At 71.9% G+C, this 461373-nt stretch carries 387 protein-coding genes, 9 tRNA genes and 16 pseudogenes (1 of these 412 running past the window's edge); 179 read left to right on the top strand and 233 right to left on the bottom strand.

Features of this window, described 5'->3' with window-relative positions; translation table 11 throughout:
• Positions 1 to 215: 215 nt before the first annotated feature.
• Positions 216 to 845, bottom strand: a complete 630-nt coding sequence (locus DJ476_RS25425) for an NAD(P)H-dependent oxidoreductase (RefSeq protein WP_053561441.1) — start codon at positions 843 to 845, stop codon at positions 216 to 218.
• A 334-nt stretch (positions 846 to 1179) separates the two neighbouring features.
• Complete coding sequence (locus DJ476_RS25420; RefSeq protein WP_112491654.1) at positions 1180 to 2409, bottom strand: IS701 family transposase; 1230 nt, start codon at positions 2407 to 2409, stop codon at positions 1180 to 1182.
• 742 nt (positions 2410 to 3151) lie between these two features.
• Here DJ476_RS25420 and DJ476_RS25410 point away from each other — a divergent pair.
• From DJ476_RS25410 to DJ476_RS25385, 6 genes are all read left to right on the top strand, one after another.
• Complete coding sequence (locus DJ476_RS25410) at positions 3152 to 3517, top strand: hypothetical protein (protein ID WP_070203363.1); 366 nt, start codon at positions 3152 to 3154, stop codon at positions 3515 to 3517.
• Between the two features lie 16 nt (positions 3518 to 3533).
• Positions 3534 to 4868 carry an NAD(P)/FAD-dependent oxidoreductase gene (locus DJ476_RS25405; RefSeq protein ID WP_112491653.1) on the top strand — a complete coding sequence of 445 codons (1335 nt, stop codon included), beginning with the start codon at positions 3534 to 3536 and terminating at the stop codon, positions 4866 to 4868.
• A gap of 81 nt (positions 4869 to 4949) precedes the next feature.
• On the top strand, positions 4950 to 5603 hold the full coding sequence (locus tag DJ476_RS25400; RefSeq protein ID WP_112491652.1) for a class I SAM-dependent methyltransferase: 654 nt from the start codon (positions 4950 to 4952) through the stop codon (positions 5601 to 5603).
• Positions 5604 to 5775: 172 nt separating this feature from the next.
• Entirely contained in the window at positions 5776 to 6699 is a 924-nt protein-coding gene (locus DJ476_RS25395; protein WP_112491651.1) for an N-acetylmuramoyl-L-alanine amidase, read from the top strand.
• 289 nt (positions 6700 to 6988) lie between these two features.
• Positions 6989 to 7792, top strand: coding sequence for a hypothetical protein (locus DJ476_RS25390; RefSeq protein ID WP_318294792.1), 804 nt, complete (start codon positions 6989 to 6991; stop codon positions 7790 to 7792).
• Between the two features lie 123 nt (positions 7793 to 7915).
• Positions 7916 to 8926, top strand: a complete 1011-nt coding sequence (locus DJ476_RS25385) for an LLM class F420-dependent oxidoreductase (protein WP_103416332.1) — start codon at positions 7916 to 7918, stop codon at positions 8924 to 8926.
• A 26-nt stretch (positions 8927 to 8952) separates the two neighbouring features.
• Here the strand turns inward: DJ476_RS25385 and DJ476_RS25380 are convergent, their stop codons facing one another.
• Positions 8953 to 9735 carry a maleylpyruvate isomerase family mycothiol-dependent enzyme gene (locus DJ476_RS25380; protein ID WP_112491649.1) on the bottom strand — a complete coding sequence of 261 codons (783 nt, stop codon included), beginning with the start codon at positions 9733 to 9735 and terminating at the stop codon, positions 8953 to 8955.
• A gap of 66 nt (positions 9736 to 9801) precedes the next feature.
• Positions 9802 to 10380, bottom strand: a complete 579-nt coding sequence (locus DJ476_RS25375; RefSeq protein ID WP_112492620.1) for a hypothetical protein — start codon at positions 10378 to 10380, stop codon at positions 9802 to 9804.
• A gap of 157 nt (positions 10381 to 10537) precedes the next feature.
• On the opposite strand from DJ476_RS25375, the gene DJ476_RS25370 reads away from it, so the two are divergent.
• On the top strand, positions 10538 to 10831 hold the full coding sequence (locus DJ476_RS25370) for a hypothetical protein (RefSeq protein WP_078562453.1): 294 nt from the start codon (positions 10538 to 10540) through the stop codon (positions 10829 to 10831).
• 40 nt (positions 10832 to 10871) lie between these two features.
• On the opposite strand, the gene DJ476_RS25365 is transcribed toward DJ476_RS25370, so the two are convergent.
• The 3 genes from DJ476_RS25365 to DJ476_RS25355 form a co-directional block, all read right to left on the bottom strand.
• A complete protein-coding gene (locus DJ476_RS25365; RefSeq protein ID WP_112491648.1) occupies positions 10872 to 11945 on the bottom strand; it encodes a prenyltransferase/squalene oxidase repeat-containing protein in 1074 nt (357 codons plus the stop codon).
• Complete coding sequence (locus DJ476_RS25360; RefSeq protein WP_030584022.1) at positions 11942 to 12673, bottom strand: class I SAM-dependent methyltransferase; 732 nt, start codon at positions 12671 to 12673, stop codon at positions 11942 to 11944. Before DJ476_RS25360 ends, DJ476_RS25365 begins: the two co-directional genes overlap by 4 nt.
• Positions 12674 to 12827: 154 nt before the next feature.
• Positions 12828 to 14150 carry a glycosyltransferase family 4 protein gene (locus DJ476_RS25355; protein ID WP_103416336.1) on the bottom strand — a complete coding sequence of 441 codons (1323 nt, stop codon included), beginning with the start codon at positions 14148 to 14150 and terminating at the stop codon, positions 12828 to 12830.
• Positions 14151 to 14514: 364 nt separating this feature from the next.
• Here DJ476_RS25355 and DJ476_RS25350 point away from each other — a divergent pair, with 364 nt between their 5' ends.
• Both DJ476_RS25350 and DJ476_RS25345 read left to right on the top strand, forming a co-directional pair.
• Positions 14515 to 15150, top strand: a complete 636-nt coding sequence (locus DJ476_RS25350; protein ID WP_103416337.1) for a TetR family transcriptional regulator — start codon at positions 14515 to 14517, stop codon at positions 15148 to 15150.
• A 127-nt stretch (positions 15151 to 15277) separates the two neighbouring features.
• The gene (locus DJ476_RS25345) at positions 15278 to 15589 is read left to right on the top strand and encodes a hypothetical protein (protein WP_103416458.1); all 312 of its coding nucleotides are present in this window, start codon (positions 15278 to 15280) and stop codon (positions 15587 to 15589) included.
• Positions 15590 to 15631: 42 nt separating this feature from the next.
• Here the strand turns inward: DJ476_RS25345 and DJ476_RS25340 are convergent, their stop codons facing one another.
• Complete coding sequence (locus tag DJ476_RS25340) at positions 15632 to 15883, bottom strand: acetyl xylan esterase (RefSeq protein ID WP_070203372.1); 252 nt, start codon at positions 15881 to 15883, stop codon at positions 15632 to 15634.
• Between the two features lie 58 nt (positions 15884 to 15941).
• Positions 15942 to 16799 carry a class-II aminoacyl-tRNA synthetase family protein gene (locus DJ476_RS25335; protein ID WP_070203373.1) on the bottom strand — a complete coding sequence of 286 codons (858 nt, stop codon included), beginning with the start codon at positions 16797 to 16799 and terminating at the stop codon, positions 15942 to 15944.
• Between the two features lie 437 nt (positions 16800 to 17236).
• Here DJ476_RS25335 and DJ476_RS25330 point away from each other — a divergent pair, with 437 nt between their 5' ends.
• The 4 genes and pseudogenes from DJ476_RS25330 to DJ476_RS25315 all read left to right on the top strand — a co-directional run bounded on the left by DJ476_RS25330 (position 17237) and on the right by DJ476_RS25315 (position 22739).
• Positions 17237 to 18325, top strand: coding sequence for a phytanoyl-CoA dioxygenase family protein (locus DJ476_RS25330; RefSeq protein ID WP_112491647.1), 1089 nt, complete (start codon positions 17237 to 17239; stop codon positions 18323 to 18325).
• On the top strand, positions 18307 to 19617 hold the full coding sequence (locus DJ476_RS25325; protein ID WP_112491646.1) for a DUF6271 family protein: 1311 nt from the start codon (positions 18307 to 18309) through the stop codon (positions 19615 to 19617). Before DJ476_RS25330 ends, DJ476_RS25325 begins: the two co-directional genes overlap by 19 nt.
• Complete coding sequence (locus DJ476_RS25320; protein WP_112491645.1) at positions 19614 to 21461, top strand: condensation domain-containing protein; 1848 nt, start codon at positions 19614 to 19616, stop codon at positions 21459 to 21461. The genes DJ476_RS25325 and DJ476_RS25320 overlap by 4 nt, the downstream gene beginning before the upstream one ends.
• 1 nt (position 21462) lies before the next feature.
• Positions 21463 to 22739, top strand: a pseudogene (locus DJ476_RS25315) (MFS transporter).
• Positions 22740 to 22772: 33 nt separating this feature from the next.
• Here the strand turns inward: DJ476_RS25315 and DJ476_RS25310 are convergent.
• Positions 22773 to 23006, bottom strand: a complete 234-nt coding sequence (locus DJ476_RS25310) for a ferredoxin (RefSeq protein WP_070203380.1) — start codon at positions 23004 to 23006, stop codon at positions 22773 to 22775.
• Positions 23006 to 24484, bottom strand: coding sequence for an aldehyde dehydrogenase (locus tag DJ476_RS25305; protein ID WP_112491644.1), 1479 nt, complete (start codon positions 24482 to 24484; stop codon positions 23006 to 23008). Before DJ476_RS25305 ends, DJ476_RS25310 begins: the two co-directional genes overlap by 1 nt.
• A gap of 197 nt (positions 24485 to 24681) precedes the next feature.
• Between DJ476_RS25305 and DJ476_RS25300 the strand changes: the two genes are divergently transcribed.
• The 6 genes from DJ476_RS25300 to DJ476_RS25275 all read left to right on the top strand — a co-directional run bounded on the left by DJ476_RS25300 (position 24682) and on the right by DJ476_RS25275 (position 31869).
• Entirely contained in the window at positions 24682 to 25737 is a 1056-nt protein-coding gene (locus tag DJ476_RS25300; RefSeq protein WP_112491643.1) for an MBL fold metallo-hydrolase, read from the top strand.
• Positions 25738 to 26072: 335 nt separating this feature from the next.
• Positions 26073 to 27332: a prenyltransferase/squalene oxidase repeat-containing protein gene (locus DJ476_RS25295; protein WP_103416343.1), complete on the top strand. Its 1260-nt coding sequence runs from the start codon at positions 26073 to 26075 to the stop codon at positions 27330 to 27332.
• Positions 27329 to 28078, top strand: a complete 750-nt coding sequence (locus DJ476_RS25290) for an SCO2322 family protein (RefSeq protein WP_103416344.1) — start codon at positions 27329 to 27331, stop codon at positions 28076 to 28078. Before DJ476_RS25295 ends, DJ476_RS25290 begins: the two co-directional genes overlap by 4 nt.
• Complete coding sequence (locus tag DJ476_RS25285; RefSeq protein ID WP_112491642.1) at positions 28075 to 29244, top strand: energy-coupling factor transporter transmembrane component T; 1170 nt, start codon at positions 28075 to 28077, stop codon at positions 29242 to 29244. The genes DJ476_RS25290 and DJ476_RS25285 overlap by 4 nt, the downstream gene beginning before the upstream one ends.
• The gene (locus DJ476_RS25280) at positions 29241 to 30953 is read left to right on the top strand and encodes an ABC transporter ATP-binding protein (protein WP_112491641.1); all 1713 of its coding nucleotides are present in this window, start codon (positions 29241 to 29243) and stop codon (positions 30951 to 30953) included. The genes DJ476_RS25285 and DJ476_RS25280 overlap by 4 nt, the downstream gene beginning before the upstream one ends.
• Before the next feature lie 61 nt (positions 30954 to 31014).
• On the top strand, positions 31015 to 31869 hold the full coding sequence (locus DJ476_RS25275) for an ECF transporter S component (protein ID WP_112491640.1): 855 nt from the start codon (positions 31015 to 31017) through the stop codon (positions 31867 to 31869).
• 22 nt (positions 31870 to 31891) lie between these two features.
• Here the strand turns inward: DJ476_RS25275 and DJ476_RS25270 are convergent, their stop codons facing one another.
• A complete protein-coding gene (locus tag DJ476_RS25270) occupies positions 31892 to 33070 on the bottom strand; it encodes a steroid 3-ketoacyl-CoA thiolase (RefSeq protein ID WP_019764757.1) in 1179 nt (392 codons plus the stop codon).
• Between the two features lie 291 nt (positions 33071 to 33361).
• Here DJ476_RS25270 and DJ476_RS25265 point away from each other — a divergent pair, with 291 nt between their 5' ends.
• A complete protein-coding gene (locus DJ476_RS25265) occupies positions 33362 to 34615 on the top strand; it encodes a cytochrome P450 (protein WP_112491639.1) in 1254 nt (417 codons plus the stop codon).
• Between the two features lie 141 nt (positions 34616 to 34756).
• On the opposite strand, the gene DJ476_RS25260 is transcribed toward DJ476_RS25265, so the two are convergent.
• Positions 34757 to 36808 (bottom strand): bifunctional glycosyltransferase 87/phosphatase PAP2 family protein, encoded by a 2052-nt coding sequence (locus DJ476_RS25260; protein ID WP_112491638.1) that lies wholly within the window; start codon positions 36806 to 36808, stop codon positions 34757 to 34759.
• A 220-nt stretch (positions 36809 to 37028) separates the two neighbouring features.
• Positions 37029 to 38183: a serpin family protein gene (locus DJ476_RS25255; protein WP_318294791.1), complete on the bottom strand. Its 1155-nt coding sequence runs from the start codon at positions 38181 to 38183 to the stop codon at positions 37029 to 37031.
• Between the two features lie 62 nt (positions 38184 to 38245).
• Between DJ476_RS25255 and DJ476_RS25250 the strand changes: the two genes are divergently transcribed.
• Complete coding sequence (locus DJ476_RS25250; RefSeq protein ID WP_103416349.1) at positions 38246 to 38734, top strand: GNAT family N-acetyltransferase; 489 nt, start codon at positions 38246 to 38248, stop codon at positions 38732 to 38734.
• 69 nt (positions 38735 to 38803) lie between these two features.
• On the opposite strand, the gene DJ476_RS25245 is transcribed toward DJ476_RS25250, so the two are convergent.
• A complete protein-coding gene (locus tag DJ476_RS25245) occupies positions 38804 to 41032 on the bottom strand; it encodes an MDR family MFS transporter (RefSeq protein WP_241565415.1) in 2229 nt (742 codons plus the stop codon).
• 219 nt (positions 41033 to 41251) lie between these two features.
• Here DJ476_RS25245 and DJ476_RS25240 point away from each other — a divergent pair, with 219 nt between their 5' ends.
• Together DJ476_RS25240 and DJ476_RS25235 are read left to right on the top strand one after the other, a co-directional pair.
• Positions 41252 to 42499: a peptidoglycan-binding domain-containing protein gene (locus DJ476_RS25240; RefSeq protein ID WP_241565416.1), complete on the top strand. Its 1248-nt coding sequence runs from the start codon at positions 41252 to 41254 to the stop codon at positions 42497 to 42499.
• Positions 42500 to 42680: 181 nt separating this feature from the next.
• A complete protein-coding gene (locus DJ476_RS25235) occupies positions 42681 to 43343 on the top strand; it encodes an HAD-IA family hydrolase (protein WP_103416351.1) in 663 nt (220 codons plus the stop codon).
• An 81-nt stretch (positions 43344 to 43424) separates the two neighbouring features.
• On the opposite strand, the gene DJ476_RS25230 is transcribed toward DJ476_RS25235, so the two are convergent.
• Complete coding sequence (locus DJ476_RS25230; RefSeq protein WP_112491637.1) at positions 43425 to 44159, bottom strand: ABC transporter permease; 735 nt, start codon at positions 44157 to 44159, stop codon at positions 43425 to 43427.
• A gap of 297 nt (positions 44160 to 44456) precedes the next feature.
• Here DJ476_RS25230 and DJ476_RS25225 point away from each other — a divergent pair, with 297 nt between their 5' ends.
• From DJ476_RS25225 to DJ476_RS25215, 3 genes and pseudogenes are all read left to right on the top strand, one after another.
• Positions 44457 to 45101, top strand: a complete 645-nt coding sequence (locus DJ476_RS25225) for an HNH endonuclease family protein (protein WP_103416353.1) — start codon at positions 44457 to 44459, stop codon at positions 45099 to 45101.
• Positions 45102 to 45316: 215 nt separating this feature from the next.
• Positions 45317 to 47043: pseudogene (locus DJ476_RS25220) on the top strand (alkaline phosphatase D family protein).
• Positions 47044 to 47157: 114 nt separating this feature from the next.
• Complete coding sequence (locus DJ476_RS25215; RefSeq protein ID WP_028415407.1) at positions 47158 to 47604, top strand: DoxX family protein; 447 nt, start codon at positions 47158 to 47160, stop codon at positions 47602 to 47604.
• A gap of 102 nt (positions 47605 to 47706) precedes the next feature.
• Here the strand turns inward: DJ476_RS25215 and DJ476_RS25210 are convergent, their stop codons facing one another.
• A complete protein-coding gene (locus DJ476_RS25210; RefSeq protein WP_112492618.1) occupies positions 47707 to 48360 on the bottom strand; it encodes a superoxide dismutase family protein in 654 nt (217 codons plus the stop codon).
• 278 nt (positions 48361 to 48638) lie between these two features.
• On the opposite strand from DJ476_RS25210, the gene DJ476_RS25205 reads away from it, so the two are divergent.
• Positions 48639 to 49433, top strand: a complete 795-nt coding sequence (locus DJ476_RS25205; protein WP_112491636.1) for a DedA family protein — start codon at positions 48639 to 48641, stop codon at positions 49431 to 49433.
• Positions 49434 to 49496: 63 nt separating this feature from the next.
• On the opposite strand, the gene DJ476_RS25200 is transcribed toward DJ476_RS25205, so the two are convergent.
• From DJ476_RS25200 to DJ476_RS25175, 6 genes are all read right to left on the bottom strand, one after another.
• On the bottom strand, positions 49497 to 49793 hold the full coding sequence (locus tag DJ476_RS25200) for a DUF2277 domain-containing protein (protein WP_103416356.1): 297 nt from the start codon (positions 49791 to 49793) through the stop codon (positions 49497 to 49499).
• A 46-nt stretch (positions 49794 to 49839) separates the two neighbouring features.
• Positions 49840 to 50289, bottom strand: a complete 450-nt coding sequence (locus DJ476_RS25195) for a DUF7144 family membrane protein (RefSeq protein WP_103416357.1) — start codon at positions 50287 to 50289, stop codon at positions 49840 to 49842.
• 140 nt (positions 50290 to 50429) lie between these two features.
• A complete protein-coding gene (locus DJ476_RS25190; protein WP_018486914.1) occupies positions 50430 to 50648 on the bottom strand; it encodes a hypothetical protein in 219 nt (72 codons plus the stop codon).
• Between the two features lie 137 nt (positions 50649 to 50785).
• On the bottom strand, positions 50786 to 51427 hold the full coding sequence (locus DJ476_RS25185) for a GNAT family N-acetyltransferase (protein WP_112491635.1): 642 nt from the start codon (positions 51425 to 51427) through the stop codon (positions 50786 to 50788).
• Positions 51428 to 51491: 64 nt separating this feature from the next.
• Positions 51492 to 51896 (bottom strand): TraR/DksA family transcriptional regulator, encoded by a 405-nt coding sequence (locus DJ476_RS25180; RefSeq protein WP_404827538.1) that lies wholly within the window; start codon positions 51894 to 51896, stop codon positions 51492 to 51494.
• 270 nt (positions 51897 to 52166) lie between these two features.
• Positions 52167 to 53231, bottom strand: a complete 1065-nt coding sequence (locus DJ476_RS25175; RefSeq protein ID WP_112492617.1) for an HNH endonuclease — start codon at positions 53229 to 53231, stop codon at positions 52167 to 52169.
• Between the two features lie 175 nt (positions 53232 to 53406).
• On the opposite strand from DJ476_RS25175, the gene DJ476_RS25170 reads away from it, so the two are divergent.
• Both DJ476_RS25170 and DJ476_RS25165 read left to right on the top strand, forming a co-directional pair.
• Entirely contained in the window at positions 53407 to 54021 is a 615-nt protein-coding gene (locus DJ476_RS25170) for a hypothetical protein (protein WP_112491634.1), read from the top strand.
• A 277-nt stretch (positions 54022 to 54298) separates the two neighbouring features.
• Entirely contained in the window at positions 54299 to 55297 is a 999-nt protein-coding gene (locus DJ476_RS25165) for a pentapeptide repeat-containing protein (protein ID WP_112491633.1), read from the top strand.
• Positions 55298 to 55774: 477 nt separating this feature from the next.
• On the opposite strand, the gene DJ476_RS25160 is transcribed toward DJ476_RS25165, so the two are convergent.
• Both DJ476_RS25160 and DJ476_RS25155 read right to left on the bottom strand, forming a co-directional pair.
• On the bottom strand, positions 55775 to 56464 hold the full coding sequence (locus tag DJ476_RS25160) for an HAD family hydrolase (RefSeq protein WP_112492616.1): 690 nt from the start codon (positions 56462 to 56464) through the stop codon (positions 55775 to 55777).
• On the bottom strand, positions 56451 to 57317 hold the full coding sequence (locus DJ476_RS25155; RefSeq protein WP_112491632.1) for a winged helix-turn-helix domain-containing protein: 867 nt from the start codon (positions 57315 to 57317) through the stop codon (positions 56451 to 56453). Before DJ476_RS25155 ends, DJ476_RS25160 begins: the two co-directional genes overlap by 14 nt.
• A gap of 151 nt (positions 57318 to 57468) precedes the next feature.
• On the opposite strand from DJ476_RS25155, the gene DJ476_RS25150 reads away from it, so the two are divergent.
• From DJ476_RS25150 to DJ476_RS25090, 13 genes are all read left to right on the top strand, one after another.
• The gene (locus DJ476_RS25150; protein WP_112491631.1) at positions 57469 to 57798 is read left to right on the top strand and encodes an SCO3933 family regulatory protein; all 330 of its coding nucleotides are present in this window, start codon (positions 57469 to 57471) and stop codon (positions 57796 to 57798) included.
• Between the two features lie 2 nt (positions 57799 to 57800).
• Entirely contained in the window at positions 57801 to 59153 is a 1353-nt protein-coding gene (locus DJ476_RS25145; protein WP_112491630.1) for an FtsK/SpoIIIE domain-containing protein, read from the top strand.
• A gap of 87 nt (positions 59154 to 59240) precedes the next feature.
• A complete protein-coding gene (locus DJ476_RS25140; RefSeq protein ID WP_112491629.1) occupies positions 59241 to 59441 on the top strand; it encodes a hypothetical protein in 201 nt (66 codons plus the stop codon).
• An 81-nt stretch (positions 59442 to 59522) separates the two neighbouring features.
• Positions 59523 to 60191, top strand: a complete 669-nt coding sequence (locus tag DJ476_RS25135; RefSeq protein ID WP_112491628.1) for a DUF2637 domain-containing protein — start codon at positions 59523 to 59525, stop codon at positions 60189 to 60191.
• Positions 60192 to 60207: 16 nt separating this feature from the next.
• Positions 60208 to 60393 carry a hypothetical protein gene (locus tag DJ476_RS25130; protein WP_112491627.1) on the top strand — a complete coding sequence of 62 codons (186 nt, stop codon included), beginning with the start codon at positions 60208 to 60210 and terminating at the stop codon, positions 60391 to 60393.
• Between the two features lie 3 nt (positions 60394 to 60396).
• Positions 60397 to 60585 carry a mobile element transfer protein gene (locus DJ476_RS25125; RefSeq protein ID WP_070200547.1) on the top strand — a complete coding sequence of 63 codons (189 nt, stop codon included), beginning with the start codon at positions 60397 to 60399 and terminating at the stop codon, positions 60583 to 60585.
• 13 nt (positions 60586 to 60598) lie between these two features.
• Complete coding sequence (locus DJ476_RS25120; protein ID WP_112491626.1) at positions 60599 to 60934, top strand: SpdD protein; 336 nt, start codon at positions 60599 to 60601, stop codon at positions 60932 to 60934.
• 1 nt (position 60935) lies between these two features.
• Positions 60936 to 61172 carry a hypothetical protein gene (locus tag DJ476_RS25115; protein WP_112491625.1) on the top strand — a complete coding sequence of 79 codons (237 nt, stop codon included), beginning with the start codon at positions 60936 to 60938 and terminating at the stop codon, positions 61170 to 61172.
• Positions 61173 to 61265: 93 nt separating this feature from the next.
• Positions 61266 to 61448, top strand: coding sequence for a hypothetical protein (locus tag DJ476_RS25110; protein ID WP_112491624.1), 183 nt, complete (start codon positions 61266 to 61268; stop codon positions 61446 to 61448).
• 5 nt (positions 61449 to 61453) lie between these two features.
• Positions 61454 to 61648, top strand: a complete 195-nt coding sequence (locus DJ476_RS25105) for a hypothetical protein (RefSeq protein ID WP_112491623.1) — start codon at positions 61454 to 61456, stop codon at positions 61646 to 61648.
• 2 nt (positions 61649 to 61650) lie between these two features.
• Positions 61651 to 63066 (top strand): replication initiator protein RepSA, encoded by a 1416-nt coding sequence (gene repSA, locus DJ476_RS25100; protein WP_112491622.1) that lies wholly within the window; start codon positions 61651 to 61653, stop codon positions 63064 to 63066.
• A complete protein-coding gene (locus DJ476_RS25095) occupies positions 63063 to 63251 on the top strand; it encodes a helix-turn-helix domain-containing protein (RefSeq protein ID WP_112491621.1) in 189 nt (62 codons plus the stop codon). The genes repSA and DJ476_RS25095 overlap by 4 nt, the downstream gene beginning before the upstream one ends.
• Entirely contained in the window at positions 63251 to 64408 is a 1158-nt protein-coding gene (locus DJ476_RS25090; protein ID WP_112491620.1) for a tyrosine-type recombinase/integrase, read from the top strand. Before DJ476_RS25095 ends, DJ476_RS25090 begins: the two co-directional genes overlap by 1 nt.
• Before the next feature lie 68 nt (positions 64409 to 64476).
• On the opposite strand, the gene DJ476_RS25085 is transcribed toward DJ476_RS25090, so the two are convergent.
• Positions 64477 to 64551, bottom strand: a tRNA-Val gene (locus DJ476_RS25085).
• A 244-nt stretch (positions 64552 to 64795) separates the two neighbouring features.
• Between DJ476_RS25085 and DJ476_RS25080 the strand changes: the two genes are divergently transcribed.
• The 3 genes from DJ476_RS25080 to DJ476_RS25070 all read left to right on the top strand — a co-directional run bounded on the left by DJ476_RS25080 (position 64796) and on the right by DJ476_RS25070 (position 67812).
• Positions 64796 to 65596 (top strand): DUF4097 family beta strand repeat-containing protein, encoded by an 801-nt coding sequence (locus tag DJ476_RS25080; protein ID WP_103416360.1) that lies wholly within the window; start codon positions 64796 to 64798, stop codon positions 65594 to 65596.
• A gap of 585 nt (positions 65597 to 66181) precedes the next feature.
• Positions 66182 to 67477 (top strand): hypothetical protein, encoded by a 1296-nt coding sequence (locus DJ476_RS25075; RefSeq protein WP_176725417.1) that lies wholly within the window; start codon positions 66182 to 66184, stop codon positions 67475 to 67477.
• A gap of 116 nt (positions 67478 to 67593) precedes the next feature.
• Positions 67594 to 67812, top strand: coding sequence for an FmdB family zinc ribbon protein (locus tag DJ476_RS25070; protein WP_029394866.1), 219 nt, complete (start codon positions 67594 to 67596; stop codon positions 67810 to 67812).
• A gap of 42 nt (positions 67813 to 67854) precedes the next feature.
• On the opposite strand, the gene DJ476_RS25065 is transcribed toward DJ476_RS25070, so the two are convergent.
• The 4 genes and pseudogenes from DJ476_RS25065 to DJ476_RS25050 form a co-directional block, all read right to left on the bottom strand.
• Positions 67855 to 68514: an O-methyltransferase gene (locus DJ476_RS25065; RefSeq protein ID WP_103416362.1), complete on the bottom strand. Its 660-nt coding sequence runs from the start codon at positions 68512 to 68514 to the stop codon at positions 67855 to 67857.
• A 65-nt stretch (positions 68515 to 68579) separates the two neighbouring features.
• On the bottom strand, positions 68580 to 69413 hold the full coding sequence (locus DJ476_RS25060) for an HAD family hydrolase (protein WP_112491619.1): 834 nt from the start codon (positions 69411 to 69413) through the stop codon (positions 68580 to 68582).
• Positions 69410 to 72102 (bottom strand): annotated as a pseudogene (locus DJ476_RS25055) (phosphoribosyltransferase). Before DJ476_RS25055 ends, DJ476_RS25060 begins: the two are co-directional and overlap by 4 nt.
• A gap of 11 nt (positions 72103 to 72113) precedes the next feature.
• A complete protein-coding gene (locus tag DJ476_RS25050; RefSeq protein ID WP_112491618.1) occupies positions 72114 to 73286 on the bottom strand; it encodes an HpcH/HpaI aldolase/citrate lyase family protein in 1173 nt (390 codons plus the stop codon).
• A 280-nt stretch (positions 73287 to 73566) separates the two neighbouring features.
• On the opposite strand from DJ476_RS25050, the gene DJ476_RS25045 reads away from it, so the two are divergent.
• Positions 73567 to 74535 (top strand): TerD family protein, encoded by a 969-nt coding sequence (locus DJ476_RS25045; protein ID WP_103416365.1) that lies wholly within the window; start codon positions 73567 to 73569, stop codon positions 74533 to 74535.
• Positions 74536 to 74578: 43 nt separating this feature from the next.
• Here DJ476_RS25045 and DJ476_RS25040 read toward each other — a convergent pair whose 3' ends face one another.
• The 6 genes from DJ476_RS25040 to DJ476_RS25010 form a co-directional block, all read right to left on the bottom strand.
• Positions 74579 to 75313 carry a TerD family protein gene (locus DJ476_RS25040; protein ID WP_103416366.1) on the bottom strand — a complete coding sequence of 245 codons (735 nt, stop codon included), beginning with the start codon at positions 75311 to 75313 and terminating at the stop codon, positions 74579 to 74581.
• Between the two features lie 216 nt (positions 75314 to 75529).
• Positions 75530 to 76690 (bottom strand): DUF475 domain-containing protein, encoded by a 1161-nt coding sequence (locus DJ476_RS25035; RefSeq protein ID WP_103416367.1) that lies wholly within the window; start codon positions 76688 to 76690, stop codon positions 75530 to 75532.
• A gap of 69 nt (positions 76691 to 76759) precedes the next feature.
• Positions 76760 to 77335, bottom strand: a complete 576-nt coding sequence (locus DJ476_RS25030; protein WP_070203934.1) for a TerD family protein — start codon at positions 77333 to 77335, stop codon at positions 76760 to 76762.
• 228 nt (positions 77336 to 77563) lie between these two features.
• The gene (locus tag DJ476_RS25025; RefSeq protein WP_018486929.1) at positions 77564 to 78139 is read right to left on the bottom strand and encodes a TerD family protein; all 576 of its coding nucleotides are present in this window, start codon (positions 78137 to 78139) and stop codon (positions 77564 to 77566) included.
• A gap of 150 nt (positions 78140 to 78289) precedes the next feature.
• Positions 78290 to 78748: a peroxiredoxin gene (locus DJ476_RS25015; protein ID WP_103416368.1), complete on the bottom strand. Its 459-nt coding sequence runs from the start codon at positions 78746 to 78748 to the stop codon at positions 78290 to 78292.
• A 165-nt stretch (positions 78749 to 78913) separates the two neighbouring features.
• Positions 78914 to 79351 carry a DUF3052 domain-containing protein gene (locus tag DJ476_RS25010; protein WP_018486931.1) on the bottom strand — a complete coding sequence of 146 codons (438 nt, stop codon included), beginning with the start codon at positions 79349 to 79351 and terminating at the stop codon, positions 78914 to 78916.
• 507 nt (positions 79352 to 79858) lie between these two features.
• Between DJ476_RS25010 and aceE the strand changes: the two genes are divergently transcribed.
• Positions 79859 to 82591: a pyruvate dehydrogenase (acetyl-transferring), homodimeric type gene (gene aceE, locus DJ476_RS25005; protein ID WP_112491617.1), complete on the top strand. Its 2733-nt coding sequence runs from the start codon at positions 79859 to 79861 to the stop codon at positions 82589 to 82591.
• A gap of 134 nt (positions 82592 to 82725) precedes the next feature.
• On the opposite strand, the gene DJ476_RS25000 is transcribed toward aceE, so the two are convergent.
• Both DJ476_RS25000 and DJ476_RS24995 read right to left on the bottom strand, forming a co-directional pair.
• Positions 82726 to 83235 carry a peptidase inhibitor family I36 protein gene (locus tag DJ476_RS25000; protein WP_241565418.1) on the bottom strand — a complete coding sequence of 170 codons (510 nt, stop codon included), beginning with the start codon at positions 83233 to 83235 and terminating at the stop codon, positions 82726 to 82728.
• A gap of 224 nt (positions 83236 to 83459) precedes the next feature.
• A complete protein-coding gene (locus DJ476_RS24995) occupies positions 83460 to 85079 on the bottom strand; it encodes an MFS transporter (protein WP_103416370.1) in 1620 nt (539 codons plus the stop codon).
• 115 nt (positions 85080 to 85194) lie between these two features.
• Here DJ476_RS24995 and DJ476_RS24990 point away from each other — a divergent pair, with 115 nt between their 5' ends.
• From DJ476_RS24990 to DJ476_RS24960, 7 genes and pseudogenes are all read left to right on the top strand, one after another.
• Positions 85195 to 85899: a TetR family transcriptional regulator gene (locus DJ476_RS24990; protein WP_103416371.1), complete on the top strand. Its 705-nt coding sequence runs from the start codon at positions 85195 to 85197 to the stop codon at positions 85897 to 85899.
• Between the two features lie 141 nt (positions 85900 to 86040).
• Positions 86041 to 87249 (top strand): alpha/beta hydrolase, encoded by a 1209-nt coding sequence (locus DJ476_RS24985; protein ID WP_103416372.1) that lies wholly within the window; start codon positions 86041 to 86043, stop codon positions 87247 to 87249.
• 86 nt (positions 87250 to 87335) lie between these two features.
• Positions 87336 to 88202: a DUF4429 domain-containing protein gene (locus tag DJ476_RS24980; RefSeq protein WP_112491616.1), complete on the top strand. Its 867-nt coding sequence runs from the start codon at positions 87336 to 87338 to the stop codon at positions 88200 to 88202.
• 203 nt (positions 88203 to 88405) lie between these two features.
• Entirely contained in the window at positions 88406 to 89752 is a 1347-nt protein-coding gene (locus DJ476_RS24975; protein ID WP_112491615.1) for a sensor histidine kinase, read from the top strand.
• The gene (locus tag DJ476_RS24970; RefSeq protein ID WP_103416374.1) at positions 89749 to 90438 is read left to right on the top strand and encodes a response regulator; all 690 of its coding nucleotides are present in this window, start codon (positions 89749 to 89751) and stop codon (positions 90436 to 90438) included. The genes DJ476_RS24975 and DJ476_RS24970 overlap by 4 nt, the downstream gene beginning before the upstream one ends.
• Before the next feature lie 202 nt (positions 90439 to 90640).
• Entirely contained in the window at positions 90641 to 91699 is a 1059-nt protein-coding gene (locus DJ476_RS24965) for an alpha/beta hydrolase (protein WP_112491614.1), read from the top strand.
• A pseudogene (locus tag DJ476_RS24960) lies at positions 91696 to 92921 on the top strand (acyltransferase family protein). Before DJ476_RS24965 ends, DJ476_RS24960 begins: the two are co-directional and overlap by 4 nt.
• Before the next feature lie 80 nt (positions 92922 to 93001).
• Here DJ476_RS24960 and DJ476_RS24955 read toward each other — a convergent pair.
• Genes DJ476_RS24955 through DJ476_RS24945 form a run of 3 tightly spaced genes read right to left on the bottom strand, consistent with a single transcriptional unit; the run spans position 93002 to position 95191 of the window.
• Positions 93002 to 94063: an aldo/keto reductase gene (locus DJ476_RS24955; protein ID WP_112491613.1), complete on the bottom strand. Its 1062-nt coding sequence runs from the start codon at positions 94061 to 94063 to the stop codon at positions 93002 to 93004.
• Positions 94063 to 94563, bottom strand: coding sequence for a MerR family transcriptional regulator (locus DJ476_RS24950; protein WP_103416462.1), 501 nt, complete (start codon positions 94561 to 94563; stop codon positions 94063 to 94065). Before DJ476_RS24950 ends, DJ476_RS24955 begins: the two co-directional genes overlap by 1 nt.
• 52 nt (positions 94564 to 94615) lie before the next feature.
• The gene (locus DJ476_RS24945; protein WP_103416463.1) at positions 94616 to 95191 is read right to left on the bottom strand and encodes a hypothetical protein; all 576 of its coding nucleotides are present in this window, start codon (positions 95189 to 95191) and stop codon (positions 94616 to 94618) included.
• A 146-nt stretch (positions 95192 to 95337) separates the two neighbouring features.
• Between DJ476_RS24945 and DJ476_RS24940 the strand changes: the two genes are divergently transcribed.
• Positions 95338 to 96153 carry a serine hydrolase domain-containing protein gene (locus DJ476_RS24940; RefSeq protein ID WP_103416377.1) on the top strand — a complete coding sequence of 272 codons (816 nt, stop codon included), beginning with the start codon at positions 95338 to 95340 and terminating at the stop codon, positions 96151 to 96153.
• Between the two features lie 157 nt (positions 96154 to 96310).
• Here the strand turns inward: DJ476_RS24940 and DJ476_RS24935 are convergent, their stop codons facing one another.
• Complete coding sequence (locus DJ476_RS24935; protein ID WP_112492615.1) at positions 96311 to 96928, bottom strand: hypothetical protein; 618 nt, start codon at positions 96926 to 96928, stop codon at positions 96311 to 96313.
• 550 nt (positions 96929 to 97478) lie between these two features.
• On the opposite strand from DJ476_RS24935, the gene DJ476_RS24930 reads away from it, so the two are divergent.
• The 5 genes and pseudogenes from DJ476_RS24930 to asnB all read left to right on the top strand — a co-directional run bounded on the left by DJ476_RS24930 (position 97479) and on the right by asnB (position 105031).
• On the top strand, positions 97479 to 98255 hold the full coding sequence (locus DJ476_RS24930; protein ID WP_181006396.1) for a phytanoyl-CoA dioxygenase family protein: 777 nt from the start codon (positions 97479 to 97481) through the stop codon (positions 98253 to 98255).
• A 187-nt stretch (positions 98256 to 98442) separates the two neighbouring features.
• Positions 98443 to 100284, top strand: coding sequence for an NAD-dependent epimerase/dehydratase family protein (locus tag DJ476_RS24925; protein WP_112491612.1), 1842 nt, complete (start codon positions 98443 to 98445; stop codon positions 100282 to 100284).
• Positions 100277 to 101688, top strand: a pseudogene (locus tag DJ476_RS24920) (MFS transporter). The gene DJ476_RS24925 and the pseudogene DJ476_RS24920 overlap by 8 nt, the downstream one beginning before the upstream one ends.
• A gap of 154 nt (positions 101689 to 101842) precedes the next feature.
• On the top strand, positions 101843 to 103102 hold the full coding sequence (locus DJ476_RS24915) for a nucleotide sugar dehydrogenase (RefSeq protein ID WP_103416380.1): 1260 nt from the start codon (positions 101843 to 101845) through the stop codon (positions 103100 to 103102).
• Positions 103103 to 103196: 94 nt separating this feature from the next.
• Positions 103197 to 105031, top strand: a pseudogene (gene asnB, locus DJ476_RS24910) (asparagine synthase (glutamine-hydrolyzing)).
• 120 nt (positions 105032 to 105151) lie between these two features.
• Here asnB and DJ476_RS24905 read toward each other — a convergent pair.
• Positions 105152 to 105820: a pirin family protein gene (locus DJ476_RS24905; protein ID WP_112491611.1), complete on the bottom strand. Its 669-nt coding sequence runs from the start codon at positions 105818 to 105820 to the stop codon at positions 105152 to 105154.
• Positions 105821 to 106059: 239 nt separating this feature from the next.
• On the opposite strand from DJ476_RS24905, the gene DJ476_RS24900 reads away from it, so the two are divergent.
• The 5 genes from DJ476_RS24900 to fabF all read left to right on the top strand — a co-directional run bounded on the left by DJ476_RS24900 (position 106060) and on the right by fabF (position 110963).
• Complete coding sequence (locus DJ476_RS24900) at positions 106060 to 107259, top strand: PucR family transcriptional regulator (RefSeq protein WP_053561394.1); 1200 nt, start codon at positions 106060 to 106062, stop codon at positions 107257 to 107259.
• A gap of 89 nt (positions 107260 to 107348) precedes the next feature.
• The gene (locus DJ476_RS24895) at positions 107349 to 108266 is read left to right on the top strand and encodes an ACP S-malonyltransferase (protein ID WP_112491610.1); all 918 of its coding nucleotides are present in this window, start codon (positions 107349 to 107351) and stop codon (positions 108264 to 108266) included.
• Between the two features lie 13 nt (positions 108267 to 108279).
• A complete protein-coding gene (locus DJ476_RS24890; protein WP_112491609.1) occupies positions 108280 to 109311 on the top strand; it encodes a ketoacyl-ACP synthase III in 1032 nt (343 codons plus the stop codon).
• Positions 109312 to 109375: 64 nt separating this feature from the next.
• Positions 109376 to 109624, top strand: a complete 249-nt coding sequence (locus DJ476_RS24885) for an acyl carrier protein (RefSeq protein WP_018486956.1) — start codon at positions 109376 to 109378, stop codon at positions 109622 to 109624.
• A gap of 76 nt (positions 109625 to 109700) precedes the next feature.
• On the top strand, positions 109701 to 110963 hold the full coding sequence (gene fabF, locus DJ476_RS24880; protein WP_070203950.1) for a beta-ketoacyl-ACP synthase II: 1263 nt from the start codon (positions 109701 to 109703) through the stop codon (positions 110961 to 110963).
• Positions 110964 to 111129: 166 nt separating this feature from the next.
• On the opposite strand, the gene DJ476_RS24875 is transcribed toward fabF, so the two are convergent.
• Positions 111130 to 111624: a DUF3145 domain-containing protein gene (locus DJ476_RS24875; RefSeq protein ID WP_053561392.1), complete on the bottom strand. Its 495-nt coding sequence runs from the start codon at positions 111622 to 111624 to the stop codon at positions 111130 to 111132.
• Between the two features lie 388 nt (positions 111625 to 112012).
• Between DJ476_RS24875 and DJ476_RS24870 the strand changes: the two genes are divergently transcribed.
• Both DJ476_RS24870 and DJ476_RS24865 read left to right on the top strand, forming a co-directional pair.
• Positions 112013 to 112972 carry an SGNH/GDSL hydrolase family protein gene (locus tag DJ476_RS24870; RefSeq protein ID WP_112491608.1) on the top strand — a complete coding sequence of 320 codons (960 nt, stop codon included), beginning with the start codon at positions 112013 to 112015 and terminating at the stop codon, positions 112970 to 112972.
• A gap of 147 nt (positions 112973 to 113119) precedes the next feature.
• A complete protein-coding gene (locus tag DJ476_RS24865; protein WP_103416385.1) occupies positions 113120 to 114253 on the top strand; it encodes an amidinotransferase in 1134 nt (377 codons plus the stop codon).
• Here DJ476_RS24865 and DJ476_RS24860 read toward each other — a convergent pair.
• On the bottom strand, positions 114241 to 116775 hold the full coding sequence (locus DJ476_RS24860; RefSeq protein ID WP_112491607.1) for a glycoside hydrolase family 3 protein: 2535 nt from the start codon (positions 116773 to 116775) through the stop codon (positions 114241 to 114243). The two genes, DJ476_RS24865 and DJ476_RS24860, sit on opposite strands and share 13 nt — an antisense overlap.
• A gap of 196 nt (positions 116776 to 116971) precedes the next feature.
• Here DJ476_RS24860 and DJ476_RS24855 point away from each other — a divergent pair, with 196 nt between their 5' ends.
• Positions 116972 to 117565 (top strand): TetR/AcrR family transcriptional regulator, encoded by a 594-nt coding sequence (locus tag DJ476_RS24855; RefSeq protein WP_103416387.1) that lies wholly within the window; start codon positions 116972 to 116974, stop codon positions 117563 to 117565.
• A gap of 63 nt (positions 117566 to 117628) precedes the next feature.
• Here DJ476_RS24855 and DJ476_RS24850 read toward each other — a convergent pair whose 3' ends face one another.
• The 3 genes from DJ476_RS24850 to DJ476_RS24840 all read right to left on the bottom strand — a co-directional run bounded on the left by DJ476_RS24850 (position 117629) and on the right by DJ476_RS24840 (position 120144).
• Entirely contained in the window at positions 117629 to 118426 is a 798-nt protein-coding gene (locus DJ476_RS24850; protein WP_070204134.1) for an EI24 domain-containing protein, read from the bottom strand.
• Between the two features lie 82 nt (positions 118427 to 118508).
• On the bottom strand, positions 118509 to 118937 hold the full coding sequence (locus DJ476_RS24845; protein WP_019763093.1) for an organic hydroperoxide resistance protein: 429 nt from the start codon (positions 118935 to 118937) through the stop codon (positions 118509 to 118511).
• A gap of 187 nt (positions 118938 to 119124) precedes the next feature.
• Positions 119125 to 120144: an NADP-dependent oxidoreductase gene (locus DJ476_RS24840; protein WP_070203955.1), complete on the bottom strand. Its 1020-nt coding sequence runs from the start codon at positions 120142 to 120144 to the stop codon at positions 119125 to 119127.
• A gap of 118 nt (positions 120145 to 120262) precedes the next feature.
• On the opposite strand from DJ476_RS24840, the gene DJ476_RS24835 reads away from it, so the two are divergent.
• A complete protein-coding gene (locus DJ476_RS24835; protein WP_103416388.1) occupies positions 120263 to 120688 on the top strand; it encodes a MarR family winged helix-turn-helix transcriptional regulator in 426 nt (141 codons plus the stop codon).
• Between the two features lie 35 nt (positions 120689 to 120723).
• Here DJ476_RS24835 and DJ476_RS24830 read toward each other — a convergent pair whose 3' ends face one another.
• The gene (locus DJ476_RS24830; protein WP_208853530.1) at positions 120724 to 121485 is read right to left on the bottom strand and encodes an SCO2400 family protein; all 762 of its coding nucleotides are present in this window, start codon (positions 121483 to 121485) and stop codon (positions 120724 to 120726) included.
• A gap of 124 nt (positions 121486 to 121609) precedes the next feature.
• Between DJ476_RS24830 and DJ476_RS24825 the strand changes: the two genes are divergently transcribed.
• The 3 genes from DJ476_RS24825 to DJ476_RS24815 all read left to right on the top strand — a co-directional run bounded on the left by DJ476_RS24825 (position 121610) and on the right by DJ476_RS24815 (position 124990).
• Complete coding sequence (locus tag DJ476_RS24825) at positions 121610 to 122176, top strand: hypothetical protein (RefSeq protein WP_208853529.1); 567 nt, start codon at positions 121610 to 121612, stop codon at positions 122174 to 122176.
• Positions 122177 to 122428: 252 nt separating this feature from the next.
• Positions 122429 to 123466 carry a rod shape-determining protein gene (locus DJ476_RS24820; RefSeq protein WP_103416390.1) on the top strand — a complete coding sequence of 346 codons (1038 nt, stop codon included), beginning with the start codon at positions 122429 to 122431 and terminating at the stop codon, positions 123464 to 123466.
• Between the two features lie 45 nt (positions 123467 to 123511).
• A complete protein-coding gene (locus DJ476_RS24815) occupies positions 123512 to 124990 on the top strand; it encodes a sensor histidine kinase (RefSeq protein WP_112492613.1) in 1479 nt (492 codons plus the stop codon).
• Positions 124991 to 125018: 28 nt separating this feature from the next.
• Here the strand turns inward: DJ476_RS24815 and DJ476_RS24810 are convergent, their stop codons facing one another.
• Positions 125019 to 125450, bottom strand: a complete 432-nt coding sequence (locus DJ476_RS24810) for an Lrp/AsnC family transcriptional regulator (protein WP_019761520.1) — start codon at positions 125448 to 125450, stop codon at positions 125019 to 125021.
• Between the two features lie 205 nt (positions 125451 to 125655).
• Here DJ476_RS24810 and DJ476_RS24805 point away from each other — a divergent pair, with 205 nt between their 5' ends.
• The 3 genes from DJ476_RS24805 to DJ476_RS24795 all read left to right on the top strand — a co-directional run bounded on the left by DJ476_RS24805 (position 125656) and on the right by DJ476_RS24795 (position 130030).
• On the top strand, positions 125656 to 126891 hold the full coding sequence (locus DJ476_RS24805; protein ID WP_112491605.1) for a nitrate/nitrite transporter: 1236 nt from the start codon (positions 125656 to 125658) through the stop codon (positions 126889 to 126891).
• A gap of 150 nt (positions 126892 to 127041) precedes the next feature.
• Positions 127042 to 128547, top strand: coding sequence for an acyl-CoA synthetase (locus DJ476_RS24800; RefSeq protein ID WP_112491604.1), 1506 nt, complete (start codon positions 127042 to 127044; stop codon positions 128545 to 128547).
• On the top strand, positions 128537 to 130030 hold the full coding sequence (locus DJ476_RS24795; RefSeq protein WP_318294788.1) for a carboxyl transferase domain-containing protein: 1494 nt from the start codon (positions 128537 to 128539) through the stop codon (positions 130028 to 130030). Before DJ476_RS24800 ends, DJ476_RS24795 begins: the two co-directional genes overlap by 11 nt.
• Positions 130031 to 130060: 30 nt before the next feature.
• Here DJ476_RS24795 and DJ476_RS24790 read toward each other — a convergent pair whose 3' ends face one another.
• Positions 130061 to 131329, bottom strand: a complete 1269-nt coding sequence (locus DJ476_RS24790; RefSeq protein ID WP_070203960.1) for an MFS transporter — start codon at positions 131327 to 131329, stop codon at positions 130061 to 130063.
• 228 nt (positions 131330 to 131557) lie between these two features.
• Between DJ476_RS24790 and DJ476_RS24785 the strand changes: the two genes are divergently transcribed.
• The 5 genes from DJ476_RS24785 (at position 131558) to DJ476_RS24765 (ending at position 137042) form a co-directional block, all read left to right on the top strand.
• Complete coding sequence (locus DJ476_RS24785; protein ID WP_318294787.1) at positions 131558 to 133306, top strand: phosphodiester glycosidase family protein; 1749 nt, start codon at positions 131558 to 131560, stop codon at positions 133304 to 133306.
• A 326-nt stretch (positions 133307 to 133632) separates the two neighbouring features.
• Entirely contained in the window at positions 133633 to 133926 is a 294-nt protein-coding gene (locus tag DJ476_RS24780; protein ID WP_070203962.1) for a PqqD family protein, read from the top strand.
• Between the two features lie 204 nt (positions 133927 to 134130).
• The gene (locus DJ476_RS24775; protein WP_103416394.1) at positions 134131 to 134907 is read left to right on the top strand and encodes an IclR family transcriptional regulator; all 777 of its coding nucleotides are present in this window, start codon (positions 134131 to 134133) and stop codon (positions 134905 to 134907) included.
• A 762-nt stretch (positions 134908 to 135669) separates the two neighbouring features.
• On the top strand, positions 135670 to 136248 hold the full coding sequence (locus DJ476_RS24770; RefSeq protein WP_103416395.1) for a transposase: 579 nt from the start codon (positions 135670 to 135672) through the stop codon (positions 136246 to 136248).
• Positions 136242 to 137042 carry a hypothetical protein gene (locus tag DJ476_RS24765; protein ID WP_103416396.1) on the top strand — a complete coding sequence of 267 codons (801 nt, stop codon included), beginning with the start codon at positions 136242 to 136244 and terminating at the stop codon, positions 137040 to 137042. Before DJ476_RS24770 ends, DJ476_RS24765 begins: the two co-directional genes overlap by 7 nt.
• Positions 137043 to 137084: 42 nt before the next feature.
• Here the strand turns inward: DJ476_RS24765 and DJ476_RS24760 are convergent, their stop codons facing one another.
• From DJ476_RS24760 to DJ476_RS24725, 8 genes are all read right to left on the bottom strand, one after another.
• The gene (locus DJ476_RS24760) at positions 137085 to 138386 is read right to left on the bottom strand and encodes an MFS transporter (RefSeq protein WP_112491602.1); all 1302 of its coding nucleotides are present in this window, start codon (positions 138384 to 138386) and stop codon (positions 137085 to 137087) included.
• On the bottom strand, positions 138383 to 139681 hold the full coding sequence (locus DJ476_RS24755; protein ID WP_103416398.1) for an ATP-grasp domain-containing protein: 1299 nt from the start codon (positions 139679 to 139681) through the stop codon (positions 138383 to 138385). The genes DJ476_RS24760 and DJ476_RS24755 overlap by 4 nt, the downstream gene beginning before the upstream one ends.
• A 245-nt stretch (positions 139682 to 139926) precedes the next feature.
• Positions 139927 to 141396 carry an adenosylhomocysteinase gene (gene ahcY, locus DJ476_RS24750; RefSeq protein ID WP_070203969.1) on the bottom strand — a complete coding sequence of 490 codons (1470 nt, stop codon included), beginning with the start codon at positions 141394 to 141396 and terminating at the stop codon, positions 139927 to 139929.
• A 123-nt stretch (positions 141397 to 141519) separates the two neighbouring features.
• Positions 141520 to 142197: an RraA family protein gene (locus tag DJ476_RS24745; protein WP_318294786.1), complete on the bottom strand. Its 678-nt coding sequence runs from the start codon at positions 142195 to 142197 to the stop codon at positions 141520 to 141522.
• 87 nt (positions 142198 to 142284) lie between these two features.
• Positions 142285 to 143616: an aminotransferase-like domain-containing protein gene (locus tag DJ476_RS24740; protein WP_112491600.1), complete on the bottom strand. Its 1332-nt coding sequence runs from the start codon at positions 143614 to 143616 to the stop codon at positions 142285 to 142287.
• Positions 143606 to 144403 carry a flavin reductase gene (locus DJ476_RS24735; protein WP_318294785.1) on the bottom strand — a complete coding sequence of 266 codons (798 nt, stop codon included), beginning with the start codon at positions 144401 to 144403 and terminating at the stop codon, positions 143606 to 143608. Before DJ476_RS24735 ends, DJ476_RS24740 begins: the two co-directional genes overlap by 11 nt.
• Positions 144404 to 144429: 26 nt before the next feature.
• The gene (locus tag DJ476_RS24730) at positions 144430 to 146001 is read right to left on the bottom strand and encodes a 4-hydroxyphenylacetate 3-hydroxylase family protein (RefSeq protein ID WP_103416400.1); all 1572 of its coding nucleotides are present in this window, start codon (positions 145999 to 146001) and stop codon (positions 144430 to 144432) included.
• 124 nt (positions 146002 to 146125) lie between these two features.
• A complete protein-coding gene (locus tag DJ476_RS24725; protein ID WP_103416401.1) occupies positions 146126 to 147691 on the bottom strand; it encodes an FAD/NAD(P)-binding protein in 1566 nt (521 codons plus the stop codon).
• A gap of 507 nt (positions 147692 to 148198) precedes the next feature.
• On the opposite strand from DJ476_RS24725, the gene DJ476_RS24720 reads away from it, so the two are divergent.
• From DJ476_RS24720 to DJ476_RS24695, 6 genes are all read left to right on the top strand, one after another.
• Positions 148199 to 149674: an aldehyde dehydrogenase gene (locus DJ476_RS24720; RefSeq protein WP_112491599.1), complete on the top strand. Its 1476-nt coding sequence runs from the start codon at positions 148199 to 148201 to the stop codon at positions 149672 to 149674.
• Positions 149675 to 149756: 82 nt separating this feature from the next.
• Entirely contained in the window at positions 149757 to 150557 is an 801-nt protein-coding gene (locus DJ476_RS24715) for a 2-keto-4-pentenoate hydratase (RefSeq protein ID WP_103416403.1), read from the top strand.
• Between the two features lie 80 nt (positions 150558 to 150637).
• A complete protein-coding gene (locus DJ476_RS24710) occupies positions 150638 to 151438 on the top strand; it encodes a 2-keto-4-pentenoate hydratase (protein WP_103416404.1) in 801 nt (266 codons plus the stop codon).
• Between the two features lie 2 nt (positions 151439 to 151440).
• The gene (locus DJ476_RS24705; protein WP_103416405.1) at positions 151441 to 151725 is read left to right on the top strand and encodes a 2-hydroxymuconate tautomerase; all 285 of its coding nucleotides are present in this window, start codon (positions 151441 to 151443) and stop codon (positions 151723 to 151725) included.
• Positions 151722 to 152708: a VOC family protein gene (locus tag DJ476_RS24700; RefSeq protein WP_112491598.1), complete on the top strand. Its 987-nt coding sequence runs from the start codon at positions 151722 to 151724 to the stop codon at positions 152706 to 152708. Before DJ476_RS24705 ends, DJ476_RS24700 begins: the two co-directional genes overlap by 4 nt.
• A 131-nt stretch (positions 152709 to 152839) precedes the next feature.
• Positions 152840 to 154105, top strand: a complete 1266-nt coding sequence (locus DJ476_RS24695; RefSeq protein ID WP_103416407.1) for an Nramp family divalent metal transporter — start codon at positions 152840 to 152842, stop codon at positions 154103 to 154105.
• 55 nt (positions 154106 to 154160) lie between these two features.
• On the opposite strand, the gene DJ476_RS24690 is transcribed toward DJ476_RS24695, so the two are convergent.
• The 7 genes from DJ476_RS24690 to betT all read right to left on the bottom strand — a co-directional run bounded on the left by DJ476_RS24690 (position 154161) and on the right by betT (position 163935).
• On the bottom strand, positions 154161 to 155309 hold the full coding sequence (locus tag DJ476_RS24690) for a glycosyltransferase family 4 protein (protein WP_103416408.1): 1149 nt from the start codon (positions 155307 to 155309) through the stop codon (positions 154161 to 154163).
• On the bottom strand, positions 155306 to 155857 hold the full coding sequence (locus DJ476_RS24685; protein ID WP_070203978.1) for a hypothetical protein: 552 nt from the start codon (positions 155855 to 155857) through the stop codon (positions 155306 to 155308). Before DJ476_RS24685 ends, DJ476_RS24690 begins: the two co-directional genes overlap by 4 nt.
• A 212-nt stretch (positions 155858 to 156069) precedes the next feature.
• The gene (locus DJ476_RS24680) at positions 156070 to 158295 is read right to left on the bottom strand and encodes a bifunctional glycosyltransferase/CDP-glycerol:glycerophosphate glycerophosphotransferase (protein ID WP_241565421.1); all 2226 of its coding nucleotides are present in this window, start codon (positions 158293 to 158295) and stop codon (positions 156070 to 156072) included.
• Between the two features lie 806 nt (positions 158296 to 159101).
• Complete coding sequence (locus DJ476_RS24675; RefSeq protein ID WP_103416409.1) at positions 159102 to 159239, bottom strand: methionine/alanine import family NSS transporter small subunit; 138 nt, start codon at positions 159237 to 159239, stop codon at positions 159102 to 159104.
• The gene (locus DJ476_RS24670) at positions 159239 to 160771 is read right to left on the bottom strand and encodes a sodium-dependent transporter (protein ID WP_103416410.1); all 1533 of its coding nucleotides are present in this window, start codon (positions 160769 to 160771) and stop codon (positions 159239 to 159241) included. The genes DJ476_RS24675 and DJ476_RS24670 overlap by 1 nt, the downstream gene beginning before the upstream one ends.
• Positions 160772 to 161257: 486 nt before the next feature.
• A complete protein-coding gene (locus DJ476_RS35765; protein WP_241565429.1) occupies positions 161258 to 161461 on the bottom strand; it encodes a thioredoxin domain-containing protein in 204 nt (67 codons plus the stop codon).
• Positions 161462 to 161811: 350 nt separating this feature from the next.
• Positions 161812 to 163935, bottom strand: coding sequence for a choline BCCT transporter BetT (gene betT / locus DJ476_RS24660; protein WP_103416411.1), 2124 nt, complete (start codon positions 163933 to 163935; stop codon positions 161812 to 161814).
• Between the two features lie 1123 nt (positions 163936 to 165058).
• Here betT and DJ476_RS24655 point away from each other — a divergent pair.
• On the top strand, positions 165059 to 165937 hold the full coding sequence (locus DJ476_RS24655) for a TIGR00341 family protein (protein WP_241565422.1): 879 nt from the start codon (positions 165059 to 165061) through the stop codon (positions 165935 to 165937).
• 550 nt (positions 165938 to 166487) lie between these two features.
• Here DJ476_RS24655 and DJ476_RS24650 read toward each other — a convergent pair.
• From DJ476_RS24650 to DJ476_RS24640, 3 genes are all read right to left on the bottom strand, one after another.
• Positions 166488 to 166561: transfer RNA gene (locus DJ476_RS24650), tRNA-Ile, on the bottom strand.
• 235 nt (positions 166562 to 166796) lie between these two features.
• A tRNA-Asn gene (locus DJ476_RS24645) sits at positions 166797 to 166869 on the bottom strand.
• 5 nt (positions 166870 to 166874) lie between these two features.
• A tRNA-Asn gene (locus tag DJ476_RS24640) sits at positions 166875 to 166947 on the bottom strand.
• A gap of 181 nt (positions 166948 to 167128) precedes the next feature.
• Between DJ476_RS24640 and DJ476_RS24635 the strand changes: the two genes are divergently transcribed.
• The 4 genes from DJ476_RS24635 (at position 167129) to DJ476_RS24620 (ending at position 172732) form a co-directional block, all read left to right on the top strand.
• The gene (locus tag DJ476_RS24635; protein ID WP_019763913.1) at positions 167129 to 167437 is read left to right on the top strand and encodes a hypothetical protein; all 309 of its coding nucleotides are present in this window, start codon (positions 167129 to 167131) and stop codon (positions 167435 to 167437) included.
• A 52-nt stretch (positions 167438 to 167489) separates the two neighbouring features.
• Complete coding sequence (locus DJ476_RS24630; protein ID WP_103416413.1) at positions 167490 to 168935, top strand: FGGY family carbohydrate kinase; 1446 nt, start codon at positions 167490 to 167492, stop codon at positions 168933 to 168935.
• Positions 168936 to 169070: 135 nt separating this feature from the next.
• Positions 169071 to 170804 (top strand): ABC transporter ATP-binding protein, encoded by a 1734-nt coding sequence (locus DJ476_RS24625; RefSeq protein ID WP_112491597.1) that lies wholly within the window; start codon positions 169071 to 169073, stop codon positions 170802 to 170804.
• A complete protein-coding gene (locus DJ476_RS24620; protein ID WP_112491596.1) occupies positions 170804 to 172732 on the top strand; it encodes an ABC transporter ATP-binding protein in 1929 nt (642 codons plus the stop codon). Before DJ476_RS24625 ends, DJ476_RS24620 begins: the two co-directional genes overlap by 1 nt.
• Positions 172733 to 172758: 26 nt before the next feature.
• Here the strand turns inward: DJ476_RS24620 and DJ476_RS24615 are convergent, their stop codons facing one another.
• The 4 genes from DJ476_RS24615 to DJ476_RS24600 form a co-directional block, all read right to left on the bottom strand.
• Positions 172759 to 173955, bottom strand: a complete 1197-nt coding sequence (locus tag DJ476_RS24615; protein ID WP_103416416.1) for an RNA polymerase sigma factor — start codon at positions 173953 to 173955, stop codon at positions 172759 to 172761.
• Between the two features lie 215 nt (positions 173956 to 174170).
• The gene (dnaG, locus tag DJ476_RS24610; RefSeq protein ID WP_112491595.1) at positions 174171 to 176120 is read right to left on the bottom strand and encodes a DNA primase; all 1950 of its coding nucleotides are present in this window, start codon (positions 176118 to 176120) and stop codon (positions 174171 to 174173) included.
• 81 nt (positions 176121 to 176201) lie between these two features.
• Entirely contained in the window at positions 176202 to 177095 is an 894-nt protein-coding gene (locus DJ476_RS24605; protein WP_112491594.1) for a class I SAM-dependent methyltransferase, read from the bottom strand.
• A gap of 114 nt (positions 177096 to 177209) precedes the next feature.
• Complete coding sequence (locus tag DJ476_RS24600) at positions 177210 to 177827, bottom strand: helix-turn-helix domain-containing protein (protein WP_112491593.1); 618 nt, start codon at positions 177825 to 177827, stop codon at positions 177210 to 177212.
• A gap of 187 nt (positions 177828 to 178014) precedes the next feature.
• Here DJ476_RS24600 and DJ476_RS24595 point away from each other — a divergent pair, with 187 nt between their 5' ends.
• Complete coding sequence (locus DJ476_RS24595) at positions 178015 to 179628, top strand: MFS transporter (protein ID WP_112491592.1); 1614 nt, start codon at positions 178015 to 178017, stop codon at positions 179626 to 179628.
• Here the strand turns inward: DJ476_RS24595 and DJ476_RS24590 are convergent.
• The 3 genes from DJ476_RS24590 to DJ476_RS24580 form a co-directional block, all read right to left on the bottom strand.
• Entirely contained in the window at positions 179519 to 180778 is a 1260-nt protein-coding gene (locus tag DJ476_RS24590) for an NAD(P)/FAD-dependent oxidoreductase (RefSeq protein WP_112491591.1), read from the bottom strand. The genes DJ476_RS24595 and DJ476_RS24590 overlap by 110 nt on opposite strands.
• Before the next feature lie 125 nt (positions 180779 to 180903).
• A complete protein-coding gene (locus tag DJ476_RS24585; RefSeq protein WP_103416422.1) occupies positions 180904 to 182262 on the bottom strand; it encodes a deoxyguanosinetriphosphate triphosphohydrolase in 1359 nt (452 codons plus the stop codon).
• Between the two features lie 53 nt (positions 182263 to 182315).
• Positions 182316 to 183311 carry a sirohydrochlorin chelatase gene (locus tag DJ476_RS24580; protein ID WP_208853528.1) on the bottom strand — a complete coding sequence of 332 codons (996 nt, stop codon included), beginning with the start codon at positions 183309 to 183311 and terminating at the stop codon, positions 182316 to 182318.
• 232 nt (positions 183312 to 183543) lie between these two features.
• Between DJ476_RS24580 and DJ476_RS24575 the strand changes: the two genes are divergently transcribed.
• Positions 183544 to 184344, top strand: coding sequence for a SanA/YdcF family protein (locus DJ476_RS24575; RefSeq protein ID WP_381245249.1), 801 nt, complete (start codon positions 183544 to 183546; stop codon positions 184342 to 184344).
• 125 nt (positions 184345 to 184469) lie between these two features.
• Here DJ476_RS24575 and DJ476_RS24570 read toward each other — a convergent pair whose 3' ends face one another.
• The 3 genes and pseudogenes from DJ476_RS24570 to DJ476_RS24560 all read right to left on the bottom strand — a co-directional run bounded on the left by DJ476_RS24570 (position 184470) and on the right by DJ476_RS24560 (position 186041).
• On the bottom strand, positions 184470 to 185012 hold the full coding sequence (locus DJ476_RS24570; RefSeq protein WP_112491588.1) for a gamma-glutamylcyclotransferase family protein: 543 nt from the start codon (positions 185010 to 185012) through the stop codon (positions 184470 to 184472).
• Between the two features lie 10 nt (positions 185013 to 185022).
• Positions 185023 to 185364 (bottom strand): annotated as a pseudogene (gene cutA, locus DJ476_RS24565) (divalent-cation tolerance protein CutA); the annotation flags it as partial.
• A 62-nt stretch (positions 185365 to 185426) separates the two neighbouring features.
• Positions 185427 to 186041, bottom strand: a complete 615-nt coding sequence (locus tag DJ476_RS24560) for an NADPH-dependent FMN reductase (protein ID WP_103416425.1) — start codon at positions 186039 to 186041, stop codon at positions 185427 to 185429.
• Between the two features lie 89 nt (positions 186042 to 186130).
• Between DJ476_RS24560 and DJ476_RS24555 the strand changes: the two genes are divergently transcribed.
• The 3 genes from DJ476_RS24555 (at position 186131) to DJ476_RS24545 (ending at position 188392) form a co-directional block, all read left to right on the top strand.
• Positions 186131 to 186592 carry a DUF5990 family protein gene (locus DJ476_RS24555; protein WP_112491587.1) on the top strand — a complete coding sequence of 154 codons (462 nt, stop codon included), beginning with the start codon at positions 186131 to 186133 and terminating at the stop codon, positions 186590 to 186592.
• Between the two features lie 495 nt (positions 186593 to 187087).
• The gene (locus DJ476_RS24550) at positions 187088 to 187636 is read left to right on the top strand and encodes a hypothetical protein (RefSeq protein ID WP_112491586.1); all 549 of its coding nucleotides are present in this window, start codon (positions 187088 to 187090) and stop codon (positions 187634 to 187636) included.
• A 123-nt stretch (positions 187637 to 187759) separates the two neighbouring features.
• Positions 187760 to 188392, top strand: a complete 633-nt coding sequence (locus DJ476_RS24545; RefSeq protein WP_019764932.1) for a class F sortase — start codon at positions 187760 to 187762, stop codon at positions 188390 to 188392.
• 15 nt (positions 188393 to 188407) lie between these two features.
• On the opposite strand, the gene DJ476_RS24540 is transcribed toward DJ476_RS24545, so the two are convergent.
• Positions 188408 to 189199, bottom strand: a complete 792-nt coding sequence (locus tag DJ476_RS24540) for a TSUP family transporter (RefSeq protein ID WP_103416428.1) — start codon at positions 189197 to 189199, stop codon at positions 188408 to 188410.
• A gap of 166 nt (positions 189200 to 189365) precedes the next feature.
• Here DJ476_RS24540 and DJ476_RS36115 point away from each other — a divergent pair.
• From DJ476_RS36115 to DJ476_RS24520, 4 genes and pseudogenes are all read left to right on the top strand, one after another.
• Positions 189366 to 189614, top strand: a pseudogene (locus tag DJ476_RS36115) (NAD(P)/FAD-dependent oxidoreductase); the annotation flags it as partial.
• Between the two features lies 1 nt (position 189615).
• Complete coding sequence (gene nirB / locus DJ476_RS24530; protein WP_103416429.1) at positions 189616 to 192189, top strand: nitrite reductase large subunit NirB; 2574 nt, start codon at positions 189616 to 189618, stop codon at positions 192187 to 192189.
• Positions 192186 to 192566: a nitrite reductase small subunit NirD gene (gene nirD, locus DJ476_RS24525; RefSeq protein ID WP_103416430.1), complete on the top strand. Its 381-nt coding sequence runs from the start codon at positions 192186 to 192188 to the stop codon at positions 192564 to 192566. Before nirB ends, nirD begins: the two co-directional genes overlap by 4 nt.
• A 199-nt stretch (positions 192567 to 192765) precedes the next feature.
• Positions 192766 to 193932: an alkaline phosphatase PhoX gene (locus DJ476_RS24520; RefSeq protein WP_112491585.1), complete on the top strand. Its 1167-nt coding sequence runs from the start codon at positions 192766 to 192768 to the stop codon at positions 193930 to 193932.
• A gap of 89 nt (positions 193933 to 194021) precedes the next feature.
• Here the strand turns inward: DJ476_RS24520 and DJ476_RS24515 are convergent, their stop codons facing one another.
• The 8 genes and pseudogenes from DJ476_RS24515 to DJ476_RS24480 form a co-directional block, all read right to left on the bottom strand.
• Positions 194022 to 194432, bottom strand: coding sequence for a VOC family protein (locus tag DJ476_RS24515; protein ID WP_103416432.1), 411 nt, complete (start codon positions 194430 to 194432; stop codon positions 194022 to 194024).
• A gap of 230 nt (positions 194433 to 194662) precedes the next feature.
• Positions 194663 to 195700, bottom strand: coding sequence for an ArsR/SmtB family transcription factor (locus DJ476_RS24510; protein ID WP_112491584.1), 1038 nt, complete (start codon positions 195698 to 195700; stop codon positions 194663 to 194665).
• A 645-nt stretch (positions 195701 to 196345) separates the two neighbouring features.
• The gene (gene ppdK, locus DJ476_RS24505) at positions 196346 to 199057 is read right to left on the bottom strand and encodes a pyruvate, phosphate dikinase (protein ID WP_103416434.1); all 2712 of its coding nucleotides are present in this window, start codon (positions 199055 to 199057) and stop codon (positions 196346 to 196348) included.
• A 340-nt stretch (positions 199058 to 199397) separates the two neighbouring features.
• The gene (locus DJ476_RS24500; protein ID WP_241565424.1) at positions 199398 to 200198 is read right to left on the bottom strand and encodes an HAD family hydrolase; all 801 of its coding nucleotides are present in this window, start codon (positions 200196 to 200198) and stop codon (positions 199398 to 199400) included.
• The gene (locus DJ476_RS24495) at positions 200195 to 201370 is read right to left on the bottom strand and encodes an ABC transporter ATP-binding protein (protein WP_318294784.1); all 1176 of its coding nucleotides are present in this window, start codon (positions 201368 to 201370) and stop codon (positions 200195 to 200197) included. Before DJ476_RS24495 ends, DJ476_RS24500 begins: the two co-directional genes overlap by 4 nt.
• Positions 201371 to 201559: 189 nt before the next feature.
• A pseudogene (locus tag DJ476_RS24490) lies at positions 201560 to 202432 on the bottom strand (ABC transporter permease); the annotation flags it as partial.
• Complete coding sequence (locus DJ476_RS24485; protein ID WP_112491582.1) at positions 202420 to 203337, bottom strand: ABC transporter permease; 918 nt, start codon at positions 203335 to 203337, stop codon at positions 202420 to 202422. The gene DJ476_RS24485 and the pseudogene DJ476_RS24490, both read right to left, overlap by 13 nt.
• Positions 203337 to 204515, bottom strand: a complete 1179-nt coding sequence (locus DJ476_RS24480; protein WP_103416437.1) for an ABC transporter substrate-binding protein — start codon at positions 204513 to 204515, stop codon at positions 203337 to 203339. The genes DJ476_RS24485 and DJ476_RS24480 overlap by 1 nt, the downstream gene beginning before the upstream one ends.
• A 266-nt stretch (positions 204516 to 204781) precedes the next feature.
• Between DJ476_RS24480 and DJ476_RS24475 the strand changes: the two genes are divergently transcribed.
• Positions 204782 to 205537: a GntR family transcriptional regulator gene (locus DJ476_RS24475; RefSeq protein WP_103416438.1), complete on the top strand. Its 756-nt coding sequence runs from the start codon at positions 204782 to 204784 to the stop codon at positions 205535 to 205537.
• A gap of 164 nt (positions 205538 to 205701) precedes the next feature.
• On the opposite strand, the gene dusB is transcribed toward DJ476_RS24475, so the two are convergent.
• On the bottom strand, positions 205702 to 206850 hold the full coding sequence (dusB, locus tag DJ476_RS24470; RefSeq protein WP_112491581.1) for a tRNA dihydrouridine synthase DusB: 1149 nt from the start codon (positions 206848 to 206850) through the stop codon (positions 205702 to 205704).
• A 90-nt stretch (positions 206851 to 206940) separates the two neighbouring features.
• Here dusB and DJ476_RS24465 point away from each other — a divergent pair, with 90 nt between their 5' ends.
• Both DJ476_RS24465 and DJ476_RS24460 read left to right on the top strand, forming a co-directional pair.
• Positions 206941 to 207306, top strand: a complete 366-nt coding sequence (locus tag DJ476_RS24465; protein WP_103416473.1) for a hypothetical protein — start codon at positions 206941 to 206943, stop codon at positions 207304 to 207306.
• A gap of 53 nt (positions 207307 to 207359) precedes the next feature.
• Entirely contained in the window at positions 207360 to 207908 is a 549-nt protein-coding gene (locus DJ476_RS24460) for a class I SAM-dependent methyltransferase (protein ID WP_404827536.1), read from the top strand.
• 35 nt (positions 207909 to 207943) lie between these two features.
• Here DJ476_RS24460 and DJ476_RS24455 read toward each other — a convergent pair whose 3' ends face one another.
• Entirely contained in the window at positions 207944 to 209044 is a 1101-nt protein-coding gene (locus DJ476_RS24455) for a hypothetical protein (protein ID WP_112492609.1), read from the bottom strand.
• 191 nt (positions 209045 to 209235) lie between these two features.
• Entirely contained in the window at positions 209236 to 209832 is a 597-nt protein-coding gene (locus DJ476_RS24450) for a TetR/AcrR family transcriptional regulator (RefSeq protein WP_112491579.1), read from the bottom strand.
• Between the two features lie 248 nt (positions 209833 to 210080).
• Here DJ476_RS24450 and DJ476_RS24445 point away from each other — a divergent pair, with 248 nt between their 5' ends.
• Positions 210081 to 211046, top strand: coding sequence for an alpha/beta hydrolase family protein (locus DJ476_RS24445; RefSeq protein WP_103416440.1), 966 nt, complete (start codon positions 210081 to 210083; stop codon positions 211044 to 211046).
• 195 nt (positions 211047 to 211241) lie between these two features.
• On the opposite strand, the gene DJ476_RS35760 is transcribed toward DJ476_RS24445, so the two are convergent.
• From DJ476_RS35760 to DJ476_RS24410, 6 genes are all read right to left on the bottom strand, one after another.
• A complete protein-coding gene (locus DJ476_RS35760; protein WP_318294783.1) occupies positions 211242 to 211535 on the bottom strand; it encodes a hypothetical protein in 294 nt (97 codons plus the stop codon).
• Positions 211536 to 211789: 254 nt separating this feature from the next.
• Positions 211790 to 212596, bottom strand: a complete 807-nt coding sequence (locus DJ476_RS24435) for an alpha/beta fold hydrolase (protein ID WP_404827594.1) — start codon at positions 212594 to 212596, stop codon at positions 211790 to 211792.
• A 266-nt stretch (positions 212597 to 212862) separates the two neighbouring features.
• Positions 212863 to 213150 carry a hypothetical protein gene (locus DJ476_RS24430; RefSeq protein ID WP_112491577.1) on the bottom strand — a complete coding sequence of 96 codons (288 nt, stop codon included), beginning with the start codon at positions 213148 to 213150 and terminating at the stop codon, positions 212863 to 212865.
• A gap of 51 nt (positions 213151 to 213201) precedes the next feature.
• Positions 213202 to 214206, bottom strand: coding sequence for a peptidoglycan-binding protein (locus DJ476_RS24425; protein WP_241565426.1), 1005 nt, complete (start codon positions 214204 to 214206; stop codon positions 213202 to 213204).
• 678 nt (positions 214207 to 214884) lie between these two features.
• On the bottom strand, positions 214885 to 216933 hold the full coding sequence (locus DJ476_RS24415) for a flavin monoamine oxidase family protein (protein ID WP_112491576.1): 2049 nt from the start codon (positions 216931 to 216933) through the stop codon (positions 214885 to 214887).
• A gap of 249 nt (positions 216934 to 217182) precedes the next feature.
• Complete coding sequence (locus DJ476_RS24410; RefSeq protein ID WP_112491575.1) at positions 217183 to 218169, bottom strand: alpha/beta fold hydrolase; 987 nt, start codon at positions 218167 to 218169, stop codon at positions 217183 to 217185.
• Positions 218170 to 218314: 145 nt separating this feature from the next.
• Between DJ476_RS24410 and DJ476_RS34635 the strand changes: the two genes are divergently transcribed.
• Both DJ476_RS34635 and DJ476_RS24405 read left to right on the top strand, forming a co-directional pair.
• Positions 218315 to 218467: a helix-turn-helix domain-containing protein gene (locus tag DJ476_RS34635; RefSeq protein WP_162638787.1), complete on the top strand. Its 153-nt coding sequence runs from the start codon at positions 218315 to 218317 to the stop codon at positions 218465 to 218467.
• Between the two features lie 130 nt (positions 218468 to 218597).
• Positions 218598 to 219053 (top strand): annotated as a pseudogene (locus DJ476_RS24405) (transposase family protein); the annotation flags it as partial.
• 56 nt (positions 219054 to 219109) lie between these two features.
• On the opposite strand, the gene DJ476_RS24400 reads toward DJ476_RS24405, so the two are convergent.
• The 6 genes from DJ476_RS24400 to DJ476_RS24370 all read right to left on the bottom strand — a co-directional run bounded on the left by DJ476_RS24400 (position 219110) and on the right by DJ476_RS24370 (position 225076).
• On the bottom strand, positions 219110 to 219877 hold the full coding sequence (locus tag DJ476_RS24400; protein ID WP_103421917.1) for a bestrophin-like domain: 768 nt from the start codon (positions 219875 to 219877) through the stop codon (positions 219110 to 219112).
• 1938 nt (positions 219878 to 221815) lie between these two features.
• Positions 221816 to 222391, bottom strand: a complete 576-nt coding sequence (locus DJ476_RS24390) for a 2'-5' RNA ligase family protein (protein ID WP_112491574.1) — start codon at positions 222389 to 222391, stop codon at positions 221816 to 221818.
• Positions 222392 to 222524: 133 nt separating this feature from the next.
• On the bottom strand, positions 222525 to 223490 hold the full coding sequence (locus DJ476_RS24385) for a glutaminase (protein WP_112491573.1): 966 nt from the start codon (positions 223488 to 223490) through the stop codon (positions 222525 to 222527).
• A 176-nt stretch (positions 223491 to 223666) separates the two neighbouring features.
• Positions 223667 to 223876, bottom strand: a complete 210-nt coding sequence (locus DJ476_RS24380; protein WP_112492608.1) for a DUF397 domain-containing protein — start codon at positions 223874 to 223876, stop codon at positions 223667 to 223669.
• A gap of 155 nt (positions 223877 to 224031) precedes the next feature.
• Positions 224032 to 224229 (bottom strand): DUF397 domain-containing protein, encoded by a 198-nt coding sequence (locus tag DJ476_RS24375; protein WP_112492607.1) that lies wholly within the window; start codon positions 224227 to 224229, stop codon positions 224032 to 224034.
• 7 nt (positions 224230 to 224236) lie between these two features.
• A complete protein-coding gene (locus DJ476_RS24370; RefSeq protein ID WP_112491572.1) occupies positions 224237 to 225076 on the bottom strand; it encodes a helix-turn-helix domain-containing protein in 840 nt (279 codons plus the stop codon).
• Positions 225077 to 225183: 107 nt separating this feature from the next.
• Here DJ476_RS24370 and DJ476_RS24365 point away from each other — a divergent pair, with 107 nt between their 5' ends.
• Genes DJ476_RS24365 through DJ476_RS24345 form a run of 5 tightly spaced genes read left to right on the top strand, consistent with a single transcriptional unit; the run spans position 225184 to position 226967 of the window.
• Complete coding sequence (locus DJ476_RS24365) at positions 225184 to 225444, top strand: hypothetical protein (RefSeq protein ID WP_103421922.1); 261 nt, start codon at positions 225184 to 225186, stop codon at positions 225442 to 225444.
• On the top strand, positions 225441 to 225716 hold the full coding sequence (locus DJ476_RS24360; protein ID WP_112491571.1) for a hypothetical protein: 276 nt from the start codon (positions 225441 to 225443) through the stop codon (positions 225714 to 225716). Before DJ476_RS24365 ends, DJ476_RS24360 begins: the two co-directional genes overlap by 4 nt.
• Positions 225713 to 226105 (top strand): hypothetical protein, encoded by a 393-nt coding sequence (locus DJ476_RS24355; protein ID WP_103421920.1) that lies wholly within the window; start codon positions 225713 to 225715, stop codon positions 226103 to 226105. The genes DJ476_RS24360 and DJ476_RS24355 overlap by 4 nt, the downstream gene beginning before the upstream one ends.
• A 23-nt stretch (positions 226106 to 226128) precedes the next feature.
• The gene (locus DJ476_RS24350; protein ID WP_112491570.1) at positions 226129 to 226572 is read left to right on the top strand and encodes a hypothetical protein; all 444 of its coding nucleotides are present in this window, start codon (positions 226129 to 226131) and stop codon (positions 226570 to 226572) included.
• Positions 226569 to 226967 carry a hypothetical protein gene (locus tag DJ476_RS24345; protein ID WP_112491569.1) on the top strand — a complete coding sequence of 133 codons (399 nt, stop codon included), beginning with the start codon at positions 226569 to 226571 and terminating at the stop codon, positions 226965 to 226967. The genes DJ476_RS24350 and DJ476_RS24345 overlap by 4 nt, the downstream gene beginning before the upstream one ends.
• 81 nt (positions 226968 to 227048) lie before the next feature.
• On the opposite strand, the gene DJ476_RS24340 is transcribed toward DJ476_RS24345, so the two are convergent.
• The gene (locus DJ476_RS24340) at positions 227049 to 227471 is read right to left on the bottom strand and encodes a winged helix-turn-helix transcriptional regulator (RefSeq protein ID WP_103421325.1); all 423 of its coding nucleotides are present in this window, start codon (positions 227469 to 227471) and stop codon (positions 227049 to 227051) included.
• Positions 227472 to 227617: 146 nt separating this feature from the next.
• On the opposite strand from DJ476_RS24340, the gene DJ476_RS24335 reads away from it, so the two are divergent.
• The gene (locus tag DJ476_RS24335; RefSeq protein ID WP_112491568.1) at positions 227618 to 228430 is read left to right on the top strand and encodes an NAD(P)H-binding protein; all 813 of its coding nucleotides are present in this window, start codon (positions 227618 to 227620) and stop codon (positions 228428 to 228430) included.
• Between the two features lie 21 nt (positions 228431 to 228451).
• Here the strand turns inward: DJ476_RS24335 and DJ476_RS24330 are convergent, their stop codons facing one another.
• A complete protein-coding gene (locus DJ476_RS24330) occupies positions 228452 to 229747 on the bottom strand; it encodes a serine hydrolase domain-containing protein (RefSeq protein WP_112491567.1) in 1296 nt (431 codons plus the stop codon).
• Between the two features lie 144 nt (positions 229748 to 229891).
• A complete protein-coding gene (locus DJ476_RS24325; RefSeq protein ID WP_103421328.1) occupies positions 229892 to 230407 on the bottom strand; it encodes a hypothetical protein in 516 nt (171 codons plus the stop codon).
• A gap of 210 nt (positions 230408 to 230617) precedes the next feature.
• Between DJ476_RS24325 and DJ476_RS24320 the strand changes: the two genes are divergently transcribed.
• The 7 genes and pseudogenes from DJ476_RS24320 to DJ476_RS24285 form a co-directional block, all read left to right on the top strand.
• Positions 230618 to 231502, top strand: coding sequence for a helix-turn-helix transcriptional regulator (locus tag DJ476_RS24320; RefSeq protein ID WP_112491566.1), 885 nt, complete (start codon positions 230618 to 230620; stop codon positions 231500 to 231502).
• Positions 231503 to 231744: 242 nt separating this feature from the next.
• A complete protein-coding gene (locus DJ476_RS24315) occupies positions 231745 to 232848 on the top strand; it encodes an SAM-dependent methyltransferase (RefSeq protein ID WP_318294781.1) in 1104 nt (367 codons plus the stop codon).
• An 81-nt stretch (positions 232849 to 232929) separates the two neighbouring features.
• Complete coding sequence (locus DJ476_RS24310; protein ID WP_103421331.1) at positions 232930 to 234636, top strand: WD40 repeat domain-containing protein; 1707 nt, start codon at positions 232930 to 232932, stop codon at positions 234634 to 234636.
• The gene (locus DJ476_RS35755; RefSeq protein ID WP_318294780.1) at positions 234636 to 237059 is read left to right on the top strand and encodes a glycosyltransferase; all 2424 of its coding nucleotides are present in this window, start codon (positions 234636 to 234638) and stop codon (positions 237057 to 237059) included. The genes DJ476_RS24310 and DJ476_RS35755 overlap by 1 nt, the downstream gene beginning before the upstream one ends.
• The gene (locus DJ476_RS24295) at positions 237056 to 238066 is read left to right on the top strand and encodes a PIG-L deacetylase family protein (RefSeq protein ID WP_318294779.1); all 1011 of its coding nucleotides are present in this window, start codon (positions 237056 to 237058) and stop codon (positions 238064 to 238066) included. The genes DJ476_RS35755 and DJ476_RS24295 overlap by 4 nt, the downstream gene beginning before the upstream one ends.
• Positions 238063 to 238731: a GTP cyclohydrolase II gene (locus DJ476_RS24290; RefSeq protein WP_112491563.1), complete on the top strand. Its 669-nt coding sequence runs from the start codon at positions 238063 to 238065 to the stop codon at positions 238729 to 238731. Before DJ476_RS24295 ends, DJ476_RS24290 begins: the two co-directional genes overlap by 4 nt.
• Positions 238728 to 240041: pseudogene (locus DJ476_RS24285) on the top strand (MFS transporter); the annotation flags it as partial. The gene DJ476_RS24290 and the pseudogene DJ476_RS24285, both read left to right, overlap by 4 nt.
• A gap of 76 nt (positions 240042 to 240117) precedes the next feature.
• Here DJ476_RS24285 and DJ476_RS24280 read toward each other — a convergent pair.
• Both DJ476_RS24280 and DJ476_RS24275 read right to left on the bottom strand, forming a co-directional pair.
• Positions 240118 to 240900: a formylglycine-generating enzyme family protein gene (locus tag DJ476_RS24280; RefSeq protein ID WP_318294902.1), complete on the bottom strand. Its 783-nt coding sequence runs from the start codon at positions 240898 to 240900 to the stop codon at positions 240118 to 240120.
• 23 nt (positions 240901 to 240923) lie between these two features.
• Positions 240924 to 241988 carry a GNAT family N-acetyltransferase gene (locus tag DJ476_RS24275; protein WP_103421338.1) on the bottom strand — a complete coding sequence of 355 codons (1065 nt, stop codon included), beginning with the start codon at positions 241986 to 241988 and terminating at the stop codon, positions 240924 to 240926.
• A gap of 30 nt (positions 241989 to 242018) precedes the next feature.
• Here DJ476_RS24275 and DJ476_RS24270 point away from each other — a divergent pair, with 30 nt between their 5' ends.
• A complete protein-coding gene (locus tag DJ476_RS24270; protein WP_112491561.1) occupies positions 242019 to 242498 on the top strand; it encodes a MarR family winged helix-turn-helix transcriptional regulator in 480 nt (159 codons plus the stop codon).
• Between the two features lie 129 nt (positions 242499 to 242627).
• On the opposite strand, the gene DJ476_RS24265 is transcribed toward DJ476_RS24270, so the two are convergent.
• Together DJ476_RS24265 and DJ476_RS24260 are read right to left on the bottom strand one after the other, a co-directional pair.
• The gene (locus DJ476_RS24265) at positions 242628 to 242852 is read right to left on the bottom strand and encodes a DUF6243 family protein (protein ID WP_112491560.1); all 225 of its coding nucleotides are present in this window, start codon (positions 242850 to 242852) and stop codon (positions 242628 to 242630) included.
• 281 nt (positions 242853 to 243133) lie between these two features.
• Entirely contained in the window at positions 243134 to 244516 is a 1383-nt protein-coding gene (locus DJ476_RS24260; RefSeq protein ID WP_018487076.1) for a glycine--tRNA ligase, read from the bottom strand.
• A gap of 177 nt (positions 244517 to 244693) precedes the next feature.
• On the opposite strand from DJ476_RS24260, the gene DJ476_RS24255 reads away from it, so the two are divergent.
• The 4 genes from DJ476_RS24255 to DJ476_RS24240 all read left to right on the top strand — a co-directional run bounded on the left by DJ476_RS24255 (position 244694) and on the right by DJ476_RS24240 (position 248069).
• Positions 244694 to 245743, top strand: coding sequence for a metal ABC transporter substrate-binding protein (locus tag DJ476_RS24255; RefSeq protein WP_112491559.1), 1050 nt, complete (start codon positions 244694 to 244696; stop codon positions 245741 to 245743).
• A 74-nt stretch (positions 245744 to 245817) separates the two neighbouring features.
• Positions 245818 to 246603, top strand: a complete 786-nt coding sequence (locus DJ476_RS24250; protein WP_103421363.1) for a metal ABC transporter ATP-binding protein — start codon at positions 245818 to 245820, stop codon at positions 246601 to 246603.
• Positions 246603 to 247502, top strand: a complete 900-nt coding sequence (locus tag DJ476_RS24245; RefSeq protein WP_112491558.1) for a metal ABC transporter permease — start codon at positions 246603 to 246605, stop codon at positions 247500 to 247502. The genes DJ476_RS24250 and DJ476_RS24245 overlap by 1 nt, the downstream gene beginning before the upstream one ends.
• A gap of 132 nt (positions 247503 to 247634) precedes the next feature.
• A complete protein-coding gene (locus DJ476_RS24240; protein ID WP_018487080.1) occupies positions 247635 to 248069 on the top strand; it encodes a Fur family transcriptional regulator in 435 nt (144 codons plus the stop codon).
• Between the two features lie 77 nt (positions 248070 to 248146).
• Here DJ476_RS24240 and DJ476_RS24235 read toward each other — a convergent pair whose 3' ends face one another.
• The 4 genes from DJ476_RS24235 to leuA all read right to left on the bottom strand — a co-directional run bounded on the left by DJ476_RS24235 (position 248147) and on the right by leuA (position 252490).
• Positions 248147 to 248962: an isoprenyl transferase gene (locus DJ476_RS24235; protein WP_103421343.1), complete on the bottom strand. Its 816-nt coding sequence runs from the start codon at positions 248960 to 248962 to the stop codon at positions 248147 to 248149.
• A gap of 73 nt (positions 248963 to 249035) precedes the next feature.
• A complete protein-coding gene (gene recO / locus DJ476_RS24230) occupies positions 249036 to 249782 on the bottom strand; it encodes a DNA repair protein RecO (protein WP_006124319.1) in 747 nt (248 codons plus the stop codon).
• 41 nt (positions 249783 to 249823) lie between these two features.
• Complete coding sequence (locus DJ476_RS24225; RefSeq protein WP_103421344.1) at positions 249824 to 250528, bottom strand: tellurite resistance TerB family protein; 705 nt, start codon at positions 250526 to 250528, stop codon at positions 249824 to 249826.
• Between the two features lie 165 nt (positions 250529 to 250693).
• On the bottom strand, positions 250694 to 252490 hold the full coding sequence (gene leuA, locus DJ476_RS24220) for a 2-isopropylmalate synthase (protein ID WP_112491557.1): 1797 nt from the start codon (positions 252488 to 252490) through the stop codon (positions 250694 to 250696).
• A 292-nt stretch (positions 252491 to 252782) separates the two neighbouring features.
• Between leuA and DJ476_RS24215 the strand changes: the two genes are divergently transcribed.
• Together DJ476_RS24215 and DJ476_RS24210 are read left to right on the top strand one after the other, a co-directional pair.
• Positions 252783 to 253862: a M4 family metallopeptidase gene (locus DJ476_RS24215; protein ID WP_103421346.1), complete on the top strand. Its 1080-nt coding sequence runs from the start codon at positions 252783 to 252785 to the stop codon at positions 253860 to 253862.
• A 93-nt stretch (positions 253863 to 253955) separates the two neighbouring features.
• Positions 253956 to 254222, top strand: coding sequence for a protealysin inhibitor emfourin (locus DJ476_RS24210; protein WP_019766907.1), 267 nt, complete (start codon positions 253956 to 253958; stop codon positions 254220 to 254222).
• A gap of 25 nt (positions 254223 to 254247) precedes the next feature.
• Here DJ476_RS24210 and DJ476_RS24205 read toward each other — a convergent pair whose 3' ends face one another.
• The 7 genes and pseudogenes from DJ476_RS24205 to DJ476_RS24175 form a co-directional block, all read right to left on the bottom strand.
• Positions 254248 to 255273: a GTPase Era gene (locus DJ476_RS24205; protein WP_181006680.1), complete on the bottom strand. Its 1026-nt coding sequence runs from the start codon at positions 255271 to 255273 to the stop codon at positions 254248 to 254250.
• 86 nt (positions 255274 to 255359) lie between these two features.
• A complete protein-coding gene (locus DJ476_RS24200) occupies positions 255360 to 255722 on the bottom strand; it encodes a cytidine deaminase (RefSeq protein ID WP_019766909.1) in 363 nt (120 codons plus the stop codon).
• Positions 255723 to 255756: 34 nt separating this feature from the next.
• Positions 255757 to 256164 carry an MmcQ/YjbR family DNA-binding protein gene (locus tag DJ476_RS24195; protein WP_112491556.1) on the bottom strand — a complete coding sequence of 136 codons (408 nt, stop codon included), beginning with the start codon at positions 256162 to 256164 and terminating at the stop codon, positions 255757 to 255759.
• The gene (locus tag DJ476_RS24190; RefSeq protein WP_070204051.1) at positions 256161 to 257456 is read right to left on the bottom strand and encodes a hemolysin family protein; all 1296 of its coding nucleotides are present in this window, start codon (positions 257454 to 257456) and stop codon (positions 256161 to 256163) included. The genes DJ476_RS24195 and DJ476_RS24190 overlap by 4 nt, the downstream gene beginning before the upstream one ends.
• Positions 257453 to 257950, bottom strand: coding sequence for an rRNA maturation RNase YbeY (ybeY, locus tag DJ476_RS24185; protein ID WP_103421348.1), 498 nt, complete (start codon positions 257948 to 257950; stop codon positions 257453 to 257455). Before ybeY ends, DJ476_RS24190 begins: the two co-directional genes overlap by 4 nt.
• 12 nt (positions 257951 to 257962) lie before the next feature.
• On the bottom strand, positions 257963 to 259027 hold the full coding sequence (locus tag DJ476_RS24180; protein WP_079167591.1) for a PhoH family protein: 1065 nt from the start codon (positions 259025 to 259027) through the stop codon (positions 257963 to 257965).
• A gap of 175 nt (positions 259028 to 259202) precedes the next feature.
• Positions 259203 to 260383: pseudogene (locus DJ476_RS24175) on the bottom strand (carbohydrate kinase family protein).
• Positions 260384 to 260835: 452 nt separating this feature from the next.
• Between DJ476_RS24175 and DJ476_RS24170 the strand changes: the two are divergent.
• Positions 260836 to 262188, top strand: coding sequence for an MFS transporter (locus tag DJ476_RS24170; protein WP_112491555.1), 1353 nt, complete (start codon positions 260836 to 260838; stop codon positions 262186 to 262188).
• Here the strand turns inward: DJ476_RS24170 and DJ476_RS24165 are convergent.
• From DJ476_RS24165 to hrcA, 7 genes are all read right to left on the bottom strand, one after another.
• The gene (locus tag DJ476_RS24165; RefSeq protein WP_103421351.1) at positions 262152 to 263144 is read right to left on the bottom strand and encodes an adenosine deaminase; all 993 of its coding nucleotides are present in this window, start codon (positions 263142 to 263144) and stop codon (positions 262152 to 262154) included. The genes DJ476_RS24170 and DJ476_RS24165 overlap by 37 nt on opposite strands.
• Positions 263145 to 263188: 44 nt before the next feature.
• Positions 263189 to 264100, bottom strand: a complete 912-nt coding sequence (locus DJ476_RS24160; protein ID WP_112491554.1) for a ribonuclease Z — start codon at positions 264098 to 264100, stop codon at positions 263189 to 263191.
• A gap of 37 nt (positions 264101 to 264137) precedes the next feature.
• Positions 264138 to 264497: a histidine triad nucleotide-binding protein gene (locus DJ476_RS24155; RefSeq protein WP_053561315.1), complete on the bottom strand. Its 360-nt coding sequence runs from the start codon at positions 264495 to 264497 to the stop codon at positions 264138 to 264140.
• Between the two features lie 202 nt (positions 264498 to 264699).
• Positions 264700 to 265446: a 16S rRNA (uracil(1498)-N(3))-methyltransferase gene (locus tag DJ476_RS24150; protein WP_103421353.1), complete on the bottom strand. Its 747-nt coding sequence runs from the start codon at positions 265444 to 265446 to the stop codon at positions 264700 to 264702.
• A complete protein-coding gene (locus tag DJ476_RS24145) occupies positions 265443 to 266519 on the bottom strand; it encodes a nitronate monooxygenase (RefSeq protein WP_112491553.1) in 1077 nt (358 codons plus the stop codon). The genes DJ476_RS24150 and DJ476_RS24145 overlap by 4 nt, the downstream gene beginning before the upstream one ends.
• A 132-nt stretch (positions 266520 to 266651) precedes the next feature.
• The gene (dnaJ, locus tag DJ476_RS24140) at positions 266652 to 267791 is read right to left on the bottom strand and encodes a molecular chaperone DnaJ (RefSeq protein WP_019766199.1); all 1140 of its coding nucleotides are present in this window, start codon (positions 267789 to 267791) and stop codon (positions 266652 to 266654) included.
• A complete protein-coding gene (gene hrcA / locus DJ476_RS24135) occupies positions 267792 to 268808 on the bottom strand; it encodes a heat-inducible transcriptional repressor HrcA (RefSeq protein WP_018487101.1) in 1017 nt (338 codons plus the stop codon).
• A gap of 178 nt (positions 268809 to 268986) precedes the next feature.
• On the opposite strand from hrcA, the gene DJ476_RS24130 reads away from it, so the two are divergent.
• Together DJ476_RS24130 and DJ476_RS24125 are read left to right on the top strand one after the other, a co-directional pair.
• Complete coding sequence (locus DJ476_RS24130) at positions 268987 to 269718, top strand: MBL fold metallo-hydrolase (protein WP_112491552.1); 732 nt, start codon at positions 268987 to 268989, stop codon at positions 269716 to 269718.
• Between the two features lie 148 nt (positions 269719 to 269866).
• A complete protein-coding gene (locus DJ476_RS24125; RefSeq protein ID WP_112491551.1) occupies positions 269867 to 270685 on the top strand; it encodes a DUF3097 domain-containing protein in 819 nt (272 codons plus the stop codon).
• A 121-nt stretch (positions 270686 to 270806) separates the two neighbouring features.
• Here the strand turns inward: DJ476_RS24125 and hemW are convergent, their stop codons facing one another.
• The 4 genes from hemW to lepA form a co-directional block, all read right to left on the bottom strand.
• A complete protein-coding gene (hemW, locus tag DJ476_RS24120) occupies positions 270807 to 272048 on the bottom strand; it encodes a radical SAM family heme chaperone HemW (RefSeq protein WP_103421357.1) in 1242 nt (413 codons plus the stop codon).
• Between the two features lie 140 nt (positions 272049 to 272188).
• Positions 272189 to 274213: a SpoIIE family protein phosphatase gene (locus DJ476_RS24115; protein WP_112491550.1), complete on the bottom strand. Its 2025-nt coding sequence runs from the start codon at positions 274211 to 274213 to the stop codon at positions 272189 to 272191.
• 235 nt (positions 274214 to 274448) lie between these two features.
• Positions 274449 to 276338: an AMP-dependent synthetase/ligase gene (locus DJ476_RS24110; protein WP_103421359.1), complete on the bottom strand. Its 1890-nt coding sequence runs from the start codon at positions 276336 to 276338 to the stop codon at positions 274449 to 274451.
• Between the two features lie 263 nt (positions 276339 to 276601).
• Complete coding sequence (gene lepA / locus DJ476_RS24105; RefSeq protein WP_103421360.1) at positions 276602 to 278476, bottom strand: translation elongation factor 4; 1875 nt, start codon at positions 278474 to 278476, stop codon at positions 276602 to 276604.
• A gap of 228 nt (positions 278477 to 278704) precedes the next feature.
• On the opposite strand from lepA, the gene rpsT reads away from it, so the two are divergent.
• The gene (gene rpsT, locus DJ476_RS24100; protein WP_019763236.1) at positions 278705 to 278971 is read left to right on the top strand and encodes a 30S ribosomal protein S20; all 267 of its coding nucleotides are present in this window, start codon (positions 278705 to 278707) and stop codon (positions 278969 to 278971) included.
• 394 nt (positions 278972 to 279365) lie between these two features.
• Here rpsT and holA read toward each other — a convergent pair whose 3' ends face one another.
• A complete protein-coding gene (holA, locus tag DJ476_RS24095; RefSeq protein ID WP_112492606.1) occupies positions 279366 to 280355 on the bottom strand; it encodes a DNA polymerase III subunit delta in 990 nt (329 codons plus the stop codon).
• Positions 280356 to 280447: 92 nt separating this feature from the next.
• On the opposite strand from holA, the gene DJ476_RS24090 reads away from it, so the two are divergent.
• Entirely contained in the window at positions 280448 to 280693 is a 246-nt protein-coding gene (locus DJ476_RS24090) for a hypothetical protein (RefSeq protein WP_112491549.1), read from the top strand.
• A gap of 116 nt (positions 280694 to 280809) precedes the next feature.
• On the opposite strand, the gene DJ476_RS24085 is transcribed toward DJ476_RS24090, so the two are convergent.
• The 6 genes from DJ476_RS24085 to leuS all read right to left on the bottom strand — a co-directional run bounded on the left by DJ476_RS24085 (position 280810) and on the right by leuS (position 291340).
• Positions 280810 to 281694, bottom strand: a complete 885-nt coding sequence (locus tag DJ476_RS24085; RefSeq protein WP_112491548.1) for a YceI family protein — start codon at positions 281692 to 281694, stop codon at positions 280810 to 280812.
• A gap of 255 nt (positions 281695 to 281949) precedes the next feature.
• Complete coding sequence (locus DJ476_RS24080; RefSeq protein WP_318294901.1) at positions 281950 to 284388, bottom strand: ComEC/Rec2 family competence protein; 2439 nt, start codon at positions 284386 to 284388, stop codon at positions 281950 to 281952.
• Positions 284389 to 285167: 779 nt separating this feature from the next.
• Positions 285168 to 286040, bottom strand: a complete 873-nt coding sequence (locus tag DJ476_RS35190; protein WP_318294778.1) for a ComEA family DNA-binding protein — start codon at positions 286038 to 286040, stop codon at positions 285168 to 285170.
• Between the two features lie 446 nt (positions 286041 to 286486).
• On the bottom strand, positions 286487 to 287332 hold the full coding sequence (locus DJ476_RS24070; protein WP_112491547.1) for a DegV family protein: 846 nt from the start codon (positions 287330 to 287332) through the stop codon (positions 286487 to 286489).
• 135 nt (positions 287333 to 287467) lie between these two features.
• Entirely contained in the window at positions 287468 to 288247 is a 780-nt protein-coding gene (locus DJ476_RS24065; RefSeq protein WP_103421491.1) for a hypothetical protein, read from the bottom strand.
• Positions 288248 to 288466: 219 nt separating this feature from the next.
• Entirely contained in the window at positions 288467 to 291340 is a 2874-nt protein-coding gene (leuS, locus tag DJ476_RS24060) for a leucine--tRNA ligase (protein WP_112491546.1), read from the bottom strand.
• A 489-nt stretch (positions 291341 to 291829) separates the two neighbouring features.
• Between leuS and DJ476_RS24055 the strand changes: the two genes are divergently transcribed.
• Positions 291830 to 293455 carry a hypothetical protein gene (locus DJ476_RS24055; protein WP_112491545.1) on the top strand — a complete coding sequence of 542 codons (1626 nt, stop codon included), beginning with the start codon at positions 291830 to 291832 and terminating at the stop codon, positions 293453 to 293455.
• Positions 293452 to 295029, top strand: coding sequence for a ferredoxin (locus tag DJ476_RS24050; RefSeq protein WP_112491544.1), 1578 nt, complete (start codon positions 293452 to 293454; stop codon positions 295027 to 295029). Before DJ476_RS24055 ends, DJ476_RS24050 begins: the two co-directional genes overlap by 4 nt.
• A gap of 61 nt (positions 295030 to 295090) precedes the next feature.
• On the opposite strand, the gene DJ476_RS24045 is transcribed toward DJ476_RS24050, so the two are convergent.
• From DJ476_RS24045 to DJ476_RS34975, 10 genes are all read right to left on the bottom strand, one after another.
• Positions 295091 to 295163 (bottom strand) — tRNA-Ala (locus tag DJ476_RS24045).
• Positions 295164 to 295311: 148 nt separating this feature from the next.
• A complete protein-coding gene (locus tag DJ476_RS24040; protein WP_018487125.1) occupies positions 295312 to 295545 on the bottom strand; it encodes a hypothetical protein in 234 nt (77 codons plus the stop codon).
• Between the two features lie 3 nt (positions 295546 to 295548).
• Complete coding sequence (locus tag DJ476_RS24035) at positions 295549 to 295737, bottom strand: hypothetical protein (RefSeq protein WP_112491543.1); 189 nt, start codon at positions 295735 to 295737, stop codon at positions 295549 to 295551.
• A 185-nt stretch (positions 295738 to 295922) separates the two neighbouring features.
• A tRNA-Ala gene (locus DJ476_RS24030) sits at positions 295923 to 295995 on the bottom strand.
• A gap of 193 nt (positions 295996 to 296188) precedes the next feature.
• Positions 296189 to 296842 carry a histidine phosphatase family protein gene (locus DJ476_RS24025; protein ID WP_070204154.1) on the bottom strand — a complete coding sequence of 218 codons (654 nt, stop codon included), beginning with the start codon at positions 296840 to 296842 and terminating at the stop codon, positions 296189 to 296191.
• Positions 296839 to 297270 carry a ribosome silencing factor gene (gene rsfS / locus DJ476_RS24020; RefSeq protein ID WP_053563007.1) on the bottom strand — a complete coding sequence of 144 codons (432 nt, stop codon included), beginning with the start codon at positions 297268 to 297270 and terminating at the stop codon, positions 296839 to 296841. The genes DJ476_RS24025 and rsfS overlap by 4 nt, the downstream gene beginning before the upstream one ends.
• 208 nt (positions 297271 to 297478) lie before the next feature.
• A complete protein-coding gene (locus tag DJ476_RS24015) occupies positions 297479 to 299341 on the bottom strand; it encodes an LCP family protein (protein ID WP_112491542.1) in 1863 nt (620 codons plus the stop codon).
• A 19-nt stretch (positions 299342 to 299360) separates the two neighbouring features.
• Positions 299361 to 299978 (bottom strand): nicotinate-nucleotide adenylyltransferase, encoded by a 618-nt coding sequence (gene nadD, locus DJ476_RS24010; protein WP_112491541.1) that lies wholly within the window; start codon positions 299976 to 299978, stop codon positions 299361 to 299363.
• Positions 299979 to 300016: 38 nt separating this feature from the next.
• Positions 300017 to 300178: a hypothetical protein gene (locus DJ476_RS34980; RefSeq protein ID WP_019763133.1), complete on the bottom strand. Its 162-nt coding sequence runs from the start codon at positions 300176 to 300178 to the stop codon at positions 300017 to 300019.
• 84 nt (positions 300179 to 300262) lie between these two features.
• Positions 300263 to 300415: a hypothetical protein gene (locus DJ476_RS34975; RefSeq protein WP_019763134.1), complete on the bottom strand. Its 153-nt coding sequence runs from the start codon at positions 300413 to 300415 to the stop codon at positions 300263 to 300265.
• Between the two features lie 111 nt (positions 300416 to 300526).
• Between DJ476_RS34975 and DJ476_RS24005 the strand changes: the two genes are divergently transcribed.
• Complete coding sequence (locus tag DJ476_RS24005; RefSeq protein ID WP_103421486.1) at positions 300527 to 301648, top strand: M48 family metallopeptidase; 1122 nt, start codon at positions 300527 to 300529, stop codon at positions 301646 to 301648.
• On the opposite strand, the gene DJ476_RS24000 is transcribed toward DJ476_RS24005, so the two are convergent.
• From DJ476_RS24000 to proB, 5 genes are all read right to left on the bottom strand, one after another.
• Positions 301581 to 302747 (bottom strand): SCO2583 family membrane protein, encoded by a 1167-nt coding sequence (locus DJ476_RS24000; protein ID WP_112491540.1) that lies wholly within the window; start codon positions 302745 to 302747, stop codon positions 301581 to 301583. The genes DJ476_RS24005 and DJ476_RS24000 overlap by 68 nt on opposite strands.
• Positions 302748 to 302982: 235 nt before the next feature.
• Complete coding sequence (locus DJ476_RS23995) at positions 302983 to 303540, bottom strand: SCO2584 family spore wall biosynthesis protein (protein WP_112491539.1); 558 nt, start codon at positions 303538 to 303540, stop codon at positions 302983 to 302985.
• A 54-nt stretch (positions 303541 to 303594) separates the two neighbouring features.
• Positions 303595 to 304878, bottom strand: a complete 1284-nt coding sequence (locus tag DJ476_RS23990; RefSeq protein ID WP_070204072.1) for a glutamate-5-semialdehyde dehydrogenase — start codon at positions 304876 to 304878, stop codon at positions 303595 to 303597.
• Positions 304879 to 304973: 95 nt separating this feature from the next.
• Positions 304974 to 305465 carry a hypothetical protein gene (locus tag DJ476_RS23985; RefSeq protein WP_019765907.1) on the bottom strand — a complete coding sequence of 164 codons (492 nt, stop codon included), beginning with the start codon at positions 305463 to 305465 and terminating at the stop codon, positions 304974 to 304976.
• 127 nt (positions 305466 to 305592) lie between these two features.
• Complete coding sequence (gene proB, locus DJ476_RS23980) at positions 305593 to 306711, bottom strand: glutamate 5-kinase (RefSeq protein ID WP_112491538.1); 1119 nt, start codon at positions 306709 to 306711, stop codon at positions 305593 to 305595.
• Between the two features lie 230 nt (positions 306712 to 306941).
• Between proB and DJ476_RS23975 the strand changes: the two genes are divergently transcribed.
• Entirely contained in the window at positions 306942 to 308366 is a 1425-nt protein-coding gene (locus tag DJ476_RS23975; protein ID WP_103421483.1) for a polysaccharide pyruvyl transferase family protein, read from the top strand.
• A 24-nt stretch (positions 308367 to 308390) separates the two neighbouring features.
• Here the strand turns inward: DJ476_RS23975 and DJ476_RS23970 are convergent, their stop codons facing one another.
• From DJ476_RS23970 to rplU, 6 genes are all read right to left on the bottom strand, one after another.
• Complete coding sequence (locus tag DJ476_RS23970; RefSeq protein WP_112491537.1) at positions 308391 to 309632, bottom strand: glycosyltransferase family 2 protein; 1242 nt, start codon at positions 309630 to 309632, stop codon at positions 308391 to 308393.
• A 178-nt stretch (positions 309633 to 309810) separates the two neighbouring features.
• Positions 309811 to 312015, bottom strand: a complete 2205-nt coding sequence (locus tag DJ476_RS23965) for a hypothetical protein (protein ID WP_318294777.1) — start codon at positions 312013 to 312015, stop codon at positions 309811 to 309813.
• A 150-nt stretch (positions 312016 to 312165) separates the two neighbouring features.
• A complete protein-coding gene (locus tag DJ476_RS23960) occupies positions 312166 to 313665 on the bottom strand; it encodes a bifunctional cytidylyltransferase/SDR family oxidoreductase (protein WP_103421480.1) in 1500 nt (499 codons plus the stop codon).
• Between the two features lie 309 nt (positions 313666 to 313974).
• Complete coding sequence (obgE, locus tag DJ476_RS23955) at positions 313975 to 315411, bottom strand: GTPase ObgE (protein ID WP_103421479.1); 1437 nt, start codon at positions 315409 to 315411, stop codon at positions 313975 to 313977.
• 147 nt (positions 315412 to 315558) lie between these two features.
• Positions 315559 to 315816 carry a 50S ribosomal protein L27 gene (rpmA, locus tag DJ476_RS23950; protein ID WP_015608479.1) on the bottom strand — a complete coding sequence of 86 codons (258 nt, stop codon included), beginning with the start codon at positions 315814 to 315816 and terminating at the stop codon, positions 315559 to 315561.
• A gap of 14 nt (positions 315817 to 315830) precedes the next feature.
• Complete coding sequence (gene rplU, locus DJ476_RS23945; protein ID WP_018487143.1) at positions 315831 to 316151, bottom strand: 50S ribosomal protein L21; 321 nt, start codon at positions 316149 to 316151, stop codon at positions 315831 to 315833.
• Between the two features lie 314 nt (positions 316152 to 316465).
• Between rplU and DJ476_RS23940 the strand changes: the two genes are divergently transcribed.
• Positions 316466 to 317074 carry an acyltransferase gene (locus DJ476_RS23940; protein WP_103421478.1) on the top strand — a complete coding sequence of 203 codons (609 nt, stop codon included), beginning with the start codon at positions 316466 to 316468 and terminating at the stop codon, positions 317072 to 317074.
• Between the two features lie 110 nt (positions 317075 to 317184).
• Here the strand turns inward: DJ476_RS23940 and DJ476_RS23935 are convergent, their stop codons facing one another.
• From DJ476_RS23935 to DJ476_RS23835, 21 genes are all read right to left on the bottom strand, one after another.
• Positions 317185 to 319320 (bottom strand): glycosyltransferase, encoded by a 2136-nt coding sequence (locus tag DJ476_RS23935; protein ID WP_112491535.1) that lies wholly within the window; start codon positions 319318 to 319320, stop codon positions 317185 to 317187.
• Positions 319317 to 320633, bottom strand: a complete 1317-nt coding sequence (locus DJ476_RS23930) for a glycosyltransferase family protein (protein WP_103421476.1) — start codon at positions 320631 to 320633, stop codon at positions 319317 to 319319. Before DJ476_RS23930 ends, DJ476_RS23935 begins: the two co-directional genes overlap by 4 nt.
• A gap of 224 nt (positions 320634 to 320857) precedes the next feature.
• Positions 320858 to 322144, bottom strand: a complete 1287-nt coding sequence (locus tag DJ476_RS23925) for a nucleotide sugar dehydrogenase (protein ID WP_103421475.1) — start codon at positions 322142 to 322144, stop codon at positions 320858 to 320860.
• Positions 322141 to 323805, bottom strand: a complete 1665-nt coding sequence (locus DJ476_RS23920; protein ID WP_112491534.1) for a glycosyltransferase family 2 protein — start codon at positions 323803 to 323805, stop codon at positions 322141 to 322143. The genes DJ476_RS23925 and DJ476_RS23920 overlap by 4 nt, the downstream gene beginning before the upstream one ends.
• Positions 323789 to 325510: a glycosyltransferase gene (locus DJ476_RS23915; protein ID WP_103421473.1), complete on the bottom strand. Its 1722-nt coding sequence runs from the start codon at positions 325508 to 325510 to the stop codon at positions 323789 to 323791. The genes DJ476_RS23920 and DJ476_RS23915 overlap by 17 nt, the downstream gene beginning before the upstream one ends.
• Positions 325500 to 326519: a Gfo/Idh/MocA family protein gene (locus DJ476_RS23910; protein WP_070204084.1), complete on the bottom strand. Its 1020-nt coding sequence runs from the start codon at positions 326517 to 326519 to the stop codon at positions 325500 to 325502. Before DJ476_RS23910 ends, DJ476_RS23915 begins: the two co-directional genes overlap by 11 nt.
• A complete protein-coding gene (locus DJ476_RS23905; protein WP_103421472.1) occupies positions 326516 to 327634 on the bottom strand; it encodes a DegT/DnrJ/EryC1/StrS family aminotransferase in 1119 nt (372 codons plus the stop codon). Before DJ476_RS23905 ends, DJ476_RS23910 begins: the two co-directional genes overlap by 4 nt.
• Before the next feature lie 342 nt (positions 327635 to 327976).
• Positions 327977 to 332161 carry an Rne/Rng family ribonuclease gene (locus DJ476_RS23900; RefSeq protein WP_112491533.1) on the bottom strand — a complete coding sequence of 1395 codons (4185 nt, stop codon included), beginning with the start codon at positions 332159 to 332161 and terminating at the stop codon, positions 327977 to 327979.
• Positions 332162 to 332393: 232 nt separating this feature from the next.
• Positions 332394 to 333173 carry a TIGR03936 family radical SAM-associated protein gene (locus tag DJ476_RS23895; RefSeq protein WP_112491532.1) on the bottom strand — a complete coding sequence of 260 codons (780 nt, stop codon included), beginning with the start codon at positions 333171 to 333173 and terminating at the stop codon, positions 332394 to 332396.
• A 125-nt stretch (positions 333174 to 333298) separates the two neighbouring features.
• Entirely contained in the window at positions 333299 to 334522 is a 1224-nt protein-coding gene (locus DJ476_RS23890; protein ID WP_103418188.1) for a hypothetical protein, read from the bottom strand.
• Between the two features lie 71 nt (positions 334523 to 334593).
• Positions 334594 to 336522, bottom strand: a complete 1929-nt coding sequence (locus DJ476_RS23885; RefSeq protein ID WP_070204089.1) for a TIGR03960 family B12-binding radical SAM protein — start codon at positions 336520 to 336522, stop codon at positions 334594 to 334596.
• An 88-nt stretch (positions 336523 to 336610) separates the two neighbouring features.
• Complete coding sequence (locus DJ476_RS23880) at positions 336611 to 338146, bottom strand: CYTH and CHAD domain-containing protein (protein WP_103418178.1); 1536 nt, start codon at positions 338144 to 338146, stop codon at positions 336611 to 336613.
• Between the two features lie 29 nt (positions 338147 to 338175).
• Entirely contained in the window at positions 338176 to 339369 is a 1194-nt protein-coding gene (rodA, locus tag DJ476_RS23875; protein WP_103418177.1) for a rod shape-determining protein RodA, read from the bottom strand.
• A complete protein-coding gene (gene mrdA, locus DJ476_RS23870) occupies positions 339369 to 341588 on the bottom strand; it encodes a penicillin-binding protein 2 (RefSeq protein ID WP_103418176.1) in 2220 nt (739 codons plus the stop codon). Before mrdA ends, rodA begins: the two co-directional genes overlap by 1 nt.
• Before the next feature lie 61 nt (positions 341589 to 341649).
• Positions 341650 to 342315 (bottom strand): rod shape-determining protein MreD, encoded by a 666-nt coding sequence (mreD, locus tag DJ476_RS23865; RefSeq protein WP_053561282.1) that lies wholly within the window; start codon positions 342313 to 342315, stop codon positions 341650 to 341652.
• A gap of 11 nt (positions 342316 to 342326) precedes the next feature.
• The gene (gene mreC, locus DJ476_RS23860) at positions 342327 to 343367 is read right to left on the bottom strand and encodes a rod shape-determining protein MreC (protein ID WP_112491531.1); all 1041 of its coding nucleotides are present in this window, start codon (positions 343365 to 343367) and stop codon (positions 342327 to 342329) included.
• A gap of 176 nt (positions 343368 to 343543) precedes the next feature.
• Positions 343544 to 344563 carry a rod shape-determining protein gene (locus DJ476_RS23855; RefSeq protein ID WP_093756112.1) on the bottom strand — a complete coding sequence of 340 codons (1020 nt, stop codon included), beginning with the start codon at positions 344561 to 344563 and terminating at the stop codon, positions 343544 to 343546.
• 287 nt (positions 344564 to 344850) lie between these two features.
• Complete coding sequence (gene ndk / locus DJ476_RS23850) at positions 344851 to 345264, bottom strand: nucleoside-diphosphate kinase (protein ID WP_018487161.1); 414 nt, start codon at positions 345262 to 345264, stop codon at positions 344851 to 344853.
• A 260-nt stretch (positions 345265 to 345524) separates the two neighbouring features.
• Positions 345525 to 345878, bottom strand: coding sequence for a DUF4233 domain-containing protein (locus tag DJ476_RS23845; RefSeq protein WP_019762563.1), 354 nt, complete (start codon positions 345876 to 345878; stop codon positions 345525 to 345527).
• Between the two features lie 8 nt (positions 345879 to 345886).
• Positions 345887 to 347410 (bottom strand): bifunctional tetrahydrofolate synthase/dihydrofolate synthase, encoded by a 1524-nt coding sequence (gene folC, locus DJ476_RS23840; RefSeq protein ID WP_019762562.1) that lies wholly within the window; start codon positions 347408 to 347410, stop codon positions 345887 to 345889.
• Between the two features lie 124 nt (positions 347411 to 347534).
• Positions 347535 to 350156, bottom strand: a complete 2622-nt coding sequence (locus DJ476_RS23835) for a valine--tRNA ligase (RefSeq protein ID WP_112491530.1) — start codon at positions 350154 to 350156, stop codon at positions 347535 to 347537.
• 137 nt (positions 350157 to 350293) lie between these two features.
• Here DJ476_RS23835 and DJ476_RS23830 point away from each other — a divergent pair, with 137 nt between their 5' ends.
• Entirely contained in the window at positions 350294 to 351325 is a 1032-nt protein-coding gene (locus DJ476_RS23830; protein WP_103418173.1) for a hypothetical protein, read from the top strand.
• Between the two features lie 84 nt (positions 351326 to 351409).
• Here DJ476_RS23830 and clpX read toward each other — a convergent pair whose 3' ends face one another.
• The 5 genes from clpX to DJ476_RS23805 all read right to left on the bottom strand — a co-directional run bounded on the left by clpX (position 351410) and on the right by DJ476_RS23805 (position 356156).
• The gene (clpX, locus tag DJ476_RS23825) at positions 351410 to 352708 is read right to left on the bottom strand and encodes an ATP-dependent Clp protease ATP-binding subunit ClpX (protein WP_018511479.1); all 1299 of its coding nucleotides are present in this window, start codon (positions 352706 to 352708) and stop codon (positions 351410 to 351412) included.
• Between the two features lie 157 nt (positions 352709 to 352865).
• Positions 352866 to 353549 (bottom strand): ATP-dependent Clp protease proteolytic subunit, encoded by a 684-nt coding sequence (locus DJ476_RS23820; protein ID WP_103418172.1) that lies wholly within the window; start codon positions 353547 to 353549, stop codon positions 352866 to 352868.
• An 82-nt stretch (positions 353550 to 353631) separates the two neighbouring features.
• On the bottom strand, positions 353632 to 354237 hold the full coding sequence (locus DJ476_RS23815) for an ATP-dependent Clp protease proteolytic subunit (RefSeq protein WP_018487168.1): 606 nt from the start codon (positions 354235 to 354237) through the stop codon (positions 353632 to 353634).
• A 297-nt stretch (positions 354238 to 354534) separates the two neighbouring features.
• Complete coding sequence (gene tig, locus DJ476_RS23810; protein WP_053561279.1) at positions 354535 to 355929, bottom strand: trigger factor; 1395 nt, start codon at positions 355927 to 355929, stop codon at positions 354535 to 354537.
• A 150-nt stretch (positions 355930 to 356079) separates the two neighbouring features.
• Positions 356080 to 356156 (bottom strand) — tRNA-Pro (locus tag DJ476_RS23805).
• 167 nt (positions 356157 to 356323) lie between these two features.
• Between DJ476_RS23805 and DJ476_RS23800 the strand changes: the two genes are divergently transcribed.
• Positions 356324 to 356397, top strand: a tRNA-Gly gene (locus DJ476_RS23800).
• 136 nt (positions 356398 to 356533) lie between these two features.
• On the opposite strand, the gene DJ476_RS23795 is transcribed toward DJ476_RS23800, so the two are convergent.
• Complete coding sequence (locus tag DJ476_RS23795; RefSeq protein WP_026237373.1) at positions 356534 to 356728, bottom strand: hypothetical protein; 195 nt, start codon at positions 356726 to 356728, stop codon at positions 356534 to 356536.
• A 460-nt stretch (positions 356729 to 357188) separates the two neighbouring features.
• Between DJ476_RS23795 and DJ476_RS23790 the strand changes: the two genes are divergently transcribed.
• Positions 357189 to 358367: an acyltransferase family protein gene (locus DJ476_RS23790; protein WP_112491529.1), complete on the top strand. Its 1179-nt coding sequence runs from the start codon at positions 357189 to 357191 to the stop codon at positions 358365 to 358367.
• Between the two features lie 295 nt (positions 358368 to 358662).
• A complete protein-coding gene (locus tag DJ476_RS23785; protein WP_112491528.1) occupies positions 358663 to 359886 on the top strand; it encodes a cation:proton antiporter in 1224 nt (407 codons plus the stop codon).
• A gap of 129 nt (positions 359887 to 360015) precedes the next feature.
• Here the strand turns inward: DJ476_RS23785 and DJ476_RS23780 are convergent, their stop codons facing one another.
• Positions 360016 to 361161 (bottom strand): PP2C family protein-serine/threonine phosphatase, encoded by a 1146-nt coding sequence (locus tag DJ476_RS23780; RefSeq protein WP_026237374.1) that lies wholly within the window; start codon positions 361159 to 361161, stop codon positions 360016 to 360018.
• 105 nt (positions 361162 to 361266) lie between these two features.
• Here DJ476_RS23780 and DJ476_RS23775 point away from each other — a divergent pair, with 105 nt between their 5' ends.
• Positions 361267 to 362502 carry a GNAT family N-acetyltransferase gene (locus DJ476_RS23775; RefSeq protein ID WP_112491527.1) on the top strand — a complete coding sequence of 412 codons (1236 nt, stop codon included), beginning with the start codon at positions 361267 to 361269 and terminating at the stop codon, positions 362500 to 362502.
• A 135-nt stretch (positions 362503 to 362637) separates the two neighbouring features.
• On the opposite strand, the gene DJ476_RS23770 is transcribed toward DJ476_RS23775, so the two are convergent.
• Together DJ476_RS23770 and DJ476_RS23765 are read right to left on the bottom strand one after the other, a co-directional pair.
• Complete coding sequence (locus tag DJ476_RS23770; protein WP_112491526.1) at positions 362638 to 363465, bottom strand: Fpg/Nei family DNA glycosylase; 828 nt, start codon at positions 363463 to 363465, stop codon at positions 362638 to 362640.
• A 131-nt stretch (positions 363466 to 363596) separates the two neighbouring features.
• Entirely contained in the window at positions 363597 to 364085 is a 489-nt protein-coding gene (locus DJ476_RS23765) for a ribose-5-phosphate isomerase (protein ID WP_019762555.1), read from the bottom strand.
• Between the two features lie 250 nt (positions 364086 to 364335).
• On the opposite strand from DJ476_RS23765, the gene DJ476_RS23760 reads away from it, so the two are divergent.
• Positions 364336 to 365772 carry an amino acid permease gene (locus DJ476_RS23760; RefSeq protein WP_103418167.1) on the top strand — a complete coding sequence of 479 codons (1437 nt, stop codon included), beginning with the start codon at positions 364336 to 364338 and terminating at the stop codon, positions 365770 to 365772.
• A gap of 65 nt (positions 365773 to 365837) precedes the next feature.
• Here the strand turns inward: DJ476_RS23760 and DJ476_RS23755 are convergent, their stop codons facing one another.
• Positions 365838 to 366431 carry a biotin transporter BioY gene (locus DJ476_RS23755; protein WP_018487178.1) on the bottom strand — a complete coding sequence of 198 codons (594 nt, stop codon included), beginning with the start codon at positions 366429 to 366431 and terminating at the stop codon, positions 365838 to 365840.
• A gap of 292 nt (positions 366432 to 366723) precedes the next feature.
• Here DJ476_RS23755 and DJ476_RS23750 point away from each other — a divergent pair, with 292 nt between their 5' ends.
• Together DJ476_RS23750 and DJ476_RS23745 are read left to right on the top strand one after the other, a co-directional pair.
• Complete coding sequence (locus tag DJ476_RS23750) at positions 366724 to 368199, top strand: amino acid permease (protein WP_112491525.1); 1476 nt, start codon at positions 366724 to 366726, stop codon at positions 368197 to 368199.
• Positions 368200 to 368319: 120 nt separating this feature from the next.
• A complete protein-coding gene (locus tag DJ476_RS23745; protein WP_112491524.1) occupies positions 368320 to 369786 on the top strand; it encodes an amino acid permease in 1467 nt (488 codons plus the stop codon).
• A gap of 31 nt (positions 369787 to 369817) precedes the next feature.
• Here DJ476_RS23745 and DJ476_RS23740 read toward each other — a convergent pair whose 3' ends face one another.
• The 3 genes from DJ476_RS23740 to tkt all read right to left on the bottom strand — a co-directional run bounded on the left by DJ476_RS23740 (position 369818) and on the right by tkt (position 375134).
• A complete protein-coding gene (locus DJ476_RS23740) occupies positions 369818 to 371704 on the bottom strand; it encodes a hypothetical protein (RefSeq protein ID WP_112491523.1) in 1887 nt (628 codons plus the stop codon).
• A gap of 243 nt (positions 371705 to 371947) precedes the next feature.
• A complete protein-coding gene (locus DJ476_RS23735) occupies positions 371948 to 372643 on the bottom strand; it encodes a Dps family protein (protein ID WP_103418163.1) in 696 nt (231 codons plus the stop codon).
• A gap of 226 nt (positions 372644 to 372869) precedes the next feature.
• Positions 372870 to 375134 carry a transketolase gene (gene tkt / locus DJ476_RS23730; RefSeq protein WP_112491522.1) on the bottom strand — a complete coding sequence of 755 codons (2265 nt, stop codon included), beginning with the start codon at positions 375132 to 375134 and terminating at the stop codon, positions 372870 to 372872.
• A 349-nt stretch (positions 375135 to 375483) separates the two neighbouring features.
• On the opposite strand from tkt, the gene DJ476_RS23725 reads away from it, so the two are divergent.
• From DJ476_RS23725 to DJ476_RS23715, 3 genes are all read left to right on the top strand, one after another.
• Complete coding sequence (locus DJ476_RS23725) at positions 375484 to 376125, top strand: superoxide dismutase (RefSeq protein WP_112491521.1); 642 nt, start codon at positions 375484 to 375486, stop codon at positions 376123 to 376125.
• A 192-nt stretch (positions 376126 to 376317) separates the two neighbouring features.
• Positions 376318 to 376662: a metalloregulator ArsR/SmtB family transcription factor gene (locus DJ476_RS23720; RefSeq protein ID WP_053561269.1), complete on the top strand. Its 345-nt coding sequence runs from the start codon at positions 376318 to 376320 to the stop codon at positions 376660 to 376662.
• Positions 376659 to 377414, top strand: coding sequence for a DUF2071 domain-containing protein (locus DJ476_RS23715; protein WP_103418161.1), 756 nt, complete (start codon positions 376659 to 376661; stop codon positions 377412 to 377414). Before DJ476_RS23720 ends, DJ476_RS23715 begins: the two co-directional genes overlap by 4 nt.
• Positions 377415 to 377418: 4 nt before the next feature.
• Here the strand turns inward: DJ476_RS23715 and DJ476_RS23710 are convergent, their stop codons facing one another.
• Positions 377419 to 378147 (bottom strand): hypothetical protein, encoded by a 729-nt coding sequence (locus DJ476_RS23710; RefSeq protein ID WP_208853527.1) that lies wholly within the window; start codon positions 378145 to 378147, stop codon positions 377419 to 377421.
• Between the two features lie 218 nt (positions 378148 to 378365).
• Between DJ476_RS23710 and DJ476_RS23705 the strand changes: the two genes are divergently transcribed.
• The 3 genes from DJ476_RS23705 (at position 378366) to DJ476_RS23695 (ending at position 379889) form a co-directional block, all read left to right on the top strand.
• Positions 378366 to 379034, top strand: coding sequence for a CatB-related O-acetyltransferase (locus DJ476_RS23705; protein ID WP_103418159.1), 669 nt, complete (start codon positions 378366 to 378368; stop codon positions 379032 to 379034).
• Between the two features lie 94 nt (positions 379035 to 379128).
• Positions 379129 to 379620, top strand: a complete 492-nt coding sequence (locus tag DJ476_RS23700; RefSeq protein WP_103418158.1) for a DUF2975 domain-containing protein — start codon at positions 379129 to 379131, stop codon at positions 379618 to 379620.
• Positions 379620 to 379889 (top strand): helix-turn-helix domain-containing protein, encoded by a 270-nt coding sequence (locus DJ476_RS23695; protein WP_112491520.1) that lies wholly within the window; start codon positions 379620 to 379622, stop codon positions 379887 to 379889. The genes DJ476_RS23700 and DJ476_RS23695 overlap by 1 nt, the downstream gene beginning before the upstream one ends.
• A 58-nt stretch (positions 379890 to 379947) precedes the next feature.
• Here the strand turns inward: DJ476_RS23695 and DJ476_RS23690 are convergent, their stop codons facing one another.
• The 4 genes from DJ476_RS23690 to DJ476_RS23675 form a co-directional block, all read right to left on the bottom strand.
• Positions 379948 to 381009 carry a hypothetical protein gene (locus tag DJ476_RS23690; protein WP_162638786.1) on the bottom strand — a complete coding sequence of 354 codons (1062 nt, stop codon included), beginning with the start codon at positions 381007 to 381009 and terminating at the stop codon, positions 379948 to 379950.
• Between the two features lie 51 nt (positions 381010 to 381060).
• Entirely contained in the window at positions 381061 to 383328 is a 2268-nt protein-coding gene (locus DJ476_RS23685; RefSeq protein ID WP_112491518.1) for a hypothetical protein, read from the bottom strand.
• 38 nt (positions 383329 to 383366) lie between these two features.
• Positions 383367 to 383804, bottom strand: coding sequence for a hypothetical protein (locus tag DJ476_RS23680; protein ID WP_103418154.1), 438 nt, complete (start codon positions 383802 to 383804; stop codon positions 383367 to 383369).
• 415 nt (positions 383805 to 384219) lie between these two features.
• Positions 384220 to 384846, bottom strand: coding sequence for a TetR/AcrR family transcriptional regulator (locus tag DJ476_RS23675; protein WP_162638784.1), 627 nt, complete (start codon positions 384844 to 384846; stop codon positions 384220 to 384222).
• 89 nt (positions 384847 to 384935) lie between these two features.
• Between DJ476_RS23675 and DJ476_RS23670 the strand changes: the two genes are divergently transcribed.
• Both DJ476_RS23670 and DJ476_RS36110 read left to right on the top strand, forming a co-directional pair.
• On the top strand, positions 384936 to 386390 hold the full coding sequence (locus DJ476_RS23670) for an aldehyde dehydrogenase family protein (protein ID WP_112491516.1): 1455 nt from the start codon (positions 384936 to 384938) through the stop codon (positions 386388 to 386390).
• 143 nt (positions 386391 to 386533) lie between these two features.
• A pseudogene (locus DJ476_RS36110) lies at positions 386534 to 386752 on the top strand (FAD-dependent oxidoreductase); the annotation flags it as partial.
• On the opposite strand, the gene DJ476_RS35180 reads toward DJ476_RS36110, so the two are convergent.
• Positions 386722 to 387084, bottom strand: a complete 363-nt coding sequence (locus tag DJ476_RS35180; RefSeq protein WP_208853526.1) for a hypothetical protein — start codon at positions 387082 to 387084, stop codon at positions 386722 to 386724. The pseudogene DJ476_RS36110 and the gene DJ476_RS35180 sit on opposite strands and share 31 nt — an antisense overlap.
• 35 nt (positions 387085 to 387119) lie before the next feature.
• Between DJ476_RS35180 and DJ476_RS36105 the strand changes: the two are divergent.
• Positions 387120 to 387308, top strand: a pseudogene (locus DJ476_RS36105) (FAD-dependent oxidoreductase); the annotation flags it as partial.
• A gap of 17 nt (positions 387309 to 387325) precedes the next feature.
• Positions 387326 to 387676 (top strand): annotated as a pseudogene (locus tag DJ476_RS36100) (FAD-dependent oxidoreductase); the annotation flags it as partial.
• Positions 387677 to 387944: 268 nt separating this feature from the next.
• On the opposite strand, the pseudogene DJ476_RS23660 reads toward DJ476_RS36100, so the two are convergent.
• Together DJ476_RS23660 and DJ476_RS23655 are read right to left on the bottom strand one after the other, a co-directional pair.
• Positions 387945 to 388291, bottom strand: a pseudogene (locus DJ476_RS23660) (VOC family protein).
• A gap of 131 nt (positions 388292 to 388422) precedes the next feature.
• Positions 388423 to 389073: a mycothiol-dependent nitroreductase Rv2466c family protein gene (locus DJ476_RS23655; protein ID WP_103418151.1), complete on the bottom strand. Its 651-nt coding sequence runs from the start codon at positions 389071 to 389073 to the stop codon at positions 388423 to 388425.
• Between the two features lie 188 nt (positions 389074 to 389261).
• On the opposite strand from DJ476_RS23655, the gene pepN (DJ476_RS23650) reads away from it, so the two are divergent.
• The 4 genes from pepN (DJ476_RS23650) (at position 389262) to DJ476_RS23630 (ending at position 398147) form a co-directional block, all read left to right on the top strand.
• Positions 389262 to 391874 (top strand): aminopeptidase N, encoded by a 2613-nt coding sequence (gene pepN / locus DJ476_RS23650; RefSeq protein ID WP_112491515.1) that lies wholly within the window; start codon positions 389262 to 389264, stop codon positions 391872 to 391874.
• Between the two features lie 291 nt (positions 391875 to 392165).
• Positions 392166 to 393260 (top strand): hypothetical protein, encoded by a 1095-nt coding sequence (locus tag DJ476_RS23645; RefSeq protein ID WP_112491514.1) that lies wholly within the window; start codon positions 392166 to 392168, stop codon positions 393258 to 393260.
• A gap of 252 nt (positions 393261 to 393512) precedes the next feature.
• Entirely contained in the window at positions 393513 to 396821 is a 3309-nt protein-coding gene (locus DJ476_RS23635; RefSeq protein ID WP_208853525.1) for a S8 family serine peptidase, read from the top strand.
• A 297-nt stretch (positions 396822 to 397118) separates the two neighbouring features.
• Complete coding sequence (locus DJ476_RS23630) at positions 397119 to 398147, top strand: aspartate-semialdehyde dehydrogenase (RefSeq protein WP_112491512.1); 1029 nt, start codon at positions 397119 to 397121, stop codon at positions 398145 to 398147.
• Positions 398148 to 398218: 71 nt separating this feature from the next.
• Here the strand turns inward: DJ476_RS23630 and DJ476_RS23625 are convergent, their stop codons facing one another.
• Entirely contained in the window at positions 398219 to 398542 is a 324-nt protein-coding gene (locus DJ476_RS23625) for a type II toxin-antitoxin system PemK/MazF family toxin (protein WP_318294776.1), read from the bottom strand.
• A 16-nt stretch (positions 398543 to 398558) separates the two neighbouring features.
• Positions 398559 to 398783 carry a ribbon-helix-helix domain-containing protein gene (locus DJ476_RS23620; RefSeq protein ID WP_103418145.1) on the bottom strand — a complete coding sequence of 75 codons (225 nt, stop codon included), beginning with the start codon at positions 398781 to 398783 and terminating at the stop codon, positions 398559 to 398561.
• Between the two features lie 104 nt (positions 398784 to 398887).
• Here DJ476_RS23620 and pepN (DJ476_RS23615) point away from each other — a divergent pair, with 104 nt between their 5' ends.
• Together pepN (DJ476_RS23615) and DJ476_RS23610 are read left to right on the top strand one after the other, a co-directional pair.
• Positions 398888 to 401464 (top strand): aminopeptidase N, encoded by a 2577-nt coding sequence (gene pepN / locus DJ476_RS23615; RefSeq protein ID WP_112491511.1) that lies wholly within the window; start codon positions 398888 to 398890, stop codon positions 401462 to 401464.
• A 400-nt stretch (positions 401465 to 401864) separates the two neighbouring features.
• The gene (locus DJ476_RS23610) at positions 401865 to 402428 is read left to right on the top strand and encodes a hypothetical protein (RefSeq protein WP_112491510.1); all 564 of its coding nucleotides are present in this window, start codon (positions 401865 to 401867) and stop codon (positions 402426 to 402428) included.
• Positions 402429 to 402535: 107 nt separating this feature from the next.
• Here the strand turns inward: DJ476_RS23610 and alc are convergent, their stop codons facing one another.
• From alc to DJ476_RS23590, 5 genes are all read right to left on the bottom strand, one after another.
• A complete protein-coding gene (alc, locus tag DJ476_RS23605; protein ID WP_103418142.1) occupies positions 402536 to 403690 on the bottom strand; it encodes an allantoicase in 1155 nt (384 codons plus the stop codon).
• A gap of 64 nt (positions 403691 to 403754) precedes the next feature.
• Positions 403755 to 404666, bottom strand: coding sequence for a LysR family transcriptional regulator (locus tag DJ476_RS23600; RefSeq protein ID WP_103418141.1), 912 nt, complete (start codon positions 404664 to 404666; stop codon positions 403755 to 403757).
• Between the two features lie 163 nt (positions 404667 to 404829).
• Positions 404830 to 405060: a hypothetical protein gene (locus DJ476_RS34630; protein ID WP_019767085.1), complete on the bottom strand. Its 231-nt coding sequence runs from the start codon at positions 405058 to 405060 to the stop codon at positions 404830 to 404832.
• 20 nt (positions 405061 to 405080) lie between these two features.
• On the bottom strand, positions 405081 to 407462 hold the full coding sequence (gene malQ / locus DJ476_RS23595; RefSeq protein WP_112491509.1) for a 4-alpha-glucanotransferase: 2382 nt from the start codon (positions 407460 to 407462) through the stop codon (positions 405081 to 405083).
• The gene (locus tag DJ476_RS23590) at positions 407463 to 407774 is read right to left on the bottom strand and encodes a hypothetical protein (RefSeq protein WP_019767083.1); all 312 of its coding nucleotides are present in this window, start codon (positions 407772 to 407774) and stop codon (positions 407463 to 407465) included.
• 349 nt (positions 407775 to 408123) lie between these two features.
• Here DJ476_RS23590 and DJ476_RS23585 point away from each other — a divergent pair, with 349 nt between their 5' ends.
• Entirely contained in the window at positions 408124 to 411147 is a 3024-nt protein-coding gene (locus tag DJ476_RS23585; protein ID WP_112491508.1) for a beta-N-acetylglucosaminidase domain-containing protein, read from the top strand.
• A gap of 74 nt (positions 411148 to 411221) precedes the next feature.
• On the opposite strand, the gene DJ476_RS23580 is transcribed toward DJ476_RS23585, so the two are convergent.
• Positions 411222 to 411758 carry an HNH endonuclease gene (locus DJ476_RS23580; RefSeq protein WP_006124472.1) on the bottom strand — a complete coding sequence of 179 codons (537 nt, stop codon included), beginning with the start codon at positions 411756 to 411758 and terminating at the stop codon, positions 411222 to 411224.
• Positions 411759 to 412072: 314 nt separating this feature from the next.
• On the opposite strand from DJ476_RS23580, the gene DJ476_RS23575 reads away from it, so the two are divergent.
• The 10 genes from DJ476_RS23575 to DJ476_RS23530 all read left to right on the top strand — a co-directional run bounded on the left by DJ476_RS23575 (position 412073) and on the right by DJ476_RS23530 (position 424500).
• Positions 412073 to 413143: a mechanosensitive ion channel family protein gene (locus DJ476_RS23575; protein WP_112491507.1), complete on the top strand. Its 1071-nt coding sequence runs from the start codon at positions 412073 to 412075 to the stop codon at positions 413141 to 413143.
• A gap of 181 nt (positions 413144 to 413324) precedes the next feature.
• Complete coding sequence (locus DJ476_RS23570; RefSeq protein ID WP_103418137.1) at positions 413325 to 414530, top strand: ROK family transcriptional regulator; 1206 nt, start codon at positions 413325 to 413327, stop codon at positions 414528 to 414530.
• Between the two features lie 62 nt (positions 414531 to 414592).
• On the top strand, positions 414593 to 415924 hold the full coding sequence (locus DJ476_RS23565) for an ABC transporter substrate-binding protein (RefSeq protein WP_103418136.1): 1332 nt from the start codon (positions 414593 to 414595) through the stop codon (positions 415922 to 415924).
• A gap of 6 nt (positions 415925 to 415930) precedes the next feature.
• Positions 415931 to 416872 (top strand): carbohydrate ABC transporter permease, encoded by a 942-nt coding sequence (locus tag DJ476_RS23560; RefSeq protein WP_103418135.1) that lies wholly within the window; start codon positions 415931 to 415933, stop codon positions 416870 to 416872.
• A gap of 3 nt (positions 416873 to 416875) precedes the next feature.
• Positions 416876 to 417778, top strand: coding sequence for a carbohydrate ABC transporter permease (locus DJ476_RS23555; protein WP_093756143.1), 903 nt, complete (start codon positions 416876 to 416878; stop codon positions 417776 to 417778).
• 2 nt (positions 417779 to 417780) lie between these two features.
• On the top strand, positions 417781 to 419046 hold the full coding sequence (locus DJ476_RS23550) for a 6-phospho-beta-glucosidase (protein ID WP_103418134.1): 1266 nt from the start codon (positions 417781 to 417783) through the stop codon (positions 419044 to 419046).
• Positions 419037 to 420017 carry an N-acetylglucosamine kinase gene (locus tag DJ476_RS23545; RefSeq protein WP_112491506.1) on the top strand — a complete coding sequence of 327 codons (981 nt, stop codon included), beginning with the start codon at positions 419037 to 419039 and terminating at the stop codon, positions 420015 to 420017. Before DJ476_RS23550 ends, DJ476_RS23545 begins: the two co-directional genes overlap by 10 nt.
• Before the next feature lie 462 nt (positions 420018 to 420479).
• Entirely contained in the window at positions 420480 to 421916 is a 1437-nt protein-coding gene (locus DJ476_RS23540; RefSeq protein ID WP_112491504.1) for a hypothetical protein, read from the top strand.
• A gap of 11 nt (positions 421917 to 421927) precedes the next feature.
• Positions 421928 to 423004, top strand: a complete 1077-nt coding sequence (locus DJ476_RS23535) for a glutamate ABC transporter substrate-binding protein (protein WP_112491503.1) — start codon at positions 421928 to 421930, stop codon at positions 423002 to 423004.
• A gap of 122 nt (positions 423005 to 423126) precedes the next feature.
• Positions 423127 to 424500 carry a coiled-coil domain-containing protein gene (locus DJ476_RS23530; RefSeq protein ID WP_112491502.1) on the top strand — a complete coding sequence of 458 codons (1374 nt, stop codon included), beginning with the start codon at positions 423127 to 423129 and terminating at the stop codon, positions 424498 to 424500.
• 34 nt (positions 424501 to 424534) lie between these two features.
• Here the strand turns inward: DJ476_RS23530 and DJ476_RS36260 are convergent, their stop codons facing one another.
• On the bottom strand, positions 424535 to 424927 hold the full coding sequence (locus DJ476_RS36260; protein ID WP_455907229.1) for a hypothetical protein: 393 nt from the start codon (positions 424925 to 424927) through the stop codon (positions 424535 to 424537).
• Between DJ476_RS36260 and DJ476_RS23525 the strand changes: the two genes are divergently transcribed.
• From DJ476_RS23525 to DJ476_RS23510, 4 genes are all read left to right on the top strand, one after another.
• Complete coding sequence (locus DJ476_RS23525) at positions 424845 to 427556, top strand: tetratricopeptide repeat protein (protein WP_456339962.1); 2712 nt, start codon at positions 424845 to 424847, stop codon at positions 427554 to 427556. The two genes, DJ476_RS36260 and DJ476_RS23525, sit on opposite strands and share 83 nt — an antisense overlap.
• A gap of 2 nt (positions 427557 to 427558) precedes the next feature.
• Positions 427559 to 429001, top strand: coding sequence for a protein phosphatase 2C domain-containing protein (locus DJ476_RS23520; protein ID WP_112492601.1), 1443 nt, complete (start codon positions 427559 to 427561; stop codon positions 428999 to 429001).
• Positions 429002 to 429042: 41 nt separating this feature from the next.
• A complete protein-coding gene (locus DJ476_RS23515; protein ID WP_112491499.1) occupies positions 429043 to 430401 on the top strand; it encodes a vWA domain-containing protein in 1359 nt (452 codons plus the stop codon).
• Positions 430402 to 430495: 94 nt separating this feature from the next.
• On the top strand, positions 430496 to 432157 hold the full coding sequence (locus tag DJ476_RS23510) for an FHA domain-containing protein (RefSeq protein WP_112491497.1): 1662 nt from the start codon (positions 430496 to 430498) through the stop codon (positions 432155 to 432157).
• A gap of 3 nt (positions 432158 to 432160) precedes the next feature.
• Here DJ476_RS23510 and DJ476_RS23505 read toward each other — a convergent pair whose 3' ends face one another.
• Positions 432161 to 433171 (bottom strand): methyltransferase domain-containing protein, encoded by a 1011-nt coding sequence (locus tag DJ476_RS23505; RefSeq protein ID WP_112491495.1) that lies wholly within the window; start codon positions 433169 to 433171, stop codon positions 432161 to 432163.
• A gap of 127 nt (positions 433172 to 433298) precedes the next feature.
• Between DJ476_RS23505 and DJ476_RS23500 the strand changes: the two genes are divergently transcribed.
• Positions 433299 to 433703: a globin gene (locus DJ476_RS23500; protein WP_018487225.1), complete on the top strand. Its 405-nt coding sequence runs from the start codon at positions 433299 to 433301 to the stop codon at positions 433701 to 433703.
• A gap of 136 nt (positions 433704 to 433839) precedes the next feature.
• Here the strand turns inward: DJ476_RS23500 and DJ476_RS23495 are convergent, their stop codons facing one another.
• The 7 genes from DJ476_RS23495 to DJ476_RS23465 all read right to left on the bottom strand — a co-directional run bounded on the left by DJ476_RS23495 (position 433840) and on the right by DJ476_RS23465 (position 442831).
• Positions 433840 to 434541, bottom strand: coding sequence for a hypothetical protein (locus tag DJ476_RS23495; protein ID WP_112491494.1), 702 nt, complete (start codon positions 434539 to 434541; stop codon positions 433840 to 433842).
• Complete coding sequence (locus DJ476_RS23490) at positions 434538 to 434960, bottom strand: acyl-CoA thioesterase (protein WP_029395283.1); 423 nt, start codon at positions 434958 to 434960, stop codon at positions 434538 to 434540. Before DJ476_RS23490 ends, DJ476_RS23495 begins: the two co-directional genes overlap by 4 nt.
• A gap of 5 nt (positions 434961 to 434965) precedes the next feature.
• Positions 434966 to 436630 (bottom strand): energy-dependent translational throttle protein EttA, encoded by a 1665-nt coding sequence (ettA, locus tag DJ476_RS23485; protein WP_019763814.1) that lies wholly within the window; start codon positions 436628 to 436630, stop codon positions 434966 to 434968.
• Between the two features lie 194 nt (positions 436631 to 436824).
• Positions 436825 to 438366 (bottom strand): Cys-Gln thioester bond-forming surface protein, encoded by a 1542-nt coding sequence (locus DJ476_RS23480; protein ID WP_404827533.1) that lies wholly within the window; start codon positions 438364 to 438366, stop codon positions 436825 to 436827.
• Positions 438367 to 438555: 189 nt separating this feature from the next.
• Positions 438556 to 439041, bottom strand: coding sequence for a single-stranded DNA-binding protein (locus DJ476_RS23475; RefSeq protein ID WP_112491490.1), 486 nt, complete (start codon positions 439039 to 439041; stop codon positions 438556 to 438558).
• Between the two features lie 113 nt (positions 439042 to 439154).
• A complete protein-coding gene (locus DJ476_RS23470) occupies positions 439155 to 441191 on the bottom strand; it encodes a YfjP family GTPase (RefSeq protein WP_112491488.1) in 2037 nt (678 codons plus the stop codon).
• The gene (locus DJ476_RS23465; RefSeq protein WP_112491487.1) at positions 441188 to 442831 is read right to left on the bottom strand and encodes a dynamin family protein; all 1644 of its coding nucleotides are present in this window, start codon (positions 442829 to 442831) and stop codon (positions 441188 to 441190) included. Before DJ476_RS23465 ends, DJ476_RS23470 begins: the two co-directional genes overlap by 4 nt.
• A gap of 363 nt (positions 442832 to 443194) precedes the next feature.
• Here DJ476_RS23465 and DJ476_RS23460 point away from each other — a divergent pair.
• Positions 443195 to 443267 (top strand) — tRNA-Arg (locus DJ476_RS23460).
• Between the two features lie 276 nt (positions 443268 to 443543).
• Here the strand turns inward: DJ476_RS23460 and DJ476_RS23455 are convergent.
• The 7 genes from DJ476_RS23455 to DJ476_RS23430 form a co-directional block, all read right to left on the bottom strand.
• Positions 443544 to 443996, bottom strand: coding sequence for a hypothetical protein (locus DJ476_RS23455; RefSeq protein WP_112491486.1), 453 nt, complete (start codon positions 443994 to 443996; stop codon positions 443544 to 443546).
• A 25-nt stretch (positions 443997 to 444021) separates the two neighbouring features.
• On the bottom strand, positions 444022 to 445302 hold the full coding sequence (locus DJ476_RS23450) for an NB-ARC domain-containing protein (RefSeq protein WP_162638782.1): 1281 nt from the start codon (positions 445300 to 445302) through the stop codon (positions 444022 to 444024).
• Between the two features lie 170 nt (positions 445303 to 445472).
• Positions 445473 to 445856 carry a hypothetical protein gene (locus DJ476_RS34625; protein WP_162638780.1) on the bottom strand — a complete coding sequence of 128 codons (384 nt, stop codon included), beginning with the start codon at positions 445854 to 445856 and terminating at the stop codon, positions 445473 to 445475.
• A gap of 383 nt (positions 445857 to 446239) precedes the next feature.
• A complete protein-coding gene (locus DJ476_RS23445) occupies positions 446240 to 447025 on the bottom strand; it encodes an ABC transporter permease subunit (RefSeq protein ID WP_112491482.1) in 786 nt (261 codons plus the stop codon).
• Entirely contained in the window at positions 447022 to 447954 is a 933-nt protein-coding gene (locus tag DJ476_RS23440) for an ABC transporter ATP-binding protein (protein WP_103418060.1), read from the bottom strand. The genes DJ476_RS23445 and DJ476_RS23440 overlap by 4 nt, the downstream gene beginning before the upstream one ends.
• Before the next feature lie 101 nt (positions 447955 to 448055).
• Positions 448056 to 448724, bottom strand: a complete 669-nt coding sequence (locus DJ476_RS23435; RefSeq protein ID WP_103418059.1) for a response regulator — start codon at positions 448722 to 448724, stop codon at positions 448056 to 448058.
• A gap of 97 nt (positions 448725 to 448821) precedes the next feature.
• Entirely contained in the window at positions 448822 to 449991 is a 1170-nt protein-coding gene (locus tag DJ476_RS23430) for a sensor histidine kinase (RefSeq protein WP_103418058.1), read from the bottom strand.
• A gap of 479 nt (positions 449992 to 450470) precedes the next feature.
• Between DJ476_RS23430 and DJ476_RS23425 the strand changes: the two genes are divergently transcribed.
• A complete protein-coding gene (locus DJ476_RS23425) occupies positions 450471 to 451343 on the top strand; it encodes a peptidoglycan-binding protein (protein WP_103418057.1) in 873 nt (290 codons plus the stop codon).
• Positions 451344 to 451361: 18 nt separating this feature from the next.
• Here the strand turns inward: DJ476_RS23425 and DJ476_RS23420 are convergent, their stop codons facing one another.
• The 5 genes from DJ476_RS23420 to DJ476_RS23400 form a co-directional block, all read right to left on the bottom strand.
• Positions 451362 to 451829 (bottom strand): anthrone oxygenase family protein, encoded by a 468-nt coding sequence (locus tag DJ476_RS23420; RefSeq protein ID WP_112491481.1) that lies wholly within the window; start codon positions 451827 to 451829, stop codon positions 451362 to 451364.
• 184 nt (positions 451830 to 452013) lie between these two features.
• A complete protein-coding gene (locus tag DJ476_RS23415) occupies positions 452014 to 453585 on the bottom strand; it encodes a vWA domain-containing protein (protein ID WP_112491480.1) in 1572 nt (523 codons plus the stop codon).
• A gap of 285 nt (positions 453586 to 453870) precedes the next feature.
• Positions 453871 to 454791: an ABC transporter permease gene (locus DJ476_RS23410; RefSeq protein WP_018487238.1), complete on the bottom strand. Its 921-nt coding sequence runs from the start codon at positions 454789 to 454791 to the stop codon at positions 453871 to 453873.
• The gene (locus DJ476_RS23405; RefSeq protein WP_167480401.1) at positions 454788 to 457442 is read right to left on the bottom strand and encodes an alpha/beta fold hydrolase; all 2655 of its coding nucleotides are present in this window, start codon (positions 457440 to 457442) and stop codon (positions 454788 to 454790) included. Before DJ476_RS23405 ends, DJ476_RS23410 begins: the two co-directional genes overlap by 4 nt.
• Positions 457443 to 457642: 200 nt before the next feature.
• Complete coding sequence (locus tag DJ476_RS23400; protein WP_112491478.1) at positions 457643 to 458260, bottom strand: DUF4291 domain-containing protein; 618 nt, start codon at positions 458258 to 458260, stop codon at positions 457643 to 457645.
• Between the two features lie 185 nt (positions 458261 to 458445).
• Here DJ476_RS23400 and DJ476_RS23395 point away from each other — a divergent pair, with 185 nt between their 5' ends.
• Positions 458446 to 458679: a DUF2283 domain-containing protein gene (locus DJ476_RS23395; protein ID WP_103418053.1), complete on the top strand. Its 234-nt coding sequence runs from the start codon at positions 458446 to 458448 to the stop codon at positions 458677 to 458679.
• Positions 458680 to 458734: 55 nt separating this feature from the next.
• Here DJ476_RS23395 and mmsA read toward each other — a convergent pair whose 3' ends face one another.
• Positions 458735 to 460237 (bottom strand): CoA-acylating methylmalonate-semialdehyde dehydrogenase, encoded by a 1503-nt coding sequence (mmsA, locus tag DJ476_RS23390; protein WP_103418052.1) that lies wholly within the window; start codon positions 460235 to 460237, stop codon positions 458735 to 458737.
• 73 nt (positions 460238 to 460310) lie between these two features.
• On the bottom strand, positions 460311 to 461373 hold the 3' portion of the coding sequence (iolD, locus tag DJ476_RS23385) for a 3D-(3,5/4)-trihydroxycyclohexane-1,2-dione acylhydrolase (decyclizing) (RefSeq protein WP_112491476.1). Its footprint extends 1040 nt past the window's final position; only the last 1063 of its 2103 coding nucleotides appear in the window; the start codon falls outside the window, past its right edge; it ends in the stop codon at positions 460311 to 460313.

Here is a 461373-nt window from a genome sequence, read left to right as displayed (position 1 = left end):
GGGAAGGGCGGGCGGGGCGGCGGGACGCGGTCGGGGCCGTACGGCCGGGGGCTTCCGTTCGGATCGTGCCGGACCCGCGAGCCCGGCACGGTCCGAACGAGAGGCCTCAGGGGCGGCGGCCCGTGCGCCGGGGCCGTACGAGGCCTTTTCCATGGCCCGTACGGAGCCCGCTCCATGGGGTGCCCAGGGGTGACGGCCCCGGCGCACGCGTCGGGTCAGGCCGTGCCCAGTCCCCGCTGGAGTGCCGCGGTGATCTCCACGGTGCGGCGGGCCTGGTACTCGATGGCCGCCAGGTTGTCGTCGTCGACGTTGCCCGCCTCGTTGCGCGAGACGCTGCTGACGCCGTACGGGTTGCCGTTGGTCGGGGCCAGCTGGATCGCGTCGGCCACACCGGGCGGGACGATGATCGCGCCCCAGTGGTAGAAGGCGTTGTTGAGGGCCAGGAGCGTGCTCTCCTGACCGCCGTGCAGGGTCGCGGTGGAGGTGAAGGACGACATCACCTTGTTCACGAGCCCGCGCCGCATGTGCAGCGGCAGGGTCTGGTCGATGAAGTGCTTGAGCGAGGCGGCGGGCAGTCCGTAGCGGCCGGGCGTGCCCCAGAGCACGGCGTCCGCCCACTCCAGGTCCTCGATGGCGGCCTCGGGGATGTCCTGGACGGCCTCCAGGTGCTCGGCCCACGCCTTGTTCCAGGCGTCGTTGCCGGGGACGACGGTCTCGGTGGACAGCTCGGCGGTCCTGCGCAGCCGCACCTCGGCGCCCGCCTTCTCGGCAGCCGCGGCGGCCGCGACGGCGAGCTTGTGGACGTTCCCCTGGGACGAGTAGTAGATGACGGCTACTTTGGTCATGTCCTGCGGCTCCTTGGCGATCGGCTCGGTAGGCCTGAATCCTGTGTCCCGGCCCGGGCCCCGGCCAACGCCCTCCGGGCCCATCCGTCAACTGGCCGGTCCAGTCCGTCAGGTCCGTCTCCCAGGTCCGTCAGGTCCGCCCGGACACGGGGTTCCGACCTGACGGAAGCGCTCCCACGGGACCGGCTGGCCCGGGGGGCGCTGCTACCGTCCGCGCTCCTCGCGCGGGCGGCGGCGCCCCGCGGCCACCGGGCGGCCGGTGCCGCCCGGCCGGCCGCTCAGCCGGTGCCGGTCAGCCGGTGCCGGTCAGCCGGTGCCGGTCAGCCGGTGCCGGTCAGCCGGTGCCGGTCAGCAGCCTCGGTTCCGCCCGGTCGCTCAGCATCGCGATGGCGTGGGCGGCCGAGGCGAGCGTGGTGTGGCGGTGCCAGCCGGCGAACGAGCGGCCGGAGAAGTCCCGGATGCCGACCCGGTCGGCGACCTCCTTGGTGTCCCGCTCCACCCGGCGCGCGTAGGAGGCCAGTTGGAGCAGTTCCCCGACGCTCGACGTGGTCAGGTCGGTGAGCCACAGCTCCGCGGGCCAGTGGCCGTGCTCGGCCACCCCCATCAGCACCAGGCTGCTGTCGGACCGCCCCTCGCGGCGCGCGGCGTGGGAGAGGGTCACCCGGACGGCGACCACCGGGCCGGGGGACGCGGGCTCCTCGCCGGGCCGCCGTCCCGGCCGCCGCATGTGCCAGACGAGCGACATGATCTGCTGGGCCGTCATGCTGACGCCCCGGCGCGGGAACGCCGGCTCCTCCACCGTCAGCCGCTGGGTGCCGTCGATCCGCAGCAGCATCGGGGTGTCGGCGGCGCGCAACCACCCCACCACCGCGGCCACATCGGTCTCCTGGGCGTCCATCACGACGGGCCGGATCGGCAGCCGCGACTTCTTGATCAGCTCCTGGTACGCCTTGACCGAGCACTGGTCGAGGCTCTCGGGCACCTCGCTGTCGGGGATGTCGGTCTGCCGGCGGTGGCGCCGGTCGGCCAGCCATCGGGGCGAGAGCTGGAGCCGCCAGTTCAGCGGGCTGCTCCAGTCCGGCGCGGCCGCCCATACGCCCACCGCTTGCTGGGCGTTGACCACCTGCCCGAGCGCCGGTACGAAGCGCCGCTCCACCCCGACGGAGGTCTCCCCCGCCCGGCGGATGATCAGCGGGCGCACGACGTACGCCTGCGGCTGCGTGACCCGCTCCACGTACTGGGCGAGCGCCCGGCGCACCGGCGTCCAGTCCCAGGTGGAGCTGACGATGAAGTGGTGCAGGCTCTGCTCGGTGGCGTCGCCGCCGAAGAGCGCGGCGATGTTCCGTATCGACTTGCGTCCCTCGGCCTCCAGCAGTCCCTGCAGGTAGGCCATGCCCTTGGTCCGCTGATCACGGCGGGGCATCGAGGCGAACAATTCCGTGCCCAGCGCCGAGAGAAGCCCGTCGTGAGCCCTTTCGTACGGCCGGAAGCCGGCCATGACCGGCCTGAGGCGGTCTGTGGTGGCGCGAACGGCGTGATCGAACTGCGGGATCGTGCTCGTCATGCGTGGTCCCCCCGACCGGTTTGCGGTCTCTTCTGAGCCCCTGGCGGTGTGCTGCCGCAGGAAGGGAGCCGGAGTCACGATCCAGCCACTCCCTGCGGCACGGAGGCTCACACGGGTTGAACAAGGCTCAGTCAATGGCTGGCAAAGGCGCTGATGGGGGAGGTGTCCACGCGCGGAGACGGTGATCTTCGAACCTTCCGGCGAAGATTGTTGTCCGCCAGACCGGCATATGCCGACGCCCGCACCTTGATCATAATCGCCGGATGCGCTGGTGCTCCCCGACAGACGGGGGCACCCACCCGGCCCGGCGGCGCGCGCCCCGGGTGCGGGCGGCAGGCGTGTGCGGGATTCTCGCCCGCGCGACGGCGTACGCCCCCGCCGCGGAGGCCGATTCCGCAGGGTCCGTCACTTCGTGCCCCTGGTCCGTCATCTCGGCGCTCCGGTACGTCACGTCGGCACGGCCGGTCCGTCACCTCCGCACCACCTGTCCGTCACCTCCGTACGGCCGGTCCGCCATCTCCCTACGCGCGGTCCGTCACGTCCTCTCTACGCGTGGTCCGTCACGTCCGGGCTCCCGTCCGCCACGTCCGCTCCCCCGGCACCTCGGCTCACGGCGGCACGGCGGCAACCGGCCCGACGTCTGGGACGGTCGACGACCGGCCCTTGACCGTGCCCTGACCGTTCCTTGGCCCGGATGGCCGAGCCTGGGGCCCCATCGCACCGACCCGAGAGGACCGGCCCCGTGACCCGGCCAACGCACCCCGCCCCGGCGCACCGCCTGTGGGAACCGGCGTCCGTAGCGCGCCTCAGGAACCTCACCGCCGAGCTGGCCCAGGACCTGGCCACCGCCCGCTGGACGCCGACGGAGCTGGAGTCGCGCATCGCGGACCTCCTGCTGACCTCCGCCGCGGGCGACGGCGCGCTCACCGGGCAGCGGATCCGCGGCGTCCTCTGGGAGGGTTCGATGGCCCTCACCCGGGCCAACGACGGCCGTCTGGCGGGTCTGTTGGCATCCTTGGCCCCGGTGGCGGACGAGCCGGAGCTGTCCGACAGGGCGCTCATGGCCGATGTCCACGCCGTGCTGGACCGGGTCGCCGGATGCCGTTGAGGAGGGGGAAGAGCAGATGCCGGAGATCGTGGTGGTGGGCGGAGGGTTCGCCGGGGTGTGGGCCGCGGCGGCGGCCGCCCGCCTGCTGAAGGGGGCGCGGCAGGGCGTTCCGGGCACCGTGGGGGAAACGGGTGGGACAGCCGGACCGGAGCACACCGTCCGGCTGGTGACGCCCGAGGACGACATGGTGATACGCCCCCGGCTGTACGAGGCGGATCCCCACACCATGCGGGTGCCGCTGGACCGGATCCTGGCCCCGGCCGGGGTCCGCCGTACCGCCGCCGCCGTCACCGCGATCGACACCGCCCGGCGTACGCTGACCGCCGTCGACCGTACGGGCGAGGCGCGGGAGATCGCCTACGACGGGCTCGTCCTGGCCACCGGCAGCCGTCTCGTACGCCCGGAGATCCCCGGCGCCGAACACCTCCACGACGTCGACACCCTGGCGGGCGCCACCGCGCTCGACGCCCATCTGCACACCCTGCCGGACCTCCCGGAGGACCGGCCGAAGAACCTCCTGAATGGCCTCCTGAATGGCCTCCCGAAGGACCGGCCTGAGGGCACCCCGACGGCCGCCCCCGCCCGCTGGACGGCCGTGGTGGTCGGCAGCGGCGCGACCGGCCTGGAGGTGGCCACCGAGCTGGTGAGCCGGCTCCGGACGATCGCCGCCCCGCACGGCGCCGCCGACCGGGTCCGCGTGGTCCTGGTCGAGCGGGCCGACGCCGTCGGCGCCTCGCTGGGCGCGCCCGCCGCACCGGTGATCGCCCGCGCCCTGGCCAACCTCGGCATCGAGACCCGCGCGGGCGTCACCGTGACCGCGGTGGAGGCCGGTGCGGTCACCCTGTCCGACGGCTCCCGGCTCCCCGCCCGGACCGCCGTGTGGACCGCCGGGGTGCGGGCCGCCGAACCGGCCGAGCTGGTCCCGGGCCGCCACGACGAGGCGGGACGGCTGGAGGTCGACGCGTTCCTCCGGGTCCCCGGCGTCCCCGGGGTCTGGGCGGCGGGTGACGCGGCCACCGCCCCCACCGGGCACGGTCACCGCACGGTCTTCAGTTGCCAGTACGCGATCCCGCTGGGCAAGCTCGCGGGCCACAACGCGGCGGCCACGCTGCTCGGTGTCGAGCCCGAGCCGTTCGCGCCCGGCCCGTACGTCAGCTGCCTCGACCTCGGTGACGCGGGCGGCCTCTACACCACCGGCTGGGAGCGGGCGGTGCAGCTGACCGGGGACGAGGCCAAGAAGTACAAGCGGGCCGTCACCGAACAGTGGATCTACCCGCCGCTGGACGACGGGCCCGAGCTGCTGCGCCAGGCCGACCACCGGCTGCGTACCCGCAGGTCGAACCCGGTGTAAGGCGGGCCCCGCCGGGAGCGCCGGACCGGGCATGCGGCACGATGGAGCGCCGCCGTCAGCCGCCCCGCCTGGAGGAACCCCGTGACCGCCGCCACCCCCTCCCCGTCCCCGGAGGTGCTCGCCGCGTTCGAGGCCGCCAAGGGCTTCATGCCGGTCCACGAGGGGCTCGCCCTGTACGCGGCCGCCACCGAGGCCGGTGCGCTGGGCCTGCCCCTGCTGGAGGTGGGCACCTACTGCGGGCGCTCCACGATCCTGCTGGCCGACGCGGCCCGGACCGCCGGGGTGAGCGCCCTCACCGTGGACCACCACCGGGGCAGCGAGGAGCAGCAGCCGGGCTGGGAGTACCACGACCCGACGGTGGTGGACCCCGAGGTCGGGCTGATGGACACCCTGCCGACGTTCCGCCGCACCCTGCACCGGGCGGGGCTGGAGGAGCACGTGGTGGCGCTGGTCGGTCGCTCCCCGCAGGTGGCCGCGGTCTGGGCCGGGCCGCTGGGCCTGGTCTTCATCGACGGCGGGCACACCCACGAGCACGCGAACGGCGACTACGAGGGATGGGCCCCGCATGTCGCCGAGGGCGGCCTCCTGGTGATCCACGACGTCTTCCCCGACCCGGCCGACGGCGGCCAGGCCCCGTACCGGGTGTATCTGCGGGCACTGGCCTCGGGGGCGTTCACGGAGGTGTCGGTGACGGACTCCCTGCGGGTGCTGCGCCGGACGGGCGCGGGGGTCTGAGCCGTACGCGTACGGGGCCGGGCGCGTCGTACGCGTACGGGAGCGGGGCATCCGGGACCGCCGGTACAGGAACCGGGCCTCCGGGGGCATCCGGAGGCCCGGCATCCAGGCCTCCGGACCGTACACGTACGGAAACCCGCCGCCCCCGGACGCGTACGGATAGCATCGCCGCGTGCCGTACGACGACAGCGTTCCCCCCACCCGCCGTGCCCGGCCCCTCCTCGTGGCCGCCGCGCTGGCCGCGCTCTGCCTGACGGCGGTCGCCGGCTGCGGCGGCGCCCAGGACCCGGCCGGAACGGACACCGGCGCGGCGAAACCCGGCCCGGAAGCGGAAGCCACCGCATCCGCGTCCACGTCCCCGTCCGCGATCCCCACGGAGTCGCGGCCCTCTGGAGCGACACCCACCGCCCCGCTCCCCCAGGGCCCCCTGACCGGCCGGACCGTGGTGATCGACCCGGGCCACAACCCGCGTAACCGGGAGCACACCGAGGAGATCAACCAGCAGGTCGACATCGGCACGGGCCGCAAGGAGTGCGATACGACCGGTACGTCCACGGACGCCGGTTACGCGGAGGCCCGGTTCACCCTCGATGTGTCGCACCGGCTGCGGGAATTGCTCCGGGCGCAGGGGGCCCGGGTCGTGCTGACGCACGACGACGACCGGCCGTTCGGGCCCTGCATCGACGAGCGGGCCCGGATCGGCAACGAGGCGAAGGCGGACGCGGTGGTCTCGGTGCACGCGGACGGCTCGGCGGTGGGCAACCGGGGCTTCCACGTCATCCTGCCCGCGGCGGTGAAGGGCGGCGGGGCGGACACCTCGAAGATCGTGAAGAGTTCGGCCGATCTCGGGGCCCGGATCGCCGGACACTTCGTCCGGACGACCGGAAGCGCGCCCTCCAATTACATCGGCGGCGGCACCGGGCTGGACACCCGCGGCGATCTCGGCGGACTGAATCTGTCGACCGTGCCCAAAGTCTTCGTGGAATGCGGCAACATGCGTGACCCGAAGGACGCCGCCCTGCTGACCGACGCGGGCTGGCGGCAGAAGGCGGCCCAGGGCATGGCGGACGGCATCGCGGCCTACCTCAAGGGGTAGGTCCGCCGACGCGAGCCACCCCACAGGGGACTGCCCCACAGGGGGGTTGCCCTACCGGGGACTTCCCTACCGGGGAATGGATCTGCGGGGATATTGGGGGGATAACTGACCAAGAACCGGGCACGGGGGCAACCCGCCCGGTCAGACGATAGATTCATCCGTACGATGGGGAGCCACCCCCGAGCTTCACGCCGCGCCCGCCGACCAGGCGGCAGCGACGACCGCCCCGACGAGACGACCGACTAAGGACCTTCACGTGAATATCCGCTCCCTCACTCGAGGCGACGGCGTGGTGATCGGAGCAGCGGTGGTGCTGTTCATCGCCTCCTTCCTCAACCTTGCCAACTACGACTGCCCGGCCGGCGTGGACTGCTCCCGCTTCAACACGAACGCCTGGGACTCCCTCGGCCTTCTGATGAGCGTCTACCTCGCCGGCATCATCGGCGCGGCGCTGCTGGTCGTCGGCCGGATGATGCCGGGCCGCAAGGTCGCGGGGCTCGACCTGGGCCAGTTCGGGGCCGCGTTCACCGTCTTCGCGCTGTGGACCGCGTTCTGGACGATCATCGATGTCAACAACGCCGGTGCCGGTCTGATCCTGGGCCTGCTGGCGGCGATCGTGCTCGCCGCGGGCGCGATCGCCGGTCCGCTGGTCCCCGCGCTCAAGGCCCCGCTGGTCGGCGCACCCAAGCCGCAGGCCGTGCAGCCGCCGTACGGTGGCCAGCCCGGCCAGGGGTACGGCTACCCGGGCGCCCAGCAGCAGCCCTACGGCGGCCAGCCGAGCCAGGGCTACGGCTACCCCGGCGCCCCGGCCGGTGGCCAGCCCGGTCAGCCGGACCCCGCGCAGGCGGCCCAGGCCCAGCAGGCCGCCCCGCAGGGCGGCGCGGCCCCGGCGGGCGACTTCACCCCGTTCTGGTTCGCCGTCCCGGTGGCCCGTCCGCTGTACGGCGAGGACGGCGCCCCGAACCCGATCGCCGAGCTAGCGCCGGGCACCTGGTACCTCGCGGTCGAGCAGCGCGGTCAGGGCCTCATCGCCCAGACGCAGGACGGCCGTCGCGGTGTGCTCCAGGACACCACGGGCATCCAGCGCGGCTGACCGCCTCCGGGCACCGCATCGCATCGCGGCCCCTCACCCTTCCGGGTGGGGGGCCGCTGCCGTACAGTCCACCGAGCACCCTCGACGCCTGACGGATCGTCACCTACGGCCGGAGGTAACGGAATGCGGCTGGGACTGGCACTCGGCTACTGGGGCCGCGGCCCGAACCCCGACCATCTCGCCCTGGCCCAGGAGGCGGAGCGGCTCGGCTACGGTTCGGTCTGGACGGCGGAGGCGTGGGGCTCGGACGCCTTCACGCCGCTGACCTGGATCGCCGCCCACACCTCCCGGATCGGGCTGGGGACGGGGATCGCGCAGATGGCGGCCCGTACGCCGACGGCGACGGCCATGCACGCCCTCACCCTGGACCACCTCTCGGGCGGCCGGCTGCTGCTGGGCCTCGGCCTGTCCGGGCCGCAGGTGGTGGAGGGGTGGTACGGCCGCCCGTTCCCGAAGAGCCCCCTCACCGCGACCCGCGAGTACGTCGAGGTGATCCGCCGGGTGCTGGCCCGGGAGGCGCCGGTGGAGGTGGCGGGCCGCGTCCACCCCCTCCCGTACACCGGCCCGGACGCCACGGGCCTGGGCAAGCCGCTGAAGCCGATCACCCACCCGCTGCGGTCCTCGCTTCCGGTCCTGCTGGGCGCGGAGGGCCCGAAGAACATCGCGCAGACGGTCGAGATCGCGGACGGCTGGCTCCCCCTGTACTGGTCCCCGTACCGCACGGACGTCTACGCCGCCTCCCTCACCGGCCTCCGCGAGGGCTTCATGGTCGCCCCGATGGCCCGCGCCCAGGTCTGCGACGACGTGGCGGAGGGGCTGCTGCCGGTCAAGGCGATGCTCGGCTTCTACATCGGCGGCATGGGCCACGCGGCCCGCAACTTCCACGCGGACCTGATGGCCCGCATGGGCTTCGAGGAGGAGGCCCGCCGCATCCAGCACCTGTTCCTCCAGGGCCGCAAGGAGGAGGCGATCGGGGCCGTACCGGACGCCTTCGCGGACGAGATCTCCCTGATCGGCCCGCGCGCCCGCATAGCCGAGAAACTGGCGGAGTGGCGCAAGGGCCCGGTGACCGACCTCCTGATCACCGCCCCGGACCCGCACACGCTACGGGTCCTGGCGGAGCTGAACGCCTAGGGCTTTCCGCCGGGATCAGGCCGGGCTCACCCGAACGACGACCGGTCCAGCCAGAAGTCCAGCAGCTCCGCGTCGCCGAGAACCTCGACCCGGTCGCTCGTCGGCGCCAGGCGGCGGTTGAAGACGAGCATCAGGTCGGTGAGGGACCCGCGCAGGGCGACCGTCGCCTTCGCGTGGTCGTGGCGCCAGGTGAAGCGGTCCTCGCCCAGCTCGATGAGCCACTCCGCGCCGGGTACGTCGGTGGCGTGCAGGTGCAACGAGCGGTCGCCGCCGCGCAGTTCGTTCGCCTCCGGGTCGTCGCCCTGCTCCTGGACGTAGGAGACGATGCGCAGCCACTCGTCGATGGTGTCGGCGGCCACCTCGGCGTCGACCGTGTACGGGACCCGCGCGGCGAGCGCCGCGTCCGCCCGGTGGACCACCGTCTCGTGCGTCATGCGCCGCACCCAGAACGTCGTGCTCCGCTCCCACGCCCAGCTCCACACCTCGGCGTCCGGCCCCGCCTCCCGCAGCGCGGCGACGGTGGCGTCCGCCCCCTCCGCGAGCCAGGCGTCCAGCGCCTCCGGACCGTCGGCGGCCGGCCCCTCGAACCCCGGCACCTTCTCCTCGGGCACGTCCTCGGTGGCCCGGCCCCGGACGATCTCCCCGACCCAGCGGTGCGCGCCGCCGACATGCACGGCGAGCTGCCGCAGGGTCCAGTCGGGGCAGGAGGGGACGGTCGCGGCGAGGTCCGCGCCCTTCAGCGTGGCGCGGAGGGCGTCGGTCTGGACCAGGATCTCGTCGCAGTAACGGTCGTAAGAAAGAAGCGTCATGCGGGGACCTTAACCGCGGCACACATCTTGCTCATCCGATTTCCACGGCGGTGGCCTGCCCCCGGGTCACCCCGTCAACTGCGACGTCGACGGAACCTTGTCCGTCACCTCGGCACCCGCGCTCTTCCCGGCGTTCTTGATGCTGTCGATGACGCTCTCGAACGCCCCGATGTCCCCCTCGCCCGCCTCCCCGTTGCGCAGCTTGGCGGCCATCCCCTTGAGGGACTCGATCCCGGCGGTCAGCGGGGCGACGGCCTTGGACAGCAGCGGGTCCCCCTTGGCGTTCTCCGCGGCCGCCTTGAGCCGGTTGTACGCGAACCCGCCCGCGAGCCCCGCCTTGACGAGGGCGAAGGTGCGCCCCTCGGCCCCCTTCTTGAACGTGCCCGCCCGGTACGGCTTCACGATCCACTGGTACGTGGCCCCGGCCGCGAGCCCGGCGTTGGCGACGAACCGGGTCTTGGCGAGCCGCTGCCTCTCGGCGGAGGCCGAGACGGAGGCGGCGGCGGAGACCGAGGACGACGGGCTCGCCCCCGTACGCGTCGCCGCACCGGACCCCTTGTCGCCGCAGCCGGTCGCGGACACCAGCACGGAACAGCTCAGCAGCAGCGCCACCAGCGACCGGCGGAGCGGTACGGAACGGATCACGGCGGCCTCCCGGCGCGGCACATCACGGCGAGCGCGGCACATCACGGTGAGTGACGAACTCCCGCCCCTCCCGGTCAGAGTCGCCCGCCCCTCCGGGCCCCGCCACCTGATACCGCCGTTCGGGTTTCACGCTGGGTAAAGCGGTAACCAGGACTCCATGTCCTACAGAACCCGTTCTTCAGGCAGCAGTTCAGCGGCGAGGATCATCGCCGTCGTGGCCGACATCCTGGCCTTCATCATCATTCTCTGGATCCTGATGTACCTGCTGGACGCCAACCGGGGCAACGACTTCGTGCAGTGGGTGCACGACGCCGCCACCTGGCTGGCGGGCTGGTCCTACGACCTCTTCACCTTCGACGCCGCCTGGGCCCGCGTCGTGGCCGGCTACGGCCTCGCGGCCGTCGTCTACCTGTTCATCGGCCACGCGGTGGCAGGCCGCCTCCGCCGCTGACGACGGAAGCGGCGGAGGCCGCCACGCCGGGCCCCAGGGTTCAGCGGCAGCAGTCCGGTTCCAGGCCGAGCGGGAGCCTTTCGCCGCCGAAGACCGCGGTGGTCGCCTCGTCCCCTCCGAGCGCGGCCACCGCGAGCAGCAGGGAGCCCGCCGTCCAGGTGGTCAGTTCCTCGGGCCAGAAGGCCTTGTTGCCCTCGAAGACGTATCCCGTCCAGTACAACCCGCCCTCGGCGCGCAGGTGCTGGATGGACTGGAGGATCTCCAGGGCCCGGTCCGACTCGCCCGTCGCCCAGAGGGCCAGGGCCAGTTCGCAGCTCTCGCCGCCGGTGACCCAGGGGTTGGGGAGCACGCACCGCACGCCGAGGCCGGGGACGACGAAGCGGTCCCAGCCCTCCTGGATGCGGGCGGTGGCCTCGGGGCCGGTGATCGCGCCGCCGAGGACCGGGTAGTACCAGTCCATCGAGTAGCGGTTCTTGTCGAGGAAGCGCTCGGGGTGTTTGCGGATCGCGTGGGCCAGCGCCCCGGTCGCCAACTCCCAGTCGGGCTGCGGCTCTTCGCGCAGCTCCGCGATGGCGAGCGCACAGCGCAGCGCCTGGTGGATCGAGGAGGAGCCGGTCAGCAGGGCGTCGTTCACCGGCGTGCCGTCGGCCTCGCGCTTCCAGGCGATCTGCCCGCCGGGCTGCTGGAGCCGGAGCACGAACTCGACCGCCGCGTAGACCGTCGGCCACATCCGGTCGACGAACGCGTCGTCGCCCGTGGCGAGGTAGTGGTGCCAGACGCCGACGGCCACGTACGCGCAGAAGTTGGTCTCGCGGCTGCGGTCGGTGGGCCGCTCCGGGTCGCCGTCGTGGTAGGCCGCGTACCAGGAGCCGTCGCCGTTCTGGTGGCGGGCCAGCCAGTCGTAGGCGCGCTCCGCCGCCGCGTGCTCCCCGGCGGCATCCAGCGCCATCGCGGCCTCGGTGTGGTCCCACGGGTCGAGGTGGTGGCCCCGGAACCAGGGCAGCGCCCCGTCCTCGCACTGGACCGCGAGCAGGGCCCGGACCGTCTCGGCGGCCTCGGCCGCGGTCAGGACCCCGGGAAGGACCAGGTGTTCGGTCTGTTCGGGAGTGCTCACGCCTCGGCCTTCGGAAGGTGCGGCTTGGTGGCGTACGCGACGAAGCTCTTGCCGACGACCGGGTTGAGCAGCTGCTCCGCGACCCGGGTGGCGAGCGGTTTCTTCATGATGTCCCAGACCAGCAGCTTGTGGTACGCCCGCACCGGGAGGGCCTTGTCGTTGTCCACGCCGAAGGCGCACTTCAGCCACCAGTACGGCGAGTGCAGGGCGTGCGCGTGGTGGGTGCCGTACGGCTTGAGCCCGGCCTCGCGGATCCGGGCGAGGAGCTGGTCGGCCTTGTAGATGCGGATGTGGCCGCCCTCGACCTCGTGGTAGGCGTCGGAGAGGGTCCAGCAGATCTTCTCGGGGCCGTAGCGCGGGACGGTGATGGCGATCCGGCCGCCCGGCCTGAGGACCCGGACCATCTCCGCGAGGACGCCCTTGTCGTCCGGGATGTGCTCCATGACCTCGGAGATGATCACGACGTCGAAGGAGTCGTCGGGGAAGGGCAGGTTGAGGGCGTCGCCCTCCATCGCGGTGGCGGTGGCGCCCTCGGGCGCCTCCCCGGCCTCCTTCATCGCGGCGAACCACTTGGCGACCTCGCGGATCTCCTCGCCGTTCTGGTCGAGGGCGACGACCTGCGCACCGCGCCGGTAACACTCGAAGGCGTGCCGGCCGGCACCGCAGCCCAGGTCGAGCACTCGGTCGCCGGCGGCGAGCGGGAAGCGGGTGAAGTCGACGGTCAGCACGAGGGCCTGCCTTCGAGGTCGGAGGTACGGGTTCAGAAAAGCGGGTTACGGGTCACGGGGTCCGGGATCGGGGTCCGGGGCCGCATCCCGGGGTCCAGGTCCGCGTCGCGGATTCCGGCGGCCGGGGCCGCCGTCCCCCGCGAGGACGGCGCAGTCACCGGCGGGCCCCGGCTCCGCGGGCGGCGATCGCCCGACGGTACAGCTCGGCCGTTCCGGCGGCCGCCCGGGCCCAGGTGAAGTTGGCGAGCACCCGCTCGCGCCCCGCCGCGCCGAGCCGGGCACGCAGCTCCGGATCGGCCAGCAGCCGGGCGAGCGCCCCGGCCAGCGCGTCCGCGTCCCCGGGGGGCACGGCGAGACAGGTCTCCCCGTCGCGGCCGGAGACCTCGGGGATCGCGCCCCCGGTGGTGGCCACGAGCGGGGTGCCGGTGGCCATCGCCTCGGCGGCGGGCAGCGAGAACCCCTCGTACAGCGACGGCACACAGGAGACCTGGGCGCTGCGCACGAGGTCGACCAGCTCGGCGTCGCTGATGCCCTTGACGAACTCGACGGCACCGGCCAGCCCGTGCCGCTCGATGGCCCGGGCGACCGGCCCGTCCTCGGCGCGCTTGCCGACGACGACGAGGTGGGCGTCGGGGTTCTCCGTACGGAGCTTGGCGAGCGCGTCGACGAGGTGGACCAGGCCCTTGAGCGGGACGTCGGCGCTGGAGGTGGTGACGATGCGGCCCGGCACCTCGGCCACGGAGGGGTCGGGCGACCACAGTTCGGTGTCGGCGCCGATGTGGACGACGCTGATCCGGTCCGCGCGTACGCCGAGGTCCTCGACGATCTCGTCGCGGGAGGAGCCGGAGACGGTGAGCACGGTGTCCAGCTTGCGGGCGACCCGCTTCTGCATCCGGGTGAAGGCGTACCAGCGGCGTACGGAGGCGCGTCGGCGGCGGCTCGTGGCGGCGGCCAGGTCGAGCCGGCGGTCCACGGTGATCGGGTGGTGGATCGTCGTCACGAGCGGGGCCCCGAGGTCGCCGAGGAGCCCGTAACCGAGGGTCTGGTTGTCGTGGACGACGTCGAACTCACCGCGCCGGGCGAGGAGGTGGCGGCGGGCGCGGAGGCTGAAGGTGAGGGGTTCGGGGAAGCCGCCGGTCCACATGGTGGCGACCTCCGCGAGGTCGATCCAGTCCCGGTACTCACCGCGCTTCGGCGTACGGAACGGGTCGGGCTGCCGGTAGAGGTCCAGGCTCGGCAGCTCGGTGAGCGGGACGCCCTCGTCGAGCACCGGGTAGGGCTGCGCGCCGATGACCTCGACGCTGTGCCCGAGGCGGGCCAGCTCCCGGCCGAGATGGCGTACGTACACACCCTGGCCGCCGCAGAACGGGTTGCCCTTGTACGTGAGGAGCGCGATGCGCAGCGGCCGGTCGCCGGACCCGGCTGAGGAGCTGCTGTCGCCCGTGCGGGGGCCCGTCTCTATGGCCTCAGCGGTCACACTCGGCCCCCTTCTGACTGCGTTTCGCCGGAGCGTAACCGCTAGCGCTAATCTAGAACAAGTTCCAGACTTGCCCGTTCCACGTGCATCGAATCTACCGGCAGGTAGCGACGGTGTGACGGCCGGATCAGGTGATTCGCGCCACGACGGACGCCCTGGCATGCTGTGCGCGCCCGGACGCGCCCGCCCGGTCCACCGGTCCGCCCGGAGGGGCACGGGGACCGGAGCCGCCGGGGCGGGACCGGACGGTTCCGGGGCGTGGGATCAGGAGATTCCGGGGCGCGGGATCAGAGATGATGCACGGATCGACCACCTACGGATCGATGCACGGATCGACCACTCACGGATCGCGGATGGGGACAGCATGACCGCGGACGCCAGACCGGCAGCGCCTGTGCCGACGGAACGCACGGCGCCTCCGTTGACCGAGCGGCAGGAGGCCCGTCGCCGCCGCATCCTGCACGCCAGCGCCCAGCTCGCCAGCCGGGGCGGCTTCGAGGCGGTGCAGATGCGGGAGGTGGCGGAGGCGGCGGGGGTCGCGCTCGGCACCCTCTACCGCTACTTCCCCTCCAAGATCCATCTGCTGGTCGCCACCATGCAGGACCAGCTCCAGCACCTGCACACCACGCTGCGCAAGCGCCCTCCGGCCGGCGACGACGCAGCCCAGCGGGTCGCGGAGACCCTGATGCGCGCCTTCCGCGCCCTCCAGCGCGAACCGCACCTGGCCGACGCCATGGTCCGCGCCCTGACCTTCGCGGACCGCAGCGTGAGCCCGGAGGTGGACACCGTCTCCCGCCTCACGACGGCGATCATCCTGGACGCGATGGGTCTGGAGCACCCGACGCCGGAGCAGCTCTCGGCGGTCCGGGTGATCGAGCACACCTGGCACTCGGCGCTGATCACCTGGCTGTCGGGCCGGGCGTCGATCGCCCAGGTGAAGATCGACATCGAGACGGTCTGCCGCCTCATCGACCTGACGTCGAAGCCGGGGCGGGCCTGAGGGCCCTCCCCCGCCTCACCGCCCTGGGCCCGGTCCGGCGACAATGCAGGCGTCCTCGGGCCGGGCGCCGCCGTACGTGCCCCGGGCCTCTTCCACCTCAGAGCGGGGCGACACCATGGCATGGGTAGTGGCAGCGAACGCGTTGCTGGGGGTGCTGGCCATCGCGCTGGGCACGGTCACGCTCCGGACGGGGTGGGTGCTGCCCACGGCCCGCCGTCACGTGACCCGCCCCCGGCTCCACGGAGTCGGCGTCCTCCTCATCGGCGCCTCGCTCCTCCTGCAGAGCCTCCTCTACTTCGAAATCCTGCCGAGCGTTTCGTGGGAGGCCCGCTTCTACGGCGGGAACGCCCTGCTGCTCGGCGGGATGCTCGTCCTCGTCCTCGGCCACGTGCTGCCGCTCCGCCGGAGCCAGCGGCACGCCCTTCCCCCGGGCCCCTGAGGGCGCCGACGGCCGGGGCGGCCGCCACCCGGCGGGGCGTGCTCAGCCGGCCGGAACCTCCGCGGGGTCGGCGGAGTTCAGGAACCGCTCCTGGACCCGTGCGAGGGTGCGGAAGTCGTCGATGGTGACCTCCTGGAGGTCGATGGTGTCACCCGAGATCTCCTCCAGGAGATCGATGAACTCCAGGAAGTCCATCGAGTCGATGAGACGCGCTTCGATGAGGTCCTCGTCAGAGCGGATCTCGCCGTCGAGGCCGGGGTTCTTCTCGTGGAGCCACGCCAGGACCTGTTCCATGGTGGGCATCGTTCCTCTCGTCGTTCGGGGCCGCCGGGGAGCGGCGGTGGGGCGGGGGTCAGGAGGCGGCGGCCCGGAGGTGGTCCAGGGCGCGGTCGGCGGAGCCGTGGGCGAGGATCATCGCGTGCACCCAGCGCTCCACGCCGAAGGCGACGCAGGAGCTGTACGCGGAGCCGTGGGAGCCGGCCCGGATGCCGAGCCGTTCGCCGAAGAAGTTGCGGTGCCGGTTGACGGAGGCGATGGCCGTACCGTCGGGGGCGCTGTACTCGAACTTCACCGGGTCGAGCGCCATCAGCCGGGCCCTTGAGCCGCCCTTGTCGTAGAACGGGTCGTCGGCCGCCGCCCGGGTCAGGGTCAGCCCCAGCCGCCCCGCGACCTCCTGGACGAACTCGCCCCCGCGCTCCAGGTGTTCGCCCGCCCCGTCCTTGGTTCCGAGGTAGAGCACCTCCCGCATGTGGAAGCCCCACAGGCGGCGCAGCCCCTCGTAGTGCGTCTCGTTGCGGAAGCAGCGGCCGACCGCCGAGAGGCGGAGCCCGTCCTCGCCCACGTCCTGGCCCTCCAGCGAGAGCAGCAGCCCGTAGCAGGTGGCGGACGGGAGCAGATGCCCGGTGGGCACCAGGGGAAGGTCCTGCGGCGCCTCGCCGGAGGCCAGTCCGTCGAGCGTCTCGGGGGCGAACCGCCCGGCGGGCACCCCGAGATGGGGGAAGTTGCGGAAGAAGTCCAGCCGCGCCAGCCCCTCGACGGAGAGCAGGGGCGGCCCCAGCACCTCGGGGGCGGAGAGCCGCGCGGCGAGGCCCGACAGCAGGTCGTCCAGCCCTCTCAACAGCGCGGTGCGGACCGGGTCCAGGGTGATCAGCCCGGGGCCCGGGCTCTGCAGCTCTATGCCCGGAAGGGCCGTCATGCCGGATGCGCTCATCGAACCGTGTTCTCTCTCCATGGGGGCACGCGCCCGGATCGACCGGCGGGCCCACGGAGGACGTCGTCGTGCCGGCAGCACCGCCGGGCATGGCCTTCACCGGCCGCAGGGCAGGCAGGGACGGATGTACGGATATGACGACCGGTCATCGATCCGTCCGCGCCCTTGGACCCTAGGCCCGCCCGTCCGGTGTTGTCTAGACCAAAGAGGGCGAACGGCAGGTGTCCGATTCTCGCCGCCCCGATGACGGAAGCGGCCGCATATCCGCATATCGGCATGGCACTTGACAGCGCAGCGGTCTGGACCAATCCTGCTGACCGACGTGGTCACAACGCCGTTCACCACGACGCAGCCATCTGCCCGTGCCGATCGCGGGCGGCCCCGCACACCAGGGACGCCGTCCGGACCGGCCGAGAGAAGGATCTGTCATCAGCCTCATGACGACTCCCACGCCTCGGCGGCGGCCCCGCCTGCACCGGGCCGCGTCCGACCTCCCGTACTTCAGCGCGGACGGCGAGTCCTACCTGGCCCAGACCACCCTGCGCGAGCTGAAGAAGTCGCGGCCGCTCCGGGTGCTCTCCGAGGAGGACTTCGTCCACTGGCAGACCTACGGCTACGTCATCGTCCGGGAGGCGATCCCCGCCGCGCACGCCCGTCAACTGCTGGACTTCACCTGGGAGTTCCAGGGCCTGGACCCCGACCGGCCGGAGAGCTGGTACGAGGAGCGGCCGCTCCGCTCCGAGCTGGACCAGCAGCTGCTGATCTACGGCTTCGTGGAGGCGTACCACCACCAGCTCCTCTGGGACAACCGCCAGTCGCAGCGGGTGTACGACGCCTTCGTCGACGTCTGGGACTGCGAGGAGCTGTGGGTCACGCTGGACCGGCTCAACCTCAACCCGCCCAACCGGGGCATCCGCGACCGCGCGCTGATCGAACCCACCGACCGGGGCTTCGACATCGAGCTGCACTGGGACATCGACACCACCCTGGGCGTGCCGCCGCAGCGGGTGCAGGGCATCATCGCGCTCAACGACACCAGCCCGGAGACCGGCGGCTTCCAGTGCTGCCCGGAGCTGTTCCGGCAGTTCGAGACCTGGAAGACCCGTCAGAGCGCCGACCGCGACCCGCTGCGCCCGGCGATCGACCGGGACGAACTCCCCGTCGTACGGCCGGATCTGCACCCCGGCGACCTGCTCATCTGGAACGGTCTGCTCGCCCACGGCGTGGCCCGGAACCTCTCCGAGAACGGGGTGCGGGCGGTGCAGTACCTCTCGATGATGCCCGCGCTGGAGGAGCACGAGCGGCTGCGGAAGTCGCGGGTGGAGTCCTGGCGCCATCTGCGCACCCCGCGCTGGAACCGCACCCTGGTCGGTGACCCCGTCCTGCACGAGTCCAAGCGCTACCCCACGGCCGAGCTGAACCCGCTGGGCCGCCGGCTGCTGGGGCTCGACTCCTGGCAGGGCCCGGTCGGGGACCCGGCGCCCGCCGCGGAGAGCGGGGAGCCTTCGTGCGCCGTGTCTGTCTGACCCTGCCCACCCACCGGGAGTGCGCCGCCACCATCGCGGCGGTCGGCGAGGAAGCGGCGTACGGCGCACGGGAGTTCGGCGTCGAGGTGCATCTCCTCGTGCTGGACTCCTCCCCCGCGCCGGTGCTCGCCGCGCACCGGGCGGCGGTGGCCGCGCTGCCCCCGGCCCCCGGGGTCACCGTCCACCACCTGGACGAGGACGGGCAGCGCGGCTTCCTGCGCGAGGCGATCGGCCGGTCGACGGCCACCGACCCGGACCGGCTGCTGGAGCTGCTGCTGCCCTCCCGGGTCTCCTACGGGGCCTGCACCGACCGGGCGTTCCTCATCGCCCAGGCCCTCGGCTGCACCTCCGTACACCGCCGGGATTCCGACAGCCGCTACCAGTCCTCCGACGGCCGGCCGGTCTTCCCCCTCCACCAGGAACTCACCTTCCTGGGCCGGCCCGCCGACGACGTGAAGGAGCAGGCGACCCGCCACCGGGTCGCGCCCGGGACCGGTGACCGTCCCGTGGCGGTCGTCGGCGGCTCCTTCGTGGGCGAGATGTCGGTGGACATCGCGGAGATCCACGACCGCGATCCGGACGTCTACCGCGAGCTGGTCGGCCTCTCGATCCCCGACGACTGCCCCGCGATCTGGCGCGGCCATCTGGTCGAGGAGTCCTTCCGGGGCGCCGGGGACACCGCCTTCGACGGCGACCGCACCACCCTCGCGCCCGTCAGCCCGACGCGCGTGGACATGTGCAACGTGGCGCTGGACCACGAGGTCTACGGCCGGGTGCCACTGCCGCCCGCCACGGACACCATCGGCACCGACTACTTCCTGCTCGGCCTGGCCCACGACGCCCGGCTGCCCGGGGTCCAGCACAACCGGCACATCGTCAACTTCCATACGGAGGAACGGCGTACGGACGCGGGCTTCCTCGCCTACCAGCTGCGCTTCGCCCGGTTCCTGCTGGCGAAGACCTACCTCAACGCCGTGCACGCGCGGACCACGGCGGCCGGTGACACCCTGCTCGACGGGGAGAACCGGCTGCGGACCTCCGCCGTCGCGGAGTTCGTACGGGAGAGCCTGGCGCGGGGGCCGGAGGAGAACGCCCACCGCCTCGGGACGATCGAGCGGGCCTACCGGCGCCTGGGCGGCCGGTACGCGGAGGTCGCCGACGCCCTCGCCGCCCGCCGGGACATCCTGCCGGCCGAAGTCCACGGCGGCATGGCCGACTTCGCGTTCCTGCTGGACCACTGGCAGGCGCTGACCCGCGCCTGCGCCGACGCGGGTCTGTCCGTGACCCGATGAACTCCCCCGCCCCCGAGGACACCGTGCACCCGATCCCCCCGCGTACCCTCACCGTCGCCTACACGGGCGGCGAGGAGCGGCGTGGCCCGATCACCATGGGCCAGGCCAACATGATCCGCTGCATCCTGCGGGACGACCCCACCCACATCAACATCCACGATGTGTGGCCCGTCCCCGGGGGCACCTCCCTGGAGGCCGTGACCGACGCCCTGCGCGCCCTGGCCGTACGGCACGAGGGGCTGCGCACCACCTTCCCGCACCCGCCGGGGACCGCGCCGGTCGACCAGGTCGTGGCGGCGGAGGGCACGTTCACGGTGACCGTCCTCGACCACACCGAACTCCCCGGCGACCCGGCGGAGTACGCGGAGTCGGTGGCGCGGGCGGCCCGGGCCGGGCGCTTCGCCCTGGAGCGGGAGTTCCCGATGCGGATCACCCTGCTCACCGTGGCCGGACAACCGGCCTATGTGGCCCTGGCGTTCAGCCACGCGGTGGCGGACGGCAGCGCGATGGCCATCCTGCGCGAGGAGTTCGCCGAACTGCTCGCGGGCAAGGAGCTGCCGGACCTCGCCTCCCTGCCCCCGGTCGACCTGGCCGCCGTGGAGGCCTCCCCGGCCGGGCTGCGGAAGTCGGAGGCGTCCCTGCGGTACTGGGAGCGGATCATCCGCACCGGGCCGCAGGAGATGTTCGCGGAGCCGCGCGGCAGGCGGCCGGGGACCGACGAGGAGGCCCGGCAGCTGACGCTCCGCTCCCGCCGGGGCGGCCGGGCGCTCGCCGGGGCGGCCCGCCGCACCGGACACCCCGAGGCCACGGTGCTGATGGCCGCCTGGTGCGCCCTGGTGGCCCACCGGGCGGGCCAGGACAGCTGTGTCACCGCCGTCCCGAGTGCCAACCGGTTCCACCCCCGGGTCGCCCGTTCGGTGACCACCACGTCCCAGGACGCGCTGCTCCACCTGGACGTCCGGGTGGAGACGTTCGACGCGCTGGTCGCCCGGACGTGGGGCGCGGTGCTCAACGCCTACCGGCACAGCCAGTTCGACTCCGTACGGCTGTGGGAGATGATCGGCCGGGTCACCGCCGAGCGCGGCAGCCACTTCGGCCGGGACGTGGTCTTCAACGACGTGAGCGCCCTGCCCGCCCCGCTCCTGGGCACCGAAGCGGAGGAGCAGGACGGCGCCGAGCACGAGCTGACCTGGGGCCCGCCCCAGGCACTGCCGACCCGGCTGCTCGCCTTCACCTACCGGACCGCCCCGCAGCTCCACATCTCCCTGTGGGCCGCCCCCTCGCTCTTCACCCCCGAGGAGGCGGAGGGCTTCCTCTCCGGGCTGGTCCTGCTGCTGGAGGCGGCAGCCGCCGGGGACGTGCCGATGGACGCGCTGGCCGGGGTGACGGGGGTCCGCCCCGCCGAACGCGGGCCCGACTGGCTCCGGCTGGACGGCTGCTGGGTCTCGCCCGACGCCGTACGCGAGACCCTCGGGCGGGCGGTGGGCGGACTGCCGGTGCACGTGACCGGGGAGTCAGGACCGGACGGCACGGGGGACGGCACGTACGGCACCGGGGCGACGGCCGACACGGACGGCACTGCGGACGGACCGTACGGCACGGACGAGGGGGCACCCGGCGCGGAGCCGCACCTCACGGCGTACATCGCCCGCGGCGAGACCCCGTTGACGCCCGAGGAGGCCCACCGGGCGCTGACCGCCCTCATCCCGGCCGCCGGTTCGGGGGTCCTGGCGCCCCGCCGCTACGTGCTCGTCACGGACCCGCCGGCCGACCCGGACCGGAGCGACGCCTGGCGTCGGCTGAAGACCATCGACGAAGGGACCGGCCGCGGCCGGCAGGTGTGACATGAGCGTTGACGACGCGACCCTCCAGCAGAAGCCCGAACCGCTGCCCAGCCCCTGGCGGTCGGGCCGGTTCCGGCTGTTCTTCACGGCCCGCAGCGCCTCGCTGCTGGCCGACGGCATGCTGATGGTCTCCCTCACCACCGCCGTGCTGGGAGCGGGCCACGGGGCGAGCGGCGTCGGCTACGCGCTGGCCGCGTGGATGACCCCGATCGTGCTGCTGGTGCTGTTCGGCGGGGTGCTGGCCGACCGGTTCACCCCGCAGGTGATGATGATCTGCGCCGACCTGGCGCGGATGGTGGCCATGCTCACCATGGCCGTGCTGCTCTTCTCCTCGGACAGCGTGCCCCTGTGGCAGATCATGGGCCTGATGGCGCTCAGCGGCGCCGCGACGGCGATGTTCCAGCCCGGGATGGCGAGCATGGTCCCCCGGGTGGCGGAGGACATCCAGAAGGCCAACGCGCTGCTGCGCATATCCGAGGCCCTGAGCACCCTGCTGGGCCCCGGCCTCGCGGGCCTTCTCGTCGCGTACTGGCAGGTCTCGGGCTCGTACCTGGTCATCGCGGCGGCCTACGCCCTCAGCGCGGCGGTCCTGCTGCCGCTGCGGAAGCTGCACACCGAGCGGGACGAGGGCGACGCGCCGATGTGGCGCAGGCTCGCCACGGGGTGGCAGGAGTTCCGGTCCCGGCAATGGCTGTGGGGCGTCATCGCGGTCTGGTCCGTCTACGGCCTGTTCGTCTTCGGTCCGGCGCTGCCGCTGGGCGCGGCGCTGATGATCGAGCAGCACGGGGCGAACGGGTACGGCTGGATCGCCTCCGCCGACGGCGCGGGCACGATCATCGGCGGCCTGATCGGGATGCGGGTCCGCCCCCGCCGCCCCTCGTGGCGGGCGCCCTGGCCATGTTCTGCTTCGCCCTCAACCCCCTGGCCCCGGCGCTGGAGTGGTCCTTCGCGGCCACGGCGATCGCCCATGTCGTCGCGGGCTACGGCTTCGCCTTCTGGGGCGTGATGTGGGCGACGAGCGTCCAGTCGCACATCCCGCTCACCGTCCTGAGCCGGGTCTCCGCGTACGACGTCGCGGGCTCCATCATGGTCATCCCGCTCGGCCGCGCGCTGGCGGGCCCGGCGGCCGAGACGTTCGGCGCGAACGAGGTGCTGATCTTCTCCTCGGTCATGTCGTGTCTGCTCCTGGCCGTCATGATCTCCGTCCCGGCCATCCGGGCGCTGCGGCGGGCCCCGGAGGGCCTGCTCCGCAAGACGGAGGGCGAACCGGCGGTCTGACCTCCAGGAGTGACCGGCCCCGGTCCGGGCCGGTCACTCCTCCGGCGGGAACACCGCCTCCCCCGACTCCGCCAGCGTCAGCGTGATCGCCTCCACCGGGCAGCCCTCCGCCGCCGCCAGGACCTGTTCGCCCGCGTCGCGGTCCTCGGTGCGGGGATGGGACTGGCGGGCGGTGTCCAGGCGGAAGGCGTCGGGGGCGTGGTTGACGCACATGCCGGAGCCGATGCAGACGGAGCGGTCGACCTCCACGTGCCAGCGGTCGCCCATCAGGCCTCCCGGTAGCCGGCGGGGAGGTGGATCATCTTGTGCTCGAAGAACTCGCCGTACCCCTCGGGGCCGAACTCGCGGCCCAGGCCGGAGTTCTTGTAGCCGCCGAACGGGCCGAGCATGTCCAGACTGAAGGTGTTCACGCTGTACGTGCCGGTGCGGATGCGGCGGGCGATGTCGATGCCGCGTCCGGTGTCGGCGGTCCAGACGCTGCCGCTGAGGCCGTACGGGGAGTCGTCGGCGATCCGGACGGCCTCGGCCTCGTTCCCGTACGGGATCAGGCAGATCACCGGGCCGAAGATCTCCTCGCGGGCGATGCGCATGGAGTTGTCGACCGAGCCGAAGAGGGTGGGCTCGACGTACCAGCCCCGCTCCTGGGAGGCGGGGACGTTGCCGCCGGTGAGGATCTTGGCGCCCTCCTCCTGGCCCAGGCGGATGTAGTCGAGGGAGCGCTGCTGCTGGCGGCGGGCGACCAGCGGGCCCAGCTCCGTGGCGGGGTCCAGCGGGTCGCCCACCCGGAGGGCCCCGGCCGCCGCCGCGAACGCCTCCGCCAGTTCGTCGTAGCGGGAGCGCGGGACGAGGATGCGGGTCTGGGCCACGCACGCCTGGCCGTTGATCATCCAGGCGAAGGGGGCGATGCCCGCGACCGCCGCCTCCAAGTCCGCGTCCGGCAGGATCACCGCGGCCGACTTGCCGCCCAGCTCCAGGGTGACGCGGGTGAGATTGCGGGAGGCGACCTCCATCACGCGGCGCCCGGCGGCGACCGAGCCGGTGAAGGAGACCTTGTCGACGCCCCGGTGGCCCACCAGGTACTCGCTCACCTCGCGGTCGGCCGGGAGGATGGAGAGGACGCCCTCCGGCAGCCCCGCCTCCGCCACGATCTCGGCCAACAGGTAGGCGTCCAGCGGGGTTTCGGGCGACACCTTCAGGACCGCCGTGCAGCCCGCCAGCAGTGCGGGGGCCAGTTTGGCGGCGGCCGTGAACTGGGGGACGTTCCACGGGACGACCGCCGCCACCACCCCGACCGGCTCCCGGCGGACCAGCAGCGGGCCGAGGACCCCGTCCCGCCGCTCCTCGTAGGGGAAGGTGCGCGCCACCGTGATCGCCGCGTCCCAGGCCATCATCGCGGCCAGCGCCTGCACCATCACGCTCGCGCTGTACGGGGTGCCGTTCTGGGCGCTGATCAGGCGCGCGAACTCCTCGTGGCGCACGGCGAAGGCGTCCTTGATCCGGGTGATCACCGCGATCCGCTCGTCGAGCGTCATCCGGGGCCACGGCCCCTCGTCGAAGGCGCGGCGGGCGGCGGCGACGGCCCGGTCCACGTCGCCCTCGGAGGCGTGCGGCACGCGGCCGATGACCTCCTCCGTGTGCGGGGAGACCACCTCGATGACGTCGGCGCCGAGCGGATCGGTGAACTCCCCGCCGATGAACAGCTGTCCGTGTTCCAACAGCTCCGTACGGTCGTCCCGTTCCGTCATGGCTGCCGCCTCCCGCGAACCCGCGCACACATATCTGACCGTTCGTCAGAACTGATACCAGTTCCTGTTCCAGGAGTCCACGGCGCGGACCGGACCCGGGAGGCGCGGCTACGGCGCGGATACGGTTGGCCCGGGCTACCAATGGAACGAGTTCTCGTTAAAGTGGGGGCAGTTCACCGAGCAGAGACGGGGAGCCCATGACTCAGGTGACGCAGGCGGCGCAGGTCTTCGGCCACGGCGGGGGCGTCCACAGCATCAAGGTGCCCATCCCGGACAATCCGCTGGGCCACACCCTCGTGTACGTCGTCGACACCGACCGGGGCCCCGTCCTCGTCGACACCGGCTGGGACGACCCGGCCTCCTGGGACACCCTGACGGCCGGGCTCACCGCCCTCGCCACCTCCGTCACCGACATCCACGGCATCGTCGTCACCCACCACCACCCCGACCACCACGGCCTCTCCGGACAGGTCCGCGAGGCTTCCGGGGCCTGGATCGCGATGCACGCGGCGGACACCGCGATCGTCCGGCGCACCCGGGAGGCCGAGCCCGGCACCTGGCTCGACTACCTCACCCGCAAGCTCACCGACGTCGGCGCCCCCGACGCCCACCTCGCCCCGCTCCTCGCCGCCCGCGACGCCGGACGGCTGCGGACCCTGCCCGGTCTGCGCGCCGCCCTCCCGGACCGGGAGATCGTCCCCGGCGAGCTGCTCGACCTCCCCGGGCGGCGGCTGCGCGCCATCTGGACCCCCGGCCACACGCCCGGCCATGTCTGCCTCCATCTGGAGGAACGGCATCCGGCGGATCTCCCGGGCCACGGGCGGCTCTTCTCCGGGGACCACCTGCTGCCCGGGATCAGCCCGCACATCGGGCTGTACGAGGACCCGGACGACACCGAGGTGACCGATCCGCTCGGGGACTACCTCGCCTCGCTGGAGCGGATCGGGCGGCTCGGGGTGGCCGAGGTGCTCCCCGCCCACCAGCACGCGTTCACCGGCGCGGGCGGCCGCGTACGGGAACTGCTGGACCACCACGAGGAGCGGCTGACCGGGCTCCTCGCCCTGCTCGCCACCCCGCTCACCCCGTGGGAGCTGACCGAGCGGATGGGGTGGAACCGGCCCTGGGAGCAGATCCCGCACGGTTCGCGGTCGATCGCCGTGTCGGAGGCCGAGGCCCATCTGCGCCGCCTGGTGAAGCTGGGGCGCGCGGAGGCGGTGGGCGGCAGCGACCCGGTCACGTACATCGCGGTCTGAGCCGGGGGCCGTGTACGACGGTTCCGCCCGGGCCGGGCCCTCACGCCCCGGCCCCCTGCGAGCCGGACCCCACGCCCGCACTGGCCCCTCCGGACGACCCCGGCGGTCGGCCGCCCCGGGGAGCGACCCTACGTCCCGGTAAGGTGGGCCAGTCGTCATCATGCCCGTACGGAGGAACCCGGCGGCGGAGCGTGGGCGGCCAGGGGCAGTGTGACCACGCGCCCCAGGGTCACCGGAACCCCGGTGGCCGGCACCGTCGAGGCAGTACGGGGCCGGAGCCCGGTGCCCTCGCGCGCCCGGGTGAGCCGGCCCCCGCAGGAGAGGCACAGCCCGCCATGACCGTACGCCGCAGCGCAGCCGCGCTCGCGACCACCGCCGTTCTGCTGGGCGCGGCCGCACCCGTCGCGGTCGCCGCGCCGAGCCCCTCCCCGTCGGCCGAGCTGCCGAGCGGGCTGTACGGGACCACGGACCCGACCTACGACGGGGTGTGGCGGCAGTCGCTGGCCTTCCTCGCCCAGAAGATCGAGTACGTCACCCCGTCGCCGCAGGCCGTGACCTGGCTGCTGGAGCAGCAGTGCGACAGCGGCGCGTTCGCCTCGTTCCGGGCGGACGCCTCCCGGCCGTGCGACGCGTCGACGGTGATGGACACCAACGCCACGGCCGCCGCCGTCCAGGCCCTCGCCGAGCTGGGCGGCCAGCGCGAGGCCGCCGACAACGGGGCCGACTGGCTGAAGTCCGTCCAGAACGAGGACGGCGGCTGGGGGTACAACCCCGGCAGCCCCAGCGACGCCAACTCCACCGCCGTCGTGATCGGCGCCCTCGCCCGGACCAACGTGCCGGTCACCGAGCTGACCACCGCCGACGGCTCCACCCCGTACACCGCGCTCCAGGCCCTGGCCATCCCGTGCGGGAAAGAGGACGGTGGCGCCTTCGCCTACCAGCCCGGCAAGAAGGGCGAGCTGGTCGCCAACAACGACGCCTCGGCCGCCGCCGTGCTCGGGCTGCTCGGCAAGGGCATGGCCGTCGGGAACTCCAACGCGGTGAAGGACCCCGTCTGCCGCAAGGGCGACGACCTCACCCCCGAGGAGAGCGCGCAGAACGGCGCCCACTACCTCGCCGCCACCCTGGCCGCCTCCCCCCACCTGGAGCAGCCCCCGATGCCGGGCGCCGAGGAGAGCGAGCCGCAGCCCGACTTCGGCAACACGGCGGACGCGGTCGTCGCCCTCGCCGCCTCCGGCCACAAGGACAAGGCCGCCGCCTCGGTGACGTGGCTGGAGCAGAACTCCAAGGCCTGGGCGCAGCAGGGCGGGCCCGCCGCCACCGCGCAACTGATCTTCGCCGCGCACGCCACCGGCACCGACGCCCGCAGCTTCGGCGGGGTCGACCTGGTCAAGCAGCTCAACGCGACCGGCCCCGCCCCCGCCGCGACCTCCGCTCCCCCGTCGCCCAAGCCGACCGGCGGCCAGGCCTCCGACAGCGCGAAGAGCGACGACGAGGGCGGCCCCGGCCTCTGGTGGCTGATCGGTGTCGGGCTGCTCTTCGGCGCGGGCATCGGCTTCCTGCTCAGCATGCGCCGGAAGAAGCAGCAGCCGTGAGCCGTACGGAATCCCGGGCGTCGGCCGTGCGGCGTACGCCCGGCCCCGCCCCGCTCCGGAAGCTCCGGCACTCCGTCTCCGCGCTGCTCGTCACCCTGCTCGCCGCCTCGGCCGTCCTGCTGGGCGCCGGGGGTGCCCAGGCCGCCGGATACCGCTACTGGTCCTTCTGGGAGGGCAGCGGCACGGGCTGGGCGTACGCCACCCAGGGCCCCTCGACCGTCCGCCCCGACGACGGTACGGTCCAGGGCTTCCGGTTCGCCGTCAGCGAGGACTCCTCCGACGCCGACCGGCCGCGCCACGCCCCCGACTTCGGGGCGATCTGCGCGGACACCCCGGCGAAGGGCGGCACCAAGCGGGTCGCCCTGGTGATCGACCCCGGTACGCCGGAGGACGCCCCGGACGGCGAGAAGCCGCCCGCGCTGCGCACCGCCTGCGCCCAGGTGGCACCGGACGCCAGCAGCGCGGAGGCGCTGGCCTCGGTGGCGAAGCCGCTGCGGTACGACAGCAGCGCGATGATCTGCGCCATCTCGGGCTACCCGAAGACGGGCTGCGGCGAGCAGGTGTCGGGCGACGGGGACGGCGGCACGAAGGAGAGCAAGGACAGCGGCGAGAAGCCGTCGGCGCCCGCGGACGGTGACGAGGACAGCGGCAGTGGCGGCGGGCCCTCCGTCGGGCTTCTCGTCGGCATCGCCGCCGTCCTGCTGCTGGGTGTCGCCGCCGTGTTCCAGGCCCGCCGGCGCCGATGACGTACGCCCCGGGGACGCCCCGGCTGCTCCGGCGGGCCCTGCACGCGCCCGAGGCGAGCCGGTCCAACGCGCTGCCCGCCGGGGCGTGGTGGCTCTGGGCGCTGGGGCTGGCCACCGCCGCCTCCCGGACCACCAACCCGCTGCTGCTCGGCCTGCTGGTCGGGGTGGCCGGGTATGTGGTGGCGGCCCGGCGCACGGACGCGCCCTGGGCCCGCTCCTACGGGGCGTTCATCAAGCTCGGGCTCTTCGTCGTGGCGCTGCGGCTGGTCTTCTCCGTCTTCCTCGGCTCGCAGATCCCCGGCTCGCACACCGCGTTCACGCTCCCCGAAGTGCCCCTACCCGACTGGGCGCAGGGGGTGCGGATCGGGGGCCGGGTCACGGTGGAGCAGCTCGTCTTCTCGCTCTACGACGGGCTGAAGCTGGCCACCCTGCTGATCTGCGTCGGCGCGGCGAACTCGCTCGCCAACCCGGCCCGGCTGCTGAAGTCGCTGCCCGGTGCGCTGTACGAGACCGGGGTGGCCGTCGTCGTCGCCATGACGTTCGCCCCGAACATGGTGGCCGACGTGGTCCGGCTGCGGACCGCGCGGCGGCTGCGGGGGCGGCCGACCGGTGGGGTGAAGGCGGTCGCGCAGATCGGACTGCCGGTGCTGGAGGGGGCGTTGGAGCGGTCGGTGGCGGTGGCCGCGTCGATGGACGCGCGCGGTTACGGGCGTACCGCCGAGGTGCCGCCCGCCGTCCGGCACACCACCAACGTGCTCACGCTCGGCGGGCTGCTCGGGGTGTGCGCGGGGACGTACGGGCTGCTGGCCGCGCAGGGCGCCGGGTACGGGCTGCCGGTGCTGCTGGCGGGGCTCGTCGCCGCGATGGCGGGGCTGCGGCTGGGCGGGCGGCGCTCGGTGCGGACCCGCTACCGCCCGGACCGGTGGGGGGCGCGGGCCTGGCTGGTGGCGGGGTCGGGCGCGGTGGTGGCGGCCGCGATGATCTGGGCGGGCTCGCTCGATCCGGAGGCGCTGCACCCCGGCGTCGTCCCGCTGACCGCGCCGGAGCTGCCGCTGTGGCCCGCCGCGGCGGTGCTGGTGGGGCTGGTGCCCGCACTGGTCGCCCCCGTACCGCCGTCGGCACGCGGCCTCGATGCACACGACCGTAGCGGCAAGGAGCAGGCGTGATCAGGTTCGAGCGGGTCTCCGTACGGTACGACGGGACCGACCGGCCCACTCTGTCCGGCGTCGATCTCGCCGTGCCGGAAGGGGAGTTGGTGCTGCTGGTCGGCCCGTCGGGGGTCGGCAAGTCGACGTTGCTGGGGACGGTGTCGGGGCTCGTCCCGCACTTCACAGGCGGGGTGCTGGGCGGCCGGGTCACGGTGGACGGGCGCGACACCCGCACCCACAAGCCGCGTGAACTGGCCGATCTGGTGGGCACGGTGGGCCAGGACCCGCTGGCGCACTTCGTCACGGACACCGTCGAGGACGAACTCGCCTACGGCATGGAGTCGTTGGGCCTGGCGCCCGACGTCATGCGGCGCCGGGTGGAGGAGACGCTTGATCTGCTGGGCCTGGCCGAGCTGCGCGACCGGCCGATCGCGACCCTCTCGGGCGGCCAGCAGCAGCGGGTGGCGATCGGTTCGGTACTCACCCCGCACCCCAAGGTGCTGGTCCTCGACGAGCCGACCTCCGCACTGGACCCGGCGGCGGCCGAAGAAGTGCTGGCCGTACTGCAACGGCTGGTCCACGACCTGGGGACGACCGTGCTGATGGCCGAGCACCGGCTGGAGCGGGTCGTGCAGTACGCGGACCAGGTCGTCCTGCTGCCCGCGCCGGGCGCCGCCCCGGTGCTGGGCGCGCCTGCCGGGATCATGAAGGTGTCGCCGGTCCGGCCGCCGGTCGCGGAGCTGGGGCTGCTGGCGGGCTGGGACCCGCTGCCGCTCTCCGTACGGGACGCCCGGCGCGGGGCCGGTGACCTGCGGGCCCGGCTGGCGGAGGCGGCGCCGCCCTCGCCGCCGGAGGTTTCCGGGCACGTGTCCGTGGCGCCCGCGCCCGTGGCGGGCGGCCCCCGGCCGGGGCGGCTGGCCCGGCTGCTGGGCCGTACGAAGGCCGTGGAGGCGCCCGGTCCCGCCGACCCCGTCACCCGGGTCGAGTCCCTCGGCGTGCGGCGCGGGCGGATCGAGGCGCTGCGGCGGGTGACGCTCACCGTGGCGCCGGGCGAGACCGTGGCGCTGATGGGCCGCAACGGGGCCGGCAAGTCCACGCTGCTCGGCGCGCTCGTCGGCATGGTCGAGCCCACCTCCGGCTCGGTCCGCGTGGGCGGCCTGGCCCCCGCCCGTACCGACCCGCGCGCCATGATCCGCCGGGTCGGCCTGGTCCCGCAGGAGCCGCGCGACCTGCTGTACGCGGACACGGTGGCCGCCGAGTGCGCCGCCGCCGACCGGGACGCGGGCGCGGCGGAGGGCACCTGCCGGGCCCTGGTCTCCGAGCTGCTGCCGGGGGTCGGGGACGCCACCCACCCCCGTGACCTCTCCGAGGGGCAGCGGCTCGCGCTGGCCCTCGCCCTGATGCTGACGGCCCGCCCGCCGCTGCTGCTCCTGGACGAGCCGACCCGGGGCCTGGACTACGCGGCGAAGGGCCGCCTCGTCGGCGTCCTGCGCTCGCTGGCGGCCGAGGGCCACGCGATCGTCCTGGCCACGCACGACGTGGAGCTGGCGGCGGAGCTGGCCCACCGGGTGGTGATCCTCGCCGACGGTGAGGTCGTCGCGGACGGCCCGACCGGCCGGGTGGTCGTCTCCTCCCCCGCCTTCGCCCCGCAGACCGCGAAAATCCTCGCCCCGCAGGAGTGGCTGACCGTCTCCCAGGTGCGCGCGGCGCTGGAGGCGGGCGCGTGAACGTGACGACGGAGGAGGTACGGAACCCGGCTCCCCGGCCGGCGCGGCGGGAGGCGGAGCGATGAGGCCGGTGCGGCCGGTGGACGACACGACGGCGGTACGGGAACGGGTCCGGGCTCCCCGGCCCGTGCGGCTCGGGCCGAAGTCGGTGGCCGCGCTGGTCCTGGTCAGCGCGGTCGGGGTGGTCGCCTTCGGGTGGCCGCTGCTGGCCGGTGCCGACTCCGGGCTGGCCCACGCCCAGGACGCCCCGTGGCTGTTCGCCGCGCTGCTGCCGCTGCTGGTCGCGGTGGTGGTGGCGACGATCGCGGAGTCCGGCATGGACGCCAAGGCCGTCGCGATGCTCGGCGTCCTGGCGGCGGTCGGGGCGGCGCTGCGCCCGCTGGGGGCGGGCACGGCGGGCCTGGAGCCGATGTTCTTCCTGATGGTGCTGAGCGGCCGGGTGCTGGGCCCCGGCTTCGGCTTCGTGCTCGGTTCCGTGACGATGTTCGCCTCCGCCCTGCTCACGGGCGGGGTGGGGCCGTGGATGCCGTTCCAGATGCTGTCGATGGGCTGGTTCACGATGGGCGCGGGGCTGCTGCCCGGCCCGGACCGGCTGCGCGGGCGGGCGGAGCTGGCGATGCTCGCGGTCTACGGGGCCGTGGCGGCGTTCGCGTACGGCACGATCATGAATCTGTACGGCTGGACGATCATCCCCGGGCTGGCCTCGGGCATCTCGTTCGTCGCGGGCGACCCGCTCCACGAGAACCTGGTGCGGTTCCTCGCCTACTGCGTGGCGACCTCGCTCGGCTGGGACCTGGGCCGGGCCGTGCTGACGGTCGTCCTGACGCTGACGATCGGCCCGACGCTGCTGAAGGCGCTGCGCCGGGCGACCCGGCGGGCGGCGTTCGACGCGCGGGTGGGGTTCGAGGAGCCGTAAGCCCCCAGGGCGTGCCCTGCACCTACAGCCGCTGGATGATCGTCCCCGTGGCCAGCGCCCCGCCCGCGCACATCGTGATGAGCGCGAACTCCTTGTCCCGGCGTTCCAGTTCGTGCAGGGCCGTGGTGATCAGGCGGGCGCCCGTCGCGCCCACCGGGTGGCCCAGCGCGATGGCGCCGCCGTTGACGTTGACCTTCTCCAGGCCGTCGAGGTCCGCCTCGAACTCCTGGGCCCAGCTCAGCACCACCGAGGCGAAGGCCTCGTTGATCTCGACGAGGTCGATGTCCCGCAGCGACATGCCCGCCTTGCCGAGGACCGCCCGGGTGGCGTCGATCGGACCGTCCAGGTGGAAGTGCGGGTCGGAGCCGACGAGGGCCTGGGCGACGATCCGGGCCCGGGGCTTGAGCTTGAGGGCGCGGGCCATGCGCTTGGAGGACCAGAGGAGGGCGGCGGCCCCGTCGGATATCTGGGAGGAGTTGCCCGCGGTGTGGACGGCGTTCGGCATGACCGCCTTCAGCCCGGCGAGCGCCTCCATCGAGGTGTCGCGCAGCCCTTCGTCGCGGTCGACGAGCCGCCACATGCCCTGGCCGGCCGCCTGCTCCTCCTCGGTGGTGGGGACCTGGACGGCGTACGTCTCCCGCTTGAACCGCTCCTCCGCCCAGGCCTCGGCGGCCCGCTGCTGGGAGAGCAGGCCGAGGGCGTCGACCCGCTCGCGGGTGAGGCCGCGTTTGCGGGCGATGCGCTCGGCGGCCTCGAACTGGTTGGGCAGGTCCACGTTCCACTCGTCGGGCCAGGGTTTGCCCGGCCCGTGTTTGGAGCCGCTGCCCAGCGGCACCCGCGACATCGCCTCGACGCCGCAGCTGATGCCCACGTCGATGACCCCGGCGGCCACCATGTTGGCGACCATGTGCGCGGCCTGCTGCGAGGAGCCGCACTGGCAGTCCACGGTGGTCGCGGCGGTCTCGTACGGCAGGCCCACGGCCAGCCAGGCGTTGCGGGCCGGGTTCATGGACTGCTCCCCGGCGTGGGTGACGGTACCGCCGACGATCTGCTCGACGCAGTCGGCCTGGATGCCGGTGCGGCCGAGCAGTTCACGGTAGGTCTCGCCCAGCAGATAGGCGGGGTGCAGATTGGCGAGCGCGCCTCCGCGCCTGCCGATCGGGGTGCGTACGGCTTCGACGATGACGGGTTCCGCGGCCATGAGACTCGTCCTCTCCTCGCACTTCCGTCGGGGCGTCCCGGCACCCACGGAAGGAACTAGTACGCGTTCTAGTTCTGCAAGCAGTCTCGTGACGGCGGCCCGACTGCGCAAGGGGCGCGCATCGGCCACGTACACCCCCTGCACGCGCCCCCACTTCAGCCGTACCGACTGCGCACGCAGGCCACGGGGAACGGATCGGGCCAGGACCCTTGCGACTTGTAGAACTCGTTACTACCTTGCGGGCAGATTCTGATGGAACGTCAGACACCGGCTCGGAGTGGAGAGGTGCCCATGCGCTGCCCCCATCTGCCCGAAGGGTTCGACTTCACCGATCCCGACCTCCTCCAAGCCCGCGTCCCGCACCCGGAGTTCGCCCTGATGCGGCGGACCGCCCCGGTGTGGTGGTGCACCCAGCCCGCCAACATCTCCGGCTTCGGCGACGAGGGGTACTGGGCCGTCACCCGCCATGCGGACGTCAAGTACGTTTCCACGCATCCCGAGTTGTTCTCCTCGAACACCAACACCGCCGTCATCCGCTTCAACGAGACGATCAGCCGGGACCAGATCGAGGTCCAGAAGCTCATCATGCTCAACATGGACCCGCCCGAACACACCCGGATCCGCCAGATCGTCCAGCGCGGCTTCACCCCGCGCGCGGTGCGCTCGCTGGAACAGGCGCTGCGGACCCGGGCCCGGTCCATCGTGGAGACCGCCCACGCGGCGGCGGCCGGCTCCGACGGCTCGTTCGACTTCGTCACGGACATCGCGGTGGAGCTGCCGCTCCAGGCGATCGCGGAACTCATCGGCGTACCGCAGGAGGACCGGTCGAAGATCTTCGACTGGTCGAACAAGATGGCCGCGTACGACGATCCCGAGTACGCGATCACCGAAGAGGTGGGCGCCGAGGCGGCGATGGAGATCGTGGCGTACTCGATGCACCTGGCGGCGGCCCGCAAGGAGTGCCCGGCGCAGGACATCGTCACCCAGCTCGTCGCGGCGGAGGGCGAGGGGAACCTGTCCTCGGACGAGTTCGGGTTCTTCGTGATCCTGCTCGCGGTGGCCGGCAACGAGACCACCCGTAACGCGATCAGCCACGGCATGCACGCCTTCCTCACCCACCCCGAACAGTGGGAGCTGTACAAGCGGGAACGCCCGAAGACAACTGCCGAGGAGATCGTGCGCTGGGCGACCCCGGTCGTCTCCTTCCAGCGGACCGCCACCCAGGACGTGGAGCTGGGCGGGCAGCCGATCAGGAAGGGCGAGCGGGTCGGGCTGTTCTACTCCTCGGCCAACAACGACCCCGAGGTCTTCGACGCCCCGGAGACCTTCGACATCACCCGCGACCCCAATCCGCACCTCGGCTTCGGGGGCGGCGGCCCGCACTTCTGCCTGGGCAAGTCGCTGGCCGTGATGGAGATCGACCTGATCTTCAACGCCATCGCGGACGTCATGCCCGATCTGCGGCTCCTGGAGGACCCGCGGCGGCTGCGCTCGGCCTGGCTCAACGGGATCAAGCAGCTCCAGGTGCGTACGCCCGTCGGCTGACGCCCGGCCACGAGTGGCGGATCGGGCACGGCGGGCGGACCATGAGGGAACGCGACGATCCACGCCGAAGGGGTGCCGGTGCGACGGCGAAAGCCGCCCCGGTGCCCCTTCGGCGTACGGTCGGTGCTCCAGGTCTGCGTGTTACTTGCCGACGACTTCGGCGCGTACGGGTTCGGGTGCGGGGTCCGCCTTCCGCTGTGCGGGTTCCGGCGCGGCTTCCTTCTCCTCCGTCACCGGCTCCAGCTTCCGCGGGCCCGACAGCAGGTACGTCAGCCCGAAGCCCAGCGAGACGACCAGCGCGCCGCCGACGGCGTCCAGCACCCAGTGGTTGGCGGTCGCCACGATCGCGGCGATGGTGAAGAGCGGGTGGAGCAGGCCGAGCGCCTTCATCCAGAGCTTCGGGGCCAGGATCACGATGACCACCCCGCACCACAGCGACCAGCCGAAGTGCAGCGACGGCATCGCCGCGTACTGGTTGGTGACCCCCGTCAGCGTCCCGTAGTCGGGCTTGGCGAAGTCCTGGACCCCGTGGATGGTGTCGATGAAGCCGAGGCCGGGCATCAGCCGGGGCGGGGCCAGCGGGTAGAGCCAGAAGCCGACGAGCGCCAGCACGGTGGCGAAGCCGATGGAGGTGCGGGCCCAGCGGTAGTCGGCGGGGCGGCGCGCGTACAGCACGCCGAGGATCGCCAGCGGGACGATGAAGTGGAAGGTCGAGTAGTAGTAGTCGAAGAACTCCCGCAGCCAGGTGATCTGCACGACCGTGTGGTTGACCCACAGCTCGATGTCGATGTGCAGCCACTGCTCGATGGCGTGGATCTGGCGGCCGTGCTCCTCGGCGAGGGGGCGGCCGGCGGTGGCGGCGAGGCGGACCTGTGCGTACGCGGAGTAGACGACGCGGATGAGCAGGAGTTCCAGCAGCAGGTTGGGGCGGTGGAGCACCCGGCGCCAGAACGGCAGGAGCGGGACCCGTCTCCAGCGGGCGGCGACCGGTCGCGCGTAGTCGGTGGGGACCGGCCGCGCCCAGTACGGCGAGGTGCGGAGCAGGAACGGGGTGGCGCAGGCCGCGCCGAGCGCCGCGAGGAGCAGGGCGTTGTCCCGTACGGAGGTGACAGGGCCGACGTTCGGGAGCAGCATCTGGCCGGGGAGCGTGACGACGAGCACCACGACGGCCGGCCAGACCAGCCGGTCGGAGGCGCGCTTGCCGACCTTGCCGACGACGGCGAGGAGCACCCACAGGAGCTGGTGCTGCCAGGCGGTCGGGGAGACGGCCACGACGACGCACCCGGTGACGGCGACGGCGAGGAGCAGTTGCCCGTCCCGGGCGTAGCGGACCGCGCGGCGCACGCCGATGAAGGCGACGGCGGCGGCGAGCACGAGGAACAGGGCGATCTCGGCCGGTCCTTCGAGGCCGAGCCGGAGCAGCGCGCCGTGCAGGGACTGGTTGGCGAGGCTGTCCGGCCGCTCACCGAGCCCGGCGCCCGCCACATGGTGGATCCAGTACGTCCACGAGTCCTTCGGCACCGCGGCCCAGGCGGCGGCCGTGCCGAGGGCGAAGGTGGCGAGGGAGGCGGCCGAGGCCCGCCGTTTGCCGGTCAGCCAGAGGAGGACGGCGAAGAGCAGGAGCGTCGGCTGGAGGGCGGCCGCGAGGCCGACGAGGACCCCCCGCAGCCGGTCGTCCCGGGCGGCGAACCAGGCGAGCAGCACCAGCAGGACCGGCAGGATGCTGGTCTGGCCGAGGTGGAGGGTGTTGCGGACCGGCAGCGACAGCATGAGCAGGGTGATCGCGACGGGGGCGGCGAGCAGCGCCGTACGCCGGCCGACCGGCTTCGGCAGGGCGCGGGCGGCGACGACGCCGAGGGCGGCCACCAGGAGCAGGGAGCCGAAGGTCCAGGCCACGCCGAGGGACGCCTCGGCCGACGCGGTGAGCGGCTTCAGCACCAGCCCGGCGAAGGGGGTGCCGGTGAACCGGTCACCGTCGTAGAGCGAGCCGGTCCCGTGCAGGACGCCGTTCTCCCCGATCCAGGTCTCCAGATCGGTGAGCCGTTCCCCGGGCGGCTGCCGCAGCACCACCGCCATCTGCCGCACCCCGAGCACGGCCACGACCAGCCAGAGGAGGACCCTGGTCAGCCGGGTCCTGCTCTCCACGTCCGTGACCGTGTCCGCCACCGCGTCCGTCACCGCGCCACCACGCACCCTGTGATCCGCATTCGCCACGCTGCGCCGACCCTCCCACCCGTTCCGTCCCGCCCCTTCGACTCGGGGCAGCGCAGGATGAAGCCTCGCATTGCCCTACGAGGTAGACACAATCAACCCCCTCTTTGCCTGACTGTCACCAGGCACGGGTTCGAAAGATGCCGGGGGCGCGGGGCGGGAGCTGGGGGCGGGGGCATGCGATGAGGGCGAGCCCGCGGGATCAGGCCGGGTCCGCCGGGGCGTCCGCCTGCCAGGCGGCGAAGAGCGGGACATCACCGGCGGCGGGCAGGACGACGATGCCGAACGGCCGGTCGAAGGCGAGGTGCAGCAGCCGCTGGGGCGGCGGAATCGCCCCGGCGGCCCGCATGGCGACCACGGTGACCGCCACGGCCTCCACCCCCTCCTCGGCCACCTTCAGCACGGCTTCCTGAACGACGTCCGAGATGGCGAGCGGCTCGGGCGAGAGGCCGGAGAAGTCGGCCGCGTCGGAGGTGGCCAGCCGCACGCCGAGCGCGGGGAGCTGTCCGGTGACGGTGATGCGGGTACGGAGGGCGAGGCGCGGCAGGGCGACGGTCACCCGGTCCGCCTCCGGCCGGGCCCCGGCGGTCCGGTCCGCCCAGCCGGCGGGGAGCACCCGGGCCGCGCCCGCCCCCGGCTCGCCCAGGACGAACCTGACCCGGGCCCCGTCCCCGCCGCCCTCCCCGCCGCCCTCCTCTCCGGTGCAGCGCAGCTCGACGACGTACGTACCGTCCACCGTCCACACATCGGCGAGCGGCACGTCCCGGGCCATGGTCGCCACCGGGCGGGTCACCCCGGACGCGTCGGTGAACGGCAGGTCCCGGGTCCGCCGGGTGTCGAACGGCCTCTCCCAGCGGGCCTTCAGCGCCAGGACGTTGACCAGGGCGAGCAGGGTCTCGCCGGTGATCGCCAGGGGCAGCCGCTCGATCAGCCCGCCCGTCGCCCCGCGCACCCAGGCGTCGAGGGGCGCCGGGTCCAGCGTGTCGTCGAAGCGGACGTCCGGCAGCACCTCGCGGTAGGCGGGCTCGACCGGTACCCGGGCCCACACCCGGGTCGCCACGCCCAGCGCACCGGTCAGCGCCAGCTCGCGGGCCGCCGCCGTCACGGCGGGGGCCGCCTCCCGTTCCGCCGTGCCGAGCAGCGCCCGCAGCTCCTCGGCGGTCCCGCCGCGCGCCCCGGCGGCCACGGCGGCGAGCGCCAGCCAGAGCCCGGCGGGCGAGCAGACGAAGCTGCCGCCGCCCGCCGCCGGGGCTCCGGTGGCCAGGGCGTCCCGTATCCAGCGGTGGGCGAGGTGCTGGACGGCCCGGGCCCTCGTTCCGGGGTGCCCGGACCGGATGTGGGTGGTGGGTCGGTTCACTGGAGCCCCCTGCAGCTAAAAACGTGTCGTCGTACGACCGGTGGGGAGCAAGAATGCCGCACATGACCTGGACCGTGACCGCCGAACGCTACGACTCACCCGACGCCACCGCGCTGCGCCGCGACTACTACGACGAGGTCGCGAGCCGCTACTGGCAGCGGCCCGCGACCGAAGCGGAGATAGCCGAGGGGCTGACGGACGACGGCGCGGACCTGCTGCTGCCGCCGACGGGCGGGTTCGTGGTCGGCCGCCACGGGGGCAGGGCCGCGAGCTGCGCGGGGCTGGTGCTGACGGAGGAGGCCCTGCCGGGCTCGGCGGAGCTGACCCGGGTGTACGTACGCCCCGAGTTCCGGGGAACGGGCGGCGGCGGGCTGCTGCTGGCCGCGATCGAGGAGGAGGCACGGACGCTCGGGGTGCGGCTGCTCCGGCTGGACACCCGCCTCGACCTGGTGGAGGCGCGCGGGCTGTACGCGAAGCACGGTTACGGGGAGGTCCCGGCCTTCCACCGGCGCAACCCGTACGCGGAGGTCTGGTTCGCCAAGGAGCTGTGAGGGCCCGCGATGCGGGAGGCGGCACGGCCCGGGTGGTCTCCGCCCCAGCGGTGCTCCGGTGGTCCCCGCTCAGCGGTGCTCCGGGCCGTCCGGCCGATCGTCACGGTCCAAGTGGTCCGGGCGGTCGTCACGGTCCAGGTGGTCCGGACGGTCCAGGCGGTCGTCACGGCCCAAGTGGTCCGGGCGGTCGTCACGGCCCAGGTGGTCCGGGCGGCTCCCGCGCCGTCGGCGGTCCGGGTGGTCGATGTCGTGGTGCCAGTCCGCCGCGTGGTCGCGCGGGGGCGCCGGCATGTGCGGGCGCTCCTTGCTCGACCCGCTGACCTCCGCCGTCAGCTCGGCCACGAGCTTGACCAGGTCCGTCGGCCGGTCCGGCCCCCACCAGTCGCCCAGCAGCTCCGCGAGGGAGTCCTCCCGGGCCTGCGAGAGCCGGACGACCGCTTCTCCCCCCGCGTCCGTGAGGATCATCTGGAGCCCCTCGCGACGGGCCAGTCCGCGCTCCTCCACCTGCCGGGCCGCCTCCGTGATGATGCGCAGCGGTACGGGGGCCACCTCGGCGAGCCGGGCGGGCTCGACGGTGCCGTGGCGCTTGATCCGCAGCAGCAGCCAGCTGGCGGCGGGCAGCAGGTCGTACCCGGCGCGCGCGGTGATCTTCTCGTAGATCTCCCGGCGCCCCTCCCGGGTGGCGAGCACCGAGAGCGCGCGGGCGCACTCGTCGTACGAGGAACGCTCGACGGGGTTGGAGGCGAGCGTCTGGCTGGTGTCGGGGGCGGTGACCGAGCCCCTGAGCTTGTCCTCCCGCAGGAACCAGGCCAGCACGAAGGCGATGAGGACGACGGGTGCCGCGTACAGGAACACGTCCGTGATGGAGGTGGAGTACGCGTCCAGGATCGTGGGGCGCAGGTCGGCCGGGAGCATCTGGATGGCCCGGGGGTCGGCCGCCAGCCGGTCGGCGTCGGCGCCCGGCGGCACGGACCGGCCCGCGAGGGCGCTGTCGAGCTGGCCGATGAGCCGGTTGGTGAAGACGGTGCCGAAGATGGCCACGCCGAACGAGGCGCCGATGGAGCGGAAGAACGTGGCGCCGGAGGTGGCGACGCCGAGGTCCTGGTAGGAGACGGCGTTCTGCACGACGAGGACGAGGACCTGCATGACGAGGCCGAGCCCGGCGCCGAAGACGAAGAAGCAGAGGCTCATCTCCCAGGTGGAGCTGGCCGGGGTGAGCCGGTGGAGCAGGAGCAGGCCGACGGCCGTGAGGGCGGTGCCCGCGAGGGGGAAGACCTTCCAGCGGCCGGTGCGGCTGACGATCTGGCCGGAGGCGGTCGAGGTGAGCAGCAGACCGAGGACCATCGGCAGCATGTGCACCCCGGACATGGTCGGCGTGATGCCGTGGACCACCTGGAGGAAGGTCGGCAGATAGGTCATCGCGCCGAACATCGCGAAGCCGATGACGAAGCTGATGACGGCGACGAGGCTGAAGGTCCTGATCCGGAAGAGCTTCAGCGGCAGCACCGGTTCCACGGCCCGCCGCTCGACGGCGACGAACGCGACCAGCAGCACCACGGCCAGCACGGCCAGCACGATGATCTGCGCCGACGCCCAGGCCCAGGTCGTCCCGCCGAGGGAGGCCACGAGGATCAGGCAGGTGGCGACGGAGGCGATGAGGAAGGTGCCGAGGTAGTCGATGGTGTGCTTCTCGCGGTGGACCGGGATGTGCAGCACGGCCGCGATGACGAGCAGCGCGACGACGCCGATCGGCAGGTTGATGTAGAAGACCCAGCGCCAGCTGAGGTGCTGGGTGAAGAACCCGCCGAGCAGCGGCCCGAGCACGCTCGTCGCGCCGAAGACGGCACCGAACAGCCCCTGGTACTTACCGCGTTCGCGCGGGGTGACGAGGTCTCCGACGATCGCCATCGAGAGCACCATGAGCCCGCCGCCGCCGAGCCCCTGGAGCGCGCGGAAGCCGATGAGCTGGGGCATGTTCTGGGCCATGCCGCAGAGCGCGGAGCCGATCAGGAAGATGACGATCGCGGTCTGGAAGAGCTTCTTGCGGCCGTACTGGTCACCGAGCTTGCCCCAGAGCGGGGTCGCCGCCGTCGCCGCCAGCAGATAGGCGGTGACCACCCAGGACAGGTGGTCCATGCCGCCCAGCTCGCTGACGATGGTGGGCAGCGCCGTGGAGACGATGGTCTGATCGAGTGCCGCGAGCAGCATGCCGAGGAGCAGCGCGCCGATCGCCACCAGGACGGTCCGGCGGGACTGCCCCTCGCCGGGGACCATGGGCGGGCTGAGCTGCTGGGCCATGGGCGTCTCCTCGATCCGCTGCGCTCCACCGCAGTCCGATCCGCCGCGATCCGCCGCGATCGGACTGCGGTCCGCTGATCCACTACACCCCCATCCTGGCCGTTCCGCCCCGTTATGGCCTGCCGAGCACCGTCCGTGGTCTGTCGGGCACGGATGGGGCATTGGGGTTCGCCGGGGCGGGCTGCATAATCGCAGGCAGTTCAAGGGAGGGGACCCACGATGACCGGACACGCATGCCCGGAGTGCGGTAGACGGACGACGGCAGGCGAGCCCGGCACGGAGCACCGGGTGCTGCCCTGCCGGTGCGGTACGGAGACGGACGCGGACGCCACGCGGCTCATGGGGGACGAGCTGCGCGCCGCCCGCTCGGCGGAGATGGCGGCGGCGGAGGACTTCGACCCGCTGCGGATCAGGCCGTACGTGACGCTGGGGGAGGCGTCGGCGGCTGACGACCCGGGCCCGACGGGGGACGACACCCCGGCCCCGGGAGGGGCCGCGCCCGGCCCTTCGGCCGGTGGGACCGACGCGGCCACCACGATGCGGCTGAACCTGGGCGACCTCACGGGACCGGCCGGCGCCATGGGACCGGTCGACGTCACGGGACAGGGCAGCGTTACGGGACCGGGCTCGGATCCCCGTACGGGCATGGGACCGCGTACGGGCGCAGGACCGCATACGGGCATGGGTACGGGCCCCGGTCACGACCCCGCACCCGCTCACGGCCCCGGCGCACCCCCCGCGGCCGACGAGAGCAGGCGGCGCACCGCGGCGATGGGCGCGGGCCCCGGCTTCGGCGCGGAGCCCCCTTTCGGCGCACCCCCCGGCGCCCCCGACCCCGTGCAGCCGCGCCGGAGGCGCCCCTTCGCGGCCCTCGCCGTCGGTGCGGCGGTGGCGGCGGTGGTCGGCACGGCGGCCTTCGCGGGCGGGCTCTTCGACCGCGACGGGAGCCAGGACGAGGCGCTGCCGGAGGCCACCACGAGCGCCCCGGACACGGCGGACGAACCAGCGGCGGCATCCGTCGCCCCGTCACCCTCCCCCTCGGCCACTCCCTCCCGTACGGCATCGGCATCGCCCTCCCCCTCGGCGTCCGCGTCCCCGTCCGCCTCGGCCTCCCCGTCGGCGAGCGCCGAGCCGAGCCCGAGCGCCTCGGCGGAGCCGACCCCGGGCACCCCGTCCGCATCGGCGCCCGAGAGTCCTGCCCCGCCCTCCGCAGCCCCGCCCGCAGAGCTGGCCCCGTCCTCGCTGCGACGCGGTGACCACGGGCCGCAGGTGAGTGAGTTGCAGAACCGGCTCATGGAGGTGTGGCTGTACAAGGGCCCCTCGGACGGGAATTTCAACGACCGAGTGGAGAACGCCGTATGGATCTACCAGTCCTACCAGGCGATCCAGGGCGACCCGCCCGGCGTATACGGACCGAACACCCGGCGTGTGCTGGAGGCGGAGACGACGGGCCGGGGGCGGGGCTGACGACAGCGCGACGGGCGGGATTGGCTTTCCGGCGCAGGTTTTTGTATCTTCGTGGAACAAAGTAGCTCCCGCCCGCACTCCCTGACCGGCGGGCGGGGCTGCTCTTGTACCGGGCGGGGCTGCCCTGTCCTCAGCACCGCCGCACCACCGCACCACCACCCCCGCGCTCTGGAGTCAGCCGATGCCGGCCACCGTCCTCACCGCACGCGCCCTCCTTTTGGACATGGACGGCACCCTCGTGAACTCCGACGCGGTCGTCGAGCGCTGCTGGCGCCGGTGGGCCCTCCGGCACGGGCTGGACCCCGAGGCCGCGCTCAAGGTGGTCCACGGCCGCCAGGGGTACGCCACGATGGCCGTCCTGCTGCCGGACCGCCCCGTCGAGGAGAACTACGCGGACAACCGGGCGATGCTCGCCGAGGAGACCGCCGACGTCGACGGCGTGGTGCCGATCGGCGGCGCCCCCGCATTCATGGCCGCGATCACCGACCTCCCGCACGCGCTGGTGACCTCGGCCGACAGCGCGCTCGCGACGGCCCGGATGGGCGCGGCCGAGCTGCGGATGCCCGCCGTCCGCGTCACCGCCGAGCAGGTCGGCGCCAGCAAGCCGGACCCGGAGGGCTTCCTCAAGGGCGCGGCGGAGCTGGGGTTCGACCCGGCGGACTGCATCGTGTTCGAGGACTCCGAGGCGGGCATCGCGGCAGGCCGGGCGGCCGGGATGCGGGTCGTGGGCGTCGGCCCGCGCGCCGCGGCCCTGGCGCCGGACGCACACGTCGAGGACCTGACGCAGATCCGGGTGGAGGCGGCCGAGGACGGCTCGATCCGCCTGCACATCACGACGGCGTAAGAACCCCCGGAGCTGCCGGAGCCCGCCCGCCGAGCCCGTCCCCTCAAAGCCCCCGGCAGCCGCCCCCGCAAGCGCCCCGGCTCACTCCCGGTGCAGCCGCCCCCGCGCGACCAGTTCCAGCACCACCGCGACGGCCACCACCTGCACCGCCATCAACGCCACCAGGACGAAGAGCTGCACGGCGCCCGCCTCCACCGGTGAGGCGCCGCCCAGCAGCATGCCCACGAAGGCCCCCGGCAGCGTGACGAGCCCCACCGTCCGCGTCTGGTCCAGCCCCGGCAGCAGCGCGTCCGCGGTCGCGGGCCGCACGATCTCCAGCCGGGCGTCCCGGTCGAGCAGCCCGAGCGCCATTCCCGCCTCCACCTCCCCGTAACGGGTGGCGAGTTCGTCCAGGGCGCGCCGCCCGCCGAGTACGGTCGCGGTGAGCGCCCCGCCGATGAGGATGCCCGCCACCGGGATGAGGGCCAGCCCCCGGACGGGCACGAGCCCCGTGACCACCAGGAGCCCGATCACCGGGAGCGCCCCCGCCCCGATCGGCACGGCCGCCCACCACCAGGTGCGGTTGGAAGTGACCCGGCGCCCCGCCGTCCACGCGGCCACGGCGAACATCAGCACCAGGAACCCGAGGAGCGGCCCCAGCCGCAGGGCCACCCAGCCGATGAACAGGGAGACGACGGCGAGTTGGGCCGTGGCCCGCACCCCGGCGACCAGGATCTCGCGCGAGCGGCCGAGCCGGGCCCACGCGGCGATCGCGGCGGCGAGGACGAGCAGGACGACGAGGACGACCCCGAGGGCCGGCGAGACCGGAAGCAGCACGCGGCAACGATAGATCCGCCCCGGACCCCACCCTCACGCACGCCCCGCCCCGGAACCGCACCCCACACCCGCACCGTCACACCCCGCCCCACCTCACCCCGGACGGCACATCCCCGCCCCCAACCACCCCACCCCGGCGGACGTTTCACTTCCGCATGATCTGTCACACCCCTTGATGTGACGTGGACATGTCGTCACGCTGTCACCTGGCGCCCATCCCCAGGAAACCTGGCGCCGCCACGCTGGACGGGCTCCACATGCCGCCCGCCAACGCACCCCCACATCAAGGGAGTTCGCATGTTCGGTATCTACGCGCGTCGCTCAGTGGTCGTCGCCGCCACCGCCGCCCTCGCCGCCACCTCCGTACTGCTCACCGCCCCGACCGCCCAGGCCGCCATGCCCACCCCGGTCAGCGCGGCGACCGCACGCACCTACCTCGGCCAGCTCACCGTCGCCGCCGAGGGCTCCTCCAGCGGTTACAGCCGCGACAAGTTCCCGCACTGGATCACCCAGTCGGGCACCTGCAACACCCGCGAGGTCGTCCTCAAGCGGGACGGTACGAACGTCCAGCAGGACGCCTCCTGTGCCGCCGTCAGCGGGAGTTGGTACTCGCCGTACGACGGCGCGACCTGGAGCGCCGCGTCCGATGTCGACATCGACCACATGGTCCCGCTCGCCGAGGCCTGGCGCTCCGGCGCGAGCAGCTGGACCAACGCCCAGCGCCAGGCCTTCGCCAACGACCTGGCCCGCCCCCAGCTCATCGCGGTGACCGACAACGTCAACCAGTCCAAGGGCGACAAGGACCCGGCCAAGTGGCTGCCCCCGCGCGCCGCGTACAAGTGCACGTACGTCCGGGCATGGGTGCACGTGAAGCACTACTACGGCCTCAAGGTGGACTCGGCCGAGAAGAGCGCGCTGCAGTCGGCGCTCAACGGCTGCTGAGCGCCCCTCACCGAGAGCCACGCACCGAGCAACCCCGCAACCCCCGGAGCGGCCACCGGGCGCTGGCCGGGCGCACAACGGCGCACCCACACGCCCGTCCGCACCCGGCACCGGCACTGGCCTGGCGCACCGGCACGCGGCACCCGTGCGCTCCCCCGCGCGGTTCTGTACGTTACGGAGCCCATCCGTGACGTACGGCGCGAGGAGGGCACGACATGGCCGGGCTGCGCCTGGGACCACTGCTGCGGTACGTCGACCACGAGTCCGGCTCCACCGCGACCGTCTGGGTCGAGGCGAGCCGTCCGTGCACCGTGGAGGTCCGGTGCGCGGACGGCGCCTCGGGCGTGTCCCCGACGTTCGCGGTGGCCGGGCACCACTACGCCCTGGTGGTCGTGGAGGGGCTGACGCCCGGCACGACGACCGCGTACGAGGTCCGGATCGGGAGCAAGCGCGTCTGGCCGCCCGAGGACTCCCACCTCCCGCCGAGCACGATCAACACCCCCGCGGTGGCGGGCCCGGCAGCCGGGGGCGGACCGGGCGGGGCAGCCGGGGGCGGACCCGGTGAGGACGGGCCCGCCCCCGCCCTCCGTATCGCGTTCGGCTCCTGCCGCTGGGCCGCGGCCCCGCCGACGGGCACGACCCGGCGGGCCCGGACGCGCTGGTCACCCTGGCCGCCCGGCTCGCCGCCGACCCCGCCGCCGAGCGGCCCGACGTCCTCCTCCTGCTGGGCGACCAGGTGTACGCGGACGAGACGTCCGGGGCGACGCGGCGCAGGCTGGCGGCCCGGCGCGATCTGCGCGAGCCGCCGGGCGCGGAGGTGGCGGACTACGAGGAGTACACCTGCCTCTGCGACGAATCCTGGCGCGACCCCGAGGTGCGCTGGCTGCTCTCCACCGTGCCCAGCTGCATGCTCTTCGACGATCACGACGTCATCGACGACTGGAACACCAGCGCCGCCTGGCAGGAGCAGATTCGCGCCACGCCCTGGTGGCACGAAAGGATCGTCAGCGGGCTGATGTCGTACTGGGTCTACCAGCACCTGGGGAACCTCTCCCCCGCCGAACTGGCCGCCGACCCCTTGTACGCCACGGTCCGGGCCGTCCCCGACGGCACGGAGGCGCTGCGCCGCTCCGCCGCCTGGGCGGATGCGGATCCGGCCCGGACCCGCTGGAGCTACCAGCGCATTTTCGGCCGAGTACAACTGCTGATGGTGGACACCCGGGCGGCCCGCGTCCTGCCCGAGGGGCGGCGGGCGATGCTGGACGACGGCGAGGCGGCCTGGCTCCGCGAAAAGGTGCTGGCGGCCCCCTCCGCGTACGACCACATCCTGATCGGCAGCTCGCTGCCGTGGCTGCTGCCGCCGCTCGCCCATGACGCGGAGACCTGGAACGCGGCCCTGTGCGGAGGATCACGCGGCGGCCGCTGGGCACGTTTCGGCGAGAAGGTGCGCCGGGCGGCCGATCTCGAGCACTGGGCCGCGTTCCCGGATTCCTTCGACCGGTTCACGGAGCTGCTCCGCCGGGCGGGGAGCGGTCCGGAGGCCCCCGCGACGGTATGCGTGCTGTCCGGGGACGTGCACCACGCGTACATCGCCGAGCCGCGCTGGCCCGACACCGCCCCCTGCGGCGCGCCGGAGTCCCGCGTCCTCCAGCTGACGTGCTCGCCCCTGCACAACTCGGTTCCCCGGTCGATCCGTTGGGCATTCCGCTTCGGCTGGAGCGGGGTGGGCCGGAGCATCGGCCGGCTACTGATCCGGCACGGCCGCACGGAGCCCTCGCCGGTGTCGTGGAGCAGGACGGGCGGCCCCTGGTTCGGCAACCAGCTGATGACGCTGACCCTGCGTGGCCGGAACTCTGCGCTGACATTGGTCCAGGCCAAGTCGACCTTCAGGAACAACCTGCTGGTGAAGGTTCTTGAGCGTTCACTCACCCAGGAGCCTTAGTCGCTTTTCAGCCACACGCCAGAATGTTGAAGTTGCAAGTACTGGTGAGGTTTCCCTAACCTGAGGCGCTCAGTCGGTTCACGTCCCCACCCAGACCGAAGGAGCCCACCCCCCATGTCCACTCGCCTGAACGGGGCCCAGCCCTATGCGCTCGGCCTCTTCCGCTTCGTCATCGGCCTGATCTTCGCGATCCACGGCGCCTCCAGCCTCTTCGGCCTCTTCGGCGGCCGTGAGCCGGAGGTCGGAGCCTGGCCGGGCTGGTACGCGGCCCTGATCCAGCTGGTCTGCGGCACCCTGGTCGCCCTCGGCCTCGGCACCCGCATCGCCGCCTTCCTGGCCTCCGGCTCGATGGCCTACGCCTACTTCGTCGTCCACCAGCCCGAGGCGCTCACCCCGGTGGGCAACGGCGGCGAGGCCTCGGCCCTCTTCTGCTGGGCGTTCCTGCTGCTGGTCTTCACCGGCCCGGGCGCGGGGGCCGTGGACCGGCTCCTCGGGGCACGCTCCGAGCGCGGCTCCGCCGAGGAGTCCCGCCGAGAGCCGGCCACGGCCGTCCCGGCCTGACCTGGCCTCCAGCACCCCGGAACGCCTGAACACCCCCGCCGGAGCCGACCCGGCGGGGGTGTTCACATGGTCATCCGCCCCCGTACCCGGGGGACACATGGCTCACGACGAGAACGGCACCGTGAAGCAGGCGATCCGCTTGCCCGCCCCGCCCTGCTCATCGTGGATGATCACCGACCGGGCACCGCCGTCCCGGAACCCCCAGTCGTGCCGGGCCTCCGCCTCACCGGCGCCGTTCCGGTCGGTGCGGAAGTCGAGCCACACCTCGTTGACCGGGTCCGCGGTGGCCGAGGCGCGGTGCTGGTAGTGCGGGCCCGCAGAGGCGGGATCGGCCGCACAGGGCGAGGTGTGCACATGCATCCCGTACGCCCGGTTCGGGAGGAGCCCCTTGAGCCGGGTGCCGACGCGGGCGGTGGTCCGGTCGGCGTACTGCGTGACCTCGATCCGCGCGGCGGCCGGGACCAGAGCGGTGTCGTACGTCAGGGCGTCGGACGGGACGAAGGAACCGGGCGGGGAGAACACCCCGTCGGCCCGCATCCAGAACCCCCCGCTCCGCGAGGCCCCACCGACCATGCCGACTTCGCCCGCCTTTCCGTCTTCACCCGCCTTTCCGTCCGCGCTCGCCATTCCGTCCGTGCTGCCACCGGCGCTTCCGGTGCCATGGGCCGCGTGCCCTCCGCCGTCAGGGCCGTCCGCCGCGCCATGGGCGATGGAGGCGCCACCACCGGCGAGCATCACGAGGGCGGCGGCCCCCACCAGGACCTTCCGCCGCACGGTCCTCCTTCCCTCTCCTGCCACCGCGCGGTCCACTGATCCGGTCATGCGCTGCCCCTGCTCCTCGTTCGTGCCGGTCGCCTTCGCCTCCCTAACGGCCCGTACCGCCCGCGGGGCACGAGGGGTACGCGACCCGCACAACATCACCCCACCCTGAACGATCCACGCGGAACCCTCCGGCGTACGCTGTACAGCCGAACCTGCCGCCCATGCCGCTCCCCTGCGACGTCGCGGCGTTGACACGATCGGGGAGTCCACGGGTGCTAGAGAGTCTGGGTGCGCTGACCAGCAGTCCATGGATCTACGTCGTGGTCGCGGTCTCGGTCCTCCTGGACGTCTTCCTCCCCCTGCTGCCGAGCGGGGTCCTCGTCATCACGGCCGCCACCGCGGCCGCCGCGGGCTCGACCGGCGTCAACGGGTCCGGCAACGCGTCCGGCGAGGTGCCCTCGCTCGTCGTCCTCATCCTCTGCGCGGCCACCGCATCGGTGCTCGGTGATCTGGTCGCGTACCGGCTGGCCTGGCGCGGGGGCGACCGGCTGGACCGGGCGATCGCCCGCTCGCGCCGCCTCACCAAGGCGCAGGAACGTCTCGGCGCGGCGCTGAGCCGGGGCGGCGGGGCGCTGGTGATCATCGCCCGGTTCGCCCCCGCCGGCCGCTCGGTGGTCTCGCTCGGGGCAGGCGCCGCCCACCGCCGGAAGCGGGACTTCCTCCCCTGGTCCGCCGTGGCGGGCCTGGCCTGGGCGGGCTACAGCGTGGGGCTCGGCTACTTCGGGGGCCGGTGGCTGGGCTCGACCTGGTTCGGGACGGCCGTCTCGGTACTGGCCCTGTTCATGGCGGGCGCGCTGGCGGCGTTCGTGGTGAAGCGCCCGGCGGTGGCGCGGGCCGCTGCGGCGGCGGCCTCGGCGGAGGCGCTCCAGGGCCCCACCGCCGCACCGTCCCCGCCCGTCGGCTCCCGGGCGGCGGAGGCCCCAGGCCCGACGCTGGGCGCGGTCCCCGGCCAGCCGAACGGACCGGCCCCGGTCACTTCACCGGCACCGGCGCCCGTCTCGCCCTGAGGACCTGAGGCCTCCCGGGACCGGCCGACGCTCACCCGCCTTGACCCCCGCCCGCCTTGACGCTCACCCGCCGGAGGCACCCCGCGCGGGAGCCGCGTCGACGGCAGGGGCAGAAGCATGCGCAGGGCCAGGAGCGGCCTTGCCATGGGCGGAGCCCCGTATCTCCAGCCCGCCGAGCAGCTTCATCGTGGCTGCGGTGATCTCGTCGACGGCACGGTCGAACACCTCCCGGTTGTGCGCCGCGGGCGCCCGGAAGCCGGACACCTTGCGCACGTACTGAAGGGCTGCGGCCCGCATGTCCTCCTCGGTGGCCTCTTCGGGGAGGGCTGGCGGTCGAAGGGTCTTGATGCTGCGGCACATGCTTCCAGTGTGGACCGCACCACTGACAACGGCCCGGTGCCGGCCGTCAGACCACCGGTTCGGAGCGGTCGGTGCAGAGCGCCCAGATGATGAAGACGTCGATGGCGATGGTGACGATGGCCCAGATCGGCGTGTACGGGAGCCACATGAAGTTGGCGATCAGGTTCAGGGAGACGAGGGCGATGCCCACGGCCCGGGCCCAGGTCGCGCCTTTGAGGATGCCCCAGCCGACGAAGATCAGGACGACGCCGAGGATGAGGTGGATCCAGCCCCACGCGGTGACGTTGAACTTGAAGACGTAGTCGTTGACCGCCGCGTACACGTCGTTGGTGGCGATCCCGGCGACACCCTTGATCACCCCGAGAACACCGTCGACGAGGAGCAGGAAACCGGCGAACAGCGTTCCGCCCCCGGCCCACGGGGTGCCGACGCCGTCGTCCGTCGCGGGGGCGGCGGGTCGCGAGGATCCGGGTGTAGGTGCGGTGGGCTGGGACATGAGAACTCCTAGGCCGGGACAGGCGCGGGCGCCTGCTGTCCTGACTGCGCTGATGGTGCGCGCAGATCACCTTCGACGTTCCTCCCGGCCCCTTTGGCCAGCCACCTGGACACACCCGTTCGGGTGACGCCCGATGAGGGTCACCCCCAGGTGTCGAGGTCCCCGCCACGCCATTCGATCAGCCCCGGCCGGTCCAGCTCGACGGCCTGGTCAGGCCCCGGCGCGAACCCGGCGGCCCGCAGCAACGCGGCCACCTCACCCCGCCCGTGCGCCACCCCTACGATCTGCCCGTGCACGGTGACCCGCCGCGCTCCGGACGCGGAGGGCGGGTGGACGATCACGGGCGGATGCGCGGCCATGTCTACACGGTGCCCTGGCGACTACGGGACCGCATCCCGGAAGAACGCACGCCCCCGCACAACGCCCCACACACCCGGCTCCCCTCTACTGCCCTGCCGCCCTACCCCTACCCCTCCACCGCCCTACGCCCAACGCCCTACCGCACGAGCAACAACGCCTCGGAACCCACCGGCCGGAACCCGGCGGCCTGGAACGCCCTGATACTGCGCGCGTTGCCCGCCGCCTGCTGCGACCAGAGCGGCTCCCCCTCGGGCACCAGATGCCGGGCAGCCGTGGCCAGGGCCCGCCCGAGCCCCCGGTGCCGGGCGCCCTCCTCCAGTTCGACGGCGACCTCCCAGCGCCCCGCCACCCCACGTCCGAGGACCAGCACCCCACCGTCGACCGCCCACATCCGCACCCCGTCCCGCCGTCGGCGAGCGCTCACGACCCGGGGGTGGACCGGATCGGTGATCTCCCGCAGCTCCAGCGGAGGATCACCGGGAAGAGCGGACGCGACGGTGAGCAGGTCGATCGTGTCGGTGGTCCGGCCGGTCCGTTCCAGGAGCGCGTTCAGGAAGCGCGGATGCATGGTGGCGGCGAGCGCGTCGCAGTCCATGGAGGCGAGGGTCGCACGGACCCACGCGGGGTCCTCGTCGGTGAACACCACCGAGTGCGCGGTGAAGGCGATCACCCCCCAGTCCCGCCCGCTCGGCGCCTCCACCACGGTGGTACGCCCGTCCGGCTCCGGAAACCGCCCGTCCGCGGCCCCGTCCAGAATCTCCGCAAGGCTCTCCCCCATCAACGACCACCCTCTCCCCGTCCCGCTCCACCGCTCCGACTGCCGCACCCATCATGGAGTACGGCTACCGGCCGGGCCGCACCCCACCGGCACAGCCCACACACGTGGTAGCCGCTGGCCGCACCTCCAGCCGCGCCGCCGGAATCGGCTCCCCGCACCGCTCGCACCGCCCGTACTCACCGGCCTCCAGCCGTTCCACGGCGAGGTCCAGCGCGGCCAGGTGCTCGCGCGCCTGCGTCAGCAGGGCGGCGACATGGGCCCGCTCGAAGGCGGTGCTCGCACCCTCGGGGTCATGCTCGTCGTCGACGGCCACCAACGCGTTCGCCTCGACGATGGCCTCGAAATCGCGGCTCAACGCGTCCATGCGCTCACGGGTGGCGCCGCGTTCGGCCAGCAGTCGCTGCCGTACGTCCTCGCGCTCGGGCGGAAGGTACGGGTCGCCACCGGTCTGCTGGTGCACTCCCTCCACAACACCGGCCCGGAAGCGCCCATTCCGCCTACTCCCCGGTCTGCCCCGGACCGCCGGGGGCGGCATCGCACGACGAAGGCCCCGACCGTGACGGTCGGGGCCTTCGTACTTCGCACTGGTGGGCGCGGACGGTTTCGAACCGCCGACATCTGCTTTGTAAGTTCGGCCGGAGGTAGTTGAGGGCCCTGGCGGGCCCGGTCGCGGCTGCCGTCCAGGGCTCTCCGGGGCTGCCGTTGTGCGCCGACGTTGATGTCGGCCGTGGATGTCAGCTCACGGGTTAGGCATCTGCTCGTCGGCTGCCCTGCGCGGTCGCGTCAAAGCCACTGCGGCGCGCCTGTCGTCAGCGTGCTTCTGCTCTATCGAGGCTCGCAACTCCGCAGGAGTCGGCCATGGCGCGCGCCGGTGGATCATGCGGTGACAGTTGGCGCAGATGAGGGCGAGATCGCTGAGCTTGGTACGGCCCTCCCCCGCTACGTGGAGCGGAAGAACGTGATGGCACTCGATGTACCCGGCACCGCGGTCCCCGTAGATCTTCTCGAAGTCGAAGCCGCACGCCTCACAAGCGAGCTGTCCGCCACGCTGAAGAACCGAAGCGATCTTCTTCTTGCGCAGGCTCTTGTTCCGTTCACGCGCCCGGTGCCGCCGCATGAGCAGACGCCCCTCGGGCGCGCTGTAGTCGTCGCCGAACTCCTCGTCCTCAGTCGGCGCGAAGGACTGCAACTCGCCAGTCGCGATCCCCTGACGGATCAGCCGCGCGGCCTCCGTCATCTCCTGCGGTCGGGCAAGGAACTCATGCAGCACAGCCACATCCAGCGCGCCGCCGTTGGTGGGCTTCCCCCGGTAGTCCGGGTGGCGAGTGGCGATGTCGAACGTCTTGCGCGCCACTCCGTTCGGGTTACGGAACTTCTCGTTGCGCTCCGCCTCGACATGGATCGGAAGCAACTGGAGTAGGTCGGACAGCTCAACCACACTCGCGTCCTGAGCATCCAGCCCCTTCCAGCCGTTCTCCATCACAAGCTGACAGGCAAGAATGATCTCGTCCCGAACCCAATCGGGATTCTTGACGGCCTTGATCTGAAAGCCCGCCCGCCTCAGCCACGCCGCGGCGTGCTCCTTGCCTCCGCTGAACTCATCAGGCCTAAGAGGTCGCCCCTGGTCCCAGTGGTGGGCCACCCCAGCTATGGCCTTGGAGTCGTACTCCTGCCCGTCGTGCACCACGACGTACGAGCGCGCCTCGCCAAAGCCGTACTTTGCCAGGAACGCATCCCGGCCTAACTCGTCATACTCAGCAATGGCCTTGAGGATGGATTCCTGCGTGATCGCTCCTTTGTGCATGGCGGCAGCGTACGGCCCGCTGCTGACATCCACCTGCCCCCAGACCCGATCGATTCAGGCCACCGTGCGCCTCTCCACGCTCCGTATGCCCTCTTGCGTAGCTCACCCCCAGCCTGCACGGTTCTGCTGCACGCTGCTCGACACTCAGGTGCCACAAAGAGGGGGGCGGTAGGCCATGGCAACCGTGACAGGGTGGGCCGAGAGGACCTTCGGTGACACCGCAGGACCCTTGGCCGACCTGATCCCTTCCAGCTTGGTTCGTGCACATGCCCGAGCCCGTAACGGCCATGAGGGGGTGCACACACAGACCTTGGAGGCATACGGGCACGGTCTGTACGCCGCGCAGTACGAAGAACTGGAAGTCGGCCTCGCCTCACTCCCTGCAGCCACGCCCGTGCGCTTACAGGGGCGGACGCTCATGATCCTTGGCGGTCATGTGATCTATCCGCTCCGCTATGCGAAGAAGGACGTGCCCGTCACGGCGGCACGACTGCGACGGGCCACAGGCTTCCGTGCCGACCTGATACGCCGACATGGTCCCGAGCCCATGCAACAAGCTTTTGACCTGGGGCTTGACGAGCTGGACGAGCAAGAGTCCCATCCTGACCTAGCGCTGCTGTCAGAGGACGTCAAGCTAGTACTCGTCGCTTACGCCTGCTCCATGGCTTCTGGCGTCATGCGCATTGAGTGGGGCTCCGCTGAGTTGCGCCGCGAGGACCGCTACCTCGTCTGGCACCACCACGAGCCGCTTCGCCTACCGCCACGGCAAGAAACACCCCATCTTGCCTGACGTCCATCCCTGGGTGGTAACCCGTCTCGTCAGGGGGCTGCGACCTGGGCATTGCCGCTTCGAGCGCGTAGTTGATCTGTCACTAGCTGTCGCCTTCGGCCGCTCCTGATCGGCCTCGCACGGCCCAGGGACGGCCCGGAGATGACGGCTGGGTCACCTAGCCAGGCAGGAAGATTGCCCTGCACCTGGCAGTCTGCATGAGACACGACTCTCAACTCCTGCTCAAGGTTCTGCGCAGCGCCAGACGTGCTGTGCGACCTCGCAGCACACTGAGGCCATGCAGTCGAAGGTGAAGTACACCCTCTTCGTTCTGGCGTCCGCTGCGGCCGTCATCGTGTACGCGGCCCTGCTGTGGCGGGGACCGTGGTGGATTGACGGAGCACATCTCCGCACTAGCAACCTCGAACCCGCCGACGGCGTAGTAATCACTGGCTTCCGAACGACGCTAGTGGCGCTCGGCGCTGGCGCCATTGCCACAGTGGGCCTGTATTACACCCATCGGGCCCACCAACAGACGCGCGAACTTTTCGATCATACGAGGCGCAAGGACCGCGAGCAGGTCGATTTGATGAGAGAAGGGCAAGTCACCGAGCGATACGTGGAAGCCATTAAGTTGCTTTCTTCCGAAAACCTTACTCAACAACTGGGCGGCATTTACGCACTAGAGCGGATTATGCAGGATTCAGAAAAAGACCGCCGTACCGTAATTGAAGTTCTAGCCGCCTTCATCAGGGAAGCGCCCAGAGCGAGCGAGAGCGGGGAGTCGGACGATAGGCGGGGAAAGGCCCGACCGAATCTTGCAGCGATCCAGGCAGCTCTGGTTGCTCTCAGCAAGAGACCCGACCCGGAAAGTGGCTTCACGCTCGAAAATTCCGATCTGGATAATCTGAATGCCGTACACCTCAACCTACGAAACGTATACCTGCGGTTCGCGTCTCTTAATAAACTGAGTGCCTACGAGGTTGACCTTCGAGGAGCATTTCTGCGACATGCAAGCCTGAGCGGAGCAAACTTGGAAGGAGCCAATCTCGATGGCGCCTATCTTGGATACGCCGATCTGGCACATACATACCTCCGACGCGCCTCCATGGTTGACGCAGAATTGCAGGGTGCAGATCTCACTGACTCAGAACTTGACGTCGAATCGCTAATAAAAGCCAAGTTGACATCCACGACACTCCTCCCGCCTGACCTACAGAACGACGAGAGGGTAAGGCTCCGCATCGAAGAATGCGAGAAGGAGCAGCATAGCCAGGACGCTCCTAGTGAATTCTGAAACACGGCCAGCCATCACCTTCACCCACCACTCGCCCCGGCTCCCATCCCGTCCGCCTTCGACCCACACACCGTGGAGCGGTCGTGGTTCAGGGCGTCAAGGTGGAGCGCGCCACTGTACGAACGACCTTGACGCCCTGGGCCGCGACTGCTCGGCTCTGCCTGGGTCGAAGGTGGTCGGGATGGGAGCCCCCACGACGCTCGCCCCGCTCCGGCCGGCACTCGCGAACGGCGCCCCTCCCATCCCGGAGTCTGAGCGCCCCCGCCGGAGGCATCCTCTTGAAACCGCGGGCTTGGTTCTCGTCTCATGCCCCACGGGCCTACACAGCGGGCGCGCGGCGGCGGCGGCAGCGCCGAGCGGGCCGAAGGCAGGAGCGCGGGCGCAGCCAGAGCCGGGAAGCGCGCCCGGCGGAGCGGAGCGCAGCCGGGTGCCTTGATGAGGTAGAGAAACCTGTAACAGCTCCTCGTCACGCTCCGGCTAGGCCACGGTGAGGGCGTGGGCGATGGTCTGCATGTCGTCGGTGATCGCGTCGGCTTGTGCTTCGACGAACAGCTCGGCCTTGCGGGGCTTGTTGGCGTAGCCGATCACGGTTGCCCCGGCAGCATGAGCGGCCTGGATGTCTGTGAGCGAGTCGCCGATCAGGGTGCAGTTCGTGACGTCCGTGTGCATCAGCTCGGCTGCCGTGATGAGCGGAAACGGATTCGGCTTCATCAGGTGGGGCTGTCCTGCGGGGCGCCCGATGACCTTCACGATGTAGTCGCCCAATCCGTGTGCCTCGATGAAGTGCTGTACGCACTCGGCGGAGTTGTTGCTCACGATCGCGACCGCCTTTCCTGAGGAGTTGGCGGCTTGAAGGGCTTCAACCGCTCCTGGTGTCGGGGGACCGGCCGCGGCAACGGCTTCCACCTCTGCTGCCGTCAACGCCTGCTCGACCTCTTGGCCCAGTTCGGGGCTCGCTTCGTAGGCGATGCGGACAACTTCGATCGGGTCGTCGGTCTCGTGCGCCTTCGCGGCGGCTGGGGCGTGGGAGGCAAGTAGCGCGCTGAGTTGCTTGGCGACCTGGGGTGCGGGTAGTCCGGCGAACACATCGCATACTGGTCCGTCGAAGTCGAAGAAGATGACCCGCGCGTTCGCCAGGACCATCAGGAGCTGGTCATCGTGCGTCAAGGTCAAAGTCCCTTCCGATGGTCTCCCAGACGCTGTCGAACCACATGCGCGCCTGCTGGACCTGCTGCGCTCCGCTGGAAGACTCGGCTTCATTGATCGAGTGGTGGAAGAGGGTGGCGTCCTTGCCTACCAGGTCGTAGATCTCGATGGTCTCGCCTTGGCTGACGACCTTGTTCGGGCGGATCGGGTAGTACCCGAAGAACGCGTCCTCATTGTTGATCACGTACAGCTTGAAGAACTGTGTGCCGCTGTGGACGCGGACATTGATCCTGGTCTCAGCGACCAGCCCGAGGTGTTCCAGCTCGGCAATGCCGTCCCGGATACTGCGGGTGTAGCTGATCATGATGTCACGCATCCGGTCACGTAGCCGCTCGTCGTCGGCACCGTCTTCCATGCGGACGGGCGCGGCCTGTGGTACGGACATGTCCGGAACCAGAATCCTCACGGCGATGCTCGACGGGGTGAGTCTCCCGACTCGGATCTTGTCGAGCGGCTCTTGAAGCGCGCCGTGCAGGGTCTCGCTGGAGAATCCCGCGAAGTCGATGGTCACGACGTCTTTCGCGAATGCCTGCTCAACGTACGGGCGCAGTCCTGCTGGCCTTTCAGTCCGGTTGCGGACGTAGACGCCGCTGCCCTTGCGCGAGACCACAAGCCCCTCGTCCTCCAGGTCGCGTAGCGCGCGCTGGATCGTCGCCCTGGCGAACCCGTAAAGCTCCGTCAGTTTCGCGTGCGACGGAAGTTTCTCGCCGGGGCCAAGCCGCCTGGTTCGGATGGCGGCGCTGAGGCTGCTGGCCACCTGCTCGTACGGGGCGCGGTCGTCGTCGGGGTCGGGCGGCTCGGGGACGAAGGTCATGGACCGATGGTAGGCGAGACCTGCGAGGCGGGACAGTCATGGCAGTCATGTTGTTGACATGGCTAGCCATGTCTTCTACCTTCGAGATGTGGCCAACCAGGTTAGCCAAGTTGGTCATCTGGTCCCTACCTGCTGTCTCCAAGGAGAAACCATGCCGTCGTTCAAGATCGATACTTCGACCGCTGTCGTGTTCGTGGCGACGCCTCCGACGCCGAAGCTCGTGAGCAAGCAGACCGGCGAGATCGCCATCGACCGTGAGACCGGTGCCCCGCTGGCGACGGTGGGTCTGCTGATTTCCGACGAGGGCGAGGGCAACCTGTACCAGGTGACCGTGCCGAGCACGGGTGTCCCGGAGAACCTGGTCCCGGGCACCCCGGTGACGGTGGTTGGCCTCAAGGCCCGGGACTGGGAGAACACGTTCAACGGCCAGACCCGGCACGGCATTTCGTTCCGCGCGGTGGCCATCACGGCGGGTGCCTGAGCATGTCGGACCTGTCTACGGTGATCGAGGTTGCGGGGGCCTTATCGGCTGCCGGTGGCCTCGGTTACGCGAAGGCTCGGTCTCCTCGGGTGTTCTGGTCGCTGGTTGGTGCCCCGGTCGCCCGGGTGCGGTTCGCGGTGACGTACCGGGCGACGATGGATGTGTGTGGGCTGACGGTCCAGCCGTCCCGTCTACGGGCGTTCATGGTCCGCAACGTGGCCCGTCGCCAGGACGTTCAGCCCGTTCCCCCGCAGGTCCGCCGGGTCCGCTACTCCACCACCGGGATGCGGGCCATCCTCCGCCTCCCTGCTGGTCTGGAGCCTGCCGACGTGGCCGCCGCCTCGGAACGCCTGCGTCACGCCTGGGGCGTCCACTCCGTGCACGTGGTGGAGGTGAAGCCGGGGTTCGTGGAACTGCGGATGACCGGCTACGACGTGCTGCGCCGCGTGAAGATGCCCCGCCGCCTCCCCCGCAACGTCACCGCTGGGCCGCTGGTCGTGCCGGTGGCACTGCGGGAGGACGGTTCGGCGTTCGTCCGGGACTACCGGAAGATCCCGCACGCCCTCACCGTGGGGGCGAATCAGTCGGGCAAGTCGATGTATCAGCGCAACCTCATCTCCGGCCTGGCGAAACGGCCGGTCGGCCTGGTCGGCATCGACTGCAAAAGGGGTGTGGAACAGCGGGCCTACGCGCCCCGGTTCTCCGCTCTGGCGGTCACTCCGGATGAGGCGGACGGGCTGCTGGAAGCCCTCGTGGGCGAGATGGAAGAGCGCTTCGACCTCCTCAGCTCCCACGGTGTTCCGGACATGTGGGGCCTGCCTGCGAAGGTGCGGCCGGTGCCGCTGGTCGTCCTGGTCGATGAGGTCGCGGAGCTGTTCCTCGTCGCCGCGAAGAAGGATGAGGAGCGGCGGGACCGGATGGTGATGCGGATGATCCGGCTCGCGCAGATGGCCCGTGCGGTGGGGATCTTCCTGGAGGTGTGCGGGCAGCGGTTCGGCTCCGACCTCGGCAAGGGCGCCACCGCCTTGCGCGCTCAGCTCACCGGGCGTGTGGTGCACCGGGTCAACGACAAGCAGACCGCCGAGATGGCCCTGGGGGACATCGCCCCCGAAGCCGTCTTCACTGCCACGACCATCGCGCCGGACCGTCCCGGTGTCGCGGTGGCCGGGGACTCCTCCGGTGGCTGGTCCCGCATCCGCACCCCCGCCATGACCCCCGCCCAAGCCGTCGCGGTCTGCCACGAGTACGCGCACCTCACCCCCCACCTTGCCGCTCTGGCACCGTTCCGGCCCGCCGTGTCCGCCGCCCCCGCCCCGGGCCCGTCGCTCTTCAAGCCCCGTCCGGCAACCAGCTAACACCCCTCCCTGCACTGCCAGTTGGCGTGACTGCTTCGCGCCAGGTCCCTACCCCGCCCATGCCCGGAACCGGAAGGAACCACCGCCATGGCACCTCGACGGACCACCACCAAGCCCCCTAAGAACCCCGCCCCGCCCGCCCCGGCCGAGCCGGTTGTCTGCTCGCCGTGTGACGGGTCCGGGATGGTCGCCGCCACGGTCCGCGTCGGCCGCAAGCGCCGCCCGGTCGGCCAGCAGGACGGCCTCTGCCTCAACTGCCTCGGCACCGGCCTCGCTCCCGACGCCTGACCACCCCTCTCACCCCGGTGCCCGGCGGCGGCCCAGTTCCCCGCCCGGCACCGGCCCACCCCCTCGAAAGGAGGTGAACCCGTGTCCCGTATCCGTATTGACGCCGTGCTCGTCCAAGCCGTGATCGCTGGTGCCCTGTCCTTCGCGCACCTGCACGACCTGGCTGAGGCAGCCGGACAGGACGGCTGGAAGGCCTGGGCCTACCCGGTCAGCGTCGACCTGCTCCTCGTCGCGGCCTGGCGGCGTATGCGCACGACCGCCGACAACCGCGCCGCCTGGGCCTGGTTCGTCATCGCCCTGGCCGCCTCGCTCGGCGCGAACGTCGCCACCGCCGGACTCCTCGACCTCAACGACGTTCCCGCCTGGCTGCGCATCCTCGTCGCCGGATGGCCCGCCCTCGCCTTCCTCGGCGGAACCCTCCTCGTCCACAGCCCCCAGACCGCGCCCGTCACCGCGGCACCACTGCCCACCCCTTCCGAGCCTGAACCGGCCCCGGACGTGACGGTGGAGCGTGAACCCGAACCCGCCCCCGAACTTCCGCCCCCGTCTGCGCCTGAGGCGGCGGCACCGGCGGCCGTCCCGGTCACGGCACCGGATGTGCCGGTTCCTCCGGCTCTCCTCGATCACGCCCGCAAGCTCGCTGACACCCACCACGCCACCACCGGCAACCGGATCGACTCCGCCACCCTGCGAGCCCGCCTCGGCGTCCCCGCACCCCTCGCAGACGCCATCACCGCCCAACTCGCCTGATCAGAAAGGAACTTCCGTGGGCCTGTTCAACTTCAACCGCCCCGCCGACTACCTCGACGCCGCACGCGAGATGGCCAACTCCGGCCGCCCCACCCTGGCCCGGCTCCTCGCGGAAGAGGCCGCCGACCGCACCACCGACCCCGCCGACGCCGCCCTCATCCGCGCCGAGTTCCCCGGCAACAGCCTCCGACAGGAGGACTGACCCATGCCGCGCCCGAACCGCTTCACGAACGTGGTCCGCTTCGGCCCCGTCCAGGTCGGCACCCACTACGACGGCCGGGGACGCACCAAGCACACCGCCGTGTGCACCGCACCCCGCTGCAACTTCTCCGGCGACTACGACGAGCGTCCCGCCGCCGAACTCGCCGCCCGCACCCACCGCTGCAACCCCTGACAGGAGGCAATCCGTGTTCACTCCGAAGATCCCGCCCCCCGACACCGCACCCACCCCGGGAACGTCGCTGGTGCAGCCGCTCACCGGCATCACCCACGCCCCGGCCTGCACCTGCCACCACACCCCCGCCCCGGGCCTGGCGCCCGCCCCGGCCGCCCCGTCCGCCCGTCGGGCCGTTCAGTTCACCCCGGGCTCGCTGATCGTGGCCGCCGCGGGCGGCACCGCCGTAGTCCTGGTCGTCGGGACGGTCCTGGTCTCGATGCTGCTGGCCACCGCGATCACCGCCGCCTCGGTCGCCCTGTGCGCCGTGGTCCTGCGCTCGCTCCTCAACAACCAGAAGGGCAACTGACATGGGCTTCTTCAGCCGTAAGAGCAACGACACCCCGAGTAACCCGGCTATGGCCGAGCTGGGCCGGGAGTTCGCCATCGCCCGCCGCCACGGCGACCGCAAGACCATGCGCCGCATCGGCCGCGAGTACGACAACACCGCAACCGGCGAGACGGACGCCGCCTCGTTCCAGGCCGGTCAGGAGTCCTACGACGCCCTGCCCCCGATCAAGACCCCGCGCCGCAACCGCCGACGCTAACCGGCCCCCGGGGCGGCCTCGGTCGCCAAACTTCCGCCGCCCCGGGCGCCCAACCCATCCCAGATCCAACGGACCCGAAAGGGAGATCCCATCATGCCCCAGCACACCCCGCCCCGGCCGATCTGCGGCCACTGCGACGGCTTCCCCACCGTCACCATCACCACCGGCCAGACCACCCCCACCGGGCAGCGCAAGACCACCACCGCGAACTGCCCCGCCTGCCACGGCACCGGCCACACCACCACCGCCCGCGCCCACACCCGGATCGGGGCCTGAGCGCCATGGCCAACCTGACCCCCACCCCGGACCGCCCCGGCCTCTACGTCAGCAAGCCCTCCCCGAACGCCCCGGCCACCGGCTCGGCCGTCTGCCACTGCGGTGCCTCCGCCACCGCGACCGGGGACAACCAGGTACGTGCCCTGGTGGAGGGCTACACCGCGAACCACGGTTCCGCGCACGGCCGGACGGTGCGCTGACCATGACCGCTACCGCTGCTGCTGCGGCGGGCCTGGACCCGGCCACCCTGAGCGATCTGCTCCGGGTGGCCGGGTCTCCCGGCTTCGACCGCCTCACCGAACAACTCCGCCGCACCGGAGGCTGCTCCCAGCCCATCCACCTCACCGGCGCCACCAAGACCATCGACCGCACCACCGGCACGGTCCTGCACCACTACTCCACGGACACCGAGCCCGGGGGCCGGTTACGGATCGCCTGCGGCAACCGCCGCGCCTCCCGCTGCCCCGCCTGCGCCTGGACCTACGCAGGCGACACCTACCACCTCATCCGCGCCGGACTCACCGGCGACCCCGACAAAGGCACCCCCACCACGATCCGGGATCACCCCCGGGTCTTCGCGACGCTGACGGCCCCGTCGTTCGGCCCGGTCCACAACCGGCCCGGCAACCGCCCCTGCCGCTGCGGCACCCGGCACACCGAGGACGCCCCCGAGCTGGGCACGCCGCTCGACCCGGACACCTACGACTACGCGGGGGCGGTGCTGTGGAACAACCACGCCTCCGACCTCTGGCGCTACTTCACGATCTACCTCCGCCGCGAAATCGCCCGCCGCGCCGGACTCACCCAGAAAGCCGCCCGCGAACAGTCCAAAGTCTCCTTCGGGAAAGTCGCGGAGTACCAGAAGCGAGGAGCCGTCCACTTTCACGCGGTGATCCGCTTCGACGGACCCGACGGCCCGGACACCCCGCCACCGGCCTGGGCCACCCTCGACCTCCTGGACGACGCGATCCGCGCAGCCGCCGCCCGCGTCGAAGTCGACGTGCCCGCCAACCCGGAAGCCGGGATCAGGGACGGGTGGACGCTGCGGTGGGGCACTCAGCTCGACGTGCAGCCCATCGGCGCGTTCGGCAACGGCGAAGACCTCACCGAACAAGCCGTCGCCTCCTACGTCGCCAAGTACGCCACCAAGGCGGCCGAGACCACCGGGACCGTCGACCACCGCGTCGGCAACAAGGAAGCCCTGGTGCTGCTCGACGTGCCGGAGCACCCCCGGCGGCTTATCGAAGCGTGCCTCGACCTGCACCACGCCTACCCCGAACGCAAGCTCCGCGACTGGGCCCACATGCTCGGCTTCCGCGGCCACTTCTCCACCAAATCCCGCGCCTACTCCACCACCCTCGGCGCACTCCGCCAGGTCCGCGCCGACTACCGCGCCGCCGAACAACGAACCGCCCTCGGCCTCCCCGACCCCGACGACCACCCCGAGGCCACCACGCTCACCCTCGCCCACTGGGCCTACGCCGGAAACGGCCACACCCCCGGCGAATCCTGGCTCGCCGCCAACATCCACCGCGACATCCAACACAACCGCGAAACCGCCCGCGAACACCGCGCCGAACTGCAAGACCAACTCGCCCTGGAAGGAGCCGCATCGTGACCACCGCCACCGCCGAACTCCTCACCGTGCCCGAGGTCATGGCGCGGCTGAAGCTCGGACGCTCCACCGTCTACGACCTGATCCGCTCCCGCCGACTGGTCTCCATCACCATCGGCCGGGCCCGGCGTATCCCCGCCGACTCCGTACGGGACTTCATCGTCAACGAGATCGAGGAAGCCGCCTGATGCCTCCCCAGCGCAAGCGCAACCCCAACGGCGCGGGCACCATCACCAAGCGCAAGGACGGCCGCTATCAAGCCGCGGTCTACGTCCTCCAGCCGGACGGCACCCGCGCCCGCAAGTTCGCCTACGGCAAGACCTGGGCCGAATGCGACACCAAGCGCCGTGACCTGCTCGCCAAAGTGGACCAGGGCGTACCCGTGCCCACGCGGTCGGCCAAGCTCTCCGAGTGGCTGCCCTACTGGCTGGAGAACATCATCAAGCCGCGCCGCAAGCGCACGACCTACGCGAAGTACGAGACGCACATCCGCCTCTACCTCGCGCCCATGCTCGGCTCAAAGCGCCTCGAATCGTTGAGCGTCGCTGACGTCCGGCGCTTCCTGGTCCGGTTGGAGCAGCAGACCACCGCAGCGACCGCCAAGGAGTCCCATCGCGTCCTGCGTACAGCGCTGACGGCTGCCTGCCGGGAGGAACTCGTCATGCGGAACGTGGCGACCCTCGTGGAGCCGCCCTCGGCAGAAGCGCGGGACCTCTCCCCCTGGTCGCTCGACGAGACCTTGACCTTCCTCACCGCTGCCAGGAAGGACCCGCTCTACGCGGCCTTCGTCCTCGCCATCGCGCTCGGCTTCCGCCGTGGGGAGATCGTCGGTCTTCGGTGGGAGAACGTGGACCTCGACAAGCGGGAGATCCGGGTTCGCACTCAGCGGCAGCGTGTCCGCGGTGAGGCGTACGAGGACGATCCCAAGGGGCGCCGCAGGAAGCAGACACTGCCACTGCCCGCCCTGTGCGTCGCTCCGCTCCGTTGGGAACGTCTGAGGCAAGCGGCCCTGCGTGAGGCTGCCGGTGATCAGTGGGAGGAGACCGGCTACGTCTTCACCACCCGATCCGGCCGGCCGATTGAGCCGCGCAACCTGTACCGCTCGTTCACGCGGGTCGCCGGGACCGCAGGGCTTCGTGTGATCCGGCTGCACGATGCCCGTCACGGCTGCGCGACCCTGCTCACTGCCGCCGGGGTCGCTCCCCGTGTCGTGATGGAGATCCTCGGGCACAGTCAGATCGCGGTCACGATGAACATCTATGCCCACGTCGTGCAGGACACGCAGCGCGAGGCCGTGAGTCACCTCGACCGCATGCTGAGGCGACAGCGGCCTGACCGTGGGTGACCGCGCCCGTTGATGTCAGAGGTGGATGTCAAAGACCCCCAGCCATGATCGGCTGGGGGTCTTTGTGCTGGTGGGCACGGACGGTTTCGAACCGCCGACATCTGCTTTGTAAGAGCAGCGCTCTACCCCTGAGCTACGCACCCGTGGAGGAGACAACAGCGTACATGGACAGGGGCCCTGGTCATAAACAGATAGGACGGCCCGAACCGCCGGTGCGGGACCGGGCGAGACCGGCGGGGCCGAGCGGGACCGGGGGATAACCCCACCCCGGAGACGGTAGCGGTCCGGATGCCGTCGCAGGGGTGCCGGTACATACGGTTGGCAGTACGCACCGGCGGCGACGACCGGTGACACCGCGCAGCCGTCATTCCTGGGGGACCGATCACCGTGGACATCCGTATCAGCGCACCGATCCGCAAGCGGCGCAGGGTTCCCGGCCGTGCAGTCGGCGTGGGGGTCGGGGGCGCGCTGGTCGCGCTGGCTCTCACCGGGTGCGGGAGCGCCGATGTCGATGACGCGCCCGTGGAGCGCAAGACCTTCGCGCTGAAGGGGAAGACGCTGACCATCGACGCCGAGGACTCCACCGTGACCCTGGTGCCGGCCGATGTCCGGGAGGTCGAGGTGGAGCGGCAGGTCGACGGGTGGGTGGTGCTGGGCAGCGGGCCCGATCCCGTCTGGAAGATGGAGAACGACACCCTCACGCTCCGGGTGAAGTGCGACGCCATGATCAACAACTGTGCCGCGCGCCACGAGGTGAAGGTGCCCCGCGGGGTGACCGTGGCGGCCGACGCGGACAACGGCCGGGTCACCGCCGTCGGGTTCGACACCCCGCTGCGACTCTCCGCCGACAACGGCGACATCGTCGTACGGGACTCCGGCGGGCCGCTCGACCTCAAGAGCGACAACGGGTCCGTCCTCGCCGAGCGGATAGGCACCAAGTCCGTGGTCGCCCGCGCGGACAACGGGGAGATCCGGCTCGGGTTCAGCGGCGTCCCCGATCTCGTGGACACGGTCAGCGACAACGGGAGCATCGTCATCGATCTGCCGCAGGGCGGAGAGAAGTACGCGGTGACCGCCGGCGCCGACAACGGCGAGGTCAGCATCGACGTGCCGCGCAGCAAGAGCAGCGCCCATGTGGTGAAGGCCCGCAGCGACAACGGGGAAGTGAAGGTGCGAACCGCGAACTAACGGGCTCGTGTGTTCGTCCTTACCTGGTGGGAGAATGTACCGGGCAGGGGCGGAACAGCACGGGAGAGGGATGTGACGGCGACACACACGCGGCCAGAGGCAGGAGCGGGTGGGAGTTCCGCCGTCGAGAGTGATTCGGGTGCCCGGGACGAGGGCACACCAGGGCGGCGGTCAGCCCCGGTGGAGCAGGGGCACGGAGCAGCCCTGATCGGGCAAGGTCACAGGGCAGTACCGGCCGCGCAGGGGCACGGGGCAGCAGCGGCCGCGCAGGGCCACCGGGCAGCCCTGACCGGGCAGGGGCACCGGGCGGCAACGGACGAGCAGGGTCGCCAGGTCGTCCCGGCCGTTCAAGGCCAGCGCCCAGCCCCGGACGGGCAAGGTCACCGGGCTGCCCCGGACGGGCCGGGTCAGCCGTCGGCCCCGGTCGGTCCGGGTCAGCCGTCGGCCCTAGGTGGTCAAGGTCAGCGCCCGGCCCTGGCCCGGCGCGGTCACCGGGTGGCACCCGGCGGGCTCGGTCATCGGGTAGCACCCGGCGGGCGGGGCCACCGTTCGGCGGGGCGAGGGGTGCGGGACGCTCTGGTCCTCGTGCTGCTGCCCGTGCCGCTCCTCGTCGCGGCTCTGCCCGCCGCCTTCGCCGGAGGCGGGACGCGCCGGTGGTTCGGCGGGCGTGGGGAGAGCCAGCGCGCCGAGGCCCAGGCAGCCAGGGACGCGGCCGCCGAGGCCTTCTACGAGCTGGACACCGCCCAGCGTGATCTGAAGATCTCCATCGAGACGATCAACGCCGTGGACAACTCCCCGCGCGGCCGCAAGGCGGCGGAGGACTTCGCGGCGCTGGGGCGGCGGATCGACGAGGTCAGCCACGCCTACATCACCGCCGTCGACAGCCACGACCTGGACCGGGACGACCTGGAGCCCTCCGTCGCCTCCCGCGCCCGCACCGAGCTGACCCGGGCCAAGGACGATCTCGTACGGGTCAAGGGCGAGCTGGACCGGTTCGGGCAGGGGCTCGGGTCGCTGCTGGGCAGTGCGGAGACCCAGCTCGCCCGGCTCGCCCCGGCCGTGGAGCGGGCCCGGCAGGCGCTGCTCGGCGCGAGCAACGCGCTCGATGCCGTACGGGCGGCGGGGCTGCGCGCCGATGAGCTGGCGGCCCGGCTCGCCGCCCTCGCCCCGGAGCTGACCAAGCTCAACCAGGGCGCGGGGAAGCACGGGGTCGCCGAGACGCTCCAGCGGGCCGATGTGGTCCTGCGCGATGCGGAGGCCCTGCGGGCGGAGGCTGAGCGGCTGCCGGAGCGGGCCGCCGAGATCGACCGGCGGCTGGTGTCGCTGCGGACCCGCGCCCAGGCCCTGACCACGCGGGCGGGCTCGGTGGAGCCGGTCCTCAGCGAGCTGCGGCGGCGGTTCTCGGCCGCCTGCTGGCAGGACCTCCAGCCGGTGCCGGAGCAGGCCGCCGTCAACGTACGGCAGGCCGAGGAGAAGCTCGCGGAGGCGGCGAAGGCCCGTGAGGAGCAGCGCTGGGCGGATGCCACCTCCCGGCTCTCCACGGTCCGGGCCCTGCTCAACGCGGTCGACGAGGCGGTCTCCGCCGCCGGGGACCGGCTCCAGCGGCTGGACGCCGTGGCGAAGGACCCGCAGCAGGAGATCGAGCGGACCCGGTTCGCCGTCCGGGACGCCCAGCGCCTCGCCATGGCCGGCCGTCACACCCCCGACCCCCGGCACGCCCGCCCGCTGGACGACTCCGTGGCCCGCCTGGACCGGGCCATCGCCGGTCTGGAGGGCCGCCACCCCGACTACTGGCACTTCCTGACCGAGACCGAGGCCGTCCGGCAGACCGCCGCCCGCGTCGTCTCCGACATCCGCGAGGAGCGCGGGGGCGGGGGCTGAGCCCGCGCCGACGTGAGCGGTCGGCGGGAGGGGGAATCCGTCACCGGCGGGGCCGCGCCCGGCCTCCTCGGTCGGGGGGCGTAGCCGTCGGACGGGGATGGCTCTAGCCTGTGGCCATGCCTCGCTATGAATTCCGCTGCCGTACCTGCGGCGACACGTTCGAACTCAGCCGGCCCATGGCCCAGTCCTCGGACCCGGCCTCCTGCCCGGCCGGGCACGACGACACCGTCAAGCTGCTCTCCGCCGTGGCCGTGGGCGGCGCCGCCGCGTCCGCCCCCGCGCCCTCCAACGGAGGCGGAGGCGGGGGCTGTTGCGGCGGCGGTTGCTGCGGCTGAGCCGCGACGGCCGACGGCAAGGGCCCGAGCGCAGGACCCGCGCTACTTCTTGCGGGCCAGTGTCAGGCCGTCCGCGACCGTGAGCAGCACGGTGTCCATCCGGGCGTCGGCGGCCGCATGGTCGTTGAACTCCTTGATCGCCGCCGCCGGTCCGGTCGCCCCGGGGTCGGTGACACCGCCGTGGAAGAGCACGTTGTCCACGGCGATGAGTCCGCCCTGCCGCATCCGGGGCACCAGCTCCTCCCAGTACGCGATGTAGCCGCCCTTGTCCGCGTCCAGGTAGGCGAAGTCGATGTGCGGCCCGGCGGGCATGGCGCGCAGGGTGTCCAGGGCCGGGGCGATGCGCAGGTCGATCCGGTCCGCGACGCCCGCCTTCGCCCAGGCCTCGCGCCCGTACGCCGTCCACTCCTCCGAGATGTCGCAGGCGATCAGCGTGCCGTCGGCGGGCAGCGCGCGGGCCATCGCCAGGGCGCTGAAGCCGGTGAACGTGCCGACCTCCACCACATGCCGGGCGCCCACCAGGCGGACCAGGAAGGCGAGGAGCGGGGCCTGTTCCTCGGCCGACACCATGCCCGCGTGGTCGGGGAACCGGGCGTAGGTGGTTTCCACCAGCTCCCGCTGGACCGGGTCGAGCGGCGGGTTGTGGGCCAGCATGTACGCGTACAGCTCGTCCGTGATCTTGGTTTCGTTGCCCTTGGTCATGCCCCCAGCCTCGCCCACCCCGCGCCCCGGCGCAGCCGAAACCGGCCCTGGACCTGCCCCGGGTCTTACGCGGTCGACGCGGCCAGGAAGCGGCGCAGGATCTCCTCCCCCGCCGCCCCGCCCCGCTCCTCCAGCGCCACCACGTGCGGGGCGCACCAGTCATGGTCGGCCAGTTCGCCGTGGCCGGGGCGCCAGCCGAGGTCGGCGGCGAGCAGCAGGTCCGCGTCGAGGAGGGAGTCCCCGGCGGCGAGGGTGCGGGTGGCGCCGGTGCGGCGGGCGACCTCGTTCATGGCGGCGCTCTTGGTGAGCGGCACGGGGACCGCGTAGATCTTCCGGCCCTGGAGGGAGACCGTCCAGCCGCGCTCCGCCGCCCACACCGCCAGCTCCTTCACCCACTCCTCGGGCAGCAGGGAGCGCTCGACGACCAGGTAGGCGAAGAGGTCCTCGGCCACCCGTTCCTTGAGGAGCCAGGCCGGGTCGGCGGTGGTGGCGAGGTGGGCGCGGATCTCGGTGAGGGGGGCGCACTCGTCCGCGATGCGCGCCTCCACCTGCTGCTGCCAGTCGCGGTCGGAGACGCCGTCGACCAGGATGTGGCCGCCGTTGGCGCAGATCGCGTACCGGGGGGCGGGGCCGGGGAGATGGATGCGGTGGTACTGCTCGCGGGTGCGGGTGGTGGTGGGGACGAAGACCGTGGCGCCCGCCAGCTCGGTGAGGAGGGCGGCGGCCGTCTCCGTCATGTACGAGAGGGGCTTGTGGCCGTACACCTCGACGCAGAGCAGCCGGGGGGCCTCGGCGTCGGGCATCCTCAGGTCGAGCGCGGCCGTCGAGTAGATCAGCGTACGGTCGAGGTCGCTCGCCACCAGCGTGGCCGACGAAGTGGCCGGTGAAGTCGTGCTCATGCGCCCTGGACCGCCTTGCCGTCCGCCCCTGTCGCGCCGCGCGTGTAGCGGGGGTGGATCAGACCGACACAGCTGTACGGGAGGTCGTCGACCTCCTCGACCGGGACGCCGCGCTGTTCGGCCAGCAGCCGGATGTGCTGGAGGTCCGCGCCCGCCCCTCGCCTGGCCAGGATCTTCCAGGGGACCCGGCGCAGCAGGACCCGGGTGGTCTCGCCCACGCCCGGCTTGACCAGGTTGACGTCGTGGATGCCGTACTCCTCGCTGATCCGCTCGACGGCCGCCCAGCCCTCCCAGGTCGGCGCCCGGTCGGCGGCCAGCAGCTCCTTGGTGGCCGCGTCCACCTCGTCCGCCACCTCGTCGAAGCGCGCGGCCACCGCCGCCAGGAAGTCGCCCGAGACGTCGGACTCCGCCAGCTCCCGGTAGAACTTCGCGCCGTGGAAGTCGTCCGGCCCGACCAGGTCGGCGCGGAGCACCGTACGGGAAATAAGGCCGGAGACCGTGGAGTTGAGGCAGGCCGAGGGGATCAGGAAGTCCTCGCGGGTGCCGTACGTACGGACGCAGCCGCCCGGGTCCGCGAGCACCGCGATCTCCGGGTCGAAGCCGGAGATCCCGCTCGACTCCTCGAACGCGCTGATCGCCGCCGCCAGTTCGCGGGTGATCGCGCCCTTCCCCGTCCAGCCGTCGACGAACACCACGTCGGCCGGGTCGTGGTGGGCGGCGAGCCAGCGCAGCGCGGTGGCGTCGATGCCCCGGCCCCGGACGATGGAGATCGCGTAGTGCGGCAGGTCCAGGCCGTGCCGGTGGCGGGCCCAGTGGCGCATCAGCACGCCCACCGGCGTACCGGCGCGGGCGAGCGAGACGAGGACCGGGCGCGGGCCACGTTCGGCGAGGACCGTCTCGGTGACGGTGCCCACCGCACGGGCGATACGCGCGGCCGAGGCGTCCAGGGCTGCGGTGAACAGGGCCTGGTACTCGGCGCTCGGCTGGTACTCCACGGGCAGCGACTCCGCGTAGTGCGCGCCGCCGCTCTGGATCGCCTCCTCGCGCTCCTCGGTGGGCGCCTCCAGCCGGGTGTCCGAGAGGTCCTGGAGCAGCCAGCCGACGTCCTCGGGCGCGTAACTGGAGAAGTCGGGGCCTCGGAGGGGCTCGGGCAGCACGGAGGGCTCCTGGTGGGGGCGGGAGTGGGGTGGGGGGTGTACGAGGGGACGACCGCGAGGAGTACGTGGCCGGTGTGGGCCGCCAGGCGGGCCAGCAGGCCGTCGGGGGCGTGCAGCTCGGGGGTGTCGGCGGTGGAGTCGACGACGGCGACCACCGCGTCGAAGCCCGCGCCCGCCACGTTGTACGCGTACCGGTCGCCGGGGCCGTCCGCGGGGCTGTCATGGGCCGGGAAGACCAGGCGCGTGCGTATCGCGTAGCCGGGGTCGTCGACGGCGAGGACCGGGGAGCGGGTGGTGGTGGAGTAGCGGACGTCGGCGTCCGCGCCCAGCGCCTCCTCCAGGGCGGTGCCCAGGCGCAGCGGCGCGTACATCAGCTCCTCGAAGCCGAGGACGAGGACCCGGCGGGGCCCGCTGCGAGGGCCGCTGCGGGCGTCGTCGCCCAGCGCGGCCGCGATCCGCTCCGCCATGCCCGGGAGCGCCGCTTCGAGCGCCGCCCGGTGGGCCGGGGTGAAGCCGTGCCGGCCGCCGTCCGGGACGCCCGCGGGCCAGCCGAGGCCGACCCGGGTGAGGGGGGCGGGGCCTTCGGAGGTCTCCCTGGAGTCGTCCGCAGCTCCACCGGCGGTAGGGCCTTCGGAGGTCTCCCCGGAGTGGCTCGCCGCTCCATCGGCGCCCCCGGACGGGCCCGCGCTCGCGACCGCACCGGCTCCCCCGGGCTGCGCCTGCGTCTGCGCCCGTCCCGCCTGCACAGCGTGCTCCGCCTGCTCGGGCGGGGGCGCCTGCTCGGCCTCCCGCTCCGCGACCAGCGCCTGGCCGCGTTCCAGTACGCCGTCCGGCAGCGACACCGTTCCGGCGGCGCGGGTCACCAGGTCGACGCGGGCGCCGATCTCGGCGGCGAAGGCGGTCAGCCGGTCACGGTCGGCCGGCGAGCGCATGTCGACCAGCGCGACGATCACGTACCGCTCGCGCGGGTGCAGCTCGTGCAGGGCCCGGATGGTGTTCAGGACCGTGTTGCCGGTGGAGAACTCGTCGTCGACCAGCACCAGGGCGGAGGCGTCCCCCACGGCCCCGGAAGCCAGCAGCCCGGGGTCCTCCGGCAGCAGCAGGTGCGAGGTGGCGTGCGAGTGGGCTTCCTCGAAGCCCCCCGCCGGGGCGACGCCCGCGACCGGGCGCCGGGTGGAGTGGAGGTACGGGGCGTCCCGCAGGCCGTCCGCGACGGCGTGGCCGAGACCGGTGGCCGTCTCCGCGTACCCGAGGACCACCGCGCGGCGGGCCTCCTCGGCGCCGAGGAGCGCCCGGACCCGCTCACCGAGCCCGTACCCCGCCCCGTACACGACAGAAGGCTTCTGGGGCACATGCTTGCCCAGCACGTTGGAGACGAGCAGATGGGCCCGCTTGGGGTTGCGCCGCAGGGCGAGGCCCAGCAGCTCCCGCAGCTCCCCGTCGCCCTCCAGGGCCACGCCCAGCCGCTCGGCCACCCAGTCGCCCGACCACACCACGTCCACGGTCTCTTCTCTCCTCGCGCGCCCGCTCATCGAACGCGCACTCACGTCGCCAGGCCCGCGGCCAGCAGGTCCACGAAGCCGACGTCGTCCCTCGCCACGCCGAAGACCTCGGCCCGCCGCAGCGTGCTCTCGGCCCAGGCCCGGTGGGGCTTCACTTCGTTCATCTTGTTCGTGTACGCCGAGCGCAGCACCCCGCCGCCCCCGCGCTCCGGGCGCAGGATGTCCTGCGCGTCGGTGAACTCCTCATGGCTGACCACGGACAGTGCGTGGACGGGTGCCACATGCGACGGGTGGATGCAGGTCTTGCCGAGCAGGCCGTTGGCCCGGTCCAGCTCGATCTCCCGCAGCAGGCCGTCCAGGTCGTGCTCGATGAGTGCCGTACGCAGCTCCTCGGCGCTGCCCTCCAGGAAGGGGCTGCGGCGCAGCTGGGGCTTGAACATGCGCTCCTGGCGGCGGAAGTACTCCCAGACCGGGCCGGTGATCGTGAAGCCGGTGCCGTCCGCCCGGCCCAGCACGTTGACCACGTCCGCGATGACGGAACCGACGATCTGGACGTCGTACGCCGTCATGTCGGGCGCGCGGCGCAGCCCGTAGGCCGAGCAGAAGTCGGTGACGCCGAGCCGCAGGGCGAGCACCCGGTCCCGGTACTTGTCGACGCAGCGCGCGATGCCCTGGAGGACCTCGCCGCGCGTCTCCAGGTGGAGCAGCTCGGGCGATTCGAGGACGGGCATGGCGAAGAGCCGCTGTCCGCACGCCGCCTCGGCCTCCGCCAGGGCCTCCAGGAAGAGCGATCCACGCTCCTCGGTGAACTTGGGAAGTACAAAACCGGACAGTGTCCGGACCGAGGGGCCGAGACGGGCGACCAGGTCGGTGATCTGGCCCGGTTCGCGGACCCGGACGAAGAGGAGCGGCAGTCCGGCACCGGGCGGCTCCCGCTCCGCCAGGTCGGTGAACTGCCTGATCAGGTTGGCCTCGGCGCCGACCACCTCGGCGTCGTCGATCGAGTCCTCCAGGCACAGCACCATGGAGACGACGCCCCGGGCGGCCTGCTTCATCACGTCGTCGGCCAGGGTGGGCCGGGTGGCCGGGGAGTAGAGCGTGGCACCCAGGGCGACGGAGAGCAGGCTCGCGGGCGAGTCCGCGCTGAACTCACACGGCTCCCGGAAGAACAGGCCCTCCCGGGCAGCGGGCGACATATACCCGAAGTGACGCATGAGTTTCCCCCGAACTGCCTGACCGGCCGGACAACGTATGGCCGGTAATAGTACGTACGGACGAGTGTCAACAGTTCCCGATGTACATGAATTTCCGGTTACCCACCCTTCACCAAGGCTCTCCTCGCGGTACCGTTCCGCCTCCCTCCGGCTTCCCCGTGCTTCGCCGCGCCCTTGGTCGCGCTCTCATCGCTCCGGCCCGCCGCCCGCGCCGCACAACCGCGACAGAACCGGTTCTTTGCCGCCCCCGCGTTGTCCGCACGTGCCGCCAGCAGGCAGGATGACGCCCATGACGCACACGATGCTGAAGGGCTCGAACGTCCAGGTCGACGCCATGGCCGTACGGGCCGTGCTGCGCTGGACGCCGGGGGCCGACGTCCCCGACGTGGACGCCTCCGCCCTGCTGCTCGGTTCCTCCGGCCGTGTGCGGTCCGACGAGGACTTCGTCTTCTACAACCAGCCGCGTCACCCGTCCGGGCTGGTCCGGCGGCTGCCGAAGCGCAGCGTCCCCGAGGGGCTCACGGACACGATCGAGGCGGACCTCGGCGCGCTCGACGGTTCGGTGGACCAGGTGGTCATCGCCGCCTCGTCCGACGGCGCCGCCTTCGCGAGCGTGCCGGACCTGCGGATACTCCTCTTCGACGCGGCGTCGGCCGACGGGGAGCCGCTGGCGGTCTTCGACGTACGGCCGGAGACCGGTGAGGAGACCGCGATCATCTGCGGTGAGCTGTACCGGCGCGGCGAGGGGTGGAAGTTCCGGGCGGTCGGCCAGGGCTATCCGACCGGGCTGATCGGGCTGGCCACCGCCTTCGGCATCTCGGTCGACGACTCGGAAGCGGCGGAGGCCGGTGCGGGCGGTCCCGGGTCCGGCGGGTCCGGTTCCGGTCCCGGAGCCGATGGGTCCGGTTCCGCAGCCGGGGCCAGTGGTTCCGGTTCGGCGGCCGGGGTCGGTCACGGAGCCGGTTCGGCGGGCGGCACCGAAGAGCCTCCCGCACCCGCCACGCCGAGCCCCGACTCCCAGGCCACCGTCCTGCACCGGCAGCCCGCGTACGGTTATCCGCCGCCCGTCGCACCTCCGGCCGTCCCGCCCGCTCCCCCCGTGCCCGCGCCGCAGCCCGCGTACGGCTACCCGCAGGGGGCCGGGGTGCCGCCCGCGTACGGCTATCCGCAGCCTGCGGCGGCCGCCGCCCACGCGCCCGACCCGCACTTCGTCCTGCCTCCGCAGGGCCCGCAGTTCATCCGGACCTGAACCACCGGACCCCGAACGCTCCTGGGACACGGGAGCGGCGCGCTCAGGTCCGTGACTTGTAGCCCCGCCCCCACTGCATGCCGTAGCCGTAGAGCCGGTCCAGCTCGGACTGGAAGCCGTAGACGAACTTCACCTCGCGCCGCACGATCAGCTCGCCCTTGACGTTCTCCACGGTGAACACCGCACAGGAGCGGGCCTGCGGCGCCCGCTCGTCGAGTTCGATCTCGATCCGGGGGCCGTTGCCCGGGTAGAGCGTGATCTTGGCGTGCGTACGGTCGAACGCGGGCGTCCGGTCGTAGATGTAGACGAAGAAGAGCAGCCGCTTGAACTGGTCGCGCTGGTCGAGGTTGACGTAGACCGTCTCCCCGGAGGGGGCGCCGAAGCGGTCGTCGCCGCTGAGCCGGATGTAGGGCGGGCTGTTCAGGTCGCCGATCAGGTTGCCCAGGGGCTGCACGACCCCCTTGGTGCCGTCCGCCAGCTCGTACATGCAGCCGAGGTCCAGGTCGACGTTGACGACGCCCTGGGTGTGCGCCTGGACCACCTCGGGCTGGAAGAGCTTGAGGGGGCGCCGCAGCCGGCCGCCCTGGCGGGAGCGGCCCTCGATGTCCGAGGTGCGCATCCGCCAGGAGAGGTTGACGCGGAGGTTGCCCGAGAGCGGGCCCTGCTTGCTGAGCGAGACCGTGGCATTGCGCTTCGAGAGCGTGATCGCGCTCGATGTGCCGTTGTCCGCGTCGAACTGTGCCGCGCGCGCCGGCCACAGGCCGTCGAAGAATCCCATCCCAACCCCCACCTGTCCGGCCTCTCGGCCTGCCCACCTGTCGGCCTGTCGACTTGTCGATCCACACTCGTCGTCGATCCGTACTCGTCGTCGATCCGAACACTCATCTGCCCGCACACCGCTGCGGGGCGGCCCCCGGGTCGGGTCCGGGAGAATCCCGGAGAGCCTTCGCCGTGTGGGCCGCCCCGCAGAGAGCGTTCCTCAATCCCTACCGGGTCACACCCCGGAGTGGACTTCTGCCTTGGAACCGGCGCTTCCTCCGACATCCCCGCTGCTTCCGCCCGAGGCCGCGATGGCCTTGTTGCGGCGGAGCGAGGACCAGAAGGAGAGACCGATGAGGACGACACCGATCAGACCGGTGATGATCTCGTTGATCTCGTACTGGATGGTGACCAGCAGGATGACGGAGAGCGCACCGATCGCGTAGTGCGCGCCGTGCTCCAGATAGACGTAGTCGTCCAGGGTGCCCTGGCGGACCAGGTAGACGGTGAGCGAACGGACGTACATGGCTCCGATACCGAGGCCCAGGGCCATCAGCACGATCTCGTTGGTGATGGCGAAGGCACCGATGACACCGTCGAACGAGAAGGAGGCGTCCAGGACTTCCAGGTAGAGGAAGAGGAAGAACGCGGCCTTTCCGGCGAGGGCGACGCCGGTGACCGGCTTGCCCGCCTTCTTGGCCTGCTCCTCGGCCTCCTGCTCACGCTCCTCCTCCTCTTCGAGCTTGCCCTCGAAGAATCCGGAGAGCCCGCCGACGATCAGGTAGGTGATCAGACCCGCGATACCCGAGAGCAGGACGGTCGACGTCTTGTCCACGTGGCCGCCACCGTGCTGGTGGGCGTGGGTCGCGAAGGTCATCGCGCTGACCAGCAGCACGACCAGCGCGACGCAGACCGACAGCATGTCGACCTTGCCGAGCTTGGCGAGCGGGCGCTCGATCCAGCGCAGCCACTGGATGTCGCGGTCCTCGAAGATGAAGTCGAGGAAGATCATCAGCAGGAACATGCCACCGAAGGCGGCGATCGCCGGATGGGCGTCCGTGACCAGTTCCTTGTACCTGTCGGGGTCGTTGAAGGAGAGATCGATGGCCTCGATCGGGCCGAGCTGGGCGCTCACGGCCACGATCACGACGGGGAACACCAGCCGCATACCGAAGACGGCGATGAGGATGCCGATGGTGAGGAAGATCTTCTGCCAGAAGGCATTCATCTTCTTCAGGATTCCGGCGTTGATCACCGCGTTGTCGAAGGAGAGCGAGATCTCCAGGATCGACAGGATCGCGACGATGCCGAAAGCCTGCCACCCCCCGTAGAAGAAGGCTGCGACCAGGCCGAGCGCGGTCACCGCGAACGACCAGCCGAAGGTTTTCAGAACCACTGGTACCTCATCGTGTTGTGTAAGGGTCTCCCCTGGTGTGAACGGGGTTCCCCCGCGCCGTGCGCGGCGTTATGAAACGTTGACGCCGAAGTCTAGAGCGATGCCGCGCAGCCCCGACGCGTACCCCTGACCGACTGCACGGAATTTCCACTCACCCTGATAGCGGTACAGCTCGCCGAAGATCATCGCGGTCTCCGTGGAGGCGTCCTCGCTCAGGTCGTAGCGGGCCAGCTCCTGGCCGTCGGCCTGGTTGACCACGCGGATGAAGGCGTTGCTGACCTGGCCGAACGCCTGGCCCCGGTTGTCGGCGTCATGGATGGAGACCGGGAAGACGATCTTGTCGCAGTGGGCGGGGACCTGGTCGAGCCGGACGATGACGGACTCGTCGTCGCCGTCGCCCTCACCCGTCAGATTGTCACCGGTGTGCTCGACGGAGCCGTCGGGGCTGGTGAGGTTGTTGTAGAACACGAACCACTCGTCACCGAGCACCCGGCCCGAGCGGCACAGCAGTGCGCTGGCGTCGAGGTCGAAATCGGCTCCGGTGGTGGAGCGTGCGTCCCAGCCGAGCCCGACCAGCACCTGGGTGAGGTTGGGTGCGACCTTGGAGAGGGAGACATTGCCTCCCTTGGCGAGCGTGACGCCCATGTGTGTCCTCCCCGAGTCGTGGAAACGCGGACGGGCGCTTTCGGGCGCCCGTGCTCGGGCGTCGAAAGCGCCCGGTTGAGCGCGTCCGGCGCCGCACAGGATGCGGCGCCGGACGGGGTGGTGCGTGAGCGCCGTGCGCCCAGTCAGGTACTGCTCAGCGCTGCGTGAACGACTGCTCAGTGCTGCGTGAACGCCGTGCGTCCGCGGTCACCGCAGCGACCGGCGTCCTCAGACGTTGACGCCGAAGTCCTGCGCGATGCCGCGCAGACCCGAGGCGTACCCCTGGCCGATGGCGCGGAACTTCCACTCGGCGCCATTGCGGTACAGCTCGCCGAAGACCATGGCGGTCTCCGTGGAGGCGTCCTCGCTCAGGTCGTAGCGGGCCAGCTCGGTGTTGTCGGCCTGGTTCACCACGCGGATGTACGCGTTGCGGACCTGGCCGAAGCTCTGCTGGCGGCTCTCGGCCTCGTAGATCGAGACCGGGAAGACGATCTTGTCGACGTCGGCCGGGACACCGGCGAGGTTCACCTTGATGACCTCGTCGTCACCCTCGCCCTCACCGGTGAGGTTGTCACCGGTGTGCTCGACGGAGCCGTCGGGGCTCTTCAGGTTGTTGAAGAAGACGAAATTGCCGTCCGCCGCGACCTTGCCCTCGGTGTTCGTCAGCAGCGCGCTGGCGTCGAGGTCGAAGTCACCGCCGGTGGTGGTGCGGGCGTCCCAGCCCAGACCGACGATGACCGCGGTCAGGTTGGGCGCGGCCTTGGTCAGCGAGACGTTGCCGCCCTTGCTGAGGCTGACTCCCACGAGTCCTCCAGTAGTTTTCTCAGGGGCCGGCAGACACCAGCGTCCCCGTCGTTCGTTGGCATCGGATCAACGATTGGATCCTAGTGACCGGTTCCCGGCCAAAACAGGCTTTTGGCCGGGCGCCACCACGAGATCCATCGGGAGAGCGTCTCAGAGCGCTTCGAGCGCCTTGACGTAGTCGTTCAGGTCACGCGCGTCCGGCAGGCCGTTGACCACGCTCCAGCGGACGGTGCCGGCCTTGTCGATGATGAAGGTGCCGCGCACCGCGCACCCCTTGTCCACGTCGAAGACCCCATAGGCCCGCGAGGCCTCGCCGTGCGGCCAGAAGTCGGAGAGCAGCGGGTATTCGAGGCCCTCCTGCTCGGCGAAGACGCGCAGGGTGTGGATGGAGTCGTTGGAGACGGCGAGCAGCTGGGTGTCGTCGTTCTCGAAGCGGGGCAGCTCGTCGCGGAGCGCGCACAGCTCACCCGTGCAGACGCCGGTGAAGGCGAACGGGTAGAAGAGCAGCACCACGTTCTTCTCGCCCCGGAAGTCCGAGAGCCGCACGGTCCGGCCGTGGTTGTCCTTGAGTTCGAAATCCGGGGCCTCGGTGCCGACCTCGATCGCCATGGAGCACGCTTCCCTTCGCCGCTTCCCGCTTCTCACGTCCCGCCGCCCGGGCCTGGGAGGCCCGTCCGGGTGACACCCACCCTACGCACGGCCGTACGGGCGCGGACGAAGGCCCCCGGCGGCGCCTGGGCGCGGCCGGGGGCCCCGGGTGGTCCTGCGAGTCGTTCAGCGCTTGGCCTTGGCCCCCTTGGGGGTGGCCAGACGGCTGCCCGTCCAGTCCTTGCCCGCGCTGATGCTCTTGGTCTGGGCGAGACCGGCCGTCTGGGCAGCCTCATTGATGTCGCTCGGCTCGACGTATCCGTCACGGCCGGTCTTCGGCGTCATCAGCCAGACCGTACCGCCGTCCTCGAGCAGACCGATGGCATCCACCAGCGCGTCCGTAAGGTCGCCGTCCTCGTCGCGGAACCAGAGCAGCACGACGTCTGCGACGTCGTCGTACTCCTCGTCGACGAGTTCCTGGCCGGTAGTGGCCTCAATGCCCTCACGGAGCTCCAGCTCGACGTCGTCGTCGTAGCCGATCTCCTGGACCACCTGTCCGGGCTCGAACCCCAGGCGTGCTGCCGGGTTGGTCCGCTCCTCCGCGTGGTCCGCGGTCGCGCTCACGGGATGCCTCCTGATCATGTCTTCGGAAAATGCTGCAGCCACGCGCGTGCGCGGGGCGTAGGCCGTAGTCCACACGGGCCCGGCGAATCGCGCAAGTACCCGGCGTGCGAGACCGCCTAAACGGTGACGTTCCCTGCCACGTCACCGCAAGCTCCGGCATGTCTCTCCCGGGGCCTGGACCGGTCCCTCCGGGGCTCCACGAGGTCACCCCATCCGTTTACGTCCTTCCTCAGCTTATGCCGTTTCGCTCCGCCAATCGGATTCGAACGGCCTTTGGGAACGCTTGGACGCCTTGGGCGTAAGGTTGCGGTTTGCCCGTACCCAGCCGCGTACCGCCCATACTCGTGCCCCGCCGGAGAATTTTCGCAACCTCGGGGTTACCCCACGGTAGAGATGACGTTCGGGCCTTCGCGGTAGCACGATGGAGGCGGCGCACAGGCAGTTGTCCCGGGGGTACGTTCCCCGTAACAGACCCCGCAGAGCACCACCGAACAGCGAAGGAACAGTGTGGCTTCCGGATCCGATCGCAACCCGATCATCATTGGCGGCCTTCCGAGCCAGGTCCCGGATTTTGATCCCGAGGAGACCCAGGAATGGCTCGACTCCCTCGACGCCGCCGTCGACGAGCGAGGCCGTGAGCGGGCCCGCTATCTGATGCTCCGGCTCATCGAGCGCGCGCGTGAGAAGCGCGTCGCCGTGCCGGAGATGCGCAGCACGGACTACGTGAACACGATCGCCACGAAGGACGAGCCGTTCTTCCCCGGCGACGAGGAGATCGAGCGCAAGGTCCTCAACGCGACGCGCTGGAACGCGGCCGTGATGGTCTCGCGGGCGCAGCGTCCCGGGATCGGTGTCGGCGGTCACATCGCCACCTTCGCCTCCTCCGCCTCGCTGTACGACGTGGGCTTCAACCACTTCTTCCGGGGCAAGGACCAAGGCGACGGCGGCGACCAGATCTTCTTCCAGGGGCACGCGTCCCCGGGGATCTACGCCCGCGCGTTCCTGCTGGACCGGCTGAGCGAGGCCCAGCTCGACGCGTTCCGCCAGGAGAAGTCGAAGGCCCCGAACGGGCTGTCCAGCTACCCGCACCCGCGGCTGATGCCGGACTTCTGGGAGTTCCCGACCGTCTCGATGGGCCTCGGCCCGCTCGGCGCGATCTACCAGGCGCGGATGAACCGCTACATGGAGGCGCGCGGCATCGCCGACACCTCCAAGTCGCACGTCTGGGCGTATCTGGGCGACGGCGAGATGGACGAGCCCGAGTCGCTGGGGCAGCTCTCCATCGCCGCCCGTGAGGGCCTGGACAACCTGACCTTCGTGGTCAACTGCAACCTGCAGCGGCTCGACGGCCCGGTGCGCGGCAACGGGAAGATCATCCAGGAGCTGGAGTCGCAGTTCCGGGGCGCCGGCTGGAACGTCATCAAGCTGGTCTGGGACCGCTCCTGGGACCCGCTGCTGGCGCAGGACCGCACGGGCATTCTGGTCAACAAGCTGAACACCACGCCGGACGGCCAGTTCCAGACGTACGCCACCGAGACCGGTGCGTACATCCGTGAGCACTTCTTCGGTGACGACCCGCGGCTGCGGGACATGGTCAAGGACATGACCGACCAGCAGATCCTGCACCTGGGGCGCGGCGGTCACGACCACCGCAAGGTGTACGCGGCCTACGCGGCGGCCAAGGCCCACAAGGGCCAGCCGACCGTGATCCTGGCGCAGACGGTCAAGGGCTGGACGCTGGGGCCGAACTTCGAGGGCCGCAACGCGACCCACCAGATGAAGAAGCTCACGGTCGAGGACCTCAAGCGGTTCCGGGACCGGCTGCACATCCCGATCACCGACAAGCAGCTGGACGAGGGCTACCCGCCCTACTACCACCCGGGCCGCGACTCGGAGGAGATCCAGTACATGCACGACCGCCGCAACAGTCTGGGCGGCTATGTGCCGACCCGGGTGGTGCGTGCGAAGCCCCTCCCGCAGCCCGAGGAGAAGACGTACGCGGCTGCGAAGAAGGGTTCGGGTTCGCAGTCGATCGCCACGACCATGGCGTTCGTCCGCATCCTGAAGGACCTCATGCGGGACAAGGAGATCGGTAAGCGTTTCGTGCTGATCGCCCCCGACGAGTACCGCACGTTCGGCATGGACGCGTTCTTCCCGAGCGCGAAGATCTACAATCCGCTGGGCCAGCAGTACGAGGCGGTCGACCGCGATCTGCTGCTCGCGTACAAGGAGTCCCCGACCGGTCAGATGCTGCACGACGGCATCTCCGAGGCGGGCTGTACGGCCTCGCTGATCGCCGCCGGTTCGGCGTACGCGACGCACGGCGAGCCGCTGATCCCGGTGTACGTCTTCTACTCGATGTTCGGGTTCCAGCGCACCGGTGACCAGTTCTGGCAGATGGCCGACCAGCTCTCGCGCGGTTTCGTGCTGGGCGCGACCGCCGGGCGTACGACCCTGACCGGTGAGGGCCTCCAGCACGCGGACGGCCACTCGCAGCTGCTCGCCTCGACCAACCCGGCCTGTGTCTCCTACGACCCGGCCTTCGGGTACGAGATCGCGCACATCATGCAGGACGGGCTGCGCCGGATGTACGGCGAGGCCAACGAGGACGTCTTCTACTACCTCACCGTCTACAACGAGCCGATCCAGCACCCGGCCGAGCCGGAGAACGTGGACGTGGAGGGCATCCTCAAGGGTGTCTACCGGTTCAAGCGGGGCGAGGCGGGCGAGATCCCGGCGCAGATCCTCGCGTCCGGTGTGGCTGTCCCGTGGGCCGTCGAGGCGCAGAAGATCCTCGCCGAGGAGTGGAACGTCAAGGCGGACATCTGGTCGGCCACCTCCTGGAACGAGCTGCGGCGCGAGGCCGTGGAGGTGGAGCGGTACAACCTGCTCCACCCGGAGGAGGAGCAGCGCGTTCCGTATGTGACGCGCAAGCTGGACGGGGCCGAGGGCCCGTTCGTGGCGGTCTCGGACTGGATGCGTTCGGTGCCGGACCAGATCGCGCGCTGGGTGCCGGGGACGTACCAGTCGCTGGGCGCCGACGGCTTCGGCTTCGCGGACACGCGGGGTGCGGCGCGCCGGTTCTTCCACATCGACGCCCAGTCGATCGTCCTCGCGGTGCTCACGGAGCTGGCGAAGGAGGGCAAGATCGACCGGTCGGCCCTGAAGACGGCGCTGGACCGTTACGACCTCCTGGATGTGGCCGCGGCCGATCCGGGAGCGGCGGGCGGCGACGCGTAGCCGTAGAGCTGCTGTACGGGCCCGAGGGGCGGTGGCGCGGGTGCGCCGCCGCCCCTCGGCGTGTTCCGGGCACCGCACACCCTGGTCCCGTCCGATTCCCGGCCCGGTCCCCGTCCCGGTCCGGACGAGAGGGCCTAGTTCTCCCAGATCTTGAACGCCCTCACCTGGTACGGGGAGCGGGGCACCCAGGTCCCGCCGCCCGGGTACGTCTCGAACTCGCCCGTCTCCTGGCACTCGGCCGACTGGTAGGTGGTGACGGGCCGCCCGGTGCGGTTGGCGAGGGACTGGGCGTCGCCGCCCTTGGGGAGCGGGGTGCAGCTCTCGATGTCTACGGTGGCGAGTTCGTACGTCTGCCGGGCGCCGGCGAAGTCGGGCTTCTTCCAGAGGCAGAGCCTCCCCGCCTCGCAGGTGCCGAGCCGGGTGTCCGGGGCCGGGTGCGTGCCGCTCGCCACGGAGCGGTCCTGGGCGAGCGCCTGCGGGACGAGCGCGGTGAGTGCCGTGACGGCCAGGCCCGCGGCGAGAGCGGTCGTACGGGAGGCGCGGGACGTACGGGCTGTGCGGCTGGTACGGGACGTGCGAGAGGTGTGGGACGTGCGGGCTGTGCCGCTGGTGCTGGGCGTGCGGTCGGTACGGATCGTGCGCATGGTGGATCAACCCCCGTGGTCGTGTGCGCGCCGCCGGTCGTCGGCGGCTGCGCTGTCCTGACCACCCTGACCAGCCCGGCGGGGTCCGGGGAAGAGCGGACGGCCCACGCCACCCTGATAGGCGACAGCCCCGCCGAAAGGGTTCGGCGGGGCTGTCGTGTGCGCTGTGTTGACGGCGTACGGGGGTTGGCCCCCGCATCCGGTCCACTTCCTGGGGGTGGTTCCTAGATGTGGCCCACTCCGGCGCCCGCCTCGGCGTTCTCGCCGCGCTTCGTCAACGTGGCGACACCGGCGGCGATGACGGCGACGACGCCCGCGACGGTGAAGGCGAGGCCCATGCCGGACGTGAACGTGTCGTGGATGACCTTGCCGATCGCGCCGACGACCTCCGGCGTCATGCCGGGTGCCTGGGAGAGCGCGTCGACCGGGACCATGCCGAACTCGGCGGCCTTCTCCAGAGCCGGGTCGGGCGTGCCGGGCAGGCCCGCGTCCGACCAGTTGCCGGCGAAGTCGGAGCTGACCTTGGAGGACATGACCGCGCCGAGCACGGCGGTGCCGAGCGCGCCGCCGACCTGCATGGCGGCCTGCTGGAGGCCACCGGCCACACCGGACAGCTCCAGGGGCGCGTTGCCGACGATGACCTCGGTGGCCCCGACCATGACCGGGGCGAGGCCGCAGCCGAGCAGGGCGAACCAGAGGGACATGGCGAAGGTGCCGGTGGACTCGCTGAGCGTCGTCATGCCGAACATGGCGACGGCCGTGCAGACCATGCCGCCGACCAGCGGGACGCGGGGGCCGAACTTGGTGATGAGCAGACCGGCGACCGGCGAGGAGACGATCATCATGGCGGTCAGCGGGAGCAGGTGCAGTCCGCTGTCGACCGGGCTGAGGCCGTGGACGCCCTGGAGGAAGAACGTCACGAAGAAGAGGCCGCCCATGAAGGCGAACGCCATCAGCACCATGAGGATGGTGCCGGCCGTCAACGGGACGGAGCGGAACATCGCCAGCGGGACGAGCGGCTCGCGCACCTGCGTCTGCCAGACGCCGAAGGCGAGGAAGAGCGCGAGCGCGAGGCCGAGGAAGACCCACGTCCAGACGCCGCCCCAGCCCCAGGACTCACCGGCCTTGATGATGCCCCAGATGAGGGAGAACATCGCGCCGGAGAGCAGCAGGATGCCGAAGATGTCGAAGGAGCGCGGCGCGTTGGCGGCGCGGTGGTCCTTGAGGATCACCAGGCCGAAGACGAGCGCGACGATGCCGACCGGCACGTTGATGAAGAAGACCGACTGCCAGCTGACGTGCTCGACGAGCAGACCGCCGACGATGGGGCCGCCCGCGGTGGACGCACCGATGACCATGCCCCAGATGCCGATGGCCATGTTCAGCTTCTCGGCGGGGAAGGTGGCGCGCAGCAGACCGAGCGCGGCGGGCATCAGCAGGGCGCCGAAGAGTCCCTGGAACACACGGAAGAGGATGACCAGCGCGATCTCGCCGGAGAGACCGATCGCCGCGGACGAGAGCGCGAAGCCCGCGATGCCGATCAGGAAGGTCTGCCGGTGGCCGAAGCGGTCACCGAGCTTGCCCGCGGTGATCAGCGCGACGGCGAGGGCGAGCAGATAGCCGTTGGTGATCCACTGGACGTCGGCGAGCGTGGCGCCGAGGTCCTTCTGGATCGCGGGGTTCGCGATGGCGACGATCGTGCCGTCGAGCGCGACCATCATCACGCCGATGGCGACGGCGAACAGGGTCAGCCAGGGGTGGCCGCGAAGCCCCTTGGCCGCGGCGGGTGCGGGGCCGTTCCCGGGCTCCCGCGGCGCCTTCTCGACGGTGGTCTGACTAGTCATACGCGGAGACTAGTGACAGCTACTGACAGTTGACAAACGCATTCACTAGTCAGTAACTGTCGCGTAGCTCACAGGTAAGCTGACCTGGACAAACAAGCGGAAAGAGGACTCGTACGTGACCCACGGGCAGAGCGCCGTGACCCGGCCCGGACTGCGTGAGCGCAAGAAGCAGCGCACCCGTGACGCCCTGCTGCGGGCCGCCCTCGAACTCTTCACCACCCAGGGGTACGAGCGGACCACCGTCGACGAGATCGTCGAGGCGGTCGACGTCTCCCAGCGCACCTTCTTCCGCTACTTCGCGAGCAAGGAGGAGGTGACCTTCGCCGTGCAGGAGATGGTGGAGTCCCGCTTCATCGCGGAGCTGCGCCGCCGGCCCGCCCGCGAGGCCCCCTTCGAGGCCATGCGCCGGGCGGTGCTCTGCGCCTGGAACAGCATCGGCGAGGCGATCGAGGAGGTCATCACGGTGGAGCTGCACATGCGGACGTACCAGATGATCGAGTCGACGCCCTCCCTGCTGGCCGCCCATATGCGGCGCGGGATCGCCCTGGAGAACCAGATCGCCCGGCTGATCGCGGAGCGCGAGGGGCTCGACGTGGAGCGGGATCCGCGCCCCCGGGTCGCCGTCGCCGCGTTCTCCGGGGTGATGCGGGTGACCGGGCAGCTGTGGGGCCAGGGCCACGATTCGAGCGTGGAGGCGCTGCGCGACCTCACCGAGGAGTACCTGGACCAGTTGGTCCCGGCCCTGGCGGGCGAGTGGCGCCGGCCGGAGGGCCCGGAGGGTGACGTGCCGCAGGCGGGTGACGTACACACAGCCGGGTGACCGGACCCGCGGACGGGTGACGCGCCCGCGACCGGGTGGCAGGCCCGGTGCCGGTCCGCGACCGGGTGACGTGCCCGCAGCCGGGTGATGTGTCTCACCTGAATCACGGCCGCCCGTGCCCGTCTCCTAGGGTGTGGCGCAGTGACTTCTTTCGACTCCTCCCCCAGCCTGACCGCCTGGCGTGCGCTGATCGCCGTGGCCGTCGTGTTCGTGATGCTGGCGACCACGGGCTGGTCCGCCGTACAGGACCGCCACGCGGAGGGGGAGCGGGAGCTCGCCCTCGCCTCCTGGGCGCGGGACCGGACCGTGGGCCGTGCGCTGCCGGAGGTCGGGGCTCCGGCCTATCGGATGGCCCACTTCTTCGCCACGCTCACCTCGGGGCAGCGGCTCGCGCTCGCGGACCGGCATCCCTCGATCGTGGGGAATCTGAACGGCGCCCCGGTCGCCCTGCGCTACCACGCCAACCGGCTGGCCCTGAAGCGCGCGGCGGCCGTGGAGCAGCGGCGTACGTACGACGAGGGGCTCACCGCGCTCGGCCGCGACGAGGCGGCCCGGCGGATGCACCGCTTCCGGTCGATGCTCGCGAAGGACCGCCAGATCCTGGCCTTCGACCCGGCGGGCCGGGGCCGCGCCGCCGAGGTCTTCGGCGACCTGGACCGGGCCTCGCGGGTCTCCGTGGTCGTCCCGGGCGTCGACACCGAGCTGCTGACCCTGGAGCGGACCCGCCGCGTCAACTCCGCGCCCGTCGGCATGGCGAAGTCCCTGTACGGGGCGGAGCGCGCGGCCGCCCCCGGGACCCGTACCGCCGTCATCGCCTGGGCCGACTACACCGCCCCCGCCGGACTCGGCATGGACGCGATGCTCGGCGGGCTCGCGGCGGAGGGTGCCGTACGGCTGAACGCCCTGGTGGGGGCGTTGCCCGGCACGTCCACGGTCTCCCTGTTCTGCCACAGCTACGGCTCGGTGGTCTGCGGGGTGGCCGCCGACGAGGCCCCCCGCCGGGTGGCCGACATCGCGGTCGCCGGGTCCCCCGGGATGCGGGCCGAGAGCGCCGCCCGGCTGGACACCGACGCCCGGATCTGGGCGATGCGGGACCGGGACGACTGGATCGAGGACGTGCCGCACCTGGAGTTCGGCGGGATCGGCCACGGCGCCGACCCGGTCGACCCGGCCTTCGGCGCCCGGCTGGTCTCGGCGGCCGGGGCCTCCGGGCACAGCGGCTACTTCGAACCCGGCACCGAGAGCCTCGGCAACCTCGCCGCGATCGGGGTCGGCGCATATGGATCGGTCCGCTGTGCAACCGCCGATGGCGCATGCCGCAGTGGTATTTCCGGTGAACGGGAGACCTGACGCGCGTAGAGCTGCGTGACAAGCCGATTAATTGGGACTTACGCCGAGGGGGGACGTGCGCGCCTGTGCCGCATACGATGAGGCACATGGGTGATGTGCTGGCCGGAATTCATGCCACCTGGGAGTTCGACGCCGACTCCGTGCTCATCCGCTTCGAACGGGGTATTCGCACGCCGAAGCTCTTGCAGAGCCTGCGGGAGCGCCGCATCCCGCATGCTGCGCTGTCGTCGGTGACGCTGACCCCGGGCAAGCGGGACACGGTGGTGCTGCGTGCGGTCCCGAGACCGGGTGCCGACCCGCTCCTGGAGGCTGCCGCGGGACAACTCAAGGAGGGGTGCGACCCCTACCGCCTGGTGCTTCCGGCCGAGCGGGAGCTGCTCGCGGAGTACTACGCGGACGAGTTGCAGTCCTGTCTGGGCCCCGCGTCCGACGAGCCCGCCGACCGTTTCCTGGTCGCCGCGCCCGAGGCGCCGATGCAGTTCAAGGCCTACGACGGGCGGGCCGGTTTCGACGGGGAGCGGGTCTCCTTCCGGTGGTTCTGGACGGGGGCCTCCAGCGCGAAGTGGAAGGCCGGGGACCAGACGTACCGGGTGAGCGAACTGGCCGGAATCGAGTGGCGCTCCCCCGAGGCCCTGGACGGCCACCTCCGCCTGCTGCCCCGGGAGGGTGCCGAGGTCGGGGTCGCGGCGGACCAGGATCCCGCGGCGGTGCTTTTCGGCCTCGGCTACGGGCCGGTGCACGAGTCGCTGCCCTTCGCCGCCGCCGTACTGGAATCCGTACGCCGGACCGCGAGCGCGCCGGCCGTCCCGGCCCCGGTCCTGGTGAACGCCGGGCGGCGCGACCCGGCGGACATCGCCGAGCGGATACATCACCTCGGGGAGCTGCATCAGGCGGGGCTCGTGACGGACGACGAGTACAGCGCGAAGAAGGCGGAGCTGCTCGCGGAGCTGTGAGGCCCGTACCGGCCCGCTCGGCCGGTACCGGCCCGCTCGGCCACTGGCGGAGCGTGAGGTTCCGTACGGCCCCGGGTCCGGGGCGGGCTCGGGCCGCAGGTTCGGCCACGCCACCCCGTACCCGGGTATGAGGTGGGCCGGGCCGGGTTCGGGACCCTGGTATGACGTGCCGGTGGCGGTCGTCCTCCTAGGCTGGCCCGGTCATGTCCACTTCCTCCGCCGGGCCCCCGCCGCCCGCCGACGGCCTGCTGAGCGCCGCCCGCCGCAATCTGCGCGAGCTGGGCCACGGGCTGTCCCACGCGTCCCACCCGTCCACGCCGTTGCTGGCCGGTGCACCGAAACTCTGGCAGCGACTGCTTCCGTACGTCGTCGTCCTTGCGCTGGCCGCGACCTTCATCCCGGTCACCATCACCGTCCTGACCTCGCAGTACGGCGTGTCCGGCGCGCTGGCCGGGGCGCTCGGCGTGGCCCAGGCGGCGCCGCTGCTGATGCTGGCCCACCGCCCCCTCCAGGCGTGGTGGATCATCTTCCCCGCCGACGTCCTGGGCGCGCTGGTGCTGCTGGCGCAGCCGGCCGGCCGGGACGAGGTCTGGCCATGGACCCCTCCGGGGATCGTCGCCTATCTCTTCCTGCTGCTGGCACTCGGGCTCCGGGAGACGCGGCGGACCGTGATCGCCGTCTGGGCGGTGACGGGTGGGGCCGGAGCCGTGCTGCACCTGATCGCCCCGGACCGCAGCAGCGGGAGCGCCCTGCTGCTCACCATCCTCGGCGCGGTGGTGCTGGTGATCGGCGGGGCGGTACGGGAGCGGGGCGTGGCGCAGCGGCGGCTCGCCGAGCAGGAGACGATCAGCGAGGCCGAGCGGGCGCAGCGCACGCTGCTGGAGGAGCGGACCCGGATCGCGCGCGAGCTGCACGATGTGGTCGCCCACCACATGTCGGTGATCACCGTGCAGGCGGACTCGGCGCCGTACCGGATCAGCGGGCTGCCGAAGGCCGCCGAGGAGGAGTTCACGGCGATCGCGGCGGCCGCGCGGGAGTCGCTGGGCGAGATGCGGCGGCTGCTGTCGGTGCTGAGGAGCGACGGTACGGAGGGGGACCGGGCGCCGCAGCCGGGGCTGGACCGGCTCCAGCAGCTGGTGGAGGCGACGGTGCGTGCGGGGCTGCCCGTGGATCTTTCGCTCTCCAAGGAGTTGGGCGAGGTGCCGCCGGCCGTCGACCTGTCGGCGTACCGGATCGTGCAGGAGGCGCTGGCCAACGTGGTGCGGCACGCGCCGGGGGCCCGGACCCGGGTCCTCGTCGCGACGGACATCGACCACCTCGTCGTGCTCGTCGTCAACGGGCCCGCCGCCGGTCGTAGTTCACCGCTGGAGACGAGCGGGACCGGGCACGGGCTGGTCGGGATGCGGGAGCGCGTACGGTTGACCGGCGGCACGCTGGACGTCGGCCCGCTGCCTGACGGCGGGTTCCGGGTCGCGGCCCGGATACCGCTGCCCCCGGCCGCTCCACCGCCCGCGTCCCCGCCCGCCCCATCCCCTTCGGAGGACCTGTGACCATCCGCGTGATCATCGTCGACGACCAGGCCATGGTGCGGGCGGGGTTCGCGGCGCTGCTGTCCGCGCAGAGCGACATCGACGTGGTGGGCGAGGCGGCGGACGGCAGGCAGGGCGTGGAGGTCAGCCGCCACCAGCACCCGGACGTGGTCCTGATGGACGTCCGGATGCCGGAGATGGACGGACTGGCCGCCGCCCGCGAGCTGTTGAGCCCTCCGGTGGGGGTGGTGCACCGCCCGAAGGTGCTGATGCTGACCACGTTCGACGTGGACGACTATGTGTACGAGGCGCTCCGCGCGGGCGCCTCCGGGTTCCTGCTGAAGGACGCCCCGCCGGCCGATCTGATCGCGGCGGTACGGGTGGTGGCGGCGGGCGACGCCCTGCTGGCGCCCTCCGTGACCCGGCGCCTGATCGCGGACTTCGCGGCCCAGCGGCCCTCGAAGGTGACGCGGGGCAAGCAGGCGCTGCGGCTCAACGGGCTGACCCCGCGCGAGAGCGAGGTGCTGGAGCTGATCGCCCGGGGCCTGTCGAACCAGGAGATCGCGGAGCGGCTGGTGCTGGCCGAGCAGACCGTGAAGACGCACATCGGCCGTGTGCTGGCCAAGCTGGACCTGCGGGACCGGGCGCAGGCGGTGATCTTCGCGTACGAGTCGGGGCTGGTGACTCCGGGGGACGCGGGGACGTAGCTCCCGGCCCGTGAGGGGAGGCGGGGGCGTAGCTCCGGCCCGGGAGAGACGCGGGGGCGTAGTTCCGAGCCGGGATGTGCCCCACCCCCTACCCCGGTAGTACATCGGAGTTGGCTCCTCGGTGTGACGCCCCCTCACCCGTCCTCTTCCTACCTTCCTCCCGGTCGCGCCGATCGGTGCGGCGGCAGAGAGGGAGGGCACGATGCGCCGATACGCGAGGACGGTGGCCGCGCTGGCACTGGCCACCAGCGTGGTGACGGGGACGGCGGGCTGGGTTTCGGGGGATGCGCAGCAGGCGCTGACCGGGCCGCCGCCCGGCAGCACGTCGTGGCGGGCGGACCGGACGCTGGGCGGTGAGCTGCCCGATCCGGAGCGCTCGACCCCCGCCGAAGTGGGCGCCTTCTTCGCCGGGTTGGGCGACCCTGAGCGTCAACTCCTTCTCGTGCGGCATCCGTCCGTCGTCGGCAACCTCGACGGGGCGCCCCTGGAGCTGCGCTACCGCGCCAACGCCCTCGCACTGGCCGCCTCCGACGATCCCCGCTACCGCTCGCTCGCCGCGCCCGGCCGGCAGATCCTCGCCTTCGATCCGCGCGGACGCGGCCAGGTCGCCGAGGTCTTCGGGGAGCTGCGCACCGCGCGCCGGGTCTCGCTGGTGGTGCCCGGCTCCGACAACGACGCGGGGACCTTCGACCGGAAGGTCGCCGCCCACGGCGCCCCGCCCGGTATGGCCAGGACCCTGCACAAGGCGGCCGGTCCGGACACCGCCGTCATCGCCTGGGCCGGGTACACCACCCCCGTCGGCGTCGGCATCGACGCCGCGACCGGGCGGCTCGCCGAGGCGGGCGCCGGGCGGCTGGAGCGGTTCACCGAGGGGCTGATCGCCGACGGGCTGCCCGAACCAGCTGTGTTCTGCCACAGTTACGGCTCGGTCGTCTGCGGGCTCGCCGCCCACCGCCTGCCCGCCACCGACCTGGTGGTCCTCGGCTCCCCCGGCATGCGGGCCGACGACGTGGACGCGCTGCGGACGCGGGCCCGGGTGTGGGCGGCGAAGGCCCCGGACGACTGGATCGACGATGTGCCGAGCGTGCGGTTCGCCGGGCTCGGCCATGGCGCCGACCCCACCGACCCGGCGTTCGGGGCCCGCCGCATCCCCGCCTACGACACCCAGGGGCACGCGGGGTACTTCGCCCCGGGTACGGAGTCGCTGCGGGTCTTCGCGTCGATCGCCCGGGGGGTCTCGGCGGAGGGTGCGGCCCGATGACGACGCCTACGCACACACGCGCGCACCGGCTCGCCGCCCGGGTCGACGCCGCCACCCCCGCCCACCGGGACCGGGCGATCGACGGGCTGCGCGCCCTCGCACTGCTCGCGGTGCCGCTCGGGCACTGGATGCTCGGCGGCTTCCGGCTCGACGCGGAGGGGCTGCACAACGCGAGTCCGCTCGCCACGTTCGGCGCCCTCGCCCCGTTCAGCTGGGTGCTCCAGATGCTGGGGATCTTCTTCCTGGTCGGCGGGTACGCCTCGGTCCTCTCCTACCACCGCCGGCCCTCGACCACGGCCGCCTGGCTGCGCGGGCGGCTGGTCCGGCTCGGCAGACCGGTGCTCGGGGTGGCGGCGGTGTGGGCGGTGCTGCTGGCGGCCCTGTCCTGGCTCGGCGTGCCGGGCGACACCCTGCGCACGGGGTCGACGCTGGTGATCCAGCCGCTCTGGTTCGTCGGGGTGTACACCGTGGTCACCGCGCTCACCCCGCTCTGCGTCCGCCTGGCTCGGCGGTTCGGCGGGGGGCGGCGCTGCCGCTGCTGGGGTCGGTCGCGGTGGTGGACTTCCTGCGGTACGGGCCGCTCGCGGACGGGATGCCGTCCTGGCTGAGCCTGGTCAACCTGCTGCCCGGCTGGCTCTTCGCCTACCTGCTCGGCGTCGCGTGGGGCGAGGGCCGGATCGGGAAGCGGGGTGCTCGGCTGCTGCTCGTCGGGGGCGCGGTGCTCTTCGCCGTACTGCTGCTGGTCTTCCACTACCCGGCATCGATGGTGGGCGTGCCCGGCGAGGTGCGGACCAACTCCCACCCGCCGTCACTGCTGGTGGTGGCGTTGGCCGCGGCCCAGAGCGGGGCGGCGATGCTGATACGGGAGCGGCTCGGGCGGTTGCTGCGCAGGCCGCTGCTGTGGGCGCCGGTCGTGGTGGTCAACCTGTCCGCGATGACGATCCTGTGCTGGCACCAGACCGCGATGCTGGCGGCAGCCGTACCGGTCTCGATGACGGGCACGACGGTGGCGGGGCTGACGACCGGGCCGGACACGGTCGGCTGGATCCTGGCCCGGCTGGCGTGGCTGCCGGTGTTCACGGGGCTCTTGGTGCTGATCGCCCGGTACACGCGCCGCTTCGACGGCCCGTGGCAGGCGGGCACCCGCGCCGCTAACGCCCGCCGCGCGGTGGCGGGGCTGCTCGCGGCGGGGTTCGCGGTCTTCGCGCTGGGGCTGGCGTGAGGGGGGCGGGGTGGCTCGGTCATGATGAACTTCATGAACCAGGCGATGACTTCACAGGCTTCGCCCCTTCCCCGTGCCAGCTACTCGCGTGCCGCCGACGTGTTGCTCATGTCCGGGTAGCGGTCCCCCGCCACCTGGCCCGCGATCGGCTCCAGGAGGGCCAGCTCCTCGGGCGTCAGCGTCAGCCGGGTCGCCGTCACGTTCTCCAGGAGGCGGCTGCGCTTACGGGTGCCGGGGATCGGGACGACCGTCAGGCCGTGCACCTGCGCCCGCTGCTGCACCCAGGCGAGTGCCACCTGGGCGGCCGTCACCCCGCGGGCGGCGGCGATCTTGTGGACGGGCTCCAACAGGGCCGCGTTGGTGCGGGCGTTGTCGCCGGTGAAGCGGGGCTGGTGCTTGCGGAAGTCGCCCTCGCCCAGCTCCTGGCCCGCGTCGGTGAAGGCCCCGGTGAGGAAGCCCCGGCCCAGCGGCGAATACGGCACGAGCGTGACGCCCAGCTCCGCCGCCGCGCCGACCGCGCTCAGCTCCACGTCCCGGCTGAAGAGGGACCACTCCGACTGGAGGGCGGCGATCGGGTGCACCGCGTGTGCCTCGCGCAGCTCGGGGCCGGTCACCTCGCTCAGCCCGAGCTGCCTGACCTTGCCCTGCTGGACCAGCTCGGCCATCGCGCCGACCGATTCGGCGAACGGGACGGCCGGGTCGTGGCGGTGCATGTAGTAGAGGTCGATGACATCGGTCCTCAGCCGGCGGAGGCTGGCCTCCACGGCGGTGCGGATGTACGCAAGGTCGTTGCGCACCGCCCGGTATCGCGGGTCGTCCGTCCGCTCGATGGCGAACTTGGTGGCGAGCGTGATCTCGTCCCGGTGGGCGCCGACGAAGGGGGCGAGGAACTCCTCGTTGGCCCCGCGCCCGTAGATGTCGGCGGTGTCGAAGAGGGTGACGCCCGCTTCCAGCGCGGCGTCGAGGGTGTCCCGGGCGGAGCGCTCGTCGGTCTCGCCGTAGAACTCGCTCATGCCCATGCAGCCGAGGCCCTGGACCCCGACCACCGGCCCGCCGTCGCCGCCGAGCCGGGCGGTGTCGAGCCGGGCGGTGTCGAGCCGGGCGGTGTCGATGGAGTTGCCGTGGTTGTCGTTGTCGGTCATCAGGCGCTGCGCCTTTCCGGCGCCCGGGGGGCGCCCGCGTAGAACTCGATCTTGTGGTCGAGAACGGCGAGGGTGTCGTGCAGCTCCGCGATGCGGGTGATCACATCGCGGCGGGTCGACTCCAGCAGTTCCTGCCGCTCCTCGAAGGTGGACTCGCCCTCACGCAGCAGCTCCGCGTACCGCACCATGTCCGCGACGGGCATCCCGGTGAGCCGCAGCTTGCCGACGAAGACCAGCCAGTCCAGGTCGCGGTTGGAGAAGCGGCGTTGGCCGGTGTGCGAGCGGTCGACATGGGGCATCAGCCCGATCCGCTCGTACCAGCGCAGGGTGTGCGCGGTGAGCCCGGTGAAGGCGACGACCTCGCTGATCGTGTAGGTGTCCTTGCCGGTGGGACGGGGGTGCGGCTTGGGCATGGCCGTACAGGCGTTCACGCCTGAGGACGTCTGTGTACGCGTACTGGTAGCGGGAGTGCTCCGGGACGTTCCGTCGATCACCGTCATGCCCTCCACGCTAAATCCCTGGAGTGCACTCGAAGCAAGCGGCACAGGAGGCTCAGAGCTCTTCCTCGGCCCGGGTGAGGGCGTCGGTGATCAGGCGGGTGGCGAAGTCCTGGTCCTCGGTGATGCGGTTGATGCGCTCCGCGAGCAGGAAGGCGGTGGCCTCCAGCGGCGTCATCTCCGCTTCCGTCCAGTCCCCGTACTGCTGGCGCCAGAGGCTCGGGCTCAGGCCGGTGCCCGCGGCGATGACCAGACCGGCCATGGTGGGGATCGCCTCGGGGCGGATGCTGCGGGGCATCATGCGCATCGAGGTCACGAGCGTGGGGACCACGTACTCGATGACGTCCTTGCCGTGCTCCTCGTGGGCCTTCCGCAGCCACGTCATGAACAGATAGATGAGGGTGCAGGCACCGTCCAGCAGCTCGTGGAAGCCGCCCGGCCCCAGGGAGTCGCCCAAGTGCCCGGCCAGATCACGGCGTTCGGCCTCGCTCGCGGCGCTGTCCTCATCGCCTTCCCCGTTCTCGTCCCTGCGCATACCGTCGTAGACGCTCTTGAGCCGGGAGTCGATCAGCATGAGCGCCGCGCCCACATCACCGGCGGGGGCGTGCTGGGGGCCGAAGGGCGATGACACCGGTGACATATGAGCCTCCTCGTACGGCTGCGCTGCGCAGCTTCTCGCCTCCGCACAGTAGTCGCCCGAGGGGGCGGGAGTTGGAGACTTCGGCACCTTTCGGACGCGGTGACGGGGCCGCCGCCACGAACGTTAGGCTCGGTCCCATGGAGAGCTTGCGGATCATCGACACCTGGCCCGTCCCGACCGCGGCGGCCGCCGTCGTACGGGCGGACGGCACCGTCCTCGGTACGCACGGGCCCACCGCCCACCGCTTCCCCCTCGCCTCGGTCACCAAGCCGCTCGCCGCCTACGCGGCGCTGGTGGCGTACGAGGAGGGGGCGATCGAGCTGGACGAGCCGGCCGGACCCGAGGGCTCCACGGTCCGCCACCTCCTGGCCCACACCAGCGGCCTCGCCTTCGACGAACACCGGGTGACGGCCCCACCCGGCAACCGCCGCCTCTACTCCAACGCGGGCTTCGAGGTGCTGGGCGACCACATCGCCAAGGCGACCGGCATCCCGTTCCCGGAGTACCTGCGCCAGGCCGTCCTGGAGCCGCTGGCGATGACGTCCACGTCCCTGGACGGCTCCCCCGCCCGTGACGGCGCCTCCACCGTGGACGACCTGGTCCGCTTCGCCGCCGAGGTCCAGGCCCCCCGCCTGCTCGACCCCCGTACGGTCCTGGAGGCCCAGAGCGTCGTGCACCCGGGCCTCAAGGGCGTCCTGCCGGGCTACGGCCACCAGAACCCGAACGACTGGGGCCTCGGCTTCGAGATCCGCGACTCCAAGTCCCCGCACTGGACGGGCGCTTCCTCCTCCCCGGCGACCTTCGGCCACTTCGGCCAGTCGGGCACGTTCCTGTGGATCGACCCGGCGGCCGGGGCCGCCTGCGTGGCACTGACGGACCGGGCCTTCGGACCGTGGGCGGCGGAGGCATGGACCCCGTTCACGGACGCGGTGCTGGCGGAGATCGCGGGCTGAACCGGGCGCGGCCACCGCACGGCCACCCACGCTCCCCGCCCACTGCCGTCCGGCTCATCGCACGCGATCGGGAGCGGCAGCGCCGGCGGCAACGGGTGCGGCGGGGGCGCCTCGGAGGCTCCTCCGCCGCACCGTCGAAGCCCGGCCTGCCGCCGCGTCAGGCCTTGCCCCCGTCCGGGAACCAGGCGACCATCTCACCGTACCGGGCCAAGGGCAGGCCGTCCTGGGAGAGCCAGTCCGTCTCCCCCACCTTCCATTCGAACTCCTGGTGACGGGCCCCGATGCCCTCGGCGAACTCCGCCGCCAGGCGGGACGCCTCGTACAGATCCTGGTCGGTGCTCTGCGAGCTGGCGGCGACGATCACCCCTCGCACCTCCGCCGAGTGCCCGTAGCGGAAAGCGCCCGTGCCGAGGAGATGCGGATCGGTGTGGACGGACGATCCGTTGTTGCGCCCGAGGCGCCGGTGCGCCGCGGCTTTGGCCGCGGCCCTCGGGAGGAACTGCCGCGCCTGCTCGCCCACCGCTATCGCACCGAGCACCGCCTCCGTGTCGTCCGCCCGCGCGTCGGCCGTCGGATCGAGGATGACGAAGCCCATGGCCGGACGCGGATAGCGGCCGCGCGGTGCCTCCCCTTCCGCCGCCGTGTGGTTGCGGAGAATACTTTCGGCCCGGCGACGGCCCAACTCCGACAACAGATCGACGAGTTCCGCTTCGTCCAGCATGTAGGCATAAGGGTTGTGGTGCACTGCCGCCTGCACGTGCAGGGTTTCGGTCATGAAGCTCTCCAATACGGCCTGAAGTGAATTATGAAACCTTGATGCAGAGTGGCCGGAAGTCGACGTTCGGCGCCTCATAGGCAAGGAGTGGACGCCGGGAAACGGCGCTCCGGGCGGGCCGAGCCACTCGTTTCCGCATTTCGGACACACCCCCGCCCAACTGTCTCAATGACGTCGATAACCAAGCCGGAACGACGGCCAATTCCAGCCCCCATCCCTGCGGATCATGCCGGTAGATGAACACCATGGCAACGTCGATGCACCGCACAATGAACCTTTCACCGTTCTCCACGGCCCCTCTGACCTGCATTTTTACCAGAGAGCGGAAGCCTCGATTCAGCTTTGCGCACGGGGAGTTACACCTGAAAGCAGTTGACCGAGATCTGGCCGTGACGTAACTTTCATTCGACCCCGGGCGGTCTAGACCAAGCCATAGGGGTGTCGAACTCTTCCCATTGACAATCATGTCTTCGCCGTGTGCTGCCCCCGTTTCCCGGAAGACTCAGGACAAGGTGGGGTGCGCAGCGGAGAGGAAGAAGGGCTGTACATCTTGACCACGCAGACGATTTCCGGCATCGCACAGAGGTTCGCCGATGACGGATTCACCCCCGTAGGAAGGCTCATATCCCCCGCGGACCTCGCTCAGTACCGGGACATCTACGACCGATTCCTCAGCGGTGACATCGAATCCGGCGAAAAGCGCACCGACCTCGGATCGCATGTCGAGCGCAAGGAGGGCGTGCGGGAGAACATCACCCAGATCATCTGGCCGTCGGCGCTGTATCCGCCGCTGAAGGATCTGCCGCTGCACGAGAAGGCGCTCTCCACGGCCCGCGAACTCATCGGGGCGGACGCCGAACTCGACTTCGACATGATGATCCACAAGGCTCCGCACACGGCCGTTCCCACGCCCTGGCACCAGGACGCCGCCTACTGGGTGGACATGCCCGACAAGCGCGCGGTGTCGATCTGGATCGCGCTGGACGACGCGGATCTGGACAACGGCTGCATGTGGTACGTCCGGGGCTCCCACCGGGAGCCGCTGCGGCCCCACCACCCCACGAGCGACGGCAAGAACATCGAGTGCGACTGCTCCGAGGACGAGCCGGGGGCAACGCCCGTACCGGTACGGGCCGGTGAGGCGGTGGCCCACTCCGGGAGCACGCTGCACTACTCCCGCGGCAACAGCACGGACGGCGTGCGCCGCGCGTACATCCTCAACTACCGCCCCGCCGCGATGATCGAACTCGAACGGCGGATGGGCGCCGACCACGGACTCAACGAGAACGTGCGGAAGGTCCGCAACTCCGACGCGACCGGGCAGTGAGCCGAGCGGCGGTCCGACCTGCCGAGGCGGCCGACCGCAGGTCCGCCCGTACCGCCGTCGCCCTTCCACCTCCCACCTCCCGCCGAGGACACTTCGCCCGGCCGGGCCGACGCTTCCGCCGGCCCGGCCGGGCCCTGAACGGCCAGAAAGGCAAGCCGTGAACGCTGTCACGCTGACAGGTGCTGTGATGACCCACCCGAGGAGGATCTCCGCCGCCGGGGAGATAGCGGCCAAGGACCCCCGGGGACGTATCCAGGTGGTGCAGGACCCGGACCCCTCCGGCCCGCCCACCGCGCTGCGCACCGCCAACCCCTCCTGGAGCTGTGTCGGGGACGCGGCGACGCATCACATCGTGTTCCAGGACGACGTGATCCTGGCTCAGGGGTTCTTCGACCAGGTGGAGAAGGTCGCCGCCGCGGTTCCCGGAGAGGCGGTCGCCTTCTACGAGGGGTGGGAGGGCCGGAACAGCGGAGTGGTCCGCCTCGGGGCGCTCACCGGAGCCTCCTGGGCCTACGCGGTCGACGAGCACGTCCCGTCGCTGGCGCTGATGCTGCCCGCCGAAGCCGCCCGCGGCTACGCCCGGTTCGCGGCGGAGCACGGTGACGGCTGGCCCTACGACGTCGTCATCCAGCGCTACCTGAAGGCGCTCGGCATCCCCGTGCGGATCGCGGTCCCCAGCACCGTCGACCACGACGACGTGCCGAGCCTCGCGGGCAACAGCAAGCACGGCTGGCGCCGGGCCACGTACTTCACCGATGCCGCGGCCGAGGTCGTCTCCCCCGACTGCGCCTCGTTCCCCGTCGTCCCCTTCTACCAGTACGGCGAGTCCAAGTGCGCGGTGCGCCAGGACGGGCGCTGGGAGTACCTGGACACCGACCGCTACCTGCGGCGCATCGGCCTGGCCGAGCGGTGCGACGCCGACTTCGCCGTGGCCGGGGAGCCGGACCTGCCCGCCGAGGTGCGTCGGCAGGTGTGGCTGACGGCCTTCGCCACCGGTGTCGCGGTCGCCGGTGCGACCGGGCGGGAGCCGGACCCCGAGGCGGCCGCGGCCGTCATGGACTCGCTGGGCCCCGGTGGCCTGTGCGAGGAGTACACCGACGCCGAGCTGCTGCCCATGATCCCCCGCATCCGGGAACTGGCCCTGGCCGCACTCGCCTCCGGCCGTACCGCCCACGGCACCGGCCCACGGCCCACCGCCGACACCACGACGGTCGTCGTCACGGGAGGCGCCCCGGCCCTCGGGGCGGAGCTGGCACGGCTGCTCACCGACGCGGGCCGGCCCGCCGCGTACACCGAACGGCTGGGCGACGGACGGGGGCAGGCGGTCCACACCGTGGTCCACCTCGGTGACCGGTCCGGGAGCGCCTACGCCGTACAGGACCTGCTGGCCGATGCCGAGAAGGCCGGGGCGCGGCGCCTGGTCCACATCGGCTCGGCGGAGGTCTACCGGGGTGCCGCCGCCGACGAGTGCGCGGAGGACACGGTGGCCGAGCCGCCGCAGGACCCGGTCGCCCGCGCCTGGTGGAACGACGAGCAGGCGTGTCTGCGGTGGGGCGGCGAGACGGGCGTCCCCGTGCAGCTCGTCCGGCTCGCCGAGCAGGTGGGCCGGTACGCCCCGGTGCGCGGGGTGCTGGCCACCTGGATGCTCCAGGCGTGGACCCGCCGCTCCATGACCCTGGTGGAGGGCCGGGTGCACCAGCTCGTCGATCACCGCGACACGGCGGAGGCGATCGCCGCCGTCCTCGCCGCTCCCGTGCGGTCCACCGTCTACAACGTGGCCTCCGCCAGCTTCGACGAGGAGCGGCTGGCCGAACTCGCCGCGGAGACGGCCCGGCTGACGACATGGGAGCGGACCTCGGACGAGGGCACGGCGCACACGCCCCCCATGGCCACCGGACTGATCACGGCCGAGACCGGCTGGCGCGCGTCCGCCCCGTTGCGGAACGGTGCCCGCGCCCAGGCGCAGTGGCTGGCCTGCGACACCCACGACGAACTCGCCGATCTACTGCAACAGGACACCGATGGCTGAGGAACAGACCCTTCGACCGCCGAGCGACACCCAGCCGGGGATCTTCTCCCGGCAGTACGCACCGGCCACCCTGACCTTCGCCGCGGTGATGTTCCTGACCGGCTTCGCCGCGCTGGCCGTGGTGCCCACGCTGCCGACGGCCGCCCAGGATCTGGACGGGGTCTCCCTGTTCCCCCTGGTGGCGGGCAGCTTCGTGGCCGCCAGCCTGCTCGGTGGCGTGCTGGGCGGACACTGGGCGGACCGTTCCGGGGCCCGGCGTCCGCTGGCGCTGGGCATGGTCCTCTCCGTGGTGACGCTGCTGGTGTCGGCGTCCAGCCTGTCGATCTGGCAGCTGGTGATCGGCCGCTTCGTCGACGGCCTGGCGGCCGGGATGGTGGCGGTGTCGGTGACGACCGCCATCGGCCAGTCGTACCCGGAGTACCTGCGGCCCCGGATGCTCGCGATGATGAGCGCGAGCTGGGTCATTCCGTCCCTGATCGGCCCGCCGATCGCCGGGGTCGTCTCCGAGGCCTGGTCCTGGCGGGTGGTCTTCTACGGCCTGGCCGTGCTGACCGCGCTGCCCTCGATCGCCCTGGTGGCGGTGCTCCGCCGGGCCCCGGCCGACGCCGACGCCGGGGACTCGGTCCCGGCCGACCTCCCGCCCGAGGAGGAGCGCGCCTCCCGGCCCCCGGTGCTGGTCGCCGCGATGCTCAGTCTGGGCGCGGCGCTCGGCCAGTACGGGGTCTCCGGGTGGGACGTGCGCCACCTGCTCTTCGTCGTCACCGGCGTCGCGCTCCTGGTGGTCTTCGCCCCCGTCTGCTGCCGAAGGGGACCTGGCGCAGCGCCCGCGGTCTGCCCACCGCCGTACTGCTGCGCGGGCTGACCTCCGGCACGTACTTCACCGTCGAGGCACTGGTGCCGCTGATGCTGATCACCGAGCGGAAGGTCGCCGCGGTCACGGTCGGTGTGGCGTTCACGGCCTCCGCGGTGCTGTGGGCGGGGGCGGCCTGGGTACAGGGAAAGCTCCTCCAGAACGTCGCCCGGCACCGCCTCGTCACCGCCGGCGCACTGATCATGGCGGCGTCCGTCGCCTTCGCCATCGCGGGCAGCTTCGCCGGGATGTCCCCGGTGCTGGCCATGGTGGCCATGCCCCTGGCGGCGATCGGGATGGGGATGCTCGACCCCTGTGTCACGGTGCTCTCGCTCTCGCACAGCGCGCCGGACCGGCTGGGCCACACCACCAGCGCCATGCAGACCAACATGAACCTCGGGCAGGTCGTCGTCCTGGCATTCGCCACCGCCGTGCTCAACGCGGGCCTCGCCGCGGGGACCGGTCAGCTCGGCGGCTACGCGATCACCTTCTCGCTGCTGCTCCTGCCGCCCCTGCTGGTCGCCTCGCTGGCCGTCCGGGCGCGCAACGACTGACCCGCGGCGGCGGCCGCAGCCCGGACCGGCCGCCCCGCTTCCCCGTACGCCGTCGCCTCCCCGTACTCCGTCATCTCTTCCCCGTACGCCGTCACCTCCCCGTACCTCGCCACTCCCGTTCTCCGTACGTCCCACCTTTTCGAAAGGCAGCACTGTGCGCAGTGACCTGGTTGTCATAGGCCTCGGCTACGTAGGCCTGCCCCTCGCCGTAGAGGCCGGCCGCTCCGGCCTGAGCGTCGTCGGCCTCGACCGTGACGCCGCCACCGTCGCCCGGCTCAACGACGGTGTCTCCCATGTGGACGACATCGACGACGCCACCGTGGCCGATCTGCGGGCCCAGGGGTTCACGGCCACGACGGACGAGAGCGTCATCGCGGAGACGGACACCGTGGTGATCTGTGTGCCCACCCCGCTGGCGGAGCACGGCGGACCGGACCTGGTCATGGTCGAGAGCGCCTGCGCCATGATCAGCCGGCATCTGACGCGCGGCACGCTGGTGGTCCTGGAGTCGACCACGTACCCGGGCACCACCGAAGAGATCGTCCTGCCCATCCTGGAGCGTTCCGGGCTCAGCGCGGGCACCGACTTCCACCTGGCGTTCTCGCCGGAGCGGGTGGACCCCGGCAACAAGATCTACGGCATCCGCAACACCCCGAAGGTCGTGGGCGGTTACACACAGGACTGCACCACGACCGCGGCGGCCTTCTACGGGAAGCTCGTCGACCAGGTCGTCCAGGCCTCGGGCACCCGCGAGGCCGAGATGGCGAAGCTGATCGAGAACACCTACCGGCACGTCAACATCGCCCTGGTCAACGAGATGGCGATCTTCTCCCACGAACTGGGCATCGACCTGTGGGACGCCATCTCCTGCGCGGCCACCAAGCCGTTCGGCTACCAGGCGTTCCGGCCCGGCCCGGGGGTGGGCGGCCACTGCATCCCGATCGACCCCAACTACCTCGCGCACAAGGTCCGTACGCTCGGCTACCCCTTCCGGATGGTCGAACTCGCCCAGGAGATCAACGCCCGGATGCCCCGGTACGTCGTCGAGCGGGCGCAGCAGCTCCTGGACCACAGCGGCACCACGCTGAGCGGGGCACAGGTCCTGCTGCTCGGCGTCACCTACAAGGCGGACATCGCCGATCAGCGGGAGACCTCGGCCCGTGATGTGGTCCGCAGGCTGCGCACGCTCGGTGCGGAGGTCGTCTACCACGACCCGCATGTGCCGAGCTGGGAGGTGGACGGCACGCCGGTCCGCGCCGTCACGGACCTGGACGGCGCGCTGGGCGATGCGGACATCTCCGTCCTGCTCCAGCGGCACTCGGCGTACGACCTGGCGGCGATCGAGAGCCGGGCCCGGCTGCTGCTCGACACCCGGGGGTCGGCGCGCCCGCAGTCGCACGTCGTACGGCTGTAGCCGCGGGCGGCCCCGGTGCCGCCCCCGCTCCTTTTCACCTGTAGGACCCCCGTCTTCACCTATAACACCCCCGTCAATTTCAGGAGTTCTTCGAATGTGCGGTATTGCAGGGTGGGTCGACTTCGCGCGCCCCGTGGACCGGGACGTCGCGCGGGCCATGACGGACACGATGGCCCGCCGGGGCCCGGACGCGGAAGGCGTCTGGATCGCGGACCACGTCGCCCTGGGCCACCGGCGCCTCTCCGTCATCGACCTGGAGGGCGGCTGCCAGCCGATGACGTCGGGTGAGACGCCGGGCTCGCGCGCCGCGCTCACCTACAGCGGCGAGACCTACAACTTCCAGGAACTCCGCTCCCAGTTGGTCTCCCTGGGGCACAGCTTCACCACGCGCAGCGACACCGAGGTCGTCCTGCGGGCCTACCTCCAGTGGGGTCCCGCGCTGGCCACCCGGCTCGAAGGCATCTACGCCTTCGCGGTCTGGGACCAGGACAAGGAGGAGCTGCTGCTCGTCCGGGACCGGATGGGCGTGAAGCCGCTGTACTACGCGGAGACCCCGTCCGGTGTGCTCTTCGGTTCCGAGCCCAAGGCCATCCTCGCCCACCCCGCCTTCAAGGCCGTCCTGGACGCCGAAGGGCTGCGGGACATCCTCTCGGTGGCCAAGGTCCCCGGCCACGCGATCTTCCGCGGTATGCGGGAGGTCCCGGCCGGCTGCACCGTGCGCGTCAACCGGGCGGGCCTCACCGAGGACCGGTACTGGCAGCTGGAGGTCGCCGAGCACACCGACTCGCTGGAGCGGACCATCCACACGGTGCGCGAGCTGCTCGAATCGGTCGTGGAGCAGCAGATGGTCTCCGACGTACCGCTGTGCACCCTGCTCTCGGGCGGACTCGACTCCAGCTCCCTGACCGCACTCGCCGCCCAGGTGAGCCGCGCCAAGGGCCAGGGGCGTATCCGGTCCTGCTCGGTGAGCGACCCGGACCTGGACGGAACGGCCGGCGAAGGGGCCAACGAGGACCACATCTACGCCCGGCTGCTGGCCGAGCACGTCGGCTCCCTCCACAGCGAGTTGCCTCTGCGGGCGCCCGACCTGCTCGACCCGGCCCTGCGGTCCTCCGTCCTGAAGGCCTACGACCTCCCGATCGCGAAGGGCGACGAACACGCCTCCCTGCACCTGCTGTTCGGCATCGTCCGGCAGCACTCGACGGTGGCGCTCTCCGGGGAGTGCGGCGACGAGGTGTTCGGCGGCTACCGCTGGCAGCGCCAGGAGGACGTGGTGCTCTCCTCCACGTTCCCCTGGGTGTACGAGGGGCGCGGGAACTACCAGGGCAACGACGTCGTCTTCACTCCGGACCTGCTCGCCAAGCTGGACCTGGACACCTACGAGCGCGACTGCCACAGCGCGGCGGTGGCCGAGATCTCCGCGGGCGACCGCATCGCCGACCCCACCGAGGCCCGCTACCGGGAGGTCACCTACCTCGCCCTCACCCGCCACGCCCAGGTGCTGTTCGACCGCAAGGACCGCATGAGCATGGCCTGCGGTCTGGAGGTCCGGGTGCCCTTCGCGGACCACCGCCTCGTCGAGTACACCTTCAACGTGCCCTGGGCGATGAAGAGCTTCGACGGCCGGGAGAAGAGCCTGCTGCGGGCGGCGATGAAGGACCTGCTGCCCGAGGCGGTCGCCCAGCGCATCAAGACGCCCTACCCCTCCATCAGGGCGGACGCCTACAACCGGACACTCCGCGAGCGCCTGGCGGCGATGATCCTCGACGGATCGAGCCCGCTCGCCCCGCTCCTGTCACCCGCCACGGAAGCGCGGGTACGCAACCAGGGGCGGCGGCGCTGGAGGACGGCATGAGCCGGGCGGCCCTGGAGACCACCCTGCAACTCGACGACTGGCTGCGCACCTACGACGTCGACGTCGTGCTCTGACGCGAACCGTCGAACCGCGCATCCCGCTCGCTCGGCCCGCCCCGGCGGTCGTGACCCCGACACCGGGCCACGACCGCCGGGGCGGGTCCCGTCAGGGGCCGGCCCCGGCGGAAGCGCCGCTCACCCCGCCAGCTCCCACACCAGCAGCTCCGCCGCCCCCGCCCCCTCCACCGCGAACGCCTCCAGTCCCTCGGCACCGACTGCCCGGGCCGCGTCACCGGGTCCCAACTCCTCACCTTCCAGGGCGACTCGGCCCCGCACCACATGCACATACAGGCGCGCCGCGTCCGGCAGGGCGGTGCGCTCGCCCTCCGTCAGCCGCCGTACGTGCAGCACCGCACCGGAGGCGGGCAGGGCGTACGAGGCGGCCGGGTCCGCGAGGCCGGGGGTGACCGTGTACGAGGGGGTGCCGCCGGACTCCAGGGGGGCCAGCCACATCTGGAGAAAGGTCAACGGGGTGTCGCCGTCGTTGCGTTCGACGTGGCGGACTCCGGCGGCGGCGCTCAGGTGGGCGAGGTCTCCGGCCCGTACGACGGTGGAGCGGCCGGTCGAATCTCGGTGGGTCAGCTCGCCCTCGACCACCCAGGTGACGATCTCCGTATGGCTGTGCGGATGTTCGTCGAAGCCCGCGCCGGGGGCGAGGCGCTCCTCGTTGCAGGCCAGGATCGGGCCGAAGCGCAGGTTGTCGGGGTCGTAGAAGGAGCCGAAGGAGAGGGCGTGCCGGGTCTCGATGCCGGCGTCCGGCTCGCCGCCCCGGTAGCGGTCCTCGGACCTGTGTACGGAAATCACCCGGCCACGGTAGCCGGGCGAGCGGTCATGCGGTGGCCCCGTCCAGAGGCGAAGGCCGCCGGTCTGCACAGTCACGCGATGGCCCCCGTCCAGGGACGGAGGCCGCTGGTCCGGGCGGTGACACGGTGGTCCCGTCCAGAGGCGAAGGCCGCTGGTCCGGGCGGTCCCGTACCCACCGGTACGGCGGACCGTCGCCCCGCCCCACCGATCCACCGGCCCGATAAGGCAATCTTGTCCTCGTGCCCCGACCCGATCCTGAGCAGCCCGCCGCCCACGACGCCCACCTGCATGCCGCGACCCTGAAACGGCTGGAGCAGTCCTCCGGCCGACTGGCCGCGAACGCGATTGCCCGTATGGACGAATCGCTGCCGTGGTACCGGGCGATGCCCCCGGAGAACCGGTCCTGGATCGGCCTGGTCGCCCAGGCCGGTATCGCGGCGTTCACCGAGTGGTTCCGGCATCCGGAGACCCCGCAGGCCATCTCCACCGATGTGTTCGGCACGGCCCCGCGTGAGCTGACACGAGCGATCACGCTGCGGCAGACCGTCGAGATGGTGCGGACGACGATCGAGGTCATGGAGGCCGCGATCGAGGAGGTGGCGGCGCCGGGCGACGAGTCGGTGCTGCGGGAGGCGCTGCTCGTCTACGCGCGGGAGATCGCCTTCGCCACCGCCCAGGTCTACGCCCAGGCCGCCGAGGCCCGGGGCGCCTGGGACGCGCGGCTGGAGTCGCTGGTGGTGAACGCGGTGCTCTCCGGCGAGGCGGACGAGGGGGCGGTCTCCCGGGCCGCCGCGCTCGGCTGGAACTCGCCCGAGCACGTCTGCGTCATCCTCGGCACCGCGCCCGACGGGGACAGCGAGCTGACCGTGGAGGCGATCCGGCGGGCCGCCCGCCACGCCAAGCTCCAGGTCCTCACCGGGGTGCTCGGCAACCGGCTCGTCGTCATCGCGGGCGGCAGCGACAACCCGCTCCAGGTGGCGAAGGGCCTGATCGGGCCGTACGCGGCCGGGCCGGTGGTCGCCGGACCCGTCGTGCCGGACCTGCTGGCCGCCACCCGGTCCGCGCAGGCGGCGGCCGCCGGGCTCAAGGCGTGCCTGGCGTGGCAGGACGCGCCGCGCCCGGTGCTTGCGGACGATCTCCTGCCGGAGCGCGCGATGGCCGGGGACCCGGCGGCGCGGGAGCAGTTGGTGGAGGAGATCTACAGACCGCTGGAGGAAGCCGGCTCCGCGCTGCTGGAGACGCTGAGTGTCTATCTGGAGCAGGCGAGCAGTCTGGAGGGGGCGGCGCGGATGCTTTTCGTGCATCCCAACACCGTGCGCTACCGGCTGCGACGTGTGACCGACGTCACCGGATGGTCACCCTCCGATGTCCGCTCCGCGTTCACCCTGCGGATCGCCCTGATTCTGGGGCGCTTGGCCGCGGCGGATCAGCAGTCCTAGACTTTTGTTGGACTCCAACAATTCCCCTGACGGTTCTTCGTCCCTGTCCCCACGGGCGGCCGGAGCCGTCCACAAGAGAGAGTGTGAGGGTGCTCGTACTCGTCGCTCCCGGCCAAGGCGCTCAGACGCCCGGCTTCCTGACTCCCTGGCTCGACCTCCCCGGTGCCGCCGACCGCATCGCGGCCTGGTCCGACGCCATCGGGCTCGACCTTGCCCACTACGGCACGCAGGCCGACGCGGACGCGATCCGCGACACGGCCGTGGCCCAGCCGCTCCTGGTCGCCGCCGGACTGCTCTCGGCGACCGCCCTGGACGCCGCTTCCCCTGACGTCGTCGCAGGTCACAGCGTCGGTGAGATCACCGCCGCGGCGATCGCCGACGTCTTCGACGACGAGGCGGCGCTCCGCTTCGTCCGCACCCGGGGGCTCGGCATGGCCGAGGCCGCCGCGGTCACCGAGACCGGTATGGCGGCCCTGCTCGGCGGCGACCCCGCCGTCACGGTCCCGCACCTGGAGAAGCTCGGCCTCACCCCCGCCAACGTCAACGGGGGCGGCCAGATCGTCGCCGCCGGCACCGCGGCCCAGCTCGCCGCCCTGGAGGCCGACAAGCCCGAGGGCGTGCGCCGGGTCGTCGCGCTGAAGGTGGCCGGCGCGTTCCACACGCACCACATGGCCCCGGCCGTGGAGAAGCTGCGCGCGGCCGTCGGGGACCTCACGGTCACCGATCCGACCGTGAAGTACGTGTCCAACGCCGACGGCCACACCGTCGCCACCGGCACCGAGGTCGTCGCCCGGCTGGTCGGCCAGGTCGCCAACCCGGTCCGCTGGGACCTGTGCATGGAGACCTTCCAGAAGCTCGGCGTCACCGCGCTGGTCGAGCTGAGCCCCGGCGGGACCCTCACCGGGCTCGCCAAGCGGGCCCTGCCCGGCGTTCAGACGCTCGCGCTCAAGACACCCGACGACCTCGACGCGGCCCGCGCGCTCATCTCCGAGCACGCAGGCGCCTAAGGAGCCCGAGAGCATGTCGAAGATCAAGCCCAGCAAGGGCGCCCCGTACGCGCGCATCCTCGGGGTCGGCGGCTACCGCCCGACCCGGGTCGTGCCGAACGAGGTGATCCTCGAGAAGATCGACTCCTCCGACGAGTGGATCCGCTCCCGCTCCGGCATCGTCACCCGCCACTGGGCCTCCGACGAGGAGACCGTGGCCGCGATGTCGATCGAGGCGTCCGGCAAGGCCATCGCCGACGCGGGCATCACGCCCGAGCAGATCGGCGCGGTCATCGTCTCGACCGTCTCGCACTTCAAGCAGACCCCGGCCGTCGCCACCGAGATCGCGCACAGGATCGGCGCGGGCAAGCCCGCCGCCTTCGACATCTCGGCCGGCTGCGCGGGCTTCGGCTACGGCCTCACCCTCGCCAAGGGCATGATCGTCGAGGGCTCGGCGGAGCACGTCCTCGTCATCGGCGTGGAGCGGCTCAGCGACCTGACCGACCTGGAGGACCGCGCGACGGCCTTCCTCTTCGGTGACGGCGCGGGCGCGGTCGTCGTCGGCCCCTCCCAGGAGCCGGCCATCGGCCCGACCGTCTGGGGCTCCGAGGGCGACAAGTCCGAGACCATCAAGCAGACGGTGGCCTGGAACGACCTGCACATCGGTGACGTCTCCAAGCTGCCGCTCGACTCCAAGGGCGAGATCAAGTTCCCGGCCATCACCCAGGAGGGCCAGGCGGTCTTCCGCTGGGCCGTCTTCGAGATGGCGAAGGTCGCCCAGCAGGCGCTGGACGCGGCCGGGATCGCCCCGGAGGACCTGGACGTCTTCATCCCGCACCAGGCCAACATGCGGATCATCGACTCGATGGTGAAGACCCTGAAGCTGCCGGAGCACGTCACGGTCGCCCGTGACATCGAGTCCACCGGCAACACGTCCGCCGCCTCGATCCCGCTCGCGATGGAGCGGCTCCTGGCGACCGGTCAGGCGAAGAGCGGCGACACCGCGCTCGTCATCGGCTTCGGGGCGGGTCTCGTCTACGCCGCGACGGTCGTTACCCTCCCCTAGGCAACACCGGACCTTCCGGTCCGTGCGTACGAACACCGAATAAACCCACCGAAGGAGCGCCAAGATGGCCGCCACGCAGGAAGAGATCGTCGCCGGTCTCGCCGAGATCGTCAACGAGATCGCCGGGATCCCGGTCGAGGACGTCCAGCTGGACAAGTCCTTCACCGACGACCTGGACGTCGACTCGCTGTCCATGGTCGAGGTCGTCGTCGCCGCCGAGGAGCGCTTCGACGTCAAGATCCCCGACGAGGACGTCAAGAACCTCAAGACGGTCGGCGACGCTGCCGACTACATCCTGAAGCACCAGGGCTGATCCCAGCCCGGCTGTGTCGCCACCCGGCGGTGGCGCCGCTGATTCACGACCCTCTACACGTGGAGAAGATTTTCCAGTGAACTCGACCAATCGCACCGTGGTCGTCACCGGTATCGGCGCAACCACTCCGCTGGGTGGCGACTCCGCATCGACCTGGGAAGGTCTGATGGCCGGCCGGTCCGGCGTCAAGCCTCTCGAAGGCGAGCGCTTCGCCGAACTGCCCGTCCGGATCGCCGCCCTCGCGGCCGTCGACCCGAACGACGTACTCCCCCGCCCGCTCGCCCGCAAGCTGGACCGCTCGGCGCAGTTCGCGCTGATCGCGGCCCGCGAGGCCTGGGCGGACGCGGGCTTCACCGCCAAGGCCGGCGAGGACGAGTCCATCGCCCCCGAGCGGCTCGGCTCGGTCATCGCCTCCGGCATCGGCGGCGTGATCACCCTGCTCGACCAGTACGACGTGCTGAAGGAGAAGGGCGTACGCCGCGTCTCCCCGCACACCGTTCCCATGCTCATGCCCAACGGCCCGGCGGCCAACGTCGGCCTGGAGGTCAACGCCCAGGCCGGTGTCCACACGCCGGTCTCGGCCTGCGCGTCCGGCGCCGAGGCCATCGGGTACGCCGTCGAGATGATCCGCACCGGCCGGGCCGACGTGGTCGTGGCGGGCGGCACCGAGGCGGCGATCCACCCGCTGCCGATCGCGGCCTTCGCCAACATGATGGCGATGTCCAAGAGCAACGACGAGCCGGAGAAGGCCTCGCGCCCGTACGACACGGCCCGGGACGGCTTCGTCCTCGGTGAGGGCGCGGGCGTCGTCATCCTGGAGTCGGCCGAGCACGCCGCCAAGCGCGGCGCCAAGGTCTACTGCGAGGTGCTGGGCCAGGGCCTGTCGGCCGACTCCCACCACATCGCGCAGCCCGAGCCGACCGGGCGCGGGATCGCCGCCGCCATGCAGAACCTGCTGGACACCAGCGACCTCAAGCCGTCCGAGGTGGTCCACCTCAACGCGCACGCCACGTCGACGCCGCAGGGTGACATCGCGGAGATCAAGGCGCTGCGGAAGGTACTGGGCGACGACCTGGACCATGTCGCGATCTCGGCGACGAAGTCGATGACGGGTCACCTGCTGGGTGGCGCGGGCGGTATCGAGACCGTCGCGACGGTGCTCGCGCTGCACCACCGCACCGCGCCGCCGACCCTCAACGTGGACGACCTCGACGAGGCGATCGACGCGGACATCGTGCGCGGGGAGCCCCGGCCGCTGCCCGAGGGGCCGATCGCGGCGATCAACAACTCGTTCGGGTTCGGCGGGCACAACGTGGTGCTGGCGTTCCGGTCCGTGTGACGGGGCGGCCGTCCGCCTGACTCTGTACGTCGTGAAGCCCGCTTCCCGAGGTTCTGGGAGGCGGGCTTCCGCGTGCGCGGGGCGTTTCGGGGCGCTGCCCCGGTCCCCGCTCCTCAATCGCCGGAGGGGCTTGATTCTGCCCCCGCCGGGGAGTTGGGTCAGGCCGCTAGACGACCTGGTGCAGCCAGCGGACCGGGGCGCCCTCGCCCGCGTGGCGGAAGGACTCCAGCTCGTCGTCCCACGGCTTGCCGAGCAGGGAGGCGATCTCCGCCTCCAGGTCGCTCTCGCCCCGCGTCGAGCGGGCCAGCGCGGCACGCAGCCGGTCCTCGGGGATCAGGATGTCGCCGTGCATGCCGGTGACGGCGTGGAAGATGCCGAGGCCGGGGGTGGAGCTGTAGCGCTCGCCCTCGGCGGTGGGGCACGGCTCGGCGGTCACCTCGAAGCGGAGCATGTCCCAGCCGCGCAGGGCCGAGGCGAGCTGCGAGGCGGTACCGGCGCGGCCCTTCCAGGAGAATTCGGACCGCCAGGTGCCGGGCGCGGCCGGCTGTCTGATCCAGTCCAGCTGGACCCGCACACCGAGGACGCCCGCCACTGCCCATTCGACATGTGGGCACAGCGCGCGCGGTGCGGAGTGAACGTACAGGACTCCACGTGTCGTCACCGGAACCTCCCGTGTGGGACGAGGTACGCCTTCCCCAGCGGCCTCGCGTCCGTACCGTCTCTTTCCGGACCGTCTCTTTCCGGCCAGGGCCCGAGGTTGTCATCAGTAAACAGCATCGGGAGTTAATCTCCTGAAAAGGGACAGTGTGTGACGTGACGTAATGTACCGGAGCCACCCGCCCCGGCGAGGGCGGAAGCGGTGCCGCTGGTTCGACGGGGAAAAGCTACCGTGCGCAGGGGCCGTCCGTGTGACGTACCGTCGGTCCCGGGCCCCTGATTCGCCCGCTTTCACCCGCCAGGGCGCGCACGCCCGCGACCTGGGGATCGTGGGCGTGCCGGGGGCATGACCAGAGGCATAAACCAGGGGTTGACCGGAGGGGATCAGCGAGATGGCGGAGCGTGCGACACGCCCTCGGATGCGCGGGGCCGGAGCGGTGGCCGTCGCGCTGTCGTTCGTGGGCGTCGCCGCGCTCGCCGGGTGCGCCGGTGAGGGACCGGGGGACGGTCCGGGTGACGGCGTGTCACGGAACGCGGCGGCCCCCTCGCCCGGAGCCTCGTCCTCCGCACCCCCGCCGCCCTCCCCCACGTCCGCCTCCGGCTGGAATCCGAACCCCGGGTCCGTCGCGGCCGTCGGGGACTCCATCACCCGGGGCTTCGACGCCTGCTCGATGCTGGCGGACTGCCCCGAGGTGTCCTGGGCGACCGGCAGCGACCGCCTGGTGCGCAGCGTCGCCGTACGGCTGCTCGGGGAGACGAAGGCGGCCGGCCGCAGCTGGAACCACGCGGTGTCCGGGGCCCGGATGGTGCAGCTGCCGGAGCAGATGGCGCTGGCGGCGAAGGAGCGGCCCGAGCTGGTCACGGTGATGATCGGCGCGAACGACGCCTGCCGGGACTCGGTGCGGCTGATGACACCGGTCGAGGACTTCCGGGCGTCGTTCGAGGCGTCGATGCGGCAGCTGCGGGCCGGGGCGCCGAAGGCCCAGGTGTACGTGGCCAGCGTGCCGGACCTGAAGCGGCTCTGGTCGACCGGGCGGACCAACGAGACCGGCAAGCGGATCTGGGAGCTGGGGGTCTGCCGGTCCATGCTGGCCGACGCCGACGACCTGGGCCCGGCCGCCGTGGCCCGGCGGGAGGCCGTGCAGGAGCGGGTGGTGGCGTACAACAAGGTGCTGCGGGACGTCTGTGCGAAGGACCGGTACTGCCGGTACGACGGCGGGGCGGTCTTCGGCTTCCGCTTCACGGGCGCGCAGCTCAGCCCGTGGGACTGGTTCCACCCGAGCCGGGACGGGCAGGCCCGGCTGGCGGAGATCGCGTACCGCAACATCACGGCGGCCGAGCCGCCCGCGTAGGCCGACGCCTCCCCACCGTGCGAGGCCGACGGGAGGCGCGCGCCCGGTGCGCGGCCCGTCGCACGGCCCGACGGGTGGCGCGACCCCGGTGTCCCCGTTCACCATGGGGAGCGTGACGTGCCCGTCGGCGACCGAGGGTGGTTGATCATGACGACAGTGGAGCAGAGGCCCGGCGTCCCGGAGTCGGAGGACACCGCCCCGCTCGTCTCGCCGGTCAACTCCCACAACGAGTGGGACCCGCTGGAGGAGATCATCGTCGGGCGGCTCGACGACGCCACGATCCCCTCCAGCCACCCGGTGGTCTCCTGCAACATCCCGCCGTGGGCGGCCCGCTTCCAGGGGCTGGCGGCCGGCTACAAGTACCCGCGCCGGCTGATCGAGCCCGCCCAGGAGGAGCTGGACGGATTCGTCTCGCTGCTCGGCTCGCTGGGCGTCACCGTCACCCGTCCGGACGCAGTGGACCACCGGCAGCGGTTCTCCACCCCCGGCTGGACCTCACGGGGGTTCTGCAACACCTGCCCGCGCGACAGCATGCTGGTCATCGGTGACGAGATCATCGAGACCCCGATGGCCTGGCCGTGCCGGTACTTCGAGACGCACTCCTACCGCCGGATCCTGAAGGACTACTTCCGGCGCGGGGCCCGCTGGACCTCCGCGCCGAAGCCGCAGCTCACCGACGAGCTGTTCGAGCAGGAGTTCCGGACGCCGAAGAAGGATGAGCCGATGCGGTACATCCTCACCGAGTTCGAGCCGGTCTTCGACGCGGCGGACTTCGTCCGGGCCGGGCGCGACCTGTTCGTCACGCGCTCCAACGTCACCAACGCCATGGGCATCGAGTGGCTGCGCCGCCACCTCGGTCCCGGCTACCGCATCCACGAGATCGAGAGCCGCTGCCGTACGCCCATGCACATCGACACGACGTTCCTGGTGCTCGCGCCCGGGAAGGCGCTGGTCAACCCCGAGTACATCGACGTCGACCGGCTGCCGCCCGTCCTGGACTCCTGGGACATCCTGGTCGCCCCCGAGCCCGAGCCCGTCAAGGACCTGGTGCTCCGGACGGCCTCGATGTGCGGGAAGTGGCTCAGCATGAACATCCTCATGGTCGACGAGACGCGGGTCATCGCGGAGCGCCACCACACGGGGATGCTGCGCGCGCTCGAAGGGTGGGGCTTCGAGCCCATCCCGTGCGACCTGATGCACTACGCGCCGTTCGGCGGCTCCTTCCACTGCGCGACGCTGGACGTGCGGCGGCGCGGAACGCTGGAGTCCTACTTCGACTGACTGTCGGTGACCTCCACCGTGGTGGTCGCGCGGACGTCGGCCAGGGAGCGGGCCGCCTGGACGGTGTAGGTGCCGGGGACGGTCGTCCAGCCGTACGCCTCCTCGTCCCAGACCTGGTACGCGCGCGGCTCGACGGGGACGGTCACCTCCACGGTCTCGCCGGGCGCCGCGGTGACCCGGGCGAAGCCGGCGAGCCAGCGGGCGGGGCGCTCGGGGGCGTCCGGGGCCAGTTCCGGGGCCAGGTAGATCTGGACGGTGTCGCCTCCGGGGCGGGGGCCGGTGTTCCGGACGCTCACGGTGACCGTGTCGGGGGTGGCGGTGACGGTGTCGTACGCCCAGGTCGTGTAGCCGAGGCCGTGTCCGAAGGCGTACGCGGGGACCGTACCGGCCTTCTCCCAGGCGCGGTAGCCGATGAAGATGCCTTCGGTGTACGGGAGTTCGCCGCCCGTGGGCGTGGTGGCGGTGACCGGGGCGTCGGCGAGGACGGCGGGCCAGGTGGTGGGGAGGCGGCCGCCCGGCTCCTCCGCCCCGGTGAGCACGTCCGCGAGCGCGTGGCCCGCCTCCTGGCCGGGGAACCAGGTCAGCAGGACCGCGGCGACCTCGTCCCGCCAGGGCAGCTCCACCGGGGAGCCGGAGTTGACGACGACGACCGTACGGGGGTTGGCGGCGGCGACCGCGTGGACCAGGGCGTCCTGGTGGCCGGGGAGGCGCAGGTCGGTGCGGTCGAACCCTTCGGACTCGACGCGCTCCGTGGTGCCGACGACCACGATCGCGGTGTCCGCTTCCCGGGCCGCCGCCACGGCCTCCGCGATCAGTTCGTCCGGGTCGCGGCGGGGGGCGAGGTGGACGAGCGAGAAGGCGACGCCCTGGAGGGGGTGGCCGGTGCCGGGGCCGGGGCGGTGGCTGAGGGAGACCCGGACGGAGGTGCCCTCGGTGAGGGTGAGGCGGCCGCGCTCGACCGGTTCATTGAAGAAGGCGCCGAGCGGGTCGGTGCCGGGGGCGCGGTCCTGGGTGCCCTCGTAGAGGGGGTGGTCGTCGACGGTGAGGGCGAAGGAGCCGGTGCCCCGGGTGCCGAAGGTGTGCTCACCGCTCTCGCGCGGGGTGAAGGTGCCGGTGATCTCGACGGTATCCAGGGTGTCGTGGGTGACGCCCTCGGGCAGGTCGGCGCCGATCCACTGGATCTGGCCGCCGGGGAGCGGGACGGTGGCAAGGACGGCCCCCTCGGCGTCCCGGCAGACGGCGGTGAGCTCGAACCCGGCGTCGGCGGTGGCGAGTTCGCCGCTGGGGTCGGCGCCGACGGAGTAGGTCAGGGCGCCTTCGGGGAGGGCGGCGGTCAGCCCGTCGAGCGGGGAGACCACATGGTCGGGGAAGACCAGGGCCGAGCCGCCGCCGAGCACCCGGGCGTCCCGGGCCAGGGCACCGGAGAGGGCGACGGTGGCGCCGGGGGCGAGGGGCAGGGCGGCGGCCCCGTCACGTACTCCTTCTCCTTCGCGCGCCTCGTCCCGTACCCCCTCGCGTGCCTCGTTGCGTACGAGCACGAAGGAGCGGCGGGCGATCTCGCGGGCCAGCGCTTCGCCGTCCACGGGTGCGGGGAGGTCGGCGGGGGCCACGGCGGGCGGGGCGGACTCCAGGGCTCCGGTGCGGGCGGCGAGCAGCAGGACGTTCCGTACGGCGAGGTCGACGAGCTTCTCGTCCACCTCCCCGGCCCGGACGGCGGCGGCCAGCTCCTCGCCGTAGACCGTGCGCGGGCCGGGCATCGCGACGTCCAGGCCGCCGGTGAGCGCGCCGACGGTGGAACGGGCGGCGAGCCAGTCGGAGACGATGAAGCCGTCGAAGCCCCATTCGGCGCGCAGCACGGCGTTCTGGAGGTAGCGGTGTTCGGTCATGGTCGAGCCGTTGACCTGGTTGTAGGCGGCCATGATGCCCCAGGGGTGGGCGTTCCTGACGATCCGCTCGAAGGGGGCCAGGTACAGCTCGCGCAGGGGGCGCGGGGCGACCACGTTGTCGACGGTGAAGCGGTCGGTCTCGGCGTCGTTGGCCACGAAGTGCTTGACGGTGGTGCCGACCCCGCCGTCCTGGACGCCCCGGACATAGCCGGTGCCGATCTCGCCGGTGAGATACGGGTCCTCGCTGTACGCCTCGAAGTGGCGGCCGCCGAGCGGGGTGCGGTGCAGGTTGACGGTCGGGGCGAGCAGCACGTGGACGCCCTTGCGGCGGGCCTCCTGGGCGAGGAGGCGCCCGGCACGGCGGGCGAGCGCGGGGTCCCAGGTGGCGGCGAGGGCGGTGGGTGAGGGCAGCGCGACGGAGGGGTCGGCGGCGGTCCAGCGGACGCCCCGGACGCCGATCGGGCCGTCCGACATCACCAGGGAGCGCAGGCCGATCGCGGGCAGGGCAGGCAGCGACCAGAGGTCCTGACCGGCCAGCAGGCGCGCCTTGTCGTCGAGGCCGAGGGCGGCGAGGGCCGTGTCGACGGCGGTCCGGCGGAGGGCCTCGGAGTTGCTGGTGCTGGACGCGGCTGCCACGGCCGTACCTCCTGGTCGAGTCCGGTGGATGTCTCCGGTGCATGCCCGGCGGATGTCTCCATGGTGTCGCGGTGACGGGTAGATCGGTAGGTTTTGTTATCTGTTCGTTATGATGATGGGGTGCGGGTCCGGCGATGACGTACGGTCCTGCTGGGAGCCGTCCGCGTGGGGCCGGGCGGCACGGAAGGCGGCGGCGATGGCACGGGCCAGGAGCGAGGAGCGGCGGGCCGAGATCCTGCGGGCCACCCTCGAAGTGATCGCCGAGCGCGGCTACCGGGGCGCGACGCTGGGGGCGGTGGCCGAGCGGGTGGGCCTGACCCAGCAGGGGCTGCTGCACTACTTCCCGACCAAGGAAGCGCTGCTGGTGGCGGTGTTGGAGGACCGGGACCGCTGGGACACCGGCGGCGGGGGCCGGGGCGGCGAGGACGGGGCGTGGCGGCTGGAGCTGCTGGGCTCGCTGGTGGAGTACAACGCGATGCGGCCCGGGATCGTGCAGACCTTCTCGGCGCTGCTCGGCGAGAGCGTGACGGAGGAGCACCCGGCCCGGGAGTTCTTCACCCGGCGCTACACCCAGGTCCGGGCGGGCATGGCCGCCACCCTGCGCGCGGAGTACGGGGAGATGCTGCCGGGCGGGCTGACGCCGGAGCGGGCGGCGGTGATGCTGGTGGCGGTGATGGACGGGCTCCAGTACCAGTGGCTGCTGGACCCCGAGGCGGTGGACATGCCGGAGGCGTTCGAGGACTTTCTGGGGCTGCTGCGGGGCGGGGGCTCAGGGCCGGAGGCCCCGTAGACCCAGGGCCTGAGCCCCGTGAAGCCGTGGGTTCAGCGCCCCCGGGGGCGGCGAGCACCCCGGTCAGACGGCCCGCTCCTGCGGCGCGGCGATCCCACCGGTGCCGGTGGCCGGGAAGCCCCGGGCCGGGTCGACCAGGTCGCGGGCGAGGAGGGTGGCCCCGGCGACCGCCCCCGGCATCAGGAACACGGCGACGAACGGGACCAGGAACGACAGGGCCAGCGGGACCCCGAAGCCCAGCACCAGCGGCAGCCGGCCGCGCAACAGCCCGAGCTGCTTCTTCAGGGGCAGTCCGCGCCGCTGGAGGGCCACGCCGGTCAGCTCCTGGGCCAGGAAGTAGCCGGAGACGCAGAAGCCCAGGGCCGGGACGACGGTCTGGCCGACGACGGGGATGAAGCCGCAGGCGAAGAGGGCGATCCCGAAGAGCGCGACGCGCAGCAGGATGCGGACCGAGTCACGGGCGGAGATCCACAGTTCGCGCCAGAGCGGCAGCCCCGACTCGGGGACCTCGCCGCCCTCGCTGCGCTCGACCTCCTCCGAGAGCGAGTCGTAGAACGGCTGGCCCACCAGGAGGGTGACGGCGGTGAAGGTGATGACGGCGAGGAAGAGGCCGAGGACGAAGACCAGCGCGGTCAGGGTGGTGCGGAGCAGGCCCAGCCAGGGCGAGGACCAGTCGTCCGCGAACGGGGTGGCCCAGGCGACGAAGTCGTCGGCGCCGTAACCGAGTCCGACCAGGGCTCCGGCGTAGACGACGAGCGTGATGAGTCCGGGCAGCAGCCCGAAGCCGAACCACCGTCCGTGCCGGGCGACCCAGCGCTGCCCTTTCAGCAAGTAGCCGAAGCCTGCCCCGAGATCGTTCATGGGCGTCAGCGTACTGGCGTACGGAAACGGCGAGGACCGCACCCCGGGTGCGGGGTGCGGTCCTCGGACGGCGGTGCGGTGATCAGGCCACGGACAGCTCGACCTTGATGTTGCCGCGGGTCGCGTTCGAGTACGGGCAGACCTGGTGGGCCTTCTCGACGAGCGCCTGCGCGGTGGCCGCGTCGACGTTGGGGATGGTCGCGCGGATGGCGACCTCCAGGCCGAAGCCACCGGCCTCGGTCTTGCCGATGGAGACCTCGGCGGTGACCGTCGAGCCGGAGATGTCGGCGCTCTCCTGGCGGGCGACGACGCCCAGCGCGCCCTGGAAGCAGGCGCTGTAGCCCGCCGCGAAGAGCTGCTCCGGGTTGGTGCCCGCGCCGCTGCCGCCCAGGGCCTTCGGCGGGTTGACCACGACGTCGAGCTGGCCGTCGTCCGAGGAGACCCGGCCGTCGCGGCCGTTCTCGGCGGTGGCGACAGCGGTGTAGGCGACGTCGATCTTCTGGATGGTCATGATGCGAGGATTCCTCCTGTTGGTGCGCCGCGACTCGCGCCCACGATCGCGACGGCCTGGGGAGAGCCTAACGGGTGACTCTCCCGGGGCTGGTGCGGGCCACCGGCCCCCTGGTCGGCGGGGCCGGGCCTCGCGTGGACGGGGCCGGACTCCGGACCGGCGGGACCGGTCCTCGGGCGAGCGCGGGTCAGACCAGCGAGACGATCATCTTTCCGGTGTTCTCGCCGCGCAGGAGGCCGACGAACGCGTCGTACCCCTTCTCGATGCCCTCGACCACCGTCTCCTGGTACTTCAGCTCGCCGGAGGCCAGCCAGCCGGCGACCTCCTCGACGAACTTCGGCTGGAGGTCGGCGTGGTCGCCCACGAGCATGCCCTGGAGCCGCAGACGCTTGCCGATGATCAGCGCCATGTTGCGCGGGCCGGGGGTCGGCTCGGTGGCGTTGTACTGGGCGATCATCCCGCAGATGGTGGCGCGGCCGTGCACGTTGAGCGCGCCGATCGCGGCTTCGAGGTGGTCGCCGCCGACGTTGTCGAAGTAGACGTCGATGCCGTCCGGGGCGGCCTCCTTGAGCTGGTCGCGGACCGGCCCGTTCTTGTAGTTGAACGCGGCGTCGAAGCCGTACTCCTCGACGAGGAGCTTGACCTTCTCGTCGGAGCCGGCCGAGCCGATGACCCGGGAGGCGCCCTTGAGCTTGGCGAGCTGGCCGACCTGGCTGCCCACGGCACCGGCGGCGCCGGAGACGAAGACCGCGTCGCCCTCCTTGAAGGAGGCCACCTCGAACAGGCCCGCGTAGGCGGTGAGTCCGGTCATGCCGAGCACGCCGAGGTAGGCGGAGAGCGGGGCGAGGTCGGGGTCGACCTTCACCGCGTGCTGCGCGGGCACATGGGCGATCTCGCGCCAGCCGAGGCCGTGCAGGACGTGGTCGCCGACGGCGAAGCCCTCGGCGTTCGAGGCAATGACCTCACCGACCGCGCCGCCGTCCATGGGGTGGTCGAGCTTGAACGGCGGGGTGTACGACTTCACGTCGTTCATCCGGCCCCGCATGTACGGGTCGACGGAGAAGTACTTGTTGCGGACGAGGATGCGACCTTCGGCCGGAGCGGCCACCGCGGCCTCGCGCAGCGCGAAGTCCTCGGCCTCGGGCCAGCCGTGGGGGCGGGCGACGAGGTGCCATTCGCGGCTGGACGCGGGAAGTGCTGCAGACATGGGCTCGGGTTCTCCTCAATGTCCTACGGGGGGAAGCCTCAGGGAAAAGCTTCATGACATGAAACAACCCTGCGCCTTAATATTTCATGTTGTCAAGTAAATCGGTACGCTGGTTCCCATGGCCACCCGCACAGACCCCCTGACCCTCGAGGTCGTCGAGCTGATCGGCACCGTCGTGGCGCGCTACCACGAGGAGTACGACCGTGCCGCCGCCGCGCACTCCCTCACCGGGGCGCAGGCGCGGGTCCTCGGGCTGCTCGCGCTGGAGCCGACCCCGATGCGGAAGATCGCCGTCAAGCTGAAGTGCGAGCCGTCGAACGTGACCGGCATCGTCGACCGTCTGGAGACCCGCGGCCTGGTCGAGCGCAGGCCGGACCCGGCCGACCGCCGGGTGAAGCTGGCCGCCGCGACGGAGACGGGCCGGCAGACGGCCCGGGAGCTGCGGGACTCGCTGGACTTCGCCCGGGAGCCGCTGGCCGAGCTGTCGGAGGCTGAGCGGACGGTGCTACGGGATCTGCTGCGGCGGATGCTGGGCGAGAGCTGACCACGCCGGAACCGCAGGGTGCCGGAGCCACAGGATTACGTGCACCACCACAGGAAGCGGGTGCAGGTCGGGGACGGTGTCGGGGTGGGCGTGGGCGTCGGGTCCACGGTCGGTTCGCCCGGCGGCGGGGGCGCGGGCGCGGTCGTCGGCTCCTCCGGCTCCCCCGGGCCCGGCGGATCGGCGGGCGGGCTGTCCGAGGCGTCCGGCGTCGAACCGGGCGAGGCCGTGGCGTCGTCGGGCTCCTGGTCGTCCCGGTCCGGGTCCGGGGACCCCGTGGGCGAGGCCGTCGCAGTGGCGCCCGGAGCCGGTGCTGCCGCCGGACCGCCGCCCGAGGCCGACGGGTGCACGGGCCTGCCCTCGCCGGACGTCACCGGGCCCGGGTCCTGCGGCCCTCCGCCCGAGACGGAACCAGAGGCGGAGTCCGGCGCGGGCTCCTCGGGACCGCGCGGCGCCTCCCGTACGTAATCGGCGGCGCCGTCGTCCCGGCCGCCCGGCTCCATCGCCAGTTCCGCCAGGCTCAGCGCCCCCGCCGCCAGGACCAGGCCGCCCACGGCGAGCAGCACCGTACGGCCGCGTCTGCGGTGGTTGCCCCGCGCACGCCGACGGGAACGGGACCGGGAACGGCCACCGGGAGCGGGCGTGGCGGCTCCACCCGGTCCGTCCGGCGCGTCCGGCAGGGGGCCCGAGGGTGTGGGCGCGGGCGGCGCGAAGGGGCCCAGTGCCTCGGCGGGAGTTCCGCACCCGGCGCAGGCCAGGGCTCCGTTGAGATGCCGTCGGCACGGGTGGCAGTAATCCATGGCGCCCGCAGATTAGGCAGGCGCGGTTCGGCGGAGGAAGCGGACGACGTGAGGATCCTGTGAGGAACACCGGATTCCGTGAACAGCCGGTCCGATACGCCTGACCTGCGGGAAGATGGGCGGCATGACCGCTCCCACCCCCTTCGGCCCGCTCCAATTCCAGCTCGTCCTGCTCCGCCGCATGGCCGACCACCAGCCGGAACTGGCCGAGGAGGCCCGCCAGGAACTGAGCGCCTCCCTCGCCGACATGCGGGAGGCCAACCGCCGCTGGCAGGCCATGGTCCGGGCGCCCCGGGGACGGGGATCGCTGCGGCGCTACCGCTCGGTGCTCGGGGAGCCGGAGCTGACGCTGAAGCGCCGCGTGGGCGATGTGGAGTGCGAGGCGCTGCTCTGGCCGGTGCCGCTCTGGCCGGACCTGCGCTTCGAGGTGATGGCCGGTCCGGGCGGGGCGGTGTGGAACGAGTGGCTGGTCCGGGCCCCGGGGGCGGCGGGCCCCGAGCTGACCTCCGTACCCTCGCTCCGCCCCTGGTCGTGCACGGTGGACGAGGTGGCGCGGGCCTTTCCCCCGGTGCGGCCGATGGAGGGGAGCGCGCCGACCCGGTGGGCGCTGGCCGTCACGGACCCGGGGAGCGAACAGCCGTATGTCGCGGAGTTCACCTGGGGGCTGTTCCAGCGGCTGCTGCCGGGCTGAGCGGGGCGGCGGAGGGAGAAGCCGCAAAGCGGGGCGCGACGCGGGGCCCGACGCGGACCGTGCCCCGAGTCGGGGCGTCGGGCCGTCAGCGCTCGGGCGGGTCGGGCCGTCCGCCCCGACCCGACGAGGCGTCAGCTCGGGGTCCCCTCGACGGACCAGCCCAGCGCGCGCGACCGGGCGGGGAACGCGACGATGCGAGGAGAGGCCGGCTCGCCGCCGGTGCCACCGTCCGCGCCCTCGGGAGAATCCGCCGTGACCGTCAGCCTTGAGCAGTTGCAGCGTTGCCACGTCGCCGTCGATCTCGGGGCCGCGAGGACCCGGGTGTACGTGAAGGGGCTCGGGCTCGTCGTCGACGAACCGAGCGTCGCCGCCGTCAACATCCGTACGGGATCGCTCATCGCGGTCGGCGTGCTCGCCGAGCAGATGACCGGCCGCACCCCCGAGTACATCCGGGTCGTCCGCCCGGTCTCCGGCGGCTCCGTCGTCGACATCGAGATGGCCCAGCGGATGCTGCGCCACCTCCTCGGCGACAAGCTCCGCCGCCAGCTGCGCCGCAAGCCCCGGCTGCGCGCCGCCGCCTGCATCCCGCACGAGGCCGATCCGCTGGCCCAGCGCGCCACGGTGGAGACCCTGGTCGGGCTCGGCGCCCGGCGGGTCGAGCTGGTGGACACCCTGATCGCGGCGGCGGCGGGGTGCGGGCTGCCGGTGGAGCAGCCGACCGCGACCATGATCATGGCGTGCGGGGCGGCCACGACCCAGATCGCGGTGCTCTCGCTCGGCTCGATCGTGACGGCCGTCCGCATCCCGGTCGGCGGCAACGCCATCGACGAGGCGGTGATCCAGTATCTGCGCCAGCACCACGCGCTGCTGCTCCCGAGTCAGTCCGTACGCCCGCTCCAGCTCGCGCTGCACGGCAACGGCCTCCAGCTCACCGGGCCCGCGCTGACCGAGATCCACGGCCGGGACGTGGCGACCGGGCTCGCCCGCTCGGTGCAGGTCGACACCGCCGCCGTACGGAAGGCCATCCACACTCCGCTCACCGCCGTCCTCGACGGGGTCGGCAAGGTGCTGCGCGAGTGCCCGCCCGATCTGGTGGCCGACCTCGCGGACCGGGGCATCATGATGGTGGGCGGCAGCGCGCTGCTCCCGGGGCTGGACCAGATGCTCCGGGAGGCGACGGGGATGCCGGTGCTCATCGCCGAGCGCCCCGACGTCTGCTCGGTGCTCGGCCTGGGGGCGATGCTGGACGGCAAGATCCAGCCGATGGTCCTCAACCCGCTGGCGGGCTAGGCCGAAGGGTTCCCTGGCTCCTTGTCCCCCGTCGACCGGCTGCCGATGCTCCTGGAGGCCGTCCTCAGCATCGGCAGCGACCTCGGGCTCCGCGCCACCCTCCAGCAGATCGTGGACACCGCCACGACCCTGACCGGGGCCCGGCACGGTGCCCTCGGCGTACTGGAGCCCGACGACGACCGGACCGAGGCGCTCTACAGGACCGGGATGACGGAGGCCGAGCGGCGTTCCGTCGACCGCCTCCTCCCGGAGCGCCGGGCGGGACTGTCGGCGGAGGCGGAGGACGGGGACGGGGAGCCATCCGACGCACCCGCTCCGGCGTATCTCGTCGCCCCCATCCAGGTGCACACCGAACTCTTCGGCCACCTCTGTCTGGCCGGGAAGAGTTCGGGCCCTTTCACCGGGACGGACCGGGCCCTGCTGCACGTCCTCGCCTCCCAGGCGGGCATCGCGATCGGCAACGCCCGGCTCTACGAGAGCGCCCGGCAGCGCGAGCGGTGGATCGAGGGGGCGGCGGCCGTCACCACGGCCCTGCTGACCGGGACGAACGCGGCCGACGCCCTGATGACCGTGGCCGAGAGCGCCCGGGTGCTCGCCGGGGCCTCGGCCGGGGTGATCCTCCAGCCCACCGAGGAGGGCGGGATGGAGATCGTGACGGCCTCCACCCTCGACGACCCGGCGGGCATCGTCGGCACGACCATCGCCCCGGGCTCCCCCGTCCTGGTCCAGCTGCTCGGCGGCGAACCGGTCTTCATCGACGACTCCGCCACCGACCCCCGGATGACCACCGACGTACGGTCCCGGTTCGGGCCCAGCATGATGCTGCCGCTGCAGAGCGGCGGACGGCTCATCGGGACCCTCGCCCTGCCCCGGCGGCGCGGCGCGCCCCCGTACACGGCGGTCGACCGGCTGCTGGCGACCCAGTTCGCCTCGCAGGCCGCCCTGGCGCTGGTGATGGCGGACGCGCAGGCGGACCGGGAGCAGCTCGCGGTGTACGAGGACCGCGACCGGATCGCCCGTGACCTGCACGATCTGGTGGTCCAGCGGCTCTTCGCCACGGAGATGATGCTGGAGTCGACTCGCCGGCGGGCCACGGGTGAGGGGGAAGCCGGTGAGCTGCTCGGGCGGGCCGTGGACGAGCTGGACTCCACCATCCAGGAGGTCCGCACCGCGATCTTCGCCCTCCAGCAGCCGCCCGCCGAGGCCCCGAGCACGTTCCGGGGCCGGGTGCTGCGGGAGACCGGCGGCGCCTCGGCGCTGCTGGGCTTTCCGCCGTCGGTGCACTTCACGGGGGCGGTGGACGCGCTGGTGGACGAGGCGACGGGCCGGGAGCTGCTGGCCGCGCTCCGCAAGGCGCTGGCCGCCGCACACCGCAGGCCCGGGGTCTCGGCCATCGAGGTGGAGGTGGACGCGACGGTGCGGCTGGCGGACGGGCGGGGCGCGGTACGGCTGCTGGTGGCGGACGACGGCCGCGACGAGGAGGGCGGCCGGTCGACGACGGTGACCTGGCAGGCGCCGCTGTGAGCTCCCGGGGCGGGACGGGCGCCCGCCGTCAGTGCTTCGGCGCCGCCCGAAGGGCGATCCGGGTGGTGGAGTGGGCCACGCCCGCCTCCCGTTTCAGCCGCCGCAGCAGCGTGTCCAGCGCGACCGGGTCGGCCGCCGTGGCGCGGATCAGATAGTCGTGGCCGCCCGTCACGTGCACCACCTCCGTGATCCCGGGCAGCATCAGCACCGAGCGCTCGAACTCCTCGTTCGTCGTGTCCAGCCGCAGCGTCACATCGATGAAGACGACCAGGCCCGAACGGGTGTCGGCGGCCGGGTCGACGATGACGGTGAAGCCCCGGATCACCCCGTCCTTGCGCATCCGGCGGACCCGGTCGCCCGCCGCGTTGGCGCTGAGCCCCACACGTACGCCCAGATCCCGGTACGAGATCCGGGCGTCCTCCTGGAGAATGCCGAGGATTTCCCTGTCCAGCCGATCCATACCGCGATTGTCCCAGCTTGCGGCGATATCGGCTGAGGGAAACCGGGGGAGCACGGAGAAGCGCACGGAAGCACGGGGGGAGAGAGCCGGGCGAGAACCGGAAGAGAGCCGAGGAGAGGCCGAGGGGAGGCCGGGGGGAGCGTGCCGTCGCCCGGTCGGCGCACTCCGGCGGGCCGTGCACTCCCCCGCGCCCTTGACTTGCGGTGTGAACTCCGCCGTCAAGCAGTCCCCGGAGCCACCGGACGCCCCCGCCCCGACGGCGGCCGCCGCGCCTTCCGCCGCCGCGTACCGGAACCTCGTCATGGCCACGATCGGCTTCGCCCTCACCTTCTGGGCCTGGAACCTGATCGCGCCGATGTCCGGCGACTACAAGGACCGGCTGGGGCTCAGCTCGTTCCAGCAGTCGTTCCTGGTGGCCGTGCCGGTGCTGGTCGGGTCGCTGGGCCGGATCCCGCTGGGCGCGCTGACCGACAAGTACGGCGCGAAGCTGATGTTCCCGCTGGTGTCGGCGCTGACGATCGTGCCGGTGCTGCTGCTGATCCCGGCGAAGAACTCGTACGGGGCGATGATCGCGGTCGGCTTCCTGCTGGGGCTCGGCGGCACGACGTTCGCGATCGGCGTCCCGCTGGTCAACTCGTGGTTCCCGCCCGCCAGACGGGGGTTCGCGCTGGGCGTGTTCGGCATGGGCATGGGCGGCGTGGCGCTCTCCGGCTACTTCACCCCGCGCATCGCGAAGCACGGCGACAACCTGCCGTTCCTCGTGGTCGCGGGGGCGCTGGTGGTGTTCGCGCTGCTGGCCGCCGTCCTGGTCAGCGACCACCCCGACCGGAAGGTCCCCACGGACACCCTGGCCCACCGGCTGGGCGGTGCGGCGAAACTGCGGGTGACCTGGGAGCTGTCGGCGCTGTACGCGATCGGGTTCGGCGGGATCGTGGCGTTCGGGGTCTATCTGCCGACGTACCTGAAGACCTGGTACGAGATGTCCCCGACCGAGGCGGGCACCAAGGCGGCCGGGTTCGCGCTGGTCACCGTCGTCTTCCGGCCGATCGGCGGCTGGCTCTCGGACCGCGTCCACCCGGCGCTGGTGACGGCGGGCGCCCTGCTGCTGGCGGCCCTGATGGCGGTCGTCCAGGCCTTCGAACCGCCCCTGAACCCGATCGGCACCATCGCCCTGCTGGCCATGGCGGCCGGGCTCGGCACCGCGAGCGGCAGCGTCTTCGCCCTGGTCTCGCAGGTGACCCCGCAGCCGAAGGTGGGCAGCGTGACGGGGATCGTCGGCGCGATGGGCGGGCTCGGCGGCTTCGTACCGCCGCTGGTGATGGGGGCGATCTACAGCGCCAAGGACTCGTACGCGATCGGCTTCATGCTCCTGTCCGACCTGGCGCTGGCGGGGTGCGTGTACGCGTACGGACGGATGCGGAACGTCCGGCGCGGCGGGTGAGGTCTCGCCTTCCAGGAGCCACCCGGGGAGGCCGGGCCCGGACCCCGAACCCGAACCCGAACCCGAACCCCACCCCGGCCCCGGGTGACGCTCCCCTCATCGGCACCTGACACCCGGCCAGGACCGCCCCGAGCCCCTAGGCTTCCCGGCGTGACCCTCCTTCTTCCCGCGCTCCAGTCCCCCACCGGCCCGGCGGCCTCCCGGGAGGCCGTCCGCTTCGGTGATCTCTCCCTGACCTACGGCCGGTTGGCCGAGGCCTCCGCCGCGCTCGCCGCCCGGATCGCGGACGCGGGCCGGGTCGCCGTCTGGGCCACTCCGACGGCGGAGACGGTGATCGCCGCGGTGGCGGCCCTGCGGGCCGGGGTGCCGGTCGTGCCGCTCAACCCCCGTACGGGCGAAAGCGAGTTGGCGCACATCCTGGCCGACAGCGAACCCACGGCCGTACTGGCGGGACCGGCCGACGAGCTGCCGCCCGCGCTGGAGAAGGTGCGGCGGGTGACGGTGGACGCACGGGCGGAGACCGGGAGCGCGGAGGCGTACGGAGGCGGCGCCCCGGCGGACAGGGGCGCGCCCGGTGAGGGCGGCCCCGAGTCGCCCGCCCTCATCGTCTACACCTCCGGCACCACCGGCCCGCCCAAGGGGGCCGTGCTCCCCCGGCGGGCCGTCGCCGCGTCGCTGGACGCGCTGGAGGACGCCTGGGGGTGGACCGGCGACGACGTGCTGGTCCACGCGCTGCCGCTGTTCCACGTCCACGGGCTGATCCTGGGCGTCCTCGGGCCGCTGCGGCGGGGCGGTTCGCTGCGCCACCTGGGGGCGTTCTCGGCCGGGGGCGTGGCGCGGGAGCTGGGGTCCGGGGGCACGATGCTCTTCGGCGTACCGACGATGTACCACCGGCTGGCGGAGGTGCTGGACGCCCCGGCGGGGACCGCCGAACGGGACGCGCTGGCCGGGGCGTTGGCCGGGGCGCGGCTGCTGGTCTCCGGTTCGGCGGCGCTCCCCGTGCACGACCACGAACGCATCGCGGCGGCGACCGGGCGGCGGGTGATCGAGCGGTACGGGATGACGGAGACCCTGATGAACACGGGGATCCGGGCGGACGGCGTACCGCGCCCCGGCACGGTGGGCCCGCCGCTCGCGGGGGTGGAGCTGCGGCTGGTGGAGGAGGACGGCACGGTGCTGGAGGGGCCGGAGGCGATCGGGGAGATCCAGGTCCGGGGCCCGAACCTGTTCACCGGCTACCTGAACCGGCCCGACGCCACCGCCGCCGCGCACACGGCCGACGGCTGGTTCCGGACGGGCGACGTCGGCACGGTGGACACGGACGGGTACGTGACCATCGTCGGGCGCAAGGCCACCGACCTCATCAAGAGCGGCGGCTACAAGATCGGCGCGGGCGAGATCGAGAACGTGCTCCTCGGCCACCCCGGCGTCCGCGAGGCCGCCGTCACCGGCGAGGCGGACCCGGACCTCGGTGAGCGGGTGGTGGCGTGGGTGGTCGCGGCCGACCCCGACTCGCCGCCCGCCGCCGAGGAGTTGGCGGATCTGGTGGCGGGGCAGCTGGCCCCGCACAAGCGTCCGCGTTTGGTGCGCTACCTGGACGCGCTGCCCCGCAACGACCTGGGGAAGATCATGAAGAGGTCGCTCCATGTCCGGTGACGCCCCCATGGCCGGTGGTTCCCCCCTGTCCGGTGACGCTTCCCTGCCTGGTGGCTCCCCCGTGTCCGGTGACGCCTCCGTGTCCGGTCACGCCCCCGCTGGGACGACGTCCGGTACGACGCCCCGGGCCACCGCCCGCGAGGCCATCGCCCTGCTCACCGGCGGGGCGGGCTTCACCGAGCACCGGCCCCCGTCGCCGCGCACACTCCCGCCGGACGGCCCGCTCGGCTGGGCGGGGTACGGCGCGGCGCGCGCACGGGCGGCGGAGCGGACCGGTGAGGACGAGTCGGTCGTGTACGGGACCGGGGTCGTCGGCGACCGGGAGTGCGTGCTGCTCGCCTTCGAATTCGGCTTCCTGGGCGGCTCGTTGGGCCTGCTGACGGGTGACCGGCTGGAGGCCGCGTACGACCTGGCGCTCACCCGCCGGCTGCCGCTGGTCGCGCTCGTCGCCACGGGCGGCAGCCGGATGCAGGAGGGCATGGTCGCGCTCACCCAGCTCCAGCGGGTGGCCGCCGCCTCCACCCGGCTGCGGGCGGCGGGGCTCCCGCAGATCGCCGTGGTCCGCGACCCCACGACCGGCGGCGGCTGGGCCACCGTGGGGGCGGGCGCGGACGTGGTGCTGGCCCTGCCGGGCGCCCAGATCGGGTTCGCCGGCTCCCGGGTACGCCCGCCGGACGCCGACCCGTACGCGTACGGCGCCGAGGGCCAGTCGGCGGCGGGCCAGGTGGACGCGGTGGTCCCGGGCCCGGAGCTGCCCCGCACGGTGGGGCTGTGGCTGCGGGCGCTGGGGGCGGGCGAGGAAGGTGGCGGTCCCGTGGGCGGACCCGCCGCCGCGCCGCTCCCCCGGGCCCAGGCCCCGTCCTCCGCCGGGCTGCCGGGGAGCGGGCGGGAGGCGGTGGAGCGGGCCCGGGCGGCGGGGCGGCCGCGGGCCCGGGCGTATCTGGACGACTACTTCGCCGTACGGCTCCCCCTCCACGGGGACCGGTCCGGCGGTACGGACCCGGGGCTGCTCAGCGGGTTCGGGCTGCGGGCGGACGGGCGGGCCGTCGCGTACGTCGCGCAGTGCGGGACCCCGACGCGCCCGGCCGGCTACCGGGCGGCGGCCCGGACGATCCGGCTCGCGGACCGGCTCGGCGTCCCCGTCCTCACCCTGGTCGACACCCCGGGCGCCGCCAACGACGCCGAGGCGGAACGGGCCGGCCAGGGCGCGGCCATCGCGGACACCTTCGCGGCGATCGCGGCGGCCCGGGTGCCGGTGACCACGCTGGTGATCGGCGAGGGCGGCTCGGGCGGTGCGCTGGCCCTCGCGGCCCCGGGCAACACCCATGTGACGGCGGACAGTTACTTCTCCGTCATCGCGCCCGAACTCGCGGCGGCCATCCTCAAGCGGCCGCCGGAGGAGACGGGCGCCACCGCCGACCAGCTCCGGCTGCGGCCGCAGGATCTGGTGGAGCTGGGGGTCGCCCGCTCGATCGTCCGGTAGGGCCGCTACCGCCGTCCGGCAGGGCGGCGGTTACGGCTGCGGGTCGCGGGCGTCGTACCGGGCGAAGCCCCGCCACTTCAGGGCCAGCAGACCGACCGCCACCACGCAGGCCGCCCCGCCCCCGACGACGGCCACGGCCGGAGAGGTGAGGTCGGCCACCGAACCGGCCAGGAAGTCCCCGAGCCGGGGCCCGCCCGCCACCACGACGATGAACACGCCCTGGAGCCGGCCGCGCATCTCGTCCGGGACCGCCGCCTGGAGCATGGTGTTCCGGAAGACCATGGAGACGGTGTCGGCGCACCCGGCGAGCGCCAGGAAGAGCAGCCCGAGCCAGAGGTGGCGGGTGAGCCCGAAGACGGCGATGGCGGCGCCCCAGCTGCCGACGGCGAGCAGGACGGCGAGGCCGTGGCGGCGGATGCGGCCGAGCCAGCCGGAGAAGACCCCGCCGAGCAGCGCGCCGAGCGCCGGGGCGGCCACGAGCATGCCGGTGGTCCGGGCGTCACCTCCGTACCAGACGACGGCGACCACCGGGAAGAGCGCCCGGGGGTGGGCGAGCACCATCGCGCACAGGTCGGTGAAGAAGGTCATCCGGAGGTTGGGCCGGGTGCCGAGGAAGCGCAGCCCGTCCGTCACGGAGGCCCGCTTGCGGGCCTCGCCCTCCGCCTTCCGGTCGGGCAGCATCGAGGGCAGCCGCCACATCGCGTACAGGGAGGCGGTGAAGGTGACGGCGTCGACGGTGTACGCGGCGCGGTATCCCCACCAGCCGACGATCAGCCCGCCCAGCATCGGGCCGACGAGCGCGCCCGTCGTCGTGGTCATGGAGCTGAGCGCGTTGGCGGCGGGCAGCTGTTCGGGCGGCAGGAGCCGGGCGATCATCGAGGAGCGGGCCGGGGCGTTGAGCGCGAAGCAGACGGCCTGGAGGGCGACGATCGCGTACAGCAGGCCGACGTTCTCGACCCCGGCGAAAGTGGCCAGGGCCAGGACGAGGGCCAGGAGGAACGATCCGGCGGCGCTGAACAGGCCGAGCTTGCGCCGGTCGACGGTGTCCGCGACGGCCCCGCCGTAGAGCCCGAACACGACGAGCGGCACGAGCGAGCAGAACCCGATGAGCCCGACGGAGAACGCGGAGCCGGTGATGTCGTAGACCTGGAGCGAGACGGCGAGGGCCGTCATGCCCTGCCCGATCCAGGACACGGTGTTCCCGAACCAGAGGCGCCGGTAGTCGGGGTAGGCGCGCAGCGGGGTGAGGTCGGCGAATATCCGGGGACGGCGGGCGGGCTGCTCGGTCGTTTCGGTCACAGGGGATGGTAGGCACGGCCGTCCTCCGGCGGTCCGGGCGGCCCATGGTGTGCCGGTGACCCGGAGGGGGCGGCGTGATGAGGTGGGGCAACCGCCCTGCCAGGGCCTTTCCGAACGGAGACCGCTGTGCCGCACCGTCCGATGCCCGGGCTGGTATCCGGACCGCTGTCCGTATCTGTCCTTCCCGCCCGGTCCGCCTTTCCCGCCCGGTTCGTCCGTCGGGTCCGGGTGCCCGCGGCCGTCGCCGTCGCCTCGGTGCTGCTGCTCGGGGCGGCTGCGCCGGGCCAACTGCCGCGTACGGGCGGGGCGGTGGCCGGTACGGAACCGGTGGGGCGGATGCCGCTCGGCCCCGCCGACGTACCGACGCAGACCAGACCCGCCGACCTGCTGGCCCCGGGTGTCACGTACCGGAAGTACTGGCAGGGAGAGGCCTCGGACGCCTGGTCGGTCTGGGTCCGCCACCCGCAGACGGGCACGGAGACCTTCGGTTCGCGGGCGGACGCCGACCGGCTGGCGAGGGACGTGGACGCGGCCGGATTCACCGCCCGCGTCGATGTCTTCACCGTGCCGGAGAGCGTCGACACGGACAGCCGGGTGGTGGGGTACGGGGTCCGGGTAGGCCGGTTCGCCGCCGACCGCCGGGAGGACGCCGTCCAGGCCCGGCAGGCGCTGGCGGACGCCGGTTTCGACAGGAGCCGGATCTTCTTCACCGCCGAGGACGGGGGCGCGAGCCGGGGCCCGTGGCAGGTCAGGGTGATCACGGTCGCGCCGTCGGCCCGGGTCACGCTGAAGGCCGTGCACGGGAAGGACGTCCAGGGCTCCGAGACCGTCCGGCAGCTGGCGGCGGAGAGCGGCGCGCTCGTCGCGGTCAACGGCTCGGAGTTCGACATCGACAGCCCCAACAACGGCGACTTCGGCGGCTTCGAAGGCGTACCCCAGGGCCTGTACCTCCAGAACAACGTGCTGCTCGGTACCCCGAACAACGGCAGGACCGCCCTCCTGCTGGAAGGGCTCCAGGGCCGGGCCGCCGTCGACGAGATCAGCTCCGAGACCCGGATCACCGCACCCGACGGAGCGGTCCGGGTGGTCGACGGCATCCACCGGCCGGCCGGTCATGTGCTGGGCTGCGGCGGGGTCGGCAACGACTACCGCGCCTCCAACCGCGCCCGGACGCTCCAGCCCTGGCGGAACACGACCTGCCACGACCCCGACGAGATCGTGGTCTTCCGCCCGGAGTGGGGCGCCACCACCCCCACCCCGGTGCGCCGGGGCGACAGCTGGACCGACCCCGCCACCGGGTGGCAGGCGCAGTGGTACGCGGACCGGGCGGAGTTCCTGGCGCACACGGTCGATGTGGTCATGGACGGCAACTGGGTCGTCAAGCAGCTCCGTACCCCGGCGGGCGGCCCGATCCCGCCCGGCGGCCGGGTCCTCCAGGGCATCGGGGAGGGCGCCGCCTGGCTCCGCGCGCACAGCGAGATCGGCAAGGCGTTCAAGCCCGGCTCCACGGTCCGGGGCCGGGACGGCAGGTCCGTGACCACCCCGGCGCTCTCGGCGGTGGCGGGCGGTACGCCGGCGCTGGTGCGGGGCGGTGAGGTGTGGCTGAACCCGGCCGCCAACGGGATGGCCCAGGCCTCCTGCGTACCGGCCGACCTCGACCCGGGGCAGAAGTGCCGCGCCAACAACACGCTGTTGCAGCGTCACGCCCGTACGCTCGCGGGGGTCACCGCCGCCGGTGAGCTGCTGCTCGTCACCATCGACGGCCGCGACCCCGCGCTGAGCGTGGGAGCGACGCTGCCCGAGGCGGCCGCGGTGATGAAGTGGCTGGGCGCCCGGGACGCGGTGGGGCTCGGCAGCGGCGGCGACACCACCCTCATCGCCGGGAACACGCTCTACAACCGGCCGGTGGACGACTGGGGCGGGCCCCTGCGCGAGCGGCGCGTGAGCAACGCCGTGGTCGTCGTCGAGAAACCCTGAGCCGAGAAACTCTGAGCCGGGAAGCCCTGAGCCGAGGGGCCGGGGCCCGCGCCCCGAGGGGCTGTCGGACTCGGGCGCGCGGCCGGGAAGGCAATGTGTCTCATGTGGTCGGGGTGGCTGTGTCTCATCTCGCCGCGCCCGTCCGGCGCCCCCGGCCCGCCCCTCCGCCGCGCGCCCCTGGGCCCACCTGCGGCGGAGCCGAACCGTACGGGCTGGTTGAGCGGTTGACTGTCTCAGGTGGACCTTGACGGTCCGGTCGGCCGCCGGTTGCATTCCTATCCCGGGCATCAGGATTCACCGGGTGGAGCACACACGATGGGGGGGCCATGGGGGAGACCGAGATCGAGCTGACACCGGCCAGCGTCCTGCAGCGCCGGGTGGAGGCCCGCGCGCGCCGGTACCGGGGGCGGATGTACGTGGCCGTGCGCGAGCAGGCGTTGGAGCTGGACGAGGTGGCGCAGGCCATCGTCCGGCGGATCGACGGTACGTCGACGCTGCGCGGGATCGCGGCCGTGGTGGCGGAGGAGTACGGCGTCCCGGCCGAGAACGCCACCGGCGACACGGTCGAGTTCGCCGCCCAACTCCTCGCGCACGGCGTGGTGGAGGTCGTCCCCGGGTGATCCCGAAGCAGCCCCCGGGTGGCCCGGGGTGACCCGGGCGACGCTCCCGGGAGGCTGTCGTCCCCCGCGTCACGGCCGGTGCCGCCACCACCCCGGCGGCCCGGTTCCGTACGGGTAGGGCACCATGGCCATGCCGTACAAGAACGTGAACATTGACGTTCTCAAAGAGAACAGTGTTCACTCATACCGAACAGGGGTGGGCCCGTGGTCGAGTCGGTCAAGCGCGCCGTACGCATCATCAAGGAGCTGACGGGGGCCTCCCCCCGGCTGGGAGTCACCGAACTCGCCGACCGGGTCGGGGTGTCGAAATCGGCCATGCACGGCCTGCTCCGCACCCTGGAGTCGGACGGCCTGGTGGTGCAGGACCAGGAGTCGGGCAAATACCGGCTGGGGCCCGCCCTGGTGACCTTCGGCAACGCCTACCTGGACACGCACGAGCTGCGCACCCGCGCCCTCACCTGGTCCAATCTGCTGGCCACCCGGACCGACGAGGCGGTCTGGGTGGGGGTGCTGGTCCATGACGACGTCCTCGTGATCCACCATGTGTGCCGGCCGGGGAACGTGGCGCAGCCGCTGGAGACCGGGGCCACGCTGCCCTGGAACACCACCGCGCTGGGCAAGGCCATCGTGGCCTTCTCCCCCGAGGAGCTGCGGACCAGCCTGCTCAGCCGCCCGCCCGCCGCCCTGACCGGCCACTCGGTGACCGAACCCGAGGTGCTGGAAGCGCAGTTGGCGCAGGCCAGAGAGGTCGGCTACGCCGTGGAGAAGCAGGAGGCGACGCTCGGTGACGCGGGCATCGCGGCCCCCGTCTTCGACCGCACCGGGTGCGCGGCGGGGGCCATCGGCCTCGTCGGCCCCGTCGAACGCCTGCTGGACGAGCGGCACCGGCAGGGCTGTTCGATCGCGACCCGCGAGACGGCCCGCAGCCTCTCGCGCGAACTCGGCGCCCACCGGTTCGGCAACCGGATCGCCTCCTTCTGAACCACTCCCCCGCCCGGTCCGCCGGTCGGCATGGCGAAGCCGCCACCGCCCATCACCACGTCCCCCGTCACGCTCGACCCGCCCTGTCCGCACTGTTCTTGCCCCGCTGCCGCCGCCCCGGCCCGCCCCCTCCCGCCCCGTCGCGGGACCGGCCGGAACCGGTTCCATCGGGACCCCGGCCGGGCGGCCCCGACCGACACTACCCACGCTCCACGCCGGCCAATCCCGGCCGATTCCAGGAGCCCCTGCGCATCCGGTCCGTCCGGGTTCGGTGAGGGAGATGCAGGTACGCCCCCCGGCAACAGCCGTTGCTTGACACGCCATTTGGACCGCGCCTAGCTTTCGAGCAAGCGTTCTGCACCGAAGAACATCGTTCGATTCAATGTTCCGGCAGGCGAGTCGGCCGCTCACCCCGAGCGGCCGCGGGTGGAGGGGGCCACCGTCAGGAAGCCGACCGACCGCGCCGGAACGCAGCACGCCGTTCCCGAAGCAACCTCACCCGGCGGCCTGCCCGTCTTAACGACAGGGTCGTTCCACGGACGGGGCCGGAGAGCAGCCGATGACCACGGCAGAGGGAGGACAGGTGGACTCCGCACCGACGCAGACATGGCTGCGTGCAGCGGCAGTACGCATCGACCGACAGCAGGAACCACCCACTCGACAGGACCTGGCCCACAGCGACGGTGGCCACGGTGACGACACGCGGTGCGGCTTCCCGGCCGCCCGCGTTCTCCGCCCGCTCACGACCGCCCTGGAGAGGACATGACCCACCAAGGCAATCCGTTACCCCCGCTGCGGCGGACGAACAGCACCCTCCCGGAGGCCAGGGTGCCCGGCCCCCGCGTCCCCCTCCCCGGCGCGGGCCGGTTCACCTGGCTCGCCCCGATGGCCCTGTGGCCGCTGGCCCGCCGGCATCTGCCCCGCCCGGCGGTCCGTCCGCAGGGCGGCGGCAGCCAACGGGCCGACGACGAGGCGACCTTCGCCGCCATCCTGTTCGTCCTGGTCAGCGGCGTACCCTGGCGGGCCCTGCCCCGGGCGTTCACGGTGTCCTGGCAGAACACCCATCGCCGGTTCACCCAGTGGAGCGCGGCCGGGCTGTGGGACCAGCTCCGGGAGAGCGCCCACCGGCAGCACACCCCGGGGCAGTCGCGCGAGCTGGTGCAGTGGGCGGAGGCCGTCTGCGAGCTGGCCGAGGAGCGGCTGAACCGGACGGCTCCCCCGTCGGCGGGCCCGGCGGCGGCCGCGCGGCGGGCCGGGAGCCTGCAGCCCCATCTGCGGGTGCGCGAGCCCGACGACTTCACCGTCCGCCTCTTCGGACCCGGCCGGGACTCGGCGTGGTGACCCCGGCCGGAAGCGCCGGACTGACCGGCTGCCTGGAGGAGATGGACCGCCGCGGGCTGATCCCGGACGGCTGCCTCGCGGTCTGCTGCGTCGGACCCGCCGCACGCGGCTGGGCCGACGAGGGCGGCACGTACGACTTCCATGTGGTCTCCACCGGTCCGTGGACCGGCGAGGGCGCCCGCGCGCTGCCCGTGGGGCTCGATCCGGCCGAAGTCCCTTCGGTGGCGCTGTCGGTGGCGGGCCGGCGCTGGGAAATCACGTACTGGCTGGAGGGCCAGGTCCGGCAGGTGCTCGCCAAGGTCACCCGGGAGCGGTTCGAGGGGGGCGGCTCGGCGGTCGGGGTGCTGACCGACGCCGAGGAGCTGTTCCTGGAGCGGATGAGCGCCCCCCTCGCGCTCAGCGGCACGGAGTGGGCGAAGGAGTGCAAGCGGCAGATCGACGGCTCCGCGTTCCGGGCCTTCGTGACCACCCGTTCGCTCGCCGCGGCCGACCGCGCCATCGAGGACGCGGGGCGCCGGCTGGCCGCCCGGGACGTCCCCAGCGCGGTGCTCGCGGCCCGTTCGGCGCTGGGTCACACGGTGGACGCGCTGCTGGAGAGCGAGAGCGACTTCGGCTCCCGGGCGCCGCGTCGGCGGACCCGGCGGCTGCGGGAGACCCGGCCGAGGGCGCTGCCGTTCGCGGAGTACTGGGCGATGGAGACCATGCGCTCCTACGACCCGGCGCGGCCGGAGGAGTGGGTGACGACGGTGGTGCAGCGCTGCCGGGACCTGGCGTTCGAGGTGGAGATCTCCTGAGAGGGGCCGGGGTGGTCCGGGGTTCCCGGACCACCCCCTCCGTCAGCCCGTCGAGTCCGCCGACTGGGGCGCGCGGTCGGCCTGTCCGTCCTTCGGCTCCCCGTCCTCCGCCCGCCCGTCCGGACCGTCGGCGCCCGGATGCTCGCCGTCCGGGCACCAGGTGGCCCGGGAGAAGCGGGCGGCGACCATCAGCACGCTCGCCGCGGCCAGCGCCGTCCCGGCGGCCAGCCAGGGGGTGCCGGGCGAGCGGCCGGCCGAGAGCACCCCGCCGATCTGCGGTGCCGCCATGAAACCGACGTTGACGCCCGCCGAGTACAGGCTCACATTGCGGTTGATCACCGTCGGGGCGGAGAGCTGGGAGACATAGCTGAGCAGGGCCGGGAAGACGATCATCTCCCCGCAGGTCCAGAGCAGCGCGATCACCGCCAGCAGCGGCCCGCTGGAGGTGAGCCCGGTGAGGGCGAACCCGGCCGCCGCCAGCACGTAACCGATGAGCAGCGACCGCAGATGGGACATGTTGACCATGGCCTTGTTCAGCGGCACCTCGAACAGCACGATCGCCGCCGCGTTGACGACGAAGACGACGCTCACCCAGTACGCGGGCAGCCCGATGCCCTCGATGATGTACGTGCTCAGCAGGATCGGCGGCAGCGCGTACGCGATGTGCACCGGCAGGGCCAGGACGAACAGGGTCCAGAACCGGGACTCGTCGCGGACGGTGGGCGAGAGCAGCCTGCCCGGTCCGGCCGCCTCGGCGGTGGTGGCCGACCGGGTGGAGGCGGAGCGGCGCAGCAGCACCCCGGCGGCGGCGAGGACGCAGACGGCGTTGACGTAGAACAGCGCCTGCGGGGCCACCGTGAAGAGCAGACCGCCGACGGCCGGGCCGAGACCCATGCCGAGGTTGATCGCCAGCCGGTTGCAGGAGAAGGCGATCTTCCGCTGCTCGGCCGAGGAGCCCGCCACGACCTGCGCGTAACTGGCGGGCGTGTAGATCTCGAAGGCCATGCCCCACAGCAGGGTGGCGACGAGGAGCGCGGGCACGGCGGAGAGCGCGGGCACGACGGCCAGCACCAGGGCGTAGCCGACGCAGCCGCCGAGCATCACCGTGACCGGCCGCAGCCGCCCCAGCAGCACCCCCGCCCCCACGTCGGCGATGAGCGCCCCGAGGCCGAAGGCGCCGACGACCAGGCCGACCTGCTCGACGCCGTAACGTTCCTGTCCGAGCAGATACGCGCCGAGGAAGGGGAAGGCCATCGTCCCCGCCCGGAAGAGCAGGGTGGAGACGAACAGGGCCCGCAGATCGCTGTTGAGCCCGGCGACCGTGCGGAACGTACCGCGGATCATGACCGATCGTGCTCCGCCTCGACGGTGAAGATCTGCTCCGTACGCTGCCGGGCCAGCTCGTCGACCTTGGCGCGGAAGGCCCGCTGGTCGCTCTGGCCCCGCTCGAAGCACTCCAGTACGCCGTCGCGCGCGAGGTACGAGGTCAGCGGCCGGGAGACGTCGCCCACCTGGGCGGTGATGTAGAGGCCGACTTCCTCGGGGGTCAGGTCGTGGACCGGCTTGACCTCGGTGATCGTGCCGGGGGGCGCCTTGAGGAAGGCCGTGGCCCCCATGCCGGTGGGCTCCGCGGTGACGGCGGGGAGCCCGTCGAGGGTGTCCGTGTACGAGCCGAAGTGGAGGTCGTAGGGGCTGAAGCCGTAGACGCGGTCGATCAGGTCCATGATCCCGTCGCCGCCGGGCCGGGCCGCCACCTCGACGACGCTCAGCCGGTCGCCGTCGACCAGGACCTCGACATGGGCCAGTCCGTGGTCGATGTCGAGCGCGGCGCAGGCCGCCAGGGCGACCCGGCGCAGCTCCTCGTTGCCGGAATCGGCGCTCGGCACCAGTTGGCCGCGCTCGCTGAAGTAGGGGGCGCCCGCCTTGGACTTGTCGGTGACGGCGACGACGGTCCGTTCACCGCGGTGGTTGGCGACCTCGACGGAGACCTCGTGGGTGGAGGTGACGAACTCCTCGGCCTGGAAGCGGCCGTCCTCGAAGCCGTACAGCGGGGCGATCTCCAGCAGGGAGTCGCGGCAGTAGACGTACGCCTCGTCCAGCTCGTCGGGGCCGTTGACCCGTACGGTGCCGACGTTGCCGGCGAAGTCGCGCGGCTTGAGCACCAGCGGGAAGTCCAGCTCCCGCGCAGCCTGGTGGAGTTCCTCCAGGGTGCCGAAGAGGCGGTGGCGGGCGCAGGGCACTCCGGCCGCCTCGAAGGCCGCCTTCATCGTGTGCTTGTCGCGGACCTTGGCCAGGCAGGCGTCGGAGAGCCGGGGCAGGTCGTAGTGGCGGGCGACGGCGACGGAGACGTGCACGGTCATCTCGATGATCGGCACCACCGCGCCGGGCCGCAGCCCGGTCTCGCGCTCGAACTGCTGGACGGCTTCGAGGGCCTGGCGCTCGTCGTAGTAGTCGGCGCGCAGGACGTGGTCGAAGAAGCGGTTGGCGTTCTGCGCGGCCGGGGTCTCGCTCATCCCGATCACCGGGCCGGGGTAGGTCCGCAGCGCCGAGACGATGCCGCGTTCACGGAGCAGGATGTCGGAGCCGAGCAGCAGCAGGTAGCGGTCGCCGTTGGCATGGGCGCGCGCGAGATCGAACACGAGAGTTCCCCCATTTTCCGAAAGAAGACTTCGACAGAAGACGGCGTGCCGCAGAGGGGCGAAGGCCGCTTTTCGCGAAAGGCCGCGCGGGTCGTGCGCGGGTGGCTGTGGCGGCCGGTCGGGTCACGGCCCGCCACGGGGGCGCCGCCGCCGGGTGGAACCGGCGGCGGCGCCCCCGTACTCGGTCGTCCGAAGGTGTCGGACCGAGGGTCGGTCCGAGGTCGGTACGAGGTCGGACCGACCGGTCAGTAGCGGTAGTGGTCCGGCTTGAAGGGACCTTCGATGTCCACACCGATGTAGTCGGCCTGGACCTTGGTGAGTTCGGTGAGGTGGGCGTCGAGGGCGGGGAGGTGCAGGCGCGCCACCTTCTCGTCCAGGTGCTTGGGCAGGGTGTAGACGTCGGTGCCGTAGTTCTGCGCCGGGTCGAAGAGCGAGATCTGCGCCAGGGTCTGGTTGGCGAACGAGCAGGACATCACGAAGCTCGGGTGGCCGGTCGCGTTGCCCAGGTTGAGCAGGCGGCCCTCGCTGAGCACGATGATCGAGTGCCCGTCGGGGAAGGCCCACTCGTGGACCTGCGGCTTGATCTCGGTCTTCTCGATGCCCGGCACCTGCGCGAGGCCGGCCATGTCGATCTCGTTGTCGAAGTGGCCCACGTTGCCGACGACGGCGTTGTGCTTCATCCGGGCCATGTGGTCGGCCATGATGATGTCGCGGTTGCCGGTGGTGGTGATGAAGATGTCACCGGTCTCGACGACCTGGTCGAGGGTGACGACCTTCAGACCGTCCATGGCCGCCTGGAGCGCGCAGATCGGGTCGGCCTCGGTGACCACGACACGCGCGCCCTGGCCGCGCAGGGACGCCACGGCGCCCTTGCCGACGTCGCCGTAACCGCAGATCACGGCGAGCTTCCCGGCGATCATGACGTCGATGGCGCGGTTGATGCCGTCGACCAGCGAGTGGCGGATGCCGTAGCGGTTGTCGAACTTGCTCTTGGTCACCGCGTCGTTGACGTTGATGCCGGTGAAGAGGAGCTTGCCCTCCTTGCCGAGGCGGTAGAGCCGGTTGACGCCGTTGGTGGTCTCCTCGGTGACGCCGACGATGAACTTCGCCATCTCCGAGTACTTGCCCGGGTTGTCCACGAGCGAGCGGCGGAGCACGTCGAGGATGATCCGGTGCTCCTCCGGATCGTCGGCGAGCGCGTCCGGGACGGCGCCCGCCGCCTCGTACTCGGCGCCCAGGTGGACCAGCAGGGTGGCGTCACCGCCGTCGTCCACGATCGAGTGCGGGCCGGAGCCGTCGGGCCAGGTCAGCAGCTGCTCCAGGCACCACCAGTACTCCTCCAGCGTCTCGCCCTTCCAGGCGAAGACGGAGCTGCCCCTGGGCTCCTCCACCGTGCCCTCGGTGCCCACGACGACGGCCGCGGCCGCCTGGTCCTGGGTGGAGAAGATGTTGCAGCTGGCCCAGCGGACGTCGGCGCCGAGCGCGGCGAGCGTCTCGATCAGGACGGCGGTCTGGATGGTCATGTGCAGAGAGCCGGCGATGCGCTTTCCGGCCAGCGGCTGCTGCGGGCCGAACTCCTGCCGCAGGGCCATCAGTCCGGGCATCTCGTGCTCGGCGAGACGGATCTCCTTGCGGCCCAGCTCGGCGAGTGAGAGATCGGCGACCTTGAATCCTCCGACCGACCCGGCACTGTCCGCGGTCAACGCAACAGCCATGCTGTCATTCTCCCTGTCTGGAAATGCTGGTGACGAAACGTCAGCGGCTTTTGGGCCCAACTCTCTCATGTGGCTTCGGAACGAGCATGCCATTCCCGCTCGCGAACGCGATACCTCGGCCGATTACAGATGGCCGAATCGCGCCAGTAGTTCCGGGAGTGTCGCCCCCGCGTTCATCAGATCGCGTACCGTCCGCTCCTTTGCCAGCAACTCCCTTGTGGACACGGCGACTTCCTCCGCCGCGTCGGGCGGCACGACGGCCACGCCGTTCTCGTCGGCGACCACGATGTCACCTGCCCGTACGGTCACCCCGTCGATCGACACCGGCACGTTGACCTGCACGACACCGTCCAGGTGGGCGGGCGGGCAGCGGCGCGGCTGGGCGGTGCGGTACCAGACGGGGAAGCCGAGGTCGCGTATCTCGTCCACGTCCCGGACGGCCCCGTCGACGACGGCTCCGGCGATCCCCGCCAGCTGAGACAAAGTCGTCATCAGGCCACCCCACATCGCCATCCCGGTGATCCCGTGACAGGCCAGCACGATGACGTCCCCGGGCCGGGCCAGGCCGAGCACCGGGAGGATGTCGACCAGGTCCTTCTCGGAGAGGTCGATGGTCAGGGCGGGGCCGACGACCCGGTGGGCGGGGTTCACGGTGAGCAGCCCGCCGATGGCGCCGATACGGTCCCCGGCGTCGGCGGCCAGGCAGCTCGGGCTGTACTCGGGGAGCAGCAGCTCGCGCAGGGCGTCGATGCCGGGCGGGGCGGACGGCGGCTCGGTGGACCGGGTGGGCTGGGTGGGCATGGAGGGGCCCTTCTGCTTCATGAGGGTGGAAAGGAAGGGGACAGCGGTCGGTGGTCGGCGCGCGGCATCGGGGCCGTGGGGCGGTGGTCAGCGCGCGGCGGTGGTGCCGATCGCCTCGGCGAGGACGCCGGACAGATTGCGTACGCCCTCGGCGATCTGCTCGTCGGGCACCCGGCTGAACGCCAGGCGCAGGCTGTTGGCGCCCTGCTCCTCGGCGTAGAAGGCGCGCCCGGGCACATAGCTGACCTTGGCGGCCAGCGCCCGTTCCTGGAGCGCCACGGTGTCGACGTTCCCGGGCAGGGTGAGCCAGCTGAAGAAGCCGCCGTGCGGCCGGGTGTACGCGACCTCCTCGGGCAGATGGGCGGCGAGGGCGTCCGTCATCACGTCCCGGCGGCGCCGGTAGAAGGCCCGGGAGGCGGCGATCTGGCGGTCGAACCCGCCGGACCTCCCGTAGTCCTCCAGCAGCAGCTGCCCGTAGGCGCCGGTGCACTGGTCGGTGTTCTGCTTGGCACGGGCCAGTTGGGCGGTGAGGCGGGCCGGGGCGACGACCCAGCCGAGCCGGATGCCCGGGGTGAAGGTCTTGGCGAAGGTGCCGACCTGGGCCACGACGTCGGGGGCCAGCGCCCAGAGGCTGGGGTGGCGCTCCCCGTCGAAGCCCAGCTCGCGGTAGGCGACGTCCTCGACGATGAGGAACCCGTACCTCCGGGCCAGCGCGATCAGGGCGTGGCGGCGCTCCAGCGAGAGGGTGAGGCCGGTGGGGTTCTGGTGGTCCGGGACGAGGTAGAGGAGCTTGGGCGCCGGCCCGGTGGAGCCGCGCAGCAGCTCGGCCAGGGCGTCGGTGTCCAGCCCGTCGCCGTCGACCGGCACGGTCTCCACCCGGGCGAGCTGCCGCTGGAAGCCGACGAGGGCGCCGAAGAAGGTGGGGCCCTCGACCACGGCCCGGTCGCCGGGGTCGAGGAGGCTGCGGGTGATGAGGCCGAGGCCCTCCATCCCGCCGCTGGTGATGAGCAGTTCGCCGTCGGCGGGCGTCCGCCCCTCGGCCCGCCCCAGCCAGCCGCTGAACCAGTCGCGCAGTCCGGGGAGCCCGGGGGTGGGCCCGTACTGGAGCGCGGCGGGCTGCGCGAGCACCCGGGCGTGGCTCTCGGCCAGCGCACGGGCGGGGAAGGTGTCGGGGTGCGGGAAGCCGCCCGAGAGGGCGATGGCGTCGGTGGCGCCGGACTGGTTGAGGATGGCGGTGATCTGGTCGCCGGTGTCGCTCGCCACATGACGGGCGAACAGCCGGTCCCAGCTCCGGACGCCGAGGCCGGCGGGGCCGGGGGCAGTGGGGCCGGGGTCGACGGGGCCCGGGTCGGCTGGGCCGGGATCAGTGGGGCCGGGGTCGGCGAGGTCGAGGTCAGCGGGGCCGAGGTCAGCGGGCATGTGCGGGCCTCTCTTCACGGTCGGTGCCGGGGTTCGGGTCACGGCGGGGGCCGGGGGCTTGGTGCGGTACGGGAGCGGGCGCGGGGGCTTGGTGCGGTGCGTGCTCCCGTACGGCGGTGGGTTCGGGGGTCTGGGGCGGTGTGCGATCCGGTACGGGGGCGGGTGGGGGGGCTTGGGTCGGTACGGGGGCCGGGGCGGGTGCCTGATCCCGTACGGAGACGGCCCTCGGGTCACCCGCCGGCGTCGGCGCCGGTCCCGCCAGGGCGCACAGGTCGCGGCGGTAGTGGACGAGCGGGCCGCCGGAGCCGAGCCACAGCCCCTCGACCTCACCGACGAACAGGGTGTGGTCGCCCGCCCGGTGGCTCTGCCGGACCCGGCAGGCCAGGTGCACCAGCGCTCCCCCGACGAGCGGGAGGCCGTCGCGCCACTCCAGGGACACCGCCTCCGGGGACTGGGCCCCGCCGGCGAAGTGGTGGGCCACCGGCCCCTGTCCGGCGCCCAGGATGGACACCCCGTACCGGCCGGAGTCGTCGATGCGCCGGTGGGAGCGGGCGCGGGTGGAGATCGAGACCAGGACGAGCGGGGGCTCCAGGGAGACGGACGTGAAGGCGTTGGCGGTCATGCCGTGGGCGTGCGGCCCGTCCGTCCCCTCGGTGGCCGTGGTGACCACCGTGACCCCGCTGGCGAAGTGGCCGAGGGCCCCGCGCATCCGGTCCGGTGTGGCGGCGAGCAGCGCGGTCCCGTCCGAGGCGGCGGCAGCGGCGGCCGTCCCCGGCCGGTCCGGCACGCCCCGCGCCTCGCCCCTCACCCCGCTCAACGGCCCAGGACGAAGGCGAATTCGTCCGGGTCGAACATGTCGTCGCGCCGCCAGCCGTCCAGGTCGTACTCGTCCATGCACGCGTCCACGAAGTCCTTCAGCGCCCCGGCCTCGCCGGAGTCCTGGTAGGCCCAGAGGGTCTGGAACCTGACCGCCTCGTGGTCGCCGCCGTAGTTGCGCTCGTACAACTCGTGGCGGCCGCCGAACTCGGTGCCCACCGCGTCCCAGAGAAGCTTCAGCAGCTTGACCCGGTCGATCGCCGGGATGCCGCCGGAGCCGCGCAGATACTGGTCCAGGTACGGACGGATCTCCGGGTTCTTCCAGTCGGAGGAGTGCGAGTTGAGGTAGATGAGCCCGCTGCCCAGGGACTGCTGGATGATCTCCTTGATGCGCGGGTAGCCGACGCCCATGAAGGTGCGGTACGCCATCCCGTACCGCACATTGGGCTGGACGGCCCCGCCCACCCACGGCACCGGGTCCTTGGCCATGGCGTCGGAGAGGCCCCAGAAGAGGTCGCGCCAGTTGAGGATCTCCCCGACCTGCGCCTGGACCCCGCGGAAGCCCGCGGTGCCGGTCATCTCGACGGCCTTCATGACGCAGCCCGCGATGAAGTCCAGCTTCACGGCTAGCCGGGCGCAGCCGTGGAAGGTGAAGCGGTCGACGAAACCGGAGCCGTTGGCGAAGGAGTTGGCCGCCTCCGCGTCGTACATGAAGACGTTCTCCCACGGGATCAGGACCTGGTCCATCACCATGATCGCGTCGTTCTCGTCCAGCCGGCTGGAGAGCGGGTAGTCGAAGGGGCTGCCCATGACCTGGGCGGTCATCTCGTACGACGTACGGCACAGCAGCTTCAGCCCCGGGGTGTCCATCGGGATGCTGAAGACCACGCCGAACCGCTTGTCCTTCAGGGGCAGGCCGTAGTGGGCGACGAAGTTGGCGTTGGTGAGCGCGGAGCCGGTGGCGACCACCTTGGCGCCCGAGACGATCAGCCCGGCGTCGGTCTCCCGGTCGACGTGCACGCAGACGTCCGCGGTCTGGTCGGCCGGCTTGTCGCGGTCGATCGGCGGGTGGACGATCGCGTGGTTGAAGTAGAGGACCCGCTCCTGGGCGCGCTTGTGCCAGGCGAGCGCGTTCTCCTTGAAGGGGCCGTAGAAGTCGGCGTTGGCGCCCAGGGTGCCGAGGAAGGACGCCTTGTAGTCGGGGGTGCGGCCCATCCAGCCGAAGACCAGGCGCTGCCAGCGCACGATGGCGTCCCGGCTGGTGATCAGGTCCTGCGCGGTGTGCGGGGTCTTGAAGAAGGGGTGCGTGAAGCCGCCGTTGCCGGTGTCGGTGGGGACGCGGAGCACGCCTTCGGCCTCGGGGGCGTGCAGGGCGTCGTAGAGGCGGGCGACGGAGCGGGCGCTGTTGCGGAAGGCGGGGTGGGTGGTGACGTCCTTGACCCGCTGGCCGTGGATGTAGATCTCCCGGCCGTCGCGCAGCGAGTCCAGGTACTCGTCGCCGGTCATCGGGCGCACGTCGTTGGGTCGGTGGGCGGCTGGGGTCGGCGGGGCGACGGGCTCGGCGGTCATGTCTCCTCCAGGGAGCTTCCGGGTCAGGGGTCGGGAGGTGTACGGGGTGCCGGACGGCGGACGGTCGGGCGCCGGGCGCGCCGGGCAGTCGGGCGCCGGACGACGGACGACGGACGACGGGGCGTCAGGCGCTGAGTACGGCGTCCTCGGTGACGGGCAGCGGCGGACCGTCACCGGCGCGGATCGCCTGCACGATGTCGTGAGCGCGGTCGACGATGGAGGGGAGCCCGAAGGTGAAGAACAGGCTGCCCGCGGCCAGGTCACCGAGCGCGTAGAGACCGGGGTGGGCCCGGCCGCCGGTCAGCAGCCGGCTGGTGGCCCGCTCCGTCACGACACCGCCGCGCGGGTGGAGTTCGGCCAGCCCCTCGGAGACCAGCGAGGTGACCAGCGACTGGGCGCGGGCGGGCAGCCCGCCGGGCGCCGGGTTCACCGCGTTGATCAGCCGGTCGGCCCGGAGCGGCGGCGCCCCGTCCCCCGTACGGAGGGCGAAGCCGCCGCCGGGCGTCGGCTCCACGGCCCGTACGTCGGAGACGATCCGTAACTGCCCGCTGTCGACCATGCCGAGCAGGGCGGTCGCGGTGGTCGCCGGCATGGGGCAGCACAGGCTCATCATCGAGCGGTAGTGGTCGCGGAGCAGCTGTCTGCGGTCGGCCTCCGGGAGCAGCGGCCAGACGTCGGGGCCGGTGGCGGGCACCGCCTGCTGGAGGATGCGCAGCCCCCGGTCGGGCGAGTCCACCTCGGACAGGTGCCGGCGCAGCCGCTTCACCGGGTCCTCGGCCTCCGCGGCGGCGGTGATCTCCCGTGCCACGGCGGTGAAGTCCTCGCCCGCGTCCGCGAATTCGGCCCTCATGAGGTCAACCACCTGGCCCAGGGTCACCGTCTCCCCGCGCCTGGCCGCCCCCCGGAACCAGTCGGCCGTGAAGTGCTTCAGGGTGTGCGGCCGGGCCGTCTGGCGGACCCGGGGGAGCACTCCGCTGCGCGAGGCCAGCAGGACCTGGCCCCGGTGCCCGCGGGCGAGCAGCGAGAGGACGATGTCGACACCGGTCAGCCCGGCACCGATGACGCCGACGTCGGCGTCGGCACCGATCTCCCCCAGGGTGCGGGCCAGCGGGTAGGCGTCGGGCAGATAGCCGTCCCGGCCGGTCAGCCCGTACGGGTCGCCGGGCCGGCCACGGCCCACGCAGAGCACGGTGTGGTCGACGGTGAGACTCTCGCCGTCGCCGTGGAACAGCCGCACCCGGCCGCCGGGGGCGGGCTCGGCGGCGGTGACCTGCTCGGGGACGACGTCGACCCGCCACCCCTCGTTGCGCAGCCGGGCGACGGCCTCGCGGGCCGACTGCTCCAGATAGGCGCCGTAGGTGGCGCGCGGGATGAAGCGGAGCCCGTTGATCGGGTCGACGAAGTCGGGTCCGGCCATGCCGAGCACCGCGTCCCGGGCGGCCAGCCAGCCCGGGAAGTGCTCCGGGTCCCCGAAGCGTACGGACATCCCCCCGGGGGCGATGTTGACCCGGACCGTGTCCAGGTCCGGCTGGTAGGGCCGGCCGCGCCACAGATGGGGCGAGGGCTCGAAGACAGTGACTTCGCCGGGGGCCGTCGAGGCCTCGGCGAGCGCGTCGAGCAGACAGACGGCGGCCGCCCCTCCCCCGATCACGCCTATGGCGGCATTCCGGCTCAGCTGTCTTGAGCCCATGGTTAACACGTCCCCTCGGAGTACTGGTGACCAGCAAGAGAAATACGGAAGGAAAGCGGAGCAGGCAGAGACAAGGCATCGGAAAGAAATCAACAAGGAGAAGAGGGAAAGGGAGATCAGCGGCCAATGGGCGGCCGATGGAACGGAATCCACGGAACCGCCCTGCACAGGCCGACGGCCCGCAGGCTTCGAGGCCGAGCGCCTCACTCGGCTCCCGTGTCCCCGCCCCGACGTCAACGACGCTACCCAGCCGCCGATTCACCGGTCAACAGCCGGCGCCACGCGATACAAGTCCCAAAAATGGGTCAACAGAAAAGACTCTTCTTGACCGGCCCGACGGGCGGATCGCAGGATGAATGCGCGCCGGACGCATTTCAGGGCCGCGTATCCACAGCCCCTGAATCGCACAGCCGGAACGCGGTCGCGCCGGAATCCACCGGCCCGCCGCACCCGCCCACTCACCCACCCACACCACCACCGGAAATCCGGAATCCAGGGGGTATTCGCATGTCCATCGGCGCCACGGCCGCGGAAAAGCGGACGGTTCACCATCTGATCGGCGGCCGCTCCGTCGCCTCCGAGGACGGGCGCACCTTCGAGACCCGCGACCCGCACGACGACGCGCTGCTCGGCACCGTCGCCCGGGGCGCGGCCCGGGACGGCGAGCTGGCCGTCACGGCGGCGCGCGAGGCCTTCGACGCGGGGCCCTGGCCCCGGATGACGGCGGCCGAGCGGCGGACGGTCCTGCACGCGGTGGCCGACGCGGTCGACGAACACCGGGACGAGCTGGCCCTGCTGGAGTCCCACGACAGCGGGAAGACCCTCCGCCACGCCCGGCACGGGGAGATGCCCCGGGTCGCCCAGAACTTACGGTTCTTCGCGGACTTCGCGGCCCTCGCCACCGAGGAGGCCTACCCCGACGGCCCGGTGCTCGGCTACTCGCTGCACGCCCCGGCCGGGGTGGTCTCCGCGATCAGCCCGTGGAACGCGCCGCTCATGCTGGCCACCTGGAAGGTCGCGCCCGCGCTGGCCTTCGGCAACACCGTCGTACTGAAGCCGGCGCCGCAGACCCCGCTGACGGCGGCCCGGTTCGGGGAGCTGGCGCTGGAGGCGGGGCTGCCGGAGGGCGTCCTCAACATCGTGCACGGGTACGGCGGCGACGAGGTCGCCGGGCCGCTGACCGGTGACCCGCGCGTGGACCGGATCACCTTCACCGGCTCCAGCGCCACCGGCGCGGCCATCATGGCGGCAGCGGCGGCCAACCTGACGCCGGTCTCCGCCGAGCTGGGCGGCAAGTCGGCCAACATCGTCTTCGCGGACGCGGATCTCGACATCGCGGTGCCGGAGTCGATCCGGGCCATCTTCGGCGGGAGCGGCCAGGTCTGCTTCGCCGGTTCGCGGCTGCTCGTACAGCGGTCGATCCTGCCGGAGTTCCTGGAGCGGTTCACCGCCGAGGCCGAGAAGCTGGTGGTCGGGGACCCGCGCCAGGAGCAGACGTTCATGGGCCCCCTCATCGAGCGGGCGCACCTGGAGAAGGTGCACGGTTACGTCGAGCTGGCCCAGCGGGAGGGCGGCACGGTCCTCACCGGCGGCGGCCCGCCGGCCGATGCCGCGCTCTCCGCCGGGCACTACTACCGGCCCACCGTGATCACGGGGCTGGACAACGACTCGCGCACGGCCCAGGAGGAGATCTTCGGCCCGGTGGAGACGGTCATCCCGTTCGACACCGAGGAGGAGGCGCTGCGGCTGGCGAACACCACCCGGTACGGGCTGGCGGGCATCCTCTTCACCCGCGACCTGGACCGCGCGCACCGGATGGCGGCCCGCTGGAAGGCCGGCACCGTCTGGGTCAACTGCTACTTCGAGCGCGATCTGCGCATGCCCTTCGGGGGCGAGGGGAGCAGCGGCGTCGGCCGGGAGGGCGGGAACTTCTCCCGCGAGTTCTTCACCGAGCCCCGGGCCGTGGTCCTGCGCATCCGCTGACCGCCGCACCGCGCTCTCTCCCCCGCACTGCCGACCACATCCCCCGGCCCACCGCAGGAACACCGAGAGGCACGCATCCACCATGACCGCACATCATGACGCCGACGCGACACGCGAGACGGCCGCACGACTGCACAGCGCCCACCGCACCGGAAAGCCGACCGCATCCCCCGGCCGCGAAGGTACGGTGACGACCCTCGCCGACGCCTACCGCGTACAGGCGGAGGTGGTCCGCCTGCACACCGCCGAGGGCGAGCGGATACGCGGGCTGAAGGTGGGCCTGACCTCCTCCACCGCCCGGCGCACCCTGGAGGGGGCGACGGAGCCGGTGCTCGGCCGGCTGACCTCCGGCATGTTCCGTACGACCCAGCTCCTCCCGGCCACCGACGAGTTGATCCGTCCGCAGGCGGAGCCCGCGCTGCTGTTCGTCCTCGGCGCACCGCTGGAGGGCCCCGGGGCGAACGCGGCGGACGCGCTGCGGGCGGTGGAGTTCGTGCTGCCCGCGCTGGAGATCACCGACTCCCGGGTGGAGGACGGCCCGGCCACCGTCCTGGACCTGGCCGCCGACAACGCGGGGTGCCACTCCGTGGTCCTCGGTACGGAGCCGGTGCCGCCCGCCGACACCGATCTGCGGCTGGCCGGATACGTGCTGTACCGCGACGGTGCGGTCGTCGCGACCGGGGCCACCGGCATGGCGCTCGGCTCGCCCCTGGCGGCGCTGGCCTGGGCGGCGAACGCCCGGGAGGACGACGGGTTCCCGCTCACGGCGGGCAGCAGCGTCCTGGTCTCCGGCTTCGCCACGCCCACGGAGCTGCTGCCCGGCTCCACGGTGACGGCGTCGCTGTCGGGCCTGGGCACGGCGACGGTCACCCGGGCGGGCTGACACCCGGGCGACCTCAGCCCCACCTCCGTACCCGAACACCGACTCCCCCCAACCCCACCCCTTCGAGGAGGAGGCCGTCCATGGCCGAGGCACTGGAAATACGACCGGGTGACACGCGACGTGCCGCCGCGGTCCTGCTGGAGGCGGAACGCTCCGTCACCGCACGGGGCCCGATCACCGCGCAGTGGCCCACGCTCGATCTGCCGGGCGCCTACACCGTGCAGTACGAGGCGCTGCAACAGCGCCTGGCCCGGGGCGAGAAGCTCATCGGGGTCAAGCTGGGCCTCACCTCGCGGGCCAAGCAGCTCCGGATGGGCATCGACTCGCCGTCCCTGGCCTGGCTGACGGACGCCATGGTGCTGCCCGCCGGCGAACCGCTCCCGCGCGAGCGGCTGATCCACCCGCGCGCCGAGCCGGAGATCGTCTTCGTGATGGGCGAGCGGCTGGCCGGACCGGGCGTCACGGCGGCGACCGCGCTCCGGGCGGTGGAGCGGGTGCACGCCGGGGTCGAGATCATCGACAGCCGCTTCCAGGACTTCTCCTTCACGCTCGCCGACGCGGTCGCGGACAACAGCTCCTCCGCGCTCTTCGTCCTGGGCCCGGTCGGCCGCTCGCCCGAGGGGCTGGACCTGGCGCACGAGGCGGTGCTGCTGGAGGTGGACGGCGAACCGGTCGACTCGGCCACCGGTGCCGCCGTCCAGGGCCACCCGGCCGAGGCGCTGGCCCTCGCGGCGAACGCCCTGGGCGAGCGCGGACTGGCCCTGGAGCCGGGCCAGTTGGTCCTGACCGGCGGAATGACCGACGCGGTCCACGTACGGCCCGGTGCGAGCGTCCGCGCGAGCTTCTCCACCCTCGGCGCCGTCTCCGTCGCGGGGGGCTGACCGTGCCCTTCATCGACGTCACCCTCGGCACCGGCCGCTCGCCCGAGCAGGTGCGCGCCCTGATCCACGAACTCACCGAGGCGGCGCACCGGGCCGTGGGCGCCCCGGTCGCGAACATCCGGGTCGTCATCCGCGAGGTCGCGCCCCAGCACTGGGCGGCGGGCGACGTGACGACGGCGGAACGCGCGGCGGCCCGTACGGCGGACGGCACCGCCCCACCGAACAACTCCCAACAGAGCACGGGCGGCAGACCGCCCGCACCGGCGCAGGAAGGCAGTGGCACATGAGCGACGAACAGTACCGGCAGGAGATCGCGCACCTCGCGCGGGTCGAGCTGCACACCCCCGACCCCGACGGCACCCTGTGGTTCTTCAAGGACCTGCTGGGCATGTACGAGACCCGGCGCGAGGGCCAGTCGGTCTATCTGCGCGGCTACGAGGACCCGTACCAGTGGAGTCTGAAGATCACCGAGGGCCCGGTGGCCCGCATGGACCACGCGGCGCTGCGGACGACGTCGCCGGAGGCGCTGGAGCGCCGGGTGCGCTCGCTGCAGGCCGGGAACGGCGAGGGGGCCTGGACGGAGGACGAGTACGGGTACGGCAAGACGTACGACTTCACCACCCCCGACGGCCACCACATGAGCCTGCTGTGGGAGGCGGAGAAGTACCGGGCGCCGGAGGACCTGCGCAGCAAGATCCTCAGCCGCCCGTCGAAGAAGCCGCTCCAGGGGCTGCCGATCAAGCGTCTGGACCACCTCAACCTGCTGGCCAGCGACGTCACCCCGATGCGGAACTCCTTCGAGCGGCACCTGGGGCTGCGCACCAACGAGCGGGTGGTGGACGGTGAGGTCGAGGCCGGGGTCTGGATGAGCAGCAGCCAGCTCAGCCATGACGTCGCCGTCATGCGCGACGCCCGGGGCGCCCGGGGCCGGCTGCACCATGTCGCCTTCTACTACGGGGTACAGCAGCACACGGTGGACGCGGCGGAGATGTTCCGCGACTACGACATCACCATCGAGGCGGGCCCCGACCGGCACGGGATCACACAGAGCTCCTTCCTGTACGTCTTCGAGCCCGGCGGCAACCGGATCGAGCTGTTCGGCGACCCGGGCATCCTGATCCTGGAGCCGGACTTCGAGACCCGTACGTGGACGATGGACCAGATCGACACGGGGACGGCGATCGGCGGGACGAACCTGCCGCAGGAGACGTACTTCACGTACGGCACACCGCCCGTGCCCCCGGAGCCGACCGAGGACGACGCGAGCTGAGCAGGGGCCCCGGGACGCCGGACGACACCCAGGCATCCCGGGGCCCCCGCACACCCCTGACCCCCGCATACACGTAGACGCGCATCGGCACACGCAAGCCCCCACCCCCGGCCCGAAGGGACGACCCACGCATGACCACGCCCGCTCCTCCGAAGCCGGCCAGGGAGGTCGCCCCGACCCCGATCGAGGTGCGCCGGGTGCGCCGGGCCTTCTACGGTCCGGCGTTCGTCGCCGCGGTGGCCTATGTGGACCCGGGCAACTTCGCGACCAACTTCCAGGCGGGGGCGAACTTCGGCTATCTGCTGGTCTGGGTGCTGGTGATGGCGAACGTCGTCGCCATGTTCATCCAGTACCTGTCGGCGAAGACGGGCCTGGCGACGGGCAAGGACCTGGCGGCGCTGTGCGGGCAGCGGCTGCCGAAGCCGGTGGCGGCCGGGCTGTGGGTCCAGGCCGAACTGGTCGTGATGGCGACGGACCTGGCCGAGTTCGTGGGCGCGGCGATCGGGCTGAACCTGCTCTTCGGGGTGCCGCTCTTCCCGGCCGGGCTGGCCACGGCCGTCATCAGCTTCGCGCTGCTGGCCCTGCAGAGCCGGGGCTACCGGCCCTTCGAGCTGGCGACCACGTTTCTGCTGGCGGTGATCGGGTTCGGGTTCCTCTACCAACTGGTAGCGGTGGGCGGCCCGGACGGCGGGCAGCTGGCGGAGGGGCTGGTTCCGCGGCTGGCGGGCACGGAGTCGCTCACGCTGGCGGTCGGGATCATCGGCGCGACGGTGATGCCGCACGTGATCTATCTGCACTCGGCGGTGACGGCGGGCCGGCTCCGGCCGGTGGGCGAGCGGGCGATGCGGACGGCCCTGCGCGCGCTGCGTACGGACTGCGTCGGGGGCCTGGGGATGGCCGGGCTGATCAACCTGGCGATGCTCTGTGTCGCCGCGGTCCTCTTCCACGGCGCGGGCGGGGGTTTCGACGGCTCCCTGACCGGGGCGCACGAGCACCTGGGCCGGCTGGTGGGCGGTATGGCGGCCCTGGCGTTCGCGGTGGCGCTGCTGGCGTCCGGCCTGTCCTCGTCGGGCGTGGGCACCTATGCCGGGCAGGTGGTGATGGACGGCTTCGTCCGCCGCCGCCTCCCGCTCCTGCTCCGCCGCGGCCTGACCATGCTGCCCGCCCTGGTGGTCCTGGCCCTCGGCGTCTCCCCGGACGACGCCCTGATCGGCTCCCAGGTGGTGCTCTCCTTCGGCATCCCCTTCGCCCTGGCCCCGCTCGTCTACTTCACCAGCCGCCCCGCCCTGATGGGCACCCTGGTGAACCGCCGGGTCACCACCTGGACGGGCGCGGTGATCTGCGTGGTGCTCTCCGCCCTGAACCTGTACCTCCTGGTCCAGCTGCTCTTCGGCTGAGGCCGGTCGGCAGCCTCCGGGTGACCAGGAGGTACGGGGCGGGGCGGACCCGGCGTCACTTTGCCGAGGACAGGTCCTCGTAGAGCTGCTCCCACGTCTTGGTGACGATGTCGGGGCCGTACTCGGCGGCCTTCTGCAGGGCCGCCCGGGAGAAGCCGCGGCGCAGTTCCTCGTCCTCGATGAGCCGGATGAGGCCCTGGGCCAGGGCGTCCACGTCGAGTTCGGGGACGAGCAGGCCGTCGACGCCGTCGGTGACAAGTTCCCGGGGGCCGACCGGGCAGTTGAAGCTGACCACGGGGAGGCCGCAGTTCATGGCCTCCAGCAGCACCATGCCGAACCCCTCGGACTTGGAGCTCATCGCGAAGATGGAGCCCTTCGCCAGCTGCTCGTCGAGCTTGCGGGTCGACCCCATGAGGAAGACGTGGTTGTAGAGATGCCTGGTGCGGACGGCCTTGCGGAGAGCGTCCAGCTCGGGACCGTCGCCGTGGATGCGCAGCGTCCAGTCCGGGTGGGCTTCCACGACCTGGCCGAACGCCGCGATCAGCTTGTCGACGCCCTTGTTGCCGTCGAGCCGTCCGGCGCTGACGACCTGCTTCCGCGAGAGGTCGCTGCGCGGGACGTCGAGGGAGTGCAGCGCGTTCGGGATCCGCTCGACGCGGACCTCGGGGAACGCCTCGGCGTAGGCGGCACGGTCCGCCTCGGTGAGGCAGACGAGCGCGTCCATCCTCATGTACGCGGCGTCGATGGCCGTGCGCCACTCGCCCTTGTGCGTGGAGAGCCCCGCGTGCTCCTGGACGACCCGGACGAGCGACGGGTCCGCGTACTCCGCGACGATCAGGTTGATCGTGGGCCGCGTGCCGATGACGATCCGGTCGTCCAGACCGCGGAGGAAACGGATCATCGCGCTGATCCGGCGGCGGCTGTCCGCGTTCTTGGAGACACCCGCCGGGAACCGCTCGTGCCAGGAGGTGTCCTCCGGGCCGTCGTACCGGTCCCAGTCGACGTACGAGCCGGACCGGTTGTCCACCAGCGCGGTCATCGTGACCCGCGGGTCCAGGTCGAAGGGAGGCTCCTCGTGGTAGCGGAGCATGCTCGCGATCTCGACGTCATGGCCGCGCTCGGCCATGGCGTTGGCCTGGTTGAACACGGTACGGACGGTGCCGCCGACACCGAACGCGTTGTAGATCAGGTAAGTGAGCTTCATGCCGCGCCCCCGTTGCCGTTGTCGCGTCGGGCGCAGCGGATGGAGAGGTCGTCGCCGTCGGTGAAGTACGGCAGCACGGCGACCCCGGCGTGGTACTGCTCGGGATACTTCACGATCTGCTTCTTGCCCGGCATGTCGTCCAGATGGCCGCCGACCCGGCGCACCAGCCTCTTGCCGTTCCGGACCGCGATCACGTCCACGTCCCAGTGCTCGCGGGGCAGCGCGTCCCAGACGGCCACATCGCGGACGGCCACGACCGCCTCGAAGTCCGCGCCGTTGCTGACAGCGGGGAAGTGCAGCCGACGCCGGGTGGGGGGCGAGGTGCGGGACACCGTGCGCACGAGCCGGTCCTTGAGCCGCTTGACGCCGGTCGGGAGGGGCACCTCGGGCCGTTCACGGGAGGTCAGGCGCAACGTCCACGGATTGTCCACGGGGGCCTCGTCCGGCACCCCGTCGACGAGGACCGTCCCGAGGATGCGGATGTGGCCGTCGCGCGGCCAGACCCGTCTGATTTCAGCGTGGGTCAGCTGCCCGGCGCTAGCGTGCATGGCCACCTTCTCTTCTGTACCTGTCATTGGCCCTGAGTCGGGGGAGACCGGAGGTCAGGCAAAGCAGCGGCGCCTGTCCGCTTCATTCCGCCGACCCCGGCGAGGGGGCGGAACGGGGTGTTCTGCACCTGTCCACGCCGGGTCCGGCGCGGATATCGGTACGGAGTGCCGACGCGCTCCTCAGCGGCGCGTCGGCACTCCGTACCGGTGGGTCAAGCGGCCCTGGACCGACCGACCGCGGGTTCCTTCACGCTCTCCGCCTCGGCGGCGGCGGGTGAGGGCGCCGGCGTCCGCTCGTCCAGCGGCACGACCGGCAGGTTCTCCGCCGGCTCGCCCAGCAGGATCTGCCGGATGACGCGCTCGGATGCCTTGCCGTCGTCGTACTCGCAGAACTTACGACGGAAGGTGTCCCGCAGGGAAGTGGACTGCTCGTCCTTCCAGGCCCCGCCGACGAAGATGTCGTGCAACTCCTCCTGGGTCCGCGCGACGTGGCCGGGCGGCTCCTCCAGCAGGTCGAAGTAGACGCCGCGGGAGACCTTGTACGCCTCCCAGTCGTTGGCGTAGATCACGATCGGCCGGTCGAGGTTGGCGTAGTCGAAGATCATGGACGAGTAGTCCGCCAGCAGCACGTCCGCGGCGAGCTGCAGCTCCTCCGAGGCGGTGTGGGCGGTGACGTCGATGACCCGGGCCGACGACTGGAGCTTCCGCAGCTCCGGCTTCTGCTCGTAGAAGTGGTGGCCCCGCATCAGCACCACGTAGTCGTCGCCCAGGGCGTCGGCGAGAGCGGCGACGTCGAGCTGGGGGACGTAGCTCGTGGTGTAGTCCCGGTGGGTCGGCGCGTAGAGGACGGCGATCTTCCCCTGCGGGATGCCGATCTCGGCCCGGAGACGGCGGACGTCGGCCGCGGTCGAGGTGTAGAAGACGTCGTTGCGCGGGTAGCCGCTCTCCAGCGCCGCGAAAGAGCAGGGGAACGCCTGCTCCCAGATGTCCGCGGAGAACCGGTTGGAGGATATGCAGTAGTCCCAGCGGTCCGAGCGCTCCAGGAGCTTGCGGAAATTGGTGCCCTTCGCCGCGACCGGGAAAGGCAGCAGGTCGACACCCATGCGCTTGAGCGGCGTGCCGTGCTGCGTCTGCACATGGACGGTGCCGGGCCGCTTGACGAAGCGGTCCTCGAAGTTGACGTTGTTGAAGAAGTACTTGGCTCGCGCCATGACTTCCCAGTACTTCTCGGTCCCCGGGATCACGTAGTTGGTGCCCGGCGGAAGCTTGTGCACCTCTTCCGCCTTGGCCACCACGACGCCCTTGACGTGGGGGGCGATCTCCTTGGCCTTGGCGTGCAGCGCGGCGGGATTGCACACGTAACCCCGGCCCCAGTACGACGAGTAGACGGCCAGGTTCTGGTTGACCGGCTGCTTGAGGGCGTTCTCGTAGTGCCGGTCGAGGCGCTTGCTGACGACCTTCTTCCGGGTGGCACGGACGGTCTTGCGGACCTTGCGCCGGCCCTGGTTGGCCACCTTGAGCGTCTGGTAGACCGGGTAGGCGTTACGTGCGATCAGGGCGTAGCGGACACCGGCCTGCCCCTCGGGCCGGACGAAGCCGGCCGGCATGTAGCGCCGGTAGTGACGGTGCGCCAAGGCGAAGAACTCGGCCCGCAGTTCGTCGGGGACCCGATTGCTCTTCGCCAGGATGGCGATGAAGTGGTCGACCATCTTCGTGAAGAGCTGGGGCCGCCACTCCGCGAGCGACGGGTCGCTGTCGATGAAGGCGAAGACCCGCTCGTACTGGTCGAAAATGTCGAAGTGCTTGCGGCTGACCGTGCGGAGGATGTTCCCCTGGCGGCGCTGGCGGTAGTGGACGACCACGTGGTCCAGGGCCGCGATGCGCTCGGCGGCCATCAGCACCGGGAAGGTCCAGGGGGTGTCTTCGTAGTATCCGGGCGGGAATTCGAAGCCGCGCTGCTCGATGAACTCACGCCGGTAGACCTTGTTCCACACGACCATGAGCAGGGTGAGGAAGTCGGGCCGCTGCTTGGCGGTGAAGACCTCCGGGCCCTTCGACTGGAAGACCGAGGCCAGGCTGTTGCGGGTGACGCCGCCCCACCAGAAGGTGCGGGCGTAGTCGAAGATCAGGACGTCCGGGTCGGTGGTGTCCGAAAGCCGGTCGGCTATGAGCTGCAGCGAACCGGGCGTCAGCGTGTCGTCGCTGTCGAGGAAGAAGAGGTAGTCGCCGCGCGCGATCTCCATCCCCGCGTTCCGCGCCAGGCCAAGGCCCACGTTCTCGGGCAGGTGCAGTGCCCGGACCCGGCTGTCGGCCTCGGCGTACTCGTCGACGATCTCACCGCAGCGGTCGGGCGAGCAGTCGTTGACGGCGATTACCTCGATGTCACGGAAGGACTGCTCCAGGATGGAGTCAAGGCACTCCCGCAAGAAGGACTGCACTTGGTAAATCGGCACAATCACGCTGATACGCGGCTTCGACACGCCCTGCTCTTCCAATCCTTTGACCGCACCGGTTTCACTGCCCGGGTTCATGTCCGGGTCCGGGTCCCGGCTCCGGAGTCTTTCGTCATCCGAGGGGCCTGTACGGGCAGGCGCGTGGTTGACAGATCAGTCAGGATACACCGGCGCACAGATCATATGTTCGGCCCTGTAGCACATGCACCGCCCCACGGATACGGCGGTCCTGTGATGTGAATCATGACGCCCGCCCCGGCTTCGCAGGCCCGGCAGTTGGGGACGGCGGACCCTTGCCGTCCGGCCCGTGCGAGCAGCGGACTCATAATCCGCCGGCCGCCGGTTCGGCCCCCGGCACACCCTTCAGGGCCGCAGCGAGGTCCGGCGTCGCACAGCTCGGCGCGCACGCGGCCGGAGGCGCTTCGGACATGCGCGCGAAGGCGCCCGGAAACACCTATCCCCAGGTCAGAACGATTCTGCCTGGGGACGCTCGGTGGGGCGGGTGGGACTCGAACCCCCAGGCGTGACGCCTCTCACCTGCGGTGATGCAGGAAAGACTGACATATCCACCCGTTTCAATCCGCCTGTATCCCGCTCGGCCCCCGTCAGCCGTGACGTGGTGCAGCATTCGCTGCACCACGTGCTCCCGCCACCGGATTGCCCTGTCCCTCCGTGGGACTCAGAGAGCTCTCGCTTTTCAGCACCTCGGAGTCGCCCCGGGTTGCGCTGGGGCAGCTCCGTCCGTGCCGCTCATCCCATCACGGCGAGTCACCTTCCGTGACGAATCGCGGTCACTCGGCCGGGTGGGTATGGGGCGGCATCGGTTCCGGGGGCTCCGGGTGGCTCCTCAGCCGGAGGATGGCGGTGATCAGTCCACCCCAGACGATGAGCATGGCGACAACCATCATGACGATCGCGCTGGCGGACATCAGTGGTCCTTCCGGTCGGCGGGCGACTCCATGTCCAGGTCGATGTCCTCGCCACCGGCCGGCCAGGGCATCAGGGTGAGGATGCCCCCGACCAGCAGTGCGCCGATGGCGACGCTCCAGCCCGCGGAGAGCAGGAAGCCGGTCGAATAGCCCTCGTAGTTCTCTTCGAACTCGCTCCGCAGGCTGTCGACCATCATCCAGCCCAGCACCAGCGGCGTGATGACACCGAGGCAGATGCGCCACCAGCGGCCGAGTCGGATGGCGGAGGTGGCGTCAGCGTCCTGCTGGAGGCTGGGGAGCTGCCGCAGCACCCAGACGATGACGACCAGCCCGACCAGAGCTGCCAGCGCGATTCCGTACTGGTTGATGAAGTGGTCGGACGCGTCGAGCAGATAGATGCCGGACTCGGTCGGGAACAGCAGGACCGACACCAGCGCCACGAGACCGCCGACCCCCAGGACCGCCGGCATGCGCCGCATGCCGGTCCGATCCTGCACCGCGGAGACGACCACCTGCACGATGGAAATCAGCGAGGAGAGTCCCGCGATCACGAGGGAACTGAAGAACAGCACACCGAAGAGGGCGCCGAGCGGCATTTCCGAGATCACCGCGGGGAACGCGACGAATGCCAGACCGATGCCCGCTCCGGCGACGTCTTCGACGCCGACCCCCGAAGCGGTCGCGAGGTAGCCCAGGGTCGCGAATACCCCGATGCCCGCGAGGAGTTCGAACGAGCTGTTGGCGAACCCCGCCACCATCGCGGAGCCCGTCAGGTCGGCCCGACGGCCCAGGTACGACGCGTACGTGACCATGATGCCGAAGCCGATGGACAGCGAGAAGAAGATCTGCCCGTAGGCGGCGACCCAGACACTGCCGTTGCCGAGTTCCGACCAGTTCGGCGAGAAGAGTGCGTCGAGCCCGGTGGCCGCGCCGTCCAGCGTCAGCGCCCGGACCACCAGCGCGGCGAACAGGACGAACAGCAACGGAATGAAGATCCTGTTGGCGCGTTCGATGCCTCGCCGGATACCGAACGCCAGGACGAACAGCACAACCGCCCACACGATGATCAGCGGCCAGAACACACCTGGTACATAGCCGTCCAGGAAGCTGGGTGTCTCCGGTGCCCGCAGGAATTCGCCGAACAGGAACGCCTCCGGATCGTCACCCCACTGCCGACCGATGGAGAAGCCCACGTAACGCACGGCCCAGGCGATGATGACGGCGTAGTAGGCGGCGATCACGAAGGAGATCGCCACCTGCCACCATCCGATTGCCTCTGCCGGCCGGGCCATCCTGCGCAGAGCGGCGGGGGGCGACATGCGGTACTTGCGCCCAATGGCGTATTCCATGATCAGCAACGGGATCCCCGCTGACAGGAGCGCGATGAGGTACGGCAGCAAGAAGGCGCCGCCACCGTTCTCGTAGGCGATGGCGGGGAACCGCCAGATATTGCCGAGCCCGACGGCCGAACCGATGGCCGCCAGCAGGAAGCCGGCTCGGGTAGCCCATTGCTCACGTGGCTGCTCTGCCATATGCGGTCCTCGGGTCTCCTGATGACGCTGCGGATCGAACTGAGGGCACGTTAGCGCGGAAATGTCGCGAAACGTCGTGACAGGGCCCGGCAGGTGACAGACCAAGGCTGTCTTCGCCGACCCACGCACCGGAAGACCGGGAACGCCTTGGACAGATGTCGGGCAGCGTTCTTGAGGTTCGATGCCGCCAACCGACAGGGTGGCCCCGGGACTGTCATCCGTATCGGTGGCCCGAGCATCGTTGCCTGACGCGTGGGCGCACCCGGACAGGGCGTGCGGCGGGACATCGCGGAACGTCCCCGCACATCAGTCGTTGTGGCCGTGTGCACGTCTCGGCCGTTCTTCCATGCGTGCTCGCCGGCGACGGATCGCCCAGGCCGACAGGAGCAGCGAGGCCGGAAGCCCGGTCAGGGTTGCGGGGACGACAGCGTCCAGCTTCCCGTTCCTGTCGAGGATGCCGTAGCGGCTCTGCTCGGTGACCTCGAACTACTTCCCGAGCTCGCCCTTCTCGTCGGAAAGCTGCGGGAATCCGCCGGTCACCGTCCCGGCGATGAAGACTTCCATGGCCTCGTTCCGGCCCAGACCCGCCACGCCGACGACGTTGGCCTCGCCCGGGTGATCGGCGGCGACCTTCGCGGTCTCCGTGGCCTGGGCCTTGCACTTGGGGCACCAAGGCGCCCAGAACCACAGCTCGGTCGGCTGGGGACGGCTTCCCGTCCACCGTGGTAGCGGTGAACCGCAGCGCCTGCGCCACCACGACCTCGGCGGCTCCGTCGCTGCTCGCGCCGGAAGAAGCCGACGGCCTTACGGTTCGATGACAAGCGTCGGCGGCAGTGACCGAGCCGGTCAGATGCGAGGGCGCTCCTGAGACTGCGTACGACGGAAGCAAGCCGTGGCGGCATACCCGCCAAGGGCTTCGGTCTCGCCTCGGAGGCGACTGCCCGTACCGACGAGCCCAGTCGATCCACGCCGAAGAATCCCTCAGCGCACCTGTGTGACCCGTGAGGACACCGATCCTGACCTTCTGCCAAGCCCGCCCGCTACTCCGGCTGGTCCGCGTCCGGGGCGTCAGGTCGGTGGTCGGGGAAAGCCGACCCCACCGTCGCCTCGTGGTGCAGCCGCAGGAACTCCAGATGCCTCTCGTACTGGTCGAGAGTGTCGCCGATCAGCTGCTCCCTGGTGTAGCCCATGACGTCGTACCCCTGGTTACCCTCGGCCAGTTGGACCTCGAAGCGCACATAGCTGTCGTGGGTGCTGACCGACCGGGTGGCGAAGCCGGGGGTCGGCCGTTCGACGGGCCAGACCCGGTAGACGAACTGGTCCTTCGGACCGATCGGTACGGCAAGGCCGACATGCGGGAGGCCGTTCTCCTCGTCGGTGCCGGAGAGGATTTCCGCCTCCGCTCCCTGCTCACGCAGTTCCTTGGCGACTTCCTGGAACGCCGGCCGGCAGACGTCCTCCACGAACCTGGCGGCGGCCCGCCTGCCCGGAAACGACATCGCACGCGACAGCCGATGCCGCCAGTTCCGGGCCCCCGAAGGACCCTGTTGCGTTGTCCGCCCGGAGAGGGACCCCGGCAGGGTGGTGATAAGCGCCTCCTCGCGCATCCGTTCGGAGCGCAGCGCGAGGTAGAGCCCAGCCATGATCAGGAACATGACGAACGAGAAGGGCAACCCCATGATGATCGTGGCATCGGTAAGAGCCTGCACCCCGCCCACCAGGAGCATGGCGAGGGTGAGCATGCCTGTGGTCACCGCCCAGAAGACGCGGAGCCAGGTGCGGGCGTCGGTCACCGGTGTCGGGAGGTGCGAGCTCAGGTTGCCCATGACGAGGGCTCCGGAGTCGGCGGAGGTCACGTAGAGGAGCAGTCCGACGAAGGTCGCGAGTCCGGCGCTGAACATCGCCCCGGGATATTGGTCCAGCAATCCGTAGAACGCCTGCTCGGGGGAGTTGAGCGCGGTCTCGCCGAAGGCCGAGTTGCCGTCGCGCACCACGAACAGTGCGCTGTTGCCGAAGACGGCCAGGAAGAGGCCGGTGAAGAGGAACGGAATGATCAGGGTCGCGGCGACGAACTGGCGCAGTGTGCGGCCACGCGAGATCCGGGCGAGGAACAGGCCCACGAACGGCGCCCAGGCGATCCACCAGGCCCAGAAGAACAACGTCCACGCGTCGAGCCATTCGGTCGGCTGATCGTAGGCGAAGGTGTTCAGTGTCATCGACGGAAATCCGCTGAGGTAGTCGCCGACGTTCTGTACCAACGCGTTGAGCAGCCGGAACGGCTCGCCGACGATCAGGATGTAAAGCATCAGCAGTACGGCGAGGAGCACGTTGAGCTGCGACAGTCGCCGGATGCCCTTGTCGACCCCGGCAGCCGCCGAAACGGTGGCCATCACCACCGCGACGGCAATGAGCCCGATCTGTGCGGGCAGGCCCTCCGGAACTCCGAAGAGGACCTTGAGCCCGTAGTTCAGCTGCACCACGCCGATGCCGAGAGATACGGAGATTCCGAAGACCGTACCGATGATGGCCGCCAGGTCGACGGCGTCACCGATCCTTCCGTGGATCCGACGGCCGATGATCGGGTAGATCGCGGAGCGGATGGCGAGGGGCAACTTGTGACGGAAGGAGAAGTAGCCGAGCGCCATACCCATCAGCGCGTACATGGCCCAGCCGGTGATGCCGTAGTGGAACAGTGTCCACACCACGGCTTGCCGGGCCGCCTCCAGCGACTCGGGGTCCGCTTCCGGTGGCACCAGGTAGTGGCTCACCGGGCCGGCGACGGAGAAGAACATCAAGTCGATGCCGATGCCCGCCGCGAACAGCATCGCGGCCCAGGCGAAGAGCCCGTAGTCAGGCTTGTAGTGCTTGGGACCGAGCTTGATCGTGCCGTACTTCGACACCCCGATGAAGACGACGAACACCAGATACAGGGTCGCGGCGAGGAAGTAGTACCAACCGAACCAACCGGAGATCCTGTCGACCACTACGCCGATGACCTTCTCGGCGCCGGAGGGGGTGACGATCGCCCAGATCGAGATGGCCAGGATGAGCGTCGCGGACCCGAAGAAGACAAACGGCTTGAGCGAGCCTGCCCCTTCCGCATCGAGCTCTGCCCGCGGCTCATCCGTGCCAGGCTCGGGGACCTTGCCTCCTACAGCCGACATCGTCGGCTCCTTCCTTGCTGAGACGGGTAACTGTGCGGCCACCGGCCCTCCGGACCCAGGTCAGTCCTGGACCCGGAACGGCGGCCCTTCGACGGCAGAGCGCACGGCCACTCCGTAGCCGAAGGCGGCATCGTCGCGTGCACCCGGACGGTGGTGAGACACATGGTTCGGAGGCCCGGCCTCGACGGACTCTGTGCGAACGGTCTGTTCCTCGTCACACGGCAGGAACCTGTCACGGAGGTCGCGCGGAACCGGCGGCGCCGGCACGGTCAGCGCCACGACGGAGCACGTCGGGCGGCGCGCACCACACAGTCCACCGTCGAGGGCCTCCTCAACAGCGCAGCCAGCGCGCGGCGCGGGTGTCCGCTCACAGCGGACACCGGATGCTCAGCCCGCCCATCGTCGATCTCCCTCGCCTCCGGCCTCTGCCCGCTGATCGGGGGGCCTCAGCAACATGGCCTGTGCCGTGGTCGTCGGTCCATGGGACGCACCGCCGCATCGCCGAGTCGGTGGCCCAGTCACCCCGGGCGGCCTAACGCAGACTGCCGTGAAGCGGTCTCTGTGGAGCGGTGGCTGTGGCCCCGGGAGCGGTGAAGAACCTGACGCCCGCGCGTCGGGCGGAACGGAGTGGTCGAGGGCGCGACTCCCACGACACATCGGGGGACGCGTCCGCCCGGACGACGAGGCCACCGCCGATCACACTCTGCGGGCCGGCCGTCGGCCCGATTCGTCGAGGGCCGCACCCTGAAGGTGCGGGGCCAGCTGGCCCTCGGGCGCGGAGGTGCGGGGAGGTTGGCGTGCTTGCTGTCACCCGTGCGCGGGTCCGAGAACGAAAGGGAGCAGTTCGTCGGCTTCTCCACGCTCCGGCTCCGGTCGGCCGGCTGTCCACGGCGTCGTGGGCCGAGGACTGGATCCACAAGTGGGCCCGGGACCTGCAGCGCTCGGGCACCAGTCCGTGTCCTGCCCGCCGGAGCGGCACCGACCGTGGTTCTTTGGGTGCGTGATCAGCAAAGTTCGTGCCCGTGCTCTGCCTGCCTCCCAGCGTCGCTCCCTGGAGGAGCTGACCCAGGATCTGGACCTGTCGTCCGGAGACACCACGTCCAAGCGTTCGGCCTTCTGGACCATGCTGACTCTGTCGTCGGTCATCGCAGGCGGCGGAGTACTCACCGACTCGACCGCCACGGTGATCGGCGCGATGATCATCGCGCCCCTGTCCACGCCGATCATGGGCATCGCCCTGGGCTCGGTGCAACGCCGCCGCACCGGATCGGCCGCGATCGTCCTCCTCGCATGCCTGCTCGTGATCGCGGTCGGGATGATCATGTCGGTGACCCTCCCCAGCGGCTACGACCTGCTGTCCAACGGCCAGATCTCGTCGCGGACGTCGCCGGGCCTGATGGACCTGATCGCCGCTTTGGCGACCGGCTTCGCCGGGGCTGTGGCACTGGCCCGGCGAGACGTGGGCTCGGTGCTCCCAGGGGTCGCGATCGCCATCTCCCTCGTCCCGCCCCTGGTGGTCGTCGGGGTGTGCCTCGGGCAGGCTTCGGGATGGCTGGCGCTCGGCGCGCTGGTGCTCTTCGTGTCGAACCTCTTCGCCCTGGTCTTCGGGGGCATGGTGGTCTTCGCCTCGCTCGGCTACGGAGCGGAGGCAGAGAAGACGGCCGGACGGCCCGCCCGCAGGGCCTACGCCGCCATGGCTCTCCTGTTCGCCGTCGTGTTCGTGCCGTTGACGGCCAACACCGTGGTCACGTTCCTTCTCAACGCCTGGGTCGGCCAGACGAAAGACGCGGCGGAACAGTGGCTCGCCGAGGAGCCCGGGGCGTCCGTCACGAGCGTCGACGCGAAATCCCGCACGATGTACATTCGCGTCCGTACCCCTGGCGATCTTCCACCGGTCGAATTCTTGCTCGACCGGCTCCAGGGACGAATCCCGGACGGCATCCCCGTCGTGGTGGATGCATCACGCGGACGGCGCATCGACGCCGGGGTCGTGGGCGACTGAGCATCGCGGCCCCCCCGCCCCCACCGTGGCAGCTGATGGTGCGGCCCTCGTTCGGCCGGCGGCTCCCGAACCGGTCCACATCTCGTCCCGGTCAGCGCGAGAAAAGCGCCCGTGACCTCAAGCGCCCGGCACACCCGTACCGGCACGTAGGGCACAACATCATCCGTGTACGAGATCGCCCGCATCGGCCTGGGCGAGGCCGGCCCCACCGCTTCCCCGGGCGGCCATGGGACCACTGTTGACCCTCCCACGACCGCGAGACCAGAGAAGACACTCGTCAGAGCCTCGAGCCGGCAGCCGACAGGCCACGTTCGAAGCGGCCGATGTCGCATCGATGCGGGTCGGGCTGGGCGGGTGCGGACCCTTCCTCAACGGCCGTGGGACCGCTCACCACGCGTCCCACGAAGAATAACCAAAACACCAGGTCACAGCCCTACGAAAGCTCACAGGCAATCAGAACGCTGCACGTTCGCTGCACCGCTGCGGAGCCCGCAGTTCCCCAGAAAGCGCGTTTCCCCAGGCCAGAACGATTCTGCCTGGGGACGCTCGGTGGGGCGGGTGGGACTCGAACCCACGGCCGACGGATTATGAGTCCGCTGCTCTAACCGGCTGAGCTACCGCCCCTTCTCGGCGTGGCGCGTACAAGTGTGCGCACCGTCTGCCGCAGCATAGCCGGTCATACGATCTCTCGCTCCGGATGGCCGACTTCGCCTGATCTTGAGGACGGCGCTGCGTGCTGCCCGGTTGCAGGGAAGATCGAGAAGACCCGAACGTGTCACTCCGGGGCGCCTCGGGCGCCCCGGGGAGAGTGGTGGCCGGGCACGCGGAAGAGGGCCCCGAAGGGCCCTCTTCCGTACCGCTCCCCCGACTGGACTCGAACCAGTAACCCTCCGGTTAACAGCCGAATGCTCTGCCAATTGAGCTACAGGGGATCGCGCTCCCCCGACTGGACTCGAACCAGTAACCTGCCGGTTAACAGCCGGCTGCTCTGCCAATTGAGCTACAGGGGATTGCTGCGTTGCCTCGAATCGTACCTGCCTGGCGGCTGCCGGGCGGCGCGCGTTCGCTGCGACACATACATTAGCGCAAGCAGGGGGGTGCTCCGCCAATCGGTATCGCCCGGGGTGATCTCGGGTGCCCGCGGGTAGGCGGCCTGCACACGTCGCACCAAGCGTAGGAAGGGTGGCAGCCATGCGGTACCGGCTCACGTTCATCGCCGGAGTGGCCCTCGGTTACGTGCTCGGCACGCGAGCCGGGCGCGAGCGTTACGAGCAGCTGAAGAAGTCGGCCCAGCGGTTCGCGGAGAACCCCGCCGTGCGCAACGCCGCCGAGAGTGCGGCGCACAGCGGCCGGGACATCGCCGGGAAGGCGTACCACTCGGTCAGCGACAAGGTCGGGGACAAGGTGCCCGCCTCCGTCGCGGAGCGCGTGCGGTCGCTGAAGGAGCGCAGCAGCCAGAACGGCGGCGCCGAGGACGACTGGGGCACGACCAACACCTGAGCGGTGTGGGCGTGAGTTCCGGGAACGTCCTGCGGTGCGGCAGAATCTGCGTATGGGCATAGTCGCGGGGCTGGACAGTTCTTCCGCCTTCACTCACATCGTCGTCTGCGACACGGACTCGGGCGCCGTGCTCCGGGAGGGGTATGCCGCCCACCCGGTCGAGGCCAAGGCCACCGAGGTCGATCCGCAGGCCTGGCTGCTCTCCCTCGGTGAGGCGGCCTCCGGCGGGCTGCTCGAAGGTGTGCAGGCCATCGGTGTCTCCGCCCAGCAGCACGGGCTCGTCCCGCTGGACCAGCAGGGCAATCTCGTGCGGCCCGCGCTGCTCGGCAACGACCGGCGGGCCCAGGTGGCCGCGGCCGATCTGATCGACTCGCTGGGCGGGCGGCAGGCCTGGGCCGAGGCGGTCGGGGCCGTACCGCAGGCCTCGCAGCCCGTGGCGAAGCTGCGGTGGCTGGCCCGGACCGAGCCGGAGAACGCCCGGCGGGTGGCCGCCGTGCTCCAGCCGCACGACTGGCTCGTGTGGCAGCTGCTCGGCCGGCCCGCCCGGCGCACCACGGACCGGGGCGCCGCCTCGGGGACCGGCTACTGGTCGGCCGGGGCCGCGTCCTACCGGCCCGACCTCGTGGAGCTGGCCCTCGGCCACCCGGCCGCCCTGCCCGAGGTGCTCGGCCCCTCCGACTCCGCCGGGATGACCCCGGAAGGGCTCCTGATCTCCGCCGGGACCGGCGAGACCATGGCCGCGGCCTTCGGGCTCGGGGTCGCGGTGGGCGACGCGGTGGTCTCGCTCGGGGCCTCCGGTTCCGTGATGGCCGTCCACCACGAGGCTCTCGCCGACTCCAGCGGAATGATCACCTCCTTCGCCGACGCCACCGGGATGCATCTGCCGGTCGTCCATGTCTCCAATGCCGTACGGGCGCTGCGCGGCACCGCCGAGATGCTCGGCGTGGACGGGCTGGAGGAGCTGTCCGCCCTGGCGCTCAAGTCCACCCCCGGCGCCTCCGGGCTGGTCCTGCTGCCGTATCTGGAGGGCGAGCGCACCCCGCAGCTCCCGCACACCGCCGGCACCCTCTGCGGGCTGCGGCGCGAGTCGATGAAGCCCGAGCATCTGGCGCGGGCCTCCTTCGAGGGGATGCTCTGCTCGCTGGCCGACGCCCTGGACGTGCTGCGCGGGCGGGGCGTGGAGGTGCGCCGGGTCTTCCTGCTCGGCGCCGCCGCCGAGCTGCCCGCCGTACAGGCCCTGGCGCCCGCGCTGTTCGGCACGCAGGTCGTCGTACCGCAGCCCGCCCAGTACGCGGCGATCGGCGCGGCCCGGCAGGCGGCCTGGGCGCTCGGCGTCTCGCAGGGCACCCTCGACCCGCGCACTCCCCCGGCCTGGCAGGGCGCCGCAGCCCAGGTGCTGGAGCCGGGCGACGAGCTGGCGGTGGGCGGGGCGGTGCGTCAGCAGTACGTGGCCACCCGGGACCAGTTGCACCCCGGGGCTTTCGGCGGGGGCCAGTAGGAGCACCCCGCCCGCTCCAGCCTTGACCGGAGTTTGGGGAAAACGGCTCGCCCTCCGAGTACGGCGTACGCGAAACTTGGTCGGCCTCTGCCCTCCGCCGACTCAGAGAGACACGGCCGACTCCGAGAGACACGCGTGCTCATAAAACTCCTGCGGGCCCGTCTGGGCCCGTACAAGAAACCCATCGCGCTGCTGGTCCTCCTCCAGCTGCTCCAGACCTGCGCCACCCTGTATCTGCCCAGCCTGAACGCGGACATCATCGACAACGGTGTCGTGAAGGGCGATACCGGCTACATCCTGGAGTTCGGCGGCCTCATGATCGCCGTCAGCGTGCTCCAGGTCCTCTGCAACGTGGGGGCCGTCTTCTACGGGGCCCGGACCGCGTCCGCGCTGGGGCGGGACGTGCGGGCGGCGGTCTTCGACCGGGTGCAGTCGTTCTCGGCCCGGGAGCTGGGGCGGTTCGGGGCTCCCTCGCTGATCACGCGGACCACCAATGACGTCCAGCAGGTCCAGATGCTGGTGCTGATGGCGTTCACGCTGATGGTGTCGGCGCCGATCATGTGTGTCGGCGGCATCATCATGGCGCTCGGACAGGACGTGCCGCTCTCGGCCGTGCTGCTGGCGGTGGTGCCGGTGCTCGGGATCTCGGTGAGCATCATCGTGGCGAAGATGCGGCCGCTGTTCCGGACGATGCAGGAGCGGCTGGACACGGTGAACCGGGTGCTGCGCGAGCAGATCACCGGCAACCGGGTGATCCGGGCGTTCGTCCGCGACGGTTACGAGGAGGAGCGGTTCCGGGGGGCCAACACCGAGCTGACCGATGTGTCGGTGGCGACCGGGCGGCTGATGGCGCTGATGTTCCCGACCGTCATGACGGTGGTCAACCTGTCGTCCGTCGCGGTGGTCTGGTTCGGCGCGCACCGCATCGACAGCGGCGGGATGCAGATCGGTGCGCTGACCGCGTTCCTCGCGTATCTGATGCAGATCGTGATGGCGGTGATGATGGCCACCTTCATGTTCATGATGGTGCCGCGCGCCGAGGTGTGCGCCGAGCGCATCGAGGAGGTGCTCGGCACCGATTCGAGCGTCGTGCCGCCGGTCTCGCCCGTGACCGAGCTGCGCCGGCACGGGCAGCTGGAGGTGCGCGGTGCGGAGTTCCGCTACCCGGGCGCCGAGGAGCCGGTGCTGCGGGCCGTCGATCTGGTGGCGCGCCCCGGCGAGACCACGGCGATCATCGGGTCGACGGGGAGCGGGAAGTCCACGCTGCTCGGTCTCGTACCCCGGCTGTTCGATGTGACGGACGGCGAGGTGCTGGTCGACGGCGAGGACGTGCGGACGCTGGATCCGGTGCTGCTGGCGAAGACGGTGGGCCTGGTGCCGCAGAAGCCGTACCTCTTCTCGGGGACGGTCGCGACGAACCTGCGGTACGGGAATCCGGACGCCACCGACGAGGAGTTGTGGCACGCGCTGGAGGTGGCGCAGGCCAAGGAGTTCGTGGCGGGGCTGGAACACGGGCTGGAGGCGCCGATCGCGCAGGGCGGCACCAATGTGTCGGGCGGTCAGCGGCAGCGGCTCGCCATCGCGCGGACGCTGGTGCAGCGGCCGGAGATCTATCTCTTCGACGACTCGTTCTCGGCGCTGGACTACGCGACCGACGCGGCGCTGCGGGCGGCGCTGGCCCGGGAGACGGCCGCGGCGACCGTGGTGATCGTGGCGCAGCGGGTCTCCACCATCCGTGACGCCGACCGGATCCTGGTGCTGGACGAGGGGCGGGTCGTGGGCAGCGGTACCCATCACGAGCTGATGGCCGGCAATGAGACGTACCGGGAGATCGTGCTCTCCCAGCTGACCGAAGCGGAGGCCGCGTGATGGCCGGTCCTGGCGGACGGATGATGGCCGGGGGCGCGCCCACCGAGCGGTCGATGGACTTCAAGGGGTCGGGCAAGCGGCTGCTGCGGCGGTTCGGCCGGGAGAAGGCCTCGCTCTGGCTGATGCTGGCGGCGGTGACGGCGAGCGTGGGGCTGTCGGTGGCCGGGCCGAAGATCCTGGGGAAGGCGACCGACCTGATCTTCGCGGGGGTGGTCGGCCGGCAGCTGACGGACGGCACCACGAAGGCGGAGGCGATCGAGGGGCTGCGCGCGGAGGGCAGCGGGTCGATGGCCGACATGCTCTCGGGGGTGGACTTCACCCCGGGGCAGGGCATCGACTTCGGTGCGGTGGGCGGCGTGCTGCTGGCCGTGCTGGTGATCTACGTGGCCGCCGGGGCGCTGATGCTGGTGGCCACGCGGCTGTCGATCCGGGTGATCAACCGGATCGTCTTCCAGCTGCGGGAGGACCTCCAGACGAAGCTGGCGCGGCTGCCGCTGTCGTACTTCGACCGGGCCAAGCGCGGTGAGGTGCTGAGCCGGGCGACCAACGACATCGACAACATCTCGCAGACGCTCCAGCAGACGATGGGCCAGCTCATCAACTCGCTGCTGACCATCGTCGGCGTACTGATCATGATGGTCTGGATCTCGCCGCTGCTGGCGCTGGTCGCGCTGGTGACGATCCCGCTGTCGGTGGTCGTGGCGACGCAGGTCGGCAAGCGGTCGCAGCCGCAGTTCGTGAAGCAGTGGCAGGTGACGGGTCGGCTCAACGCCCATATCGAGGAGATGTACACCGGGCACACCCTGGTGAAGGTGTTCGGGCGGCAGGAGGAGTCCGCGCGGGACTTCGCCGAGCAGAACGAGGCGCTGTACGAGGCCGGGTTCAAGGCGCAGTTCGCCAGCGGGCTGATGCAGCCGCTGATGTTCTTCATCTCGAACATCAACTATGTGCTGGTGGCGGTCGTGGGCGGGCTGCGGGTCGCCTCGGGCACGCTGTCGATCGGTGACGTGCAGGCGTTCATCCAGTACTCCCGGCAGTTCTCGATGCCGCTGACGCAGGTCGCCTCGATGGCCAACCTGGTGCAGTCCGGGGTCGCTTCGGCCGAGCGGGTCTTCGAGCTGCTGGACGCGGAGGAGCAGGGCCCGGGCCCGGAGCGCGGCGAACTGCCGAAGGAGCTGACGGGACGGGTCTCGCTGGAGAAGGTGTCCTTCCGCTACGAGCCGGAGAAGCCGCTCATCGAGAATCTCTCGCTGAGCGTGGAGCCGGGACAGACGGTCGCCATCGTCGGCCCGACCGGCGCGGGCAAGACCACGCTGGTCAATCTGCTGATGCGGTTCTACGAGGTGACCGACGGGCGGATCACGCTCGACGGGGTCGATGTGGCGCGGGTGTCCCGGGACGATCTGCGCTCGCGGATCGGCATGGTGCTCCAGGACACCTGGCTGTTCGGCGGTTCCATCGCGGAGAACATCGCGTACGGCGCTGCGCGCGCGGTCACCCGGGAGGAGATCGAGGAGGCGGCCCGGGCGGCGCACGCGGACCGGTTCATCCGGACGCTGCCCGACGGGTACGACTCGGTGATCGACGACGAGGGCTCCGGGGTCAGCGCGGGCGAGAAGCAGCTGATCACCATCGCTCGGGCGTTCCTCTCCGACCCGGTGATCCTGGTCCTGGACGAGGCGACCAGCTCGGTGGACACCCGGACCGAGGTGCTGATCCAGAAGGCGATGGCGCGCCTGGCCCACGGGCGTACGTCGTTCGTGATCGCGCACCGGCTCTCCACGATCCGGGACGCGGACGTGATCCTGGTGATGGAGAGCGGGTCGATCGTGGAACAGGGCACGCACGAGGAGCTGTTGGCGGCGGGCGGTGCGTATGCCCGGTTGTACGCGGCGCAGTTCGCGGAGGCGCTGGCGGAGGTGGACTGAGGCCGGGGCCGGGTGCCGACCCGGGATCAGTCCAGATAGCCGCGGAGCTGGTCGGCGAAGGCGTGGTCCCGCAGCCTGCTGAGGGTCTTGGACTCGATCTGGCGGATGCGTTCGCGCGTCACGCCGAAGATCCGGCCGATCTCCTCCAGGGTGCGGGGCCGCCCGTCGTCCAGGCCGTACCGGAGCTGGACGACCTTGCGTTCGCGCTCCCCGAGGGTGGAGAGGACCGCCTCCAGGTGTTCGCGCAGCAGCAGGAAGGCGGCGGACTCGACGGGTGAGGCGGCGTCGCCGTCCTCGATGAGGTCACCGAAGGAGACGTCGTCCTCCTCCCCGACGGGGGCGTGCAGGGAGACCGGCTCCTGGGCCAGGCGCAGCACTTCGGTGACCCGCTCCGGGGTCAGGTCGAGCTGGGCGGCCACCTCGTCGGCGGTGGGTTCGTACCCGCGCTCCTGGAGCAGCCGGCGCTGGACGCGGACCACCCGGTTGATCAGCTCCACTACATGGACGGGGACGCGGATCGTACGGGCCTGGTCGGCCAGGGCGCGGGACATGGCCTGGCGGATCCACCAGGTCGCGTACGTGGAGAACTTGTAGCCCCGGGCGTAGTCGAACTTCTCCACCGCCCGGATCAGCCCGAGGTTCCCCTCCTGGACCAGGTCGAGCATGGTCAGCCCGCGCCCCACGTACCGCTTGGCGACGGAGACGACCAGGCGGAGGTTGGCCTCGATGAGCCGGCGCTTGGCGGTGCGGCCCATGACGACGAGCCGGTCCAGGTCGCCCGCCAGCCGGGAGTCCAGGTCCGGAGTGCTGGCGAGCCGCTCCTCCGCGAAGAGCCCGGCCTCCACGCGGCGGGCCAGCTCGACCTCCTCGGCGGCGGTGAGGAGCGGGATGCGGCCGATCTCGCGCAGATACTGCCGGAAGAGGTCGGAGGTGGGGCCGCCGTTCTCCGCCCGGTTCCGCGCCTCGCGGGGTTCGGGGGCGTCTTCCGCTTCCTCCATGACGGCCTCGGATGCGCTCATGACCGCCTCGGTGGCCCGCGCGGGCGGGTCGGCCGCGGTCTCCGGGTGGTTCTCCCGGGGGCTCCCCTGCGGGTTCTCCGGAGGGTTCTCCCGGGAGCTGTCCGGAAGGCTCTCCCGGGGGTTCTCCGGGTGGCGGACGGCCCGGTTCTGTGCGGGAATCACCGACATGTGCTCGGTCGTGCTCGTCACGGTCCGGGTCTGCACGGGGGCGACCTCCAGGTGATCGCTGCCTGATGACGGGACGGAGGTCCGCGCCGGTGCCCTGGGTCGAGACAGATCAGGCCCGCGCACTCCGATGACTCTGGCAGCCCCAGTGTGGGGCACGGCACAGGGTTGTCACGAGGGGCGTGCGGGGACTTTTTGATTCCGGTCGGTCACCGGGCGGTTACTACTCCCGGGTCGGAGCGGGCCGTGCGCGCTCAGAGCGCGTCGGCGCCCCGGGCCCGCAGGGACTGGGCGTACTGCTGGAGGACCCAGACCTCGTTCTGCGCGGCGGCCAGCTCGTGGGGGGCCACGTTGCTGCCGAGGCGGGCGAGGCTGCTCTGTACGTCGTCGATGCGGCGGTCGACGGCGCGCAGCCGGACCTGGACGAGCTGGACGCCCGCGTAGTTCTCGTCGATCGTCTTGCCGTGGAAGACCTCGACCGCCAGCTCGGTGACGAGGTTGCGCACGGTGTCGTCGGGGGCCGCGTCCATGACGGCGACCAGATACTCGCGGCTGTCCCCGAGCCCGCGCTCGGCGCCGCCCGCCTCCTCGATGCACCGGCGCACGGCGGCGTAGGGCGGGGCGGTGAACTCGTCCGCGCCGTACGCGTCGAAGGCCGGGCAGACCAGGGCGGGCTTCTGGAGGGCCAGCTTCAGCAGCTCGCGCTCGGTGCGGTGGGCGGGGCTGCGGAGGTGGAGCGCGGGACCGGTGGAGGCGGTGCGGCCGGCGGGGGCCGGGTAGGCCTGGGCGGACCGGGGGTCGCCTCCACGGCGGTCCTGGGGGCCCGGGCCCCGGCCGCCTCGCCCGTCGCCGCCCCGGCCCTCGCCGCCCTTGTCTCGGGCCCAGCGGGCCAGTTGGGCGACGCGGCGGACCACGAACTCCTGGTCCAGGATGCCGACGAACCCGGCGAGCTGGACCGCCACCTCACGCTGCACGCTGCTGGTCTTGATCTTGGCGACGACGGCGGCGGCCTCGTCGAGCGCGGCGGCCCGGCCCGCCGGGGTCTCCAGGTCGTACCGGCCGACGATCTGGCGCAGGGCGAACTCGAAGAGCGGGGTGCGCGGCTCGACCAGGTCGCGAACGGCGTCGTCGCCCTTGACCAGGCGCAGGTCGCACGGGTCCATGCCGTCCGGGGCGATGGCGATGTAGGTCTCGGCGGCGAACTTCTGGTCGTCCTCGAAGGCGCGCAGGGCGGCCTTCTGACCGGCCGAGTCGCCGTCGAAGGTGAAGATCACGCGGGCGCTGCCGTTGTCCATGAGGAGGCGGCGCAGGATCTTGATGTGGTCGTTGCCGAAGGCGGTGCCACAGGTGGCGATGGCGGTGGTGACCCCGGCGAGATGGCAGGCCATGACGTCGGTGTACCCCTCGACGACGACGGCCCGGCTGGCCTTGGCGATGTCCTTCTTGGCCAGGTCGATGCCGTACAGCACCTGGGACTTCTTGTAGATGGGGGTCTCGGGGGTGTTCAGGTACTTCGGGCCGTTGTCGTCGTCGCGGAGCTTGCGGGCGCCGAAACCGACGATCTCGCCCGCGGTGTCGCTGATCGGCCACATCAGCCGGCCGCGGAAGCGGTCGATGGGGCCCCGACGGCCGTCCTGGGAGAGGCCGGAGGTGATCAGCTCCTTGTCGCTGAAGCCCTTGCCGCGCAGATAGCGGGTGAGGTGGTCCCAGCCGGCCGGGCTGTAGCCGACGCGGAAGTGGGCTGCGGCCTCCTGGTCGAAGCCGCGCTCGGCGAGGAACTTCCGGCCGATCTCGGCCTCGGGGCTCTCCAGCGCGCGGACGTAGAACTCGGCGGCGGCCTGGTGGGCCTCGATCAGCCGGATCCGCTCGCCGCGCTGGTGGGAGGGGTTGTAGCCGCCCTCCTCGTACCGCAGGGTGATGCCCGCCTTGGCGGCGAGGCGCTCGACCGTCTCCGAGAAGGAGAGGTGGTCGATCTTCATCACGAACGCGATGGTGTCGCCGCCCTCCTGGCAGCCGAAGCAGTGGAACAGGCCCTTGCCGGGGCTGACCTGGAAGGAGGGGGACTTCTCGTCGTGGAAGGGGCAGAGGCCCTTGAGGTTTCCGCCGCCCGCGCTGCGCAGCTGGAGGTACTCGGACACAACGGAGTCGATCGGGACCGCGTCCCGTACCGCCTTCACGTCGTCATCGTTGATCCTGCCGGCCACGGATGAAGTCTACGGGTGAGGTCGGACAGCCTGACGCCCGCCGGGTTCCGGCCCCCGCCGCGTGCGCGCCCGTGCGGCGGGTCAGGCCGGGCGGCGGGCGGCCCAGGCGGTGCGTTCGGTCCGTACGGCGAGGTCGTCGCGGCGCAGCAGGGAGCCGGGGCCTCCGGTGTCGAGCAGCCGGTCGAGCGCGGCCAGGTCCTCGGGCGCGAGCGCGTCGGCCACGCTGCGGCGCAGTCGGCGGAGGCTGTTGAGGGCGTAGGCGCCGATCGTCTCGGCGCTGGGCTCCTCCGTCCGGCCGATGTTCACCGTGATCACGTGCTCGTCCTCGACCGTGAACCCGGCCCCGGTCAGCTTCGGGCCCCAGTCGGCGCCCCGGTGCGGCACGTGCTCGGCGTGGAAGCGGGCGCTCGCCTCGTGGCACCGCTCCTCCAGGCCGGGCCGCTCCTCGGGGGTGTCGGCGGGCAGGAAGCGGGGGAAGCCGGACAGCTCCACCACGGCGAGGAGCCCGCCGGGGGCGAGCAGGCCGTGGACGGTGCGCAGGGCCCGGTCGGGGTCGGCCATGTGGTGCACCGAGGCCGACGCCCACACCAGGTCGGGCGTGCCGAGGTCGGGCCAGTCGGCGGCGTCGAGGTCGGCCTGCGCGGTCCGTACGCGCCCCTCGTCGCCCCGGGCGCACGCCTTCTCGCGTACTCGCTGGAGGTGCGCGGCCGAGGTGTCGACGGCGGTGACGTGGGCCTCGGGGAAGCGGTCCAGGAGGGCGAAGGTACCCGCTCCCGTACCGCAGCCGAGGTCGACGATCCGGCGGGGCGGCGCCTGGAGCGGGAGCCGGTCGATGAGGGCGGCGGTGTGCTCGGCGAGCACCTGGGCGTCCAGCTCCAGGATCTCCGCCTCGCCGTGGTGGTCCGACGTGTGGGCGTGGCCGTGGGTGTGGCCGTGGGCGTGGGTGGGTGCCTGCGTGGTGTGTGCGTGCGTCATGGGGCCCACGCTAAGGCGATCATGCGCATACGGCACGGACTCTCCCGGTACTGGCAAGGAGTCGGCCGCTGCCGATGCGGGGCGCGCAAGCGGAGCCCGTACGCACCCTTGGCGTCATGTCGTGTTCGGCAGGTCCGGCGCACAGTCCTTCGCGGCGCCCCGACCCTCGCGCAGATGGCCGCGGCGGGCGTCGCGGTCGAAGATCCCGAGGATCTCGCACGGACCGCCCTCGGCCCCGATGGCGTGCGGCAGCATCGTGGGGAACTCGGCGGCCTGGTTGGTCTCCACGCGGAAGCGGCGGTGGCCCAGCATGAGGGTCGCGGTGCCGGAGAGGACGACGAGCCACTCCCGGCCGGGGTGGGCGCGCATCCGGGCCGGGTTGTCCGGGGGCGGTTCGGTCATCCGCTGCCGTACGACGGTCATACCGGGGTCGCCCTTGACGGGCCAGCGCATCAGCCCGTGGGCGCCGTCGATCATCGGACTGGTGATGACGTCGTCGGAGGCGGTCTCCACCAGTTGGTCGAGGGTGGTGTCCAGGGCCCGGGCGAGGGTGACGAGCTGGTCCAGGGCGAGGCGGCGCTGCCCGTTCTCGATACGGCTGAGCGAGGACTGACTGAGGTTCGCGCGACCGGCCAGCTCCTCCAGGGACCAGCCCTGCGCCACCCGCAGGGCGCGGATGCGTTTGCGTACGAGGCTGTCCAGGTCGCCATCATTTTGCTCCATGCGCAACATCGTATGCCTTGGCCGCAAAGCGCGCCTAGCGTCGTGGCGCGGGTCCGGAACAGCCGGGCCCCCTACGACGTGAGAGGCACCCATGAGAACCCATCCGCCCGCGCCGGGCGCGCCATCCGGAGCCGGACCCGGGCCTGGGACCCCCGGGGCCGTCGAACCGGACCCGCCCGGTCCGCTTCAGCTCCGCATGATCCTGATCGCCGTCTCGGTCGCGCTGATGGCGGTCATCGCCTCGGTCTCCGGGCTGAACGTGGCCCAGACCGAGCTGGCCGTCGAGTTCGGCGCCTCCCAGTCCACGGTCCTGTGGATCATCAACATCTACACCCTGACCCTGGCGGCACTCCTGCTGCCGCTCGGCGCGATCGGTGACCGGATCGGCCGGAAACCGATGCTGGTGGCCGGGCTGACCGTCTTCGGCGCCGCGAGCGTGCTGGCTGGGCTGGCGCCGACGGCGGAGATCATGCTCGGCGCCCGGGTCCTCAGCGGGGCCGGGGCGGCGATGATCATGCCGATCACGCTGGCCGTGATCACCTCCACCTTCCCCGAGGAGGAGCGCGGCAGGGCGATCGGCGTCTGGACCGGGGTCGCCGGGGGCGGCGGCATCATCGGCATGTTCCTCTCCGCGCTGCTCGTGGACGTGGCGAGCTGGCGGTGGCTGTTCGTCCTGCCGGTCGTGCTGATCGTGGTGGCGCTCGCGATGACGGTGCGCTCGGTGCCCGACTCCCGTGAGCGGACCGGGCACTCCTTCGACACCGTCGGCGCGCTGGCCTCGGTCGTCGCCGTGACCGGCCTCATCTTCGCCCTCCAGGAGGGGCCGGAGAAGGGGTGGAGCGACCCCGTCACCCTCTCCGCCCTCGCCGTCGGTACTCTCGCCACCGCCGCCTTCGTGGCCCGGGAGCTGCGCCGCCGGGAGAGTGCCCTGCTGGACGTACGGCTCTTCCGTGAGCGGCGGCTCGCCGGTGGTTCGGTCACGCTGCTGGTGGTCTTCGGGGTGCAGGCGGGAATCGCCGTGGTGCTCTTCCCGTTCCTCCAGGCGGTGCTGGGCTGGTCCGGGCTGCTGTCCACCCTGGCGCTGATGCCGATGGCCGTCCTGATGATGCTGACGTCCGGGCTCGCCCCGCGGCTGGCCGCACGGGTCGGGGCCCGTACGACCATGGCGGCGGGGGTCGCGCTGGGCGGCACGGGACTGGCGCTGATGGCCCTGTTCGTCTCCGTGGGCGGCGGCTATCTGTCGATCCTTCCCGGCATGCTCGCCATGGGCCTCGGCATGGGGCTGGCGATGACTCCGTCCACCGAGGCCATCACCGCCGCTCTGCCGCGTGAGCGCCAGGGTGTGGCGTCCGCACTGAACGACGTGACCCGCGAGTTCGGCACCGCGCTGGGGGTCGCCCTGCTCGGTGCGCTGCTGTCGGCCGGCTACCGCGGTGCTGTGGACGGCCGGCTGGACGGCATCCCCGAGGGCGCGGCGGACACCGCGCGCGAGGGTGTCGCCCACGCGGTCGAGGCGGCAGGCAGCGCGGGACCGCACCGCCAGGCGCTCCTGGACGCCGCCCAGCGGTCCTTCGTCGACGGCTGGCAGCAGGCCATGTGGGCGGGGGTCGCCGTGATGGCCGCACTCTTCCTTCTCGTACTCCTCCGTGGCCCGAAGAGCCCGGCCCCGGGGGCGCCCGCCCCGGCCCCCGCGCAGGTGGTCAGAGCAGGGACGACAGCTCGACCGACGGATCGGCCAGCGCTTCCGGATCGTGCTGCTGACCGGCCCGGATCAGCTCCTGGATCGTCTCCGTCACGTCCCACACGTTGACGTTCATCCCGGCCAGGACGCGGCGGTCCTTCAGCCAGAACGCGATGAACTCCCGCTTCCCCGCGTCCCCCCGGATGATCACCTCGTCGTAACTGCCGGGCGGCGCCCAGCCGGAGTACTCCAGGCCCAGGTCGTACTGGTCGGAGAAGAAGTACGGCACCCGGTCGTACGTCACCTCCTGGCCGAGCATCGCGCGGGCGGCGGCCGGTCCGCTGTTGAGGGCGTTGGCCCAGTGCTCGACGCGCAGCCGGACGCCGAGCAGCGGATGGGCGACGGCGGCGACGTCCCCGGCGGCGTAGATGTGCGGGTCCGAGGTGCGCAGCGAGGCGTCCACGGCGATGCCGCCGCCCTGCGCCCGCTCGGCCATCTCCAGCCCGGCGGCCTCCGCGAGGGCGGAGCGCGGGGCGGCGCCGATCGCGGCGAGCACATCGTGGGCGGGGTGCTCCTCGCCGTCGTCGGTGCGGGCGGCCAGCACCATGCCGTCCTGGCCGGTGATCTCGGTGAGGCGGGCACCGAAGTGGAAGCGGACGCCGTGCGAGCTGTGCAGTTCGGTGAAGATCTGGCCCAGCTCGGGGCCGACGACCTGGTGGAGCGGGGTGGCCTCCGGCTCGACGACGGTGACCTCCGCCCCGTAACCCCGGGCGGCGGCGGCGACCTCCAGGCCGATCCAGCCGCCTCCGGCGATCACCAGGTGGCCGTTGTCGCGGCCGAGGGCGGCGAGCACATTGCGCAGCCGGTCGGCGTGGGCGAGGCGGCGCAGGTGGTGGACGCCCGCGAGGTCGGTGCCGGGGATGTCGAGGCGGCGGGGCTCGGAGCCGGTGGCGAGCAGCAGCTTGTCGTAGTGGATGACGGTGCCGTCACCGAGCTGCACGGTCTTCGCGTACCGGTCGAGGGCGGTGACGGGCTGGCCGAGGTGGAGTTCGATGTCGGCGCCCGCGTACCAGGGGCGCTCGTGGACGAAGACGCTGTCGCGCTCCTCCTTGCCGCCGAGGTAGCCCTTGGAGAGCGGTGGCCGCTCATAGGGGTGGTCGCGCTCGTCCCCGATGAGGATCACCCGGCCGGTGAACCCCTCCGCGCGGAGCGTTTCGGCCGCCTTCGCCCCTGCGAGTCCCGCTCCGACGATGACGAATGTCCGATGTGCGTCGACCACTTGATGCCTCCTCAGTACTGTGCTGCGCGGCGCCCCCGGCTGCGAGCGTCCCGCACGCAGCGTGATGACGAAAGAGGGTGTGCCCCGAACAGGTCACCCCCAGTGGTCACTTTCCAGTCTGCCCCTCAGCCCCGGCGCTCGGTGAGCGCGGCGTGCAGGGATCGTGCGGAGGCATCGGTGAGGGCCGCGATCTGGTCGACCAGGACCCGCTTACGGGCGTGGTCGTCGGTCGCCTGGTCGAACAGCGCGCGGAAGTGCGGCTCCAGGCCCTCGGGGGCCCGGGCGGTGAGGGCGGCGGCCAGCTCGGCGATGACGATGCGCTGGTCGGCGCGGAGGGTCTCCTGCTCGGCACGCTGCATCACATAGCGGTCGGCGACCGCCTTGAGGACCGCGCACTCGTTGCGGACCGTGCGCGGAACGACCAGCTCCGCCCCGTAGCGGGTGAGGCGACCGGGGCCGTGGACCGCGCGGGTGGCCGTCTCGGCCTCCGTGCAGAACCGGCCGATGAGCTGGCTGGTGGCGTCCTTCAGCCGGGCCTGGGCCACGGCGGAGCCGTCGTAGCCGTGCGGCCACCACTCCTGGTCGATCAGCCGGTCCAGTGCCTCGGCCAGCTCCTGGGGGTCGGTGTCGGCGGGGACGTACCGGCCGATGGCGACGGCGAAGATCTCCTCGCGCTCCGGCTCGGCGTAGAGGCAGTTGGGGTCGATGTGCCCGGCGTGCAGCCCGTCCTCGAAGTCGTGCACCGAGTACGCCACGTCGTCGGACCAGTCCATCACCTGGGCCTCGAAGCAGGTGCGGTCCTCGGGCGCCCCCTTGCGGGCCCACTCGAAGACCGGGAGGTCGTCCGCGTACACCCCGAACTTCACCGAGTGCGGGTCGGTGGGGTGCGCGCCGCGCGGCCAGGGGTACTTGGTGGCGGCGTCCAGGGCGGCCCGGGTCAGATTGAGGCCGACGCTGACCAGTTCGCCGGTGCGCGGGTCGTGGACGAAGCGCTTGGGCTCCAGGCGGGTCAGCAGCCGCAGCGACTGGGCGTTGCCCTCGAAGCCGCCGCAGTCGGAGGCGAAGTCGTTGAGCGCCTGCTCGCCGTTGTGGCCGAACGGCGGGTGGCCCATGTCGTGGGAGAGGCAGGCCGTCTCCACCAGGTCGGGGTCGCAGCCGAGGACCGCGCCCAGCTCCCGGCCGACCTGGGCGCACTCCAGGGAGTGGGTGAGGCGGGTGCGGGGGCTGGCGTCCCAGGCGTGGGAGCGGGTGCCGGGCGTGACCACCTGGGTCTTCCCGGCGAGCCTGCGCAGCGCGGCGGAGTGCAGCACCCGGGCCCGGTCGCGCTGGAAGGCGGTGCGGCCGGGTCGCTTGTCCGGCTCGGTGTCGAACCGCTCGGTGTCGGCCGGCCCGTACGGCACCGGCCCCGTCCCGCTCTGTGTGCTCCGGGCACCTTCCGTGCCGTGTGTCTGTTCCGCCCCGCGTACGCCCTGTGTGCCGTCCATGGTTCCGACAGTAGCGACCGGGACCGACAACGCGCCGTGAGCGGGCCGGGGAGTCAGGCGGAAGCGAGCAACCTCACTGCCTGGGCGGGGGCGGTGGCCGACACGGCCTGGTCGTAGCGGTGGAGGAGGAGGCGGGCCATGGCGGGGTGGGCGCCGAGCGGAAGGGCGGCGGTGCGGGGCGCTGCCCCGGCGGCGGCGCTCGCGAAGCGGCCGGGCGCGGTGAAGTACGAGGCGACGAAGGTACGGTGGCGGCCCCGGGCGGCCAGCCTGCGCAGCGCGGCGGGGACGGTGGGGGTGGCGGCGGAGGCGTAGGCGGGGACGACGGGCACCCCACCGAGCCGTTCTTCGAGCATGCGGGCCGTACGCCGGGTGTCCTGGGCGGAGTCGGGGTCGCGGGACCCGGCGGCGGCGAGGACCACGGCGGCGTGGCGGTCGCCCTGGTCGGCGGCGCCCCAGCCCGCCTCCACGAGCCGCCCGTACAGCGCCTCCACCAGGAGGGGGTGCGGCCCGAGGGGGGCGGCGATCCGGGTCCGTACGGAGGGTGCGGCGGCCGCGGCGGCGGGCAGGTCGTGCTTGACGTGGTGGCCGCGGCCCAGGAGCAGCGGTACGAGGACGGCGTCGGCCCCGCGCAGGCCGTCCAGGGTGTCGGGGAGCAGCGGCCGGTTCAGCTCGATGTGGCCGAGCCGGACGTCGAGCCCGGGGCGCAGTTCGCGGACCCGGTCCAGGAGCGCGAGGACGGTCCGCAGGGCGCGCGGGTCGCGGCTGCCGTGGGCGACGACGAGGAGGGTGGGCGGGGCGTCGCCGGGGGCGTACGGGGAGGGCGGGCCGCCTGCTGCGGCGGGGGGCCGGGTGCGGTCCATGGGTCGGCGGGTTCCGTTCCGGGAGACGAGGCTGAGTTGGGTGGAGAGCTGGGCGGTGACGCGGGTGAGGAGCTGCGCGGTGCTGTCGAGGGGCACGGTGGTGTGGCCGTGGGTCCCTCCGGTTCCGGAGAACGGGGGCGAGGGCGGGTGCGGCGGCCGGTGGGAGTGCTGCGTGGGCGGCTCCGTCATGGACCGATGGTGCCGGGCGGAGGTTGCCGGGCCGTTGCGTGAGGGTCACGGAGGTTTTCCGCCGGCTCACGGCGGAGGGTCTGCCGGTGTGCGGGCGGGGGGCTGCGGGTGTGTGGGGGTGGGGCCTGCACCCGTATCTGTCGATCGGCGAACCTTTCGGGCGTTTCGCTCGTCAGGTGAGGTGAGACCGCAGGACGGTACGGAGACGGTACGGACGACGAGGGGGGCTCGCATGCGACGGGTGCGAGGGGGACAGGAAGCACGAGCAGCACGAGCGGTAGGGAAGCTGCTAGGGGTGCGAAGGGCCGGGGACAGGGACGGGAGACACGGGCCACGGCTGCGACGGGTGCGGCTGCGGCTCCCACCGCTGCGGCTGCCGCGCTCCCGGCGGGGCCGACGGCTCGCCGTGCAGGGCGTGATGGCCCTGTGCGTGTTGGCGCTGCTGCCCGCGACCTGGATGCGGCTGGGTGCGGGCGACCGGGTGGGGACCACGGCGGACGCCCCGGCCGGTGAGGTCGTCATGGTGTTCGGCGCCGGGCTGTGGAACGGCCGGCCGACCCCGTATCTGGCCCACCGCCTGGACGCTGCGGCCGAGCTGTATCGCACGGGGAAGGCGAAGGTCGTCCTGGTCACCGGGGACAACAGCCGCGTGGAGTACGACGAGCCGGACGCGATGCGGACGTATCTGACCGAGCGCGGGGTGCCGGACGACCGGATCGTCAGCGACTACGCGGGGTTCGACTCCTGGGACTCGTGCGTGCGCGCCAGGAGGATATTCGGGGTCGACCGGGCGGTGCTGGTGAGCCAGGGCTTCCACATCCACCGGGCGACCACTCTCTGCCGCTCCGCGGGGATCGACGCGTACGGGGTCGGGGTCGACGAGCCCCGCGACGCGACGTGGTACTACGGCGGTGCCCGCGAGCTGGCCGCGTCGGGGAAGGCGGCCCTGGAAGCCCTGTTCCGCCCCGACCCGCACTTCCTGGGCCCGCAGGAGGGGGGCGTGGCGGAGGCGCTGGCGTCGGCGTCGCGCTGACCTGAGGGGCGGTGGCTCCGGCGCTCCCCGCTCCCGGGTGTTCATGCCGCTCCACCGGCCGGGTGAGGGCCGGGCCAACACGCTGACCGACCCGACGCCGGCCCCGGTGTCGCGGATGCCGGAGTTCAAGGTGTGCGCGGTCCGCCTGGAGACCGCCCGGTGACCCACCGCCCGCCGTCGATGAGGCTGCCGCCGGTCCGGAGGGACCGGGTGACGGCGGCAGCGGCGAGATAGACCCAGGCCCGCACCGGCCCCGCCCCTTCGCCACCCACCTCGACGCCGCCCTGCCCCGCGCCGCCCGCCGCCTCACCGCCTCGCCCCGCGCCGCTCTCCCCCGGCAGCTCGACCTCCCGGACGACCCGCTCGTACAGATTGCGCGGGTGACCGGGGCCGAGGTACTCCTCCAAATGATCCAGGAGCCCGAGCAGTTCGCCGTACACCCCGGGCACGGCGGTGAGCAGGGTGCCATGGACCCGGCCGTGGCCGTCGATGGCGTACGGGTAGCCGGGCCCGTCGTACAGCAGGGCCCGGGGCAGGACGGCGGGCCGTTCCCCCGTCGTACGGCCCCGGAGGAACAGTTCGTGGTTGGGTTCGCCGGGGAGCAGCGTCCCGTAGACGAAGAACGGCAGCTCGTCGGTGGGCGGGGAGCCCGGGTGCGGGGTACTCATGGCCGCCGTCACAGAGCGGCTGCGGGGCCGTCTCCGCCGTCACCCAGCCGAGGTAGCGGGCGCTGCCACGGATGACGGGGACGGCGATGACCTCGGGGTTCTCGTAGTCGTGCGCCGCCAGGAGGTACGCCTCCAACTCCTCGTACCGCTCCCCCGCCGTCTTGAACAGCACCTGCCACTCCTCGGAGGACTCGATGGCGTTCTGCCAGCGGTAGACCGAGGTGACGGGCGCGGAGATCTGCGCACAGGCCGCCAGCCGGGCCTCCACCGCCCCCTGCGCCAGCTCGTGGGCCTTCTCCTCGCTGTCGGTCGTGGTCAGTACGGTCAGCCATGCCGGCGGCGGCGCTGTCATCGTTCGGTCTCCTCGGATACGGCGGGCTCCTGCCCGTGCACCGATTGTCGTCCCCGCACGGGTCAGCCGCCGTACGGACGCCGGTTCCGGGCCTCCCGCAGGGCCTCGCCCCACCAGACCAGTTGGTCGAGAAGCGCCTTGACGGCCCCGTCGGCCTCGGCCGGGTCCCGGTGGTTGCCGTCCCCGTCGAAGAGGGCGTGCGCGCCGTGGAAGGAGACGGTCTCGCGGACGGAGACGGCGTGCAGCTCGGCGAAGACCTGCCGCAACTGCTCGACGGCCCGCAGCCCGCCGGACCGCCCTCCGTACGAGACGAAGGCGACGGGCTTGGCCTGCCATTCGGTGTGATGCCAGTCGATGAGGTTCTTGAGGGGCGCGGGGAAGGAGTGGTTGTACTCCGGCGTGACGACGACGAACGCGTCGGCCGCCGCCAGCCGCCCCGAAACGGCCCCCACCCTGGCGGCCTCCTCGGGCCCGGGCTGGAAGGAGAGCGCGTCGGGCAGCCGGGCGGCCCCGACATCGACGAGTTCGGTCTCGATCCCCTCGTACCGCCCGGCCCGGCCGAGAAACCAGTCGGCGACGACGGGTCCGAACCGGCCTTCCCGGTTGCTGCCGAGGATGACGGCGACCTTGAGGGGGCGGGGAGTGGCAGGGGTCGTGGGTGCGGGTGTGGTGTCCATGCCCCCGAGCCTTGACCCTCAAGTTTGGTTGAGGTCAAGTAGCGGCCGACGCGCGCCGCCCATGGCCCGTCGTGACGGACCATGGACCCATGCAGATCCATATCGAGGCATCGGCGCTTCCCGGTCGCACCTGTGGGCCGGATTCCGACTTTCCCGGGTTCGAGAACATTCACGTCGGCGTCCAGCGCAAGGACCGGCCCGGGGAGTTGCTCGGGCTCTGCCCCGGGGACGCTCCGGGCGCTGCGTGGACGCTGGAGTGCGCGGTCAAGGAGACGGCGGACGGGGTCGTGGTGTCGGGGCCGTACATCCAGAACCGGCTGGGCGGGCGGTTCGTCTATCTGTCGTGGGGGACGGTGGACGAGGCCGGGGTGTTCAGTATGTTCCGGCGCGCCAAGCTGATGTTCAGTGACATCGAGGCGGAGGTCCTGGAAGCCGCCGTGCGGTCCGGGCGGCTCACCGGGCGGCTCGGGCTGACCGACGGGAAGGGGCAGCCGCTGTGCGGCCGGGTGCGGCCGCCGGCGATCTCCTGGAGCGCGGGCGCGGACTCCTGAGCACGGCGGCGAGCCCGGCGGCGAGCCGGGCGGCGAGCCCGTAGCGAGCCGGGCGAGGACGCGGCGACGAGCCGGGCGACGCACCCGCAGTGAGCCGGGCGAGGGCGCCGTGATGAGCCGGGCGGTGAACCCGTGGACGTGACACCGCCCCCACCGGGCCCAGGGGGGGTGGGCCGGGTGGGGGCGGGTGCCGTGGGGGCGGGGGGAATCCGTCCCGTGGGGGGGTGTCTTGCGTGTGCCCCCACCCCGGGAAGGCATGTGTGTGATCTGAGTCACATTGCGGATTCGAGGCTCACTCGTTCGGCACCCGGACCGCCAGCACGGACCGAACGGACCAGTCGCACCGCCCTGACCTGCGGCGATCCTCGGCGGCAAGGGCGCCCCGCCGGGCCGTACGGGTGAAAGCTGATCCGGTGTCAGAAGGCATGCGGTGGCGACCCGCCGTTAGGTCGGGGGCAGGACACAACCGCTCGCGCCGTCTGCCCGGAGGAACCCATGCGCAGTCCTGCCCGCCTCGTGACCGGTACCGCCACCGCCGCGGTCACCGTCATAGCGCTCGGTCTCGCCGCCGCCCCGTCCGCGTACGCGGACAACTTCGGCCGGCTGGAGATCACCCCGGCGACCGCGCCCCCCGGCGCCACCGTCACCGTGAACACCACCGCCTGTGGCCCCAAGGGGTCGGGCATCGGTGACGCCAACTCCCTGGACGCCGGGGACTTCGAACTCCGCCGCGGTACGCACAAGGAGGTCCTCGTCGGCCAGTTCCGGGTGCCGCACGACACCCGGGCCGGCGTCTACGAGATCGTCGTCACCTGCGACAACGGCAAGGACGCCGTCGGGGATCTCAAGGTGATCGGCGGCGGCAAGCACGAGAAGCCCGACCACCAGCGCCCGTCCGGCCATGTGCGGACCGGTGTCGGCGGCAGCGTCGAGCCCAACTCCACGCAGGTCGCCCTCGGCGTCGGCGTGATCGGTCTGGCGGCCGTCGGTGGACTCTGGCTGCTGCGCCGCCGCACCGAGCCCGGCGCCGAGAGCGGCCGCTGAGGCAGGCAGCCGGGCCGACACGGCCGGCAAGGTCCCCTGCTCCCGGGCCCGGCGCGCTCCCCCGCGCGTCCGGCCCGGGCAGCCTCGTCCGCGAAACCCCACGGCTCACCCCCAGGACTCCCCGTGTCCCAGAGCGCGCAGAAAGCCCGAGGCTGGCTCGTCGGCATCGCCGTGCTGTGCGGTATCTGGCTCGTCCAGAACGGCTCCGGCGAGCAGCTGATCCCGCCGCAGCCCTCCAGCGCCCAGGCCTTCGCCGCCGGGCCCGAGCTCCAGCCGGGCTCCCCGGTCGCCGAACCGCTGCGGCCCTCCGACCCCGTCCGCATCCGCATCCCGAGCATCGACGTCGACGCGCCGATGATGCGGCTGGGGCTCGGGGCCGACGGCAGCCTGGACGTGCCGCCGGACGAGGACCGCAACCTCGCGGGGTGGTACGCCGACGGGGTCCCGCCCGGCGCCAAGGGCACCGCGATCGTCGCCGGGCATGTCGACAACGCCGAGGGGCCCTCCGTCTTCTACGCCCTCGGCGCCCTCACCAAGGGCACCCGTGTCGAGGTCGTCCGCGAGGACGGGCGCACCGCCGTCTTCTCGATCGACGCCATCGAGGTGTACGACAACAAGGACTTCCCCGACCAGCGCGTCTACGGCGACTCCCCGCACGCCTCGCTCCGGCTGATCACCTGCGGCGGCGGCTTCTCCAAGGAGACCGGCTACCAGGGCAACGTGGTGGCCTACGCCCATCTCACCGATGTGCGGTGACCCCGAGGTACGTCGCTACGCCGTCCACTGGTCGTAGCCCAGCTTCGCCACCAGCGCGAACACCACCGTCAGCAGCACCGCCCGGACGAAGCCGCTCCCCCGGTCGAGCGCCATCCGGGCCCCCGCCATCGCGCCCGCCAGGTTGAAGAGGGCCATCACGGCGGCCAGCTGCCACAGGACCGAACCCTGATAGGCGAACATGGCCAGCGCCCCCGCGTTCGTGCACACGTTGACGATCTTGGCGGTGGCGGACGCCGTCACCAGGTCCAGGTGGAGTACGGCGGTGAGGGCCAGGACGAGGAAGGTGCCGGTCCCCGGGCCGAAGAGGCCGTCGTAGAAGCCGATCCCGCCGCCGACCAGCACGACCGCCGTGACGATCCGGGCCCGGGTCACGGGCCGGGTGTCCGTGTCCCCCGCCGCGGCAGTGCCGAACGACGGGCGCAGTAGCACGAACGCCGCCACCCCGAGCAGCGCCACCATGATCACCGGGCGCAGCACATCGCTGCTGATCCCGGCCGCGAAGAACGCCCCGCCCATCGAACCGGCCAGCGCCATCAGCCCCACCCGTACCGCCAGCCCCACCCGTACCGGGGCCCGGCGCACATAGGTGATCGCGGCCCCCGAGGTGCCGACGATCGCGACGGCCTTGTTGGTGCCGAGGACATGGGCGGCGGGGACGTTCGGCAGGCCGAGCAGCAGGGCGGGCAGGAGCAGCAGCCCACCGCCGCCCACCACCGCGTCGATCCAGCCTGCGGCGGCCGCGGCGAGGCAGAGGAGGACCAGGGTGGTCAGGGTGATGTCGGGCATGTCCTCGACACTAAAGGGGCGCCGGAAGCCGGAACTCACAGGGGCTGTCCAGCGGCGCTGAGCGCACGGTTCCGTCCGGGAAACCGGTGGGATGCTGCCGGGTAACACCCGGCCTCCAGGCTCTTTCCCATGAGGAAGCGCCCGTCTCGGCTCTTTCCCATGAGGAAGCGCCCGTCTCGACCGCGCCGCCCTCGGGGACCCCCGCCCCTGGCCGGGCGACGACGTGGTCCGGCCGGCCGATGCCACCCGGGGCGCGTACCGCACGGTCGTCGTCCGGGACGGAGGGCCGGCCGGCGGGGTGCTCCTGGGCGGCCTCGGCGCGGTCGGCGGGCTCGCCCGCACCTGGCAGGACGACGAACCGCCGCCGCCCGCCATGTCCCTGCTCCACCTGCTCACCGACGACGGAGGCCACTGAGATGCCGGACACCACCAGCCCCACCACCCCCACCTTCGTCCTCGTCGGGCACGGCATGGTCGGCCAGCGGTTCCTGGAGGCGCTGGCCGCGCGCGGGCTGACCCCGGCCGCCGGGCGGGCCCGGGTCGTCGTGCTCTGCGAGGAGCCCCGGCCCGCCTACGACCGGGTGCGGCTCACCTCGTACTTCGCCGGGCGCTCCCCCGGTGAACTCTCGCTCGTGGAGCCGGGGTTCATGGAGGAGCACGGCTTCGAGCTGTACGTCGGCGACCCGGCCGGGAGCGTCGACCGCGAGGCCCGGACGGTGACCGCGCGGTCCGGGGCGGTGTTCCCGTACGACACGCTCGTGCTGGCGACGGGCTCGTATCCCTTCGTCCCGCCGGTGCCGGGGAAGGATTCCCGGGGCTGTTTCGTGTACCGGACGATCGAGGACCTGCTCGCGATCGAGGAGTACGCGAAGGGGGCGGAGACCGGGGCCGTGGTCGGGGGCGGGCTGCTCGGGCTGGAGGCGGCGGGGGCGCTCAAGGGGCTCGGACTGCGCACCCATGTGGTGGAGTTCGCGCCCCGGCTGATGCCGGTCCAGGTGGACGAGGGCGGCGGCGCGGCGCTGCTGCGGACGATCGAGGGCATGGGGCTGACCGTCCACACCGGCGTCGGCACGCAGGAGGTCACCGCGGGCGCGGACGGGGCCGTGAACGGGATGGCGCTCTCCGACGGGTCATCGCTCGACGTCGACCTGGTGGTGTTCTCCGCCGGGGTGCGCCCGCGCGACCGGCTGGCCCGGGAGTGCGGGCTCGCGGTCGGGGAGCGCGGCGGGATCGTGGTCGACGAGGAGTGCCGTACGTCCGACCCCGCCGTCTTCGCGATCGGTGAGTGCGCGCTCGCCTCCGACGGGCGCGTCTACGGGCTGGTCGCGCCGGGGTACGAGATGGCGGAGACCGTGGCCGAAGTACTCGGTGGCGGGCGGGCCGGGTTCACCGGTGCCGACATGTCGACCAAGCTGAAGCTCCTCGGCGTGGACGTGGCCTCGTTCGGTGACGCGCACGGGACGGCGGAGGGCGCGCTCGACGTGGTGTACGCCGACTCCCGCTCCGGCGTCTACAAGAAGCTGGTGATCGGGGCGGACGGCGCCCTGCTGGGCGGGGTGCTGGTCGGGGACGCCGACAGCTTCGGCACGCTGCGGCCGATGACGGGGAGCGTCCTGCCGGTCGCGCCCGAGCAGCTGGTGCTCCCGGCCGGGGCGGGCGGGCCGGTGACGCTGGGACCGTCCTCGCTGCCGGACGACGCCGTCGTCTGCTCCTGCCACAACGTGACCAAGGGCGCGATCTGCGAGCACACCACCCTGGCCGAGGTGAAGAAGTGCACCCGGGCGGGGACGGGGTGCGGCAGCTGCGTCAAGGTGATCGGGCAGCTGCTGCCGCAGAGCGAGGACACCGGCCTGTGCGGCTGCTTCGCCTACAGCCGCAGCGAGTTGTACGAGATCGTCCGCACCCTGGCCGTCACCTCGTTCACCACCCTGCTCGACTCGCACGGCCGGGAGGAGGCGCGCGGCGGGGAGGGGTGCGAGGTCTGCAAGCCGGCCGTCGGTTCGGTCATCGCCTCGCTCGCCCCGACCGTCGGCGCCAGCGGTTACGTCCTGGACGGGGAGCAGGCGGCGCTCCAGGACACCAACGACCACTTCCTCGCCAACCTCCAGCGCAACGGCTCCTATTCGGTCGTGCCGCGCATCCCGGGCGGTGAGATCACCCCGGAGAAGCTCATCGTGATCGGTGAGGTGGCCCGCGACTTCGGCCTCTACACGAAGATCACCGGCGGCCAGCGCATCGACCTCTTCGGCGCCCGCGTCGATCAGCTGCCGGTCATCTGGGCCCGGCTGGTCGACGCGGGGTTCGAGTCCGGGCACGCGTACGGGAAGTCGCTGCGGACGGTCAAGTCCTGTGTGGGGCAGACCTGGTGCCGCTACGGCGTGCAGGACTCCGTACGGATGGCGATCGACCTGGAGCTGCGCTACCGGGGCCTGCGCTCCCCGCACAAACTGAAGTCGGCGGTCTCCGGGTGCGCCCGGGAGTGCGCGGAGGCCCGGGGCAAGGACTTCGGGATCATCGCCACCGCCGGCGGCTGGAACCTGTACGTCGGCGGCAACGGCGGGGCCACCCCGCGCCACGCCGATCTGCTCGCCCAGGACCTCTCCGACACCGAACTGGTCCGGCTCATCGACCGGTTCCTGATGTTCTACATCCGTACGGCCGACCGGCTGGAGCGCACCTCGGCCTGGCTGGAGCGGATCGACGGCGGCCTGGAGCACGTGCGGGATGTCGTCGTCCATGACTCGCTGGGGCTCTGCGACGAGTTGGAGAGACTGATGGCCGACCATGTCTCCGGCTACCGCGACGAGTGGGCCGAGACCATCGACGACCCGGAACGGCTGCGGCGGTTCGTGACCTTCGTCAACGCCCCCGACGCCCCCGACCCCTCGGTGAGGTTCGTCCCGGAGCGGGACCAGATCAAGCCCGATCTGGAGCTGCTTGCCGGGCCCGTGCTCGCCGTCCGCACCCTCGAAGGGACCTCTTCCCGATGACCACCACCACGCTGAACACCTCCCTGAGCGCCACCGCTCCGGGCTCCGCTCCGGCCACCGTCCACATCGCCCACGCCGGCGGCTGGGTCGCGGTCTGCGGGACGGACGTGCTGAGCGCCGGGCGCGGCGCCGCGGTGCTGCTGCCGGACGGCGAGCAGGCGGCCCTGTTCATGGACCGGTCGGGCACGGTGTACGCGATCGGCAACCGGGATCCGTTCACCGGGGCGTACGTCCTCGCGCGCGGGCTGCTCGGCTCGGCGGCCGGGCGGCCGTTCGTGGCCTCGCCGCTGCTGAAACAGCGGTTCGACCTGGCCACGGGCGCCTGCCTGGACGACGACGAGGTGTCGGTGCCGGTGTACGCGGTACGGGTGGAGTGACCAGGCCGGTGCGGGGGGGCGTGACCCGGCGTGTGCGGGGCGTGCCCCGGCCGGTACGGGGGGGCGTGACCGTCCGGCCCCGGCCGTCCACAGTTCACCGCTTGTTGAGGGCACGTCAACCACATGCCCGTACAGTCCTGACGCGCGACCCGCCGGTCCCGTCCGGGGCGGCGGGCCCTCACTCATCCGTGGAGTGATCGTGGAACGTCGGACCTTCTTGCGCACGGCGGTGGTCGGCAGCTCGGCGGCGGCCTTCGGCGGCACCCTGTGGCGCGGCGCCGCCTCCGCCGCACCCGCCCAGCCGGCCCCCGGCCCGTACGGCGCGCTGCAGGCGGCCAACGGCAACGGCATCCAGCTGCCGAGCGGCTTCACCAGCCGCATCATCGCCCGGTCGGGGCAGACCGTGGCGGGCACCTCCTACCGGTGGCACAGCGCCCCCGACGGCGGGGCGACCTACGCCGACGGCTCGGGGTGGATCTACGTCTCCAACGCCGAGGTCTCCTCCGGCAGCGGCGGCGGGGCGAGCGCCGTGCGGTTCAACTCCTCGGGCACGGTGACGTCCGCGTACCGGATCCTGTCGGGGACGAACAACAACTGCGCGGGCGGCTCCACCCCGTGGAACACCTGGCTCTCCTGCGAGGAGGTCACGCGGGGGTACGTCTACGAGACCGACCCCTGGGGTGTGAACGCGGCCGTACGGCGGCCCGCGCTCGGCCGGTTCAAGCACGAGGCGGCCGCGGCGGACCCCGACCACGGGTACATCTACCTCACCGAGGACGAGAGCGACGGCCGCTTCTACCGCTTCCGGCCCACCACCTGGGGCAACCTGTCGAGCGGCACGCTCCAGGTCCTGGTCGGCGGTACGGGCACCTCCGGTGCGGTGACCTGGGCCAATGTGCCGGACCCGGCCGCCTCCTCGACCCAGACCCGCCACCAGGTCTCCGGCGCCAAGGTCTTCAACGGCGGCGAGGGGTGCTTCTACGCGGCGGGCACCTGCTGGTTCACCACCAAGGGCGACAACCGGGTGTGGGCGTACGACGCGACCACCTCGTCGATCTCCCTGACGTACGACGACTCGCTGGTGACGGGCGGCGCGGCCCCGCTGACGGGGGTCGACAACGTCACCCGGGCCGGCTCCGGCGACCTGTACGTGGCGGAGGACGGCGGCAACATGGAGATCTGCCTGATCACTCCGGCCGACACGGTGGCCCCGTTCCTGCGGATCACCGGGCAGTCCTCCTCGGAGATCACCGGCCCGGCGTTCTCGCCGGACGGCAAGCGGCTCTACTTCTCCTCGCAGCGCGGCACCAGCGGCAGTTCGTCCGGCGGGATCACGTACGAGGTGACGGGGCCGTTCCGCAGCTGACGCGCCCGCGCACGGGCGACCGTGCCACCCGCGCGTGCGCCGGGGCTCCCCTGTGACCCCGGCGCACGCCCTCGCGGACCGGCGCGCGCTCAGCCCTCGCCCTGGGCGGCGGACTCGTCCATCCAGATGACCTCCCAGATGTGGCCGTCGGGGTCCTGGAACGAGCGGCCGTACATGAAGCCCAGGTCCTGCGTCTCGCCCGCCGGGGAGCCGCCCGACGCCAGGGCCGTGTCGGCCAGTTCGTCGACCTTCTCCCGGCTGTCGGCGCTGAGGGCGAGGATCACCTCGGTCGTCCTCGACGCGTCCGCGATCTCCTTCTTGGTGAAGTCCTTGAAGCGCGGCTCCGTGAGCAGCATGACGAAGATCGTGTCGCTGATGACCACACACGCGGCCTTGTCGTCGCTGAACTGCGGGTTGATGCCGTAGCCGAGCTTCCCGAAGAAGCCCTTCGCGGTCTCCAGGTCCTTCACCGGCAGGTTCACGAAGATCATCTGAGCCATGGTCGTTGCCTCTTCCTGCGTTCCGTCGTGCGCTGCCGTGGTCCGTGCGGCGCTGTCGAAGGGGTAGACGGCGGGGCCGCCCGGAACTCATCGCCGTACGGGGAAGAAGTTTCGACGCGGTCCGGTCTGCCCCGCCGCAAGGTCGGCGGCCTACGGCACACGCCCGCGGCCACGGCCACGGCCCAAGGCGCACGCCCACGGCCCACTCCCGGGGCACACTCACGGCCCGCTCAGGACAGCGCCATCGGCGCCCCGCCCCGCAGCAGGGAGCCGCCCAGCGGGGTCAGCGTGTGGAGCACCGAGCTGCCGTGGCGCAGGGTGAGGACGAGGCCCGCCTCGCGCAGGACGGAGGCGTGCTGGCTCGCGGAGGCGAGCGACACCCCGGCGCGGCGGGCCAGTTCGCTCGTGGTGCAGCCGCTGCCTATCGACTGCAGGACGGCGGAGCGGGTGTGACCGACGAGCCGGCCGAGCCAGGGGCCGGGCTCCGCGAAGGCCGGGGCGCCGGTGTGGGTGACCGGGTAGACGAGCACGGGCGGGAGCAAGGGGTCCCGGTAGACGACGGGGGTGCCCCGGCAGAAGAACGAGGGCTGGAGCAGCAGCCCGCGCCCGTCGAGATACAGGTCGCGGTCGACCGGGTAGTCCGCCTCCAGCACGGGCGCCCGCCACCGGATCATCGGCGGCAGGGTGGCCAGCAGCCCTTCGGCCCCGCCGTCCAGGAGCGCCCGGCCGCGCACGGCCCGGTCGGCCTCGATGGAGGCGCGGATGTGCGGCCAGTACGGCTCGACGGCGGCGTCGTGGTAGCTGCGCAGGGCGCCGATGAGCCGGGCGAGGGGCTCGGCGCGCCCCTCGGAGAGCGCGGCGGGCAGGGCGGCCGTGATCCGCGCGGGCCCGGCGTCGCAGCCGCCGCCCGCCCGGCCGTTCCGCTGCCGCCGCCGTCCGGCCGCCATCAGGTCCAGCTCGCGGCGGATGCGGTCGACCGGGGTGTCGCGCAGGGCCTCCATTCCCACATCGAGCCCGAAAGGCTCGGCGCCTTCCTGCGAGGGGGTCAGGAAATCCGGGAAATAGCCGCGGGGCGGGACGACCGCCGCCAGCAGTTGTGCTTCACCATTCAACCGCGCTCGTGTTTCGGTCCGCCATTTCCCGAAGACCGTCGAAGCCCGCCGGTCCCTCAGCCGATGAAAACTGAGAATCGTCTCCCACAACGCGTCCGGTCTCGTGGCCATCCGCACCCGCGAAAGGTCCAGCCTGGACACATGGATCCGCAGCACTACCGCCCCCACCTGTTGCATCCGCAATTGCCCCCACCGAAGGGTATGCGGACCGTCACAGGAGGTCACCACGGGGTTTCGGCCAGAAGTGAAACGTCTCGCCCCGTTCCGCTTCACCCGAAAAGCTGTACGACGTCGGGTACGCATCCGGTGCCCGCCGGATGAGCACGTGAAGGCCGTGGGGGGCTTTGTGTGTTCGGCGGCGGCGGGCGACGGTGCGGCTCCGTACCCGACGGGGGTAAGCCGGGTGCGGTCCATGGGTGGGGATCCATGGGCCGCACCCCGGTCCCGGCTCCGGTCCACCGTGCGGACACCCGCACTTCTTTGCGTATTAAACGAAGCAATGTGTGCTACGACACATCGGTAGCGCACATTCCGCTCCGGGACGGTGCACGGCACATATTCCACCGACAAGCGAAACGGCTTCCGCGGCCGGGCGGGGCGACTTCCCGGCAACAAGCGGAACGCCTCCCGCCGGACAGGGCGAAGCGGCGGCACCCCCGCACAGGGTGCCGCCGCTTCCGGGTGTTCCGGGGATCGATTCAGGGTGGCGGGCCGATGAGGGAGTCGCCCCAATTCCCTTATGAATCCCCGGAGTTGGTCTATCGATGGCGGGCCGGCGACGGTCGCCGACCCGGTGGAGGATCAGCGGCTGTCGCTGGCCCGCGCTCCCGCGGCCGCCCGGCCGGCCTCCAGTCGCGCGACCGGGATCCGGAACGGCGAGCAGGAGACGTAGTCGAGGCCCACCTCGTGGAAGAAGTGCACCGACTCCGGGTCACCGCCGTGCTCGCCGCAGACGCCGAGCTTCAGGTCCGGGCGGGTGGCCCGGCCGGCCTCCACGGCGCTGCGCACCAGCGAGCCGACGCCGTCCTTGTCGATCGTCTCGAACGGGGAGACCCCGAAGATGCCCTTCTCCAGGTACGCGGTGAAGAACGAGGCCTCCACGTCGTCGCGCGAGAAGCCCCACACCGTCTGGGTCAGGTCGTTGGTGCCGAACGAGAAGAACTGGGCGGCCTCCGCGATCTGGGCGGCCGTCAGCGCGGCGCGCGGCAGCTCGATCATGGTGCCGATGGTCAGCTTCAGGTCGGTCCCGGTGGCGGCCTGGACCTCCGCGATGACCCGGTCGGCCTCCTCGCGGACGATCTCCAGCTCCTGGACCGTGCCGACGAGCGGGATCATGATCTCGGCGCGCGGGTCGCCCTTGGCGTTCTTGCGGTGGGCGGCGGCCTCGGCGATCGCCCGTACCTGCATGGCGAAGAGACCGGGGATGACCAGGCCCAGGCGGACCCCGCGCAGACCCAGCATCGGGTTCTGCTCGTGCAGCTTGTGGACGGCCTGGAGCAGGCGCAGGTCGTTCTCGTTGGCGTCCTTGCGGGACTCCGCGAGCGCCACGCGCACCGACAGCTCGGTGATGTCGGGCAGGAACTCGTGGAGCGGCGGGTCCAGCAGCCGTACGGTGACGGGCAGCCCGTCCATCGACTCGAACAGCTCGATGAAGTCGGCCTTCTGGAGCGGGAGAAGGGCGGCGAGGGCGCTCTCGCGCTCGTCGTCGGTGTCCGCCAGGATCAGCTTCTCGACCATCTCGCGGCGCTCACCGAGGAACATGTGCTCGGTGCGGCACAGGCCGATGCCCTGGGCGCCGAAGCGGCGGGCGCGCAGCGCGTCCTCGGCGTTGTCCGCGTTGGCCCGCACCCGCAGCCGGCGGACCCGGTCCGCGTACGCCATGATCCGGTGCACGGCGGCGACCAGCTCGTCGGCGTCGTCGGCGCCCGCGTGCATCCGGCCCTCGAAGTACTCGACGACCGGGGACGGTACGACGGGTACCTCGCCCAGGTAGACCTTGCCGGTGGAACCGTCGATCGAGACGAGGTCGCCCTCCTCGATCACCGTGCCGCCGACCGTCATCCGGCGGCGCTTGGTGTCGACCTCCAGGTCCTCGGCGCCGCAGACACAGGTCTTGCCCATGCCGCGCGCCACGACCGCCGCGTGCGAGGTCTTGCCGCCGCGCGAGGTGAGGATGCCCTCGGCGGCGATCATGCCTTCGAGGTCGTCGGGGTTGGTCTCGCGGCGGATCAGGATGACCTTCTCGCCGGAGCGGGACCACTTGATCGCGGTGTACGAGTCGAAGACGGCCTTGCCGACGGCGGCACCCGGCGAGGCGGCGATGCCCCGGCCGAGCAGCTGGGTCTTCGCCTGGTCGTCGAAGCGCGGGAACATCAGCTGGGCGAGCTGGGCGCCGTTGACGCGCTGGAGGGCCTCGGCCTCGTCGATCAGCCCCTGGTCCACGAGCTGGGTGGCGATCCTGAAGGCGGCACCGGCGGTGCGCTTGCCGACCCGGGTCTGGAGCATCCAGAGCTGGCCGCGCTCGATGGTGAACTCGATGTCGCAGAGATCCTTGTAGTGGTTCTCCAGCGTCTCCATGATGCCCATGAGCTGGTCGTACGACTTCTTGTCGATCGACTCCAGATCGGCGAGCGGCACCGTGTTGCGGATACCGGCGACGACGTCCTCGCCCTGCGCGTTCTGGAGGTAGTCGCCGTAGACGCCCTGGTGGCCGCTGGCCGGGTCGCGGGTGAAGGCGACGCCCGTACCGGAGTCGGGGCCGAGGTTGCCGAAGACCATGGAACAGACGTTGACGGCCGTGCCGAGGTCGCCGGGGATGCGCTCCTGGCGGCGGTAGAGCTTGGCGCGGTCGGTGTTCCACGAGTCGAAGACCGCGTTTATGGCCAGGTCCATCTGCTCCCGGGCGTCCTGCGGGAACGCGCGCCCGGCCTGGGTTTCGACGATCTTCTTGAACTGCTTGACGAGCTTCTTCAGGTCGGCCGCGGCCAGGTCGGTGTCGACCGTGATCTTCTTGGCCGCCTTCGCCTCCTCCAGGGCCTCCTCGAAGAGGTCGCCGTCGACGCCGAGGACGGTCTTGCCGAACATCTGGATGAGGCGGCGGTAGGAGTCCCAGGCGAAGCGCTCGTCGCCGGACTGGGTGGCGAGGCCGGCCACCGAGGCGTCGGAGAGGCCGATGTTGAGGACCGTGTCCATCATGCCGGGCATGGAGAACTTGGCGCCGGAGCGGACGGAGACCAGCAGCGGGTCGTCCGCCTGGCCGAGCTTCTTGCCCATCCGCTCCTCCAGCGCGGCGAGGTGCGCACTCACCTCGTCGCGGAGGGCCTTGGGGGCCTGCCCGCTCTCCAGGTAGACCTTGCAGGCCTCGGTGGTGATCGTGAAGCCCGGAGGGACGGGAAGACCGAGGTTGGTCATCTCGGCGAGGTTCGCACCCTTGCCGCCCAGAAGATCCTTCAGATCCTTGTTGCCCTCGGTGAAGTCGTAGACGAACTTCTGAGGATCTTTGTTTTCCGACACGGGTCTCGACTCCTCGAGGACGCGGTGGCTGCCCTGACGGCGAGGAACATACCCAGATCGAAGGCGTATGGGTACGTCCACTTGGTCGTCATGAGGCCGCAACCACCCGTCCGCCAGCAGATCTAAAGAAACTCTCCGACGAGTGGAGTGCGATCCTCCGTTCAGCTCTTGAAGGCAGCATGGCCATTTCTTGACCCTGAACTCTCATATGAGCGGACCATTCCGCACCTGAGTACACTTCCCGAAGGCTGCCACCTGGCACTGAGTGCCAGGTCTTCCAGAAGTGCAGCCACCGCCAATCCGCTCATCTGAGCGCACCCCCGATCAAGGGTGGCGTGAATCACGCTGGTTTCGGACCCTGGATTTCAGGATTCGGACGCCTCAGGCAGTCGGTCAGCACCCCGAGGTCCACCTCTTCCAGGCTACGGGCGAACGTCCGCGCCCGCCCCGGGGCGACCGGCAGCAGCGACGGGACCACCAGCACCGCGCACCCCGCCGCGTCGGCGGATGCGGTGCCGTCCGGGGAGTCCTCCACCGCCACACAGGCGGCGGGATCGGCGGCGAACCGCTCGGCCGCCGCCCGGTACGGATCGGGGTGCGGCTTGGTCCGTACGGTGTCGTCGGCCGAGAGCGTGAAGGCGAAGTCCACCCCGGCCAGCGCCCCCGCCACCACCGCGTCGACCACGCTCCGGGGCGAGGCGCTGACCAGGGCGAACGGCACCCCGGCGGCTTCGAGCGAGGCCAGCAGCGCGGCGGCGCCGGGGCGCAGCGGTGCGCCCGCGTCGACCTTCCGGAAGAAGGAGTCGGTCAGCTCGGCGGCGGTGCGCTCCAGGGCGGCGGCCCGGTCGGCCGCGGCGCGCTCCGGCGCGGCGGCCGGGTCAGCCGCAGTGCGCTCCGGAGCGGTGGCCCGGCCCGTCGCCGCGCCGGGGAGGGTTGAAGGGTCGCCGCTCGTGACCTCGATCAGATGAGCGGCGGTGTCGGCGACGGCCCGGCCGACGACCTCGGGGGCGTCCGCGTCGGTCAGCCGGTGGCCGAGCCCGGCCGCGACCTCGCGGGCCGTCTCCCACCAGAGCACCTCGGTGTCGACGAGCGTGCCGTCCATGTCGAAGAGGACGGCGGCGGGGGCGGTCGGCGCCTTCACGCGTCCACCTTGTCACCGGCGGCGGCTTCCGGCGCGGCGCTCTCCCCCGCGGGCACGACCAGCACCGGCCGGCGGACCGGGGTGACCCGGGCCCGTACCCCCGGAGCCAGCTCCGTGGCGTCGCGGGAGGCGAGGTCGGCCTTGACCGAGGCGCCGTCCGGGAGGTCGAGCAGGACCCGGGTGACCGAGCCGAGGAAGGAGGCGGAGACGACCGTTGCGCTGCCCTCCGGGTCGGCGGTGATCCCGATGCTCTCGGGCCGGATGAGGACGTCGACCCCACCCCGGCCTGCGGGAACGTCCCCGTCGACCGGCAGCGAGGCGCCCGCGACGACCACCGAACCGTCGCCGGTCAGCTGTCCCGGCACCCGGTTCATGGTGCCGACGAACTCCGCGACGAACGGCGTGGCGGGGCGCTCGTACAGCTCGGCCGGGGGCGCGCACTGCTCCAGGCGGCCCGCGTTGAGGACGGCGACCCGGTCGGCCATGGAGAGCGCCTCCTCCTGGTCGTGGGTGACGAAGATGGTGGTGATCCCGAGGGCCAGCTGGAGGCGGCGGATCTCCTCGCGGAGGGTGAGCCGGACCTTGGCATCGAGTGCCGAGAGCGGTTCGTCCAGGAGCAGGACCCGGGGGCGCAGGGCGAGGGCGCGGGCCAGGGCGACGCGCTGCTGCTGGCCGCCGGACATCTGGTGCGGGTAGCGGTCGCCGTGGGTGGGCAGCCCGACGAGTTCGAGCAGTTCGTCGGCGGCGGCGTGCCGCTCGGCCGTGGCGACGCCCCGCATCCGGGGGCCGAAGGCCACGTTGTCGCGGGCGTTGAGGTGCGGGAAGAGGCTGTAGGACTGGAAGACCATGCCCGCGTCGCGCCGGTTGGCGGGGACGGGGGTGATGTCCTCGCCGTCGACCAGCACCTCACCGGAGTCGGGCTGCTCGAACCCGGCGAGGACCCGCAGCGCGGTGGTCTTGCCGCAGCCGGAGGGGCCGAGGAGGGCGAGCAGCTCGCCGGGTTCGGCGGTGAGGTCGAGGCCGTCGAGGGCGACGGTGGGGCCGAACGCCCGGCGCAGGGAGCGGAACTCCACCCGCGCCCCGGTGGTGGCCCGCCCCTCGGACGCGGCGGCGGCCGGGACCGGCCCGGAGCGGGGGGTGGTGGCGGTGGGCGGGGCTGGCAGGGCTGACATGGGTGGCTACTCCTTGCCGGGTACGGGGGTGGGGGCGGCGGCCGGGGTGGCGGCCGGGGCGCCCGGGGTGGTGGCGGCCGGGGTCGCGGCGGCCCCGGCTCCGGCGGCTCCGACGCCGGGGACGGAGGCGGTGGCTCCGGTTCCGGCGGCGGGAACGGCCGGAGCGGAGGCGGCGGGGCCGGCGGGAATCGCGGTGGCGGAGGCGGACGACCCGGTTCCGGCGCGCGAGAGGATGAGCAGCAGGGCCCAGGTGATGAGCAGCGACAGCAGCGAGACGGCGACCGACATCCGGGCCTCGGCGCCGGAGACGGTGACGATCCACACCGCGAAGGGCCGGAAGCCCAGCAGCGAGGCGACGGTGTACTCACCGAGCACCAGCGCCAGGGTCAGGAACGAGGCCCCGGCGAGCGAGGAGCGCAGGTTGGGCAGGATCACGCTGACGATCACCTGCAACCGGCTCGCTCCGCAGTTCCGGGCCGCCTCCACCAGCGTGGGCACGTCCACGGCCCGCAGCCCCGCGTCCAGCGAGCGGTGCACGAAGGGCAGCGCCAGCACGGTGTAGGCGAGGACCAGGACCACCGGGAACGACTCGTTCTGGACGGCCAGGAAGGTCTGGTAGAGCGGGGTGCGCGAGAAGTGGTCGGGCCCCCAGCGCAGCACGGTGGCGATCCCGGTCACCAGGGCGATCGGCGGCACCACCAGCGGCAGCATGCAGACGACCTCCACGACGGCCCGCAGCCGGGGCGGCCCGAGCCGCACCGCGACGAGGGCGGGGACGACGAGCAGCAGGGCGAGCGCGATGGTGGCGGCGGCGAGGGAGAGCGAGAGGAAGAGGCTCTCGGTGAAGCCGTCGGCCGACAGGATGCCGCTGTACGCCTCGAAGGTGAGGCCCTGGTTCGGCACGTGGACCGTGAAGACGAACGAGGAGAGCAGCGGGGTGACGAAGTAGAGCCCGGCGACGGCCAGGACGGCTCCGCGCCAGTAGCGCGGGCGCGGACGGCGTGCGGGCTTCACCGGGACGGGCGCCTCGGTGGCCGGGGCGGCGGTGGTCAGTGCAGCCATCGGGAACTCCGTCGCTGGAGGGGCAGATAGACCGCCATCACCAGTCCGGCGATGACGATCATGTCGAGGCTCAGCGCCAGGGCCACGTTCTCCTGGCCGACCAGGACGTTCCCGGAGAGCGCGTCGGCGATCTTCAGGGTGACCAGTGGTACGGAGCCGCCGACCAGGGCGGCGGCGGTGGCGTGCGCGGCGAAGGCGCTGCCGAAGAGGAGGACGAACCCGCCGAGCAGCGAGGGCGCGAGCACCGGCAGTCCGACGTACCGCCAGAACTGCCAGGCGGTGGCGCCGTTGTTGCGGGCGGCCTCGCGCCACTGGGGGCGCAGCCCGTCCAGGGCGGGGACGACGACGATCACCATGAGCGGGATGAGGAAGTAGAGGTAGATGACGGTGAGTCCGGTGAAGGAGTAGAGGTTCCAGCCGAGCGCGTCGAGGTTCCCGAGCTGGGTGACCACACCGGAGATGCCGAGGGTGGCGATGAAGGCGAAGGCCAGCGGGACGCCGCCGAAGTTGGCGAGCACCCCGGAGGCGGTGAGCACGGCCCCGCGCAGGGCGGCCCGCCGGGAGGTGACGACGGCCTGGGCGATCAGCACGCCGACGACGGTGGCGATGGCGGCGGTCAGCGCGGAGAGCTGGACGCTTCCGGTGAGCGAGGTGAGGTAGGGCCCCTGGAGCGAGCGCTGGAGGTGTTCGGCGGTGAGTTCGGTGGCGCCGGAGGCCGGGTCGGTACGGGTGATGGCCCCGTACAGCAGGGCTCCGGCGGGCAGCCCGAAGCAGAGCCCGGCGAAGACGAGCAGCGGGAGCGCGCCGAGCCAGGCGCGGGCCGGCCGGCGGCGGCGCGTACGGCCGACGGCCCCGGCGGCGGCCGCCCCGGGTCCCGGGGCGGCGGACGGGTGGGAGACGGTCATCAGGAGACGGCCTTGTCCCAGTTCTCGGAGAGCGTGGCCTTGGCCTTGTCCAGTTCCTCGGAGGAGGGGAAGGCCGGGGTGCCCTCGACGGCGGGCAGCTTGGCGACGAAGGTCTTGTCGGCGGTCCCGTCCTCGGTCATGGCGGGCAGCAGCACCGGGCGGGCGTACCCCTTGAGCCAGAGGTTCTGGCCCTCGGCGCTGTACAGGTACTCCATCCACAGGCGGGCGGCCGCCGGGTTCGGGGCGTCCTTGTTGATGGCCTGGGAGTAGTACTGGGCGTAGACGCCGTCCTTCGGTACGGAGACCTTCCAGTCGACGCCCTTGGACTTGAACTGGTCGGCGTACCCGGCGTTCAGGTAGTCCCAGTCGATGCTGATGGGCGTCTCGCCCTTCTCGACGGTGGCCGGGGTGGACTCGACGGGGATGAAGTTGCCGCTCTTCTTCAGCTTGCCGAAGTAGTCGATGCCGGGCTGGATGTCCCCGAAGGAGCCCTTGTTGGCGAGGGCCGCCGCGTAGACGCCGCCGAAGGCGGAGCCGGACTTGGTCGGGTTGCCGTTGAGGGCGACCTTCCCCTTGTACTCGGGCTTCAGCAGGTCCGCGAAGGTCTCGGGGCAGGTCGTGATGCGGGCGGCGTCGCAGCCGATGGAGACGTACCCGCCGTAGTCGTTGTACCAGCGGCCGTCGGCGTCCTTCTGGCTGTCGGGGATCTTGTCCCAGGCGGTGACCTTGTACGGGGCGAAGAGGTTCTCGGCCGCGCCGCTGCGGGCGAAGGCGATGCCGAGGTCGAGGACGTCGGGGGCGCGCTTCTGGCCCTTGCGGGACTTGACGGCGGCTATCTCGTCGGCGCTGGAGGCGTCCGGCGTCTCGCTCTTGATCTTGACCTTGTACTTCTCCTGGAAGGTCTTGATCAGCTCGCCGTAGTTGGCCCAGTCCGGCGGCAGGGCGATGACGTTCAGCTCGCCCTCCTTCTCGGCGGCGGCGACCAGCTTCTCCATCCCGCCGAAGTCGGCGACCGAGGTGGCGTCGGCGGACTTCACACCGTTCGCCCCGGCCTCGGCCTTCTCCTCGGGCGCGGCACCGCAGGCGGTGAGGACGGTGAGGGTGGCGGTGGTGAGGGCGAGAGCGGCAACGGTACGGCCGTTGGCGCGGATACGGGGACGGGGTCGGGCTCTGCGCACGGTGGTATCTCCCGGAAGCGAAGTGTGAGGGCCACTTGTTCATACAAGCTGGCACCAGTTCGCCCGGGCCAGGTGTCCGGGAAGTTAACGTCCCATGTCTGGTGCCGCAAGAGGGCGGGAAGAGGAAAGCCCACTATCCAGGGCTTGTGGTAGATAACGACCTCGCATCGAAACGTGTCACGACGACGCTAGAGTGAGCGGCAGGACCGTCACGGAAGAGCGGACCTGTACACAACGCACGGTTCACATGAAGCCAAGGGGGACGCGTGGGCGCTACGCGCTACCGGGAGATCGCCGAGTCGCTGCGGCACGCCATCCGGACGGGCACGTACCCGCTGGGCTCCCGGCTGCCCTCCGAGAGCGACCTCGCCACCCGCTGGTCGGTCTCCCGCGGCACGGTCCGCCAGGCGGTGGCGCTGCTGGCCTCCGAGGGCCTGATCGGCTCCCGGCAGGGGGCCCGGCGGGTGGTCCTGCGCCAGGAGCGCCGCCAGAGCTTCCAACAGCTCAACAGCTTCGCGCAGTGGGCACAGGCCATGGGGTGCGAGGTCACCAGCCGCATCCTGACCCGCACCCTGCGCCCGGCCACCGACGAGGAGGCCGACCGCCTGGACGCGGAGCCGGGCACCGAGATCCTCTACGTCCTGCGCCTGCGCCACCTGGACGGCGAACCGGTGATGGTCGAGCGGACGGTGTACGCGGACTGGGTGGCCCCGGCGGTCCTGGAGCTGCCGGAGGACTGCGTCTCGATCATGGACAGCATCGCGGAGCGGGCGGACATCGTGGCGCACTACGGCGAGCACCTGATCGACGCGGTGGCGGCCGGCAGCGAGGACGCCCGCCTCCTCCAGGTCCGCCGCGCCAGCCCGCTGCTGCGCCAGCGCCACCTGTCGTGCACGGCGGCGGGCCGGGCCATCGAGTGGACGGACGACCGCTACCGGGCGGGCAGCGTGGTCTTCAACGTGATGAACTCCGCGGCGGCGGCGCCGCTGGAGCGGCGGGCGGGCCCGGACGTGACGGGCTGAGGCTTACGGGTACGGGGCCCTGGACGTACGACGAGGGCAGAGGCCGGGGCACGAGCCGTACGCGTACGGAAACGGGCCCGGCTCCCGCGCGGGTACGCATCGCGGGCGGGGACACGGACCCGGCTTCCGCGCAGGTACGGGTACGGGCCCGGGCTCCCGCCGCCTCAGCCGCCGGAGGTGTCCAGCTCCGCGTCGGCGCTGACCCCGGCGCAGTCGTACGGGTCCTTGAGCCAGCCGTCCGGCAGGACGACCCGGTTGTTGCCGGAGGTCCGCCCCCGGGGCCCGTCGGCGCCGTCCGGCCAGGGCTGGTCGAGGTCCAGCTCGTGCAGCTGGGAGGCCAGCTCCTCCAGCGAGGAGGTGATGGCGAGCTTCTTGCGCATCTCGGAGCCGACGGCGAAGCCCTTGAGATACCAGGCGACGTGCTTGCGGAAGTCGATGACGCCCCGGGCCTCGTCACCGATCCACTCCCCCAGGAGCGTCGCATGGCGCACCATGACGTCCGCGACCTCGCGCAGGGTGGGCGCGTGCCGTTCCGTACGCCCCTCCATGGCACTGACCAGGTCGGCGAAGAGCCAGGGCCGCCCGAGGCACCCGCGCCCGACCACGACCCCGTCGCACCCGGTCTCGCGCATCATCCGCAGGGCGTCGTCGGCGCACCAGATGTCCCCGTTGCCGAGCACGGGAATCTCGGGGACGTGCTCCTTGAGCCGGGCGATGGCGTCCCAGTCGGCGGTGCCGCCGTAGTGCTGGGCAGTGGTCCTGCCGTGCAGGGCAACGGCGGTCACCCCCTCCTCCACGGCGATGCGCCCGGCGTCCAGGAAGGTGAGGTGGTCGTCGTCGATGCCCTTGCGCATCTTGATGGTGACGGGGAGGTCCCCGGCGCCGGAGACGGCCTCCCGGAGGATCGCCCGCAGCAGGGGCCGCTTGTACGGGAGCGCGGAGCCGCCGCCCTTGCGGGTGACCTTGGGCACGGGGCAGCCGAAGTTCAGGTCGATGTGGTCGGCCAGGTCCTCCTCGACGATCATCCGGACCGCCTTGCCGACGGTGACCGGGTCGACCCCGTACAGCTGGATCGAGCGCGGGGTCTCGGCCGCGTCGAAGTGGATGAGCTGCATGGTCTTCTCGTTGCGCTCGACCAGCGCCCGCGTGGTGATCATCTCGCTGACGAAGAGCCCCTTGCCCCCGGAGAACTCCCGGCACAGCGTCCGGAACGGGGCGTTGGTGATACCGGCCATGGGCGCGAGCACCACGGGCGGCTGTACGGCGTGCGGGCCGATGCGGAGCTGCGGGAGGGCAGGGGCGAGCGTGGTCATGGCTCCATTGTCGCGTACGCCGGACGAGTGGCGCTCGCACCGTCCGTCGCACCCTTAGAGTCCTCGGCACAACGGACTCTCGGGGTGCACATGGCTTACCTGTTCCTTTTCGGCTGCTTCCTCCTGCTGGGCCTGGCCGGCTCCCTCGCGGCCCGCACCGGCTACCGGGGCAAGGTCGGCGACCGGACGACCGGCTACGAGGTCCCGGCAGCGGTCAGGTCGGACCCCGTCCTCCGGCAGCGGGCGAACGACCTGGTGGCGTTCTGGTGCACCGGAGCGGCGATCCTCGGCCTGGCACCCCTGGTCCCCCTCGGGACGGTCATCCTGAGCGGCGGCGGCCGGTCCGTCTCCACCTCGGGCCTGGCCGCCTTCGCGGCGTACGCCCTGGTCATCGCGGTGGTGGGCGGTTACCCCTTCGAGAAGATCAGGCAACTGGGGGCGTCGGCCGGGGGGTGAGACCGGCCGGAATCGGCACGGCCGCCGAGGTTCTTGGGGAGTTGAGGGGGCGGGTGGTCGGTGACCTCGGTGCCGGGGCCGCCCGGCAGGCCGCGCATCTGGCCGTCCACCACGAGCCCGCCCGGATCGTGGCCGTCGACGCCTCCCCCGCGCAGTACGGGCTGGCCACCGGCCTCTTCTCCCGCCTGGCCCCGCGCCTGCGCATCGTGCGGTCCGACGCCGTACGTCACCTGGAGGCGGCGAGGAACACGTACGACGCGCTGTACAGCGTCTTCGGGGCGGTCGACTTCACCGGCCCCCGCACGCTGCTGCCCGCGGCGGCGGCCGCCCTCAGGCCGGGCGGCCGACTGGCCTTCGCCACCCTGGCCCACTACCTGAACTCCGTCCCCGCCCAGCCGGAGGTGGTGGCGGCCGACATCCCCGCGAAGACCCCGGAGGGCGAGGAGACCACCATGCGCCGGTGGGTCCTCCAGGAGCAGGTGTGGGTGAAGGTCCTGGACGCGGCGGGCTTCACCGGCATCACGGTCGACACGTTCCCCGCGACGAGCGACGGCCCCGGGTCGGCAGCCACCCTGCTGGTGACTGCCGAACGAGCGGGCTGAACAAGCCTGTTGGCCGATCCGGCATTCCCCGTCCGCTAAAAGAGGCCGGCCTGTACGTATTGCGCGAGGTTCTCGGAGATCCTGCGGAGCCACGGGCTGCGGGCGGCCGGGAGCCGGGCGAGGGCGTGCCGGAAGACGCCCGGGTCGGCCCGGAAGAGGGAGCGGGGGCGTGGTGCGGGCGGGTCGTCGCGGAGCACTCCGTCGGGCAGGCCGCCCGAGGCGGGGAGGGCCAGGTGCGTCCGGGGGAAGGCCAGCCACCGCCATACGTCGAAGGGCAGCGGCACCGGGTGGGCGGCGGTCTCGGGGGTCCACGTCTCTCCGGTCTGCGGATGGACCGGTACGAGGACGATGTCGGCCCCGGCGTCCGGGACGGGCAGCCCCGGTCCGGCCAGGACGGCGAGCCGGACGGCCCGGTCCGCGGGCGGCAGGGCGGCCCGGTCCGCGGGCGGCACGCCAGGCCCGCCCACAGGTGGCAGGTCAGGCCGGGCCTCGGGCAGCGCGCCAGGCCGGGCCCCAAGCAGCATGACGTCCAGGGCGCGTTGGAACACTTGCACGCACCAGCCGTCCGGGACGGACACCGGCCGGCCCTCCGAGGCCGCCAGCAGATGGGCGAGCGCCTGGCCCGCCGCGGCCTCCCACCGCGGGCTCCACGACCAGAAGTGGTCGCGCCCCGATCCCGGTGCCCAGGTGGCGATCGGCTCGAACGGAGGCGTGCCCTCCCCCTCCTCCAGCAGTTCCGCCCAGATGGCGGGCGGGGCCGCGGTGTCGTCGACGAGGACGGGGCGCACGGCGCCGGGGGCGAGCCATACCGCCTGCCAGAGCGAGCAGTCGTCGATCCGGCTCGCCACGGGCAGGCCGCACGTGTCGCACGCCATGTTGGGGCCCTCCGCTCCGTCGAGCCCGCAACAGGAGCCGGCGGCCCGCTCCGGAAGCAGCCGGGTGCCGCGCACGTCGCCCGGCGCGAGGACGACCGAGCCGGGCGCGCCGTCCGGGTCCACGGCGAACGTGCCCGCCTCCATGAGCACACCGAGTTGAAGCCCGTTCCCGTACGTCTGGTGAGCGTGGGGCGGCAGGGCTGCCCGGGAGAGCGGGACGGTCAGCTCGGCACCGCAGCCCGCGCACGCGAAAACGAACACGAACACATGCCCTCCGTCGGGAAACGGAGGGCATCGTCGCAGCCGCGCGCCCGACGGGCCAGCGGATTTCCCGGTACCCGTCGGGACGGAGCGGACCACCGGGCGGGGCGCCAGGGGGGCCGTCAGCACAGGGCGCGCCCTCGGCTCGCAGCCTCAGCACGCAGCGTCAGCGCGCGCCTCAGTGCACCGCCTCACCGCGCGTCGCGGTGTCGGAGACCCTCGAGGACGAGCGCGATCAGGCGGCGGGGGTCGTAGTCGGGGTCGTCGTCGCGGCCGATGCAGAGGTTGCCGATCCCGCGCATCAGCTCGTACGGCTGCGTGCCGGGGCGGATGTCGCCGCTGCGGACCGCCGCGTCGAGCAGGAGGGCGCAGACGGGCAGCAGCCGGTCGAGGAAGTACGCGTGCAGGGGGGCGAAGCGGTCGCTGTCGGACTGGAGGGCGTCGGCGAGGCCGTGCTTGGTGACCAGGAAGTCGACGAAGAGGTCGATCCACCGGCGCAGCGCGTCGAACGGGGAGTCCGCCTCGGCCGACAGGCGGGGGCCCGCCTCGGCGCACTCCTCGATCTGGTGGCGGTAGACCGCCGTGACGAGGTCGGCCCGGGTCGGGAAGTGGCGGTAGATCGTGCCCATGCCGACCCCCGCCCGGCTCGCGATCTCCCGGATCGGAGCGTCGACGCCCGAGGTGACGAACACGTCGGCCGCCGCGGCGAGCACCGTCTGCCGGTTGCGCTGCGCGTCGGCCCGCTTGCCCCGGGCCGCGGGCTCCCCTGCGGAGGACTCGGTGGTCATCGGACTCCTTCCCTTGCGATTTCCGTCGCGATTTCCCTTGCACTGTCGCCTGCGGTCTCGGCTGGGGGCTCGTCGGCGATTGACAAAGCGGAACAGCGCTCCGGATACTAAGTGGAGCGGCGCTCCGTTCAGGGTATCCCGCCCGGACCGTCCGCCGCCCTCCTCTGTCCTCCCCTGCCCTCCTCGTCCGCCGCCGGGTCCCGGCGACCCGCGCGGACGGCCCGTGCCACCGAAGGAGAACCGGCACCATGACCACAGCCACCGGCCTCGCGGCCGACATCCTGGGGACCCCTTCCCCCGTCGTGTCCTTCAGCCCCGTGTCCCTGCCCGTACCCGGCCGCCCCGTCGACCTCCAGCTGCGGGTCTCCGCGCCCGTGACCGGGACCGGGCTCCCCGTCCTCCTCCTCTCCCACGGCCACGGCCCCTCGCACCACCTCTCCTCGCTCAACGGCTACGCACCGCTCGCCGACTTCTGGGCCGCCCACGGGTTCGTCGTCGTCCAGCCGACCCACCTCACCTCGCGGACCCTGAGCCACCTGGTCGCGGACGCGCCCGGCGCGCCGGACTTCTGGCGCTCCCGCGCCGAGGACATGAGCCGCACACTCGACCGGCTGGACGAGATCGAGCGCACCGTGCCGCAGCTCGCGGGGCGCGTCGACCGTACGAGAGTCGGTCTCGCCGGGCACTCGTACGGCGGCTTCACCGCGGCCCTCCTGCTCGGTGCCGGGCTCACCGACCCCGAAACCGGAACCGTGGTGCGCCTCCTCGACCCCCGGATCACGGCGGGCGTCCTGCTCGCCGCACCCGGCAGCGGCGGCGAGTCCTTCAACGGGCCGATGGCGCGGCAGTGGCCGGTGATCGGGGCCGTCGACTTCTCCACCATGAGCACGCCCGCGCTGGTCGTCGCCGGGGACAAGGACGACCCCCGCCACTTCACCGACCGGGGACCGGAGTGGCACACCGATCCCTACGCCCTCGCCCCCGGCCCCAAGACCCTGCTCACCCTGTTCGACGCGGAGCACGGACTGGGCGGGATCGCCGGTTACGACGCGGCCGAGACCACCGACGAGAACCCCGAGCGGGTCGCGTCCCTCGCCCTTCTCTCCGCCGCCTACCTCCGCACCCGGCTGCACCCCGGCTCCCCCGCCTGGCGGGCGGCGTCCGAGGCTCTGGCGACCGGTCCCGCCGCCGTGGGACGGGTCGAGTCCAAGTAGCCGCCGTCCCCGACCGTACGGGCGGGGGAGGACGTGACGGGCACCCCGTGAGCCGGGCGTGGCGGAACCCTACGCGCCGTCAGCCGGTGGCCGCTCCCAGCCGGTGGCCGCCCTCAGCCCGTCACCCCGTCAGCCCGTCACCGCTCTCAGCCGGTCACCCCGTCAGCCGGTGGCCGTTCCCAGCCGGTCACCCCGTCAGCCCGTCACCGCCCTCAGCCCGTCGCCGCCGTCGCCGAACCGGGCCGCCTGCATACGCCGTGCCGCAGCCGCCGCGTCGCCCTCGGGTGACCAGTCCTTCGGCCGGCAGCCCCGGAGGATGCGCTCGGTGGGTGTCCAGCCGGCCCACCGGGGGGCGTCCCAGCCCGGCGGGACCGCCAGGTCCTGGATCTCCCGATAGTGGTCGGTCCGGACCCGGTCCCAGGCGTGGATGACCAGGCCGTCGCCCACGCACAGCCCCACATGGCCCCAGCTCTGCCGTCGGCCGAGCATCTCGCCGGTGAAGTCGTAGAAGACGAAGGCCCGGCCGGAGGAGGTGCCCCTTCGTTCTCCCGCGCCGCATACAGCGCGGCGGACTCGGCGGCGAAGTCGCCCCCGAACAGCTCCAGTCCGTTGGAGCGTTCGTAGGCGTCCTCCACGAAAGCCAGACAGCGGGAGGCGTACGACTCCGTCCCGAGGTGCTGCCGCGCCCAGGCGATGGCGTTCTCCGTGCGGGCGGTCGGCACGTGCGGTTCCATGGGGCTCCTTCATGCGGTCCGGGCGCCGGACGGGCCGGTGGTGGCTGCGGGGAGGGAGAGGAGGGAGGTGAGGATCGGCTCGGCGTGTGTCCACAGCAGGCCCCCTCCGGCCCCCGGCACGACGTGGCGCCGGGCGCCGGGTACGCGGGAGGCGAGCAGTGCCCCGTTGTCGGGCGAGTGGCCGGTGTCCCGCTCCCCGTACCAGAGGTCGACGGGCACGGTGATCGCGCCGAGGTCGAACGGCCACCGCCCCATCGCCAGAACCGTGTCACGGGCGTAGCCGGCGGCGGCGCCCCGGGCGAACGCCTCGTCCAGCGCCCTGCGGTAGCCGGCCGCGAAGCCGGGGTCCCGGTACACCGCACGGTCGCACTCCGGGCTTCCGGACAGGACCATGTCCAGCATCGCCTCCGCCGTGAACCCTGCGAAGAACTCCTCGGCGCCCGCCGGGTCGTCGACCGTCCGCTCGACGAGTCCCCGCAGGCCCGCGTCGAGCGCTCCGGCGAACTCCGGCCTGGCGACCTCGTCCGCACCCGAGACGACGGCCAGCGCCGAGACGACCCCCTCCGTGGCGCAGGCGAGGGCGAAGGGCGCCCCCTGCGAGTTGCCGACCATACGAGGGCGGTCCAGCCCCCGCAGCGAGCAGAACCGGCGCATGTCCCCGGCGAAGTCGGAGAAGGTACGGCCGGGGGCGGGCGTCGAGGCCCCCAGCCCCGGCCGGTCCACCGAGATCAGGCGCACGCCGAGCGTCCCGACCACGCCCGCGCCGAACCCGAGCCACCGGCTCGTGGCCGCCCCGGGGCACAGCAGGACCGGCACCCCGCCCGACGGCCCCCACTCCGCCCAGCCGAGCAGCCGCCCGTCGGGCAGCGCGCACTCCCCCAGGCGGGCGGGAGCCTCGACGTACCGGTTCACACCGGTCCCGTCCGCCGTACCGCCCGTTCCCGTACCGCCCGTTCCCGTCCCACTCGTTACGCCGCTCATGAGCCGCATCATGGCCGGTGGCCACGCGTTACGCACCCGGCTTTCGCCCCGTTACGCACCCGACGCCGGTCCCCCCGTTACGCTTCCGGCCTTCGCCCCCGCTACGCCGCCGCGCGGGCCGCCTCCAGCTCGGCCACCAGCCGCGTGATCCGCCGGTTCCGGATCCGGCCCCAGCTGTGGCCCCCCAGCATCAGCAGCCGGTCCGTCCCGCCGAAGGCCAGCACCAGTTCCGGGACATCGGACGAGTAGACCTTCCCCTGCACGACCGCCACCCGCACCTCCCGGATGTCCGCCCAGGCATGGGTCCGTGTTCCGAACAGACCGGAGTACCGCGCCCCGGCCGGTCCGTAGGAGACGCCGAGCCCCGGCGCGCGCAGCGTCAGCAGCACACCCGGTACGCCGACGATGGCGGCGCCCCGGACGCCACAGCCGTCGGCGGGTCAGCCCGTCAGCGCCCGCCAGGTCACCGGGCCCGCCTCGCCGTCGGCCACCAGGCGGTTGACGCTCTGGTAGGCCCGTACCGCGCTCGTGGTGACGGAACCGAACCCGCCGTCCACCACCAGCCCGGCGCTGCGCCTGTTCAGGGCGGTCTGGAGGGCCCGGACGTGGGACCCGCTGCCGCCCTGGCGCAGGGTGTACACGAGTACGGGCCAGGTGGCCGGGCCGACCTGACCGTCGGCCACCAGCCCCTTGGAGCGCTGGAACCGCTTGACGGCGTCGGCGGAGACGGAACCGTACGCCCCGTCGACGACCAGACCGTAGCCGCGCTGGTTCATCAGGTGCTGGATCACCACGACCGTCGCACCGCTCGCGCCCGGGTCGATCCGCGACCAGCCACCGGCCAGGTCCACGCCCCGGGCGGCCAGGAAGGAGACCGGGTTGACCGTGGTGCCCAGGGCTGACGTGTGGGTCTCGAAGTGCAGGTGGGGGCCGGTGACGTTGCCGGTGGCGCCCATGTCGGCGATGCGCTGTCCGGCCGAGACTGTGGCGTTCAGCCCGACCCGGTAGGCGCTGAGGTGCCCGTAGTACGTGTACTGGCCGCCGCCGTGCGAGATCACCAGCCCGTTGCCGGTGCGGCCGGGCAGCCCGCCGCCCCACGACCGGCGGATGACCGTGCCTGCGGCCGCCGCGTAGACCGCGGTCCCGGTGGAGTTGCTGACGTCCTGCCCGGCGTGGGACCCGCCGCCCCGGGGCGCGCCGTAGTGGCCCCCGGCCGGGAAACGCCCCTGCGCCGGACCGGCCCAGGCCCCGTTCCTGGCCGCCGCCACCGCAACCGCCGCCTCGGCCGCCACCGCCTGGGCCTCCGTTCCGGCCGACAGGCCCACGGTGAGCGCACCCAGGCCCAGACCGGCCAGCAGCCCGCGCCGGGACAGCCCCGGCAGCGGGTGACCGGTCCCGGCGGACAGGTCGTTCGGCCCGGTGGGGTCAGCGCAGGATCGGCACATGGTGTCTCCCTCGAAACGGTTGGGCGCATGGACACGGCCGCACAGACGCTAGGCGAGCCCGGCACACGTGTCAGGGGCCCACAGACCCACGCCCGGGCCCAGCGCCAGGCCACCAGCGGGCCCAGTGCCGGGCCCAGCAAGAGGACCACCACACCGAGCGCGGCCGAACCCGCCACGCCCACGCCGGACCCACCACGGCCAACGAGCTCGTACATGAGCCGTCGACACCGGACCAGCAGGCACACCGACCTCGACGAAGTCCTGTTCACCCCGCTGGGGCCGCTGCCGCTGGAGGAGTTCCGCCGGCAGGCAGCGGCCGTCACCGTGACCGGCGGGTGGATCGTCGAAGGGAACTCCTCCAAGCTCGCGGACGTCGTCTGGCACCGGGCCGACCTTCTGGTCCGGCTGGTCTTCCCGCTGCCGCCGATCCTCTACCGGATCATCCGCCGGAGCCTGCGCCGACTGACCGGCCGTGAGGACAGCCCACAGGCCCGGCGCCTCACCTGGTCCAGCGCGTTCTTCGCCCGACGGTCCCCGCTGCGCACCGCGATCCGCAAGCACCGGGCCCACCGGCCCGGCGGGGGACGGGCGCCGCGTCGAGGTGCCCGTACACCGTGGAGCAGGGGCGTCCGACATGGCGGCTGGTCGACCTCGACGATGCTGTTGAGACCGCGTGCCTCACCGCCGCGGGGTTCTGGCTCTGTCTTCGACCTGCGCGGTGTGGACCTCGAGGGCGGCGCGTACCGCGGACTCCAAGGCTCCCTCGATCCAGGCGGATTTCAGGGAGGTGTGGTCGCCGGCGAAGCGGAGGGGGCCTTCGGGGGTCGCGATGTCGTGGAACACTTCGGTGTGCTGGCCAGGCAGGAGGACAGCCGCCTCGCCGTACGCGTAGGGGTCGCGCGCCCAGCTCTGGGTCTGTCCGGCTCCGGTGTAGAAGACCTCGATGCGCTGGCCGTAGATTTCCTGAAGTCCGCACAGAGCATGGGGGTAGCGGGCGTCGCCGTCGAAGGCGTCCCAGCGCCTGGCATCGTCCGCCCAGGTGTAGGAGGCGAGTACGACTCCTCCCTTGCTGCCGGGCACCGGGTGGGAGGGGTTGAAGGCGAACCGGTTGGGATTGTCGCTGACCGAGCCTCCGCCGAGGCTGCCGACGGCGTCCGGCTGGTCACGGCCGGCGGAGCGGTAGGCGGCGTAGCGCATCCGCTGGCTGGGAGACAGCCGCTCGCCGGTGACGGATCCGTGCCGTCCCAGCAGGCTGCTGTCGGCGGGAACCTGGCCCTTCCTGTAGGCGTCGTAGAGGCCGGGGCTGATGGTGGCGAGCTCCCGTTTCCAGTCGTGCTCGCTGAACTCCCACCACCGGCGGCTGAACTCGAGAAGGACCTTCGTCGCGCTGTCGTAGTGGAGTTCGGTGATGGCCCTGCGCTTGCCGTACGACATGAGGGGAGCGACCTGGATGTGCCGCAGGCCCGAGAAGGGGACGGTGATGACGGCGAGGTCCGCGGCGAACTGCTCGCGGACCGGGATGCCTTCGCGCCCCTCCGACACAGTGTCCACCCATACATGAGGGCCTTCCGCGCTTACATGGGATGTGTCGGCCGAAGGACGGGACGGATCCCAGTACTCGATCCTGGTGACACGACGGTCGAGGCGGACGGTGTCCCCGAGCTTCGCCAACAGGGCGTCGGGAAGCACCGCGGTACCGCCGCGCAGCTCCCAGAACGTCGTGTCGGGGCTGATGAGGGCCGCACCGAGGAAGCTGTGGACGAAGGAGACGGGGAGCCGTGAGGTGAGGTTCTCCAGACAGCCGACGAGGTCGATGGTGGCGTCGTCCAGCTTGGCGTACTCGCTCAGGAAGCGGTACATGGACCAGTCACCGAAACGCTGGATGACTCGGGCCCAGCCGGTGATCATCTCCTCGATCGGCTTGTCCACACGACGCCCGTCGGGGGTGCGCGTGCTGATCTCGTCCCGGACCGGGGCGAGGGCCTCGGCCAGGATCCTGCCGGAGGGAATGTCCCAGAGGGCCCGGGGAACGCCGAAGGAACGATTCACCTGCCGCGGGTTACGTGCGTAGTCGGCCCGGCGGACTCTCAGGCCGTTGACATGAATCCAGGTCCGTTGCGTGCGGCTCCCGTCGGCGGCCTCGTCGACCAGGCGGAACTTCTGCCGCTCCAGGCCCAGGTGGTCGATGAGGGCCATAACCAGCGGGTGGCTCTGCGGGATGCGCATGGCCCCGGCCTCGGCGTACTGGAGCGGGTCCTCGAAGGGCTGCGCGGCCCCCTCGTGGCCGCCGGCTCTGAACGTCTTGATCCTGCCGCCGACGCGGTTGCCGTTGGCCTCCAGAAGCGTGACGGTGTGCCCCGCCCGCTTGAGCAGCAGCGCCGTCACCAGTCCCGCCGGCCCTGCCCCCACGACCAGCACCTTCTTCAGAGGTGCGGATGACCGGGGCAGGCCGTCGCCCACCAGGATCTGGCGGTAGGCGGGAATCAGGTCCCGGCCATCGGGGCCGTGCAGCAACAGCGTGTGGGCGAGCTGAAGGCAGCGCTGGGACAACGACGTAGGGGCCGGCACGGCCGGAAGCGCGCTCGTCCCGGCGGCGGTCGCCGTCGGAACGGACGCACCGGCGATGGCTGCCGCCCCCACGGCGGAACCGATGGTGAATTCGCGTCGGGTCAGGGGACTGGGCTGCGGGGAAGACCCCGCAGGCTTCGATGCTCGAATGGCTCGCACCGGTTCACTATGCGACGTGTGAATCGGCAACTGGTCGGCCACACTGATGCGAGGAGCGCACTTGGCCCAAACGGCTTAGAGGATGTCTCACGTAGTGACGCGGTGAGCTGGGGCGTGAGGCGAAGCACGGTAGTTGTCACGTAGGCACGCTTGTTGTCAGTGGAGTACGTGCGGTGTGACCGTTCGGCATCACCGAGCAGACCGCCATGCGCTACCTCTGCGCGGCCCGCCCGCGGTAGCCCGCCTGGTTCAGCCCTGAATAGTGGCGAGCCAGTCGATCAGCAGGCTGTTGACCTCGTCGGGGCGTTCCTGCTGGACCCAGTGGCCGCAGCCGCCCAGGAGGTGGGAGGCGAACAGGGCGGGGAGGGTGATGGGGTAGGCGTCGATGGCATCGGCCATCCAGGTGGTGGAGGCGTCCAGTGCGCCGCCGACGAACAAAGCGGGCTGTTTGATGGGGGATCCGCGGTGGGGGGCGAGGTCTTCCCAGTCGCGGTCCATGTTGCGGTAGCGGTTGAGGGCGCCGGTCAGGCCGGTGCGCTCGAACTCCGCGGCGTAGACGTCGAGGTCCTCCTCGCTCAACCAGGCCGGGAGCGGGCCGGCGGGGAAGCGGTCGCGCAGCTGACAGCCGAGGGCGACGAAGTGCGGGTCGGGTTCGCCCTCGGCTGGCATGGTGTCGGCGGACAGGGCCGCGTAGAAGCCTGCGAGCCAGCCCCGGACGTCGGGCTCGATCTCCGCCTCGGCGCGGCCGGGCTCCTGGAAGTAGGAGACGTAGAACTCCTGCTCGGGGCCGCCGATCTGGCCGAAGATGTCGGTGGGGCGGGGGCCGCCGGGCGGCGCGTACGGGACGCTCAGCAAGCCGACCGCGCGGAAGACTCCGGGGTGGAGCAGGGCGGAGGCGGCGGCGATGTTGGAGCCCCAGTCGTGGCCGACGACCACCGCGCTTTCCTCGCCGAGGGCGCGCACGACGGCGACGTTGTCCTCCACCAGGTCGAGCATGCGGTAGGCGTCGGTCGCGGCGGGCTTGGAGGAGCGGCCGTAGCCGCGTACGTCGATCGCCACCGCCCGGTACCCGGCCGCAGCGAGGGCCGGGAGTTGGCGGCGCCAGGAGTACCAGGACTCGGGGAAGCCGTGCACGAGCAGGACCAGCGGGCCGCAGCCCTGCTCGACCAGGTGCAGGCGCCCGGCCGGGGCCTCGACGATGCGGTGGCGGAGTGCGGCGGTCGGCTCGGATCGCATGGGCGACTTCTCCTCGGTTCGCGGGCGGCGCGGGAGTACCCGTCGATCATGCGGCCCGGCGGCCACTCCGCGCGATCAGCGTTGCCATTCTGGCAACCTTGCAGGCCAAGGCAGTGAAGCGGCACAGCGAGAAGGAACGGGGACGGTGGCAGGCGACGACGTGGTGCAGATGCTGGCGGTGATGGGGCCCCGGCTGCCGGTCGTGCGCGAGCGCCGTGGCGTCACACTCGCCGATGTCAGCCGCGCAACCGGCATCTCGCCCAGTACGCTGTCGCGGATCGAGACCAGCCGGCGCTAGCCGACCCCTGGAGGTGGTGCTACAGCTGGCGAAGGGATACGAAGTCTCCCTGGACGAGCCGGTCGGCACCGCGCCCTCCCCTGCGGCCGAGCCCCGCAGCACAGCGCCGCACAGCTTCGGCGATGACAAGCTCGACGGCACCCTGCTGCCGATCGACCGGATCGCCGCCGACACCCCGTACTACTCCGGGAGACACAAGCGCCACGGCATGAACGTCCAGGTCCTCACCGACCCGTTCGGACGACTGCTCCGGGCCTCGCCCGCGCTGCCCGGCTCCACTCACGACCTCACCGCCGCGCGACAGCACGGGATCATCGAAGCCCTCGCTGAAGCGGGACTCAAATGCTGGGCTGACAAGGCGTGTCAAGGTGCCGGCGGAACCGTCCGAGTCCCGTTTCGGGGCCGCCGCCTCAAGCGATGGAAGCGCCGCCACAACACCACCCACGCCAAGATCCGCTGCCTCGGCGAGCAGGCCATGGCCACCCTCAAGAGCTGGCGGCTCCTGCGGAAGCTCCGCTGCAGCACCAACCGCATCACCGACGCGGTGAAGGCCGCCCTCGTCCTTCACCACCACGCGTCAGCCTGAGGTTGGAAAGAGCTCAGTAGCTGACCAAGAGTTCCCGATGCTGACACCGGCGCGCCCTATCCGGCCGCGTCGAGCTGATCGAACCGCGCCAGTGCCTGACGGAATGCGTCCGGCTCGATGCCGAGAGGCGGGGCGAAGGAGTGCCGGAGACCTGCCACCAAGTACACGGCGAACCCCAGGACGGTACCGAGGAGAATCATCACCAGCATATGCCGCGGGCCGGCGTTGATACCGACCAGTGCGGGGAACAGGACGACCAGCACGGCCGTGGAGATCAAGGCGTAGAAGATCGGAACCGGGACGGACCATCTCATGTCACTGGACCGCTGGTTCCTGGCCACGGCCACGTTGTCCAGCTCGGTTCTGACCACTTGCTTGGCTTCTTCCTGCTCGTCGCCCGTTGTGTGCGCGTGCGCAACGAGCTGGCGCGCCTCGTCGAGCGCGCCGGCGGCTCGCTGACTCATCTCCCGACTCCTCATGAGAGACCATTCGGGCCCAGCGACCTCCCGCGTGTACGTCCTCAGTTGCTCACGAGTCCGTGAGCGCACATCCAGCGGCAGCCCGCGGGAATCGGCGTAGGCCGATTCCAGATTCCTGGCCTCTTGATACGTGTGGTCGCTGGCGGAGTTGCGCTGCTGCCAGGAACTTGCCACCAGGAAAGCCGCCGTCAGGACGAACAACGCCAGTGTCGCGCTCCCCACGAAACTCAGTGCGGGAGCTTCCAGATGCGCCTTCCTGGAAGCTTCGCTGCGGGACAGTGCCCACGTCAGGCCGCACGCTGTCGCCGCACCGAGAAACGCGTACAAGAGCCCCGCGCCGAGCATGTCAGTTCTCTTTCTTCTGAGATTTCGAACTGCGAGAGTCGAGAGTCGCCGCCATCAGGACAGCGGGAATGATGACCATCAGGAAGGCCATGATCGCCCAGTCCAGGGAACTCACCAGTCCGCCATCGGTCTGCAGGGGCGGCAGGGCGGACCGGGCCGCGCCCCGCGGGAGCGAGGCGGTGGAGGCGGTCGGCGTGGCGACGGGGCGGTCGCCGGCAATCGGCCCGTCAGGGCTCGTTGCCGGTGGGAGTCGCTGTCCGGGTTCAGCGAGGGACGGCGGCGCGAGGAACTCACCGGTCCCCCCGGCCCCGGCAGCAACCGCTCCCGATACGGCGGCCGGCGCCCAGGGGCCCGGGGTAAGTTCTCCGTACAGGAGACCCACACCGCCAGACCCGGGACCGGGGGCCGTCAGGGCGAGGGGCGGGGCGCCCGGAAGAGGTGTGACGAGGGGCGATGTGGCGCGAGGTGAGGCTGCGGGCCTGGATGGCCCGTCCGGGCGTGTCGCCGAGGATGTGGCGCGGGGTGTGGCAATGGAGGAGCCTGCGGGCCGGGACGGCCCGTCCGGGCGTGTCGCCGCTGACGGGCTGGGCACGGAGTACCCCGCCGCCGCCTTCGCGGAGAGCGCGAGCGGGGGCAGCAACGAGCCCGTTGTGGAAACAGCCCGATCTGCCGTCGTACCGGATGCCCGCGCCACGGATGCGTGACGACCAGGACTGTCCGGAGCCGAGGCCCAGCACTCGATGTTCCCCGCGGGCGGCAAGCGGCCGGGCAGGCCCGCGCCCGATGAGCACTTGAGCGGACCGGCTCCGCGCAACAGCGGGTCCTGTAGTCGCAGGTTCTCAAGCCCAGCGGGACCGCTGTACACCAGACGGTAGAAGAGACGTTTCTGCGACGCGGAACGGCGCAGGGTCAGCACAGCCGAGTGGGCGTTGTACCCCGCGGAGACGGCGGCCCGGGCGCGGCCGTACTCCTTCCTTGCCGCGACGCCCGTTGCCGTCACCTGGCCGATGTGACGGCCCGCCAGGGCGACAATCTTCGCGCGGCACGTCATCGCGCCCAGCGGCTTCAGGGAAGCCCGGGGACACCGAACGATCCCTCCGGCAACCTGGGCATCGCGCACCTCGATATTCCGAAGCCCGTACTCCGCCAGATTCCGCAGTTGGTAAACGCGAACCAGGTTCTGCCGCTCCCGGACTTGGACTCCGGGAGACGTAACACTGTTGGTGGAAACCGCCATTTTGAGTGCGCCCTTGTCCGTACCTCCCATCGGCACCGAACCGAGCAGACAGACCGCGATGCCGGACAACGTCAGCGCCCGTATGACACCAGACAACTTGCGACCGAATCTCACGCACTCATTGTGCGATCAAGGGATCAGCCTGGGAATTCGCCACACGGGCGAAATATCGGCCGTTTCTCGAGCGGCGCCGGAAGGCTTTCTCCACGGTGATCAAACCGTCGCACTCGTACACCGCCGCCTCACCCCGACCGGCAGGCTGAACCCTCAGGATCCCAGTCCACAGGTGTCCACGGTCGAGGGAAAGCTTCACTGAGGTCCGCGCCCCGCGCGCCGACAGAGCGCTGCCTCCTCCGGTCGTGGAGGGGGCAGCGCCGTTCCGCTCCGTGTTCCTCTCCGCCGTCCCGTTCGTCGGGCCGTGTCCCGGGGGCCTGCCCCAAAGCCGGCCCTCAGGACCTGCCCCGGAGCCGGCGGCCCTCAGGGCTCAGTGACTCGCGCGCAGGGAGAGGTAGTACGGGCCGGACGCCTTGCCGATCGCGTCATCCGGATGTTGCCCCGATTCGCGTGCTGCACGCCCGGGACGGGCAAACCCAGAAGGACGTGGCTGCCGGCCCCGCATCGGTCCGGACACGGCCTGGGCCGGTGGCACGGCCCGGCGCCTCGGCCCGCAGGCCGGCTCCTCCCGGGAGGCCGCATCCGGCTCAGGCCGTGTCCGGGCCGATGCGGGCCGTGGTCCGGCTCATGGAGTCGTACCTCCGGGCTGCGGCCCACCACCCCGACGCCGTCGCACTCCCATTCCCGCTCGCACTCGCACTCGCACTCGCACTCGCACTCGGTGGGAGCCAACGGCTGTCCGGTCCGGGCCACACCGCCCCGCGCCCCCGGCCGAGGGTGATGTGCGGCACCCACCGGCCGGGGGCGAGCAGCGGGTGGGGACGGCCGGCCCCAGGGGTCTCCCGCACGATCCGCCACACCTCCTCGTGCAGGGCGAGCAGAGCATCGTCAGGCCGAACCGCCCAGGCCAGCACCTCGAACCGGCCGGAGAACCGCAGCAGTCCGCCCAGGTGGAGCGGCAGCGGCAGCGCGGTGAGGGCCTGCGCCAGCACGGTCCGCGTGGCCGCGGGCAGGGTGTCCGCCGTGGCGAGGGTGAGATGCGGCCGGTTCGTCGGGTGGCCGTGGTCGGCAAGGCTGGGCAGACCCGCGTCGGCGACGGCCCGCCAGACCCTCCGCACGGCCCGCTCGGTCGCGGCGTCCGGCAGGAGTTCGATGCTGTGCATCCGCGCAGCGTACGACCGCCCGGCCGAACCCCCGGGCAGGCGCAGGCGGGCCCTGCGCGGAGCTGAGGAGAGGAGAGGAGAGGAGAGGGAGGAGGCGGGGCGGACGGGTGCCCGTGGCGGGGGCGGCGGCGCGTCAGAAGACGGAGAGCCCGGTGAGCGTGGTGAAGCGGTCGAGGGCCGAGACACCGGCCACCGAGTTGCCACGCCGGTCCAGCCCCGGGCCCCACACGCACAGGGTGCACTCGCCGGGCACGATCGCGATGATGCCGCCGCCCACCCCGCTCTTGCCCGGCAGCCCCACCCGGTAGGCGAACTCCCCGGCCGCGTCGTACGTGCCGCAGGTGAGCATGACCGCGTTGACCTGCTTCGCCTGGCTGCGGGTGAGCAGCGCGGACCCGTCGGCCAGCAGACCGCCCCGGGCCAGGAATCCGGCGGCGAGGGCCAGGTCCGCGCACGAGGCCTCGATGGAGCACTGCCGGAAGTAGGCGTCGAGCAGGGCGGGGACCGGCAGCGTGATGTTGCCGTACGAGGCCATGAAGTGGGCCAGCGCGGCGTTGCGGTCGCCGAAGGCGGCCTCGGAGGCGGCCACCTCCGGGACGAAGTCGATGGCGGGGTTGCCGCTCTCCGTGCGCAGCAGCTCCCGCACCCGGCCGGCGGCGTCCCCGGTCAGCGCCTGGAGCCGGTCGGTCACCACGAGGGCGCCGGCGTTGATGAACGGGTTGCGCGGGATGCCGTTCTCGTACTCCAACTGCACGAGGGAGTTGAACGGGTTGCCCGAAGGCTCGCGCCCCACGCCCCGCCATATCCGCTCGCCGTCCAGGGAGAGCGCCAGAGCCAGGGCGAAGACCTTGGAGATGGACTGCGTCGAGAACGGCTGCCGCCAGTCCCCGACCCCGTACACGGTCCCGTCCGGCTCCGCCACGGCCATCCCGAACCGCCGGGGGTCGGCCCCGGCGAGCATCGGTATGTAGTCGGCGGGGGTGCCGTGGTCGGTGAGCGCGGCGATCTCCCCGGCGATGCGGCTGATCACCGCGCCGAAGCGGTGGGAACCGGTGCTCAGGGGGGCGCTGCTCGCCGGAGGGGCGGAGAGGTGGGACACGGTGTTTCCTGACGGGAGGGAGGGGAGGCACCGGCATGCTACGGGGACGAAACGGGAAAAGGCACCCCCGGCCCGCCCCACCCGCCGACCGGAACGCGCAGCGGAACCCCGCTCGGGCCCGGACAGCAGGTCGCCCCACCGCGCTCGGCACGGTGGGGCGACCTGGACGGCAGCGGTCAGACGGCGTCGAACGCCCCGGCCCGCACCCCCGCGACGAACGCCGAGAACGCGGCCGGGCGGACGCCGACCACCGGGCCGTCGGCGCTCTTCGAGTCGCGCACCGGGACGGTGTCGCGCGAGGCGGCGAGGTTGACGGCCACCTCGACGCAGTTACCACCGTTCGAGCTGTACGAGGAGGTGAACCACTGCGGGTGCTGCTCGATCATCGTGAAGTGCCCTTCCGTCACGGGAAGTTCCAGGACGTCCCACCATGCACGAGCCCGGAGATGGCCGCCAGAGCGCCTTCAGGCCGTGGCCGCCGGGCAGCAGGACGCCCCACTCTGCGCGGGGCAGAGTGGGGCGGCGCTCGGAACGGGGATCGTCAGGCGGCGGCGAACTGCCCGGCCTGCACGCCCGCGACGAACGCGGAGAACGCGGCCGTACGGACGCCGACGACCGGGCCGTCCACGACCTTGGAGTCACGGACGGGGACGATGCCCTGCGAGGCGACCAGGTTGGCGGCCACCTCAACGCAGTTACCGCCGTTGTCGCTGTACGAGGACTTGAACCAGCGGGGGATTCGGTCTTCACGGGGTGCCCTTTCGCAGCTTGCTGATCTTGGCCGCAGACGCCGTCTTCGACAGCGACTCGCCCTGGAGTTGATGGTAGGTCGTGAACATGGGTGCCACGAGCGATGTTTCGCGCTCCACATACCCCTGCGCCTGCGATTCGGCGTACGCGACGATGGACCGGTCAACCATGGTCAGCAGATTGACCGGCAGGTAGAACGCCCTGCGCTCGCCAAGGCTGAACGGCGCCACCTGGATGATCCAGTTGGGCCGCGCGGACACCTCCTCCAGCCGTCGGAGCTGGGCGTTCATGACCTCCGGACCGCCCACGGCCTGATGGAGGCAACTCTCGTCCATGACGACGAACACCATGGGCGGCTGCGAGCGGACGAGCGCTTCCTGCCGCCGTGCCAGGAACTCGACTCGCTGATCCGCCTGTTCGTAGCTGATGGACCCGCGTTCCACGTGCCCGTAGGCCACGGCCCGCGCGTAGTCCGGCGTCTGTAACAGCCCAGGAATGAGGCCGACGTCGAACAGCCTGATCTCCACAGCCCGGCCCTCGTACCCCACGTACTCCGGGAAGCCCTCCAGCAGCGAGCCGTTCCGCATCTCCATGTACTCGCGCTCGAACGATTCGGGCGTGCCGGTCGTACCAAATGCCAGGTCGGACTTCCGCGAGAAGCGAAGGGTCGGCGGTTTGCGAACAGTTTCCACCGCGGAAATGTGCTGGCTGGAGTACCCGATCTTCGGAGCCAGCACGTCCTGCGTCCATCCCCGGTCCTCCCGGAACTTGCGGAAACGTGCTCCGAAGGCCGCCTGCGGGCTGCTGGCGGGGTTCAGCTGCTTGATATTGACCATGGCCGTACTCCCAACTCTTCCTTCAGGTTCCCTCAGTTGAAGGGGTTCTCACGGTAGGTCAGTCTGAGTCGCCCCGGTAGCCGTTCAGCTACAGAGAGGAGCGATAGGTGTACGGCGTGAACGCGTGCCCGAATACTGCGGGACCTCCCGAACTCCCCGCCCTGGGAACCCTCCTGGTCGACACCAGCCGCGACAACCGCGTGGGCGAGTTCCGCGGGGTCGCCGGCTTCTACTGGTCGCTGCGCCCCATGGGCGGCGGCACCGAGTGGGAGGTCGAACCCCGTTACGTACGGCCCCCGTTCCCCATAGAGCAGCTCCGCGCCCGCACCGCACGCGCCAACGCCCGCAGCCGGGGGGACGTCCTGTGAACCGCAGTGACTCCCTCACCCGGCTCCGGGAACGCCTCACCCGCCTCGCCCGCGCGCTCACCCGGCCGCGCCGGCCCGTCCCACCGCTCGACGAACTCGTCCGCATCGAGACCGACCCCGCCTACCGGGCCCTGTTCTTCGCCCAGTTGGACGCCGCACTCGACGAACGCCACGCCGCCGCGCAGACGGCCGCCGTGGCGGAGATCGAGGCGGCGGCCGAACGCCTCCGGGCCCTCGTCCGCTCCCCCGGCGACCACGAGCGTGCCGCGTGAAGCGCGCCGCGTACGCCGCCGAGGTCACCGTGTCGGACGGGCAGCGGTACGCCTGTCTCGGCTCCGCCGCCGTACGCAACCGGCGCCTCGTCCTCCTCTGGCTCCGGCGCCAGGCCCTCCGCCTCGCCGACGCCCACGGCAACCGCGCGCCCCAGGACGGCGGTCCGCCCCCGCCGATGACCACCGCCGACGTGCGGCCCGTCCTCTTCCACGGCTCCGACGCACCCGAGAGCCTGCGCCACTGGGCCACCACCGGACGGCTTCAGGACGACGCGATACGGACCCTGGAGGCGGGCTTCCCGCTCCACTTCACCGTCCTCGACCCCGCCGTCGGGCTCAGCCTCACCCTCGCCGGATGGCACGCCTTCCCCGGCCGCCGCCACCCGTAACCCCTCCGACGGAAGAGACCCCCGTGCTGCAGTGCACCGCCGTGACCCGCATCCCCCTCGACGACATCCTCACCGCCCTCATCACCCTGCCCGGCGAACCCGACACCACCGCCCCCACCCCCTACGTCCTGTGCGAACTCGGCGAACACCACGCCCCCACCCACCACGCAGCCCTCCTCCGCCCCGCCGACCAACCCGACCACCCCGCCCTCTGGCTCTTCTGGACCAGCACCGGCACCCCCGACACCCACCCCGCCCACCGCATCGACACCGCCCCCTGGTGCCCCGCCACCCTCCACCACCTCGCCAACAACGCCGTCCTGCCCTGCTCCCTCTACCACCAGCACCCCACCGGCCACTCCTGGGACATCACCGACCCCCTCGCAGACCTCATCGCCGGACCCCTCACCACCGGCAGCACCACCGACGACGCCACCGACGACCCACGAGGACGGCCCCACCCGTGAACCAGTGCACCGCCCTCGCCCTCCTCCCACCCCCCGACCACCTCACCGCCCTCTCGCCTCCCGGACACCGCCCCGAGACCGCACACGTCCTCTGCGAACTCGGCACCGACCACGACGACCACCACGCCGCTCTCCTCTGGGACGAAGGCGGGCACCCCGGCAGCGCCGTCTGGGTCCGCTGGCAGGGCTCCGGGCCCGCCCGGCTCACCCCGCTCCCCTGGTGTCCCGCGCGCCACCCCCGTAACGCGGCGAACGAAGCCTGCGAGCTGTTCGTCGCCCACCCCTCCGCCCACAGCTGGGACATCACCGACCCCACCCACACCGCCATCACCCACCACCTCACCCACCAACACCCCCACCTCTTTCCCCAGCCCAGAGACGGGAGCGGAGGTTAGGGCTGCTGGGCCATCGGTGAGCAGGTCCGCGCGCAGATCTCGGTGCTCACCGAGGTGGGGGGCGATCTCCCATCGGGCGGCTCATCGGATCTCGTTTCCGGGGTGCTCGTCGTCGTACGTCCGGCGGGCGAGGGCGATGGCGTCCCGGTGCTCCAGCGACCAGTCGGCCAGGGCCTTGACGAGATGGGTGAGGCTCGCGCCGGTGTCGGTGAGGCGGTAGTCGACCTGGGCGGGGACGGTCGGGTACACGGTCCGCGTCACCAGGCCGTCCCGCTCCAGCCTGCGCACCGTGAGCGTCAGCATCCGCTGCGAAATCCCGTCGACGGCGCGCTGGAGCTGGCGGAAGCGCCGTGGCCCACCGGCGAGTTCGACGACGACCAGGACGGACCACTTGTCCCCGACCCGGTCGAGGACGTCACGGATTCCGCAGTCCGGGTGCTCCGGCTGTCCGCAGGGCGTGAGCGGCGCGGGCCCGGCGGTTACCTCGGTGTGCCTCACTGACATGGAACTGCCTCCTGGTGCGGCGGTCGTCGCCGGCCCAGGATCTCATCGTGGTTACGGATGAGAACCTCGCGTTGCCCATCAGAGCCGCGACTCGCCGCCGAGAACCACGTCTTGCCGATGAGACCCACGACAGGAGACAGCACGTCATGATCATGGTGACCGGAGCCCAGGGGCAGTTGGCCTCCCGCACGCTCCAGGAGCTGGCCGCGCGGGGCACACCCGCCCTGGGCGGCAGCCGGACGCCCGCCGCCGGGCAGCGCCGCCTCGACTTCGACGACCGCGCGGGCCTGGACCTCACCGGTGTCTCGACCCTGGTCCTCGTCTCCGCCGGGTACGCGGAGGACGACCGGGTCCTGGCCCGTCACCGGGCGGTCCTCGACGCCGCTCTCCGTGACGGCGTGGGCCACGTGGTGTACACCAGCCTGACCGGGGCCGGGGACCACCTCGGGTTCGCGCTCGCGCACCGGGCCACCGAGCGGCTGGTCCGGGAGAGCGGTCTCAGCTGGACGATCCTGCGCAACGGGCTGTACGCGGAGCTGTTCGGCGCCCTGCTGCGCTGGACGCCGGACGGCCTGGAGTCGGCGTTCGGTGAGGGTTCCCTCGCCGCGGTGGCGCGGGCGGACCTGGCCGCCGCCGCGGCCGTCGTCGCCGGGTCTCCGGAGGCGCACACCGGCCGGACGTACGAGCTGGTGGGCGAGCCGGTCACCGCCGCCGACGTCGCGGGGCGGCTCGCCGTCGCGCACCGGACGGTCGGGCTCGGCGCGTACCGGGCCCGGCTCCTCGCGGACGACACCCTGCTGCCGTTCCAGCCGCCGATGCTGGCCTCGATCGCCTCGGGGGTCCGGCACGGGTTCCTCGGGGGCGTCGGCCCCGACCTCGTACGGCTGCTCGGCCGACCGCTCACCGACCCGCTCGCCGTGGCCGCGGAGACCGCCGCCGCGCTGCGCCCGGGCCGGTAGCGGGCCTTCGGACGGCGTTCCTCAGTGGCGTTCGGGCAGGTCACGCTCGGCGGGCAGCGGCGCGTGGTCGAGGGTGCCGTCGGGCGCCGTGGAGCGCGCGGTGAGGGCGGGTGACTGCTTCTTGCCGCAGAAGGCGGCTTCCAGGGTGTCGCCCAACGCGGTGTTCGCGGCACCGTGGTTGGAGGTGTTGGCCAGGGCCGACAGGCTGCGGCGGCCGTCGCGGGTGGAGAAGGCGTAGGTGTAGTAGCCCTGGACGGTGCCGGTGTGTCCGTACACCTGGGTGCCGCAGGTCAGGTCGTAGCGGCGCAGACCGAGGCCGTAGAAACGGGTGCCGGTGGCGTCCGTCGGCGTGACGGTGGTCATCTCCTCCAGCGTCGCCGGGGACAGCAGCCGACCGCGCATCAGCGCGCTGGTGAAGGTGTTGAGGTCGGCGGGGCTGGAGATGACGGCACCGGCGGACTGCGCCCAGGACAGGGTCTGTTCGGTGGAGTCGACGAGCGGCTCACCGGCCTCGTCGGGGTGCAGGTAGCCGCGCACGTGGGTGCCCCGGATACGGGTGTCGGGGTGGACGTAGGAGGTGGCGTCCAGCCGCAGCGGCTTGATGATGCGCCGCTGGTAGGCGTCGGCCACCGGGCGCCCCGTCAGCTTCTCGATCAGCATGCCGACGACGACGAAGTTGGCGTTCGAGTACCGGTACGCGGCGCCGGGCTCGGTGGTCCGGGGTTCGGCGAGGGAGAGGCCGACCAGTTCCTGGTAGCTGAACACCCGGTTGCGCACCGCCTCGAAGCCCGGGACGGTCCGCTCGAACATGGCGTTGGTGTAGTCGGCCAGGCCGCTGCGGTGGGTGAGGAGGTGACGGACCGTGATCCGGTCGTCGGGCAGGAGCCCTTCCAGGTAGGTGTTGACCGGCGCGTCCAGCGTCAGCCGGCCCTCTTCGACCAGCTGGAGCAGCACGACGCTGGAGAACGTCTTGGTGACGCTGCCGATCCGGAAGCGCGCCCGGGTGTCCATGGCCGCGCCCGATCGCCGGTCCCGGACGCCGACGGCTCTCTCCCTGGCGCCGTCCGGACCCAGGTAGCGGGCCATCGCGCCCGGCGCCCCGTTGGCCATGGCGGACTCCAGTGCGGCGACGACCCCGGCCATGTCGGGCGCGGGCGTCCGGGCCGGGGCGGCGGCCGGGGCGGTGGGGGCAGGGGCCGCCGGGGTGGGGGCCGCGGTGGCGGTGGTGGCAGGGGCGAGCACACCGGCGAGAGCGGCGAGCAGGGCCGCGCCGGCGGTCAGGCGCCGGTGCGACGACAGGGGCAGGGGCATGGTCATCCTCGGTTCTTCTGCTGCGGATCTTCTGCTGCGGAACGGGTACGGCGGGCCCGGGAGCGGGGCGGGTCTCCGTGGTGCCGACGGGTCACGGGGGCATGCGGGTCGCCCGTGCCCCGGGCGACCCGGGGCACGGACCGCACGGGGTCACCACCAGTCGACGCCGTTCCTGGTGGCGCAGCGGACGACGCCGTTGGTGGCGAGCGAACCGCAGACCCGGAACTGGTAGTCGGGGTCGGTGCTGGTGCGCTTGAAGGGGGTGGTCAGGCTCTGGCCGTGGCTCTGGACGGTGAAGGGTCCGCACTGGAGCCAGGGGCGGACCGGCCACTCGGGCCTGCCGCCGTCGTCCCATCCGCCGGCCCGCCAGTCCATCCACACCTTGTCGCCCGGACGGGTGGGGCCGCTGATCTTCCCGAAGGCGATCTGCTGGCCTACGTACACCCCCTTCTCCAGGGTGATGACGACACCGCCGCCGAGGTCCAGGCGACGCGGCTTGTCGGTGTCCCCCGAGGCGTTGTCCGGGTGGTCGCGGAAGCCCCGGGCGCCGCCCGTGCAGTCCGACGCGGCGGCCTGGGACGGGGTGACGGGCCCCGCGACGGCCAGGCCTGCCGCCAGGGCGCAGACCGCGGTGAGGGAGGTGAGTACGGAACGCAGTGGTCGCATGGGGCGGGTGTCCTTCCGGTGGTGGGTGACCGGTCGTTGGTGCTTGGTGGTCGGTGGTCCGGGCGTCGCCGGCCCGCGGCTCGGCCGCGGTCCGCCCGGTGCCCAGCGTGGCGGGAGCGCCCGTAGCCGGACCATGGAGAGAAGTGCGTATGGACAACGACGGGATACCGTGGCGGGGCACCATTCACGGGGACCTCGGGGGAAGTCGTCATGCCGGACCGCTACGCACGCATGCTGGATCTGGCGGTCGAGGTGATGAGCACCGAGACCCCCGGACTCGTCTGGCCGCTGCTCACCGAGGAACTGCTCCTGGCGCTCGACGGGGAGCTGATCGTGGTCAAGGAAGTGCCCTGGACACGTGATCACGGGAGTGTGGTGATCCGGTCTCCGGGACGGGCACCGGACGGCGGCGCCGGTGACGACTCGGTGGAGGCCCACATCCGTTCGGGCTACCCCTTCATCGACCGGTACGGCGCCAGCTCCGACTGGACGCCGCAGAGCGCCGCACGCGTGGTGGGGATGCGGACGTGGAAGAACAGCCCGACCGCCGACGCCCTCCGCCAGGCGTTCGGGACGCACCACGTCTTCGGGCTGCCCCTTCCCGAGAAGGGGCCGCACGTCAGCGGGTGCCTGGTGCACCGCTCCGGCGGCGACTTCACCCGGCACGACGAGCGCTACGCCGCACGCGTCCAGCCGCTGCTCAAGGCAGCGATGGCCCACCGGGCGCTCCTGACGGCGCTGCACGCGTCCTCCGGCAGCGACCGCGGACGGCAGGCCAACCACGCCCTGGCGGCACCGCTGACCCCGCGCGAGACGAACGTGCTGCACCTGCTGGCCACGGGGCTGACCGCCGAGGGAATCGGGCGCAGGCTGGGCATCTCGCCGCGCACCGTCCACAAGCACCTCAACGCGCTGTACCGGAAGCTCGGGGCCGCGGACCGGCTCAGCGCGGTGCTGCGCGCCCAGGACGAGGGGCTGCTTCCCCGGCCTGCCGAGCCGTCAGGAGCGGATGGGGACCGACGGGGACCGGCGGGAGCCGCTACGGGGCTGGCCGGAATGACGGTGGCAGGTTCACGCCCTTCGGCGGCGACCTGACAGACTTTTCCGGCAGGCATTTTCCACCCACACCCATATATTGAAAGAATGCTTCGATAACATCCGCCCGGCAACCAGGAGCGGCCCGGCCGGACCATCGGCAAAGAGGTAGGAATGGCCCGCCCTCCCGGCCCGGGAAGGCCACCGCACCCTTTACTTCAAATCGGCGCCGTGCCTATAGTTCAGCTCCGATCCCACAGGGGACAACGGGGGTAGCTTTGCACGCCGTCATAGCTCATTCCGTGGCCGATGTCCTGAGTGAATTCCTCAGCATTCTGGATTCACCGGACGAGAAAGTGCGCGTCGTCCTGACCGGGCTCGGCGGGCGGACGGCCGAGCTTCCCCCGGAGGGTCTGGAAGCGCGGGTGGAGCGGCTGCTGCGGGAGGCGGGGCCCGGGGATCCGGCCACGGTCACCGACGCGCCGGTCCTCGGGTCCGCGGCGGAGGACGGTGCCGTCTGGTGGGCGCACAATCCGGCCGACTGGCGGGCGGAGCAGGCGCGTTCGGGGCTGCTGGCGGCCCGTGCGGCGGGCGGACGCCCCGTACGGTACGCGGTCGGGCACGCCGGGCACTCGCAGTTCGCCGTCGACCGCGCGCACCCCCTGGACGGGCGGCTGCTGGGCATCAAGCTGGACGCCCTCAACCGGCTGCCGCCGGAGCTGCTGAGCGGTGAGGGCGAGCGGCAGCCCCAGGTCATCACCGCCACCGCGCCCTCCTGCGAGCAGTTCTTCAGCCTGGGCCCCGGGCAGGCGGAGCATCTGCACTACCTGCTCTACGCCCCGCTCGGGCATGTGGAGGTGCCGCCCGATCCGTGGGGGCTCGACACCTCCGCGTACGAACGGGAGCGGGTCGCCGCCACCACCCGCTGGGTGCGCGGGACGCTGGGCGGCACGGACTTCACCGTCGTGGAGCCGGGCGCCTGCGAGGGGGCGCTGACCGCACCGCTCCGCGCGAGCGGGCTCACGGTGACCGCCACCGAGCCGCACGACGAATTCCGGCGGCGGCTCTCCCGGCGGCTCGGCACCGCCGACCTCACGGCGGACACCCTGGAGGAGCTGGCGTCGAAGCGCCACTTCCCCGCCGACGCCTATCTCCTCGCGGAAATCTTCTACTACATCGACGACATTTCCGTGGTCGACGGCCTTCCCACCGATCTGCTGCTCATCACCTCTTCGCCCGAATTCATCGAGAGTTCCCTGCTGCCCTGGTTCTCCGGTCCGGGAAAAGAGAAATGGCGGCCGGCCGGGCGGCACACCCTCGTGCCGCCCCGGATGGATTTCCTGGTGGAGGGCGTCGCTTATCAACGGAAAAGGGGAAGTGTCGGACTGGTCTACCGCCGGAACTGACTTCCCCCGTTCCGACCTCCCAGGCACCACGTGTTCTCCCCCGTACGAGCCCGCAAGCGCCCAACGAAGGGAACCTTCACCGTGATCCGCCACTCCAGCCCCATCAGCGGCGTCGCCGCCCACGAGGACTCCTACGTCGCCACCGCCGGGTACGACAACCACGTCATCCTCTGGGACCAGCGCACCCGCGTCCCGCTCGCCCGGGTGGCCCACGATCACCTCGCCAACCAGTGCGCCTTCAGCCCCGACGGCAGATTCCTGGTGACCTCCTCCAGCGACTACAGCGCCCGCATCTGGTCGGTCCCCGACATGCGGCTGCGCGCGGTGCTCGGCCACCACGAGGACGACGTGGAGATGTCCGCCTTCCACCCCACCGAGGAGAAGGTGGCCACCGCCTCCCGCGACCACCGCGTCCGGGTCTTCGACTTCGCCGGTGACCTGCTCCACGTCTTCGGCGGGCACAAGGCCGACGTCATCTCGGTGGGGTGGAGCCACGACGGCCGGGAGATCATCAGCTCCAGCGACGACGGGACCATCAAGCGCTGGTCGCTGGAGACCGGCGGGCTCGTGGAGGACCTGGACCTCGGCGGGGTGGAGACCGACACCGTCGCCATCGGCGGGAACGGCACGGTCTACGCCGGGAACGACGAAGGGGAGCTGATCGTCCTCCGCGACGGGGAGCGCCACTACGTGCCCGCCCATGACGCGGGGATCAAGCGCGTGGTGCTGGGCGAGGAGCGCGGGCTGCTCATCACCCTCAGCTACGACCGGACGATGCGGCTGTGGGACGTGTCCGGCCCGGCCCCCCAGCTGCGCGACAGCGTCGCCCTGCCGCCCGTCGTCTGGCCGCGCACCTGCGCCTTCGCCGCGGGCTCCGAGATCGTCTTCGGCACGTTCGGGGACCGCTACCACCGCTACGACTTCGCCGCGGGCCGGTGGAGCGAGGACCCGGTCGCCCCCACCTGGGGCCTCAACGCCGTTGCCGTACACGGAGGTTCGACGTACACCATCGGGGACGCGGGCGTCCTGTGGCGGGACGGTGAGGTGCACGCCGAGCAGGGCAGCCTCTGCAACTTCCTCACGCCCGTCGGGGACACGATCGTCACCGGCGGACAGCTCGGGACCGTCTTCGACGCGCTCACCGGCGCCCCGGTCCACCAGCACCGCTCCCCGCTCAACTGCGCGGTCGCCTTCGAACGGGACGGCAGGCGGCACGTCGTCGTCGGGGCGTACACCGGCGAGGGCGTCGTCCTGGCCGAGGCGGACGACGGCACGCTGGAGCACATCCGGGACGTGCCCCTGCACGGCAACGCGGTCAAGGGCGTGGCCCTCTCCGGCGAGCTGGTCTTCTCCGTCTCGGCGGACGGCGGCGCGGCCTGGCACGAGACGGGCGGGCTGACCCGGCGCCACACCCTGGCGGACGCGCACGGCATGATCGCCAACGGGTGCGTGGGGCTGGGCGACGGCGGCTGGTTCGCCAGCGTCTCGCGCGACCTCGTCCTGCGCCTGTGGAGCCCCGACTTCACCGTCACCGAGGTGCCCACCCCGCACCGCCACTCCCTGAAGTGCGTCAGCGCCGACGACGAGGGCCGACGCATCGCCATCGGCGCGTACAACGGGCGCGTGACGGTCTACGACCGGGAGACCGGCCGCTGGTCCACCGACGTCCGCCCGACCACGGCGGGCATCTCCTCCGTGACGTACGACAGCGCCCGCGGCCTCTTCCTCGCCTCCTCCTACGACGGGGCGGTCCACGAGATCGCGCCGGACGCCTCGCGGACCGCGTGATGACCGATCTGCTGGTGCCCACCCGGCCGTTGCACCCCCATGCGGTGGCGGGCGTGCCGCCCGGTCGGCGCCCCACCCGCCGGCTGACCGTGCTCACCCCCCTCTACCGCGAGAGCGCCGCCACCTTCGAGCGGTCGGCGCGCGCGATCGCCGCCCTGGACTACCCGGACGAACTCCTCCAGGTGCTCTGGCTCGTCGAGGCGGGCGCCGCCGGGGACCAGGACGCGGCACGGGCGGGCGCGGCGATGGCCGCGTACCGGCGGGCCGGGCTGGACTGGCGGCTGCTGCGCCTGCCGGGCATGAGCCCGAAGGGGGCGGCGCTCAACCACGCCTTCCCGTACGCCGAGGGCGAGGTGATCGCCATCCTGGACGCCGATGTGGTCCCCGCGCCGGGGCAGGCGGCCGAGGCCGTCCACGCCCTGGAGCAGGGCCACGCGCTCGTCCAGGCCGAGGAGTTCAGCGAACCGGGGACCGGGCTCACCGCGCGCGCCAAGGCGGGCGAGGACGCGGTGTGGCACGCCTCGGTGCGCGGCCTCAAACGGCTGGCCGGGGTCCATGTGGTGGCGGGCAGCTCCGTCTACGCCTGGGCCACCACCTGGGACCTGGTGCGGCCCGTGCGCTCGGACGACGTGGAGGAGTCCTACCACTGGTCCCTGCGGCTGATGGGGGCCGGGGTGGAGACCGGGTTCCTCGCCTCGCCCTCCCGGGTCAGCGCCACCGAACGCCCCGCCGCCGCCCTGCGCCAGCGGGCCCGCTGGACCCGGGGACAGCTCCGCGCGGTCGCCGTGAGCTGGCGCGGACTCCCGCCCCGGGGGCGGCTGCTGGGCGCCGTCACGGTCGGCTCCCTGGCCGCCCGGGCCGCACTGCCGGTGGTCTGCGCGGGCGCCGTCGCCGTGCGCCGCCTGCGCCCGGCGGCACTCGCCCTGCTGCTGGCGGACGCGGCCTGCGTCCTGGGCGCCCGCCGCGACCCGGCCTACCGGCAGCGTACGGACGCGGCGGGCTGGGCCCTCGTCGTGCCCTGGCACATGGTGGGGGCCTTCGCGGTGTACCTGGCGCTGTACGAGTGGGCGCGGGGGAGCGGGGGTGGCACAGCGTACGGGAGGGGTCCTCTGGCGGGGCGGGGGTTGCGGTGGGGGCGGTCGCCGGAGCTGGAGTCCGGGTCAATGGCTCTACTCCGTACGGGAGTTCGGCAGGCGACTCCGCTGAGCGTCCGGCTCCGGAGGCGGGTTCGCATGACGACTGAGAGCGTGGGATCGGTCAGCAGTCTCGGCCACGCCGCCGTGGTCGGCGCAGCCGTGATGGCCCATCCTCGCCGGGCCGCCCAGGCGGCGGAGCTGGCCGCCGGGCTGGCCGGGTGGGGTGCCCGGGTGGTCACCGACCCCGTGCCGGGAGGCGGGCCCGGGACCCTGCGGACGGCGCGGGCCGCGTGGGCGGCGGTGGCGCCGGACGCCACGCACCATGTCGTGCTCCAGGACGACGTGCTGCCCTGCCGGGACTTCACCGCCCGAGTTGCCGATGGCATAAGGGAGTTGCCCGACGCCCCGCTGGCCCTGTACGCCAACTGGAACTCCTGGAACGGCGCCGCCACCCGCGCGGCGGCCCTCCAGGGTGCCGCCTGGGTGCCCGCCGTGCCGGGCGAGTGGACCCCGAGCCTGGCCCTCGTCCTGCCCCGCGCGGACGTGGACGCGCTGCTGGCCGCCGTACCGGCCGATGTCACCGGGCCGGAGCCGGACGACACCGTGCTGGCCCGCGAACTCGGGCGCCGGGGGCGGCGGGTGCTGATCCCCGTACCGCACTGGGTGGAGCACGCCGACGGGGCCAGTCTGGTCGGCAACGACGTGTACGGGCCCCGCCACTCCGCCTGCTTCGCCGACGACACGGCCGAGGGGCCCGACCCGGCGGGGCCGGTGGCGGCGGCCCCGGACGTGCTGGTCCATCTGTTCAAGGGCCGGGTCCAGCTGGTCCTGGCGGCGGACACCCCCGCGCCGCGCCGGGTCTCCCGGGAGGGCTATCTGCGGGCGGCGGGGCAGGAAGGACGGGGGCGGGGCCGCTCGGCGCGGGCCGTGACGGCGCTGCGGCCGCCGAGCGGGCTGCTGGGCGCCCTGTGCGAGGAGATCTGGTACGCCGCCTATCTGATGGCCCTGCACACCCCGCCCGGCCGGGCGCCCGCCGCCGGAGGGGACCGGGTCCGGCTCTGCCTGCGCAGCCTGGTCCTCGGCGGCACCGCCGACCGCGCCGACCTGCGGCTGTGGGCCCGGCACCGGGTGGGGCCGCTGGTCGCGCTGGCCGAGGACGGGCTGCGGGCCGGGTTCGACGACCGGGAGGCGTACGGCCGCCCGGCGCCCCTGCCGCCGGAACGGCTCGCCGCCCTTCCCGACGCCGCACTGATCTGGTCCCGTCCGTTGACACTGGAGGAACGATGACCGCTGACGCCCGGGGCGCGGACGCCGCCGGTTTCGGGGCTGGTGCCGATACGGGGGCCGGTGTCGGTGCCGGTGTCAGTGCCGGTGCTGGTGCTGGTCCCGACGCTGGTGCTGGTGCTGGTGCTGGTCCCGAAAGGGCTGGTGCCGGTTCGGGTGCCGGCGGGCCCGCCGCCCCCGTCCTGGTGTTCTCGCCGCACGCCGACGACGTGGTGCTCTCCTGTTTCGGTGCGCTGCGGCCCGGCGGTGAGGCGGTGACCGTCTTCGCCGGGGTGCCCGGGGACCCCGTCTTCCTCGCCCCCTGGGACAAGCTCCTCGGAGCCCGTACGTCACGGGGGATGGCCCTGGAGCGGCTGCGCGAGGACGCGGCGGCCTACCGGGGTACGGGGGTGGAGCTGGACGCCTGGGACCACCTGGACGGCCAGTACCGGACGGGGCCGCCGGACACGGGGGCGCTGCGCCGGGAGATGCGGGAGCGGATCGGCCGGGCCGGGGAGGTGTGGCTGCCCTCCGCCATCGGGAGCCACCCGGACCATCTGGCCGTCCGCGACACCGGCCTGGCCGCCTGCCGTGAACTCGCCGCCGCCGGACGGCCGCCCCGGGTGCGGCTCTACGCCGACTACCCGTACCAGCTCTTCGCCATGAGCAACCGCCACCGCGCCCACGGCACGTGGTCCACCTACACCTGGCACAACGCGGACCCGCTCGCCCTGACCGAGTGGTTCGGGACGCACTTCCCCGACGCCTCGGAGGAGGAGGCCAGGCCCCTCCCGTACGCCCTCGACGGTGACACCACGGCCGCCAAGGAGCGGGCGATCCGCTGCCACCGCACCCAGGTCCCCGAACTCGACCGGGCCTCCTACGGAAAGCTGCTCGACCCCGCCAACCTGGGGCGCGAGTACGCGTGGGACCTGCCGGCGCACCTGTGGGAGCCGGTGGACGCCGGTCCCCCTCCCCCACCGCCCCCTCCCCCACCCGCACCGTCCCCGCCAGGAGGAAGAGACACATGAGCAGCACGGTTCCGACGGCCGCCGGGCTCGACACCCCCTCGCCCCCCTTACTGCCCGCAGCGGTCCGCGCCGACGTGCCCGTGCCGGTGGAGACCGGTACGGGCACGGTGACGGCGAGAATGCTGAGCTTCGCCGGTCTCGTGGACGGCCGGGAGCACATCGCCCTGGTCTTCGGGGAGCGGCAGCGGGACACCCCCCTGGTGCGGGTCCACTCCGAGTGCCTGACCGGCGATGTGTTCGGCTCCGGGCGCTGCGACTGCGGGCCCCAGCTCCGGGAGGCGCTGGACCTCCTCGCCCACCACGGGGGCGTCCTGCTCTACCTCCGCCAGGAGGGCCGGGGCATCGGCCTGTACAACAAGCTGGACGCGTACCTCCTCCAGGACGGCGGCCTGGACACCTTCGAGGCCAACCGGAAGCTGAACTTCGCCGACGACCTGCGCGACTACCGGCCCGCCGCCCAGATGCTCGCCGCGCTCTCGGTGGACGCCATCCAGCTCCTCACCAACAACCCGGACAAGGCGCGGCAGTTGACGGACAGCGGGGTGGAGGTGCGCTCCACCCGGTCCACCGGGGCGTTCGTCCGCAGCACCAACCGGGGCTATCTGCTGGCCAAACGGGAGGTCGCCGGTCACCGGATCGAGCTGCCCGACCCGGAACGGACGTGACGGAGGAGGAGCACGCTCCCGGTTCCGGCACAGTCCACCCGGGCGACTCCGGGCGCGCCCCCGGCTCCAGGAAGGCGCACCTGGCCGACCGGCTGGGAATCCCGCGCCTGTCCGGCAACGGCCGGATCGTCGCCGCGACGGCGCTGGACTCCTTCGGCGTGGGGATGTTCATCCCGCTCAACTTCCTGTTCTTCCTGCTCACCACCGACCTGACGGTCCAGGAGGTGGGGTACGGAACGAGCCTGGCGACCCTGCTCTCCCTGCCGGTCGCGCCGCTGGCCGGGATCGCCGTGGACCGCTGGGGGCCGAAGGCGTCCCTGGTCGCCAACAACCTTCTGGCGACGGCCGGTTACCTCTGCTACCTGCTGGTGGACAGCCAGGCCTCGCTGGTCGCGGTGCTCTTCGTCGTGCTGTGCGCGGAGCGGGTGTACTGGGTGTCGTGGCCCGCGTTCGTCGCCGATCTGGCGCAGGGCGAGGAGCTGGACCGGTGGTACGCGTTCACCGCCGCCGGGAAGAACGCGAGCGTGGGGCTGGGCGGAGCGGTCGGCGGGGCCCTGCTGGGCACCGGCTGGTCCGGCGCGGCCGTCCTGATCGTGCTGATCAACGCGGGCACCAGCGCCGTGACGGCCCTGCTCTTCGCCTACCCGGGGCGCCGGGTGCGGGCCGCCGCCGCTCCCCGGCCGGCCGCCACCGCCGTACCGGAGACGGAGACCGCCGTGGACGAAGAAGGCTGGCGGGCGCTCCTGGGCGACCGGACGGTCTTCGTGCTGATCGGGGCGCAGACCGCGTTCGTCTTCGCCTGGCTGATCCCCACGACCGTGCTGCCGGTCTATCTGGTGGCGGTGCGCGGGCTGCCCGCCTGGCTGCCCTCGACCGCCTTCACCCTCAACGCCCTGCTGATCGTGGTGGCGCAGTCCGCGCTCACCGCCCGGCTGGCCACGGTCCGGCGCAGCCGGGTCGTCGTCCGCAGCACCGTCCTGATGCTCGCCACGCTCCTGCTGCTGGCGGTCCTGCCGGCGGCGGGGAGCGCCGTGGGGGTGGTGCTGGTCTGCGCGGCCGTCGTGCTGTTCACCTTCGGGCAGATGGCGGCGACCCCCGCCATGACGGCGGTCTCCGCGACCGTGGCACCCCGCCACGCCCGGGGCCGCTACCTCTCGGTCGTCAACCTCACCTGGACGGTGTCGGCCATCACCGGGCCCGCCCTGGTCGGGGCCCTGATCGAGCGTCACACCCTGCTGCTGTGGGGCGTGCTGGGGGTGCTGACCGCGCTGGGCGGGGCGGGGTACCACCTGGCGGGCCGGATGTCACCGGAGCGCCTCGGGGCGCCCCGGGGCCGGACGGCCGAGGCGCCCCGGGAGCAGGCCGTCGGGGCACCCCGGGACCCGGTCACCGAGCCGGAGCCGCCAGCCGGAAGCCGACGCCGATCGCCGTCAGGTCCTTCTCGTACGCCCCGTGCCGACGGGCACAGCGGGCCAGATCCCGGTCGTGGCGGAACGCGCCGCCCCGGGTGATGTGCGGGTCGAAGGCCCAGTCCTCGGTCTTCGGCACGTCGTCGGGGGCGCCGGGGTAGGGGGCGTACAGCGTGGAGGTCCACTCGTCGGCGTTGCCCGCCAGGTCCAGGACGCCGAAGGGGCTGGCGCCCTCGGGGAACGAGCCGACCGGTGTGGTGGTGCCGAGGCCGAGGTCCACGAGGTTGGCAAGGCCGGTGCGGTACTCGTCGCCCCAGGGGAACTCCCGGCCGTCGTCGCCCCGCGCGGCCCGCTCCCACTCGTCCTCCGTGGGCAGCCGCACAGCGAGGCCGATGCGCTCCCCGAGCCACCGGCAGTAGGCCACCGCCTCCTCCCAGGCGACCCCGATGACCGGGTGGTCCGCCGTGCCCTGCGGCTCCGGGCGGCCGGTGGCCGCCGCGAAGAGGGCCCACTGCCCTACGGTGACCGGGGTCCGGGCGATCCGGAAGGCCGGTACGTGGGTCTCGGTGCGCGGGGCCTCCTTCAGATACCACTCCACCGGGACGCCGGTGTCCGCGTAGCGATGGGCCACCGCCGGTACGGCGTCGGCGGGCGTGCCCCGACGCAGGGTCCCGGCGGGGATGTCGACCCAGTCCACCTGTTCCACGAGCTGCTCCTTTTCCTGGTCCGCCGCTGCCCGGTCCTCTGTTTCCTGACCGATGTCCTGCTCGCCGGTACGGCCGCTCACACCGCGACGGGCTTGGCCAGGTCCACCACGCCCTCCTCCTGGCCGCCAGGGAGCGGAACGTACCCCTGCCGCCGGTAGAGGGCGAGGTTGCGGTGGCTGGCGGCGCCGGTGGACAGGACGATGCGCCCGCCCTTCTCCGCCGCCGATTCGGCGTGGCGCAGCAGCCAGCGGCCCACGCCGAGCCCCCGCAGGTCGGGGACGACGGCGAGCCGTCCCACCTGCAGGTCGGTGCCGGTACGGCGGGTGCGGACCATGCCGAGCAGCCGGCCGTCCCGCCAGAGGCCCGTCACGTCCCAGTCGGCCAGCCAGGCGCGGACGTCGGCCGGGGACTCGTGGAGCACCGGGATCGCCAGGGTGTCGTTGAGGAGGGCCTCCTCCAGCCAGCAGCAGCGCTGGAGCACCGTGACCTCGGCCGCGTCGTCCGGGCCGAGCCGGCGCGCGTACGAGCCGGGGAGCGGGCCCTCGACGGCTGCCGGGTGCTCGCGCTCCCGCATCGGGGCCAGGGCGTGGGCGGCCCGCACCAGCTCGGCCAGCAGCCCCCGGGCCGCGTCCGCGTGGCGCGGCTGGGGCGCCAGCTCGTCCCCCCGCACCACGTCCCCGATCCGCAGGGCGACGGTCGCCCCCACGGGAACCAGCCGCAGGGCGGTCACGACCTGCTTGGCGTGCTGGACCGCCCGGGTGCCGGCCGAGGTGTGGCCGTAGCTGACGAAGCCGACCGGCTTCCAGGCCCACTCGGGGCCCAGGTAGTCGAGGGCGTTCTTCAGGGTGGCGGGCATGGCGTGGTTGTACTCCGGCGTCACGACGACGAAGCCGTCCGCGCCGTCGACGATCCGGCTCCAGCGGCGGGTGTGCTCGTGGTGGTACACGCCGGACGACGGGTGCTCCTCCTCGTCCAGGAACGGCAGCTCCAGATCACCGATCGCCTGGAGCACGAGGTCCACGCCGAGCCGCTCGGCGTCGGGTGCGAGCGTGTCGGTCAGCCACCGGCCGACGGCGGGGCCGAGCGCGTTGGGGCGGGTGCTGGAGACCAGGACAAGAATGCGCGGGCGTGTCGTTGTCATGGAAACGAAATTAGCCGGTAGATTGGTTCCATGTCAACGAATCACCCGGATTCCCCGGTCGAGTGGCTCTCGGCCGCCGAGGAGAGCACCTGGCGGGCGTATCTGCGCATGGTCACCGCCATCCAGGTCCGCACCGCGCGGGACCTGGCCGGACTCGGCCTCTCCGAGCCGGACTACGAGGTGCTCAGCACCCTGTCCGAGCGCCCGGACGGCACCAGCACGCTGCACGAGCAGGCCGACAAGATGGGCTGGTCCCGCAGCCGGCTCTCCCGGCACGCCTCCCGCATGGAAGCGCGCGACCTCGTCCGGCGCGCCCCCGACCCCGCCGACGGCCGGGGCTGCCTCCTCGTCCTGACGCCCACGGGCTGGGACATCCTGCGGGACGCCGCCCCCTCCCACGTCGCCTCCGTCCGCAGGCACGTCGTCGACCGCCTCGACCCGGAGGAGCTGGCGGCCCTCGGCGCCATCGCGCGGAAGCTCGCGGCCGACGGGCCGGCGCCCGGCGCGTAACTCCCGTGACGGAGAAGGGCAGAGAAGATGGAGCCCGACATCTCCGACGCCTCGGGCGGCCGGAACAGAACAGTGGGCCCGGATCACGGATGATCCGGGCCCACCGCCGTACGGCGTACTGCTCAGGTGTCAGCTCTGCGCGGGAGCGCCCTGCCCGGACTGCCCGGACTCCTCGGCGGTCGTGGCCGTCTGGGCCTCGGCGCGCTCGCGCATCTTGCGGACCAGCTCCTGCTTCTTGTCCTCGGCGACCTTGCGGTCGGCAACGCGCGCGGTGCCCGCGCCCTGCTGGTCGGCGCGGGACAGCTTCTTGCGCTGCCCGCCGACGCCGAGGAGGTTGTTGCGGCCCTTGGCCATGGCGTTCTCCCGTTCGGGGTGAGAAGTGAATCAGCGAAAGGTGATCGGGACCGGTCGTGGCGGTCCCGGGGGCGGCGGGGTGGACTCACCCGCCGCGCTCTCACTCGTAGATCTGGAAGAACGAAGACATACGGAAACCGTACCCCGCTCCCGGAGCGCGCCGCACCAGGTTTTCCGGCCGTCGGCGGCCGCGCCCGGCCGGAACGGGTGAGGCCCCCGGCTCCGCCGAGCGGAACCGGGGGCCTCACCCCTCACACGTACGGAAGGAGCGTACGGACGCGTCAGCAGCCGAGCAGACGGGCGCCGAGGTACGCCTGGATCTGGTCCAGGGAGACGCGCTCCTGCTTCATCGTGTCGCGCTCGCGCACGGTCACCGCGTTGTCGTCGAGGGTGTCGAAGTCGACGGTGACGCAGAACGGGGTGCCGATCTCGTCCTGGCGGCGGTAGCGGCGGCCGATGGCGCCCGCGTCGTCGAACTCGATGTTCCAGTTCTTGCGCAGGTCCGCGGCGAGGCCCTTGGCCTTCGGGGAGAGCTGCGGGTTGCGGGAGAGCGGCAGGACCGCGACCTTGACCGGGGCGAGGCGGTGGTCGAGGCGCATCACGGTGCGCTTCTCCATGACGCCCTTGGCGTTGGGGGCCTCGTCCTCGACGTAGGCGTCGAGGAGGAACGCCAGCATCGCGCGGCCGACACCGGCCGCCGGCTCGATGACGTACGGCGTCCAGCGCTCGTTGGCCTCCTGGTCGTAGTAGACCAGGTCGGTGCCCGAGGCCTCGGAGTGCGCCTTGAGGTCGTAGTCGGTGCGGTTGGCCACGCCCTCCAGCTCGCCCCACTCGCTGCCGCCGAAGCGGAAGCGGTACTCGATGTCGGCGGTGCGCTTGGAGTAGTGGGAGAGCTTCTCCTTCGGGTGCTCGAACCAGCGCATGTTCTCCTCGCGCATGCCGAGGTCCGTGTACCAGTTCCAGCGCTGGTCCATCCAGTACTGCTGCCACTCCTCGTCCTCGCCCGGCTTGACGAAGAACTCCATCTCCATCTGCTCGAACTCACGGGTCCGGAAGATGAAGTTGCCCGGAGTGATCTCGTTCCGGAAGGACTTCCCCATCTGCGCGATGCCGAACGGCGGCTTCTTGCGCGAAGTCTGCTGCACCTGGCCGAAGTTGGTGAAGATGCCCTGGGCGGTCTCGGGGCGCAGGTAGGCGACCGAGCCGGAGTCCTGGGTCGGGCCGAGGTGGGTGGAGAGCAGACCCGAGAACTGCTTGGGCTCGGTGAAGGTGCCCTTGTTGCCGCAGTTGGGGCAGTTGAGGTCGGCGAGGCCGTTGACCGGGGGCTTGCCGTGCTTGTCCTCGTACGCCTCCTCCAGGTGGTCCGCGCGGTAGCGCTTGTGACAGGAGGTGCACTCGGTCAGCGGGTCCGAGAAGGTGGCGACATGGCCGGAGGCGACCCAGACCTCGGGGGCCAGGATGACCGACGAGTCGATACCGACCACGTCCTCGCGCGCGGTGACCATGTAGCGCCACCACTGGCGCTTCAGGTTCTCCTTCATCTCGACGCCCAGCGGCCCGTAGTCCCAGGCGGCACGCTGACCGCCGTAGATCTCGCTGCAGGGGTAGACGAAGCCACGGCGCTTGCTCAGGCTGACGATGGTGTCGATCTTGTCGGCGGCCACGGTGCTCTCTTCATACGACGATGACGAACGGGCGAAGGGGCCAGATTACCGGCGCGCGCACCCCCCGGATCAAATCGGTGGCGGTGCGCGGAACCCGGGCGACTCCCCTATGTGATCTTCCGGGCATCTCATCATCCTTGTTGACAATCGTTTCCAGTTTTGTTGAAAATGACTGTCATGAACGTACGTCGCCTCATACCCACCACCGCCGTCGCCGGAGCAGTCGTCCTCGGTCTGACCGCTCTCTCGGCCTGCTCCACCTCCGACGCCGCCGACGGGGGCAACGGAAGCGGCGGCGGTGACAAGCTGAAGGTGACGGCGTCCTTCTACCCGATGCAGTTCCTGGCCGAGCGGATCGGCGGCGAGCACGTCGCGGTCACCAGCCTCACCAAGCCGGGCGTCGAGCCGCACGACCTGGAGCTCACCCCGCGCCAGATCGGCTCGATCAGCAACTCCGACTACGTGCTGTACCTCAAGGGCATCCAGCCCGCCGTGGACGACGCGATCAAGCAGTCCGGTGTGAAGAACACCGTCGACGCCGCGACCCTCACCACGCTGGAGAACCACGGAGCCGAGGTCAGCGGCCACGACCACGGCCATGAGGGCGAAGAGGGCCACGGCCACGAGGACGAGCACGGTCACGAGGGCGAGGAAGGCCACGAGGAGCACTCCGAGGACGACGGCCACAACCACGGCCAGGACGGCGGCGCCGACCCGCACATCTGGCTGGACCCGGTGAAGTACGCCGAGGTCGCCCAGGGCGTCGGCAAGTCCCTGGAGAAGGCCGACCCGGACCACGCGGCCGACTACAAGAAGAACACCGAGGCCCTCGTCGCCGAGCTGGACAAGCTGAACAAGGCCTACGAGAGCGGGCTGAAGAACACCGCCACCAAGACCTTCATCACCACCCACTCCGCCTTCGGCTACCTCGCCGAGCGCTACGGGCTCACCCAGCAGGGCATCGCGGGCATCGACCCGGAGGCCGAGCCGACCCCGGCCCGGATCCAGGAGCTGCACACCATCGCGGAGAAGGAGAAGGCCACCACGGTCTTCTTCGAGACGCTCGCCAGCGACAGGACCGCGAAGACCCTCGCGAAGGACACCGGGCTGAAGACCGACGTCCTGGACCCGCTGGAGGGAATCACGGAGAAGTCCAAGGGCGCTGACTACATCGAGGTCATGGAGTCCAACCTCGCCGCGCTGCAGAAGGCACTCGGCGCGAAGTGACCCGCACCGCCGATACCACCCGCATCACCCGCACCACCCGTTTCACTCGTACGACCGTCGGATCGGAGGCACTCATGCCGGAGCGTGAGAGCACCACCAACCGCGAGGCCGTCGTCAGCCTGCGCGGCGCCACGGCCACGCTCGGCGCGCGCCCCGTGCTGCGCGGGGTGGACCTCACCGTGCGGCGCGGCGAGGTCGTCGCCCTGCTCGGCGCCAACGGGTCCGGCAAGTCCACCGCCGTACGGTCCGCGATCGGCCAGGTCCCGCTGACCGGCGGCACCGTCGAGCTGTTCGGCACCGAGCTGCGGCGTTTCCGCCAGTGGGGCCGCATCGGTTACGTACCGCAGCGCACCACGGCTGCCGGCGGGGTGCCCGCCACGATCCGCGAGGTCGTCGCCTCCGGCCGGCTGGCCCGTACGAAGCTGCGGTGGCCGGGGAAGGCGGACCGGGCGGCCGTGGAGCGGGCCATCGAGCTGGTGGGCCTGGCCGACCGCGCCAAGGACTCCGTGAGCGCCCTGTCGGGCGGCCAGCACCAGCGGGTCCTGATCGCCCGCGCCCTGGCCGCCGAGCCGGAGCTGCTGATCATGGACGAGCCGATGGCCGGGGTGGACCTGGCCAGCCAGGCGATCCTGGCGGCGACGCTGCGCGAGCAGGTGGCGCTGGGCACCTCGGTGCTCCTGGTCCTGCACGAGCTGGGGCCGCTGGAGCCGCTGATCGACCGGGCCGTCGTCCTGCGCGACGGCTGCGTCACCCACGACGGCCCGCCGCCGGAGGCGCTGGGCCAGCACGCCCTGCCCGGCCACGACCACGTACACCCCCACGCGGCCGCCGAGCCCGTACGGACGGGACTGCTGACCTGATGCTGTTCGAATTCCTGAACCCTCCCTTCATGCAGCGGGCGCTCATCGCGGCCGTGCTGGTCGGCATCACCGCGCCCGCCATCGGCATCTACCTGGTCCAGCGACGGCAGGCCCTGATGGGCGACGGCATCGGCCATATCGCGATGACCGGCGTCGGCCTCGGCTTCCTGCTCTCCACCAGCCCCATCTGGATGGCCACCGCCGTCGCCGTGGCCGGTGCGGTCACCATGGAGCTGATCCGCTGGTACGGGCACACACGCGGCGACCTCGCCCTGGCGATGCTCTTCTACGGGGGCATGGCGGGCGGCGTCATGCTGATCAACCTCTCCGACACCGGCTCCAACGCCAATCTGACCTCGTACCTCTTCGGCTCGCTCTCCACCGTCTCCGAGTCGGACGTCATCGCCATCGCCGTGCTGGCCGCCTTCGTGGTGCTGGTCACGGTCGGGCTGCGGCGGCAGCTGTTCGCGGTCAGCCAGGACGAGGAGTTCGCCCGGGTCACCGGGCTGCCGGTGCGGGTGCTGAACCTGCTGGTCGCGGTGACGGCCGCGGTGACGGTGACCGTCGCGATGCGGGTCGTGGGGCTGCTGCTGGTCAGCGCGCTGATGGTGGTGCCGGTGGCGGCGGCGCAGCAGATCACCAAGTCCTTCCGGGTGACGTTCGTGCTCTCCGTGGTGATCGGTACGGCGGTGACCCTGACCGGCACCGTGACCTCGTACTACCAGGACGTCCCGCCCGGCGCGACGATCGTGCTGCTGGCCATCGCGGTGTTCGTCGCGCTGACCGCGCTCGCGGCTCCGCTCGCCCGCAGGCGCGCCCGGGCGAGCGAGACGAAGGGTGCGGAGTGCACCCTGGAAGTACCGGCGGCCCGCCGGGGCGCGGACGACGTCCGCGTATGACGCACCCGTACGACGTGCGCGTATGACCGTCCGCAGGTACGTGTGGCCGAGTGACGTGCGCGTTTGAGTGCGGCGCCCGGGCGGGCTGGCACAATGGCCCGACACATGTACGGGCGACACGAGGAGGCACCTGTGGCCACGGCGCCGATCAGTGGCACGAACGCAGCGCCGGTACGCGGCCGGTCCACCCGGCAGCGGGCGGCGGTGGCGGCGGCCCTCGACGAGGTCGACGAGTTCCGCAGCGCCCAGGAGCTGCACGACGTCCTCAAGCACCGCGGCGACTCCGTGGGCCTCACGACGGTCTACCGGACCCTGCAGTCCCTCGCCGACGCGGGCGAGGTCGACGTCCTGCGCACCACCGAGGGCGAGGCCGTCTACCGGCGGTGCTCGACCGACAGCCACCACCATCACCTGGTCTGCCGGCTCTGCGGCAAGGCCGTGGAGGTGGAGGGCCCGGCCGTCGAGCAGTGGGCCGAGACGATCGCCGCCCAGCACGGCTACGTCAACGTCGCGCACACCGTCGAGATCTTCGGCACCTGTGCGGAGTGCGCCGAGAAGAAGGCGTAACGGACGTACGGAAGGGGCGGGCCCGGTGCACGAAGCACCGGGCCCGCCCCTTCGCCGTCCTCACTTCTCCGCCGTCCTCACTTGGCGGCTTCCGCCTCCTCCGCCCCGCCGAAGCGGCGGTCGCGCTGGGCGTACTCCAGGCAGGCACGCCACAGGTCCCGGCGGTCGAAATCCGGCCACAGAACGTCCTGGAAGACCATCTCCGCGTACGCGCTCTGCCAGATCAGGTAGTTCGAGGTGCGCTGCTCGCCGCTGGGGCGCACGAAGAGGTCCACGTCCGGCATGTCCGGGTAGTAGATGTACTTCTGGAACGTCTTCTCGTTGACCTTCGACGGGTCCAGCCTCCCGGCCGCCACGTCCTGGGCGATGCGCTGCGCCGCGTCCGCGATCTCGGCGCGGCCGCCGTAGTTGACGCAGAAGTACAGCGTCATCCTGTCGTTGTCCTTGGTCTGCTCCTGGGCGACCTGGAGCTCCTGGACGACGGACTTCCACAGCTTGGGCATGCGGCCCACCCAGCGGATCCGGATGCCGAGTTCGTCCATCTCGTCGCGGCGGCGGCGGATCACGTCCCGGTTGAAGTTCATCAGGAACTTCACCTCCTCCGGGGACCGCTTCCAGTTCTCCGTGGAGAAGGCGTAGAGCGAGAGGTTCTTGACGCCCATCTCGATGCACCCCTTGAGGACGTCCATGACGACGCCCTCACCGACCTTGTGGCCCTCGGTGCGGGGCAGCCCCCGCTCCTTGGCCCAGCGGCCGTTGCCGTCCATCACGACGGCGACGTGCTGGGGCACCAGCTCGCCGGGGATCTTCGGCGGCACCGCGCCCGAGGGGTGCGGCTCGGGGGTCTTGTACGTGCGCCGGTTTCGGCCGCCGAGGATCCCGCGTACTGCCATGAGCTTCTCAGTCTCCCTGTGTCACTTCTTCACGTAACGCGTCGCGCTCCCTGGGGCGCGCTTGGGGCCCGCGTCACTTCTCCACGTACCGCAGCGAGCGCAGGCCGCGCTCCAGATGCCAGTGCAGATAGGCGGACACCAGCCCGCTCCCCTCCCTGACATGACGGGCCTCGCAGGCGTCCGCCGTCGCCCAGTCGCCGCTGAGCAGTGCGCTCAGCAGTTCGAGGGCCTGTGCCGAGGGTACGACGCTGCCGGGGACCCGGCAGTCACCGCATATGACGCCCCCCGCCGCGACGGAGAAGAACCGGTTGGGCCCCGGCATCCCGCACTTCGCGCAGTCCTCGAAGCTCGGCGCGTACCCGTTGACCGCCAGTGAGCGCAGCAGGAACGCGTCCAGGATCAGATGGGGCGCGTGCTCGCCCCGGGCGAGGGTGCGCAGGCCGCCGACGAGGAGCAGGTACTGCTGGACGGCCGGTTCGCCCTCGTGGTCGGTGAACCGCTCGGCGGTCTCCAGCATCGCGGTGCCCGCCGTGTAGCGGGCGTAGTCCGCGACGATCCCGCCGCCGTACGGGGCGATCGTCTCGCTCTGGGTGCAGAGCGGCAGCCCCCGGCCGACCAGCTCGCTGCCGCGCGCGAAGAACTGCACGTCGACATGGGAGAACGGCTCCAGCCGGGCACCGAACTTGGACTTGGTGCGGCGCACCCCCCGGGCGACGGCGCGGACCCGGCCGTGGCCGCGGGTGAGGATCGTGATGATCCGGTCGGCCTCGCCCAGTTTCTGCGTACGCAGCACGATGCCGTCGTCCCGGAACAAGCTCATGGGCCCATTGTCGCCCACATCCGGACGGCCGTGGGCGCTTCCTACGAGGGCGTACGGGCCGCCGCGGCCAGCAGGCGGGCGGTGTCGGCGGCCGGGAGCCGCAGGGCGCCGCCCACCGTCGTCAGGACCTCGCGCTCGGCCGGGCTGTAGGGCCCGTCGGCCAGCGCGATCCGGGCCCCCTGGAGCAGCACCGACTCACGGCCGGCGGTGGCCAGGTGCGGGGCGAGCGGGGCCAGCACCTCGTGCAGCTCGATGGCGAGGGCCGGGCCGCACGCCTCGGCCGTCGGGTCGGCCGCGGTGCCGAACCCGGCGTCGGCGGCGAGGACCTCCACCACGGTGTACAGCTGCTCCTGGGTGCAGTCGTCGAGCCCGGCGTCGCGGACGACCCCGACAGCGGTCTCCAGGACCGTACGGGAGGTGGTCCCGCCGGCCGCGAGGACGGCCAGGGTGACGGTGTGGACGGCCTCCCGGAGCATCGAGGAGAACCGGGTGGTGGTGGGGTGGTCCAGGGCGTCGGGGGCGAAGCGGGCGCAGCAGGCGGCGCACTCGACGACGGGCCCGGTCTCGCCCCGGCGGGCCAGCGGGATGCCGAGGACGGTGAGCCGGCGGCGGCCGGTGAGGCGGCGGTAGTTGCGGTCGCCGCCGCAGCCGGGGCAGAAGAAGGCCCCGTCGCCGACGGCGTCCCAGACCGTGCGGATGCCGCAGAGGACCGGCCTCAGAGCGCGTTGTCCTTTGACTGACCGCACGTCGCACACCTCCGTAACGCTCCGGCAACACTGCCGTGTGTTGGACGTGATGTTAGCCACATGCGTGATGTGGCGTCAGTACTCCGGAGGTCACAACCCTCGGATATGGCCGAACCCCGATCGCCCGGAGCGGGCGATCGGGGGCCGTACGACCACTGCCGGGTGTCAGCGGGAGGCGCGGTTGACGGCGGAGACGACCGCCTTGAGCGAGGCGCGGGTGGTGTTGGCGTCGATGCCGATGCCCCACAGCACCTTGCCGTCGATCGCGCACTCGATGTACGAGGCGGCCTGGGCGGAGGCGCCCTCGCTCATCGTGTGCTCGGTGTAGTCCAGCAGCCGGGCGTCGATGCCGATGGCCTGCAGCGCTTCGAAGAACGCGGAGATCGGGCCGTTGCCCGTGCCGGTCAGGACGGTGTCCGTGCCGTCGACGGTGGCCTCGACGGTCAGGGTGTCCCGGCCGTCGGTGTCGGTGGTGGTCTGGCCGGAGCGCAGCTGGATGCGGCCCCAGGCGTTCCCGGCGTTGGGCAGGTACTCGTCCTGGAAGACGGACCAGATCTGGGTCGGGGTGACCTCGCCGCCCTCGGCGTCGGTCTTGGCCTGAATGATCCGGGAGAACTCGATCTGCATCCGGCGCGGCAGGTCCAGCTTGTGGTCGTTCTTCAGGACGTAGGCGATACCGCCCTTGCCGGACTGCGAGTTGACGCGGATGACGGCCTCGTAGGAGCGGCCGACGTCCTTGGGGTCGATCGGCAGGTACGGCACGGCCCACTCGATGTCGTCGACACTCTTGCCCTGGGCGGCCGCGTCGGCCTCCATGGCGTCGAAGCCCTTCTTGATGGCGTCCTGGTGGGAGCCGGAGAAGGCGGTGTAGACCAGGTCGCCCGCGTACGGGTGACGGGGGTGGATCTCCATCTGGTTGCAGTACTCGCTGGTGCGGCGGATCTCGTCGATCTGCGAGAAGTCGATCTGCGGGTCCACGCCCTGCGAGAACAGGTTCATGCCCAGAGTGACCAGGTCGACGTTGCCGGTGCGCTCGCCCTGGCCGAACAGGCAGCCCTCGATGCGGTCGGCCCCGGCCATGATGGCCAGCTCGGCCGCGGCCACCGCCGTACCCCGGTCGTTGTGCGGGTGGACGGAGAGGCAGATGTGCTCGCGGCGGGTCAGGTTGCGGGACATCCACTCGAAGCGGTCCGCGTGGGTGGAGGGCGTGGAGCGCTCCACGGTGGCGGGCAGGTTCAGGATGATCTCGCGGCCCTCCTCGGGCTGCCAGACGTCACAGACCGCCTCGCAGACCTCCAGGGCGAAGTCCAGCTCGGTGTCGGTGAAGATCTCCGGGCTGTACTGGTAGCCGAAGACCGTCTCGGGGCCCAGGATCTTCTCCGCGTACTCCATCACCAGCCGCGTGCCGTCCACCGCGATCTGCTTGACCTGCTCCTTCGAGCCGCGGAAGACGACCCGGCGGAAGGTGGGGGCGGTGGCGTTGTACAGGTGGACGGTGGCCCGGCGGGCACCCACCAGCGACTCGACGGTCCGCTCGATCAGCTCCTCGCGGGCCTGGGTCAGGACGGAGATCGTCACGTCCTCAGGGATCGCGCCCTCCTCGATGATGGAGCGCACGAAGGCGAAGTCGGTCTCGCCGGAGGACGGGAAGCCGACCTCGATCTCCTTGTAGCCCATGCGTACGAGCAGATCGAACATCTCGCGCTTGCGGGCGGGGCTCATCGGGTCGATCAGCGCCTGGTTGCCGTCGCGCAGATCGGTCGACAGCCAGCGGGGCGCGACGGTGATCCGGTTGTCCGGCCAGGTGCGGTCGGCGATGTCCACGGCCTCGTAACCGCGGTACTTGTGGACCGGCATCCCGGACGGCTTCTGGAGCTGCGTCGCGTTGGTGACGGGGGTGGGGCGGCCGACAGTGTTCTCGGCGGGGTTCACAGCACCGGCAGGGTTCACGGGCGTCGTCATGACGTAGGGCTCCTCGGGGTCCGACTTGGGGTCGGCCGACGGTGTCGCTGCAGCACCAGACTCCGCGGGGAGGGGGTCGGCCTACGACTACAGGCCCTCGCCGCGGCAGCTAAGGAGAAGCAGCCCGAAACGCATGATGCGACGAGCCTAGCCGAGGGTGGCCCGGGGTGTCGGTCCGTATCAGTATGCGGGACCGGGCATCGATGAGGGGAAAACGATGACTCATCACTCCATTTCGTCAATCATCGTCGCAACCAGTGACAGGGCGGTGACGGAGTGCCACAGTCGAATCATGCAGCCTCGAACCAACGCCGACGGGCTGAACCCCGTCTTCTGCACCATCGTGCCGCCCCACGTCCTCGACAAGCTCTCGCACTCCGGCGACCCCCGGCTGGCCGACCCCGCCCGCCGCACCCTGGAGGCCGACGGCCTCCGCCGAGACCGCCGTCGGCTGACGGCCCTGGCCGCCGCGCCCGCCACCCCCACGGCGGGCGCGGTCCCCTCCAAGCCCCACCGCACCCTGTACGACTGCGAGAACGGCACCTCCCTGCCGGGCACCAAGGTCCGCGGCGAGGGCGACAAGCCCACCTCGGACGCCAGCGTCAACCGCGCGTACGCCGGACTCGGCGCCACCTTCGAACTGCTGCTCTCCGCCTACGGGCGCAGTTCGATCGACGGCAAGGGCCTGCCGCTCATCGGCTCCGTCCACTACGGCCACGAGTACAACAACGCGTTCTTCGACGGCGAGCAGATGGTCTTCGGGGACGGCGACGGGGAGATCTTCCTCGACTTCACGTACGCCATCGACGTCATCGCCCACGAACTGGCCCACGGCCTCACCCAGTACACCGCCAACCTGCGCTACGAAGGCCAGTCGGGCGCGCTCAACGAGTCGGTCTCCGACGTCTTCGGCTCCCTCGTCAAGCAGTACTCACTGGGCCAGAGCGCGGAGCAGGCCGACTGGCTGATCGGCGCCGGACTGCTGGCGCCCCGGGTCAGCGGGGACGCCCTGCGCTCGATGAAGGCCCCGGGCACGGCGTACGACGACGATGTGCTGGGCAAGGACCCGCAGCCCGCCTCGATGGAGGAGTACGTCGAGACGGAGGAGGACAACGGCGGGGTCCACATCAACTCCGGCATCCCCAACCGGGCGTTCTACCTGCTGGCCAACGCGCTGGGCGGCAACGCCTGGGAGCGGGCCGGGCAGATCTGGTTCGACGTGCTGACCGGCGGCGAACTGACGGCCAACGCGGACTTCGCGCAGTTCGCCCGGCTGACGGTCGCGGCGGCGGGGAGCCGGTTCGGGGAGCGCGGCGAGAAGGAGGCGGTCCTGAAGGCCTGGTCCGAGGTGGGCGTACCGACGGCGGAGTGAGACCGCGGAGTCGGACCCGTGAGGCGGGCGTGACCGCCCCGGCCCCGTACGGCGGGGTTGAGGGCCCGCCCCGCCCCCGCTAGACAGGACCCCATGCGTATTCAGGTCACCCGCACCGGCGGCTTCGCCGGCATCTCCCGCACCCAGGCGATCGACACCGAGGGCCGTGAGGACGCGGCGGAGTGGGAGTCGCTCGCCGCGGAGGTCCTCGCCACCACCCCGGACGCGCCGCCGTCCGGGGTGCCGGACGGCTTCCGGTACGCGATCACGGTCGGGGACCGCACCGTGTACTGCGCTGACCCCGATCTGACCGGGGCGCAGCGCACGCTGGTCTCACGCGTCCTCAAGGAGGGCGCGTGAGACCGGCACCTTCCGGCGTACGCGGCTAGAAGCCGAGCTTCCGCAGCTGCTTCGGGTCGCGCTGCCAGTCCTTGGCGACCTTCACGTGCAGGTCCAGGAAGACGGGGGTGCCGAGCAGCGCCTCGATGTGCTTGCGCGACTTGGTGCCCACTTCCTTCAGCCGCTTGCCCTTCGGGCCGATGATGATGCCCTTCTGGCTGGGGCGCTCGATGTAGACGTTGGCGTGGATGTCCAGCAGCGGCTTGTCCGCCGGGCGGTCCGTGCGCGGCAGCATCTCCTCGACGACGACGGCGATGGAGTGCGGCAGCTCGTCCCGTACGCCCTCCAGCGCGGCCTCGCGGATCAGCTCCGCGACCATGACCATCTCCGGCTCGTCGGTGAGGTCGCCCTCCGGGTAGAGCGGCGGGCTCTCCGGGAGCAGCGGGGCGATCAGGTCCGCGAGCAGGTCGACCTGGCCTGCCCCTCGCCCGCCACCACCCTTGTCCGAGGGACTGCGTCCCGCCCCTTCCTTCTCGACAGCCGAGACCGGCACGATCTCGGCCCACTCGAAGCCCAGCTCCTCCGCGAGCGCGGAGACGGCGAGGAGCTGCTCGGCCAGCGCCTTGGACTCGACCAGGTCGGTCTTGGTGATGATGGCGATCTTGGGGGTCTTCCTGATCCCCGCCAGCTCCTTGACGATGTACTTGTCGCCGGGGCCGAGCTTCTGGTCGGCGGGCAGGCAGAAGCCGATGACGTCGACCTCGGCCCACGTCGTGCGCACCACGTCGTTCAGCCGCTCGCCGAGCAGCGTGCGCGGCTTGTGGAGGCCGGGGGTGTCGACCAGGATCAGCTGGGCGTCGTCGCGGTGGACGATGCCGCGCACGGTGTGCCGGGTGGTCTGGGGCCGGTTGGAGGTGATCGCCACCTTCTGGCCGACCAGAGCGTTCGTCAGGGTGGACTTGCCCGCGTTGGGACGGCCCACGAAGCAGGCGAAACCGGCCCGGTGGGGGGCGTCGTTCTCCGCCCGCTGGGCAGCGGCTTCTTGGTTCGGTCGAGCGCTCATGGCGACCATTCTCCCCGATCGCGGCGGCGCTCCCGCACAGCGGTCCGCACGGACGCGCCGGAGGGCCGCCGCGGACACGGGCGCGGGGCGGTCGGTCAGCCCGCCGTGACCCGCAGCCGGAGGGTGCCGTCCGGGCCCGCGAGCAGCACCGGGGTCTCCGGTCCGCCCAGGTCCCGTACGGCGGCGCGGTCCTCGTCGGCGGGGGTCTCGGCGGCGGAGACGACGGCGGCGGCCTCCAGCGAGGTGGCGCCGCTGGCGACGGCCATGGCGACGGCGGTCTGCAGGGCGCTCAGCTTCAGCGACTCCAGCGCCACGGTGCCCGCCACATACGTACGCCCGGTCTCGTCGCGTACGGCGGCGCCCTCGGCCACTCCGTTGCGGGCGCGGGCGCTGCGCGCCAGGGTGACGATCTTGCGGTCCTCGGCGTCGAGGTCGGTGGTGCCGGTGGTGTCGGTCATGGCACGAGCATACGAAGCGGCCGGGCGCGGCGGATCATGCGCCCCGGCGCGGACCGCGCGGCAGGCGGCAGTTTGACGACCGGCCCCAGGGCCGGTCCAGCCGGAGCCGGTCCGCCCTGGGGAGGCCGGCGACCACCAGGTCGTAGGAGTCCTCGATCAGCTCGCGCAGCAGCTTCTCCGGGACGCCGGAGACGGTCACCGTGTTCCAGTGGCGCTTGTTCATGTGCCAGCCGGGCACGACGGCCGCCGGGTGCTCCTCGCGGAGGCGGACCGCGTCGTCCGGGTCGCACTTGAGGTTGACGGTCAGCGGCTGGGCCTCCAGCGAGGTGAGGGCGAACATCCTGCCGAGCACCTTGAAGACCGAGGTCTCCGGGCCGAACGGGAACTCCTCCACGCTCGCGTTGAACTCCAGGCAGAAGGCGCGCAGCCGCTCCGGGGTCATACGGTCTCCGTCTCCGCTTCCTTCTCCTCCGGCTCCACCAGCACCGTGACGATCTTGTTCCGGCGGCCGGCCGGGGACTCGGCGGTGAGGCGGAGGCGGCGGCCGTCGGGAAGGTCGACGAGGGCCGAGGCCCCGGCGATCGGGACCCGGCCGAGCGCCTTGGCGAGCAGGCCGCCGACGGTCTCCACGTCCTCGTCGTCGTACTCGTCGAGCCCGAAGAGGTCGCCCAGGTCCCCGATGTCGAGGCGGGCGGTCACCCGGTAGCAGCCGTTCTCCAGCTCCTGGACGGGCGGCAGCTCGCGGTCGTACTCGTCGGTGATCTCCCCGACGATCTCCTCCAGGATGTCCTCGATGGTGACGATGCCGGCCGTGCCGCCGTACTCGTCGATGACGACGGCGACATGGCTGCGGTCCCGCTGCATCTCGCGCAGCAGGTCCCCGGCGTTCTTGGTGTCGGGGACGAAGGCGGCGGGGCGCATCGCGGTGGAGACCGGGTCGGCCTCGGAGTCGCGGTTGATGTGGGTCTTGCGGACCAGGTCCTTGAGATAGACGATCCCGACGATGTCGTCCTCGTTCTCCCCGGTGACCGGTATCCGGGAGAAGCCGGAGCGCAGGGCGAGGGTGAGGGCCTGACGGACCGTCTTGAACCGCTCGATGGAGACCAGGTCCGTGCGCGGCACCATCACCTCGCGCACCAGCGTGTCCCCCAGCTCGAAGACCGAGTGCACCATGCGGCGCTCGTCGTCCTCGATCAGCGACTCCGCCTCCGCGAGGTCGACCATGGCCCGCAGCTCGGCCTCACTGGCGAACGGGCCCTTGCGGAACCCCTTGCCGGGGGTGAGCGCGTTGCCGATGAGGATCAGCAACTGCGGGATCGGGCCCATGATCCGGGCCAGCGGCAGCAGGACGTACGCCGAGGCCGTCGCCGTGTTCAGCGGGTGCTGGCGGCCGATGGTGCGCGGGGAGACCCCGATGGCGACATAGCTGACGAGGACCATGACGCCCATGGCGAAGGCCAGTGCCTCCCAGGTCTCCGGGAACTTCTGGAGGCAGACGTACGTGACGAGCACTCCGGCCGACATCTCGCAGGCGACCCGCACCAGCAGGGCCACATTGAGATAGCGGGTCGGGTCGGCGGCGATCTGCGCGAGCTTCGCACTGCCGCGCCGCCCGGACCGGACCGCCTCGTCCGCCCGGAAACTCGACGTGCGGGCGATGCCCGCCTCGGCGCAGGCGGCCAGCCAGCCGACGACGACCAGCAGGACGGCTCCGGTGATCAGGGGCGCGATCACGAGACGGTGGGGGCGGGGGACGGGCCGGTGAGCCCCTGATCACCGCGCCAGCCGTCCACGATGGCGGCCTGGAGGCCGAACATCTCGGCCTTCTCGTCGGGCTCCTCGTGGTCGTACCCCAGCAGGTGCAGCACCCCGTGGACGGTCAGGAGCTGGAGCTCCTCGTCCATGGAGTGCTGCGTCGGCGCCTCTTCGCCCTGCCGCTTCGCGACCTCCGGGCAGAGCACGATGTCACCGAGGAGCCCCTGCGGGGGCTCGTCGTCGTCCTTGCGCGGCGGCCGCAGCTCGTCCATCGGGAAGGACATGACATCGGTCGGACCCGGGAGGTCCATCCACTGGATGTGCAGCTGCTCCATGGCGTCGGTGTCCACCACGATCACCGAGAGCTCGGAGAGCGGGTGGATCCGCATCCGGGCCAGGGCATAGCGGGCGATGTCGAGGATCGCCTGCTCGTCGACCTCGGTTCCGGACTCGTTGTTGACGTCGATCGACATGGTGCGCTGCGACTACTTCCCTTTACGCCGGTCGCGCCGGCCGTCTTCCCGGCCGTCCGCCTGACCGTCTCGTTGACCGTTTCGGCTGTCGTACTTCTCGTACGCGTCGACGATACGGCCGACGAGCTTGTGCCGGACGACATCCTGGGAGCTGAGCCGGGAGAAGTGCACGTCGTCCACGTCCTCCAGGATCTCCTGGACCTGCCGCAGCCCGCTCTTGGTGCCGCTCGGCAGGTCGACCTGGGTGATGTCACCGGTGATGACGATCTTGGAGTCGAAGCCGAGGCGGGTGAGGAACATCTTCATCTGCTCGGCGCTGGTGTTCTGCGCCTCGTCGAGGATGATGAAGGCGTCGTTCAGGGTCCGGCCGCGCATATATGCGAGCGGCGCCACCTCGATCGTGCCCGCCGCCATCAGCCGCGGGATCGAGTCGGGGTCGAGCATGTCGTGCAGGGCGTCGTAGAGCGGGCGGAGATACGGGTCGATCTTGTCGAACAGGGTGCCCGGCAGGAAGCCGAGCCGCTCCCCCGCCTCGACCGCGGGGCGGGTCAGGATGATCCGGCTGACCTGCTTGGACTGGAGCGCCTGGACCGCCTTGGCCATGGCCAGGTAGGTCTTGCCGGTGCCCGCGGGGCCGATGCCGAAGACGATCGTGTGCTGGTCGATCGCATCGACGTACCGCTTCTGGTTGAGCGTCTTGGGGCGGATGGTGCGGCCGCGGTTGGAGAGGATGTTCTGGGTGAGCACCTCGGCGGGTGTCTCGCCCTGCGGGTCTCCCTCGCCGGTGCCGGCCGCCCTGAGCATGGCGATCGACCGTTCCACTGCGTCCTCCGTCATCGGCGCTCCGGTGCGGAGCACGAGCATCATCTCGTCGAACAGGCGCTGGATGAGGGCGACGTCGGCCGCCTCGCCCGTGGCGCTGATCTCGTTGCCCCGGACATGGATGTCGGCCGCCGGGAAGGCCTCTTCGATCACGCGCAACAGCGAGTCACCCGATCCGAGGAGCATCACCATGGGGTGTGCGGCCGGGATGCGGATCTGGGCACGCGCCTGCGGCTGTGTGGATGACTGAGTCATGGGCCGGCCCTCGGGCCTGCGCATACCTCCCGTTGCAGGGTTCTCGCTGTTCGACAACCTCTGGATCACCAAGCCTACGACTTGACGGTGACAACGCGGAGTTCTTTTACCGGCCGTGTGTACGAGGGGCCGGTGGGGGCGCCGGTGCTCGCCGGCCCCGGCCGCCGGTGCCCGCTCACTGGCGGAAGCCGATCGTGGGGACCGCCCGCCGCAGCGGCCAGGCGCGGGCCGTGGTGGGCAGCAGCTCCTCCAGGAACGCGTACCGCTCCAGGGCCGCCGGGTCCTGGTCGTCGAGGGTGCGGATGCGCTGCCACCAGGCGGCGATCTCGGCCCAGCCGGGGGCGGAGAGCGAGCCGCCGAACTCCTGGACCGAGAGCGCGGCCGTCAGCCCGGCGAAGGCGAGGCGGTCCGCGAGCGGCCAGTCGGCCAGGGTGCCCGTGACGAACCCGGCCACGAAGACGTCCCCCGCCCCCGTCGGGTCCAGCGCCTCCACCTCGATGGCGGGCACCTGGGCGGCGGCCCCGGTCCGCCCGTCGACGGCGTACGCGCCCTCGGCTCCCAGGGTGACCACGGCGAGCGGGACCCGTTCCGCGAGGGCGTGGGCGGCGGCGCGCGGACAGTCCGTACGGGTGTAGCGCATCGCCTCCTCGGCGTTGGGCAGGAACGCCTCGCAGTGCGCCAGCTCGGGCAGCGCGTCCAGGTCCCAGCGGCCGGTCTCGTCCCAGCCGACGTCCGCGAAGATCAGCGCGCCGTGCCGGGCGGCGGTGGCCACCCAGGGCTCGCTGCGCCCCGGGACGAGCGAGGCGATGGCGGCCCGGGCGCGCGGCGGGCACTGGGGGAAGGCGGGGTGCGGGGCGGGGGCGCTCGCAGGGGCGTTTCCGGTGGGGGCTGTTCCGGTGGGGGCGTCGGGGTCCGAAGGCCCCGGGACCGTGCCCGGGAAAGTCGTCGGCGCCGGGGCCTCGTGGCCGTGGGAGACCATCGTGCGCTCACCCTCGTACGCCATCGAGACGGTCACCGGGGAGTGCCAGCCGGGGACCGTGTGCGACATCGACAGGTCGATGCCCTCGCCCTGTTCGAGCGCGTCCCAGCAGTACTCCCCGTAGTGGTCGTCCCCGAACGCGGCGGCGAGTGAGGTGCGCAGGCCGAGCCTGGCGAGCGCGGTGGCCATGTTGGCGACGCCGCCGGGACTGGAGCCCATCCCCGGGCCCAGGACTCGGTGCCGCGCACGGGGGCGCTGTCGAGGCCGGTGAAGATGATGTCGAGGAAGACCGTGCCCGTCAGGAAGACGTCACAGGCGGGGTCCTGCGGCGCGCGCAGCGCCAGCAGGGGGTCGATTCCTGGAGTGTCAGTGCTCACCGTGCGCTCCCCGGCCGTGCGGCAGATCTGGACAGTGTGAGATCCGGCCAGTCTGCCCGATTCGGGCATCGGGGTGGAGCCTCCCCCGCCGATGCGGGGCTGCCCTACGGGCGGCGCTGACCTGCATAAACATGCGCCTCTACCCGGCTTCCGAGTGCATAAACGCATAAGTGGCCCAGATCACAGCGAGGCGGCTTTCGGTGGGCTGGGGGCGCTTGATACAAATTGCCCCGCGAGCACCTTCGGGGACGTTGCCCGACGAGAGCCGCACTTCTCGCATCTCCCCGTATTTCACTGCGTTTCCCCTGCCTTCCCTCTGTCTTCCCCCTGCCTTCCCTTCCCGCGCGTCGGCATCGCTCGGCTCCGCTCCGCCCTGCCTCGCCCTGCCCTGCGCGCGTCGCTCCACCCCCTCCCCTCCCCCTGCCTGCTCAGGCATGTCTCCAGGAACGCCCATGTCCTCGCGCCCGCGCACCGCGTGGCCCGTCGTAGCCGTCTTCACGGCCGGCTACCTCGCCTCCTACCTGCTCCCCACCATCGTCGGCCGGCTCAGCGCCCATCTCGGGCTGACTGCCGCGCAGGCGGGACTGGTCGGCAGTGCCCTGCTGCTGAGTTCGGCGAGCGCCGGGTTCACGCTGGCGGGGCGGGTCGAACGGTACGGGTCCCGCACCCCGGCCCGGATCGGGCTGGTGCTGGCCGCCCTGGGGTACGGCTCCGCCGCGCTGGCCGGGTCCGTACCGCTGGTGGTGCTCTCCGTGGTGGTCGGCGGCTTCGGCTCGGGGGCGGCGACGGCGGTCGCGGCGGCCGGGATCGCCGCCCAGCGCGACCCGCACCGGACGTCCTCGCTCGGGCTGCTCACGGTCTCCGCGACGGCGGGCGCCCTCTATCTGACGATCCCCCACCTCGGCGGCGGCCACCGGCTCCCCTTCGCCGCGGTCGCGCTGGTGGCCCTGCTCGTCTGGCCCGCGACCGCACGGCTGAACGGCCCCACGGCCCCCGAGGAGTCCGCCTCCCCGCTCACCGGCCGGCTGCCGCACCGCCGTTCCGGTCTCGTCCTGGCGGGCGGGATGCTCGTCTGGTCCATGGCGCAGAACGCGCTGTGGGGCGTCAGCAGCCGCATCGGCATCACGCAGGCGGGGCTGACCGAGGTGACCGTCGGCGCGGTCTTCGCCGCCGCCCTCGGCGCGGGGCTGCTGGGCGTGATGGGCGCCGGGGTGCTGGGGGCGCGCGTGGGCCGGGCGGTGCCGATCGGGCTCGGGACCGTGATCATCTCGGGGAGCATCGTGCTCAGCTCCTCGGCCCGGGACCTCACCTCGTTCGCGACCGGCGAGATCCTGTGGAACACCGTCTACCCGGTGGTCCTCTCCTATCTGATCGGTCTGGCCGCCTCCCTGGACGTACGGGGCCGCTGGGCGGTCCTGGCGGGCTCGGCCTCCTCCGTGGGCGTCGCCTGCGGCCCGCTCCTGGGCAGCGTGCTCTCCGAGGAGGCCGGCTATCCGGCGATGGGGCTGGTCCTGGGCGCGGCCACCCTCCTGGTCGCCGCGCCCGTGACCGCCGTGGCGCTGCACACCGGTGGCCGCCCGCTGGTGCCCGGCTCGGTCCGCCGCCGCGGTGGTGCCCCGGCCGCGCTGCTGGCCGCCACCACCGGCAGCCTCTCCGGTGCGGTGCCGAAGCTGGGCTCACCGGAGCAGCCCGTCACCGAACTCCGCGTACGGCGCAGGCGGCTGGTGCGCAGCGCGATCCGGACGGCCGGTCCGGACGGCGGGCCCGGTCAGTCGAACGCGTACGCCTCGACCTCGGACAGATAGCGCGCCCGGCGCTCCTCGTCGTGGTCGAGGAAGGCCGCCTCGAAGGAGTTGCGGGCCAGGGTGCGCAGCTGCTCGGGGTCCAGGGCGAGCGCGTCCCGTACGGCGTCGAAGTTGTCGCCCGCGTACCCGCCGAAGTAGGCGGGGTCGTCGGAGTTGACCGTGCAGAGGAGCCCCGCCGCCATCATCTCCGGCAGCGGGTGGTCCTTGAGCGTGTCGACCGTGCGCAGCCGTACGTTGGAGAGCGGGCAGAGCGTCAGCGGCACCCGGTCCGCGACCAGCCGCGCCACCAGCTCCGGGTCCTCCATGCAGCGCAGCCCGTGGTCGATCCGCTCCACGCCGAGAATGTCCAGCGCCTCCCGGATGTACTCCGGCGGCCCCTCCTCCCCCGCGTGGGCCACCTTGCGCAGACCGAGGGCGGTGGCCGCCTCGTACACCTCGCGGAACTTGGCGGGCGGGTGGCCGACCTCGGCGGAGTCCAGGCCGATCGCGCTGATCCGGTGGAGGTAGGGGCGGGCGGCGTCCAGGGTGCCGAGGGCGGCCTCGGCGGAGAGGTCGCGGAGGAAACACAGGATGAGCTGGGTGGAGATGCCGTGGGTCTCCTCGCTGCGCTCCAGCGCCCGGCCCAGTCCCTCGATGACCGTGCCGATGGGGACGCCCCGGGCGGTGTGGGCCTGCGGGTCGAAGAAGATCTCGGCGTGCCGGACGCCCTGGGCGGCTGCGCGGGCGAGGTAGGCGTCGGCGAGTTCGGTGAAGTCCTCCTCCGTCCGCAGCACGGCCATCAGCGCGTAGTAGAGGTCCAGGAAGGACTGAAGGTCCTCGAACTGATACGCCCGGCGCAGCTCGTCGGTGGTGGCGTACGGCAGGGTCACCCCGTTGCGCTCCGCGAGGGCGAAGGCGAGTTCGGGTTCGAGGGTGCCTTCGATGTGGAGGTGGAGTTCGGCCTTGGGGAGGTGCACGGTGTCTCGCAAACGGTGGTGCGGCTTTTTCGGACTGCGGTGGTTCAGTGGCGCCGGGGCGGGAGCGGGACTCTGATCAGGTCCTGCGCGACGGTGAGTTCGCCGTCGAACCCGGCGGCGCGGGCCTGGGTCTCGAAGAGTTCGGGGTCGCTGTAGCGCTGCGAGAAGTGGGTCAGCACCAGATGGCGTACGCCGGACTCCTTCGCCACCCGGGCGGCCTGGCCCGCGGTGAGGTGGCCGTGGTCGGTGGCGAGCTTCTCGTCCTCGTCGAGGAAGGTCGACTCGATGGTGAGCATGTCGCACCCCTCCGCGAGCGCGTACACCCCGTCGCAGAGCCGGGTGTCCATGACGAACGCGAACCGCTGCCCGCGCCGGTGCTCGGAGACCTGCTCCAGGGTGACGCCGCCGAGGGCGCCCTCGCGCTGGAGACGGCCGACGTCCGGCCCGCTGATGCCGTGCTCCTTGAGGAGGGCGGGCAGCATCCGGCGGCTGTCGGGCTCGGTGAGGCGGTAGCCGTACGACTCGACGGGGTGCGAGAGCTTGTGGCTGTCCAGGGTGTACGTGGGGGTGGTGGCGAGGACCCCGCCTGTTCCGGCGACCGGGGCCTCGGCCAGCTCGACGGTCTCGCGGTAGGCGGTGGCGTACCGCAGCCGGTCGAAGAAGTGCTGCCCGCTCGCCGGGTAGTGGGCGGTGACGGGGTGCGGCACCTGGTCCAGGTTGATGCGCTGGATCACCCCGGCGAGCCCGAGGGAGTGGTCGCCGTGGAAGTGGGTGACGCAGATCCGGTCGATGTCGTGCGCGGCGACCCCGGCCCGCAGCATCTGGCGCTGGGTGCCCTCGCCGGGGTCGAAGAGGATGCCCTGGCCGTCCCAGCGCAGCAGATAGCCGTTGTGGTTGCGGTGCCGGGTGGGGACCTGGCTGGCGGTGCCGAGCACCACCAGCTCGCGTACGGACATGGGGAAACGCTCCTGCGCTACTGCTGTACGGGAAGGGTTATCCGGGCGGCCACTGGAGGCCGCGGCCGCCCAGGACGTGGGCGTGCGCGTGGAAGACGGTCTGGCCTGCGCCGGAGCCGGTGTTGAAGATGATCCGGTAGCCGGTGGAGTCGATCTTCTCGTCGGCGGCGACCGCCCCGGCCTCGGTCAGCACGTCGGCGGCGACCTGCGGTTCGGCGGCGGCCAGCGAGGCGGCGTCCGGGTAGTGGACCTTGGGGATGACCAGGACGTGGGTCGGGGCCTGCGGGTTGATGTCGCGGAAGGCCACGGTGGTGTCGCTCTCCCGGACGATGGTCGCCGGGATGTCTCCCGAGACGATCTTGCAGAACAGGCAGTCGGTCTGCGGCTCTCCCGCCATGGCGCCGGGCCTCCTCGCTCGCTGATGATCAGTACGGCTCATGCTAAGCCTTCGTGCCGGGCGGCCGGGCGGCCGGGCGGCCGGGCGGCGTTCGGCCCGGACCCTCGGCTTCGGTCCGGCACCAGTGCCCCGTACGACTCCGGGCTGTGTTCACCCCCGGCGCCCCGCACGCCCCGGTGCCCGGTACGGCACCGGACCGTGCTCAGCCCCAGCGCCCCGTGCGCCCCAGCAGCAGGGCGGCCGCGGCCGTGCCCGCCGTGGACGTACGGAGCACGCTGCGCCCCAGCCGGTACGGGCGGGCGCCCGCCTCGGCGAAGGCGGTCAGCTCCTGCGGGGAGACCCCGCCCTCGGGGCCGACGACGAGCACGATGCTGCCGGTGGCGGGGAGTTCGGCGGTGGCGAGGGGGGTGCTGTCGTGGTCGCGGTCCTCGTGCAGGACCCCGGCGAAGTCGGCACCGGCCAGCAGCGCGGCGACCTGCTTGGTCGTCATGGCCCCGGCCACCTCGGGGAAGCGGACGCGGCGGGACTGCTTGCCCGCCTCCCGGGCCGTACTGCGCCACTTCGCCAGGGACTTCGCGCCCCGGTCGCCCTTCCACTGGGTGATGCAGCGGGCGGCCTGCCACGGCACGATCGCGTCGACGCCGGTCTCGGTCATGGTCTCCACGGCCAGCTCGCCCCGGTCCCCCTTGGGGAGCGCCTGGACGACGGTGATCCGGGGCGCGGGCTCCGGCTCCTCGTGGACGGTCCCGATGCCGGTGACCGTCAGCCGGTCCTTGCCCTCGGCGGAGCGGACCACGCCCTCCGCCCAGTGGCCGAGCCCGTCGGTGAGGACGACGTCCTCACCGGGCTCCAGCCGCCGGACCGACACGGCGTGCCGCCCCTCGGGGCCGTCGAGCACGAACTCCGGTCCGGTGGGCATCCGTTCGACGACGAAGACCGGTGCCGTCACTGCGGGCTCCTCACAGTCAGGGCCGTGCGGGCGGCCTCCAGCTCGGTGGCGAGCAGCTCGACCAGCTCGGCCACGGGCAGTTCGCGGGCCATGCGGTGGCCCTGCCCGGCCCACAGGGCCATGCCCTGGGCGTCCCCGGCCTTGGCGGCGGCCTGGCGGAGCCCGGTGGTCAGGTAGTGGACCTGGGGGTAGGCGGCGGGGGCGTACGGGCCGTGCTCGCGGATGAACCGGTTGACCAGGCCGCGCGCGGGCCGCCCGGAGAAGGCGCGGGTCAGCTCGGTGCGGACGAAGAGCGGGTTGGTCAGGGCCTGCTTGTGGAGCAGGTGGGCGCCGGACTCGGGGCAGACGAGGAAGGCGGTGCCGAGCTGGGCGGCGTCGGCCCCGGCCGCGAGGACGGCGGCGATCTGGCCGCCGCGCATCAGGCCGCCCGCGGCGACGATCGGCAGCTGGACGGTCTCGCGGACCTGGGTGACGAGGGTGAGCAGCCCGGTGCCGGTGTGGTCGGCCTGCGGGTCGTCGCGGTGGGTGGACTGGTGGCCGCCCGCCTCGATGCCCTGGACGCAGACGGCGTCGGCACCGGCCCACTGGGCTGCCTGGGCCTCCTCGGCGGAGGTGACGGTCACGACGGTGTACGTCCCCGCCTCGGCGAAGGCGTCCAGCGTGTCGCGGGTGGGGCAGCCGAAGGTGAAGGAGACCACCGGAACGGGGTCCTCCAGCAGGATGGCGACCTTGGCCTCGTACCCGTCGTCACCGGCGCTGCTGTCGGGGTCACCGAGCGGGGTCTCGTACCAGGCGGCCTCACCGGCCAGTTGGTGGCGGTAGACCTCGACGGCACTGGGGTCCGCGAGGGCGGACTGCGGCATGAAGAGGTTGACGCCGAACGGGCCGCCGGTGAGCCGGCGCAGCTGTTTGATCTCGTTGTACATCCCGTCGGCCGTCTTGTACCCGGCGGCCAGGAACCCGAGCGCACCGGCCTCGATGACGGCGGCGGCGAGCTGAGGTCCGGAGGCGCCGCCCGCCATGGGGGCCTGCACGATCGGATACCGGCAGAGATCGGTCAACGCGGAGGACATGAACGCATCGTGCCACGTCCGTCGCACAGGGCCGAATCAGCCAGCGTCCGGCGTGACCGGATCTCCCGCCGAACGCAGCGCCGCCCGCCGGTCGGGGACCGGCGGGCGGTGCGGTGAAAGGCGGAAAACGTCTCAGCGGCCGTTGAAAGCGTCCTTCAGCCGCGAGAACAGGCCCTGCTGACCTGGCTGGAACTGGCCCAGGGGCCGCTCCTCGCCGCGGAGCTTCGCCAGCTCCCGCAGCAGCCGCTCCTGCTCGGCGTCGAGCTTGTTCGGGGTGATCACCTCGACGTGGACGATCAGATCGCCCCGGCCGCCGCCGCGCAGATGCGTGATGCCGCGTCCGTGCAGGGGCACCGACTGGCCGGACTGGGTGCCGGGCCGGATGTCGATCTCCTCCAGGCCGTCCAGCGTCTCCAGCGGACACTTGGTGCCGAGGGCGGCCGCGGTCATCGGGATGGTGACCGTGCAGTGCAGATCGTCGCCGCGCCGCTGGAAGACGGGGTGCGCGACCTCGTGGATCTCCACGTACAGATCGCCGGGCGGGCCGCCGCCGGGGCCGACCTCGCCCTCACCGGCGAGCTGGATGCGGGTGCCGTTGTCGACGCCCGCGGGGATCTTGACGGTGAGCGTGCGGCGCGAGCGGATACGGCCGTCACCGGCGCACTCCGGGCACGGCGTCGGCACGACCGTACCGAAGCCCTGGCACTGCGGGCAGGGGCGCGAGGTCATGACCTGGCCCAGGAAGGACCGGGTGACCTGCGAGACCTCACCGCGGCCGCGGCACATGTCACAGGTCTGGGCGGAGGTGCCGGGGGCCGCGCCCTCGCCGCTGCAGGTGTTGCAGACGACCGCCGTGTCGACCTGGATGTCCTTGGTGGTGCCGAAGGCCGCCTCGTTGAGGTCGATCTCCAGGCGGATCATGGCGTCCTGGCCGCGCCGGGTGCGCGAACGGGGCCCGCGCTGCGCGGCGTTGCCGAAGAACGCGTCCATGATGTCGGAGAAGTTGCCGAAGCCACCGGCTCCGAAGCCGCCCGCGCCGCCACCACCGCCGTTGGCGGAGAGCGGGTCGCCGCCGAGGTCGTAGACCTGCTTCTTCTGCGGGTCCGAGAGCACCTCGTAAGCGGCGTTGATCTCCTTGAACCGCTCCTGGGTCTTCGGGTCCGGGTTGACATCCGGGTGCAGCTCGCGGGCGAGCCGACGGAATGCCTTCTTGATCTCGTCCTGCGATGCGTCGCGGCGTACGCCGAGTACGGCGTAGTAGTCCGTGGCCACTTACGACTCCGCCAGGATCTGTCCGACGTAACGTGCCACTGCGCGTACCGCTCCCATCGTTCCGGGGTAGTCCATGCGGGTCGGTCCGACCACGCCGAGTTTGGCGACTGCCTCGTCGCCCGAACCGTAGCCGACCGCGACGACGGACGTGGAGGTGAGCCCCTCGTGGGCGTTCTCGTGCCCGATCCGCACGGTCATGGCTGGGTCCGTGGCCTCACCGAGCAGCTTCAGCAGGACGACCTGCTCCTCCAGTGCTTCCAGCACCGGCCGGATCATCACAGGGAAGTCGTGCCCGAAGCGGGTGAGGTTGGAGGTGCCGCCGATGATCAGCCGCTCCTCCGTCTCCTCGACCAGGGTTTCGAGGAGGGTGGAGAGAACCGTGGAAACCGTTCCCCGGTCCTCGCTGTCGAAGGATTCCGGCAGCTCCCGCACCAGCCGGGGGACATCGGCGAAGCGGCGTCCGACGACCCGGCTGTTGAGCCGGGCCCGCAGATCCGCGAGCGATGCCTCGCCGAAGGGCGCGGGGCAGTCGATCATACGCTGTTCGACCCGGCCGGTGTCCGTGATCAGGACGAGCATCAGCCGGGCGGGGGCGAGCGAGAGCAGCTCGACGTGGCGCACCGTCGAGCGGGTCAGCGAGGGGTACTGCACGACCGCGACCTGCCGGGTCAGCTGCGCGAGCAGCCGCACGGTCCGGCCGACCACGTCGTCGAGGTCGACCGCGCCGTCGAGGAAGTTCTGGATGGCCCGGCGCTCGGCCGAGGAGAGCGGCTTGACGCCCGCGAGCTTGTCGACGAAGAGGCGGTACCCCTTGTCGGTGGGGATGCGCCCCGCGCTGGTGTGCGGCTGCGCGATGAAGCCCTCTTCCTCCAGCACCGCCATGTCGTTGCGGACGGTGGCCGGGGAGACCCCCAGCTGGTGCCGCTCGGTCAGCGCCTTGGAGCCGACCGGCTCCTCCGTGCCGACGTAGTCCTGGACGATGGCGCGCAGCACCTCGAGTCTGCGTTCGCTGAGCATGGCGCACACCTCCAGCTGTCGTTCCCCGGGGCTCTGTCCCGGCTCTCCGTCTGGCACTCGGTGCGTACGAGTGCCAGCTACCCACCGGTCAGTGTACGGGGGTGGGGTGGGGCCTGGGCAAGGGCGACCGGCCATGCCGCCGCCGAGCCGTCCGGGACGTTGCCGATAGCGTCGCCCCATGGACGTGTTGTGGGAAGACTTCGGCTGGGAGCGGTTGGGTCACGGTGTCGGGCGGCGGCGCCTGCCGGGCTGGGACGCCACGGTGGCGCTGGTGGCCGGGGCGGACGGGGTGCTCCTGTACGACACCGGCTCGACGCTGCGCGAGGGCGTCGAGCTGCGCAGGCAGGCCGAGGTGCTGCTCGGCCGGAGGGTGACACATATCGCACTGAGCCACCCGCACTTCGATCATGTGCTGGGCACGGCGGCGTTCGCGGGGGCGCAGGTGTACGGGGCGGTGGGGATCACCGCGCTGCTGGAGCGCTCGGCGGACGGGCTGACCGCCTCGGCCGTGCACCACGGGCTCGCGGAGGAGGAGGCGCACCGGGCGGTGGACACGCTGGTGGTCCCGCACCACGAGGTGACCGGCGAGTGGACGCTCGACCTGGGCGGCGGCCGTCAGGTGCTGCTGGCCAACGTGGGCCCGGGCCACAGCGGCCACGACCTCGCGGTGCTGGTCCCGGGCACGGACGGGGAGCCTCCGGTGGTGCTCTGCGGCGACCTGGTGGAGGAGTCGGGCGACCCGCAGGCGGGCCGCGACGCGATCCCCTCCCGCTGGCCGGCCGCCCTGGACCGGCTGCTGGAGCTGGGCGGCGACGAGGCGCTGTACGTACCGGGTCACGGGGCGGTGGTGGACGCGGCGTTCGTCCGGGGGCAGCGGGAGGCGCTGGCGGAGCGGTTCGGGGTGGGGTGAGGGGCTTCTCCGGTGGGGTGAGGGGCCTCGGGTTGCGTGAGGCGGCGCGGGGGCTCGGGGCTCACGTGGCGCGCGGGCGTGCACTCCGGCTCGCGTGTCGTGACGGGGTGCGAATCCCCGTACCGGCGGGGCGAATTATCGTCGTGCCATGCGCAGCTACCAGCCGGACCTGACCCCGCCGTGGAAGCGGTCCGCCCCCGTGCCCGAGGTCCCCGCCGAACCCGATCTGGTCGTGGAGGAGGTCACCACCGGTTTCTGCGGGGCGGTGATCCGCTGCGAGAAGACGGCCCAGGGGCCCACGGTGACCCTGGAGGACCGGTTCGGCAAGTGCCGGGTCTTCCCGATGGAGCCGCGCGGCTTCCTGCTGGAGGGCAAGGTGGTCACCCTGGTCCGCCCGGCCCCCGGCGGACCGGCGCGCCCCACCCGTACGGCCTCCGGCTCGGTCGCGGTGCCCGGTGCGCGGGCCCGGGTGGCGCGGGCGGGGCGGATCTATGTGGAGGGCCGGCACGACGCGGAGCTGGTCGAGCGGGTGTGGGGCGACGACCTGCGCATCGAGGGCGTGGTCGTGGAGTACCTGGAGGGCATCGACGACCTCCCGGCGATCGTCGCGGAATTCGGACCGGGCCCGGACGCGCGGCTCGGGGTGCTGGTCGACCACCTGGTGACCGGTTCCAAGGAGTCCCGGATCGCGGCGCAGGTCTCGGACCCGCATGTGCTGGTGGTGGGCCACCCGTACATCGACGTGTGGGAGGCGGTGAAGCCGTCGTCGGTGGGGATCGGGGCGTGGCCGGTGGTGCCGAGGGGCCAGGACTGGAAGACGGGGGTGTGCCGGGCGCTGGGGTGGCCGGAGAACACGGGGGCGGCCTGGCAGCACATCCTGTCCACGGTGCACAGCTACAAGGACCTGGAGCCGCAACTGCTGGGGCGGGTGGAGGAGTTGATCGACTTCGTGACGCTGCCGGAGTGACGTGATCCGGGGCCGGACCCTCGGCCTTCGGGTTCCGGCTGCCGGGTCCCTGCCCCATCGTCTTCCGTCTGCCGGGTCCCTGACCCGTGGGCTACCAGCCCTCCGGCCCCGGCCCCCGGGCTCAGTCCACCAGGTCCCGCACCACCGCGTCGGCCAGGAGCCGCCCGCGCAGGGTGAGGACCGCGCGGCCCTCCTCGTACGGAACCGGCTCAAGAAGTCCGTCGGTGAGGGCGCGGCGGGAGGCGGCGAGGCCGTCGGGTTTGAGGAGATCGAGCGGGCAGCCGTCGCGGAGGCGCAGCTCCAGCAGGATGCGCTCGACCCGGCGGTCCTCCTCGGCCAGGATCTCGCGGCCCGCGCCCGGTGAACGGCCCTCGGCCAGCGCCTGGGCGTACGCGCCCGGGTGCTTCACGTTCCACCAGCGCACGCCGCCGACATGGCTGTGGGCACCGGGGCCCGCGCCCCACCAGTCGGCGCCGCGCCAGTACAGCTCGTTGTGGAGGCAGCGGCCGGCCTCGGTGGTGGCCCAGTTGGAGACCTCGTACCAGTCGAACCCAGCGGCGGCGAAGGCCTCGTCCGCGATGAGATAGCGGTCGGCGTGGGCGTCGTCGTCGGTCATGGGGATCTCGCCGCGCCGGATGCGGCGGGCGAGCTGGGTGCCCTCCTCGACGATGAGCGCGTACGCGGAGACATGGTCGGGGCCCGCGCCGATCGCCGCGTCCAGGGTGGCCCGCCAGTCGTCGTCGGACTCGCCGGGGGTGCCGTAGATCAGGTCCAGGTTGACGTGGTCGAACCCCGCCGCCCGCGCCTCCGCCACGCAGGCCTCGGGGCGGCCGGGGGTGTGGGTGCGGTCCAGGATCTTCAGGACATGCTGCTTGGCGCTCTGCATCCCGAAGGAGACCCGGTTGAAGCCGCCCTCGCGCAGGGCGGAGAGGTAGGCCGGATCGACGGACTCCGGATTGGCCTCGGTGGTGATCTCCGCGTCCTCCGCGAGCCCGAACTCCTCCTTGATCGAGGCCAGCATCCGTACGAGATCGGCGGCGGGGAGCAGCGTGGGCGTCCCGCCTCCGACGAAGACGGTACGGACCGGGCGGGGGTCGTCGCCGAGGACCTTGCGGGCCTGGCGGACCTCCTCGATCAGATGGGCGGCGTAGTTGTCGCGGGAGGCGAGGGCGCCGCCGGAGCCGCGCAGCTCGGTGGCGGTGTAGGTGTTGAAGTCGCAGTAGCCGCAGCGGGTGGCGCAGTACGGAACGTGCAGGTAGAAGCCGAGCGGGCGGTCGGCTGCGCCTTCCAGGGCATGGCGGGGCAGCGCCCCGTCGTCGGGCACGGGCTCACCATCGGGAAGTACGGAAGGCATACCGCCCATTGTCGCTCGCCCCGGAGGTTTCCCGGACCGGGAGGCTCTCAGCCCGGCCCACCTGGTCCACCCGGTCAGCCTGGTCCGTCCGGTCCACCCGGTCCGCCAGGCCCACCCGGCCCGCCCGGTCCCGGAAACCTCCGGCCCGTTCAGTCCGCGTGCAGGACCAGCAGGGCCACGTCGTCGTCCGGCGGCTGTTCGGCGAACTCGTGGACGGCCCTCCGGATCCGCTCGGCCGTCGCCTCGGCCGGCAGCCCGGCGCACCCGGCGAGGACCCGGGCCAGCCCGTCCCCGTCGTCGAACATCAGCGGGCCCGACCGCCGCTCGGTCACCCCGTCCGTGACGCAGAGCAGGCTGTCCCCGGGCGCGAGATCGAAGACCTGGCTCTCGTACGCCACGTCCTCCACGACCCCCAGCAGCACCTGCGGCTCGGCCGCCGGGCGTACGGAGCCGTCGGGGCGGAGCAGCAGCGGCAGCGGGTGCCCGGCGCTGGCCACCGTGCAGCGGACGCCCCCGCCGGGGAGCGGCACGACCTCCCCGTACAGCAGGGAGAGGAACCGCGACTGCGAGCCGTCGTGGAGCTGCTGGCCCCCGGCGGCGGCGACCATCAGGGCGGCGGCCTCGGCGGCCTCCATGGCGTCGTCCAGCAGCAGCCGGTTGAGCCGGTCCAGGACCTCCCCGACGCCGAACCCCTCCCGGGAGAGGAGCCGGAGCCAGGGGCGGGCGAGGCCGGTGACGACGGCGGCCTCGGGCCCCGAGCCCTGGACGTCCCCGAGGACGAAGCACCAGCGGTCGCCGGGGCACGGGAAGATGTCGTAGAAGTCACCGCCGACCACCCCGTCGTCGCTCGGCTCGTAGACGAGGGCGCTGGTGACGCCGGGGATCTCCGCGACCTTGCTGGGGAGCAGGCCGCGCTGGAGGATGCGGCTGATGGTGGCCTGCCGGGTGTAGGCGCGGGCGGCGCCGACGGCGAGGCCGAGGCGGCGGACGAAGTCCTCGATGAGCGAGGCGACGGCCTCGGGCATCCGGGCGACCCCCTCCCGCCCGACGAGTACGGTCCCGAGCGCCCGGCCGCCCGCCGTGATCCGGAACGCGAGCGCGGCCCCGTCACGGCTGCCGGGGTGCGGGACATCTCCGGCGTGCGGGCCGTCCTGGGCGCCCGGACCGCCCTCGGCGTACGAGCTGTCTCCGGCGTACGGGCCGTGCTGCGCCGACCACGGTACGGGGACGTGTACGGGCCCTGAACCGAAGTCGGCGGGGAGCCGGAGGGGCTCCCGCTCCAGGGCCGTCCGCAGCGGCTCCATACCGGTCTCGTCGCTGTGCCAGACCCGGGCGAGCCGGGGCTCGGCGCCCGGTCCCCCGCCCTCGGCCTCCAGCCAGATCGCGCACCAGTCCGCGAGGCGGGGCACCAGCAGCTGGCCCGCTATGGCGGCCACCAGGTCCTCGTCGAGCTGCCCGGCCAGCAGGTCGGACGCCTCCGCGAGGAAGGCCGGGGCGCCCCGGCTGTCCCAGACCGCGTCGTCGCGCTCGGTGCGCCGGGCGGCCGGGGCGAGGATCTCGGCGGCACGCAGCCCGCGCCGGAGGGAGTCCCGGTCGGGCGGGGCGGGCGGCCCGCTCCAGTCGTCGACGGGGAGCCGGGCCCAGACGGTCTTGAGACCGGTGCGGTAGGTGATGCCCCAGGACTCCGCGAGGGTGGCGACGAGCTGGAGGCCACGACCGTACTCGGCGGGATCGGGCAGCTCGGTGGGCGCCTCGGTCTCCGTACGGGCCGGATCCCCGGCCGCCGCCTCGGGCTCGTCGCCGCTCACCGGGCGGGCCGGGTGGTGGTCGGTGACCTCCAGGACGAGGGCGGCCGAGGGCTCCTCGCCGCCCTCCTCCTCCAGCCTGAGCACCAGGTCGACCGTGGTCCCGGCGTGCACGACGGCATTGGTGACCAGCTCGTTGGTGACGGTCACCGCGTCGTCGGCGAGCCGGTCGCTGAAGCCCACGGCGGCGGGCACCCCCAGCCCGGTCCACTCCGCGAGCGCCGCCCGCACGAACCGGCGGGCGGCGGAGGGGGCGAGGGGTATCCCGGGCAGGCTGGTGCGACTGGCCAGGCGCGGGCCGTGCGCGTACCCGGCACGGATGGTGCCGGGGCGCTGCACGGTGTCCCGCTGCAAGGGGATGGGTGCCACGGTGCGGCTCCTACGGGTCCGACGACTCCGACAGAGTGACAGACCGGACGCACCCATAAGCACCGAGTTACGGAACTGGGCGGAAAATCGAGCAGATTCGAACGCGAGACTGCGGGAAACGCCACGGGGAGCGGTCGGGGCGTCACGGACGACGGTCGGGGCGGCCGGACCCTTTCGGTGTCCGGCCGCCCCGACCGCGTGCACACGGCGCTTCAGCGGTTCGCGCGCGCAGGCGTCACGCCTCGCGCGAGCCCGCGTACATCTCGTCGATCAGCCCCTGGTACTCGCGCTCGACGACCGGCCGCTTCAGCTTGAGGCTCGGGGTCAGCTCGCCGTGCTCGACGTCCAGGTCGCGGGGCAGGAGGCGGAACTTCTTGATGGTCTGCCAGCGCTGGAGCCCCTCGTTGAGGCGCTGGACGTAGCCGTCGATCAGCTCGACGGTCTGCGGGGCGGCGACCACCTCCGCGTACTCCTTGCCCTCCAGGCCGTTCTCGGCGGCCCAGCCCAGGATGGTGGGGCCGTCGAGGGCGATGAGCGCGGTGCAGAAGTTACGGTCCGCGCCGTGCACCAGGATGTTGGAGACGAACGGGCAGACCGCCTTGAACTGGCCTTCGACCTCCGCCGGGGCGACGTACTTGCCGCCGGACGTCTTGATCAGGTCCTTCTTGCGGTCGGTGATACGGAGATAGCCGTCGGCCGACAGCTCGCCGATGTCACCGGTGTGGAACCAGCCGTCCGACTCCAGCACCTCATCGGTCTTGTCGGGCAGCTTGTGGTACCCCTCCATGATGCCGGGGCCGCGCAGCAGGATCTCGCCGTCCTCCGCGATGCGCACCTCGGTGCCGGGGAGCGGCTTGCCGACGGTGCCGGTGCGGTAGGCCTCGCCCGGGTTGACGAAGGAGGCGGCGCTGCTCTCGGTGAGGCCGTAGCCCTCCAGGATGTGGACGCCGGCGCCCGCGAAGAAGTAGCCGATGTCGGGGGCGAGGGCGGCGGAGCCGGAGACACAGGCGCGCAGCCGGCCGCCGAAGGCGTCACGGATCTTGGAGTAGACGAGCGCGTCGGCGACCTTGTGCTTGGCGCCGAGCGCGAAGGGGACGGAGGCCTTGCCGGTGCGCCGGAAGTTGTCCTGGGAGACCTTGGCGTACTCGCGGGCGACCCCGGCCGCCCACTGGAAGATCTTGTACTTGGCGCCGCCGCCCGCGCGGGCCTTGGAGGCGACCCCGTTGTAGACCTTCTCAAAGATGCGGGGCACGGCGGCCATGTAGGTCGGCTGGACGACCGGCAGGTTCTCGACGATCTTGTCGATGCGGCCGTCGATCGCGGTGACGTGGCCGACCTCGATCTGGCCCGAGGTGAGGACCTTGCCGAAGACGTGGGCGAGCGGCAGCCAGAGGTACTGCACGTCGTCGGCGTTGATCAGCCCGGTCGAGACGGTGGCCTTGGCCATGTACGACCAGTTGTCGTGCGGCAGCCGTACGCCCTTGGGGCGGCCGGTGGTGCCGGAGGTGTAGATGAGGGTGGCGAGCTGGTCGGAGGTGATGGCGGCGACCCGCTCGGTGACCGCGTCCGGGGCCTTGGCCAGCAGTTCGTTGCCCCGGGCCTCCAGCTCCGCGAGGGTGATGATCCAGCCCTCGGGGTCGTCGGCGGCGGGCTCGACGCCGGTCGGGTCGATGACGACGACATGGGCCAGGTCGGGCAGCTCGGCGCGGCGCTCCCGGGCCTTGGCCAGCTGCTCCGCGTCCTCCGCGACGAGGACGCGGCTCTCGGAGTCGGCCAGGATGAACGCGGACTCCTCCGCGTTCGTGGAGGGGTAGACCGTGGTGGTCGCGGCGCCCGCGCACATGACGCCGAGGTCGATGAGGATCCACTCCACCCGGGTGGCGGAGGAGAGGGCGACCCGCTCCTCCGGCCGCACGCCGAGCGCGATCAGCCCGGCCGCGATCGCGAAGACCCGCTCCGCGGCCTGGCCCCAGCTCAGCGACTTCCAGTCGTCGGGGCCCTCGCCCGAGGCCGACGGGACCGGGTAGCGGTACGCCTCCCCGTCCGGGGTCGCCGCCACGCGGTCGATGAAGAGGGCCGCCACGGAGGGCGGCCGGTTATCGATCTTGGTCTGTGTGTCGCTCACGACGTCCTCCGGGCCTGCGGCATTGCTACGACCGGCTTCTTTGATACTGCGACTACTACTGCTGTCCTGCTGCGCAAACTGCTTGTTCGGCTTGTTTAACTGGCGAGTAACCATCGATGCGTGATCAGAGTAGAGCGCACGCACGCGCAACGTAAGAGGCAACGAGCCGCCGCTTTCATAACGAAAGGGCCCTCACACCGCACGGTACTGCGGTGTGAGGGCCCTCGCGCCGACCGTCGCGCCGGGAGGTGCGGCGGGACGGGTTACTTCTTGCTCTTGCTCTCTCCGGCGGACTCGTCGGTGGACAGCACCGCGATGAAGGCGTCCTGCGGGACCTCCACGTTGCCGACCATCTTCATCCGCTTCTTGCCCTCCTTCTGCTTCTCCAGCAGCTTCCGCTTACGGGAGATGTCACCGCCGTAACACTTGGCGAGGACGTCCTTGCGGATGGCGCGGACCGTCTCACGGGCGATGACCCGGGCGCCGATGGCGGCCTGGATCGGCACCTCGAAGTTCTGCCGCGGGATGAGCTTCTGCAGCTTGGCGACGAGCCGTACGCCGTACGCGTACGCCTTGTCCTTGTGGGTGACCGCGGAGAACGCGTCCACCTTGTCGCCGTGGAGCAGGATGTCGACCTTGACGAGGTGGGCGGTCTGCTCGCCGGTGGGCTCGTAGTCGAGGGAGGCGTAACCCCGGGTCTTGGACTTCAGCTGGTCGAAGAAGTCGAAGACGATCTCCGCGAGGGGCAGGGTGTAGCGGATCTCGACCCGGTCCTCGGAGAGGTAGTCCATGCCGAGCAGGGTGCCGCGCCGGCCCTGGCACAGCTCCATGATCGCGCCGATGAACTCGCTCGGGGCCAGCACCGTGGCGCGGACGACCGGCTCGTGCACCTTGTCGATCTTGCCCTCGGGGAACTCGCTCGGGTTGGTGACGATGTGCTCGGTGCCGTCCTCCATCTCGACCCGGTAGACCACGTTGGGCGCGGTGGCGATCAGGTCGAGGCCGAACTCGCGCTCCAGCCGCTCGCGGACCACGTCCAGGTGGAGCAGGCCGAGGAAGCCGACGCGGAAGCCGAAGCCGAGCGCGGCGGAGGTCTCCGGCTCGTAGACCAGGGCGGCGTCGTTGAGCTGGAGCTTGTCGAGCGCCTCGCGCAGGTCCGGGTAGTCCGAGCCGTCCAGCGGGTAGAGCCCGGAGAACACCATCGGCTTCGGGTCCTTGTAGCCGCCGAGCGCCTCGGTCGCCCCGTTCTGCAGGGAGGTGATCGTGTCACCGACCTTGGACTGCCGGACGTCCTTCACCCCGGTGATGATGTAGCCGACCTCGCCCACGCCGATGCCGTCGGCCGGGGTCATCTCCGGGGAGGAGACCCCGATCTCCAGCAGCTCGTGGGTGGCGCCGGTCGACATCATCCGGATGCGCTCGCGCTTGTTGAGCTGGCCGTCGACGACACGGACGTAGGTGACGACGCCCCGGTACGAGTCGTAGACCGAGTCGAAGATCATCGCGCGGGCGGGGGCGTCCGCGACACCGACCGGGGCCGGTACGTCCCGGACGACCCGGTCGAGCAGCGCGTCCACGCCGACACCGGTCTTGGCCGAGACCTTGAGCACGTCCTCGGGCCGGCAGCCGATGAGGTTGGCCAGCTCCTCGGAGAACTTCTCCGGCTGGGCGGCCGGGAGGTCGATCTTGTTGAGCACCGGGACGATGGTGAGGTCGTTCTCCATCGCCAGATAGAGGTTGGCCAGCGTCTGGGCCTCGATGCCCTGTGCGGCGTCGACCAGCAGGATCGTGCCCTCGCAGGCGGCGAGCGAACGGGAGACCTCGTAGGTGAAGTCCACGTGGCCCGGGGTGTCGATCATGTTGAGGACGTGGGTACGGCCCTTGTCCTCGCCCTCGGTGGGCGCCCAGGGCAGCCGGACCGCCTGGGACTTGATGGTGATGCCGCGCTCGCGCTCGATGTCCATCCGGTCGAGGTACTGAGCGCGCATCTGCCGCTGGTCGACCACGCCCGTCAGCTGGAGCATCCGGTCGGCAAGGGTCGACTTGCCGTGGTCGATGTGCGCGATGATGCAGAAATTGCGGATCAGCGCCGGGTCGGTACGGCTCGGCTCGGGCACGTTGGAAGGAGTCGCGGGCACGCAGGGTCCTGATTCTTGAGACGCCGAACGCCGTGTCTCGGGTCGATGTCGGGTCGGTCGGATCGTCGGTCGGATCGATACGTAGGCTCCATCGTCCCACGCCTGCGGGACAGCGACCGGTTTGGGCCGGTCGGAGGGTGACTGCTACCGTGGACAGCTGTGCTCAGTGGCTCCTGTGAGCCGATGAGGACAACTCATAGATTCAATCGAACCTGAAAAGGCTCTTTCGTGGCGAACATCAAGTCCCAGATCAAGCGGAACAAGACCAACGAGAAGGCGCGCCTGCGCAACAAGGCCGTCAAGTCGTCGCTCAAGACCGCGATCCGCAAGGCCCGCGAGGCCGTCGCCGCCGGTGACGTCGAGAAGGCCACCACGGCCGCTCGCGACGCTTCCCGTCAGCTCGACAAGGCTGTCTCGAAGGGTGTCATCCACAAGAACGCCGCCGCCAACAAGAAGTCGGCGCTGGCGTCCAAGGTTGCCACCCTGCAGGCCTGAGCTTCTTCCCGAAGCTCACTGATGTGACTTAGCCGGAACGGATCAGCGGGCCCTCTCTCCCGCCCCTGCCCGGCCCCCGCGCCGCACACCGAACCTGCGTTCGCCACGCGGGTGCGGCGCACCAAGAGTGTGACCCGAGGCCCCGGCCCCCGACCTCCCCAGGTCGGAGCCCGGGGCTTCGGCATGGCTCCATGCAGCCCGGTCCCGCTTCCGGGGCGGCCGGGGCCTATCCAGCCGGTCCGGGGCTCGCAGTCGGTACGGCCGGGGCATATCCAGCCCGTCCGGCGCTTGAGGACGGAACCAGTGACCGCGGGCAACCAGTGATCGCACGGAACCGATGAGCGCGGGACCCCGAGGGGGCGACGGCCCCCACGGTCAGGCACCCCGCGAGGGGCTACCGCCCACCCGTCCGCGCGGCCCGCGCAACAGCGACGACGGCCTTCTCCAGGGCGTACTCCGGATCGTCCCCCCCGCCCTTCACCCCCGCGTCCGCCGCCGCCACGGCCCGCAGGGCCGAGGCCACCCCGTCCGGCGTCCACCCCCGCATCTGCTGCCGCACCCGGTCGATCTTCCACGGCGGCATCCCCAGCTCGCGGGCCAGGTCGGCCGGCCGGCCGCCCCGCGCGGAGGAGAGCTTCCCGATCGCCCGTACGCCCTGGGCCAGCGCACTGGTGATCAGCACGGGCGCGACCCCGGTCGACAGCGACCACCGCAGCGCCTCCAGCGCCTCCGCCGCCCGCCCCTCGACGGCCCGGTCGGCCACGGTGAACGAGGACGCCTCGGCCCGGCCCGTGTAGTAGCGCCCGACGACCGCCTCGTCGATCGTGCCCTCGACATCCGCGATCAGCTGCGACACCGCACTGGCCAGCTCCCGCAGATCGCTGCCGATCGCGTCGACCAGCGCCTGGCACGCCTCGGGCGTCGCGGACCGCCCGTGGGTGCGGAACTCGGAGCGCACGAAGGTGAGCCGCTCGGCCGGCTTGGTGGTCTTCGGGCAGGCGACCTCCCGGGCGCCCGCCTTGCGCGCCGCGTCCAGGAGCCCCTTGCCCTTGGCCCCGCCGGCGTGGAGCAGGACGAGCGTGATCTCCTCGACCGGGGCGCCGAGATACGCCTTGACGTCCTTGACCGTGTCGGCCGAGAGGTCCTGCGCGTTGCGCACGATCACGACCTTGCGCTCGGCGAAGAGCGAGGGGCTGGTCAGCTCGGCGAGCGTGCCGGGCTGGAGCTGGTCGGACGTCAGGTCGCGTACGTCGGTGTCGGCGTCGGCGGCACGGGCGGCCGCCACCACCTGCTGCACGGCACGGTCCAGGAGGAGGTCCTCCTGGCCCACGGCGAGCGTGACGGGGGCGAGCGGATCGTCGGTGGAATTCTTCCTGGTGGCCATCGCGATCCAGCATCCCATGTCCCACCGACAGCCCGGTCTCCCCGCCGCCCCCGGGGCCCGGGGCACCAGGGCCCGTACCGGAGAATGACCGGGTGAGCGACGTGAGACATGTACTGGTGCTGCCCGACCGCGACGCCGCGGAGAAGGTGGCCGAGGAGCTGGCGGACCGCTTCGGGGTCGCCGAGGAGCCGCAGCTCGTACGGGACGCCCTGGCCGGTGAGGACGACGCCGAGGACGCCCAGTGGCTGGTGGTCGTGGAGGACCCGGCGGGGCGGCTGGACCCCGGGGCGCTGGACGAGTTCGCCGCGGAGTACGAGGGGTGGCTGGAGAAGCCGTAGGGCAGGGTTTCGTACCCCGGGCTCGGCCCGGGACAGGGTTCCCCCACCCCGGGCTCAGCCCTCGGGCAGGGTTCTCCGGCCCCGAGTCAGCCTCTCGGGACGAACCCCGTCCCGGCTCAGCCCTTCGGGACGATCTGGATGTCCAGGTCGATGGCGATGCTGGGACCGACCACGGCGATGCCCTTCGCCAGCATCGTCTGCCAGGTGAGGGTGAAGTCCTCGCGGTGCAGTTCGGTGGTGGCCCGGCAGGCGGCCCGCCGCTCGCCCTGGAGGCCGTTGCCGAGGCCGAGGTACTGGGTGTCCAGCGCCACCGTACGGCTGACCCCGTGCAGGGTCAGGGCGCCCGTGACGGCCCAGCGGGAGCCGCCCCGGTGGACGAAGCGCTCGCTGTAGAACTCCAGCGTCGGGAAGCGGGCGACGTCGAGGAAGTCGCCGGAGCGCAGATGGTCGTCGCGCATCCCGACATTGGTGTCGATCGACGCCGCGTCGATGATCACGTGCATGGCGGAGTCCTCCATGCGGTCGGCGATCCGCACGGCACCGGCGAAGGTGTTGAACCTGCCGTGGATCCGGGCCATGCCGATGTGCCGGGCCGTGAACCCGATCTGCGAGTGGTTCGGCTCGACCTCCCAGTCCCCCGGTTCGGGCAGCTGCGGAGGCGCCGCGGGCTGGAGCACCACATCGCCCAGGGTCGCGTGGCCTCCCGCGACCACCGTGGCCGCCCCGTGGAAGGGCGTGTACCCCTCGGCCGTGACGGCCAGCCGGTAGTCGCCCTCCGGAACCGTGGCGAGCACACTGCCGAACGGGTCCGTCTCGCCGCCCACGACCTTGCGGCCGACCCCGTCCGTGATGACGAACTCGGCCTGCCGGACCGGCTCGCCGACCGGGTCGAGCACGCGGCAGCCGAGGACGCCCGCCGAACGGGGCACCTGCAATCCGGCGAGGGCCCCACCGCGCCCCGCGCCCGCCTGACGCCTGCTTCCCAGCCAACGGCCGAACATCTTCTCCGTACCCCCAGGGGCGTTCCGTGCTTCGGGGCCTCTGACAGGTGGACGTCGTTGTCGGAAACAGCGGCCCGCCGACGATTAGGCATTCGATCACTGTTGGGGCGTTCGAGGCAAACAGAGGGGCTAGGAGGGTCTGGTCAGGTCTTGTACGGAGGTGATACGAGCCATACGCAGCTATGGGTGTAGGTACGCATTTGGGCGTTTGAGTGTTCGTCTGCGTGTGCGTACGCGTATCCGTCCGGCCTCCCGTCATGAACGGCCCACCGCCCGCAGCTCCCTGCCCGCGCCCGTCACCGCCACGGCCCCGTCGGTGTCGGTCCGCAGGACCCGCGCCCCGGCCGCCCGAAGCGCGTCCACGGTCCGGGGCGAGGGGTGGCCGTACGGGTTGTCCGCACCACAGGAGATCAGCGCCAGCCTCGGCCGTACGCGGTCCAGCAGCCCCGTGTCCTGAAAGGCCGAACCGTGGTGGGCCACCTTGAGAACATCGACCCGGGGCAGCTCCGCCGGGCCGTGCAGCAACCCCCGCTGGGCCGGTGGTTCGAGGTCGCCCAGGAGCAGCAGCGTCAGCCCGCCCGCGGCCTTTACGTAGAGGGTCACGCTGGAGTCGTTCGGCCCGCCCCCACCCTTCACCGCCGCCACTCCCCCGGGCCCGGCGCGCGGCCAGAGGACCTGCCACTCCACGGGCCCCGCCCTGCGCCGCTCACCAGGTGCAGCCCGGACCGTCCCGACCCGGGCCTCGGCCGCCGTACGCCGCACGAACGCGGCCTGCTCGGGCGGTTCGTCCAGGCTCGTCGTCTGGATCGCGCCCACGGCCCTGCCCCGCAGCACACCGGACAGGCCCCGGACGTGGTCGGCGTGGAAGTGGGTCAGGACGACCAGGGGTACCCGGGTGACGCCGAGGTCCCGTAGACAGCGGTCGACGGAGCGGGGGTCGGGCCCGGCGTCGACGACCACCCCCGTACCCTCCCCGGCCGCGAGCACCATCGCATCGCCCTGCCCGACGTCGCACAGCGCGAACGCCCAGCCCGGCGGCGGCCACCCGGTGACGACCCGGGCCAGCGGGGCGGGCCTCACCACCACCAGGACCAGCAGCAGCGCGGCGGCGGCGCAGAGCCAGGGGTGCCGTGCGAACCGAGGGGCGAGGAGCACGGCCAGGACCGTGAGGCCCGCCAGGAGGGCGGCACCGGCCCAGCCCCCGGGCCACGGGGCCTCCGCCCCGGGAAGGTCCGCGCCTGTACGGGCCACCCAGGCGATCCACCCGGCCGGCCAGCCCGCGATCCGGGCCAGTAGTTCGGCCACCGGCGGGGCGGCCGGGGCGACGGCGAGCGCCGCGAACCCCAGCACCGTCGCGGGCGCTACCGCGAACTCCGCCAGCAGGTTGCACGGAATCGCCACCAGGCTGATCCGCGAGGCCAGGACCACCACGACGGGCGCGCACACCGCCTGCGCGGCCGCGGCCGCCGCCAGCACCTCCGCCAACCGCCCCGGCATCCCCCGCCGTTGCAGCGCCGCGCTCCACCGGGGCGCGAGCGTCAGCAGCGCACCCGTGGCCAGGACCGAGAGCAGGAACCCGTAACTCCGGGCCAGCCAGGGGTCGTACAGCACCAGGAGCACAACTGCCGCCGCCAGGGCGGGGATCAGGGACCTGCGGCGGCCGGTCCCGATGGCGAGGAGGGTGATCAGACCGCAGGCCGCCGCGCGCAGGACGCTCGGCTCGGGGCGGCAGACGACGATGAACGCGAGCGTCACCGCCCCGCCGAGCAGCGCGGTCCCGCGCAGGGAGATGCCGAGCTTCGGTGCCAGGCCGCGCCGTTCACTGTGCAGGGCCGATCCGGGCGGCCCGATGAGAAGGAAGAGCAGAATCGACAGATTGGCCCCGGACACGGCGAGCAGGTGCGTGAGATCGGTGGCCCTGAAGGCGTCGTGAAGATCCGGCGGGACCCGGGAGGTGTCTCCGACCACCAGCCCCGGCAGCAGCGCCCGCGCGTCCGCGTCGAGCCCGTCCGTCGCCTCCCGCAGCCCGGAGCGCAGGCTGCCGGCGGCCCGCTGGACCGCCGTCGGGTTCCCGGTGATCCTGGGCGGCCCTTCGCTCTCCACCCGCAGGACGGCGGCCAGGCGTTCACCCTGGTGGGCGGGGGGTGAGAGGTGCCCGTCGACCCGGAGCCGCGTGGAGGGCAGGAGCCCCTGCCACGCCGCCCGGTCGTCCCCGGGCGACACCATCATGAGGAGCACAGGCGTACGGACCCGGGTGCGCCGGCCGTCGGGGGCCGCCACCTCGGTGATGTCGGCGTTGATCAGGAGCGTGGCGGGGGTGCTGTGGCTGCCCCGCACACCGGGGCGGGCCGGCCGGGGGTCCGAGGTCACCCGCACCTCGGCACCGACCCGCGCATGCTCCTGCGCCAGCCCGGGAACGGGCCCACGCCGCACATCCGCCCCATGCAACCCGGCCGAGGCCCCGCCTGCCGCGGCACAGAGCAGTACGGCCCCGACCACGACAGCCCACCCGGTCCGGGCGGCCCGCCTGGACCGGCCCGGCTGCCCGGGCTGCGTCCGTCCCAGTTGCCCGGACCGGGCGGACGGGCCGAACCGCCCGGACCGCCCCAGCCACCCGGACCAGCCGGAGCAGCCAGAGGACTTGGGCCGGCCGGAGTGCCCGAACCGTCCAGGCGGCTCGGTCTGCCCGGGCATGCCGGCCCCCGGGGCAGCGGCGGGGTCGGCGATCCGGCGGCCCCCACCGGACGCCCCAGACTCGACGGACCCGGCGCACGCGGAGGGCCCAGCGGGCCGACCGGGCGCGGCGGGCCGACCGGGCGCGGCGGGCCGACCGGGCGCGGCGGGCCGACCGGGCGCGGCGAAGCCGGCAAACACTGAGGCCCCAGCGGGCCCCGGGGACGCATAGGGTCCACCGGTCCCGGCGGGCTCGGCGGTCCCGGCGGGCTCGGCGGTCCCGGCGGTCCCGGCGGGCTCGACGGTCCCGGCGGGCTCGGCGGTCCCGGCGGGCTCGGCGGTCCCGGCGGGCTCGACCGACGCACCGGACCTGGCGACCCAGGTGGACCCGGCAGACCCGGCGCCCCCAACACCCCCGGCGCCCCGCTCGCCATCGCTGGATACGGCACCCCGGTTGCCTCCGCCGGGCACAGCCGCCGCCCCGGGCGTGCCGGGCCCGGAGGCCCCTGCCGCACACGCGTCCCCGGCGGGCACGGCGTTCCGGCTCCCGCCGCCCGGCGCCGCCGCCCGCCCGCGCCCGCCGGACGCCGCCGCCAGGAGGGCCAGCGCCCCGACCACGCAGACCGCCACCCCCGCGGCCACCCGGTGGCCCGGTTGCCCCAGCGCGAGGGCTGCGGCGGCCCAGACGGCCAGGGCCGGCGGGACGAGCCGCAGGTCCACCGGCCCCTCCTCCCGCGCCCGGGCCGCCCCCGGTGCCCGACCGACGGTCTCGCCCGCCCCGGGCCTCGCCCCGCCGCCGCTCACGGCTGCACGAGCGGTCGGAGGTCGGCGAACCGGCGGTCACCGATGCCGCTGACCTGCCGAAGCTCGTCGACGGACCGGAACCCGCCGCTCTCCGTGCGGTGGTCGATGATGTGCTGCGCCAGCACCGGCCCGACCCCCGGCAGGGTTTCGAGCTGCTCCTTGGTCGCCGTGCTCAGACTCAGCGGTGCCGCCGGACCGGACGGGCTCGATGCCCCCGCCACCCCTCCCGCCGCACCGGAGGCGGCCTGGTCGGCCGGCGCCGGGGGCAGCCCGACCCGGACCTGCTCACCGTCCATGAGCACGCGCGCCCGGTTGAGCCCCGTGACATCGGCCCCGGCGCGCACCCCGCCCGCCGCCCGCAACGCGTCCGCCACCCTGGAACCGGCCGGAAGGCGCTGGACGCCCGGCCGGTGCACCTTGCCCGCGACATCCACGACGATCTCCCCGGCCGGTTCGGGAGGAGGCGAGGGCGGTGCGCCCGCGACCGGACGGGGCACCGCACCCCCGGCTCCGGCCCGTAACGGATCCTCGGCCACCGCCGCGTCCCCCACCACCACGGCTTCCGGCGCCCGCACCTCCTGCGGGCGTACGGACCAGAAGTGGAAGGCGGCGAGGCCGACGGCCACCAGCAGCACGAGGGTCAGGGCCGCGAGCGTCCGTGGCGCCAGGCCCCATCTGAGCCGTACCCACAGCAGCACCCGGTCCCGGAGCCGCACGGCCACCGACTCCCGCACCTGCTCCGGAGCTGGATCAGGAACTGGCTCCGGCTCCGACACCCGCGCTTGCCCACCGGCTTGCTCCTGCTCCTGGGCGCTCGTACCCGCCTTGTCCTCAAGCGAGTACGCCTCCGGAACCGACGCATCCGCCATCAGCGCGTCCGCCCGCCGCCGAGCCGCCGCCGCGGCAAGGGCGGCCCGACCTCGCGCGGACCCCCTCCCGCCGGAACGGACGCCGGACCGAGCGCCGGGGCGAACACCCGCCCGGCCGCTCGGACGGGTGCCGGGCCCCCGGCGCACCCGACGTCCGTCCGCCGGAGCACGTTCGGCAACAGCAGCCGCCGCTTCCGCACCGCCGGAAGTCGGGGAGGGCGATGGAACCGACAGCTGAGGCGAATGAGGCGGATGAGGAGGCTGGGGCAGATGAGGCGGCGGAGACGTCGTGGGCACGCGGTCGGGAGACAGCACCCGAGGAGTTCGAAGGGCCATGCCTCACGACGTTAGGCACCACCGCGAAAACCCGCTGAGCAGCCCCGATTCCTGTGGACAACAGGCCAGTTGTGGATATCCCGGTCACCCGTACGAGGGTTCCGGAGCCGTCACCGGGGTGAGATCACCGCGCCCAGCAGCCCCGGCCCCGTGTGCGCCCCGATCACCGCGCCCACCTCGCTGACATGGAGGTCGGCCAGGCCCGGCAGCCGTTCCCGCAACCGCTCCGCCAGGCGCTCCGCCCGCTCCGGCGCGGCGAGGTGGTGGACGGCGATGTCCACCGTCGCCCCACCGGCCCGCTCCGCCACGATCTCCTCCAGGCGGGCAATGGCCTTGGAGGCCGTCCGGACCTTCTCCAGCATCTCGATCCGGCCGCCGTCGAGCTGGAGGATCGGCTTCACCGCGAGCGCTGACCCCAGCAGGGCCTGTGCCGTGCCGATACGGCCGCCCCGGCGGAGGTACTCCAGGGTGTCGACGTAGAAGTAGGCGGACGTCCCGGCGGCCCGCTTCTCCGCCGCCGCCACGACCTCGTCCAGGCTGCCGCCCGCCTCCGCGCTCTCCGCCGCCGCGAGCGCGCAGAACCCCAGGGCCATGGCGACCATGCCGGTGTCCACCACCCGTACCGGGATCGGCGCGTCCTTGGCCGCCAGCAGCGCGGCGTCGTACGTGCCCGAGAACTCCGCCGACAGGTGCAGGGAGACCAGCGCGTCGGCCCCGGCATCGGCCGCCGCCCGGTAGGTCGCGGCGAAGACCTCGGGGCTGGGGCGGGAGGTGGTGACGGAGTGGCGTTTCTGCAGGGCCTGGGCGAGCGAGCGGGCCGAGATCTCCGTGCCCTCCTCCAGCGCCTGATCGCCCAGGACGACGGTCAGCGGCACTGCGGTGATGCCGTGCCGTTCCATCGTCCGGGGCGGCAGATAGGCCGTTGAATCAGTGACGACAGCGACATGGCGGGACATGTGCCGGAGGTTACCCGCAGAGGTGGGAGTCCGGGAGTCCGGCCCCGGCCATCCGATCATCGACGGTCACTTCGGAACGTGTCCTGTCACCCTCGGCCACGACGAGACGCCCCGCCGTACAGGCCCGCCCCGCCGTCAGTTGGTCGTCTCCGGCCTGGCCGACTTCTGCCACGGATACCGCGTCCCCAACTGCGGGTCGGGCGCGGTGATCGCCTGCGGGGCGCCCTCGCGAGCCGGACCGCCCCAGGACTCGTCCGCCGTGCTGCTGTTGCCCGCCCCGGCGGGCGGCGCGGGCCAGTCCGTCCCGGGGTCGGTCGCGGGGCGACGGCCACGGGAAGTGGCCTCTCCGGAGGCGGCCCCCGGCCGCTCCTCCACCGTCCAGTGCCGCAGGGCCCCCGCCTCGATGTCGATCTGCGCGTTGAGCGCGTCCAGGTCGTCGTCGGCGAACTGCCGGGCGCGGTCCCGGGCCGCCCAGCGCAGCGAGTCCGCCGAGTGCGTGATCCGCTGCGTGCGCTCCCGCAGCTGCGGGAGCAGGCCGGAGACCGTCGCCCGGTCGGGCTCGCGCTCCAGGCGCTTCAGCTCCTCGTCCAGCTCCAGGCCGTGGGCGCTCAGCCGCCGGAAGAGGCCCACCGACTCCGCGAGCGACGGGTCCTCCGCCACTCCGGCGTGCAGGGCGTCCTGGGTGGCGCGCATCGAGGTGCGCAGGGAGAGCCGGAGCTGTGCCAGCTCACCGGCCACACCTGTCTGGCCGAAGCTCTTGGCCCGCAGCGTGGTGTCCTCCACCGTGCGCCGGGCCTGGGTGATCGTGCGGTCCATCCCGCGCTTGGCCGCGCCGACGGCCTTGACCGTCAGATAGACACCCAACGCGACGAACGCGACGAAGAGCAGCGCCAGGATCGTGATCGCGGCTTCCATGAATGCCCCTCGCTGTCTCGATGCGGCCCGCCGGTACCGGTCGCCCCCTCCACCGTAAACGGAACGGGCAGGTTGGGGGTTCCCTCGGAACCCCCACCCTGCCCGTAGGGGATGGCCCTGATCACGCAGGAGAGCCACTCACGGCGGCCGTGAGACCCCTGCGGCCGAGACGTCCGGGCGACCGTCACGCCGCCGCGACCGTCACGCCCTCGGCGGCCGTCACGCGGGAACGATGTTCACCAGCTTCGGCGCGCGCACGATCACCTTGCGGATCCCGGCCCCGCCCAGCGCCGCGACGACCGCCTCGTCCGCCAGGGCCAGCGCCTCCAGCTCCTCGTCCGTGATGGAGGGCGAGATCTCCAGGCGGGCCCGGACCTTGCCCTTGATCTGGACGACACAGGTGACGGTCTCGTCGACCACGTACGCCGGGTCCGCCACCGGGAAGTCCTGGTGGACGACGGAGTCGGTGTGGCCCAGCCGGCGCCACAGCTCCTCCGCGATGTGCGGGGCCAGCGGGGCGATCAGCAGGACCAGCCGCTCGGCCACGGACCGCGGCAGCGGGCCGCCCGCCTTCGTCAGGTGGTTGTTCAGCTCGGTGACCTTGGCGATGGCGGTGTTGAACCGCATCGCAGCCATGTCCTGGCCGACCCCGTCGATGGCCTTGTGCAGGGCGCGCAGGGTGTCCTCGCCGGGCTCCGTGTCGACGACGGTGACCTCGCCGGTCTCCTCGTCGACCACGTTGCGCCACAGCCGCTGCAGCAGTCGGTACTGGCCGACCACGGCACGCGTGTCCCAGGGGCGCGACACGTCCAGCGGGCCCATGGCCATCTCGTACAGGCGCAGGGTGTCGGCGCCGTACTCCGCGCAGATCTCGTCCGGCGTGACCGCGTTCTTCAGGGACTTGCCCATCTTGCCCAGGACGCGGCTGACCTTCTCGCCCTGGTAGTAGAACGCGCCGTCGCGCTCCTCCACCTCGGCGGCGGGGACGGCGATGCCCCGGCTGTCGCGGTAGACGAAGGCCTGGATCATGCCCTGGTTGTAGAGCTTGTGGAACGGCTCGGCCGAGGAGATGTGGCCCAGGTCGTACAGCACCTTCGACCAGAAACGGGCGTACAGCAGGTGCAGTACGGCGTGCTCGGCACCGCCGACGTACAGGTCGACGCCGCCCGTGGGCTGCCCCTCGCGCGGGCCCATCCAGTACTGCTCGATCTCCGGGTCGACCAGCTGCCGGTCGTTGTTCGGGTCCAGGTAGCGCAGCTCGTACCAGCAGGAACCGGCCCAGTTGGGCATGGTGTTGGTCTCGCGGCGGTACTTCTTCGGACCGGAGCCGTCGCCCAGGTCCAGCGTCACGTTCACCCAGTCGGCGTTGCGCGACAGCGGGGTCTCGGGCTGGGCGGAGGCGTCCTCCGGGTCGAAGGTGCGCGGCGAGTAGTCCTCGACCTCCGGCAGCTCCAGGGGCAGCATCGACTCGGGCAGCGGGTGGGCGATGCCGTCCTCGTCGTACACGATCGGGAAGGGCTCGCCCCAGTAGCGCTGGCGGCTGAACAGCCAGTCGCGCAGCCGGAAGTTGACGGTGCCCTCGCCGACGCCGTGCTCCCGCAGCCACTCGGTGATCCGAGCCTTGGCCTCGACGACGCCCAGGCCGTCCAGCGAGATCTCGTCGTTGGCGGAGTTGACCAGCTTCGCGTCGTACGAGCTGAAGGCGTCGTCCCAGGTGGCGGGGTCGGTGCCGCGGTCGTCGGACGGCTGGACGACACAGCGCATCGGCAGCTCGAAGGCGCGCGCGAAGGCGAAGTCGCGCGCGTCGTGCGCCGGTACCGCCATGATCGCGCCGGTGCCGTACCCCATCAGGACGTAGTCCGCGATGAAGACGGGGACCTTCTCGCCGCTGACGGGGTTGGTGGCGTACGCGCCGGTGAAGACACCGGTCTTGTCCTTGGCCTCGGCCTGCCGCTCGACGTCGGACTTGGCGGCGGCCTGCTTGCGGTACGCGGTGACGGCCTCGGCCGGGGTCGCGTGGCCGCCGGTCCACACCGGGTGGGTGCCCTCGGGCCAGGCGGCCGGAATGATCCGCTCGACCATGTCGTGCTCGGGGGCCAGCACCATGTACGTGGCGCCGAACAGGGTGTCCTGGCGGGTGGTGAAGACGGTGATGCCGCCCGCGCCGTCGACCGGGAACTCGACCCGGGCGCCCTCGGAGCGGCCGATCCAGTTGCGCTGCTGCAGCTTGATGGCGTCGGGCCAGTCCAGCCCGTCCAGGTCGTTCAGCAGCCGGTCGGCGTAGGCGGTGATGCGCATGTTCCACTGGCGCAGCTTGGCCTTGAAGACGGGGAAGTTGCCGCGCTCGGAGCGGCCGTCGGCGGTGACCTCCTCGTTGGCCAGCACGGTGCCCAGGCCGGGCGCCCAGTTGACGGGGGCGTCGGAGGCGTACGCCAAGCGGTACTCGCCCAGCAGGTCGGCGCGCTCGGCGGCGCTCAGGGCGCTCCACTCACGGCCGTCGGGGGTGGCACGGGTGCCGTTCTCGAACTGCTCGACCAGCTCGGCGATCGGGCGGGCCTTGTCGGCCTCGGTGTCGTACCAGGAGTTGAAGATCTGCAGGAAGATCCACTGCGTCCACTTGTAGTAGTCGGAGTCGATCGTCGCGAAGGAGCGGCGCTTGTCGTGGCCCAGGCCCAGCCGGCGCAGCTGGACCTTCATGTTCTCCATGTTGGCCTCGGTGGAGACCCGGGGGTGCGTGCCGGTCTGGACGGCGTACTGCTCGGCGGGCAGGCCGAACGCGTCGAAGCCCAGGGTGTGCAGCACGTTGTGGCCGGTCATCCGCTGGTGGCGGGCGTAGACATCGGTGGCGATGTAGCCCAGCGGGTGGCCGACGTGCAGCCCCGCGCCCGAGGGGTACGGGAACATGTCCATGATGAACTTCTTGGGCTTGGCGGCCAGCTCCGGGTCGCCCGCCAGGTCACCGGTCGGGTTCGGCGCCTCGTACGTCCCCTCGGCGTCCCAGAAGTCCTGCCAGCGTGCCTCGATGTCGGCGGCCATCGCCGCCGTGTAGCGGTGCGGCGCGGCCGTCTCGGCAGCGGAATTCGTCTCGCTCATGATCCTCAAAGCTCCATCGATCGTCATCTGCCGGGAAACGAAAAATCCCCTCGCACAGGAGGGGACGCCGCGCTGACACCGACCAGGCGTTCTCACCGGTCGGGACTGTTCAGCGCGGCTCGCTAAGCAGAAGGCGTACGGCACGCATGGCGTCAGGGTACCGCACGTGCCCGGAAGGGAGCGGGGAGCGACCGGAGGGCGGACGCCGCCCTCCCCAATAGCGCGCGAAAACGGGTCCCGTGCGCACGGAAGCGGGCTCTGTGCCGCCCGGCAACCATCCTGTAGGGCCGGGAAAGCGGCCCCCTGAAGGCGTGGGACGGAGAGGTTACTCGGCGTACCGACTTCTATCGGGGCAACCGAGCAAAGCCCGTACTGGTTGGTATGGGGCGCCCTAGCATGCGGCAACGGGACCGCTTTGCCGAACTATTCGGAGTCGCCCCCATGAACCCTCATCGCAAGATCCGCGTATCCCCTTCCATGAGCCCCGGAATGAGTCGGCCGGTACAAGGCGGTCTGACTGTCGTCGCGTTGATATTCATCCCTCTGCTCGCCGTCGCGGGGAGCGACGCCTTGCGTGCAACCCTCGATTTCACCACCGGCGTCCTGTCGCTGGTGTCGCTCAGCGCGGCCGTCGCCTGGGGCCTGCTGGCCACGGACCGGCTGTTCCTCTCCACCCGGCAGCGGATCGTCTGCCAGGGCATCCACCGGGCCACCGCCGTGGCCGCGCTCGGCTTCCTGCTGCTGCACGGCACCGTGAAGGTCGCCCTCGGCCATGTCTCCCTGATCGGTGCCCTCATACCCTTCGGTCTGGGTGTCACGGGGACGGCGGGGCTGATCGGCTTCGGCTCGCTGGCCGGGCTGCTGATGGTGGTCACGGCCGCGACCGGCGCCCTGCGCAGCGCGTTCGCGCAGCCTCCCGCCACCGCCACCCGGCTCGGGCAGTCGCTGGGCGCCCCCAGGGAGGCGGGCGGGATCGCGGGGCGGTGGCGCGCCCTGCACGCGCTGGCCTATCCGGCCTGGTGCGCCGCGCTGATCCACGGCCTGTACGCGGGGCGGCCCCCGGCCACCTGGGTCGTCGTGATGTACGGGCTCTGCCTCACCGGCGTCGCCGGCGCCCTGTGCCTGCGGCTGCTGCCCCGGCCGACGAAGCGCCGGATCACCGACCGGATCACCGCGCTGCTCGACCCGGACGCGGGCTTCGACGCGCCGGACCCGGTGCTGCGCGGCCCCGTACGGTCCGGCCCGGAGCGCGAGGTGCCGCCCGGCGACCCCGTGGGGTGGCGTGAGCCGGAGGGGGAGGTCCGGGGCACCCCGGTGCGCCCGCGCACGCTCTCGGCTCCGCCGATGCCTCCGCAGATGCCCCCGCCCGTACCGCTCTCCGGCTCGTACGGGACCCGGCCACCGCACGAGATGCGTCCCCTGGACGAGACACAGCCCCTGCCGTACGAGACGCGCCCCCTCCACGGGACATCGCCGCTGCACGAGACGTCACCTCACCACGGGACGCGGCCTCTCCATGAGCCGCGGCCTCTGCACGAAGCGCCGACGGAGGTGCGGTACGGGACGGAGCCGTCGTACGGGTTCCAGCCCCCGGCGTACGAACCGCCGCCGCGCCCCTCCGACCGGCTCGCCGACGGCCCTGCGGGCGGACCCGGGATCTCGGCCGGATACCGCGCCGTCTCGCAGGCGGGCGGCCCCGCACGCCCCCAGGGTGCCCGGTGGCCCGCCCCGTCCCCCGCACCGCCCGCACAGGCCCACCACGGCCCGCAGGGGGCCGAGCACACCTACGCGCCCCCGCAGGAACCACCGCTGTACACACCGCCGCTCCACACGGAGCCGCCGCCCCAGACCACGCCTCCCTATAGCGCACCGGTCTACGGCACAGCTCACGCGACGCCTTCTTTCGACACCGCTCCGATCGGCACAGCCGGCCCCGCCGAGGAAGCGCCCTCCCCCTACCGGGCGGCGGCCCCGGCCCCCGAACCCCACACCGGCATACCCACACCCACGCCCACATCAAGGTCCACACCCTCGCCCGGCCCCGGCGCCGGACCGTTCTCCGCGCCCCCGGCGGCCGGTGAACCCTGGCACGCACCCGCAGGAGATCGACCGTGAACGTCCCCCTTCCCGACGTGCCCGAGGTCCGCGTCGTCGGCCTGCCTCAACTGACCACCGGTTTCGACCTGGTGGAGCGGCTCGACCTCGCCATGCACCTGAAGGTGCACGGGCCCCTCGAACCGGTGACCGGAGAGCGGCTCGCCGAGCTGGCCGAGGCGATATCCCTGCGGGGGCGGGGCGGCGCCGGGTTCCCCTTCGGCAAGAAACTGCGGGCGGTGGCGAAGGCCTCCATCCGGCGCGGGGTGCGGCCCGTCGTCGTGATCAACGGGAGCGAGGGCGAGCCCGCCTGCCGCAAGGACACCGTCCTGCTCAACCGCGCCCCGCACCTGATCCTGGACGGGGCCCTGCTGGCCGCCGAGGCGCTCGGCGCGCGCACGCTGGTCGTCGCCGTCACCCGTAACTCCACCGAGGTCTCCGTACGCGCGGCGCTGGCCGAGCGCGGCCTCTCCGACCGGCGCGGCCAGCAGCTGCGCGCCCGGGTGGTCCGCACCCCCGAGCGCATGGTCTCCGGCGAGGCGTCCTCGGTGATCCGGGCGGCCAACGGCGGCCCCGCGCTCCCCCCGGGCCGGCGCGAGCGGGCGGCGGAGACCGGGGTCGGCGGCGCCCCGACCCTGCTGTCGAACGCGGAGACGTACGCCCAGCTCGCCGTGGCCGCCCGGATCGGCCCCCGCCGCTACGGGCACACCGGGCTGCCGAGCGAACCGGGCACCGTCCTGCTCACCGTCTCCGGCGACGTGGCCCGGCCCATGGTCATCGAGGTGCCGACGGGGGTGCCGCTGCGGTACGTGCTCCAGCTGGCCGGGGCCCCGCCGCTGCCCCAGGGGGTGCTGACGGGCGGCTACCACGGCAACTGGATCGACGCGGCCGCCTGCCACAACGCGGTCATCTCCCGTGAGTCCCTGGCCACCGTCGGCGGCGCCCTGGGCGCGGGCGCGATCCTGCCGATCGGGCCGGAGACCTGCCCGCTCGGCGAGTCCCTGCGGATCGCGAACTGGCTGGCCGCCGAGACCGCCGGGCAGTGCGGCCCGTGCAAGCTGGGGCTTCCCGCCGCGGCGGGCGGGCTCTCCGACGTACTGAACGGCGGCGGGCCGGCCGCGCTGGAGGCCCTGCGCGAGGTGACCCAGGCCGTGAAGGGGCGGGGGGCCTGCAAGCATCCGGACGGTTCGGCGCGGTTCTTCATGTCGACGCTGTCCGCGTTCACGGACGACCTCGCCGCGCACGTCCTGGACGGCGGCTGCGGCCGGGAGACGGCCGGTGTGCTGCCGCTGCCCGCCTCCGGCTACCAGGACCTGGAGGAGTCGATCCCGAGCGGCGAGAAGCTGGCGGTGGACTGGACGCTCTGCCAGGGCCACGGCCTCTGCGCGGACCTGATCCCCGAGCTGATCCGACTGGGCCCCGACGGCTATCCGGCGCTGGCGGACGCCTCGGTTCCGATGCATCTGCGCGGGCGCGCCCAGCGGGCCGTACGGCGCTGCCCGGCGCTGGCGCTCCGGATCGAGCAGTCGGCCGCCGACCAGCGGCCCGCGCTCCCCGCCGTCAACCGGCGGGCCCTGGGCGGCGGACGCGGCTGAGCCGGTCGGCAACACGAAAAAGAAGCGGGCCACCCGGATCGGGTGGCCCGCTTCTTCACTGTGGAGCTAAGGAGAATTGAACTCCTGACCTCCTGCATGCCATGCAGGCGCTCTACCAACTGAGCTATAGCCCCTTGCTGTCTGCCGCCCGGTTCCCCTTGGCGACATCGAGAACATTACACGGTCCCCCCGGTGCTTCACCAAATCGTTTCCGGTGCGTGCACATATGCCCGAATTATTCCGTGCGTTGAACCATCAGCCGCAGGTCAGAGGGGTGGGGCGTCAGGCCGTCGCGAAGGAGTAGAACCGCTTGAGCGTGCAGTGCTCCTCCAGGAGCCGCCCGTAGATCGGCTCCCCCTCCAGCTCCCGGTAGGTCTCGATGGGGTCGCCTTTTATGATCAGCGCCCGCGCGCATTCCTCGCACCAGTACTGGTATTCGGCGTTGATCGGGTCCATGTCCCTGACAATGGGCGTGCCGCTGCCGCACCAGTCGCACTTACGCCTGTGGGCACCCATCAGTCAGCTCCAGCTGTGGCCGCAGGCCGTACACACGTAGGAGACCCCTCCGTTGTCGCCCAGCACCTGGGCCACGTGGGACGAACCACAGGACGGACAGCCGAGCCGGGATCGGTCGTCGGACGTTACGGGGCCGGGGGACGGGGCGGTGACCAGGGGCAGGTCGGGGACGTGTTCGCGACTCGCAGGCATCGCGCTCCCTCCCGATCGGTCCGTCGCCCCCTCCGGCGCTCCGATTCTGCCATGACCCCGCAAGGGGGTCAGCCCGCTTCACAGGTCCTCGCGGAAGATCCCCACGCGGAGGACGGGGAGGCCACGTGCGGCGGAGGTCCCATGCAGAAGATCCCGCCCCCAGACGGGGACGGGATCTTCGAATGTGGAGCTAAGGAGAATTGAACTCCTGACCTCCTGCATGCCATGCAGGCGCTCTACCAACTGAGCTATAGCCCCGCTGTTCGCTCTGTTTCCCTGCGTTTCCGCGCTGCGAACAAGAAGAACTTTAGCCTGTGACCTGCCGGAAAGTGAAATCCGGCCCCGGGGGCGCTGCCGGGCAGGTCCGGAGACCCCGTCGGGCGGGCCCGGGGGCGCTGTCGGGCGGGCCTCGTGGCCCCCTCATCACCCTCGGCGGCCCCGGTCGGGGGCCCTAGTCGTCGTCGCCGAGCACCGGCTCCGGCAGGGTGCCGGCGTTGTGCTCCAGCAGGCGCCAACCGCGCGCGCCCTCGCCCAGGACGGACCAGCAGCAGTTGGTGAGTCCGCCGAGCCCTTCCCAGTGGTGCGCCTCCAGGCCCAGCAGCCGGCCGATCGTCGTCCTGATCGTGCCGCCGTGGCTGACCACGACGAGTGTGCCGTCGGAGGGCAGCTTGTCGGCGTGCTCCAGGACGACCGGGGCGGCCCGGTCGGCGACCTCGGTCTCCAGCTCGCCGCCGCCCCTGCGGACCGGCTCGCCGCGCTTCCACGCGGCGTACTCATCGCCGTACCGCCCGACGATCTCCTCGTGCGTCAGCCCCTGCCAGACGCCCGCGTACGTCTCGCGGAGCGCGGCGTCGTGGGAGACGGTGAGGCCGGTGACCGCCGCCAGCTCGGCGGCCGTGGCCGCCGCCCGCCGGAGATCGGAGGCGACGACGGCGTCGGGCTTCAGCGAGGCGAGCAGCCGGGCGGCCCGGCGGGCCTGCGCGACGCCCTCCTCGGTCAGCTCGATGTCCGTGGTGCCCTGGAATCGGCGCTCCAGGTTCCACGCGGTCTGGCCGTGCCGCCAGAGGACGATCCTGCGGCCCCTGCCGCCGCGACTGCCGTTCAGCTCGGGTCGCCTTCCGTGCCGCCGTTGAGCTGTGCGTGCTCCTCGGCCTTGCCGCGGGTCTTGACCGCGTCCTCGGGAAGGGCGATCTCCGGGCAGTCCTTCCACAGGCGCTCCAGCGCGTAGAAGACGCGCTCCTCGCTGTGCTGGACGTGGATGACGATGTCGACGTAGTCGAGGAGGATCCAGCGGGCGTCGCGGTCGCCCTCGCGGCGCACCGGCTTGGCGCCCAGCTCCTTCTGGAGCCGCTCCTCGATCTCGTCGACGATCGACTTGACCTGGCGGTCGTTGGGGGCCGAGGCCAGCAGGAAGGCGTCGGTGATCGACAGCACATCGCTGACGTCGTAGGCGATGATGTCGTGCGCGAGCCGGTCGGCGGCCGCCTGGGCGGCGGCGTTGATGAGCTCGATGGAGCGGTCCGTGGCGGTCACATGCAGGCTTTCGTCGGCGGTCGGATACAACCCCCAGGGTCTCACGGACCGCCGACAACCCTTCCCGCCCGCCGCCGACGGTCCCCGCGACCGGCCGACGCCGGCCTTCCACCACCTGCCGACGTCGGCCTTCCCACCACCTGCCCGACGTCGGCCTTGCCGCCTCCGGGTCTCCGGACGCCCGGGCTCCGGACCTCCCGGCCTCCGGCTACTTGATCTTGTAGTTCTGGCCGAGTACGGCGGACACGTCCGCGTTGGCCGCCGGTTCGCCCTGCTTCACGGCCCCGGCGGACAGCCCCAGGGTCTTGGCGACCTCCGTGGCCTTCTCCTTGTCCTCGGCGCTCCGGTAGATCACGACGGACTCGGCCTCGTCGTCCGCCTTGCCACTGTCCACGAAGGCGTAGCCGCCGTTGACCAGCGTGATCCGGGCGGACTCCGCGGCCTTGGCGTTCCCGGTCGCGTTGCGGACGGCGACCCTGAGGGGGGCGCCCTCCTCGGGAGCCTTCACCGTGCCGCCGAGGACGTCCTTGACGACGCTGCGGGTGGCCGCGTCGGTGAGGGTGCCGTCGTCCTGGACCGGCAGCAGCATCGTCTTGTAGTCACCGATCTTGGCCCGGGAGGCCAGCTTGGCGAGCGAGGCACCGAGGTCCTTCTCCGGCAGCGACGGGTCCAGGACCTGGGCCAGCGTCTCCACGGTGACGGTCGCGGCCTTGGGGTCCTCCGAGATCTTGCGCAGCACCGCGCGCATGACCTCACCGAACCGGGTCAGCTGCTTGGCCTCGGCCTCCCCGGGGGCCAGGTAGGTGGCGTACGCGACGGCCATCGGGCCGCTGAGCGTCTGCGCCTCCCCCTTCTTCACCAGGGGGTCGGCGCCCTTCTTGGCGTCGGGCACATCGATGTCGGTGTCCATCTCGATGTTGCCGACCTGCTCGACGAGGATCTCCAGATACGGGGTGTCCAGCCGCCAGGTGCCGCTGATCTTCGTACCCAGAAGGGTCTCGACGGCCTCCCGGGTACCGCTCCGGCCGTCGTCGTCGACGGACTTGCCGAGCGTGATGGTGGTCCCGTCGTCGCCTGCCACGGCCAGGGTGTTGGGCAGCAGGACGGTGGTGCCCTGCTTGGTGGTGACGTTGTCGACGAGCAGGGCCGTCGACGTGCCGCCCTTCTTGGTGTTGTGCAGGTGGACCACGATCACGTCGCGCTGCTGCGCACCGGCGGCGACGGTCTTCTTCTCCTCCTTGCCGGAGAGGCCGGGGATCAGATCGGCGGACCAGAGGTAGCCGACGCCGCCGACCACCACGAGCACGGCGACGACGATCAGCGCGATCATCCGGTTGCGGCCCTTGCGCCGGGCCTCTTCGCGCCGCTCGCTGCGGCTCTCGGTGAACTTCAGCCAGTCGATGACGTCTTCGGAGTCCTCGTCGGGCTCCTCGATGAACGAGAACTGCTCGGTGCGGTAGTCCGGCGCGGGACGGCGCTGCCCGGGAACGGCGGGGTCCGCCTCGGCCTCCGCCTCCGGCGACGGGCCGGAGCCCCCCTCGGACGCCCGGTCGGCTCCCCGGTCGGGCGCGGGCCGGGAAGCCGGCTGCTGCTCCTGCTGGGGGGCGTGCTGAGGCGCCTGTTCCGGTGCGGGGGCGGTGCCCTGCTGCGGGATGTTCCACTGGCCGGTGTCGACGGCGGCGGGCTGCTGACCGGTGGCGTAGCCGTAGTCGGTGTAGCCGCCGTACCCGTAACCCTGCGCCTGGCCCTGGCTCTGCCCGTACCCCTGGGTGTACCCCTGGTCGGTGCCGCTCTGGTTCTGGTGCTGCTGTTGCTGAGCCACGTAGGGGTCGTACGGCTGCGCCTGGGGCTGCGGGGATTGCTGGGACTGGTCGTACGGGTCGTAGCCGTACCCCGTGTCCGTGACGTGGCCCTGCCCCTGGCCCTGCTGGGCGGCGTAGGGGTCGTACGGCTGCCCGCCCTGCTCCTGCCCGTGCTGCTGGTACACCGGCTGCCCGTACTCGTCGTAGCCGATGATCTGCGGCTGCTGGTAGTACGGGTCGTGGCCGTACGGGTTCTGTCGGTCGTTCACCGGTGCCCCTCTCCGTGGCTCAGTCGCCGCGGTACAGCTGGCGCTTGTCGATGTAGCGGACCACGCCGTCCGGCACCAGGTACCAGACCGGCTCCCCCTGCGCGACCCTCTCACGGCAGTCCGTGGACGAGATCGCCAGCGCGGGCACCTCCACGAGGGAGACACCGCCCTCGGGAAGTCCGTCGTCCGTGAGCACGTGACCCGGCCGGGTCACACCGATGAAGTGGGAGAGCGAGAACAGCTCCTCCGCGTCGCGCCAGGTGAGGATCTGGGCGAGCGCGTCGGCGCCGGTGATGAAGAAGAGGTCCGCGTCGCCGTGGACCTCGCGCAGGTCCCGCAGCGTATCGATGGTGTACGTCGGTCCGCCACGGTCGATGTCACTGCGGCTGACCGAGAACTGCGGATTGGACGCGGTGGCGATGACCGTCATCAGATAGCGGTCCTCGGCCGGGGAGACCTTCTTGTGGCTCTTCTGCCACGGCTGCCCGGTCGGGACGAACACGACCTCGTCGAGATGGAACTGGGCGGCCACTTCACTGGCCGCCACCAGGTGTCCATGGTGGATCGGGTCGAATGTCCCGCCCATGACGCCGATGCGGCGTTTGCCGGGGCCGGTAGGCACTTCCTGCGCTCCCATGCGTGCAGAGCCTACTGGCACAGCTGTACGCCTCTGTCTCAGCGGTCGCGGTTGAAGCGGGTGGTGACCCAGAGCAGGAACATCAGCGCGAGGAAGGCCAGGCCGCCGATGAGGTACGGGTTGAGGCTTTCGTGGTTGCCGCCGCCCTCGCCTCCGGAGGCGAGGGTGACCAGCTCGTGTGCGGTGCTCGTGAGGCTCATCTTCGGCAGGACCTATCGATCGTGAGGCGGAAGGAAGACGTCGGGCACATCGTATGCGGGGCCTTCGGGCACGCTCACGCCGACTCAGTCGTTGTCGTCGTTGTTGCGGTATCCGCGCAGCAGGAACCAGGCCAGCAGCACCGCTCCGACGATCGAGACCAGCAGCACGATCCGGAGGGTGGCCCCCGGTCCCTGGTCCGCGGACGCGGCAGCGAGGGTGATGGCGATGTGCGGCATTTCGGGCGCTCCTCAAAGTTATCCACAGCCCCCCGCACACCGTAGCGCCAGCGCCTACGCTGGGTTTTGTCCGGGGGGCGAGCAACGTCTCGTACGAACAGGGGGCCATCCATGACCGACATCAGTCACGAGAACGTGCCGAGCAGGGCGCGCAGGCGATTCCCCGGGATCTCGTCCCGGGCCTACGAGCACCCGGCGGACCGCTCGGCCCTGGTGGCGCTGCGCAGGCTCACCGGTTTCGACACCGTCTTCAAGGCACTCAGCGGGCTGCTCCCGGAGCGGAGCCTGCGGCTGCTCTTCCTCTCCGACTCCGTCCGGGTGAGCGAGGCGCAGTTCGCCCACCTCCACGACATGCTGCGCGACGCGTGTTACATCCTGGACCTGGAGAAGGTCCCGCCGATGTACGTCAAGCAGGACCCGCAGCCCAACGCCATGTGCATCGGGATGGACGAGCCGATCATCGTGGTCACCACGGGCCTGGTCGAGCTGCTCGACGAGGAGGAGATGCGGGCGGTGGTGGGCCACGAGGTGGGCCACGCCCTCTCCGGCCACTCGGTGTACCGGACGATCCTGCTCTTCCTCACCAATCTGGCCGTGAAGGTCGCCTGGATCCCGCTGGGGAACGTGGCGATCATGGCGATCGTGACGGCGCTGCGCGAGTGGTTCCGCAAGTCGGAGCTCTCCGCCGACCGGGCCGGGCTGCTGGTGGGCCAGGACATCCAGGCGTCGATGCGCGGTCTGATGAAGATCGCCGGTGGCAACCACCTCCACGAGATGAACGTGGACGCCTTCCTCGCCCAGGCCGACGAGTACGAGAAGGGCGGGGACCTGCGGGACTCGGTCCTCAAGATCCTCAATGTGCTGCCGCGGTCGCACCCCTTCACCACGGTGCGGGCCGCCGAGCTGAAGAAGTGGTCCGAGACCCGCGACTTCCAGCGGATCATGGACGGCCACTACCCCCGGCGCGACGAGGACAAGGACGCGTCGGTGTCGGACTCCTTCCGGGAGTCGGCCTCGCACTACGCGGACACGGTGCGTACGAGCAAGGACCCGCTGATGAAGCTGGTCGGTGACATCGCCGGGGGCGCCGGGGACCTGGGCGGCAAGCTGCGCGACAAGTTCACCGGTGGCGGCGGTGGGGCCAAGGGCGGTGCGGGCGGTTCCGCTACGACGGACGGGGGCGGTAGTCCCGAAGGGCCGCAGAATCCTGAGGAGGGGCCCCGGAAGGCGTAGCTCCGCCGGGGGCGCCCGGGGCGGCCGGTGTGGGGGTGCCCAGGGGTGCCAGGGTCCCGCAGAGCGCCGCCGCGGGCCGACCCGGGGCGTACGGGTCGGTGGCCGCGGGGCCCCGGGCGTCGGCCCGCTCCCCCGCCAGGAGCGGGCGCAGCGTCCCGGTCGCGCCGGCCGAGCAGGACTGTGGTCCGGCCTGTACGTGGGCGGTGCGCAGCTCCAGCCGGTGCAGCCGCAGGTCCTCCCGGTCGAGGCGGAAGCGCAGCTCGCGCCGGACGGTGAAGAGGGAGGCGCCGTCCTCCTTCGGTGTGGGGCCCGCCGGGCGCAGGGCGTAGGTGAAGGTGTGGTCCGAGACGATCTCCAGGGTGCCCGCGCCGTCCTCGGCGTACGAGAGGGTGCCCTGGACCCGGACCTGGGGGTCGGCCAGCTCCACCTCGGCCGGGTCGAAGCGCACCAGCCAGCCGGTGGCGGCGTGGAGCCCGTCGTCGGCGGGGTTGCTCAGGGACCGTTCGAACTGGCCCCGCTGGTCGGGGTCGAGGAGCTGCTCGACGGGGCGGCGGACCTGGCCGGTGAGGACGGCCGGGTTGAGCGAGGACTCCACCAGGTAGTCCTTGACGGTGGCGAGGGCGGTGGTGATCTGGCTGTCGGAGAAGTTCTGCGTACGCCGCACGGAGGGGAAGTTGATGCCGGCCGCGCCGGTGCGGAAGCCGGAGAGTGGGGCGGCCCGGTAGAGCTGCTCGGGTGATCCGGCGGGGACGGGACCGCGGGGGGCGAGGGGCACGACGGTGGTGCGCAGCGGTTCGGCCCGGCGGGTGACGGGCTGCGGGTAGGGGTTGCGGAAGCCGATGTAGACGGCCGTGGCGAAGGCCAGGGCGATGAGGACGACCAGCACGATGGCGGCCCGGGAGCCGTGGCCCGTCGGGGCCACCGGTTCCGGGAGCGTGCGCACCGCGCGGGCGGGCTCGCCCATCCGCTCCTGCGCCGAGAACTCCTGCATGCGGGCACTGCGGATGAACGATTCGTCGAAGACGAGCGAGCCGTACTCGTCCTCGCCGCCCTCGGGGTTCTCGGGCGGGCCGTTCGGCGGTTCTGAGCGGCCTGTCATGACGTCTCTCCCGCATCTCCGCACCACCGGTCTGCTCGGTGCGCCACGGTCTGCTTCGGCCGTCGGGCGTCCGGCAGCGAGAAGCCCCCCGGAAGCGAGGGGTCACATCTTCAGAGTAGGTCGATCGGCGGTGACGTAAACGCGGAGAGCGGCGGGAAGTGGCGGCTGCCGCCACCGCCGTACGGGTGAAGGGCGGGCCGCTCCCCCGGTGCGGGGCGCGCGGCGCGGGGGCGGCTCAGGGGGCGGAGGGGGTGGCGGAGACCGTGGGGCGGGAGTGGTCCACGGCGGCCGGCGGAATCGCCCCGGGCTGGTCCACCCCGCTGGTGGCGGGCGGCACCACCTGGTCCTCGCGGTTCGCGGACGCGGTCCGGTGGGCGGCGGAGAAGGCGAGGCCGACCATACCGACGCCCATGACCAGGGCGAGCAGCCACGCAACCGGGCGGTGCCAGCGGGCTGCGCCCCGGTAACCACCGGGCCCGTAGGAGCCGGAGCCGTCGCGGTCGTCGGGGTCGTAGTCGAGGTCCTGCGGGTCGTGCGGGGGCCGGGGGCGGCGGTGGGAGCCGTACTCGCCGTCCGTGGGACGGCGGCTGCGGCGGGCCCGGGCGGCGTCGGCCTGGGCCCGGGCCTCCGCGGCGGCGAGCAGGCGCTCCACGGCGGTGGGTTCATGGACGACGGCGGCCCGGACGAAGTCCTCGTCGAACACCACGGAGGCGAAGTCCTTGTCCGCGCCCCCGCGGTCGTCGTCAGGCTCCCAGCCGTCCGGGAACGGCTTGCCCCCCACGTCGTCCGGCACGGATTCAGCGTAGCCGTGCCGGGACCTTTTGGGCAGGTGCTCCGGAAAGTCGGGCTACCGGGTGTGGCCGTCGCCGGTGACGATGTACTTCGTGGAGGTCAGCTCCGGCAGGCCCATCGGGCCCCTGGCGTGCAGCTTCTGGGTGGAGATGCCGATCTCGGCGCCGAAGCCGAACTGACCTCCGTCGGTGAAGCGCGTCGAGGCGTTGACGGCGACCGTGGTGGAGTCGACCAGTTGGGTGAACCGGCGGGCGGCGGCCTGCGAGGTGGTCACGATGGCCTCGGTGTGGCCGGAGGACCAGAGGCGGATGTGCGCCACGGCCGCGTCCAGGGAGTCCACGACCGCCGCCGCGATGTCGTACGACAGGTACTCGGTCTCCCAGTCCTCGGTCGTCGCCGGGACGACGGTGGCCTTGGTCCCCTCGGCGTGGGCGAGGACGTGTTCGTCGCCGTGGACGGTGACCCCGGCCTCGGCCAGGGCGTCCAGGGCGAGCGGCAGGAAGGCGTCGGCGACGTCCTTGTGGACGAGCAGGGTCTCGGCGGCGTTGCAGACGCTGGGGCGCTGGGCCTTGGAGTTGACCAGGATGTCGACCGCCATGGACAGGTCCGTCTGGGCGTCGACGTAGACGTGGCAGTTGCCGGTGCCGGTCTCGATGACGGGGACCGTGGACTCCTCCACGACCGTACGGATCAGGGAGGCGCCGCCGCGCGGGATGAGGACGTCGACCAGGCCGCGGGCGCGCATCAGCTCCCGTACGGAGTCGCGGCTCTCGCCCGGGACGAGCTGTACGGCGTCGGCGGGGAGGCCCGAGCCGCCGACGGCGTCGCGCAGGACCCGGACCAGGGCGGTGTTGGAGGCGTACGCGGAGGAGGAGCCGCGCAGCAGGACCGCGTTGCCGGACTTCAGGCAGAGGGCGGCGGCGTCCACGGTGACGTTGGGGCGGGCCTCGTAGATGATGCCGACCACGCCGAGGGGGACGCGGACCTGGCGCAGGTCGATGCCGTTGGGCAGGGTCGAGCCGCGCACCACCTCACCGACCGGGTCGGGCAGCGCGGCCACGTCCCGTACATCGGCGGCGATGGCCCGGATGCGCTCCGGGGTGAGGGTGAGCCGGTCGATGATGCCCTCGCCCGTCCCGGCCTCGCGGGCCCGCTCGACGTCCTGCGCGTTGGCCTCGACGATCTCGGCGGTCCGCACTTCGAGGGCGTCCGCGATGGCCAGCAGCGCGTCGTCCTTGGCAGCGCGCGGAAGTGGCGCGATATCTGCGGCGGCGGCGCGGGCCCGGTAGGCGGTCTGCGCGACCGGGGACAGGTTGTCGTAGGGCGAGAGCGTGGTCATGCCCGCAGGGTAATGCGCGCTCTGCGGGCATACGGCACGTATCCCGTGATGCGAGACGGCCGACCCGAGGGGCGGACGCCTCGCAGCACGGCCTTTCAGTACGGGTGCACGCCGACGGGGGCGGCGGGCGGTGGCCCGTACCCCTCGGCGATGCGCTGGTGGTAGGTCTCGCGGTCGATGACTTCGAGGCCGACGATCTTCCACGGCGGCAGTTGGGCGCTGGAGCGGTGCTCGCCCCACAGCCGCAGGGCGACCGCGGCGGCGTCGTGCAGGTCGCGGGCCTCTTCCCAGTAGCGGATCTCCGCGTGGTCGCCTGCGTAACGGCTGGTCAGCAGGAAGGGATGGTCGTGCGCGAGCTGCTCCAGACCGCGTCTGACCTCCCGCAGCGGGGTCTCGGCCCCCGAGACGCTGAGGGTGATGTGCCAGAGCTTCGACTGCGGGCGGTCCTCCTGGCGCTCCGGCACCGGCTCCTGGTCGGCGGTGCCTCCCAGGGGCGGGTTCCGGTCGAAACCGGCGCCCGCTCCGACGCTCGTCAGGGCGCGGCTGCCCGTGCCTCGGGGCGACGCCCCCGGGCGCGCTCGTCTCACCGGCGGCCTCCTGTGATGTGTTGCTGTGCGGTCCCCTGTTTCCCCGCTACAAAGTGGACCAGTCAACGGCCGGGCGTGGGGCGGTTTTGGTAAAGGTCCCTGCCCGATGGCGGGACTTTCAGCCGTTTCAGGGGGTGAGGCGCGGCACGAGGATGACCAGATCGTCCCTGTGTACGACCTCGCGCTCATAGGCGGGGCCCAGCTCACGGGCGAGATCGCGGGTGGAGCGGCCGAGCAGCTGGGGGATCTCCTTCGCGTCGAAGTTGACGAGCCCGCGGGCGACGGGGGCGCCGCGCAGATCGCGCAGCTCCACCGGGTCGCCGGCGCTGAACTCACCCTCGACGGCGGAGATCCCGGCGGGCAGCAGCGAGGTGCGGCGCTCCACGACGGCCCGTACGGCACCGTCGTCCAGGGTGAGCGCGCCCTGCGGGGTGGAGGCGTGGGCGAGCCAGAGGAGCCGGTCGGCGGAGCGGCGGCCGGTGCGGTGGAAGTACGTGCCGGTGTCGCGGCCCGCGAGGGCGTCGGCGGCCCGGCTGGCGGAGGTGAGGACGACGGGGACCCCGGCGGCGGTGGCGATGTTGGCGGCCTCGACCTTGGTGACCATGCCGCCGGTGCCCACGCCCGCCTTGCCGGCGCTGCCGATGGTGACGCCCGCGAGGTCGCCGGGGCCGGTGACCTCGGCGATGCGGGAGGCGCCGGGGGTTCCGGGCGGTCCGTCGTAGAGGCCGTCGACGTCGGAGAGGAGGACGAGGAGGTCGGCGTGGACGAGGTGGGCGACGAGGGCGGCGAGCCGGTCGTTGTCGCCGAAGCGGATCTCGTCGGTGGCGACGGTGTCGTTCTCGTTGACGACGGGGACGGCGCCCATCTCCAGGAGCTTGTCGAGGGTGCTGAAGGCGTTGCGGTAGTGGGCGCGGCGGCTGGTGTCGTCGGCGGTGAGGAGCACCTGGCCGACGCGGACGCCGTAACGCGCGAAGGAGGCGGTGTAGCGGGCGACCAGGAGCCCCTGGCCGACGCTGGCGGCGGCCTGCTGGCGGGCGAGGTCCTTGGGGCGGCGGACCAGGCCGAGCGGGGCGAGCCCGGCGGCGATGGCACCGCTGGAGACGAGGACGACCTCGCGTTCGCCGCCGTCCCTGACCTTGGCCAGGACGTCGACGAGGGCGTCGACGCGGTCGGCGTCGAGGCCGCCGGAGGCGGTGGTGAGCGAGGAGGAGCCGACCTTGACGACGATCCTGCGGGCACCGGTCACTTCTGCCCGCCGCCCGGAGTCACCCCGGTCGGAGGGTGTGCGGAGTGCGCCTTCGAATTCGCTTGCCCCTGACACGTACGCCCGTCCCCATCATGTCGTCCTCACCGGCGCCCACAATCTACGCGAGGCGTCGGCGGGGCGCCGATCCGTCTCAGCGCGGGCGGCACGACTCGCCCTCCAGCGGGTACGACGCCCTCTCCGGCCGGGTGGCACCGGGCTACGCTGGGCCCGTGACCGACGAACCGTCCCGGAAACGCCGCTTACTTCTGCGATCGGGCAAAAGTCCGTTCGATACGGGTTCCCTGGAGGACGCCCTCCACCGGGACGTCTTCGCGACGAACACCGGGAACCTGATCTTCAGCGACGCGGCGCACAAGATCCTGACGACCCCGCGGACGGACGTGTTCTCCAACGGGATCCGGGCGGTCCCGTCCGAGGCGGAGCGCATCAACGAGGAGTACGACGTCTTCGTCGTCCCGCTGGCCAACGCCTTCCGCCCGACCTTCGAGCGGCCGCTGGCCCGGATGACGCAGCTGATCAGGAAGTTGCGGATCCCCGTGGTCGTGCTGGGCGTCGGGGCACAGGCCCCGCTGGCGTACGACGCGGAGCGGCTGAAGCCGATGGAGCAGACGGTCCGGCAGTTCGTCGCGGCGGTCCTCGACCGCAGCGCCTCCATCGGCGTGCGGGGCGAGTTCACCGCGCGGTACCTGGCCGACATGGGGTTCCGGGACGTGGAGGTCATCGGCTGCCCCTCGATGTTCCTGAACGGCGCGACGTTCACGCTCACCAAGCGCCAGGGGCCGCTCACCGCCGAGTCCCGTATCGCGGTGAACGGCTCGCACAGCGCCGTCCGCGCGCACGGGCTCGACGCGATCATCCGCCGGGCCCACGGGCGCTATCCGCACCTCCGGTTCATCGGGCAGAACCTTCTGGAGGCGGAGCTGCTGCACTGGCGCGAGACCCCGCACCCCGACGGCGCGCAGACCTCGATGCCGACGCACCCGTCCCACCCGATGTACCGGGAGGACAAGGTCCGGCTCTACATCGACCCGGCCACCTGGATCGGTGAACTCCGCGACTTCGACTTCTCCTTCGGCTCCCGCATCCACGGCAACATCGCGGCGCTGCTGGCCGGGGTGCCGAGCACGGTCCTGTGCAGCGACTCCCGGACCCTGGAGCTGTGCCGGTACTTCGAGATCCCGCACCGCAGGATCTCCGAGGTCCCCGACACCGTCGATCCCGCCGAACTGTACGAGGCTGCCGACTTCGGCGGGCTCGTGAACGGGCACGAGGAGCGCTTCCTCCGCTTCATCGGGTTCCTGGAGCGGAACGGCCTGGAGAACACCTTCACGCACGGCGACGGGGGCGCCGCGTTCGACGCCCGGCTGGCCGGTCTCGCGCTGCCGCCCGCCGTGCGCCCCTGGATCGGCAACGACCCCGAGGCGCTGAGCGCGCGGTTCGGCTGGCTGCGGGGCCGGATGGAGGAGTTGGCCGCGCACAACGCGGAGCTGCGCGGCCGGCTCGCCGGACGGACGTCCCCGGTCGGTGTCCGGATCCAGATCGGCCAGGGCGCGGGCACCCTCCCGACCGTCTACCGGCGGGCCCGCCGGGTGGTGGGCCGCCCGGTCCGGAAGCTGCTGCGGCCGGAGGAGTAGGGCCCCGAACCGCCGAGGGTGCGACTACGCGCGGCGCGGTACGTGGAGGGCGGTCCGGAGCGCCCCGGCCGTCCGGCGGGCCTTGCGCCTCAGGCGCCGTACGAAGACCGTCGGGGTCTGCGGCTCCGGCACCACGGGTTTTCCGCCGCCGATCCGCTCCGGCACGGTCAGCTCGTACGCCGCGTCCGGCAGCCCCGCGCCCTCCCCGAAGTGCGGGTAGGTGAGGTGGAGCCGGCCGCGCAGACCCTTGCGGACCGCCTTCGGCTTCTTCTTGTCCTTCAGGAACCGCAGGATGTCCAGCAGGAGATCGAGCCGCCCCTCGGCCACGCAGGTCAGCCGCAGCCTCTCCTGGACCTTGAGCCGGCGGGCCAGCCCCGGCGTCCAGTAGGCCCGCATCAGCGGGGCGGCCAGCTCCAGCTTGTGCTTCCGCACGGCCTCGCTCTGCCCGAGGAGGGCCGGGCCGAACTGCGGGAGCAGCGTGATGACGAAGGGCCGGACCATCAGGGTGTCGCGCCGCGGCCCCGGCGGGACATGGTCGGCGATGAGCTTCATGAGCGCCCTGGCCGAGTCGAACCGCAGCTCGTAGCCGCCGCTCTTGGTGAGCTGTTTGCCGTCCTCCCGGCCCACCAGGTAGTAGCAGGTGTAGTCCGCGACGACGGAGACCCCGTCGCCGCGCAGATACGCCTCCATGGTGAAGAGGGCGTCCTCGCCCGTCCGCAGCTTCTCGTCGAAGCTCATGCCGAGCCGTACGAGAAGGTCGCGCCGGAACAGTTTCTGCGCGCTCAGGGTGAATTTGATGTGGGAATCGAAGAGATCGGCGCGCTCGACGGTCTCGCCCCACATGGACTTGGCCGCACCGCGGTCGACGCCGACGATCTTTCCGAGAATCACGTCCGTGCCCGCCCGGTCGCCCATGGCGACCATGCGTTCCAGGGCCTCTTCACCGAAATAGTCGTCGGCGTCGAGAAAGAAGACGTACCGGCCCCGGGCCAGCCCGAGGCCGAGGTTCCGCGGGCCGCTGGGACCGCCGGAATTCTCCTGCCGGACGACCCGCATGGGGATCGCCGTCCGGGCGGCGAATTCCTCCAGACATTCGCCCGTACCGTCCGTGGAACCGTCGTCGACCGCGACGATCTCCATGCGTCCGGGGCCGATCGTCTGCGCGTCCACCGACTCCAGACACCGGATCAGATAGGGCATCGCTTCATACGCCCCGATGATCACACTGACATCGGGCTCGTGGTTCGTCCTGGGCATGTCGGCCATATCCACCCGCCGATTTGATCACGAGGGAAGGCGAATTGCCCGGCTCTGCACTCTTTGTGCACAAAACTCTTTATGTGCAAACACGCCGAACGACCCGTACATCCCCTCCTCGGAGGGAGACGTACGGGTCGTCGTCGGGGTTGCGTCCCTTTCCGGCCGGCCCGGTCGGCTGTGGGCCTCAGCGCGCCGTCGTGGCCTCCGGAGCGACCGCGGCTTCCGCCACTTCCGCCTCGCCGCCGGGGACGGCCACCGCGTCCGGGTCCGCCGTGGCGACGGCCGCCGCCGTCGCCTCCGGCTCGCCCGTCCCGGCACCGCTGGAGTCCGCCTCCCGGTCCGGGACGGCCACGGCCTGGTCCCCGATCCGCTGGGCGACCCCGGCGTTACGGGCCTCCGCCTTGGCGGCGAGCGCCCGTACGGCGGCGTTGAACCGCTCCATGGAGGTCGGCTCGTCCGGGCCCAGGAGGTACGTCTTCAGCTCCCGGCGCGCCCCGGCCAGGGTGTCGGCGGGTGGGTCCGCGACGGCGGCCAGCAGTTCACCGAGTTCCCCGGCGCCGTTGGAGAGGACGACCGCGGCCCGTACAGCGGTGTTCTGCCGCCGGAACTCCTCGGCGCCCAGCCCCGCGGAGTCGGTGACCGCGTACGGCTTTCCGCTCGCGATGAAGTCGGAGACCACGCTGGAGATGTCCGAGACCATGGCGTCGGACTCGTTGAAGCAGTCGTACAGCCTGGGCTGCGGGCCCGTCACCGTACGGTGCTCCCACCAGCCGAAGGAGCGCCAGTAGGCGTCGTTCCACGCGGCCCGCAGCCGGGCCGTCTCCGCCTCGCGGGCGGGATCCGCGAGCGCGACCCGCGACTCCTCCGCCTCGTCCGCGCCGGGGCGGCCCACCACGGCCAGCTCCGCCAACCGGGCGCCGATGGTGACGAGTTCGGCCTCGGCGGCGCTCCGGTCGGCGGCCGTCCGCTCGGCCTCCCGGACCCAGCGGGGCTCGGCGGCGCGCTCGGCGGCGGCCTTCTCCAGCATGGCCCGGATCCGGGCGTCGACCGCCTTGGCCCTGGCGTTGCGGATGCCGGTGAAGGGGTGCGGCTTGTAGACGATCCGGACCGGCTCGTCCGCGTCGATCAGCCCGCGCACGATGTTCTCGCCCGCAAGGAGCAGCGAGGTGTTGCCGGGGTTGTCGTCCCAGCCCTCCCAGGTGGGGGCGTACAGCACGGTCGGGATGGGGTTGCGCAGCGAGCCCGTACCTCTCTCGACGGACTCCAGTTGCGGGCGGCCGACCTCGACGATGTCCTCGTCCCGGACGCCCACGTCGGCCAGCGCGTACCGGTCGCGGCCCGCGCGGCCGGCCGTCCAGACCTCGTCGTAGACCTTGGAGTACGGGTTGACGCTGGCGAGCTTGTCGCTGTCGCCGTGGCCGATGAAGACGTGCTTCATGGTGGGCACGCGCAGGATGTGGATGTTCTTGCCGACGTTGGCCGGATACAGACAGACCCGGACGGTGGAGAGGTCCAGGTTCATCAGGTGGGTGCCCGCCGGGACGCAGATCACCGGGACGGAGGTCTCGGCCAGCTGCGGGACCAGACCGCGTTCCCGCATGATGATCAGCGGCCGGCCCTCGATCCGGGCCATGGTCTCCAGCCACATGTTGCCCTGGTAGGCGGACTCGTTGGAGCCGGAGAAGTAGAGCACCACGGTCGGCTGGTACTCGCTCAGCCAGGTGTCGACGGCCTTGAGCACGGCGGCGGGCCGGGGCGCCAGCCTGCTGCGGCGCAGGTAGGGGACGAGCGCCGCCACGTAGAGGAGGGCGAGCAGCAGGGTGAGCGCGGCACCGGCGTAGGCGGCGGCGTTCTCGCCGGTCCCGGCGGCGATCAGGATGCCGGCCACCGCGGGGATGTCCAGGTACAGCATCTTCTCGCCCGAGCTGCGCAGCAGCGCGCTCGGCGGGGCGTCGGGGATGCGTACGGCGTTGAGGTCCACGTTGCGGGTGATGACCGGCATCGTGCGGCGCAGCCTGATCAGGGTCGTCAGGGCGCCGTGCGGGATCTGGAGAGCGAAGAAGAGCAGGAAGCAGGCGGCCGCCGTGTAGAACAGCGGTCCCTCGGACAGGTCGAGCCGGGCCAGCAGCAGGATGATCATCAGCTGGCGCAGCAGGAAGCGGATGGACAGCCCCGCCCGCACCCTGCCGAGCCGGTTGATCACATAGCTCCCGCGATGGTGCAGATACCGGTCCGCGAGGTAGGTGACGGCTGCCGCCGCCGCGAAGAACCACACGTTCGGAATGAGCGCGGCGAGCATGACACAGGGGTATCCGAGCCCCATCAGCAATGCTGCCGCCAGTTCTGATCTGCTGCCCACACGGGCGAGGCGGATGGCTTGGGAGATCATGAAGAACCTGCTCCAGGGGGGGTGCCGGCTGGTTTCACGTAATGAGGTTCACGTAAATGAGGAAAATATGAAGATGCGTATAAGCGCAAGGCCTCGGTCACCGCATTAAGCGGTGACCGAGGCCCGTTATCGCGTCGGTTCCGAGAATGATCAACCGTCCCCCTGGCGGTCCAGCGCGGAGGCCAGCGCCTGATCGAACCCGGACGAAGCGGAGGCCTCCGCCGTCGGGTCCTGCTGTCGTACGTCGATGACGTGCCCGGTCAGCTCGGAGAGCAGCACGTCCAGCGAGGTGCGGGCCACGGCCTCCGAGGAGAGCAGCGAGCCCTCCGGCTCCTGGCCGAAGGCCCTGGTGCGCATCGGTGTCGCGGTCCGCTCCGGGTTCACGCAGTTCACCCGGATGCCCTCCCCCGCCCACTCGTCGGCGAGCGCCTGGGTCAGGTTGACCATGGCGGCCTTGGTGGAGGAGTAGAGGCTGTACTCGGCCCGGCCGCGGGTGTAGCTGCTGGAGGTGTAGAGCAGCAGCTGTCCCTGCGTCTCGGCGAGGTACTTGTAGGAGGCGCGCGCGATCTGGACGGGGGCCAGATAGTTGACGTTCAGCGCTTCCTGGATCGTCGCGTCGTCCGTCTCGGCCAGCCTGCCGATGCGCAGGACGCCCGCGGTGTTGATGACGTAGTCGACGCGCCCGGTCTCGGCGTGCGCCCGGGCGAGCGCCCCGTCGATGTCGGCCCGGTTCTCCACATGGGTGCCGGTGGTGGACCGGCCCAGCGCGTAGACCTTCGCCCCGTAACTCTCCGCCATCGTCGCGAGGTCGGCGCCGATCCCGTACGAACCGCCGAAGACGACGACGGTCTTGCCTGAGAGCAGCTCCCGGTAGGCGGCCTCGTCGGCCTGGCGGGGGGCGGCGGTGGAGGCGAGCTGGAAGAGCTTGTCGGTGAGGAAGACGTCGACCGGCTGGGTGACCTTCATGTTGTACTCGTCGCCCGCGACCACATGGATCGGCACATCGGGGAGGTACTTGAGGACCACCGAACAGTCGTCCGTGGCCTGGAAGTTGGGGTCTCCCGCCGCGATCCTGTACGCCTTGCGGATCGTGGAGAGCTTGAACGCCTGCGGGGTCTGGCCGCGGCGCAGCCGGGAGCGGTCGGGGACCTCGGTGATGAACTCGCCGTCCTCGCCGTGGGTGCGGGTCACGATGATCGTGTCCGCGGAGGGGATGGCGACGTCGACGGCCTGGTAGCGGTCGAGGGCGGCGACACAGTCCCTGATGACGCGCTGTGACAGCAGGGGGCGCACCGCGTCGTGGAAGAGGACGTTGCGGTCCTCGTTCTCGGCGAGACCCTCACCGAGGGCCGCGATGGCGCGCTCGGTGGTCTCGTTGCGGGTGGTGCCGCCCTCGATGACCCGGGTGACCTTGGTCAACTGGGCCTTGACGACGATCTTCTCGACGTCCGGCACGAACCCCGGCGCCATCATCACGATGATGTCGTCGATGTCCTCGGCGTTCTGAAAGATCGTCAGCGTGTGCTCTATGACCGCCTTGCCCGCGATCTTCAGTAGCTGCTTGGGGATCGACAGCCCCACCCGCTGCCCGGTGCCGCCCGCGAGCACGACGGCTGTGGTCCGGAGCTTGGCTTCCTGGGGCAGAGACACTGACGACCTACTTCGCTACGGGGGTGGAACAGCGCGATGTTCGCACTCTCCGTGACCGTCCCGCAAGGCGGACGACCCCCGTCCCGCACCCCCTGGAAACCCCCCGTTCACCGTCTGGCCAGGGATGTTGATGGAGCACGGCAGGTTCCACCCGAGACCGAATCCGTAGAGAACTTTCATAATCTGCACATCCTCACGCCCCCTGGAGCCCGGTTCGAGCGCCCGGACCGCCCGTATCCGCCCCCGAATCGCCGGAAGGCCTGACTCCGATCGGAGTCAGGCCTTCCGGTCCTGGAGGTCGTGCGCCCTCTAGAAGGGGTCGAACTCGTCGTACTCCTGCTCTGCGTCGTCACGCTCCGCAGCGCGCTCCCGGCGTCGCTGGGCCGCCGGACGCGGTGCCTCCATGCGGTGGTCCTCACCGCGGCGCCCCAGCATCTCGGCACCGGCCTGCATGGTCGGCTCCCAGTCGAAGACGACCGCGTTCTCCTCGGGGCCGATGGCGACGCCGTCACCGGCCCGCGCGCCCGCCTTGACGAGCGCGTCCTCGACGCCGAGGCGGTTGAGCCGGTCCGCGAGGTAGCCGACGGCCTCGTCGTTGTTGAAGTCGGTCTGGCGCACCCAGCGTTCGGGCTTCTCGCCCCGTACGCGGTAGAGGTCCTCGCCCTCCGCGGTGACCGTGAAGCCCGCGTCGTCGACGGCCTTCGGGCGGATGACGATCCGGGTCGCCTCCTCCTTCGGCTTACTGGCCCGCGCCTTCGCGATGATCCCGGCGAGCGCGAAGCTCAGCTCCTTGAGGCCCTTGTGCGCGATCGCGGAGACCTCGAAGACCTGGTAGCCGCGGGCCTCCAGGTCGGGGCGGATCATGTCGGCCAGGTCCTGGCCGTCGGGGATGTCGACCTTGTTCAGGGCGACGATGCGGGGCCGGTCCTCCAGGCCGCCGTACTGGCGCAGCTCCTCCTCGATGGTGTCGAGGTCGGAGAGGGGGTCGCGGTCGGACTCCAGCGTCGCGGTGTCCAGGACGTGCACGAGCACCGAGCAGCGCTCGACATGGCGCAGGAACTCCAGGCCGAGCCCCTTGCCCTGGCTGGCGCCGGGGATGAGGCCGGGGACGTCCGCGATGGTGTAGACGGTCGAACCCGCGGTGACGACACCGAGGTTGGGGACCAGTGTGGTGAAGGGGTAGTCCGCGATCTTCGGCTTGGCGGCGGAGAGCACCGAGATCAGCGAGGACTTGCCCGCGCTCGGGTAGCCGACGAGCGCCACGTCCGCGACGGTCTTGAGCTCCAGGACGATGTCCCGGCTCTCCCCCGGCTCACCGAGCAGTGCGAACCCGGGCGCCTTGCGGCGGGCGGAGGCCAGCGCAGCGTTGCCGAGCCCGCCGCGGCCGCCCTGTCCGGCGACGAAGGTGGTGCCCTGGCCGACCAGGTCCGCGAGGACGTTGCCGGCCTTGTCGAGGACGACGGTGCCGTCGGGCACGGGCAGGACCAGGTCCTGGCCGTCCTTGCCGGAGCGGTTGTCACCGGCGCCGGGCTGGCCGTTGGTGGCCTTGCGGTGGGGGCTGTGGTGGTAGTCCAGCAGCGTGGTCACGGACTGCTCGACGACCAGGATCACATCGCCGCCGCGGCCGCCGTTGCCCCCGTCGGGGCCGCCGAGCGGCTTGAACTTCTCCCGGTGTACGGAGGCGCAGCCGTGGCCTCCGTTACCCGCGGCGGCATGCAGCTCGACGCGGTCCACGAAGGTGGTCATGGTGGGTGCCTCCAGGTACAGCAGAAAAATACGGAATTGTCTCTGTCGTAACACGCCGAGGGCGGACCCGCTTCCCCGTTCGCCGGGAAAGCTGAGATCCGCCCTCGGAAGGTGCTGTGTGCCGTTCTGCGCGCGCTGAGGAAGAACTCAGACGGCGAGCGGAACGATGTTCACGACCTTGCGGCCACGGTGGGTACCGAACTCCACCGCACCGGCGGTCAGCGCGAACAGCGTGTCGTCGCCGCCACGGCCGACGCCCGTGCCTGGGTGGAAGTGGGTGCCGCGCTGGCGGACCAGGATCTCACCGGCGTTGACGGCCTGGCCGCCGAAGCGCTTCACGCCGAGCCGCTGAGCATTGGAATCGCGCCCGTTCCGAGTGGACGATGCGCCCTTCTTGTGTGCCATGTGTTCTCAGTCCCTTACTTCGCAGCCGCGGGGATACCGGTGACCTTGATCGCCGTGTACTGCTGGCGGTGACCCTGGCGACGGCGGTAGCCGGTCTTGTTCTTGTAGCGAAGGATGTCGATCTTCGCGCCCTTGTGGTGGTCCACGACCTCGGCCGTGACCTTGATGCCGTCGAGCACCCACGGGTCGCTGGTGACCGCGTCACCGTCGACAACGAGCAGGGTCGAGAGCTCGACCGTGTCGCCAACCTTGGCAGTGGAAATCTTGTCAACCTCAACGATGTCGCCGACAGCAACCTTGTGCTGGCGACCACCGCTGCGCACGATGGCGTACACGCGGATCTCTCCCTCGCTCGGAACGGATCCCCTGATGCCAGCCGCTCGCACGGGCCGGGGCCCGGGACGATCCGGAAGGATGAGCGGCCTCTCCTGGCGGACGGCGCGAACACCGACCGGGACCGGGAGGGATGTGCTCAGGGGCAGGTGCGTACGGAAACACACCGAGGGTCAAGGTTACGGGGCCGGGTTCCGGGGGTCAAACCGGGGTCGCGCCACCCGGCCGCAGGGCCACCGCAGGGCCCGCCGACCGCCCTATGCTGCCCGGGACCGGCCCGGCTCCCGGTTTCCGGCTCCCGTGAAAGGCGTACGACGTGAACTACAGGGTCCAGCCCACCGCCCAGGTCGACGAGAGCGCCGAGATCGGGGCGGGCAGCAGCGTCTGGGAGCTGGCGCAGATCCGGGAGGGCGCGAAGCTCGGCGAAGGGTGCGTGGTGGGCCGGGGCGCGTACGTCGGCTCCGGCGTCCGCATCGGGAACAACGTCAAGCTGCAGAACTACGCCCTCGTCTACGAGCCCGCCGAGCTGGCCGACGGCGTCTTCGTCGGCCCTGCGGTGGTCCTCACCAACGACCACAACCCGCGCTCGGTGGACCCCGACGGCCGGCAGAAGCGCGGCGGCGACTGGCAGCCCGTGGGCGTCCAGGTCGCGGAGGGAGCCTCGCTCGGGGCCCGGTCCGTCTGTGTGGCGCCGGTCCGGATCGGCCGGTGGGCCATGGTCGCGGCGGGCGCGGTGGTGACCCGGGACGTCCCCGACTTCGCCCTGGTCGTCGGCGTACCGGCCCGGCGGATCGGCTGGGTGGGCCGCAGCGGGGAGCGCCTGACCGCCCGCGAGGGCGAGCCGGGCGTGTGGGAGTGCCCGCAGGACGGGACGGTGTACGAGGAGGAGGACGGCGCCCTCAGGGAGCGGGCCACTCCGGCCTGAGGCACCGAGGGCCCGGGCTCCTCCCCGTACGGCGGAGTGCTCAGCCGTCGTACGGGGAGAGGGGTCGGCCCTCCAGCGGTCAAGCCCTCCGGAGGTCGGCCCTCCAGCGGTCAGCCCTTCAGCAGCAGCCGGTCGAAGCCGGGGGCGATCACCGGCCAGTCCCAGGTCGTCAGCGCGTGCTCCGCCGCGTCGGCCGTCGCCTTGCGCCACTTCTCCTCGGTCGCCGTCAGCGCGAGGACGCGGTCGGCGGCCTCCCTCGGGGTGGCGACCACCCAGTCGGCGGGGAAGAGGGTCCGGGCGCCGTGCTCCTTGCCCGCGAAGAACGGCCAGTCGCGGACGACCGGGAGCGCCCCGCTGACGGCGCCCTCGACCAGGCCGCAGTGGAAGCTCTCGCGCACCGAGCTGCTGAGGATCACCCCGACCCCGGTGAGAGCCGCGGGCACATCCTCCGTACGCCCCAGCAGCCGGACCGCCCCGGTGGGCTCCAGCTCGGCCAGGTCCTTCCGGAGGAGGTCGTCGTAGGCGCGGGCCGCGGGGCTCGCCTTGCGGTCCAGCCCGTCCCCGATGACGACCAGGCGGTACCGCTCGTCGTGCTCCCGCAGCAGCCGCAGGACCTCCACGGCCCAGCGCGGATCCTTGGCGACGACACCCGCGCCGATCAGGCCCACGGTGAAGCGGGCGTCGGCGCCGGTCTTCTCCCGCCGGAACCGCTCCAGGTCCATGGCGTTGGCGATGACGTGCAGCGCCGGTCCGTCCGGCGCCGCCAGGGGCGGCAGGCAGGCGACGGCCAGATCGCGCAGGTGGTCCCCGACGAAGACCACGTCGTCGACCCGGTCCCACGCCACGAGGTGCGGCCAGAGCGTGAACGCCTCGTAGCTGTGCAGCCGTACGACGATCCGGGTGGTGCCCGGGTCGACCAGGGTGAAGAGGGCGGCGGCGTTGGTGCACCAGTCGACGAAGACCGTGTCCGCCCACTCCAGATGCGGCCGGAGCGCCGCCTCGGCCTGCTCCCCGAGGGCGGGCGCGCCGCCGAGCGCGTGCTCCATCATCCGCTGGCCGCCCCGGGCGAGCGGACGCAGCGTCTCGTCCTCCTTCAGGTCCAGGAAGCGGATCTCGACGCCGGGGTGGTCGGCGTACCGCTCGCGGATGGGGTGGAGGAAGTTGGCGTTGGAGTACGTGGTGACCAGCAGCCGCAGGGGTCGGCCGGCCGGTACGGGGGCGGCGGGCGCGGTGCGGCCGCGCGGTGCGGTCAGGGCCTGGAAGGCGGTGCTCGCGCGGAAGGGGGCCAGATAGCCGACGGGGTCGGCGGCCAGGGGTGAGGAGAGCGAGTCGAAGTGGACGGCCCGGGGGAAGGCGAGGGTGAGCGCGGAGGAGAGCGAGGCCGCCGCCCCCTTGGCGTCGCCCTTGGCGTGACGCCGGTCGGCGAGGGCGAGCGCCGCCTCGTAGGCGGACCGGCGCAGCGCCGGGTCGTCGTGACCGCGCGCCAGGTCGGCCCGGGCGGCCTCGGCGAGCAGGGCCGCGCGCAGCGCCCGGTCGGTGGTGCGGCGGGCGGCGTCCCCGAGCACCAGGCTGGCGCCCGCCTTGCGGCCCCCCTTGGCCATGCTGAGGCTGACGCGGCGGGCGAGCTTGGCCCGCAGCCGGTCCGGCACCCTGGGCGCGGCCACCACCCCGCGCCAGGAGCGGGCGCCGAGCGTGGTGCGCATGACAGCCGGGGAGGAGGCGCGGCGCAGTGCCCCGCCGACGACGCGCCGGGCGGCGCCCCGGGTGGAGCGGCCGACGGTGGCCGGGGTGGGCACGGTCCGGGCGGCGTCCCGCAGGGCGTGGTGGAGGGGGCGGGCGCGGCGCTCCTCGACCGCCTTGAGCGCGGGCGCGATGCCGAAGACCGCGTGCGCCTTGCGGTTGAGCTGGGCCAGCCGCCACACCGCGTAGACGGCGGAGGCGTCCAGGGCGACCAGGACGTGGGCCCGGCGCCCGGCGCGGCGGACCTGCCGGTCGCGTTCGGCCGAGGCCCAGACGCGGCGCGGGGCGGAGAGCTTGGCGACGCGCTTCTCGAAGGCCTTGCCGCGGTCGGCGGCGGCCGCCTTGAGGGAACGCAGTCCGGCGAGGCCGAGGCCGGGTTCGATGTCGTCCGGGGCGAAGAGTCCCACCAGTTCGACGGTGGCGCCCGCCGCCCGGAACTGCTCCACCGACGCCCTGAGGACCGCTTCCTGCGGCGGTGCTCCGGCGATCAGAAGTACCTGCGTCATACCGAGAGGTCCTCCACCTCGTGGGTGCCCGGGGCCGCGGCCTGCGCCCCGGGGTCGTCCGGGGCGCCGGTGACCCGGCCGATGAGCCGGCGGACGGCGGGGCCCAGTTGGGCGGCCCGCGCGTACTGGGCGGCGTGCGCCCGGGCGGCGGCCCGGTCCTCGTCGGTCGCCTCGACGGCGAGCTTCGCGGCGGCGGAGTAGGCCGTGGCCAGCGCTTCCTCGTCGAAGCCGAAGGCGCCCGTCCACAGCGGGTGGCCGGTCATCACGGTGCTCGCGTCGTGCTCGACCTCGTGCGCGGACATGACCGGGAGGCCCGTCGCGGCGTACTCGTACACCTTGCCGGAGGTCATGTACTTGCCTCCCATGATCATGAGGAGGAGGACGTCCCAGCTCGCGAAGATGTCCGGCACCTCGGCCTTGGGGGCGGCCCCGCCGAAGCTCACCGCCTCCCCCCGGGCCTGCGCCCGGCGGATCATCTCCATGTGGGCGTTGGCCTCGCGGGCCGCGCCGGAGCCGATCTGGCCGCGGATCTCCAGCCGGGAGCGGGCGACGAGCGGATCGCGCTCGCGGGCGATGCGCCAGCCGTCGAGGACGGCCTCGAGGATGCGCGGCGGCGAGGTGACCACCCCGAGGTGCCCGAAGGTCAGCCCGGCTGCCGGGTCGGGGGTGCGCGTCCGGGCGGGGACGCTGTCCTCGTCGTACCCGTTGCGTACGACGTGGAAGCGGGCGGCCAGATCGGGGTGGCGCTGCCGGTACCAGTCGGCGATCGGGTCGTTCACGAGCCAGAGGGAGAGCGCCTGGGAGAGCACCCTGCGCTCCCAGACGCCGGAGGGCGAGTCGGGGGTGAAGGCCTCGCCGTCGCCGAGGACGTCGACGGACCAGCCGTCGCGGAAGTCGATCGCGTACGGCACCCGGTGGGTCTCCCACAGGTGGAGGGCGGCGGCCATGTTCACGTACGGCACGCAGGTCGCGAGGACGAGGTCGGCCGGCTTCTCCCGGTGGACGCGCCCGACGGCCTGTTCGAGGTCGGCCTTCCAGCCGCCGTAGATCGGCTCGGGGAAGTCGTCCATCCCCTTCCTGCGGTAGGCGGCGGCCCACTGGGCCGGCCGGAGCGCGCGCTCTTCGGAGAACGTCCGGATGTCGGTCTCCAGGTCCTCGCGCACCAGCGGCAGTTTCACGATGCGTACGCGGGGGTCGACGCGCTCGGAGAGGGTGTGGTCGAGGCCGAAGTCCCGCTCCCAGGAGGCGTCGGCGATGGTCACCACCGTGACGTCCCAGCCCTGTGAGACGAATTGGTTGGCGGTTTCCCGCATCCGATAGGCGCAGCTCTTCGCGGCCGGGGGAAACCCGATGGCCAGATAGATCACATGTTTGGGAGCAGGGGTTTTGGACACCCAAAAACGCTAGCACGGTGGCTCTCATGGCCACCCGCGTTCATTTCGTACACGAGTTCGCCGGGGGAAGGTCGACGGCAAAGAAATTCACCGACCCTCCCCCGGAGGGAATTCGCACGGAATTACGGAACTCGTACGGGAATTCAGCCGCCGATGACGACCCTGCGCACCCCGGCCCACTTCTCCGGGTCCGTCGTCCGGCGGCCGTCGACCAGGACGCGGACGTCCGGCAGGTCGGCGGCGGACAGTTCGCGGTAGTCGGCGTGGTCGGCCTGGAGGATCGCGGCGGTGACGGCCTGGTGGCCGTCGTGCGGGACGAGACCGAGGGCGGTCAGCTCCTCGGGGGTGTACAGCGGGTCCGAGACGAACGGCATCGCGCCCCGCGCCTTCAGCGCCTCGACGACACCGAAGACCCCGGAGAACGCGGTCTCCTTGACGCCCCCGCGGTAGGCCGCGCCCAGCACCAGGACCCCGGCGCCCTCCAGGTCGCCGTAGGCGGCGGCCAGCAGGTCGACGGCGTACTCGGGCATCGCCGCGTTGGCCTCGCGGGCCGCGCGCACGACGGTCGCCTCCGGGTCGTTCCACAGGTACATCCGCGGGTAGACCGGGATGCAGTGGCCGCCGACGGCGATGCCGGGCTGGTGGATATGGCTGTAGGGCTGGCTGTTGCAGGCCTCGATGACCTTCTTGACGTCGATGTCGTTCCGGTCCGCGAACCGGGCGAACTGGTTGGCCAGGCCGATGTTGACGTCCCGGTAGGTGGTCTCGGCCAGCTTCGCCAGCTCGGAGGCCTCCGCCGTGCCCAGGTCCCAGACGCCGTTGGGGCGGGGCAGGTCGGCGCGCTCGTCGAAGTCGAGCACGGCCTCGTAGAAGGCGGTGCCCGCCGCGCCGGACGCCTCGTCGATGCCGCCGACCAGCTTCGGATAGCGGCGCAGGTCCGCGAAGACCCGGCCGGTGAGCACCCGCTCCGGGGAGAACACCAGGTGGAAGTCCTCGCCGGGGGTCAGGCCCGAGCCCTCGGCCAGCATCGGCGCCCAGCGCGTTCGGGTCGTACCGACCGGCAGCGTGGTCTCGTAGCTGACCAGGGTGCCCGGCTTGAGGCCCGCCGCGATGGCCTTGGTGGCGGCGTCCATCCAGCCGAAGTCCGGGGTGCCCTCGGCGTCCACGAAGAGCGGCACGACGACCACGACGGCGTCGGACGCGGCGACCGCGGCCGTGGTGTCGGTGGTCGCGGAGAGCAGACCGGCACCGACCGTCTCCTTGAGCTTCACGCCGAGGTCGTGCTCGCCGGGGAACGGCTCGGTGGCCGCGTTGACCAGCTCCACGACCCTCTCGTCGACATCCGCCCCGACGACCTGATGGCCCTTGGCGGCGAACTGCACGGCGAGCGGAAGCCCGATCTTGCCGAGCGCGACTACACAGATCTTCATCGGGTCACTTTCCTCTTCAGCCTGGACAGCATGCGGCGCAGCCGGACGCCCGTACGGGGAGGCGGTTCCCACAGCAGCGCCGTCGTGATCACGAGCCGCCCCTTCGGATTCCGGTTGGCCGAGGCCCGGTAGGGCGTGGTCCTCCCCCACCGGCGGGCCAGCGGCAGCGGCAGCCCTCCGGTGCGGACCGGGATCTCGTACGTCGTACCCGCTACGTCGACGTAGACGCGTACCCCGCGCTCGGCCCGGACCCGGTCGACCGGGATGCGGGCGGTCAGCAGGGTGCCGGTGCCGTCGTCGGCGGGCTCCCGGGTGAACTCGCCGACCGCCTCCGGGCGGACGGCCTTCTCGGGCAGCCTGCGCGCCCCCGGTTTGTCGGCACTCTTGGGCAGGGCGCCCCGGGCGAGGGCGACAAAGGCGGAGGCGGTGTCGCCGGTGATGCCGATCCGTACCTTCAGGGCGAGGGCGAGTTCGTCCCCCTCCTGTTCCCAGGCGGCCGACTCCAGCTCCGTACCGGCCGCGAGCCTGCCCGCGACCGGCTCCCGCACCTCGTACCACCGGTCGTCGAGCCCGATCGCGGCGTCCCGGAAGCCCGGGTAGGGCGCGAAGGCACGGTCCCCCTCCAGCAGGAAGGGCGGCGCCCCGTGTTCGGCCTCGTCCGCGATGGCGCGGGTGAGCTCCTCGACGGCGCCCCGCCGGGCGAGACCGAAGCGGACCCGTCTCTTCACCCCGGTCGCCTCGCGCAGACCGTCGGTGAAGTAGGTGTCCAGCAGAGTGGTCAGCCCCTCGCAGATCTCCCGCCGGGTGGCGAGAGGAAGGGCGGGGAAGTCGTCGAGCATGAGCTTGGACAGCTCCCACTCGAAGTGGCGCCGGAGCACGGCGTCGCGCCGGGGCCCCGCCGGGATGAGCCCGGCGGTGTGGTCCATGATGCGGGCCGTGCACCGGAGCCGGGAGAGATGGTCCGCCCGGTAGGTGATGTTGCTCGCGTCGCCGCGTTTGACCGCGTAGTAGTACGTGTAGTCCGCGAGGACGGAGATCCGGCGGGCCCGGACGCACGCCTCGATGGTGAACGGCTGGTCGCTGCCGACCGGCATGTCCTCCGGGAACCGGAGCCCGTACTTCTCCACCAGCTCCCGGCGGAAGAGCTTGGTGTTGGCGAGCGTGAAGGGCAGCGCCGAGTCGAAGAGCGTGACCTCCCGCCTGCCCTCCTTGTACAGCTTCTGGTGGACATAGCGCCCGTTGACGCCGGCCATCCTGCCGACGACCACGTCCGAACCGTCGGCGTCGGCGCAGGCCACCATCCGCTCCAGCGCCTCTTCGCCCAGGTGGTCGTCGGAGCCGATGAAGTAGACGAACCGGCCGGTGGCCAGCTCCAGCGCCCGGTTGCTCGGAGCCGCGGGCCCGCCCGAGTTGGGCTGGTGGACCACGGTGACCACGTCCGGGTGCTCGGCCGCGAACCGGTCCAGCTCGCGGCCGCTGTCGTCGGTCGACCCGTCGTCCACCGCGATGACTTCCAGGCGCTCATGGCCGATGCTCTGCCTCAGCAGGGAGTTCAGGCACTCGGTCAGATACGGCATGGTGTTGTAGACGGCGACGACGACGGTGACGTCCGGGGGCGCGGTGACGCCGGGGGTGACGGTGACGTCAGGGGTTGCGGCCATCCCCTGCTCCTCGCATCAGCCGGGTGTAGACCCCGTCCAGAACCTCGGCCTGGGCCTCCCAGACCCACGCGTCCAGTCTGCCCTCCACCTCGTAGGCGGCGGTGTAGCGCTTGGGCGCGTCGAGCACGGCCCGTACGGCCCGTACGTAGTCCTCGACGTTCTCCGCCTCGAAGACCTCGCCCTGACCGGTCTCCCGGGTCACCTCCGCCATCGTCCGCACATCGCTGACCACCAGCGGCAGCCGGGCGTGCGAGTACTCGAAGAACTTGGTGATCAGGGCGATCTCGTGGTTCGGCCAGTGGTGGATCGGGATGACCCCGACATCGGCGGTGGAGAGGAACGAGACCACCTGCCAGTGCGGTACGTACGGGAGGGCGTGCACCCGGTCCCGTACGCCCAGCTCCTCGGCCCGCTTCATCAGCCGCAGGATGTACGGCAGTTCGGGATGGCTGGCCACGAACACGACATGGACCCCGGGCAGTTCGGGAAGCCCGTCGACCATGATGTCGAGGCCGCGCTGACGGGCGGCGAGCCCGCTGTAGACGAGCAGCGGGACGTCCGGGCCGATGCCGCACAGGGCGCGCAGATCCGGCACCGGCAGATCGGTGAAGCGGGACGCGTCCGCCGCCTCCGGCGCGTTGAGCACCACCGCGGGGCGCTCGGGCAGCCGGTGGGTCCGCTGGAGCAGATCGGCCAGGCCGCCGGAGACGGTGACCACCGCGTCGGCGTACTTGGCGTGCTCCCGTTCGTACGCCACCATCGCGGGCAGCTTCCGCTGGTTGGCCCAGGAGCGCACCCCGGGCAGGTACTCGTGGGCGTCCCAGACCAGCGAGACCCGGCGGCCGGCCGCGCGGGCGCGGAGCTTGGCGCGGGCGCCGACGCCCAGCATCCGGAAGTCGTTGGCGTGGATGATGTCCGGCCGCAGCTCGTCGATGACGGGCCCGTAGGCCAGCTCGAAGTCCCAGACGGCGGGGTCGAGCCGCCGCCAGGCGCGGTCCCCCATGGTGGTGAGCCAGAAGGCCGTGGTCGCCCTGTCGAGGGGGGTGGAGCGGGTGCGGCGGATGGTGCGCAGCTTCTTGGTGTGGCGCATGCGCAGCTTGACCCAGCGGCCGGTGGCCCGGGCCGCGCCCCGGCGTGCCGCGAGCCAGACCCGGCCGCCGACGGAGCCGAGAGGGGAGCGGTCCTCGCCCGTCCTCAGCGCGGCACCGCGGACCCGGAGATCCGCCCGCCACGCCTTGACCTGCTGGAGCCGGAAGTCCGCGACCCGCTCGGAGGGGTAGGCCAGGGGGCGGCGCATGGGGGCCCCGCGCAGATCCTTGGGGCGGGTCGACATCTTGGCCTTGACCCCGATGAGGCGGACCTCGGCCTCGCCCAGCATCCAGACCGTCTCCTCCTCCTTGCCGGAGTACTTGCCCAGCAGGACGACGTCCCAGCCCGCCGCGGCGGCCGAGGCCGCCTGCTTCTGGACCCGGGAGTCGCCGTGGACGCTGTTGTCGACGAGCATGACGATCCGGCCGCGGGTGCCCCGGCGGGGAGGGCGGGCGGTGATCCCGTCGGCCTCGGCGCCCTCGGCGACTCCGGCGCCCTCGGCTCTCTCCGCGCTCTCGACCGGCTCGGCGGGCTCGGTTCGCTCGACCGGCTCGGTGTTCTCGGTTCGCTCGACGGGCTCGGTGTTCTCCGTCGGATCGGGAAGGTCAGCTGCCATGGCCCGTCCGCTCCGGAGCCGGGAGAGTGACGGTCGTACGGCTGGAGGCGGACTCCAGCACGGCTTCGGCCACCTCGACGGTGAGCAGCCCCTGCCGCAGGGTGCAGAGGTCGGCGGGCTTGCCCTGGACGGCGTCGCGGAACAGCTCGTGCTCGACGAGCAGCGGCTCCCGCTTGGGGATGGCGTAACGGACCATGTCGCCCTCGGAGACCCCGCGGAAGGCCCGCAGCGCCTCCCATTCGGTGGTGACCGCCGCGTTGGAGTGGAAGGTGAGGTCGGCGGTGAGCGTGTCGGCGATGAAGCAGCCGCGCTCCCCGGTGACCGAGGTGAACCGCTCCTTGAGCGGGCTCAGCCAGTTGACCAGGTGGTTGGCCATCGTGCCCGCGGAGAGCCGGCCGACGGCGGAGACCATGTCCTCGTGCGGGCGGCCCGACTTGGAGACGGTGTGGGCGGCGATGGACGTGTACTCCTGGCCGGTGACCCAGCCCGTGAGGTCGATGTCGTGGGTGGCGAGGTCCTTGACCACGCCGACGTCCGCGATCCGGTGCGGGAAGGGGCCCTGGCGGCGGGTGACGACCTGGTAGACATCGCCCAGCTCGCCCGCCTCCAGCCGGCTGCGCAGCGAGAGCAGGGCCGGGTTGCAGCGCTCGATGTGGCCGACGTCCGCGACCAGACCGCGGGACTCGAACGCCTCGACGAGCCGGCGGGCGCCCCCGACGGAGTCGGCGAGGGGCTTCTCGATCAGCGCGCAGACATCGGCGTCCGCGAGCTGGAGGCCGATCTTCTCGTGCAGACCGGTGGGACAGGCGACGACGGCGTAGTCGACGCCGAGCGCGAGGAGTTCGTCGACGGTGGTCAGGACGGGGGCGCCCTGGGCCCAGCCGTTCCGGTCGCCCATCGGGTCGACGACACCGGCCAGTTCGACGCCTTCGAGGCTCGCGAGGACCCGGGCGTGGTGGCGCCCCATGGAGCCGAGGCCGATGAGCCCGGCCTTCAGTACGGCACTCACAGCTGCTCCCCCAGGGAGTTCACGGCGGTCACGATGCGCTCCAGGTCGGACGGGGTGAGCGAGGGGTGCACGGGCAGCGAGACGACCTCGGCCGCCGCCCGGTCGGTCTCGGGCAGCTCCCAGACCCGGCCCGCCTTCTGGTCCGGCTCCCAGTAGGGCTTGAGGCGGTGGATCGGCGTCGGGTAGTAGACCGCGTTGCCGACGCCCGCCCCGGTGAGCGCGGCCATCGCGGCGTCCCGGTCGCCCCGGATCCGCACGGTGTACTGGTGGTAGACGTGCCGGGCGCCCTCGGCCACCGGCGGGGTGGTGACGGCCGGTGCGGTGATGTGGGCGTCGAGGTGGGCGGCGTGGGTACGGCGCTGCTCGGTCCACCCCGCCAGCTTGGTGAGCTGGACCCGGCCGACGGCGGCGGAGACGTCGGTCATCCGCATGTTGGCGCCGACGATCTCGTTGGCGTACCGCTGCTCCATGCCCTGGTTGCGCAGGAGCCGGAGCGTACGGGCCAGTTCGGCGTCGCCCGTGGTGACCATGCCGCCCTCCAGGGAGTGCATGTTCTTCGTCGGGTAGAAGCTGAAGGTGCCGCCCGCGCCGAACGCGCCGACCGGGGTGCCGTGCAGCGACGCGGCGTGGGCCTGGCAGGCGTCCTCGACCACGGCGAGCCCGTGGCGTGCGGCGACCGGCACGATCCGGTCCATCGCCGCCGGGTGGCCGTAGAGGTGGACCGGCATGATCGCGGCGGTGCGCGGGGTGATCGCGGCTTCGGCGGCCGCCGGGTCGAGACCGAAGGAGCCCGGCTCGATGTCGGCGAAGACCACGTCGGCGCCGGTCAGGCGGACCGCGTTGGCGGAGGCCGCGAAGGAGAACGAGGGGACGATCACCTCGTCGCCGGGGCCGATGCCCAGCGCGAGGAGCAGCAGGTGGAGCGCCGACGTACCCGAGTTGACGGCGACGCAGTGCCGTCCGTCGACCAGCCGGGAGAAGTCCTCCTCGAAGGCCGCGACCTCGGGCCCCTGCACGACCCGGCCGCTGCGCAGGACGCGTACGGCCGCTTCGATCTCCTCTTCCCCGATGACCGGACGGGCAGCGGGAATGGGCTGCTCGTTGATGACCGTCATGGACTTCCTCCTTGAACACCGCGACAGCTCGGCAGAGGGCGGAACTCCGAGGTGCGGGACATCTTTCACGACCGCGCGACACCTCATCGGCGTGATGCCGACGCCCTGCCGAGGAATCCGGTCCGTCTGTGCGTCACCGGGCCGATCGTCGAATACGGCTTTCGCGAAAGAACTCCGGCGGTCCAGCGACCGCGGTCACGTTATCAGGGATTACCGACACCAATTCGGCGCTGTTAACCGCCCGTTGCAACTGTTCAGGAAAAAGGCCCGTGGCCCGCTCCGAAAGTATCGGAACGGGCCACGGGAAAAGAACAAGCGAGCGAGAATTACCCAGTTGTTCGATTATTCGCCGTCGGTGGACGAGGCCGAAGCGGTGACGGCGGAGGACGACTGCTCGGCGGCGACGGTCTTCTTCGTCGTCTTCTTCGCAGCGGTCTTCGCCGTCGTCTTCTTAGCGGCGGTCTTCTTGGCGGCCGTCTTCTTGGCCGCCGCCTTCTTCGCCGGAGCCTTCTTGGCGGCGGCCTTGCGGGCCGTCTTCTTCGCCGGGGCGGGCTCGTCGGACCCGTCGGCCTCGGGGGCGGTCTCCGGGGCCTTGGCCTCGGGTGCCGACTCCACGACGACGACCGCCGCCTCCTCCGCGCCGGTGGGCGAACCCGCCGGGGCGGTGACCTTACGGGTCACCCGGCGGCGGGCCCGCGGCGGTGCGGCCTCCTTGGGCGCCTCCGCCTCGGGGGCCTCCGTCACGGGGGCGGGCTCGGCAGCCGCCTCGACGACCGGGTCCTCGGCCGCGACCGGGTCCGTGGTGGGCTCGGCGGGCTGCACCGGCTCCGCCGGCTCGGCCTGCTTCGGCGAGCCCGCCGGGGCGGACGCCTTACGGGTGGCCCGGCGGCGCGTACGGCCCTGGGGCGCGGCCTCCGGCTCCGTGGCCTCCGGGGTCTCCGACGCGGGCACGACGGCCGCGGGCTCAGCGGCGGCTGCGGGCTCGGCGACAGCCGCGGGCTCGGTAGCGGCCTCAGGCTCGGAGACAGTCCGCTCGGTCGCGGGCTCCGCTGCCGGAGCCTGCTCCTCGACGGTCTCCGCCACCGGGGCGGGCGCCTCGGTCTTCGGGGCTCCCGCCGGGGCCGACGCCTTGCGGGACGCCCGGCGGCGGCCACGGCGCGAGGCAGCCGCCTCGGCCTCGGCCGGGCTGCTGTAGAACTCCTCGTCGGCGGTGACCTCGGGCTCCACCGCCACCGGGGCGGCGACCTCGGCGGCCAGCTCGGCCTCCGTCTCCGCCGGCTCGACGGCCGTGTGGTCCTCGTGCTCGTGGTCGTGGCCCGCGCCGCCGCGGCCGCGCTTGCGGGACTTCTTGCCCCCGCCGCCACCGACGGACGTCGGCTGCTCCATGTGGACGATGACGCCGCGCCCGTTGCAGTGGACGCAGGTCTCGGAGAAGGACTCCAGCAGCCCCTGGCCCACCCGCTTGCGGGTCATCTGGACCAGGCCCAGCGAGGTGACCTCGGCCACCTGGTGCTTGGTGCGGTCGCGGCCCAGGCACTCCAGGAGCCGCCGCAGGACGAGGTCCCGGTTGGACTCCAGCACCATGTCGATGAAGTCGACGACGACGATGCCGCCGAGGTCGCGCAGCCGCAGCTGGCGCACGATCTCCTCGGCCGCCTCCAGGTTGTTCCTGGTGACGGTCTCCTCCAGGTTGCCGCCCTGGCCGGTGAACTTGCCGGTGTTGACGTCGACGACGACCATCGCCTCGGTCTTGTCGATCACCAGCGAACCGCCGCTGGGCAGGTAGACCTTGCGGTCCAGCGCCTTCATCAGCTGCTCGTCGATGCGGTACGTGGCGAAGACGTCGACCTCGGAGGTCCAGCGCGAGAGCCGCTCGGTGAGGTCGGGCGCCACGTGCGAGACGTAACCGTGGATGGTCTCCCAGGCGTCGTCACCGCTGACGATGACCTTGGAGAAGTCCTCGTTGAAGATGTCGCGGACGACCCGGACGGTCATGTCCGGCTCGCCGTAGAGCAGCGTCGGCGCGTTGGAGCCGCTGGTGCCCTTCGCCTTCTTCTGGATGTCCTCCCACTGCTGCTGGAGCCGCTCGACGTCACGGCGCAGCTCGTCCTCGCTGGCGCCTTCGGCGGCGGTGCGCACGATGACGCCCGCGTCCTCGGGGACGATCTTCTTGAGGATGGTCTTGAGGCGGGAGCGCTCGGTGTCGGGCAGCTTGCGGCTGATCCCGGTCATCGAGCCCTCGGGCACGTAGACCAGGTAGCGGCCGGGCAGCGAGACCTGGCTGGTGAGACGCGCGCCCTTGTGGCCGATCGGGTCCTTGGTCACCTGGACCAGGACCGACTGGCCGGACTTGAGCGCGGTCTCGATGCGGCGCGGCCCGTGGGCCATGCCGAGCGCCTCGAAGTTGACCTCACCGGCGTACAGGACGGCGTTGCGGCCCTTGCCGATGTCGACGAAGGCGGCCTCCATGGAGGGCAGGACGTTCTGCACCTTGCCCAGGTAGACGTTGCCGACGTAGCTGGTGGCCTGCTCCTTGTTGACGTAGTGCTCGACGAGCACGTTGTCCTCGAGGACGCCGATCTGGGTGCGCTCGCCGCTCTGGCGGACGACCATCACGCGCTCGACGGCCTCGCGGCGGGCCAGGAACTCGGCCTCGGTGATGATCGGGACGCGGCGGCGGCCCTGCTCGCGGCCCTCGCGGCGGCGCTGCTTCTTGGCCTCCATACGGGTCGAGCCCTTGATGGACTGGACCTCGTCGAAGCCGGTGCCCGGCTCGCGCTCCTCCTTCTTGCGGGGCTCGCGGACCTTGACGACCGTACGCTCCGGGTCGTCGGTGCCGTTGTCGCTCTCGGGGGCGGCGTCACCGCTGCGGCGACGGCGGCGACGGCGACGGCGGCTGCTGCTCGAACCGGAGGCGGTGGAGTCGCTGTCGCTCTCCTCCTCGTCGTCGGCCTCCTGGACCTGGGGCTGCTCGTCCTCGGTGCGGGTCTCGTCGGCGCGGGCCGGGGCGGGCGCCTCGTCGGCGTGCTGCTCGGTCTCGTCCGTGTCGTGGGCCTCGCCACGGCGGCGGCGACGGCCACCGCGACGGCGGCGGCGCGAGGGGCGGTCGCCGTACTCGTCGTTCTCGTCGCCCTCGTGCTCGTCCGCCTCGGCCTCGGGGGCCTCGTCGGCGGGCTCCTCCACCGGGGCGGCGGGCGCGACGGTCTGCTCGGCCTCGGCGGCCTCACCACGGCGGCGGCGACGGCGGCGCGAGCCGCCCTGCGGCGCGGCCTCGGCGGGCGCGGAGACCTGCGCGGTCTGTGCGGTCTGCTCGTCCTCGGTCTCGTCGATGTCGTCGTACGGGGAGGAGGACCCGGCCGCGGCAGCGGCGGCGGCCGCCGTCTCGGGGGTCTGGAACATCGGCTCGGCGAAGACCGGGGCCTGGAACACGGCGACGGCGGGGCGCGCCGCGCGACGGCCCTTGCGGCTCGGCTCCTCGGCCTTGGCGGTGAACTCGGGGCTTCCGGCGGCCGCGGTGGCCCGGCGGCGCTGGCGGCCGCGCGGGGCGGCCTCCTCGACCTCGTCCACCTCGGCGGCCAGCTCCTCGGCCACGGCGGCGGGCAGGCTCTCGCCGGCCTCGACGGGCTCCTCGACGACCACGGTCTCCTCGGCGGCGGGGGCACCGGCGGGCGCGGTGGCCTTACGGGAGGCGCGGCGGCGGCTGCGCGGCGCCGGGGCCTCCTCGGCGGCGGGCTCTGCGGCGGGCTCCTCCGCGGGCTCAGCGGTGGCGGCCTGCGGGGCACCGGCCGGGGCGGAGGCGCGGCGGCGGGTACGGCCGCGCGGGGCCTCGGCGGCGGGCGCGGCGGGCGCGGAGGCCACGGCGGCGGCCTCGGCCACCGGCTCGGCGGGGGCGGTCGGCTCGACGATCACCGCGGCCTCGGCGGCCTGCGGGGCACCGGCGGGCGCGGTGGCCTTACGGGAGGCGCGGCGGCGGCGCGGGGCGGCGGGCTCCGGGGCGGCCTCGGGCTCGACGGCCACCGGCTCCTCGTCCTCCTCGTCCTCCGCGAGCGGCTCGGCCGGGGTCTCGACGACCGCCACGGCCTCCACGGCCTCGGCGGCCTGCGGGGCACCGGCCGGAGCGGTGGCCTTACGGACCGCACGGCGGCGGGTGCGCGGCGCCGGGGTCTCCTCGGCGGCGGGCTCTTCGGCAGCGGGGGCGGCCGGGGTCTCGGCGGCGACGGGCTCCGCGGCGGCCGGCTCGACCACCTCGGCCGTCTCCGGGGCGCCTGCGGGCGCGGTGGCCTTGCGCACGGCGCGGCGGCGCGTACGGGCGGGCGGTGCGGTCTCCTCGGGCGCGGCGGCCGGGGTCTCCACGGCGGCGGCCTCGGCGGCCGGTGCGGCGGTCTCCTCGGCGGCGGGGGCCACGGCGCCGCCGGGCGGGCCGGCGGGGCGGGAAGCGGCGCGGCGCCTGCGGCGCGGCGGCAGCTTGTCCCCGGGGGTGTTCTCTTCGTTGTTCCCGTTGGCAGCGGGCTCGTTCGACTGAGGCATGCGGGCGGTTCTCCCGTCGCGCTCCCGGGCGCCGCGTCTGATTCCGGTCCGGCACGGTACGCAGTGGTGCGATACCGCTCGTCCGGGGCGCGGGCGCCGCACGGGAGCTGATGTCTGGCTCGCCGGTTCCGTACGCGGTGTTGCGGACGGCCTGGCGAAAGTCTTATGGGTCACACTGCGCGGCCCGACCCAGGTGGCTCCCGAGTCGCAGGGCTGCGCTACAACGTCCGCCCTACCCGGAACCTGCACCTTCCGGCGCCGTCGCGACGGCTGCTGCGACCGCGGGTTGTGCGGTCGGGGCGGCCTCGCGGTCGGGCGCGAGCGGGTCGGTCACCGTGCCGGACTCCTCGTCGAAGAGCCCCTGCGCCAGCCGGGTCACCGCTGCGGGGACCGGCGGCGCCAGGTCGGCCACAGCGTGGAGACCGGACAGGACGTCGTCGGGTCGCACGGCGGGTGTCACGTGCCGAACAACCAGGCGCAGTATCGCACAGGGCCTGTCCCCCGGCCTATCGGCCGGTGGATCGAGGGCCTGGAGGTCGGCGACGGCGGCGCGGGCGTCGAAGGTGCGGATGCCGTTCTTCGCCTTGCGCTGGACCTCGACGGCCTCGGCGGCGTTGAACGCGTCGACGGCCTTGCGGGCCTCGTCAGGGTCCACGCCGTCCAGGCGCAGCTCCCAGACGGAGGCGGTCAGCCGCTCGGCGAGGCCGGAGGTGCGGGCCTCCACCGCGTCGGTGATGTCGAGACCGTCCGGCAGCGAGTCGTTGAGCAGCTCGCGCAGGCGGTCGGGGTCGCGCGCCTCGGTGAGGGCGATCTCCAGGAACTCGGCCTCGCTGCCCGTGCCGGTGGGGGCGGCATTGGCGTAGGAGACCTTGGGGTGCGGGGTGAAGCCCGCCGAATACGCCATCGGCACCTCGGAGCGGCGCAGTGCCCGCTCGAAGGCCCGCTGGAAGTCGCGGTGACTGGTGAACCGGAGGCGGCCGCGCTTGGTGTAGCGCAGTCGGATGCGCTGCACCGCCGGTGCGGGCGGCGGGCCTTCGGGCTGTCGCTTGCCCAGTGGTTCTTCTCCTCGGTGCGGGGCGGGCGCCGGGGAGCGCCGCCCACGAAATACGGGGGTGGTCCCCGGGGTACCGCGCCGGCTCACCCCCGCTTGACGAGTTTCTCGCCCAGCAGGGAGGTCTCGGACGCCTGCACCGCGCTGGGGACAGTCGTTGTACTACCCAGAGTACGCGCAGGCACCCCCCGCGGTTCCCCGGACCGCGCCCCGCCCGCCCCGCCGACGAGTGCGCGCCAGGCGTCGCGGCGGGCCTGCCGCACGGTTTCGCGGGCGGTGGCGAGGGCCGAGCGGGCGGCCCGGCCGGCCTCGGCGGCGGCGCGTCGGGCCGGGGCCCAGAGGCCGTCCCGGACGAGGTGGCCGACCGGGGTGCACACGGTGCGGTAGACCCAGGCGGCCGGTACGCCGATCAGGTGCCGGGCCAGCCAGGCGATGCCCCGGCCCACCGCCCGCGAGAGGTACCCGGCGATCCGCCAGGCGACCCGGGCGGCCTCCGCGATCTCCCGGCCCACGGGGGTGAGGATCCGGCGGTACGTCCAGGAGGCGGGGGCCACGAGCAGCGTCATGCCCAGCCAGGCGACGGCGACCCACAGCCCACGCCCCACGGCGGCGAGCACCGACCACAGACCGCCGAGAACCCAGGCGAGCCCCCGCCACACCCCGCCCAGGACCCAGGCCACCCCCCGCCACACCCCGCCCACGATCCAGGCCGCCGCATCCCACACCTTGCCGAGGACCCAGTCCGTCCCCCGGCCGACCGGGGTGAGGACGGCCCCGTACAGCCATACCAGCGGGACGGCCACCCCGTACCGCGCCACCGGTACGAGCACGTACCGCCACAGCCCGACCACGGGCGCGACGACAAGCGCGGTGAACAGCCAGGCTGCGCCCTGTCCCGCCTTGGTGAACAGCCAGGCCAGCCCAGCCCCGAGGCCGCGGGCCGCCGGAGCCAGCAGGGCGGTGGCGATCCACCGCAGGCCGTGGCCGAGCGGGGTGAGGACCGAGGTGTACAGCCACCGCAGCGGGATCAGCACCAGGGCGGCGATCAGCCACCCCAGCACCCGGCCGACGGAGGCGAACAGCCACTCCAGGCCCCGCCCCAGGGCGCCGGCCGAGGCTTCCAACGCCCGCCGGAGCGGGGGCAGCACGGTCCGGTCGACGGCGTACCAGCCGGCGGCCAGGAGGTCCCAGACCATGCGGACGGGCAGGACCACGACCAGCACCACGATGCGCACCGGAATCCTGATCAGCCTGGTCAGGGCGGTCTCGGGCGCGTACCGGTCGAGGGGCTGGGGCGTGCGGTCGTCCATGCCCTCCATGACGCGCAGGCCCGGTCCGTGGTTGCCGGACCGGGCCTGCGCGGATGGACGTTCGGGGGGCGCTACTTGTTGACCACGCTCAGCGGGAGCAGCTTCTTGCCCGTCGGGCCGATCTGGATGTCCAGATCGAGCTGGGGGCAGACGCCGCAGTCGAAGCAGGGGGTCCAGCGGCAGTCCTCGACCTCGGTCTCGTCGAGCGCGTCCTGCCAGTCCTCCCAGAGCCAGTCCTTGTCCAGGCCGGAGTCCAGGTGGTCCCAGGGCAGGACCTCTTCGTAGGTGCGCTCGCGGGTGGTGTACCAGTCGACGTCGACGCCGTACTCGGGGAGCGTCTTCCCGGCGCAGTTCATCCAGAGGTCGTAGCTGAAGTGCTCGCGCCAGCCGTCGAAGCGGCCGCCGGACTCGTAGACCGCGCGGATGACGGAGCCGACGCGCCGGTCGCCGCGCGAGAGCAGGCCCTCGACCACGCCGGGCTTGCCGTCGTGGTAGCGGAAGCCGATGGAGCGGCCGTACTTCTTGTCGCCGCGGATCTTGTCGCGGAGCTTCTTCAGCCGGGCGTCGGTCTCCTCGGCGCTGAGCTGCGGGGCCCACTGGAAGGGGGTGTGCGGCTTGGGCACGAAGCCGCCGATGGAGACCGTGCAGCGGATGTCGTTCTGGCCGGAGACCTCGCGGCCCTTGGCGATGACGTTGACCGCCATGTCACCGATCTGGAGGACGTCCTCGTCGGTCTCGGTGGGCAGGCCGCACATGAAGTACAGCTTCACCTGGCGCCAGCCGTTGCCGTAGGCGGTGGCGACGGTCCGGATGAGGTCCTCCTCCGAGACCATCTTGTTGATGACCTTGCGCATCCGCTCGGAGCCGCCCTCGGGGGCGAAGGTGAGGCCGGAGCGGCGGCCGTTGCGGGTCAGCTCGTTGGCCAGGTCCACGTTGAACGCGTCGACGCGGGTGGAGGGCAGCGAGAGGCCGATCTTGTCCTCGGTGTAGCGGTCCGCGAGCCCCTTGGCGATGTCACCGATCTCGCTGTGGTCGGCGGAGGAGAGGGAGAGCAGGCCGACCTCCTCGAAACCGGTCGCCTTGAGCCCCTTGTCGACCATCTCGCCGATGCCGGTGATGCTTCGCTCCCGCACGGGGCGCGTGATCATGCCGGCCTGGCAGAAACGGCAGCCGCGGGTGCAGCCGCGGAAGATCTCCACGGACATCCGCTCGTGCACGGTCTCCGCGAGCGGGACGAGGGGCTGCTTGGGGTAGGGCCACTCGTCGAGGTCCATCACCGTGTGCTTGGAGACGCGCCACGGCACACCCGACCGGTTGGGCACGACCCGCCCGATGCGGCCGTCGGGGAGGTACTCCACGTCGTAGAAGCGCGGGACGTAGACGCCGCCGGTCTTCGAGAGCCGGAAGAGCACCTCGTCGCGGCCGCCGGGGCGGCCCTCGGCCTTCCAGGCGCGGATGATCTCGGTGATCTCCAGGACGGCCTGCTCGCCGTCGCCGATGACCGCGCAGTCGATGAAGTCCGCGATCGGCTCGGGGTTGAAGGCCGCGTGGCCGCCCGCGAGGACGATCGGGTGGTCCACCGTGCGGTCCTTGGACTCCAGCGGGATGCCCGCCAGGTCCAGGGCGGTGAGCATGTTGGTGTAGCCCAGCTCGGTGGAGAAGCTGAGGCCGAAGACGTCGAACGCGCCGACGGGGCGGTGGCTGTCCACGGTGAACTGCGGCACGTCGTGCTCGCGCATCAGCTCTTCGAGGTCCGGCCAGACGCTGTACGTGCGCTCCGCGAGGACGCCCTCGCGCTCGTTGAGTACCTCGTAGAGGATCATGACGCCCTGGTTGGGCAGCCCCACCTCGTAGGCGTCGGGGTACATCAGGGTCCAGCGGACGTCACAGCTGTCCCAGTCCTTGACGGTGGAGTTCAGCTCACCGCCGACGTACTGGATGGGCTTCTGCACATGCGGGAGCAGAGCTTCGAGCTGTGGGAAGACCGATGCGGCAGACATCTCGCGAACCTTCGTGAGCCGGCAGGGGTGACCATCAAGCGTACCCCGCGTCCCGGCCCTTCAGATCCGCCCGCAGAGCCTCACCGCATCACTGCCGGAGATCCGCCCGTAGTACGGGATCGGAGGCGCGGGCCCACACCTCGGGCAGCTCGCGCTCGCGGCGGTCGGCGGTCGCCTCCTCGTGGCCGTACAGCAGCCCCCAGGTGAAGGTGGTCTCCCCGGCCGCGTGGGCCTGGACGGCGAGGGTGCGCAGGGCCTCGCGGGCGACCACGCTGTCCTGGTGGTCGCCCAGGAGGGACTGGACGGCCTTCATCCGCTTGGCGAAGCGTTTCGCGGGCCTGCCGAGGGCGGGCCGGGCGGCCTCTCCCGCGTACCGGGCGCGCTTGGCGGCCTTGCGGGCCTCGTGCATGGCGGTGTCCCGCTCGGGCCCCGGCGGGTGCTCCAGGGCGTGGTCCATCCGGCGCGCGAGCCGTTCGTAGTCCTTGAGCACCGCGCGGGGCAGGGCCTTCCCCGGCGCGCGGGAGGCGGCGGTGCGCAGCGGCGGGTCGGCGGCGAGGGCGTCCAGGGTGTCGAGGAGGTCCAGATACCGCTCCCCGTCCAGCACGTCGATGATCCGGCGGCGCGATCCGGTGCGGCGGGCGGCCGACCAGACCTGGAGCCGCCCGCGTACGGGACCGAGGGCCAGGGTGGTGGGCAGGGCGTCGATCCGGCCGGTCAGCCGCTCGTCCAGGACCTCCTGGTCGCGGTCGACGCCCAGTTCCCCGGCGAGCCACTTCAGCTCGGCGCCGATGGGGTCGGTGACCTCGCGGTCCAGGATCTTGCGGTACGTCTTGAAGGCGCTGCGGAGCCGGCGGGTGGCCACGCGCATCTTGTGCACGGAGTCGGGCAGGTCGCGGCGGACGGCGGGGTCGCGCTCGACGATGGTGCGGATCTGTTCGCGTACGTAGGCGAGGACGTGGTCGCCCGCGGTGCGCGGCTCGTCCTCCGCGAGCTTCTTCCCCTGCTTCTTCTTGCGTACGGGGGTGGTCTCCGCCAGCGCCCGGGCCAGCTTCGACGAAGAACCCGAGGGGCGCACCCCGGCCTTGCGGAGCCGCTTCTCGACCGCGTCCAGGAAGGCGGGGTCGCCGTCGTCGGCCAGCTCGACCTCGATCTCGGTCCAGGTGGCGGTGGTGCCGCTCCCCTCCCCCGCGAGGCGTTCCGCGAGCACCGTGTCGACGCTGACCTCGGCGAGGAGGGTGCCGTCCGCGTCGGTCAGGTGCTGGACGTCGCGGGAGGAGAGCAGGCGGACGACGGGGGTGACCTCGTCGTGGCGGAGGCGGGAGCGGAGGAGGGCGGCGAAGGAGCGCGGCAGGGTGTCGCCCAGCGGCTCGTGCAGTTCGTCGCGGATGCCGGTGGCGACGGGGAACTTCAGGTGCCAGCCCTCGTCGGCCCCGCCGGTCCTGCGGCGCAGGGTGAGGGAGTCGGCGGCGAGGCGGAGGCCGGGGGTGTCGTAGTAGACGGCGTCGAGTTCGATGACGCCCCGAGGGACGGCCCGGGCGACCCCGGCCACCCGGCTCAGGTCGGGCAGCCGGGTGGCGTCGGTGGCCTCGTACTTCCGCTCGATCTCGCGTTTGGTGTCCGCCATGTACGGACACCTACCCGCATGGGCCGGGTTCAGGCGGACATCGGCCGCTGCACCCTGATCGACTGGAGCAGCCCGATGGCGACCCAGACGGCGAACATCGAGGAGCCTCCGTAGGAGACGAAGGGCAGCGGCAGCCCGGCCACCGGCATGATGCCAAGCGTCATGCCGATGTTCTCGAAGGACTGGAAGGCGAACCAGGCGATGATCCCGGCGGCGACGACCGTGCCGTACAGCTCGGTGGTCTCGCGGGCGATGCGGCAGGCGCGCCACAGGACGACACCGAGCAGGACGATGATCAGCCCGGCGCCGAGGAAGCCCAGCTCCTCACCGGCGACGGTGAAGACGAAGTCGGTCTGCTGCTCGGGGACGAACTGTCCGGTGGTCTGGGTGCCCTGGAAGAGCCCGGTGCCGGTGAGGCCGCCGGAGCCGATGGCGATGCGGGCCTGGTTGGTGTTGTAGCCGACACCGGCCGGGTCGAGCGCCGGGTTGGCGAAGGCGGCGAAGCGGGCGATCTGGTAGTCGTCGAGGAGCCCGAGCTGCCAGACGGCCACCGCCCCGGCGGCGCCCGTGCCGAGGAGGCCGAAGACCCAGCGGTTGGAGGCGCCGGAGGCGAGCAGCACGCCGAGGACGATCACGGCCATCACCATGACCGAGCCGAGGTCCGGCATCAGCATGACCACGCCCATGGGGATCGCGGCGAGGGCCAGCGCCTTGGCGACGGTCCGGTGGTCGGGGTGGGCCTGGTCGCCCGCGTCGACCCGGGCGGCGAGGAGCATCGCCATCACCAGGATGATGGTGATCTTGGTGAACTCGGAGGGCTGGATCGAGAACCCGGCGGGGAGCTTGATCCAGGCGTGGGCGCCGTTGACGGTGGTGCCGAGCGGGGTGAGCACGGCGAGGACCAGCAGCACCGAGATGCCGTAGAGGACCGGGACGGCTCCGCGCAGGGTGCGGTGGCCGAGCCAGATCGTGCCGATCATCAGGGCGACGCCGATACCGGTGTTGAGGGCGTGCCTCAGGAGGAAGAAGTACGGGTCGCCCTGGGTGAGGTGGTCGCGGTTGCGGGTCGCGGACCAGACCAGGAGCGCGCCGAGGAAGGAGAGCGCGAGCGCGGCCCCGAGCAGCGGCCAGTCCAGCCGCCGGGCGAGGGAGTCGCGGGCGGTCAGCTTGGCCCAGGAGCCCCGCTCGGGGGCGTACCGGGCAACGGAGAAGCCACCTGCCATCAGGGCCGCCTCCCTGTCGTGGCCGGGGAGCCGGTGAGGCCTGGCTGGCCCTGGGGCTGCGGCAGCAGGTTCTCCGGGTCGGCCGCCTGGCCCTCGGGCTGGGTGGGCACCGGGTTGTACGGCTCGATCTTCGGGGCGTGGATCGAGCCGTCGGGCTGGATCTTGGGCAGCGCCTTCTGGGGTGTGGGCAGCAGGGCCTTCTTCACATCCTGGTTGCCGGACGCGTCGAGGCCGTAGAGCGCGTCGTAGATCTTGCGGACGGCGGGCCCGGAGGCGCCGGAGCCGGTGCCGCCCTGGGAGATCGTCATGACGATCGTGTAGTCGTCGGTGTAGGTGGCGAGCCACGAGGTGGTCTGCTTGCCGTAGACCTGGGCGGTGCCGGTCTTGGCGCGCATCGGGATCTTGTCCTGCGGCCAGCCCCCGAACCGCCAGGCCGCCGTGCCGCCGGGTTCGACGACGGCCCGCAGGCCCTTGTCGAGGTCCTTGACGGTCTGGGCGCTGACCGGCAGCTTGCCGCTCGCCTTGGGCTTGATCTCCCGGACGGACTTGCCGTCGGGGCTGATCACGGCCTTGCCGACGGTGGGCTCGTGGAGGGTGCCGCCGTTGCTGATGGCGGCGTAGGCGGTGGCCATCTGGATCGGGGTGACCAGCACGTCACCCTGGCCGATGGCGTAGTTGATGCTGTCGTAGGCCTTGAGCTGGTTGCCCTCGAGGCAGCTCTCGTAGGCGATCTGCTGCACGTACGTGCCGCCCTTCTTGCCCTCCTTGCACCAGGCGTCCTTGTTGGCCTCCCAGAACTTCTGCTTCCACTCGCGGTCCGGGATGCGGCCCTTGACCTCGTTGGGGAGGTCGATGCCGGTCTCGGAGCCGAGGCCGAAGTCGCGCGCGGTGGTGTAGAACCAGTTCTTCGCGTCCTTCTTCGGCTTTATGCCGCCGTCCCGGGCCCACTCCTCGTGGCCGAGGCGGTAGAAGACGGTGTTGCAGGAGTACTTGAGCGCCTCGCCGAGGGTGATGGGGCCGTGCCCCTGCGACTCGAAGTTGGCGAAGGTCTGGCTGCCGAGGCTGTAGGAGCTGCTGCAGTTGTACCGGTCGTTGAAGGCGTGCCCGGCCCGGACGGCGGCGCTGGCGGAGACCACCTTGAAGATGGAGCCGGCGGGTGCCTGGCCCTGGATGGCCCGGTTGAGCAGCGGGTAGTTGGACTTCTTGCTGGTGAGCTTGGCGTACTCCTTGCCGGAGATGCCGCCCACCCAGGCGTTGGGGTCGTAGTCGGGCTGGGAGGCCATCGCGACGACCCGGCCGGTCTTCGACTCCATCACGACGACGGCGCCGGAGTCGGCCTCGTACTTACGGCCGGTGATCTTGTCGGTCTCGCCCCGCACCAGCTTCATCGCGGCGGCGAGTTCGAACTCGGCCACCGCCTGGACCCGGGCGTCGAGGCTGGTGACGAGGTTGGAGCCGGGCACGGCCGGGTCGTTCTCCGCCTCGCCCATGACCCGGCCGAGGTTGTCGACCTCGTAGCGGGTGACGCCCGCCTTGCCGCGCAGTTCCTTGTCGTACGTGCGCTCCAGGCCGGAGCGGCCGACCTGGTCGGAGCGGAGGTAGGGCGAGGGGCCGTCCAGCGCCTTCTGGATCTCCTCGTCGGTGACCGGCGAGAGGTAGCCGAGGACCTGCGCGGTCTTCGCCTTGCCGGGTGCGGCGTAGCGGCGTACGGCGGTGGGCTCGGCGGTGATGCCGGGGAAGTCCTCGGCCCGCTCGCGGATCTGGAGGGCCTGCTGGGTGGTGGCCTCGTCGGTGACCGGGATCGGCTGGTAGGGCGAGCCGTTCCAGCAGGGCTGCGGGGTCTTGGAGTCGCAGAGGCGGACCTTGTCCCGGACCTCCTGGGGCTCCATGTCCAGCACCTCGGCGAGCCGGGTGAGGACGCCGACGCCGTCGTCCTTCATCTTCAGCAGCTCGGTGCGGCTGGCGGAGACGACGAGCCGGGTCTCGTTGTCGGCGAGCGGTACGCCCCGGGCGTCGAGGATCGAGCCGCGCACGGCGGGCTGGACGACCTGCTGGACGCCGTTGCCCGCCGCCTTGGTGGTGTACTCCTCGCCGTTGCGGATCTGGAGGTACCACAGCCGCCCGCCGAGGGTGAGGAGCAGCGAGAAGACGAGGACCTGGATGACGATGAGCCGGATCTGGACCCGCTGGGTCCGCCCGGTCTCGGGGATGTTGCTCACGGGGTGCCCCCGGTGGTGGTCCGGCTGGGGGTACGGGGGTGGTCCCCCGGGGAGTACGGGCTCACAGGCGCTTGACCCCCTTGATGCGGCCCGCGCGGGACGCACGGCTGCGGGCGGCCTTCATGCGCAGGCCGCCGCGCTGGTTGCCGATGCGCAGACCGGTGCCCGAGGCGAGCCAGCCGGCGGCGACGTCCTTGGTACCGCCCGCGGCCTCGGAGACCGGGTCGTTCTCGGTGCGTCTGGCCAGGGCCATGATCAGCGGCACGGTGAAGGGGGCCAGCAGCAGGTCGTAGATCGCGGCGGTGAGCAGCAGGCTGCCCAGGCCCACATGGCGGGCGGCGGTGTCCCCGACGAGGGCGCCGACGCCCGCGTACAGCAGGGTCGAGCCGAGCGCGGCGGCGACCACCGCGGCCATCGGGGCGAAGGCCGACTTCAGCTGCCCGTTCTCCGGCCGGACCAGACCGGCGAGATAGCCGATGACGCAGAGCACCAGGGCGTAGCGCCCGGCCGCGTGGTCGGCGGGGGGTGCGAGGTCGGCGAGGAGGCCGGCGCCGAAGCCGATGAGCGAGCCGCTGACCGGCCCGTACACGAAGGCGAGTCCGAGGACGGTGAGGAGCAGCAGGTCGGGTACGGCGCCGGGGAGCTGGAGGCGGGCGAGGACGGAGACCTGGACGACGAGGGCGACGACGACCAGGGCGGTGGAGAGCAGAGTCCGGTTGAGGCGCATGGGGATCAGCTCTACTCCTGGTCGTTTGCCGCGTTGTCGGGTTGGGCGCTGCCTTGCTGGTCCCCGGCCGCCTGGCCGCCGCCCGGCTGCTCGTTGATGTTGCCGACGACCTTGCCGGAGCCGTCGACGAGGTCGCCGTTGGGCTGGACGGTGACGGTGACCGTGGGGGTCGGCTTGGGCTTGGTCTTGGCGGGCTGCTTCGGCAGGACCAGGTCACGGGGGTCCGAGCGCGGGGCCTGGACGACGACGCCGACGATGTCGAGCTTGGTGAACCCGACGTACGGCTTCACATGGACGGTCCGGGTGAGCGCGCCGCCCGCGGGGTCGACGCGGACGACCTCGCCGACCGGGACGCCGGGTACGAAGGGCTTGTCCTTGCTGGAGCCGAAGGTGACGAGCCGGTCGCCCGCCTTCACCTTGGCCTTGCCGTTGAGGAACTGGACCGAGAGCGGGCGGGAGCCCTGGCCGGTGGCGAAGCCCAGTTCGTCGGTCTTCTCCATCCGGGTGCCGACGGTGAAGGCGGGGTCGTTGGCCAGCAGGACCGTGGAGGTGCTGGGGCCGACGGTGGTGACCCGGCCGACCAGGCCCTCGCCGTTGAGGACGGTCATGTCCCGGCGGATGCCGTCGTCGGAGCCGGCGTCGATGGTGATCGTCCAGGAGAAGCCCTGGGCCGCTCCTATGGCGATGACCTCGGCGCCCTTGATGCCGTACTGTCCGGCGCCCGCCGTCTTCAGCATCGCGTCGAGCTGGCGGACGCGGCTGTCGGTGCGGTCGTCGCTGCCGAGCTTCGCCTTCAGTGCGGCGTTCTCCTGCTCCAGGGCGGAGATCCGGTCGTGCCGTTTTCCGGAGTCGCGGACCGCTCCTATGGCGTTGCCCACCGGGTCGACCGCTGCCGCGACGCCGTTCTCCACCGGCCCGAAGACCGTGGCCGCGGCATGCCGCGCGCCGTCGACCGGTGAGCCTTCGCCGCCTCGGATATCCACCGTGATCAGGGCGAATGCGATGGCGATCAGCAGCACCAGGAGCAGCCGGCTCTCTCGTGTGTCCCTCACGTGCGGCGGCCGTGCCTTCCTCGTCGGAATGTTCGTGCCTGGGTGTTCGTCTCTGGGTGTACGTGGCTGTCGTGGTGTCAGTCAGTACGTGTGCATCAACGATCTATATCAACGATCCGGCGGGCGGAGCCGCAGCGTCCGCGCGCCGGATCGGGTGACGTTCCGCTGCCCGCGCCTCAGCGGCGGGGCTGGGCGTCCAGCACCTGCTGGAGCGCCTCGAACTCCTCGACGCACTTGCCGGAGCCGAGCGCCACGGAGTCGAGCGGGTCCTCGGCGATGTGGATCGGCATGCCCGTCTCGCGGCGGAGCCGCTCGTCCAGGCCGCGCAGCATCGCGCCGCCGCCGGTGAGGACGATGCCGCGGTCCATGATGTCGCCGGACAGCTCGGGCGGGCACTTGTCGAGCGTCGTCTTCACGGCGTCGACGATCGCGTTGACCGGCTCCTCGATCGCCTTGCGGACCTCGGTGGCCGAGATGACGACCGTCTTGGGCAGCCCGGAGACCAGGTCGCGGCCGCGGATCTCGGTGTGCTCGTCCTTGTCCAGGTCGTAGGCGGAACCGATCGTGATCTTGATCTGTTCGGCGGTCCGCTCACCGAGGAGGAGCGAGTACTCCTTCTTGATGTGCTGGATGATCGCGTTGTCCAGTTCGTCACCGGCCGTCCGGATGGACTGGGCAGTGACGATTCCGCCGAGCGAGATCACCGCGACCTCGGTGGTGCCGCCGCCGATGTCCACGACCATGTTGCCGGTGGCCTCGTGAACCGGCAGGCCGGAGCCGATGGCGGCGGCCATGGGCTCCTCGATGATGTGCACCTGACGCGCGCCGGCCTGCGTGGACGCCTCGATGACGGCGCGGCGCTCGACCCCGGTGATACCGGAGGGCACGCAGACGACGACCCGGGGGCGGGCCAGGTAGCGGCGCTTGTGGATCTTCAGGATGAAGTAGCGGAGCATGCGCTCCGTGATCTCGAAGTCGGCGATCACGCCGTCCTTCAGCGGCCGTACGGCAACGATGTTGCCCGGCGTCCGCCCGATCATCTTCTTGGCCTCGGAGCCGACCGCCAGGATTCCGCCGGTGTTGGTGTTGATGGCCACGACGGACGGCTCGTTCAGGACGATGCCGCGCCCCCTGACGTACACCAGCGTGTTGGCAGTCCCGAGGTCGATAGCCATGTCACGGCCGATGAACGACATTGAGTTCCCCTTGTTCCCCATGAGGATGCGTCGGGCCTTCCCAGGAAGCGAAGATGGCTTGTTCTGGTAGGCGAGGTTGGCGCTGCGGGCGTGGAAGCTTCCATCGTAGTGCCGTATGCACGGACACAGCGCGAGGGTCCTTCGCCATGTGAGCGGAACGGGTGGCCGTTCTACCCATGGTGACGTTACGTCGGAGGGATGCGTTCCCGCGAGAGGGAACCCTATGCCGAAGGGCGACCGAATTACTTCGGTCGCCCCGGGCGAGCAGCGCTGTTTGGCCGATCGGGTCAGGAAAGTCCCGGAAAGAAGAGCTTCAGTTCTCGCTCTGCGGACTCCTGCGAGTCCGAGGCGTGGATGAGGTTCTCCCGGGTGATCGTGCCGAAGTCACCGCGGATCGACCCGGGCGCGGCGGCGATCGGGTCGGTGGGGCCGGCCAGGGCACGGACGCCCTCGATCACCCGCTCGCCTTCGGCCACCAGGGCGACGACGGGGCCGGAGGCCATGAACTCCATGAGCGGCTCGTAGAACGGGCGGCCCTTGTGCTCGCCGTAGTGCTGCTCCAGCGTGTCGTGGTCCAGGGTGCGCAGCTCCAGCGCGGTGATCCGCCACTCCGCCTTGCGCTCGATCCGGCCGACGATCTCACCGATCAGGCCGCGGCGGACCGCGTCGGGCTTGAGCAGGACGAGGGTGCGCTGAGTCATGTGCGGCTCCTTGCAGGCATACGGGTGCGGTGAGGGCGAGATTACAGGGGTACGGAAACGGCTCGGCGCCCGGGTTCACCGAGAGTCACCCCCGGGCCTGGGCGCCGGAGGCCGTACGGCGCCGGGGCGGGACTGCCCCGCACGGGTGCCAGTGACGCGTACGGGGCAGGAGCGGACTTTCCTTCCCCGGGCGCCGATGACCGTACGCCGCCGGAGCGGGCTCCCCGCCCGGTCACCGTCGCGCGTGCCGGTGGGGCTCGTCAGGCGGCGGCCTCTCCGGCCTCCCGCTCGGCGGCCCAGCGGGCCTTGTCCTCGTCCATCCGGCGGCCGTAGTGCACCGAGGCCCACCACAGCCCGCCGAAGACCAGCCCGAGGATGAACATCATCGGGACCACGAAACCGCTGAGGACCAGCGCCACCTGGAGCGCCCAGCCGAGCTGGACGCCGCCGGGGCGGGTGATCATCCCGCAGAGCAGCAGGGAGAGCACCATACCGATGCCGCAGACCGTCCAGACGACGGCCATGGAGACGTCGTCCAGCTTCATCGCGACGAGACCGGCGAAGCCGATCACGAAGAACTCACCGAGCAGCGTCGAGGCGCAGAGCGTACGCATCCTTCTTCTCAGCCCCTTCCCAGCAGCAGCCGGGCCTCGCCGACCGTGATCACGGATCCGGTCACCAGCACCCCGGCGCCCGCGTACTCGTCCTCCTCCTCGGCCAGCGTGATCGCCGCCTCCAGCGCGTCGTCGAGACGCGGCTCGACCTGGACCCGGTCGTCGCCGAAGACCTCGACAGCGATGGCGGCCAGCTCGTCCGCGTCCAGCGCGCGGTCGGTGGAGTTCTGCGTGACGACGATCTCGGCGAAGATCGGCTCGAAGGCCTCCAGGAGCCCGCGCACGTCCTTGTCGCCGCTGGTGCCGACCACGCCGATCAGCCGGGAGAAGCTGAAGGCCTCGGAGATGCCGTCCGCCGCTGCCCTGGCCCCCGCCGGGTTGTGCGCGGCGTCCAGGACGACGGTCGGGCTGGAGCGCACGACCTCCAGACGGCCGGGTGAGACCACCGAGGCGAACGCCTTGCGGATGGCGTCGATGTCCAGGGAGCGGGCCTGCTCGGCGCCGATGCCGAAGAACGCCTCGACGGCGGCGAGCGCGACGGCCGCGTTGTGCGCCTGGTGGGCCCCGTACAGCGGGAGGAAGATCTCCTCGTACTCGCCACCGAGTCCGCGCAGCGTCAGCAGCTGGCCGCCGACGGCCACCTCGCGGGAGGTGACGCCGAACTCCATGCCCTCGCGGGCCACGGTGGCGTCCACCTCGACGGCCTTCTTCAGCATCACCTGGGCGGCGTCCACCGGCTGCTGGGCCAGGATGACGGTCGCGCCTTCCTTGATGATCCCCGACTTCTCCCCCGCGATCTCGGCGGGCGTGGCGCCCAGCCGGTCGGTGTGGTCCAGGGAGATCGGGGTGACGACGGCGACGGTGGAGTCGATGACGTTGGTGGCGTCCCAGGTGCCGCCCATGCCGACCTCGACGACGGCCACGTCGACGGGCGCGTCGGCGAAGGCCGCGTACGCCATGCCGGTGAGCACCTCGAAGAAGGAGAGCCGGTAGGGCTGCTGGGCGTCGACCATCTCGACGTACGGCTTGACGTCCCCGTACGTCTCGATGAAGCGCTCGGGCGCGATCGGGGCGCCGTCGAGGCTGATCCGCTCGGTGATCGACTGGACGTGCGGCGAGGTGTACCGGCCGGTGCGCAGCTCGAAGGCGTTGAGCAGGGCCTCGATCATGCGGGCCGTGGAGGTCTTGCCGTTGGTGCCGGTGATGTGGATCGAGGGGTAGGCGCGCTGCGGCTCACCGAGGACGTCCATCAGGGCCGCGATGCGGGTGACGGAGGGCTCGAGCTTGGTCTCGCCCCAGCGCCCGGCCAGCTCCTGCTCCACCGCGCGGAGCGCCTTGTCGGTCTCGGGGTCGGCGGGCCGGGCGGGGACCACATCGGCCTGGGGGGCGCCCCCATAGGTGCGCAGGGTGCGGCTCCCGGCCTCGATCACCGCCAGGTCGGGGTCGCGCTGGGTCTCTTCGCCGACGATCTCCTCGAAGGTGTCGTCGGGCTCGGACGCGTCGTGCCGGTCTGAAGGGCGGGGCTCACTCACGGGGCCAGTCTACGGATGGGCACCGACATCGCGCGCAGCGCCCGGCACCGTGCGGATCGGCGGTACGGGGAAGCCCCCGCATCCCCGGTCGGTCGGGGGTGCAGGGGCTTCGCCGGTCAGCACATCAGCTCTGCGGGAGGGCCGCCAGCTGGGCGGAGATCCGCTCGATGTCGGCCTCGGCCTTGGTGAGCCGGCCGCGGATCTTGTCGACCACGTTGTCCGGCGCCTTGGCGAGGAAGGCCTCGTTGCCGAGCTTCCCCTCCGCCTGGGCCTTCTCCTTGCGCGCGGCCTCCAGGTCCTTGGTGAGGCGCTTGCGCTCGGCCGGGACGTCGATCGTACCGGAGAGGTCCAGCGCGACGGTGGCCCCGGCGACGGGGAGGGAGGCGGTGGCGTGGAAGCCGTCCCCGGCGGGCTGGAGCCGCAGGAGCTGGCGGATGGCCGCCTCGTGCGGGGCGAGCGCCGTGCCGGTCAGGGTCAGCTCGGCCGGGACCTTCTGGCCGGGCTGGAGGCCCTGGTCGTTGCGGAAGCGGCGGACCTCGGTGACGACCTGCTGGACCAGCTCGATCTCCTTCTCGGCCGCGTCGTCGCGGAAGCCGGAGTCGGCGGGCCACTCCGCGATGACGATCGACTCGCGCCCGGTGAGCGCGGTCCACAGCGCCTCCGTGACGAACGGGACGATCGGGTGCAGCAGCCGCAGCATGACGTCCAGAACCTCACCGAGGACCCGGCCCGAGACCTCGGCCGGGCGGCCGCCCGCGAAGAACGTGGTCTTGGAGAGCTCGACGTACCAGTCGAAGACCTCGTCCCAGGCGAAGTGGCGCAGCGCCTCGCTGATCTTCGCGAACTGGAAGTCGTCGTAGAACGCGTCGACGTCCGCGACCGTCTTGTTGAGCCGGGAGAGGATCCAGCGGTCGGTGACCGACATGTCCTCGACCGGGGGCAGGTCGCCCTCGATCGTGGCGCCGTTCATCAGGGCGAAGCGGGTGGCGTTCCAGATCTTGTTGGAGAATTTCGCGGAACCCTGGACCCACTCCTCACCGATCGGCACGTCGGTGCCGGGGTTGGCGCCGCGCGCGAGGGTGAAGCGCAGGGCGTCGGAGCCGTACTTGTCCATCCAGTCCAGCGGGTTGACGACGTTCCCGAAGGACTTCGACATCTTCTTGCCGTGCTCGTCGCGGACCATGCCGTGCAGGACGATGGTCCCGAAGGGCGGGGTGCCGTCGTTGACGTACAGGCCGAACATCATCATCCGGGCGACCCAGAAGAAGAGGATGTCGTAGCCGGTGACCAGGACGGAGTTCGGATAGAACTTCGCGAGGCTGTCGGTCCGTTCGGGCCAACCGAGGGTGGAGAAGGGCCACAGGCCGGAGGAGAACCAGGTGTCCAGGACGTCGCTGTCCTGGATCCAGCCCTCGCCCGTGGGCGCCTCGTCGTCGGGTCCGACGCAGACGACCTCGCCGTTCGGGCCGTACCAGACGGGGATGCGGTGGCCCCACCAGAGCTGGCGCGAGATGCACCAGTCGTGGAGGTTGTCGACCCAGTCGAAGTACCGCTTCTCCATCTCCTGCGGGTGGATCTTGACCTTGCCGTCGCGGACCGCGTCACCGGCGGCCTCCGCGAGCGGGGCGACCTTGACCCACCACTGGAGGGAGAGGCGCGGCTCGATGGTGGTCTTGCAGCGCGAGCAGTGGCCGACGGAGTGGACGTACGGCCGCTTCTCCGCGACGATCCGGCCCTCGGCGCGCAGGGCGGCGACGATGGCGGAGCGGGCCTCCAGCCGGTCCAGGCCCTCGAAGGGGCCGGGGGCGGTGATGACCGCGCGCTCGTCGAGGACGGAGATGAACGGCAGGTCGTGACGGGTGCCGATCTCGAAGTCGTTCGGGTCGTGGGCGGGGGTCACCTTGACCGCGCCGGTGCCGAACTCGGGGTCGACGTGGTGGTCCGCGACGACGGGGATGGTGCGGTCGGTCAGCGGCAGCTTGATCTGCTTGCCGACCAGGTGCTTGTAGCGCTCGTCGTCGGGGTGGACGGCGACGGCGGTGTCCCCGAGCATCGTCTCGGCGCGGGTGGTGGCGACGACGATGGTCTCCTCCCCCTCGCCGTACGTCATGGAGACCAGCTCGCCGTCGTCCTCCTGGTACTCGACCTCGATGTCGGAGATCGCGGTGAGACAGCGCGGGCACCAGTTGATGATGCGCTCGGCGCGGTAGATCAGCCCGTCGTCGTACATCTGCTTGAAGACGGTCTGGACGGCCTTGGAGAGGCCCTCGTCCATGGTGAAGCGCTCACGGGACCAGGCGACGCCCTCGCCGAGGCGGCGCATCTGGCCGGAGATCTGGCCGCCGGACTCGTTCTTCCACTGCCAGACGCGCTCGACGAAGGCCTCGCGGCCCAGGTCGTGGCGGGACTTACCCTCCTTGGCCAGCTCGCGCTCGACGACGTTCTGCGTGGCGATGCCGGCGTGGTCCATGCCCGGCTGATACAGCGCCTCGAACCCCTGCATCCGCTTCCGGCGGACGAGGGCGTCGATCAGGGTGTGCTCGAAGGCGTGGCCCAGGTGGAGGGAGCCGGTGACGTTCGGCGGCGGGATGACGATGCTGTAGGGCGGCTTGTCGCTGTGCTCGTCGGCTTCGAAGTAACCACGCTCTACCCAGCGCTCGTACAGCTTCCCCTCTACATCGGCCGGCGCGTACGTGGTCGGCAGTTCGGGGTTGCTGGCTGGCTGCTGCGATGAGTTCTCGGTCACGGGGGACAGTTTAGGGCCGTCACAGGTCTGCACTGAAACGGATTGGTTCAGTAACGGTGTCGGGGCCGATCCCCCATGTCAGGGCGGCTTCCGTCAGGATGTTCGCAACGCATAAGGATTCTGGAGGGGACACCCCAATGAGCTACAACCAGCCGGGCCCGTACGGCGGGCAGCCGCCCCAGGGCCAGCCCGGACCGTACGGACAGCAGCCCGGGCCGTACGGCGGCCCGCCGCCGCAGGGTCCTCCGCAGGGCCAGCCCGGCTACGGCTACCCCCAGCAGGCCCCTCCGGGTGTCCCGCCGCAGCAGCCGGGACCGTACGGGCAGCCCGCCTACGGCACCCCGCCGCAGGGCCAGCCCGGTTACGGCTACCCGCAGCCCCAGCAGCCGGGACCGTACGGCCAGCAGCCGCCCACTCCCCCGTACGGCGGCCAGCCTGTGTACGGGGGGCAGCCCCCGTACCCGCCGCAGCAGCCGAAGAAGAAGACCGGCCTGATCGTGGGCGCCTCCGTACTGGCGCTGGCGGTCATCGGGGCGGGGGTCTGGTACTTCGCGGGCGGCCCCAGCAACAGCGACGTGGCCGACTCCACGCGCGGCTACAAGCTGACGCCCGCGGCGGCGGTGGACGACTACGCCAAGAACACCTCCAAGCCCGAGCGCTCCGGTCCGCTGACGGGGAAGTCGAAGGAGGACGCCGAGGCGGCGGGCGTGAAGAACCCGCAGCAGGCCGGCGCCGAGTACCAGAGCGGTTCCAAGGCCAACCCGCTCACGCAGAAGATGCTGATGCTCCAGGGCTACTGGGGTGAGGTCGAGGACCCGGCCAAGGTCATCGACAGCTCCTTCAGCGACGCCGAGAAGAAGATGGCCGAGGGCAACAGCCGTAACCAGGTCTCGCTCGTCGGAAGCCCCCGGGATGTCGAACCGGCCGGATTCGAGGGCGCCCTGATGCGGTGCCAGGACCTCAAGACGATCAACGCGAAGGCCGACGGCACCGCCGCCAACGGCCCGAAGGAGATCATCACGCCGGTCTGCATCTGGGCCGACTACAGCACCGTCGGCATCGTGGTGGCCGTCGACGTCGGCGGCGCCCTGACCGGCAAGGGCATGGCCCAGGACGAGGTCGCCGATCTCGCCGCCAAGCTCTACAACACCTCGCGCACCAAGATCTGACGCGCCTGGTCTGCCTCAACCTCGAAGGGGCGCCCGCCGGTTGACCGGTCGGGCGCCCCTTCGGCGTACGTGACTGCCGTGCCGCTACGCGGACTTCTCGTGGCGGCCGCCGTCGTTCTTGCCGATCGTGCGCGGCTCGCGCGGGACCAGCGTCGGGTTGACGTGGTCGCGGACGACGTCCGGGGTGATGACGACACGGGCGACGTCCTTGCGGGACGGGACCTCGTACATCACGGACTGGAGGACTTCCTCCATGATGGCGCGCAGGCCGCGCGCGCCGGTCTGGCGCAGGATCGCCTGGTCGGCGATGGCCTCCAGGGCCTCGCGCTCGAACTCCAGCTCCACGCCGTCGAGTTCGAAGAGGCGCTGGTACTGCTTGACCAGAGCGTTGCGCGGCTCGATGAGGATCTGGAGCAGCGCCTCGCGGTCCAGGTTGTGGACCGAGGTCAGCACGGGGAGACGGCCGATGAACTCGGGGATCATCCCGAACTTCACCAGGTCCTCCGGCATGACCTCCTGGAACTGGTCGCTCGCCTGGATCTCCAGCTTGGAGCGGATCGTGGCGCCGAACCCGATGCCCTTGGCGCCGGCCCGGGACTCGATGATCTTCTCCAGTCCGGAGAAGGCGCCGCCCACGATGAACAGCACGTTCGTCGTGTCGATCTGGATGAACTCCTGGTGCGGGTGTTTCCGTCCGCCCTGCGGCGGTACGGAGGCAGTGGTGCCCTCCAGGATCTTCAGCAGGGCCTGCTGGACGCCCTCGCCGGAGACATCGCGGGTGATCGACGGGTTCTCGCTCTTCCGGGCGACCTTGTCGATCTCGTCGATGTAGATGATCCCGGTCTCGGCCTTCTTGACGTCGTAGTCGGCCGCCTGGATCAGCTTCAGCAGGATGTTCTCGACGTCCTCGCCGACATAGCCGGCCTCCGTCAGAGCCGTCGCGTCCGCGATGGCGAACGGGACGTTGAGCATGCGGGCCAGCGTCTGCGCGAGCAGCGTCTTGCCGGAGCCCGTGGGGCCCAGCAGCAGGATGTTCGACTTGGCCAGCTCGATCGCGTCCTCGCGACCGGCACCGCCGCCGTTCTCCCCGGCCTGGACCCGCTTGTAGTGGTTGTACACCGCGACGGAGAGGGCCTTCTTCGCGGGCTCCTGCCCGACGACGTACCCCTCCAGGAACTCGTAGATCTCGCGGGGCTTGGGAAGCTCTTCCCAGCGGACCTCGCTCGTCTCCGCGAGCTCCTCCTCGATGATCTCGTTGCAGAGATCGATGCACTCGTCGCAGATGTACACACCGGGTCCCGCGATGAGCTTCTTCACCTGCTTCTGGCTCTTGCCGCAGAACGAGCACTTGAGCAGGTCGCCGCCATCACCGATGCGTGCCACGAGGTGCTTCCCCTTCGCCTGGGAGGCCGCCTGGTTCAGCGGCTCCTGGTGCCTCTATCCGACGGTACCTTGCCTGGGCCCCCGTTCGGGCCCCCCTTGGCACGGTTCACACCGTCGAGACCGTGCGAACGGAATGTGCCAAGGGGAAAGACCGACGTCAGAGCGATGCGCCCGCGGTGGTCTTGCGGGTGGACACGATCTGGTCGACGAGCCCGTACGCCAGGGCGTCCTCGGCCGTCAGGATCTTGTCGCGCTCGATGTCCTCGCGGATCTTCTCCAGCGGGGTCGTCGAGTGCCGGGCCAGCATCTCCTCCAGCTGCGTCCGCATACGGAGGATCTCGTTGGCCGCGATCTCCAGGTCGGAGAGCTGCTCGCGGCCCGTCTGCGAGGACGGCTGGTGGATGAGGACACGGGCGTGCGGGAGCGCCATGCGCTTGCCCGGGGTGCCGGCGGCCAGCAGGACGGCGGCGGCGGAGGCGGCCTGGCCCATGCAGACCGTCTGGATGTCCGGCTTCACGAACTGCATCGTGTCGTAGATCGCGGTGAGCGCGGTGAACGAGCCGCCGGGGCTGTTGATGTAGATCGAGATGTCGCGGTCCGGGTCCATCGACTCCAGGCAGAGGAGCTGCGCCATGACGTCGTTGGCCGAGGCGTCGTCGATCTGGACGCCGAGGAAGATCACGCGCTCTTCGAAGAGCTTCGCGTACGGGTCGTACTCGCGCACACCCTGCGAGGTGCGCTCCACGAAGCGCGGGACGACGTAACGGTTGTCCACCTGCGGGCCGGTGTAGAGGCCGCTCGCGGAGGCGCCGGGGAAGTTGTTCATGTGGGTGTTCACCATCCTGGTGGCGTTCTGGGGCTGGAGGTCTCGGCGTACGAGAAGGGGGTGCGGGTGTGGTGCCGCCGGTCCGGTGGGGACCGGATCAGGCACCGGTGCCGCCGCCGCCCGGGATGCCCGACGCGACCGTGATGATCTCGTCGATGAGGCCGTAGTCCTTGGCCTCCTCCGCCGTGTACCAGCGGTCGCGGTCGCCGTCGCGGATGATCGTCTCGACGGTCTGGCCGGAGTGGTGGGCGGTGATCTCGGCCATGCGCGTCTTGGTGCGGAGCAGGTACTGGGCCTGGATCTTGATGTCCGAGGCCGTACCGCCGATACCGGCCGAACCCTGGTGCATGAGGATGTCGGTGTTCGGGAGCGCGAAGCGCTTGCCCGCGGCGCCGCCGGTGAGCAGGAACTGACCCATCGAGGCCGCCATGCCCATGCCGATGGTGACCACGTCGTTCGGGATGTACTGCATGGTGTCGTAGACGGCCATGCCGGCCGTCACGGAGCCACCGGGGCTGTTGATGTAGAGGTAGATGTCCTTGTCCGGGTCGGCGGCAAGGAGCAGGAGCTGTGCGGTGATCTTGTTGGCGATGTCATCGTCGACCTGCTGGCCGAGGAAGATGATGCGCTCGCCGAGCAGTCGGCTGTAGACCTGGTCACCGAGGCCTCCACCGAGGGACGGCTCACCGGCGGCGTAGGGCATCAGATTCGTCACGTATCCACCTGCTCGTCTCTGACGGCTCCGGCCGTCTCAGCTTCTTCGTACCGGGTGGGTGAGTCACTCCCCCACCCTTCCTCTTCATGGACCCTAACGCGCAGGTGGGACAACGCCATCCCGGTTCCGCAACTGTTCGCTGGGAGCGCAAGGTCCGCCGGGGGCACAGGGGTTCCGGGGCCGTACGGCGGTACGGGGGGATACGGCGACGGGCCCCGGACGCGCGGTGCGTCCGGGGCCCGTCGTTGTCGATCGGGGTGCGACCGGCGTGGATCAGCGCGAGGCTCAGGCCTCGTTCTTCTCCTCGGCCTTGGCGTCGTCGGCCTTGGCCTCGGTGGCGGCCTCGGCCGTCTCGGCGGCCTCGTCCTCGTCGTCCTCCAGGTTGACGATCTCACCGTTGGTGTCGACGACCTTGGCGGCCTCGACGACCACGGCGAGCGCCTTGCCGCGGGCGACCTCGCCGACGAGCATCGGCACCTGGCCGCCCTCGACGACGGCCTGGGCGAACTGGTCCGGGCTCATGCCGGAGGAGGCGGCACGCCGCATGAGGTGCTCGGTGAGCTCCTCCTGGTTGACGTTCAGCTTCTCCTTGTTGACCAGCTCGTCCAGGATGAACTGGGTCTTGATGCCCTTGATGGCCTGCTCGGAGGTCTCGTTCTCGAACTCCTCCAGGGTCTTGCCCTGGATCTCGAGGTACTTCTCCAGGTCGAGACCCATCTGACCGAGCTGGTGGTGCTCCAGGTTGTGCTTGCGGGTCTGGACCTCGTCCGCGAGCAGCTTCTCCGGGATCGGGACCTCGGCGAGCTTCAGCAGCTCCTCGAGGACGCGCTCCTGGGCCTGGGTGGCCTGGTCGTACTGCTTGGTGGTCTCCAGGCGCTTGCGGCTGTCGGCCTTCAGCTCCTCCAGCGTGTCGAACTCGCTGGCCATCTGGGCGAAGTCGTCGTCCAGCTCGGGAAGCTCGCGGGCGGCGACGGCGGTGACCTTGACGGTGACCTCGGCGTCCTTGCCCTCGGCGGAGCCGCCCTTCAGCTGCGAGGTGAAGGTGGCCTCGCCACCGGCCTCCAGACCGGTCACGGCCTCGTCGATGCCGTCGAGCAGCTCGCCGGAACCGATGGTGTACGAGACACCCGCAGCCACGCCGTCCTCCAGGACCTCGCCGTCGACCTTGGCCTCCAGGTCGATCGTGACGACGTCACCCTCGGCGGCGGCGCGCTCGACCGGGTTGGTGGAGGCGAAGCGCTCGCGCAGCTGCTGCACGGCCTTCTCGACCTCTTCGTCGGTGACCTCGAGGGCGTCGACGGTGACCTCGATGCCGGAGTAGTCCGGGATCTCGATCTCGGGGCGCACGTCCACCTCGGCGGTGAAGGCCAGCAGCTCGCCGTCCTTCAGCTCGGTGATGTCGACCTCGGGCTGGCCGAGGACGTTCAGCTCACCCTCGTTGACCGCCTCGGTGTAGAACTTCGGAAGCGCGTCGTTGACGGCCTCCTCCAGCACAGCACCGCGGCCGAACCGCTGGTCGATGACCCGGGCGGGGATCTTGCCCTTGCGGAAGCCCTTCACCGTGACCTGCTGGTTGATCTTCTTGTACGCCGCGTCGAGGCTGTCCTTGAGCTCCTCGAAGGGCACCTCGATGCTGAGCCGAACCCGGGTCGGGTTCAGGGTCTCCACGGCGCTCTTCACGGTTCGGTCTCCTTGGTGGCTGACTTCTTGGGGTTCTGCTGGGCCGCCGATCGGCGGCTTCGCGGACCGAGCCCGGTACATCAGACACACGGGCACGCAATTTGCATAGTAACGGCAAGGGGGAGGACTCCCACAATGCGATCTTGCCGGTGGTCGGGGTGGCCGGATTCGAACCGACGACCTTCCGCTCCCAAAGCGGACGCGCTACCAAGCTGCGCCACACCCCGTCGGTGCGACACGTAGGGTACATGGGCAGGAGCCGTGCGTCGGCCGCTTTACGGAGGGGCCGGGCCGCGATGGTCCGGGCCGGGGGTCAACGGGTGTGCGGACACCGCCGCCGACCCGCTACGATGCTCTTCGTGCCGCGGTCCGGTGGACCTGCTGTGCGGCGCTCGCGGGCGTAGCTCAATGGTAGAGCCCTAGTCTTCCAAACTAGCTACGCGGGTTCGATTCCCGTCGCCCGCTCCATGCCGAGAAGGCCCGGTCCGACTCCTGTCGGACCGGGCCTTCTTGCGTATACGCGGTGTACGGGCCATGCACGGGCGCGGGTGCGCGCGGTGGGCCGCGTGGCGGACGCGGCCCACCGCCGCAAGCTGACGCAGCGTCAGAAGCTGATCTGGTTGATCGTGTCCGCTATCGAGTTCATGAACCTGTTGATCGACGGGGCCATGCCGGTCGACGCCAGGAAGAAGCCGAAGAGGGCGGCGACGATCGCGGGGCCGGGCTTGATGGAGCCGCCACGGATCATCACCACCAGGATGACCGCGAACAGCAGCACCATAGACAGGGAAATAGCCACGTCTGATCACACCCTCGGTCGGTCCGCCTTGCCGGCCCGGAAACGCACACCACCGCACGCCCCGTCGCGTCCATCGTGCCACCAACTCCCCGCTGTCCACTGCCGGGTGACGGATCACACTGACCGGATCCCGCCATCCTGCCCAGCTCACGGGAGCTCTACGCAGGGTGGGGCGGGGGGCTCGGGGCGCGTAATCCTTCGGGTGCATATTCACGGGACGCTGCCCGGCTTCGGCGGCGGATTCCGTTCCTCTTCCCTCACAGGTCGTTCACAGGTAATTCGTGGCGCCGCGAGGGAGATAATGCACACGCCCAACTCCTCGACCGATATGCCCTGTTTGAGGCGGACCAAGTGTGTCATAACGGGCACTGTTCGACGGTTTCATATTCGAATAGAGGGGAACACGCGATATCCCGTCGCAGTTTTACGCGAAGCGATCGACAGGTCTAAGGTGCCTTAGATGTTCCAAGCTCCGAGCGTATTCACAAGGGCCCCGCTCCCCCCGGCGACCCCGGAGTCGGAGCCCAGACGCGAGCAGACGCCGAAGGCCGCCGCTCCGGCATCCGCGGCGGCGGGGAAGCGCGACCCCTACTTCGACAACGTGAAGTACCTGGCCATCGTGCTGGTCGCGGTGGCGCACGCCTGGGAACCGGTGATGGACGGCAGCCGGGCCACCCGGGCGCTCTACATGATCGTGTACACGTTCCACATGCCGGCCTTCATCCTCATCTCCGGCTACTTCTCCCGTACGTTCGACATGTCCGCGCCGAAGGTGAAGCGGCTGCTCACCGGTGTCGTGGTGCCGTACATCCTGTTCGAGACGGCCTATTCGCTCTTCAGGCGGTACGTGGACGACGCGCCGGACACCCCGATCAGCCTGACGGATCCGCTCTATCTGACCTGGTTCCTGGTCGCCCTCTTCATCTGGCGGATCACCACGCCGATCTGGCTCGCCCTGCGCCACCCGCTGGCGGTGGCGCTCACCATCGCCGTGCTGGCCTCGGTCACCCCCGGCATCGGCGACGACCTGGACCTCCAGCGGGTCCTCCAGTTCCTGCCCTTCTTCGTCACCGGCCTGCTGATGAAGCCCGAGCACTTCCGGCTCATCCGCCGCCGCGAGGTGCGGCTGCTCGCCCTGCCGCTCTTCGCGAGCGCGCTGCTCTTCGCGTACTGGATCGCCCCGCACATGCAGCTCAGCTGGTTCTACCGTGCCAGCAGCGCCCAGGAGAGGGGCGCGCCGTGGTGGTCCGGCCTGGTGCTGGCCCTGGGCCTCCTCGTCTGCGGCCTGATCCTGACCATCGGCTTCCTGGCCCTGGTGCCGGGCCGGAGGACCTGGTTCACGGCGCTGGGCGCCGGAACGATCTGCGGGTATCTGCTCCACGGCTTCCTGATCAAGGGCGCTGTGTACACGGGCCTGTTCGACCGGCACACCTGGCTCGCCGATCCCGTCGGCCTGGTCGTCGTCACCGGCGTGACCGCGGTGGCGGTGACGCTCATGTGCTCGCCACCGGTGCGCCGGGCGCTGAAGTTCGCCACCGAACCGGATATGCACTGGGCCTTCCGGAAGGCCCCGAAGAGTCCGGAGGAACAAAGGAGTCCGCAGGCCCCGGAGAACCGGAAGGTCCTCGTGAAGCACTGACCCCTCCCCGCCCTCTCCCCCGCTCCCCGATCCACCCGTGGCGCCCGCCGCGGGTGGATCGTCGCGTTTCCGGGTTGGCCGAATCCTTTCGGTCCAGGGGCGGTGCGGGTCATCGAGGGCTCCCGGGCACAGAAGAGACAAAAGCCGATGACTCGACGACTCCATAGTTGCAGCGTCAATCGTTCGGTAAACTAATTACTGATGATTTATTGACGCTCTCCTGACGCCCTCTTGACGCCCTCTTGACCTACCTCGAAGGAACAGGCTCATCGGACACGCAGACACCCTCCTCGCCATGGGCGGCGCCTTCCTGGCCGCTGCCGTCCTCGCCCGCCTCGGCGGCCGCATCGGGCTGCCGACGATCCCCCTGTTCATCCTGGCCGGCATCCTCCTGGGCCCTCACACCCCCGGTTACACGCTGCTCTCCAACCCGCACGACCTGGAGATGCTCTCCGCCCTGGGACTCGTCCTCCTGCTCTTCTACCTGGGGCTCGAGTTCCACCTGGACGACCTCAAGACGGGCGGCCGGAAGATGGCCATCGCGGGCGGGACCTATCTGGTCCTGAACGTGGGCGCCGGTCTGGGCTTCGGTTTCGCGCTCGGCTGGGGTACGTCGGAGGCGCTGGTCCTCGCCGGTGTGCTCGGCATATCCTCGTCCGCCATCGTCACCAAGATCCTGGTCGACCTGAAGCGCATCGGTAACCCGGAGACCCGGCCGATCCTCGGCATCATCGTCGTCGAGGACGTCTTCCTCGCCCTCTACCTCGCCGCCCTCCAGCCGATCCTGTCCGGTGCGGACAGCCTCTCGGCCATGCTCGTCGACGGCGGCAAGGCCTTCGGCTTCCTGCTGCTCCTCGCCCTGGCCGCCCGGTTCGGGACGAAGATCATCGGCAAGCTCATGAACACCAAGGACGACGAGCTGCTGGTCATCTCGTTCCTCGGTGCCGCGGTCTTCGTCGCCGGGATCTCCGAGATGTTCGGCGTGGCCGACGCGATCGGCGCCTTCATGGTCGGCCTGATGCTCGGCTCGACGGCGTCCGGCGAGCGCATCCTGAAGCTGGTCCACCCGCTGCGGGACGCGTTCGGCGCGATCTTCTTCTTCGCCTTCGGCCTCTCCATCGACCCGGGCGACCTGCCCAGCGTCTTCTGGCCGGTGGTGGCGGCCGTCGTCCTGACGCTCGCCATGAACGTGGCCGCCGGTCTCGCGGCCTCCCGCGTCTACGACTTCGGCACGCAGGCCACGGCCAACATCGCCACCACCCTGGTGGCCCGGGGCGAGTTCGCGCTCATCCTGGCCACGATGGCGGCGGCGGCCGGACTGGACAAGCGGCTCTCGCCGTTCATCGCCGGCTATGTGCTGCTGCTCGCCGTTCTCGCTCCCCTCGCCGCCGGACGCTCGCACTGGCTGGCCCGGATCCTGCCGGGCCCGCGCGGCGGCAAGGACGGCGGCGGGGACGGTAGTGGCGGCGGTGGCAAGGACGGCGACAAGGATCAGCAGCAGGTCCCGGTCTCGGTCTGACGGGGGCGACGGGGTGTCCGCGCCCGTCATCCGAGGTGGTGATCGACCGCCGCCGGGTGACGGGCGCCTCGCCGTCGGCACGGCCCGCCCGACCGCCTCCCTCCCAGGTCGAGAGCGGGAGCAGCCTCCTCAGGGCTTGCGCGAGAGCAGCAGGAGCGCCCGGTCGTCGTTGACGTCCTTGGCACAGGCCTCGATCAGATGCCAGGCCGCGCCCTCGAAGCCGGTGGAGACATAGCGGTCGGCCTCGCCGGTCAGCCGGTCGATGCCCTCGGCGATGTCCCGGTCGGACGCCTCCACCAGGCCGTCCGTGAAGAGCATCAGCACGTCCCCCGGCGCCAGCGAGCCCTTGACCGCGTCGAACTCGGCCCCGTCGTAGACCCCGAGCAGCGGGCCCTCCCCGGACTTCTCCTCCCACTGCCCGCTGCCCGAGTGCAGCTGGACGGCGGGCGGGTGGCCGGCCGAGTAGATCTCGTAGTCGCCGGATTCCAGGTCCAGCACCAGGTGGATCGAGGTCGCGAACCCCTCGTCCCAGTCCTGGCGCAGCAGATAGCCGTTGGCGGCGGCGAGGAAGCCGTGCGGCGGCAGCGAGCCGAGCAGCCCGCCGAAGGCGCCGGAGAGCAGCAGGGCCCGGGAGCCCGCGTCCATGCCCTTGCCGGAGACGTCGGTGAGGACGGCCTCCAGGGTCCGGCCGCCGTTGGTGCGCGCCGCGACGACGAAGTCCCCGGAGAAGGACTGGCCGCCGGCCGGGCGCAGGGCCATCTCGCGGTGCCAGCCCTGGGGCAGCCGGGGCAGGGCGCTCTGCACCCGGATGCGTTCGCGCAGGTCGAAGAGCATGGTGCCGCCGCGCCGCCAGGGCACGCCGACCCGGGCCCGGAACTGGGCGAGGACCAGCCCGAAGAACCCGCAGGCGGCGACCACGAGAACGGTGCCCGGGGTGACCCGGGCCGGCCCGTCCGCGTACGGCCCCAGGGTGAGCGCCTCCACGATCAGTGCGGCCGCGGCGGTGGCGTACAGACCGAGCAGGCTGGCCGGGCGCAGGAGCAGGCCGCCCGCGACGATGGGCAGGGCGAGGGCGGCCGGGTCGACCCAGACCGGGCTGGTCATGGTGGCGAAGGTGATGGCCGGAATCGTCAGCAGGAGACCGGCCAGCGCGATCCAGTCGGAGCCGTCGCCCCGGAAGTAGTCCACCCCGGATCTGCGCAGCCCGATGCGGGCCCGGTGCGCCGATCTCCGCCACCGGGCCCAGAAGTCGTCCACTCCTGCGCGACGTGCCATTGCCCGGACCCTATCCACCCGGACGGCTCCGGTGCAGGGGGACCCCGGTGACAAGGCACGCGAAATCGGGTCGTCCACTTCCGCCCGCCCTGGTAGGCATGAGCCATGACTTCCGAACCGCGTGTGCTGCGACCTGCTGAATGGGACCCCTGGTTCTCCTGTCTGGAGCGCGCCTTCGGGGGCGTGGAGAGCGCTCCGGAGTCGCGCGAACTCTGGCAGGAGCTGACCGAGCACGAGAGGTGCGTCGGCCTCTGGGAGGGGGAGACGTGCGTCGGTACGGCGGGGGCGTACAGCTTCCGGCTGACCGTGCCGGGCGGCGCCGCGGTGCCCACGGCGGGGGTGACGATGGTGAGCGTCGCGGGGACGCACCGGCGGCGCGGGCTGCTGCGGTCGATGATGCGGCGCCAGTTGGACGACGTACGGTCCTGGGGCGAGCCGCTCGCCGTGCTGACCGCGTCGGAACCGGCCATCTACGGGCGCTTCGGCTACGGGGCCGCGACCCGCGCCCTGAACCTGGACATCGACACCTCCCGCGTGAGCCTGGAGGTGCCGCCGGGCACGGACGGGGTGCGGGTGCGGTACACGGACCCGGTGGCGGCCCTGCCCGCGTGCGAGGAGGTGTACGGGCGGCTCGCCGCGGAGCGTCCGGGCACGCCGGTGCGGCAGCCGAAGTGGGAGCGGGCCGCAGTGGTCGACGCGGCCCAGGACCGGGCGGGCGCCTCGCCCCTGCAGTGCGTGCTGGCCGAGCGGGACGGCGAGGTGACGGGGTACGCCACCTTCCGGGTGCGGCCCGACTGGGACCGGGCGGGGCCGAAGGGGACGGTGGCGCTGCGGGATCTGGCGGCGCTGGACCCGGCGTCGTACGCGGCGCTGTGGCGGTTCCTCTTCGGCATCGACCTGACGTCGGCTCTGGAGACGGGATCACGTCCGGTGGACGAGCCGCTGATGCATCTGGTCTCGGACGTGCGGCGGTGCGGTGCGCGGGTGCAGGACTCGCTCTACGTACGGCTGGTGGAGGTCGGTGCGGCCCTGGAGGCGCGCGCGTACCGGACGCCGGTGGATGTGGTGCTGGAGGTCGAGGACGCCTTCTGCCCGTGGAACGCGGGGCGCTGGCATCTGGTGGCGGATGCGAAGGGCGGCGCCACGTGCCGGCGTGCGCCGGATCGCGCGCCGGAGCTGGAGCTGTCGGTACGGGAGCTGGGCGCCGCCTATCTGGGCGGGGTGCCGTTCGCCTCGCTGGCGGCGGCCGGGCGGGTGCGCGAGGTGCGGCCGGGGGCACTGGCGGAGGTCTCGTCGGCCTTCTCGTGGCACGTGGAGCCGTGGCTGCCGCACGGATTCTGAGCCGTACGGTGGCTGCCGCCGGGTCCTGAGCCGCACGGAACGGTCTTCCGAGGCGTACGGGACGGTCCCGGGGCGTACGGGACGGTCCCGTACGGCTCGCGGGTGGCGTGAGCGCCGGGGTCCCGTGCCGGGGCCTCAGTCGTCGGCCCGGCCGCCCGGGGTCTGGCAGCGGGGGCACCAGAAGAGGTTGCGGGCGGCGAGGTCCGCCGTCCGGATCTCGGTGGAGCAGATGTGGCAGGGCAGGTTGGCCCGGCGGTAGACGTAGACCTCGCCGCCGTGGTCGTCCTTGCGGGGCGGGCGGCCCATCGCCTCGGGCAGGTGCTCGGGGCGGACGGTGTCGATCCGGTTGTTCCGTACGCCCTCGTGCATCAGCTCCACCAGGTCCGCCCAGATGAGGTCCCACTCGGCGCGGGTGAGGTCCTTGCCGGTGCGGTACGGGTCGATGCCGTGGCGGAAGAGGACCTCGGCCCGGTAGACGTTGCCGACGCCCGCGATGACCTTCTGGTCCATCAGGAGGGCGGCGACGGTGGTCCGGCTGCGGGAGATCCGCTGCCAGGCGCGCTCCCCGTCCTCGTCGCCGCGGAGCGGGTCGGGGCCCAGGCGCTCGTGTATCGCGCGCTTCTCGGGCTCGGTGATCAGGGCGCAGGTGGTGGGGCCGCGCAGATCGGCGTAGTGGTCCGCGTTGACCAGCCGGAGGCGGACCGTGTCGGTGGGCGGTGGCACCGGGGCCGTACCGAAACCGAGCTTGCCGAAGAGGCCGAGGTGGATGTGGACCCAGCCGGTGGAGCCGAAGCCCAGGAAGAGGTGCTTGCCGTGGGCGTCGGTGGTCGTGAGGGTGTGCCCGTCGAGCAGGGCCGCGCTGTCGGAGAACTTCCCCTGCGGGCTGCTCACCCGGACCGGACCGCCCACGAACCGCTCGGCGTGGTCCTGGGCGAGGCGGTGGATCGTGTGTCCCTCGGGCACGGCGGGCTGCTCCCTGTGGAGGTACGGGGGTGGGGCGGACAGGCTGGAGAGTACGGCGGTGGCGTACGGGCCGGGGTACGGCGGCGGGCATGGCCGTGCCGCCGGGCGTGGGCCCGGCGGCACGGGAGGCGTCAGCCCTGCTGCGGGTGGTGGGCCGGGATCGGGGGAAGCTCGCCGGTGGTCTCGTACGCCGAGAGCATCTCGATGCGGCGCGTGTGGCGCTCCTCGTTCGAGTACGGCGTGGAGAGGAAGATCTCGACGAACTTGGTCGACTCCTCCAGCGTGTGCATCCGCCCGCCGATCGCGACGACGTTGGCGTTGTTGTGCTCACGGCCGAGGGCGGCGGTCTGCTCGCTCCAGGCCAGTGCGGCGCGGACGCCCTTGACCTTGTTGGCGGCGATCTGCTCCCCGTTGCCGGAGCCGCCGATCACGATCCCGAGGCTGTCTGGGTCGGCAGCCGTCCTCTCGGCGGCACGGAGGCAGAACGGCGGGTAGTCGTCCTGGGCGTCGTAGATGTGGGGACCGCAGTCGACGGCCTCGTGGCCGTGGGCCCCGAGCCACTCGACGAGGTGGTTCTTGAGTTCGTAACCGGCATGGTCGGATCCGAGGTACACGCGCATGGTGCGAAGTGTGGCACGAACTTCGCGGGGCAGCCGTCAGTGGGGTCATGGCCTCCCGCTCATGGCGTTGTGACCAGGCTCACTTGAGCAATGATCAGGCAAATGATCCGGAGGAGGGGGTTCCTCTTCCGCCGTTTTCCGGGCTTGAATGCGTGGCCTTGCCCTGACTTCCGCACCCCTCGCGGATCCGCACCACCCTCCGCGGAGCAGGGCGGGCACCCTCATGCACGGAAACGTAAGGACTCCCCCCATGACGTCGCAGACGACGCTGGCGCGGCCGGGCCACGAGCCCGGCGAGCCGGACCGGCCGGACTCGTCGGACGGGCTTCAGGCAGGACTGAAGAACCGCCACCTCTCGATGATCGCGATCGGCGGTGTGATCGGTGCCGGGCTCTTCGTGGGCTCCAGTGCGGGCATCGCGGCGGCCGGTCCGGCGATCCTCATCTCGTACGCGATGGTCGGCCTGATGGTCGTCCTGGTGATGCGGATGCTCGGCGAGATGGCCGCGGCCCGCCCCAGCTCCGGCTCATTCTCCGCCTACGCCGACCAGGCGCTGGGCCGTTGGGCCGGTTTCTCCATCGGCTGGCTCTACTGGTTCTTCTGGGTCGTCGTGCTCGCCGTGGAGGCCACGGCCGGCGCCAAGATCCTGGAGAGCTGGATCCCGGGCGTCCCGCAGTGGGCGTGGGCGCTGATCGTGATGGTCGTGCTGACCGCCACGAACCTGGTCTCGGTGGGCAGTTACGGCGAGTTCGAGTTCTGGTTCGCCGGGATCAAGGTCGTGGCGATCGCCGCGTTCGTGGTGGTCGGCCTGCTCGCCGTCTTCGGGCTGCTGCCCGGCTCGGACAACCCCGGCTCGGGGCTCGCGCACCTCACGGACTCCGGCGGGTTCTTCCCCGAGGGGCCGGGGGCCATCCTCACCGGTGTGCTGATGGTGGTCTTCTCGTTCATGGGCAGCGAGATCGTGACCCTGGCGGCCGGTGAGTCGGCGGACCCGCAGCGGGCCGTGTCGAAGGCCACCAACAGCGTGATCTGGCGGATCGCCGTCTTCTACCTCGGCTCGATCTTCGTCGTGCTGACGCTGCTGCCGTGGAACGACCCGTCGATCCTGGAGAAGGGCAGCTATGTGGCCGCCCTGGACTCGATCGGCATCCCGCACGCCGGTCAGGTGATGGACTTCATCGTGCTGACGGCCGTGCTCTCCTGTCTCAACTCCGGCCTGTACACCGCGTCCCGGATGGCGTTCTCGCTCGGTGAGCGGGGCGACGCGCCGAAGTCCTTCGCCAAGGTCAACCAGCGGGGCGTGCCGCAGGCGGCGATCCTGTCCTCGGTCGTCTTCGGCTTCGTGGCGGTGTTCTTCAACTACCAGTGGCCCGACACGGTCTTCCAGTTCCTGCTGAACTCCTCGGGCGCGGTGGCGCTCTTCGTCTGGCTGGTCATCTGCTTCACCCAGCTGCGGATGCGCGCGATCATCCTGCGCGAGTCGCCGGGCAAGCTCGTCGTCCGGATGTGGCTCTTCCCGTATCTGACCTGGGCGACGATCGCGATGATCTCCTTCGTCCTGGTCTACATGCTGACCGACGACACCGCCCGCGAGCAGGTCGTGCTCTCGCTGCTGGTGGCCGGGCTGGTGGTGGGCATCTCGCTGGTGCGCGAGGTGCGGAGCCGTAAGGCGTCCGCCAGCGTGTGACGTACGTACGTGAAGGGGCCCGCCGGACCGTCATGGTCCGGCGGGCCCCTTCATGGCCTTCAGCCTCAGTCGCGGCGGCCGAGCAGCTTCCAGGCGGCGGGCAGCGCGCCCATCGCCAGGGCCGCCTTGAGGGCGTCGCCGATCAGGAACGGGGTGAGCCCGGCCGCGACGGCGGCGCTCAGGGACATGCCGGTGGCGAGGGCCAGGTAGGGCACGCCGACGGCGTAGATGACCGCGGAGCCGACCGCCATTGTGCCCGCCGTGCGCAGCACCGAGCGGTCACCGCCCCGGCGGGCGAGGGCGCCGACGACGGTGGCGGCGAGCAGCATGCCGAGGATGTAGCCGAGGGACGGCATCGCGTAGCCCGAGGTGCCCTCCGCGAACCACGGCATGCCGGCCATGCCGACGACCGCGTACACCGCGAGGGAGAGGAAGCCCCGGCGGGCGCCGAGCGAGGTGCCGATGAGCAGCGCGGCGAAGGTCTGACCGGTGACGGGGACCGGGGAGCCGGGGACCGGGACGGCGATCTGGGCCGCGAGGCCGGTGAGGGCGGCGCCGCCCAGGACGAGGGCCGCGTCGACGGCGTAACGGTGCCGGGCGGCGGGCAGCAGGTCGGCGAGGACCGCTCCGGAGCGGACGGGGGCGGCAGCAGTGCTCATCGGGACTCCGCGGGTGAGGGCAGACGGGTGGGGAGGGACTGCTGCCGACGTTAGCCCAGCGGTGAACGGTCGATCACCATCAGCCGCCCACAAAGCGGCGGTTGACGCGTTGGTGGGGTTCACACAAAGGCCGCCGCACAATCACTTCCCGGCGTGACGCTCGTCACGGAGGTGAGGCGCGAGGTGGCCCGTTTTGCCGGGAAGGGCCTCGGGGGCCCAGACTGTAGGTTCCCCATAAACGGCAGGCTCCCCATCAGCGGCCTGAGAATGATCCGAGAGTGACCCGCACCCCATGCACGAGGCTCCGCCCACCGCGCCCGCCGCTCCCCCGGCCGTCTCCGAGCCGCTCGCCCCCGGGCTGAAGCAGCGTCATCTCACGATGCTCGGGCTGGGCGGGGTGATCGGGGCCGGGCTGTTCGTGGGGTCGGGTGCCGGGATCGCCGTGGCCGGGCCCGCCATCGTCGTCTCGTATCTGATCGCGGGCGCGCTGGCGATGCTGGTGATGCGGATGCTGGGCGAGATGTCCGCCGCGATGCCCGCCTCCGGCTCCTTCTCCGTGCACGCGGAGCGGGCGCTCGGGCGGTGGGCCGGGTTCAGTGTCGGCTGGCTGTACTGGTTCCTGCTGGTGGTGGTCCTCGCCGTGGAGGCGACGGCCGCCGCGCAGATCGCCCACGGGTGGGTTCCGGCGGTCGAACCGTGGGCGTGGGTGCTGCTGTTCATGGTGGTGTTCACCGCCGCCAACCTGACGGCGGTGAAGAACTTCGGTGAGTTCGAGTTCTGGTTCGCCTCTTTGAAGGTCGGCGCGATCGTGCTCTTCCTGGGGCTGGGGGTGCTGGCGGTCCTCGGGTGGCTGCCGGACACCGACCCGGTCGGGATGACCAATCTGACCGGGCAGGGCGGCTTCCTGCCCAACGGCTGGGGCGGGGTGGTCGCCGGGGTGCTGACCGTGGTCTTCGCCTTCGGCGGCCTGGAGGTCGTCACCATCGCCGCCGCCGAGACGGCCGACCCGGCCCGTGCGGTGGGGCGGGCGGTGCGCAGCGCGGTGGTGCGCATCCTCTTCTTCTACGTCGGTTCGATGCTGGTCATCGTGACCGTGCTGCCGTGGACCGCCCAGCAGGCCGGGCTGAGCCCGTATGTGAAGGTGCTGGACGCGATCGGGGTGCCCTCGGCCGGGCAGATCATGAACATCGTGGTGTTCGTGGCGCTGCTCTCCGCCCTCAACGCCAATCTGTACGGCTCCTCCCGGATGGTGTTCTCGCTGGCCGAGCGCGGGGAGGCGCCGCGCGGGCTGCTGAAGGTGTCGGGCGGCCCCTCGGAGCAGGAGGGCGGCTCCCGGGGGCAGGCGGGCGGGGTGCCCCGGCGGGCGGTGCTGGCGTCGGTGGCCTTCGGCTTCGTCTCCGTACTGCTCAATCTGCTCTGGCCGGACACCGTGTTCCTCTACATGCTCAACTCGGTCGGCGCGGTGCTGCTGTTCGTCTGGGCGCTGATCGCCGCCTCCCAACTGCGGCTGCGCGCCCGGCTGGAGCGGGAGGCCCCGCAGGCGCTGGAGCTGCGGATGTGGTGCTTCCCGTATCTGACCTGGCTGACGCTGGCCGGGCTGCTGGGGGTGCTGCTGCTGATGCTGACGGACGACGGCGCGCGGCCGCAGGTGCTGTGGTCGGCGGGGGCGACGGCGCTGGTGGTGCTGGTGGCGGTGGTCCGTCAACGGCGGGAGCGGCAGGAGCGCGAGAGGTCCGGGCGCGAGAGGTCCGGTTCTACCCACCGGTAGGCGCGTGTGCACCTTGTGTGAGCCTCGTGCCCGTATAGCGGACACCCGTTCCGTGTGAGCGGTGCGGATGCTCAGACTGTGGGTTCGCCCCTCGTCTCGGCTACCGAACAGAGCTTGTCCATGTCTCGGACCTCCGTGTCTCCCCCCACCGCTGACTCCGCAGCCGCCTCCGGAGCCTCGACGGACTCCGCGCTCACCCACGGTCTCAAACAGCGCCACCTCTCGATGATCGCCCTCGGCGGGGTGATCGGCGCCGGGCTCTTCGTGGGCTCCGGGGCCGGGATCGCCGCCGCCGGGCCCTCGATCATCGTGGCGTACATGCTCTCCGGGCTGCTCGTCATGCTGGTGATGCGCATGCTCGGCGAGATGTCGGCCGCCAACCCGGCCTCGGGCTCCTTCTCCGTGCACGCCGAGCGGGCGATCGGCCCGTGGGCCGGGTTCACGGCGGGCTGGTCCTTCTGGTTCCTGCTCTGCGTCGCCGTCGGCCTGGAGGGGATCGGTGCCGCGCAGATCGTCAGCGGCTGGCTGCCGGGGACGCCTGAGTGGGCGTGGGTCGCCCTGTTCATGGTGATCTTCCTGGGCACCAACCTGGCCGCCGTGAAGAACTTCGGTGAATTCGAGTTCTGGTTCGCCGCGCTGAAGGTCATCGCGATCACCCTGTTCCTGGTGCTCGGCCTGCTGGCGATCCTCGGGGTCCTGCCCGACACGGACGCGCCCGGCCTGGCCAACCTCACCGGCGACGGCGGCTTCCTGCCCAAGGGCATGGACGGCTTCATCATCGGACTGCTCGCCTCCGTCTTCGCGTACGGCGGTCTGGAGACGGTCACCATCGCCGCCGCCGAGTCCGAGAACCCGGTGCAGGGCGTGGCGAAGGCGGTCCGTACGGCGATGTGGCGCATCGCGGTCTTCTACATCGGCTCGATGGCGGTCATCGTCACCCTGGTCCCCTGGGACAACCCGAAGGTCGCCGAGGTCGGCCCCTTCTACGCGATGCTCGACCACCTCGGTGTGGGCAGCGCCGCGCAGATCATGAACGTGGTCATCCTCATCGCCCTGCTCTCCGCGATGAACGCCAACATCTACGGCGCCTCGCGGATGGCGCGCTCCCTGGTCGCCCGGGGTCAGGGGCCGGCCGTGCTCGGCCGGATCTCCTCCGGGGTGCCGCGCAACGCGGTGCTGTTCTCCTCGGTCTTCGGCTTCCTGTGCGTGCTGCTGAGCTACTGGCGGCCGGACGACGTCTTCCCCTGGCTGCTGAACATGATCGGCGCCGTGATCCTGGTGGTGTGGATCTTCATCGCCGTCTCGCAGCTGGTCCTGCGCCGCCGAACCGAGCACGAGGCGCCCGAGAAGCTGGTCGTACGGATGTGGCTCTTCCCGGTCCTGACCGTCGTGGCGCTCGCGGGCATGGCGGGCATCTTCCTGCTGATGCTGCGCCAGCCGGACACCCGTGACCAGTTGCTGGCCACGGGTGCGCTGACGCTGGTGCTGATCGCGATCGGTCTCGTACGTCAGCGGGGCAAGGGCAACGCCGAGGCCTCCGACGGCTCCGACGGCTCCGGGGCCTCGATCCCCGCACAGCGGAAGTAGCCGGTCCGGGCGGCGGCCCGGGGCGCGGCGGTCAGAGCAGCAGCACCGCCGCGCCCCACAGCACCGACAGGGCGACCAGCGGCGGTCCGACCGGCATGCCCTGCCGGGCCGCCGGCGCCTCCTCGGCGGGCCGCAGCTCCGGACCGAGCTGGAGGGCCCGCAGTTCCTCGGCGGCGCGCTCGGCGTACGGCTCGCGGCCCAGGCGGCGTTCCAGCCACGCCCAGCCGGTGGGCGACAACTCGACGTTGTCGGACCCCTTGCCCGTACCGATGCGGATGCCGTCCTCGGAGTGGCGTACGGCGGTGATCGCGTCCCACTCGATCCGCCGCACCCGCCATGCCCCGGTGACCCACAGTCCGTCGCGGTCGGCGGTGATCCGCCAGGTGAGGGCCGTCGCGACGGCGGTCATCAGCCACGGCAGCCCGATGACCAGCCAGAGCCAGGTCCAGGAGAACCCGTCGTCGAGCATGGCCCACATACCGCCGCCCTGGACGAGGAGCAGGCCGACGCCCACGGCGCGCGAGAGACCGTGCGCCTTCCACACCCGCAGGCCGTCCGTGGGGGTCATGGAGGCGGCGATCTCCTCGACGGACCGCCGCGGGCTCTTCCGCCCGGTGCCCTCCGCCGGGCTCTTCGACCGGCTCCGCAGCAGCTTCGGGCCGGCCGGCTTCACGGCGGTGACGCTGCACTCCACCAGCACATCGGGCGTCTCCTCGTCGGGGCGTGCGGCGAGGGCGACCTCGGCACCGGTGCAGGGGGCGCCGTACAGGACGGCCTCGCGCAGCGGCGGCGGAGGGTCCTCGCCGTTGAGGATCTGCCGGAACTTGGTGAGGTCGACGGCGTCCGCGTCGACGCCCTCGGCCCCTTCCTCGTCCTCGTCCTCGTCCTCGAAGGCGGCCATCGAGTGGAAGTGCAGGACGGGCCGGAGGGCCTCCGGGTCGTCGGCCGCGTACACCCAGGTACGGCCGTCCTCGTGGTCCTCGCGCACCAGCACCTTCAGCACCGGCAGGGGCCCGCGCCGCAGTCGTACCGAACGCGTCCGCCCGTCCACGCCGTTGGCGAAGAACGCCAGCCCGCCGACGAGACCGCCGAGGACCAGCAGCTCCCAGCCGAAGGCGTCGTACGGCTCCGCGACCAGCGCCACCCAGTCGCCGTCCACGACGAGATCGACGGTGCTGCCCTCGGGGAAGTCCTCGGGAAAGGCCGTCTCGATGCGGTGGGTACGCCCGTCGGCCTCCACCTTCACGAAGTCGGCGTCCTCGTCGCCCCGGTCCAGGGCCACGACCTGGCCCGACAGCTTCGTGGCGCGCGCGGCCCGCTCCTCGTACGCGTCCGCGACCCGCTGGGCCTGCCAGTAGCCGAACCCGGCGACGGCCAGCAGCAGGGCGGCAAGCCCGAAGGAGAACCGGCCCCGGCGGAACGTCCGCGCGGCCCCGGGCAGCGGCTGCCGGACCTCCCCGGCCGCCTCCAGGGCCAGCGCCCGCTGCCGCGCGGCGAGGGCCAGCCGGTGGACGAGCCCGGCGGCGGCGAAGGCGGCGGCCACGGGGTGGGCGAGCGCGTACGGCTCCCCGAACGACTCGGTGAACCCGCCGTCCTCCGCGAACCCGACCAGCCCCGCCGCCAGCCCCGCGAGGGCGAGCCGGGGCTGCCGCCACACCCAGTACAGGGTCAGCACCAGTACGACGGCCATCAGGAGCCCCGGCCAGTCGGTGCCGCACGGCGCGGCGGAGGTGCAGGCGGCGGCGGGCGACCCCTCCAGGTACCAGACCCCCGCGGCGACGAGCGCGAGGACCGCCCAGAGCGGGTGCGCCCAGCGAGCCGGCACGGCGGCCAGCCACCGCTGGGTGTCGGGGGTCCGCCAGTCGGCGGTGCCGGGGGGTATGTGCTCGGCGGGGAGGGGCAGAGGAGCTTTGTTCACCCGCGCATTATGACCAGATGTGAGGTGATGGCCTGGGGTCCGGGTCCCCGGCGGTTCCCGCTTCCGCGGGGGAACGAACGGGCCGGGCGCGCGGCCCGGCCCGTGGGAGATGGTCAGCGTGTGGCGCGCCTGTGCTGGGAGATGCTCAGCGCGTGGCGCGGCTGCTCTGGGGGATGGTCAGCGCATGGCGCACCCGCTCTGAGGCGGTGTTCAGCGCATGGTGCGCCCGCTCTGGGAAGGTGTTCAGCGGGTGGTGCGCCTGCTCGTCGTCGCCTTCTTGGTGGCGGTCGTCTTCTTGGCCGCCGTCTTCTTGGCCGTGGCCTTCCTGGCAGGGGCGGGCAGCGCCGTCTTCTTCGCCGGGGTCCGTCCGGCGGCCGCGCGCTTCGGGGACGCGGCCGCGGCCGCCGCCTCCTCGGTGTCGGCGCCGGCGGTCGACAGCCTGCCGGAGCTGCTCTCCAGGTGCGCGCGGACGAACCACTGGAACTGCTCCAGGCCGCGCAGGTGCTCGATGAGCAGGTCCTCGGTGACGGGGTCGATCCCGCCGACCTTCTCGACCGCCGCGCGGTGGTCCTCGATGATCCCCGTGTAGACCAGGTCCAGGGCGCCGAGGTGGGCGATGGCGTCGGCGCGGCCCACGCTGTAGTCGTCCCAGGTGCGCTCCTTGACCAGGGCGCCCGGCGTGCCCTGCGGCTCGCCGCCGAGGGCGGAGATCCGCTCGGCGGCGGCGTCGGCCATGTCCCGTACGGCGGCGGTCTGCGGGTCGAGCATCTCGTGGACGGCGATGAAGTGCGGGCCGACCACGTTCCAGTGGATGTGCTTGAGCGTCAGGGCGAGGTCGTTGAGCGCGTGCAGGCGCAGCGTCAGGAGGTCGATGACCTGACGGCCCTCGTCGACGCCGAGACCGGGGACGGTGTAGCGGGGGGTGCGTGCGGGGGACATGGGACTCCTGTTCCTGTGTTCTGGTGATGTGCCGATGGGTGGTTGAGGTGGTGGTGGACCGGCCGGTATCTCCGTTGGGGCCACCGCTGCGGGGCGCGGGCGGGCCGACGCGTCTCCGGTGCGGCGACCGCTGGGGGCGCGGACCGGCCGATACCTCCGGTGCGGTCACCGCTGCGGGACGCGGACCGGCCCGTGTCGCCGGTTCCGCGACCGCTGGGGGCGGCGGCTAGCCGGCGTCGGCGGTGCCGCCCTCGGTCGGGGTGGCGCCGGGGCGCTCGCCGCCGGGGCGGACCGGGCCCGCCGCCGCGCGGATGCTCGCCAGGGCGGCGTCGGCCACCGCGCGCGGGGTGATGCCGAACTCCTCGTACAGCCGCTGGTAGTCGGCCGACGCGCCGAAGTGCTCCAGGCTGACCGTGCGGCCCGCGTCGCCCACGACGTCCCGCCACCCCTGGGCGACGGCGGCCTCGACGCTGACCCGGGCCCGTACGCCGGGGGGCAGCACCTCGTCCTGGTACGCGTACGGCTGGTCGGCGAACCACTCGCGGCAGGGCATCGAGACGACCCGCGCGTCATGGCCCTCGGCGGCGAGCATCTCCCGGGCCTCCAGGGCGATGTGGACCTCGGAGCCGGTGCCGATGAGGACGACGTCGGGCGTGGCGCCGCGGCTGTCGGCGAGGACGTACCCGCCCCGGGCGGCGCCGGACGCGGGGGCGCACGCGCCTTCGCCCGCGCCCCGTTCCAGGACGGGCAGCGGCTGGCGGGTCAGGGCGAGGCCGGCGGGCCGGTCGTGGTGCTCCAGGACGGTGCGCCAGCAGACGGAGGTCTCGTTGGCGTCGGCGGGCCGTACGACGTCGAGGCCGGGGATCGCGCGGAGTGCGGCCAGTTGCTCGACGGGCTGGTGGGTGGGGCCGTCCTCGCCGAGGCCGATGGAGTCGTGGGTCCAGACGTAGGTGACCGGGAGCTTCATCAGGGCGGCGAGGCGGACGGCCGGGCGCATGTAGTCGCTGAAGATCAGGAACGTACCGCCGTAGGGCCGGGTGAGGCTCTGGAGCGCGATGCCGTTGAGGATCGCGCCCATGGCGTGCTCGCGGATGCCGAAGTGGAGCGTGCGGCCGTAGGGGTTGCCGGGGAACTCCCCGGTCTGCTTCCCCTCCGGTACGAAGGACGGCTCGCCCTCCATGGTGGTGTTGTTGCTCCCCGCGAGGTCGGCCGACCCGCCCCACAGCTCGGGCAGCACGGGGGCCAGCGCGGTGAGCACGTCGCCGGAGGCCTTGCGGGTGGCGATGCCCTTGGGGTCGGCGTCGAAGACGGGGAGGCTGTCGGTCCACCCGTCGGGGAGCCGCTGCTCCCGCAGCCGGTCCAGGAGCGCGGCGCGCTCGGGGTGGGCGGCGCGCCACTCCTCGTAACGGGGCTGCCAGGCGCGGTGGGCCTCGGCGCCCCGTTCCCGTACCGCACGGGCGTGTTCGAGTACGTCGTCCTCGACGGTGAAGTCGGCGTCCGGGTCGAAGCCGAGCAGCTTCTTGGTGGCGGCCACTTCGTCACCGCCGAGGGCCGAGCCGTGGGCCTTGCCGGTGTTCTGCTTGGTGGGGGCGGGCCAGCCGATGATCGTGCGGAGCAGGATCAGGGAGGGGCGGCCGGTCTCGTTCTTCGCGGCCTCGACGGCGGCGTGGAGGGCGTCGACGTCCTCCACGTAGTCGCCGGTGCGGGTGAAGTCGACCGTCTGGACGTGCCAGCCGTACGCGGAGTAGCGGGCGGTCACGTCCTCGCTGAAGGCGATGTCGGTGTCGTCCTCGATGGAGATGTGGTTGGAGTCGTAGAAGACGACGAGGTTGCCCAGTTCCTGGTGTCCGGCGAGCGAACTGGCCTCGGAGGTGACGCCTTCCATGAGGTCGCCGTCGGAGGCGACGACGTACACATGGTGGTCGAAGGGGCTGGTGCCGGCGGGCGCGTCGGGGTCGAGCAGCCCGCGCTCCCGGCGGCCCGCCATGGCCATGCCGACGGCGGAGGCGAGCCCCTGGCCGAGCGGTCCGGTGGTGATCTCGACGCCCCGGGTGTGGCGGTACTCGGGGTGGCCGGGGGTGATCGACCCCCAGGTGCGCAGCGCCTTCAGGTCGTCCAGCTCCATCCCGTACCCGCTCAGGTAGAGCTGGATGTAGAGGGTGAGGCTGGAGTGGCCGCAGGAGAGCACGAAGCGGTCGCGCCCGAGCCACTGGTCGTCGGCCGGGTCGTGCCGCATGACCTGCTGGAAGAGCAGATACGCCAGCGGGGCCAGGCTCATCGCGGTGCCGGGGTGGCCGTGGCCCGCCTTCTGCACGGCGTCGGCGGCGAGCAGCCGCACGGTGTCGACGGCCCGGACGTCGAGCGGCCCCCAGCCCGCCGCGTCCGCGACCGGCAGGGCGAGCTTCGGGTCGCGGGTGCGGTCCGGGCCGCCGCCCGGGGCGGCGGGGGCATCCGTGGCCTCGGGGGCATCGGGGGCATTGCGGGGTGCCATCAAGTCCTCCTGATCGGTGGGGCGGTCAGCGGCGAGCGGCGCGCCTGCGGACCCCGGCTCCGCGACGCCCGGCCGCTTGGCCGGGTCCCCCGGAACGACGGGTCCAAACCTGCGATGGCGTACGCAGCACGACAGAAGGAGCAAATCACCCCTGCGGGACAAAGGGCGGAAGACCTGCGGGAGGACCTGCGGGAGGAGAAATCCTGCGGAGCAAGACCCGGAGGAGCGGGCCGCCGGTCCTAGGCCGAAGGGCTGATCACTTCGGGAACCTTCCTGCTGTTAGCCTGCTCCTGCATATAGGTTGCAATAACAACTGGACGGCATTCCCAGCAGTCGGAGGGCTCGCATCATGGCCACGTACACGCTCCCGGAACTCCCGTACGACTACGCGGCGCTCGAACCGGTCATCAACCCGCAGATCATCGAGCTGCACCACGACAAGCACCACGCCGCCTACGTCAAGGGTGCGAACGACACCCTGGAGCAGCTGGAAGAGGCCCGCAACAAGGAGGCCTGGGGAGCCATCAACGGCCTCCAGAAGAACCTCGCGTTCCACCTCTCCGGCCACATCCTGCACTCGATCTACTGGCACAACATGACCGGTGACGGCGGCGGCGAGCCCCTCGCGGCGGACGGCGTGGGCGACCTCGCGGACGCGATCACCGAGTCCTTCGGCTCCTTCGCGGGCTTCAAGGCCCAGCTGACGAAGGCCTCCGCCACCACGCAGGGCTCCGGCTGGGGCGTGCTCGCCTACGAGCCGCTCAGCGACAGGCTGATCGTCGAGCAGGTCTACGACCACCAGGGCAACGTGGGCCAGGGCTCGGTCCCGATCCTGGTCTTCGACGCCTGGGAGCACGCCTTCTACCTGCAGTACAAGAACCAGAAGGTGGACTTCATCGAGGCCATGTGGCAGGTCGTCAACTGGCAGGACGTGGCGAAGCGTTACGCGGCGGCCAAGGAGCGCACGGACGTTCTGCTGCTCGCCCCCTGACCTCCGCGCCCGGCTCCACCGCAGCCATCGGCACAGCCACAGCACGTCCTGCCTCGTGATCGTCTTCTCAACCTTCACCCGGCAGGCGGATGGACGGAGAACCCCCGCGAGGACGTGACTCGCGGGGGTTTTCCCATGTCCGGCGAGCGTTTGGCTTTTTAGCTCTTTAGCTTATGTGCTAAATATAGGGCCATGGAATCCCCCTCTGCCGCTCCCGACGACGAGGCGAGCGCCTTCCGGGCCCTGGCCGACCCCACCCGCCGTCAGATCCTGGAGGATCTGCGCGGCGGCGAGCTGGCCGCCGGGGAGATCGCGAGCCGGTTCTCGATCAGCGCCCCGTCCATCTCGCGCCATCTGGGCGTCCTCAAGGGGGCCGGGCTCGTCACCGAGCGCCGCGACGCCAACCGCATCCTCTACTCGCTCGCGGAGGAACGTCTCGCCATGTGCGTGGGCCGCTTCCTGAGCGCCGTGTGCCCCGAACAGATCGTGCTCCGGCACACGAAGTGGCGCTCCGCGCCGGAAGGCGACGCCTCATGATCCGCCCCAGGCTCTCCAGCACCATCGAACGCCGCCTCTTGGTGAACTACCGGGTGGACCCGCACATCGCGGCGGCCCTGCTGCCCGCGCCGCTCCGCCCCCACCTGGTGCGCGGCCAGGCGGTGGCGGGGATCTGCCTGCTCCGGATCGGCGGGGTCCGCCCCGCCTGGGCCCCGGCGGGGACCGGCCTGACCAGCGAGAACGCGGCGCACCGGATCTCCGTCGAGTGGGACGGCCCGGACGGTGTGGAGCGCGGCGTCTACATCCCGCGCCGCGACACCGCCTCCCGCCTCAACGCCTTCGCGGGCGGCCGGATCTACCCGGGCGAGCACGGCCGGGCGGACTTCACGGTGCGGGAGGAGGCCGACGCGGTACGGGTGGCCTTCGCGACCCGGGACGGCGAGGTGGAGGTGGACGCGACGGTGGAGGACGCCGGGGAACTGCGCGGCAGCGAGCTGTTCACGGACCTGGCGGAGGCGTCGGAGTTCTTCCGCCTGGGCAGCCGGGGCCTCTCCCCCGCCGCCGGGGGCGGCCACCTGGACGTCCTCGAACTGTCCACGCCCGCCTGGAAGGTGACGGCGGGCCGCCCCCGTACCGTACGCTCCTCGTTCTTCGAGGACCTGGACCGCTTCCCGCCCGGCAGCGCGGTGCTGGACAGCGCGCTGGTGATGCGGGGCGTGGCGGCCCGGTGGACGCAGGGGGCGCCGTTGCGGGTGGGGGCGCGTACGGAGGCGGGGGCGAGGGCGGCTTAAAGCACTACGACTGCCGGGCCCCCGCCGCCCCCGGGGCACACCGGGCCGGAAACAGGACGGCGGGCGGGGCGAGTTCGTCCGGGAGTACGCCGGGTAGGCGCAGGCTGGCGTCGGGGTGGCCGTCCTCGGGCGGATAGTGGAGCACGGCCTGTACGAGGGGTGCGGCGCGGCCGGGGCGGTGAAGCTCCGCCGCCACCGACATACCGCCGCCCGGCCAACGCCCCGCGAGAGCACCGAAGGCCAGGGCCCCGTCACCCTCGGCCACGGCCTCCTCGACGTCGAACCGCCAGTGCCCGTCCGCGTCCGCGAGCAGCCGTCCGCCCTCGGGCCCCGAGGCAGCGAGAAACCCGGCAGCGCCCCGGACCCGGTCCGCGAGGGCGCAGCAGATCGGGACGGCTTCGGCGTAGGAGGTCGCCACCCGCGTGGAGGCGTCGTGGGTGGCGAACACCAGGGCGTCGCCGAGCAGCCCCAGGGCGGTCGCCCGGGCCGCCGGGTGCCCGTGCCGGACGATGGCGAGGAGCAGCGGGGCCGCGGTGACGGCGGCGGGGAAGACCTCACCGCTGTGGTCGTGCACGAGCCCGCCACCGGCCAGGAGGGAGCCGGCGTCGGCGGCCTGGACGAGTCCCGTCGCCGTGGCGAGGGCACGCAGTCCGACGGCGACGCGGTCGGGCTCGTAGCGGAGGGCGGGGCCCGGCAGCGCGCCCCAGTCCACGGCGTCGATCGCGTTCAACACGGGGGCATCGTCCCATCCCGGGCCGGCCCGCCCCGCCCCGGCCCGGCTCGGGATGGAGCGGCGCGGCCCGGAGCGGCGCGATCCTGCCCCGCCCTGCCCGGCCCGGCCCGGCCCGGCCGGAAAATACCCGCGGTTCACGGACCCCGAGTGCCACGATGGCCTCCGCACTTTCACCCTCCGCCCTCCATCCTCCGCCTGCGATCACGGAAAGCCGGTCCATGAGCCTCGGTCCCACCCCCGTCCCAGCCGACCCCACCGCCCTGCACCCGATGCCCGGCCAGCCCCGGGTGGTACAGCTGAAGCCACTGGTCACCTCGGGGCTGATCGAGGCCGGGGAGTACTCGTACTACGACGACCCCGAGCACGCCACGGAGTTCGAGACCCGGAACGTGCTCTACCACTACGGGCCGGAGCGCCTGGTGATCGGCAAGTTCTGCGCGCTGGGGACGGGGGTGCGGTTCATCATGAACGGCGCCAACCACCGTATGGACGGCCCGTCCACGTTCCCGTTCCCGACACTCGGCGGCTCCTGGGCCGACCACTTCGACCTGCTGACCGGGCTGCCCAACCGGGGCGACACGGTCATCGGCAACGACGTCTGGATCGGCTACGAGGCGGTCATCATGCCGGGCGTCCGCATCGGCCACGGCGCGATCATCAGCTCCCGGTCCGTGGTCGTCTCGGACGTCCCGGACTACGGCATCGTCGGTGGCAACCCGGCCCGCCTGATCCGCACCCGCTACGAGGAGGCGGACATCGCACGCCTGCTGGCGGTGGCCTGGTGGGACTGGCCGGCGGACCACCTGACGCGCCACATCCGTACGGTGATGTCGGGCACGGTGGCGGAACTGGAGGCGGCGGCTCCAGGAGCACCCCCGAAGAGCTGAAACACATGGCGCCCCAGCCCTCGCCTCCCCCTTCTCTTGCCCGACCTATCGAAAATCGATAGATTCCCATCGCATCTCGATAGGAGGATGAGTCATGGGGAAGCTGACAGTACGCGCGCTGCGCATCGTGCTCGCGGTGGTGCTCACCGGCACCGTGTTCGTCCAGGCGCTGATGGTGTGGGCGCTGGTCAGCGGGAACGACCCGGAGGACGGTTCGCTCCCGCTGACCCCGCTGCGCCTGATCACGATCCTGGGCATCGGGACGGCCCAGGTCGCCCTGGTCTGCGTATGGCGGCTGGTGACGATGGTGCGGCGCGGAACCGTGTTCTCGCACGCCGCCTTCCGGTACGTGGACCTCATCATCGGCGCGATCGTCGCGGCCGCTCTCGTGTGGTTCGCGGTCACGGCCCTGAACGCGCCCGGCCAGCGGGACGACCCGGGCGTCACCCTCATCATGGGCGGGGTCGGCGTGGCCATCCTGGGGGTCGCGCTCATCGTGCTCGTACTGCGGACTCTGCTCACCCAGGCCGTCGCCCGCGACGTCGAAGCGACGCAGTTGCAGGCCGAGTTGGACGAGGTCATCTGATGCCGATCGTCGTCGGCATCGACGTGATGCCGACCCGGCGGAAGATGTCCGTGGGCGAACTCGCGGACCGCGTGGGGATCACGCCCGCCAACCTGGCGGTCCTCAAGAACGGCCGCGCCAAAGCGGTGCGCTTCGCGACGCTCGCCGCCCTCTGCGAGGTGCTCGACTGCCGGCCGGGCGACCTCCTCCGCTGGGAGGCCGAGGACGAGGAAACCGCGAACAGCCGGACCTCGCCCGCCGACGCGTCGTCATCGATCCCGCCGGCCTGACCGACTGCGCCGAATCCCCGCCTTCGGGGCCACTTCGGTGTCGCCTCAGGCGGAAACCTCAGGACAATGCCACCGACGGGCATCGATACTGCTTGCCGGCCGCGTCGACGAACGACTGGAGCATCGCACGGGCTACGCCGTCGGCAGGGTCGAGATCGTAGTACTCATCGCTCCACCGCATGCTGAAGTAGACGTTCTTGCTGTCACACGTGAGCACAGCAGCGTTTCTGGACCAGTCGACTTTGGCCTCGGAGCCAGGGATCTCCTTGAATCCATCGTCATGGAGAAGCGCTTCATCGACGACATGCGCCCCCGGGGCGGCGGAGAACCATACTTTGGCGCCGGCACTCCCTGAAAGCTCCAATCCACAGGACCAGGTTCCCGGCATACTTCCGGTCGTCTGCTCCTTTCCTGCCGTTGCCTCGCCCTTGACCAGTGCGTTCTGGGGGAGCTTGAAACCGGGGAGCCGGCAGACCGCAGCCGCATCGGTGGTGGACAAACCGCTGGGGTTCTGGATCTCGGGAGCTTCGGTCGAAGCGCCGGCACCGCACCCCGCATCGTCGGCAATCCGCTGGGCAGCCCTGACCAGCATCTTCGCCAATGCGGCCCGATCGGCAGTCCCTTGGTTCATCACCGCCTCGACAACGGTGACTTCACCCGTCTCCGGAAGCTGCCTGCGGGCAGGGTAGACGGTGCCTATCTTGTCCCTGCACGAATCGGGCAGCAGGACCCAACCCCGCTCGTCGGACACAGCCCCTGTGCTGCCCTTCGAGAAATAGGACATAGCCGAAGGATTCTTCCAGACATGGGTCTGGAACTGGAAATCAGGCTTGTGTACGGCGGTGGTCAACGTGACTTCCATGGGTTCCGCACCCAGGAACTTACTCTCGCGCTTCACCCCACACGCAACCTCGGGAAGCTTGCTTCCTGTTGACCAGACGGTCGACAGGCGCCCCTGAGTACCCAGCACGGAACCCATGTCTGCGGAGTTCACAGCACCGTCACAGAATTCCGTTTCACCGAACAGATTCGTGTTCCACCAGGAAAACAACCCTGCGCACGCCGCCATGACCGCGACTCCGGCGACAGCGACCCCGGCGTTCCTCTTACGCGAAGACATCGGCAGACTTCCCTCCTTGACCTTTCAGAGGATCGACGAACGCTCTCCTCATCAGCTTCGGCTCCTCAGCGCCTGGAAAACCGTCGAGCGAGCACCGTCGTAACTCTGCCGCGCCTCGTTCTGAATTTTTCCCAAAGTTTCGTCGCCGACGAGCTTCCGCTCGTTGTTCCAGTTCTTCAACATCTCATCGAGAGCATCATGGGCCGCGTCGTTCCGGCTTGCCAATTTTTCCTTGGCCAGCAGCCCGTTCTCGGCCTGCACCGCAGAGAGCCAGTCATTGAGTCCGATGTCGACGGTTCGCTGAGCTATGTCGCCGATCACTGGAATCCCGGTGATCGCACCACCCAGAGCGTGGTAACCGTAGAACCTGGTGTTCGTAGCGTCTGAATTCTCCTGGTCCCGGACATCGAGATCCAGGTCCCCACCGATCGCGGTGATCGCTCCGAAAACCTCTCCGACCCTCTGCGCGCGGTTCTCCTCGGAATCGCGCGCAGAGAAGTCTCCTGTCGCGAGCTGTTCTCCCATGTATCCCAATTGGGCTTGGGCGATCAGGTCGAAATTCTTCGACTGCTCCGAGTCCCCCGGAACCTCTGATACCCCTCGCATCATGCGGAGGAGGCTGCTCCGGCTGTTCTGGATCTGCGATTCGTCGCTGCTCCCGAACGCCTTCCCCTCGCCGCTCCTTCCCCCATGGCCTTCGCCTGCGATGATGTCGACCACGTCGGGCGAGTACGTGGCGAAGGCGCGGGCCAGCGGGTCGCGCATGTTGGCATAGCCTTCGCTCGCAAGGATCTCGTCGGCTCGGCCCAGACGTTTCTGGTCCCCCTCTTTGCCTTCGGGGTTGCCGTAGTCGATCAGGTTGATCGTGTCATGCATGATGCGGGCCTGGGCTTCCGTGTGACGCCCGAGTTCTGCCCCCGGACTGCCCGGCGGTCGCCCTGTCGTCGCCGATTCCAGCAGGGATCCAAGTCCCTTGCGGACATCGGCGTCCTCTTCCGGGGTGCCCCTCTCGACACGGCTCGTCTCGGCCTTGGCACCCCACTCCGAGGACTCCGGAACGATGCCTTTCCAGTCGCGGTCCTTCAGGAGGTACTCCAGCTTGGTGTCCTCCCTCCTGTCGCCCGGGTCGAGGAACTTGGTCGCCTCGTCCGGGTGGTGGCTGAGCATGCCAAGAGCGCTGTCCAGGGGGTCGTTGACGAACCAGGGGGAGTTCTCCTGGTCATACATCTGGTTGATGTCCCAGACATCACCCTTGCTGCCCTTCTCGACGTCGTAGATGTCGTTCGCCAGACCACTGAGGAACTTACTGTCGAAGCCGGCCGGATCACCGGCGCTGACCAGGCCCATGACGGCCTGATAGCCGCGGACCTTCCCCTCGGAACCCTTGGCGGGCACCCCGCTTCCCCGCGGGCCCTCGAACTCCTTTGTGCCTACGGTCTTGATTTCATCGCGCCACTTCGTGGCGAACTCAGAGTCCTTGGTGGCGTGGGCCAGAGTGTCGGCGAATCCGTTCTTGATGCCGAGGTATGCGGCCTTGTTACCCTTGTCGTCGAGATACGCGAGAGCATCCAGCTTGGTTGACAACTTCACCGTGCCAGTGGCGCCCAGGCTGTTGAGGAATGTCTGGCTGAACACCCGATCGTCGAGGCCGGGACGCGCGTTGTCCCGGAAAGCACGCTGGAGTTCTGCCAGGTCAGCCGCCGAGACTTTCTCACCGCTGTTGATCCTGGTGGCGATCTCCTTCGCGTTCTCGGCCTCGTACTCCTCGACATCCATCTTGGCCTTGTGGTTGAAGCCGTTGAGGGTGCCATCCGTGACATCGGTGTCGATAGTGACGGCGTCAAGGGCAATTTTGACGCCACGGTCGGCGTCATCGAGGGCTGAAACCGCCTTGCGGATGTGTTGGGTCCACGACTGCTCGGTGGCATGCAGGTCCGGGTCGTGGCGGATGGCGTCGGCCTCCTGGGCACTGACTCTGGAGAAGTCGAAGCTGGCGATGCCCCGCTCGGAGACCTTCATCCCGGCCTTGACAGCATCAGCTCGTGCTGACTCGACCATCTTCTTCAGGGCGACGAACTGGGTGTACGCGTCCCGCAGAAGCGCGGCTATCGCCTTCGCTTCCTTCTGAGCTCCCTGAAGCTCCCTGAGTGTCACATTAAAACGTTCATTGGCTGCCGCCGCGCTGAGACCCATCCATGATTCGTTCACGGTGACTCCGTGGACGTCCCGCTTGTACTGACCTTCAAGCTTCTTGAACTCACCCGCCATCGCCTCCCACTTGCCGGCAGCAGCAGTGAGCTTGGACAGGTCCGTCTGCATGACTTCGTAGTAAGTAGGCACAGTCCCCCCGGAATCGGTCAGAAATAGTCGATGGTGGACTTGGACCGAATGTTTCTAGCGATACCGATATCGTCGCTCCGCAGATCAACGGCCGTCTTCAACAACCCGTTCTGCTCGTAGAGCAAACGATCCCTCAGCGCCTTGACCTGCTTCTCCCACGTCGCATGCGCCTTCTTCAAACCAGCAGCGGTGTCCCACCCCTCGCCGTCTCTGGCGCCGAACTCCTTCACCGCCGTTGCTGTGCTCTCTTCAGCATCATTGCCATGGTCTTTGACACCGGGCACCAGATCGTTGCGAATCGCGTCACCCGCCGCCCTCTTACGAGCGGGGCTCGAGGCCAGATCCGGTGCGCCACCCCCTCCACCACCAGGGGTGAGCTGATTCAGCTGTATGGACGTGGGCTCACGCTCACGCACTCCGGCCTTGATCTCCTGCCATTCCCGGTCCCAAGACATCGTCGCGCCCTCCCGTTGCGGCTGTCGTGTGCTGTGAGGCTGCGTAAGCCCGAAGCCCCGGCCCCGGCGCGGCGGCCGGCCAGTGGCGGGTGGCGTCGAGTGCCCTCGGCAGATCGTCGCCCCCCTCATTGAAGGCGTTCATCCTTTCGCGCTTCGATCGCCAGAGCATTCCGCAGATTCACCGCGTACCGGCTGTCGCCCGAATTCCCCGTGCCCACCGACCTCGCCGACCCGTCTCCCCCGCGCGCACAGCGCTCCTCCTCATACAGCCAACGCCCGAACAGTCATTCTAGGCTGAGCAGTAGAGGGAGATTCAGAGGAGCAACGGAACGAGGACGGAACCTGCATCTGAGCCGCTTTCGGTGGCGCGACTCCGGTGTCGCGAGTCCCTGAGGAGCCAGGCACCCCGGCCCGGCTACCCCGCCGCCCCGCCCCCGCGCGGCAGCGCCGCCAGCAGCAGGTGCAGCTCTGTCTCCACCGTGTCGGCGTCGACCTCGTCCGGGCGGGTGAGGAAGACCGAGCGGGCCACCGTGGTGCCGACCAGGACCAGGGTCAGGACGTCCAGGTGGGCGGCGCCGAGGGGGGCGGGCAGTTCGCCGCGGGTGACCGCCTGGGCGATGAGGGTTTCCAACTGGCCGCGGACCACCGCGTAGACGTCGTCGTGGAGGATGCGGCGCAGTTCCTCGTCGTGCGGGGCCTGGCCCATCAGGGAGAGGAGGGCGGGGCCGGTGGCGTTCTCCAGGATGCGGCGCTTGGAGGAGAGCAGTTCGCGGAGGTCGCCCTCCAGGGAGCCGGTGTCGATGCCGCCGAGCTCGTCCAGGGCGATGTGCCGGGCGACGGCTCCGGCGAGGGCCTGCTTGGAGGGCCAGCGGCGGTAGAGGGAGGCCGTGGAGGCGCCGGCGCGGCGGGCGACCGCCGTGGTGGTGAATGCGGCCCAGCCCGATTCGTTCAGGACCTCGATCGCCGCGTCGAGCAGCGCCGCGTCCACGCGCGGGTCCTTCGGCCGGCCCTTCGGCGGTTCGGTGTCGCCCTGTGCTGTCATACCCGGATTCTCTCGCGCTGGTGTGTCACCCCCGCCTCCGCTACCGTAAACGAAAAGCATCCGTTTCGTATTGAGGTACGGTGGTTCCCATGGCCCCGACAACCGCGACGACCACGACCGAGCCTTCCTCCCCGGCCCGCGCAGCCGTATCCGAGACGCGCCGGGTCTTCGACTCCGGGGACACCCGGCCCCTGGCCGCCCGTGCGCGGCGGCTGCGGGCACTGCGGGCGCTGATCATCGAGAACGAGGCCGCGATCGAGGCCGCCCTCTGGAGCGACCTGCACAAGGGGTCCGGCGAGGCCCAGCTCACCGAGATCGGCGTGACCCTCGCGGAGATCGACCACACCCTGCGGCACCTGCGGCGCTGGGCCCGGTCCCGGCGCGGTCCGCTGCCCCTGGCGCTGCTGCCGGGCCGGGCGCGGCTGGTCCCCGAGCCGCTCGGCGTGGTGCTGGTGATCGCCCCGTGGAACTACCCGGTGCAGCTCCTGCTCGACCCGCTGGCCGGTGTGCTGGCGGCGGGCAACACGGCTGTCCTCAAGCCGAGCGAACTCGCGCCCGCCACCTCGGCGCTGGTCGCCCGGCTCGTGCCGCGCTACTTCCCCGACGGGGCCGTACGGGTCGTGGAGGGCGGGGTTCCGGAGACGACGGAGCTGCTGGCCCAGCGGTTCGACCACATCGTCTTCACCGGCAGCGGGACGGTCGGCCGGGTCGTGATGCGGGCGGCGGCCGAGCATCTGACGCCGGTCACGCTGGAGCTGGGCGGCAAGTCGCCGGTCTGGTTCGACGACGACCCCCACCTCCGCCAGGCGGCGCGGCGCATCGCCTGGGCCAAGTTCACCAACGCCGGCCAGACCTGCATCGCCCCGGACTACGTGATGACCACGCCCGACCGGGTTCCGGCGCTGGTGGACGCGCTCAAGGAGGCTGTCGCCGATCTGTGGGGCGCCGATCCCCGTACCGGTGACGACTACGGCCGGATCGTCAACGAGCGGCAGTTCGACCGGCTCGTCGGGCTGCTGGAGGGCACGGAGGTCGTGGTCGGTGGTGACCATGACCGGGCCGAGCGTTATATCGCCCCCTCCGTGGTGCTCGTCCCGTCCTCCGGCGAGGGCTCTTTGGCCGTCGGGCCCGACGCCGCCCACCCCGTGCTGCGGGACGAGATCTTCGGGCCCGTCCTGCCCATCGTCCCGGTCGCGTCGGCCGAGGAGGCCGTACGGGTGGTCAACGGCTGGGACAAGCCGCTCGCCCTGTACGTCTTCTCCTCCTCCGCCCGCACCCGCCACCTCTTCGAGCAGCGGACCTCATCCGGCGCGGTGGTCCACGGCGCCGGTCTCATCCACGCCGCCGCGACCGGGCTGCCCTTCGGCGGGGTCGGCGCCAGCGGCATCGGCGCGTACCACGGCGTCCACTCCTGGCGCGCCTTCAGCCACCTCAAGCCCGTCCTGCGCAAGCCGCTCGCCCCGGACACCCTGCGCCTGGCCCAGCCACCGTTCACCGACGGCCCCGCGCTGCGGCTGGTCCAGCGCATGATGCGGCGCGGGTGAGCCCTCCTCTCCTCTTCCCGTACCGCTTGGCCCAGCTCTCGAAAGGTGCGATGCATGCAGAACCATGAGCCCCTGGATGACACTTCGGCGTACGACGGTGATCCGGACGCCACCGTCGTCGTCGTGGGGGCCGGCTCTCCGGGCTGACCGCCGCCCGTGAACTGCACCGCCGCGGTGTCGACGTCCTCGTCCTGGAGTCCGCCGACCGGACCGGCGGGCGCGCGATGGCCGAGACGACGGCCCTGGGCTCCCGGCTCGACCTCGGCGGGCAGTGGATCGGCCACGACCACCACCGGATCATGGCCCTGGCGGCCGAGCTGGGCGCCACCCGCTACCCGATGCACACCGGAACGGCGCCCCAGGTGATCGACGGGGGCCGCAGGCTGCCGCTCGCCTCGCCGTCCGTGCTGCCCGCCGGGGCCGCCCTCGCCGGGGTCGGCGTGCTGTCACTGACCGGGACGCCGGAGCGGTGGAACGACACCACGGTCGACGCCTGCCTGCGCAAGGTGCCCGGACGCGTCTCGCGCCGGCTGCTCGAAGTGATCGCGTCGATCTCGTGGACGGCCGACCTCGACCGGTACTCCGTGCACGCGATGGCCCGCATGGTCCGGCAGCAGGGCGGGCTGCGGACCATCCTCTCCACCAGGTGCGGGGCCCAGGACTCGCTGCTCGTCGAGGGGGTGGGGACGCTCACCGACCGGCTGGCCGCCGAGCTGGGGGGCGCGCGTACGCACGGGGCACCGGGTGACCCGCCTCGTACGGGACGCGCACGGGGTCACCGTGCACACCGGGGCCGGTACGTTCCGGGCGGCGCGGAGCATCGTCACCGTACCGCCGCCGGTCGCGGCCCGGATCGAGCACCACCCGCCGCTCCCGGCCGACCGGGCCGCGCTGGAGCGGAACACGTACATGGGCTCCGTGTACAAGGCGTCGCGGTGTTCGAGCGGCCGTTCTGGCGGGACCGGGGGCGGGCCGAGTTCCTGGTGCTCGACTCCCCCGGGCGCGCGGTGTTCGACACCGGGTCGCCCGGCGGGCCGGGGCACCTGTGCACGCTCGTGGCCGGGCCCGAGGCGCGCGCCCTGGACGACCTGGACGCGGAGGAACGCCGACAGGTCCTGCTCGCCCCTCTGGTCCCGCACCTCGGGACGGGCGTGCTGAAACCGGTGAGCTGGCACGAGAAGGCGTGGCACCTCGACGAGCACGCGGGCGGTGGCTATGTCGTCCTGCCCGAGCCGGGAACCACCGAGGGCATCAGCCCTCTGCCCCACGCCCCGCTCGGGCCCGTGCACTGGACGGGCACGGAGACCGCCGACGAGCACGCGGGCTACCTGGAGGGCGCCATCGCAATCGGGGGTACGCGCGGGCCGGGAGGTGGCGGAGACCCTGGCCGCCGGGCGGACTCGGTGACCGGCCGTCGGCGTGGCCGGGATCCTGGCCGCCGCCCGGCCCCGGTGACCACCTGCCGGTGTGGCCGCATGCCTCGTACCACCGCCCCGGTGACCGGCCGTCAGCCGACCCGTGCGGCCCGCCGGTCGACCGGTGCGACCAGCGCCCTCAGTGCGCCCCCTCGTCCGCCAGGCAGAACTCATTCCCCTCAGGGTCCTGAAGAACCGTCCAGGTCAGGCCGTGCATGGAGTGCTCGCCCAGCACCGTCGCGCCCAGGCCCGTCAGGCGCTCCACGTCCGCCGGGCGGTCGGGGGAGGCGAAGTCGATGTGCACCCGGTTCTTGACGGTCTTGGGCTCGGGCACCCGCTGGAAGCCGAGGACCAGCGGGGTGGCGGGGACCACGACGAACTCGCCGTAGTCCTGCGTGCCGTCGACCCCGAGCGCCGTGGCCCACCAGGCGGCCAGCGTCTGGGGTCGGGGCAGTCGATCGTGATCATCTCCGGTGAGATTCGCATGGTCATCACCGTACGGGCCGCCACTGACAACGGGCCGGGAGCACGCGCTCACTCCCGGCCCGAGACCCTCCGAAGGCAGAGGCCATCCGAAGCGGAGGTCAGCCGAAGCGGAGGCCATCCGGAGGCGGAGGTCAGTCGAAGATCGGGCCCTGCGTGCGGGTCCGCTTGATCTCGTAGAAGCCGGGGATGGAGGCGACCAGCAGCGTGCCGTCCCAGAGCTTCGCCGCGTCCTCGCCCTTGGGGGCGGGGGTGACGACGGGTCCGAAGAAGGCGACCTGCTCGCCGTCCGCGCCCGGCACGGCGATGACCGGGGTGCCGACCTCCTGGCCGACCTTCTCGATGCCCTCCTTGTGGGAGGCGCGCAGCTCGGTGTCGTACGTGTCCTTGTCGGCGTACTCCACCAGGTCCTCGGGGAGGCCGATGTCCTTGAGCGCGCCGACGATAGCCTCGCGGGTGGGGCCCTCGCCGTTGTTGTGGAAGCGGGTGCCGAGGGCCGTGTAGAGCGGGCCGACGACGTCGTCACCGTGGAGCTGCTGGGCGGCGATGACGACCCTGACCGGGCCCCACGCCTTGTTCTCCAGCATGTCGCGGTACTCCTCGGGCAGCTCGTCCAGCTTGTCCTCGTTCAGGACGGCCAGGCTCATCACATGCCAGCGGACCTCGATGTCCCGGACCTTCTCGACCTCCAGGATCCAGCGCGAGGTCATCCACGCCCACGGGCAGAGCGGGTCGAACCAGAAGTCGGCCGGGGTCTTGCCGTTCGCGGGGGTGTTCTCGGACATCTCGCTCCTCAGAAAGGCCGGTTGCTGCTGTCGGGCAGAACGCCTCCGGGAGGTCCGCCATTCCCGGAGGGCTCCCCCGATGTCGTCCGGTGCGGCGGCACCGCATACCGGATACCGGTCGCCGGAGACGCGTGCAAGGATCAATGGGTTCGAACACGACACATGACGCGCGTCACGAAGGAGTGCCCGTGCCCGGTGAAAACCTGTCCCGCGACGAGGCCCAGCAGAGGGCCGAGCTGCTGACCGTCGACGGTTACGAGGTCCAGCTCGACCTGCGTTCCGCCGTCGACGGGCCCGAGGGGGCCGGCGGGGGCGCGGAGGGGGGCGACGGGGACGCCGGTCCGCGGACGTTCCGGTCGCTGACCACGATCCGGTTCCGCTCCGCCCGGGCCGGTGCCTCGACCTTCGCGGACCTGGTGGCGCCGGGCGTGGACGCCGTGACGCTGAACGGGAAGGCCCTGGACCCGACCGCCGTGTTCGACGGGGCCCGGGTGGCCCTGGACGGGCTGCTGGAGGGCGAGAACGTCCTCGTGGTCGACGCCCGGTGCGCGTACAGCAGGACCGGCGAGGGGATGCACCGCTTCGTCGACCCGGAGGACGGCGAGGTCTACCTCTACACGCAGTACGAACCGGCCGACGCCCGCCGGGTCTTCGCCAACTTCGAACAGCCGGACCTGAAGGCCCCCTACCGCTTCCAGGTGACCGCGCCGGAGGGCTGGCGGGTCTGGTCCAACGGGGCCGAGGAGTCGCAGGAGGGCGGGGTGTGGCGGTTCGCGGAGACCGAGCCCATCTCCACCTACATCACGGCCGTCGTCGCCGGTCCGTACCACTACGTGACCGACCACTACACCCGTACGTTCGACGACGGCACCACCCTGGAGATCCCCCTCGGCGCGATGTGCCGCAAGGGGCTCGCCAAGCACTTCGACGCGGACGACGTCTTCCTGGTCACCAAGCAGGGCCTGGACTTCTTCCACGACAACTTCGACTACCCGTACCCCTTCGGGAAGTACGACCAGGCGTTCGTGCCGGAGTACAACCTCGGGGCGATGGAGAACCCGGGCATGGTCACCTTCCGCGAGGAGTACATCTTCCGCGGCAAGGTCACCTCGGCCGCCTACGAGCGGCGCGCCAACGTCATCCTGCACGAGATGGCGCACATGTGGTTCGGCGACCTCGTCACCATGGAGTGGTGGGACGACCTGTGGCTGAAGGAGTCCTTCGCGGACTTCATGGGCTCCTTCTCGATGGTCGAGGCGACCCGCTTCACCAACGGCTGGATCACCTTCGCCAACAACCGCAAGGCGTGGGCCTACCGCGCGGACCAGCTGCCCTCCACCCACCCGATCACGGCCGACATCCGCGACCTGGAGGACGCCAAGCTGAACTTCGACGGCATCACGTACGCCAAGGGCGCCTCCGTCCTGAAGCAGCTGGTGGCGTACGTGGGGCGGGACGCCTTCCTGGAGGGCGCGCGGCGCTACTTCAAGCAGCACGCCTACGGCAACACGCGCCTGGGCGACCTGCTCTCCGTGCTGGCCGAGACCTCCGGGCGGGACATGACCGCCTGGTCGCGCTCCTGGCTCCAGACCGCGGGCGTCAACGCGCTCACCCCGGTGCCGACGTACGACGCGGCCGGGACGCTGACCGAGCTGGCCGTCGTCCAGGAGGCCGCCGCCTCCCACCCGGAGCTGCGCCCGCACCGGGTCGCCGTCGGCCTCTACCGGCGTACGCCGGAGGGCGAGCTGACCCGGTACGCCCGCGCCGAGGTGGACGTGGCCGGGGAGCGCACGGTGGTGAAGGAGCTGGCCGGGGCCGAGCGGCCCGACCTGATCCTGGTCAACGACGACGACCTCACGTACTGCAAGATCCGCTTCGACGAGGGGTCGCTCGCCACCCTCCGCGACCACCTGGGCTCCATCACCGACCCGCTGGCCCGCGCCCTGTGCTGGTCGGCCCTGTGGAACCTGACGCGGGACGCCCTGCTGCCCGCCCGCGACTTCGTCGCGCTGGTGCTGGCGCACGCCGGGCGCGAGAGCGACATCGGCGTCCTCCAGATGCTGCACGCCTGGGCGCAGTCGGCGCTGGTGAACTACGCCGCCCCCGCCTGGCGCGAGGAGGGCGGCCGGGCGCTGGCCGAGGGCGCGCTGCGCGAGCTGCGGCAGGCCGAGCCGGGCAGCCAGCACCAGCTGACCTGGGCCCGCTTCTTCGCGGCCGTCGCGGGCTCCGAGGCGGACTTCCGGCTGCTGGGCTCGCTGCTGGACGGCACGGCCCGGATCGACGGCCTGGAGGTCGACCAGGAGCTGCGCTGGGCCTTCCTCTCGCCGCTCGCCTCGCACGGGGCGGCGGACGAGGCGGCCATCGACGCCGAACTGGCCCGCGACGACACGGCGTCCGGCAAGCGCCACCACGTACGGTGCCTGGCCTCGCGCCCCTCGGAGGCGGTCAAGGCCCAGGCCTGGGCGGCGGTCGTGGAGTCGGACAAGCTCTCCAACGCCCTGGTCGAGGCGACGATCACCGGGTTCGAGCAGCCCTCGCAGCGGGAGCTGCTGGCTCCTTACGCGGACCGCTACTTCGCGGTGATCGAGCGGATCTGGGCCGAGCGGTCCATCCAGATCGGCATGCACGTGGTGCGGGGGCTCTTCCCCGCGCTCCAGGACAGCCCGGAGACCCTCGCGGCGACCGACGCCTGGCTGAGCGACCACGAGGACGCCGCTCCGGCGCTGCGCCGGCTCGTCCTGGAGGCACGGGACGACCTCGCGCGGGTGCTGCGCGGGCAGGAGTGCGACGCGCGGGCGTGAGCGGGGTCATTCCCCGTACGTACGTGAGCGGGGTCCCCGGCACGTGCGTGAGCGGGGTCGTCCCTCGTACGTGATCGGGGGCGGCCCCGGCAGGAGGGGGCGCGCGGGTCCGGAGTGTGCGCGGCGCGAAATCGGCGCTCGTACATCCGCCCGACGCGCCCCTCCGCATTCTTCGCGCGACGGTCCTTTTCGGTCCTCGAACGCCCGTACTTTAGGGGCGCGTTGTCCGGAATTGTCGACGGCTATGTAACAGGGGTTAGGGCAGCCCGGGTTGGCGGGAAATCATCAACCATGACCCAGAACACCCCGCTCTCCCCTTTGCCCCCGCTTTTCCCGCGCCCCGCGCACCCCTTCCAGGACGCGCCCCACCGCGTCCTGTCCGCCGCCCAGCTCCGCGCACGGGGTGTCTCCGCCGCGCAGACGTCGGCGCAGTGTCTGCCCGGCGGGCCCTGGCAGCCCCTGCTGCCGGGCGTCTATCTGCTGCACGCGGGCCCGCCCAGCGGCCAGGAGCGGCTGCACGGCGCCCTGTTGTACGCGGGGCGCCCGCCGGCCTCCTCCCGGCGTACGCCCCCGGAGCCCACGGACGACGGGTTCGGCGAGGCGATGGTGACCGGTCTGGCGGCGCTCGCGCTGCACGGTTTCGCCTCGGCGCCGGACCTGGAGGCGCTGCACCGCGTCGATGTCCTGGTGCCGCGGACCCGGCGGCTGCGCTCGACCCGGTACGTGGAGGTGGTGCGGGCCGCCGCACTGCCCCCGCCGGTACGGCTGGCCGGGGTGCCCGTCGCGCCGGTGGAGCGGGCGCTGGCCGACGCGGTGGCGGGGGCGGGCGACGCGGCGGACGTACGCCGGCTGCTGACCGAGGCCGTGCGGGCCGGGCACTGCGAACCGGGTGCCGTGGTGCGGGAGTTGAGTGCGGCGAAGGTGCTGGGGCGACCGGCGGTGGTGGGCGCCGTGGACGCGCTGCTGGCGGAGGGGCGCGCGGCGGCGGAAGGGCGGCTGTACGCGATGGTGCGCGAGCACGGGCTGCCCGAACCGCTGTGGAACGTGGAGCTGCGGCTGCCGGGCGGGCCGGAGCTGGGCGGGGTGGACGCGTACTGGCCGGATCTCGCCGTTGCCGTGGAACTGGACACCCGGGCACCCCGGTTCGGTGCGCCGGAACCGGAGCGGCGGGGTGGGAACCGGGGCGCGGGGCGCACGGAGGACCCGCAGTGGTCCGCGTACGCCGCCAAGCGGGAGCGGCTGGAGCGGCTCGGGATCACGGTCGTCCACCTCACCCCGCGGAAGCTGCGCGAGGCGACGGAGCAGCAGGCCACAGTGGTGCGCACGGCGCTGATGGCGGCGGGCGACCAGGAGCCCGCGGCCTATGTGATGGTGCTGCCGCGCTGAGCGGTCCGGACCGGTGGCGCCGGTTCCACTGGTCCGGACCACTGGGCCCGCGGTCCGGACCGCAAAGCCGGAATCCCTGATTCCAGCAGCCGCTTTGGCCTCATTCATCCCACGTGGCGCATCGTCCCCAGTGGCGGATCTGTGCCATGTACCTGACTCGTCTCCGTCAACTCTCCACAAACCTCTGTCATTTACGCCAGGCTGAGCGGTCATCCGGTACCGAATTCCGGACTCTCTCTTTCAATTACAGGGATGCTGATGACCAAGGAATCCCCCAGCTCCATATCCGGGACGAGACGCGCCGCACGCATCGCGGCCGCTGCCGGCCTGGCTGCCGCCCTCGCGGCGTCCGGTGCCGCGCCGGTGTTCGCCGTCGACGACCCGGCACCGGCACCCGTCAAACCGGCCGCCACGAGCGACCGGGGCGACAAGCTCGGCAAGGCCGACGCCGAAGTTCTGGCGAAGGCCGAGGCCAAGGGCGAGAAGAACATCACGATGATGATCGCCACCGCTCCGGGGGCGACCGAGCAGGTCACCGAGCAGCTGGACGCCGTGAAGGGCTCCGTGCTCGGCCAGACCTACGACAAGCTCGGCTACGTACGGGCGACGGTGCCGACCAGCACCGCCGGGGCCACCATCGAGGCGGCCTCCAAGCTCAAGTCCGTGCTCGGCATCGATCTCAAGCAGGAGATCAAGCTGGACGACCCGACGCCCTCGGGCGACCGGGCCGCGGGGGCCAAGCAGCTCAAGGCCACAGGCACGTACCCGGCACCGGGCAAGAAGACCCCGGCCGCCAACCCGTACAACCCGTCCTTCGAGACGGGCGCGGTCGACTTCGTGAAGAAGAACCCGAAGGCCGACGGCCGCGGGATCACCATCGGTGTCCTGGACTCCGGTGTCGACCTCGGCCACCCGGCGCTGAAGAAGACCACCACCGGCGAGCGCAAGATCGTCGACTGGGTCACCGCCACCGACCCGGTGTCCGACGGGGACGGCACCTGGCTGCAGATGTCGCAGACGGTCACCGGCCCGACCTTCACGGCGGCCGGCAAGACCTGGTCCGCCCCGGCGGGCAGCTACAAGTTCGCCACCTTCGCCGAGTCGGCCACCACCGGCGGCGACATGGCGGGCGACCTCAACCGCGACGGTGACACCACCGACGTCTGGGGCGTGCTGTACGACCCGGTCAAGGGCACCGTCCGGGTGGACCTGAACGAGAACGCGGACTTCTCCGACGACACGGCCCTCAAGCCGTACAAGGACAAGTTCCAGGTCGCGTACTTCGGCGAGGACGACCCGCGCACCAAGGTCGTCGAGCGCATCCCGTTCGTCGTCGAGACCCGTAAGAACGTGGTCTACAACGCGTCCGGCGCCAAGGCCGACTACGTCAACATCGGCGTGATCGAGGGCTCGCACGGCACGCACGTCGCGGGCATCACCGCGGCCAACGGCCTGTTCGGCGGCGAGATGAACGGTGCCGCCCCCGGCGCCAAGGTCGTCTCCTCGCGCGCCTGCACCTGGTCCGGCGGCTGCACCAACATCGCGCTGACCGAGGGCATGATCGACCTCGTCGTCAACCGCGGCGTCGACATCGTCAACATGTCGATCGGCGGCCTGCCGGCGCTGAACGACGGCAACAACGCCCGCGCCGAGCTGTACAAGCGCCTCGTCGACATCTACGGCGTCCAGCTCGTCATCTCCGCAGGCAACAGCGGTCCGGGCCTCAACACCATCGGTGACCCGGCCCTGGCCGACCACGTCATCTCGGTGGGCGCGTCGATCTCCAAGGAGACCTGGGCCGCGAACTACGGCTCCAACGTCACCAAGAAGTACGACATGCTCCCCTTCTCCTCGCGCGGCCCGCGTGAGGACGGCGGCTTCACGCCGACCATCGCGGCCCCGGGCGCGGCGATCAACACCACCCAGACCTGGTCCGAGGGCGGGCCGGTCAAGGAGGCGGGCTACGCCCTGCCGCCCGGCTACTCGATGCTCCAGGGCACCTCGATGGCCTCGCCGCAGGCCGCCGGCGCCGCGGCCCTGCTGCTCTCCGCCGCGAAGCAGAAGGGCCTGGAGCTGCCCCCGGCCGACCTCCGTGTTGCGCTGACCAGCTCCGCGTCGCACATCAAGGACGTGCCCGCGCACGTCCAGGGTTCGGGTCTGATCGACATCGTCGGTGCCTGGAAGCTCATCACCAAGAAGGGCAACCCGGCGCACGAGTACAAGGTGAAGGCCCCGGTCGACACCGCGATCGACTTCGCGCTCAAGGACCCGGGCTTCGGCACCGGCCTCTACGACCGCGAGGGCGGCCTCAAGGTCGGCGAGACGAAGGTCTACGAGATCACCGTCACCCGCACCACCGGTCCGGACCGCAACGTCCAGCACAAGCTGTCGTGGAAGAACAACGACGGCACCTTCAAGTTGAGCAGCCCCGAGTACGTCTCGCTGCCGCTCGACGTGCCGGTCAAGCTGAAGGTCACGGCGAAGGCCAAGAAGGCGGGCGTGCACAGCGCCATCCTGGAGCTGGACGACAAGAAGACCGTCGGGATCGACCACCAGGTCCTCTCCACCGTCGTCGTCGCGCACGAGCTGAACCACCCCGGCTACGCGTTCAAGAACTCGAGCTCGGTGCAGCGCAACGGCACCACCTCGTACTTCTTCAACGTGCCGGAGGGCGCCAAGACCCTCGAGGTCGCCCTCAGCGCGCTGCGCTCGGGCAGCCAGACCCGGTTCATCGCCCTGCACCCGTACGGGACGCCGGTCGACCCGACCTCCACGGTCAACTGCTACCCGAACTACGAGAACCCGGCCAACACCTGCCGCCCGGACGTGCGCTCCTACAAGGACCCGTACCCCGGCGTCTGGGAGATCGAGGTCGAGTCGCGCCGTACGTCGCCGCTGCTGGACAACCCGTTCAAGCTGGACGTCTCCGTCCTGGGCGCCTCCTTCGACCCGGCGGTGCAGACCATCGCCGAGGCGAAGGTCGGCACCCCGGCCGCGGTGAACTGGACGGTCACCAACGGCGCGGCAGCTCTTGAGGGCAAGCTCAAGGGCGGCTCGCTGGGCTCGGCCAAGGTCGACAAGCCGTCGATCTCCACCGGCCAGACCCGCCAGACCACCGTCACCATCGGTGCGGGCGTCGAGAAGCTCGACTTCGCCATCGGCGGTACGTCGGACGCCAACGCCGACCTCGATCTGTACGTCTTCCGGGGCGCCACCCAGGTCGGCAGCGGCACCACGGCCGGCTCCGAGGAGCGGGTCAGCCTGACCAACCCGGCCGCCGGTACGTACACGGTGATCGTCGAGGGCTACTCGGTTCCGTCCGGGTCGACCACGTACGACTACCGGGACGTGTACTACACGCCCTCGCTCGGCACCCTGAAGGTCGACGCGTCGAAGACCTACAGCCTGGCGAACGGCGCCTCGGCTCAGGTCGGCGCCGAGGTCGTGGTCGCCGGTGCGGCCCCCGAGGGACGTCAGTTCTTCGGTGAGGTCCAGCTCGTCAACGCGCGCGGCACCGCCGCGGGCACCGGCAGCGTCGTGATCGAGAAGGTCACGCCGTAACGGACACCGCACGAACGGCAGCGGGGCGGGCGCTCTCCACGAGCACCCGCCCCGCTGTACGTGTTCCCGCCCCGCTGCACGTGTTTCCCGGCCCGCTGTACGTGTTCATGGTCACACCCGGGGACGGCCGCCGCAGATGTTCCCCTTGGCACGCACGGCCGATGCAGATCCTGCGGTCCCCGCGCGGAGAGTCCGCAGGTCGGACAATGGATTGGACAAGCCGGGCCCGGTCATACGCATCATGGAGCGGCAAACGGGCCGCACAGCCGCACAGGTGTACAGAACAGAGGAGTCCTCGTGAAGGTCGGAATCGTCGGCGCCACCGGTCAGGTCGGCACAGTCATGCTCAGGATCCTGGCCGAGCGGAACTTCCCCGTCGACGAGCTGCGGCTCTTCGCCTCCGCCCGCTCCGCCGGTTCCACGATCGACTTCAAGGGCTCCGCCGTCACCGTCGAGGACGCCTCCACCGCCGACTACACCGGCCTGGACATCGTGCTGTTCTCCGCCGGTGGCGCGACCTCCAAGGCGCTGGCCGAGAAGGTCGCCTCCCAGGGTGCCGTCGTGATCGACAACTCCTCCGCCTGGCGCAAGGACCCCGAGGTCCCGCTCGTCGTCTCCGAGGTCAACCCGCACGCGGCCCGCGTACGCCCCAAGGGGATCATCGCCAACCCGAACTGCACCACGATGGCCGCCATGCCCGTGCTGCGCCCGCTGCACGAGGAGGCCGGTCTCGAAGCGCTGACCGTCGCCACCTACCAGGCCGTCTCCGGCTCGGGGCTCGCCGGGGTCTCCGAGCTGCACGGCCAGGCCTCCAAGGTCGTCGCCGACGCCGAGAAGCTGGTCCACGACGGCGAGGCCGTGGACTTCCCCGAGCCGGGCGTCTACAAGCGTCCGATCGCCTTCAACGTGCTGCCACTGGCGGGCTCGATCGTGGACGACGGCTCGTTCGAGACGGACGAGGAGCAGAAGCTCCGCAACGAGTCCCGCAAGATCCTGGAGATCCCCGGGCTGAAGGTCTCCGGCACCTGCGTCCGGGTCCCGGTCTTCTCCGGCCACTCGCTCCAGATCAACGCCCGCTTCGCCCGCCCGATCGGCGTCGAGCGCGCCTACGAGCTGCTGAAGGACGCCGAGGGCGTCGAGCTGTCCGAGATCCCGACCCCGCTCCAGGCGGCCGGCAAGGACGCCAGTTACGTGGGCCGCATCCGGGTCGACGAGACGGTGGACCACGGCCTCGCGCTCTTCGTCTCCAACGACAACCTCCGCAAGGGCGCGGCGCTCAACGCCGTGCAGATCGCGGAGCTGGTGGCGGCCGAGCTGAAGGGCTGACGCGCGGCCGTACACACCGCGGAAGGGGCGGTCACCAGTGTCTCCGGTGACCGCCCCTTCCGCATGCCGGATCAGAGGGCGAGATGGCGACGGAGAGCCCTGTCGATCTCTACCATGCGCTGGCGGGGCACCTGGCCGATGCGCTTCAGGACCCGGTCGGGGGAGACCGCTCGGATCTGTTCGCACTGAACCTTGGAGTTCTGCGGGAGGTGGCTCTCCTCCGCTGCCAGGAGGACCTGGAAGCTGAGGATCCGCGAAGTGTTCGAGGTCAGCGGCACCACGGCGACGACGCCCCTGCCGGACAGCTCGACCGATCGGTTGGCGGCGTTGTTGGAAACGATCACAGCCGGACGTACCTTGTTGGCTTCGCTTCCCCGGGCGGGCTCCAGATCCACCAGGTGAATGTCGCCCCTACGCATCCGTGAGCCCGTCGGCCACCGTACGGTCCCACAGAGCGGCGTCCTCGCTCGCGTCCCACTCCCGGAAGGCTTCGGTGTACTCCGCCTCAAGGCCTGCGGTACGCAGCAACTCGATAGCGGCGTGTATGACAGCGGACCGGGAATCGGCGTCGGTCCTCGTCGCGTACTCGTCGACGAAGGCGACATCCTCCTCAGGCAGACTCACACTGATCTTCATACCAGAAATGCTACCACTAGTGAGAAAGGGTGCACTACCCATCGTCCGACGAGGGTGGACGTGGAAGGATGCTCGCAAACGTCACCATCGAAGGAGATGACCGCGTGCCTGGCACGAATCTGACCCGCGAAGAGGCACAGGAGCGGGCGCGCCTGCTGACCGTGGACGCGTACGAGATCGATCTCGACCTCTCCGGAGCGCAGGAGGGCGGCACCTACCGGTCCGTGACCACCGTGCGCTTCGACTCCGCGGAGGCCGGTGCGGAGACCTTCATCGACCTGGTCGCCCCCGCCGTCCACGAGGCCGTGCTCAACGGCGAGGCGCTGGACGTCGCCGCCGTGTTCCGTGACTCCCGGATCGCCCTGGCCGGGCTGCGCGAGGGCCCCAACGAGCTGAAGGTCGTCGCGGACTGCGCGTACACCAACACCGGTGAGGGGCTGCACCGGTTCGTCGACCCGGTCGACGAGCAGGCCTACCTCTACACCCAGTTCGAGGTGCCGGACGCCCGCCGCGTCTTCGCCTCCTTCGAGCAGCCGGACCTGAAGGCGACCTTCCAGTTCACCGTGAAGGCCCCCGCCGGCTGGACGGTCATCTCGAACTCTCCGACGCCCGAGCCGAAGGACGACGTCTGGACGTTCGAGCCGACGCCGCGCATCTCCACGTACATCACGGCGCTCATCGTCGGCCCGTACCACTCGGTGCACAGCAGCTACGAGAAGGACGGCCAGTCCGTCCCGCTCGGCATCTACTGCCGCCCCTCGCTGGCGGAGTACCTGGACGCGGAGGACATCTTCGCCGTCACCCGGCAGGGCTTCGACTGGTTCCAGGAGAAGTTCGACTACGCGTACCCGTTCGCCAAGTACGACCAGCTCTTCGTCCCGGAGTTCAACGCGGGCGCGATGGAGAACGCGGGCGCGGTCACCATCCGCGACCAGTACGTCTTCCGCTCCAAGGTGACGGACGCGGCGTACGAGGTGCGGGCCGAGACGATCCTGCACGAGCTGGCCCACATGTGGTTCGGCGACCTCGTCACCATGGAGTGGTGGAACGACCTCTGGCTCAACGAGTCGTTCGCCACATACACCTCGATCGCCTGCCAGGCGTACGCCGAGGGCTCGAAGTGGCCGCACTCCTGGACCACGTTCGCCAACTCCATGAAGACCTGGGCCTACCGCCAGGACCAGCTGCCGTCCACGCACCCGATCATGGCGGACATCACCGACCTGGACGACGTCCTCGTCAACTTCGACGGGATCACGTACGCCAAGGGCGCCTCGGTGCTCAAGCAGCTCGTGGCGTACGTCGGCATGGACGCGTTCTTCCAGGGCGTGCAGGCCTACTTCAAGGCGCACGCCTTCGGCAACACCCGCCTGACCGACCTGCTGGGCGCGCTGGAGAAGACCTCCGGCCGCGACCTGAAGACCTGGTCGAAGGCGTGGCTGGAGACGGCCGGCATCAACATCCTGCGCCCGGAGATCGAGACCGACGCCGACGGCCGGATCACCTCCTTCACCGTGCTCCAGGAGGCCCCGGCGCTGCCCGCCGGAGCCAAGGGCGAGCCGACGCTGCGCCCGCACCGGATCGCCATCGGCGCGTACGACCTGGACGAGAGCGGCAAGCTCGTCCGGACCAGCCGGATCGAGCTGGACGTCGACGGCGAGCGCACCACCGTGGAAGAGCTGGTCGGCCAGGCCCGCCCGGCGGTCGTGCTGCTCAACGACGACGACCTCTCGTACGCCAAGGTCCGCCTGGACGAGGAGTCGCTGCGGGTCGTCACCGAGCACCTGGGCGACTTCACCGAGTCGCTGCCGCGCGCCCTGTGCTGGGCCTCCGCCTGGGACATGACCCGCGACGGCGAGCTGGCCACCCGCGACTACCTGGCGCTGGTGCTCTCGGGCATCGGCAAGGAGTCGGACATCGGCGTCGTCCAGTCGCTGCACCGCCAGGTGAAGCTGGCCCTGGACCTGTACTCCGCGCCGGAGACCCGGGAGGCCGCGCTCAACCAGTGGACGGACGCCACGCTCGCGCACCTGCGCGCGGCGGAGCCGGGCAGCGACCACCAGCTCGCCTGGGCCCGTGCCTTCGCGGCCACCGCCCGCAATCCGCAGCAGCTGGACCTCCTCCAGTCGCTGCTGGACGGCACGGAGGCGATCGAGGGCCTGACGGTCGACACCGAGCTGCGCTGGTCGTTCGTGCAGCGGCTGGCGGCCGTCGGGCTGCTGGACGAGGAGGAGATCGCCGCCGAGTACGAGCGGGACAAGACGGCGGCGGGCGAGCGCCACGCGGCCTTCGCCCGGGCCGCCCAGCCCTCGGAGGAGGCCAAGGCCCAGGCGTGGGCCTCGGTCGTGGAGCAGGGCGACCTGCCCAACGCCGTGCAGGAAGCGGTCATCAGCGGCTTCGTCCAGCCGGACCAGCGTGAGCTGCTGGCGCCGTACACGGAGAAGTACTTCGCCTCGGTGAAGGAGGTCTCGGACTCGCGGAGCCACGAGATGGCCCAGCAGATCATCGTGGGCCTGTACCCGACGCTCCAGGTCTCCCAGGAGACGCTGGACGCCACCGACGCCTGGCTGGAGTCGGCCGAGCCGAGCGCGGCCCTGCGCCGGATGATGTCGGAGTCGCGGGCGGGCGTGGAGCGCGCGCTGAAGGCCCAGGCGGCGGACGCGGCGGCGGCCACCGCGTAGCTGTCGGTCCGTACGTGCCCGGGGGCGCTCCTTCCGCTGCGGCGGAGGGGGCGCCCCTTCGCGTTCGACTGCGCTCTTCGGCTTGCGCCCGTGTGCATGGGTGCGCCCGCGCTTGCCGTACGTCCGCGCGCGGGGTGGTCTCCCGTGGCCTAGGGTCTTTCGTATGGATCAGGCCGGATCAGGGAGCGGGGTCCGGTGCGTGTAGCTGCAAGGCGGAGGATTGAGGCAACGCGATGGGGTCTCCCCTGCTCGAGCGAAGCCGAGAGCTTGGGGAAGTTGGTGATTGACGACAACGCCGCAGATGCGCGTGCCGGACCCCGCGAGCCCGGCATGATCCATACGAGAGGCCCTAGGGTCCGAAGGGTCGTCGCAGCTCCGGACGCAGGCCACGGGAGGGTCGATGCCCGGCACCGCCTCCGTACCGGTCGTGCTGGCCCTGTGCGCGGGGCTGCTAGCGGGCCCGTCAGCCGCGCCGGAGGCCCCCGCACCGGAGTCCCCCGCGCCGAAGGCCCCCGCCGACTGCCGGGTGGGCCCGGTGGGGTGCTACGACCTCTACACGTACGGGTACAGCCTCGGGCTGCACCCCTTCACCGGCGCGCACGAGGTCCGGCAGCAGCTGACCGACCGCTTCTGGCTCTTCCCGGTGAGCGGCGGCTGTGCGGGGCGGATCCGGGCGGGGGCGCGGTGCGAGCTGCTGGGCGGCAATCCGGTGGAGGTCGAGTACATCGGGAACGACTTCTTCCAGATCAACTCGCTCCCGGGCCACCAACTGGGCGCCGGGATGCACATCCGCTTCGCGTTCTCGCGGACGCTCGGCTTCCACACCCTGACCGTCCACGCCTGGCAGGACCGGCCGACGGACTGCACGGAGAAGGCGTTCTGCAACACGGCGAACAGCGCCTTCGCGTGGGGCACCTGGCGGGTGCTGGCCCAGACGCTGCGGTTCTCCGCGTACGCCGCCTGAGCCGCGTGCCTCGCCGGGAGGTCTGGAAACCGCCCGGCGGGCGGGCGCAGGAGCGCAGCCGTCCGCCGGGCGGGAACTGGGGGGCCGTGGTTCAGGGGGGTACGGGGTCACGCGCCCGACTCCTCGTAGCGGCGGGTCAGTTCGGCGGTGCCGGACTCCGTGAAGCTGCCGTGCAGCCGCATCCGTGCCACCCCGCCGTCGGGGAAGGCGTCGAGGCGGACGTGGGTGACGACGGCCTGGGCGCGCAGCACGAAGCGGTGCAGGGTGTCGGGCTGGAGGCGGGTGCGCGGGATGATCTCGAACCACTCGCCGGTCTCGCCGTTGCGGCCCTGGAGGGCGACCCAGCCGGCGGAGTTGCCCTTGAGGTAGGCGGTGTCGATCTCGACCGCGCGGACCGCGCCCTGGGCGGGGAGGCGGAAGCGGACCCAGTCGTTGGTGTCGCGGACCCGGCGGCGGCGGTTCTCCCAGCCGTCGTCCATCTTGCGGGAGGTGCCCGGCAGGATGATCTGGGTGGGTGAGGAGTAGAAGCGGTCGGAGGCGTCCTCGTACGTCCCGCCGTTGAGGACCGAGATCAGGTCGACCGTGCCGAGCGCGGCGATCCAGGCCGGGTCGGGGACGACCTCGCCGTGGACGCGGAAGCGGGCGATGCCGCCGTCCGGGTGCTGGCAGAGGCGCAGGTGGGTGTAGCGGCGGCCGCCGGCGATCTCGAAGGCGTTGGCCGCGTGGCCGCGTACGGGGGTGGGCGGAAGGATCTCCTCCCACTTCACGTCGTCGGCGAGCAGTTCCTCGGGGCCCGGGGCGCCGTCGACGGCGGTGGCCTGCACCGATACGCGCTGAGGATAGTTGCCGCGGAAGTGGGCGGTGTCCACGACCAGGCCGCGGACGATGCCGGGGGCGCCGAGGCGGACGATCGCCCAGTCGTGGTCCTCGGGGGCCGGGAAGGGGTGGTCGGCGTCCGCGCCGCGACGGCGGCGGGTCTCCCAGCCGTCCATGATCTTGCCCTTGTGCCCGAAGTGCTCGGGGTCGAAGACGGCGCGCTCGCGCAGGAGCAGGTTCTCGCGCTGGGCGAAGAACTCGTCGTTGGCGGCGATCACGCCCGCGCCCAGGCGGCGGTCCGCGAGGTCGACCAGCTCGGTGAAGGGGAGGTCGCCCGCCTCCCGGTAGTCGGCGTACGGGTCGCCGCCGCCGTAGGGCGCGGCGTCATTGGCATGAGGGTCGGTGTCGGGGTTCTGGAATGTGGTCTCGCTCGCGTCGAAGGTCATGCCCCTACCTTCGCGCCGACCGACCCATCAGGTCCATCGAAAGTTTCCGCAGATACCGTTCATCTCAACTGAATGATTCCGCGATCCGGGTCAGCGCCCCGAGCACCCGCGCCACCGCCGGGCCGCTCTCCGCCCCGTGCCGGACCGCCGCCACCACATGGCGGCGCGGCTGGTCCGCCTCCAGGACCCGGGTCACCACGCCCTCCGGCCGCTGCCCCCGGGAGGCCATCCGGGGGACGAGCGCGATGCCCATGCCCGCCTCGACCAGGGCGAGGATCGCGGTCCAGCCGGCGGCGCTGTGGGCCTGCTCCGGGACGAAGCCGGCCGCCTCGCAGGCGGCCGTGGTGATCTCGGACCAGGGGCCCGAACCGCCGAAGATCCAGCGGTCGGCGGCCAGGTCAGCGAGGCGCAGCGCGGGCGCACCGGCCAGCGGGTGGGCGGCCGGGAGCGCCACGTCCAGCGGGTCGGCCAGCAGCGGGAAGAGGGAGAAGCGCGGGTCGCGGGCGGTCGGGGCGTGGGCGGCCAGCGAGAGGGCCAGGTCCACCTCGCCCGCGGTGAGCAGCTCGTACGCCTGGGCCGCCTCGGCCTCCCGTACGCGTACGTCGGGTCCCGGGCGCTCCTCGGCGCGCAGGAGCCGCACGGCGGGGACGACGAGGGCAGGCACGGCGGTGGAGAACGCGCCGACCCGGACCTCGCCCGCCTCGCCGCGCAGATAGCCGGTGAGTTCGGCGTCGGCCCGCTCCAGCTGGGCGAAGACCGCCTCGGCGTGGCGCAGGACGAGGTGGGCGGCATCGGTGAGGCGGACCCGGCGGCCCTGCGGCTCCAGGAGTTCCACGCCGAGCTGTCTGGCCAGGTTGGTGAGCTGCTGGGAGACGGCGGAGGGGGTCATCAGGAGCGCCTCGGCGGTCGCCGTCACCGTGCCGTGGTCGCGCAGGGTGCGCAGGATGCGGAGCTTCTTGACGTCCCACTCGGTCATGGCCGCAACCTACCCGGGGAGCACAAGGCGGGAGCCGCCCCGGCCCGTCCGGCCACGCCCCGTCCGGACACGCCTCGCCCGGCTCCGCCCCGTCCTGCGCCGGACATGCGTGTGCGCCGCGCGGTAGCTGCTACCGGCGGCGCACCCCGCGTACGCCTGCGGGTCAGACCTGCTTCTTGGACTTGTCCAGGACCATGACCAGGGCCGTGATCGCCAGGAAGATCACGATGGGCGCCACGACGTAGAGGCCGATGGTCTCCATCGCGCTGAGGCCCGGCCCCGGGTCGTCACCGTCGTCCCGGACGAGTGCGAGTGCCGGGGTCGACATGAGCATCATCATCAGCGTCGTCCCGGCCGCAACGACGCCGGCGCGCTTAGCGTTCTTCTTGTCCACGGTGCCAACGTAGCGAACGGCTAGACGGGGCGCTCGCCCGGGGGTGCCGTACGGGACCTCCGGGGGCGCAGGACCTCCATCAGGGCGTGCAGGCGGGGCGAGGCGGTGATCTCCTCCAGGGTGACGGGGTGGCCCTCCAGGTCCGCGATCGGCAGCCGCCAGTTGGGGTACTGGTCCCAGGTGCCGGGGAGGTTCTGCGGGCGGCGGTCGCCCACGGTGTCGGGGAGCCAGACGCCGATCATCCGGGCGGGGGTGGCGGCCAGGAAGCGGTGGACCGCGCGGACGGCGGCGGGCTCGTCGCCGTCGCCCTCGGGGAGCATCCGCAGCCGGGCGAGGAGCGCCAGCCACTCGGCGGTGCCCGTGACGTCCTCGGTCAGCTCCTCCTCCAGGGTGCGGGTGAGCAGGCCGAGGCGGTGGCGCAGCGTCACATGATCGCCGGTCAGCCGGGCGGCGGTGGAGGGCAGATCGTGGGTGGTGGCGGTGGCGAGGCAGTCCTGCCGCCACTTCTCGGGGGCCAGCGGGCGGCCGTCGCCGTCCCAGTCGCGCTCGAACCAGAGCACGGAGGTGCCGAGCACCCCGCGCCGGGCGAGCGCCTCGCGGACGCCGGGCTCGACGGTGCCCAGGTCCTCCCCCACGACGACCGCGCCCGCGCGGTGGGCCTCCAGGACGAGGACGGCGAGCATCGCCTCGGCGTCGTACGAGACATAGGTGCCGTCGGTGGGCGGGCGCCCCTCGGGCACCCACCAGAGCCGGAAGAGGCCCATGACGTGGTCGATGCGCAGGGCGCCCGCGTGGGCCAGCAGGCCGCGCAGCAGGCCCCGGAAGGCGGCGTAGCCGGTGGCGGCGAGGGCGTCGGGGCGCCAGGGCGGCAGCCCCCAGTCCTGGCCGCGGGCGTTGAAGGCGTCCGGGGGCGCGCCGACGGACATGCCGTGGGCGAAGGCGTCCCGCTGGGCCCAGGTGTCGGCGCCCGCCGGGTGCACCCCGACGGCCAGGTCGTGGACGATCCCGATCTCCATCCCGGCGTCCTCGGCGGCCCGCTGGGCGTCGGCCAGCTGGGTGGCCGTCAGCCAGGCGAGGCGGCAGTGGAGGTCCACCCGGTCCAGCAGCCGGGCGCGGGCGCGGGCGGTGGCCGGGGAGCGGGGGTCGCGCAGGGGCTCGGGCCAGGCGTGCCAGTCGGGCCCGTGCTCCTCCGCGAGGGCGCACCAGAGGGCGTGGTCCTCCAGGGCCCGGCCCTGCTCGGCCAGGAAGTCGCAGTAGGCGGCGCGGCGGCCGGGGGTGAGCGGGACCTCCGCGATCAGCTCCAGGGCCTGCCGCTTCAGCTCCCAGACGGCGTCCCGGTCGATCAGGGCGCCCTTGTTGAGCACGGCCTCGCTGAGGGCGGCGGCGTCCTGGCGGAGGTCGTCCAGGAGGGCCCGGTCGTGGAGCTGCCCGTACTCCGGGATGGACTCGACGTGCAGATGGACGGGGTCGGGAAAGCGGCGCGAGGAGGGGCGGTACGGGGAGGGGTCGGTGGGGCGGCCGGGGAACGCCGCGTGCAACGGGTTGACCTGGACGAACCCGGAGCCGAGGGTGCGCCCGGCCCAGGCGGCGAGGTCGGCCAGGTCCCCGAGGTCCCCCATGCCCCAGGAGCGGGCGGAGAGCAGGGAGTAGAGCTGGACCAGGAAGCCGTGGGTGCGCTCGGGCGGCTGCGGGACCCGGGCCGGGGCGACGACCAGGGTGGCGGTGGCTTCGTGGTGGTCGGGCGTACGGACGTGGAGGCGGTGGATCCCGTACGGAGGCTGGGTCCAACCGGCGGGGGCGGCGGGATCACGGGGGACAGTGCCCCCGGTGGTTCCGGTTCCGGTCTCCGGTCCGGCGGCACTCGTGGGTCCGGCGGCACTCGTGGGTGCGGTGGCCTGCGCCGGTCCGGCGGGCACGTCCGGCGCGGGCCCGGGGGTCTGCACGGGTGCGGCGGTTCCGGTTCCGGCTCCGGTGGCCTGCGCGGCCCCGACAGGCGCGGCGGCCTCACCGGGCGTTTCCGGCGCGGGCCCGGCGGTCTGCGCGGATCCGGCGGCCCGCGCGGGTCCGACGCCCCCGGTTCCGGTGACCGGTCCGGACCCCGGGGCTCTCCCGCCCCCGGCCGCCGGCTCCGGCTCGACCCTGACGGTCGAGCCGGGCGGCAGTCCGGTCAGTGCGGGCGGCAGTGGCTCACCGGCCCAGACCACCACGGTCGGCGGCAGCAGGCGCGAGCGGGACTCCGTGGCGACGAGCGACCTCCGTACGGCCTCCGGAGTACCGGCGTCCACGCCCAGCGCGGCGAGCACGGCGATGACCGTGTCGTCGGGGACGGACACCGTGGCATCCGGGGACGGGGAGTAGGAGGTGGCGACACCGTGCAGTGCGGCGAGCCGGGACAAGCCCATTCAGACTCCTGGGAACTCCATGCCCCCTGCGGTGCCGGGTGCGGTCGGCTCGCTGGTCAGAGGGGCGACGGCGGCGAGCGGTGGCTCGCTCGTGAGCGGGGTGGCATCGGCGAGCGGGGGCTCGCTGGTGAGCGGGGCGGCGTCGGGGTAGGGGGACTCGCCGAGCAGCAGGGAGAGGTCGGCGATCGGGGGTCCGCTGATCAGGTGGGCGACATCGGCGAGGGGCGGTGCGCTGGTGAGCGGTGCGGGATCGGCTTGGGCGGGTACCTGTTTGGAGAGGGCGGAGAGCAGAAGCTGCGCGGATGCGGGCATGGTGGCCTCCTGGCCGTGGAGAACAGGACCTTGAGGGCCTACCCAGACCTCGCGGGCGCAGACCTGGACGTGACCTACCCGTCACACATGGCGTCGTGACGGCGGTGTACACCTTCGGGCGACGGCGTACACCCTCGGACAACGAGCCCAACGTGCCCTAGGTCACATTCCGTTCCCCCGTGCGGCAGGTATCAGCCGTTTTCAGCCATTCCCGTCGGCCACACCAGTCCCACCAGGCACGAAGATGTCACTATTCCCGGCAAATCCGGCAGATCAGCCATGCGCATTGACACCCTCGCGCCCGGGTGGTGGGCTCGGACCCCAGTCAGGCCTTTCGAGGGAGCGCGACGTGCGGTTCGGGCGCAGGAAGCAGGCCACGGCCGTGGCCGTCGCCGTGATCGGTGGGCTGCTGAGCCCCTTCGCCCCGGCCGCCACCGCCGCGCCCGCTCCCCCCGCCGACCCCGGCAAACCCCCCGCCGCCTCCCCCGACCGTGCCGACAACGCGCAGCCGCCCGCCGTCTGGCCCCGGCCGCAGAGCATCAGGGCCACCGGCCCGGCCGTGCCGCTGGGCGCCGAGGCCACCGTCGTCGCCGCGCCGGACGCCGATCCGTACGCCGTGGCGGAGCTGCGCTCCCTGCTCCGCGACGCCGGGGTCACGACCGTGCACGAGAGCCTTCCCGGGCGCGGGCCGCTGATCCGGATCGGCGGTCCGGGCGCCGGTGAGGCCCTGCGGGCGCTGCGCGCGCCCGACCGCGCCGATCTGCCCACCGGCGGCTACCGGCTCGCCTCCGGCGAGGTCGGCGGGCGCGCCACGGTGGCGCTGGACGGGCTCGGCGAGGACGGCTTGTTCCATGCGGTCCAGACCCTGCGGCAGCTGGTGAGCGGCGGCGCGGTGGCCGGGGTCGTGGTGCGGGACTGGCCGGGCACGGCCGTACGCGGCATGGCCGAAGGGTTCTACGGACAGCCCTGGACCCAGGAGGAGCGGCTCGCACAGCTGGCCTTCATGGGCCGCACCAAGCAGAACCGGTACCTCTACGCGGCGGGCGACGACCCCTACCGGCTGGCCCGCTGGCGCGAGCCGTACCCGGCCGAGCGGAGGGCCGACTTCCGGGCGCTGGCGCGGAAGGCGGAGGCCGAGCACGTCACGCTCGGCTGGGCGGTCTCCCCCGGTCAGGCCATGTGCATGGCCTCCGACCAGGACGTCCGGGCGCTGACCAAGAAGATCGACGCGATGTGGGCGCTGGGGGTGCGGGTCTTCCAGCTCCAGTTCCAGGACGTCAGCTACAGCGAGTGGCACTGCGACCTGGACGCCGAGACGTTCGGCAGCGGACCCAAGGCGGCGGCCCGCGCCCAGGCGAGGGTGGCCGGGGCGGTGGCGCGCCATCTGGAGGAGCGCCATCCGCGCGCGGCCCCGCTGTCGGTGCTGCCGACGGAGTTCTACCAGGACGGGGCCACCGACTACCGCACGGCGCTCGCCGCCGAGCTGGACGACCGGGTGCAGGTGGCCTGGACGGGCGTCGGGGTGGTCCCGAAGAAGATCACCGGCGGTGAGCTGGCCGGGGCGCGCGCCGCGTTCCGCCACCCGCTGGTGACGATGGACAACTACCCGGTCAACGACTACGCCCAGGACCGGATCTTCCTCGGCCCGTACACCGGCCGGGACCCGGCGGTGGCGAGCGGTTCGGCGGCACTGCTGGCCAACGCGATGGAGCAGGCCGCCGCCTCCCGTATCCCGCTCTTCACTGCCGCCGACTTCGCCTGGAACCCGAAGGGGTACCGCCCGGACGAGTCCTGGCGGGCGGCGATCGACGATCTGGCGGGCGGGGACGCGGGGGCCCGGGAGGCGCTGCGGGCGCTCGCGGGCAACAGTGCGGACTCGGTGCTCGGCGCGGAGGAGTCGGCGTATCTGCAGCCCCTCTTCGCCGCGTTCTGGCAGTCCCGGGCGGCCGCGCCCCCGGTACGCGACCGGGCGGCGCGCGAGCTGCGGGCGGCCTTCTCCGTGATGCGGCAGACCCCCGAGCGCCTGGCCGGCCCGGCCGACGGGCGGCTGGCCGGTGAGGTGCGCCCGTGGACCGAGCAGCTGGCCCGCTACGGCCACGCCGGTGAGCTGGCCGTGGACCTGCTCCAGGCCCAGGCGGGCGGCGACGGGGCGGGGGCCTGGCGGGCCCTGCTGGCGCTGGAGCCGCTGCGCCAGGAGATCGCGGCGGGGCGGGCCACGGTCGGCAAGGGCGTGCTGGACCCCTTCCTGGACCGGGTCGAGAAGACCGCCGACGGCTGGAACGGTGTGGACCGCACCAGCGGCCGGGTCACCAAGGACAGCCACAGCTATACGGTGCGGCTGGAGCGGACCCGCCCGGTGGAGGCCGTGACGGCGCTGGCCGAGCCCGGCTCCGGGCTGACCGGCGCGGTGGTGGAGGCCCATGTTCCGGGCGAGGGCTGGCGGGCGCTGGGGCAGCTCTCCCCGAGCGGCTGGACCCAGACCGCGGCGAAGGGGCTGCGCGCCGACGCCGTACGGGTGACGCTGCCGGAGGCCGCCCGGACCGCGCCGCCCTCCTATCTGAGCCCGAGCCTGCCCCCGGCCCCGGCGATCCCGGCGGGGACCCCGAAGCTGCGGGCCCTGGTGCCGTGGTTCGGGGACGAGCCGGACGCCGTGCTCGACCTGGCCCGGGGCGAGACGGATGCCGAGATCGGCGGGGAACCCCAGCGGGTGGCGGCACGGCTGGCCGGGCGGCGTCCGGCCGAGGTGAAGGGCGCGCTCACCGCGAAGGCCCCCAAGGGCATCGAGGTGCGGCTCCCGAAGCAGACGACCGTGCCGCGTGGATCCCGTACGGAAGTGCCCGTCGACATCACCGTTCCGGCGGACACCCCGGCGGGTGAGTACGAGGTTCCGCTGACCTTCGGCGGCCAGGAGTCGACCCTGACCGTGCGGGCCTTCCCCCGGACCGGCGGCCCGGATCTGCTCCGTACGGCCACGGCCTCCTCCTCCGGCGACGAGACCCCGGACTTCCCGGCCTCCGCCGCCGCCGACGGGGACCCGGAGACCCGGTGGTCCTCGCCCGTGGAGGACGGCGCGTGGTGGCAGGCCGAGCTGCCCCGCCCGGTGCGGCTGGGGCAGGTGGTGCTCTCCTGGCAGGACGCGTACGCCTCCGCCTACCGCGTCCAGACCTCCGCCGACGGGCGCACCTGGCGCACCGCCGCGACCGTCCGGGAGGGCCGGGGCGGGCGCGAGTCGGTGCGGATGGACGCGAAGGACACCCGGTTCATCCGGGTGCAGGGCGACGCGCGGGCGACCGAGTACGGCTACTCGCTCTGGTCGGTGGAGGCGTACGCGGTGGCCGAGGCCCCGCCACGGACCGACGCACCGGCGGACTGACGCACCCACTTCCGCCGGACGTCCGCCGGACGGGGGACCGGGGACGCGGGGCGGGGGACGACGAAGGCCCGGTCTCAGGCGGAAACGCCGTCGATCCGGGCCATCACGTCGTCCGCGCCGAACGGTTGCAAGTACGGCAGCCAGCGCGGGTCCCGGTGTCCGGTCCCGATGATCCGCCAGGCCAGGCCGGTCGGCGGGGCGGGCTGATGGCGCAGCCGCCACCCCAGCTCCGGCAGATGGCGGTCGGCCTTGACGTGGTTGCAGCGGCGACAGGCCGCCACCACGTTGTCCCACGCGTGCTGTCCACCGCGGCTGCGCGGGATCACGTGGTCGACGCTGGTCGCGGCGGCCCCGCAGTACATGCAGCGCCCCCCGTCCCGGGCGAAGAGCGCCCGGCGCGTCAGGGGGACGGGCCCCCGGTAGGGGACCCGGACGAAACGCTTGAGCCGGACCACGCTGGGAGCGGGCACGGCACGGGTGGCACTGTGCAGGAAGGCGCCGGACTCCTCGAGGCAGATCGCCTTGTTCTCCAGGACGAGGACGAGCGCGCGGCGGAGCGGTACGACGCCGAGGGGCTCGTACGACGCGTTGAGAACCAGGACATGCGGCACGGTGGATGCCTCCTTGTACGCCGGCGGCGCGTGGCTCGCGCCGGGACGATTCCGATCTCAGTCTCTCCTCATGCCTGGTCAAAGCGCCACCACGTAGGGGTAACGGGCCGGGAGGATTTTTCTCACCCTCACGGCGTCATGTGCCCCGCCCGGCCCCGGACAGGCGCCTCACCAGCGCGGCCGTGCGCACTGTGCGATCGGCACAGCGCGGCCGTCCCCGGTGAGACCTGTCTCTCCCCCGCCGACGGCAACGATCCGCTCCCCCGGCTTCGTTACTCTTGTCGGTCAGCCGTTCGCCCTCTGGAGGCCCCGTCGTGTATCTGTCCGCCCTGTTGGCCGCAGCGCCGTCCCCCGAGCCGGGCAGTTCGCTCGAAGAAGCCGCCCAGCAGGCCGGGGACGCCGCGGGCTGGGTCGAGGAGAACTGGTCCACGTGGCTGAGCACCGGTCTGCGGATTCTGCTGATCATCGCGGTAGCGATCACCCTGCGCTATCTGATCCGGCGCGCCCTGACCAATCTGATCGACCGCATGAACCGCAGCGCCCAGGCCGTGGAGGGCACCGCGCTGGGCGGTCTCCTGGTGAACGCGGAGCGCAGACGCCAGCGCTCGGAGGCGATCGGGTCGGTGCTGCGGTCGGTCGCCTCGTTCCTGATCATGGGCACGGCGGCGCTGATGGTCCTGGGGGCCTTCAAGATCAACCTGGCACCGCTGCTCGCCTCGGCCGGTGTCGCCGGTGTGGCGCTCGGTTTCGGCGCCCGCAACCTGGTCACGGACTTCCTCTCCGGCGTCTTCATGATCCTGGAGGACCAGTACGGGGTCGGGGACACGATCGACGCGGGTGTGGCCTCCGGTGAGGTGATCGAGGTGGGCCTGCGGGTCACCAAGCTGCGCGGCGAGAACGGCGCGATCTGGTACCTCCGCAACGGTGAGGTGAAGCGGATCGGCAACCTCAGCCAAGGCTGGTCCACCGCCGGGGTCGACGTCACGGTGCGCCCCACGGAGGACCTGGAGCGGGTCCGCGAGGCGATCACCACGGCCGCCGAGGCGATGGCGAAGGAAGAGCCCTGGTCGGAGCGGCTGTGGGGCCCGGTGGAGGTGCTCGGCCTGGACGCGGTCCTGCTGGACTCCATGACGATCCGGGTCACCGCGAAGACGATGCCCGGCAAGTCTGTGGGCGTGGAGCGCGAGCTGCGCTGGCGCATCAAGCGGGCACTGGACGACGCGGGCATCCGCATGATCGGTCCGGTGCCCACCCAGGCGGACGGCGAGGGAGCGGCGGACCCGGCGGCGGGCATGGCCGCCCCCTCGGCGTACGCGTCCGCCGTCTCCCCTCAGTCCCTGGCGACGGCACCGATACCGCCCGCGAACCTGAACAAGCATCCTTAGGAGCACGGGTCAGCGGAACAACCGCGAACGCAGGCACAAGAAGGGGCGCCCCACCGAACCGGTGGGGCGCCCCTTGACGTCCCGGTGAGCTGCGCCTTACGGTCCTTCCCAGGATAGGAAAGTTTCCTAACAGAGTCCGTGCGGGCCGGCGGAGCTGCTCACAGAGGCGGGTGCATCCACGATGACGGGAACCACTCCGGGCACCCCCCGGGTGCTGCGGGCCATGAACGACCGGGCCGCCCTCGATCTGCTGCTGGAGCACGGACCGCTCTCCCGGACCCGGATCGGCAAGCTCACCGGCCTCTCCAAGCCCACCGCCTCGCAGCTCCTGGCCCGGCTGGAGGCGGCCGGGCTGGTCGTGGCCACCGGGACCAGCGAGGGGCGCCCCGGGCCGAGCGCGCAGCTCTACACGGTGAACGCGCGCGCCGCGCATGTGGCGGGGCTCGATGTGAACAGCCGCCGGATCATGGCCGCTGTCGCGGACGTGACCGGGTCGGTGGTCGGGGAGTTCGAGCTGGCCACGCCCGGCCGACGCGCCGACAGCGTGGTGCGGCAGGTCTCCGACGCGCTGGACGGGGCAGTGAAGGAGGCCGGGCTCGTCCGCGCCGACATCCACCGGATCGTCATCGGCACCCCGGGCGCCTTCGACCCGGGCACCGGCCGCCTGCGGTACGCCTCGCACCTGCCGGGCTGGCACTCCCCCACCCTCCTGGACGAGCTGGCCGCGGCCCTGCCGATGCCGGTGGAGTACGAGAACGACGTCAACCTGGTCGCCGTGGCCGAGCAGCGCCTCGGCGCCGCCCGCGGCCACGAGGACTTCGTCCTGCTCTGGAACGAGGAGGGGCTCGGCGCCGCCCTCGTCATCAACGGGCGGCTCCACCGCGGCTTCACCGGCGGCGCGGGCGAGGTCGGCTTCCTGCCGGTCCCCGGCACCCCCCTCGTACGCCAGGTCGTCAAGGCCAACAGCGGCGGCTTCCAGGAGCTGGCGGGCGCCCAGGCGGTGCCCCGGCTCGCCAGGGCGCTCGGCATCGACACCCCGCAGCAGCCGCACGCCAGGGCCGCCGCCGAACTGCTGAGCCGGGCGGCGGAGGCGTACGACCGGGACGAGGCGCTCACCGAGCTGCTCGGCCAGTACGCCCACCGGCTCGCCACCGGCCTCGCCTCCGTCACCGCCGTCCTGGACCCCGGCCTGATCGTGCTCTCCGGCGGCGCGGTCGCGGCCGGCGGCGAGATCCTGCGCTCCCTCATCCAGTCCGAGCTGGCCGAGCTGGCCGCCTCCCGGCCCCGGCTGGTCCTAGGCGAGATCGACCGCACCCCTGTGCTCCGCGGCGCCCTGGAGCGGGCGCTCGCCGACACCCGCGACGAGGTGTTCGACACCTCGCGCTGAAGCCGCACCGCCTTGCCCGTCCCTGTCGTCTGCTTCTCTTCCCCGCCCCTGGGAGTTTTGTCATGCGCACCAGCCGTCTCACCACCACCGCTGTCGCCGTCGCCGCGATATCGGTGCTCGCCACCGCGTGTACCGGCCAGTCCGAGGCCGGAGCCACCGACGACCCCAAGGCGAAGACCACGATCAACTTCTGGCACGGCTGGAGTTCACCGGCCGAGGTGAAGGCGGTCCAGGACAACATCGCCCGCTTCGAGAAGGCCCATCCGAACATCACGGTGAAGGTCTCCGGCAACATCAACGACGACAAGCTCAACCAGGCGCTGCGCGCGGGCGGTTCGGACGGGCCGGACGTCGTCTCCTCCTTCACCACGGCCAACGTCGGCAAGTTCTGCTCGTCGGGCGCGTTCACCGATCTCGAGCCGTTCATCGAGAAGTCGAAGCTCGACCTGGAGAAGACGTTCCCGAAGGTCCTGCTCGACTACACCCAGTTCGAGGGCAAGCGCTGCGCCCTGCCGCTGCTCACGGACGCCTACGGCCTCTACTACAACAAGGACGCGTTCAAGAAGGCCGGGATCACCGCGCCGCCGAAGACGATGTCCGAACTGGCCGATGTGGCGAAGAAACTGACGGTCGAGAAGGGCGACACCTACGAGCAGCTCGGCTTCATGCCGAACTTCCACGGTTACGAGACCGTCGTCAGCCACTACATGTCCTCGTGGGACCACACGTACTTCGACGAGAACGGCAAGTCCACCCTCGCCACGGACCCGGCGTTCGCGGAGATGTTCACGTACCAGAAGAAGCTGGTGGACAGCCTCGGCGGCTATCAGAAGCTGGAGAAGTACCGGGGCACCTTCGGTGACGAGTGGGGCGCCAAACACCCCTTCCACACCGGCCAGGTGGCCATGCAGCTGGACGGCGAGTGGCGGCTCGGGATGGCCGAGGACGCCGGGGTGGACTTCGAGATCGGGGTCGCGCCGATGCCCGTCGCGGACGACGAGGCCGACAGCTACGGCAAGGGCTATCTCTCCGGCACCATCGTGGGCATCGCCCCCGCCAGCAAGAAGCAGAACGCCGCGTGGGAGCTGGTGAAGTACATGACCACCGACACCGAGGCGGTCGTCAACTTCTCCAACGGCATCCGGAACGTGCCCTCCACCCTGGCGGCGCTGAAGTCGCCGGACCTGAAGTTCGACCCGCGCTTCAAGACCTTCCTGGACATCGCCCAGCACCCGAAGTCCAGCACCTCCGACGGGGCCGTCAACGGGGCCGCGTACCAGCTGACCATCCAGGACTTCGGCTACCAGTACGAGAAGGGCGCGGTGAAGGACCTCCAGGCGGGGCTGGAGAAGACCGCGCAGCAGATCGACACCGACATCGCCAAGGCCAAGTAGCCCCCGATGACGACGCACACCCTCCGCGCCAAGCGCCGCAGGTCGGCGCTGCGGAACGCGGCCTTCATGTCGCCGTGGCTGATCGGGTTCTCGGTCTTCTTCGCGTACCCGATGGTCTCGACGGTCTACTTCTCCTTCACGTCGTACGACGGGTTCGGCGCGCCCACGTTCAACGGGCTGACGAACTGGACGTACGTCTTCCGCGACTACCCGATGTTCTGGCCGTCGCTGTGGAACACGCTCTGGCTGGTGGTCGTCGTGGTCACCTGCCGGGTCGTCTTCGGCCTCGGGATCGGGCTGCTGATCACGAAGATCAAGACGGGGACAGGCGTCTTCCGGACCCTGTTCTACCTGCCGTACCTGGCCCCGCCGGTCGCCGCGACGCTCGCCTTCGTCTTCCTGCTCAACCCCGGCACCGGGCCGGTCAACGCGATCCTCGGGGACTTCGGGCTGCCGACGCCCGGCTGGTTCAACGACGCCACCTGGTCCAAGCCGGCCCTGACGATGCTCGCGGTCTGGGGCATCGGGGACCTGATGGTCATCTTCATGGCCTCGCTGCTGGACGTGCCGACCGAGCAGTACGAGGCGGCCGAGCTGGACGGCGCCTCGGCCTGGCAGAAGTTCCGCTTCGTGACACTGCCGAACATCTCCCCGATCGTGCTGTTCGCGGTGGTCACCGGGGTCATCCAGGCCATGCAGTACTACACACAGCCACTGGTCGCCGGAAAGGTCGCCTCCGGTGTCATCGGCGGCTCGGGCCAGTCCTTCGAACCCGGCTATCCCGACAAGTCGACACTGACGCTCCCCCAGCTCGTCTACAACCTCGGTTTCCAGCGCTTCGACTACGGCGCCGCCTGTGTCGTCGCCCTCATCCTGTTCGCCCTGGCCATGGCCTTCACCGCGCTGCTCATGCGGGGCCGCAACAACCTGATCCAGGCCGGTGACTGAGCCATGACCCAGCTCCTCGACAAGCCCGCCCCCGCCTCCCCGGCGAAGGCCCCGCACACACCCGCCGCCCGCACCGCCCGGCGCAAGGCGCTGCTGCACTGGATCGCCGTGCACTCGCTCGGGGTCGCCGCCGCGCTCTTCTTCGTGCTGCCGTTCGTCTTCGTGGTGCTGACCTCGCTGATGAACGACCAGCAGGCGCTGACCCGCGACCTCATCCCCCGTACCTGGGAGTGGGGCAACTACGAACGCGTCTTCAACACCCCGGGCTTCCTCACATGGTGGCGCAACACCCTGCTGTACGCGGGGGTCGGCACGGTCCTGACCGTCGTGTCGTCCATCCCCGTGGCGTACGCGCTGGCGAAGTTCCGCTTCCGGGGCCGCAAGCTGTCCCTGATGCTGGTCATCTCCATGATGATGCTGCCGCCGCAGGTCGTCATCATCCCCATGTACCTGTTCTGGGCCAAGCAGATGGACCTCTCCGGCTCCCTGTGGCCGCTCATCATCCCGATGGCCTTCGGGGACGCGTTCTCCATCTTCCTGCTGCGGCAGTTCCTGCTGACCATCCCGAACGAGTACCTGGACGCCGCGAAGGTGGACGGGTGCGGTGAGTTCCGTACGCTGGTCAAGGTCGTTCTGCCGATGGCCAAGCCCGGCATCGCTGCCATCGCCCTCTTCCAGTTCTTCGCCGCCTGGAACGACTACTTCGGACCACAGATCTACGCCTCCGAGAACCCGGCCGCCTGGACCCTCAGTTACGGCCTGGAGTCCTTCAAGGGGGCGCACCACACCGACTGGAACCTGACCATGGCCGCGACCGTTCTGGTCATGGCCCCCGTGATCGCCGTCTTCTTCTTCGCCCAGAAGGCCTTTGTCGAGGGCGTCACACTGACCGGAGTAAAGGGCTGACAATGAAGCTCGCAGTAGTGGGTGGCGGGTCCACCTACACCCCTGAACTGATCGACGGCTTCGCCCGGTTGCGTGACACGCTGCCGGTCGAGGAGTTGGTCCTCGTCGACCCGGCGGCCGACCGGCTGGAGCTGGTCGGCGGTCTCGCGCGGCGGATCTTCGCCAAGCAGGACCACGCAGGGAAGATCACCACGACCACCGACCTGGACGCGGGCGTCGCCGGTGCCGACGCGGTCCTGCTCCAGCTGCGCGTCGGCGGACAGGCCGCGCGCAACCAGGACGAGACCTGGCCGCTGGAGTGCGGCTGCGTCGGCCAGGAGACCACGGGCGCGGGCGGCCTCGCCAAGGCGCTGCGGACCGTGCCCGTCGTGCTGGACATCGCCGAGCGGGTGCGCCGCACCAACCCGGACGCCTGGATCATCGACTTCACCAACCCCGTCGGCATCGTCACCCGGGCCCTGCTCCAGGCCGGGCACAAGGCGGTCGGCCTCTGCAACGTGGCGATCGGCTTCCAGCGCAAGTTCGCCCGGCTGCTGGACGTGGAGCCGGGACAGGTCCACCTCGACCATGTGGGGCTCAACCACCTCACCTGGGAGCTGGGCGTGCGCCTGGGCGGCCCGGACGGCGAGAACGTGCTGCCGAAGCTGCTGGCCGAGCACGGCGACACCATCGCGGACGACCTCCACATGCCACGGAAGCTGGTGGACCGGCTCGGCGTCGTCCCCTCCTACTACCTGCGCTACTTCTACGCCCACGACGAGGTCGTCCGGGAGCTGGGCACCAAGCCCTCCCGGGCCGCCGAGGTCGCGGCGATGGAGAAGGAGCTGCTGGAGATGTACGGCGACCCGGCGCTCGACGAGAAGCCGGAGCTGCTCGCCAAGCGCGGCGGCGCCTTCTACTCGGAGGCGGCGGTCGACCTCGCGGCCTCCCTGCTGGGCGGCGGCGGTTCATCGGTCCAGGTGGTGAACACGTACAACAAGGGGACGCTGCCGTTCCTCCCGGACGACGCGGTCATCGAGGTGCAGGCCCGGGTGGGCCACGACGGCGCGGTCCCGCTGGCCGTGCCCGCGCTGGACCCGCTGTACGCCGGTCTCATCGCCAACGTGACGGCGTACGAGGACCTCGCCCTGGAAGCCGCGCTGCGCGGGGGCCGGGACCGGGTCTTCAAGGCGCTGCTCTCGCACCCGCTGATCGGCCAGTACGACCAGGCCGAGCAGCTCACCGACCGGCTGATCGCACACAACCGGGAGCATCTGGCGTGGGCGTGAACGTCCCGGTCGTCGCCGTCGACGCGGGCAACAGCAAGACCGATGTGGCGTTGATCGGCGCGGACGGGACCGTCCTGGCCACGGCCCGGGGCGGCGGTTTCCAGCCGCCGCGGGTCGGGGTGGAGGCCGCGGTCGACGTCCTGGGCTCGGTCCTGGACCGGGCGGTGTCCCAACTCCCCTCGGAGCCCGGCCTGTTCGGCCACATCTCCGCCTGTCTCGCCAACGCCGACCTGCCGGTCGAGGAGGCCGAGCTGACCCGGGCGCTGGAGGCCCGGGGGTGGGGGACGTCGGTGGAGGTGCGGAACGACACCTTCGCGATCCTGCGCGCGGGGGTGGACGAGCCCCGGGGCGTCGCGGTGGTCTGCGGGGCCGGGATCAACTGTGTGGGCATGGTGCCCGACGGGCGGACCGCCCGCTTCCCCGCGATCGGCCGGATCTCCGGTGACTGGGGCGGCGGCGGGGGGCTGGCGGAGGAGGCGCTGTGGTGCGCCGCCCGCGCGGAGGACGGGCGCGGTGAGCCGACCGACCTGGCCCATACGCTGCCGGCCCACTTCGGGCTCGACTCGATGTACGCGCTGATCGAGGCGCTGCACCGAGAGGTGATCCCGTCGGCCCGCCGTCATGAGCTGACCCCGGTGCTGTTCGCCACGGGGGCCGCCGGGGATCCGGTGGCCGCCGCGCTGGTGGAGCGGCAGGCGGAGGAGGTGGTGGCGATGGCGTCGGTGGCGCTCACCCGGCTCGGCCTGCTGGAGGAGGAGGTTCCGGTGCTGCTGGGCGGCAGCGTGCTGGCCGCACGCCACCCCCGGCTGAACGACCGGATCGCCGAACTGCTGGCGGCCCGTGCCCCGAAGGCGGTGGCGCGGGTGGTCTCCGAACCGCCGGTGCTGGGGGCCGCGCTGCTGGGCCTGGACCGTACGGGGGCGGGCCCGGAGGTCCACCGCCGGCTGCGGGAGCAGTACGCCCGACCCTGACGGCAGCCTGCCGGCCTCCACGACAACCCGCTGATCCTTACGACAACCTGCCGGGCACCCCGTCGCGTTCGCGGCGGGGTGCCCCTCGTTCGGGGGAACGCGGAGGGGCGCGGGAACCGATCAGGCGGCCCGCTCGTGTACCTGATGGGGGTCCGGAGCGGCGGGGACGGCGGAGCGGGCGAGCGGCCGGGGGATGCCGGAGACGGGGGCCGGTTCGTCACCGGCGATGGGGCCGGTTCGCTTATGGGGATGTTTCGGGGCACCTTGCGCCGATCGCCTTGATCGGCCGCGTCCGCACTGGTCGAATGCGTTGACCGGTGCGGAATCCAGGCGTTCGTGATGTGTGCGGGATCCAGGCGTTCGTGATGTGAAGGTCCCTCCCCGCGGCCATACTTCTGGCCGGGCTCCGGCCCCGGTCGGCCGGGGCCGGAGGGGACCGTCGGTGACCGAGGGGGAGGTCGAGTGACACAGCTGCCGCAGGGCGGCCCGGGGACGCAGCGCGCGCCGGAGCACGCGCCCGCACCACCCGTCGGCCTGCCCGCACAGTCCGGAGCGGCCGGAAGCCCGGCCCGACAGCCCCTGCCCGCGCGGCGCCCCTCGGCCTGGTCCGTGCAGAGCCGACGGCTGCGCGCCGCCGCGACGACCGAGCCGGGCCGCCTCCGGATCATCGGGGCCGTGCTGGCGCTGCTGGTCGTGGCGTTCGGGGCGGTGACCGGGCTGGAAATCTCGCAGCGGGCGTCGGCCGCCGACGACGTGGTGGGGCGCAGCCAGCCGCTCAGCGCGGACGCGGCGGCCATCTACCGCTCGCTGGCAGACGCGGACACGATGGCGGCCGGTGGCTTCCTCGCGGGGGCGCAGGAACCGAAGGCCGTGCAGGAGCAGTATCGGAAGGACATCGAGGAGGCGGCCCGGCTGCTGGTGAAGGCGGCGGCCACCACGGACTCCTCGACCAGTTCCGGGCAGGAGATCACCACGCTCAACGAGGTGCTGCCCGTCTACACCGGTCTGATCGAGCGGGCCCGCGCCAACAACCGGCAGGGGCTGCCGCTGGGCGGCGCCTATCTCCGGTACGCCAACCAGAAGATGAGCAACGAGCTGCTGCCGGCCGCCGAGCGGCTGTACGCGGCGGAGACCGGCCGACTCGACCGGGCCGCGGCCGACGCCCGGCGCTGGCCCTTCCTCTCCCTCGCCGCCGGGGTGGTGGTGCTGGCCGCGCTGGTGTGGATGCAGCGCCGCACCTACCGCCGTACCAACCGGGTGTTCAACCACGGGCTGCTGGTGGCGACGGCCGCCGCGTCGGTGCTGCTGCTCTGGCTGGCGGTGGGGCACACGGTGGCGCGTGCGGAGCTGCGGGCGGCGATGACCCAGGGTCAGGAGTCGCTGGACGTCCTCAACAACGCCCGGATCAACTCCCTGAAGGCGCGGGCCAACGAGAATCTGACGCTGGTGGCGCGCGGCGCGGTGCTGACCCCCGACGGTTCGGCCGATCAGTACGAGACGGACTACGCCAAGGGCATGAGCGCCCTGGCGGCGCAGCTGAAACAGGCCGAGCGGCTCGCGGACGACGAGCGCGGCCGGGCGCCGGTCGCCCAGGCCGCCCGGAGCGTCACCGAGTGGCAGGAGCGCCACCGCACGGCACGGGCCACGGACGACCAGGGCGATTACGAGGGTGCGCTGATCCAGATCATCGGGGCCGAGGACTCCACGGGGCAGTCCTTCCAGCAGGTGGACACCGCGCTGCGGAAGGCGCTCGCCCATGAGCAGGGCGAGTTCACCGCGGCCGCCGAGGACGGGCGCGGGGCCCTGCGCGGCCTGCCGACGGGAGCCGCCGCGCTGGCGGTGCTGGGAGCGGTCGCCGCGATCCTCGGGGTCAACCGCAGGCTCTCGGAGTACCGGTGAGAGGGGCAGCGATGACCAGGGCGAGGACATGGACACGGCGCCGCACCCCGCGGGTCCGGCTGCGCGGCTGGGGCGGGGTGACGGCGATGGCGGTGGCATGCGTGCTCACCGCCGCGCTGACCCTGCTGCCGCTCTCCCAGCACGGCGGGCGGACCGCCGGGGCGGACACCCCGGGCACGACGGGGACGACCGGCACGACGGGCGGGTCCACCACGGCCACCCTGCCGGTGCGGGCCGATGCGTGCACCGAGCCGGAGGCGAGCCTGCCGCCCTCCTCGGCGGACGGTCCGGGCATCGCGAAGATCAAGGAGCGCGGGAAGCTGGTCGCGGGCGTCGACCAGAACAGCTACCGCTGGGGATACCGCAACCCGTACAGCGGCGAGCTGGAGGGGTTCGACATCGACCTCGTGCGGGCGCTCGCCAAGGACATCCTGGGCGACCCCGACGCGGTGATCTTCCGGGCCATCCCCACCAACCAACGCATCGCCGCCCTGGAGCGGGACCGGGTCGACGTCATCGTGCGGACGATGACCATCAACTGCAAGCGGCTGGAGCAGGTCTCCTTCTCCACCGCCTATTTCGAGACCGGGCAGCAGATCCTGGCCCCCAAGGACTCCCCCATCACGGGGTACGACGAGTCGCTGAAGGGGATGCGGGTCTGCTCCGGCGAGGGCACCACCGCGTACGAGGCGCTGGAGAAGAAGTCGTACGGGGCCATGTTCAAGGACGAGTTCGACGGCACCGAGAAGGACCCGGACCGGCTGACCGTCCCCAACCAGCTGGACTGCCTGGTACGGCTCCAGCTCGGTGAGGTCGACGCCGTCCTCACCGACAACGCCCTTGGCGCGGGGCAGGCCGCGCAGGACCCGGCGGTGGCCCTCAAGGGCGCGGGCCCGTTCACCACCGAGTACTACGGCGTGGCCGCGAAGAAGGGCGCCGACGATCTGGTGGCCCGGGTCAACAAGGTCCTCGTCGACTACCGGGCGGGCGGCAAGGACAGCGCCTGGATGGTGTCGTACCGCAAGTGGCTGGCGGCCGGACTGCCCGGCATATCGGCCCCGCCGGCCCCGAAGTACCGCAGCGAGTGACCCCGAGGCGCCGGAGCGCGTCAGCACCCGAGGGGCGCGTGCCGGAGTGGACGCGTACGTACCGGAGCAATTTGACCTCCGTCCGGCCCACCGGCCCGGCGGCGAGAGCGGAGAGGTGATCGATGAGCGTCGCGGGATCCTTCCCCGGCTTCGCGGGGAGGCCCCCCGGCCCGGCGATGGACCGGGAGGAGGCGGACCGTGCGCTGGCCCGGCTCGGCGCGGAGCACGAGGCCATCGAGACCTCGCTCCTCGCCCTCCAGGACCACGCCGGACGCCGGCTCCTGGAGGGGGCCGAACTGACCGGCATCACCCGGGAGCGGTGGGCCAATACCGAGCGGTCGATCACCCTGCTGTGGGGGTATTTCGACGCCTACGCGGGCGCGTTGGAGGAGGCCAGGGACATACGGGCCCGCCGCCGCCACCCCAACCGGGAGGACCTGGCCGCCCTCACCGAGCTGCTGAGGGGCGAGGCGGTCACGGTCGCCAACCCCGATGCGGTGCCGCCCCCTTCGGCCACCGGCCCGGCCCGGCTCTCGGAGCGGTTCTCGCTCCAGGAGCTGGTCGCCCGGATGAACGAGCTGTACGCCAGGTCGCTGGACATGGTCGTCGCCTCGGACTCCGTCTGGTCGGCGCTGCCCGCCCGGATCGACCTGCTCGCCGCCGAGCTGCACCGCACCCGCTCGCTGGCCCACTCGGTCGGTGTGCGCCCCGGTGAACACCCCGCCGGGGACGACCTGGAGGAGATCACCGAGGAGCTGACCACGCTGCGGGTGCAGGTGATCTCCGACCCGCTCGCGTTCTGGCTGCCCGGCCCCGGCAGCGCCGCGCCCGGCGGCGGCCGCCCGGACACCTCCCGCTACGACCGGGCCGCCCGCGCCCTGGAGGACGTACGGCGGGAGATCGAGGCGGTGCTCGCGGTGCGGCAGGACGCCGAGGCACGGCTGATGCGGCTGCGGGACGTGCTCTCGCGGGCCGACCGCACGCTGACCGAGGCGCGGGCGGCGCGCGGCGAGGTGCTGGCCAAGATCGCTGCCTCCGAGGTGCCCGCCGTCAGCGGACCGCCGACGGCCCTCCAGGAGCGGCTGGCCGCCGCCGCCGAGTACCGCAGGCGCGCCCAGTGGCACCGGCTCTCCCCGCTCCTGGAGGCGCTGGAGCAGGAGGCGGAGGACGAGTTGCTGCGCGCCCGCGAGTCGCTGACCTCGGTGACGGCGCCGCTGGCGATCCGCGCGGAGCTGCGCGGCCGGCTGGACGCGTACAAGGCGAAGGTGGCCCGGCACGGTCTGGCGGAGGACCCGCTGCTGATCGAGCGGTACGACGCGGCGCGCCGGATGCTGTGGAGCGCGCCGTGCGATCTGCGGGTGGCCGAGCAGAACGTGCTGCGCTACCAGCAGGCGGCGGCCGAACTGCTGACGCCGAGACCGCCGGAGGGATCCGAGGGCCAGGCGGGGTCCGGGGAGCCCGAGGACCGGCGGGGTGACCGGGGGGAGACACGATGAGTACGCAGTGCCAGCGCCCGGAGTGCGGGGGCGCCTACGAGGACATGGGCGGCGGCGAGCTGTACTGCGACACCTGCGGTCTGGCCCCGGTCGTCTCGCCGACGGGCATGGTCTCCTCGCCGCCCACCGGGATCGCGGGCGGGGGCAGGGCGGCGGGCCGGGACAGTTCCTCGCAGCGCTCGTCCTCCCGGGCCTCCGCGCGCTCCTCGTCCCGTTCGTCGTCGTCGCGGCGCTCGGTGTCGGGGCGGCTGTCGCGCTCGCTCTCCGGCTCCGCCGCCTCCCGTTCGGTCTCGGTGCGCTCCTCGGGCTCGTCGTCCGCCTCCTCCGCCCGGGGCCGGCTCGGCGTGGGGCTGGTGGAGGTCCCGGGCGTGCCCCGGCCCGATCCCCGGACGGCGGTGATGGAGAACCCGGAGGTGCCCGAGCGCAAGCGGTTCTGCTCCCGTTCGGACTGCGGGGCCCCGGTGGGCCGTTCGCGGGGTGAGCGGCCGGGCCGCACGGAGGGGTTCTGCACCAAGTGCGGCCACCCGTACTCCTTCGTGCCGAAGCTGACCGGCGGCGACATCGTGCACGGCCAGTACGAGGTGGCCGGCTGCCTGGCGCACGGCGGGCTCGGCTGGGTCTACCTCGCGGTGGACCGGGCCGTCTCGGACCGCTGGGTGGTCCTCAAGGGGCTGCTGGACACCGGCGACCAGGACGCGATGGCGGCGGCCATCTCCGAGCGCCGCTTCCTCGCCGAGATCGAGCACGCCAACATCGTCCGCATCTACAACTTCGTGGAGCACCTGGACCAGCGGACCGGTTCGCTCGACGGGTACATCGTCATGGAGTACGTCGGCGGGAAGGCGCTCAAGGAGATCGCCAACCAGCGCCGCACCCCGTCCGGCAAGCGCGATCCGCTCCCGGTCGAGCAGGCCTGCGCGTACGGGATCGAGGCGCTGGAGGCGCTCGGCCATCTGCACAGCCGCAACCTGCTCTACTGCGACTTCAAGGTCGACAACGCGATCCAGACCGAGGACCAGCTCAAGCTGATCGACATGGGCGCGGTCCGCCGCATGGACGACGACGAGTCCGCCATCTACGGCACCGTCGGCTACCAGGCTCCCGAGGTGGCGGAGGTCGGCCCGTCCGTCGCCTCCGACCTGTACACGGTGGCGCGGACGCTGGCGGTCCTCACCTTCGACTTCCGGGGGTACACGAACGTCTACGTGGACTCCCTCCCCGACCCGGACAGCATCGAGGTGTTCCGCACCTACGAGTCGTTCTACCGGCTGCTGGTCCGGGCCACCGACCCGGACCCGGGCCGGCGGTTCGCCTCCGCGTCGGAGATGGCCGAGCAGCTGACGGGGGTGCTTCGCGAGGTCGTGGCGCTCCAGAGCGGGCGGCCGAGACCGGCGCTGTCGACGCTGTTCGGCGCGGAACTGCGCGTGACGGACACGGAGTTGTTCGCCGAGCAGGTGGATGACGTCTCCCGGCTGGGCGCCCGCTCGACGGCCCCGGGGCGCGGCGGACTCTTCGGCAGGCGCGGCGGCGGCGGTTCGGGAGGCGGCGCGGCGGGCTCGGGGCCGTTGCCGGTGGTCCCGGCGCAGGGCGGGGGCGTACCGCGTCCGGGTGGTTCCGCACCGGGCGGCGGCCCGGTGGCTCCGGGGGCCGTGACGTCGGCCGTGGCGGGTGCGCTGCCGGTGGGCGGGCAGCCCTCCGGGCCGGGAGCGGGCGCAGGGCCCGGCGGCCCGGGGGCGGCACCGCTGACGGCGGCGGCGACGCATGTACGGGGCGGGGCGCAGGGCACAGGCCCGCAGGGCGGCTCGTACGCGGGTTCGCGGGGAGGTCCGTCCCCGGGGGCGCAGGGCGGAGGCGTGCAGGGAAGCCCGTACGGCGGTCCGCGAGGTACAGGCGCACAGGGCAACTCGCACGGCGGCTCGCAGGGCGGAGGCGTGCAGGAAGGCTCCTACGGCAGCGGCTCGGCGGGCGGTGGTCCGGCGGCGGCCCACGCGCACCCCGCGCCCGCTCCCGTACCGACGGCGCACCGGGAGACCGGTCCCGCCCCCGCTCAGCCCGGGCCCGCCACCCCGTACGGCCCCTTCGGGGCGGCGGCCGGGAGTGTCCGGCTGGCCCCGTTCGACGCGCCGGCGACCGCCCTGGCGCTCCCCGTCCCCCGGGTCGACGCGAACGACCCGAACGCGGGGTTCCTCGCCGGGCTGATGGCCTCCGCGCCCGCCGAGCTGATCGCGGCCCTGGAAGCGGTGCCCGCGGCCTCCCTGGAGACCCGGCTGCGGGAGCTGCGGGCCCGGCTGGAGCTGCGCGAACAGGACGCCGCCGGCGGCGCGTTGGCCGCCCTGGAGGCCCGGCACCCGGACGACTGGCGGGTCGTCTGGTACCGGGGCGTCGCCTCGCTGGTGACCGGTGACCACGAGGTCGCGGCGCTCTCCTTCGACGCGGTGTACGACGCGTTCCCCGGGGAGCCCGCGCCCAAGCTGGCGCTGGGGATCTGCGCGGAGGTGCTGGGCCAGCTGGACAACGCCGCCGAGTACTACCGCCTGGTGTGGGCGACCGACCCGGGGTTCGTGAGCGCGGCGTTCGGCCTGGCCCGGGTGCAGATCGCGGCCGGGGACCGGGTGGGCGCGGCGCGGACCCTGGAGTCGGTGCCGGAAGCGTCGATCCACTACACGGCGGCCCGGGTCGCCGCCGTACGGGCCCGGCTGCGCGAGCGGGACCCGGTCGAGCCGCTGACGGCCGATCTGACGGCGGCCGGTGCGCAGGTGGCGGCGCTGACCGGGTTCGGTCTGGACCCGGTGCGCCGCGAGCAGTTGACGACCGAGGTACTGGGCAAGGCCCTGGACTGGGTACTCTCCGGTAGTCCCGGCGCCCCGCCGCCGGGCGGATCGGCGGCCGGGCCTCCGGACACCCGGAAGCTGCTCGGCGCCGAACTGGACGAGCGGGGACTGCGGTTGGGCCTGGAGCGCTCGTACCGCATGCTCGCCCGGCTGGCGCAGCGGGGCGAGGAGAGGATCGAACTGGTGGAGCGGGCCAACCGTTTCCGCCCCCGGACGTGGGTGTGAAGATGTCAGAGAGCCACCAGCAGCCCGCCCTGGCGAGATGCCCCGGCTGCGAGGAACCGCCGGCGTCCGGCGACCTGTTCTGCGGCGCGTGCGGCTACGACCTCTCGGCCGTGCCGGCCCGCCCCGACGACCGGCCGACGCTGCCCATCGGCGTGCCGCCGGGTGCCCCGGCGGCGGCCGTGGAGTGGCCCGCCGCGTCGGAGACGGACAGCTCCGATGTGCCCGCGCCCACGCACCGGGCGACGGACCTGCCCGGCACGGACTCGGGCGGCAACCTGCTGCCGACGACACCGCCCGCGCCCCAGGCCGCGCAGACGGCACCGCCGGGCCCGGCACCCGCCACCGCCCCCGAAGCCTCCGCCGCCGTCAGCACACCCGACACCCCCGCACCCGCCGTCACGCCCGGCACCCCCGAACCCCCGGAGGCCTCGGGCGACTTCACGCTGGCCGCACCCGACCCCCGTACGGCGGAGCCCGCCGCTCAGCCGCCCAGCGCCGGGGCGAAGGTCTGTGTGGCCTGCCGGTCCGGCCGGGTCGACCCCGACGGGTACTGCGAGAACTGCGGGCACGCCCAGCCGCGCGAGCGCGACCACGTGGAGCAGGAGCTGGGCTCGGTGGCCGCCGTCAGCGACCGGGGCCTGCGCCACCACCGTAACGAGGACTCCTTCGCGGTCTCCTCCACCGCGCTGCCGGACGGTTCGCCCGCCGTCGTCGCGATCGTCTGCGACGGCGTCTCCTCCGCGAGCCGGCCCGACGAGGCGTCGGCCGCCGCCGCGAGCGCCGCCAACGAGGCGCTGCTGGAGTCCCTGCCGCGCGGCACGCACCCGCAGCAGGCGATGCACGAGGCGATCGTGGCCGCGGCCGAGGCCGTCAACGCCCTGGCCCAGGACCCGTCCGGGGCGGCGGAGCACGAGGCCCACCGCCGCCAGAACGCCCCCGCCTGCACCCTGGTCGGCGCGATCATGGCGGGCGGGCTCCTGGTCGTCGGCTGGGTCGGGGACAGCCGGGTCTACTGGGTGCCGGACGACCGGAGCGGCCCGCCCGCCCGGCTCACCGAGGACGACTCCTGGGCGGCGCAGATGGTGGCGGCGGGCCTGATGAACGAGACGGAGGCGTACGCGGACGAGCGCGCCCACGCCATCACCGGCTGGCTCGGCGCCGACTCCTACGAACTGGAGCCGCACACCGCCGCGTTCAAGCCGGACCGCCCCGGCCTGGTCGTGGTCTGCACGGACGGCCTGTGGAACTACGCGGAATCCGCCGAGGAGATGGCCGCGGCCGTGCCTCCGGAGGCCCACCGGAGCCCGCTGCGGGGCGCCCAGGTGCTCGTCGGGCACGCGCTCGACGGCGGGGGCCACGACAACGTAACAGTGGCGCTGCTGCCGTTCGCCGTGGAGCCGCAGGGGGCAGGATCGAGTCCGGGACCGGCCGGCACCGCCGTGTGAACCACCAGGCCGTGTGAGCCACTAGTAGGGGGACAGACCGGATGGCCAACTTCTCCAAGTCGAACGTGCCGCAGTTCTCCGTCGAGGTGTACCAGAACGAGTTCCTGCCGGAGGGCGGCCGCGAGGTCAACGCGATCGTCACCGTCACCTCGACCGGGGGCGGCACGACCGGCGGCGTCCCGCTGCCGGGGACCTCGGCGGCGGCGGACGCGCCGGGGCGGGCGGCGGACGCGGCGGTGGTGCTGATGGTCGACTGCTCCGGTTCGATGGACTATCCGCCGACGAAGATGCGCAACGCGCGCGACGCGACGGCGGCGGCGGTCGACACCCTGCGCGAGGGCACGCGGTTCGCGGTGGTCGCCGGTACGCATGTGGCGAAGGACGTCTACCCGGGCAACGGACGGCTCGCGGTGGCCGACGCGGGGACGAAGGCCCAGGCCAAGGAGGCGCTGCGGAGGCTGAGCGCGGGCGGCGGGACGGCGATCGGCAGCTGGCTGCGGCTGGCCGACCGGCTGCTGGGCGCGGCCGACGCCGGCATCCGGCACGGCATCCTGCTGACCGACGGCCGCAACGAGCACGAGGCCCCCGAGGATCTGCGGGCCGCGCTGGACGCCTGCGCGGGCCGGTTCACCTGCGACGCCCGGGGCGTCGGCACCGACTGGGACGTGAAAGAGGTCACTTCGGTAGCCTCCGCGCTGCTCGGCACCGCCGACATCGTCGCGGACCCCTCGCACCTGGCCGCCGACTTCACGCGGATGATGGAGAACGCGATGGGCAAGGAGGTCGCGGACGTGGCGCTGCGGCTCTGGACGCCCGTCGGGGTGGAGATCCGGTTCGTGAAGCAGGTGGCGCCCACGGTCGAGGACCTGACCGGCCGGCGCACCGAGGCCTCCCCGCGCGCCGGGGACTATCCGACCGGCTCCTGGGGCGACGAGTCCCGCGACTACCACGTCTGCGTACGGGTCCCGGAGGCCGGAATCGGCCGGGAGATGCTGGCGGCCCGGGCCTCGCTGATCCTGCCCGACCCCACGGGCGCGGCGGCTCCGCAGGTGCTTTCGCAGGGGCTCGTACGGGCGGTGTGGACGGACGACATGGTGGCCTCGACCTCGATCAATCCGCAGGTCGCGCACTACACGGGCCAGGCGGAACTGGCACAAGTCATCCAACAGGGGCTGGATGCCCGCAAGTCCGGTGACTTCGACGGGGCAACGGCGAAGCTGGGCCGCGCGGTGCAGCTGGCGTCGGCATCCGGGAACGAGGAGACTGCGAAACTGCTTTCGAAGGTGGTCGACGTGGTCGATGCGGCGACCGGTACTGTGCGACTGAAGGCGAAGGTCGCGGAGGCGGACGAGATGACCCTCGAAACGCGCTCCACCAAGACGGTTCGCGTCAAGAAGTAGCACGTCAGCGGTACCACGTCTTCGCCAGTACACGAAGCCACGATCGACAGCATGACGGCCCCGGGGCCGGACGAGGAGAGGGGGAAGCGCCGACATGCCGACCTGCCCGAACGGACACCAGTCGGGTTCCGAGGACTGGTGCGAGGTCTGCGGACACCGCATGACCGGAACGGGCGCCCCCGCCGGCGCCGTACCCCCGCCCCCTCCGCCGCCCCCCGCACCCGGCTACGGCTACCCGCCCGTCGGCAACGACGGCGGCCCTCCGACGATGCAGGCGGAGCTGTGCCCGCAGTGCCGTACGCCGCGCGAGGCGATGGCGCCGTTCTGCGAGGAGTGCCGCTGGAACTTCATCACCAGCACCGCGACCTCGTACACACCGCTGGCCCCGCGGCACAGCGCGCCCGGCGGCTCCGGCGCACCCGGCGGCCCGCCGCCCGGTCTCAACCTGCCGCCCGGCTTCCTGGCCCAGCAGGGTCCGCCGTCCGGCGGCCCGGGGGGACAAGGAGGCCAGGGCGGTCCCGGCGGTGCGCCGCAGCAGCAGGACCCGTACGAGTTCCAGGGCTCGCGTCCCTCACAGCTGAACCGCCCCGCCGAACCGCTCGCCCCGGAGCGGGCCGGCGACGACGGCAGGGCCCCTCACGGCGGCCGGCCGGACCACGGCGGACAGCCGGGTCATGGCGACCGGCCGGGCTATGACGGCCGACCGGGTCACGGCGGGCAGCCGGGCTACGGCGAGCAGAGCGACCGCGACGACCAGGACGAGCGCGGCGGCTCCACGGGCCCCGGTCCCGGCTCCGGCTACCAGAGCGGTCCGGGCGGCCAGGGCGGTCCGTCAGGGCCCGGTGGCCAGGGCGGTCATGGTGGCCAGAGCGGTCCGTCAGGGCCCGGCGGCCAGGGCGGCCCCCCGCCGCACGCGTTCCAGCAGGGTCCGCCGCCCCCGCCGGTCTTCCAGCAGGCCCCGCCGCCCGCACACCAGCAGCAGGCCCCCTCGCCGTTCGAGCCGCAGCAGCAGGCCCCTTCGGCGTTCGAACCCCAGCAGTCGGCGCCCTCTCCCTTCGCGCCGCCCCGGCAGTCGCCCCAGCAGCAACAGGCGCAACAGCCACAGCAGCCTGCGCAGCAGCAGCCTCCGCATGGTGGCGGTGAAGACGACTGGGTCCTCTCGCCGCCCTCCCAAGCCCAGGCACCCCAGCCACCTCAGGCGCCCCAGCCCCCGCAGGGGTTCCAGCAGCAGGACCCGTACCAGGGTGGAAACTCCGACCGGAACCAGCCCCCGCCCTACGGCGGCAACGACGGCTACGGCCAGGGGCCCGGCCACGGACAGGGCCAGGGCCAGCCGCAGCAGGCCACGCCCACCACCTGGACCGCCGTCATAGCGCCGGACCGGGAGTACTTCCTCGCGATGATGCAGCGCAGCGGCCCGGAGGCGAGCGGGCTGAACCTGCCCGCGTACTCCCCCGAGCAGCGCATGCCGCTCACCGGGAGCCAGGTCACCATCGGCCGCCGCCGGCACAGCACGGGCGAGTCCCCGGACATCGACCTGTCGGTGCCGCCGGAGGACCCGGGCGTCTCCCACCAGCACGCGGTGCTCGTGCAGCAGCCCGACGGCAGCTGGTCCGTGGTCGACCAGAAGTCCACGAACGGCACCACGCTCAACGGCGCCGAGGACCCGATCCAGCCGTATGTCCCTGTCCCCCTCCAGGACGGCGACCAGGTGCACGTCGGAGCCTGGACGACGATCACGATCCGCCGGGACTAGGGACTAGGAGCCCTCGCCCAGAGGCCAGGTGTACGGCCCCTCCGGGTCGTCCAGCCAGGCCCACTGTTGGCCGTCCGCGACCGTGACTCCGTACCTCTCCCGCTGCGGGCGCCCCTCGCGCTCCCAGAGGGAGAGGGCCTCGTGCGGGTCGAGGCGGCCCGCCGTCAGGGTCAGCAGGAACCGGAAGAGTTCGTCCCCGATCGCGCGCCTCGGCACTCCGCCGGGGCGCGCGACCGGTTCCGGCAGCGGTGAGGCGCCGCGCAGGGGCACGAAGTACGCCGGGGTGTGCAGGAAGTGCCCCTCGGCGCGCGGTCCGTGCGCCGTCGCGCTGACCTCCAGCAGGACGAGCCCGGTGGCGACCGGCGCGAGGATCAGCGCGCCCGGGGTGCACTGTTCCGGCCAGGCGGGCGGTACGGAGGGGAGCGTGCAGGTCGCGATGATCCGGTCGTACGGGGCCCGCTGCGGGCAGCCCCGGGCCCCGTCGCCGGTGACGACCGCGGGGCGGTACCCGGCGGCGGCGAGGTGGGAGCGGGCCGACTCCGTGATCTCCGGGTCCAGATCGACGCTGGTCACCGCCGCGTCGCCGAGCCGGTGGGAGAGCAGCGCCGCGTTGTAGCCGGGGCCGGTGCCGATCTCCAGCACGGTGTGCCCGTCCCGTACCTCCAGCGCCTCCAGCATCAGGGCCATCAGCGAGGGCTGACTGGAGGACGAGATCAGCTCGCCGTCCCGCATCCGGGTGGCCAGCGCCTCGTCCCCGTACACACCGCGCAGCCAGCGTCGGCGCCGTACGGGATCGGGGTCCTCGCCCCAGAGCCGCTCGTACCCGCCGATGCCGTGCACGTAGTAGTACGGCACGAACAGATGGCGCTCCACCTCCTCGAAGGCGGCCCGCCAGGCGGGGTCGGTGAGCCCGCCCCGCGCGACGATGTTCCGTACGAGGATGTGCCGCGCCTCGTCGGCCTCGGGGTCGGGGCCGGAGCCGGTCCCGGCGGGAACTTCCCGGTGTGCGCCCATGTCTCCACTGTCCTGCGGTGGGACCGCGGAGGCGACCGCACGACGACCGCACACGGATCGCGGCGGGGTCCCGGCCATTGGTCCTAGGACCCCTGACCTCGGCCGCCGCGTCTGCGACCATGGACGGGTGACAGAGATTCCGCGCGACACGCTTCAGGAGCAGACCTTTTACGAGCAGGTCGGCGGCGAGGAGACCTTCCGGCGCCTGGTCCACCGCTTCTACGAGGGGGTGGCGGGCGACGAACTGCTGCGGCCGATGTATCCGGAGGAGGACCTCGGCCCGGCCGAGGAGCGCTTCGCCCTGTTCCTGATGCAGTACTGGGGCGGCCCGCGCACCTACAGCGACCACCGGGGCCACCCGAGGCTGCGGATGCGGCACGCCCCGTTCCGGGTGGACCGGGCGGCCCATGACGCCTGGCTGGCCCATATGCGGGTGGCGCTGGACGAGCTGGGTCTGGCGCCCGAGCACGAGAAGCAGCTGTGGGACTACCTGACGTACGCGGCGGCCTCGATGGTCAACACGGCGGACTGACGCACACCGGGCTGGAACAGGGCTGACGAGCCGGGCGATCCGATCGATCGGCCCGGCCCAGTCGTGCCCGGGACGGTGGGAGCCGCTCAGCTGGCGCCACCGGTCGGAGCAGTGTCGGAGCGGCCGCCGGAACGGCTCAGTTGTGCTCCACGGTCAGCGCCAGAGCCCCCAGCCCGCCCACCGGATCGCGCCGCAGGGCGACCGAGCCGAACGGGGTCCGCAGCCGCAGCCAGCCGCCCGCGGCGAGGAGCGAGACGGGGAAGCCGGGGTCGGCGCGGAGGAAGCCGAGGGACTGGGCGGCGTGGACGGCCCGCAGCGGCAGCTCGGTGGCGCCGACCGGGCGGGACCAGATCTCCCGGCCGATGCGGTCGCGCTCGGCGCGGGTGCGCAGCTCCTCGGGCAGCGCCTCGTCCCGCGTACGGAATTCGGCGACGGCCTCGTCGAGGGCGGCGCGCAGGGCGTCGGGGCGGGGCAGCCCGGCCTGTTCCCGCCAGGGCCCCCGAGGCGGCAGGACACCGGTCCAGGGCGGCCCGGTGACGGGAGCGGGCAGCGCACCGCCCCGCTCCCCGGGGCCCTCCTCGGAGACGTCGAGGGACTCCAGCAGCTCCCCGGCCGACACCGTGACGTCGAGCGTCTCGGGCCGGGCCAGGCGGGCGGCGCGGATGGCGAGGACCTCGAAGGAGGGCGGGCGGCCGAACACGGCCAGTGCGTCGCCGCCGCCCGCCTGCAACCGGACCGCGGCGGCCCGGTCGTAGTGGAGCAGCCGACCGAGGAAGGCGGCGAGATCCGCCGCCTCCCTCGGGTCGGCGAACAGCAGCGACTGCACAGGCACGGTCATGCCGCGGCGGGCTCCTCTGCCAGGTACTCCTGGAGGAAGAGCTTCTCCTCGGCGGAGATCCGCCGGGGCCGCTCCGCCGCCAGGTCGTACGGGACGACGACGGTCGAGGCCCGTACGTACACCTGCTCGGGGTCCTTGATCTCGTAGGCGATCGTCAGCGACGCGGCGCCTATCTTCGTGACCCACGACTCGACGGTGACCGGCTCGTGCCGGTGCACGAGCGGCCGTACGTAGTCGATCTCGTGCCGGGCCACGACGGACCCGCCCGAGAACGACGGCGAGCCGTCCCCCGGCGCCAGCCGGAACATGAAGTCGATGCGCGCCTCCTCCAGGTAGCGGAGGAAGACCACGTTGTTGACGTGGCCGAAGGCATCCATGTCCGACCAGCGCAGCGGGCAGCGGTAGATATGACGAGCCAAGACCATCAGCCTCGCGTGAGCTTCTTGTACGTGGCGCGGTGCGGACGGGCCGCGTCCGGGCCGAGACGCTCGATCTTGTTCTTCTCGTACGACTCGAAGTTGCCCTCGAACCAGTACCACTTGGAGTCACCCTCGTAGGCGAGGATGTGCGTGGCGACGCGGTCCAGGAACCAGCGGTCGTGGGAGATGACCACCGCGGCGCCCGGGAACTCCAGGAGCGCGTTCTCGAGCGAGGACAGGGTCTCGACGTCGAGGTCGTTGGTGGGCTCGTCGAGGAGCAGCAGGTTGCCGCCCTCCTTGAGCGTCAGCGCCAGGTTGAGGCGGTTGCGCTCACCGCCGGAGAGGACACCGGCCGGCTTCTGCTGGTCCGGGCCCTTGAAGCCGAACGCGGAGACGTACGCCCGCGAAGGCATCTCGACCTGGCCGACGTTGATGTAGTCCAGCTCGTCCGAGACGACGGCCCAGAGGGTCTTCTTCGGGTCGATGTTGGCGCGGGACTGGTCGACGTAGGAGATCTTGACGGTCTCACCGACGCGGATGGAGCCGCTGTCGGGCGTCTCCAGGCCCTGGATCATCTTGAACAGCGTGGTCTTGCCCGCGCCGTTCGGACCGATGACGCCGACGATGCCGTTACGGGGCAGCGTGAACGACAGGTCGTCGATGAGGACCTTGTCGCCGAAGGCCTTCGAGAGGTTCTCGACCTCGACGACGATGGAACCGAGGCGCGGCCCCGGCGGGATCTGGATCTCCTCGAAGTCCAGCTTCCGCATCTTGTCGGCCTCGGCCGCCATCTCCTCGTACCGGGCGAGACGGGCCTTGGACTTGGTCTGGCGCCCCTTGGCGTTCGACCGCACCCACTCCAGCTCCTCCTTGAGGCGCTTTTGCCGCTTCTCGTCCTTGCGGCCCTCGACCTTGAGGCGGGCGGCCTTCTTGTCGAGGTACGTGGAGTAGTTGCCCTCGTACGGAATCGCGCGGCCGCGGTCCAGTTCGAGGATCCACTCGGCGACGTTGTTGAGGAAGTACCGGTCGTGGGTGACGGCGACGACGGCACCCGCGTACTTCGAGAGGTGCTGCTCCAGCCAGTTCACCGACTCGGCGTCGAGGTGGTTGGTGGGCTCGTCGAGGAGGAGCAGGTCCGGGGCCTCGATGAGGAGCTTGCAGAGCGCCACGCGGCGCTTCTCGCCACCGGAGAGGTTGACGACGGGCCAGTCGCCGGGCGGGCAGCCCAGAGCGTCCATGGCCTGCTCCAGCTGGGCGTCCAGGTCCCACGCGTTGGCGTGGTCCAGGTCCTCCTGGAGCTTGCCCATCTCCTCCATCAGCGCGTCGGAGTAGTCGGTCGCCATCAGCTCGGCTACCTCGTTGAAGCGCTTGAGCTTGCCCATGATCTCGGCGGCGCCGTCCTGGACGTTCTCCAGCACGGTCTTGCTCTCGTCCAGCTCCGGCTCCTGCATGAGGATGCCGACGCTGAACCCCGGCGACAGGAACGCGTCACCGTTGGACGGCTGCTCCAGGCCCGCCATGATCTTCAGCACCGTGGACTTACCGGCGCCGTTGGGCCCCACGACACCGATCTTCGCACCGGGCAGGAAGTTCAAGGTGACGTCGTCAAGGATGACCTTGTCGCCGTGCGCCTTGCGCGTCTTGCGCATGGTGTAGATGAACTCAGCCAAGAGAAACCGTCCGGCAGCAATAGAGGTGTGGGCAGATACACCCCATCTTGCCTGACGTCCATCCCTGGGTGGTAACCCGTCCAGGAACGGACGGGCTCCGGCCCCGGGGAGCAACCGGCTGCGGCCCGGGGGATCGACCGGTTCCGGCCCGGGACCAGCCGCCGGACCAGCCGCTACGCCCGGGGCCGCGCGGCTTACGCGCCCGGCGGCCCGGCCGCTTCCTTCCGGCGGAGGACGAAGAGGGTTCCGCCGCCGACGACGAGGAAGCCGACGGCGAGGGCGGCGATCATCGGGGTGGTGCTGGAGCCGCCGGTGGCCGCGAGGTCGCCCTCCAGGCCCGAGGTGGCGGTGCCGGTGGAGGCGGGGAGGGAGTCGCGGGCGCTCTGGGTGCCGATGCCGCTGTCCTCGTCGGCCGGGAGGTCCTTCCCGGCCGCGATGACGCTGCCGCTGGTGGCGCAGTCCAGGACGCCGGTGAAGTTCTTCCGGAAGCCGCCGGGGCCGGTGATGGTGAAGTCGTACGCCTGGTCCTCGGCGACCGGGATGGTGACCGTCTCGGTGGCTCCGGCGGCCACGGTGTGCTCGGTGCCGCCCAGCTCGAAGGTGAAGGGCTCGTCGCCCCGGTTGGCGGCGGTGAGGTCCACGCCGCCGGCGGCGCAGTTCTTACGGGCGGTGAGGGCGGGGGCGGCGCCCGTCTCGGACCAGGTGGCGGTGGCGCGTGCGGAGACCGTGGACTCGCTGGAACCGGCCAGGATCTGGGTCTGGGTGCGGGTGGTCCCGGCGAAGGCCCGGCCGACAGGTACGGAGGTGGTGGTCTGGACGGTGAGCGAGGCGGAGCCGTCGGTGGAGCCCTCCGGCACGTCGAAGTAGAGGCGGGCGCCGTCCCTGGCGGAGGTGACGGGTGTGCCCTTCTCGTCGGTCACCGTGATGCCGCTCGCCGCCGCGTCCACCGGAGGCGCCACGGAGACCTGGTCCGCGTCCGTACGCACGGTCACCGGGCCCAGCCGCTCCCCGGCCCGGCCGGAGACCGCCGCGGGCTCCAGGGTCAGGGAGGCCCGGGGTTCGGCGGCGTTGCGCGCGCTCTTCTGCAGCCAGTCGGCGAGCTTCTCGGCGTGCTTGTCCGACGCGGTGACATCGGCGCCGTCCGAGTAGCGCCAGATGGCGACCTGGGTGCCCGCGGCGGCGGTCCTCTCGGTGAGCGGTCCGGTGCCCGCCGCCTCGGCGAGTGCGGCGAGGTCGTCGACCTGGGGGTAGGAGTGCTGGAGGATCCACCGGATCTTCCCGGCGTTCCGGTTGGCGCCGAGCGAGGTCTCGGCCCACGGGGTCTCCAGGTACTTCGCCTGGTCCTGGGCGGGGTTGTGGAGGTCGATGCAGTACGTCTTGAGCCTGCCGCCGCCGTCCACGGTCATCTCGAAGAGCCCGGCGGGCAGTTCCTGCGTACGGGCGGGGGCACCGTTCTCGCCCGGCATGCGGAGCACGGCGTTGTCGAAGGTCTTCAGTCCGTCGAGCACCGCCGCCGCGCCGCCCTGGTGCCGGCCCGAGTCGTCGGCGGCCGCCGTGCCCGCCCCGGCCAGGGTGGCCGCCGCCGTGACGAGACCGGAGAGCAGCAGCGCGGCCACCGGGCGGAAGAGGCCTCGTCCGCGCCCGGGAGTCTTCCCGGTCCGCGCCGCTCTGCCGCGGGCGGCGTGCCCCGCCTGCGCGTAGGACGGCGAAGCGGACACTGCAGGCGCAGAAAACACAGGATTCCCCTCCGGGCGAGGCCCTCGCGCATGGTGCGCGTGTGGGGAATGCCTCGCCAGCAGACTCAAGTGACCCATGAGCTCTGGGAATCCTAAGGAACGGGCGATCCGTAATCCCCCGTCCTGCCTCCGCCCAACCATTCCGAATCGGAATCGTTATCGCCGGGCCGCCCACCCCGACCAGCCCTTTCAGGACACGGCGGCCCTTTCGGTGACGCGTTCGGCAGGGCCTTCCGACAGGGTCTGTGACGCGCCGGAATCGCCTCCTGACGCTCCGTCTGTTCCGCTCCGCAGGGCGGAGGTCAAGGCCGGTTCGGTCCGGACGACCCGGCGGAAGGCGGCGGTCCCCCGGCTCAGGTCATGGCCGACCGCGACCGCCTCCACATCCACGAACGTCCTTCGCCCGCCGTCCCGTTCCTCCTCGCGGACCTTCAGCCGGCCGTGCACCACGAGGGGTTCCCCGATCGCCACGGACGCGGCCAGATTCGTGGCGAGCGTCCGCCAGGCCCAGACCGTGTAGAAGCTGGTGGGCCCGTCCGTCCAGAGCTGGGTCTCGCGGTCCCGGCGCCGCGGGGTCACGGCGAGGCGAAATCGCGCCATCCCCCCGGTCGCCGTGTCGCGGAACTCCACCGCAGTGGCGGCGTTCCCCACCAGCGTCACCATCGTCCCGTTCATTTCCGCCCCCGCATTCCGTCGTCATGTTCCGGGTGACCGGTGACCGTCGTTCCCGGTCACCGGCACTGACTTCATGGTGGACGCCGCGGACGGAGTGCGCCGGAGCCTGTGGATTACCGGCCGGTTGTGGAAAACTCCGTCACCGCCGCGTACCGCTCGCGCACCTCCCGGTAGCGCACCAGCTCCGCCGAGACCGGGTCCAGGACCCTGGCCCGTCCGCACGCGGCCGCCGCCTCGCGCAGCCGCCGTTCGGCGTCCTGCCCGTAGCGCCGGGCGGGCCCCCGGATGGCCGCCGCGCAGGACCACTCCACCAGCGGCCCGCCGACGACTCCGGCCAGCATGATCAGGGCGGGGGTGACGAGCCCGGGCTCCAGGACCCCGATGATCTGGCCGAGCAGCCACAGCCCGCCGAAGATCTGGATCAGCGTCATGGACGCCTGGACCAGTACGGCGGCGGGCCACCACTTCGGCCGGGGCGGCTTGGCCGGCCGCCCGCCGAGCGCCGCACCGGTCGCCGGGCCACCGCGGCCCGCCGAACCGGCGCGCCCGCCCCCGTAGGAAGCACCCGCGACCGTCCCGGAGGACGTCTCGGACGTCTTGTCCGAGCCCTTCCCTGAAGCCTTCCCCGCCTTCTTCCCGGACGACCTGCCCGAGCCCTTGGCAGGCCCCGCCCCCGCCTTCACCGCCAGCTCGTCCAGCGCCTCCGGCAGCCCCTTCGCCCCGGTGAACGCCGCCTCGCGCACCGCCTGGGCCCAGGGCGCGGGCAGCCCGTCGGCGGCGTCGTCCGCGACGATCCGGACCGCCTGCTCCACTCGCTGCCGGGCCGTCAGCTCCTCCTCCGGCGGGGCGAGCGCCTGGCCCATCCGGTCCAGGCTGCCCGGCAGCCCCCGGGACTCGTACCAGCGCCAGAGCCGCAGCCACGGCGTCCCGCAGGCGCGCCCCGCGTTCCGGCGCCACTCCCGCTCGGCGGCCTGCCCGGCGGCGGCCGCACCGACCGCCTCGGCCAGCCGGTCCGTGAACTCCTCGCGGGCCCGCTCCCCCAGCCCCGGCCGCCCCTCCGCCACGTACACGGGACGCAGCCGCGCCGCCGCCGCGTCCACGTCGGCGGAGAGCCGGCGGGTGGCCGCCGTACGGTCCTGGACGAACCGGCCGACCAGCTCCCGCAGTTCGGGCACCCCGTCGCCGGTCAGGGCGGAGAGGGACATGACGGTGGCGCCGGGTTCGCCGTGTTCGCCGAGGGCCATGCCGTCCTCGTCCAGGAGCCGGCGCAGGTCGTCGAGGACGAGTTCGGCGGCCTCGCCGGGGAGCCGGTCGATCTGGTTGAGGACGACGAAGGTGACCTCGGCATGGCCGGCGAGGGGGCGCAGATAGCGTTCGTGCAGGGCCGCGTCGGCGTACTTCTCCGGGTCCACCACCCAGATCACCGCGTCGACCAGCGCCAGCACCCGGTCCACCTGGTCCCGGTGGGCGGTCGCGGCGGAGTCGTGGTCGGGCAGGTCGACCAGGACGAGCCCCTGGAGCGCCTCGTCGGACGCGGCGGGCCCCGGGTGCGGCCTGCGGCGGAGGCGGCCGGGGATCGCGAGGCGGTCGAGCAGCCCCGCGGCCCCGTCGGTCCAGCTGCAGGCGATGGGCTGGGAGGTGGTGGGGCGGCGCAGCCCGGTGTCGGAGATCTGGGCCCCGGCGAGGGCGTTGAACAGGGTCGACTTCCCGCTCCCGGTGGCCCCCGCGATGGCGACGACCGTGTGCCGCGAGGAGAGCCGTTGCCGGGCGGCGGCCTCGTCCAGGACGCGTCCCGCCTCGGTGAGGGTGTCCCGGTCGAGCCGGGCCCGGGAGAGGCCGACGAGTTCGCGCAGGGCGTCCAGCCGGGTCGGCAGCGGCCCGCCGGAAGGGACGTACGCCTCGACCTGCGGACGTACGTCGTCCTCATCGGCGGCGGGAGCGGAGGCGGAGCCCGCACGGGAACGGCCCCGGCCCCCCGTACGGGAGTCGCCCCCTCCGGAACCGTCGCCCCGCCCGTCGACCGCGGCCGCGCGGCGGGCGATGAGCCCGTCGTCCCAGTGCCCGTCGTCCTTCCCGGGAGCCTCGGCCTCCTTCGGCCCGCCCGTGGCCGCCGTACCGTTTCCCTGGTTCTCGTCCGTGACGGCGGTCATCGCTGCCACCTCTCCTTCTGCATGACGGACAGTGCGGCGATCAGTTCGGCCTGCGGTTCGGGGGCGACGTCGAGCGCGTCGAGCGGGGCGAGGCGGCGGTCGCGTTCGCCGCCGAGCACCTGGTCCAGATAGGTCGTCAGCAGTTCGCCGCCCTTGTCGCGGAGGCGCAGGGCGCCCTGGGCGCCGATGCGTTCGGCGAGCTGCTCCCCGGCCGTACGGGCCCGCCGACCGCCGAGCAGGGCCGTGGCGAGCAGGGCGGCGACGCTCTCGGGGTCGGGCGCCACACTGCGTTCGAGCTGCCGCACCTCTTCCTCGGCCAGCTCCTCCAGAACCCGCCGCCACCGCCGTACGGCCACGGCGATCCGGCCCTCGATGTCCTCGACGGGCCCCCACCCCCCGGCCTCCCGCCCGGCGCCCTCGAACCGGAACACCCCGGCGGCGGGCTCGCGGCTCCACTGCGTACGGATCTGCGCGTCGGCGGCGGAGACCGCGCACTGGAGGAGGGCGATCAGGCTGTCCACCAGGGCTTCGAGGAGTTCGCCGGGGGCGCTGTAGAGGGGGTAGCCGCGCCAGCGGGTGCGCGCGTCCCCGGAGAGGACCGCTCCGCTCTGCAGCCGGCGCCGGATCCGGTCGGCCTCGTTGGCGTACGCGTCCTCGACGACACCGGTGAGCCGTACGGATGCGGCGTACTGCGCGGCGACGGCCGACGCCAGCGCGGGCATCCGGACGTTGAGCGACTCGATGAGCCCGGAGGCCGTACGCCCCACCGCCTGCTGCCGGGCGGCGGGGTCCTGGGCCCGGTGGGTGAGCCAGGCGCGCAGCGGGGCGACGGCGGTGGTGGGGAGCAGTCCGCTGCCGCCGCCCGCGGACTCGGGGAGTTCGGGGATGGTGAAACGGGGTACGTCCCCGAGCCCGGCGCGGGTCAGGAGCGCCGCGTACTGCCGGGAGACCTCGGCGATCACCTGGTGGGGGACCCGGTCGAGGACGGTGACGAGGGCGGCGTCGTACTCCTTGGCCGTACGCAGCAGATGCCAGGGCACCGCGTCGGCGTACCGGGAGGCGGTGGTGACCATCACCCAGACGTCGGCGGCGCAGATGAGTTCGGCGGCCAGGACCCGGTTGCGTACGACGAGGGAGTCGATGTCGGGGGCGTCGAGGATGGCGAGCCCGGGGGGCAGGCTGACGGCGGTCTCGATCCGCAGCACGTCGGCCTCGTCGTCCGCACCGGCGCCGAGGTCGTCGAGCCCGTCGGGGTCCCGGGGCCGGCCCGGCGGCAGCCAGATCCGGGTGAGCTGCGGGAGCACCCGTACGCCCGCGAACCAGTGGTGGTCGTCGGGGTGACAGACCAGCACGGGCGTGCGCGTGGTGGGCCGGAGCACCCCGGCCTCGCTGACCCGGCACCCCACGAGCGAGTTGACCAGCGTGGACTTCCCGGCCCCGGTGGACCCGCCGATCACGGCGAGCAGCGGGGCTTCGGGGTCCTTGAGCCGGGGCAGGAGGTAGTCGTCGAGCTGCGCGAGGAGTTCGACCCTGGTCTGCCGGGCGCGTTCGGCCCCCGGCAGCGGGAGTGGAAGACGCACGGCGGCGACACGGTCGCGCAGGGCGGAAAGTGCGTCGATGAGCTGAGGCCGTACGTCCATGGTCACCACATGCGAAGAATGCCCAATTTTGGTGCCCTTTTGAAGCTTATAGACCCCTCTGCGCGGCGGTTCCACTCTCCGGACAGCGCCCGGACGGGCGCCCGGGCGGACTCCGGACAGACTCCTGACCGACCCTGGACGGACTCCGGACAAGCGGGACGAGTGGGGCGCAGGCATAACGAGTGCACAACACCCGGCCCGCATGACGCGAAAAGCTATGCACGATCCGCACTCACCTGCGATTATCGGTTCGCTTCACCGAACCTCCACATCGTGCCACGCAGGTGAAGCAACCGGGTCCAGGCGATCGGAGCCCTATCCTTGTCCCGGCACGGCCACGGAACCACCCGATCAGGGCTCCCGGCCCCCGTAGCTCAGTGGATAGAGCAGGCGCCTTCTAAGCGCTTGGCCGCAGGTTCGAGTCCTGCCGGGGGCGCACCGACCGCACGACCGTGAGGCCCTCCGCACCGGAGGGCCTTTTCGCTGATCGGGGCAGGTTAGCGGGGCGGGGCGCAGTGACGACGTAAAGGGGGAGCGGCGGCTTCGCCGACCGAGTCGACGCCAACGTGCAGGGCCCGGCAGTTCGCACCGCCCGGGAGACCCCCGCTTCCGCGAACTGCTGCGGCAAGGAGCACCCATCATATCCCGGAAGTAGCCAGGGCCCCATAGGTTGCGGATGCCCGCATCCGCCCAACACACCCGACCCCGGACTTCACAACGCGAGCAGTTCGGCCTCTCCCTCGAAAGCTTTGACGAACGCGCCACGAAGGGAGGGGTCGACTGCGAAAGCCTCCTGGAGGATGCCTACGCAGTGCGCCACTTCCGATCGCCGCCCCAGCTTCGAGGCGGCGCTCAGGGCCAGACCGCAGGTCGCTGCCCGCTCATATGGGGTCAGGGCAGTGCCGCCGATTTCCAGCGACTGCATGGCGTGCCGGAGAGACTCATCCCAGTTCTCGATGACCTCATATTCACGGGCCAGCACTTGATGCGCGGAGGCCACTGCCTTCACATCGCCGAGGAGCATCATCGTTTCGATCGCGGCAGCTGCTCCCTCCACCGCCTCCTCGATCCTCCCGTCCTCGAACAGGATGGGAATGTGGGAGATCATGGCCTTGGCCAGCCTCTGATCGTCACCGAGCCGAGCGAAGACGGACCGAGCCGTCATCGAGTACTCAATCGCCTCACTTTTTCTACCGAGCCGATGAAGAGCCTCTGCAGCGTTGCTGCGGGCAAGCGCCTCGCCCGAAAATACCAGACAGCGCGAGAGCGAGTCCGACCACACGCTCCGGGGCGTCATAGGATTCAGCAACACCCAAGGCCGCCACCGCGTTCAGAAATTCCGAATCCACCCAGGCTGCCGCCGTCTCGATCGAGTCGATCTCAGCACTTCCACTGTCCGGAAGCTCAACCTCGAACACGCCCCCCAGAGTAGACTGGACCTTCAGCGCGGACCTTTGAAGCCAGGTGAGCATACGCCGCCTGTCCCCCTGGACGCGGTCGGCCGGGCCCTTCTCCATCTTCTCTCGCGAGAAAACTTTCAGCAGGTCGTGAAACCTGAATCTTCCCGGCACTTCCGACTGCTCGACAAGATTTGCATCCACCAGCTTCCGCAGCATCTTCGCTGCCTGTCGGACCTCGAACACCGACACGGCCGAGCAGATACCCGTTCCAAAATCGGCGCCCGGCACATGGGAGAGGCTCTTAAAGGTATTCCGTGCCCCTTTGCCCATCTTTCGATAGGAGAGATTGAAAGCCGCCCGGACCGCCAGGTCATCGGCTTTCAGCGCTTCGAGTCGGTCACGCTCGTCACGCAACTCCCGAGCGAGGTCCGACATGCGCATATTGCAAGTGGAATGTAGTCGGATCGCAGCGATACGCAGGGCGAGAGGAAGATGTCCGCAGAACTCGGCGACGCGCTGCGCATCGCGCGGCTCTCGGTCGACTGCATCTTCGCCGACCACCTTCCTCATGAAATCGAGCGATGCCGAGGTGGGGAACATCTCAAGATCGCACCGGTGAACAGACTCCAGGCCTATCAGCCTGTTCCTACTCGTCACCAGAACCAGAGACCCGGCACCGGGTGGGAGCAACGTCCGGACCTGCTTTTTGTCAGCGGCGTTGTCAAGGACGATCAGTAGGGAGCGGCCCGTGACTGTCCGCCGGTAGGCATCCAGGCGAAGGCAAGTATCACCAGGAATTTCCGTCTCCGGCATCCCCAGCGCCTGCATGAAGCGAGCCATGATCTCTTCCGGCAGCGCCGGTCGCTCATCGACTCCACGCAGATCCGCGTAGAGTTCCCCATCCTCGTAGGCCACCCCCATCCGATGGGCAAGGTGCACAGCCAGGCAGGTCTTCCCGACCCCGGGTTTCCCCGTCACTACCGCCGTAACGGAGTGCTGGCCATGCCTGCCCACGAGCGCCTCACGCTCGATGACCTGGATTTCGGAGGCACGCCCGGTGAAGTCGGGCACTCCAGGCGGAAGATTCCGAGCTCGCGCGGCGGGAGGGGGCTCGTCGCAACGCACAGTCAGGTTAAAGGTGTTGTGCATGGTTGGGTTCGTGATGATAGGCGCCATGGCGTCTCCCCCGACGGCGACAGCGGCCTCGCCGCCCGCCTCGGTGGCCGGCGGCCGGTCCCACCTCATGAAGTACCACCCGAGCCGTGGGCGACATCCGTCTCGATGACAGCCCGCGCCTCTCCTCCTACCGCCACAGCACCTGCCGCGGTTGCCGAAACCCCCTGGTCGACCGGGCCGCCCGCTGTGCCCGCAACGCCGACAACCTTGGTGGAGATGCGCTCGTGCGAGGAACCTCCGACCGCGACCGCGCCTGTGGCTGTGGCTCTGACCACCGGAGGCGAATCCTCCGGCGAGGCACCCCGGTGGAGGTAGACCTGCGGCACAACGCCGAAGAGAACCAAGACAGCCAGAGCAGCCCACCAAGCACCCGACGGATTGTCCGTCACGACGTTGGTGACCATCCCGGTCGCGGCAGCAATTACCCCTGCCATGACCATCGCGGCCACTCGTCCAACTCTTGCGGACATCCAACTCGCATTCCATGCTACCGAGAACCGAATGCCAGGTCCTGCTTGCATCCCCAACACTCGAATAGACTTCTCGAACACCTATACAGAACGCCAAGTCTGCACACCGGCAAGACCATACCTTCGACAGGCGAGAAGCATTCCCTTGCCCCGGCTTCGCCACCGGAGAAGCCGGACAGCGCCTGCAAAGCACAGTCCCGGGAAATCGATCCGCAGTCAAGCAGAATGATCGGCCGACACCTCAGGGTTACACTCTTCCTCTCATCTTTCTTTATTATCAAGCGAATTGACGGAGTCTCCGGGCTCCTCCCCGGTGGAATCAGCCGCACGCGCCCCAAACCATGCGGGCAGGGACGTGGGCCTCACGCGTCCCGCCGTCGGAGCAGGAGCAGGGCGGCCAGGGTGAGGGCCGTCGTGCAGGCTGTGACCAGGAGCAGGGAGGGCCAGGGGCCCAGGCTGCCCACCGTGTCGGCGGTGGCGTCCGAGGTCTGGGTGAGCTTCTCCAGGGCCGCCGTCGGGGAGAGGCCGGCAATCCAGCGTTCGGCGTCTCCGAAGAGCGGGCCGAAGAGGGACGGCAGGAGCAGGACGCCGATCACCGTGGTGACCGCGCCCGCCGAGTGGCGTACGAGGGTGCCGACCGCGAGGCCGAGCACCGCCGCCACCGCGAAGGACGCGGCGATGCCGAACAGGGCCGGTAGCGGCTCCCCCTGGGCGTAGCGGCCGTCCGGCAGCATCGCGCTCCCGACGACGTACGCGGCCGAGCAGGAGAGCAGGGCCAGGACATACATCACGGCCGCCACCAGGGCCGCCTTCGCCGCGAGCACCGTGCCTCGGCGGGGGACCGCGGCGAACGTCGTACGGATCGTGCCGCTGCTGTACTCCCCCGTGACCACCAGCGCCCCCACCACCGCCGCCAGCATCTGGGCGACGACGGAGAGCGTGAGGCTGCCGCCGAGGACCGTGTCGTCGGGTTGCAGGCTGCCGGTGGCCGCCACGAACACCGCGCCCAGGACGGGAAGTGCGACGGTCGCCGCCGTCGTCCACACCGTCGAGCGCACGCTGCGGAACTTGATCCACTCGTAGGACAGGGCCTGGGACGCGAGAGCCGGGGTCGTCGGTGTCGCCGTCGGTGTCGTCGTCGTTGTCATCGGACTGGATCCTTCCGGTTCTGGACAGAGGTGCGGTACTCCACCGACGACTGCGACAGCGCCGTGTAGACCTCCTCCAACGAGGAGTGCGTGGAAGTGAGTTCGTGGAGGGCGAGCCCGTGGTCGCGGGCCAGGTTCCCGATCGTGGCCGCGTCCGGGCCGTCCACCCGCCAGCCGCCCGTGGCGTCCAGCCGGACCCGGGCGCCCGCCGCTTCCAGCAGCGCGCGGAGCCGGTCCGGTTCGGGGGAGCGTACGAGCGTATGGGCGCGGGAGTTGGTCTCGATGAAGTCGCGCATGGTGGTGTCCGCGATGAGCCGGCCCTGGCCGATCACGATGAGGTGGTCGGCGGTCAGCTCCATCTCGCTCATGAGGTGGCTGGAGAGGAAGACCGTACGGCCCTGGGCCGCCAGGGACTTCATCAGCTCCCGGATCCAGCGGATGCCCTCGGTGTCCAGTCCGTTGACCGGTTCGTCGAGGATCAGCACCTCCGGGTCCCCGATGAGCGCCGCCGCGATGCCCAGGCGCTGGCCCATGCCGAGCGAGAAGCCCTTGGTGCGTCTGCGGGCCGTCGCGGCGGGCAGGCCGACCAGGTCGAGCACCTCGTCGACGCGGCGGCGCGGGAGGCCGTTGCTCGCGGCGAGCCCGGCCAGGTGGTGGTAGGCCGAGCGGCCGCCGTGGACGCTCTTGGCGTCGAGCAGCGAGCCGGCCTCGCGGAGCGGTACGGGCAGGTCGCGGTAGGCCTTGCCGCCTACGGTGACCCGTCCCCCGGTCGGGGAGTCCAGGCCCAGGATCAGCCGCATGGTGGTCGACTTCCCGGCACCGTTCGGGCCGAGGAAACCGGTCACCCGGCCGGGGCGGACGGTGAACGAGAGCCGGTCGACGGCGGTCCGCTCGCCGTAGCGTTTGGTGAGTTCCGTTGCTTCGATCATGCGGCCGACGCTACGAGCGGGGCGCGGTGGGCGAATCCCTCGATGGGAGTCGGGGGGTACTCCCGGTGGAGTACGAACCGTTTCTCCCCGTCCCGCTTCTCTCAGTGCTCGCCCGGTCTCACCAGGCCCGTTTCGTACGCCAGCACCACCAGCTGGGCCCGGTCCCGGGCACCCAGCTTCGTCATCGTCCGGCTGACGTGGGTCTTCGCCGTCAGCGGGCTCATGATCAGTGCACGGCCGATCTCCTCGTTGGACAGCCCGGCGGCGACCAGCGCCATCACCTCGCGCTCCCGGCCGGTGAGGACCGCGAGCCGTTCGGCGCCCGCCGCCTCGGGGGCCTTCAGCCGGGCGAACTCCTCGATCACCCGGCGGGTGACGGCCGGGTCGAGCAGGCCGCGCCCCTCGGCCACCGTGCGGATCGCGGCGCGCAGGTCGTCCGGCTCGATGTCCTTGAGCAGGAAGCCCGCGGCTCCGTGGCGCAGGGCCTCGAAGACGTACGCGTCGACCCGGTACGTGGTCAGCATGACCACCCGGACCCCGTCCAGCGAGCGGTCCCCGGCGATCCGGCGGGTGGCCTCCAGGCCGTCGACGCCGGGCATCCGGATGTCCATCAGGACCACGTCCGGGCGGGTCGTGCGGACCGCCTCCACCGCGCGGGCGCCGTCGGCCGCCTCCGCGACCACCACCAGGTCGTCGGTGAGGTCGAGCAGGGCGCGGAATCCGGCCCGTACGACGGTCTGATCATCGGCGAGGACCACGCGTACGGTCACGGCCTCGCCCTCCCTTCGGTGCGCCGTGCCGTCATGGGGGCGTTCCCTCCGTCGGACGTAACCGTCATGAGGACGCTCCCTCCCTCGGACGCAGCCGTCATGAGGACGCTCCCCCCGTCGGCAGTACCGCGTGGACGCGGAAGCCGCCGCCCGGCACCGGGCCGTACGTGAGCGTCCCGCCCACCGCCAGCACCCGCTCCCGCATGCCGATCAGCCCGTAGCCCTCGCCGGTGGCGGGCTCGGGGCGAGGGGGGCCGTCGTCCACGATCTCGATCTCCAGGCGGGTGTCCGCGCCGGTCAGCGAGAGCGCGACCCGCTCGGCCCCGGAGTGCTTCACCACGTTGGTCAGCGCCTCCTGCACGATGCGGTACGCGGTCGTCTCGACGACCCCCGGGTACGCCCCGCCCGACGGCTCCCGGCGCAGTGTGACCCGTACGCCGCCCGCCTCGACCCCCTCCAGCAGCCCGGGCAGCTCGTCCAGGCGGGGCGCCGGGGCGGTGGGCTCGGTCTCGCGCAGGACGGACAGGGTGGCGCGCAGCTCCCGTACGGCCTCCTTCCCGGAGGCGCGCACCTGGGTCATCGCGCGGCGCGACACCTCCGGGGCCGTGTCCAGCGCATCGAGCGCCACCCCGGCCTGCACGGTCATCGCGGACACCGTGTGGGCGAGGATGTCGTGGATCTCCCGGGCGACCCGCACCCGCTCCTGGCGGACCCGGCGAGCGGCCTCCCGCTCCCGTTCCGCCTCCGCCCGCTCGGCCCGGGCCGCGTACTCCGCGAGCAGCTCCCGCCGGGTCCGTACCGCCTCGCCCAGCAGCAGCGGGACCAGCGGCCAGATCATCTCCAGCACCGGCAGACCCTGCGGGTTGACCACGTCCCGGCCCACGATCAGGGCAACCACCCCCGAGACGACCGCGGCCGTCACCCCGGTCCACAGGGTGCGGCGGCGGTCACCGAGGACGGCCACCGTGTACAGCGCCACGATGACGGGCAGGTTCAGCAGCTCACCGATGTGCCCGTACAGCGCCCATCCGGCGCACGCGGCCCCGGTCACACACGCCACCGGAACGGGCCGGCGGCGGCGGACGGCCAGTGCCGCCAGCGAGACGGCGAACAGGGCCCAGCTGAGCGCGTCGGCCTGCCGGTAGCCGGGGTCGTTCACCGCCAGGTCGGGCGCGGTGAACAGGCCCACCACCGCCACCACCAGCAGATCCGCGGCGAGCGGCGGCAGGGCGCGCGCCCGGGCGGCGAGGCGGTCGAAGGTCGTCACCCCTTCACGGTAGGAGCCGGGGGCGCCGGGCGCATACGCCGACGGGAGTACGTACCCCCGGGCGCGCGCCGCCTTTCCCCGCGCCCACCCGGCGCCGGAACCTCCGCCCCACCCCGCCGGAAGTTCCGCCCCCGTCCCGGCACCGGACGTCCCCGCCCCCGCCCCGGCGTCGGCACTTCCGCCCCAGCCGTCCTCCGTGCCTCCCTAAGCGGAATCCGTCGCACAAGGGTGGCGGGCCGACGAAACGTTCGGTAAGGGACGACGTTCAGGGCCGCGCAAGAACGGGCAAATCGATCCTGTACGGCCCGTAGGCGGAATCCGCCACAGGGCGCCCCCCACCTCTCCGCAAACCCGTTCGGGCGAGCGCCACTTCGGCGTGCCGTCCGACACCCCGTCCTGCCCGCCGCCCCTCGAACATTTCCCGCACACCCCCCGTACATCCCTGCGAACACCTGCACCGCCGGGAAAGGAGCGCCACGATGGCGACGCCACTGTCCGCCGACAAGCTGCTCAAAGCCCTCCGCGACGAAGGCCTTCAGGTCGTCGAGCACCGGAGCTGGCGAACCAACAACCGGAATCACAAGGGGCCCTGGGGCCCGACGCACGGCGTCATGATCCACCACACCGTCACCTCGGGCACCGCGTCCTCGGTCGAGCTCTGCTACAACGGCCACTCCGCCCTCCCCGGCCCCCTCTGCCACGGGGTCATCGCCAAGGACGGGACCGTCCATCTCGTGGGGAACGGGCGCGCCAACCACGCCGGGCTCGGCGACGACGACGTGCTCCGTGCCGTCATCGCGGAGAAGGCCCTGCCGCCGGACAACGAGGCCAACACCGACGGCAACCGGTACTTCTACGGCTTCGAGTGCGTCAACCTCGGGGACGGGAAGGACCCCTGGCCCGCCGCCCAGCTGCTGGCGATCGAGCGCGCCGCCGCAGCCGTCTGCCGGGCGCACGGCTGGGGCGAGCGGTCGGTGATCGGGCACCTGGAGTGGCAGCCGGGCAAGGTCGACCCGCGCGGCTTCACCATGAGTTCGATGCGCACCAGGATCGGGAAGCGGCTGGGCGGCGCGCCGGACGGACCCTCCCGGCCGCCGAGACCGACGTACGAGCCGTTCCCGGGAGCCTCGTTCTTCACGGTGGGCCGCAACAGCCCGGTCATCACCGCGATGGGCAGGCGCCTGGTGGCCGAGGGCTGCGGCCGCTACACCGTGGGCCCCGGCCCCTCCTGGTCGACCGCCGACCGGAACTCGTACGCGGCCTGGCAGCGCAAGCTCGGCTACACGGGCACCGACGCGGACGGCATCCCGGGCAGGACCAGCTGGGACCGGCTCAAGGTGCCCAACGTGTGAGCCGGGCCGACGGGTCGTTCACAGCGCGATGGCCAGCAGGGCGCAGGCCACCAGCACGAACGCGGTGCGGACCTGGTGGAAGGTGTTCCAGCGGGGTTCGAAGGCCTTACGGGCGGCGGTGTCGTCGCCGCCCGCCGACTTCGCGAGCGCGTTGTTGAGCGGGATGTTCCCGGCGATCGTGACCAGGTGGCCGGCGACCACACAGACGAGCGCCCCTGCGAGCGCGGGGCCCGCCACCTCGTCGTGCTCACCGAGCCCGGTGAGGAGCGCGGCGGCGGGCAGGGCGACCACGGCGAGGAAGAGGACGAGGAAGGCGGGCCCCGGGACCTTCTCGTTGAACTTCCGCATCGCCGCCGTGAACTGCTGATCCGGCAGTTCGGCCAGGCCGGGCATGACCGCGATCAGGAACGCCAGCATGAAGCCCGCGTAGAGGCCGGTCACGATCACGGAGAGCACCAGGAGCAGGGAGGTCATGGCGGCCATCATGACCGGCAACGGGTTTTCGCACAGACGCATTTCGCACAGACGAACTTGGCGCGACCGTATGCCCCCGCAGCCGGACCTCGTACAGCCGCATTCCGTACGGTCGCGTCCCGCCACAGTCGTGTTCCGTACGGTCGCGTTCCGTACGGTCGCACGAACGCCCCCACCGGCCCGGTGAGTTACCGGCTCAGCCGATCTCCCCCTCGCCCCCGTCGCCTCCCTCGTCCTCCGGAGCCCTGCCGTTCCGGAGCGCCTCCGCCTGGCCGATCGCCGTCGCCAGCTTCCGTACGGAGTCGTCGTCGGTCTCGGCCGCCAGCTTCTTGGCACGGGAAGTCAGGTCGCGGAGTGCGGGGGTGCCGGGCAGGTCGCCGCCGCGCAGGGTGTCGGCGAAGTAGGCGGCGACGGCGGCCACCTGGAGCCGCTGCGGGGCGGCGCCCCACAGCGTGCCCTCGATCGCCCCGGTCCGCACCGTGCCGCTCTCCTCGTACGCCTTGCGGGTCTCGGGGTCGAGCCAGCGGACGGTCGCCTTGGCCACCTCCCCGGACGCCCCTTCGCGCAGCCGTACGGCATAGAGCGCGGTCACCGTGTGGCCGGGGCCGACCTCGCCGCCGTCGACGCTGTCGTCGCGGAAGTCCTCGTCGGCGACCTTGCGGTTCTCGTAGCCGATCAGCCGGAACTGCTTCACGGTCTTCCGGTCGAACGCCACCTGGGCCTTGGCGTCGCGCGCCCGAAGCTGGATGTGGGCGGGGAGCTGGTCGACGAAGACCTTGCGGGCCTGCTCCTCGTCACCGACGTACGTGGTGTGGCCGTCGCCCTTGTTGGTGAGCCGCTCCATGAACGCGTCGCCGTACTCGCTGCCGACGCCGACGCCGAAGAGCGTGATGCCGTACTCGCGGCGGGCGGAGTCGATCCGCTCCAGGATGTTCTCGGCCTTGGTGTCCCCGGTGTTGGCGAGGGCGTCGGAGAGCAGCACCACCCGGTTGTTGACGCCCTCGCGGTGGCCCTTAACCGACTCCTCGTAACCGCGCATGATTCCCGCCTCCACATTGGTGGAGCGGGCGGGCCGCATCTCGTCCACCGCGTCCCGGATCTTGTTCCGGTTGCCCTTGAGGCGGGTCATCGGCAGCCGGGTCTCGGCCTTGTCGCTGAAGGTGACCAGGGAGACGGAGTCGTCGTCGCGGAGTTCGTCGGTGAGGATGTTCAGGGACTTCCGGACCAGCTCCAGACGGCCGGGGCCGGCCATGGAGCCGGAGATGTCGACGACGAACGTGAGCGAGGCGGGCGGCCGTTCGCTGCTCGGCGGGGCCGCCTTGGTCGCCAGTCCGACGCGGAGCAGCGACCAGTCGGAGGGGCCGGAGGCGGTGGAGATACCGGAACCGGCGGGGATCCGGGCTCCGTCGACCGTGACGGAGAAGCCGTTGCCCTTCGGGCGCTCGTACCCCTGCTTGAAGCTGTTGACGAACTCCTCGGGCCGGATGTCCGCCGCGTCCGGCAGCCTGCCGTTGCCGAGGGTGGTGCGCGCGTAGCCGTAGCTCGCGGTGTCCACGTCCAGGGCGAAGGTGGAGAGGTAGTCGGGGGCGGCGGGGTCAGGCACGGCCTTGTCGGCGCCCTCCTCGGACGGCCGGTTCCGTTCCGGCGCCGCGACGTCCGGTGCGGGCTGCCCGCCGCCGGTCGTCCCCTGCGGGGGGCGTGCGCCGGAGCGCTTGTCGGCGGCGGTGCCCTCCGACGTCCCCTCACCACTGCATGCGGTGAGCAGCATTCCGCCCGCGAGCAGAAGCGCCACCGCGCCTGCCCGGCCCCCTGCCCAGGCCCCCGCCCGTGCCCCCGTCGTTCGCCTGCCGCTTCGCTGGTGCATCCGTAACCCCCACGTCATCACGGTGCCGAGTCCTTTCTCCGACACCTGTGAATGTGACGTACGAGCCCGCCGAACGGAGTCGACGAAAGCGTTGCGGAACCATCTCGATGCGGCAACAGAGGCCGGGCGGAGCGACTTTGCGGTCGACTCCGCCCGGCTGCGGTCGGCCAAACCTGCGGAACATCAGGTTCAGGACACGATGTCCTTACGACTGAACCCGCGGAAGGCGAGGGCGAACAGGATCAGGGCGTACGTCAGGGAGATCGACGCTCCCTTGATCATGCCGCCCCACTCCAGTTCGGGCTGGAGCGCGTCGGCCCACGCGAACTGCCAGTGCGCGGGGAGGAAGTCGCGCCAGGAGCCGAGCGCCGTGACCGCGTCGAGCACATTGCCGACGATGGTGAGGAAGACCGCGCCGCCGACCGCGCCGAGCGGGGCGTCCGTCTTCGTCGAGAGCCAGAACGCCAGCCCCGCCGTGACCAGCTGGGAGACGAAGATGAACGCGACGACGAGCGCGAGGCGGGGCACGGTGTCCCCGGCCGCCAGCGCTCCCCCGGTCGGCAGTTTCAGCGGCCCCCACCCGTAGGCCGCCGTGCCCGCCGCCAGGGCGACCACCGGCAGCAGCACCATCGCGGCCAGGCTGAAGCCGAGCGCGACGACGAGCTTGGACCAGAGCAACCGGGTCCGGGGCACGGGCGCGGCGAGCAGATAGCGCAGCGAGGACCAGCTCGCCTCGGAGGCCACGGTGTCCCCGCAGAACAGGGCCACCGGGATCACCAGCAGGAAGCCGGCCGAGACGAAGAGGGAGGTGGCGGCGAAGTTCGCGGCGGACTCGGTCGCCACGTCCATCAGGTTGATCCGGTTGCCGCCCCGCCCGCCGCCGTCCTCGCCGTCCGGAGTGCCGCCGATGGCGAAGGCGATGATCAGGATGAACGGGAGGGCCGCGAGGACCCCGCCCATGAGCAGGGTGCGGCGGCGGCGCAACTGCCGCATGGCCTCGACGCGGAGGGGGAGCGTGCGCCCGGCGCGGTAGCCCGCGGCCTCCGGGTGCTCGGTCCCGGGGGCGCCGGCCTTCCCGCGGGCCTCGGGGGGCTGGACGGGGGCGCTCATGCTGCTCCTCCGGAGATCAGGGTGAGGAAGGCGTCCTCCAGGCGGCGGTGCGGGCCGACGCCGGTGACCGGGACGTCGAGCCGGACGAGGTCGGCGACGAGGCGCGAGGTGGTGGCCCCGTCCAGGCGGACGAGGAGGCCGCGCCCGTCGTCGGTGCGGACGGCGGAGCCGACGCCGGGCAGCGCGGCGACCTTCTCCGCGAGCGGCTCGGACACCTCCTCCGCCGTGGTCACCAGGATCATGTCGCCGGAGCCGGTGATCTCCGCGACCGGACCGGCCTGCACGAGCCGGCCCCGGTCCATGACGACCAGGTGGGTGCAGGACTGCTCGACCTCCGAGAGGAGGTGGCTGGAGACGATGACGGTCCGGCCCCCGGCCGCGTAACGGATCATCACGTCACGCATCTCGCGGATCTGCGGCGGGTCCAGCCCGTTGGTCGGCTCGTCGAGGATGAGCAGGTCCGGCATGCCGAGCATGGCCTGCGCGATGGCGAGCCGCTGCCGCATGCCCTGGGAGTACGTCCGTACGGCTCGGGCCAGCGCGTCGCCGAGGCCCGCGATCTCCAGGGCCTCGTCGATGTGGGCGTCCTCGGCGGGGCGGCCGGTGGCCTGCCAGTACAGGTCCAGGTTGGCGCGCCCGGAGAGGTGCGGCAGGAAGCCCGCGCCCTCGACGAAGGCGCCCACCCGGGAGAGGACCGGGGCGCCGGGGCGGATCGCCTGCCCGAAGACGCGGATCTCGCCCTCGTCGGGGGTGATGAGCCCCATGAGCATGCGCAGGGTGGTCGTCTTGCCCGCTCCGTTGGGCCCGAGGAGTCCGAGGACCTGGCCCTTCTCGACGCGGAAGGACAGCTCGCGCACGGCGTACCGGTCGACGGACTTCGCGTACTTCTTCGAGAGCCCGGTGATCTGGAGCGGTACGTCGGTGAGTCCGGGGTCCGGGGCGGGCGTCGCGGTCCGCCGCCGGGCGGTGAGCAGGAGCGCGGCCGCGATGACGAGGGCGGCGGCCGGGAGGCCCCAGGTCCACCAGGGGAGGGCGGCCGCGGCGGTCCTGACGGCCGGTGCGGTGGGGACGGTCAGGGGGCCGTCGAGGGTGACGGCGTACGTGGCGGGCTCGGCCGGGGAGGCGTAGCCGAGGTCGGTCGCGGAGAGGACGAGCCGCATCCGGTGCCCGGCGTCGAACTCGTGGTCCACGGCGGGCAGCGCCAGCTCGATCGGCTTGCCCTGCTGGTCGGGGGTGATCCGGTAGGGGGCGACGAGCTGGGCGGGCAGCCGCTGCTGGCGGCCGTCCGGCGACACGTCGTACACCTTGCCGAAGAGCACCGCGTCCCGGCCCTCGGTCGCCTTGACGGTCACCCGGACCGTGGGCGTGCCGGTGACGCGTACGGAGGTGTCCAGCGGGGCCGAGTCGAAGCGGCCGAACTGGCCGGGGAAGTCGAGCGAGAGCCCGACACCCAGCGAGGAGAGCTGCGAGATCCCGCCGCCGAGGCCGGGGACGGCGGAGATGGCAGGCGGGGCGGAGCCGGCGGGGTTGCGGAAGGTCTTCGTCCCCTCCCCGAGCGCGATCTCCCGGCCACCGCTGCGCAGCCCCGGGTAGGTGTCGCTGCTCGCGCCGCGCCGGAGGGCGGCGCCGTCGGTGGAGTCGATACCTCCGGTACGGGTGACGCGGAAGGCGGGTCCGGTGTCGGTGCCGGTCTCCTCCTTCAGATACCGGTCGAACCAGGCGCCGACGCGCCCCTCGACCCGGGGCGTCTCGTTGTCGCCGCCGTCATGGCCGCCGGAGATCCAGTCGACGGAGACGGGGGCGCCGTTGGCGCTGATCGCCTTCTGCATGGCGTCGGCCTGGCCGAGCGGGAAGAGGGAGTCGGACTGGCCCTGGAGGATGAGCGAGGGGACCTCGATGCGGTCGGCGACGGCGGACGGCGAGCGCTCGGTGAGCAGCTCGATCGCGGCCGGGTCGGGCTTGCCGCTGACCGCGACGCGCTCGTACATCTCGCAGAGCCGCTTCTCGAACTTCTCGCAGCCGCCGCCGGAGGTGACGAAGATCCCGGCCCAGAGCTTCTTGAAGACCCCGTCGGGGAAGAGGGCGTCGGCCAGGTTCCAGTACGTGATCACGGGGGCGATGGCGTCGACCCGCTCGTCGTGCCCGGCGGCGAGCAGGGAGACCGCCCCGCCGTAGGAGGCCCCGGTGAGGCCGACGCGGGGGTCGCCCTCCGCGTCGAGCTGGACCTCGGGCCGCTTGGCCAGCCAGTCGATGAGCCCGGAGACGTCCTTGACCTCGGCCTCCGGGTCGTTGAGCGAGATCGCCCCGCCCGACTTCCCGAACCCGCGCGCCGACCAGGTCAGCACCGCGTACCCGTCGGCGGCCAGCTTCTCGGCCTGGTCCCGTACGTCGTTCTTGCTGCCGCCGAAGCCGTGCCCGATGAGCACGGCGGGCCGCTTGCCGGAACCTTCCCCGTAGAAGTACGAGGTGTCGATCTCCACCCCGCCCGGCCGCAGCGTCCGGTCCTCGCGCTGCACGGCGGGCGAGCCGTCATCGGCGACGGCGGTCCAGGTGCCACCGCCCACGAGCACGGCGAGCGCGGCACCGGCCGCGGCCCACCGGCCACGCGTACGGGGCAGCAGGCGCCGCCATCGAGCAGTAGGGGTCTCCATCCCTCGACCCTAGACGGAGGATCCCACCCCCCGAAGTGCCACCAGGCGGAGGTGGACAGCCTCCCTGAGAGGTACGGTGCGCCCTCCCCGTACTCCGGACGCGGTACGGCCTTTATGCGGGCCGAAGGCGATTGGGGACATTGGGCGCGCATCGGGCCGTGCGTCGGGCGTCCCGTGGTGGCGTCCGTGGCCGGGAGCCGTCAGGCCACGGGGGCTTCGGCGGGGAGGACCGGGCGCGGTGCGGGCAGGTCGAGCGGGGTCTCCACCGGCAGGAGACCGGCCGCGCGCTCGCGGTCGCCCGCGCGGACCGCCGCGTGGACCTCACGGGCGAGCGGGGTGACGTCGCGGATGGAGAGGGTCCACTCGTCCGCGTACCGGCGGGACGCCTCACCGCTCAGGCCGAGTTGCAGGGAGCGGTACGGGAGGGGGTTCAGGTCCAGGTCGCGTTCGGGGTCCCACTGGACCCGGGCGGGGGTGGTGCGGAGGCTGCGCTTCCAGGTGGCCTGGTCGGGGTGCACGCCGCGTACGTAGTGGGAGAGTTCGGCGTTGGCGAGGGCCCATTCCAGGCCGCTCCGGTCGATCTCGACGGCGAGGACGGTCTCCTGGCCCTCCTTGGTGCCCCAGCCGCAGCGGTACATCATCCAGAGAAAGCTGGGCTTGATCCACGTCATCCGGTCCCGCTTCCATGCGGCGGGGAACCGTCCGTCGCGTGCGGCGGGGAGGCCGATGGCGGGGCGGTACGCCTGGTAGACGGTGACCGTGGTGGCGGTCTGGTGGGCGCGGATCTCGTGGCGGGGCGGGTCGGGCGGGGTGTTCATGGGGCCAGGGTGCGGGACGGGGGTGCGGGGGCGCACCTCGTTTACTCACCTTGTTCATTCCCGGCCTTGTTCAATTCCCGGCTCTTCTCCAGCCCTGTGCGGCATGATCGGCCGGGGCGGGGTGGCGGCGGTGAGGTGTCCGTCGGCCGTTCGGCCCGGCGAACACCGAGGAGCACGTCACCACCATGCATGTCGAGTACGACCACGAGAACGACGTCGCGTACGTCTCCCTCGTCGCGCACATCGCCGACGGCGCCTCCGTACGGCAGATCATCGTCGAGACCCCCGGCGGGAACGCCGAGTTGAACCTCGACTTCGACGCGGCGGGGCGGCTGCTCGGCATCGAGGCCGTCGGCGCCCGTGCCGCCCTTCCGGCGGAGGTCCTGCGTCGGGCGGCGCCGGGCCACCGGGCCGGGTAGCGGCGGACGCGCTTCCGCCCGCCCCCGGTGGTGCGGGAGCGGGCGGGAGGCACCGTCAGTGGTTGCGCGGGAAGCCCAGGTCGACGCCGGCCGGGGCGTCCGCCGGGTCGGGCCAGCGGGTGGTGGTGACCTTGCCGCGGGTGTAGAAGTGCACGCCGTCGTTGCCGTAGATGTGGTGGTCGCCGAAGAGCGAGTCCTTCCAGCCGCCGAAGGAGTGGTAGCCCACCGGGACCGGGATCGGCACGTTGACGCCGACCATGCCCGCCTGGATCTCCAGCTGGAAGCGGCGGGCCGCTCCGCCGTCGCGGGTGAAGATCGCGGTGCCGTTGCCGAACGGCGAGGCGTTCATGAGGGCGACGCCCTCCTCGTACGTGTCCACGCGGAGCACGCACAGGACCGGGCCGAAGATCTCGTCCTTGTACGCGTCGGAGTCGGTGGAGACCTTGTCCAGGAGGGAGAGGCCGATCCAGTGGCCGTTCTCGAAGCCCTCCACCGTGTGGCCCGTGCCGTCGAGGACGACCTCCGCGCCCTGGGCGGCGGCGCCCGTGACGTACGAGGCGACCTTGTCGCGGTGGGCGGCGGTGATCAGGGGGCCCATCTCGGAGGTGGGGTCGTTGCCGGGGCCGATCTTGATCTTCTCGGCCCGCTCGCGGATCTTGGCGACCAGTTCGTCCCCGATCGCGCCGACCGCCACGACCGCCGAGATCGCCATGCAGCGCTCACCGGCGGAGCCGTACGCCGCCGAGACCGCCGCGTCCGCCGCCGCGTCCAGGTCGGCGTCCGGGAGGACCAGCATGTGGTTCTTGGCGCCGCCGAGGGCCTGGACGCGCTTGCCGTTGGCGGAGGCGGTGGCGTGGATGTAGCGGGCGATGGGGGTGGAGCCGACGAAGGAGACGGCGGCCACGTCGGGGTGGTTCAGGAGCGCGTCCACCGCGACCTTGTCCCCGTGGACGACGTTGAGCACACCGTCCGGAAGCCCCGCCTCCGCCGCCAGCTCGGCCAGCAGGTTGGCGGCCGACGGGTCCTTCTCGCTCGGCTTCAGCACGAACGTGTTGCCGCACGCGATCGCCAGCGGGAACATCCACATCGGCACCATGGCCGGGAAGTTGAACGGGGTGATGCCCGCGACCACGCCCAGCGACTGGCGGATCGAGGAGACGTCGACCCGGTTGGAGACCTGCGTGGACAGCTCGCCCTTGAGCTGCGTGGTGATCCCGCACGCCAGCTCGACGATCTCCAGCCCCCGGGCGACCTCGCCCAGCGCGTCCGAGTGCACCTTGCCGTGCTCGGCGGTGATCAGCGCGGCGATGTCGTCGCGGCGGGCGTCCAGGAGCGCGCGGTAGCGGAAGAGGACGGCGGTGCGCTGGGCGAGCGAGGAGGTGCCCCAGGTGGCGTACGCGGCCTTCGCCGCCGCCACGGCCGCGTCGGCCTCCTCGACCGAGGCCAGCGCCACCTGCGTGGTGACCTCGCCGGTGGCCGGGTCGGTGACCGGACCGTACGCGCCCGACGTGCCCTCCACTGTCTTGCCGCCGATCCAGTGGTTGACGGTCTTCGTCATGACGTACTCCTTCGGACTTCAGGCTTCGGCCGGGCTTCGGGCCTCAGCGCTCGATGCGGGCGCGGGGCTGGTTTCACAGGTGGCGGCGTCGGGCGGCGACCTGCCGGTCGTACTCCTCCCGGGCCTTCACCGCCGCCGGTCGGCTCGCGGTCTCGGCCACCGGAACATCCCACCACGCCTGTGCCGGAGGGGGGCCCGACACAGTGTCGGGCGTTTCGGTCTCGACGTAGACACAAGTGGGGCCCTCGGCGTCGCGCGCCTCCGCGAGGGCTTTGCGCAGGTCGTCGACGGTGGTGGCGCGCAGCACGTGCAGGCCGAGGGAGGCCGCGTTGGCGGCCAGGTCGACGGGGAGCGGCGGGCCGGTGAAGCCGCCGTCGGGGGCGCGGTGGCGGTAGGCCGTGCCGAAGCGCTCGCCGCCGACCGCCTCGGAGAGTCCGCCGATGGAGGCGTAGCCGTGGTTCTGGAGGATCACCAGTTTCAGCGGCAGGTTCTCCTGGACGGCGGTGACGATCTCGGTGGGGTTCATCAGGTACGTGCCGTCACCGACGAGCGCCCAGACGGGGCGGGGCCGCGTACGGGCTTCCGTGGCGAGCAGGACGCCGATCGCGGCCGGGATCTCGTAGCCCATGCAGGAGTAGCCGTACTCCACGTGGTACTGGTCGCGGGAGCGGGCGCGCCAGAGCTTGTGGAGGTCGCCGGGGAGCGAGCCCGCGGCGTTGATGAGGATGTCCTCCTCGGTGACCAGGGTGTCGAGCAGGCCGAGGACCTGGGTCTGGGTGGGGCGCGCGGTGGGGTCGGGGGTGGCGAAGGACGCCTCGACCCGCTCCTCCCACGCCTCCTTCGCGCCGGTGTACTCCGTCTCGTACGCCGGGTCGACCCGGTAACCCCGTCCGGCGAGTGCGCTGGTGAGCGCCTCCAGGCCGGTGCGGGCGTCGGCGACGAGGGGGAGGGCGGCGAGCTTGTGGGCGTCGAAGCCGGTGATGTTGAGGTTGAGGAAGCGGACGGCCGGGTTCTCGAAGAGGGTGCCGGAGGCGGTGGTGAAGTCCGTGTAGCGGGTGCCGACGCCGATCACCAGGTCGGCGGTCCGGGCCAGTTCACCGGCGGTGGCGGTGCCGGTGTGGCCGATGCCGCCGACG

This window comes from Streptomyces bacillaris (genome assembly GCF_003268675.1).
In the GTDB taxonomy this organism is placed as follows: domain Bacteria; phylum Actinomycetota; class Actinomycetes; order Streptomycetales; family Streptomycetaceae; genus Streptomyces; species Streptomyces bacillaris.
The sequence above is the reverse complement of the archived record's forward strand: the minus strand, read 5'-3'. Positions and strand labels throughout refer to the sequence as shown.

What these genes read in the sequence shown, in the direction of transcription:
- DJ476_RS25425 (WP_053561441.1), bottom strand. Translation starts at nt 845, where the DNA reads ATGACCAAAGTAGCCGTCATCTACTACTCGTCCCAGGGGAACGTCCAC.
- DJ476_RS25420 (WP_112491654.1), bottom strand. Translation starts at nt 2,409, where the DNA reads ATGACGAGCACGATCCCGCAGTTCGATCACGCCGTTCGCGCCACCACA.
- DJ476_RS25405 (WP_112491653.1), top strand. Translation starts at nt 3,534, where the DNA reads ATGCCGGAGATCGTGGTGGTGGGCGGAGGGTTCGCCGGGGTGTGGGCC.
- DJ476_RS25385 (WP_103416332.1), top strand. Translation starts at nt 7,916, where the DNA reads ATGCGGCTGGGACTGGCACTCGGCTACTGGGGCCGCGGCCCGAACCCC.
- DJ476_RS25380 (WP_112491649.1), bottom strand. Translation starts at nt 9,735, where the DNA reads ATGACGCTTCTTTCTTACGACCGTTACTGCGACGAGATCCTGGTCCAG.
- DJ476_RS25370 (WP_078562453.1), top strand. Translation starts at nt 10,538, where the DNA reads ATGTCCTACAGAACCCGTTCTTCAGGCAGCAGTTCAGCGGCGAGGATC.
- DJ476_RS25350 (WP_103416337.1), top strand. Translation starts at nt 14,515, where the DNA reads ATGACCGCGGACGCCAGACCGGCAGCGCCTGTGCCGACGGAACGCACG.
- DJ476_RS25340 (WP_070203372.1), bottom strand. Translation starts at nt 15,883, where the DNA reads ATGGAACAGGTCCTGGCGTGGCTCCACGAGAAGAACCCCGGCCTCGAC.
- DJ476_RS25335 (WP_070203373.1), bottom strand. Translation starts at nt 16,799, where the DNA reads ATGAGCGCATCCGGCATGACGGCCCTTCCGGGCATAGAGCTGCAGAGC.
- DJ476_RS25330 (WP_112491647.1), top strand. Translation starts at nt 17,237, where the DNA reads ATGACGACTCCCACGCCTCGGCGGCGGCCCCGCCTGCACCGGGCCGCG.
- DJ476_RS25320 (WP_112491645.1), top strand. Translation starts at nt 19,614, where the DNA reads ATGAACTCCCCCGCCCCCGAGGACACCGTGCACCCGATCCCCCCGCGT.
- DJ476_RS25310 (WP_070203380.1), bottom strand. Translation starts at nt 23,006, where the DNA reads ATGGGCGACCGCTGGCACGTGGAGGTCGACCGCTCCGTCTGCATCGGC.
- DJ476_RS25305 (WP_112491644.1), bottom strand. Translation starts at nt 24,484, where the DNA reads ATGACGGAACGGGACGACCGTACGGAGCTGTTGGAACACGGACAGCTG.
- DJ476_RS25300 (WP_112491643.1), top strand. Translation starts at nt 24,682, where the DNA reads ATGACTCAGGTGACGCAGGCGGCGCAGGTCTTCGGCCACGGCGGGGGC.
- DJ476_RS25295 (WP_103416343.1), top strand. Translation starts at nt 26,073, where the DNA reads ATGACCGTACGCCGCAGCGCAGCCGCGCTCGCGACCACCGCCGTTCTG.
- DJ476_RS25285 (WP_112491642.1), top strand. Translation starts at nt 28,075, where the DNA reads ATGACGTACGCCCCGGGGACGCCCCGGCTGCTCCGGCGGGCCCTGCAC.
- DJ476_RS25275 (WP_112491640.1), top strand. Translation starts at nt 31,015, where the DNA reads ATGAGGCCGGTGCGGCCGGTGGACGACACGACGGCGGTACGGGAACGG.
- DJ476_RS25270 (WP_019764757.1), bottom strand. Translation starts at nt 33,070, where the DNA reads ATGGCCGCGGAACCCGTCATCGTCGAAGCCGTACGCACCCCGATCGGC.
- DJ476_RS25265 (WP_112491639.1), top strand. Translation starts at nt 33,362, where the DNA reads ATGCGCTGCCCCCATCTGCCCGAAGGGTTCGACTTCACCGATCCCGAC.
- DJ476_RS25250 (WP_103416349.1), top strand. Translation starts at nt 38,246, where the DNA reads ATGACCTGGACCGTGACCGCCGAACGCTACGACTCACCCGACGCCACC.
- DJ476_RS25245 (WP_241565415.1), bottom strand. Translation starts at nt 41,032, where the DNA reads ATGGCCCAGCAGCTCAGCCCGCCCATGGTCCCCGGCGAGGGGCAGTCC.
- DJ476_RS25240 (WP_241565416.1), top strand. Translation starts at nt 41,252, where the DNA reads ATGACCGGACACGCATGCCCGGAGTGCGGTAGACGGACGACGGCAGGC.
- DJ476_RS25235 (WP_103416351.1), top strand. Translation starts at nt 42,681, where the DNA reads ATGCCGGCCACCGTCCTCACCGCACGCGCCCTCCTTTTGGACATGGAC.
- DJ476_RS25225 (WP_103416353.1), top strand. Translation starts at nt 44,457, where the DNA reads ATGTTCGGTATCTACGCGCGTCGCTCAGTGGTCGTCGCCGCCACCGCC.
- DJ476_RS25215 (WP_028415407.1), top strand. Translation starts at nt 47,158, where the DNA reads ATGTCCACTCGCCTGAACGGGGCCCAGCCCTATGCGCTCGGCCTCTTC.
- DJ476_RS25200 (WP_103416356.1), bottom strand. Translation starts at nt 49,793, where the DNA reads ATGTGCCGCAGCATCAAGACCCTTCGACCGCCAGCCCTCCCCGAAGAG.
- DJ476_RS25195 (WP_103416357.1), bottom strand. Translation starts at nt 50,289, where the DNA reads ATGTCCCAGCCCACCGCACCTACACCCGGATCCTCGCGACCCGCCGCC.
- DJ476_RS25190 (WP_018486914.1), bottom strand. Translation starts at nt 50,648, where the DNA reads ATGGCCGCGCATCCGCCCGTGATCGTCCACCCGCCCTCCGCGTCCGGA.
- DJ476_RS25185 (WP_112491635.1), bottom strand. Translation starts at nt 51,427, where the DNA reads ATGGGGGAGAGCCTTGCGGAGATTCTGGACGGGGCCGCGGACGGGCGG.
- DJ476_RS25175 (WP_112492617.1), bottom strand. Translation starts at nt 53,231, where the DNA reads ATGCACAAAGGAGCGATCACGCAGGAATCCATCCTCAAGGCCATTGCT.
- DJ476_RS25170 (WP_112491634.1), top strand. Translation starts at nt 53,407, where the DNA reads ATGGCAACCGTGACAGGGTGGGCCGAGAGGACCTTCGGTGACACCGCA.
- DJ476_RS25165 (WP_112491633.1), top strand. Translation starts at nt 54,299, where the DNA reads ATGCAGTCGAAGGTGAAGTACACCCTCTTCGTTCTGGCGTCCGCTGCG.
- DJ476_RS25155 (WP_112491632.1), bottom strand. Translation starts at nt 57,317, where the DNA reads ATGACCTTCGTCCCCGAGCCGCCCGACCCCGACGACGACCGCGCCCCG.
- DJ476_RS25150 (WP_112491631.1), top strand. Translation starts at nt 57,469, where the DNA reads ATGCCGTCGTTCAAGATCGATACTTCGACCGCTGTCGTGTTCGTGGCG.
- DJ476_RS25145 (WP_112491630.1), top strand. Translation starts at nt 57,801, where the DNA reads ATGTCGGACCTGTCTACGGTGATCGAGGTTGCGGGGGCCTTATCGGCT.
- DJ476_RS25140 (WP_112491629.1), top strand. Translation starts at nt 59,241, where the DNA reads ATGGCACCTCGACGGACCACCACCAAGCCCCCTAAGAACCCCGCCCCG.
- DJ476_RS25125 (WP_070200547.1), top strand. Translation starts at nt 60,397, where the DNA reads ATGCCGCGCCCGAACCGCTTCACGAACGTGGTCCGCTTCGGCCCCGTC.
- DJ476_RS25115 (WP_112491625.1), top strand. Translation starts at nt 60,936, where the DNA reads ATGGGCTTCTTCAGCCGTAAGAGCAACGACACCCCGAGTAACCCGGCT.
- DJ476_RS25110 (WP_112491624.1), top strand. Translation starts at nt 61,266, where the DNA reads ATGCCCCAGCACACCCCGCCCCGGCCGATCTGCGGCCACTGCGACGGC.
- DJ476_RS25105 (WP_112491623.1), top strand. Translation starts at nt 61,454, where the DNA reads ATGGCCAACCTGACCCCCACCCCGGACCGCCCCGGCCTCTACGTCAGC.
- repSA (WP_112491622.1), top strand. Translation starts at nt 61,651, where the DNA reads ATGACCGCTACCGCTGCTGCTGCGGCGGGCCTGGACCCGGCCACCCTG.
- DJ476_RS25090 (WP_112491620.1), top strand. Translation starts at nt 63,251, where the DNA reads ATGCCTCCCCAGCGCAAGCGCAACCCCAACGGCGCGGGCACCATCACC.
- DJ476_RS25070 (WP_029394866.1), top strand. Translation starts at nt 67,594, where the DNA reads ATGCCTCGCTATGAATTCCGCTGCCGTACCTGCGGCGACACGTTCGAA.
- DJ476_RS25065 (WP_103416362.1), bottom strand. Translation starts at nt 68,514, where the DNA reads ATGACCAAGGGCAACGAAACCAAGATCACGGACGAGCTGTACGCGTAC.
- DJ476_RS25060 (WP_112491619.1), bottom strand. Translation starts at nt 69,413, where the DNA reads ATGAGCACGACTTCACCGGCCACTTCGTCGGCCACGCTGGTGGCGAGC.
- DJ476_RS25050 (WP_112491618.1), bottom strand. Translation starts at nt 73,286, where the DNA reads ATGCGTCACTTCGGGTATATGTCGCCCGCTGCCCGGGAGGGCCTGTTC.
- DJ476_RS25045 (WP_103416365.1), top strand. Translation starts at nt 73,567, where the DNA reads ATGACGCCCATGACGCACACGATGCTGAAGGGCTCGAACGTCCAGGTC.
- DJ476_RS25040 (WP_103416366.1), bottom strand. Translation starts at nt 75,313, where the DNA reads ATGGGATTCTTCGACGGCCTGTGGCCGGCGCGCGCGGCACAGTTCGAC.
- DJ476_RS25030 (WP_070203934.1), bottom strand. Translation starts at nt 77,335, where the DNA reads ATGGGCGTCACGCTCGCCAAGGGAGGCAATGTCTCCCTCTCCAAGGTC.
- DJ476_RS25015 (WP_103416368.1), bottom strand. Translation starts at nt 78,748, where the DNA reads ATGGCGATCGAGGTCGGCACCGAGGCCCCGGATTTCGAACTCAAGGAC.
- DJ476_RS25000 (WP_241565418.1), bottom strand. Translation starts at nt 83,235, where the DNA reads ATGCGCACGATCCGTACCGACCGCACGCCCAGCACCAGCGGCACAGCC.
- DJ476_RS24995 (WP_103416370.1), bottom strand. Translation starts at nt 85,079, where the DNA reads ATGACTAGTCAGACCACCGTCGAGAAGGCGCCGCGGGAGCCCGGGAAC.
- DJ476_RS24980 (WP_112491616.1), top strand. Translation starts at nt 87,336, where the DNA reads ATGGGTGATGTGCTGGCCGGAATTCATGCCACCTGGGAGTTCGACGCC.
- DJ476_RS24975 (WP_112491615.1), top strand. Translation starts at nt 88,406, where the DNA reads ATGTCCACTTCCTCCGCCGGGCCCCCGCCGCCCGCCGACGGCCTGCTG.
- DJ476_RS24965 (WP_112491614.1), top strand. Translation starts at nt 90,641, where the DNA reads ATGCGCCGATACGCGAGGACGGTGGCCGCGCTGGCACTGGCCACCAGC.
- DJ476_RS24955 (WP_112491613.1), bottom strand. Translation starts at nt 94,063, where the DNA reads ATGACCGACAACGACAACCACGGCAACTCCATCGACACCGCCCGGCTC.
- DJ476_RS24950 (WP_103416462.1), bottom strand. Translation starts at nt 94,563, where the DNA reads ATGACGGTGATCGACGGAACGTCCCGGAGCACTCCCGCTACCAGTACG.
- DJ476_RS24940 (WP_103416377.1), top strand. Translation starts at nt 95,338, where the DNA reads ATGGAGAGCTTGCGGATCATCGACACCTGGCCCGTCCCGACCGCGGCG.
- DJ476_RS24935 (WP_112492615.1), bottom strand. Translation starts at nt 96,928, where the DNA reads ATGACCGAAACCCTGCACGTGCAGGCGGCAGTGCACCACAACCCTTAT.
- DJ476_RS24925 (WP_112491612.1), top strand. Translation starts at nt 98,443, where the DNA reads ATGACCCACCCGAGGAGGATCTCCGCCGCCGGGGAGATAGCGGCCAAG.
- DJ476_RS24890 (WP_112491609.1), top strand. Translation starts at nt 108,280, where the DNA reads ATGTCGAAGATCAAGCCCAGCAAGGGCGCCCCGTACGCGCGCATCCTC.
- DJ476_RS24885 (WP_018486956.1), top strand. Translation starts at nt 109,376, where the DNA reads ATGGCCGCCACGCAGGAAGAGATCGTCGCCGGTCTCGCCGAGATCGTC.
- DJ476_RS24870 (WP_112491608.1), top strand. Translation starts at nt 112,013, where the DNA reads ATGGCGGAGCGTGCGACACGCCCTCGGATGCGCGGGGCCGGAGCGGTG.
- DJ476_RS24865 (WP_103416385.1), top strand. Translation starts at nt 113,120, where the DNA reads ATGACGACAGTGGAGCAGAGGCCCGGCGTCCCGGAGTCGGAGGACACC.
- DJ476_RS24855 (WP_103416387.1), top strand. Translation starts at nt 116,972, where the DNA reads ATGGCACGGGCCAGGAGCGAGGAGCGGCGGGCCGAGATCCTGCGGGCC.
- DJ476_RS24850 (WP_070204134.1), bottom strand. Translation starts at nt 118,426, where the DNA reads ATGAACGATCTCGGGGCAGGCTTCGGCTACTTGCTGAAAGGGCAGCGC.
- DJ476_RS24845 (WP_019763093.1), bottom strand. Translation starts at nt 118,937, where the DNA reads ATGACCATCCAGAAGATCGACGTCGCCTACACCGCTGTCGCCACCGCC.
- DJ476_RS24840 (WP_070203955.1), bottom strand. Translation starts at nt 120,144, where the DNA reads ATGTCTGCAGCACTTCCCGCGTCCAGCCGCGAATGGCACCTCGTCGCC.
- DJ476_RS24835 (WP_103416388.1), top strand. Translation starts at nt 120,263, where the DNA reads ATGGCCACCCGCACAGACCCCCTGACCCTCGAGGTCGTCGAGCTGATC.
- DJ476_RS24830 (WP_208853530.1), bottom strand. Translation starts at nt 121,485, where the DNA reads ATGGATTACTGCCACCCGTGCCGACGGCATCTCAACGGAGCCCTGGCC.
- DJ476_RS24825 (WP_208853529.1), top strand. Translation starts at nt 121,610, where the DNA reads ATGACCGCTCCCACCCCCTTCGGCCCGCTCCAATTCCAGCTCGTCCTG.
- DJ476_RS24815 (WP_112492613.1), top strand. Translation starts at nt 123,512, where the DNA reads ATGCTCCTGGAGGCCGTCCTCAGCATCGGCAGCGACCTCGGGCTCCGC.
- DJ476_RS24810 (WP_019761520.1), bottom strand. Translation starts at nt 125,450, where the DNA reads ATGGATCGGCTGGACAGGGAAATCCTCGGCATTCTCCAGGAGGACGCC.
- DJ476_RS24795 (WP_318294788.1), top strand. Translation starts at nt 128,537, where the DNA reads ATGTCCGGTGACGCCCCCATGGCCGGTGGTTCCCCCCTGTCCGGTGAC.
- DJ476_RS24780 (WP_070203962.1), top strand. Translation starts at nt 133,633, where the DNA reads ATGGGGGAGACCGAGATCGAGCTGACACCGGCCAGCGTCCTGCAGCGC.
- DJ476_RS24770 (WP_103416395.1), top strand. Translation starts at nt 135,670, where the DNA reads ATGACCCACCAAGGCAATCCGTTACCCCCGCTGCGGCGGACGAACAGC.
- DJ476_RS24760 (WP_112491602.1), bottom strand. Translation starts at nt 138,386, where the DNA reads ATGATCCGCGGTACGTTCCGCACGGTCGCCGGGCTCAACAGCGATCTG.
- ahcY (WP_070203969.1), bottom strand. Translation starts at nt 141,396, where the DNA reads ATGGCTGTTGCGTTGACCGCGGACAGTGCCGGGTCGGTCGGAGGATTC.
- DJ476_RS24745 (WP_318294786.1), bottom strand. Translation starts at nt 142,197, where the DNA reads ATGCCCACCCAGCCCACCCGGTCCACCGAGCCGCCGTCCGCCCCGCCC.
- DJ476_RS24740 (WP_112491600.1), bottom strand. Translation starts at nt 143,616, where the DNA reads ATGCCCGCTGACCTCGGCCCCGCTGACCTCGACCTCGCCGACCCCGGC.
- DJ476_RS24730 (WP_103416400.1), bottom strand. Translation starts at nt 146,001, where the DNA reads ATGACCGCCGAGCCCGTCGCCCCGCCGACCCCAGCCGCCCACCGACCC.
- DJ476_RS24725 (WP_103416401.1), bottom strand. Translation starts at nt 147,691, where the DNA reads ATGGGCTCAAGACAGCTGAGCCGGAATGCCGCCATAGGCGTGATCGGG.
- DJ476_RS24720 (WP_112491599.1), top strand. Translation starts at nt 148,199, where the DNA reads ATGTCCATCGGCGCCACGGCCGCGGAAAAGCGGACGGTTCACCATCTG.
- DJ476_RS24715 (WP_103416403.1), top strand. Translation starts at nt 149,757, where the DNA reads ATGACCGCACATCATGACGCCGACGCGACACGCGAGACGGCCGCACGA.
- DJ476_RS24710 (WP_103416404.1), top strand. Translation starts at nt 150,638, where the DNA reads ATGGCCGAGGCACTGGAAATACGACCGGGTGACACGCGACGTGCCGCC.
- DJ476_RS24700 (WP_112491598.1), top strand. Translation starts at nt 151,722, where the DNA reads ATGAGCGACGAACAGTACCGGCAGGAGATCGCGCACCTCGCGCGGGTC.
- DJ476_RS24695 (WP_103416407.1), top strand. Translation starts at nt 152,840, where the DNA reads ATGACCACGCCCGCTCCTCCGAAGCCGGCCAGGGAGGTCGCCCCGACC.
- DJ476_RS24690 (WP_103416408.1), bottom strand. Translation starts at nt 155,309, where the DNA reads ATGAAGCTCACTTACCTGATCTACAACGCGTTCGGTGTCGGCGGCACC.
- DJ476_RS24685 (WP_070203978.1), bottom strand. Translation starts at nt 155,857, where the DNA reads ATGCACGCTAGCGCCGGGCAGCTGACCCACGCTGAAATCAGACGGGTC.
- DJ476_RS24675 (WP_103416409.1), bottom strand. Translation starts at nt 159,239, where the DNA reads ATGTCCGCCAGCGCGATCGTCATGATGGTTGTCGCCATGCTCATCGTC.
- DJ476_RS24670 (WP_103416410.1), bottom strand. Translation starts at nt 160,771, where the DNA reads ATGGCAGAGCAGCCACGTGAGCAATGGGCTACCCGAGCCGGCTTCCTG.
- betT (WP_103416411.1), bottom strand. Translation starts at nt 163,935, where the DNA reads ATGTCGGCTGTAGGAGGCAAGGTCCCCGAGCCTGGCACGGATGAGCCG.
- DJ476_RS24655 (WP_241565422.1), top strand. Translation starts at nt 165,059, where the DNA reads ATGCTGACTCTGTCGTCGGTCATCGCAGGCGGCGGAGTACTCACCGAC.
- DJ476_RS24635 (WP_019763913.1), top strand. Translation starts at nt 167,129, where the DNA reads ATGCGGTACCGGCTCACGTTCATCGCCGGAGTGGCCCTCGGTTACGTG.
- DJ476_RS24630 (WP_103416413.1), top strand. Translation starts at nt 167,490, where the DNA reads ATGGGCATAGTCGCGGGGCTGGACAGTTCTTCCGCCTTCACTCACATC.
- DJ476_RS24620 (WP_112491596.1), top strand. Translation starts at nt 170,804, where the DNA reads ATGGCCGGTCCTGGCGGACGGATGATGGCCGGGGGCGCGCCCACCGAG.
- DJ476_RS24605 (WP_112491594.1), bottom strand. Translation starts at nt 177,095, where the DNA reads ATGACGCACGCACACACCACGCAGGCACCCACCCACGCCCACGGCCAC.
- DJ476_RS24600 (WP_112491593.1), bottom strand. Translation starts at nt 177,827, where the DNA reads ATGTTGCGCATGGAGCAAAATGATGGCGACCTGGACAGCCTCGTACGC.
- DJ476_RS24595 (WP_112491592.1), top strand. Translation starts at nt 178,015, where the DNA reads ATGATCCTGATCGCCGTCTCGGTCGCGCTGATGGCGGTCATCGCCTCG.
- DJ476_RS24585 (WP_103416422.1), bottom strand. Translation starts at nt 182,262, where the DNA reads ATGGACGGCACACAGGGCGTACGCGGGGCGGAACAGACACACGGCACG.
- DJ476_RS24580 (WP_208853528.1), bottom strand. Translation starts at nt 183,311, where the DNA reads ATGACGGAGCCGCCCACGCAGCACTCCCACCGGCCGCCGCACCCGCCC.
- DJ476_RS24575 (WP_381245249.1), top strand. Translation starts at nt 183,544, where the DNA reads ATGCGACGGGTGCGAGGGGGACAGGAAGCACGAGCAGCACGAGCGGTA.
- DJ476_RS24570 (WP_112491588.1), bottom strand. Translation starts at nt 185,012, where the DNA reads ATGAGTACCCCGCACCCGGGCTCCCCGCCCACCGACGAGCTGCCGTTC.
- DJ476_RS24560 (WP_103416425.1), bottom strand. Translation starts at nt 186,041, where the DNA reads ATGGACACCACACCCGCACCCACGACCCCTGCCACTCCCCGCCCCCTC.
- DJ476_RS24555 (WP_112491587.1), top strand. Translation starts at nt 186,131, where the DNA reads ATGCAGATCCATATCGAGGCATCGGCGCTTCCCGGTCGCACCTGTGGG.
- DJ476_RS24550 (WP_112491586.1), top strand. Translation starts at nt 187,088, where the DNA reads ATGCGCAGTCCTGCCCGCCTCGTGACCGGTACCGCCACCGCCGCGGTC.
- DJ476_RS24540 (WP_103416428.1), bottom strand. Translation starts at nt 189,199, where the DNA reads ATGCCCGACATCACCCTGACCACCCTGGTCCTCCTCTGCCTCGCCGCG.
- nirB (WP_103416429.1), top strand. Translation starts at nt 189,616, where the DNA reads ATGCCGGACACCACCAGCCCCACCACCCCCACCTTCGTCCTCGTCGGG.
- nirD (WP_103416430.1), top strand. Translation starts at nt 192,186, where the DNA reads ATGACCACCACCACGCTGAACACCTCCCTGAGCGCCACCGCTCCGGGC.
- DJ476_RS24515 (WP_103416432.1), bottom strand. Translation starts at nt 194,432, where the DNA reads ATGGCTCAGATGATCTTCGTGAACCTGCCGGTGAAGGACCTGGAGACC.
- DJ476_RS24495 (WP_318294784.1), bottom strand. Translation starts at nt 201,370, where the DNA reads ATGTCAGCCCTGCCAGCCCCGCCCACCGCCACCACCCCCCGCTCCGGG.
- DJ476_RS24485 (WP_112491582.1), bottom strand. Translation starts at nt 203,337, where the DNA reads ATGACCGTCTCCCACCCGTCCGCCGCCCCGGGACCCGGGGCGGCCGCC.
- dusB (WP_112491581.1), bottom strand. Translation starts at nt 206,850, where the DNA reads ATGACCACGCTCGCCCCTGCCCTCCCGCAGCTCCGCATCGGCCCGCAC.
- DJ476_RS24465 (WP_103416473.1), top strand. Translation starts at nt 206,941, where the DNA reads ATGGCTTACCTGTTCCTTTTCGGCTGCTTCCTCCTGCTGGGCCTGGCC.
- DJ476_RS24450 (WP_112491579.1), bottom strand. Translation starts at nt 209,832, where the DNA reads ATGACCACCGAGTCCTCCGCAGGGGAGCCCGCGGCCCGGGGCAAGCGG.
- DJ476_RS24445 (WP_103416440.1), top strand. Translation starts at nt 210,081, where the DNA reads ATGACCACAGCCACCGGCCTCGCGGCCGACATCCTGGGGACCCCTTCC.
- DJ476_RS35760 (WP_318294783.1), bottom strand. Translation starts at nt 211,535, where the DNA reads ATGCTCGGCCGACGGCAGAGCTGGGGCCATGTGGGGCTGTGCGTGGGC.
- DJ476_RS24425 (WP_241565426.1), bottom strand. Translation starts at nt 214,206, where the DNA reads ATGTGCCGATCCTGCGCTGACCCCACCGGGCCGAACGACCTGTCCGCC.
- DJ476_RS24410 (WP_112491575.1), bottom strand. Translation starts at nt 218,169, where the DNA reads ATGCGATCCGAGCCGACCGCCGCACTCCGCCACCGCATCGTCGAGGCC.
- DJ476_RS24400 (WP_103421917.1), bottom strand. Translation starts at nt 219,877, where the DNA reads ATGCTCGGCGCGGGGCTCTTGTACGCGTTTCTCGGTGCGGCGACAGCG.
- DJ476_RS24390 (WP_112491574.1), bottom strand. Translation starts at nt 222,391, where the DNA reads ATGCACAGCATCGAACTCCTGCCGGACGCCGCGACCGAGCGGGCCGTG.
- DJ476_RS24380 (WP_112492608.1), bottom strand. Translation starts at nt 223,876, where the DNA reads ATGATCGAGCAGCACCCGCAGTGGTTCACCTCCTCGTACAGCTCGAAC.
- DJ476_RS24370 (WP_112491572.1), bottom strand. Translation starts at nt 225,076, where the DNA reads ATGGTCAATATCAAGCAGCTGAACCCCGCCAGCAGCCCGCAGGCGGCC.
- DJ476_RS24340 (WP_103421325.1), bottom strand. Translation starts at nt 227,471, where the DNA reads ATGTCAGTGAGGCACACCGAGGTAACCGCCGGGCCCGCGCCGCTCACG.
- DJ476_RS24335 (WP_112491568.1), top strand. Translation starts at nt 227,618, where the DNA reads ATGATCATGGTGACCGGAGCCCAGGGGCAGTTGGCCTCCCGCACGCTC.
- DJ476_RS24330 (WP_112491567.1), bottom strand. Translation starts at nt 229,747, where the DNA reads ATGACCATGCCCCTGCCCCTGTCGTCGCACCGGCGCCTGACCGCCGGC.
- DJ476_RS24325 (WP_103421328.1), bottom strand. Translation starts at nt 230,407, where the DNA reads ATGCGACCACTGCGTTCCGTACTCACCTCCCTCACCGCGGTCTGCGCC.
- DJ476_RS24320 (WP_112491566.1), top strand. Translation starts at nt 230,618, where the DNA reads ATGCCGGACCGCTACGCACGCATGCTGGATCTGGCGGTCGAGGTGATG.
- DJ476_RS35755 (WP_318294780.1), top strand. Translation starts at nt 234,636, where the DNA reads ATGACCGATCTGCTGGTGCCCACCCGGCCGTTGCACCCCCATGCGGTG.
- DJ476_RS24295 (WP_318294779.1), top strand. Translation starts at nt 237,056, where the DNA reads ATGACCGCTGACGCCCGGGGCGCGGACGCCGCCGGTTTCGGGGCTGGT.
- DJ476_RS24290 (WP_112491563.1), top strand. Translation starts at nt 238,063, where the DNA reads ATGAGCAGCACGGTTCCGACGGCCGCCGGGCTCGACACCCCCTCGCCC.
- DJ476_RS24275 (WP_103421338.1), bottom strand. Translation starts at nt 241,988, where the DNA reads ATGACAACGACACGCCCGCGCATTCTTGTCCTGGTCTCCAGCACCCGC.
- DJ476_RS24270 (WP_112491561.1), top strand. Translation starts at nt 242,019, where the DNA reads ATGTCAACGAATCACCCGGATTCCCCGGTCGAGTGGCTCTCGGCCGCC.
- DJ476_RS24265 (WP_112491560.1), bottom strand. Translation starts at nt 242,852, where the DNA reads ATGGCCAAGGGCCGCAACAACCTCCTCGGCGTCGGCGGGCAGCGCAAG.
- DJ476_RS24255 (WP_112491559.1), top strand. Translation starts at nt 244,694, where the DNA reads ATGAACGTACGTCGCCTCATACCCACCACCGCCGTCGCCGGAGCAGTC.
- DJ476_RS24250 (WP_103421363.1), top strand. Translation starts at nt 245,818, where the DNA reads ATGCCGGAGCGTGAGAGCACCACCAACCGCGAGGCCGTCGTCAGCCTG.
- DJ476_RS24245 (WP_112491558.1), top strand. Translation starts at nt 246,603, where the DNA reads ATGCTGTTCGAATTCCTGAACCCTCCCTTCATGCAGCGGGCGCTCATC.
- DJ476_RS24235 (WP_103421343.1), bottom strand. Translation starts at nt 248,962, where the DNA reads ATGGCAGTACGCGGGATCCTCGGCGGCCGAAACCGGCGCACGTACAAG.
- recO (WP_006124319.1), bottom strand. Translation starts at nt 249,782, where the DNA reads ATGAGCTTGTTCCGGGACGACGGCATCGTGCTGCGTACGCAGAAACTG.
- leuA (WP_112491557.1), bottom strand. Translation starts at nt 252,490, where the DNA reads ATGACGACGCCCGTGAACCCTGCCGGTGCTGTGAACCCCGCCGAGAAC.
- DJ476_RS24215 (WP_103421346.1), top strand. Translation starts at nt 252,783, where the DNA reads ATGCAGCCTCGAACCAACGCCGACGGGCTGAACCCCGTCTTCTGCACC.
- DJ476_RS24210 (WP_019766907.1), top strand. Translation starts at nt 253,956, where the DNA reads ATGCGTATTCAGGTCACCCGCACCGGCGGCTTCGCCGGCATCTCCCGC.
- DJ476_RS24205 (WP_181006680.1), bottom strand. Translation starts at nt 255,273, where the DNA reads ATGGTCGCCATGAGCGCTCGACCGAACCAAGAAGCCGCTGCCCAGCGG.
- DJ476_RS24200 (WP_019766909.1), bottom strand. Translation starts at nt 255,722, where the DNA reads ATGACCGACACCACCGGCACCACCGACCTCGACGCCGAGGACCGCAAG.
- DJ476_RS24195 (WP_112491556.1), bottom strand. Translation starts at nt 256,164, where the DNA reads ATGACCCCGGAGCGGCTGCGCGCCTTCTGCCTGGAGTTCAACGCGAGC.
- ybeY (WP_103421348.1), bottom strand. Translation starts at nt 257,950, where the DNA reads ATGTCGATCGACGTCAACAACGAGTCCGGAACCGAGGTCGACGAGCAG.
- DJ476_RS24180 (WP_079167591.1), bottom strand. Translation starts at nt 259,027, where the DNA reads ATGACTCAGTCATCCACACAGCCGCAGGCGCGTGCCCAGATCCGCATC.
- DJ476_RS24170 (WP_112491555.1), top strand. Translation starts at nt 260,836, where the DNA reads ATGTCCTCGCGCCCGCGCACCGCGTGGCCCGTCGTAGCCGTCTTCACG.
- DJ476_RS24160 (WP_112491554.1), bottom strand. Translation starts at nt 264,100, where the DNA reads ATGTCCGTACGCGAGCTGGTGGTGCTCGGCACCGCCAGCCAGGTCCCC.
- DJ476_RS24155 (WP_053561315.1), bottom strand. Translation starts at nt 264,497, where the DNA reads ATGGCGGGAGAGCCGCAGACCGACTGCCTGTTCTGCAAGATCGTCTCG.
- DJ476_RS24145 (WP_112491553.1), bottom strand. Translation starts at nt 266,519, where the DNA reads ATGTCCTCCGCGTTGACCGATCTCTGCCGGTATCCGATCGTGCAGGCC.
- hrcA (WP_018487101.1), bottom strand. Translation starts at nt 268,808, where the DNA reads ATGCTCAGCGAACGCAGACTCGAGGTGCTGCGCGCCATCGTCCAGGAC.
- DJ476_RS24130 (WP_112491552.1), top strand. Translation starts at nt 268,987, where the DNA reads ATGGACGTGTTGTGGGAAGACTTCGGCTGGGAGCGGTTGGGTCACGGT.
- DJ476_RS24125 (WP_112491551.1), top strand. Translation starts at nt 269,867, where the DNA reads ATGCGCAGCTACCAGCCGGACCTGACCCCGCCGTGGAAGCGGTCCGCC.
- hemW (WP_103421357.1), bottom strand. Translation starts at nt 272,048, where the DNA reads ATGGGCGGTATGCCTTCCGTACTTCCCGATGGTGAGCCCGTGCCCGAC.
- holA (WP_112492606.1), bottom strand. Translation starts at nt 280,355, where the DNA reads ATGGCCACCAGGAAGAATTCCACCGACGATCCGCTCGCCCCCGTCACG.
- DJ476_RS24085 (WP_112491548.1), bottom strand. Translation starts at nt 281,694, where the DNA reads ATGTTCGGCCGTTGGCTGGGAAGCAGGCGTCAGGCGGGCGCGGGGCGC.
- DJ476_RS24080 (WP_318294901.1), bottom strand. Translation starts at nt 284,388, where the DNA reads ATGCCCGGGCAGACCGAGCCGCCTGGACGGTTCGGGCACTCCGGCCGG.
- DJ476_RS35190 (WP_318294778.1), bottom strand. Translation starts at nt 286,040, where the DNA reads ATGGCGGATGCGTCGGTTCCGGAGGCGTACTCGCTTGAGGACAAGGCG.
- DJ476_RS24070 (WP_112491547.1), bottom strand. Translation starts at nt 287,332, where the DNA reads ATGTCCCGCCATGTCGCTGTCGTCACTGATTCAACGGCCTATCTGCCG.
- DJ476_RS24065 (WP_103421491.1), bottom strand. Translation starts at nt 288,247, where the DNA reads ATGGAAGCCGCGATCACGATCCTGGCGCTGCTCTTCGTCGCGTTCGTC.
- leuS (WP_112491546.1), bottom strand. Translation starts at nt 291,340, where the DNA reads ATGAGCGAGACGAATTCCGCTGCCGAGACGGCCGCGCCGCACCGCTAC.
- DJ476_RS24055 (WP_112491545.1), top strand. Translation starts at nt 291,830, where the DNA reads ATGAGTCGGCCGGTACAAGGCGGTCTGACTGTCGTCGCGTTGATATTC.
- DJ476_RS24040 (WP_018487125.1), bottom strand. Translation starts at nt 295,545, where the DNA reads ATGGGTGCCCACAGGCGTAAGTGCGACTGGTGCGGCAGCGGCACGCCC.
- DJ476_RS24035 (WP_112491543.1), bottom strand. Translation starts at nt 295,737, where the DNA reads ATGCCTGCGAGTCGCGAACACGTCCCCGACCTGCCCCTGGTCACCGCC.
- nadD (WP_112491541.1), bottom strand. Translation starts at nt 299,978, where the DNA reads ATGGGAGCGCAGGAAGTGCCTACCGGCCCCGGCAAACGCCGCATCGGC.
- DJ476_RS34980 (WP_019763133.1), bottom strand. Translation starts at nt 300,178, where the DNA reads ATGAGCCTCACGAGCACCGCACACGAGCTGGTCACCCTCGCCTCCGGA.
- DJ476_RS34975 (WP_019763134.1), bottom strand. Translation starts at nt 300,415, where the DNA reads ATGCCGCACATCGCCATCACCCTCGCTGCCGCGTCCGCGGACCAGGGA.
- DJ476_RS24005 (WP_103421486.1), top strand. Translation starts at nt 300,527, where the DNA reads ATGACCGACATCAGTCACGAGAACGTGCCGAGCAGGGCGCGCAGGCGA.
- DJ476_RS24000 (WP_112491540.1), bottom strand. Translation starts at nt 302,747, where the DNA reads ATGACAGGCCGCTCAGAACCGCCGAACGGCCCGCCCGAGAACCCCGAG.
- DJ476_RS23990 (WP_070204072.1), bottom strand. Translation starts at nt 304,878, where the DNA reads ATGACCACGCTCTCGCCCTACGACAACCTGTCCCCGGTCGCGCAGACC.
- DJ476_RS23970 (WP_112491537.1), bottom strand. Translation starts at nt 309,632, where the DNA reads ATGGCCGACATGCCCAGGACGAACCACGAGCCCGATGTCAGTGTGATC.
- DJ476_RS23965 (WP_318294777.1), bottom strand. Translation starts at nt 312,015, where the DNA reads ATGATCTCCCAAGCCATCCGCCTCGCCCGTGTGGGCAGCAGATCAGAA.
- obgE (WP_103421479.1), bottom strand. Translation starts at nt 315,411, where the DNA reads ATGACCACCTTCGTGGACCGCGTCGAGCTGCATGCCGCCGCGGGTAAC.
- rpmA (WP_015608479.1), bottom strand. Translation starts at nt 315,816, where the DNA reads ATGGCACACAAGAAGGGCGCATCGTCCACTCGGAACGGGCGCGATTCC.
- DJ476_RS23935 (WP_112491535.1), bottom strand. Translation starts at nt 319,320, where the DNA reads ATGACGCAGGTACTTCTGATCGCCGGAGCACCGCCGCAGGAAGCGGTC.
- DJ476_RS23930 (WP_103421476.1), bottom strand. Translation starts at nt 320,633, where the DNA reads ATGCGGGAAACCGCCAACCAATTCGTCTCACAGGGCTGGGACGTCACG.
- DJ476_RS23925 (WP_103421475.1), bottom strand. Translation starts at nt 322,144, where the DNA reads ATGAAGATCTGTGTAGTCGCGCTCGGCAAGATCGGGCTTCCGCTCGCC.
- DJ476_RS23920 (WP_112491534.1), bottom strand. Translation starts at nt 323,805, where the DNA reads ATGGCCGCAACCCCTGACGTCACCGTCACCCCCGGCGTCACCGCGCCC.
- DJ476_RS23915 (WP_103421473.1), bottom strand. Translation starts at nt 325,510, where the DNA reads ATGGCAGCTGACCTTCCCGATCCGACGGAGAACACCGAGCCCGTCGAG.
- DJ476_RS23905 (WP_103421472.1), bottom strand. Translation starts at nt 327,634, where the DNA reads ATGACGGTCATCAACGAGCAGCCCATTCCCGCTGCCCGTCCGGTCATC.
- DJ476_RS23900 (WP_112491533.1), bottom strand. Translation starts at nt 332,161, where the DNA reads ATGCCTCAGTCGAACGAGCCCGCTGCCAACGGGAACAACGAAGAGAAC.
- DJ476_RS23890 (WP_103418188.1), bottom strand. Translation starts at nt 334,522, where the DNA reads ATGGACGACCGCACGCCCCAGCCCCTCGACCGGTACGCGCCCGAGACC.
- DJ476_RS23885 (WP_070204089.1), bottom strand. Translation starts at nt 336,522, where the DNA reads ATGTCTGCCGCATCGGTCTTCCCACAGCTCGAAGCTCTGCTCCCGCAT.
- DJ476_RS23880 (WP_103418178.1), bottom strand. Translation starts at nt 338,146, where the DNA reads ATGGCGGACACCAAACGCGAGATCGAGCGGAAGTACGAGGCCACCGAC.
- rodA (WP_103418177.1), bottom strand. Translation starts at nt 339,369, where the DNA reads ATGGCAGGTGGCTTCTCCGTTGCCCGGTACGCCCCCGAGCGGGGCTCC.
- mreD (WP_053561282.1), bottom strand. Translation starts at nt 342,315, where the DNA reads ATGCGCCTCAACCGGACTCTGCTCTCCACCGCCCTGGTCGTCGTCGCC.
- DJ476_RS23855 (WP_093756112.1), bottom strand. Translation starts at nt 344,563, where the DNA reads ATGTCGTTCATCGGCCGTGACATGGCTATCGACCTCGGGACTGCCAAC.
- ndk (WP_018487161.1), bottom strand. Translation starts at nt 345,264, where the DNA reads ATGACTCAGCGCACCCTCGTCCTGCTCAAGCCCGACGCGGTCCGCCGC.
- DJ476_RS23845 (WP_019762563.1), bottom strand. Translation starts at nt 345,878, where the DNA reads ATGCGTACGCTCTGCGCCTCGACGCTGCTCGGTGAGTTCTTCGTGATC.
- DJ476_RS23830 (WP_103418173.1), top strand. Translation starts at nt 350,294, where the DNA reads ATGAGCTACAACCAGCCGGGCCCGTACGGCGGGCAGCCGCCCCAGGGC.
- DJ476_RS23820 (WP_103418172.1), bottom strand. Translation starts at nt 353,549, where the DNA reads ATGGTGAACACCCACATGAACAACTTCCCCGGCGCCTCCGCGAGCGGC.
- DJ476_RS23815 (WP_018487168.1), bottom strand. Translation starts at nt 354,237, where the DNA reads ATGCCCTACGCCGCCGGTGAGCCGTCCCTCGGTGGAGGCCTCGGTGAC.
- DJ476_RS23790 (WP_112491529.1), top strand. Translation starts at nt 357,189, where the DNA reads ATGTTCCAAGCTCCGAGCGTATTCACAAGGGCCCCGCTCCCCCCGGCG.
- DJ476_RS23785 (WP_112491528.1), top strand. Translation starts at nt 358,663, where the DNA reads ATGGGCGGCGCCTTCCTGGCCGCTGCCGTCCTCGCCCGCCTCGGCGGC.
- DJ476_RS23780 (WP_026237374.1), bottom strand. Translation starts at nt 361,161, where the DNA reads ATGGCACGTCGCGCAGGAGTGGACGACTTCTGGGCCCGGTGGCGGAGA.
- DJ476_RS23775 (WP_112491527.1), top strand. Translation starts at nt 361,267, where the DNA reads ATGACTTCCGAACCGCGTGTGCTGCGACCTGCTGAATGGGACCCCTGG.
- DJ476_RS23765 (WP_019762555.1), bottom strand. Translation starts at nt 364,085, where the DNA reads ATGCGCGTGTACCTCGGATCCGACCATGCCGGTTACGAACTCAAGAAC.
- DJ476_RS23760 (WP_103418167.1), top strand. Translation starts at nt 364,336, where the DNA reads ATGACGTCGCAGACGACGCTGGCGCGGCCGGGCCACGAGCCCGGCGAG.
- DJ476_RS23755 (WP_018487178.1), bottom strand. Translation starts at nt 366,431, where the DNA reads ATGAGCACTGCTGCCGCCCCCGTCCGCTCCGGAGCGGTCCTCGCCGAC.
- DJ476_RS23750 (WP_112491525.1), top strand. Translation starts at nt 366,724, where the DNA reads ATGCACGAGGCTCCGCCCACCGCGCCCGCCGCTCCCCCGGCCGTCTCC.
- DJ476_RS23745 (WP_112491524.1), top strand. Translation starts at nt 368,320, where the DNA reads ATGTCTCGGACCTCCGTGTCTCCCCCCACCGCTGACTCCGCAGCCGCC.
- DJ476_RS23735 (WP_103418163.1), bottom strand. Translation starts at nt 372,643, where the DNA reads ATGTCCCCCGCACGCACCCCCCGCTACACCGTCCCCGGTCTCGGCGTC.
- tkt (WP_112491522.1), bottom strand. Translation starts at nt 375,134, where the DNA reads ATGGCACCCCGCAATGCCCCCGATGCCCCCGAGGCCACGGATGCCCCC.
- DJ476_RS23725 (WP_112491521.1), top strand. Translation starts at nt 375,484, where the DNA reads ATGGCCACGTACACGCTCCCGGAACTCCCGTACGACTACGCGGCGCTC.
- DJ476_RS23720 (WP_053561269.1), top strand. Translation starts at nt 376,318, where the DNA reads ATGGAATCCCCCTCTGCCGCTCCCGACGACGAGGCGAGCGCCTTCCGG.
- DJ476_RS23715 (WP_103418161.1), top strand. Translation starts at nt 376,659, where the DNA reads ATGATCCGCCCCAGGCTCTCCAGCACCATCGAACGCCGCCTCTTGGTG.
- DJ476_RS23705 (WP_103418159.1), top strand. Translation starts at nt 378,366, where the DNA reads ATGAGCCTCGGTCCCACCCCCGTCCCAGCCGACCCCACCGCCCTGCAC.
- DJ476_RS23700 (WP_103418158.1), top strand. Translation starts at nt 379,129, where the DNA reads ATGGGGAAGCTGACAGTACGCGCGCTGCGCATCGTGCTCGCGGTGGTG.
- DJ476_RS23695 (WP_112491520.1), top strand. Translation starts at nt 379,620, where the DNA reads ATGCCGATCGTCGTCGGCATCGACGTGATGCCGACCCGGCGGAAGATG.
- DJ476_RS23690 (WP_162638786.1), bottom strand. Translation starts at nt 381,009, where the DNA reads ATGTCTTCGCGTAAGAGGAACGCCGGGGTCGCTGTCGCCGGAGTCGCG.
- DJ476_RS23685 (WP_112491518.1), bottom strand. Translation starts at nt 383,328, where the DNA reads ATGCAGACGGACCTGTCCAAGCTCACTGCTGCTGCCGGCAAGTGGGAG.
- DJ476_RS23680 (WP_103418154.1), bottom strand. Translation starts at nt 383,804, where the DNA reads ATGTCTTGGGACCGGGAATGGCAGGAGATCAAGGCCGGAGTGCGTGAG.
- DJ476_RS23675 (WP_162638784.1), bottom strand. Translation starts at nt 384,846, where the DNA reads ATGACAGCACAGGGCGACACCGAACCGCCGAAGGGCCGGCCGAAGGAC.
- DJ476_RS23670 (WP_112491516.1), top strand. Translation starts at nt 384,936, where the DNA reads ATGGCCCCGACAACCGCGACGACCACGACCGAGCCTTCCTCCCCGGCC.
- DJ476_RS23655 (WP_103418151.1), bottom strand. Translation starts at nt 389,073, where the DNA reads ATGTCCGAGAACACCCCCGCGAACGGCAAGACCCCGGCCGACTTCTGG.
- DJ476_RS23645 (WP_112491514.1), top strand. Translation starts at nt 392,166, where the DNA reads ATGACCCAGAACACCCCGCTCTCCCCTTTGCCCCCGCTTTTCCCGCGC.
- DJ476_RS23635 (WP_208853525.1), top strand. Translation starts at nt 393,513, where the DNA reads ATGCTGATGACCAAGGAATCCCCCAGCTCCATATCCGGGACGAGACGC.
- DJ476_RS23620 (WP_103418145.1), bottom strand. Translation starts at nt 398,783, where the DNA reads ATGAAGATCAGTGTGAGTCTGCCTGAGGAGGATGTCGCCTTCGTCGAC.
- DJ476_RS23610 (WP_112491510.1), top strand. Translation starts at nt 401,865, where the DNA reads ATGCCCGGCACCGCCTCCGTACCGGTCGTGCTGGCCCTGTGCGCGGGG.
- alc (WP_103418142.1), bottom strand. Translation starts at nt 403,690, where the DNA reads ATGACCTTCGACGCGAGCGAGACCACATTCCAGAACCCCGACACCGAC.
- DJ476_RS23600 (WP_103418141.1), bottom strand. Translation starts at nt 404,666, where the DNA reads ATGACCGAGTGGGACGTCAAGAAGCTCCGCATCCTGCGCACCCTGCGC.
- malQ (WP_112491509.1), bottom strand. Translation starts at nt 407,462, where the DNA reads ATGGGCTTGTCCCGGCTCGCCGCACTGCACGGTGTCGCCACCTCCTAC.
- DJ476_RS23590 (WP_019767083.1), bottom strand. Translation starts at nt 407,774, where the DNA reads ATGCCCGCATCCGCGCAGCTTCTGCTCTCCGCCCTCTCCAAACAGGTA.
- DJ476_RS23570 (WP_103418137.1), top strand. Translation starts at nt 413,325, where the DNA reads ATGACGGGAACCACTCCGGGCACCCCCCGGGTGCTGCGGGCCATGAAC.
- DJ476_RS23565 (WP_103418136.1), top strand. Translation starts at nt 414,593, where the DNA reads ATGCGCACCAGCCGTCTCACCACCACCGCTGTCGCCGTCGCCGCGATA.
- DJ476_RS23560 (WP_103418135.1), top strand. Translation starts at nt 415,931, where the DNA reads ATGACGACGCACACCCTCCGCGCCAAGCGCCGCAGGTCGGCGCTGCGG.
- DJ476_RS23555 (WP_093756143.1), top strand. Translation starts at nt 416,876, where the DNA reads ATGACCCAGCTCCTCGACAAGCCCGCCCCCGCCTCCCCGGCGAAGGCC.
- DJ476_RS23550 (WP_103418134.1), top strand. Translation starts at nt 417,781, where the DNA reads ATGAAGCTCGCAGTAGTGGGTGGCGGGTCCACCTACACCCCTGAACTG.
- DJ476_RS23535 (WP_112491503.1), top strand. Translation starts at nt 421,928, where the DNA reads ATGACCAGGGCGAGGACATGGACACGGCGCCGCACCCCGCGGGTCCGG.
- DJ476_RS23530 (WP_112491502.1), top strand. Translation starts at nt 423,127, where the DNA reads ATGAGCGTCGCGGGATCCTTCCCCGGCTTCGCGGGGAGGCCCCCCGGC.
- DJ476_RS23520 (WP_112492601.1), top strand. Translation starts at nt 427,559, where the DNA reads ATGTCAGAGAGCCACCAGCAGCCCGCCCTGGCGAGATGCCCCGGCTGC.
- DJ476_RS23515 (WP_112491499.1), top strand. Translation starts at nt 429,043, where the DNA reads ATGGCCAACTTCTCCAAGTCGAACGTGCCGCAGTTCTCCGTCGAGGTG.
- DJ476_RS23510 (WP_112491497.1), top strand. Translation starts at nt 430,496, where the DNA reads ATGCCGACCTGCCCGAACGGACACCAGTCGGGTTCCGAGGACTGGTGC.
- DJ476_RS23505 (WP_112491495.1), bottom strand. Translation starts at nt 433,171, where the DNA reads ATGGGCGCACACCGGGAAGTTCCCGCCGGGACCGGCTCCGGCCCCGAC.
- DJ476_RS23495 (WP_112491494.1), bottom strand. Translation starts at nt 434,541, where the DNA reads ATGACCGTGCCTGTGCAGTCGCTGCTGTTCGCCGACCCGAGGGAGGCG.
- DJ476_RS23475 (WP_112491490.1), bottom strand. Translation starts at nt 439,041, where the DNA reads ATGAACGGGACGATGGTGACGCTGGTGGGGAACGCCGCCACTGCGGTG.
- DJ476_RS23470 (WP_112491488.1), bottom strand. Translation starts at nt 441,191, where the DNA reads ATGACCGCCGTCACGGACGAGAACCAGGGAAACGGTACGGCGGCCACG.
- DJ476_RS23465 (WP_112491487.1), bottom strand. Translation starts at nt 442,831, where the DNA reads ATGGACGTACGGCCTCAGCTCATCGACGCACTTTCCGCCCTGCGCGAC.
- DJ476_RS23455 (WP_112491486.1), bottom strand. Translation starts at nt 443,996, where the DNA reads ATGACGGCTCGGTCCGTCTTCGCTCGGCTCGGTGACGATCAGAGGCTG.
- DJ476_RS23445 (WP_112491482.1), bottom strand. Translation starts at nt 447,025, where the DNA reads ATGACAACGACGACGACACCGACGGCGACACCGACGACCCCGGCTCTC.
- DJ476_RS23440 (WP_103418060.1), bottom strand. Translation starts at nt 447,954, where the DNA reads ATGATCGAAGCAACGGAACTCACCAAACGCTACGGCGAGCGGACCGCC.
- DJ476_RS23425 (WP_103418057.1), top strand. Translation starts at nt 450,471, where the DNA reads ATGGCGACGCCACTGTCCGCCGACAAGCTGCTCAAAGCCCTCCGCGAC.
- DJ476_RS23420 (WP_112491481.1), bottom strand. Translation starts at nt 451,829, where the DNA reads ATGATGGCCGCCATGACCTCCCTGCTCCTGGTGCTCTCCGTGATCGTG.
- DJ476_RS23415 (WP_112491480.1), bottom strand. Translation starts at nt 453,585, where the DNA reads ATGCTGCTCACCGCATGCAGTGGTGAGGGGACGTCGGAGGGCACCGCC.
- DJ476_RS23410 (WP_018487238.1), bottom strand. Translation starts at nt 454,791, where the DNA reads ATGAGCGCCCCCGTCCAGCCCCCCGAGGCCCGCGGGAAGGCCGGCGCC.
- DJ476_RS23405 (WP_167480401.1), bottom strand. Translation starts at nt 457,442, where the DNA reads ATGGAGACCCCTACTGCTCGATGGCGGCGCCTGCTGCCCCGTACGCGT.
- DJ476_RS23400 (WP_112491478.1), bottom strand. Translation starts at nt 458,260, where the DNA reads ATGAACACCCCGCCCGACCCGCCCCGCCACGAGATCCGCGCCCACCAG.
- DJ476_RS23395 (WP_103418053.1), top strand. Translation starts at nt 458,446, where the DNA reads ATGCATGTCGAGTACGACCACGAGAACGACGTCGCGTACGTCTCCCTC.
- mmsA (WP_103418052.1), bottom strand. Translation starts at nt 460,237, where the DNA reads ATGACGAAGACCGTCAACCACTGGATCGGCGGCAAGACAGTGGAGGGC.